Below are 461,373 nucleotides of genomic sequence, written 5' to 3' on the forward strand. Positions count from 1 at the left end.
GCAATTCACGGCAGGTCTCATCGGTTCGGGGGCCAAAAGTGTAGGCCAGAACACCGCCCGTTTTGGTATTGTAAGCGTACCAGAGCCAGTGCTGTAGTGCCTTACTGCCAACGAAGCTCCATTGCTCATCAAGTTCACAGATAAGGGCGACGTCGGCGTGAGCAACGGGAGAAGACGTTATCCTGCGGGGCGAGAGCTTTTTAAAGCCCGGATGACCGTATTGATGCCGATTTTCAACGTTCTGGCGGTATCGCGAACACCGGCACCGTTGAAGGCCATATCAACGATCTGCTCTTTGACTCCCGGCTTTCGCGCTTCATAGCGGTAGGTAAGCTGGAATACACGGCGACAGCACTGACACCGGAAGCGTTCGCGCTTAGTTGGACTAAGGCCATGTCGATAAACTTTATCTGAATGGCAGCGAGGGCAATGAACAAAAACAGTAACCACGTGGAAACCTCAAATAGCGGCAGAATATCACAAAAGCCAACTATTTTAAGGCATTACCGCAACACGAAAAAATTGGGCATTTATATAAATATTTTTGTGTTGCGGAACAAGAAAGCGAGAGGTTTATCACATTGCTGGGGAGGGGAGGACCGTATTCCTGCGACTTATCGTGGCGTCATCCTTTCCCCAGCATCCGCAGACGCTGAGGAGGATACACAACATGGCGTGGTTACAGTGCCTCGAGCGCCAGTAATTCTTCAATGGTTTGGCGACGACGAATCAAGCGTGCTTCACCGTTTTCGAACAGCACTTCCGGCAGAAGTGGGCGGCTGTTGTAGTTGGAGGACATGGAGGCGCCGTAAGCCCCGGTGTCGTGGAACACCAGATAATCGCCAACCTGTACCGCGGGTAACGCCACTGTTTCCACGCCACCGCCAGCCTGTTGCGTAAACACATCACCGGATTCACACAATGGCCCTGCGACTACGGTATCGCGCAACGGAGCGCCAGCAAGAGAACGCTTATCTGCCGGCAACAACGAAATATGGTGATAGCTGCCGTACATTGCGGGGCGCATCAGATCGTTAAACCCGGCATCCACCAACACAAAGTGGCGGCTGCCCATGTTTTTGACCGCACGCACCTGCGCCACCAACACGCCAGACTCCGCCACCAGAAAACGTCCCGGTTCGATTTCCAGTGTCACCGGGTGGCCAAGGTGTGCCTCAATACGCTGACGCGCTGCGTGCCACAGGCCAAAGTAGTGCTCGGTATCGATCACCGACTCACCCACGCGATAAGGAATGGAAAGCCCGCCGCCAGCGGAAATGGCTTCAACATCCTGACCAAACTCAACCACCTGACGCACCATGGCATCACACACCTGCTCCAGATGGCCGTAGTCCACGCCGGAGCCGATATGCATATGAATGCCGACCAACTTCAGGGAGTAGCGTTGGATTTGCGCCAGCGCCAGCGGTAAATCGGCATACCAGATACCGTGTTTGCTGTTCTCACCGCCGGTGTTGGTTTTCTGGCTATGGCCGTGACCAAATCCCGGGTTGACGCGCAGCCAAACAGGGTGACCCGGCTGAGCCGCCCCCAGTTGGGCCAGCATATCCACTGAACCGGCATTAACCGGAATATTCAGTTCCACCACACGCGCCAGCGTCGGCATATCCAGCATGTCTGCGGTAAACACAATCTCGTGATCTGCCGTACCCGGCACAAACCCGGCCACCAGGGCGCGCTCAATTTCCCCCAGCGATACCGAATCCACTTTTACACCTTGTGCGCGCATCAGGCGCAGAATATGCGTGTTGGAGCAGGCTTTTTGCGCGAAGCGGATGGTGTCAAACTGACGGAGTTGTGCAATACGCGCCACGATGGTGTGCGCATCATAGGCCCACACCGGGCATCCAAAACGAGCGGGTAATTCACGCAGACTATGCGCGTTAAGCGCGTGGGTAAGGTCATTCAGATCGTGCGGCATAGGGTTTCCGTGCAACAAAAGGGGAGCAATGACCACACGGTAACGGGCTGCAACGATTTAAACAAATATCAATTTTCGCATATTCTATTCATCCATGATATGGCTTAACTAAGCCACTTCGCGCAGCGCATCAGCGGTAATATGCACCCCTACCGTGCTGCCTGCTCGGTGCAGATCGCCCGGTGCACGATTAAGTACATCGACAGCCAGCTCTACGCCGTTAACCACGATACGGTACCGCACCACGTTACCTAACAGGCTGTGGTTGAGGATCTTCCCGGCGATGCCCTGTTCAGGCGTACCCATCGTGATGGATTCAGGACGAAGTGCCACCTGACCGGTGAAGTGTTCTCCCGTCAACTGTTGCGCCTGCGCGGCACTCAGCAGGTTATAGCTGCCGATAAAGCTGGCGACAAACAGATTGGCAGGCTGGGTATACAGCGATACCGCATCGCCATCTTGTACGATTTCCCCGTTGTTCATCAGCACGATACGATCGGAGAGCGTCAATGCCTCTTCCTGATCGTGGGTAACAAAGATAGCCGTCAGGTTCAGTTCACGTTGAATGCGACGGATTTGTTCACGCAGATGGCGGCGAATACGCGCATCCAGTACGGAAAGAGGTTCATCCAGTAACAGTAAACGCGGGCGCGTGACCAACGAGCGCGCCAGCGCCACGCGCTGACACTGGCCGCCGGAAAGCTGATGTGGGTAACGGTGGGCAAATTCATTCAATTCAACCAGCGCCAGCACCTCGGCCACCCGCTGGCGAATCTCCCCTGCGCCAAGCTTCTGCATTTTTAACCCGAAAGCCACGTTCCCTTCCGCCGTCATGTTGGGAAACAACGCGTAGTTCTGGAATGATGTAGCCCCCTGTAACACCAGACAGTCGCTGTATCTCCAGATAAGAGATAGGCTTAGATATATGTCTAACAATCATGCTAATTTTGAAATGACCGGGATCCTGTTAGGGCAAGAAGTCCGTAAACGTAAAACTCCGCAAGAGAAAATCGCCATCATTCAGCAGACAATGGAGCCGGGGATGAACGTCTCCCATGTAGCCCGCCTGCATGGCATCCAGCCCAGCCTTTTGTTTAAGTGGAAGAAGCAATACCAGGAAGGAAGCCTCACCGCCGTTGCGGCCGGAGAAGAAGTGGTTCCAGCTTCGGCGCTGGCGACTGCCCTCAAGCAGGTCCGGGAGCTACAGCGCCTTCTGGGTAAGAAGACGATGGAAGTTGAGATCCTCAAAGAAGCAGTGGAGTACCGCCAGTCGCGAAAATGGATAGCGCACGCGCCCTTGTTGCCAAAGGACGGGGAATAGCTCTGGTCAGCCGCGCCATGAGCGTGTCGCGTGCGCAGCTGTCACTGCGGGTTAACCGTTCTGCCGACTGGCTGGACAGGCGCAGCAACCGGCGTAATGATGAAGCTGATGCTGAGATATTATCGGACATCCTCCGTATCATCAGCGACATGCCCAGTTACGGTTACCGCCGAGTGTGGGGTATCCTGGGTAAGCAACGTCGTGCAGAGGGACTTCCACCGGTGAACGCCAAACGGCTTTACAGGATAATGAGCGAGCATAACCTGCTGTTGTTGCATGATAAAACTGAACGTCCGAAGCGGGAGCATAAAGGCAAAATCGCGGTAGCAGAGAGCGATATGCGCTGGTGCTCAGATGGCTTCGAGTTCGGTTGTGACAACGGCGAGAAGCTGCGGGTGACGTTCGCACTGGACTGCTGCGACCGGGAGGCCATAGACTGGGCAGCGAGCACCAGGGGTTATGACAGTTCAACCCATATCGTTATACACATCTTTCTAACGCACTGTTTAATCAATGAGTTACGGGTTTATCTCAGAGTGGCATTTTGAACCTCAAAAAGCCAATGGGATGGCTTGAATGCCTTAATTCACGGGGTTCTGAGCATCCTGTTCAAAAAATGGCCAAAAGATGTGTATAACGATATGAGTTCAACCGTGCAGGATGTGATGCTGAGGTCGGTGGAAAAACGCTTCGGTAGCGCGCTGCCGGATAAACCAGTGCAATGGCTGACGGATAATGGTTCAGCGTACACAGCGCATGAAACGCGGAAGTTCGCCAGAGAACGGAATCTGGAGCCCTGCACAACAGCAGTGAGCAGTCCACAGAGTAACGGCATGGCAGAACGGTTCGTGAAGACGATGAAGGAAGATTACATCGCCTTCATGCCAAAACCCGATGTGCGAACAGCGCTGAAGAACCTTGCAGCGGCGTTCAATCATTACAATGAAAACCATCCGCACAGTGCGCTGGGATACAACTCCCCAAGAGAATATCGGCGCCAGCGGGCATCGTTAACTTAAGAGACAAAAGCTGTCCGGAGATGGTGGGTCAAGATCACGCGTAGTTCTGGAACACCATACCAATGCCGCGCTTTTGCGGAGACACTGGCACAATATCCTGCCCCTGTAACAGGATCTGTCCGCTGTCCACGGGCGTCAGGCCCGCCAGACAACGCAACAGCGTCGATTTGCCGCAGCCTTTCTGTCGCAACAGGGTAACAAACTCACCTTCAACCGCAGAGAAATCGATATTGTGAAACACCTTGGTTGGCCCGTAGTGTTTATTGAGCTGTTTTACATCGAGATAGGGCATATCAGGATTTATCCCGGTTAAGAATATTGGCCAGCCAGGTCACCAGCAGCACGACGAGGAAATAGGAGATCACCAGCGCACTGGTAAAGTGCCCGCTGTCATTACGTTTGTTGTAGAGATACACCTGCAACGTTTCAAAGCGGGTGCCTACCAGCAGGTTGGCAAACACAAACTCGCCAATCAGGAAAGAGAACGAGAGCAATACCGCGATCATCACGCCTTTACGCAAATTAGGCAGCACCACCCACAGCGCCGCCTGCAAGGTGCTGGCACCCAATAAATGCGCCGCATCGAGCAGCTCTTTGAGGTTAATCGCCTGAATGTTGTTGGAAATGGCGCGATAGATAAAAGGCAGCGCGATAGCAAAGTAGCAGCCGATCAGAATCCAGGGCGTGCCGGTAATGGCGAGCGGGCCTGAGGAATAGAGCTGCAACAATCCGACGGAAGAGACCACCGGTGGCACCGAGAACGGCAGCAAAATCAGCACGTTCATCACCCCATCCAAACGCGGAAACCGCCAGGCGATGACAAACATCGCGGGCAACACCAGCAGCAGTGAAAACAGCAGTGCGCAAAAACAGATCAGCAGCAAATGACCCAGCGCCACCAAAAACCGGCTGTCGCCCCACAGGGCAATAAACCATTTCAGCGTCACGCCGTTGGGCAGAATGGTGGCGCCCCACTCTGTCGCCAGCTCATAGCCCAAGGTGGCGAGCAGCGGCAACAGCAGAATCAGCAGCACCAGTAATACCACCGTCTGATGGTAGCGCCGTTCAAAGGATTACATGGCAGCCTCCGGTCAGGGGATTACGGCGCAGCATGGAGATAACTCCGCCGCAGCAACCACTGGTGGACAACGGTAATCAGCGCCATCAGCAGTACCAGCAGCACGGAAAGCGCGCTGCCAAGATTAGGATCCAGGGTGATATCCCCGGCAACCAGCGCGGCAATACGTATCGGGACCACGTTAAAGTTACCCGTTGTGAGCGCGTAAATGGTGGCGTAAGCCCCGAGCGCATTGGCAAGCAGGATAACAAAGGTGCCGAGCAGCGCGGGGGTCAACACCGGAATGCCGATGTGCAGCCAGAAGCGCCAGCGCGGTGCGCCCAGCAACGCCGCCTACTCTTGCCATTCCGTGCGCAGCCCGTCAAACGCGGGATAGAGCAACAATATCCCCAGAGGGATGGCTTTGTTGAATAAATCAGAACTTGTAACGACTGTGCCCCAGGTCGATTGTTACGTGATGCGAATACTGTTCGGCATTCCTAATAGCGTGATCCGGTTAAGCGCTTTGACCATCGCCATGGCTTCACCCACCTGAGCATCGTAGTCACGCAGACTTAGATGACCACCCAGAAGCGTTTTGAACCGGAACATGGCCGTTTCAGCCACTGAGCGTCGGTGATAGCCCACTTTCTTTTTCCAGGTATCGTTGCTGCCGCTCAGGCGCTGATTTGCAACAGCGTGTTTACGCTCGTGGTAGTGGTCCGGCCAATATTGCGCCCCCCTTCGCGGCGGGATAAGCGGCCTTATTTTCTTCCTCAGCAGAGCATCATGGCAGTAACCTGTATCGTAAGCGCCGTCAACCGATGCCTCTCTGATTTTCCGGTGGGTCTGGTTTATCAGTGCCGGTAGAGCCTGGGCATCAGTCGTACCACTGAGCGACAAATCCGCACAGATAATCTCATGCGTCGCACTGTCTACTGCCAGATGCAGCTTACGCCACACCCTGCGTCTGTCGGCACCATGCTGCCGGACTTTCCATTCGCCTTCGCCAAAGACCTTCAGGCCGGTTCCATCAATGACCAGATGTGAGATTTCACCACGGGTTGGCGTTTTTATGCTGATGTTCACTGTCTTTGCTCGCTTGCTGAGCAGCGAATAGTCTGGACAATGCAGCGACAATTTAATCAGTTTAAAAATCGAGTCAACAAAACCCTGTAAAGCCCTCAATGAATCTATGGTCACCCCCATTTTTGCAACACTGATCTTTGATTAATGGTGGGCTTGCTTAAATCTATCCGGCGTCTTTATGGCCAAGGATGCCCGCGCCACGATGAGTTTCGCACCTGATATTCCTAAAAAGGCCATCGGCTTCATTGAGCCATTTTCATTTTTTGGTTTTATATCAGGCCGTCAGGCCGTTCATGTCATCAATAATCAGTCTTCGCAAAACCAGATGGGTAACTTCGTTAAATTGCTGACTGTTAGACCAGCATTACTGTTCAAACACGGTATTTCGTGTCGTTATTGCCCAAGCTATTCGAGCTAATTTATTTGCTAATGCACAGCACACAACGCAAGAATGTTTCCTGCCCAACTGAGACCTTACCCAATCAACTAATCTCCCTGATTGATGGTCAATTCTTAGGATAAATACCCGCGCACATTGAACAAGCAATCGGCGAAGGTTTTTATCTCCACGCTTGCTAATACCCAGCAGAGTATTCTTCCCTCCAGTACTGTATTGGCGGGGTACAAGACCGGTGGAAGCGGCAAAATTACGACTGTTTTCATATTGCTTGCCATCGCCTAACTGTGATGACAAAACGCTGGCTGTTATCGGTCTAACACCTGGGATGGTCATTAAATGCTGGCCAGTTTCATCTAAATAGCTGTTCCTAATACCGCTACACTTTTGCCTGTCCATGTTTTCCACTGGGAAACGGGCTGACGGTTTCCATGAAGCGGCGAACCTTGTTCAGTCACTGCCACATTGAACAGCATTGATGATTGCGGGTAATGGTTTCATGCAACGCCTGCCATAACCGCTCTACATGATTTACCCATGGTGAGTACACCGGCTGATAAATAACCCTGAATTTCGGGTTTTCTTCCAGCCAGCGCTGCGTCTCCCGGCTTTTGTGAATAATGTAGTTATCAACTATCAGCGTGAGCGTTTTTGCCCGTCTGTACGTTGCTCTCAGATGCTCTAACATACTGATAAACAAACACGAACTTTTACTGTTTCCTCCAACATAGCTGACTTTTCCCGTCCCGCTGTGTAATGCACCCGCCAGATAATATTTCTCGTTCTGGCCCGGCGTCACGATGCGTTTCTGCTTCCCGCGAACCTGCCAGTCCGCGCCAATTTTGGGATTCAGATGAATATCCACTTCGTCTTCGTAAAAGACGGGATGTTCCGCGCTGCATTGTTCCAGCGCCATCGCGATGGCCTCCATTTTTTCTTCCTTATGCGGGTCGCGGATACGCAGCGTAGGAGCTGCGCGTCGCCACACCAGACCGGCAGAAGGCCGCCAACGGCGCACCGTGGAAGCATGCAACTGGCAACCGGTTATCTCATTGATTTTTATCGCTAGCAGTTCCGTGCTCCAGCGCGAACGCTGATAGCCAAAATCATGAGGGGAACGCTTTACGAGCTGGATTAACAGTGCGCAGATCTGTTCAAACGGCCAGCGACGGCCACGACCGGGCCGCAGAGATTTGAGGCCTTCAATGCCGTACAGGGTGTGTAGTGGCACACTGATACTGGCCACCTGAGCGGAGGTGATATGCTCACCTCATCAACACGACAGGTGACCTCATGGGTAAACATTTTACGGCGGAATTTAAGCTCGAAGCCGCAAAGCTGGTTGTCGACCATGGCTACACATACGTTAAGGCCGCAGAGGCGGTTAATGTCAGCCATTCTGCCATTAGTCGCTGGGTCAATAAGCTTCGCCTTGAACGACAGGGAAAAACGCCAACGGGACTTCCTCTTACCCCTGAACAGCTCGAGCTGCGTGAGATGAAGAAAAAAGTCCAATGCCTTGAAATGGAGAACGAAATCCTAAAAAAGGCTACGGCGCTCTTAATGTCGGACTCACTCAACGGTTCACGGTAGTCGACAGGCTGAGGGCGCGATACCCGGTCACGGCGTTGTGCCAAACTTTTGAGGTACATCGCAGCAGCTACAGGCACTGGCAGGCTTCCGCTAATGAACCCGACGGTGAGCGCGTGGTTAAGTGTAGCCGCGTCATGGAAGCCTGGAACGCCAGCGGCGGCTCTGCCGGCGCTCGAAGTATCGCGACCATCGTCACCGGCAGCTCCGGTGTCAAAATGGGGCGCTGGCTGGCTGGCAAGCTGATGAAGGAGCTGGGTATCGCCAGCTGCCAGCGACCGGCTCACAAATACAAACGCGGCGGCAATGAACACGTTGAAATACCGAACTATCTCAACCGCCAGTTCGCGGTTACCGCGCCGGATCAGGTCTGGTGCGGCGATGTGACCTACATCTGGACGGGCAAATGCTGGGCTTACCTTGCGGTGGTGCTAGATCTGTTCGCCCGCAAACCGGTGGGCTGGGCCATGTCGACGTCGCCGGACTCGGCGCTGACAGTTAAAGCGTTGCAGATGGCCTGGGAACTCCGGGGACAACCAACAGGAGTAATGTTCCACAGCGACCAGGGCAGCCACTATACCAGCCGTCAATACCGGCAAGCCCTGTGGCGCTGCCGGATAAAGCAGAGTATGAGTCGGCGGGGTAACTGCTGGGATAATGCGCCAATGGAGCGGTTCTTCCGCAGCCTGAAGACAGAATGGGTGCCGACAAAGGGTTACAACAGCTTCAGCGAAGCCCAGGACGCGATTATCCGCTACATCACGGGGTATTACAGCGCTATCCGGCCTCACTGGTATAACGGCGGCTTAACTCCAAACGAATCTGAGCGACTGTTCTACATACAGTCTAATGCGGTGGCCAATATTAGTTGACCACTACATACTGACCTCAAAACCCCCTCGGTCAGTAGCTCTGTTTTTTAATTCCTTTGTTTTTCCCTCTGATACACTTTGGTTTTTGTTTTCGCTCGATCTTCGTCGTTGTGCTCCGTAGCCGCTTGAAATCCGCTATGCTGAGGGAATGTTGACAAACGGGAGAGCGTTTATGATGTCAGCTCCTATTCCTGTTGGAATAAGTGCATGTTTGCTCGGTGCGCCAGTGCGGTTTGACGGGGGGCATAAGCGCTTTGATTTTGCTGTTGATCAATTAGCGCCTTATTGCCATTTTCAGCCAGTATGCCCCGAAATGGCGGTCGGATTACCTGTGCCGCGCCCCGCGCTGCTACTGGTTAACGCGGGTAAGCAAGGTATTCGGCTCTGTGCCAGCAACGGTTCTGGCATCGATGTCACCGATGAGATGCTCGCGTTTTCCGAGCAAAAAATGGCATCGTTAAGCGATCTGTGCGGCTTTATCCTATGTGCCAAATCCCCCAGTTGCCGAATGGAACGGGTAAAGGTGTATGACAGTCAGGGAAAAAATGCCCGAAAAAGTGGAGAGGGGCTGTTTGCGCAGGCGCTGAAACGGCACATGCCGTGGTTGCCGTTAGAGGAGAATGGCCGCTTGAGCGATCCTGTGCTGCGGGAAAACTTTATTGCCCGGGTCTATGCCTTGCATGAATTGCAGCAGATCTGGCAGCAGGGGCTCTCGCGTGGCGCACTGATGGCGTTCCATAGCCGCTACAAATTGTTGTTGCTGGCGCACTCGCAGCCCGAATATCGAGAGCTGGGCCCGTTTGTGGCAGGCATGGCGCAATGGCCGACGCTGGAAGCCTTTGCCACGGAATACCGGCTGCGTTTTATGCGCCTGTTATCGCACCCCGCATCGCGTCGCAACCATACCAATGTATTGATGCACGTTCAGGGGTACTTTCGTCCTCATCTTACTTCCCAACAACGTCAGGAGTTGGCTAATCTCATCGATCGCTATCGGCAAGGTGTGCAACCGCTACTGGCACCGATGACGCTGTTGCGTCATTACATGACCGAATACCCTGATGATTACCTGACGCAGCAGCGTTACTTTGACCCCTATCCCGAAGCTTTGCGTTTACGCTATGGCCACTAATATTTTCCAGCAAGGAACAGTTATGACCACGCATCTGGTCTGGTTTCGCCATGATTTACGGATTACCGATCACTCCGCGCTGCACGCGGCCTGTCAGAACGCTGATGCCAAGGTTGTTGCGCTCTATATTGCTACGCCAGGCCAGTGGCAGGCTCACGGCATGGCACCGCGACAGGCGACGTTTTTGCTACAGAATCTCCAGGCATTACAACAGTCGCTGGCCGCTAAAGGGATCCCTCTGTTTTATCAACAATGTGAAGACTTTCATCAGGCGGTTGAAACCGTCGATGCATTTTGTAAAAAGCAGCATGTTTCGCACCTGTTTTATCATTACCAGTACGAAATTAATGAACGTGAACGGGATCGCGCGCTGGAAGCCAAATTGCACGGGCAGGTGGTGTGTCAGGGGTTTGATGACAGCGTTTTGCTGGCGCCAGGCAGCCTGGTGACGGGAAAACAGGAGATGTACAAAGTCTTTACGCCGTTTCGCAAAGCGTTTATCCAGCGTTTGCTGGAGATGGAGATTACCTGCTTCCCTGCCCCGAAAAAGCGCGCCAATGTAGACGTGGGGAAATTGGATGCGTTGAGCCCCTTCGATTATCCTCAACAGGCGGTTGACGAGACGCTGTTTCCGGCGGGCGAACAGGCCGCGTTGGCACGATTACGCCAGTTTTGCCAATCCACCGTGGCGGATTATTACCAACAGCGTGATTTTCCCGCACAGCAAGGCACTAGCCAGCTTTCGCCTTATTTGGCATTGGGCGTTATCTCCCCGCGTCAGTGCCTCAATCGCCTGCGTGCAGAACATCCCAATCTGTTAGAGCAGTCTGACGGCGGGGCATTTACCTGGTTGAGCGAACTGATATGGCGTGAGTTTTATCGCCATCTGCTGGTGGCCTGGCCACGTTTGTGTAAGCATCGCCCGTTTGTGGAGTGGACGCAGCAGGTACAATGGCGACAAGACGAAAAAGCGCTGATAGCCTGGCAACAAGGTAAAACCGGTTTTCCGATTGTCGATGCCGCGATGCGCCAATTGAACGGCACCGGATGGATGCATAATCGGCTACGCATGATCTGTGCCAGTTTTCTGGTAAAAGATTTGCTTATCGACTGGCGGGCAGGGGAACGTTATTTTATTTCTCAACTGCTGGACGGTGATTTGGCCGCGAACAATGGCGGGTGGCAGTGGGCGGCCTCTACTGGCACGGACGCAGCGCCTTATTTTCGTATTTTTAACCCTACCACGCAGGGGGAGCGTTTCGATCCGCAAGGAACGTTTATCCGCCAGTGGGTGCCCGAACTGGCGGAGGTGCCAGAGCGTGATATTCACCAGCCGCATCGCTGGGCACAGCGGGAAGGACGCAGGTTGGATTATCCGACGCCGATGGTCGATCATAAGCAGGCCAGACAAATGACGTTGGAGGCTTTTGAAGCTGCGAAAGCGTTGCAGGAAAAAGGCCAGAATCAGGCATATTAAGGAGCGTTATGCGCAACAGCGAATTGGAAACAGTGATCAATCAGCAACTGAATGTGGTTGCATTTCAGGATTATGCGCCTAACGGGTTGCAGGTTGAAGGGCGTGATAACGTGCAACGGATCATCACTGGGGTAACCGCCTCGCAGGCATTGCTGGATGTGGCCGTTGCTCAACAGGCCGATGCAGTACTGGTACACCATGGCTATTTTTGGAAAAACGAGTCTCCGGTGATTTCCGGCATGAAGCGGCGCCGCTTAAAAACATTGCTGGCGAACGATATCAACCTATATGGCTATCATTTGCCTTTGGACGCACACCCCGAACTAGGTAATAACGCCTGTCTGGCGGCACTGTTAGATATCACTGTGTTGGGTGAGATTGAGCAACTGTTGCCTTATGGCGAACTGACTCAGCCGGTGAGTGGTGAGGCGTTACGTGAGCGCCTGGAGACGCGATTGGGGCGTTCCGTGCTGCATTGTGGGGATAATGCACCGTCACAGATAACACGGTTGGCCTGGTGCTCCGGTGGCGGCCAGGGCTTTATTGAGCAAGCTGCGCGCTTTGGCGTGGAGGCGTTCATCACCGGGGAAGTATCGGAACAGACGATTCATATCGCTCGCGAGATGGGGCTGCATTTCTATGCGGCAGGCCATCACGCGACAGAGCGTGGCGGTATTAAGGCGCTGGGGGAGTGGCTGGCGCAGCAGCACGGGCTTGATGTGACCTTTGTTGATATCCCCAATCCCGCCTAGTGTTAATCAACCCACTGTTTTTTTTTAAAATAATATAAAAATTTTAATGGGATAAAGTGGCATCTTTATTGCTTGTCTATTAAGAAACCTTATTGCCAGAGGGTGTCGGGCGAGGTGCGTATCAAGGCGGCATGGCATAGCAATGCCCTACCGCGATGGGGAGGAGAGCGTGCAACGAGCGCGGTGCTACTTATTGGGTGAGCGGACCGTGGTGCTGGAATTGGAGCCGCCGCTGTCACTGCAAAGCCAACAGCGTATCTGGGGGCTGGCTGAACGTCTTCAACAGCATGAAGCGGTTGAGGCGGCGATCCCTGGGATGAATAACCTGACGGTGGTGTTAATCCACCCACAGCAGGCGGCACGCGATGCTATCGAACGTTTGCAGCGTTGGTGGGAAGAGAGCGAGTCGGTAACGATCGAAGCGAGGGATATCACGATTCCGGTGGTGTATGGCGGCGACGCTGGTCCGGATTTGTTGCAGGTGGCGGAGCATTGCCAGCTTTCTCCTCGTCAGGTGGTGGAGGCGCATGCAGCAGCGCATTACGTGGTGTACTTTCTCGGTTTTCAGTCGTGATTTCCTTATCTGGCGGGGTTGCCAGAGCACCTCCATACTCCACGGCGTACAGAGCCGCGCCTGAGTGTGCCCGCTGGCAGTGTCGGTATTGGTGGTCGACAAACCGGTATTTACCCGCTGGCAACCCCCGGAGGGTGGCAGTTGATTGGCCGAACGGCAGTTGCGCTGTTCGATCCGAGAGCGAAGCCACCCACGTTGCTGCGCCCCGGTGATAATGTGCGCTTTGTGCCGCAACCGGAGGGCCTATGCTAAAGATCATTCATGCCGGGCTGCATACTTCGGTGCAGGATGCAGGGCGCCATCATCTGCGGCATCTGGGCATCAGCCAGTCTGGTGCTTTGGATATGCCAGCGCTAAGCATCGCCAATTTGTTGGTGGGTAACGCGATGTCCGAAGCCGGGCTGGAAATTACGCTTGGAAAATTCGCGGCGACGTTTACGTCATCCTGCTGGATTGCATTGACGGGCGCTGACAGTCACGCCGAGCTTGATGGAAAACCGATCTGGACCGGCTGGCGCTTTCATGTGAAAGCAGGCCAAACGCTCAGGCTGCGCATGCCGCGCCGGAGCATGCGCAGCTATTTGGCTATTTCTGGTGGTCTAGGGCTGCCAGATGTGCTCGGGTCACTCAGTACCGATTTGAAAGCCGGGTTTGGTGGTTATCTTGGTCGCCCGCTTCGGGATGGTGATACGCTTCCGCTGAAAAAGGCCGCCTACCGCAAGCCGCATAAACCTGTGGGCATCAAGCAGATTCTGTTCAGTAATCGGGTACGGGTGCTTCCCGGACCGGAATATCATGAATTCAGTGAAGAGGCGTGCGACACGTTCTGGCGAACGGGGTGGCAACTGAGTTCACAGAGTAACCGTATGGGATATCGGCTACAGGGACCTGCATTGGCACGCATAACGCCGCGAGAACTTTTTTCTCATGGTGTACTGCCGGGGGTGATTCAGGTGCCGCACAATGGTCAACCGATCTTGTTGCTGGCAGATGCGCAGACCACCGGTGGCTACCCACGTATTGCCTGTGTGATTGAAGCGGATTTATTCCATCTGGCGCAGATTCGGCTCGGTGAACCGATACATTTCATTCCCTGCACGCTGGAAGACGCCCTGCGTGCGTCAGAGGCGCAGCGGCGTTATCTGGAACAACTGGCGTGGAGGCTCAATGATTATTGATTTAAATGCCGATCTGGGTGAAGGCGGCAGCAATGATGAAGCGCTATTGCAGTTAGTCACGTCTGCCAATATCGCCTGCGGGTTTCATGCTGGAGATGCTGAAACCATGCGCCAGTCGGTGCGTTGGGGGATGCGTTATGGCGTGGCGCTGGGTGCCCACCCCAGCTTTCTGGATCGGGAAAATTTTGGCCGCAAAGCGATGTCGGTATCCGCAGACACGGTCTTCGCACAGGTGGTGTATCAACTCGGTGCGTTAAGTGCGATTGTGGCGGTTGAAGGCGGTAGGCTGACGCATGTCAAACCGCACGGAATGCTGTATAACCAGGCTGCGCGCGATCCCATGCTGGCCGATGCGATTGCGCGTGCGGTCAAATCGGTGAATCCGGCGTTGCGGTTGGTTGGGCTCGCGGGAAGTGAACTGATTCAGGCGGGGCAGCGTCTGGGATTAGCAACTCGGCAGGAGGTGTTTGCCGATCGCGGTTACCTGCCGGACGGCACGCTGGTGCCACGCGACCAACCTGCCGCATTGATCAAAAGCGATGAGTTAGCGCTGGCGCAAACGCTGGAGATGATTAAACGTCGCCGGGTGCGGGCCAGTGATGGTACCTGGGTTGATCTAGAGGCCGATACGGTTTGTCTTCATGGCGACGGCGATCATGCACTGCTGTTTGCGCGCAAGTTGCGTCAATGTTTCAATGAACACCAGATTCAGGTTAGGGCGGCGTAACACATGAGTAAATATAAAATATGAAAACCGTATTGGTGACGGCGTTCGAACCCTTTGATGGCGAAGCCATTAACCCTTCCTGGGAAGCGGTAAAGGTATTACAAGGGCGTGAGATTGCCGGTGCGCGGGTGATGACCTGCCAGTTAGCCTGTGTGTTCGACCTTGCTTTGCAGCAGCTCGATGCTGCGCTGGCAGAGTATCATCCCGACTGCACGATTGCTGTTGGTCAAGCCGGAGGTCGCGCTGAGATCACCGTTGAGCGCGTTGCCATCAATATCAACGATGCGCGTATCCCTGACAATCATGGCAAGCAACCTATTGATACTCCGGTGATCGCCGGTGGCCCAGACGCCTATTTCTCCACCTTGCCGATCAAATCGATGGTTAATGCATTACGCGAGCAGGGTATTCCTGCCTCGGTGTCCCACACCGCAGGCACCTTCGTGTGCAACCATGTGATGTACGGCTTATTGCACGCGCTGGCACTGCGTCCCGGTGCGGCCAGCGGTGGGTTTGTTCATATCCCTTATGCACCGCCGCAGGCGGCGCGCCATCCCGGGGAGCCATCAATGCCGATTGCTATGGTAACTGAGGCGTTGGTTGCCATGATTGCCGTCGCCGCGACCCAGCAGCAAGACGCGATTATTTCTGGCGGTACGACGCATTAACGTCCGGGACAAATTCCGCGACGAGAAAGGAGAAATTGATGCCTGAGGGGTCAGAGATTCGCCGTGCCGCCGACGCCTTAGCCGCGGCGGTGGTGGGGGAGTCGTTAACCAGGGTTTGGTTTGCTTTCCCTGAATTAAAACCTTATGAAACAGAGCTTACAGGGCAGACGATCGAAAAGTTGGAAACACGCGGTAAAGCGCTGCTCACCTACTTTTCTAATGGGCGGATTCTTTATACCCATAACCAGCTTTATGGCCTGTGGCGAGTCGTTGATGCGGGCGTGGTGCCCGATACCAAACGCGATTTGCGCGTTCGTCTGGAAACGCAACACCGTGCGATTCTGCTGTATAGTGCCTCGGATATTGTCATGCTCACGCCGGATGCGCTTGCCACTCACCCGTTCTTGCAACGCATTGGCCCTGATGTGCTTGATAGCTCTGTTAGCCCAGAACAGGTACGGGCCAGAGTGTTGAGTCACAGATTCTGCCGTCGCCGTTTGGGGGGCTTGTTGCTCGATCAGGCTTTTTTAGCTGGACTGGGTAACTATTTGCGCGCGGAGATTTTATGGCAAGCAGCACTGTCGCCGCAGCACACTGCGATGACGTTGGATGAGGGGCAACTGACCGCACTGAGTGACGCGTTATTATCACTGCCGCGCCTTTCCTATCACACGCGGGGAACAGTGGATGACAATCACCATCACGGCGCATTGTTCCGTTTCAACGTTTTTGACCGTGAAGGAAAACCGTGTGAGCGCTGCGGACATCCCATTGTGCGCACCATGCTCTCGTCACGCCCGTTTTTCTGGTGCCCACATTGCCAGCATTGAGACGTAAAAAAGCCGGGAAAATCCCGGCTTTCGGAGTATTTGCTTCGCTGATGACGCTTAGCGATCGTTGAGCGAAGAGGTGAAGTCTCGTTTGTCGTAGCCGGTATACAGCTGGCGCGGACGTGCAATCTTCAAGCCGTCGTCGTGCATTTCGTTCCAGTGAGCAATCCAGCCGACGGTACGTGCCATCGCGAAGATCACGGTGAACATAGAAGACGGAATGCCCATCGCTTTCAGGATGATACCGGAGTAGAAATCCACGTTGGGGTAGAGTTTCTTCTCGATAAAGTAGGGATCGTTGAGCGCAATGTGCTCAAGCTCCATGGCCACTTCCAGCAGGTCATCTTTCATGCCCAGCTCTTTAAGCACTTCATGGCAGGTTTCACGCATCACGGTGGCGCGCGGGTCATAGTTTTTATATACCCGGTGGCCGAAGCCCATCAGACGGAAAGAGTCGTTCTTGTCCTTGGCGCGTCTGATGAACTCAGGAATATGCTCAACTGAGTTGATTTCCTCCAGCATACGCAGACAGGCCTCGTTGGCACCGCCGTGCGCCGGCCCCCACAGAGACGCGATGCCCGCAGCGATACAGGCAAACGGGTTTGCGCCGGAAGAACCTGCGGTACGCACCGTCGAGGTGGACGCGTTCTGTTCATGATCGGCATGCAGGATCAGGATGCGGTCCATTGCGCGTTCCAGTACCGGATTCACCACATACTCTTCGCAGGGCGTAGCAAACATCATATGCAGGAAGTTACCGGCGTAGGACAAGTCGTTGCGCGGGTAAACGAACGGCTGACCGAGGGAGTATTTGTAACACATGGCGGCCACTGTCGGCATTTTGGACAGCAGGCGATACGCGGCGATTTCGCGGTGACGCTCAATGCTGATATCCAGTGAATCGTGGTAGAACGCCGCCAATGCACCGGTGACGCCGCACAACACCGCCATCGGGTGAGAGTCGCGACGGAAACCGTGGAACAGACGCATAATCTGTTCGTGGATAATGGTGTGACGGGTTACTGTGGTTTTGAAGGTGTCATATTGCTCGGGGGTTGGCGCTTCGCCGAACAGTAGAATGTAGCAGACTTCCAGATAAGTAGATTTCTCTGCTAATTGGTCGATAGGGAAGCCGCGATGCAGCAGCACGCCTTTATCACCGTCAATGTAGGTGATTTTGGATTCGCAAGACGCCGTGGAAGTAAATCCCGGATCGAACGTAAAAAAGCCTTTGGAACCGAGGCTACGGATATCGATTTCGTCTTGCCCAAGCGTGCCGGACAACACATCAAGCTCGATGGGCTCTTTACCATTTAGGGTAAGTGTCGCTTTTTTATCAGCCATTTACAGTCTCCTTAGCGCTTTAATTTTAAAAATTTATCACCGAAGAAATACCGTTATGCCTGTACACCGAACGGAGAAACTCGGCCAAACGCCGAAGTCTTGTTATTGGCACCTATCAGGGTACAACATCGGGCAGTGGCCGGGCTCACCACCACATCAAAGGAAAACCGTGTTCTTCTGGTTAGTAACGATTCTCTAAATTCTAGTCTACTCTAGTCATTAACGGCTTTGTTGAATAAATCAGAACTTGTGACTGTGCCCCCAGGTCGATTGTTACGTGATGCGAATACTGTTCGGCTTAATAGCGTGATCCGGTTAAGCGCTTTGACCATCGCCATGGCTTCACCCACCTGAGCATCGTAGTCACGCAGACTTAGATGACCACCCAGAAGCGTTTTGAACCGGAACATGGCCGTTTCAGCCACTGAGCGTCGGTGATAGCCCACTTTCTTTTTCCAGGTATCGTTGCTGCCGCTCAGGCGCTGATTTGCAACAGCGTGGTTACGCTCGTGGTAGTGGTCCGGCCAATATTGCGCCCCCCTTCGCGGCGGGATAAGCGGCCTTATTTTCTTCCTCAGCAGAGCATCATGGCAGTAACCTGTATCGTAAGCGCCGTCAGCCGATGCCTCTCTGATTTTCCGGTGGGTCTGGTTTATCAGTGCCGGTAGAGCCTGGGCATCAGTCGTACCACTGAGCGACAAATCCGCACAGATAATCTCATGCGTCGCACTGTCTACTGCCAGATGCAGCTTACGCCACACCCTGCGTCTGTCAGCACCATGCTGCCGGACTTTCCATTCGCCTTCGCCAAAGACCTTCAGGCCGGTTCCATCAATGACCAGATGTGAGATTTCACCACGGGTTGGCGTTTTTATGCTGATGTTCACTGTCTTTGCTCGCTTGCTGAGCAGCGAATAGTCTGGACAATGCAGCGACAATTTAATCAGTTTAAAAATCGAGTCAACAAAACCCTGTAAAGCCCTCAATGAAAGGCCAAACACGCGTTTCATCATCAGGACTGTGGTGATGGCCATATCTGAGTAGTGGAGCGGTCGTCCACGCCGTTCAGTAGTCGTTTTTTCCGTCCATGCAGCAATGGCTGATTCATCTAGCCATACGGTTAGAGAACCGCGCTGCTTGAGGGCCTTGTTATAGGAGGGCCAGTTAGTGATTTTAAAATTTTGTTTTGCCATGGAGACCTGATGTTGAAACAACTATGGTGATCTGATCCGATGATTACCCAAACTTTCTATTTATTCAACAAAGCCGTCATTAACATGACTTTCTACGTGGAATTCGACTTTCCACTGTTACACAAGTTATTTCGCTTGGGAAAGCCTATCTTGAATTCTTTAACGGGCGACTTTCATATTACAGCCCTATTTGTCATTTAATTGTTTAATATATGTCAAATGAGTTGTTTAATTTTATATAAAAGGTGAAATAAGTGATCTCACTCACTGTTTAGCTGAAATGTCACTAAACAATTTGTGGGCTAATTGTAATAAGATTGTGAAGTACTTATACTCGCGTCAGGTCTCCGGAACCCCCTGAAGTAGGAGCACCCAGCGTGAATAAGTCATGTGCCGTTTAACATGGGATGTTGACGTTAAGGCCAACGTATCACCCGGAAGCATGTGGCTGCATTCTTCGCGCTGTCTGACCTAGTTACAGGTCCGGAGGAACGAAAAATAATAAAGGTGTGTGGAAAAATACGTGAAAAAACAAAGACCTGTCAATCTGGATCTGCAAGCGATTCAGTTTCCCGTAACTGCGATAGCCTCAATTCTTCACCGTGTCTCTGGCGTCATTACCTTTGTGGCCGTCGGCATCCTGCTGTGGCTGCTCGGGCAATCTCTTGCTTCAGAAGAGGGGTTCCTGTACGCCGCGGCCATTCTGGATAGCGTGATTGTTAAATTTATTCTGTGGGGCATCCTCACCGCGCTGGCCTACCACATTGTTGGCGGATTACGCCATCTGATGATGGACTTTGGCTTTCTGGAAGAAGATCTCGTGTCGGGAAACCGTTCCGCAAGGCTCTCTTTTATCATTACTGTCGTGCTTTCACTACTGGCTGGAGTCCTCGTATGGTAAGCAATGCTTCTGCATTAGGACGTAATGGCGTTCACGATTGGCTACTCATTCGCGCTTCTGCCATTGTTATCGTGCTCTACGTGATTTATCTCGTGGGGTTTATCGCGACGGCGGGGGATATCACCTATCCCGTCTGGCGCGGTTTCTTCGCGATGCCCCTCACCAAAGTGTTCACGCTGCTGACGCTGTTCGCCATCCTGGTTCACGCTTGGATAGGGATGTGGCAAGTGCTGACTGACTACATCAAGCCGCTGGCGTTGCGTCTGATATTGCAATTCGCCATCGTGGTGGCGCTGCTGGTGTACGTTATTTATGGAACCGTTGTGGTGTGGGGGGCGTGATGAATTTACCAATTAGGCAATTTGATGCCGTTGTTATCGGCGCAGGCGGCGCAGGTATGCGCGCTGCGTTGCAAATCTCCCAAATGGGACTTTCCTGTGCGCTGCTGTCCAAGGTGTTCCCGACGCGCTCGCACACCGTGTCTGCTCAAGGCGGTATTACCGTGGCACTGGGCAATACCCATGAGGATAACTGGGAATGGCACATGTACGATACTGTAAAAGGGTCGGACTATATTGGCGATCAGGATGCCATCGAATACATGTGCAAAACCGGCCCGGAAGCCATTCTGGAATTGGAGCACATGGGGCTGCCTTTCTCTCGTCTGGATGACGGTCGCATCTATCAGCGTCCGTTCGGCGGGCAATCGAAGAATTTCGGCGGTGAGCAGGCAGCGCGTACCGCAGCGGCGGCAGACCGTACCGGACACGCCCTGTTGCATACCCTCTATCAGCAAAACCTGAAAAACCACACCACCATCTTTTCTGAATGGTATGCGCTGGATCTGGTTAAAAATCAGGATGGCGCTGTATTAGGTTGTACCGCTATCTGTATTGAGACCGGCGAAGTGGTTTATTTCAAAGCACGCGCGACGGTACTGGCTACCGGTGGTGCAGGCCGCATTTACCAATCGACTACCAATGCCCACATCAATACCGGCGACGGCGTCGGCATGGCATTACGCGCCGGTGTGCCGGTGCAGGATATGGAAATGTGGCAGTTCCACCCGACCGGGATTGCGGGCGCGGGTGTTCTGGTCACTGAAGGCTGCCGTGGCGAAGGGGGCTATCTGCTCAACAAGCACGGTGAGCGTTTTATGGAGCGCTATGCGCCTAACGCCAAAGATTTGGCCGGGCGTGATGTTGTTGCGCGTTCCATCATGATTGAAATCCGTGAAGGGCGCGGCTGCGACGGTCCGTGGGGCCCGCATGCCAAGCTGAAACTCGATCATCTGGGTAAAGAAGTGCTGGAATCTCGCCTGCCGGGCATCCTGGAACTGTCTCGCACCTTTGCGCATGTCGATCCAGTGAAAGAACCGATTCCGGTCATCCCCACCTGCCACTATATGATGGGAGGCATTCCCACCAAGGTGAGTGGCCAGGCGTTGACGGTCAATGAAAAGGGTGAAAATGTGGTGGTGCCGGGGCTGTTCGCCGTAGGTGAAATTGCCTGCGTTTCCGTGCACGGTGCTAACCGTCTGGGCGGTAACTCGCTGCTCGACTTGGTGGTGTTTGGCCGCTCTGCGGGCATGCATTTACAAGAATCATTACAAGAGCAGGGTGAACTGCGCGATGCCAGCGACAGCGATGTCGAGGCTGCACTGGAACGCCTGAATCGCTGGAACAATAACCGCACCGGAGAAGATCCGGTGGAAATCCGCAAGGCATTGCAATCCTGCATGCAGAACAACTTCTCGGTGTTCCGGGAAGGGGATGCAATGGCGAAAGGGTTGGAAGAGCTGAAGGTGATTCGCGAGCGCCTGAAAAATGCGCGCCTTGATGACACCTCTACTGAGTTCAATACCCAGCGCATTGAATGTCTCGAGTTGGATAACCTGATGGAAACTGCCTATGCCACGGCCGTCTCCGCCAATTACCGCACCGAAAGCCGCGGTGCGCATAGCCGCTTCGATTATCCGGATCGCGATGATGAAAACTGGTTGTGTCATTCGTTGTATTTGCCGCAACATGAGAGCATGACGCGCCGCGAGGTGAACATGCAGCCTAAATTACGTCCGGCGTTTCCGCCGAAAATACGTACTTATTAATGTCGCGGAGATGGCACGATGAAACTTGAATTTTCAATTTATCGCTATAACCCGGATGTCGATGACGCACCGCACATGCAGGATTACACCCTGGAGGCGGAAGAAGGGCGCGACATGATGCTGCTTGACGCGCTGATCCAACTGAAAGAGCAAGATCCTACGCTGGCGTTCCGCCGTTCTTGCCGTGAAGGGGTGTGTGGTTCTGACGGCCTTAACATGAACGGCAAAAACGGGCTGGCTTGCATCACGCCGGTTTCGGCGCTGCAACGGGCCAAAGGTAAAATTGTTATCCGTCCGCTGCCGGGATTGCCGGTAATCCGTGATTTGGTGGTGGACATGGGACAGTTCTATGCCCAATATGAGAAAATAAAGCCTTACTTGTTGAATAATGAGCAGAATCCACCGGCGCGTGAACATTTGCAGTCACCGGACCAGCGTGCCAAGCTGGATGGATTGTATGAGTGCATCATGTGCGCCTGCTGTTCCACGTCTTGTCCGTCTTTCTGGTGGAACCCGGATAAATTTGTGGGCCCGGCGGGGCTACTGGCAGCTTACCGTTTCCTGATCGACAGCCGTGATACGGAAACCAAGCCGCGCCTGGATTCGCTGGATGATGCATTCAGTGTATTCCGCTGCCACAGCATCATGAACTGCGTTAATGTCTGCCCGAAAGGCCTTAACCCAACGCGGGCGATTGGTCACATCAAATCGATGTTGTTGCAACGCAGTGCCTAAGGCGCACCGCGAAACAGCGTAAGCGCCGCCGCGCAGAGAAATTACGGCGCGGCGCAGAGGTAAAACTGCCGTATTGTGCAGTGGTAAGACGTAACATGATTATCCCCCCGGCTCGCTGCGGGGGGATGATAGGAAACCTTTAAAAACGGGCTTGTGCGCCAAACCGGTTTTTAAAGGTTCTTTAAAGGGGAAGGACACCCTGGCCCTGCGAATCTGACAGGGAATGAACCGTTTACGGTGCCTGATTTTTTTACGGCACAGGACATGTTAACCACGGCGAAAACTGAAGCTTATTAGCTTAAGGGATCACAATGCAGAACGGCGCAATGAAGGCCTGGCTGGATTCCTCCTATCTGGCGGGCGCGAACCAGTCCTACATAGAACAGCTCTATGAAGATTTTTTAACCGATCCGGATTCTATCGATCTTAGCTGGCGGTCTATCTTCCAGCAGTTGCCTACGGCGGGGGTCAAACCCGATCAACTGCATTCCAAAACGCGCGACTATTTACGTCGTCTGGCGAAAGATGCTTCGCGCTTTAGCTCCTCTGTGACCGATCCTTACATTGACGCCAAGCAGGTCAAAGTATTGCAGCTGATAAACGCGTTTCGTTTCCGTGGACATCAGCAAGCCAAGCTGGACCCGATCGATTTACGCCCGCAAGCGCCAGTTGCAGAATTGGATCTGGCTTACCATAACCTGACGGCTGATGACCTTCAGGACACCTATAACGTGGGCTCGTTCGCCATCGGCAAAGAGACCATGAAACTCGGTGAATTGTATGACGCCTTGAAGCGCACCTACTGCGGTTCTATCGGTGCCGAATACATGCATATCACCAGCACCAATGAGAAACGCTGGATTCAGCAGCGTATCGAATCCATTACCGGCCAGCCTTCTTTCAGTTTGGAAGAGAAGCGTCGTTTCCTAAAAGAGCTAACGGCGGCGGAAGGGCTGGAGCGCTATTTAGGAGCCAAATATCCGGGTGCTAAACGCTTCTCGCTGGAAGGTGGCGATGCGCTGGTGCCGATGCTCAAAGAGATGATCCGCCATGCTGGCAACAACGGCACGCGTGAAGTGGTGCTGGGCATGGCGCACCGTGGCCGCCTCAATGTTCTGGTTAACGTGTTGGGGAAAAAGCCACAGGATTTGTTCTATGAATTTGCTGGTAAGCATAAAGAGCATCTCGGCACCGGTGATGTGAAATACCATCAGGGCTTTTCGTCCGAATTTGCCACCGAAGGCGGTCTGGTGCATTTGGCGCTGGCGTTTAACCCCTCGCACCTTGAGATTGTCAGCCCGGTGGTAACCGGTTCCGTGCGTGCACGCCTCGATCGTCTCAGCAGTGAGAGCGGTCCGCGCGTGTTGCCAGTGACGATTCATGGCGATGCGGCCATCAGCGGGCAGGGCGTGGTGCAGGAACTGCTGAATATGTCCACCGTGCGTGGCTATGAAGTGGGCGGTACGTTGCGTATCGTGATCAACAACCGCATCGGTTTTACCACTTCCAACCCGCTGGATATTCGTTCCACGGAATATTGCACCGACATTGGCAAAATGGTGCAGGCGCCAATTTTCCACGTTAACGCTGACGATCCGGAAGCGGTCGCTTATGTGACGCGCCTGGCGTTGGATTTCCGCAATGAATTCAAACGCGATGTGTTTATTGATCTGATTTGTTATCGCCGCCATGGTCACAACGAAGCGGATGAGCCAAGTGCGACGCAGCCGATGATGTACCAGAAGATCAAAAAACACCCGACGCCGCGTAAGGTGTATGCCGATCGCCTGGAACTGGAAAAAAGCATCACGCTGGAGGACGCCACCGAGCAGGTTAACCTGTATCGCGACGCGCTGGATGCAGGAGAGTGCGTGGTGGAAGAGTGGCGTGAAATGGACATGCAATCCTTCACCTGGACGCCTTACCTTAACCACGAGTGGGATGAGCCTTATCCGCACAAGGTAGAGATGAAACGCCTGCAAGAATTGGCAAAACGCATCAGTGAAGTGCCGGAAGCCATTGAAATGCATCCGCGCGTCGTCAAGGTGTATGCCGATCGTGCCGAAATGGCGCTGGGTAACAAGCCCTTTGATTGGGGCGGCGCAGAAACACTGGCCTACGCCACACTGGTGGATGATGGCATTCCTATTCGTATTTCCGGTGAAGACAGTGGCCGTGGCACCTTCTTCCACCGCCATGCCGTGGTGCATAACCAAAAGAATGGCTCGAGCTACACACCACTGGAACACGTGCATAATGCGCAGGGCACCTTTAACGTGTGGGACTCGGTGTTGTCCGAAGAGGCGATTCTGGCGTTTGAATACGGCTATGCCACGGCAGAGCCGCGCACGTTGACCATTTGGGAAGCGCAGTTCGGTGATTTCGCCAACGGTGCTCAAGTGGTGATCGATCAGTTCATCAGCTCCGGTGAGCAGAAGTGGGGACGCATGTGCGGCCTGGTGATGCTGCTGCCGCATGGCTATGAAGGTCAAGGCCCTGAGCACTCCTCAGCGCGCCTCGAGCGTTATCTGCAACTGTGTGCCGAGCAAAACATGCAGGTGTGCATTCCGTCGACGCCGGCGCAGGTTTACCATATGTTGCGTCGTCAGGCGCTGCGCGGTATGCGGCGTCCGCTGGTGGTGATGTCGCCGAAATCGCTGTTGCGCCATCCGCTGGCGATCTCCTCGCTGGAAGAGTTGGCTAACGGCGCGTTCCAGCCGGCTATCGGTGAAATTGACGAACTTGATCCGCAAGGAGTGAAGCGCGTCGTGCTCTGTTCCGGCAAGGTCTACTATGATTTATTGGAACAGCGTCGTAAGAATGAACAGAACAACGTGGCGATTGTGCGCATCGAACAACTCTACCCGTTCCCGCAGCAGGCGGTGCAGGCGGCGTTAGCGCCGTTCGCACACGTGCATGATTTTGTCTGGTGTCAGGAAGAGCCGCTCAATCAGGGGGCATGGTATTGCAGCCAGCACCATTTCCGCGAAGTGATTCCCTTTGGAGCGTCTTTGCGTTACGCCGGACGCCCGGCCTCCGCCTCTCCAGCGGTCGGTTATATGTCTGTGCATCAGAAACAACAGCAAGATCTGGTTAACGACGCGCTGAACGTTGATTAAATAAAAGGATAGATAATGAGTAGCGTAGATATTCTTGTCCCTGACCTTCCCGAATCTGTAGCTGATGCTTCCGTGGCGACCTGGCACAAAAAGCCGGGTGACAGCGTCCAGCGTGATGAAGTGCTGGTCGAAATTGAAACGGATAAAGTGGTGTTGGAAGTGCCTGCACCAGAAGCGGGTGTGCTGGATGCCGTGCTGGAAAGCGAAGGCGCTACGGTTACATCGCGCCAAATTCTTGGGCGTCTGCGCCGTGGCGATAGCTCCGGCAAGGAAACCAGCGAGAAAGCGCAGAGCAAAGAGTCTACGCCTGCCCAGCGCCATACCGCAGGGTTGACCGAAGAGAACAGCGACGCGCTCAGCCCGGCGATTCGTCGCCTGATCGGTGAGCACGGTCTGGATGCGGCTGCGATTAAAGGCAGTGGTGTGGGTGGCCGTATCACGCGTGAAGATGTCGAAAAACATCTGGCAGCGCAGGCTGCCAGCGGCAGCGACAAAAAAGCAGAGAAAGCCGCAGATGCTGCACCGGCGCTGGCTCATCGCAGCGAAAAACGCGTGCCAATGACGCGGCTGCGTAAGCGGGTTGCTGAACGCATGCTCGAAGCGAAAAACAGTACCGCCATGTTGACGACCTTTAACGAAGTCAACATGAAACCGATTATGGATCTGCGTCAGCAGTACGGCGAAGCGTTTGAAAAACGCCACGGCGTGCGTCTGGGCTTTATGTCGTTCTACATCAAAGCCGTGGTGGAAGCGCTGAAACGCTATCCTGAGGTGAACGCCTCCATCGACGGCGAAGATGTGGTGTACCACAACTATTTCGATGTCAGCATCGCCGTCTCCACGCCGCGCGGTCTGGTTACGCCAGTGCTACGCTATGTTGATGCGCTGGGCATGGCTGACGTTGAGAAGAAAATCAAAGATCTCGCAGTAAAAGGGCGCGATGGCAAGCTGACGGTAGAAGAACTGACCGGCGGTAATTTTACTATTACCAACGGTGGCGTGTTCGGTTCCCTGATGTCCACCCCTATCATCAACCCGCCACAGAGTGCGATTCTGGGCATGCATGCCATTAAAGACAGACCGATGGCCGTGGATGGTCAGGTGGTGATTCTGCCGATGATGTACCTGGCGCTTTCTTACGATCACCGGTTGATCGATGGTCGTGAATCCGTGGGCTTTTTGGTCACGGTAAAAGAGATGCTGGAAGATCCAACACGCCTGCTGCTCGATGTATAGCGCGTGATGGCGTAGACCGCCGCGCCTGCCGAGCGGCGGTCATACGGTGAAGGTATTGGTTTACTTTGTGCTATGCAGCCGCCTTTGGCGGCGTTATCCAATAATATCAAGAAAGTCATGCGACTTATCTTCAAACCGAGATGGATAGAACATCATGAATTTACATGAATATCAGGCAAAACAGCTCTTTGCTCGATATGGCCTGCCGGCGCCGACCGGTTATGCCTGCACCACGCCGCGCGAAGCAGAAGAGGCCGCCTCGAAAATTGGTGCCGGTCCGTGGGTAGTGAAATGTCAGGTACATGCGGGTGGCCGCGGTAAAGCGGGCGGCGTAAAAGTGGTGAGCAGCAAAGAAGATATTCGCGCGTTTGCGGAAAATTGGCTGGGCAAACGTTTGGTGACCTACCAAACGGATGCGCAAGGCCAGCCTGTGCATCAGATTCTGGTGGAAGCCGCAACCGACATCGATCAAGAACTCTACCTCGGTGCCGTGGTCGATCGCGCTACGCGTCGTGTGGTGTTTATGGCCTCAACCGAAGGTGGGGTGGAAATTGAAAAAGTGGCGGAAGAAACGCCGGAACTGATTCATAAAGCCGCGCTCGACCCATTGACCGGCCCGCAGCCTTATCAGGGGCGTGAGTTGGCCTTTAAACTGGGGCTGAGCGGCAAGCAAGTGGCGCAGTTCACCAAGATTTTCATGGGTCTGGCGACCCTGTTCCTGGAACGCGATCTGGCACTGGTGGAGATTAACCCGTTGGTGATCACCAAGCAGGGCGATCTGGTCTGTCTGGACGGTAAACTCGGCGCTGACGGCAATGCGCTGTTCCGCCAGCCGGAGCTGCGCGAAATGCGCGATCCGAGCCAGGAAGATTCTCGCGAAGCGCATGCTGCACAGTGGGAACTGAACTATGTGGCGCTTGATGGCAACACTGGTTGCATGGTGAACGGTGCGGGTCTTGCCATGGGCACCATGGACATCGTCAAACTGCATGGCGGTGCGCCGGCCAACTTCCTGGATGTGGGCGGTGGTGCAACCAAAGAGCGTGTGACCGAAGCCTTTAAAATCATTCTCTCCGACGACAACGTGAAAGCGGTACTGGTCAATATCTTTGGCGGTATCGTGCGCTGTGATTTGATCGCTGACGGCATCATCGGTGCGGTAGCCGAAGTGGGCGTTAACGTACCTGTGGTGGTGCGCCTGGAAGGAAACAATGCGGAACTGGGTGCCAAGAAACTTGCAGACAGCGGCCTGAATATCATCGCCGCCACCAGTTTGACAGATGCAGCTCAGCAGGTTGTGAAGGCAGCGGAGGGTAAATAATGTCTATTCTGATTGATAAGCACACTAAAGTCATTTGCCAGGGATTCACCGGCAGCCAAGGCTCCTTCCACTCTGAGCAAGCACTCGCTTATGGTACCAAGCTCGTGGGCGGCGTGACGCCCGGTAAGGGCGGCACAGAACATTTGGGCTTACCGGTGTTCAATACCGTGCGCGAAGCGGTGGAATCGACCGGCGCGACGGCTTCGGTGATTTACGTCCCGGCACCGTTTTGCAAAGACTCAATTCTGGAAGCGATTGATGCGGGAATTGAACTGATCATCTGTATCACTGAAGGTATTCCGACGCTGGATATGCTGACCGTGAAGGTGAAGCTGGAACAGAGCGGCGTGCGGATGATTGGGCCTAACTGTCCGGGCGTTATCACCCCCGGTGAGTGCAAAATCGGCATTATGCCCGGCCATATTCATAAACCGGGCAAGGTGGGGATCGTTTCTCGTTCAGGAACGCTAACCTACGAAGCGGTGAAACAGACCACCGACACCGGGCTTGGTCAGTCAAGCTGTGTTGGTATCGGCGGTGACCCGATTCCGGGTTCCAACTTTATCGATATTCTGGCGTTGTTCGAACAGGATCCACAAACCGAGGCCATCGTGATGATCGGTGAAATCGGTGGCACGGCGGAAGAGGAAGCGGCAGCCTATATCAAAGCGCATGTCACCAAACCGGTGGTAGGGTACATCGCCGGTGTGACGGCACCAAAGGGCAAGCGTATGGGCCATGCAGGTGCCATCATTGCGGGTGGTAAAGGCACGGCGGATGATAAATTTGCGGAGCTGGAAGCGGCTGGTGTGAAAACGGTGCGCAGCCTGGCGGATATCGGCGATGCCGTGAAAGATGTGTTGGCGCGTTAGTGCCTTGCCATAAGCGCGTGTTGTTGCTGATGAACCAACCTTAAACAGTGACACACGCTCGCCATCGGCATTCCCGCGAAAGCGGGAATCTCGTGCTGGTAGGACGCGTTTTTTCTGGCAGAGATCCTTGGCTTTCGAGGAGGATGACGAGAGGTAAAGTGATTTGCCAGCAGCCTGGGGGCCATCTTTGGATGGCCCTTTTTTATTGCCAGTACAGTAATAAAAGATGAAAACAAAAAATAATTAAGAACCGTTATTAACTCATCGCTCAATATATTAACCGTAGCAACATTAAATTAACAATTTAAACAATGTGGTTATGATTAAATCATCTACGCTTGATAGTGCGTTAAATTAAATCTGCGCGAGCAAGTCAAAAATTGGTTTGCTAGGTAATGACTCCAATTAGTAGAATATGTGCTTTTCGATGAAGGCTCCGATGACTTTTTCGTGGATCTCGACGGAGCGCGAGAAGCAAATCGTTTTACGCGCCAGTCGTTTAATGCGGGTACGGAGCGTCAGGTTATTGCGCTCTATGCGTTGCGTGAAGATCTTGCCAGTCAGATGTTTCTGCTTCGGAACCTCTCTTGCATAGCTGCCCCAGTTGTCACTGGTAATCATGCCGATGTTGAACGGTGTCAACAGAGTCAGCAATTCACGGCAGGTCTCATCGGTTCGGGGGCCAAAAGTGTAGGCCAGAACACCGCCCGTTTTGGTATTGTAAGCGTACCAGAGCCAGTGCTGTAGCGCCTTACTGCCAACGAAGCTCCATTGCTCATCAAGTTCACAGATAAGGGCGACGTCGGCGTGAGCAACGGGAGAAGACGTTATCCTGCGGGGCGAGAGCTTTTTAAAGCCCGGATGACCGTATTGATGCCGATTTTCAACGTTCTGGCGGTATCGCGAACACCGGCACCGTTGAAGGCCATATCAACGATCTGCTCTTTGACTCCCGGCTTTCGCGCTTCATAGCGGTAGGTAAGCTGGAATACACGGCGACAGCAGTGACACCGGAAGCGTTCGCGCTTAGTTGGACTAAGACCATGTCGATAAACTTTATCTGAATGGCAGCGAGGGCAATGAACAAAAACAGTAACCACGTGGAAACCTCAAATAGCGGCAGAATATCACAAAAGCCAACTATTTGAAGGCATTACCGTTTGCTAATTGATGCTATTGTTAAGTCTATTTCTACATTTATTTAACAAGTAATCGTATGGCGAAAACCTGGTAAACCAGAAATTAACATTGGGTGTGCTATTTGCGTCAGATCAAAATCTTAAGCTGGCTATCGACATATCGTTATACACATCTTTTGGCCATTTTTTGAACAGGATGCTCAGAACCCCGTGAATTAAGGCATTCAAGCCATCCCATTGGCTTTTTGAGGTTCAAAATGCCACTCTGAGATAAACCCGTAACTCATTGATTAAAAAGTGCGTTAGAAAGATGTGTATAACGATATGGGCTATCGATGGGGAAATACGCTTAAATTGCGCCACATCAATTTTCACCAAAGGTGCGCCGAAAGGGGAAAGTTGATTTGAAACCAAAAACACAATCTGTGTCACGTAAAAACCTATTTATTTGTATTAGCTCAGACCTGATCTGACAGTTACCGGTTATTTATACAGGTGTCTGTCAGATTAAATCTGGTTCAGATTTTTTTCTGCCCAGACTCGTTTACCATCAAGTAACGTGGCCATTGGCGTACGCCCGCAGCACATTTTACCCTGATGAGTTCGCTCATTATTGTAATGCCACAACCAGTTGTCCAGATCCTTTTGTAGACTTTCTAGGTCCTCGTATAACGTCTTACGGAACGCAACCTGATAAAAATCCTGCAAAATAGTTTTATGGAAGCGCTCGCAGATACCGTTTGTCTGCGGAGACATCGCTTTCGTTTTCGTATGGTCTATATCGTTGATAGCCAAGTACAGCTGATAGTCATGTTGTTCCACTTTACCGCAGTATTCCGTCCCCCTGTCCGTCAGTATTCTTAGCATTGGCAGCCCCTGAGCTTCGTAGAACGGCAGCACGCGATCATTGAGCAGGTCGGCGGCAGAGATCGGTGCTTTACTCGTGTAAAGCTTGCAGTGCGCCACTTTCGAGTACGTATCCACGAACGTCTGCTGGTAGATACGGCCAACACCTTTCAGATTACCCACGTAGAAGGTGTCCTGCGACCCCAGATAACCCGGGTGAGCAGTCTCTATTTCACCACAGGCTTCGTCGTCGTGCGCCTTCTTCTCCAGTGCAGCGATTTGAGCATCAGTAAGTACGATGCCTTCTCTGGCAACTTTTTCCTCAAGTGCCTTCAGGCGCTTACGAAAGTTTTCCAGATCGTGTCGTTGCCAGATGGAGCGCACACCGCTGCCAGAAATGAAGACGCCTTTTTTACGCAGCTCATTACTGGTCCGGTGCTTGCCATGAGCCGGGAACTCAATGGCGTAATCAACAACCGCACGTTCAGTGGCTTCATCAGCACGGTTTTTCAGGTTGGGAACCCGGCGGTTTTGGTTAACCAGAGCGTCAATGCCGCCTTTTGCCGCCAGTTCCTGATAGCGATAAAACGTGTCGCGTGACACCCCCATGATTTTACAGGCTTTTGATACGTTACCGAGTTCTTCGGCGAGATTGAGCAGGCCGGCTTTGTGTTTGATGATGGGATTGTTAGTATGAAGCATGAGAGTTACCTCGTGTTTTGTATAAGTATTCGACACCCATATCAAAACCGGTAACTCTCAACCTTTCAAGGTCCAGTGTCAGATCAAGTCGCGACTAATACAATTTATTGTAGGGGATTGCAGGCGTAATATAGCCGCTACCCTGTTTGTGGTATTGTTTTTAGCTATTTTTAACGTGTTTTCTTTGGCGTGTTATTGGTTTAACGGTGAACTCTCGCTGTTTATAAAAGCCGGTTCTGAAGCAATTTTCTGTTGTGTTCTTTTTGGGTGTTTAGCGGCTTGTTTGCATTTACAAGGGCTTTGTTGAATAAATAGAAAGTTTGGGTAATCATCGGATCAGATCACCATAGTTGTTTCAACATCAGGTCTCCATGGCAAAACAAAATTTTAAAATCACTAACTGGCCCTCCTATAACAAGGCCCTCAAGCAGCGCGGTTCTCTAACCCACCTCGTTATACACATCTCTGTTCGTGCCTGAGCGCGCGTAGCGTTTCGGCGGCCGTCATGACTTTCTGCAAGCCTTTCCAGATAGTTTTTGCGCCTGGTTCACCGTCGCCTTTTCGAGCAAGAAAGCCTCCGAGTTGCGCAACTAAGCGCAATACTTCGTTTAGCTTAGGGCGGCCCTTGGGCATACGCTTGTTCATCAGTAGGTAAGCTCCATGAGTCTCGTCGGAATCAAAGAACAACATTGCGTCCAGCTCTGGACAGGTTCGTCCCATACGCATTAAATAGGCGATGCGCCATGCCACGATCATGAACAGCGCCAATGCCCGCTCAATGCGATCCACGGTCGATAACTGTAACGCTTCGACACAGCAGCCGTTCTTCAGCACATTGAAGAACATCTCGATTTCCCATCTAGCCCGATACCAGTCGATCAGCTCCACGATATCTTCTCGTCCTTCAGGTACGCGATTGCTCAGCAACCGCCACTCGACCGGCTTCACGCCTGCTGGCGGCTCAATTTCCTTGGCTATCACACAAGTCACTGCCAACCCGCAACGCAGCGACACTCGCTTCACGCGCAGCGCCTGTTTCACCGTACGCGCCTTCTGCCCCGCGCGAGCCGCCATAACGAATTGGATTTCTCCCACCGGCACGGTCTTTCCAACCTTCTGCCAAAGCTTCTCATTACAGTCCAGACTGCGATTATGAGTCGAGCGGATCAACCAGTCAGCCGGAGTGCCAAGGTCATCAGCGAGCTGCATCAACGCCTTGATATCCGCTTCGCGATCGGCTAAGTACACCAGACGTGTGTTTGGCAACTCCGAGGCGAGTTCAGCAACTCGCTCGTATCCCTCGAGCCAGCGCGTACTCTCCTTGAGCCCATCGCGTTTTCCGTCTGCATCCTTCGGCTCTCTTGCCCACATCCACGCATCCAGTACGCCCAACCCCACGCGATCCGGACTGACCGCGTAGGTCGGATGCAGGTACAGACCACGCCTGGCTTCGTAGTTCAAGGGACCCAAGCCTTGGATTTGCTGCCCGTTGAAGTCAAGCTCGGTAGTGTCTTGGATACACAGCACAACCTCGTGTTCTCGGATCCTTTCCTGCGTACGCTGCCAGTGAGGTTGCAGAATGTCTCGCCATTCGAATGCTTGGTTCTCCATGAAGCGGTAAGCACCCAGCGTCTCAGACCATCCGAGGCACGCATGCGGAATGCTGGCTTGCGGATTCTCAGCCAGCCGTATCAAAAGCCCTTTGGCACGCTTATTGAGCCTCGTGTCACCAAGATTTACCCCTTCCAGTTCTTGGTGTGCCCAGCCATCTGAATCCCGTATCATTTTTCAGCGCCGTAAATGGCGATAGTACACGTCGGTTTCACTTCATTTACAACCCCACCGGCTGCCTATTTCAGCCCGCTAACCCTTGGCATATAAGGCGTTGCGGACTTGTGTATAACGAGGTGTCTCTAACCGTATGGCTAAATAGCTGTTCCTAATACCGCTACACTTTTGCCTGTCCATGTTTTCCACTGGGAAACGGGCTGACGGTTTCCATGAAGCGGCGAACCTTGTTCAGTCACTGCCACATTGAACAGCATTGATGATTGCGGGTAATGGTTTCATGCAACGCCTGCCATAACCGCTCTACATGATTTACCCATGGTGAGTACACCGGCTGATAAATAACCCTGAATTTCGGGTTTTCTTCCAGCCAGCGCTGCGTCTCCCGGCTTTTGTGAATAATGTAGTTATCAACTATCAGCGTGAGCGTTTTTGCCCGTCTGTACGTTGCTCTCAGATGCTCTAACATACTGATAAAAACACGAACTTTTACTGTTTCCTCCAACATAGCTGACTTTTCCCGTCCCGCTGTGTAATGCACCCGACAGATAATATTTCTCGTTCTGGCCCGGCGTCACGATGCGTTTCTGCTTCCCGCGAACCTGCCAGTCCGCGCCAATTTTGGGATTCAGATAAATATCCACTTCGTCTTCGTAAAAGACGGGATGTTCCGCGCTGCATTGTTCCAGCACCATCGCGATGGCCTCCATTTTTTCTTCCTTATGCGGGTCGCGGATACGCAGCGTAGGAGCTGCGCGTCGCCACACCAGACCGGCAGAAGGCCGCCAACGGCGCACCGTGGAAGCATGCAACTGGCAACCGGTTATCTCATTGATTTTTATCGCTAGCAGTTCCGTGCTCCAGCGCGAACGCTGATAGCCAAAATCATGAGGGGAACGCTTTACGAGCTGGATTAACAGTGCGCAGATCTGTTCAAACGGCCAGCGACGGCCACGACCGGGCCGCAGAGATTTGAGGCCTTCAATGCCGTACAGGGTGAGCCAGTTAATCCATCTGCCGATTGACGAACGGGCGCAGCAAAGCATTCTGGCGACATCGCTCACGCGCTCGCCCCGGTGCAACATCAGGATGGCGGTCAGCCTGCGGGCATGATTCTTGTCACGCGTTTTATGGAGAGTTTTCTTCATCAGGCGTCGTTCGTTACGGGGTATCGGTGCTATGCTCGACATCGCTAAGTCCGGTTGATGATTTGGGATCTTTATCGATTGATCAGATCGCTCAACTCGGACTGAGTTCCCTTCAGGTGATCTACTATTCGGAACAGTTATTTAGATGAATCAGCCATTGCTGCATGGACGGAAAAAACGACTACTGAACGGCGTGGACGACCACTCCACTACTCAGATATGGCCATCACCACAGTCCTGATGATGAAACGCGTGTTTGGCCTAATGAGATGGTCACCCCCACCCTGTGAGCGGTACGCTGACAGGGTGTTTCTTTATGGAGAAGGCCATCATGCAAAACGTCACGCTTATTGGTATCGATCTCGGCAAACATTCTTTTCACATTCATTGTCAGGATAAATCAGGCAAGGCATTACTGCGGAAAAAGTTTACCCGCACCAAACTCATCGAGTTTCTGGCTACGTGTACACCTACTACCGTTGTAATGGAAGCCTGCGCCGGTGCCCATTTTATGGCTCGTCGGATCAGTGAGCTGGGGCATGAAGTAAAGTTGATCTCTCCGCAGTTTGTCCGCCCTTTTGTCAAGAGCAACAAGAACGATTTCGTTGATGCCGACGCAATATGCGAAGCCGGATCACGCCCTTCCATGCGGTTTGTGCAGCCAAGAACTGAGGCTCAGCAGGCTATGCGAGCCTTGCATCGCGTCAGGGAGTCGTTGGTCAGAGACAACGTTAAAACGACTAACCAAATGCATGCTTTTTTACTGGAGTTTGGTCTCAGCATGCCGAAAGGTATTGCGGTAATCAAAAGGCTTTCAGCTGTTCTGGCTGATAATGACTTGCCACCTTATCTGGCACAGTTGCTGCTTCGATTACACGATCATTACCAATATTTGGTTGGGCAGATAGCAGAGCTCGAAAGAGAACTTGGGCAGGCACTCTCTCTAGGCTGTGTCCCTTAATCCCATGAGTTATACTAACTGTTTGTTTCTAGATAATTTTGAACTACGACTCGCTACGACCTTCCCGATGAAGCATGGGCTATCATCCAGCCCTTACTCCCTGCTGAACTAGCAACACCACAGGCCGGACGCCCATGGGCTGAGCATCGCATGATTATCAATGGCATGTTCTGGGGGCTGTGCTCTGGTGCCCCATGGCGTGATTTACCTGAGCGATACGGCCCATGGAAAACCGTTTATAACCGCTTTAACCGATGGTCAAAATCGGGAGTCATTAACCTTATTTTCAATAAGTTACTTTCATCACTTGATGCCCATGGCCTCGTGGACTGGTCAGCGACTGCGCTGGATGGTAGCAATATCAGGGCGCTGAAATGTGCTGCCGGTGCTCAAAAAAACATCCCGATATCACCGGAGATAATGGGCTGGGTCGCTCTCGAGGTGGTTTTGGCACCAAAATCCATATGGCTACAGACGGAAGTGGTCTTCCGTTAAACATCGTGTTGAGCCCCGGTCAGGCTCATGAAAGTCAGTTTGCACTACGTCTTTTGGGCGGTATTGGTGTTCAACGCCAGAACGGCAGTATGAAACGCCGTGGTCATGCGGTACTCGCTGACAAGGCGTACTCCGGGCATGTATTACGTAACGAGCTGAAAAACAGAGGTATAAAAACTGTCATCCCCCGAAAATCCACTGAAAAAATGGCGGTGGATGGTCGTTCAAAGCTCGATCGTGACGCTTACCGCAATCGGAACGTTGTTGAGCGGTGCTTTGGTCGTCTGAAAGAATACCGTCGCATTGCGACACGTTACGACAAAACGGCGAGGAATTATCTGGCAATGTTGAAACTGGGCTGCATCCGCCTGTTTTACCAGAGGTTATGTAATTAAGGGACACTGCCTAGATGAAACTGGCCAGCATTTAATGACCATCCCTGGTGTTGGACCAATAACAGCCAGCGTTTTGTCATCACAGTTAGGCGATGGCAAGCAATATGAAAACAGTCGTAATTTTGCCGCTTCCACCGGTCTTGTACCCCGCCAATACAGTACTGGAGGGAAGAATACTCTGCTGGGTATTAGCAAGCGTGGAGATAAAAACCTTCGCCGATTGCTTGTTCAATGTGCGCGGGTATTTATCCTAAGAATTGACCATCAATCAGGGAGATTAGCTGATTGGGTAAGGTCTCAGTTGGGCAGGAAACATTCTTGCGTTGTGTGCTGTGCATTAGCAAATAAATTAGCTCGAATAGCTTGGGCAATAACGACACGAAATACCGTGTTTGAACAGTAATGCTGGTCTAACAGTCAGCAATTTAACGAAGTTACCCATCTGGTTTTGCGAAGACTGATTATTGATGACATGAACGGCCTGACGGCCTGATATAAAACCAAAAAATGAAAATGGCTCAATGAAGCCGATGGCCTTTTTAGGAATATCAGGTGCGAAACTCATCGTGGCGCGGGCATCCTTGGCCATAAAGACGTCGGATAGATTTAAGCAAGCCCACCATTAATCAAAGATCAGTGTTGCAAAAATGGGGGTGACCATAGATTCATTGAGGGCTTTACAGGGTTTTGTTGACTCGATTTTTAAACTGATTAAATTGTCGCTGCATTGTCCAGACTATTCGCTGCTCAGCAAGCGAGCAAAGACAGTGAACATCAGCATAAAACGCCAACCCGTGGTGAAATCTAACATCTGGTCATTGATGGAACCGGCCTGAAGGTCTTTGGCGAAGGCGAATGGAAAGTCCGGCAGCATGGTGCCGACAGACGCAGGGTGTGGCGTAAGCTGCATCTGGCAGTAGACAGTGCGACGCATGAGATTATCTGTGCGGATTTGTCGCTCAGTGGTACGACTGATGCCCAGGCTCTACCGGCACTGATAAACCAGACCCACCGAAAAATCAGAGAGGCATCGGCTGACGGCGCTTACGATACAGGTTACTGCCATGATGCTCTGCTGAGGAAGAAAATAAGGCCGCTTATCCCGCCGCGAAGGGGGGCGCAATATTGGCCGGACCACTACCACGAGCGTAACCTCGCTGTTGCAAATCAGCGCCTGAGCGGCAGCAAGGATACCTGGAAAAATAAAGTGGGCTATCACCGACGCTCAGTGGCTGAAACGGCCATGTTCCGGTTCAAAACGCTTCTGGGTGGTCATCTAAGTCTGCGTGACTACGATGCTCAGGTGGGTGAAGCCATGGCGATGGTCAAAGCGCTTAACCGGATCACGCTATTAGGAATGCCGAACAGTATTCGCATCACGTAACAATCGACCTGGGGCACAGTCGTTACAAGTTCTGATTTATTCAACAAAGCCATTTACAAGCTAAAACCTTCCTGCGAGGAGCAAGGAGTCAAGATGTTTGATATAGTCGAACTGTCACGTTTACAGTTTGCCTTAACCGCGATGTACCATTTCCTTTTCGTACCATTAACGCTGGGGATGGCGTTTTTGTTGGCGATCATGGAAACGGTCTATGTGCTGACGGGCAAACAAATCTACAAGGATATGACCAAGTTCTGGGGCAAGTTGTTTGGTATCAACTTTGCGCTGGGCGTGGCCACCGGGCTGACCATGGAGTTCCAGTTCGGTACTAACTGGTCCTATTTCTCCCACTATGTCGGGGACATTTTCGGCGCGCCGCTGGCTATCGAAGGCCTGATGGCGTTCTTCCTCGAATCAACGTTTGTTGGCTTGTTCTTCTTTGGCTGGGATCGCCTGGGCAAAGTGCAACACATGGCCGTGACCTGGTTGGTGGCGTTGGGGTCTAACTTCTCCGCGCTGTGGATTTTGGTCGCAAACGGCTGGATGCAAAACCCCATCGCTTCTGAATTCAATTTCGAAACCATGCGTATGGAAATGGTGAGCTTCTCTCAACTGGTGTTGAACCCGGTTGCGCAGGTGAAGTTCGTTCATACCGTCGCTGCTGGTTATACCACGGGTGCCATGTTCATTCTGGGCATCAGTGCTTACTATCTGCTTAAGGGGCGTGACTTGGCCTTTGCCAAACGCTCATTTGCCATTGCTGCCAGCTTCGGTACCGCAGCGGTGCTGTCAGTTATCGTACTGGGTGATGAATCCGGTTATGAAATGGGCGACGTCCAAAAAACCAAACTGGCCGCGATTGAAGCCGAGTGGGAAACCCAACCGGCACCTGCCAGCTTTACGCTGTTCGCCATTCCCAATCAGGAGAGAATGGAGAACCAGTTCGCTGTGCGCATTCCGTTTATGCTGGGGCTTATTGCCACGCGTTCGACGTACGGCGTGGTACTGGGGCTGCGTGAACTGATGGATGGTCACCAGGTACGTATTCGCAACGGCATGAAAGCGTATGAGTTGCTGGAGCAGTTGCGCGCGGGTAATACCGATCCGGCTGTGCGTGAAGCCTTTAACCAGTCCAAACAGGATCTGGGTTATGGCATGCTGCTCAAACGTTACACCGCGGACGTTGCTAATGCGACTGAAGCACAAATTCAGCAGGCAACTAAGGACTCTATTCCTCGCGTTGCGCCGCTCTACTTCTCGTTCCGCATCATGGTGGCCTGTGGCGTGCTGATGCTGCTGATTATCGGCCTGTCTTTCTGGAGCGTTATCAGAAACCATATCGGTAAAAACAAGCTGCTATTGCGCGCTGCCTTGTTCGGTATTCCGTTACCGTGGATTGCGGTTGAAGCTGGTTGGTTTGTTGCCGAGTACGGTCGCCAACCGTGGGCTATCGGTGAAGTGCTGCCCACGGCGGTAGCGAACTCTTCGCTGACGGCGGGTGACATTCTGCTATCGATGGGCTTGATCTGCGGTTTGTATAAGCTGTTCCTGGTCGCCGAAATGTATTTGATGTTCAAATTCGCGCGCCTCGGCCCAAGCAGCCTGAAAACAGGGCGTTACCACTTTGAACAGCCGTTGACGCTGGCTCAGGACGCACGGTAAACAGGAGTCCACTATGTTTGAATATGAAGTATTACGTTTTATCTGGTGGCTGTTGATTGGCGTGCTGGTGCGCGTGATGGGGCGTAATGATGTAGAACGCCGTATCATGATTAACAGTATCGCTCCACACTGGGACGGTAATCAGGTGTGGCTGATCACCGCGGGCGGGGCGCTGTTTGCTGCCTAGCCGATGGTGTATGCCGCAGCATTCTCCGGTTTCTATATCGCAATGATCCTGGTACTGGCATCGCTGTTCTTCCGTCCGATCGGTTTTGACTACCGCTCCAAACTGGAAGACGCGCGCTGGCGCAATATGTGGGACTGGGGCATCTTCATCGGTAGCTTTGCGCCGCCAGTGGTGATTGGTGTGGCGTTCGGTAACCTGTTGCAGGGCGTACCGTTCCATATCGATGCCAATGCTCGCTTGTTCTACACCGGTAACTTCTTCCAACTGCTGAACCCGTTTGGCCTGTTGGCGGGCATTGTCAGCCTGACCATGATCCTGGCGCAAGGTGCTACCTACTTGATGATGCGTACCAATGGCGATCTGTATGTGCGCTCGAAAGGTGCAGCTCAACTGTCGGCGTTGGTAATGATGGTGACCTTTGCGTTGGCCGGCTTGTGGGTAATCTACGGTATTGACGGCTATACCATCACCTCCGTGTTGGACAAGGCGGCTGAGTCTAACCCGCTGCACAAAGAAGTGGCGCATCAGGCCGGGGCCTGGTTAGCGAACTTTACCGCGCATCCGGTGCTGTGGGCTATCCCGTTGCTGGGTGTGGTGCTGCCGCTGCTGACCATCGCGATGGCGCGTGCGAACAAGGGCGGACTGGCTTTCCTGTTCAGCTCGCTGACTATCGCCTGCGTTATCCTGACCGATGGGGTTGCCATGTTCCCGTTTGTGATGCCTTCCATCACGCAACCGAACGTAAGCCTGACCATGTGGGATGCCACCTCCAGCTTGTACACGCTGAAAGTGATGACGATCGTCGCCATTATTTTTGTACCCATCGTGCTCTCTTATACGGCATGGTGTTACTACAAAATGTTCGGTCGCATTACCAAAGAGCATATTGAACAGAACACCCACTCTCTGTACTAAGTAAGGAGCTTAATGATGTGGTATTTTGCCTGGATACTCGGAACGCTTCTTGCTTGCTCGCTGGGGATTATTACCGCTCTGGCGTTAGAGCAGAGTGAAGCAACTAAAGCGAAAGCGGCAGAAGACAACGCGCAATGAGCAGTCTGGTTGATAAACTCTACCAACTGATGGACAAGGGCCCGTTGCGGGTTCTTGCCCTGCTCATGGCGTTGCTGATGGCGGGCTGTGTGATGTGGGACCCGACACGCTTTGCTGCACGTACCAGCGCGTTGGACGTGTGGCAAGGCCCGTTGCTGGTATGGGCCGTTTGTACCAGTGTGATATACGGGGTAGGGTTTCGCCAGCAACGCCTGCTGTGGCGCGTGATTTTTGCGCCTTTTCCTGCCTTTGTGATCCTGCTCGCAGGGCTTATTTACTTCTTTCGCTAGTATCTATCTTAAATCATTCGAGTTGTAGGCAGGCGGCAAGGGAGCGAATCTCAATGAACTTACTTAGGTAAGTGATTTGGGTGAGTGAGCGTAACCAACGCACCTACAGCTCGAAGTATGACGGGTATGGCCTATTCCGTTTGGTTATGGGTTGCCCGCAACCCATAATTATTTAATTTCCCTCTAAGCAACCCATTCCAAACCTCATTTATCTTGCGTATAGTAGCGGTGTTTCGTTGTATTACCGGGATGTAGAGTGAGCAATACGTTGTTTCGTTGGCCTGTACGTGTCTACTATGAAGACACAGACGCCGGTGGCGTGGTGTATCACGCCCGTTATATCGCCTTCTATGAGCGTGCGCGGACAGAAATGTTACGCCAGCACGGCTTTCATCAGTGCGCCTTGCTGGAAGAGCATGTGGCTTTCGCTGTGCGTCGTATGGCGGTCGAGTATTTTTCTCCGGCGCGTCTGGATGATTTATTGAACGTAGAGAGTGAAATCACAGTGATACGCGGTGCTTCTCTCACGTTTGCTCAGCGTATTCTCAATTCTCACGGCGATCTGTTGAGTCAGGCCGAAGTATTGATCGCTTGTATCGATCCACATCACATGAAGCCCATCGCGCTTCCTAAGTCTATTGTCGCGGAGTTTCAGCAGTGACTGACATGAATATCCTTGATTTGTTCCTGAAAGCCAGTCTTTTAGTGAAACTTATCATGCTGGTTTTGATTGGTTTTTCTATCGCCTCTTGGGCGATCATCATCCAACGCACGCGCATTTTGAACACTGCCACGCGTGAAGCTGAAGCCTTTGAAGATAAATTCTGGTCAGGCATTGAACTCTCCCGACTGTATCAGGAAAGCCAGACGCGCCGCGATTCGCTGGCAGGTTCAGAGCAGATCTTCTATTCCGGCTTCAAAGAATTTGCCCGCTTGCATCGGGCTAACAGCCATGCGCCAGAGGCGATGGTAGAGGGCGCTTCTCGTGCCATGTGCATTTCCCTTAACCGCGAACTGGAAATGCTGGAAACCCACATCCCGTTTTTGGGTACTGTTGCCTCTATCAGCCCGTATATCGGCCTGTTTGGTACGGTATGGGGGATCATGCACGCCTTTATCGCGTTGGGGGCGGTTAAGCAGGCCACGTTGCAAATGGTTGCTCCGGGTATTGCCGAAGCACTGATCGCAACCGCCATCGGTCTGTTTGCGGCGATCCCAGCGGTAATGGCCTATAACCGCCTGAATCAGCGTGTGAATAAACTGGAGCAGAACTACGACAACTTCATGGAAGAGTTCATCACTATCCTGCATCGTCAGGCCTTCACTGAAAGTAGTAAGTAATCAGGAGGCAGCATGGCTCGTTCACGTGGTCGCCGGGATCTAAAATCCGAAATTAACATCGTTCCATTACTGGACGTGCTGCTTGTGTTGTTGCTGATCTTCATGGCAACGGCCCCCATCATCACACAGAGCGTGGAAGTGGATTTGCCTGATGCAACAGATTCCAAAACCGTCTCCAGCAACGATAATCCACCGGTGATTGTCGAAGTGTCTGGCGTCGGTCAGTACAGTCTGGTTATTGAACAAAAGCGGATGGAACAACTTCCCGCTGAGCAGATTGTGGCGGAAGCCCAGGCGCGTATGGCTGAAAACCCCAAGTCGGTGTTTCTGATCGGGGGCGCGAAAGACGTGCCTTATGATGAGATCATCAAAGCGCTGAACTTGCTGCGCCTGGCTGGGGTCAAATCAGTAGGTCTGATGACTCAGCCTATATAATCAATGCGTTGCAGTCAAAGCGTGATGTTTTTTCTGGCAATCGTTTATTACGGTAACACAGTATTTGGGAACCGCTTGTGCTAAAGGCCACCGAAAAACCTGATAAGCTAAAACACGCCATTATTGTCTCGGCCGTTTTGCACATCATACTGATTGCTTTGCTGGTGTGGAGCTCATTCCACTCCTCTATGGATGCCAGTGGCGGCGGCGGTGGCGGCTCGGCAATCGATGCGGTAATGGTTGATCCCAATGCCGTCGTTGAACAGTACAACCGCCAGCAGCAGCAGCAGAGTGATGCAAAACGCGCGGAACAGTTGCGTAAAAAGCAGGCTGAGCAGCAAGCTGAAGAGTTGCAGCAAAAGCAGGCTGCTGAGCAACAGCGTTTAAAAGAGCTTGAGAAAGAACGTCTTCAAGCGCAAGAGGACGCCAAGCAGCAGGCGCAAGAACAGGCCGAGCAGCGTAAGCAGGCGGAAGCCGCTGCCGCGAAGGCGAAAGCCGAAGCTGAACAACAAGCCAAAGCAGCCGCTGACGCGAAGAAAAAAGCTGAAGAAGAAGTGAAGAAACAGGCAGCCGCTGCTGCTGCCGCGAAAAAGCAGGCTGAAGAAGAAGCAAAGGCCAAAGCGGTAGCTGATGCGAAAGCCAATGCGGATGCAGAAGCCAAGGCGAAAGCTAAAGCCGCAGCAGATGCAAAAGCCAAGGCGGCTGTGGATAAAAAAGCCGCCGCAGAAGCTGCTGCACAGTCTGATTCCGTTGACGATCTTCTCGGTGGTTTGGCGTCGTCGAAAAACGCGCCTAAATCAGGTGGCGGTGCGCCAGCCGGTGCCGGCGCGGCGAAAAAGAGCGGTGCCTCAGGCGCCGCACTGGACAGTTATGGCGGCCAGGTGCGCGCGGCGATCCAGAGTAAATTTTATGACTGGCAGCTTTATCGGGGTAAAACCTGTACATTGCGCATCAAACTGGCACCGGACGGTCTGCTCGTTTCCGTTGAAGCGGAAAGTGGAGACCCGGCACTGTGTCAGGCGGCGATTGCCGCAGCCAAGCAGGCAAGAATACCGAAGCCGCCAAGCACGGATGTGTATGAAGCTTTCAAAAACGCACCGATTGATTTCAAACCGCAATAATCGTGGCGTGCAGTACGATGCTAACGGTGCCGCATGGTACCTTTAGGACAAGGATGATAGCACCACCCACGGGTATTGTGTTTTGGTGATACCGGTTTGTTAAAATGCTGCTAATTTATCCGAGGCGATACCTCTGGATAAGGGAGATGAAATGAAGCAGGCATGTAAAGTTGCACTAGGTTTTTTAATGCTGTGGGTCACAGCGCTACACGCCGAAGTGCGTATCGAGATTACCCAAGGGGTTGACTCGGCACGTCCTATCGCCGTGGTTCCGTTCAAGTGGGCTGGCGGCGGCGCAGCGCCGGAAGATATTGGCGGTATCGTTGGTGTGGATCTGCGCAACAGCGGTAAATTCAATCCGATCGATCCCAGCCGTATGCCGCAGCAGCCGGGTTCTGCCTCGGAAGTCACGCCTGCTGCCTGGACGGCGCTGGGGATTGACTCCGTCATCGTGGGTCAGGTTCAGCCGGGTGCAGACGGTAGCTACGTGATCTCTTATCAACTGGTTGATACCTCGGGTAACCCAGGCAGCGTATTGGCGCAAAACCAGTTCAAGGTCACCAAGCAATGGCTGCGTTATGCCGCGCATACCGCCAGTGATGAAGTGTTCCAGAAGCTAACCGGTATCAAAGGTGCTTTCCGTACCCGTATCGCCTATGTGGTGCAGACCAACGGCGGTCAGTTCCCTTACGAACTGCGTGTATCTGATTATGATGGCTACAACCAGTTTGTAGTGCACCGTTCTCCAGAACCGCTGATGTCTCCGGCCTGGTCGCCGGATGGCAGCAAAGTGGCATACGTTACCTTTGAAAGCGGTCGTTCTGCGCTGGTGATTCAAACGTTGGCTAATGGTGCAATCCGTCAGGTTGCGTCCTTCCCGCGTCACAACGGTGCTCCGGCGTTTTCCCCGGATGGCAGCAAACTGGCCTTTGCACTTTCCAAAAGCGGCAGCCTGAACCTGTATGTCATGGACATCGGCTCCGGTCAGATCCGTCAAGTGACGGATGGTCGCAGCAACAATACTGAACCAACCTGGTTCCCCGATAGCCAAACTTTGGCATATACTTCGGATCAGGCTGGACGTCCGCAAGTCTACAAAATTAACGTCAATGGCGGAGCTCCGCAGCGTATCACCTGGGAAGGGGCGCAGAATCAGGACTCAGAAGTCAGTGACGATGGCAAAATGCTAGTGATGGTGAGCTCCAACGGTGGTGCCCAGCATATTGCTACACAAGATCTAGTGACGGGGGCCGTTCAAGTCATTACGGGCACCTATCTGGACGAAACGCCGAGTATCGCACCGAACGGCACGATGGTGATTTACAGCTCTAAACAAGGGCTGGGCTCTGTGCTGCAACTGGTGTCTACTGACGGACGTTTCAAAGCGCGTCTTCCGGCAACTGATGGACAGGTTAAATTCCCTGCCTGGTCGCCGTATTTATAAACATAAATAATTTTTTCAAAGGACATAAGAGATGCAATTCAATAAAGTACTGAAAGGCATGATGTTGGCTCTGCCGGTGCTGGCTATCGCCGCATGTAGTTCACACAAGAAAGACGGCAATGACCAGTCTACCGTTGGCACTGCAGGCAGCGGTTATGAAAACGGCAATATGTCTTCTTCTGAGCAGGCTCGCCTGCAAATGCAAGAACTGCAACGCAACAACATCGTATACTTCGATCTGGACAAGTACGATATCCGTTCTGACTTCGCTAAGATGCTGGACGCGCACGCTTCCTTCCTGCGCAGCAACCCGTCCTACAAAGTGACTATCGAAGGTCATGCGGATGAACGCGGTACGCCGGAATACAACATCGCCCTGGGTGAACGTCGTGCTAACGCTGTTCAGATGTACCTGCAAGGCAAAGGTGTTTCTTCCGATCAGATCTCTATCGTTTCTTACGGTAAAGAGAAACCTGCGGTTCTGGGTCATGACGAAGCTGCATGGTCCAAAAACCGTCGTGCGGTTCTGGTATACTAAGAGCATTGCATGAACAGTAACTTCAGACGTCATCTCGTGGGTCTGTCGTTATTGGTTGGCGTAGCGGTCCCTTGGGCCGCTACTGCCCAAGCGCCAATCAGTAATGTCGGCTCTGGCTCGGTGGAAGACCGTGTCACCCAAATGGAGCGTATTTCTAACGCTCATAGCCAGTTATTAACTCAACTTCAGCAGCAGCTCTCTGATACGCAGCGCGATATTGATAGTTTGCGTGGGCAGATTCAGGAAAATCAGTACCAGTTGAATCAGGTCGTTGAACGCCAGAAGCAAATCTATCAGCAAATGGATAGCATGGGCTCCTCGTCGTCAACGCCGTCGGCGTCTTCTGCGCCAGCAACGGATACGGGTGCGTCTACCTCCAGCCCCGCCAGTAATGGTGCGGGCGCGGCGGCTGCACCGGCCAGTACCGGTGATGCCAATAGCGACTACAACGCTGCGGCGGCATTGGTGCTAGAGAAAAAGCAGTACGATCAGGCTATTGCCGCTTTTCAGGCATTTGTCAAAAAATACCCTGATTCAACTTATCAGCCGAATGCCAACTATTGGCTGGGCCAGTTGAACTACAACAAAGGTAAGAAAGACGACGCCGCTTACTATTTTGCGAACGTGGTCAAAAATTACCCAAAATCCCCTAAAAGCTCCGAAGCCTTACTCAAGGTTGGGGTGATCATGCAGGAAAAGGGGCAGACGGATAAAGCGAAGGCTGTCTACCAGCAGGTCATCAAACAGTATCCCAATACCGAAAGCGCCAAGCAGGCGCAAAAACGGCTGACTGGGCTCTAACCCCTTTCCAGGCACAAAAATTGCGCGCCATGAGCGATTTTTGTGCTTTGTCGTTTGATGATTAAGCAGTTGAACCGTTTTTCAGGAAAATAGGTTGCACTGAGCTGATAAGTTAGTAATATATGCCGCCGTTGCCAAGGCAAGGTGAAAACGCCGAAGTAGCACCATGATGGGTCGTTAGCTCAGTCGGTAGAGCCGTTGACTTTTAATCAATTGGTCGCAGGTTCGAATCCTGCACGACCCACCAATTAAAACAAGGAGTTACAGTTGATGATATCTTATGTAACTTTCTTAAGTGTCATATTAGTGACATGAAACCCGAGTATGGCATCAATGTTTTTAGCGTGTATTTGCAAGTGTGCAGGGGATAAATGAGCATACCTTTTCACCATTTGTATACTTTCCCATCCCCCCATTTCTTGCAATGCTGGTAGAGGTACACCAGACTGGATTAACCAACTCGCCCAAGTATGCCTAAGATGTATTAGCTCAGACCTGATCTGACAGTTACCGGTTATTTATACAGGTGTCTGTCAGATTAAATCTGGTTCAGATTTTTTTCTGCCCAGACTCGTTTACCATCAAGTAACGTGGCCATTGGCGTACGCCCGCAGCACATTTTACCCTGATGAGTTCGCTCATTATTGTAATGCCACAACCAGTTGTCCAGATCCTTTTGTAGACTTTCTAGGTCCTCGTATAACGTCTTACGGAACGCAACCTGATAAAAATCCTGCAAAATAGTTTTATGGAAGCGCTCGCAGATACCGTTTGTCTGCGGAGACATCGCTTTCGTTTTCGTATGGTCTATATCGTTGATAGCCAAGTACAGCTGATAGTCATGTTGTTCCACTTTACCGCAGTACTCCGTCCCCCTGTCCGTCAGTATTCTTAGCATTGGCAGCCCCTGAGCTTCGTAGAACGGCAGCACGCGATCATTGAGCAGGTCGGCGGCAGAGATCGGTGCTTTACTCGTGTAAAGCTTGCAGTGCGCCACTTTCGAGTACGTATCCACGAACGTCTGCTGGTAGATACGGCCAACACCTTTCAGATTACCCACGTAGAAGGTGTCCTGCGACCCCAGATAACCCGGGTGAGCAGTCTCTATTTCACCACAGGCTTCGTCGTCGTGCGCCTTCTTCTCCAGTGCAGCGATTTGAGCATCAGTAAGTACGATGCCTTCTCTGGCAACTTTTTCTTCAAGTGCCTTCAGGCGCTTACGAAAGTTTTCCAGATCGTGTCGTTGCCAGATGGAGCGCACACCGCTGCCAGAAATGAAGACGCCTTTTTTACGCAGCTCATTACTGGTCCGGTGCTGGCCATGAGCCGGGAACTCAATGGCGTAATCAACAACCGCACGTTCAGTGGCTTCATCAGCACGGTTTTTCAGGTTGGGAACCCGGCGGTTTTGGTTAACCAGAGCGTCAATGCTGCCTTCTGCCGCCAGTTCCTGATAGCGATAAAACGTGTCGCGTGACACCCCCATGATTTTACAGGCTTTTGATACGTTACCGAGTTCTTCGGCGAGATTGAGCAGGCCGGCTTTGTGTTTGATGATGGGATTGTTAGTATGAAGCATGAGAGTTACCTCGTGTTTTGTATAAGTATTCGACACCCATATCAAAACCGGTAACTCTCAACCTTTCAAGGTCCAGTGTCAGATCAAGTCGCGACTAATACACCTAAGATCATGAAATCGAAATCCTTCGATCCCTGCTTTCATCATGGCAGACTTAAATGCTTTGTTAGCATCAGTTCTCATTGGTATCATATCAATAACGCCGTTTAATTTTCGCTCTCTGACAAAAACATACTGCCTATGTCTACCTATCTGAGCATGGATAATTTGACAAGCTGTATCATTGAGCGAAACGCCAATTGCGCGAAAATTTTTTGATCTTGACCCACCATCTCCGGACAGCTTTTGTCTCTTAAGTTAACGATGCCCGCTGGCGCCGATATTCTCTTGGGGAGTTGTATCCCAGCGCACTGTGCGGATGGTTTTCATTGTAATGATTGAACGTCGCTGCAAGGTTCTTCAGCGCTGTTCGCACATCGGGTTTTGGCATGAAGGCGATGTAATCTTCCTTCATCGTCTTCACGAACCGTTCTGCCATGCCGTTACTCTGTGGACGGCTCACTGCTGTTGTGCAGGGCTCCAGATTCAGTTCTCTGGCGAACTTCCGCGTTTCATGCGCTGTGTACGCTGAACCATTATCCGTCAGCCATTGCACTGGTTTATCCGGCAGCGCGCTACCGAAGCGTTTTTCCACCGACCTCAGCATCACATCCTGCACGGTTGAACTGTCATAACCCCTGGTGCTCGCTGCCCAGTCTATGGCCTCCCGGTCGCAGCAGTCCAGTGCGAACGTCACCCGCAGCTTCTCGCCGTTGTCACAACCGAACTCGAAGCCATCTGAGCACCAGCGCATATCGCTCTCTGCTACCGCGATTTTGCCTTTATGCTCCCGCTTCGCACGTTCAGTTTTATCATGCAACAACAGCAGGTTATGCTCGCTCATTATCCTGTAAAGCCGTTTGGCGTTCACCGGTGGAAGTCCCTCTGCACGACGTTGCTTACGCAGGATACCCCACACTCGGCGGTAACCGTAACTGGGCATGTCGCTGATGATACGGAGGATGTCCGATAATATCTCAGCATCAGCTTCGTCATTACGCCGGTTGCTGCGCCTGTCCAGCCAGTCGGCAGAACGGTTAACCCGCAGTGACAGCTGCGCACGCGACACGCTCATGGCGCGGCTGACCAGAGCTATTCCCCGTCTCCTTTGGCAACAAGGGCGCGTGCGCTATCCATTTTCGCGACTGGCGGTACTCCACTGCTTCTTTGAGGATCTCAACTTCCATCGTCTTCTTACCCAGAAGGCGCTGTAGCTCCCGGACCTGCTTGAGGGCAGTCGCCAGCGCCGAAGCTGGAACCACTTCTTCTCCGGCCGCAACGGCGGTGAGGCTTCCTTCCTGGTATTGCTTCTTCCACTTAAACAAAAGGCTGGGCTGGATGCCATGCAGGCGGGCTACATGGGAGACGTTCATCCCCGGCTCCATTGTCTGCTGAATGATGGCGATTTTCTCTTGCGGAGTTTTACGCTTACGGACTTCTTGCCCTAACAGGATCCCGGTCATTTCAAAATTAGCATGATTGTTAGACATATATCTAAGCCTATCTCTTATCTGGAGATACAGCTACTGTCTGGTGTTACAGGGGGCTACATCAGCGCGAAAATTTTTTGACTGGTCAGGGTTAATCCAAGCCACCTTACGAACCAAATCAACCTGTGACCATTCTAATTCTAGGATGTGTCCCTTAATTACCTGAGTTATAGTAACCGTATGTTTCCACAGTATATTGAACTATGGCTCGCTACGACCTTCCCGATGAAGCATGGATGATCATCCAGTCTTTACTGCCTGCTGAACCAGCAATACCACGTGCCGGACGTCCATGGGCAGAACATCGTAAAATCATCAATGGTATGTTCTGGATTCTGTGCTCAGGTGCTCCATGGCGTGATTTACCTGAGCGATATGGTCCGTGGAAAACCGTATATAACCGCTTTAATCGGTGGTCAAAATCGGGTGTGATTAACATTATTTTCAACAGGTTACTTTCTGCTCTTGATGCGCATGGTCTCGTTGACTGGTCTGCCACGGTGCTGGATGGCAGTAATATCCGGGCGCTGAAATGTGCTGCCGGTGCTCAAAAAAACATCCCGATATCGCCGGAGATAACGGTCTGGGTCGCTCTCGCGGTGGTTTTGGCACCAAAATCCATCTGGCAACAGACGGAAGTGGTCTCCCGTTAAACATCCTGCTGAGCCCCGGACAGGCTCACGAAAGCCAGTTCGCATTACGTCTTCTGGACGGTATTGGTGTTCAGCGCCAGAATGGCAGCATGAAGCGTCGTGGTTATGCGGTGCTGGCTGACAAAGCTTATTCAGGGCATGCACTACGCAACGAGCTGAAACGAAAGGGGATAAAGGCAGTCATCCCCCGAAAAACGAATGAAAAAATGGCTTCGGACGGGCGCTCACGGTTCGCCAGTGGCGCTTACCGTCATCGCAATGTAGTGGAAAGATGTTTTGGCCGATTAAAAGAATACCGCCGTATTGCCACACGTTATGACAAAACGGCGAGGAATTATCTGTCGATGGTTAAACTGGGCTGCATCCGCCTCTTTTACAAGAAGTTATGCAATTAAGGGACACAGCCTAGCAAGCGTGGAGATAAAAACCTTCGCCGATTGCTTGTTCAATGTGCGCGGGTATTTATCCTAAGAATTGACCATCAATCAGGGAGATTAGCTGATTGGGTAAGGTCTCAGTTGGGCAGGAAACATTCTTGCGTTGTGTGCTGTGCATTAGCAAATAAATTAGCTCGAATAGCTTGGGCAATAACGACACGAAATACCGTGTTTGAACAGTAATGCTGGTCTAACAGTCAGCAATTTAACGAAGTTACCCATCTGGTTTTGCGAAGACTGATTATTGATGACATGAACGGCCTGACGGCCTGATATAAAACCAAAAAATGAAAATGGCTCAATGAAGCCGATGGCCTTTTTAGGAATATCAGGTGCGAAACTCATCGTGGCGCGGGCATCCTTGGCCATAAAGACGCCGGATAGATTTAAGCAAGCCCACCATTAATCAAAGATCAGTGTTGCAAAAATGGGGGTGACCATAGATTCATTGAGGGCTTTACAGGGTTTTGTTGACTCGATTTTTAAACTGATTAAATTGTCGCTGCATTGTCCAGACTATTCGCTGCTCAGCAAGCGAGCAAAGACAGTGAACATCAGCATAAAAACGCCAACCCGTGGTGAAATCTCACATCTGGTCATTGATGGAACCGGCCTGAAGGTCTTTGGCGAAGGCGAATGGAAAGTCCGGCAGCATGGTGCCGACAGACGCAGGGTGTGGCGTAAGCTGCATCTGGCAGTAGACAGTGCGACGCATGAGATTATCTGTGCGGATTTGTCGCTCAGTGGTACGACTGATGCCCAGGCTCTACCAGCACTGATAAACCAGACCCACCGGAAAATCAGAGAGGCATCGGTTGACGGCGCTTACGATACAGGTTACTGCCATGATGCTCTGCTGAGGAAGAAAATAAGGCCGCTTATCCCGCCGCGAAGGGGGGCGCAATATTGGCCGGACCACTACCACGAGCGTAACCACGCTGTTGCAAATCAGCGCCTGAGCGGCAGCAACGATACCTGGAAAAAGAAAGTGGGCTATCACCGACGCTCAGTGGCTGAAACGGCCATGTTCCGGTTCAAAACGCTTCTGGGTGGTCATCTAAGTCTGCGTGACTACGATGCTCAGGTGGGTGAAGCCATGGCGATGGTCAAAGCGCTTAACCGGATCACGTTATTAGGAATGCCGAACAGTATTCGCATCACGTAACAATCGACCTGGGGCACAGTCGTTACAAGTTCTGATTTATTCAACAAAGCCACTTCTGTGGTAAATCAGAAGAAGCCATAATTTCACCAATAATATATGGAATTATGAAAAAATAATGTTCCACTCTAACAGAAGAACTACATTTATCAATGAAGTGATAAGAATGTAGTGGCACACTGATACTGGCCACCTGATCGGAGGTGATATGCTCACCTCATCAACACGACAGGTGACCTCATGGGTAAACATTTTACGGCGGAATTTAAGCTCGAAGCCGCAAAGCTGGTTGTCGACCACGGCTACACATACGTTAAGGCCGCAGAGGCGGTTAATGTCAGCCATTCTGCCATTAGTCGCTGGGTCAATAAGCTTCGCCTTGAACGACAGGGAAAAACGCCAACGGGACTTCCTCTTACCCCTGAACAGCTCGAGCTGCGTGAGATGAAGAAAAAAGTCTAATGCCTTGAAATGGAGAACGAAATCCTAAAAAAGGCTACGGCGCTCTTAATGTCGGACTCACTCAACGGTTCACGGTAGTCGACAGGCTGAGGGCGCGATACCCGGTCACGGCGTTGTGCCAAACTTTTGAGGTACATCGCAGCAGCTACAGGCACTGGCAGGCTTCCGCTAATGAACCCGACGGTGAGCGCGTGGTTAAGTGTAGCCGCGTCATGGAAGCCTGGAACGCCAGCGGCGGCTCTGCCGGCGCTCGAAGTATCGCGACCATCGTCACCGGCAGCTCCGGTGTCAAAATGGGGCGCTGGCTGGCTGGCAAGCTGATGAAGGAGCTGGGTATCGCCAGCTGCCAGCGACCGGCTCACAAATACAAACGCGGCGGCAATGAACACGTTGAAATACCGAACTATCTCAACCGCCAGTTCGCGGTTACCGCGCCGGATCAGGTCTGGTGCGGCGATGTGACCTACATCTGGACGGGCAAATGCTGGGCTTACCTTGCGGTGGTGCTAGATCTGTTCGCCCGCAAACCGGTGGGCTGGGCCATGTCGACGTCGCCGGACTCGGCGCTGACAGTTAAAGCGTTGCAGATGGCCTGGGAACTCCGGGGACAACCAACAGGAGTCATGTTCCACAGCGACCAGGGCAGCCACTATACCAGCCGTCAATACCGGCAAGCCCTGTGGCGCTGCCGGATAAAGCAGAGTATGAGTCGGCGGGGTAACTGCTGGGATAATGCGCCAATGGAGCGGTTCTTCCGCAGCCTGAAGACAGAATGGGTGCCGACAAAGGGTTACAACAGCTTCAGCGAAGCCCAGGACGCGATTATCCGCTACATCACGGGGTATTACAGCGCTATCCGGCCTCACTGGTATAACGGCGGCTTAACTCCAAACGAATCTGAGCGACTGTTCTACATACAGTCTAATGCGGTGGCCAATATTAGTTGACCACTACAAAGCCAATTCGCGGTGTACCTGAGATTCCGTAGTGCGTGCGCCGATGGCACCCCAGCTCATCAGATCTGCCAGATACTGCGGCGATATCATGTCCAGGAACTCACCCGCAGCAGGTAACCCGCTATCGTTGATTTCCACCAGCAGTTTACGGGCAATACGCAATCCATCGTTAATCTGGAAGCTGTTATCCATGTGCGGATCGTTAATCAGTCCTTTCCAACCCACAGTGGTACGCGGTTTCTCAAAATAGACACGCATCACGACTTCCAGCTCGTCGCTTAACTCGTTGCGCAGCGTAAGCAAACGGGCGGCGTATTCTTTTGCAGCCTTGGTATCGTGAATCGAGCACGGACCAATCACCACCAGCAAACGATCGTCAGTGCCATGCAGAATCTTGTGAATTGCCGAGCGGGTAAATGAGACCGTTTCTGCCGCACGCGCGGTAGCCGGAAATTTCTCCAGCAACGCGACAGGAGGTAACAACTCTTTGATCTCTTTAATTCTTAAGTCATCATTTTGGTAATTCATCATTCATCCATCGATTCTTGCGCAGAACATGCCACATCTTGCCAATAGGAAACGGTTGCAGGGCGATTACCCTGGCGTTTAAAAACGGAACTGTTCATATTGCAGCGCACAAATGATAAGTCAAGAGTATGGCGTATCCACAAAAACATCGCGTAATTTTACGCGATAAAATGCTGTTAGCTTAGCGCTATGGCGCGTTTTCCAACGTGCACTTTACTCTCTGCGCTGTAGGTACGATGGTGTTGTACGCTGGCCCGCTTCCTTGATCCACAACCAGGTGCCGTTGAGGGCGATACCGGTCAAGATCAGGTATTCCAACGCCATCACATAAACCCACTGGTAGGTGAAGATCACCACGCTGATAATGTTAACCACGACCCACAATATCCAGTTCTCCACATACTTACGCGTCATCAGGATCATCGCTATCATGGAAAGCACCATCATGCTGGAATCCCAGAAGGGAAACGCATCCGGCTGCAATGTCGGCATGGTCACCTGTATCCCCATGCTCTGCATCACGGTCACCGCGACGCCAGTCAGCGCGGCAAACACCGCATCAATGTAAACGGTCATCAAACCAATCACGAGTGCACCCAGCACTGACCAGGCAAGCAATCTGGGGAGTGGCAGCCAGCGTATTTTTAAGGCGATATCCTGCTGTTCCGTGCGCCGTGTCCAGGCATACCAACCATAAACATTGGCAACAAAGAAAAAGATTTGCAGTAGCAGGCTGGCATAAAGCTGAATCTGGAAAAAAATAACGGCAAATAGCGAGACGTTGATCAAACCAAACTGGTAATTGATGGTTTTTTCCAGGCTGGCAAGCCAGATACAGAGCAGGCCGCACAGCGCGCCAATGGCTTCAATCCAGGAAAGATAGTACCCTCCCGCACCGAACGGGATATGAATCAAAATGTTGCTGGTACTGAAAAAGTCCATCTTGCCACCCCACGTTTATCGTCTAAATGAGGAAATCCTGCTTCTACCCATATCGTTATACACATCTTTTGGCCATTTTTTGAACAGGATGCTCAGAACCCCGTGAATTAAGGCATTCAAGCCATCCCATTGGCTTTTTGAGGTTCAAAATGCCACTCTGAGATAAACCCGTAACTCATTGATTAAACAGTGCGTTAGAACGATGTGTATAACGATATGGCTTCTACCAGGCTCCCAAACGGGGTATATGGTAGCAGTCGGTTAGCAAGAAGGCACTTAATGTTTTACATACTAAACAAATAAGGGGTAATTCTTTTAATTACTCTCTTTTGTTTAGCACATATAAAACTAACCGAACCAGCGATGCCAATAAATCGACAGTGGGATGATAAACAGCAGTGCAGGCAAGAAATTCACCACGGCGAACATTTTTATCTGCGCGATGCGCAACCCTACCGCCATCATGATAATGCCGCCACAGGCTGCAAAATCCCCCATGGTGATGTCATTCATAAACGGCATGATCAATTGCGCGGAAAAAAATAAGAGTGCCTGAATCAGAAATTGTGGTACCGCGATTGAAATCACTGCCGCGCCGAGCGTGATGGAAAAAATCAGCGCAGTGAACACATCCAGTGCCGATTTGATAATCAGCAGTTGATAGTCCCCCGTCAGTCCTTCCGTCAGCGCGCCAACCACACCCGTGCCGCTGGCACAGAACAGCACGATTAAGGCAGTAAAATTCTGTGTATATACGTCCGTCGGCAGTTTATGCCGAGGCGGCGGCAGAAAACGGCTTAACACACGTTGGATCCAGATGCCTGCGAGTTGTATACCGTGCTCCAATCGCAACAGTTCACCCAATGTAACCCCCAACACCACCGCCAGTGCAACCGCTGGCAACTGATGCACCTTGATAACCAAGGTTATCCCCATAGCAATGGAGATCATGGCAAACGCAGGAGGGAGACCATCGCGAAGACGCTGGGGAATAAAACGACTCAGGGAAATACCCAGTATACCGCCAATAATAATGGCGGAACCGTTAATCAGAGGACCAATCATAATACTCCTTACACCCACATCTGCGTATTACTGACAACGAGACTTCAGTGGGTTTGCCCCGGTAATCACGGCGGGCAGAAAAATACAAAGAACCTACTATACTCCCACCAGACCCCGGCAGGATGCAATATCAGGTATAAGTCAGCCAGGCACGCTCAGGTGAGTCATCAGGATTGTAGCACTTACGTTTATGTAAGTACTTACTAAAAGTTATTTAAGGTCTTATAGTCATATCGTTATACACATCTTTTGGCCATTTTTTGAACAGGATGCTCAGAACCCCGTGAATTAAGGCATTCAAGCCATCCCATTGGCTTTTTGAGGTTCAAAATGCCACTCTGAGATAAACCCGTAACTCATTGATTAAACAGTGCGTTAGAAAGATGTGTATAACGATATGTCTTATAGTGAGTTCCACATCAATCACGCCATCCGGCGAAGGAGTAGGATCATGACGATTGCCGTAACGGGAGCCACCGGCCAACTAGGCCAGTTAGTTATCGCCAAACTCAAACAAAAAACCGCGGGTAGTAATATCGTCGCACTGGTGCGCAGCCCGGAAAAAGCCAAAAACCTGGGTGTCACTGCCCGAGCGGCCGATTATGCACAACCGGCCACGCTCGAAGCCGCCTTATCCGGTGTAGAAACCCTGCTGTTAATTTCTGGTAATGAAATCGGCCAACGCGCGATACAACACGCCAATGTGATCGCTGCGGCGAAAAAGAGCGGTGTAAAGCGCATTGTGTATACCAGCTTGTTGCACGCTGACACTTCACCGCTCAATCTGGCACCGGAGCACGCTGAAACAGAAAAAACCCTGAAAGCCTCTGGGATTGATTACACGATCCTGCGCAATGGCTGGTACACCGAAAACTATACTGGCTCTATCGCTCCAGCACTGGCTAACGGTGCTTTCTACGGCAGCGCCGGAGAAGGGAAAATTGCCTCTGCCGCACGTGAAGATTTTGCTGAGGCCGCCGTCGTGGTGCTCACAGAACAGGGTCACAGCGGGAAAACCTATGAATTAGTCGGCGACGAGCCTTATACACTGGCTCAACTGGCTGCTGAAGTCACGAAGCAAAGCGGTAAGCAGATTCCGTACAACGATATTCCTGAAGCTGATTACGCCGCAGCACTGAAAGGCGCGGGACTGCCGGAAGGGTTCGCCGCGGCTATCGCATCATGGGATGTGGGTGCGTCAAAAGGTGGGTTATATGAAGCGTCACATCAGCTCTCCGCGCTGATTGGCCGTCCAACCACACCGTTGTCCGTTTCAGTAGCGGCAGCATTGAAAGCACTCTGATGTTACCCGTCCTGTCTTCTTGGCAGGACTGCTTGTGTAAACGACCGGCTATTCCAACGGGTTTTCCGCTGACAGCGGTGTCTGTTCCTGCAAAATGGCCGGTAAATTGACTTCTATCCAATCAGCCAGGTCGCGTACCTTCTCCGCTGCTTCGCGCCCTAGGGGCGTCAGGGTGTACTCCACGTGAGGAGGAACGGTGTTATAAACGTGTCGATGCACCATGCCATCGGCTTCCAGCCACTGCAGCGTTTGTGACAGCATCCGCTCGCTGATGCCCTTCAATGCTGCGTCGTAATGCACTAAAGCGCTGTGTACCTGGCAGTAACACAATCATCACCAACACTCCCCAAAGCAATGGCTGATTCATCTAGCCATACGGTTAGAGAACCGCGCTGCTTGAGGGCCTTGTTATAGGAGGGCCAGTTAGTGATTTTAAAATTTTGTTTTGCCATGGAGACGGCTTTGTTGAATAATAGGGAATCGTGCTGTTTTACTATGCCCATTTTGGTAGAAAATGCTTATCACCTCAGGTATTCCGTTTTCTCATGATGCTTAACTGCATGATTTTACGTTGCTGAAAACAATCGTTTTACTGGGCTGGTAGCATAAAATCTGTTTATTCAACAAAGCCCAGGGAGACCTGATGTTGAAACAACTATGGTGATCTGATCCGATGATTACCCAAACTTTCTATTTATTCAACAAAGCCACTGCATTAGTGAGGCATGATTCAAAACAGCTAAGAATCGTTAGGTTTTCTAGAAATATCTGCGGTTTATCTGGCTGTGCCCGCGGCCTAAAAGTAATAACGTCAATTTCAACCTGGAATTTACCAGGCTGAAATTGGCTAGGCGGCACAATTTGTTTGGCTTTTCCTTGGCTCGTAGCCATTGTTCAAAATGTACGAGTGACCAGCCAATATCACTGGATTGAGAATGTCATTGGTATGGGGAAGGTTAAATAAAAAGAGGTTGAATGCAATGCATTACAACCCCTTTTACCTGTCTGATTCACCCTACTTTGGCTATTTCAGTAGAGATTAAATCACTTGGCTTTGCCTTGGTTAGCAACGGCAGCGGCTTTCGCTGCGATTTCGTCAGCGTCACCCAGATAGTAGTGTTTGATCGGCTTGAAGTTTTCATCGAACTCATACACCAACGGCACACCTGTTGGGATATTCAGTTCAAGGATTTCGTCTTCGCCCATGTTGTCCAGATATTGCACCAGCGCACGCAGGGAGTTACCGTGTGCAGCGATGATAACGCGCTCACCGCTCTTGATGCGTGGTAGGATAGTTTCGTTCCAGAACGGCACAACGCGTTCGATGGTCAGCGCCAGGCTTTCAGTCTGCGGCAGCTCATCGTCAGTCAAAGATGCGTAACGCGGATCGTGGCCGGGGAAACGCTCATCTTCACGGGTCAGCGCAGGCGGAGTGATAGCAAAACCACGACGCCATTGTTTAACCTGGTCATCACCGTATTTTTCAGCGGTTTCCGCTTTGTTTAGACCCTGTAACGCGCCGTAGTGGCGTTCGTTCAGTTTCCAGCTCTTTTCCACCGGCAGCCAAGCCTGATCCAGCTCGTCCAGGATGTTCCACAGCGTGTGAATGGCGCGTTTCAGCACAGAGGTATAAGCGAAATCGAAGGAGAAACCTTCATTTTTCAGCAATGTACCAGCGGCTTTGGCTTCTGAACGGCCCTTTTCGGACAGGTCAACATCGTACCAGCCTGTGAAGCGGTTTTCATTGTTCCACTGGCTTTCACCGTGTCTCACCAGTACCAGCTTAGTTACAGCCATAGCTAAACTCCTTCATTCCTAAGATTTCAGTGATAACTGATCTCATTATATTACTGCGCTGCAATTAACGGCAATCAATAGTCACCGATAAACCTGATTTATCTGCATTAACTTTGCTCATTATCACGTTATCGCTTGCTCGTTTCAGCTCACAGCAATAGCCTGTCGGCCCAAGATGAGTATGGGCCGACATCACTGAATTGCCACTCAGGCGCTATCGCCTCTCTTACGGTGTGTCAGCAGGTAGAACGCTGGGATCACCAGCATCGAGAGCAGGGGGGCTGTTACCATGCCGCCTACCATCGGTGCGGCAATACGTTGCATCACCTCCGCCCCGGTGCCGCCGCCCCACATGATGGGCAATAGCCCGGCCATGATGGTGGCAACCGTCATCACTTTGGGGCGCACACGTAACACGGCACCTTCATGGATTGCCTCACGCAGCAAGGGTAACGTCAGCGTCTCATCGGATTGTTGACGTTTTTCAATCGCGTGATTGAGGTATAACACCATGATAACGCCTAACTCGGCCGCCACCCCGGCAAGCGCGATAAAGCCCACCGCCGCCGCAACCGACAAGTTATAGCCCAGCAGATAAAGTAACCATACGCCACCAATCAGTGATGTAGCCCCCTGTAACACCAGACAGTAGCTGTATCTCCAGATAAGAGATAGGCTTAGATATATGTCTAACAATCATGCTAATTTTGAAATGACCGGGATCCTGTTAGGGCAAGAAGTCCGTAAGCGTAAAACTCCGCAAGAGAAAATCGCCATCATTCAGCAGACAATGGAGCCGGGGATGAACGTCTCCCATGTAGCCCGCCTGCATGGCATCCAGCCCAGCCTTTTGTTTAAGTGGAAGAAGCAATACCAGGAAGGAAGCCTCACCGCCGTTGCGGCCGGAGAAAAAGTGGTTCCAGCTTCGGCGCTGGCGACTGCCCTCAAGCAGGTCCGGGAGCTACAGCGCCTTCTGGGTAAGAAGACGATGGAAGTTGAGATCCTCAAAGAAGCAGTGGAGTACCGCCAGTCGCGAAAATGGATAGCGCACGCGCCCTTGTTGCCAAAGGACGGGGAATAGCTCTGGTCAGCCGCGCCATGAGCGTGTCGCGTGCGCAGCTGTCACTGCGGGTTAACCGTTCTGCCGACTGGCTGGACAGGCGCAGCAACCGGCGTAATGACGAAGCTGATGCTGAGATATTATCGGACATCCTCCGTATCATCAGCGACATGCCCAGTTACGGTTACCGCCGAGTGTGGGGTATCCTGGGTAAGCAACGTCGTGCAGAGGGACTTCCACCGGTGAACGCCAAACGGCTTTACAGGATAATGAGCGAGCATAACCTGCTGTTGTTGAATGATAAAACTGAACGTCCGAAGCGGGAGCATAAAGGCAAAATCGCGGTAGCAGAGAGCGATATGCGCTGGTGCTCAGATGGCTTCGAGTTCGGTTGTGACAACGGCGAGAAGCTGCGGGTGACGTTCGCACTGGACTGCTGCGACCGGGAGGTCATAGACTGGGCAGCGAGCACCAGGGGTTATGACCGTTCAACCGTGCAGGATGTGATGCTGAGGTCGGTGGAAAAACGCTTCGGTAGCGCGCTGCCGGATAAACCAGTGCAATGGCTGACGGATAATGGTTCAGCGTACACAGCGCATGAAACGCGGAAGTTCGCCAGAGAACTGAATCTGGAGCCCTGCACAACAGCAGTGAGCCGTCCACAGAGTAACGGCATGGCAGAACGGTTCGTGAAGACGATGAAGGAAGATTACATCGCCTTCATGCCAAAACCCGATGTGCGAACAGCGCTGAAGAACCTTGCAGCGGCGTTCAATCATTACAATGAAAACTGATGTAGCCCCCTGTAACACCAGACAGTAGCTGTATCTCCAGATAAGAGATAGGCTTAGATATCTGTCTAACAATCATGCTAATTTTGAAATGACCGGGATCCTGTTAGGGCAAGAAGTCCGTAAGCGTAAAACTCCGCAAGAGAAAATCGCCATCATTCAGCAGACAATGGAGCCGGGGATGAACGTCTCCCATGTAGCCCGCCTGCATGGCATCCAGCCCAGCCTTTTGTTTAAGTGGAAGAAGCAATACCATGAAGGAAGCCTCACCGCCGTTGCGGCCGGAGAAGAAGTGGTTCCAGCTTCGGCGCTGGCGACTGCCCTCAAGCCACCTCGTTATACACAAGTCCGCAACGCCTTATATGCCAAGGGTTAGCGGGCTGAAATAGGCAGCCAGTGGGGTTGTAAATGAAGTGAAACCGACGTGTACTATCGCCATTTACGGCGCTGAAAAATGACACGGGATTCAGATGGCTGGGCACACCAAGAACTGGAAGGGGTAAATCTTGGTGACACGAGGCTCAATAAGCGTGCCAAAGGGCTTTTGATACGGCTGGCTGAGAATCCGCAAGCCAGCATTCCGCATGCGTGCCTCGGATGGTCTGAGACGCTGGGTGCTTACCGCTTCATGGAGAACCAAGCATTCGAATGGCGAGACATTCTGCAACCTCACTGGCAGCGTACGCAGGAAAGGATCCGAGAACACGAGGTTGTGCTGTGTATCCAAGACACTACCGAGCTTGACTTCAACGGGCAGCAAATCCAAGGCTTGGGTCCCTTGAACTACGAAGCCAGGCGTGGTCTGTATCTGCATCCGACCTACGCGGTCAGTCCGGATCGCGTGGGGTTGGGCGTACTGGATGCGTGGATGTGGGCAAGAGAGCCGAAGGATGCAGACGGAAAACGCGATGGGATCAAGGAGAGTACGCGCTGGCTCGAGGGATACGAGCGAGTTGCTGAACTCGCCTCGGAGTTGCCAAACACACGTCTGGTGTACTTAGCCGATCGCGAAGCGGATATCAAGGCGTTGATGCAGCTCGCTGATGACCTTGGCACTCCGGCTGACTGGTTGATCCGCTCGACTCATAATCGCAGTCTGGACTGTAATGAGAAGCTTTGGCAGAAGGTTGGAAAGACCGTGCCGGTGGGAGAAATCCAATTCGTTATGGCGGCTCGCGCGGGGCAGAAGGCGCGTACGGTGAAACAGGCGCTGCGCGTGAAGCGAGTGTCGCTGCGTTGCGGGTTGGCAGTGACTTGTGTGATAGCCAAGGAAATTGAGCCGCCAGCAGGCGTGAAGCCGGTCGAGTGGCGGTTGCTGAGCAATCGCGTACCTGAAGGACGAGAAGATATCGTGGAGCTGATCGACTGGTATCGGGCTAGATGGGAAATCGAGATGTTCTTCAATGTGCTGAAGAACGGCTGCTGTGTCGAAGCGTTACAGTTATCGACCGTGGATCGCATTGAGCGGGCATTGGCGCTGTTCATGATCGTGGCATGGCGCATCGCCTATTTAATGCGTATGGGACGAACCTGTCCAGAGCTAGACGCAATGTTGTTCTTTGATTCCGACGAGACTCATGGCGCTTACCTACTGATGAACAAGCGTATGCCCAAGGGCCGCCCTAAGCTAAACGAAGTATTGCGCTTAGTTGCGCAACTCGGAGGCTTTCTTGCTCGAAAAGGCGACGGAGAACCAGGCGCAAAAACTATCTGGAAAGGCTTGCAGAAAGTCATGACGGCCGCCGAAACGCTACGCGCGCTCAGGCACGAACAGAGATGTGTATAACGAGGTGCCCTCAAGCAGGTCCGGGAGCTACAGCGCCTTCTGGGTAAGAAGACGATGGAAGTTGAGATCCTCAAAGAAGCAGTGGAGTACCGCCAGTCGCGAAAATGGATAGCGCACGCGCCCTTGTTGCCAAAGGACGGGGAATAGCTCTGGTCAGCCGCGCCATGAGCGTGTCGCGTGCGCAGCTGTCACTGCGGGTTAACCGTTCTGCCGACTGGCTGGACAGGCGCAGCAACCGGCGTAATGACGAAGCTGATGCTGAGATATTATCGGACATCCTCCGTATCATCAGCGACATGCCCAGTTACGGTTACCGCCGAGTGTGGGGTATCCTGCGTAAGCAACGTCGTGCAGAGGGACTTCCACCGGTGAACGCCAAACGGCTTTACAGGATAATGAGCGAGCATAACCTGCTGTTGTTGCATGATAAAACTGAACGTCCGAAGCGGGAGCATAAAGGCAAAATCGCGGTAGCAGAGAGCGATATGCGCTGGTGCTCAGATGGCTTCGAGTTCGGTTGTGACAACGGCGAGAAGCTGCGGGTGACGTTCGCACTGGACTGCTGCGACCGGGAGGCCATAGACTGGGCAGCGAGCACCAGGGGTTATGACAGTTCAACCGTGCAGGATGTGATGCTGAGGTCGGTGGAAAAACGCTTCGGTAGCGCGCTGCCGGATAAACCAGTGCAATGGCTGACGGATAATGGTTCAGCGTACACAGCGCATGAAACGCGGAAGTTCGCCAGAGAACTGAATCTGGAGCCCTGCACAACAGCAGTGAGCAGTCCACAGAGTAACGGCATGGCAGAACGGTTCGTGAAGACGATGAAGGAAGATTACATCGCCTTCATGCCAAAACCCGATGTGCGAACAGCGCTGAAGAACCTTGCAGCGGCGTTCAATCATTACAATGAAAACCATCCGCACAGTGCGCTGGGATACAACTCCCCAAGAGAATATCGGCGCCAGCGGGCATCGTTAACTTAAGATACAAAAGCTGTCCGGAGATGGTGGGTCAAGATCATTCCTGCTGTGCGGCTGACCACTGCGGCATCCACAACTGTGCCAGAGGGTCGTTACGTTGAACGAACTGCTGTGGCGCTTTCACATACAGTTTTTCGACCAGCCCGTTTGCTCGCGCTGACAGGGTTTCAATACCACGTTCATCCGTGGCGACAGTATCAAAGGCTGTCAGTTGCAGATCTAACGTACGCTGCGCTGCCTGCGCTGTTTTTACGCCCAGATTTTGCTGTTGGTGTGCGCTGATGGTTATGCCGCCATCATCCTGGGTTTCATCCGCGTAGCGTGGCACCAGATCCATGTCCATAAAAGGCGACTTACCCGGTTTATCAAAGCGCTGCCCTGGAGTCATCGGATCATACCAATAGATCACTTTTCTTTGTGTTTCTTGTGGCGCAGTCGTTGCTGTGCTGGCAACCGGGTTTCCGCTGTGACCGGAGGAGGCACCCAGTTGGTATCCCACGGCGAGCGCAGCAGCAACGGCAATAGCGACGACGCTTAACGTAACGATCGGTTTCATTGTTTTGTGTCCTGCGGTAGTAGCTTTGTATCCTGAGGGATCAAATAACGAATAGCGGCCCAACTGGCAGCGAGCGCTTTTTGCGCGTTGATCTGTTCAATTTCGCTGTTTAGCAGAGCACGTCTTGCATCAAGGTTTTCTGCCAGTCCGCTGCTGCCGGTGCGATATTCTGCATCCAGCAATTTGAGCCGTGAGCGTTGCAGCGGGATCACTTCATTGGCCTGACGATCGTAGATGGATTTCGCTGCCTGATACTGTGCGATAAGCGCATCCAGCGCGGCCTGATGCGCTCGGGTCAGTAGGGTCAACTGATCGTTGGCTTCATAGGTTCGGGAGAGATCGGCCGCGTAATCTTTATCCTGCCGCCGTGATTTGAACAAGGGCAGATCGACCGTTAGCATTACACCGCCCATATCCTCTAATCCATCGGCTCGCTTGCCGTAGTACACTTCCACTCCGACATCGGGGATGGCGGCAACGGCGGACTGCGCTGATTTTGCCTTGGCGGCATCCGCTTCGCGCGCGGCTTGAATGATTTCGGGGTGCTGCGTGATGGCATCAATCAAGGCACTCTGGCTGGCGGGAAGACGGGTGATGACAGGGAAATCGCCGCTGACGCGCGTAATGTCTTTCCCTGTCAATTGTTTAAGCCGAGAACGCGCCACCTCCACGTCACGTTTGGCGTTATCCAATTGATTTTTCATTTCATTGACAGTGAGTTGCAGTGCCAAAACGCTGCTCGCGCTGTTGCTGCCACTCGCGACTCCGGCTTTTTGCATGCCAAGCTGCCGTTGTGTGTCGCTCAGCAGGCGTTCAATGGCTTCCTGTGCATGTTGCCCCAGAGCCAGTTCGAACCAAGCCAGTGAAACTTTTCGTTGCAACCCGGCGCGAATCAGGTCCTGATTAGCCTCCGCTTTACGCGCTTCAGCGCGAATGGCATCTGATTTGCGTTCGCGTTTAGTGCTGCTGACATAATCCTGCATGATGCCGACACGTTGCATGGTCATGTCAGAACGGGTGAAACGATGCGCATTGGCTCCACTGACCGGAAAGTTCTCAATCCCAACTTTCAGTTTGGGATCGGGTAGCTGCATGGCGGAATCTGCCATGTTATTCAAGGCATTCACTTGGTGATGATTGGCAGAAATTTCTGCCGAATACTGTTCCGCGGCCGCCAGGGTTTGATCGAGCGTTGTTGCCTGAGCCGTAAATATCGCGCAGCCAAAAAGTCATGGCAGGGCATAACCCACCTCGTTATACACAAGTCCGCAACGCCTTATATGCCAAGGGTTAGCGGGCTGAAATAGGCAGCCGGTGGGGTTGTAAATGAAGTGAAACCGACGTGTACTATCGCCATTTACGGCGCTGAAAAATGACACGGGATTCAGATGGCTGGGCACACCAAGAACTGGAAGGGGTAAATCTTGGTGACACGAGGCTCAATAAGCGCGCCAAAGGGCTTTTGATACGGCTGGCTGAGAATCCGCAAGCCAGCATTCCGCATGCGTGCCTCGGATGGTCTGAGACGCTGGGTGCTTACCGCTTCATGGAGAACCAAGCATTCGAATGGCGAGACATTCTGCAACCTCACTGGCAGCGTACGCAGGAAAGGATCCGAGAACACGAGGTTGTGCTGTGTATCCAAGACACTACCGAGCTTGACTTCAACGGGCAGCAAATCCAAGGCTTGGGTCCCTTGAACTACGAAGCCAGGCGTGGTCTGTACCTGCATCCGACCTACGCGGTCAGTCCGGATCGCGTGGGGTTGGGCGTACTGGATGCGTGGATGTGGGCAAGAGAGCCGAAGGATGCAGACGGAAAACGCGATGGGCTCAAGGAGAGTACGCGCTGGCTCGAGGGATACGAGCGAGTTGCTGAACTCGCCTCGGAGTTGCCAAACACACGTCTGGTGTACTTAGCCGATCGCGAAGCGGATATCAAGGCGTTGATGCAGCTCGCTGATGACCTTGGCACTCAGGCTGACTGGTTGATCCGCTCGACTCATAATCGCAGTCTGGACTGTAATGAGAAGCTTTGGCAGAAGGTTGGAAAGACCGTGCCGGTGGGAGAAATCCAATTCGTTATGGCGGCTCGCGCGGGGCAGAAGGCGCGTACGGTGAAACAGGCGCTGCGCGTGAAGCGAGTGTCGCTGCGTTGCGGGTTGGCAGTGACTTGTGTGATAGCCAAGGAAATTGAGCCGCCAGCAGGCGTGAAGCCGGTCGAGTGGCGGTTGCTGAGCAATCGCGTACCTGAAGGACGAGAAGATATCGTGGAGCTGATCGACTGGTATCGGGCTAGATGGGAAATCGAGATGTTCTTCAATGTGCTGAAGAACGGCTGCTGTGTCGAAGCGTTACAGTTATCGACCGTGGATCGCATTGAGCGGGCATTGGCGCTGTTCATGATCGTGGCATGGCGCATCGCCTATTTAATGCGTATGGGACGAACCTGTCCAGAGCTGGACGCAATGTTGTTCTTTGATTCCGACGAAACTCATGGAGCTTACCTACTGATGAACAAGCGTATGCCCAAGGGCCGCCCTAAGCTAAACGAAGTATTGCGCTTAGTTGCGCAACTGGGAGGCTTTCTTGCTCGAAAAGGCGACGGTGAACCAGGCGCAAAAACTATCAGGAAAGGCTTGCAGAAAGTCATGACGGCCGCCGAAACGCTACGCGCGCTCAGGCACGAACAGATATGTGTATAACGAGGTGGGCATAACCCGCCTGCTGTAGACGAAGCGTCAACATATCGACCTCGAGTCAGTTAGCTGTATTAGTCGCGACTTGATCTGACACTGGACCTTGAAAGGTTGAGAGTTACCGGTTTTGATATGGGTGTCGAATACTTATACAAAACACGAGGTAACTCTCATGCTTCATACTAACAATCCCATCATCAAACACAAAGCCGGCCTGCTCAATCTCGCCGAAGAACTCGGTAACGTATCAAAAGCCTGTAAAATCATGGGGGTGTCACGCGACACGTTTTATCGCTATCAGGAACTGGCGGCAGAAGGCGGCATTGACGCTCTGGTTAACCAAAACCGCCGGGTTCCCAACCTGAAAAACCGTGCTGATGAAGCCACTGAACGTGCGGTTGTTGATTACGCCATTGAGTTCCCGGCTCATGGCCAGCACCGGACCAGTAATGAGCTGCGTAAAAAAGGCGTCTTCATTTCTGGCAGCGGTGTGCGCTCCATCTGGCAACGACACGATCTGGAAAACTTTCGTAAGCGCCTGAAGGCACTTGAGGAAAAAGTTGCCAGAGAAGGCATCGTACTTACTGATGCTCAAATCGCTGCACTGGAGAAGAAGGCGCACGACGACGAAGCCTGTGGTGAAATAGAGACTGCTCACCCGGGTTATCTGGGGTCGCAGGACACCTTCTACGTGGGTAATCTGAAAGGTGTTGGCCGTATCTACCAGCAGACGTTCGTGGATACGTACTCGAAAGTGGCGCACTGCAAGCTTTACACGAGTAAAGCACCGATCTCTGCCGCCGACCTGCTCAATGATCGCGTGCTGCCGTTCTACGAAGCTCAGGGGCTGCCAATGCTAAGAATACTGACGGACAGGGGGACGGAATACTGCGGTAAAGTGGAACAACATGACTATCAGCTGTACTTGGCTATCAACGATATAGACCATACGAAAACGAAAGCGATGTCTCCGCAGACAAACGGTATCTGCGAGCGCTTCCATAAAACTATTTTGCAGGATTTTTATCAGGTTGCGTTCCGTAAGACGTTATACGAGGACCTAGAAAGTCTACAAAAGGATCTGGACAACTGGTTGTGGCATTACAATAATGAGCGAACTCATCAGGGTAAAATGTGCTGCGGGCGTACGCCAATGGCCACGTTACTTGATGGTAAACGAGTCTGGGCAGAAAAAAATCTGAACCAGATTTAATCTGACAGACACCTGTATAAATAACCGGTAACTGTCAGATCAGGTCTGAGCTAATACAAGTTAGCGGATGCTGAAATCAGATCGTAGCCGGAGGCGCTTTGGATAAAGGTGAAGTTCACCGTTTGTCCGACGCTTAGCGGGCTGCCCTTGTAGGCACTGAGGCCAAAACGCATGGTCATGGCGGGCCAACTAAGTGCGGGAATCGGTTGGTGGGCGAAGGTGACGCTGGTGTCCGACCAGGCTTTTACCACTCCTGTGCCTTGATACACCGTCGCGGCGCTGGTGGGTTGAGTGCCATGGTTCATGTTGCTGTGATCCATGGACATCATGGCATTGTGATCGTGCGCGGCGACAGGTGATGTTTCGGAAAAAGCAGGGTCTGTAGTAGCAACGGAAGCAAATAGGGCAATGGCGGTCAGTAACGTACGCATAATAAATATCTCCAGAATAAAACATAACAAATGATAGAAAATCAAAGTGTTGTTTTAACCCGTCATACTTCAAATTGCAGATGCGTTGGCTACGTTCACTCACCCGAATCACTTACTGGAGTAAGCTTATCGGCATTCATTCGCTTGCCGAATTCCTGCAACTCGAATTATTTAGGGTATATCTGGATTTATTCTCTGAAACTGCTCCATAGAATTTCATTTATCGTTCACAACCCTTCAATCTCCTTCAGCTTTCTCACATAAATATCATGATTAATAAGATTTTTTAAGATTTAACCTTTCATTCTTATTTCCTTTTATTCACCTTCTTACAGTAAAATGTGTATAAACTTTCGCGTAAAACATTGAGGTGTGTAGTGGGCGGAGATCTGAACAAACTGTCTGACAAGCGGCTTAAAAATCTGATGGGGACGACTCGTGATAAGCCTGAGTTCTTTGCTGATGGAGCAGGCCTTAGCGTGAGAGTGTCACCAGTCGGCGGCATTAGCTGGACATTCACCTATCGCAACAATGGGGTACTTCAGCGCGTGACGTTGGGACGCTATCCCGATATGAGTCTGAAGAAGGCGAGGGAGAAGCGCGACGAGTGCCGGACATGGCTATCTGATGGCAAAGACCCCAAGCGCCAGCTTAAGCTCAAGAAACAGGAATCGCTAAAACCTGTAACAGTTAAGGATGCAATTGAGTATTGGGAAAAGCATTATGCTATGGGTAGAGTGAGTAGCATTGATGGCAAGATGCAACAATTAAAAAAGCATATTTATCCCTATATCGGTAACATGGCGTTATCCGACTGTGAAACTCGTTATTGGTTAGAGTGTTTTGACCGTATAAATCATATGCCTGTAACTGCCGGAGCAGTATTTCAGTTAAGCAAACAAGTGTTAAAATTTTGCCGTGTTCGTCGATATGCCATAAGTAATGCGCTAGATGACTTAACCATAGGGGATGTTGGAAAAACATCAGGAAAAAGAGACAGGGTGTTAACTGATACAGAAATCGGGCAATTATGGAAGTTCATAAACAATGATAACGACCTTCTCCCTTACTATTCTGAATGGATAAAGATATTAATTGTTTTTGGCTGTCGAAGCGGAGAGGCTAGATTATCCCGTTGGGATGAATGGGATTTAGATAACGGGTTATGGACTGTTCCTAAAGAGCATAGCAAAACTGAGACGCCTATAATTAGACCTATACCCGAAAAGATACGACCATGTATTGAGATATTGCGCGCCCATAATTTACGAACCGGGTATTTACTTGGCGAACTTAAGAAGAATTCTACAGTAGCCGAAATGGGTTCAAGAATATCCAAGAAACTTAAACATGATGAACACTGGACAGCGCACGACCTGCGCCGGACGCTGGCAACCAAACTCAATGATATGGGTGTGGCTCCGCATGTGGTAGAGCAGCTTCTAGGCCATGCTATGCCGGGAGTCATGGGTATTTATAACCGGAGTCAGTACCTGCCGGAGAAACTGGGCGCGCTAAATCGGTGGATGGACAGACTTGATGAACTGGCAGAAAAGAGTGTGCTACCGGATGGATTAATTAAACGGTAGCCAAACGTAATTTTATTTATTGAAAATATTTCCATGTCAAAAATAAATGGATGGAAATAGAGAGAAATAAATCTGAATGTCCTATTCCAGTGTGGAGAAGAATAACCGCTTCTCCGCCCTGTTTACTTTCTTATCTAACTCTGAAAACATACTTAAAAATACTGAAGCATGGAGATGATAGCGTGGCTCATAAATACGTTTACCCCACGGATGAAGAACGCCGAAAGTTGCTTAATTCCGTCAACGAACCCTACGAACGTTTTATTCGTGAAGATGAAAGGCATAAGCTTACCGCGATAGGAAAAATCAGTGCTTGGAAATGGGAACAGGAAGGACGATTTCCCAAACGTATTAAACTTGGCGCAACCTCGAATGCGTGGCGCTTGAGCGAAGTGTTGCACTGGATGCAAGATCCGCCTGTCAGGGATTTAAGCAAAAACAAGCAATCTACCGCTAATTAAAATAAGGTCTAACCATGTTAACGATAATTTCCGGTAATAACCGGAACGGGTATCCCTGCGCCTTAAATAAAGTGGGCGATATATTCCAGTGCGGCATTCCTCCGATTGAAACGGAGGGATTAGCAGACTTGGGATATGCCAGCCAGAAAGAAGCCTTCTCCTTGGCTGGCTCATTGAGCTTAATATTTAGTTTAGCCAAAGTGAGGAAGTGTAATTTTATCAAGTGGTTAAATGATGATTACGTCTTCCATTTGAGCTCGCCAAAATCGGCGAGTGCAAAATCTCGCCACCACCAGATCCCCATGCCGGAGGTCACAGTGACCTCTAGCAATACAATCAATGGCTTAGCATACACTCATATGGTGGGGGTATGTGCAGATAACCTACTGAATAACAAAGCATATTCAGGATTTGTGCAGACGACAGGCAAAGAAAAAGGGCCCCGTCAGGCCCTTCGAGTCATGCAGTTGATTACTTGTGAGGAATCGAAGGAATTATACCAAAATTCGCACTTGCAAGCTACTGGCAATCTGTCCTATAGTCGTAGCGTTGCCCCTAAATGGGCAGCCGGGTTTGACATCCTGAATACAGAAGCGGACATAAGCCGCTTCAAACAGCGGTTTTTTTGCGTCCGAAGCCTGCGTTGCGCCCCTATAATGGTGGGACGTAACGGGGGAGCCTTCGGGCTCGCTGGTTTCTTCTGTGCCGGTATGTCAACCCCGATACGTCTCGCCACCTCGTTTGACATCGAGGCGGTGAGGTTGCAAAACCTTACAGAAGAGGCCACCGCTATGGTTGCTACCACCCAAACTCGCCCCGAGTTTATTGATATCTACTGGATTATCCCCGAATACTCAACTGTGCCCTACGGCAAAGTGTCGTTTACCCGTCAAGATCGCCGCACCTTCATCGCCCTGTTCAAAGACAGCCGCCTGATATGGGCTGGTCGTCAACCTGTGCAAGGAAGGGTCAAAATCACCCCACCTTCAACCTCAACCATAACGGAAATCGTTACAGTTCAGGAGGTGGCACATGTCTAACTTCGTTGCCATCCAGAACACCGCTATGCCGGTAGTCGAGTACCAAGGTAAGCGCGTCGTCACCTTCGCCATGATTGATAAGGCTCATGGGCGCAAGAAGGGAGCCGCGAAACGGACATTCAACCGCAATAAATCCCGCTTTGTTGAGGGAAAAGACTTCTTCGAGCTCACTTGGGGTCTTAAAGACCCCGAGTCGCTGAAAGGTGTATTTCCGCCTCGCACACCGAAGGGGATCCTCATTACAGAACCCGGTTATTTATTACTGGTGAAACCTTTCGGTGATGACCTCTCTTGGGATGTACAGCGCCAGATGGTAGATGCCTACTTCCGCCGCAACACCTTAGGCGAACTCCGCCACGTAGAGATCCCCAGCCTCGAAGAGTTGCGCGAGATGCCACCGGAGAAAGCCCAGCACATCGTTGCCAAGGCCGAGAAAGAATCTTCCTTCGGTCACGGTAAGCCCGGAAGTGCTGCCATGACATTACGCCGCAAGGAATTAAAGCAGATACGTCCGGCAATCAGGACATTAATTGACCTGCATCAGATATCTATCTGTGATTTGGGCGACTTTGCCAAGGAGGTGGCACATGCGTAACGCTCCTATCCCTCTCGATACCGCCGCATACCGGGCAAGTGCGGCATGTTCACTGTATGAAGTCATTCTTGATAAGGCTAATGATGAGAAAGTATCTCCGGTTCTTATCGACTTACTCAGTATAGCTTGTGACCTCAACTGTGAAGTTAGCCGCACGTTGGCTGCTGTGATGGAGGATGCCGCATGAGCCGCTATCACGTCGAGAATACCCCGGACGGTATCAACATCTCGCAACACACCGCTGAGCGCCTGTACGAGCATGTAGACCTCATCCCCTACGCCGATGCCATGACGCGCCTTGACGCTGGTGAGTGGGATGACGACCTAGATTTTGCACTGACCATCGCCGTGAAGTGGGGAGAGTCGGGTTACGACTATACAAGTGAGGATGCGCTACTGATGTGGCGCTGGCTGATTGCCTACGCCTTCAACCGTGAGCAACGCGAAGCCAATGGCACCGTTACCGTTGAATGGCGTCCGGGCGAGTTCAAGGAATGTGCGGTTTATCAGGGCGAGTATGGCGCGATTAACCTGTATCTGGCGGCTGAGCGTTTCGCGATGGCTAACAACATCGAAGGGGCGCTGATTGAAAAATACGGCTCTGAACAGGGAATGATGAACGCCATCCGGTTCTATGCCTCCATGCGTGGTGAAAACGGTGGCCTCTCCGATATGGGGCGTGAGGTGCTATCCGAGTTGCATGATGGCTTCATTCAGCAAATCAACAAATCCGGGATGCCGGAAGCGCCAACCGCACACTGAGGGGGAAATATGGCACTGGTAACAAAAAACTTCCGCCTTAATGCGCTGGCTAACCAGTATGCGGCGGCGGTGTATGCCGCGATAAAAAAAGAGAACGGTGGCGACTGGTTTACCGTGAGCGCCGGCGGGCAGGACATCCTCGTTGACATTATCGGCGGTGTGTCCGGGGTGCGTGACCTGATAGACGCTTACGGATTGAGCGCCTTGAAACTTAATTATCACCGCTGGGAGCCTCTCGCTATTGACCTGCTTAAGCGCTGCATCAAGGGCAAGCGGCTGACCGCTTACGGGCGCGAACTCTGGGAGAGCATGAAAAAAGACATGGGCGCAAGCATCGCAGGGAGGGCGTTGGTATGACCACTTTTGTCGATGATATCCGCCTCAAGGCCAACGGGCATTGGGAAGCCATCTTGCAGCGCCTCGACATTTCCACCCATTCCAAGGAGGGCGAATGCCCTCACTGTGGTGGCAATACCCGTTATCGCTTTGACGACAAGGAAGGGAGAGGCACTTACTTTTGCTCACACTGTGGGGCGGGTACAGGGCTGGATTTAGTGATGAAGGTCAAGAAATGCACTGCACCCGAGGCTGCCACAATGGTGGCTGAGGTGATGGCAATACCACTGCCGGAGAAGAAGCCAGCCAAAGAGAAGCCTCTGCGCCCGATAGCTGAACGGGTGGCGGCTTTGATGAAAGCTACCCATATGGGCGAGTCCGTCTATCTCAACAATAAGGGGCTGCAAGGCCCCCATCCGCTACTCAAGGATGGTTCGCTGCTGCTGGTACTGCGCACGATGGCGGGTACGGTAACCGGCGCTCAGACCATACGGCCCACTGGAGAGAAACGCCTGCTCGCGGGCACAAAAAAGAAAGGGGCCTTTATTCCCGTCGGTGATATCCCCGACAACCCCGATTCCGTGGTGATTGCCGAGGGCTATGCCACTGCGTTGAGTCTCGATGTGGTGGGCGCTGAGGTCATACTGGCAGCCATTGATGCGGGGAATTTGCTATCCGTCGCTCAGGCGGTGCGAGAGCGCTTGCCCCAAACGCCGATCATTATCGCTGGAGATAACGATGTGACCCCGGAGGGTGAGAACGTGGGCAAGCTCGCCGCCGAGGAAGCCGCACGTGCCGCTTCTTGCCTGTTTGCCGTGCCGCCAACTGACCATAAGGCCGACTGGAACGATTACCGCCAGCAGAACGGCGTAGAGGCGCTACAGCGGGCTTTTGTGGCAAGTACCGTAGTTCCGGTAATCAAAATAATGAATCACGTTGAGGATAAAAAAATGAAAAATGAATATGGCAATGTGCAGACTCTCGGACAGGTACACGATAACGTTAAGGTTATTCATCCTGAACGTAAAACGAGGTTGCCAATGAGCGTAGGATCTGCCGGATTTGATACCCAGCTTGATTATGTGGTTAAGGGACTTATTCCCGCCCATTCATTATGCAGTATTTACGGGCCTAGCGGCTCTTATAAGAGCTTTCTTGCTGGTTCATGGGCCTGTCATGTCGCAACGGGTAAAGATTGGGGAGAACACCGTGTCGCGCATGGGGCTGTAATGTATGTAGTTGGTGAAGGTGGTATTGGTGTACCTCGTCGCATTAAAGCATGGGAAATCGTACATGGTCAGGAGGCTAATAATCTTTACCTCGTAAATACGCCGATATTCCCCGCCGCACCGATGGAAATCAAGGAAATGGCGATTGCAGCCAAACAGGTAGAGGCTGAAACCGGCAAACCTGTTCGCTTGATTATTCTCGACACCCTAGCACGTTGCTTTGGTGGCTCTGATGAGAACGATGCTAAAGATATGGGCGCTTTTGTTCGCGGTTGCGATGAGCTTAAAAAACAAACGGGTGCAACAATTCTGGTTATTCACCATTCCGGCAAGGATGAGTCGAAAGGTGCGCGGGGTTCAAGTGCTTTCCGCGCTGCGCTGGATGCTGAATTTAAAATCAGCCGTGAGGGGAAAGGAGACGCCTTAATCATTGACTGCACCAAGATGAAGGACGCAGAGGAGCCAGAGGCCAAGGCTTATGACCTGCGCGTAGTCGAGCTATTCACCGATAGCGACGGCGAGCTTGTGACCTCTCTAACCGTGATTGATAAGCCGCGTGAGCCGAAGGAGGAAGATCCATTATCAGGTACGGTTAGCAACAAGACAGATAACCATACGGCACTATGGCAATGCATACGCTCAAGAACGTCACTTAAAGATCCATGCACGGCAGCCTTAGTGCGCGACGACATGAAAGCAATGGGAATAGATATTAAGCATTTCCGTCGCTGGCTTACAAAACTCGAAAATGAGGGATTGGTACGTGTGGAAGGTGACGATTTACACCCTGTCATTAAAAAAGACCAGAGCTAAAAAAGTGGGTAAAAAAGTGGGTAGCTGTGGGTAGATTTAACATTTAATTAACAAATTTACCCACTTTTCTCGCCTATATGTGGAAAAAGTGGGTAATTTATAAGGTATTGATTTTAATTGTTTTTTATGGGCCAAAAAGTCAGTGGGTAAAAAAGTGGGTAATCGAAAAAGTGGGTAAAAAAGTGGGTAGTAGGTGGGTAGAGCAGCTCTATCGCTATAAGCAGTTTACAGATAAAAGGAGAGTAGAAAATGTTAATGCGTTACCCGGAACAGGCCCAATCAATGAGCCATAGAGAAAGAGAGGCTCTCAAGAGTTTTGTCCTACATTGCGAATGCAGAGGGGATATTGATAGCCTTTCCCGTACACTGGTGATGATTGCTCATTGGTTCCGGCAGGGGCATAAGATTGGATTCAATGAATATGCGTCACAATGGACAGAAGCACAAAAAAACAGGACAGATGGCAATGCTTCAACCGAGGCTATGAGGAAGCAATGGCCATTCAGCGGTAAACGTTGCATCGGGGAAGGAATGTCAGGCTATTATCCTCAAGGTATTGAGCGTGATACAAAGGATATTGAAATTGAAGTTAGACATGCGATAACTCAAATTAGGGCTAATTATTATCATGCTGGATACGATGGGTTATTGGCGCATGAATGCTGGCATGAACATGAGAACCCTTGCACACCATTCTTTATTAAGCAAGTTAGTTGCTGTATCGAATGGTTAAAAGATACGGGTTTATACCACGCCAAAGTGACGAGAATAGCCTGTAAAGAACATTCGTCGTACTGGTTTAAGCATGTAGTCGAGCAATACTATGAAGAAAAAAATGAAATATCTTGCTACATAACCAATATGGCCTTCATTGTTGCCATGATGATAGCTGGGTATGACTTCAAACCTGCCAATAAACGTAATGCTGTATTTAATATTGACTGGAAAGCCGTTTACGGTGTGGTAGATAAATCGAAAGTAAAAACTTAATGATGTTTGCACTTCAGCTAAGCCAATACGCCAGCCAAAGGAAAAGCCTCTTCTCTGGCTGGCCTACCCAGCTTACAGACGACGCCGGGATACATGATTGAGCACCTCACTAACAGGAGATACGGACAACGCTCATCAAGCGGCTACAGGCTGCTGAGGGTTTTGTTGAAGGCTGTCTTGCGATGGCTAATATCACCCTTGAAATGGATAAATCCGTACAAAAGGAAAATATTTACGAGCGCTGACGATAAAAATAATTGCCTCTAGATAAATAAATACTTTTCATATTCGTTCGTGGCCGTTTATTTTCGTTCACTTTAAAGAAGAGCATCAGTGATTATATTTATTTCTGCATTCTACAGGTGTAAAATATTTCCTGTTCAGACATAACTAAGTTCTTGCAATACTTTTTGTGGTAGCGGCGGTTATCCTTCACACAGTAACCGCTGCGCTTTTTTATGGTGTTGCAGGTTTATTCCCAAACAGACAGAGATGCCATGAAAAAATTAATTGAATTACGCCAGCAAAAAACGGCTATTGCTGAACAGATGCGAACCCTATTAACGCAATCTGAACAGGAAAAACGCAGCCTGAATGACGAAGAAGCGAAACAGTTTGATGAATTACGTTCACAGGCTGATTCCCTGAATACCGATATTGCCCGCTATGAAGCCATTGTCGAGGAAACACGCGCCAAGACTGATATCACTACCCCGGTGAGCCAGCCGCTTACCAACGCAGAATTACGCCACTACGTGATGACCGGCGATACTCGTTCATTATCAACCAGTACGCCAGCCGATGGTGGCTATACGGTTATTCCTGAACTCGACAAACAGATTATGCGCCGCCTGATGGATAACTCCGAGATGCGTCAGATTTGTACGGTCAAGCGGGTTCACAGCAACGAATATAAAAAACTCGTGTCCGTTGGAGGCGCAGCGGTAACTCACGGAGAAGAAGGTAAGAAACGTGACGAAACTGCGTCTCCGAAGCTGGAAGAGGTTAGCATCAAGCTCTTCCCAATCTATGCCTACCCCAAGACCACGCAGGAAATTCTTGATTTTAGCGATGTCGATATTCTCTCTTGGCTGACTGAGGAAATCGCCGACACCTTTACCGAGACCGAAGAAACAGATTTGGTTACGGGTGATGGCGACAAAAAAGCCAAGGGATTTCTGGCCTATACCCGTGAAGCCAAGAACGATAAAGAGCGGGCTTTCGGCAAGCTGGAAAAGCTGGTCACTGCCGGCGCTGCACCAACGGCTGACGAGTTAATCGACCTGATATTCAAGCTGAAGAAGCAATACCGCAAAAATGCCGTATGGGTAATGAATTCCAATACCGCCGCGACGCTGCAAAAGCTGAAAAACAGCAACGGCGATTACATTTGGCGCGACCGGATGCAGGCAGGCGACCCGGATATGTTGTTAGGTCATCCCGTGCATTACCTTGAGTACATGCCGGATGCGGCAGCGGGCAAGGCGGTATTGGCGGTAGGCGACTTCAAGCGCGGCTATACCATCGTTGACCACGAGACCGGCACCCGTACCCGTCCAGATGCGATCACCGAGCCGAACTTCTTCAAGCTGCATACCAGCAAGTACCTCGGCGGCGGGCTGGTTGACTCCAACGCTATCAAAGTGCTGGAAATCAAAGCGGCAGGAAGCGGCGGAACGGGTGGTTAAGGGTGACTCACTCAATGAATACCCATGATATCGAAATCCGCACAGCCACCCTTACCCGGAAAGACCAAGCGTTGACCGGGTATGCGGTGAAGTGGAATAGCTGTTCACATGTGCTGTTCGATGAATTTGTTGAACAGTTCGCCCCCTATGCCTTCCGTGACCATCTGGCGGCGGGTCAGGATGTCTTGGCGCTCTGGGAGCATGACCCCAAGAGCTTATTGGGCAGAACGGCTTCCGGCACGCTGGCATTGCATGAAGATGAAACCGGGCTGCACTTCGCCCTGAATCCCCCGGATACGCAGTTAGGCCGGGATGTGCTGACGATGGTAGAGCGTGGTGACATTACTGGGATGAGCTTTGGCTTTCGTGCGCTAAAAGACTATTGGAATATTGCCCGTAAACCCCACGTGAGAACCGTGCAACGCGCTGAGCTAAAGGAAATTACTATAACCAGCCTCCCCGCCTATCCTGAAAGCGCCGTTGAGATAGCCAGAAGGTCACTGCATCAATCAGCTAAAAATGTAGCCGATAACCGCCGCCGCTGGCTGCAATGGGTGGCGGTGTGAACATGTGGCCCTTCAAACGTAAGAGCGAAGCCCGCAGTCTGACGATAGATGAGTTTCTCTCTCTGGCCGGTGTTCCTAACTCTGCTTCCGGGGAATATGTATCGCCGACCACGGCGGAATCGCTACCCGCTGTGATGAATGCCGTGACGGTGATTAGCGAAGCCGTCGCAGCCATGCCCTGCTACCTGTACCGGGTCACGCACCATGACGGGCAGGAGGCGCGGGAATGGCTCAGTGACCACCCGGTTGATTACCTGCTGAACGAAGCCCCCAACGACTGCCAGACGGCCTACCAGTTCAAGCGGACGCTGATGCGCCACTGTCTGCTGAACGGTAACGCCTATGCCGTCATTGAGTGGGGAAAGGACGGACAGCCCAAAAGCTTACACCCTTACCCGCCGCAAGCCGTGACGGTGAACCAGATTGGCGACCATCGTTACGCCTATACCGTTACAGAGCCATATAGCGGTAAGTCGAGAACTTACTTACAACATGAAGTACTGCACCTCAGGTATGCCACTGATGACGGCTTTATGGGGCGCTCACCCATAACACAATGCAGGGAAACGCTGGGGCTTGGACTGGCCCAACAGCGCCACGGTGCCAGCATCATGAAAGATGGGATGATGGCGGCGGGGATTATCAAATCGGGTGACTGGCTCGACGGCGTTAAAGGCGTCAAGGCGCTTGAGGCGCTGGAGCGCTACAAGGGGGCGAGGAATGCGGGTAAAACGCCCATTCTCGAAGGCAACATGCAGTACGAAAAACTGGGCATGAGCAATCAGGATGCGGAATGGCTTGCCTCCCGTCGCATGACGATTGAGGACGTCGGGCGCATGTTCAATGTGAGTCCTATTTTTCTGCAAGAGTACAGCAACAGCACCTACAGCAACTTTAGCGAAGCCAGCCGTGCCTTTCTGACCATGACAATCCGCCCGTGGCTGACCAACTTTGAGCAGCAAATCAAGGCGGCGCTACTGGTGGAGTCCAGCATACCCCATGTGCGCTATCAAATTGAATTTGATTCTGCTGACCTGCTGCGCTCGAACCCGCAAGAACGATTTCAAAGTTACGAGACCGCGATTAAATCCGGGGTGATGAGTCCCAATGAAGCCCGTGAGCGTGAAGGGTTATCACCTCGTGAAGGTGGCGATGAGTTCAGTCAGGCATGGCAGCAGGAAGTGAAGGTGAAGCAGGAGACGACCCCATGAGAGCGGGCGGATTACGTCACCGGGTGACAATTCAACATTTTACCTCCTATCGGGATGCGGGCGGTCAGCCCATTAAAACGTGGCGTGATACAGCTACGGTATGGGCGCAGGTAACAGGTATTAACGGGCGTGAACGTGTAGCGGCAGGCGCGGTATCTGCCGAGGCGACAATACGTGTGTGGATGCGTCACCGCCGTGATGTATCTGCAGCGTCACGATTGCTGTGCCTAACCGGGCCGTTTGCCGGAAAAATGCTGGATATTATCGGTCCGCCGATCCCAGACGATAAAGGCACCCGTCTTGAGTTGCTGTGTAAGGGAGGCGTGAAACGTGGCTGAACTGATTACGCTGGCAGAAGTGAAACTGCACTGTCGCATTGATAAAGACGACGAAGACCCCCTGATACAAGGGTATATCGAGGCCGCGCTAGATGTCTGCCAGAAGCATATCGGCAAGCAGTTCAGCGATGGGATGAAATTTACTCCGGCGCTAAAGGTGGGATGCCTTCTACTGATAGGCTTCTGGTACGAGAACCGGGAAGCAGTGAGAGCAGGCGACAAAGCCAGCGAGTTACCGTTTACCACAAAGAGCCTATGGAATTATTACCGTGACGTAGGAATTTATTGAATGCCATACCAACCATTAAGAAGATGCACAGAGCCGGGCTGCTTTAAGCGTGTGAAGTCTGGCAAGTGTGAGCTGCATAAGCAGGCAGCCAGACGCCTACAGGATAAGCGCCGGGGAACGCATACCCAGCGTGGCTACTCCAGCCAATGGGCGAAGTACCGATTGATATATATCAAAGAGCATCCGCTTTGTGTGATGTGCGAGAGCAAAGGGATTTATACCCCCGCGAAGATAGTTGACCATATCATTCCGGTCGATGGTGGCAGTGATGTGCTGTTCTGGTGGAAAGATAACCATCAGGCGCTATGCATGAGTTGCCACTCCCGCAAGACAATGACGAAAGACCCGCAGACCAAAGCACAGCGCAAGGCGGGCATGTTCCGCGAACAGGAAGAGAAGGCCGCCCATCGTAATGACTGGATACACGAGTATAACCTTAATGGCATTAAAAATAATTAGATCAAATGCTTATAAATATAAAATAGATAGGTGGGGGGAGTTTTGAGGACAAGGCCCCTACCGTTCTGGGACCACCCGCCTCCTCAAATTTTTATGCGCGCCCATTTTTTAGAAAATAAAAATACCTTAAGAAACAAAACACTATGAAAAGATCACCTAAAGCACCTGACTACCTCGACGAGATAGCGGCAACAGAGTGGAAAGCCAAGGCCCGTTTTGTAGCTGAACGTGGCGATCTTAATCCAACCGATTGGAGTAGCCTTGAACTCTACTGCGTCAACTACTCAATCTACAGGAAAGCCGTTGCAGACCTTGCAGAGCGCGGGTTTAGCATTGCCAACAGTCAGGGCAGCGAAAGCCGGAACCCCGCATTAAGCGCCAAGGCTGAAGCAGAAAAAACCATGATAAAAATGGCCTCCCTGCTGGGCTTTGACCCCGTATCTCGTCGCCGTAATCCGGTAGAAATCGAGGAAGAAGATGACATTGAGAAATTATTGAATGCCAGAAAATGCATGGCATAAATACGCCGAGGGGGTCAGAAATGGCAATATTCCCGCTTGTAAACGCCTTAAAGAGGCTGTTGAAAGGTACTTTAAGGACCTGCGTAACCCCCTTTACGGCTTCGATACAGAGGCTGTAGGGCGCTTTATTGCGTTTTCCACCCTTTGCCCCCATGTCAAGGGGCCGCTTCGAGGCCAACCGATTCATCTTGCGCCGTGGCAGCAATTTGCCCTCGCCAATATCCTTGGCTTCAAGGATGCAGAGACAGGCAGACGTAAATACCGTAGCGCCTACATTCAAGTACCGCGCAAGAATGCTAAATCGACACTGGCAGCAATACTGGCTAACTACTTCCTCGTCATGGAGCCGGGGCAGCACGATATCTACACGGCGGCGGTGAGCCGAGACCAAGCCCGGATTGTGTTTGATGATGCTCGCCAGATGAGCCTAATTTCCCCGGCACTGAGAAAGCGGCTTACTATCCAGCAGCATAAACTGATTTACCCGAAATCAAATAGTCTGCTTAAGCCGCTGGCTGCCAAGGCCGCCACCATCGAGGGAACGAACCCAAGCCTCGCTATCGTGGATGAATACCACCTCCACCCGGATAACGCCGTTTATTCAGCCCTTGAGTTGGGCATGGGCGCACGTCCCGAGGGACTGCTGTTCGCTATCACCACTGCCGGAAGCAACGTCGTTTCCGCCTGTAAACAGCATTACGACTACTGTTGCCAGATATTGGCGGGTGAAGAAATGAATGAATCCCTGTTTGCGCTGATTTATGAACTCGACGACGAAAACGAAGTAGGCGATCCGGATCAATGGATAAAGGCCAATCCCAATCTGGGCGTGTCCGTCGATAAGGCGGCGCTGGTTGACACGATACAGAAAGCTAGAGGTATTCCCTCGCAGTGGGTGGAGATGCTGACCAAGCGTTTTAACCTCTGGTGCCAAGGGGCTACGCCGTGGATGGGTACGGGCGCATGGGAAGCCTGTAAAGCCGATCACAGCGAAGAGAGCCTTAAAGGGAGAGATTGCTATGCCGGACTGGATTTGTCCTCTACAGGCGATATAACCAGCGTGTGCTACGCCTTCCCCGGTGAAAATGAAATCTTGCTACTGACTCGCCATTACCTGCCGGAAGCGCAGCTTGAGAACGTCGCCAACAAGAACCGGGCTATCTATCGCCAGTGGGCCAAAGCGGGCTGGATACGCACCACGAAGGGGGACTGCATCGACTATGACCGCATACGCGATGACATCCTCAAGGACAGTGAACGATTTACTATCCGGCTGATTGGCTTTGACACATGGAACGCTACCCACCTGAGAACCCAGCTACAGGGCGCAGGGCTCGACGTGGAGCCATTCCCCCAAACCTATATGCGATTCAGTCCGGTGGCCAAGTCAGCAGAGGTATTCGTTAACCGCCAGATTATCCGGCACAACGGGGATCCGGTGCTGGCATGGGCGATGGGGAACGTGGTGATGGAGAGCGACGCCAACGCCAATATCAAGCCGAACAAGAAGAAATCCGCCAACAAGATAGACCCGGCGATCGCGTTCCTGATGGCATTCGGGACACTACAGGCCGAGCATGAGGAATTTGCCTACTCGTTAAGTGATGAGCAGAAGCAGCGACTTGAAGCGTTTAGTGGGGTGTGAGGGGCTTAAACTACGGGAAAATCCCGGGGTTTATACCGGTGCGACGATTATCGCATCGCTCAAAATCTGAGCTCCCCAAAATCGGGGAGTGTAAAGGTGGAGATGCTGCAAATTTGCAGGATAAGTCTGCGCACCGGGTGTGCATCGTCCAAAGGGTCACATTTCAAATGCTACCCCTGAGGCATACTCAAACTTTGTGCGTGACTTTTAGTCACTAGCTTAGAGGATAACTACAAAATTTTCGTAGTTCATAAAACAACCAACCTTCTGTAGAGCCTCCCAGAACCTACGAAATTTTTGTAGGTGTTATGCCGAGCAGGGAATGTATGTTGCCGGGATAGCCAGCCAAGAAGAAAGCTTTTTCTCTGGCTAGCATGAGGAGTTTGGGCTACGTGCTGCCGGAAAGTGGCACAGTTGCTGGGTACACATGGTACAGGCTGGTACAGATTGGCACAGCTCAAAAACGCTACCTGTACCACCGCAAAGCCTTGCCACATCTGGCTTTGGAGAAAGTGGTACAGGTGGTACAGCAAAACCCCCGAATTCGCAGGAGAACTGAAAATGGACGAAATGGACGATGTGGAGAGTCGCCTATCTGCTACCTCATTCACTTAAGGAAAAGCTTCTTCTCTGGCTGGCCTACCTGAGCTTCATTTTTTCCCCTGTTTTTATGTCGTCGCCGATGTGCCAGACATCTCCCTGTTTCGATTTTTGCCCTCTCCCAGGCTGATTTAGGCATTCAGATTCGTTCACTTTTCTGCATATTTGTTCAGGCTATTTTGGATAAAACTATGTATAACATATTTAGAATTTTTGGATTTTAAATTAAATAAATTACTATTTTTAATCTATTTTTTTATATTTATGATAACCCTCCATATTCTTTCACTTTACCCCCAATTGCGTGATAACCCGCATCTGGATATAGTTCCGCGCGTCTTTTTATTCGGGGCTAAGGCTGCACCTGGATATGTGCTGGCAAAAAATATTATCTACGCCATTAATAGCGTAGCGGAGAAGATTAATCGGGATAAGCATGTCAGAGATCGTTTGCGTATACTGTTTATTCCAGATTATCGTGTGTCGCTGGCGGAACGAATCATTCCCGCTGCCGATGTGTCGGAGCAAATCTCCACCGCCGGGAAAGAGGCTTCAGGCACCGGGAACATGAAGCTGGCATTAAACGGTGCGCTGACAGTGGGGACGCTGGACGGTGCCAATGTGGAAATGGCGCAGGAAGTAGGGGAAGAAAACCTGTTTATTTTCGGGCATACGGTGGATGAGGTTAAAAGCGTGCTGTCACAGGGTTACGATCCTGGTGTGGTGCTTAAGCAGGTGCCGCAGTTGATTCCATTGCTGGATGAACTGGGCAGCGGTGCGTTTAGCCACGGCGACAAAACGGCGTTTGCGCCGTTGCTTGAAAGCCTGCTGGATAAGGGCGACCCCTATCTGTTGTTGGCCGATTTTGCGTCCTATTGCCAGGCGCAGCAGCGTGTGGATGCGCTGTATCGTGAAACGGAGGAATGGACGCGACGGTGTGTGCTGAATACCGCGCGAATGGGTTTTTTCAGTGCCGATCGGGCGATTCATGATTATCAGACGCGCATCTGGCACGCGCGCTGTTGAGGAAAGGAAGATGTCATTCAAGGTAGATAACCCGAAGTTCGCTCCTGTCGGCGTTGCCGATACCTATACTGATGCATATGGTAAAACGCACCTTGTCGATGTTGCGGTGAAAAAACAACTGTTGGCCATGATGGCGACGAGCGGTTGCGAAAACGCACCGCTGCCTTCGGTTCGGGTTTTTCGTCAGGGCAAGGCGGCGCTAATTCCCCTTTCAGGCGACGGCGAGTTTGGTTGGACGCTGATGTATGAAAACGGGGGGCAGGTTCAGGGCAACGTCACGGGCGGCAGTGAACTGCTGCTGCCGGATGCTTTACCACTGGGGTATCACGAACTGATATTGATGCGCGGTGAACAGCGCTGGACCTGCCGCATGATTGTTGCGCCGCAGCGTGGCTATGAGCCGGAGCCCTTAACCCAAGGGAAACGCTGGTGGGGCGTTAACATGCAGCTTTATACGCTGCGCTTGCAGGATAATTGGGGGATTGGCGATTTCGGCGATCTGCGCCAACTGGTAGAGCAAGTGGCACGACGCGGCGGCGCCTTTATCGGCGTGAATCCACTGCATGAGCTTTATCCTGTCGACCCCGAGGCTGCCAGTCCTTACAGCCCCTCTTCCCGTCACTGGTTGAACATCATTTATATCAACGTCAACCGTATTGATGATTTTCAACAGAGCAAAGAGGCGCAAGCCTGGTGGCGACAGGATGACACACAGCGTCAACTAGCGGCATTGCGTGCCGGACGCTTGGTTGACTACAGCGGTGTGATGGCGCAAAAACTGGCCGCATTGCGGCTGGCATACGACTTCTTCAAGACGTGCAGCGTGCTCGATCCGCGCGTCAGCGCATTTCGTCAATTTGTGGTCAGCGGTGGACAAAGCCTGCAACGACAAGCCACCTTTGATGCGTTGCAAACCTGGCTCAAACGTCAGGGTGAGAATTATGGCGATTGGCAGCAGTGGCCAATGCGTTATCACGATGTGCATGGCGATACGGTGAAAGCGTTTTGTCAGGAAAATGAGCACGAGATTGCGTTTTACTGCTGGATGCAATGGGTAGCTAGCGAGCAACTGGCTGAGTGTTTTGCGCACAGTAAACAGCTCGGGATGCCTATTGGCCTATACCGGGACATGGCCGTGGGCGTGGCGCAGGGCGGTGCGGAAACCTGGGATGAGCGTCGGCTCTACTGCCTGGCGGCCGCCATCGGTGCGCCACCCGACCCGCTGTGGCCGCAGGGGCAAAACTGGTCGCTGCCACCGATGAACCCACTCGTGATGCAGGCGCAGGGATATCAGCCGTTTATCGATGTGCTGCGCAGCAACATGGCGCACTGTGGCGCATTGCGTATCGACCACGTGATGGGGCTGCTGCGCCTGTGGTGGATACCCAAAGCCGAGCTCGCTACGCACGGCGCCTATGTACATTATCCGCTGGATGATTTACTGGCTGTGCTGGCGCTGGAGAGCCAACGCCAGCGTTGTCTGGTCGTGGGTGAAGATCTGGGGACGGTACCGGCCGAGATTGTGGATAAACTGCTCGACAGCGGCGTTTACTCTTACAAGGTGCTGTTTTTTGAACAGGATGAGCACAATCACTTTCGGGCTCCACTCGACTATCCGCGCCAGTCGATGGCGACTATTACCACACACGATCTGCCCACGTTGCGCGGCTTTTGGCAAAACGTCGATCTGTCATTGGGCAAAGAACTGGGCCTTTATCCCGATGAACGCACGTTGCAGCAGCAGATGGAACAGCGTGACAACGCCAAGCAGGGCTTGCTGGATGCGCTGCATCAGTATCAGCTATTACCGCAGCGCGTATGGCGCAATGCGGCGTTAACCGCGATGGGTACGCAACTGAGCCGTGGTGTGCAGCGTTACCTGGCGGACAGCCGCAGTGCCTTGCTGGGGTTGCAACTCGAAGATTGGCTGGATATGGCGACACCGGTCAATATTCCCGGCACCACGCGGGAATACCCTAACTGGCGGCGCAAGCTAAGCAGAACGGTGACATCAATATTCAGCGATCGTCACCTGGAACGTTTGATTCGCGATCTCGATCTACGACGTGGTTTGGCTTTGACGCCTGAAACGGCGAGTGGAGCCAGTGAGCGTTGATGGGTTGAGGTTTACTCCCCACGGGGACGTGGGGAGTATGGCGATCAGTGGATCAATAGTATGAATGTTCGCCGCGCTGATGCTCTGTCAAATCGCGCACGCCTTTCAGCTCAGGGAATTTCTCTAGCAGCTCTTTCTCGATCCCTTCTTTCAGCGTGTAATCGACCATTGAACAGCCGTTGCAACCGCCGCCGAATTGCAGGATAGCCAAGCCATCATCGGTGATTTCCATCAGAGTTACACGACCACCGTGTCCGGCCAACTGAGGGTTGATCTGGGATTGCAACACATACTCCACGCGTTCCATCAACGGCGCATCGTCACCCACTTTGCGCATTTTTGCGTTAGGCGCTTTCAGCGTCAGTTGAGAGCCCAACTGATCGGTAACGAAGTCGATTTCAGCATCTTCCAGGTAAGGTGCACTCAGTTCATCCACGTAGGCGGAAAGTTTCTCGAACTTCAGTTCAGTGTCGGAAGCTTCCACCGCATCCGGCGGACAATAGGAAACGCCACACTCAGCGTTAGGCGTGCCCGGATTGATAACGAAGACGCGAATTTGTGTGCCTTCTTCTTGTTTTACCAGCAGTTTGACAAAGTGGTCTTGTGCAGAGTCGGTAATACGGATCATAGTGGGTTAACTCAATAGTTGACTACGCTTATCGGTCATAATACGCCCATCGTGGCGTTAACTCCAATTCATTCACGGTAAATGCCATTTATGGCAACAAAGGCGCTCACGCATCGAGCAGCGTGCGGCACAGGCACCATACCTGAATATGCGCGACACCCTGCGCCTGTAAAACGCGGCAGATCTCTGTCACCGTATTGCCGGTGGTCACCACATCATCCACCAGCGCCACCCGCAGCCCGGAGAGATCCTGGTCGCAAGCAAACGCATGACGCAGGTTGTAGCGCCGCTCAGAGGCGCATAGGTGCTGTTGCAGAGGTGTATGACGCACACGCCTGAGCGCATGTGGATGATAGCGACAGCGCAGCCAACGTGCCAAAGGCTGGGCCAGTAACTCGGTTTGATTGAAGCCGCGCCGCCAGCGCTGACGGCGGTGCAGCGGCACGGTGAGCAGTACATCGGGTTTCTCAACGCGTTCAGGATCAAGGCGATATACGTTAAGCCAGCGCAGTAACATCTGTCGCGCGAGCACCTGTCCGAGTTCGATGCGCCCGTGGAATTTGAACTGTTTCAATAGCGTGGTGAACGGTGGACGGTAATCGGAGACAAACGTCAGGCTGTGCCAGCATGGTGGGCGATACAGGCAGCGGCCGCACGGCAACGTGGCATTGCCGGAGGGTAACCCGCAGCGCGGGCAGCATACTGGCGGCGCTGGAAGATGGCGCTGACAATAGCGGCAAATACCGTGGTGGTAATGATAAAGCGGTTGTTGGCATAGCCAGCAGTTAGCGCCGATGGTTAACATAGTAGCCTCGCAACAAAATATCGAACGACTAGCAGGAAGATAATTGATGACAACGCTCTACTGGCACACCGAAGGGGAAGGGAAATGCGATCTTGTGTTGCTGCACGGATGGGGGCTGAGCGCGCAGGTATGGCAGGGTATTGCGGCGCGATTGGCTCCGCATTTTCGACTGCACTGTGTGGATCTACCCGGTTATGGCCGTAGTGTGGGATATGGAGCGTTACCGCTTGCTGACATGGCTGATATCGTGTTGGCACAGGCACCCGAGCAGGCTGTCTGGTTGGGATGGTCGCTGGGCGGACTGGTTGCCAGTCAGGCGGCACTCAGTGCGCCTGCGCGTGTCAGTGCTTTGGTCACGGTCGCTTCCTCCCCCTGTTTCAGCGCCAACGAGGAGTGGCCCGGCATTAAACCTACGGTGTTGCAGGGTTTTCAGCAGCAGCTTAGCGAAGATTTTCAGCGCACCGTGGAACGGTTCCTGGCATTGCAAACGCTGGGCACAGGCAGTGCGCGTCAGGATGCGCGCCTGCTAAAAAGTGTGGTGCTGGAGCAGCCGATGCCGAGCATTGAGGTGCTTGAAGGGGGCTTGGATATTTTGCGCCAGACCGACATGCGCGAGGCGATGGCATCGTTGACGCTGCAGATGCTGCGTATTTACGGGGCGCTGGATGGGTTGGTACCGCGTAAAGTGGCGAGCCTGCTTGATGAACGCTGGCCTGATAGTGATTCAGTGGTGATGGCGCAGGCGGCGCATGTACCGTTTATTTCCCACCCTGATGCCTTCGCCGAAACGGTTTGCGCGTTTGCTGGTGTCTAACGCCGCTCTGTTTGTAGTGGTCAACTAATATTGGCCACCGCATTAGACTGTATGTAGAACAGTCGCTCAGATTCGTTTGGAGTTAAGCCGCCGTTATACCAGTGAGGCCGGATAGCGCTGTAATACCCCGTGATGTAGCGGATAATCGCGTCCTGGGCTTCGCTGAAGCTGTTGTAACCCTTTGTCGGCACCCATTCTGTCTTCAGGCTGCGGAAGAACCGCTCCATTGGCGCATTATCCCAGCAGTTACCCCGCCGACTCATACTCTGCTTTATCCGGCAGCGCCACAGGGCTTGCCGGTATTGACGGCTGGTATAGTGGCTGCCCTGGTCGCTGTGGAACATGACTCCTGTTGGTTGTCCCCGGAGTTCCCAGGCCATCTGCAACGCTTTAACTGTCAGCGCCGAGTCCGGCGACGTCGACATGGCCCAGCCCACCGGTTTGCGGGCGAACAGATCTAGCACCACCGCAAGGTAAGCCCAGCATTTGCCCGTCCAGATGTAGGTCACATCGCCGCACCAGACCTGATCCGGCGCGGTAACCGCGAACTGGCGGTTGAGATAGTTCGGTATTTCAACGTGTTCATTGCCGCCGCGTTTGTATTTGTGAGCCGGTCGCTGGCAGCTGGCGATACCCAGCTCCTTCATCAGCTTGCCAGCCAGCCAGCGCCCCATTTTGACACCGGAGCTGCCGGTGACGATGGTCGCGATACTTCGAGCGCCGGCAGAGCCGCCGCTGGCGTTCCAGGCTTCCATGACGCGGCTACACTTAACCACGCGCTCACCGTCGGGTTCATTAGCGGAAGCCTGCCAGTGCCTGTAGCTGCTGCGATGTACCTCAAAAGTTTGGCACAACGCCGTGACCGGGTATCGCGCCCTCAGCCTGTCGACTACCGTGAACCGTTGAGTGAGTCCGACATTAAGAGCGCCGTAGCCTTTTTTAGGATTTCGTTCTCCATTTCAAGGCATTGGACTTTTTTCTTCATCTCACGCAGCTCGAGCTGTTCAGGGGTAAGAGGAAGTCCCGTTGGCGTTTTTCCCTGTCGTTCAAGGCGAAGCTTATTGACCCAGCGACTAATGGCAGAATGGCTGACATTAACCGCCTCTGCGGCCTTAACGTATGTGTAGCCGTGGTCGACAACCAGCTTTGCGGCTTCGAGCTTAAATTCCGCCGTAAAATGTTTACCCATGAGGTCACCTGTCGTGTTGATGAGGTGAGCATATCACCTCCGCTCAGGTGGCCAGTATCAGTGTGCCACTACAGATTGAGATGGCGCGCAGTGAAATTACCATTGCGCTGCTGGGTCAGAACCAGACTACCGAAGCCGAAACCAATCACGCCTCGGCCCAGGCCGGGCTCGAAGTCGCCGCCGATATCCGCGATGGCGATGCGGTGATGGTGATGAGTGCGGTGAATCAGATACTCCGCTGGCTGGTTGAGCTGAACTTTGGTGATGTGCCGGTGCCGACCTGGCGACTGTGGGAGCAGGAGACCATTGATGAGGTGCAGGCCAAACGTGACCATAGTCTGGCGCAAACCGCCGGCTTTTTCAGCGCGCAATACTATCAGCGTGAATATGGCCTGCAACCGGGTGATTTACTGATGGAAAGCCAACAGGAAACCCCTTCCCCCTCTGCTCCCTCGCTGGCCTTTGCCGAAGGCGAGACGCAGAACATGCACGATGCCCAGGCGCAGCTTGACCGGGCACTGGACAGCCTGATGAAAAACGGCACGCTGGACAACACCTTGCAACCGCTACTGGCCCCGTTATTTGACGCGGTGCAATCCGGTGTGGCTCCCCGCGAACTGATAGCGCAGCTCAGCACACTGTATCCACAGATGCAGGCGGACGCGCTCCAGGAGACCTTAGCCCATATCGTTATACACATCTTTTGGCCATTTTTTGAACAGGATGCTCAGAACCCCGTGAATTAAGGCATTCAAGCCATCCCATTGGCTTTTTGAGGTTCAAAATGCCACTCTGAGATAAACCCGTAACTCATTGATTAAACAGTGCGTTAGAAAGATGTGTATAACGATATGACCTTAGCCCGGGTGATGTTTGTTGCCAACGTCTGGGGGAGGTTACATGCCGACACTCAATGATAACGAACTGACGGCGCTGTTTAGCCTGCCGCCCAAACGGGCGATAGCCTACTTAAAAGCGAAAGGCTTTACCTTTTCCTGGGACTGGCAGGATGTCTGGCAGCAAGCCCATGCGCAGAGCGCGACGGTGGCCAAGGTGACACAACTGGATATTCTGCAGGACATTTATCAGGCGCTGGAAACCACCCTGGCGGAAGGCAAAACCGGCCAGTGGTTTGCCCGTGAATTGACCCCGGCACTGCAAGCCAAGGGATGGTGGGGGGAGCAGGATAGCACCGACCCGGTGAGCGGGGAGCCGGTCACGGTGCAATTAGGTAGCCCGCAGCGACTGGAGACCATTTATCGCACCAATCTGACTACCCTGTACAACGCTGGGCGCTGGGCTGAAATGCGGGAGAATGTTGCGGCGCGTCCCTACTGGATGTATGTGGCGATACGCGATAACCGTACCCGCAAAAGCCATCTGGCGCTGCATGGCCGGGTGTTTCCTGCCGATGACCCAGTATGGCGCGCGCTTTATCCGCCCAATGGCTGGCGCTGTCGCTGCAGCGTTATTGCCTTGTCTGCACGTGACGTTAAGGCGCGCGGGCTTACGGTGGAAACGTCCGGTGACCGTCTGCGCTGGTCGTTGCAGGTGGTCTCGCGCAAAACCGGCGAAATGCAGCCGGTCGCGCAGATTACGCTCGACCCGCATACGGTGTTTTCCCCGGATATCGGCTGGTCGTATAATCCCGGTGAAGGGTATCGACCGGACTTAACCCGCTATCAGGGGCCGTTACACGCCTTAGCCGTCAACACCCTGGGGAGACCGGAATGACTGCTACTATTCTGTCGGTTGAGATAACCGATAACGACCTGAAACAGGCACTGAAGCAACTGGAGAAAGCGGCTTACGACCTGACCCCGCTGATGCGACGCTGGTCTGAAACGCTGAAAACGGCGACCGACCTGAACTTTGAAGAACAGGGGCGGCCACGCTGGCAACCGTCGGTCGCGGCACTCGCCCGCCAGAGCATGACGCTCTCCCGGGACGGGTATTTGCGCCGCAGCGTGACGCCGGACTATGATGCGCACCAGGCACGGGTCGGCACCAATCGCGTTTATGCCCGCATTCATCAACTGGGCGGTAAGGCTGGAAGGGGTAACTCGGTGACACTCCCCCCGCGTCCGTATCTACCGGTCTCCGAAGCGGGACAGTTAGACGCTGAGGTTAAACGCCAGCTGCTCGATGAAGTGCTTGATTACCTGCAACAGGCCACCCACCGCTAAGTGCTGTCTGAGGCTCTCAGGGCTTAAATGATACAATGCGATACCTGAGAGCCTTTCCATCCTTTATAAAGCTTTATAAACCCCTTCCTGAGGCGGTTATCCCTGATAGCCGCCGTATCATTCTTCTGTCATCAAAAAATACGCAAATGAAAATCTTTAAAGCCCTTTAAAAGGGAAATCAGCCAACCCGACATAGACTGTCATCCTGATAGTCAATGGAGGTGCCATGAAACCCCTGCATATTCTCAAGCCAGGCCACTATATTACCGGAGCCGGTGACCGCGTGACATTTAGTGAAAACGACTTGCATGTCTGTGCGAATGCCTATGATCCGGCTTTGCATGAAGCGCCGATAGTGATCGGTCATCCGACGACCAATGCACCAGCTTATGGCTGGATCAAACGGCTGTCGGCGCAAGGACGTGATTTGATAGCCGAACCCCAACAACTGGAGCCGACATTTGCCGAGTCCGTGGTCAGTGGGCGTTACAAAAAACTCTCAGCCGCCTTTTATGCGCCGGATTCCCCCCATAATCCGGTGCCCGGTATTTACTATTTGCAACACGTCGGTTTCCTGGGTGCTCAGCCGCCGGCGGTCAAGGGCCTTAAGCCGGTGACCTTTAGTGAAGGCGAAGAAGGGGTCGTCGTATTGAGTGAAGACATGCAGGGCGATCACGATCCGCTGTTTGCACGTTTACGGGCGTTCCTCAGTCACTATTTGCGCACCCAGCCTGACACGCCCCTCTTAACCACCGCGACCAGCACCTTTTCTGAGCCGAGGCTCATCACGCCACCCCTGACAACGGAGAACCTTACCGTGGAAAAAAATGAAGCCGAAAACCAACGGCTGCAAGCCGAGAACGCCGCCTTAAAGCAACAGATTAGCGCCCATCAGGCCGAAAAGGCCGCGCAGGCCGCCAACGTCGCCCACGAGGTCAATGTGGCGTTTGCCGAAAGTCTGATTAATGAAGCACGCCTGGCCCCTGCCGGACAAGCGGTGATGGTGGCGTTACTGGATGCGCTGTCTGGCAAAGAGCAGGCGTTGACCTTCAGTGAGGGCAGCAAAACGCAACCACTGGTTGATGCCGTCAAGTCTCTGTTTACCAGCGCTACCCCGCTGGTTGATTTTAGTCAGCGGGCGGTGCCGGGAAGAGGCAACACGCCGCAAAACAGTCTGACCTTTAGTGAGCGGGCATCCGATCCGGATACGCTGCATCAACAGGCGATGGCGCTTAAGGCGCGTGAGTCCATCCCTTACGAAGCGGCGGTGAAGCGCTGCCTGTCAGGAGAGTCCTATGTCTGATTATTTAAAAAGCAAACGGGCCAACGACCCGGTGCTGACCCACATTGCCGCTGAATACCGCAATGCCAGCCTGATTGGGGAGAAGTTATTTCCTCTCGTCAGGGTAGAAAAGGAAGGGGTCAAAGTGCCGACCTTTGGTAAAGGACGGCTGGCGCTGTATGAAACCAAACGCGCGGTCGGGGCCAACAGCAATATTCTGTTAAGAGAGAAACAGACGTTCACCGATATCGTGCTTGATGAGCATGATTTGGCGGTGCCGGTCGATCACCGCGAACAGGCGGAATCGATGTTCAATGAAGAAATCAAGGCGATTAAACGCGCCACCGACGGTATTTTGCTGCGCCATGAGCAGTATGTGGCGGAGCTGGCGCAATCGACCTCAGTCTATGCCAGCAACGCCTTGACGGGAGAGGCCGCCTGGAACAAGAAAAATGGCGATCCGCTGAAAGATATTGAAGCCGGGATGGAAGTGGTGCGGGCCAATATTGGACTGCGACCCAACGTCATTACCATGGGGGCGAGCGTGATGGCGCTGTTGCGCTTCCATAAGGTGCTGCAAGACGCACTGGGTGGCAATGAACGCAAGCGTATCACCACGGAAATTTTAAAAGATTTATTCCAGGTGGATGAGGTGCTGATTGGCGCACCCGTTCAGCTGGCGAAAGACGGTAAAACCACCACCGACCTGTGGAAAGACAACCTGATGCTGCATGTCGTCAATGCGCCGTCAGTCGGCAGTGATAGCGCGGATGAGCATATGCCTTCCTTTGGCTATACCTTCCGCCGTCAGGGGATGCCGTTGGCCGATCGCTTTGACAGTGTTGGCGGCAAGGTGGTCAATATCCGCTACACCGATATTTACAAGGTCGCGGTGGTGGGCAGTGAGGCAGGTTTCTTGATTAGCGGCATTAAAGGAGCGTAAGCATGGTCACGCAACAGGTGGTATTAACCACGACCGTGGTGGCAGTGGAGGAGTTAACCGCCCATCGTCTGGTGGGCATCACGGCAAAACCCTTTAAGGGTACCGGGACGGAACTGGGTGTCGCCGAGGTCTCCGGTAAAAAAGGGGACAGCGTGCCGATTAATGTGCTGGGCATCATGGCGGTAGAAGCCGGTGCCGCGATTAGCGCCGGCGAGCTGCTCAAGGCCGACAGTGAAGGCCGGGTGGTATCAGAAAGCGCATTAACCGGCGGCGGGCTGCCCGCTTCAACGGTGGGGGTGGCATTGGATGCGGCCACCGCCGCAGGCGAGATTATCCGTATGGTCAGAGGTATCTGATGGCCTACTGCACCCCGGACGATATCGGGCAATTGCTCTCACACCATACGCTGGTTCAGCTGACGCAGGATTTCTCTGGCGAGGGTTTGACCGGGGGCAGGTTGCCCAATGCGATCAACGACAAGGTGCTTAACGACGCTATCCGCTATGCCGATGAGCTGATTGATGCCCATCTGCGCGGGCGTTACGTCTTGCCGCTGGAGAGCGTTCCCACGGTACTGCGCGATATGGCGGTCAATCTGGTGACGCATCGATTGTACCTGCGTCGTCCCGAAGGCCAACTGCCCGAGGCGATAAAAGAGGTGTATCGCGGCAGCCTGAAAATGCTGGAAGCCTTGCGTGACGGAAAATTGACGTTAGGTATCGCCGCCGGTGGTCAGGTGCTCCCGGAGCCGGGGGCCTTTCATGTCCGTGCCCGTGCCGCGCGCTTTAGCGGCCCGGGTGGCTTACTGGAGGATTTTGAATGACGCTCGATATCATGCGCGCCCTCCTGGTCCTGCTGACAAAACGCTTGCCGCAGCTTGTAGTGGCACACTGATACTGGCCACCTGAGCGGAGGTGATATGCTCACCTCATCAACACGACAGGTGACCTCATGGGTAAACATTTTACGGCGGAATTTAAGCTCGAAGCCGCAAAGCTGGTTGTCGACCACGGCTACACATACGTTAAGGCCGCAGAGGCGGTTAATGTCAGCCATTCTGCCATTAGTCGCTGGGTCAATAAGCTTCGCCTTGAACGACAGGGAAAAACGCCAACGGGACTTCCTCTTACCCCTGAACAGCTCGAGCTGCGTGAGATGAAGAAAAAAGTCCAATGCCTTGAAATGGAGAACGAAATCCTAAAAAAGGCTACGGCGCTCTTAATGTCGGACTCACTCAACGGTTCACGGTAGTCGACAGGCTGAGGGCGCGATACCCGGTCACGGCGTTGTGCCAAACTTTTGAGGTACATCGCAGCAGCTACAGGCACTGGCAGGCTTCCGCTAATGAACCCGACGGTGAGCGCGTGGTTAAGTGTAGTCGCGTCATGGAAGCCTGGAACGCCAGCGGCGGCTCTGCCGGCGCTCGAAGTATCGCGACCATCGTCACCGGCAGCTCCGGTGTCAAAATGGGGCGCTGGCTGGCTGGCAAGCTGATGAAGGAGCTGGGTATCGCTAGCTGCCAGCGACCGGCTCACAAATACAAACGCGGCGGCAATGAACACGTTGAAATACCGAACTATCTCAACCGCCAGTTCGCGGTTACCGCGCCGGATCAGGTCTGGTGCGGCGATGTGACCTACATCTGGACGGGCAAATGCTGGGCTTACCTTGCGGTGGTGCTAGACCTGTTCGCCCGCAAACCGGTGGGCTGGGCCATGTCGACGTCGCCGGACTCGGCGCTGACAGTTAAAGCGTTGCAGATGGCCTGGGAACTCCGGGGACAACCAACAGGAGTCATGTTCCACAGCGACCAGGGCAGCCACTATACCAGCCGTCAATACCGGCAAGCCCTGTGGCGCTGCCGGATAAAGCAGAGTATGAGTCGGCGGGGTAACTGCTGGGATAATGCGCCAATGGAGCGGTTCTTCCGCAGCCTGAAGACAGAATGGGTGCCGACAAAGGGTTACAACAGCTTCAGCGAAGCCCAGGACGCGATTATCCGCTACATCACGGGGTATTACAGCGCTATCCGGCCTCACTGGTATAACGGCGGCTTAACTCCAAACGAATCTGAGCGACTGTTCTACATACAGTCTAATGCGGTGGCCAATATTAGTTGACCACTACAGCATCAGTCGTACCACTGTGCGACAAATCCGCACAGATAATCTCATGCGTCGCACTGTCTACTGCCAGATGCAGCTTACGCCACACCCTGCGTCTGTCGGTACCATGCTGCCGGACTTTCCATTCGCCTTCGCCAAAGACCTTCAGGCCGGTTCCATCAATGACCAGATGTGAGATTTCACCACGGGTTGGCGTTTTTATGCTGATGTTCACTGTCTTTGCTCGCTTGCTGAGCAGCTAATAGTCTGGACAATGCAGCGACAATTTAATCAGTTTAAAAATCGAGTCAACAAAACCCTGTAAAGCCCTCAATGAATCTATGGTCACCCCCATTTTTGCAACACTGATCTTTGATTAATGGTGGGCTTGCTTAAATCTATCCGGCGTCTTTATGGCCAAGGATGCCCGCGCCACGATGAGTTTCGCACCTGATATTCCTAAAAAGGCCATCGGCTTCATTGAGCCATTTTCATTTTTTGGTTTTATATCAGGCCGTCAGGCCGTTCATGTCATCAATAATCAGTCTTCGCAAAACCAGATGGGTAACTTCGTTAAATTGCTGACTGTTAGACCAGCATTACTGTTCAAACACGGTATTTCGTGTCGTTATTGCCCAAGCTATTCGAGCTAATTTATTTGCTAATGCACAGCACACAACGCAAGAATGTTTCCTGCCCAACTGAGACCTTACCCAATCAGCTAATCTCCCTGATTGATGGGCTTTGTTGAATAAATCAGAACTTGTAACGACTGTGCCCCCAGGTCGATTGTTACGTGATGCGAATACTGTTCGGCATTCCTAATAGCGTGATCCGGTTAAGCGCTTTGACCATCGCCATGGCTTCACCCACCTGAGCATCGTAGTCACGCAGACTTAGATGACCACCCAGAAGCGTTTTGAACCGGAACATGGCCGTTTCAGCCACTGAGCGTCGGTGATAGCCCACTTTCTTTTTCCAGGTATCGTTGCTGCCGCTCAGGCGCTGATTTGCAACAGCGTGGTTACGCTCGTGGTAGTGGTCCGGCCAATATTGCGCCCCCCTTCGCGGCGGGATAAGCGGCCTTATTTTCTTCCTCAGCAGAGCATCATGGCAGTAACCTGTATCGTAAGCGCCGTCAGCCGATGCCTCTCTGATTTTCCGGTGGGTCTGGTTTATCAGTGCCGGTAGAGCCTGGGCATCAGTCGTACCACTGAGCGACAAATCCGCACAGATAATCTCATGCGTCGCACTGTCTACTGCCAGATGCAGCTTACGCCACACCCTGCGTCTGTCGGCACCATGCTGCCGGACTTTCCATTCGCCTTCGCCAAAGACCTTCAGGCCGGTTCCATCAATGACCAGATGTGAGATTTCACCACGGGTTGGCGTTTTTATGCTGATGTTCACTGTCTTTGCTCGCTTGCTGAGCAGCGAATAGTCTGGACAATGCAGCGACAATTTAATCAGTTTAAAAATCGAGTCAACAAAACCCTGTAAAGCCCTCAATGAAAGGCCAAACACGCGTTTCATCATCAGGACTGTGGTGATGGCCATATCTGAGTAGTGGAGCGGTCGTCCACGCCGTTCAGTAGTCGTTTTTTCCGTCCATGCAGCAATGGCTGATTCATCTAGCCATACGGTTAGAGAACCGCGCTGCTTGAGGGCCTTGTTATAGGAGGGCCAGTTAGTGATTTTAAAATTTTGTTTTGCCATGGAGACCTGATGTTGAAACAACTATGGTGATCTGATCCGATGATTACCCAAACTTTCTATTTATTCAACAAAGCCTGATTGATGGTCAATTCTTAGGATAAATACCCGCGCACATTGAACAAGCAATCGGCGAAGGTTTTTATCTCCACGCTTGCTAATACCCAGCAGAGTATTCTTCCCTCCAGTACTGTATTGGCGGGGTACAAGACCGGTGGAAGCGGCAAAATTACGACTGTTTTCATATTGCTTGCCATCGCCTAACTGTGATGACAAAACGCTGGCTGTTATCGGTCCAACACCAGGGATGGTCATTAAATGCTGTCCAGTTTCATCTAGAGAGAGTGCCTGCCCAAGTTCTTTTTCGAGCTCTGCTATCTGCCCAACCAAATATTGGTAATGATAGTGTAATCGAAGCAGCAACTGTGCCAGATAAGGTGGCAAGTCATTATCAGCCAGAACAGCTGAAAGCCTTTTGATTACCGCAATACCTTTCGGCATGCTGATACCAAACTCCAGTAAAAAAGCATGCATTTGGTTAGTCGTTTTAACGTTGTCTCTGACCAACGACTCCCTGACGCGATGCAAGGCTCGCATAGCCTGCTGAGCCTCAGTTCTTGGCTGCACAAACCGCATGGAAGGGCGTGATCCGGCTTCGCATATTGCTTCGGCATCAACGAAATCGTTCTTGTTGCTCTTGACAAAAGGGCGGACAAACTGCGGAGAGATCAACTTTACTTCATGCCCCAGCTCACTGATCCGACGAGCCATAAAATGGGACCCTGTACATAAATTTGTGTAATTGCCTGATTTTGATATGTTCAATCCAACATCAAAAACAGGTTAATTTATGGACGAAAAACAGTTGCAGGCTCTGGCTAACGAACTGGCCAAAAATCTCAAAACCCCTGGCGATCTCAGCCAATTCGATCGCCTGCTGAAGAAAATCAGCGTTGAGGCTGCTCTCAACGCCGAAATGTCCCACCATCTGGGCTACGATAAAAATCAGCCCAAACCGGGGGCCAACTCCCGCAACGGCTATTCCACAAACACCGTGACCACCGGCGATGGCCCTCTGGAACTACGTACTCCGCGCGATCGTTATGGCTCCTTCGAACCACAACAGGTGAAGAAAAACCAGACCCGGATCACCGGGATGGATAACCAAATCCTGTCCCTGTACGCCAGAGGGATAACCACCCGCGAGATAGCGTCTGCGTTCAACGAGCTGTATGACGCGGATGTCTCACCGGCGCTGGTCTCGAAGGTCACCGACGCCGTGATGGAACAGGTTACTGAATGGCAAAATCGTCCACTGGATGCAGTCTATCCCATTGTTTACCTTGATTGTATCATCCTGAAGGTCCGGCAGGACAGTCGCGTCATCAATAAATCCGTGTTCCTGGTACTGGGTATCAACATCGAGGGCCAGAAAGAACTGCTGGGTATGTGGCTGGCCGAAAACGAGGGCGCGAAGTTCTGGCTCAATGTGCTGACAGAACTAAAAAACCGCGGCCTGAACGATATCCTCATCGCCTGTGTCGACGGTCTGAAAGGCTTCCCGGACGCCATCAACGCGGTGTATCCGGAAGCCCGCATCCAGCTGTGCATCGTGCACATGGTACGCAACAGCCTGAGGTTCGTCTCTTGGAAGGACTACAAAGCCGTCACACGCGACCTGAAAGCCATCTATCAGGCCGCTACGGAAGAAGCAGGCCAGCAGGCGCTGGAAGCATTCGCCAGCGCATGGGACAGCCGCTATCCACAGATAAGCCGGAGCTGGCAGACGAACTGGAGCAATCTGGCAACGTTCTTCGCTTACCCGGCTGATATCCGCAAAGTCATCTACACAACCAACGCCATCGAGTCGCTGAACAGTGTGATCCGGCATGCGATTAAAAAACGCAAGGTGTTCCCGACTGACGACGCAGTGAAAAAGGTGGTGTGGCTGGCAATCCAGTCGGCCTAACAGAAATGGACGATGCCACTGCGGGACTGGCGTATGGCAATGAGCCGTTTTATTATCGAGTTCGGTGACCGCCTGGACGGTCACTACTGAGAAAGGCATTTACACAGAATCATGTACAGGGTCTAAAATGGGCACCGGCGCAGGCTTCCATTACAACGGTAGTAGGTGTACACGTAGCCAGAAACTCGATGAGTTTGGTGCGGGTAAACTTTTTCCGCAGTAATGCCTTGCCTGATTTGTCCTGACAATGAATGTGAAAAGAATGTTTGCCGAGATCGATACCAATAAGCGTGACGTTTTGCATGATGGCCTTCTCCATAAAGAAACACCCTGTCAGCGTACCGCTCACAGGGTGGGGGTGACCATCTCATTAGGCCAAACACGCGTTTCATCATCAGGACTGTGGTGATGGCCATATCTGAGTAGTGGAGCGGTCGTCCACGCCGTTCAGTAGTCGTTTTTTCCGTCCATGCAGCAATGGCTGATTCATCTAGCCATACGGTTAGAGAACCGCGCTGCTTGAGGGCCTTGTTATAGGAGGGCCAGTTAGTGATTTTAAAATTTTGTTTTGCCATGGAGACCTGATGTTGAAACAACTATGGTGATCTGATCCGATGATTAACCAAACTTTCTATTTATTCAACAAAGCCACCTGCGGCTTGAAGTATGACGGATATATTCCGTTAATCGGAGCATCCGATGTGGCTGAGGCAACATCGGCATTCTCAAAGGTGGCGCGGTGAGCTATGATTAGCCGCTATTTTTTGTTGTACCGTTATTTTTTCATCACTATCGAGGTGTACCATCTTTACCCGAGTCGCTAATTTCTGTCGCAAGGTACTCAGCCGCGACAATGACGTGGCCACCGCGGAGCCCGTGCGTCAGGCTATGACCGTGATTCCGCGCGACCAGCATAACCTTTCGCGCAGTGATATCAGCGAAAATGCGCTGAAGGTACTCTATCGCCTGAACAAATCGGGCTATGAAGCCTATCTGGTTGGCGGCGGCGTAAGAGATCTGCTGCTGGGGAAAAAGCCAAAAGATTTTGATATCACCACTAATGCGACGCCGGAGCAGGTGCGTAAATTATTTCGCAATTGCCGCTTGGTTGGCCGCCGTTTCCGCCTCGCTCACGTGATGTTTGGCCCTGAAGTGATCGAAGTCGCGACCTTTCGCGGCCATCACGAGCAACATCAGGAGCAGCAGCTAAAAACCACTTCACAGCAGGCACAGAGCGGCATGCTGTTACGCGATAATATTTTCGGCAGCATTGAAGAAGATGCACAACGCCGCGATTTTTCCATTAACAGCCTCTATTACAGCGTCGCCGATTTCAGCGTGCGTGATTACACCGACGGGTTCAACGATCTGCGTCAGGGCGTGATCCGGTTGATTGGCGATCCTGAAACCCGCTATCGGGAAGATCCGGTACGCATGCTGCGCGCCTTGCGCTTCGCCGCCAAACTGAACATGACCATCAGCCCGGAAACCGCCGAGCCGATTCCACGTCTGGCGACATTGCTGCACGATATCCCCGCCGCACGCCTGTTTGAGGAATCTCTGAAGCTGTTGCAAGCGGGCTACGGTTACCCGACGTACCGTTTGCTGTGCGAATACCAACTGTTTCAGCCGCTGTTCCCGCTGATCAGCCGCCACTTCACGCCTAACGGCGATAGCCATTTGGAAAAAATGGTGGCGCTGGTGTTAAAGAACACCGACCAGCGGTTGCAAAATGACATGCACGTTAATCCAGCGTTTCTGTTTGCCGCCATGCTGTGGTACCCGTTGATCGAGCATGCGCAGAAACTGGCAAGTGAATTCACCTACTTCGACTCCTTCGCCCTTGCCATGAACGACATTTTGGACGAACAGTGCCGTTCTCTTGCCATTCCCAAACGTATCACCTCGTTAGTGCGTGATATCTGGCAGTTGCAGTTGCGCCTGTCACGGCGTCAGGGTAAACGCGCCTACAAGCTGATTGAGCATCCGAAATTCCGCGCTGCCTACTATTTGTTGTGCCTGCGTGCCGAAATTGAGCGTCAGCCAGAGCTGCAACGTCTCTCTCAATGGTGGGGAGAATTCCAGGTCGCCACGCTGCCGCGCCAGCAAGCCATGCTCAGCACGCTGGATGATGGCCCTACGCCACATCGCCACTCGCGACGCCGTAAGCCGAGTGCGCCGCGCAGAGAAAGAACCTCGTGACACGCGTTTATCTGGCGCTGGGTAGCAACCTGGCGCATCCGCTACAACAGGTTAACTCCGCGCTGGCGGCGCTGGACAACGTGCCGCACACCCGCGTGCAGTGCTGCTCACCGTTTTATCGCAGCCGTCCATTGGGCCCGCAAGATCAACCCGACTATCTCAATGCGGTGGTGGCATTGGACACCATGCTCGCGCCGGAAATTCTGCTCGACCACACCCAAGCCATTGAACAGCAGCATGGCCGCGAGCGCAAAGCGCACCGCTGGGGGCCGCGCACGCTGGATCTGGATATTCTGCTGTATGGCAATGAAACCCTGCACACCGCGCGTTTAACCGTTCCTCACTACGACATGAAAAACCGGGAATTCATGCTGTATCCGCTGGCCGATATCGCCCCGGATTTGCACTTTCCTGACGGTGAAGCACTGGCATTGCGCCTGTCCGCCGTACCGCGCAATGGCATGACGCTGTGGGAGGAGCAAGGCTGATATCACCCAGGTTGCATTTCCCCCCTTCAACGGCTATGCCTTAAGGCAGGCTTCCTTTAAGATGCTCTCCTGACTTTTTCGATTCTGGGAGGCTGCCAATGAAACCGACAACCCTAACCTACCTACGCAAGTGTAAGCAGGATAAGCGTAAATTCGCGACCATTACCGCCTATGACGCCAGTTTTGCCCGCTTATTCTACGACAATGGCATTCGCGTGATGCTGGTGGGTGATTCGCTGGGCATGACGTTACAAGGCCATGATTCCACGCTGCCAGTGACCGTCAGTGACATTGCCTATCACACCCGCTGTGTACGGCGCGGTGCGCCGCTGTGCCTGCTGCTTGCTGACCTGCCGTTTATGGCTTATACCCATATCGTTATACACATCTTTTGGCCATTTTTTGAACAGGATGCTCAGAACCCCGTGAATTAAGGCATTCAAGCCATCCCATTGGCTTTTTGAGGTTCAAAATGCCACTCTGAGATAAACCCGTAACTCATTGATTAAACAGTGCGTTAGAAAGATGTGTATAACGATATGGCTTATACCACGCCAGAGCAAACGTTTACGAATGCGGCGGAAGTGATGCGCGCCGGTGCCAACATGGTTAAACTGGAAGGCGGCCAATGGCTTGCCCCCACGGTGAAGATGCTGACCGAGCGCGCGGTACCCGTGTGCGGCCATCTGGGATTGACGCCGCAATCGGTGAATATTTTCGGTGGCTACAAAGTTCAGGGACGCGATGAGGCTGCGGCGGCGCAATTACTGGATGATGCGTTAGCGTTGGAGGCTGCGGGAGCCCAACTGCTGGTGTTGGAGTGCGTGCCGGTTCCGCTGGCACAGCGTGTCACCGAGGCATTGTCGATCCCGTTTATCGGCATTGGCGCAGGTAACGTCACCGATGGCCAAATTCTGGTGATGCACGATGCGTTCGGCATCACCGGCGAGAACACACCCAAATTTGCTAAAAACTTTTTAGCACACAGCGCCGACATCCCCGCCGCCGCGCGTCTTTATGTGCAGGAAGTTGAGCAGGGACTTTACCCTGCCGAGGAACATTCGTTCCGTTAAGCTAAACCCTTTACCACAGCAAGTATTGATAAAAATGATGAGTACAAAGGAGCAAGACCGTGTTGATTCTTGAAACCCCTTTGCTATTACGCCGTGAGATTCGCCGCTGGCGTCAAGAGGGGAAACGCATTGCATTGGTGCCTACCATGGGCAATCTGCATGACGGACACATGACGCTGGTAGACGAGACGCGGGCACGCGCCGATATTGTTATCGTCTCCATTTTCGTCAACCCGATGCAGTTTGATAAACCCGACGATCTGAAACGTTATCCACGCACCTTGCAAGAGGATTGCGAAAAGTTAACCCGCCGTAACGTGGATCTGGTATTTGCACCCTCACCAGAGACAGTCTATCCGCATGGACTGGGCCAGCAAACGTTTGTCGAGGTGCCGGGGTTGTCTGCCATGCTGGAAGGCGCCAGCCGTCCGGGCCATTTTCGCGGTGTGGCAACCATTGTCAGCAAGTTGTTTAACATGGTACAACCCGATATCGCCTGCTTTGGTGAAAAGGATTACCAGCAGTTAGCGCTGATTCGCCAAATGGTGCGCGACATGGGCTACGACATTGATATCGTCGGTGTGCCGATTGTCCGTGCACCGGACGGGCTGGCACTCAGCTCGCGCAACGGTTATCTTAGCCCGGAAGAGCGCCAGTCTGCGCCCGCGCTAAAACGCATCATGGATCAGATGGTAGATAAACTCAGCAACGGCGATCGCCAGCTTGAGGAAATAGTAACCAGTGCCGCAGAAGCGTTACGCGAAGCCGGGTTCACGCCCGATGAGCTCTACATTCGCGATGCGGATACGCTGCAAGAACTGACCGTGGCCAGCACGCGCGCGGTGGTATTGATGTCAGCCTGGCTGGGTAAGGCCCGCTTGATTGATAATCAGCAGGTCGCTCTGGTCGATTGACTGGCATGACAGACATTAACCGAGGTAACCGACAGTGATACGCACCATGCTACAAGGTAAGCTGCACCGGGTAAAAGTCACCCAGGCAGATCTCCACTATGAAGGTTCTTGCGCCATCGAGGGTCTTCTCTTGTTGTGGTGGCTGAAGGCATGATAATGGTGCATTTAATCGCCAGAGGTCACCGCCATGGACGAAAAGTCTCTCTACGCTCATATTCTCAACCTGTCCGTTCCGTGGCAGGTAAGGTCCCTTTCTCTCGATGAAAATGCCGGTTCTGTTACTGTCACTGTGGGAATCGCTGAAAACACCCGGTTAGCCTGTCCGACCTGCGGTAAATCCTGTTCTGTTCACGATCACCGTCATCGTAAATGGCGGCACATCGATACCTGCCAGTTCACCACGCTGGTTGAAGCAGAGGTTCCCCGCATTATGTGTCCGGAGCATGGCTGCCAGACGTTGCCTGTTCCGTGGGCAGGGCCTGGCAGCCGGTATACGCTGCTGTTCGAATCGTTCGTGCTCTCATGGCTGAAAATCAGCACCGTTGATGCTGTCAGGAAACAACTTAAGCTCAGCTGGAATGCGGTTGACGGCATTATGATCCGGGCCGTTAAGCGAGGTCTTGCCCGGATAAAAAAGCCATTATCCTCCCGTCATATGAATGTGGATGAGGTCGCCTTTAAAAAAGGGCATCGTTACATAACGGTGATCTCCGATCGCGATGGACGGGCGCTGGCCTTAACGGATGATCGCGGCACAGAGAGTCTCGCCGGCTATCTTCGCACGCTCACTGACGGGCAGTTGCTGGCTATCAAAATGTAGTGGTCAACTAATATTGGCCACCGCATTAGACTGTATGTAGAACAGTCGCTCAGATTCGTTTGGAGTTAAGCCGCCGTTATACCAGTGAGGCCGGATAGCGCTGTAATACCCCGTGATGTAGCGGATAATCGCGTCCTGGGCTTCGCTGAAGCTGTTGTAACCCTTTGTCGGCACCCATTCTGTCTTCAGGCTGCGGAAGAACCGCTCCATTGGCGCATTATCCCAGCAGTTACCCCGCCGACTCATACTCTGCTTTATCCGGCAGCGCCACAGGGCTTGCCGGTATTGACGGCTGGTATAGTGGCTGCCCTGGTCGCTGTGGAACATGACTCCTGTTGGTTGTCCCCGGAGTTCCCAGGCCATCTGCAACGCTTTAACTGTCAGCGCCGAGTCCGGCGACGTCGACATGGCCCAGCCCACCGGTTTGCGGGCGAACAGGTCTAGCACCACCGCAAGGTAAGCCCAGCATTTGCCCGTCCAGATGTAGGTCACATCGCCGCACCAGACCTGATCCGGCGCGGTAACCGCGAACTGGCGGTTGAGATAGTTCGGTATTTCAACGTGTTCATTGCCGCCGCGTTTGTATTTGTGAGCCGGTCGCTGGCAGCTGGCGATACCCAGCTCCTTCATCAGCTTGCCAGCCAGCCAGCGCCCCATTTTGACACCGGAGCTGCCGGTGACGATGGTCGCGATACTTCGAGCGCCGGCAGAGCCGCCGCTGGCGTTCCAGGCTTCCATGACGCGGCTACACTTAACCACGCGCTCACCGTCGGGTTCATTAGCGGAAGCCTGCCAGTGCCTGTAGCTGCTGCGATGTACCTCAAAAGTTTGGCACAACGCCGTGACCGGGTATCGCGCCCTCAGCCTGTCGACTACCGTGAACCGTTGAGTGAGTCCGACATTAAGAGCGCCGTAGCCTTTTTTAGGATTTCGTTCTCCATTTCAAGGCATTGGACTTTTTTCTTCATCTCACGCAGCTCGAGCTGTTCAGGGGTAAGAGGAAGTCCCGTTGGCGTTTTTCCCTGTCGTTCAAGGCGAAGCTTATTGACCCAGCGACTAATGGCAGAATGGCTGACATTAACCGCCTCTGCGGCCTTAACGTATGTGTAGCCGTGGTCGACAACCAGCTTTGCGGCTTCGAGCTTAAATTCCGCCGTAAAATGTTTACCCATGAGGTCACCTGTCGTGTTGATGAGGTGAGCATATCACCTCCGCTCAGGTGGCCAGTATCAGTGTGCCACTACAGTTGAGAAAATCGCCTTCGACCGCTTCCATGTAGCAAAGCAACTGGGCGAAGTGGTAGATAAAATCCGCCAGAATGAACATCCGCACCTTCCTGTTGAAAGCCGGCGTCAGGCAAAGGGGACCCGCTTCCTGTGGCAGTACAGCGATAAGTGGATGACCGAATCCAGGCAGGAAAAGCTGATATGGCTGCGTGCACAGATGAAGCTGACGAGCCAGTGCTGGGCGCTGAAAGAGCTGGCAAAGGATATCTGGAACAGGCCATGGAGCGAGGAAAGACGGAATGACAGGCAGAGATGGCTGGCGCTGGCGGCCAACAGTGACGTTCCCATGATGAAAAACGCGGCGAAAACGATAGGAAAAAGGCTGTACGGGATCCTGAATGCCATGCGACACAGAGTCTCAAACGGAAATGCGGAGGCACTGAACAGCAAGATCAGGCTGCTGAGGATAAAAGCCAGGGGATACCGAAACTGGGAGCGCTTTAAGCTGGGAGTGATGTTCCACTACGGGAAGCTGGATATGGCGTTCTGAGCCTTCCCACCATGATCGGGGAAGACCCTTTCCACCATGATATCTGGTCGAATTTTCAGGCCGATCCGCAGGAAATTCGCGTGCTGTGGGAGATGAAAAAAGACCGCCTGCAATACGGTTTCAAACCCTTTATCTGGCAAGTTGGTGGCAAATTTACCTGGCCGTTGGACAAAGATAATCTGGAATACCACTACCCGCGCGGCTTTGACGACTGCTTCACCATGGAACCCGATCTGCCGTTCAAATCTTTCCTGTAATGTGCGATGTAGTGCGCGACGTGGCAAACACGTCGCGCTATGCCCGTTATACTTCCAGTCTAATTATTTAGGGCATATGATGATTGCTGCGCATTTATGATAAGTTATGATGTAAACTTTTCACGCCGACGCCATGACGCGCCGCTTCTTGTTACCGGACGACCTATGACTGAATCTCAGCGCCATCATGCCATCATTGATTTTCTGCAACGTCAGGGGCAACTCACCGTCTCCGATCTGATCGTGAATTTTGACGTTTCTCCCGCTACAGCGCGACGCGATATCAACAAACTTAATGAATTGGGTAAATTGCGTAAGGTGCGCAACGGCGCTGAGGCCGTTAACCTGCCGCGCCCGCCCTGGACGTCGCTCAATATCTATCAGGCGCAGAATCTGGATGAGAAGATGCGCATTGCGCAGGCGGCCGCCGCGCTGTGTCATCCCGGTGAAAGAGTAGTGATTAACTGCGGTTCAACGGCGTTTCTGTTGGGGCGTGAGATTGTCGGGCGTGATATTCAGGTGATTACCAACTATCTGCCATTGGCGAATTTCCTGATTGAGCAAGAGCATGAAAGTGTGGTGATTATGGGCGGACAGTACAACAAGAGCCAATCGATCACTCTGGCACCTCAGGAAGGAGATGCGAGCCTGTATGCCGGTCACTGGATGTTCACCAGCGGCAAAGGGCTGACGCCGGAAGGGCTGTACAAAACCGATATGCTGACGGCGATGGCGGAGCAAAAGATGTTGAGCTACGTTGGTAAACTGGCGGTGGTAGTGGACAGCAGCAAGGTGGGCCAACGTGCGGGCATGCTGTTCAGCCGTGCCGATCAGATTGATGTGGTGATCACTGGGAAACAGGCTGACGCCACTATCGTAGAGCAACTGCGGGCGCAGGGTGTTGAGGTGATACTCGTATAATAAGTCTTATATGTATTAGTCGCGACTTGCTCTGACACTGGACCTTGAAAGGTTGAGAGTTACCGGTTTTGATATGGGTGTCGAATCCTTATACAAAACACGAGGTAACTCTCATGCTTCATACTAACAATCCCATCATCAAACACAAAGCCGGCCTGCTCAATCTCGCCGAAGAACTCGGTAACGTATCAAAAGCCTGTAAAATCATGGGGGTGTCACGCGACACGTTTTATCGCTATCAGGAACTGGCGGCAGAAGGCGGCATTGACGCTCTGGTTAACCAAAACCGCCGGGTTCCCAACCTGAAAAACCGTGCTGATGAAGCCACTGAACGTGCGGTTGTTGATTACGCCATTGAGTTCCCGGCTCATGGCCAGCACCGGACCAGTAATGAGCTGCGTAAAAAAGGCGTCTTCATTTCTGGCAGCGGTGTGCGCTCCATCTGGCAACGACACGATCTGGAAAACTTTCGTAAGCGCCTGAAGGCACTTGAGGAAAAAGTTGCCAGAGAAGGCATTGTACTTACTGATGCTCAAATCGCTGCACTGGAGAAGAAGGCGCACGACGACGAAGCCTGTGGTGAAATAGAGACTGCTCACCCGGGTTATCTGGGGTCGCAGGACACCTTCTACGTGGGTAATCTGAAAGGTGTTGGCCGTATCTACCAGCAGACGTTCGTGGATACGTACTCGAAAGTGGCGCACTGCAAGCTTTACACGAGTAAAGCACCGATCTCTGCCGCCGACCTGCTCAATGATCGCGTGCTGCCGTTCTACGAAGCTCAGGGGCTGCCAATGCTAAGAATACTGACGGACAGGGGGACGGAGTACTGCGGTAAAGTGGAACAACATGACTATCAGCTGTACTTGGCTATCAACGATATAGACCATACGAAAACGAAAGCGATGTCTCCGCAGACAAACGGTATCTGCGAGCGCTTCCATAAAACTATTTTGCAGGATTTTTATCAGGTTGCGTTCCGTAAGACGTTATACGAGGACCTAGAAAGTCTACAAAAGGATCTGGACAACTGGTTGTGGCATTACAATAATGAGCGAACTCATCAGGGTAAAATGTGCTGCGGGCGTACGCCAATGGCCACGTTACTTGATGGTAAACGAGTCTGGGCAGAAAAAAATCTGAACCAGATTTAATCTGACAGACACCTGTATAAATAACCGGTAACTGTCAGATCAGGTCTGAGCTAATACACTTGATGCTTACCCGGTGCAGGCCTTTCCGCCTGCCGATTATATCGCCCTTGGGCATATCCACCGCCCGCAGCGCGTGGGGCACAGCGAGCACATCCGCTACAGCGGCTCCCCGATTGCCTTGAGTTTTGATGAGCTTGGTAGTGAAAAATCGGTCACGTTGATCGACTTCTCGCCTAGCGCGCCCCCAGAAATAACGCTGCTGCCCGTACCTGTGACGCAACCGATGCGCCTCATCAAAGGCAATCTGGCGGACATTGAGCAACAGTTGCACAGCTTACCCATACCAGAAGCGAGTCAGCGCATCTGGCTGGACATCGAGATCGCCACCGACACCTACCTCAGCGATATGCAGCAGCGTATCCAGCAGTTAACGCACACATTGCCTGTCGACGTGTTGTTGTTACGACGCAACCGTGAGCAGCGTTTGCAGGCGATTGCGCGCGAAAAGAAAGAAACCTTGGACGAATTATCCCCGCAGGACGTTTTCGAACGCAAACTGGCGCTGACCGACATGGCGCAGGAACAGCAAGCACGGCTGCGCCCGCTGTTCGATGAAATGGTCCGAGACGTTACCGAAGGAGCGCCGCAAGCATGAAAATCCTGAGCTTACGGTTAAAAAACCTCAACTCGCTCAAAGGCGAATGGAAGATTGATTTCACGCAGGAGCCGTTTGCCAGCAACGGGCTGTTTGCCATCACCGGCCCGACCGGCGCGGGCAAAACTACGCTGCTGGATGCCATCTGCCTTGCGCTGTATCACCAGACGCCGCGGCTGAATGCGCTCTCCGCCACGCAAAACGAACTGATGACACATAATACGGCCGACTGTCTGGCAGAAGTGGAATTTGAGGTCAAGGGCGTCGGCTATCGCGCGTTTTGGAGTCAGCGACGCGCCAAAGATGCGGCAGACGGCAACCTGCAAACCCCGAAAGCCGAACTGGCGCTGATCGAAGACGGTAAGATCCTCACGCAAAAGTTGTCCGAAAAACTGGCTCACACCATCCGTATTACCGGGCTGGATTTTGAGCGTTTTACCCGCTCAATGATGCTCTCGCAGGGGCAATTTGCCGCCTTTCTTAATGCCGCTACTAAAGATCGAGCAGAACTGCTGGAAGAGCTGACCGGAACGGTGATCTATGGCGAGATCTCCAGTCGGATCTATGAACGGCATAAGGCAGTAAAGCTGGCTTTGGACACGCTACAAGCACGCGCCTCAGCCATCGCACTGTTGGATGACAGTGAGCGGCAAAGCGTACTGGCGGCACTGACGCAGCTACAGCAGGAAGAACAACGGTTACGGGAAAAACGTAAGCAAGCACTGACACACCAGCAATGGCAGGCTCAAGAACGGCTTCTTCAGCAGGACTTACGCCAAAAGCAGCAACAGGCCGAGGCCGTCGAGCAGGTACAACGTGACGCCGAGCCCGATCGATTACGGCTGGAACGTGACGAGCCCGCAGAAAAATTGCGCCCCTTACAGCGCGAGCACGAACGTACTCAATTAGCACGGGTTGCTGCACAAACGCGTGAAAGCGAGTTAACCCAGCAGCACGCCGCCAGCCAGACGGCACATCAGCAGCAACAGCAGTTGTTGCTGCAAGCGCAACGGGCACAGCAGCAACAGAATGCCGCACGCCAGCAGGAAGAAACGCTGATCGAACAACAGGTGATACCGTTCGATCAGCAAATCGCTAGCCAAAGGGAACGCTGTGCCCAGCGCCGCCTGGCGTTGAGCCAAACACAAACGCAGCGTGATAACGAGCAGCGGCAACTGGCTGACCTGCTTCGCCAGCGCGATACCCTGCAAACCCAGCGTGAAACCCGACTCAATTATCAGCAGCAGCATCCCCATCACCGTCACTGGGGTGAACAACTTGGCGCGTGGCGCGCGGCATTCCAGGAGCAACAGCGCCTGTCAGAGGAACTGACCGCTGTGGATACGCAGCAGCAGCGCCTGAACAACGATGAAAAAGCGATGACGCGCAAGCAGGTGGGGCTAAGCGAACAGCGTAGCGCACAGCAGCAACGCTATGACAGCTTGCAGCGCCAATGCGAACAGCAGCAACAGGTGTGGCAACAGGCAGAAGCGGCGAATCCGATTGCCGGTTTGCGTGAGCGTTACGCGGCGCACCAGCGTGCACGGCAAGCACGGAGGCAGTTTGGAGAATTAACACAAGCACTCAGCAACCTACGTCAACAGCAGCAAAATAGCGCCAGCAAATGGCTCACGCTGGACCAGCGTTTTCGGGCCGACACATAGAGTAATAACGCGCAACGCGCGGACTGTCAGCGTCTGGAGCAACAACTGAACGATGTCGAGCGCTGCGTCGAGCTGGAACAGCGCATCGTCAAGCTGGAGGCTGAACGCACACAGTTACAACCGGGAGAGGCCTGTCCGCTGTGTGGCTCCACGCACCATCCGGCGATTGCGGAGTATCAAACGCTGGCACAAACCGCGTCCGAGACACAAGTGCGTATGGCACAACTGCGCACGCAATGCCAGCAGGCGCGCAGTGAATTGGCACAGTGCGAAGGTGCGCTCGCCGCATTGGCAAAACAGCGTGACGAACTTCAAGCCGAGCGGGCCGAACAGGAAAAATTATACCAAACGCGCTATACCGATTGGCAACAGGTGAGTGAGCATTTACACGCAACCTTCACGCCCGAGCAGGAACAAGAGATTTCCGAGTGGCTGACCGCCTGCGATCGCGAAGCAGATACCCTGTTTAGCCAGATAGAAGCGCAAGAAAAACGGCAACGCAGTTGGCAAGAAAGTAAGGATTCACTGACTACGGCGCAGCAGCAACGTCATGAAACAGAACAGCAGCTTGCCCTGCTGCAACAGCGTATTCAGGCACACCGGGAAGGGCTTGCCGAGGCCGCACACAAACAGCAACAGCTCACCGCAGCACTGATAACACAGCAAGAAACACTCGCCGCTGCGCTCGCGCCCTACTCGTTGGTTCCGCCTGCCCTTGCCGAACAACAGCACTGGCTGGCGGAACGTGCCGCCGAAGCGGAGCGTTGGAAAACGACCGAACAGCAGTTGCAGCAGGATGACAACACGCTGGCTTCACTGTATGCAACCGTGCAGAAGCGGGAAAAAGCATTACAGGCACTCGATGCCAGCGCCACACTACAGCAGACACAATGGAAGGACGGGGAAAAACAGCTAGCAGTCTTGCAGCAACAGCGCCACGCCCTGTTTGGCGAGCGTGACATACAGCAGGTGCGTCAGGAATGGCGGCAGCATAGCGAACAACATCAGCAGCGCGTTGATAAGTTAGCTGTCACGCTGCAAGACGCAGCGGCACAGCTTGCCCAATTAGCGGGAGAATTGGCCGGGCAACGCGCACACCGCGAACACTGTGTAGACGCGGAGCTGCAAGCCTCAGTCCAGTTTGCGACGGCCTTGGCGCACAGCCCCTTTATTGATGAAACCGCGTTCCAGCAGGCACTGTTGGATGACGACACGCGTCAGGCGCTGCGTACCAAACTAGACGCAGTACGTCAGGCCGTCACGGAAACCAAAGCACTGCTACAACAGGCCACCGTCGCGTTGAACACGCATCTGGCCCGGCGCCCGGAAACCGTGCCGGAGGACGACGCGGCCGCAACGCCTGGACAACGGCTGGAACAGCTTGATAGCGCACTGAAAACCAATCTCTATCAACAAGGTGAATGCCAGCAACGGCTGCGCAACGATGAGATGCAACGGGATAAACAGCAAGCGCTACTACAGGAGATCGAGCAACAGAGCCAACAGTATGCCGACTGGAGCTGTCTCAACGATCTTATTGGCTCGCAAAGCGGTGATAAATTCCGTAAGTTCGCTCAGGGATTAACGCTCGATCATCTGGTGTATCTGGCCAACCTCCGCCTTGCCCGCCTACACGGTCGTTATCAGCTACAGCGTAAAACCGATGATGAGCTTGGTCTGCATGTGCTCGATACCTGGCAGGCAGATGCAGTGCGCGATACCCGCACCCTGTCGGGCGGTGAGAGCTTTTTGGTCAGTCTGGCGCTAGCGTTGGCACTCTCCGATCTGGTGAGCAACAAAACCCGTATCGATTCGCTGTTCCTGGATGAAGGGTTCGGCACGTTGGATGTGGAGACGCTGGACAGCGCACTGGATGCGCTGGATAACCTCAATGCCACCGGCAAAACCATTGGTGTTATCAGCCACGTGGAGGCGATAAAAGCGCGTATCTCCACGCAAATCAAGGTCAAAAAGGTGAATGGATTGGGCGTGAGTCAGCTTGATGAGCGCTACGCTCTGTAGCGCTCTGCTTACACATGCGTAGGCGCGTTATGCTGCTGGCCACAGCCAGGCTGCACCGCGTACACCGCTGGAATCACCGTGGGTGGCCTGACGAATCGGTGTGGTGCACTCCTGACCAAAGATCCAAGGGGTAATCAGCGCGGGCAGCGTCTGATAAAAACGCGGGACATTGCTCATCCCGCCCCCCAACACCACGACGTCCGGATCCACTAAATTGATCACGTGTGCGATGGATTTGGCCAGACGTTGCTCATAGCGTTGCAGTGCTTGTTCTGCGGCGCTATCTCCCTGACGCGCCAATGAAACAATGGTTTCCCCCTTGCAGTCATGGCTCGTGACATGGTGATAGTCGGCAGCGAAACCGGTGCCGGAAATAAAGGTTTCAATGCATCCGCTTTGACCACAATAGCAAGGCACAGCCTGCGCAAACTGCCGTTCTTGCTCATTCTGCCAAGGCAATGGGTTATGCCCCCATTCGCCAGCGATGCCGTTGCGTCCGACATGAGCTCGTCCGTTGAGCGAAATGCCCGCGCCACAGCCGGTACCGATAATAATGGCAAACACTACATCAAGTCCGGCACCGGCACCGTCCACCGCTTCAGACACCGCCAGACAGTTGGCGTCATTGGCGAGGCGCACCGGACGCTGCAACAGTGCGGAGAGATCGTTATCCAACGGCTGATCGTTCAACCACACCGAATTGGCGTTTTTTACGTGGTGGGACAGCGGTGACAGGGTGCCTGGAATCCCCACGCCGACGCTCCCGGTCATGCCAGTTGCCTTTTCGGCTTCGTTAACCAGCGTAGCAATGGTGTTCAACGTTCCCTGATAGTCATCGCGGGGCGTCGGCAGACGATGGCGATACAGCGTTTCACCGCGATCCCCCAGTGCGATGACCTCCGTTTTGGTTCCACCCAAATCAATTCCAATACGCACAGCGCCTCCTCAAAAAATTCCCATAATGCATGAATAAATATCACAGTTTTCACGCACCTGGCACAAGGTAACTTTATTCCAGTGTATACGTAACCACCATTACGCGCTGCACTTGCACGCCAAATCCGCTATGATGCGTCCCTCCCCTTTTCATCCGCGTGCCGCGCACGTACCGCCAGGGATAACACCATGTTGTGGTTTAAAAATGTTATTATTTATCGCCTGAACCGCGATATCACCCTTTCTACTGATGCGTTAGAAAAACAGTTAGGTGAGTTCGCCTTTACCCCCTGCGGGAGCCAGGATCTCTCTCGCACCGGTTGGGTATCCCCGATGGGCGCACACAGCGATGCACTGACCCACAGCGTTAACGGCCAACTGCTGCTCTGCGCACGCAAAGAAGAAAAGATGTTGCCGTCTCCGGTGATCAAGCAGGCGCTCCAGGCCAAAATCGACAAACTGGAAGCCGAACAACACCGCAAACTGAAAAAAACCGAAAAAGACACCCTGAAGGATGAAGTGCTGCATACGCTGCTGTCGCGCGCCTTCAGCCGTTTCAGCCAGGTGTGGCTATGGATTGATACCGTTAATCAGTTGATTATGGTTGATGCTGCCAGCGCTAAGAAAGCCGAAGATACGCTGGCGCTGTTGCGCAAAACCTTGGGCTCACTGCCCGTGGTGCCCTTGGCGCTGGAAAACCCTATTGAACTTACCCTGACCGAATGGGTGCGCTCTGGCGATGTGCCAGCCGGTTTCACCCTGCAAGACGAAGCCGAATTGAAAGCGATTTTGGAAGACGGCGGTGTGATCCGCTGTAAGAAGCAAGATCTGGTAAGTGATGAAATCGCCGTGCATATCGAAAAAGGTAAAGTAGTAACCAAACTTGCCCTCGACTGGCAGGAGCGCATCCAACTGATACTGGCAGAAGATGGCACGCTGAAACGGCTGAAGTTCGCCGACACGCTGCGTGAGCAGAACGACGATATCGACAGGGACGATGTGGCACAACGCTTTGATGCCGATTTTATTCTGATGACCAGCGAGCTTTCCGCGCTAACGAGCAATCTGGTTGAGGCGTTGGGCGGCGCTAAACAAAACAGGGAAGAGAGTGCGTTATGCGACATGAGATTCCGGTCCACTGCTTTTCCATAGCGCTTTATGTACTGCGACCGGCGCAGGCTGGCTATCAAGTGCTGCTGCTGCGCCGCAACGGCCACACCCAGTCAGGGCAGTGGTGCCAAATAGCTGGTGGTATTGAAGCCGGTGAGAGCGCGTGGCAAACGGCGCGACGTGAAGCGAAAGAAGAGACGGGATTGCAGTTAGCCGATCTCTACTCAGCGGATCGCTGCGAGCAGTTTTACGAAGCGGATAACAATGGCCTGACGCTGGTACCGGTGTTCGTGGCTTATGTCGCTGCCGACGCTGACATTGTGCTTAACGCCGAGCACAGCGAATTCCATTGGGCTACCTTTGAGGAAGCGGCCCAGATGTTGCCCTTCCCCGGCCAGCGCGACATCCTGCATCACATTCATCGTTACTTTGCTGAACAGCAGCCACATCCCCTGTTACGGATGCCGTTAGACGCTTAGCCCTTATTCCAGTAAGCCTCTGTGGCACAGCCTGTTTGGCCACCAACTGCGGTGCAGAGTCTGTCTGCACCGCTCATTAAACCAACACCTAATGGCACACACTCAAGCCGCGTGTAGGTTTGCCTTCCCCTATAAGGCATGCTACAAATACACTAGAGTAATATTCTTTTAATTTCGAGGAATGTGGACAAATCGAATTATTTGCGGCGGGTAATACAGAATCATCATGAAGAAAATACAAAACAAAACCATCATTACTTCCATCTACATGCTATTCCTTTCAGCCATTCTTGCCAGTGAGCACCACTGGTGTAGCGAACTTTAGGTTTCTCTCTGAATTCAGCGATGGCAACGCACTCTTGCGCGTTTGTCTGCTGAGCCTCCTCTTTATCGCATCTGGGAGTCGATCTCTGCGGGATCGCTGTGCCCTGTTTTCACGGGGGACATCGCCGGGCATTACCCAGATGCTACGAGTCACCCTCTCAGGGAGAAACATAATGATTTACTGGATCTTTTTAGCCTGCGCGATTGCGGCAGAAATTATCGGCACGCTGAGTATGAAATACGCCAGCCTCAGCGGTAACCCGCTGGGACATATGGTGATGTATGGCATGATTGCACTCTCCTACCTTTTGCTATCGATCGCCATAAAGCGTGTTGCAATGGGCGTGGCTTATGCCTTGTGGGAAGGTATCGGTATTATCTTTATCACGTTGTTTAGCGTCATGCTGTTTGATGAATCCCTTTCAGTGTTAAAAGTCATCGGGCTGGCAATATTGTTGGTGGGTATCCTGCTGGTGAAATCGGGCGTACGTAAAGCCCCTGCGGCCAATACAACGCGAGGAAACCATCATGTTACCGTTTGAATGGCAGCATGCGGCGTTCCTGGGCCTGGCAATTGTGTTGGAGATTGCCGCCAACATTTTCCTTAAACTGTCGGACGGCTTTCGCAACGTGTGGCTTGGGATGTTATCACTGATAAGCGTATTGGCCGCATTTAGTGCTCTGGGGCAAGCTGTAAAGGGCATCGATCTCACCGTCGCTTACGCGCTGTGGGGAGGATTTGGTATTGCAGCTACCGTGGCAGCCGGGTGGATATTGTTCGGCCAGCGACTCAACAAAAGCGGCTGGATTGGATTGGGGCTGCTGTTACTGGGAATGGTGCTGATTAAACTAGCGTAAAAATAGAGCGTCTGACACATCGACCTCAAACAGTCATTCCCACCCACCTCCGTCATTCCCACTAAGGCCGGAATCTCTGGTCAGTAAACGCGTTTCGTCTCACAGAGATCCCCGTCTTTCGACGAGGATGACTAGGGGGTAAACTGGGCTTGGTCATCAGTCAGAGCGCCTTGCGGCGCTTTTCATGTTCTTATCTCCGGGCATTACACCTTGAAGTGCCCGACCGTGGAGTGCAGCTCTTCCGTTTGCGCCAACAGGGCTTCGGTAGCCGCTGTCGATTCCTGCACCAGCGCCGCGTTTTGCTGCACCATGGAATCCAACTGCGCCATCGCCTTGTTGATCTCCTGAATGCCACGCATCTGCTCATTCGCCGCGTGGGTAATTTCCGACATTACGGTGGTCACGGTAGAAACGCCGCCGACAATCTCCTGCATGGTATTACTGGCCTGGCGCACCTGCGTAGAGCCAGAGGTCACGCCAACCACGGTCGCTTCAATCAGGGTTTTGATCTCTTTTGCTGCCTGCGCACTGCGTTGCGCCAGCGCGCGCACTTCAGAAGCTACCACGGCAAAGCCACGCCCCTGCTCACCCGCTCTTGCCGCTTCCACCGCCGCATTCAACTCCAGGATATTGGTCTGGAAAGCAATGCCATCAATCACACCGATAATATCGCCGATCTTGCCGGACGCGGCGACGATATCTTCCATGGTCACAATCACGTCCGAGACCACTTTACCGCCAATGCTGGCATCTTCAGACAGGATGCGCGCCTGATCTTGACCCACCATCTCCGGACAGCTTTTGTATCTTAAGTTAACGATGCCCGCTGGCGCCGATATTCTCTTGGGGAGTTGTATCCCAGCGCACTGTGCGGATGGTTTTCATTGTAATGATTGAACGCCGCTGCAAGGTTCTTCAGGCTTTGTTGAATAATAGGGAATCGTGCTGTTTTACTATGCGCATTTTAGTAGAAAATGCTTATCACCTCAGGCATTCCGTTTTCTCATGATGCTTAACTGCATGATTTTACGTTGCTGGAAACAATCGTTTTACTGGGCTGGTAGCATAAAATCTGTTTATTCAACAAAGCCGGTTCTTCAGCGCTGTTCGCACATCGGGACCCTGTACATAAATTTGTGTAATTGCCTGATTTTGATATGTTCAATCCAACATCAAAAACAGGTTAATTTATGGACGAAAAACAGTTGCAGGCTCTGGCTAACGAACTGGCCAAAAATCTCAAAACCCCTGACGCTCTCAGCCAATTCGATCGCCTGCTGAAGAAAATCAGCGTTGAGGCTGCTCTCAACGCCGAAATGTCCCACCATCTGGGCTACGATAAAAATCAGCCCAAACCGGGGGCCAACTCCCGCAACGGCTATTCCACAAACACCGTGACCACCGGCGATGGCCCTCTGGCACTACGTACTCCGCGCGATCGTGATGGCTCCTTCGAATCATAACTGGTGAAGAAAAACCAGACCCGGATCACCGGGATGGATAACCAAATCCTGTCCCTGTACGCCAGAGGGATGACCACCCGCGAGATAGCGTCTGCGTTCAACGAGCTGTATGACGCGGATGTCTCACCGGCGCTGGTCTCGAAGGTCACCGACGCCGTGATGGAACAGGTTACTGAATGGCAAAATCGTCCACTGGATGCAGTCTATCCCATTGTTTACCTTGACTGTATCATCCTGAAGGTCCGGCAGGCCAGTCGCGTCATCAATAAATCCGTGTTCCTGGCACTGGGTATCAACATCGAGGGCCAGAAAGAACTGCTGGGTATGTGGCTGGCCGAAAACGAGGGCGCGAAGTTCTGGCTCAATGTGCTGACAGAACTAAAAAACCGCGGCCTGAACGATATCCTCATCGCCTGTGTCGACGGTCTGAAAGGCTTCCCGGACGCCATCAACGCGGTGTATCCGGAAGCCCGCATCCAGCTGAGCATCGTGCACATGGTACGCAACAGCCTGAGGTTCGTCTCTTGGAAGGACTACAAAGCCGTCACACGCGACCTGAAAGCCATCTATCAGGCCGCTACGGAAGAAGCAGGCCAGCAGGGGCTGGAAGCATTCGCCAGCGCATGGGACAGCCGCTATCCACAGATAAGCCGGAGCTGGCAGACGAACTGGAGCAATCTGGCAACGTTCTTCGCTTACCCGGCAGATATCCGCAAAGTCATCGACACAACCAACGCCATCGAGTCGCTGAACAGTGTGATCAGGCATGCGATTAAAAAACGCAAGGTGTTCCCGACTGACGACGCAGTGAAAAAGGTGGTGTGGCTGGCAATCCAGTCGGCCTAACAGAAATGGACGATGCCACTGCGGGACTGGCGTATGGCAATGAGCCGTTTTATTATCGAGTTCGGTGACCGCCTGGACGGTCACTACTGAGAAAGGCATTTACACAGAATCATGTACAGGGTCCTGCAAGACGCGTTTCATGAACAGCTATGCGTTTATCAGCGGGGCCTCATCCGGACCTCCGTCCGTATGGCTTATGAATATCGGGAAAGCCCAGCCTCTGTCCACTGCCAGCGTGGATGCTGTATTGCTGGGTTATACCGCAGATGAACTGGCAACGGCGTTCATGGAATCACTGACGTTTAAGTCGCATGTGCTTTTAATCATCCACCTTCCCCGTCATACCCTGGTTTACGATGCATCTGTCAGTGCAGGTGGTTCAGCCCACCTCGTTATACACCATATCGTTATACACATCTTTTGGCCATTTTTTGAACAGGATGCTCAGAACCCCGTGAATTAAGGCATTCAAGCCATCCCATTGGCTTTTTGAGGTTCAAAATGCCACTCTGAGATAAACCCGTAACTCATTGATTAAACAGTGCGTTAGAAAGATGTGTATAACGATATGCGTTATACACAAGTCCGCAACGCCTTATATGCCAAGGGTTAGCGGGCTGAAATAGGCAGCCGGTGGGGTTGTAAATGAAGTGAAACCGACGTGTACTATCGCCATTTACGGCGCTGAAAAATGACACGGGATTCAGATGGCTGGGCACACCAAGAACTGGAAGGGGTAAATCTTGGTGACACGAGGCTCAATAAGCGTGCCAAAGGGCTTTTGATACGGCTGGCTGAGAATCCGCAAGCCAGCATTCCGCATGCGTGCCTCGGATGGTCTGAGACGCTGGGTGCTTACCGCTTCATGGAGAACCAAGCATTCGAATGGCGAGACATTCTGCAACCTCACTGGCAGCGTACGCAGGAAAGGATCCGAGAACACGAGGTTGTGCTGTGTATCCAAGACACTACCGAGCTTGACTTCAACGGGCAGCAAATCCAAGGCTTGGGTCCCTTGAACTACGAAGCCAGGCGTGGTCTGTACCTGCATCCGACCTACGCGGTCAGTCCGGATCGCGTGGGGTTGGGCGTACTGGATGCGTGGATGTGGGCAAACCAGACCGGCAGAAGGCCGCCAACGGCGCACCGTGGAAGCATGCAACTGGCAACCGGTTATCTCATTGATTTTTATCGCTAGTAGTTCCGTGCTCCAGCGCGAACGCTGATAGCCAAAATCATGAGGGGAACGCTTTACGAGCTGGATTAACAGTGCGCAGATCTGTTCAAACGGCCAGCGACGGCCACGACCGGGCCGCAGAGATTTGAGGCCTTCAATGCCGTACAGGGTGAGCCAGTTAATCCATCTGCCGATTGACGAACGGGCGCAGCAAAGCATTCTGGCGACATCGCTCACGCGCTCGCCCCGGTGCAACATCAGGATGGCGGTCAGCCTGCGGGCGTGATTCTTGTCACGCGTTTTATGGAGAGTTTTCTTCATCAGGCGTCGTTCGTTACGGGGTATCGGTGCTATGCTCGACATCGCTCAGTCCGGTTGATGATTTGGGATCTTTATTGATCAGATCGCTCTACTCGGACTGAGTTCCCTTCAGGTGATCTACTATTCGGAACAGTTATTTAGATGAATCAGCCATTGCTGCATGGACGGAAAAAACGACTACTGAACGGCGTGGACGACCGCTCCACTACTCATATATGGCCATCACCACAGTCCTGATGATGAAACGCGTGTTTGGCCTTTCATTGAGGGCTTTACAGGGTTTTGTTGACTCGATTTTTAAACTGATTAAATTGTCGCTGCATTGTCCAGACTATTCGCTGCTCAGCAAGCGAGCAAAGACAGTGAACATCAGCATAAAAACGCCAACCCGTGGTGAAATCTCACATCTGGTCATTGATGGAACCGGCCTGAAGGTCTTTGGCGAAGGCGAATGGAAAGTCCGGCAGCATGGTGCCGACAGACGCAGGGTGTGGCGTAAGCTGCATCTGGCAGTAGACAGTGCGACGCATGAGATTATCTGTGCGGATTTGTCGCTCAGTGGTACGACTGATGCCCAGGCTCTACCGGCACTGATAAACCAGACCCACCGGAAAATCAGAGAGGCATCGGCTGACGGCGCTTACGATACAGGTTACTGCCATGATGCTCTGCTGAGGAAGAAAATAAGGCCGCTTATCCCGCCGCGAAGGGGGGCGCAATATTGGCCGGACCACTACCACGAGCGTAACCACGCTGTTGCAAATCAGCGCCTGAGCGGCAGCAACGATACCTGGAAAAAGAAAGTGGGCTATCACCGACGCTCAGTGGCTGAAACGGCCATGTTCCGGTTCAAAACGCTTCTGGGTGGTCATCTAAGTCTGCGTGACTACGATGCTCAGGTGGGTGAAGCCATGGCGATGGTCAAAGCGCTTAACCGGATCACGCTATTAGGAATGCCGAACAGTATTCGCATCACGTAACAATCGACCTGGGGCACAGTCGTTACAAGTTCTGATTTATTCAACAAAGCCGCGAGTGGGGTATAAATTCCTCTTTACTGACGTGGAACATGCGGGAAAGACTGTCTAGCTTCATTAACTTCACATCCATAGATGTTCAGGTGGCAACATGCCCCCGAAATAACGGCGCTATTATGCTGATAAATAAAGGTATGTCTTTCAAAAACCGGTCTATTTGAGACCGTATGGCAAACAGGCTACGGATGCGCAGTGCTGGATTGCACTGTACTTGCGGGGATGATGGGGAGTGGTTCATCGTGGTGGATACGTGCGCGTAACGAATCGTCCGGCTTTTCTTGGCCCGAGCGAGAATAGTCATAAGGCAGCAGCAAGGTATCCATAACGGCAGAAAACGGCATATCGAGGATCACCAGTGGCGTCATGGCCCAACTGGCATCTTCACTGTGCAGGGCGTCCATATTGGCACGCGTACCGGAATAGTAACCCTGATGGGGACCGGTGTGCGTCATCACGCTGGAACAACCGCCAGTAAGCGCCAGCCCGCTTCCTGCTATCAACAAAGAGAGTGCGGTACGTCTCAGTACTTTCATATCGCTGTCCATTGAGAAATGGTCGGCTTACGCCAGGCCTTGCCACGGTATAACGGGCTCTAAGTAATATGTCATGTTTTGTGCTGTGGTGGTAGTACTTCATTTTCCGATAAATTTTTCGGAAAAGGAAAAATTGCTTCGATCGCGGCCTTGAAAGTTTGAGCCCGGTCCCCATCTTTATTGTAGCCCCAGATTATGACGCTACGCCGACAGGGTAGTCGATGGGGTGTAGGGCCTGTCTATCAAAGAAGGCTCATATCAATCCTCGCTGAATGTTTAGGAGGCTGTAATGCGCAATTTCGATTTTTCTCCCCTGTATCGTTCCGCCATCGGTTTCGATCGTTTGTTTAATCTGCTGGAAGCCGGACAAAGTCAGGGTAACGGAGGGTATCCTCCCTACAATGTTGAACTGGTGGATGACAACCATTACCGCATTGCCATCGCTGTCGCGGGTTTTGCCGAGCATGAGTTGGAGATTACCGCTCATGACAATTTGCTGATTGTGAAAGGCGCACACGGCGGTGAGCCGGTAACACGTAACTATCTCTATCAGGGCATTGCCGAGCGCAATTTTGAGCGTAAGTTCCAACTGGCTGAGCACATTCAAATTACTGGTGCCAATCTGGAACATGGCTTGTTGTACATCGACCTGGCGCGCGTGGTGCCGGAAACGATGAAGCCGCGCCGTATTGATATCAAGTAAGACGACGTTAACGTTTAACACCCAGTTTTAACGCCCGCCCGCCGTTAGGGGGCGAATTCGGTGGAGCCTGCCTGCTCCTCTGAAGTCACACTATCGCTTCAAAGAAGGAGTCACATTATGCGTAACTATGATTTATCACCGCTGCTGCGTCAGTGGATCGGTTTTGACAAATTGGCCAGCTCAATGCAGGGCAGTCAGGAGGCCGTTGAGTTTCCTCCCTACAACATTGAGAAAAAAGACGATAACCACTATCGTATCACGCTGGCCCTGGCCGGGTTTCAGCAAAGCGAACTCGCGATCGAAGTGGAAGGGCCACGCCTGACGGTAAGCGGTACGCCGACGCTGCCGGAGAAGAAAGTGGAATATCTGCATCAGGGGCTGGCGTTTAAACCGTTCACCCTGAGCTTTACGCTGGCGGAGCACCTGTCTGTCTCCGAGGCGAAATTTGAACTCGGTTTGCTGCATATTGATCTGGTGCGTGAAGTACCGGCAGAACTGCAACCGCAGCGTATCGCCATTGGCGGCAACCGCCCTGAGTTGACGCACGCGCCTGAATCGGCCAGCGATGCTTAATCCGCAAAATAACGCGGTGAGTCTGTTACCCATCCCCGGTTTTGCCGGGGATTTTTATTTCCCTATCACCCATAAGGATTTGTGCTGAAAGGCACGGATTCTCGCTTCCCCTTCTGCCAGACTGCCTGTCAGTGGCGCTTTTGTCGCGTAGGTCTAGGCTGTGTCCCTTAATCCCATGAGTTATACTAACTGTTTGTTTCTACATCATTTTGAACTACGGCTCGCTACGACCTTCCCGATGAAGCATGGGCTATCATCCAGCCCTTACTCCCTGCTGAACCAGCAACACCACAGGCCGGACGCCCATGGGCTGAGCATCGCATGATTATCAATGGCATGTTCTGGGGGCTGTGCTCTGGTGCCCCATGGCGTGATTTACCTGAGCGATACGGCCCATGGAAAACCGTTTATAACCGCTTTAACCGATGGTCAAAATCGGGAGTCATTAACATTATTTTCAATAAGTTACTTTCATCACTTGATGCCCATGGCCTCGTGGACTGGTCAGCGACTGCGCTGGATGGTAGCAGTATCAGGGCGCTGAAATGTGCTGCCGGTGCTCAAAAAAACATCCCGATATCACCGGAGATAATGGGCTGGGTCGCTCTCGAGGTGGTTTTGGCACCAAAATCCATATGGCTACAGACGGAAGTGGTCTTCCGTTAAACATCGTGTTGAGCCCCGGTCAGGCTCATGAAAGTCAGTTTGCACTACGTCTTTTGGACGGTATTGGTGTTCAACGCCAGAACGGCAGTATGAAACGCCGTGGTCATGCGGTACTCGCTGACAAGGCGTACTCCGGGCATGTATTACGTAACGAGCTGAAAAACAGAGGTATAAAAACTGTCATCCCCCGAAAATCCACTGAAAAAATGGCGGTGGATGGTCGTTCAAAGCTCGATCGTAACGCCTACCGCAATCGGAACGTTGTTGGGCGGTGCTTTGGCCGTCTGAAAGAATACCGTCGCATTGCGACACGTTACGACAAAACGGAGAGGAATTATCTGGCAATGTTGAAACTGGGCTGCATCCGCCTGTTTTACCAGAGGTTATGTAATTAAGGGACACAGCCTAGACTGATTTTCAAGCGAAAGACGGCTGCACAAGGATACGGCTATGAGTGATATCGTACTGACCGTGAGTATGCTGGCGTTAGTAGCAGTATTGGGGTTGTGGATAGGCAATTGGCGTATCTACGGCGTTGGGTTGGGCATTGGCGGCGTGCTGTTCGGTGGCATTGTGGTAGGGCATTTTGCCCAATACTTCCAGTTCGCCCTCAACAACGACATGCTGCACTTCATTCAGGAGTTTGGACTGATCCTGTTTGTCTACACCATCGGTATTCAGGTGGGTCCCGGCTTCTTCTCTTCATTACGCGTTTCCGGTCTGCGGCTAAACGGCTTCGCGCTACTGACCGTGCTGTTGGGCTGTATTGTCACCATCATCATTCATAAGCTGTTTGCCGTTCCGTTACCGATTATTCTGGGGATTTTCTCCGGTGCGGTGACCAACACGCCGTCTCTGGGAGCCGGGCAGCAGATCCTGACCGATTTAGGCTCTAATCCGGCGCAGGTTACCCTGATGGGCACGGGTTATGCGATGGCCTATCCGCTAAGCATCTGTGGCATTTTGCTGGTGATGTGGCTGCTGCGCGTGGGGTTTCGCATCATGGTTGAGGCGGAAGCCAGGCAATTTGATAACAGTAACGGCCATCACCATGAGCAGCTGCAAACCATGAACATCAAGGTGAACAACCCGAACTTGCAGGGGCTGGCCATTCAGGATGTGCCGATGCTCAATAGCGATGCGATTGTCTGTTCCCGCCTGAAACGCGGCGATACGCTGATGGTGCCCGCGCCCGCTACCTTAATTCAATTGGGCGATTATCTGCATCTGGTGGGTGCCCGGCATGATTTGGATCAGGCCCGTCTGGTGATGGGCGATGAAGTCGATACGTCGCTCTCCACGCGCGGCACGGATCTGCACGTAGAACGTGTGGTCGTGACTCATGACAAGGTGCTTGGGCGAAAAATTCGTGAGTTGAATCTGAAGCAGAATTATGACGTGGTGATCTCGCGACTCAATCGTGCCGGTGTTGAATTGGTCGCCAGCAATAATGCTACCTTGCAGTTTGGCGATATTCTTAACCTGGTGGGACGCAAGGCGGCCATCGATGCGGTGGCGGATATTGTTGGCAACGCCCAGCAGAAGCTACAGCAGGTGCAAATGCTGCCGGTGTTCATCGGCATTGGTCTTCGCGTGCTGGTAGGTTCGGTGCCCCTGTTTATTCCCGGTTTTCCCGTTGCTCTGCGGCTTGGATTAGCCGGAGGGCCTTTGGTGGTGGCTCTGATCCTCGGGCGAATCGGTGGCATTGGGAAACTCTATTGGTTTATGCCGCCCAGTGCGAACCTGGCGTTGCGCGAATTGGGTATTGTGCTGTTTCTTTCCGTGGTGGGGTTAAAATCGGGCGGTGATTTTTTTGATACCTTGCTGTACGGCGAAGGCATCTGGTGGGTAGCCTACGGTGCCTGTATCACCATCATCCCACTGTTAATCGTCGGCGTGTTGGCACGAACGCTCGGGAAAATGAATTACCTGACGTTGTGTGGGATGTTAGCAGTTTCAATGACGGATCCGCCTGCGCTCGCCTTTGCCAATGGGTTGCACGCCACCAGTGGGGCCGCTGCGCTCTCGTATGCAACGGTTTATCCTCTGGCGATGTTTCTGCGCATCATGTCTCCTCAACTGCTGGCGGTATTATTTTGGAGCCTGTAAGGCTTTGTTGAATAATAGGGAATCGTGCTGTTTTACTATGCCCATTTTGGTAGAAAATGCTTATCAACTCAGGCATTCCATTTTCTCATGATGCTTAACTGCATGATTTTACGTTGCTGGAAACAATCGTTTTACTGGGCTGGTAGCATAAAATCTGTTTATTCAACAAAGCCAGCCTGTAAGTGAAAATGATGGAGGCGAGATAATAACGCGGTATTATTTACCGCGTTATTATCTTATTTCGCGCATCACTTTTCCTAATAACTTAATTTCCATTTATTACCCTTTGATTGATCACGCTTTTTTTCAGAATACATCATGCTAAATGACCAATATATTTAAACTATTAAATCGATTTAGTAGTAAAATAACGATTATTCAACTGCCGTTTACTCTATTATGTTCTACGTTAATCATACGATTTGATGGGGCTAGAAAAATACCCTGACCAATTGTTTTCTGGCCTTTTTTTCTGCTGCTGATGTATCCGCTTTACAAAATATCCTTATTACCGAATTAGAATGACAATCAAGAGAATAAGATATTGGTAATCGGGGTGATGAAGGAAGAATAACGAAACACCGCTCCTCCGCACTGCATTTGGTGGAAAAAACGAATTCCGTTTTAATCTTCTAGCGTGGTGTTTTTATGTCTGCAAACAATAGCAGGTTAGGCTGTGTCCCTTAATTACATAACCTCTGGTAAAACAGGCGGATGCAGCCCACCTCGTTATACACATCTCTGTTCGTGCCTGAGCGCGCGTAGCGTTTCGGCGGCCGTCATGACTTTCTGCAAGCCTTTCCAGATAGTTTTTGCGCCTGGTTCACCGTCGCCTTTTCGAGCAAGAAAGCCTCCGAGTTGCGCAACTAAGCGCAATACTTCGTTTAGCTTAGGGCGGCCCTTGGGCATACGCTTGTTCATCAGTAGGTAAGCTCCATGAGTCTCGTCGGAATCAAAGAACAACATTGCGTCCAGCTCTGGACAGGTTCGTCCCATACGCATTAAATAGGCGATGCGCCATGCCACGATCATGAACAGCGCCAATGCCCGCTCAATGCGATCCACGGTCGATAACTGTAACGCTTCGACACAGCAGCCGTTCTTCAGCACATTGAAGAACATCTCGATTTCCCATCTAGCCCGATACCAGTCGATCAGCTCCACGATATCTTCTCGTCCTTCAGGTACGCGATTGCTCAGCAACCGCCACTCGACCGGCTTCACGCCTGCTGGCGGCTCAATTTCCTTGGCTATCACACAAGTCACTGCCAACCCGCAACGCAGCGACACTCGCTTCACGCGCAGCGCCTGTTTCACCGTACGCGCCTTCTGCCCCGCGCGAGCCGCCATAACGAATTGGATTTCTCCCACCGGCACGGTCTTTCCAACCTTCTGCCAAAGCTTCTCATTACAGTCCAGACTGCGATTATGAGTCGAGCGGATCAACCAGTCAGCCGGAGTGCCAAGGTCATCAGCGAGCTGCATCAACGCCTTGATATCCGCTTCGCGATCGGCTAAGTACACCAGACGTGTGTTTGGCAACTCCGAGGCGAGTTCAGCAACTCGCTCGTATCCCTCGAGCCAGCGCGTACTCTCCTTGAGCCCATCGCGTTTTCCGTCTGCATCCTTCGGCTCTCTTGCCCACATCCACGCATCCAGTACGCCCAACCCCACGCGATCCGGACTGACCGCGTAGGTCGGATGCAGGTACAGACCACGCCTGGCTTCGTAGTTCAAGGGACCCAAGCCTTGGATTTGCTGCCCGTTGAAGTCAAGCTCGGTAGTGTCTTGGATACACAGCACAACCTCGTGTTCTCGGATCCTTTCCTGCGTACGCTGCCAGTGAGGTTGCAGAATGTCTCGCCATTCGAATGCTTGGTTCTCCATTAAGCGGTAAGCACCCAGCGTCTCAGACCATCCGAGGCACGCATGCGGAATGCTGGCTTGCGGATTCTCAGCCAGCCGTATCAAAAGCCCTTTGGCACGCTTATTGAGCCTCGTGTCACCAAGATTTACCCCTTCCAGTTCTTGGTGTGCCCAGCCATCTGAATCCCGTGTCATTTTTCAGCGCCGTAAATGGCGATAGTACACGTCGGTTTCACTTCATTTACAACCCCACCGGCTGCCTATTTCAGCCCGCTAACCCTTGGCATATAAGGCGTTGCGGACTTGTGTATAACGAGGTGGGTTTATGTCAGCCGTTGCGATATTAGAGAGCCTAACCTGAGTGATAATGAAAAAAGCAATCTGCTGCAAAAACGCTGGTGGAGCATCGACGAGATGCTGGCCTCTGAGGAGGCGCTTCGGCCGACCCTGTACATAAATTTGTGTAATTGCCTGATTTTGATATGTTCAATCCAACATCAAAAACAGGTTAATTTATGGACGAAAAACAGTTGCAGGCTCTGGCTAACGAACTGGCCAAAAATCTCAAAACCCCTGACGCTCTCAGCCAATTCGATCGCCTGCTGAAGAAAATCAGCGTTGAGGCTGCTCTCAACGCCGAAATGTCCCACCATCTGGGCTACGATAAAAATCAGCCCAAACCGGGGCCAACTCCCGCAACGGCTATTCCACAAACACCGTGACCACCGGCGATGGCCCTCTGGAACTACGTACTCCGCGCGATCGTGATGGCTCCTTCGAACCACAACTGGTGAAGAAAAACCAGACCCGGATCACCGGGATGGATAACCAAATCCTGTCCCTGTACGCCAGAGGGATGACCACCCGCGAGATAGCGTCTGCGTTCAACGAGCTGTATGACGCGGATGTCTCACCGGCGCTGGTCTCGAAGGTCACCGACGCCGTGATGGAACAGGTTACTGAATGGCAAAATCGTCCACTGGATGCAGTCTATCCCATTTTTTACCTTGACTGTATCATCCTGAAGGTCCGGCAGGACAGTCGCGTCATCAATAAATCCGTGTTCCTGGCACTGGGTATCAACATCGAGGGCCAGAAAGAACTGCTGGGTATGTGGCTGGCCGAAAACGAGGGCGCGAAGTTCTGGCTCAATGTGCTGACAGAACTAAAAAACCGCGGCCTGAACGATATCCTCATCGCCTGTGTCGACGGTCTGAAAGGCTTCCCGGACGCCATCAACGCGGTGTATCCGGAAGCCCGCATCCAGCAGTGCATCGTGCACATGGTACGCAACAGCCTGAGGTTCGTCTCTTGGAAGGACTACAAAGCCGTCACACGCGACCTGAAAGCCATCTATCAGGCCGCTACGGAAAAAGCAGGCCAGCAGGTGCTGGAAGCATTCGCCAGCGCATGGGACAGCCGCTATCCACAGATAAGCCGGAGCTGGCAGACGAACTGGAGCAATCTGGCAACGTTCTTCGCTTACCCGGCAGATATCCGCAAAGTCATCGACACAACCAACGCCATCGAGTCGCTGAACAGTGTGATCCGGCATGCGATTAAAAAACGTAAGGTGTTCCCGACTGACGACGCAGTGAAAAAGGTGGTGTGGCTGGCAATCCAGTCGGCCTCACAGAAATGGACGATGCCACTGCGGGACTGGCGTATGGCAATGAGCCGTTTCATTATCGAGTTCGGTGACCGCCTGGACGGTCACTACTGAGAAAGGCATTTACACAGAATCATGTACAGGGTCCAAGATAATCATTGTTACTTTCCAGCCAGGCACAATCGCTGTCAAACCACTCGGCCCACAGCGCCCAGAAGTTCCCTCTCAACTGCTTCCATCGACCTACCACGATATCGCTATTCATCACGAACCTCCCGAACAAACCGCACCGTAATCACACCAACGTTCAGCAAACATCGCAAACAGTATGCGGGGTAACGATGACAATCTTATTATGGTTCAGATTGATTTTCGTTAACACCCCGTGCGCAGACTAAAATTTCAGATAAACGGCGATTGTGAGTGCGTCTATACCCTAAATAATTCGAGTTACAGGAAAGCGGCGAGTGAAGGACAAATTTGTCTGGAACAAATTTGAACAGCGCCTGCGCTGGCCCCTATGGTGAACCTCAGGGATGAGGTTCATTCATCCCGATGAGCTTACTCAGGTAAGTGATTCGGGTGACAAATCTGCCGGAAGCAGATTTGAACGCCGCTGGCGGCGGCCTCGTAAGAGATGAGGCCCAAGGATGGGCCGAATAACAAACGCAGCCAACGCACCAGTAACTTGAAGTATGACGGGTATAGCTAAGGTCGCTTACGTCCCGCGAACAGATTGACCAGAAACAGAATGATCCCGACAATGAAGACAATTTTGGCCGCACCCGCTGCGGTCCCTGCCAGTCCACCGAATCCCAGCGCCGCTGCAATCAGCGCAATCACCAGAAAAATAATGCCCCAACGAAACATACGCTCTCCTTACCTTAATGAGGGTGAGTGGCGCTCGTCCTGAGGTTAATTACGCATACCGCTGCGTTTCCACCTGTGTTTGATTCTTACGACACCAAGTGCTAATTGGCTTGAGGATGGCGGAGGTTACCCTCCACCGAATACGTGAGCATTAAAGGGCAACAGGCCCGTTAATGGGTGACGGTCAGATCATTTTTAACACTTTTCACACCAGATACCGCCTTGGCGATACTCTCTGCACGCGCTGACTGAGCAGTGTTTTTCACGTTACCGCTCAGTTGCACCACCCCTTCCTGGGTTTCCACTTTCACGTGGCGCGACGGCACAATTTTATCAGCCAACAGTTTGGCCTTGATGCTGATGGTGATGACCGCATCATCGGTATAAGAACCCACTGACTGGGTGGCGTTATCCTTGATTTGCAGTTTATCACTCACCGACTGTACGCCTTCGGTCTTGGTCGCCACCGCGACGGCTTGTGCCGCCACCGCCTGACTAGGAACAAAACCGGTCAGGGTAACCACGCCTTTGGTGGTGGAGACAGAGATGTCCCCGCTCTCGATGGCTTTGTCATCCATCAGAGCGCTCTTCACCTTGGCGGTGATGGTGCTGTCATCCATATACCCAGAGGCTTTCTGGAGAGAACTGTCAATTTTTGCGCCCGTCGTTGTCGCCGCCTGGTGCACTTTCTGTCCCAGCGTCTCTTCTGCCAGTGCGTTCCCCGCCGTCAGCAGAGTACCCAGTACAACAGCCATCATCGTTTTTGTGTTAAGGATGTTTTTCATCGATTATTTCCTTTTGCTAGGGTCCACGCGGACATCAATCACGCTGGTGTTGGCACTCAATGCAACGCAGCAAAAAACAGGCGTTTAACGTTACCAAATATCATGTAGTCGATATAACGCACTACATGATTTATCACCAGTAATGAAACTCACTAATTGTTAACGCGATATTAACTATAGTGCATGGAACGACGATTCCTAGCGGAATAGGGAGGAAAAGTCCCTTTCCGGCGGCATTTCGGATTTGTCCGTGGGAAAAAAGGGCGAGAGGAAATTAAATAAAATCAGATTAACTAGTTGATAAATAAATACAAAAAAACCGGCGTTTAAAAAGCCGGACGCTATACCCGAATCCTTTTAAACGCCGGTTTTTTAACCGACTAAGCCGCAGTAGCCGAAAATTAGTGCTCTCGGGTTTTGAAGAAGGTGACGTCTGGGTAGCGTTCCTGCGTCAAATTCAGATTCACCATGGTCGGTGCCACATAAGCCAGGTTGTCGCCACCATCGAGCGCCAGATGCAATTCATTCTTGCGCTTGAACTCTTCAAATTTCTTCGCATCGGCACACTCAACCCAACGTGCGGTGGAGACGTTGACCGATTCATAGATGGCTTCCACGTTGTACTCTGACTTCAAGCGCGCCACCACCACGTCAAACTGCAACACCCCCACAGCCCCGACAATCAAATCGTTGTTGGCCAGTGGGCGGAACACCTGTACTGCCCCCTCTTCCGAGAGTTGCACCAACCCTTTGAGCAGTTGTTTCTGCTTTAACGGATCGCGCAGACGGATACGGCGGAACAGTTCCGGCGCAAAGTTCGGGATACCGGTGAATTTCATCTCTTCACCTTGGGTAAAGGTATCACCAATCTGGATGGTGCCGTGGTTATGCAACCCAATGATATCGCCGGGGAATGCCTCTTCCACATGAGAACGGTCACCCGCCATAAAGGTCAGCGCATCGGAAATGACCACATCCTTGCCGGTACGCACCTGACGCAGCTTCATGCTCTTTTCATACTTGCCGGACACCACGCGCATAAAGGCGACGCGGTCGCGGTGTTTCGGGTCCATGTTCGCCTGAATCTTGAACACGAAACCAGTGAATTTCTCTTCCTGCGCGGTGACGGTGCGGGTATCCGTATTGCGCGGCATCGGCGCAGGTGCCCACGCGACCAGTCCATCCAGCATATGATCGACACCGAAGTTGCCCAGCGCGGTGCCGAAGAACACCGGCGTCAACGCACCAGACAGGAAAGCCTCCAGCTCAAACTCATGAGAAGCGCCCTGCACCAGTTCCAGCTCTTCACGCAGCTGTGCGGCCAGATCTTCACCGACGGCTTTATCCAGATCCGGGTTATTCAACCCTTTGACGATACGCATTTCCTGGATCGTGTGGCCCTTACCGCTCTGATAAAGATAGGTTTCATCCTTGTACAGATGGTAAACGCCCTTGAACAGCTTGCCGCAGCCAATCGGCCAGGTGATCGGCGCACAGTCGATTTTCAGCTCACTCTCGACCTCATCCAACACCTCCATCGGATCGCGGATATCGCGGTCAAGCTTGTTCATGAACGTCAGGATTGGCGTATCACGCAGACGCGTTACTTCCATCAGCTTGCGGGTACGATCTTCGACGCCTTTTGCCGCATCGATCACCATCAGGCAGCAGTCCACTGCCGTCAACGTGCGGTAGGTATCTTCAGAGAAGTCTTCGTGCCCCGGGGTATCCAGCAGATTGACCAGCGCCTCCCGATACGGGAACTGCATCACGGAAGTGGTGATGGAGATACCACGCTGCTTTTCCATCTCCATCCAGTCTGACTTAGCGTGCTGGCTCGAACCGCGCCCCTTCACCGTTCCGGCGGTCTGAATGGCCTGTCCGAACAGCAGAACCTTCTCGGTAATGGTGGTTTTACCGGCATCGGGGTGAGAAATGATTGCAAATGTTCTTCTACGCTCTACTTCTGCGGCATAAGAGAGATTTGTCATTACGTTACCTTAAATATGTACAACCATATGTACAAAAGAAAAATTCATGCCACGGATTGTACATCTTGACACCAAACCTTCATAGCAATCATTGAGTACTGGCTAAATAAACAGTATAAATATTGCATCAAAGATGAGGAGGATCGCCATGAAAGTCGAAGTCACAATCAGCAAAGAGAAGAAGTTACCTAACGGTGCCGCTGAAGCACTGAAACAGGAATTTGGCCGCCGACTAGAAGCCAGGTTCCCCGACTGTCAGTTAACGGTACGTAGAGCGAGTAGCGATGGGTTGACGGTATTTGGTGGGGATCGGGATGAGGTGAGTGAACTGTTTCAGGAAACGTGGGAATCGGCAGACGATTTGTAGTGGTCAACTAATATTGGTCACCGCATTAGACTGTATGTAGAACAGTCGCTCAGATTCGTTTGGAGTTAAGCCGCCGTTATACCAGTGAGGCCGGATAGCGCTGTAATACCCCGTGATGTAGCGGATAATCGCGTCCTGGGCTTCGCTGAAGCTGTTGTAACCCTTTGTCGGCACCCATTCTGTCTTCAGGCTGCGGAAGAACCGCTCCATTGGCGCATTATCCCAGCAGTTACCCCGCCGACTCATACTCTGCTTTATCCGGCAGCGCCACAGGGCTTGCCGGTATTGACGGCTGGTATAGTGGCTGCCCTGGTCGCTGTGGAACATGACTCCTGTTGGTTGTCCCCGGAGTTCCCAGGCCATCTGCAACGCTTTAACTGTCAGCGCCGAGTCCGGCGACGTCGACATGGCCCAGCCCACCGGTTTGCGGGCGAACAGATCTAGCACCACCGCAAGGTAAGCCCAGCATTTGCCCGTCCAGATGTAGGTCACATCGCCGCACCAGACCTGATCCGGCGCGGTAACCGCGAACTGGCGGTTGAGATAGTTCGGTATTTCAACGTGTTCATTGCCGCCGCGTTTGTATTTGTGAGCCGGTCGCTGGCAGCTGGCGATACCCAGCTCCTTCATCAGCTTGCCAGCCAGCCAGCGCCCCATTTTGACACCGGAGCTGCCGGTGACGATGGTCGCGATACTTCGAGCGCCGGCAGAGCCGCCGCTGGCGTTCCAGGCTTCCATGACGCGGCTACACTTAACCACGCGCTCACCGTCGGGTTCATTAGCGGAAGCCTGCCAGTGCCTGTAGCTGCTGCGATGTACCTCAAAAGTTTGGCACAACGCCGTGACCGGGTATCGCGCCCTCAGCCTGTCGACTACCGTGAACCGTTGAGTGAGTCCGACATTAAGAGCGCCGTAGCCTTTTTTAGGATTTCGTTCTCCATTTCAAGGCATTGGACTTTTTTCTTCATCTCACGCAGCTCGAGCTGTTCAGGGGTAAGAGGAAGTCCCGTTGGCGTTTTTCCCTGTCGTTCAAGGCGAAGCTTATTGACCCAGCGACTAATGGCAGAATGGCTGACATTAACCGCCTCTGCGGCCTTAACGTATGTGTAGCCGTGGTCGACAACCAGCTTTGCGGCTTCGAGCTTAAATTCCGCCGTAAAATGTTTACCCATGAGGTCACCTGTCGTGTTGATGAGGTGAGCATATCACCTCCGCTCAGGTGGCCAGTATCAGTGTGCCACTACAATGAGTTTGGTGCGGGTAAACTTTTTCCGCAGTAATGCCTTGCCTGATTTATCCTGACAATGAATGTGAAAAGAATGTTTGCCGAGATCGATACCAATAAGCGTGACGTTTTGCATGATGGCCTTCTCCATAAAGAAACACCCTGTCAGCGTACCGCTCACAGGGTGGGGGGGTGACCATCTCATTAGGCCAAACACGCGTTTCATCATCAGGACTGTGGTGATGGCCATATCTGAGTAGTGGAGCGGTCGTCCACGCCGTTCAGTAGTCGTTTTTTCCGTCCATGCAGCAATGGCTGATTCATCTAGCCATACGGTTAGAGAACCGCGCTGCTTGAGGGCATTGTTATAGGAGGGCCAGTTAGTGATTTTAAAATTTTGTTTTGCCATGGAGACCTGATGTTGAAACAACTATGGTGATCTGATCCGATGATTAACCAAACTTTCTATTTATTCAACAAAGCCGTAAACAGAAGACAATTGCGGCGGAATCTAGCAGAAAGGCCAGCAATAAAAAAGGGTTGGTGCGGCTAACTGGGCGAATTCGCCTTGTGCGCTACACGCTGCGACCGATAACCCCGCGTTTCGGGTCAGTTATAGGTATAATAGACCCAAAACCCCATATCCAGACAGAGATAACCATTGTGACCGAACAACAGAACTCAAACGTGACGCATAACTACAATGTGACGCATTTTGTCACCAGCGCGCCCGATATTCGTCACCTGCCTGCCGATAGCGGTATTGAAGTGGCGTTTGCCGGACGCTCGAACGCGGGAAAATCTAGCGCGCTTAACACGCTGACCAACCAAAAAAGCCTGGCGCGCACCAGTAAAACACCGGGACGAACCCAGCTTATCAACCTGTTTGAAGTCACAGACGGCGTGCGTTTGGTTGACCTTCCCGGCTATGGCTATGCCGAAGTTCCGGAAGAGATGAAGCGGAAATGGCAGAAAGCACTGGGGGAATATCTGCAAAAACGTGCCTGTCTGCAAGGACTGGTGGTGTTGATGGATATCCGTCATCCGCTGAAAGATCTCGATCAGCAAATGATTGAATGGGCCGTGGATGTGGATCTGCCAGTGCTCATTCTGCTCACCAAATCCGATAAACTGGCTTCCGGTGCGCGCAAAGCGCAACTGAATACTGTGCGTGAAGCCGTGCTCGCGTTTGGCGGAGATATTCAGGTTGAAGCCTTCTCCTCCTTGAAAAAAGAAGGGGTGGATAAACTGCGTCAGAAACTCGATCTGTGGTTCAACACCCGTCCTTCAGTGCAAGACGACGGCGATAATTAAGATTAACTGCCGCGATCGTTAGCGATCTTGCGGCGTTTTTCTGACTCGCGCCCAATAAAAAACGCCCCAGTCACCGAAATGAACGGGGCGGCTAATATTCAGCCAAATCTGATTACGTGAAGTAAAAGGTCTGAAATATAGAACGTCTTACCTCTGTACCCTACGTCGTTAATTCTACCCTATTTTTTCGCCAGAACAAAGGTTTTTTTGTTGTTTAGTTTCATAAAAAATGGCTATGGGTCACACAAAGTCGAGCAAGTCACCCAATCCTGTAGTTTAATTACAGAAATGAATAACGTAATGCGCATTAAACGTTCAGTTGCAACATCCTGTTTTTCTGTACATTAATGCGCCTCATCCCAGTTTTTACCTTCGCCCACATCCACACGTAACGGAACGTTTAGCGACATACAACCTTCCATCAGGGTAGCGATCTTTTGTTTTGCCGCATCCAGCACCGACTCATGTACTTCAAACACCAATTCATCGTGTACCTGCATGATCATGTTCACCTGCGGCTGTTCTTGCTGTAGCCAACTATCGATCGCAATCATCGCTTTCTTGATGATATCGGCGGCAGTGCCCTGCATCGGGGCGTTAATGGCGGCACGTTCCGCCGCCTTGCGGCTCATCGCATTGCGTGAGTGGATATCCGGCAAATAGAGACGGCGCCCATCCAGCGTCTGCACGTACCCTTTCTCGGCAGCTTCCTGACGGGTTCTTTCCATGTAGTCCTGCACGCCAGGATAGCGCTCGAAATAGAGGTTCATATAGCGCTGCGACTCGGCGCGGGGGATACCCAACTGACGTGACAGACCGAAAGCACTCATGCCATAAATCAAACCAAAGTTGATGGCTTTGGCGCTGCGGCGCTGCTCTCCGGTGACGCTCTCCAGCGGCAAGCCAAAGACTTCTGCAGCGGTGGCGCGGTGAATGTCCAGCCCTTCGGCAAACGCGTTGAGCAGCCCAGCGTCATCGGAAAGGTGCGCCATAATGCGCAGCTCGATCTGAGAGTAGTCTGCCGCCACGATGCGATAGCCTTCAGGGGCAATAAACGCCTGACGAATGCGTCGTCCTTCATCGTTGCGTACCGGGATGTTTTGTAGATTGGGATCGCTGGAGGAAATACGCCCCGTCGCCGTGACCGCCTGATGGTATGACGTGTGCACCCGCTGGGTCAGCGGATTGATCATCAGCGGCAGCTTGTCGGTGTAAGTCGATTTCAGTTTCGCCAGCCCACGATATTCCAGAATGCGTTTAGGCAGCGGATAGTCATGCGCCAGCTCTTCCAACACTTCTTCATTGGTGGAAGGGGCACCTTTCGGCGTTTTCTTTAGCACCGGCAGCTTTAGCTTATCGTATAAGATCCCCTGCAACTGCTTAGTGGAGGCAAGGTTAAACGCTTCACCGGCCAGTTCATGCACTTCGGTTTCAAGCTCGGCCAGACGTGTAGTCAGTTCCTGAGAATGCTGCGCCAAAATGCCCGCATCAATAAGCACCCCCTGACGCTCAATGCGTGACAGCACCGGCACCAACGGCATATCGATATCACGGAACACCTTCACCAGTACCCCTTGCTGTTGCAGCTTTTCCCACAGGGTTTGATGCAAATGCAAAGTGACATCCGCATCTTCTGCGGCATAGGTGCTGGCCTGTTCAACAGGAATCTGATTAAAGGTAAGCTGGTTCTTGCCTTTACCCGCAATCTCTTCAAACGAAATGGTTTTATGTTGCAGATAGCGTTCGGCCAGGCTGTCCATATCATGACGGCCTGCCACGCTGTTTAACACGTAAGACTCCACCATGGTGTCATACGCAATACCACGTAGCTCAATGTCATAACGCTTCATCACGCCCTGATCGAACTTCAGGTTCTGCCCAATTTTGCGCAACGCACTGTCTTCCAGCAGGGGTTTAAGCAATTCCAGTGCACGAGTTCTGTCGATTTGCTCCGGCGCATCCAGATAATCATGCGCCAGCGGCAAATACGCCGCTTCACCCGGCGTCACCGCGAACGACATACCAATCAGATTGGCGCTCAGCGTATCCAAGCCGTCCGTTTCTGTATCAAACGCAAACTCTCCTGCCTTTTGTAGACGGGCAACCCACGACAGCAAGGTCTCTTCATCCTGAATAGTGATATAGCCTTCACGGCTCAAGGCAACGGTTGCTTCCGCTAGCGACTGTGGCTGCGCTTGTGCCGCAGGCGTTGGCTGCGGAACCGCAGATTGCCCCTTGCGACCTTGCATCCAGGTGCCGCTTTCCACATCGGCCATCCAGCGTTTGAAATCATAGCGCTTAAACAGCCCGTGCAGCGCATCCACATAGGGTTCATTCACCGTCAGCTCAGTGCAGGTCAGCTCCAATTCGACGTCAGTTTTGATGGTCGCCAGTTGATAAGAGAGGTATGCCGCTTCTTTATGCTGTTCCAGCTTTTGCGCCATGGTCTTTGCGCCGCGAAAGGACAGCGTGGCGATTTTATCCAGATTACCGTACAGGGTATCTAATCCCCCCAATCCCTGGAGTAACGCCTGAGCCGTTTTTTCACCGACGCCCGGCACACCCGGAATGTTATCCGATGCATCCCCCATCAGGGCCAGAAAATCGATAATCAGCTCCGGCGGAATACCGTATTTGTCGCAGACTTCCTGCGGCCCAAGCACCGTATTGTTCATGGTGTTGATAAGCGTGATCGTCGGTGACACCAGTTGCGCCATATCTTTATCACCGGTGCTGATCAGTACCGGCGTACCTGCACTTTCCGCCTGACGCGCCAGCGTACCGATCACGTCATCCGCTTCCACACCGCTTACAGCCAACAAAGGCAACCCCATGGCACGCACCATCGCGTGCAGCGGCTCAATCTGCGCACGCAGATCGTCTGGCATCGGTGGGCGATGCGCCTTGTAGTTTTCGAACAGTTCGTCGCGGAACGTTTTTCCTTTGGCATCAAACACCACAGCGACATGGCTGGGAGAGAACTGAAGCAACAGGCTGCGCAGCATATTCAGCACGCCATACATGGCACCTGTCGGCTCACCTGCGTTATTCGTCAAAGGAGGGAATGCGTGGTAGGCACGGTATAAATACGACGAGCCATCGACCAAAATTAACGGGTTTTGCGGAATCTGCACCATGTTCTGTCATGACCTATGTCGTCCATCATGGCACTAAGCATGCCATAGCTCACAGCAAGAGACGAACGTTAACGCACAGAAAACCGCAAATCTGCCACATGCAAAGCAAATGCCTTGTGGATAACTTTGTGCATAGAAAGAGAAAATCAGAATGATGCTGGTGTTATATCAAAAAGTGATTCACATATTATGGATTTTTTTCAGCAAGATAAAAAAAGTCCTCGGGAAATACCCGTAATACAAAAAACATTTTTTTTGTGGATAGATATTAGTTAAACGCTAATTAAACGTCACAGAGGCAAAACTGTCGTAGCGGATAAACGATATATCCAGGGTATAACTCACCTCGTTATACACAAGTCCGCAACGCCTTATATGCCAAGGGTTAGCGGGCTGAAATAGGCAGCCGGTGGGGTTGTAAATGAAGTGAAACCGACGTGTACTATCGCCATTTACGGCGCTGAAAAATGACACGGGATTCAGATGGCTGGGCACACCAAGAACTGGAAGGGGTAAATCTTGGTGACACGAGGCTCAATAAGCGTGCCAAAGGGCTTTTGATACGGCTGGCTGAGAATCCGCAAGCCAGCATTCCGCATGCGTGCCTCGGATGGTCTGAGACGCTGGGTGCTTACCGCTTAATGGAGAACCAAGCATTCGAATGGCGAGACATTCTGCAACCTCACTGGCAGCGTACGCAGGAAAGGATCCGAGAACACGAGGTTGTGCTGTGTATCCAAGACACTACCGAGCTTGACTTCAACGGGCAGCAAATCCAAGGCTTGGGTCCCTTGAACTACGAAGCCAGGCGTGGTCTGTACCTGCATCCGACCTACGCGGTCAGTCCGGATCGCGTGGGGTTGGGCGTACTGGATGCGTGGATGTGGGCAAGAGAGCCGAAGGATGCAGACGGAAAACGCGATGGGCTCAAGGAGAGTACGCGCTGGCTCGAGGGATACGAGCGAGTTGCTGAACTCGCCTCGGAGTTGCCAAACACACGTCTGGTGTACTTAGCCGATCGCGAAGCGGATATCAAGGCGTTGATGCAGCTCGCTGATGACCTTGGCACTCCGGCTGACTGGTTGATCCGCTCGACTCATAATCGCAGTCTGGACTGTAATGAGAAGCTTTGGCAGAAGGTTGGAAAGACCGTGCCGGTGGGAGAAATCCAATTCGTTATGGCGGCTCGCGCGGGGCAGAAGGCGCGTACGGTGAAACAGGCGCTGCGCGTGAAGCGAGTGTCGCTGCGTTGCGGGTTGGCAGTGACTTGTGTGATAGCCAAGGAAATTGAGCCGCCAGCAGGCGTGAAGCCGGTCGAGTGGCGGTTGCTGAGCAATCGCGTACCTGAAGGACGAGAAGATATCGTGGAGCTGATCGACTGGTATCGGGCTAGATGGGAAATCGAGATGTTCTTCAATGTGCTGAAGAACGGCTGCTGTGTCGAAGTGTAGTGGTCAACTAATATGTATTAGTCGCGACTTGATCTGACACTGGACCTTGAAAGGTTGAGAGTTACCGGTTTTGATATGGGTGTCGAATCCTTATACAAAACACGAGGTAACTCTCATGCTTCATACTAACAATCCCATCATCAAACACAAAGCCGGCCTGCTCAATCTCGCCGAAGAACTCGGTAACGTATCAAAAGCCTGTAAAATCATGGGGGTGTCACGCGACACGTTTTATCGCTATCAGGAACTGGCGGCAGAAGGCGGCATTGACGCTCTGGTTAACCAAAACCGCCGGGTTCCCAACCTGAAAAACCGTGCTGATGAAGCCACTGAACGTGCGGTTGTTGATTACGCCATTGAGTTCCCGGCTCATGGCCAGCACCGGACCAGTAATGAGCTGCGTAAAAAAGGCGTCTTCATTTCTGGCAGCGGTGTGCGCTCCATTTGGCAACGACACGATCTGGAAAACTTTCGTAAGCGCCTGAAGGCACTTGAGGAAAAAGTTGCCAGAGAAGGCATCGTACTTACTGATGCTCAAATCGCTGCACTGGAGAAGAAGGCGCACGACGACGAAGCCTGTGGTGAAATAGAGACTGCTCACCCGGGTTATCTGGGGTCGCAGGACACCTTCTACGTGGGTAATCTGAAAGGTGTTGGCCGTATCTACCAGCAGACGTTCGTGGATATGTACTCGAAAGTGGCGCACTGCAAGCTTTACACGAGTAAAGCACCGATCTCTGCCGCCGACCTGCTCAATGATCGCGTGCTGCCGTTCTACGAAGCTCAGGGGCTGCCAATGCTAAGAATACTGACGGACAGGGGGACGGAGTACTGCGGTAAAGTGGAACAACATGACTATCAGCTGTACTTGGCTATCAACGATATAGACCATACGAAAACGAAAGCGATGTCTCCGCAGACAAACGGTATCTGCGAGCGCTTCCATAAAACTATTTTGCAGGATTTTTATCAGGTTGCGTTCCGTAAGACGTTATACGAGGACCTAGAAAGTCTACAAAAGGATCTGGACAACTGGTTGTGGCATTACAATAATGAGCGAACTCATCAGGGTAAAATGTGCTGCGGGCGTACGCCAATGGCCACGTTACTTGATGGTAAACGAGTCTGGGCAGAAAAAAATCTGAACCAGATTTAATCTGACAGACACCTGTATAAATAACCGGTAACTGTCAGATCAGGTCTGAGCTAATACATCTGATTGTAGTGGTCAACTAATATTGGCCACCGCATTAGACTGTATGTAGAACAGTCGCTCAGATTCGTTTGGAGTTAAGCCGCCGTTATACCAGTGAGGCCGGATAGCGCTGTAATACCCCGTGATGTAGCGGATAATCGCGTCCTGGGCTTCGCTGAAGCTGTTGTAACCCTTTGTCGGCACCCATTCTGTCTTCAGGCTGCGGAAGAACCGCTCCATTGGCGCATTATCCCAGCAGTTACCCCGCCGACTCATACTCTGCTTTATCCGGCAGCGCCACAGGGCTTGCCGGTATTGACGGCTGGTATAGTGGCTGCCCTGGTCGCTGTGGAACATGACTCCTGTTGGTTGTCCCCGGAGTTCCCAGGCCATCTGCAACGCTTTAACTGTCAGCGCCGAGTCCGGCGACGTCGACATGGCCCAGCCCACCGGTTTGCGGGCGAACAGGTCTAGCACCACCGCAAGGTAAGCCCAGCATTTGCCCGTCCAGATGTAGGTCACATCGCCGCACCAGACCTGATCCGGCGCGGTAACCGCGAACTGGCGGTTGAGATAGTTCGGTATTTCAACGTGTTCATTGCCGCCGCGTTTGTATTTGTGAGCCGGTCGCTGGCAGCTGGCGATACCCAGCTCCTTCATCAGCTTGCCAGCCAGCCAGCGCCCCATTTTGACACCGGAGCTGCCGGTGACGATGGTCGCGATACTTCGAGCGCCGGCAGAGCCGCCGCTGGCGTTCCAGGCTTCCATGACGCGACTACACTTAACCACGCGCTCACCGTCGGGTTCATTAGCGGAAGCCTGCCAGTGCCTGTAGCTGCTGCGATGTACCTCAAAAGTTTGGCACAACGCCGTGACCGGGTATCGCGCCCTCAGCCTGTCGACTACCGTGAACCGTTGAGTGAGTCCGACATTAAGAGCGCCGTAGCCTTTTTTAGGATTTCGTTCTCCATTTCAAGGCATTGGACTTTTTTCTTCATCTCACGCAGCTCGAGCTGTTCAGGGGTAAGAGGAAGTCCCGTTGGCGTTTTTCCCTGTCGTTCAAGGCGAAGCTTATTGACCCAGCGACTAATGGCAGAATGGCTGACATTAACCGCCTCTGCGGCCTTAACGTATGTGTAGCCGTGGTCGACAACCAGCTTTGCGGCTTCGAGCTTAAATTCCGCCGTAAAATGTTTACCCATGAGGTCACCTGTCGTGTTGATGAGGTGAGCATATCACCTCCGCTCAGGTGGCCAGTATCAGTGATGTAGCCCCCTGTAACACCAGACAGTAGCTGTATCTCCAGATAAGAGATAGGCTTAGATATATGTCTAACAATCATGCTAATTTTGAAATGACCGGGATCCTGTTAGGGCAAGAAGTCCGTAAGCGTAAAACTCCGCAAGAGAAAATCGCCATCATTCAGCAGACAATGGAGCCGGGGATGAACGTCTCCCATGTAGCCCGCCTGCATGGCATCCAGCCCAGCCTTTTGTTTAAGTGGAAGAAGCAATACCAGGAAGGAAGCCTCACCGCCGTTGCGGCCGGAGAAGAAGTGGTTCCAGCTTCGGCGCTGGCGACTGCCCTCAAGCAGGTCCGGGAGCTACAGCGCCTTCTGGGTAAGAAGACGATGGAAGTTGAGATCCTCAAAGAAGCAGTGGAGTACCGCCAGTCGCGAAAATGGATAGCGCACGCGCCCTTGTTGCCAAAGGACGGGGAATAGCTCTGGTCAGCCGCGCCATGAGCGTGTCGCGTGCGCAGCTGTCACTGCGGGTTAACCGTTCTGCCGACTGGCTGGACAGGCGCAGCAACCGGCGTAATGACGAAGCTGATGCTGAGATATTATCGGACATCCTCCGTATCATCAGCGACATGCCCAGTTACGGTTACCGCCGAGTGTGGGGTATCCTGCGTAAGCAACGTCGTGCAGAGGGACTTCCACCGGTGAACGCCAAACGGCTTTACAGGATAATGAGCGAGCATAACCTGCTGTTGTTGCATGATAAAACTGAACGTCCGAAGCGGGAGCATAAAGGCAAAATCGCGGTAGCAGAGAGCGATATGCGCTGGTGCTCAGATGGCTTCGAGTTCGGTTGTGACAACGGCGAGAAGCTGCGGGTGACGTTCGCACTGGACTGCTGCGACCGGGAGGCCATAGACTGGGCAGCGAGCACCAGGGGTTATGACAGTTCAACCGTGCAGGATGTGATGCTGAGGTCGGTGGAAAAACGCTTCGGTAGCGCGCTGCCGGATAAACCAGTGCAATGGCTGACGGATAATGGTTCAGCGTACACAGCGCATGAAACGCGGAAGTTCGCCAGAGAACTGAATCTGGAGCCCTGCACAACAGCAGTGAGCAGTCCACTGTAGTGGCACACTGATACTGGCCACCTGAGCGGAGGTGATATGCTCACCTCATCAACACGACAGGTGACCTCATGGGTAAACATTTTACGGCGGAATTTAAGCTCGAAGCCGCAAAGCTGGTTGTCGACCACGGCTACACATACGTTAAGGCCGCAGAGGCGGTTAATGTCAGCCATTCTGCCATTAGTCGCTGGGTCAATAAGCTTCGCCTTGAACGACAGGGAAAAACGCCAACGGGACTTCCTCTTACCCCTGAACAGCTCGAGCTGCGTGAGATGAAGAAAAAAGTCCAATGCCTTGAAATGGAGAACGAAATCCTAAAAAAGGCTACGGCGCTCTTAATGTCGGACTCACTCAACGGTTCACGGTAGTCAACAGGCTGAGGGCGCGATACCCGGTCACGGCGTTGTGCCAAACTTTTGAGGTACATCGCAGCAGCTACAGGCACTGGCAGGCTTCCGCTAATGAACCCGACGGTGAGCGCGTGGTTAAGTGTAGCCGCGTCATGGAAGCCTGGAACGCCAGCGGCGGCTCTGCCGGCGCTCGAAGTATCGCGACCATCGTCACCGGCAGCTCCGGTGTCAAAATGGGGCGCTGGCTGGCTGGCAAGCTGATGAAGGAGCTGGGTATCGCCAGCTGCCAGCGACCGGCTCACAAATACAAACGCGGCGGCAATGAACACGTTGAAATACCGAACTATCTCAACCGCCAGTTCGCGGTTACCGCGCCGGATCAGGTCTGGTGCGGCGATGTGACCTACATCTGGACGGGCAAATGCTGGGCTTACCTTGCGGTGGTGCTAGACCTGTTCGCCCGCAAACCGGTGGGCTGGGCCATGTCGACGTCGCCGGACTCGGCGCTGACAGTTAAAGCGTTGCAGATGGCTTGGGAACTCCGGGGACAACCAACAGGAGTCATGTTCCACAGCGACCAGGGCAGCCACTATACCAGCCGTCAATACCGGCAAGCCCTGTGGCGCTGCCGGATAAAGCAGAGTATGAGTCGGCGGGGTAACTGCTGGGATAATGCGCCAATGGAGCGGTTCTTCCGCAGCCTGAAGACAGAATGGGTGCCGACAAAGGGTTACAACAGCTTCAGCGAAGCCCAGGACGCGATTATCCGCTACATCACGGGGTATTACAGCGCTATCCGGCCTCACTGGTATAACGGCGGCTTAACTCCAAACGAATCTGAGCGACTGTTCTACATACAGTCTAATGCGGTGGCCAATATTAGTTGACCACTACAATCAGATGTATTAGCTCAGACCTGATCTGACAGTTACCGGTTATTTATACAGGTGTCTGTCAGATTAAATCTGGTTCAGATTTTTTTCTGCCCAGACTCGTTTACCATCAAGTAACGTGGCCATTGGCGTACGCCCGCAGCACATTTTACCCTGATGAGTTCGCTCATTATTGTAATGCCACAACCAGTTTTCCAGATCCTTTTGTAGACTTTCTAGGTCCTCGTATAACGTCTTACGGAACGCAACCTGATAAAAATCCTGCAAAATAGTTTTATGGAAGCGCTCGCAGATACCGTTTGTCTGCGGAGACATCGCTTTCGTTTTCGTATAGTCTATATCGTTGATAGCCAAGTACAGCTGATAGTCATGTTGTTCCACTTTACCGCAGTACTCCGTCCCCCCTGTCCGTCAGTATTCTTAGCATTGGCAGCCCCTGAGCTTCGTAGAACGGCAGCACGCGATCATTGAGCAGGTCGGCGGCAGAGATCGGTGCTTTACTCGTGTAAAGCTTGCAGTGCGCCACTTTCGAGTACGTATCCACGAACGTCTGCTGGTAGATACGGCCAACACCTTTCAGATTACCCACGTAGAAGGTGTCCTGCGACCCCAGATAACCCGGGTGAGCAGTCTCTATTTCACCACAGACTTCGTCGTCGTGCGCCTTCTTCTCCAGTGCAGCGATTTGAGCATCAGTAAGTACGATGCCTTCTCTGGCAACTTTTTCCTCAAGTGCCTTCAGGCGCTTACGAAAGTTTTCCAGATCGTGTCGTTGCCAGATGGAGCGCACACCGCTGCCAGAAATGAAGACGCCTTTTTTACGCAGCTCATTACTGGTCCGGTGCTGGCCATGAGCCGGGAACTCAATGGCGTAATCAACAACCGCACGTTCAGTGGCTTCATCAGCACGGTTTTTCAGGTTGGGAACCCGGCGGTTTTGGTTAACCAGAGCGTCAATGCCGCCTTCTGCCGCCAGTTCCTGATAGCGATAAAACGTGTCGCGTGACACACCCATGATTTTACAGGCTTTTGATACGTTACCGAGTTCTTCGGCGAGATTGAGCAGGCCGGCTTTGTGTTTGATGATGGGATTGTTAGTATGAAGCATGAGAGTTACCTCGTGTTTTGTATAAGCATTCGACACCCATATCAAAACCGGTAACTCTCAACCTTTCAAGGTCCAGTGTCAGATCAAGTCGCGACTAATACATATCAGACGCAGTTATAAGACCAGTGCTATTTTTTCTCGATAAGGAATTTCACAACATCAGCATATTGCTTCACGTATGCATTCATTGAGTTGGTATCTAAACCGTCGCTTTTCACCATATATTTGCCATTAACAAACATGGCCGGCACACCGCGCAATTGCAAATCCGCAGCCGCTTTTTCTTGCTGGGCAACCAGCGACTTAACCACGAAGCTATTCAATGCAGCGTCATAATCTTCAGCTTTAACACCCGCCGCCACAAACACCTTACGAATATCATCCGTGGTTTTCAGCGTTTGACTTTTTTGCACCGCATCAAACATTAACGGGGTGACTTTATCTTCAACACCCAAAGCGATGGCAACTGCCCAGGCCTGCGTTAGTTCTTTCCCCAAAGGCCCGAGGAAATCGACGTGATAGCGCGTAATTTTGGTATCCGCTGGAAGCACCTTACTGACAGCTTCAGAAATATGGTAAACCTCAGCAAACTGATAGCAATGCGGGCAGTAGAAGGAGAAAAACTCCAGCACCTGCGGTAATTGAGGTACCGGCTTATTAACTTCAACGTACTGTTTTCCATCAGAAAAATCTGCCGCTGATGCACCGAAGGCCAACATGATGCCAAATAATGCCGCAAATACACTCTTCATATAACACATCTCTCCGTTAAACATCAGTACATGGACAATAGCTGTAAAGGAGGCTCCTGTAACAGCTTAACCTGTTCAGTAAATATTGCTGTTTGCCTGAACCAGAAATCATCATCTTTTATCCAGGGAAAGCTCGGGGGAAATGCCGGATCTTCCCAACGGCGAATAATCCACGCTAAATAATGCACCATTCGCATCGCACGAAGCGGCTCAATTAACGCCAGCTCTTTCTCCTGAAACGTCATAAACTCACTATAGGCCATATCGTTATACACATCTTTTGGCCATTTTTTGAACAGGATGCTCAGAACCCCGTGAATTAAGGCATTCAAGCCATCCCATTGGCTTTTTGAGGTTCAAAATGCCACTCTGAGATAAACCCGTAACTCATTGATTAAACAGTGCGTTAGAAAGATGTGTATAACGATATGACTATAGGCCACCTCGTTATACACATCTCTGTTCGTGCCTGAGCGCGCGTAGCGTTTCGGCGGCCGTCATGACTTTCTGCAAGCCTTTCCAGATAGTTTTTGCGCCTGGTTCACCGTCGCCTTTTCGAGCAAGAAAGCCTCCCAGTTGCGCAACTAAGCGCAATACTTCGTTTAGCTTAGGGCGGCCCTTGGGCATACGCTTGTTCATCAGTAGGTAAGCGCCATGAGTCTCGTCGGAATCAAAGAACAACATTGCGTCCAGCTCTGGACAGGTTCGTCCCATACGCATTAAATAGGCGATGCGCCATGCCACGATCATGAACAGCGCCAATGCCCGCTCAATGCGATCCACGGTCGATAACTGTAACGCTTCGACACAGCAGCCGTTCTTCAGCACATTGAAGAACATCTCGATTTCCCATCTAGCCCGATACCAGTCGATCAGCTCCACGATATCTTCTCGTCCTTCAGGTACGCGATTGCTCAGCAACCGCCACTCGACCGGCTTCACGCCTGCTGGCGGCTCAATTTCCTTGGCTATCACACAGGTCACTGCCAACCCGCAACGCAGCGACACTCGCTTCACGCGCAGCGCCTGTTTCACCGTACGCGCCTTCTGCCCCGCGCGAGCCGCCATAACGAATTGGATTTCTCCCACCGGCACGGTCTTTCCAACCTTCTGCCAAAGCTTCTCATTACAGTCCAGACTGCGATTATGAGTCGAGCGGATCAACCAGTCAGCCGGAGTGCCAAGGTCATCAGCGAGCTGCATCAACGCCTTGATATCCGCTTCGCGATCGGCTAAGTACACCAGACGTGTGTTTGGCAACTCCGAGGCGAGTTCAGCAACTCGCTCGTATCCCTCGAGCCAGCGCGTACTCTCCTTGATCCCATCGCGTTTTCCGTCTGCATCCTTCGGCTCTCTTGCCCACATCCACGCATCCAGTACGCCCAACCCCACGCGATCCGGACTGACCGCATAGGTCGGATGCAGGTACAGACCACGCCTGGCTTCGTAGTTCAAGGGACCCAAGCCTTGGATTTGCTGCCCGTTGAAGTCAAGCTCGGTAGTGTCTTGGATACACAGCACAACCTCGTGTTCTCGGATCCTTTCCTGCGTACGCTGCCAGTGAGGTTGCAGAATGTCTCGCCATTCGAATGCTTGGTTCTCCATGAAGCGGTAAGCACCCAGCGTCTCAGACCATCCGAGGCACGCATGCGGAATGCTGGCTTGCGGATTCTCAGTCAGCCGTATCAAAAGCCCTTTGGCACGCTTATTGAGCCTCGTGTCACCAAGATTTACCCCTTCCAGTTCTTGGTGTGCCCAGCCATCTGAATCCCGTGTCATTTTTCAGCGCCGTAAATGGCGATAGTACACGTCGGTTTCACTTCATTTACAACCCCACCGGCTGCCTATTTCAGCCCGCTAACCCTTGGCATATAAGGCGTTGCGGACTTGTGTATAACGAGGTGACTATAGGCTTCCAGCAGAATATCGAGCTGAATTCTCTGCTCCTGACGCTCGCCATGAAGCAACATCCACAAATCCTGCACTGCGGGTCCGTTACGGGCATCATCTAAATCGACAAATAGTGGTCCGTCGCGCCAGAGAATATTTCCAGGATGGCAATCGCCGTGCAACCGAAGAAAGGAAGCATCCAATGTCCAATAGCGTTTTACCATTTCGATAAATTGCTGGGTGGACTGCAAAAAGGAATCTCGGCACGCGGCAGGAATACGTTGTGTTTGCGTCAATAACTGATAAGTTCTGTCGAGATATTCCTCAACCCCAATGGTAGGACGAGCAAGAAAAAGCGCTTTTTGCCCCGTTTGATGCCAACGACCCAGAAAACGGCCAACGCCTTCCAATTGATCGTCATTATCCATTTCATATTGCCGCCCCCCTACGCTTGGGAAAACGGCAAAATAAAAGCCATCATAACAATGCAAGGTTTGACCATTGAGTTTAAAGGGGGCAACGACGGGCACCTCATCGTCAACCAATGCGAGGGCAAAATCGTGCTCTTCCTGAATCTGCGCCTGCGTCCACCGTTCAGGACGATAGAATTTAACGACAAAACGGTGCCGGTCTTCATCCATAAATTGATAAACCCGGTTTTCATAGCTGTTGAGCGCCGTCAAACCAGAATCAACCCGGATACCTACCGCGAAAAGCGCATCGATAATCAGCGAGGGAAACAGCGTCTGAAAATTAAACACTGAACTTTGCATAGCCGTCATCATTACTCGCAATAGAGATCAAAATAAGCCGCGGAAAAGCAGCGCCTGTTGATAAAGGCATCAGTCCTTGATAACACCCCGAGCTCGCAGCAATGCTGTTTTGAAATCTTCCTCATAATCTTTTTTCAAGCCTGGAATGACCTGCTCTTTATCCGTGTCACGCATTTTCAAATGGGTAATGCCTTCAAATAGTTGGCTTTTGTGATATTCTGCCGCTATTTGAGGTTTCCACGTGGTTACTGTTTTTGTTCATTGCCCTCGCTGCCATTCAGATAAAGTTTATCGACATGGCCTTAGTCCAACTAAGCGCGAACGCTTCCGGTGTCAGTGCTGTCGCCGTGTATTCCAGCTTACCTACCGCTATGAAGCGCGAAAGCCGGGAGTCAAAGAGCAGATCGTTGATATGGCCTTCAACGGTGCCGGTGTTCGCGATACCGCCAGAACGTTGAAAATCGGCATCAATACGGTCATCCGGGCTTTAAAAAGCTCTCGCCCCGCAGGATAACGTCTTCTCCCGTTGCTCACGCCGACGTCGCCCTTATCTGTGAACTTGATGAGCAATGGAGCTTCGTTGGCAGTCAGGCGCTACAGCACTGGTAGGCTTACAATACCAAAACGGGCGGTGTTCTGGCCTACACTTTTGGCCCCCGAACCGATGAGACCTGCCGTGAATTGCTGGCTCTGTTGACACCGTTCAACATCGGCATGATTACCAGTGACAACTGGGGCAGCTATGCAAGAGAGGTTCCGAAGCAGAAACATCTGACTGGCAAGATCTTCACGCAACGCATAGAGCGCAATAACCTGAAGCTCCGTACCCGCATTAAACGACTGGCGCGTAAAACGATTTGCTTCTCGCGCTCCGTCGAGATCCACGAAAAAGTCATCGGAGCCTTCATCGAAAAACACATGTTCTACTAATTGGAGTCATTACCTTCAAATGGTAGATCAGGATATCATCTGTCAGCTCACTTAGCTGCCCCTGGAACCCCGCCTCCTGTGCAAGTTTTTGTAAAAATTGGACCAGATTCAGGTCCGGATCTTTTTGCCAGGCAGGATACAGTAACTCAACCAACTCGTTAACGCGATGACATTTCATGATTAATTATATGAACGCATCCCGTTTGCAAGGCATCCATTATTTTGACATTGACGGGTAGGTTGCAGCTTTATATCCGGCTTTTTTGCAGCCATAAAGCTGCGAGCCCCTATGTAATCCGCTGACTCACGCCTCATTTCCTTAGCGAGCTTTAAGCTCAAAAAATCATTCAGGTTTAGCGAGTCCCGGTCTTACCTGTCTTTGTCATCACGCTGGCCACCAGAGCAACCTTTTTGCATTCACCCTTTTTAAGAGTAAATAGTTATCGGTATCAGCGATTAATAGGGCCTGATACTGACATGATTTTTATCGTACTTACGCTCATGGGCGGCTAGCGCCCACACAGTTCGCGCCAGCTTATTTGCCATCGCCACGATAGCCACACCGGTCGGACGCCGTTTTTTAAGTTCCGTTATCCATGGCCCAGGCTCTTTAGCAACTAACGAAGCGGCTCTTGCCCCATGGATAAACAGCGTTCGCAGATAGGTGTCACCACGTTTGCTTATCCCCAGCAGCCGAACTTTCCCCCCGGAACCCGTCTGCTTCGGCACCAGACCGACATAAGCAGCGAACTGTCTGCCGGATTTAAACGCTGAGGCTTCCCCCATGGTGGCAACTGCCGCTGTGGCGATTAACGGCCCCACGCCGGGAATTTCCATCAGCCGTTTACAGGTTTCGTTCTGCCGGGCCACGCTGTTAAGCTGTTTTTCAAGGCCATCTATCAGCATGTCCAGCTCATTCAGTCTGTTGTACTGGTCTTCCAGCACGGTGATGAGATACGGCGGCAGCTTCGTTTTCAGCCGCTCCAGTGCAGCCGGTAGCTCCCTGTCCATCGCTGCCCGACCTTTATGGATGGTTTCGCCAAACTCCAGTAATGTTCCGTGCAGCGCGTTAATCTGTGCAGTTCTGAACTTCACCAGTTGTCTGCGTGAACGGTGCAGAACCAGTACCGATTGCTGTTCTTCCGTTTTTACGGCTATCGCCTTGCCTGGCTGCTGTACCGCCATCCAGATAGCGCGGGCATCCATGACATCATTCTTGTTGCCCATGACGAACGCCTTGACGAACCGTCCCTGCATCAGCCGGACTTTATGCCCCAGCTTTTCCAGTTCCCGGGCCCAGTGCTGAGAGCCTCCACAGGCCTCCATGCCAATCAGGCAAGGCTCCCGGTTACTGAAGAACGTCAGAAAATCCTTGCTGCGCAGCTGCTTGTCCACCACTTCACCTGTGTGCTCATTGACGAAGTGAACCTGAATCAGATGCTTTGCGATATCAACGCCAACCGGTGTATATTTCATGCTGTGGAGTCTCCAGTCTGAGGGAGCTTTATGCATCCCGTATTGGGCACCATGATGCCGGAAATCTGCGAGGCTCCACACCTGCCGACTTCACTCTTTCAACCATCATTCTGCTCCGCGCTTAAAGAGGTGGGATGCGTTCATTACATTTCCTCTTATACTGTATACACAAGCGTGGATATCACCTTAACAGCCTTAATCACGGGTGAAAAGCGCTTGGCGTCAGGAATTATTTTGCCCAGAATAGAGCCTCTGCGGCGCGACAACGAGGGATCACATGATCACAGGCATCATTCTGGCAGGTGGCCAGGCCAGCCGAATGGGCGGGCAGGATAAGGGACTATTAACGTTGCGCGGCATACCGCTCTACCAACACGTTTTAACCCGCCTGAAACCCCAAGTGGACCGAGTCTACATCAATGCCAATCGTAACCAGGCTGTTTATCAGGAAAGTGGCTGCACCGTTTTTAGCTACTTACCGAATGGCTTTTCAGGCCCCTTGGCAGGCATCTTATCCAGCCTGAAAATCATCGAGACGGAATGGGCCGTTTTCGCGCCCTGTGATGTCCCTAATTTACCCACCGATCTGGTGGAGAGACTGTGGCACAGCAAACAGCAAGGGCATGCCGCCTACGTAAACGATGGCCAGAGAGGACCCTGTACATGGATATTCCACGCACAGCAAAAAGGACCCTGTACATGATTCTGTGTAAATGCCTTTCTCAGTAATGACCGTCAAGGCGGTCACCGAACTCGATAATAAAACGGCTCATTGCCATACGCCAGTCCCGCAGTGGCATCGTCCATTTCTGTGAGGCCGACTGGATTGCCAGCCACACCACCTTTTTCACTGCGTCGTCAGTCGGGAACACCTTGCTTTTTTTAATCGCATGCCGGATCACACTGTTCAGCGACTCGATGGCGTTGGTTGTGTCGATGACTTTGCGGATATCTGCCGGGTAAGCGAAGAACGTTGCCAGATTGCTCCAGTTCGTCTGCCAGCTCCGGCTTATCTGTGGATAGCGGCTGTCCCATGCGCTGGCGAATGCTTCCAGCGCCTGCTGGCCTGCTTCTTCCGTAGCGGCCTGATAGATGGCTTTCAGGTCGCGTGTGACGGCTTTGTAGTCCTTCCAAGAGACGAACCTCAGGCTGTTGCGTACCATGTGCACGATGCTCAGCTGGATGCGGGCTTCCGGATACACCGCGTTGATGGCGTCCGGGAAGCCTTTCAGACCGTCGACACAGGCGATGAGGATATCGTTCAGGCCGCGGTTTTTTAGTTCTGTCAGCACATTGAGCCAGAACTTCGCGCCCTCGTTTTCGGCCAGCCACATACCCAGCAGTTCTTTCTGGCCCTCGATGTTGATACCCAGTACCAGGAACACGGATTTATTGATGACGCGACTGGCCTGCCGGACCTTCAGGATGATACAGTCAAGGTAAACAATGGGATAGACTGCATCCAGTGGACGATTTTGCCATTCAGTAACCTGTTCCATCACGGCGTCGGTGACCTTCGAGACCAGCGCCGGTGAGACATCCGCGTCATACAGCTCTTTGAACGCAGACGCTATCTCGCGGGTGGTCATCCCTCTGGCGTACAGGGACAGGATTTGGTTATCCATCCCGGTGATCCGGGTCTGGTTTTTCTTCACCTGTTGTGGTTCGAAGGAGCCATCACGATCGCGCGGAGTACGTAGTGCCAGAGGGCCATCGCCGGTGGTCACGGTGTTTGTGGAATAGCCGTTGCGGGAGTTGGCCCCCGGTTTGGGCTGATTTTTATCGTAGCCCAGATGGTGGGACATTTCGGCGTTGAGAGCAGCCTCAACGCTGATTTTCTTCAGCAGGCGATCGAATTGGCTGAGATCGTCAGGGGTTTTGAGATTTTTGGCCAGTTCGTTAGCCAGAGCCTGCAACTATTTTTCGTCCATAAATTAACCTGTTTTTGATGTTGGATTGAACATATCAAAATCAGGCAATTACACAAATTTATGTACAGGGTCGCAAAAAGGGCTGTCCTTCCGGACAGCCCCTTCGCTATATTAAAAGCCTGGCAGTTCCCTACTCTCACATGGGGAAGCCCCACACTACCATCGGCGCTACGGCGTTTCACTTCTGAGTTCGGCATGGGGTCAGGTGGGACCACCGCGCTATCGCCGCCAGGCATATTCTGTTTCACATCCACCGCCTCTCAGCCATGAATGCCAATCTGTCAACAAGCTGAATTTAACGAGCACGTGATTGTTCGTATCATCCTGATACTCACCCCTTCGGGGCCAGCGCTCCGCGCTGTTCAAAATCGTTCCACACGATTTTCTCTCTCAATAAACACCAAAACATCTTCGGCGTTGTAAGGTTAAGCCTCACAGGTCATTAGTACTGGTTAGCTCAATGCATCGCTGCACTTACACACCCAACCTATCTACGTCGTCGTCTTCAACGGCCTTTCAGCGTCCTCTAGGGACAAGGGAGAACTCATCTCGGGGCAAGTTTCGTGCTTAGATGCTTTCAGCACTTATCTCTTCCGCACGTAGCTACCGGGCAATGCCATTGGCATGACAACCCGAACACCAGTGGTCCGTTCACTCCGGTCCTCTCGTACTAGGAGCAACCCCCCTCAATTCTCCAACGCCCACGGCAGATAGGGACCGAACTGTCTCACGACGTTCTAAACCCAGCTCGCGTACCACTTTAAATGGCGAACAGCCATACCCTTGGGACCTACTTCAGCCCCAGGATGTGATGAGCCGACATCGAGGTGCCAAACACCGCCGTCGATATGAACTCTTGGGCGGTATCAGCCTGTTATCCCCGGAGTACCTTTTATCCGTTGAGCGATGGCCCTTCCATTCAGAACCACCGGATCACTAAGACCTACTTTCGTACCTGCTCGAGCCGTCACTCTCGCAGTCAAGCTAGCTTATGCCTTTGCACTAACCTCCTGATGTCCGACCAGGATTAGCTAACCTTCGTGCTCCTCCGTTACTCTTTGGGAGGAGACCGCCCCAGTCAAACTACCCACCAGACACTGTCCCCAGCCCAGATTATGGGCCCAGGTTAGAACATCAAACATTAAAGGGTGGTATTTCAAGGTTGGCTCCATGCAGACTAGCGTCCACACTTCAAAGCCTCCCACCTATCCTACACATCAAGGCTCAAGGTTCAGTGTCAAGCTATAGTAAAGGTTCACGGGGTCTTTCCGTCTTGCCGCGGGTACACTGCATCTTCACAGCGAGTTCAATTTCACTGAGTCTCGGGTGGAGACAGCCTGGCCATCATTACGCCATTCGTGCAGGTCGGAACTTACCCGACAAGGAATTTCGCTACCTTAGGACCGTTATAGTTACGGCCGCCGTTTACTGGGGCTTCGAGCAAGAGCTTCTCCTTACGGATAACCCCATCAATTAACCTTCCAGCACCGGGCAGGCGTCACACCGTATACGTCCACTTTCGTGTTTGCACAGTGCTGTGTTTTTATTAAACAGTTGCAGCCAGCTGGTATCTGCGACTGCGCAAAGCTTCAGGAGCAAATCCCTACACCTCGCACAGCGTGCCTTCTCCCGAAGTTACGGCACCATTTTGCCTAGTTCCTTCACCCGAGTTCTCTCAAGCGCCTTGGTATTCTCTACCTGACCACCTGTGTCGGTTTGGGGTACGATTCAATGTTACCTGATGCTTAGAGGCTTTTCCTGGAAGCTGGGCATCTGTCACTTCAGTACCGTAGTACCTCGTCATCACGCCTCAGTGTTAACAGTGACCCGGATTTACCAAAGTCACCCACCTACACGCTTAAACCGGGACAACCGTCGCCCGGATGACATAGCCTTCTCCGTCCCCCCTTCGCAGTAACACCAAGTACAGGAATATTAACCTGTTTCCCATCGACTACGCCTTTCGGCCTCGCCTTAGGGGTCGACTCACCCTGCCCCGATTAACGTTGGACAGGAACCCTTGGTCTTCCGGCGAGCGGGCTTTTCACCCGCTTTATCGTTACTTATGTCAGCATTCGCACTTCTGATACCTCCAGCAAACCTCACAGTTCACCTTCAACGGCTTACAGAACGCTCCCCTACCCAACAACGCCTAAGCGTCGCTGCCGCAGCTTCGGTGCATGGTTTAGCCCCGTTACATCTTCCGCGCAGGCCGACTCGACCAGTGAGCTATTACGCTTTCTTTAAATGATGGCTGCTTCTAAGCCAACATCCTGGCTGTCTATGCCTTCCCACATCGTTTCCCACTTAACCATGACTTTGGGACCTTAGCTGGCGGTCTGGGTTGTTTCCCTCTTCACGACGAACGTTAGCACCCGCCGTGTGTCTCCCGTGATAACATTCTTCGGTATTCGTAGTTTGCATCGGGTTGGTAAGTCGGGATGACCCCCTAGCCGAAACAGTGCTCTACCCCCGAAGATGGATTCACGAGGCGCTACCTAAATAGCTTTCGGGGAGAACCAGCTATCTCCCGGTTTGATTGGCCTTTCACCCCCAGCCACAAGTCATCCGCTAATTTTTCAACATTAGTCGGTTCGGTCCTCCAGTTAGTGTTACCCAACCTTCAACCTGCCCATGGCTAGATCACCGGGTTTCGGGTCTATACCCTGCAACTTAACGCCCAGTTAAGACTCGGTTTCCCTGCGGCTCCCCTATGCGGTTAACCTTGCTACAGAATATAAGTCGCTGACCCATTATACAAAAGGTACGCAGTCACACCCCGAAGGATGCTCCCACTGCTTGTACGTACACGGTTTCAGGTTCTATTTCACTCCCCTCGCCGGGGTTCTTTTCGCCTTTCCCTCACGGTACTGGTTCACTATCGGTCAGTCAGGAGTATTTAGCCTTGGAGGATGGTCCCCCCATATTCAGACAGGATAACACGTGTCCCGCCCTACTCATCGAGCTCACAACCTGTGCGTCTTCGTGTACGGGACTATCACCCTTTACTGTGCGACTTTCCAGACGCTTCCACTGACACACAAGCTGATTCAGACTCTGGGCTCTTCCCCGTTCGCTCGCCGCTACTGGGGGAATCTCGGTTGATTTCTTTTCCTCGGGGTACTGAGATGTTTCAGTTCCCCCGGTTCGCCTCATGCCACTATGTATTCATGACATGATAGTGCAACGAATTGCACTGGGTTTCCCCATTCGGGTATCGTCGGTTGTAACGCTTCATATCAGCTTGCCGACGCTTTTCGCAGATTAGCACGCCCTTCATCGCCTCTGACTGCCTAGGCATCCACCGTGTACGCTTATTCACTTAACCTCACAACCCGAAAATGTCTCGGGTGTGAAAGCTTGAGAGAATCACAATATTGGTAGTGAGCCAATATTGCTCGTTTCAATTTTCAGCTTGTTCCAGATTGTTAAAGAGCAAAATACTTCGCAGCATACTGTCAAACAGTACACTCTGAAGTATTGGGTATCGAGACGATAGATGGTGGAGCTATGCGGGATCGAACCGCAGACCTCCTGCGTGCAAAGCAGGCGCTCTCCCAGCTGAGCTATAGCCCCATAGAATAGTAAACCTTTGCCAAATCGCTCTCAGGCAAGGCGCGAGTTCGCGAAGCATACATCAGTATGCGAGTGGGCGAGCAACGCAGCATTGAGAACGATTTTGGTAGGCCTGAGTGGACTTGAACCACCGACCTCACCCTTATCAGGGGTGCGCTCTAACCACCTGAGCTACAAGCCTATAAGGTCTTCTAACCGCTCGATTTCTTTCATCAGACAATCTGTGTGAACACTTCACAGAATCAGTATCATTAGGTAAGGAGGTGATCCAACCGCAGGTTCCCCTACGGTTACCTTGTTACGACTTCACCCCAGTCATGAATCACAAAGTGGTAAGCGCCCTCCCGAAGGTTAAGCTACCTACTTCTTTTGCAACCCACTCCCATGGTGTGACGGGCGGTGTGTACAAGGCCCGGGAACGTATTCACCGTAGCATTCTGATCTACGATTACTAGCGATTCCGACTTCATGGAGTCGAGTTGCAGACTCCAATCCGGACTACGACGTACTTTATGAGGTCCGCTTGCTCTCGCGAGGTCGCTTCTCTTTGTATACGCCATTGTAGCACGTGTGTAGCCCTACTCGTAAGGGCCATGATGACTTGACGTCATCCCCACCTTCCTCCAGTTTATCACTGGCAGTCTCCTTTGAGTTCCCGACCGAATCGCTGGCAACAAAGCATAAGGGTTGCGCTCGTTGCGGGACTTAACCCAACATTTCACAACACGAGCTGACGACAGCCATGCAGCACCTGTCTCAGAGTTCCCGAAGGCACTAAAGCATCTCTGCTAAATTCTCTGGATGTCAAGAGTAGGTAAGGTTCTTCGCGTTGCATCGAATTAAACCACATGCTCCACCGCTTGTGCGGGCCCCCGTCAATTCATTTGAGTTTTAACCTTGCGGCCGTACTCCCCAGGCGGTCGATTTAACGCGTTAGCTCCGGAAGCCACGCCTCAAGGGCACAACCTCCAAATCGACATCGTTTACAGCGTGGACTACCAGGGTATCTAATCCTGTTTGCTCCCCACGCTTTCGCACCTGAGCGTCAGTCTTCGTCCAGGGGGCCGCCTTCGCCACCGGTATTCCTCCAGATCTCTACGCATTTCACCGCTACACCTGGAATTCTACCCCCCTCTACGAGACTCTAGCTTGCCAGTTTTGAATGCAGTTCCCAGGTTAAGCCCGGGGATTTCACATCCAACTTAACAAACCGCCTGCGTGCGCTTTACGCCCAGTCATTCCGATTAACGCTTGCACCCTCCGTATTACCGCGGCTGCTGGCACGGAGTTAGCCGGTGCTTCTTCTGCGAGTAACGTCAATCAGCAAGGTTATTAACCTTACTGCCTTCCTCCTCGCTGAAAGTGCTTTACAACCCGAAGGCCTTCTTCACACACGCGGCATGGCTGCATCAGGCTTGCGCCCATTGTGCAATATTCCCCACTGCTGCCTCCCGTAGGAGTCTGGACCGTGTCTCAGTTCCAGTGTGGCTGGTCATCCTCTCAGACCAGCTAGGGATCGTCGCCTAGGTGAGCCGTTACCCCACCTACTAGCTAATCCCATCTGGGCACATCTGATGGCGTGAGGCCCGAAGGTCCCCCACTTTGGTCTTGCGACGTTATGCGGTATTAGCTACCGTTTCCAGTAGTTATCCCCCTCCATCAGGCAGTTTCCCAGACACTACTCACCCGTCCGCCGCTCGTCACCCGGGGAGCAAGCTCCCTTGTGCTACCGCTCGACTTGCATGTGTTAGGCCTGCCGCCAGCGTTCAATCTGAGCCATGATCAAACTCTTCAATTTAAAGTTTGATTTGCTTCTACTCGAGAAGCGATGCTCAAAGAATTATTACTGTTAGTTCGTAATGAATTAACTGTTGTTCACTCTTCAAGACTTTTATTTTTTAAGCCCTGAGGCTTTACGATAAAGTCCTGTGAGTGCCCACACAGATTGTCTGATTAATTGTTAAAGAGCGTTGCCACATCTACCGTGGCGCGGGAGGCGTATATTACGCTGCACCGCTGAAAAGTCAACGTTAATTTTTCAATTTCGCGTTTAACTTTCCGACTGTTACCGCAACCGCGTGTCGCTGTTGCCGTGTCAGTGGAGGCGCAGTATAGGGATTTCCGCGCAGCCTGCAATAGGTATTTTGAATAAAATTGACTGTTTGCTGAATTCCACAGCAAAACCCCGTTTTATACCCACTTTTGCACAATGTTATCCACAAATGAGATTCTCCCTAAAATCATATCGTTATACACATCTTTCTAACGCACTGTTTAATCAATGAGTTACGGGTTTATCTCAGAGTGGCATTTTGAACCTCAAAAAGCCAATGGGATGGCTTGAATGCCTTAATTCACGGGGTTCTGAGCATCCTGTTCAAAAAATGGCCAAAAGATGTGTATAACGATATGCCCTAAAATTAGACGAGCATCACGCAAACGTTTTCGCTACAATTCTCCCGCGCAAAATTACCGCACAAGAACAGAATAGGAATGCGGTTTTATCCAGATAAAGATAAAAACAGCAAAACTTTATTCATATACTGTTCTTTTATGCCTATCCAAAGCCAAGGGATACATCACCATGTCACAACCTCGTCCTATCCGCCGCGCTTTACTCAGCGTTTCTGACAAAGCCGGTATTGTCGAATTTGCTCAGGCGCTTTCTCAACGTGGCGTGGAGCTGCTTTCCACTGGCGGTACTGCCCGCCTGTTGGCTGATGCGGGTTTACCCGTCACTGAAGTGTCCGACTATACGGGCTTCCCAGAGATGATGGATGGTCGCGTTAAAACCCTGCACCCAAAAGTACACGGCGGGATCCTGGGTCGTCACGGCACGGATGACGCCATCATGGCAGAACATGACATCAGCCCCATTGATATGGTGGTGGTAAACCTGTATCCCTTCGCGCAAACGGTGGCCCGCCCCGATTGTTCACTGGCTGATGCCGTCGAAAATATCGATATTGGCGGCCCGACCATGGTGCGTTCCGCCGCCAAGAACCATAAAGATGTCGCTATCGTGGTAAAAAGCAGTGACTACACTGACATCATCAACGAAATGGATGCCAATGCGCGTTCCCTGACGTTGGAAACCCGCTTCAATCTGGCGATTAAAGCCTTTGAACATACCGCGGCCTACGACAGCATGATTGCCAACTACTTTGGCACGATGGTTCCTCCTTACCACGGAGAGACAGATAAGCCGGCCGGCCACTTCCCGCGCACGCTGAACCTGAACTTCATCAAGAAGCAGGACATGCGTTACGGCGAGAACAGCCATCAGCAGGCCGCCTTCTATATTGAAGAGACGCTGAAAGAGGCCTCTGTTGCGACAGCAGAACAGTTGCAGGGTAAAGCGCTGTCTTACAACAATATTGCCGACACCGATGCGGCACTGGAGTGCGTAAAAGAGTTCGCCGAACCGGCCTGCGTCATCGTAAAACACGCCAACCCCTGTGGCGTTGCTATTGGCGAGTCGATTCTGGCGGCCTACGAGCGCGCCTACAAAACCGACCCCACCTCTGTATTTGGCGGCATCATCGCATTTAACCGCGAATTGGACGAAGCCACCGCGCAAGCGATCATCAGTCGTCAGTTTGTAGAAGTGATCATCGCGCCCTCAGCCAGTGCAGCAGCCTTGAAAGTAACAGCAGCAAAACAGAACGTGCGCGTCCTCATTTGCGGCCAATGGCAGCAACGCGTTTCCGGGCTGGATTTCAAACGCGTCAACGGTGGCCTGCTGGTACAGGATCGCGATCTGGGCATCGTTGATGCGGATCAACTGCGCGTTGTCACAGAGCGTCAACCGACAGAAACCGAACTGCGCGATGCACTATTCTGCTGGAAAGTCGCGAAGTTCGTCAAATCCAATGCCATCGTCTATGCCCGTGATAATATGACTGTCGGCATCGGTGCAGGACAGATGAGCCGCGTCTATTCCGCAAAAATCGCGGGAATTAAAGCCGGTGACGAAGGATTGCAGGTTGAAGGCTCCGTAATGGCCTCTGATGCGTTCTTCCCGTTCCGTGACGGTATCGATGCCGCCGCCGCCGTTGGCATTACCTGTGTAATTCAGCCGGGGGGCTCCATTCGTGATGACGAGGTTATCACCGCCGCTAACGAACACGGCATTGCCATGATCTTCACCGACATACGCCATTTCCGCCACTAATTCAGGATATGACACAGATGAACATTTTAATCATTGGTAATGGCGGGCGCGAACACGCGCTGGCGTGGAAAGCCGCCCAGTCGCCGCTGGCAGATAATGTCTATGTCGCGCCCGGTAATGCGGGTACGGCACGCGAGTCTGCGCTGCAAAACGTGGCGATCTCCGCTACCGATATTCCGGCGCTGGTTGCTTTTGCCCAGGAAAAACAGATTGGTTTGACGATCGTTGGTCCGGAAGCACCGCTGGTGATTGGCATGGTTGATGCTTTCCGTGCTACGGGTCTGACGATTTTTGGCCCCACTCAAGCTGCTGCACAATTGGAAGGCTCCAAGGCCTTTACCAAAGACTTTCTGGCGCGCCAGCAGATCCCTACCGCGTTCTACCAGAATTTCACCGAGGTTGAGCCTGCACTGGCCTATGTGCGTAAGCACGGTGCGCCTATCGTGATCAAGGCTGACGGCCTGGCGGCAGGCAAAGGCGTTATTGTTGCCATGACGCTGGAAGAAGCAGAAAATGCGGTTCAGGATATGCTGGCAGGCAATGCGTTTGGTGATGCAGGGCACCGCATCGTCATCGAAGAGTTTCTGGAAGGGGAAGAGGCCAGCTTTATCGTCATGGTCGACGGCGATAACGTATTGCCCATGGCCACCAGCCAGGACCACAAACGTGTGGGCGACAAGGACACCGGCCCGAATACGGGCGGTATGGGCGCATACTCTCCTGCACCGGTGGTGACCGATGAGATCCACCAACGCGTGATGGATCAGGTGATTTGGCCAACAGTGCGCGGCATGAAGGCTGAGGGAAACACCTATACCGGTTTCCTGTATGCCGGGTTGATGATCGATGACGCGGGCCAGCCTAAGGTGATCGAATTTAACTGCCGCTTTGGCGATCCGGAAACGCAACCGATCATGATGCGCCTGCGCTCGGATCTGGTGGAGATGTGTCTGGCAGCCTGTGAAGGCAAGCTGGATCAGACAACGTCCGTCTGGGATGAGCGCCCGGCGCTGGGCGTGGTGATTGCGGCAGGCGGTTACCCCGGTGACTACGCTTCCGGCGATGTCATCAGCGGCTTACCACAGGAAGAAGCAGAAGACAGCAAAGTGTTTCAGGCTGGCACCGCACTGCGCGGCGATGACGTAGTCACCAGCGGTGGGCGCGTGCTGTGCGTGACCGCCTTGGGTAGCACTGTCGCACTGGCGCAGCAGAAAGCGTATGAGGTTGCTAAAGATATCCGCTGGAACGGCAGTTTCTACCGCAATGATATCGGCTACCGCGCCATTGCTCGTGAGCAAAAGCAATAATGCGGGAATGATAGGTGATATGCACCTTCGTCGTCCTCGGCGTAGGCCGGGGACCTCTGGCAGAAGAAACGCGTTTAGCCTGTGAGAGATTCCCGCCAACGCGGGAATGACGGGTAGATTTAACCCTACTCGCTGGCAAACGGCTTCCACTGGCACAAGTCTTCCTCAGCCACCAGCAGCAGTTGCGTTCCCGCAGGGGCATCCAACCACGCCACGCGCAGCGTGACATCGGGGCGATGCTGCCGCTGTTGCGCTATCCATCTCAGCGAGAGCAGATCAAAATCAGGGCTGACATTCGGCCCATCACAGGTGAGCACGCGATTGCCCTGTAGCACCCCCTGACGCAGTTTCACACTGCCAGTGCGTAACACCTCGCTGAGTTCCAGCACCCGCTTGGCATCAAACTGAAACAGCGCTATCTCATCGTCAGACACGCTTTCACGCCGATCGTCGAGTTGCCGTTGCATAAAGCTCACCGTGCCATCGTCAGCAAAACGAAGATGAAGGCTTTCAGGATGAGCACCACGATAACTGCGCTTTATTTCACGCAGATGGTCTTGAACAAACAGGTAACGCGTTTCCACCCCGTGCAGATTGGGCCACAGGTTATCATCCTGCAACGCATTGGAGAGCGTCACTAACTGCGTGCTGTGTTGTTGGCTGTCATCCTTGCGCCACACGCGCACCACCGCACGATCGCCTACATAGCCAGTGGCGAAGGTCATTGGCGGTGGTGAATGGCTGGAACAGGCGGTGATCAATCCGGCGATAGCCACCGAGCCCAACCTGCGCCACAAAAGCAAAAGGGGCGCTAACGCCCCTTTGCTTGAATCCTTCACTGGCATTCGCTTATTTAACAGCGTCTTTCAGTGCTTTGCCCGCAACAAATGCCGGGACATTCGCCGCAGCGATTTTGATTTCTTTACCCGTTTGCGGGTTGCGGCCAGTGCGCTCGTTACGATGGTTCACTTTAAACGTACCAAAACCCACTAATTGTACTGCATCGCCTGCTTTCAGAGACTCAGTTACCGAGGCCAGAGTGGCTTCTAACGCTGTTTTAGCCTGAGCCTTGGACAGGTCAGCTTTGTCTGCAATCACATCAATCAGTTGAGTCTTATTCATAAGTTATCCTTACAGTGTGTTTATCGCTTGCTTAGCATCGAGTGCGACGGATATGCTCAAAAGCACTCTCCTGCACGCACGCACCGACAGCCACTTTTTTTACGCCCCCCAAATGTAGACCAGACAGGGGGCGGATGTGAAGCCCTTCAACTTGTCATTTAGGGCCTTAAATCACGTTTTATCGCCTTATTGGCCTAAATTTATGCCAATACTGCTGCTTCCCGCAGGTCGGCGCGCAGCCCTTTAATCAATACCAAATCACGCTCTTCACATGCCGCCAGCAACCGAAAAATCTCCCACTGAATGTCCCATTCTTCTTCGATCGCGGGCAACATGTAGAGTTCTTCATCCGTCATTTCACGGCCAGCTTGTGTCATTTCCAGCATCGCTACCGTGCGAATGGAGGTTTCGCTAATGGCAATCGCATGCTCGAGCGTGGCACCACTCAGTTGCGAATGAATCAGTTCACCCAATGCAATGCATGCGTCAATGGCCGGATAGACACCGTATAAATCGTAATCATCCGCGGAGGGAATAGCGTCTTCCCATTTCTCCAACTGGCTGTCGAAATTGACCTTGGCCTCTTTCACCACCAGCACTTCCCACACCAGATCGAGGATGCGGCGATACAGTTGCGCATCACCAAACTCGGTCTGGCGGCAGAATTCATAATAGTTCGGATACATCCGCTCGCAAAGGCAAGCCATAAAAGTCACGTGCTGCCAGCTTTCCAGCTTCTCCAGCCGCAGGTTAATAGGATTACGTAACATCGTCGACGCTCATTATTTTTAATGGCAGGCAGTGTACCTGAAAATTTTGCCTTGCCCTATGCCTGAATTCTTAAACTTACCGCATCCCGCCTGCATTACTGCGGATTTTCACGCAGCCAGCGTTGAAAGGCTGGCCGTTGTGAGGCAACGGCGTCCGCCCAACGCGTGGGTTCGGGTAAACGATAGCCCTGCTGGCAGCGTTTTACCCACATCAGCGCGCTGTTCAGGCTCACCCGATGGCCGGTTGAGATAAACAGCGGATTACAGCGTGCCTTGCTACGCCACACCCAGCCAATCTGTTCGTCATGGTCCATCAGCGCGCTTTGGCTACCGGCTGCTTCAGAAAGCGGGGCACTCTGACCACACAGCCGTTTTTTAGCCACGCCAATGGTCGGGACATCCACCAATAACCCAAAATGGCTGGCAACGCCCAACCGCCTGGGATGTGAAATACCGTGACCGTCAACAAACAGCAAATCAGGCTTCTGCACCAACTGTTCCCACGCGGCCAACAGGCCAGGACACTCACGAAAAGAGAGCAATCCCGGCACATAGGGCATTACCGTCGGGATACGGGCAATCTGGTACTCAACCAGCTGAAGTGAAGGGTAGTGCAATATCGCGATCGCCGCCCGCGTCACCGTGCCCTCTTGCTCGAACCCGACATCAGCCCCGCCAATAAACCTGGGCTCGACAAAGGGCAGGCTGTCAACATGCACGATCTCCTGCGCCCGCCGTTTCTGCTCCGCTTTCAATGCTTGCGTATCCATCACCCTACTCCTTAAGGCGCGTCCAATCTTGATGATGGCGATTATTGATGGAACGGACGCGACAACCGGTGCACCGCATCCACAAAGGCACCGGCATGGTACGGTGGCACATCCTGATGAATCCCGTGTCCCAAATTGAACACGTGGCCATTCCCCTGGCCGAACGCAGTCAAAATCGTCTCAACTTCTTGCTCGATACGCGCAGGTGGCGCATAGAGCATTGACGGGTCCATATTGCCTTGCAGCGCCACCTTGTCCCCAACCCGCATCCGCGCCTCACCGATATCCGTGGTCCAATCCAGACCCAGCGCATCGCACCCTGTCGCGGCCATAGCTTCCAGCCACTGACCGCCGCCTTTGGTAAACAGCGTCACAGGTACGCGCCGCCCCTCATGCTCACGCAGCAAACCGTCCACAATTTTGTGCATGTAGTGCAGTGAAAACTCACGGTAATCGCGCCCGCTCAACGCTCCGCCCCAGGTGTCGAAAATCATCACCGATTGCGCACCGGCCTTGATCTGCGCATTCAAATACAGAATCACACTGTCAGCCAGCTTATCCAGCAGCAAGTGGAGCGTCTGTGGCTCAGCAAACAGCATTTTTTTGATAACCGTAAACGCTTTACTGCCGCCGCCTTCCACCATATAGGTTGCCAGCGTCCAGGGGCTGCCGGAAAAACCGATCAATGGCACCGCACCGGCCAGTTCGCGGCGAATGGTGCGAACCGCATCCATCACGTAGCCCAGATCCTGTTCAGGATCGGGAACTGGCAACCGCGCCACATCCGCAGCGGTTCGAACCGGATGTGTAAAGCGCGGTCCTTCCCCAGTTTCGAAATAGAGTCCCAACCCCATGGCATCCGGCACGGTAAGAATATCGGAAAACAGGATGGCGGCATCCAGCGCATAGCGCCGAAGCGGTTGTAGCGTAACTTCACAAGCCAGCTCTGGATTTTTGCACAGCGACATAAAATCACCCGCTTGTGCGCGCGTTGCTTTGTACTCTGGCAGATAGCGACCTGCCTGGCGCATCATCCATACCGGCGTAACATCAACGAGTTGGCGCAGTAACGCGCGCAGATAGCGATCATTTTTCAGGTCTGGCATGCGGTGTCCTTTTGTCATCCTGAGAGAGGGTCAAAACGCGATAACGAAACGATTGGCGCGAAGTGTAGCACGCCAACGACGTTATTCCTGCCCATCGCGACACAGTACCACAGTGTCTTCAATCAAACGTCGCGCGACCGTACCCGGCGGCGAGAGAATCGGCAGTTGATCGTAGCGGAACCAACCGGCATCTCTGAGCTCTTTGGGATCGTGGCGCAGGTCACCGTCGGCATACTCCGCCATGAATGCCATCATCAGCGAATGCGGGAACGGCCAAGGCTGTGAGCTGATGTAGCGCAGATTTTTAATACGAATATTGCTCTCATCCATCACTTCACGAGCGACGGCCTGTTCGAGCGTTTCTCCCACTTCCACGAACCCTGCCAGCACGGTATACATATTGCCGCGGTGACGCTGGTGCTGCGCCAGCAAGATCTCTTCGCCACGCCGGATCGCCACGATCACACACGGGGCAATTTGTGGGTAATACCGCTCTTTACACTGCGGACACAAGCACGCCAACTCCGTTTTGCTATGCACCATTTTCTGCCCGCAATAGCCGCAAAACTGGTGCGAACGATAAAACTCGGCCAGTTGTACACCGCGTCCTGCCAGTTGAAACAGCGCCACGTCTTCATCCAGAAGTTGGCGTACAGAATCCATCTGCGACGTTTTCTGGTGACTGACCAGCCACACGCACTCCCCGTGCAACTCCCCTATCTGGCGTCCAACAATGCCTTCCAATCCGCACTGCGCCGCCGTGCCATGCGGGAGCTTCCCTTCGGGTAGCCACACTTGACTATCATGGCTGACCACCCACCATCCATGCTCATCACCTTTTAATGTTTGTTCCATATCTTTTCTATTGCTCCACAGACACTTCACTGGCATTTTAACTGTCAGGGATATGGCAGAATTCCATCGTCACCGATTGTTCTTTCTTATCAATGCACGGAGTCAACAATGTTAAACCAATTACAAAGTCTGACTGAGTACGTTGGTGGCAATAATGCGTTAATCGACCAATGGCTACAAGCGCGCAAGCAACTTCTGATTGCCTATTACCATCTGGTCGGCATTAAGCCAAACAAAGATAAACACACCCCGCTCGATGAGCAGGCGCTGGATGATTTTTGCCACAACCTTGTGGACTATATTTCCGCCTGCCATTTCCATGTCTATGAGCGCATCTTGCAAGAGGCAGTCGCACTGAGCGATCAAAAGCTGGCACAAACGCACCGTCTGGTGCTGGCGTTACAGGCCAACACGCAATTCATTATGGAGTTCTACGACAGCAGTCTGGCGACCGCCATCGATCACAACAACTGCATTGAGTTTCAGCAGGCGCTGTCAAGCGTCGGCGAAGCCATGGCGGAACGCTTTGCTCTGGAAGATCGGCTGATTCGTCTGGTCATTGATAAAGAATAACACCATCGCTCCACCTTACATTTTGACAGTATCTCTCAGACGTCCTAAAGTGTTAGCGTTTTATTAACCTCATGGTAATGGGGTTATTGCTTGGTAAACAGCCGCTGTGCTGAATATCGGGCGTATCTTGTCGGAGTGCCTAGCGTGTTTATGTCCTACATAAGCCGCAGGCTGAGACCGTTTATTCGGGATCCGCGGAACCTGATCAGGTTAAAACCTGCGAAGGGAACAAGAGTAATCCATTCTGTTTTGTCACCGTTATCACCGCCATGTTGTTACCGGCATAGCGCGTAAAATCGGGGCCAAGGCAACCATAATTACTCCCTGCGAGCTCCAGACAAGCATTTTTCCTTAACCATAATCAGGAACATGCTATGTCTCAATCACCCGCTACAACGCAAAAAACCCCGTCTGGCCGTCGCGAAAAGCGCGAAGCCGCCGAGGCGTTTATTCATAACTTGCGCGGCACCGCCTTCCCTAACTCCACGCGTATCTATCTTACTGGATCGCGCAGTGATATCCGTGTGCCGATGCGGGAAATCGCCCTTAGCCCAACGCTGTTAGGTGGCGACAAAGACAATCCTCGCTATGAACCTAACGAAGCCGTGCCGGTGTATGACACGGCGGGACCGTATGGCGATCCCGACGCACGGCCGAACGTGCGTACCGGGTTGGTCAAACTGCGTGCCGATTGGATTGCTGAACGTAACGACACCGAGCCACTTTCTGGCGTCAGTTCCCGTTTTACCCAGCAGCGATTGGCGGATGCAGGGTTAGATCACCTGCGCTTTGAACAGTTACCGCAGCCCAAACGCGCCCAGTCAGGCAAGTGCGTCACGCAGTTGCACTATGCGCGCCAAGGGATCATCACGCCGGAAATGGAGTTTATCGCCATCCGCGAGAACATGGGACGTAAGCGCATTCGCAGCGAAGTGTTGCGCCACCAGCACCCAGGACAAAGCTTTGGCGCGATCCTGCCGGACAACATCACCCCGGAATTTGTGCGCCAGGAAGTCGCCGCAGGCCGTGCCATCATCCCGTCCAACATCAATCACCCCGAATCTGAACCGATGATTATCGGGCGCAATTTTCTGGTCAAGGTGAACGCTAACATCGGCAACTCGGCGGTCACCTCGTCTATCGAGGAAGAGGTGGAAAAACTGGTCTGGTCCACGCTGTGGGGGGCCGATACGGTGATGGATCTCTCCACCGGACGCTATATTCACGAAACCCGCGAGTGGATACTGCGCAACAGCCCGGTACCAATTGGCACCGTTCCTATTTATCAGGCGCTGGAGAAGGTCAATGGTGTGGCGAAAAACCTCACGTGGGAAATGTTCCGCGATACGCTGCTTGAGCAAGCAGAGCAAGGGGTTGATTACTTCACCATTCACGCGGGGGTGCTGCTGCGCTATGTGCCGATGACCGCACAGCGCCTGACCGGCATCGTGTCGCGCGGCGGCTCCATCATGGCGAAGTGGTGCCTGTCGCACCATCAGGAGAACTTCCTTTACGTCCACTTCCGTGAAATTTGCGAGATTTGTGCAACCTACGATGTTGCCCTGTCGCTGGGCGATGGCTTGCGTCCCGGCTCCATTCAGGATGCCAACGATCAGGCACAGTTTGCCGAGCTGCATACCTTGGGTGAGCTGACCAAAATCGCCTGGGAGTATGACGTGCAAGTCATGATTGAAGGGCCGGGGCATGTGCCGATGCAGATGATTCGCCGCAACATGACCGAAGAGTTGGAGCACTGCCACGAAGCGCCGTTTTATACATTGGGGCCGCTGACCACCGATATCGCTCCCGGCTATGACCACTTCACTTCCGGTATCGGGGCCGCGATGATTGGCTGGTTCGGTTGCGCCATGCTCTGCTATGTTACACCGAAAGAACACCTTGGGCTGCCCAACAAAGAGGATGTGAAGCAGGGGCTTATCACCTACAAGATCGCCGCACATGCAGCCGATCTGGCGAAAGGACATCCCGGTGCGCAGATCCGCGATAACGCCATGTCCAAAGCACGCTTTGAGTTTCGTTGGGAAGACCAGTTCAATCTGGCGCTCGACCCGACAACCGCACGCGCCTATCACGATGAAACCTTGCCGCAAGAATCCGGCAAAGTTGCACACTTCTGTTCCATGTGCGGCCCCAAATTCTGCTCGATGAAAATTTCGCAGGAAGTGCGTGAATACGCGGCGAAAAATCCCGCCCCTGCCGTGGAAGCGCAGCCGATAGAAGTCGGCATAGCAGAGATGTCGGCCCAGTTCCGAGCGCGCGGCAGCGAGCTCTACCACAGTGCCACGACGCTGCTGGGGGGAGGAAGCCAAATGAATCTGGCATTTCCCGCGATCGCACCCCTGCTCGGACTTTATCCGGTAGTGGACAGTGTAACCTGGATCGAGCGCCTGCTCGGTGCTGGCGTAAAAACCATCCAGTTACGCATTAAGGACAAAACCGCAGAACAAGCTGAGACCGCCATCATGCAGGCCATCGCGCTCGGGCAGGATTATCAGGCACGCTTGTTTATTAACGATTTTTGGCAACTGGCCGTCAAACATCGGGCATACGGTGTGCATCTGGGTCAGGAGGATCTGGATAGCGCCGATCTAGAGGCGATCCGCAATGCGGGGCTACGTTTGGGGATTTCAACCCACGACGACGTGGAACTGGCTCGCGCCGTAGCGCTCAAACCGTCTTATATCGCCCTCGGGCATATCTTCCCGACACAAACCAAAGAGATGCCCTCCGCTCCGCAGGGCGTGAGCGAATTGAAGCGTCACATTGACGCGCTACAAGGGCGTTTCCCTACCGTGGCCATCGGCGGCATCAGTATCGACCGCGTGCCGAGCGTGCTGGCTACCGGCGTCGGCAGTATTGCAGTGGTCAGCGCAATCACGCAGGCCGCGGACTGGCGCCAGGCCACTGCCACCCTGCTCAGTCTGATTGAAAATCAGGAGGGTCATGATGCTTAACGATCCGGCACTGAGCGATCAAGAGTTCTTACGCTACAGCCGTCAATTGCTGCTGGAAGATATCGGCCCGGAAGGACAAGAAAGGCTGAAAAAATCTCGCGTGCTGCTGGTCGGCATGGGTGGGCTAGGAGCGCCCGCCGCGCTTTATCTCGCTGCCGCAGGGGTCGGCAGCTTGACGATCGCCGATGACGACCAATTGCATATTTCCAATCTACAACGGCAAATCCTCTACCGCACGCAGGATATTTCTCGCCCCAAAGCCACGCTCGCCAAACAGCAGCTCTTGGCACTCAACCCGTTAACCGAGGTGGTAACGTTTACTGAGCGTCTGGCGGGAGAAACACTACGCAGCGCCGTTCAACAGGCCGATCTGGTGCTGGATTGCAGTGACAACATGACAACACGCCACGCGATTAACGCCGCTTGCGTTCAGCAGCAAACGCCGCTGGTCAGCGGCAGTGCGGTTGGTTTTAGCGGACAGTTGCTGGTGCTAACGCCCCCCTATCCGCACGGCTGTTACGCCTGTCTCTATCCAGAAGCGACAGAACCGCAACGCAACTGCCGCACCGCCGGGGTACTCGGCCCGGTGGTCGGGGTCATCGGCACACTTCAGGCGCTGGAAGCCATCAAGCTACTGGCGGGGTTGCCTTCCGCGCTCAGCGGCAAACTGCGCCTGTTTGATGGCAAGCAACAGAGCTGGCAAACCTTTCAGTTAAGCCGTTCGGCGCGCTGCCCGATCTGTAAGGGTATCGCGGCATGAACATAACGCTGAACGACACCGCCATGGCATGCGATGAAGGCACCACGGTGGAAACCCTACTGGCGGGGTTGGGTCGCTTACAGCCCGGTACGGCGCTGGCGATAAACCAGACCATTGTGCCGCGTGACGAATGGGCGACACGACCCGTTTGCTCAGGCGACGATATTCTTCTTTTTCAGGCTATCGCAGGGGGTTGATATGTTGCAGATTGCCGATACTCGCTTTTCTTCCCGGTTATTAACCGGAACAGGTAAATTCGCTACCGCCGAACTGATGCATGCGGCGTTGCAGGCGTCGGGCTCTCAGTTAGTCACACTGGCCATGAAACGTGTTGACCTGAAAACCGGTAATGACGCCATTTTCGCACCGCTCAAGCAGCTTGGTGTGAAACTGTTGCCCAACACTTCAGGGGCGAAAACCGCAGATGAAGCCGTGTTCGCTGCACGGCTGGCGCGCGAAGCGCTGGGCACGCACTGGCTCAAACTGGAAATTCACCCCGATGCCAAATACCTGTTGCCCGACCCGATTGAAACCCTGCGCGCCGCTGAGCGCCTGGTCAAAGAGGGTTTTGTGGTGCTGCCTTACTGCGGCGCGGACCCGGTGCTGTGCAAGCGGCTGGAAGAGGCGGGTTGCGCCGCCGTGATGCCGTTGGGTGCGCCCATCGGCTCCAATCAGGGACTGCAAACTCGCGATTTCTTACGCATCATTATTGAACAGGCTACGGTACCCGTCGTGGTTGACGCAGGTATTGGTGCACCCAGTCACGCCACCGAGGCGCTGGAGATGGGGGCCGATGCGGTGCTGGTTAACACGGCTATTGCCGTGGCGCGCGACCCGGTGCAGATGGCCCACGCCTTTCGTTTAGCAGTAGAAGCGGGCGAACGGGCACGCCAGGCCGGGTTAGGCCAACGCCAGCACGTGGCGAGCGCCACCAGCCCGCTGACCGGCTTTCTTCATCAGACAACGTCGGAGGCGCAATCATGACGCGCGCTTTTCGTACCCGCTGGGAACAGCTCGATTGGGATGCCATCACTCTCGATATCAATAGCAAAACCGCCCACGATGTGGAACGGGCTCTCACCGCAACCACGCTCTCTCGTGACGATATGATGGCACTGCTTTCCCCGGTAGCGCGGCACTATCTGGAACCGCTGGCTGCACGGGCTCAGCAGCTTACCCGGCAACGCTTCGGTAATACCGTGGGCTTTTATGTTCCGCTCTACCTGTCAAACCTGTGCGCCAATGACTGCACCTACTGTGGTTTCTCCATGAGCAACCACATCAAGCGCAAGACCTTGAACCAAGAGGAAATCCTGCGCGAGATTGCCGCCATCAAAGCGCTGGGGTTTGACAACCTGCTGCTGGTCACGGGGGAACATCAACGTAAAGTTGGCATGGATTATTTTCGCGACATGTTGCCACTGATTCGGCCACACTTCAGCGCGCTAATGATGGAAGTGCAACCGATGGCGCAAGAGGATTACGCCGAGCTGAAAGGGCTGGGGCTGGACGGCGTGATGGTCTATCAGGAAACCTACCATCCGGTGACCTATCAGCAACATCACCTGCTCGGCAACAAGCAGGATTTTCATTGGCGCCTAGACACACCGGATCGCTTGGGCAGCGCTGGGATCGATAAGATCGGACTCGGCGCGTTGATTGGCTTATCGCACAGCTGGCGCACCGATTGCTATATGGTGGCGGAACACTTGCTGTATTTGCAGCAAACCTACTGGCAGAGTCGTTACTCCATCTCGTTTCCGCGCCTGCGGCCCTGTGCGGGCGGCATCACACCCGCGTCGATCATGGGCGAAGCGCAGTTACTGCAAGTGATTTGCGCATTCCGTCTGCTGGCACCCGACGTCGAATTGTCGTTATCTACCCGAGAATCCCCCTATTTTCGTGATAACGTGGTGCCTATTGCTATCAACAGCGTTAGTGCATTTTCCAAAACGCAGCCGGGAGGCTATGCAGACAATCGTTCCGAATTGGAGCAATTTTCCCCCCATGATAATCGCCGCCCGGAAGCCGTCGCACAGGCGTTAGCACAGGCCGGCCTGCAACCGGTATGGAAAGACTGGGATGGGTATTTGGGAAGGTAGTCGCATCATCAACATAACGCTGGATAAAGGGGCGAATAATGCCACTATTCGGCGATAAAACGGCCAAACCATGCACCCTCTGTTTATCGTTCGCTACGTAAATTGATGATGTTGACGACCTCGATGTGTCGACCAAAACCGAATTGTTCCATTCGGTTTTGCCCCCGCTGCCGATACAGGGTGGCGCTGTCGCCCTGTATCGGCCCTTCTTCGACATACACCTAGTGGTCGCTCACCGTATCTTCATGCAGCAGGTGTTCTGCCTGCTCGCCAATCACGCGTAGCATCTGCTGCATCTCATCGGTTAACGGCAGACCGTAGTGCACGCGCATACAGTTGCGGTATTTGCCGGACGCAGAGAACAACGAGCCAGAGGCTATCTGAATACCGGACTGACGTAGCAAGCTATTAAGCCGCAACGTATCGAAGGTTTCAGGAAACTCAATCCACATCAGAAATCCGCCTTGCGGTCGGCTAACACAGATTCCGCAGGGGAAATAGCGCCGCACCCAGCAGGTGAACGCATCGAGATTGCTTTTATAATAGGTACGCATCCGACGCACGTGGGGCTGATAGTGGCCCTGACGAATAAACTCTGCCACGGCTAATTGGGTATGGGTAACGGCATAGCCCGTGCTGGTTGATCTTGACCCACCATCTCCGGACAGCTTTTGTATCTTAAGTTAACGATGCCCGCTGGCGCCGATATTCTCTTGGGGAGTTGTATCCCAGCGCACTGTGCGGATGGTTTTCATTGTAATGATTGAACGCCGCTGCAAGGTGTAGTGGTCAACTAATATTGGCCACCGCATTAGACTGTATGTAGAACAGTCGCTCAGATTCGTTTGGAGTTAAGCCGCCGTTATACCAGTGAGGCCGGATAGCGCTGTAATACCCCGTGATGTAGCGGATAATCGCGTCCTGGGCTTCGCTGAAGCTGTTGTAACCCTTTGTCGGCACCCATTCTGTCTTCAGGCTGCGGAAGAACCGCTCCATTGGCGCATTATCCCAGCAGTTACCCCGCCGACTCATACTCTGCTTTATCCGGCAGCGCCACAGGGCTTGCCGGTATTGACGGCTGGTATAGTGGCTGCCCTGGTCGCTGTGGAACATGACTCCTGTTGGTTGTCCCCGGAGTTCCCAGGCCATCTGCAACGCTTTAACTGTCAGCGCCGAGTCCGGCGACGTCGACATGGCCCAGCCCACCGGTTTGCGGGCGAACAGATCTAGCACCTCCGCAAGGTAAGCCCAGCATTTGCCCGTCCAGATGTAGGTCACATCGCCGCACCAGACCTGATCCGGCGCGGTAACCGCGAACTGGCGGTTGAGATAGTTCGGTATTTCAACGTGTTCATTGCCGCCGCGTTTGTATTTGTGAGCCGGTCGCTGGCAGCTGGCGATACCCAGCTCCTTCATCAGCTTGCCAGCCAGCCAGCGCCCCATTTTGACACCGGAGCTGCCGGTGACGATGGTCGCGATACTTCGAGCGCCGGCAGAGCCGCCGCTGGCGTTCCAGGCTTCCATGACGCGGCTACACTTAACCACGCGCTCACCGTCGGGTTCATTAGCGGAAGCCTGCCAGTGCCTATAGCTGCTGCGATGTACCTCAAAAGTTTGGCACAACGCCGTGACCGGGTATCGCGCCCTCAGCCTGTCGACTACCGTGAACCGTTGAGTGAGTCCGACATTAAGAGCGCCGTAGCCTTTTTTAGGATTTCGTTCTCCATTTCAAGGCATTGGACTTTTTTCTTCATCTCACGCAGCTCGAGCTGTTCAGGGGTAAGAGGAAGTCCCGTTGGCGTTTTTCCCTGTCGTTCAAGGCGAAGCTTATTGACCCAGCGACTAATGGCAGAATGGCTGACATTAACCGCCTCTGCGGCCTTAACGTATGTGTAGCCGTGGTCGACAACCAGCTTTGCGGCTTCGAGCTTAAATTCCGCCGTAAAATGTTTACCCATGAGGTCACCTGTCGTGTTGATGAGGTGAGCATATCACCTCCGCTCAGGTGGCCAGTATCAGTGTGCCACTACAATCGTGCTGGCGTAGTGAAGCTGGCCAAACGCATGGACAACGCCGGCCCGCATACCCTCGAAGCCAGCCGGATGAAGGCGTTTACCGCACTCACCACGAAAGCGCCTACGGAAAACGTGATGAAAAACGCCCAGGCGAATGCTGAAGCGCAAAATCTGCGTGATATTCCAGGTTTTTTATTGCTGGCGGGTGGCGTGCCGGTAAAAGTGGAGGATCAAACCATTGGGGCGATTGGCATTGGTGGCGCGCCCTCGGGCAGTATCGACCAACAGTGTGCGCTGGATGCGATCGAGGCGGTCAAAGCCCAACTTGGCGCAAAATAACGGAAGAGACCGTAACGTACAGCACTATCGCGTTACGGTCTTTATTCGCTCTTAATCCGTTGATTACGGCTTCATACTCATCCCGACCACAGCAGAGATCAGGCACCCTATCGCCAGATAACCCGCAACGCCGTACCAAGCACCGGAGAACCCGGTCACCAGCAACACGGCGATAAACGGCGTAAAGCCACCGCCCACCACGCTCGCGACCTGATAACCCACGCCTGCACCGCTATAGCGGTAGGCGGTACCAAACAGTTCGGTAAACATCGGCTGCTGTACGCTGACGATCATATCATGCGCGACATTCGCCAGCAGAATAGCGAACAGCAGGATCAGCACCGTGTTGTGATGCTCCAGCGCGATAAAGAACGGAACTGCACTGGCCGCACCGATCAGCGCTCCGGTAACATAGATACGACGACGGCCGAAGCTGTCAGCCAGCCAGGCGAAAGCGGGAATAGAGAAACAGCTGATTGCCCCCACCAGCAGACCGATATTCAGGAACATATAGCGCGACAAACCGAGATGTGCGGTTGAGTAGTTCAACGCAAAGGCCGTTACGATATACATCGTCAACAGTTCGCCAAGGCGCAAGGCAATGATCAGTAGAAATGCTTTTGGATGTTTGCGCAATGCTTCAAAAATAGGGAAAGAGCGCAGTTTGTTAGCGCGTTCTTGCAGCGTTTTATTGGCTTCAAACTCCTGGGATTCATCCATGCCGTTACGCACCCACCAGGCAATGGCAACCAGTATCAGGCTGAACAGGAACGGCAGCCGCCAGCCCCAGGTCACAAACTCCTCGTTGGTCGTCCAATGACTGACGACAGAAATAGACCCTGTCGCCAGCAGCAAGCCGACACCATAACCGACCTGCACGCCGCTACTGTAAAAGGCTTTCTTCTTCGGCGCGCTTTCTACCGCAAGCAACGCTGCACCGCCCCACTCGCCGCCGACAGCAAACCCTTGAATGGCGCGCAGGGTGACCAGCAACACCGGAGCCCACCAGCCGATAGACGCAAATGAAGGCAACAGGCCGATGAACGCGGTGGCGATCCCCATCATCCACACGGTGATCATCAGCATGCGTTTACGACCCAGACGATCGCCGAAGTGACCAAACACCATGCCGCCCAGCGGGCGGAACAAGAAGCCAACGCCAAAAGTCCCGAATGCCGCCAACGTGCCCATGGTCGGGCTTATCTGTGGGAAAAATTCGGTGTTAAACACCAAAGCGGCAACTATTCCGTACAGTAGAAAATCATACCAGTCGACAACGGCGCCGACAAAACTTCCCCATGCAGCACGACGAGTCCGGTTATGTGTATGGCTTTCAGGCAGGGATTGTGAGCTGTTGTGGTTTGCTGCGCTATCGCTCTGCGGCGACATTGGTGTGCTTGTGCTGTTCATGTTCGTCTCGTTATTTTAAATTTACACAACTGTACACTATTTATTACTCAAAAGAAATTCATATCATGGTTACAAAAGTATGATTAAGAAGTATGCGTGACGAAGGGGAGCAAGTCTGCTTTTTTTCTGTGTACTCGCAGGCTGAGAGATAAAAAAAACCCCGGCCAACGGACCGGGGTTTAGACGTTTAAGCGTTATCGGTAGATAGCTTATTCGTCGTCGCTGCTACCAAAGCCTGCGTTCAGCAGCTCAGCCAGGTTTGCAGAAGCTTCATCAGCACTCACCGGAGCGACTGCTGGCACTTCGCCCGCATGACGGCGACGCATGCGATCCTGGTGGTACGCATAACCGGTACCGGCTGGGATCAGACGACCCACGATGACGTTCTCTTTCAGACCGCGCAGTTCGTCGCGTTTACCCGCAACGGCCGCTTCCGTCAACACGCGCGTCGTTTCCTGGAACGATGCCGCAGAGATGAAGGATTCGGTTGCCAGAGATGCCTTGGTGATACCCAGCAGGTCACGGTGGTACGTAGCCGGGATCTTGCCATCCGCTTCCAACTGACGGTTGGCGATCTTGATGCGCGACACTTCTGCCTGCTCGCCTTCCAGGAACTCGGAGCTACCCGCGCTGGCAATGGTCCCTTTACGCAGCATCTGACGAACGATAACTTCGATGTGTTTATCGTTAATCTTAACGCCTTGCAGACGGTAAACTTCCTGCACTTCGTTGGTGATGTAACGGGTTACCGCATGCACACCACGCAAACGCAGAATATCGTGCGCCGATTCCGGACCGTCAGAAACCACATCGCCACGTTCTACGCGTTCACCTTCAAACACGTTGAGCTGACGCCATTTCGGAATCATCTCTTCGTAAGCATCGCTGCCATCCAACGGAGATATCAACAGACGACGTTTGCCTTTGGTCTCTTTACCGAAGGAAATGATACCGGTGATTTCAGCCAGGATAGCCGGTTCTTTCGGACGACGCGCTTCGAACAGGTCGGCAACGCGCGGCAGACCACCGGTGATGTCCTTGGTACCGCCGGATTCCTGCGGAATACGAGCCAGGGTGTCACCGGCACCGATCTGAGAGCCATCTTCCAACTGAACGATCGCTTTGCCCGGCAGGAAGTACTGTGCCGGCATGTCGGTGCCCGGGATCAATACATCGTTACCTTTGGCATCCACGATTTTCAGTGCCGGACGCATATCTTTACCACCACCGGTACGTTCTGCACTGTCCAGAACCACGATGGAGGACAGACCGGTCAGTTCGTCAGTCTGACGAGTAATCGTCTGACCGTCGATCATGTCGGTGAAGCGAATGCTACCGCCCACTTCGGTGATAACTGGCATGGTATGCGGATCCCATTTTGCGACGGTTTCACCGCCGGTCACTTCGTCACCGTTGCCTTTGCCCATTACCGCACCGTATGGCACTTTGTAGCTTTCTTTGGTACGACCGAATTCGTCGATCAGTTTCAGTTCGGTGTTACGCGAGGTGATAACCAGCTTGCCCGCTGCGTTCTTAACGAACTTGGCGCTGGACAGTTTCAGGCTACCTTTGTTTTTCACCTGAATGCTGGATTCAGCCGCCGCACGCGATGCCGCACCACCGATGTGGAACGTACGCATGGTCAGCTGAGTACCCGGTTCACCGATGGACTGTGCTGCGATAACCCCGATGGCCTCACCTTTGTTGATGATGTGACCACGTGCCAGGTCGCGACCGTAACACTTGGCGCACACGCCGAAGTCGGTTTCACAACTTACCACAGAGCGAACTTTAACGGCGTCGACGGAATTTTCTTCCAGCAGGTCACACCATTGTTCGTCCAGCAGCGTGTTACGCGCTACCAGAATGTCAGCGGTGCCCGGCTTCAGAACATCTTCAGCCGTTACACGACCCAGTACGCGCTCACGCAGCGGCTCTTTAACGTCGCCACCTTCGATAACCGGAGTCATCATGATGCCTTCGTGCGTGCCGCAATCGTCCTCGGTCACTACCAGATCCTGTGCCACGTCAACCAAACGACGGGTCAGGTAACCGGAGTTCGCTGTCTTCAACGCGGTATCCGCCAAACCTTTACGCGCACCGTGCGTGGAGATGAAGTACTGGAGTACGTTCAGACCTTCACGGAAGTTCGCGGTGATCGGCGTTTCGATGATGGAGCCATCCGGCTTCGCCATCAGACCACGCATACCGGCCAACTGACGAATCTGTGCCGCAGAACCACGCGCACCGGAGTCAGCCATCATAAAGATGCTGTTAAAGGAAACCTGACGCTCTTCTTCGCCATCACGGTTGATAACGGTTTCGGTCGAGAGGTTTTCCATCATCGCTTTGGCCACGCGCTCGTTAGCAGCGGCCCAAATGTCGATGACTTTGTTGTAGCGTTCGCCAGCGGTTACCAGACCAGACTGGAACTGTTCCTGGATTTCAGCAACTTCGGCTTCCGCTTCGTTGATGATTTCCACTTTCTTCGCCGGGATGACCATATCGTCGATACCAACAGAAGAACCGGAACGCGCTGCATAGGCGAAACCGGTGTACATGATCTGGTCAGCGAAGATAACGGTCGGCTTCAGTCCCAGCACGCGGTAACAGGTATTGAGCATCTTGGAGATGGCTTTTTTACCCAGCGCCTGGTTAACGATTGAGTACGGCAGACCTTTCGGCACGATCATCCACAGGATGGAACGGCCCACAGTGGTGTCGATCAGGCTGGTTTTAGCCACCCACTCACCCTGCGCATTCTTCTCATGCTCGGTGATACGCACTTTAACGCGCGCATGCAGCGAGGCCAGACCCGCACGGTAGATACGTTCTGCTTCTTTCGGACCGGTCAGCACCATGCCTTCGCCTTTGGCGTTAACACAGTCACGGGTCATGTAGTACAGACCCAATACCACGTCCTGAGACGGAACGATGATAGGTTCGCCGTTCGCCGGAGACAGAATGTTGTTGGTCGACATCATCAGCGCACGCGCTTCCAACTGGGCTTCCAGCGTCAGCGGTACGTGAACAGCCATCTGGTCACCGTCGAAGTCGGCGTTATACGCCGCACACACCAGCGGGTGCAACTGAATGGCTTTACCTTCGATCAGAACCGGTTCGAACGCCTGAATACCCAAACGGTGCAGGGTCGGCGCACGGTTCAGCAGTACCGGGTGTTCGCGGATAACTTCATCCAGGATATCCCAAACCACGGCTTCTTCACGCTCAACCATTTTCTTGGCGGCTTTGATGGTGGTAGCAAGACCACGCAGTTCCATCTTGCCGTAGATGAACGGTTTGAACAGTTCGAGTGCCATTTTCTTCGGCAGACCGCACTGGTGCAGACGCAGGTACGGACCTACGGTAATAACGGAACGACCGGAGTAGTCCACGCGCTTACCGAGCAGGTTCTGACGGAAACGACCCTGCTTACCTTTGATCATGTCGGCCAAAGATTTCAGCGGACGCTTGTTGGAGCCGGTAATCGCACGACCGCGACGACCGTTATCCAGCAGGGCATCTACCGCTTCTTGCAGCATACGTTTTTCGTTACGTACGATGATATCCGGCGCAGCCAGATCCAGCAGACGTTTCAAACGATTGTTTCGGTTGATCACGCGACGATACAGATCGTTCAGATCTGAGGTTGCGAAACGACCACCGTCCAGCGGAACCAGCGGACGCAGATCCGGCGGCAACACAGGCAGCACGGTCAGGATCATCCACTCCGGCTTGTTGCCAGACTGTACGAACGCTTCCAGCAGCTTGATGCGCTTGGTCAGCTTTTTACGCTTGGTTTCAGAGTTGGTTTCGTTCAACTCTTCGCGCAGCTGTTCGCATTCCTGTTCCAGATCAATGTTTTTCAACAGGGCTTGGATCGCTTCGGCACCCATCTTGGCGTCGAATTCGTCACCGAACTCTTCCAACGCGTCCAGATACTGCTCTTCAGTCAGGATCTGACGTTTTTCCAGGTTGGTCATGCCGCCTTCAATCACCACATAGGATTCGAAGTACAGCACGCGTTCGATATCGCGCAGCGGCATATCCAGCAGCAAGCCGATACGGGACGGCAGTGATTTCAGGAACCAGATGTGCGCAGTCGGAGACGCCAGCTCGATGTGGCCCATGCGCTCACGGCGCACTTTGGTTTGGGTCACTTCAACGCCGCATTTCTCACAGATAACGCCACGGTGTTTCAAGCGCTTGTACTTACCGCACAGGCACTCATAGTCTTTCACTGGCCCGAAGATACGGGCGCAGAACAGACCGTCACGTTCAGGTTTGAACGTACGGTAGTTAATGGTTTCCGGCTTTTTAACTTCACCGAAAGACCAGGAACGAATCATGTCTGGCGATGCCAGCGCAATTTTGATCGCATCAAACTCTTCGGTCTTGGTTTGCGCTTTCAGAAACTTTAATAAGTCTTTCACGGATTGGCTCCCGTCGGAGTTAGACCTGTTGGATGCCTGAGCCGAAGCTCAGGCACTCCTTTACACGAGCAAAGCGTACCAGCGAGCAGGATTAACCTTCTTCCAGCTCGATGTTGATACCCAGCGAGCGGATTTCTTTCAACAGTACGTTGAAGGACTCCGGCATGCCCGGTTCCATACGATGGTCACCATCCACGATGTTTTTATACATCTTGGTACGGCCGTTGACGTCATCGGATTTCACCGTCAGCATTTCCTGAAGGGTATAAGCTGCGCCATACGCTTCCAGCGCCCACACTTCCATCTCACCGAAGCGTTGACCACCGAACTGGGCTTTACCACCCAACGGCTGCTGGGTTACCAGGCTGTAAGAACCGGTAGAACGCGCGTGCATCTTGTCGTCAACCAAGTGGTTCAGTTTCAGCATGTACATGTAACCGACGGTTACTGAACGCTCAAACTGTTCACCGGTACGACCATCGAACAGCGTGATCTGACCGGAGGTCGGCAGACCACCCAGCGTCAGCAGTTCTTTGATCTCGGACTCTTTGGCACCGTCGAACACTGGCGTTGCCAGCGGCATCCCTTTCTTCAGGTTATCCGCCAGACGCAACACTTCATCATCAGTGAAGGTGTTCAGGTCGACTTTTTGACGCACGTCGTTGCCCAGATCGTAGGCTTTCTGGATGAATTCGCGCAGTTTAGCCACTTCTTCCTGACGTTTCAGCATGGCGTTGATCTTCTCGCCGATACCTTTAGCCGCCATACCCAGGTGAGTTTCCAGAATCTGACCGATGTTCATACGCGATGGAACGCCCAGCGGGTTCAATACGATATCGACCGGCGTACCGTTCTCATCGTAAGGCATGTCCTCGATCGGGTTGATCTTGGAGATAACACCCTTGTTACCGTGACGGCCTGCCATCTTGTCACCCGGTTGAATCTGACGTTTAACAGCCAGATACACCTTGACGATCTTCAGGACGCCCGGAGCCAGATCGTCGCCTTGCGTGATCTTGCGGCGCTTCGCTTCGAGTTTTTTCTCGAATTCGTGTTTCAGCTCATCGTACTGCTCGGCAAGCTGTTCCAACTGATTTTGTTTCTCTTCATCAGTCAGACCCAGTTCCAACCAACGCTCACGCGGCAGCTTGTCCAGCTTGTCTGCTTCCACGCCGCCGGAGACCAGCACAGCGTGAATACGGGCAAACAGACCGGCTTCGAGGATCTGCAATTCTTCCGTCAGGTCTTTTTTGGCCTGCTTCAGTTGCATCTCTTCGATTTCCAGCGCACGTTTGTCTTTTTCCACGCCATCGCGGGTAAAGACCTGAACGTCGATAACCGTACCGGATACGCCGTTCGGCACACGCAGGGAAGAGTCTTTAACGTCAGACGCTTTCTCACCGAAGATCGCGCGCAGCAGTTTCTCTTCCGGCGTCAGTTGAGTTTCGCCTTTCGGCGTCACTTTACCGACCAGAATGTCGCCGCCCGTTACTTCAGCACCGATATACACGATACCGGACTCATCCAGTTTGGAGAGCGCAGCTTCACCCACGTTCGGGATGTCGGCAGTGATCTCTTCTGGCCCCAGCTTGGTGTCACGAGACACACACGCCAGTTCCTGAATGTGGATAGAGGTGAAACGGTCTTCCTGCACCACACGCTCGGACACGAGGATGGAGTCTTCGAAGTTGTAGCCGTTCCAAGGCATGAACGCAACGCGCATGTTCTGACCCAGCGCCAGCTCACCCAGATCGGTAGACGGGCCGTCAGCCAGCACATCGCCACGTTCAACTGGCTCACCCAGAGACACACACGGCATCTGGTTGATACAGGTGTTCTGGTTAGAACGGGTGTATTTGGTCAGGTTGTAGATGTCGATGCCCGCTTCGTCCGGATACATCTCGTCTTCGTTAACTTTGATAACGATACGGGATGCGTCGACGTACTGTACGGTACCGCCGCGTTTGGCAACGGCAGTTACACCGGAGTCAACGGCCACAGCGCGTTCCATACCAGTACCTACCAGCGGCTTGTCAGCGCGCAGGGTCGGAACAGCCTGACGTTGCATGTTCGCACCCATCAGGGCGCGGTTGGCGTCATCGTGTTCCAGGAACGGGATCAGAGATGCACCGACGGAAACCACCTGCTGGGTGGAAACGTCCATGTAGTCAACCTGATCGCGGCTGAACAAGCTGGATTCGCCTTTGCTACGGCAGGTCACCAGATCGTCAACGAAATGCCCTTCTTCGTCGAGGTTGGTGTTCGCCTGTGCAATAACGTAGTTACCTTCTTCAATCGCGGACAGGTAATGGATTTCATCCGTTACCACACCGTCACGCACCAGACGATACGGGGTTTCAAGGAAACCGTATTCGTTGGTTTGCGCGTACACGGACAGCGAGTTGATAAGACCGATGTTCGGACCTTCCGGCGTTTCGATAGGACATACGCGACCGTAGTGGGTCGGGTGTACGTCACGCACTTCAAAGCCAGCGCGTTCACGGGTCAGGCCACCTGGGCCCAACGCGGAGATACGGCGTTTGTGCGTAATTTCGGACAGCGGGTTGTTCTGGTCCATAAACTGGGACAGCTGGCTGGAACCGAAGAACTCTTTCACCGCCGCCGAAATCGGCTTAGCGTTGATCATGTCCTGCGGCATCAGGGTATCCAGATCGCCCAGGGACAGACGCTCTTTCACCGCACGCTCTACGCGCACCAGGCCAACGCGGAATTGGTTTTCCGCCATTTCGCCCACGGAACGGATACGACGGTTGCCCAAGTGGTCGATATCATCGACTTCACCGGAACCGTTACGGATATCGATGAGCTTCTTCATCACCTGAATGATGTCGTCTTTGCTCAGGATACCGGAACCTTCGATCTCATCGCGCAGCAGGGAGCGGTTAAACTTCATGCGGCCCACAGCGGACAGATCGTAACGATCTTCAGAGAAGAACAGGTTCTCAAACAGCGTTTCTGCGGCTTCACGTGTCGGCGGCTCGCCCGGACGCATCATGCGATAGATTTCAACCAGCGAGCTCAGGCGATCGTTGGTCGGGTCTACACGCAGTGTTTCGGAGATGTACGGGCCGTGATCCAGATCGTTGGTGAAAAGGGTCTCAATGCGCTTATGGCCTGCCTGGCTCAGTTTAGCCAGCAGATCCAGCGACAGCTCCATGTTCGCCACACCGATCAGTTCGCCGGTGCCTGCGTCTACATAGTCTTTCGCCAGCACTTTCCCGGCGATGTATTCGACCGGTACTTCAATGCGCTCTACGCTGTCTTTTTCCAACTGGCGAATGTGGCGCGCAGTGATACGACGGCCTTTTTCAACGTACACTTTGCCATTGGCTTCGATGTCGAACGAGGCGGTTTCACCGCGTAGGCGCTCAGGCACCAGATCCATTTGCAGCTTGTTGCCGTTGATCTCGTAGACAATTTTGTCGAAGAACAGGTCCAGGATTTCTTCAGCCGAGAAGCCCAGCGCGCGCAAAATGATGGTCGCTGGCAGTTTACGGCGACGGTCGATACGCACAAACAGGTTATCTTTCGGATCGAACTCGAAATCCAGCCAGGAACCACGGTAAGGGATAATTCGTGCGTTATACAGCACTTTACCGGAAGAGTGGGTTTTACCCTTGTCGCTGTCAAAGAACACGCCCGGACTACGGTGCAACTGAGAAACGATAACGCGCTCAGTACCGTTGATAACAAAGGTCCCGTTTTCGGTCATGAGCGGAATTTCACCCATGTACACTTCTTGTTCTTTGATGTCTTTTACGGTGCCTTCCGGCGCTTCGCGCTCGTAGATCACCAGACGCAGCTTGACGCGCAGCGGTGCTGAGAAGGTCACCCCGCGAATCTGACACTCTTTGACGTCAAATACGGGCTCACCCAAACGGTAGCTTACGTATTGCAGCTCAGAGCTACCACTGTAGCTTGAAATTGGGAATACGGAACGGAATGCGGCTTCCAGACCGTACTGGCCTTCCGGATCTTGCTCGATGAACTTCTGAAACGAGTCAAGCTGGATAGAAAGGAGATAAGGTATGTCCAACACTTGCGGACGTTTACCAAAATCCTTACGAATGCGTTTTTTCTCGGTATAGGAGTAAACCATGGGGTTCCTCAGCTCGCTGAAAAGTAAGAACCACTTGCTCGTCCTGACAGGACGGTTCATTGCTACACGATTTTGTTGATCGAAAGGCAATCCGCCCTTCGTTAATACGTCTTTCTATCACTCTTAAATCATTTCATTGCTTTTGCACAGGCAGGGAACACAGGCTGGAAAGCAGTATATTAAGGCGTCGATAGAAAAAAATATTGGGATAATCCGTGGCCAAACGGTGCGAAACACCACAGATGCCCTACAGCGCAAAAAGGCTGGTGACCAAAAAGTCACCAGCCATCAGCCTGAAAACTCAGGCTGCAACCGGAAGGGTTGGCTTATTTAACTTCAACTTCAGCGCCAGCTTCTTCCAGAGATTTCTTCAGAGCTTCAGCGTCATCTTTGCTCACGCCTTCTTTCAGCGCAGCAGGTGCAGACTCAACTAGGTCTTTCGCTTCTTTCAGACCCAGGCCAGTTGCGCCACGAACAGCTTTGATTACGGCAACTTTGTTAGCGCCGATAGCTTTCAGGATAACGTCGAATTCAGTTTTCTCTTCAGCAGCTTCAACCGGGCCAGCAGCAACAGCTACAGCAGCGGCAGCAGAAACGCCGAATTTTTCTTCCATAGCAGAGATCAGCTCAACAACGTCCATTACGGACATAGCGGCAACTGCTTCGATAATTTGATCTTTAGTGATAGACATGACAATTGTTCCTAACAATCAGAAATAGTTTATACGTAAGCAAATGCGAAAACAGGAAAAGGGCGATTACGCCGCTTCTTTGTGATCGCGAACAGCTGCCAGAGTGCGGACCAGTTTGACTGCAGAGGCTTCTTTCATGGTCGCCATCAGGCGTGCAATTGCTTCTTCGTAAGTCGGCAGCGTTGCCAGACGGTCAATTTGAGCCGCCGGAATCAACTCACCTTCAAAGGCTGCAGCTTTAACCTCGAATTTTGCATTCGCTTTTGCGAACTCTTTGAACAGACGAGCAGCAGCGCCCGGGTGTTCCATAGAATATGCAATCAAGGTCGGACCAACAAACGTGCCTTTCAGGCATTCGAACTGAGTGCCTTCAACGACGCGACGCAGCAGGGTGTTGCGAACAACACGCATGTATACGCCAGCTTCACGACCTGCTTTACGCAGTTCAGTCATTTTATCTACGGTTACGCCACGAGAATCCGCAACAACCGCAGACAGCGCGCCTTTGGCCACTTCGCTGACTTCAGCAACAATCGCTTGTTTGTCTTGAAGATTTAATGCCATTAGCTTGTGCTCCTGGATATAGCCGGAATACATTTCCGGAACTCACTTCACCTGCAACCACATGGAAAACAGGCGTCAAAACACGGTGAGCAGAATCCAGTAAAAGAAAATTTTCTTTAGGCTCTGTCACCGTCTACGCAGGAAAATTAAGCTTCGCGTTCTTCAGGAAAACCCGAAAACGTTGAAGCACCTGCGGTCTTGGACGGAGGCCTGGATCAGGCCAGGCTCCAACCGAAAAAATCTGTTTCGTCCATTTAAGGACAATGGGCGTAATATTATACGTACATCTTTCGCCCAGGTAAAGCTATCAGTTAGCGACCGCGTTCAGGCCACTCTGATCAACGGCAACGCCAGCACCCATGGTGGTGGAGATGCTAACTTTCTTGATGTACACGCCTTTCGCTTGAGCTGGTTTGGCTTTTTTCAGCGCAATCAGCAAAGCTTCCAGGTTTTCTTTCAGTTTGTCAGCGTCGAAATCAACCTTACCGATGGTGGTGTGGATGATGCCGTTTTTGTCGTTACGGTAACTAACCTGACCGGCTTTCGCGTTTTTAACCGCTTCAGCAACGTTCGGCGTTACAGTACCAACTTTCGGGTTTGGCATCAGGCCACGTGGACCCAGAACCTGACCCAACTGGCCAACAACGCGCATTGCATCCGGAGAAGCAATAACCACGTCAAAGTTCATTTCGCCTTTCTTGATCTGGTCAGCCAGATCTTCCATACCTACCAGCTCTGCGCCAGCTGCTTTAGCAGCTTCAGCGTTTGCGCCTTGGGTAAATACGGCAACGCGAACGGAACGGCCAGTACCGTGCGGCAGTACAGTTGCGCCACGAACGTTCTGGTCAGATTTACGTGCGTCGATGCCCAGGTTTACGGCAACGTCAACGCTTTCAACAAACTTAGCAGTGGCCAGCTCTTTGAGCAGGGCTACAGCTTCGTTGATGTCATATTGTTTGGTAACATCAACTTTCTCACGGATCACGCGCATGCGCTTGGTCAGCTTAGCCATCTCTTAGTCCTCCACTACCAGGCCCATGGAACGAGCAGTACCCGCGATAGAACGCGCCATAGCGTCCACGTCGGCACCCGTCATGTCCGCCGCTTTGGTCTGGGCAATTTCCATAACCTGAGCGTGGGTCACTTTACCTACTTTGTCTTTGTTCGGCTTGCCAGAACCAGACTTGATACCAGCCGCTTTCTTCAGCAGAACTGCTGCCGGAGGCGTTTTGGTAACGAAGGTGAAGGAACGGTCGGAGTAAACGGTGATCACAACCGGAATCGGCAGACCTTTTTCCAGGCTTTCTGTTTTAGCATTGAATGCCTTACAGAATTCCATGATGTTCACACCTTGCTGACCCAGAGCAGGACCAACCGGCGGGCTCGGGTTAGCCATACCAGCTGCAACTTGCAGCTTGACGTAGGCTTGTACTTTCTTGGCCATTTAACTTTCCTCTAATGGGTAATAACGCCTTAAAAAGGCTCCCCGTGATTTTTGATTTTTTCAGATGACATAGCACCTAAAAACAAAAGGCGCGAAATAATAGATTAATTTCGCGCCAGATACAAGAATTTCTTTACGAACGACAGGCTATATCAGCCCTTTTCCACCTGGCCGAAATCCAGCTCAACAGGCGTAGCACGTCCGAAGATGGAGACCGACACTTTCAGGCGGCTTTTCTCGTAATCCACTTCTTCCACCACACCGTTGAAATCGGCAAACGGGCCGTCGTTGACGCGCACCATTTCGCCCGGTTCGAACAGCGTTTTCGGACGCGGCTTATCACCCACCTGTTGCAGGCGGTTCATGATAGCGTCAACTTCTTTGTCGCTGATTGGCGCAGGACGATCGGACGTACCGCCGATAAAGCCCATCACACGCGGAACGCTACGCACCAAGTGCCAGCTGGCGTCTTCCATTACCATCTGTACCAACACGTAGCCAGGGAAGAATTTGCGTTCGCTTTTACGACGTTGACCGCCACGAATCTCAACCACTTCCTCGGTCGGCACCATGACGTCGCCAAACAGCTCTTCCATGTTGTGCAATTTGATGTGCTCGCGCAGCGATTGTGCAACGCGGCCTTCAAAGCCGGAAAACGCCTGAACGACGTACCAACGTTTTTTTGGAGCTTCAGACATCTTAGAACCTCAGGCCTGTGATAAATGATATCAAACGGACTAGAATACCATCCAGCCCCCACAGAATCAGTGACATCACGGCAGTTACCGCGACAACGATCAACGTGGTATGCAGCGTTTCCTGGCGGGTTGGCCAAATCACTTTACGAACTTCAGTGCGCGCTTCGCGGGCAAAGGTCACCGTTGCTTTGCCTTTGGCGGTTAACAGTGCAACACCGCCTGCGGCAGCAATCAGGATAACAAAGGCCAATGCGCGAAGCGGCAGACTGTACCCGCGGTAGTAATAATTACCCACTATGGCAACAACGAGTAAAGCCGCCACAACCAGCCACTTGATCACTTCCAGGCCACGCCCACTACCCTGGGTCTCGGTATTTGCACTCATAAACCAACCTGTCACTCATGAATCAGACAAATAACTTTGCCCCGCAACGCAGGGCAAACCAAACCGACATGATGTTTCGCTCGCAGCGAAACTCGGCATCTACGCTGTAATCTACAGAGCCTATCTAACCACAGATTAGCAGGATTATACGCCACAATCCGTGATGAGATAGGTTCTACTGAGCGCAGCGTAGAAAAAGGGCATCAAATGATGCCCTTTTACTGCATGTTGAGTCAAATTTATCGGCGATTACGCCATAACTTTGGCAACAACACCTGCACCAACGGTACGGCCGCCTTCACGGATTGCGAAACGCAAACCGTCGTCCATCGCGATCGGGTGGATCAGGGTAACAACCATTTTGATGTTGTCGCCCGGCATTACCATTTCAACGCCTTCCGGCAGTTCAATGGTGCCCGTTACGTCAGTAGTACGGAAGTAGAACTGAGGACGGTAGCCTTTGAAGAACGGAGTATGACGGCCACCTTCATCTTTGCTCAGGATATACACTTCAGATTCGAACTTGGTGTGCGGCTTGATGGAGCCCGGCTTAGCCAGTACCTGACCACGTTCGATTTCTTCACGTTTGATACCACGCAGCAGAACACCAACGTTCTCACCCGCACGGCCTTCGTCCAGCAGTTTGCGGAACATTTCAACGCCAGTACAAGTCGATTTCGCAGTATCTTTGATACCAACGATTTCAACTTCTTCACCCACTTTAACGATACCGCGCTCTACACGACCGGTAACCACAGTACCACGGCCGGAGATGGAGAATACGTCTTCGATAGGCAGCAGGAACGGACGGTCAATCGCACGCTCTGGTTCTGGGATGTAGGAATCCAGATAGCCAGCCAGTTCGATGATTTTTGCTTCCCACTCAGCGTCGCCTTCCAGTGCTTTCAGCGCTGAACCACGAACGATCGGGGTATCATCACCCGGGAAGTCGTACTGAGACAGCAGCTCACGGACTTCCATTTCAACCAGTTCCAGCAGCTCTTCGTCATCAACCATGTCACATTTGTTCAGGAACACGATGATGTACGGAACGCCTACCTGACGACCCAGCAGGATGTGCTCACGAGTCTGCGGCATCGGGCCGTCAGTCGCAGCAACTACCAGGATCGCGCCGTCCATCTGGGCAGCACCGGTGATCATGTTTTTCACGTAGTCGGCGTGTCCCGGGCAGTCAACGTGTGCGTAGTGACGGGTCGGGGTGTCGTATTCAACGTGGGAGGTGTTGATGGTGATACCACGTGCTTTTTCTTCCGGCGCGTTATCGATCTGATCGAATGCGCGCGCGCTACCGCCGTAGGTTTTAGCCAGTACGGTGGTGATCGCTGCGGTCAGAGTGGTTTTACCATGGTCAACGTGGCCGATAGTACCGACGTTAACGTGCGGTTTAGTTCGTTCAAACTTTTCTTTAGACATCGACTGTCCCTCTAAGACATGGATAAATCGGTGATAGCACCACATTAACCAAGCTAACGCTTGACAAATATTTTACAGAAAGGAAATCAGGAGATGGAAAAGAAGTGGTGCTGATAGGCAGATTCGAACTGCCGACCTCACCCTTACCAAGGGTGCGCTCTACCAACTGAGCTATATCAGCACTTATTGGAGCGGGCAGTGGGAATCGAACCCACATCATCAGCTTGGAAGGCTGAGGTAATAGCCATTATACGATGCCCGCATCCTGAACTCGGCTACCTGATTTCTCTGTTGAAAGCTTCCGCCTTCGCCGACACGATGATTGCCTCGTCGCGTTGGTTAACCCATAACCTGTATGGCTTGAATTTGGTGGTGGGGGAAGGATTCGAACCTTCGAAGTCTGTGACGGCAGATTTACAGTCTGCTCCCTTTGGCCGCTCGGGAACCCCACCTAATTGTGTACTTGATGGTGCCGGCTGCCGGAATCGAACTGGCGACCTACTGATTACAAGTCAGTTGCTCTACCAACTGAGCTAAGCCGGCATCAAGTGCTGCGCATTCTAGGTAGAGCGAGCCACCTATGCAACAAAAAAATTGCTTAAAATGCGCTATCGCTTAGATTTTATCCAAATTCAAGCATGAATTCACGTATCATGCGATAAAATGCCTAAAGAACATCCAAATTCACGACCAATCCCGCACATTCTCCCCTGTCGTGCATTCTTTTTTCACAATGACGTCAGCACGATTCTGCACCAACAATGACCTTTTGCTCCAAGGTAACGCACCTTCTTCGCCATAAATATGTGTTTAACCGCGTTAACGACGTAAATCTGGCCTGGCATGTATCTTGCTATGTTTTAGTAAATAGGGTCAGAGAGGGCTTATTTCGCTGGAGGCTGCATGATGAAAATCGTTTTACTTAATGACACAACCCTTCCGGTTTACCGCACAGAGCTGGCAGACCTGTTGCTAGATGCGGTAATGCATGGCGCATCTGTTGGCTATGAGATGCCTTTGTCTCACGATACCGCAGCCAGCTATTTTCACGGATTACGCACCTCTCTGGTGGAAGGGACGCGTTTACTGTGGATTGCCCGTGATGCCCAAGGTATTATCGGAAGCGTGCAGCTTGAACTGTGCCAGAAAAGCAATGGGTTGAACCGGGCAGAGGTGCAAAAACTGCTGGCACACAGCCGCGCGCGTCGCCAGGGTATTGGCCGCAAACTACTGTCGGCGCTTGAAGCAACCTCCTTTGAGCTCAATCGTGGCCTGCTGTATCTGGATACTCAGGCGGGTTCTCCGGCAGAAGCCTTTTATCGCATGCAGGGATATCGCTATCTGGGGGAAATTCCTGATTATGCCAGTGCGCCCGACGGCAGCTATCATCCTACCGCCATCTACTACAAGCGCCTGTTTGTCGCCAATCGGATGACACCAGCCTTGGCAAGTTAATCGTTTCCTGGGTAATGCCTTCAAATAGTTGGCTTTTGTGATATTCTGCCGCTATTTGAGGTTTCCACGTGGTTACTGTTTTTGTTCATTGCCCTCGCTGCCATTCAGATAAAGTTTATCGACATGGCCTTAGTCCAACTAAGCGCGAACGCTTCCGGTGTCAGTGCTGTCGCCGTGTATTCCAGCTTACCTACCGCTATGAAGCGCGAAAGCCGGGAGTCAAAGAGCAGATCGTTGATATGGCCTTCAACGGTGCCGGTGTTCGCGATACCGCCAGAACGTTGAAAATCGGCATCAATACGGTCATCCGGGCTTTAAAAAGCTCTCGCCCCGCAGGATAACGTCTTCTCCCGTTGCTCACGCCGACGTCGCCCTTATCTGTGAACTTGATGAGCAATGGAGCTTCGTTGGCAGTCAGGCGCTACAGCACTGGTAGGCTTACAATACCAAAACGGGCGGTGTTCTGGCCTACACTTTTGGCCCCCGAACCGATGAGACCTGCCGTGAATTGCTGGCTCTGTTGACACCGTTCAACATCGGCATGATTACCAGTGACAACTGGGGCAGCTATGCAAGAGAGGTTCCGAAGCAGAAACATCTGACTGGCAAGATCTTCACGCAACGCATAGAGCGCAATAACCTGAAGCTCCGTACCCGCATTAAACGACTGGCGCGTAAAACGATTTGCTTCTCGCGCTCCGTCGAGATCCACGAAAAAGTCATCGGAGCCTTCATCGAAAAACACATGTTCTACTAATTGGAGTCATTACCGTTTCCTGACGCTATTGCGTCAGGAAATATCATATTGTTGTCTTCTTTTCTGCGTGTCCAACGTGTAACCTGCCTGACATCATATCGTTATACACATCTTTTGGCCATTTTTTGAACAGGATGCTCAGAACCCCGTGAATTAAGGCATTCAAGCCATCCCATTGGCTTTTTGAGGTTCAAAATGCCACTCTGAGATAAACCCGTAACTCATTGATTAAACAGTGCGTTAGAAAGATGTGTATAACGATATGGCCTGACATCTACTAATCGAATCACAACATTACCGTGTATGACCACCCGCGGCTTATACTTCCTGCTCATACAACACATGGGCAGTTTCGCCTCCAGGCAGGATGGTCTATAGGATAAATTGGACAGATGAGAGACAGCGAGCAACCTTTGGCAACACCCTACCTACACTTCGATCGCCATCAATGGGCTGCATTGCGCAATTCAGTGCCATTAACGCTGACAGAAGAAGAAATCATCCGGTTAAAAGGGATCAATGACGAGTTATCACTCGATGAAGTTGCCGAAATCTATCTGCCTTTATCACGTCTGCTTAATTTTTATATCGGCTCAAACCTGAGACGCCAGGCAGTATTGGAGCAATTTCTCGGCACTAACGGGCAGCGTATTCCCTATATTATTGGCATCGCAGGCAGCGTCGCGGTTGGCAAAAGTACTACCGCACGCGTATTGCAGGCGTTGCTAAGCCGATGGCCTGAGCATCGTCGAGTTGAATTGATCACCACAGATGGTTTTTTACATTCCAAACAGGTGCTTAAAGACAGGAACCTAATGCAGAAAAAAGGTTTTCCTGAATCTTACGATATTCATAGTCTGATGAAATTTGTGTCGGATATAAAATCGGGGGCTAAAAAAGTCACTGCACCAATATATTCACACCTGACTTACGATATCGTGCCAAACAGTAATAAAGTGGTGGAGCAACCGGATATTCTTATCCTTGAAGGATTAAACGTTCTGCAAAGTGGAATCGATTATCCGCACGCACAACCACGCACTTTTATTTCTGATTTTATTGATTTTTCTATATATGTTGACGCATCGGAAGAATTATTAAAATCCTGGTATATAAACCGGTTTTTGAAATTCCGCCTGGGTGCATTTTCCGATCCTAATTCTTATTTTCACGAGTATGCAAAATTAACGGAAGAGCAAGCGGTGACAATTGCGACCAAAATTTGGCGTGATATCAATGAACCTAACTTGCACCAAAATATTTTGCCTACCCGTGAGCGCGCCAGTTTGATTATGACCAAAAACGCTAATCATGCCGTTGACTATGTACGTTTGAGAAAATAGCAATATTACAAGACAGTGGGGGAATTCCCCCTACTGGCTATTTGCCACGCAGTGAGATTTCGCCACCAATGTAGGCTTTAATCTCGCCGTTCTCTTCAAGTAACAGCGCGCCCTGCTCATCAATTCCGCGTTCAATCCCATGGATCTCGCGTTCGCCCATAATCAATTTCACCGGGCGATTATAGTAATTATCGATGGCTTGCCAGCGAGGGATGAACGAACGTAGTCCGCCTTGCTCAAACACTTCCAGCGCGTTACTCAATTCAGTGATAAGCGTAGCGGCCAAAATATTACGATCGATATCGATCCCGGCTTCTTGCAGGTTGATCCATTCCTGCGTCACGCCTTGCCCCGAAGAGGCCCGCATCCGCAAGTTGATGCCAATACCGATCACTAACTGCGCCGCATCTCCCGTTTTTCCCATCAGCTCAACCAGAATCCCGGCCAGTTTGCGATCGTGCATATAGAGATCGTTGGGCCATTTGACTTTGACATCATGTGCACCGAGACGATGCAGCACTTCTGCAATCACGATACCAATAGCCAGGCTCACCCCCACCGCAGCGGCAGGCCCCTGCTCCAAGCGCCAAAACATGGAGAGGTAAAGGTTAGCGCCAAACGGTGATTGCCACTGACGCCCGCGACGACCACGACCAGCCTGCTGGTACTCTGCCACGCACGCATCACCAGAGTGCAAGCTTTCCAGCCGGTCGAGCAGATACTGGTTGGTCGAATCAATGACAGGCAGTACCGCAACGTTATTTGTTGGGAGTGCGGCACGAATAACATTCTCATCGAGCAATTGCATCGGTTCAGGCAAGCTGTACCCTTTCCCTGTAACGGGAAACACATCCAGTCCCAACTCTCTGATGGTTTGGATATGTTTGTTAATCCCTGCCCGGCTCATTCCCAACAGTTCACCGAGGTATTCACCTGAGTAAAATTCACCGTCGGAAAGGATCTTGATAAGCGTTAAAGGGACGCGGATATCTTTCATGACAGCACATCTGTCGCGCTTACTTCACCCGTTGAAGCAATAAAGCGCACTTCCGGCTCAAGCCAGAGTGCAAATGTCTCTGCGACGCTATTACGCACATAACGCGCCAGCGCAACGATATCGCCACTCGTCGCCTCATCAAGGTTGACCAGCACCAGAGCCTGCTGCTGCTGAACCACCGCACCGCCAATGCGGTGTCCTTTTAACTGGCACTGGTCGATAAGCCAGCCAGCAGCAAATTTAACCGTACCATCGGGCTGCGGATAGTGTGGTGCATTGAGATAGCGCATCAAGATAGCCTGTGCTTGCTCGGCGCTAACGACGGGATTTTTGAAAAAACTGCCCGCATTTCCCATCAGCGCCGGATCGGGTAATTTCTTACGCCGCATCGCACATACCGTAGTAAAAATAGCATCAGGCGTCGCGGTTGCAGGATCGAGCAGCGCCAAATCACCATAGCCCAACAAAGGCACCCAGGACTTAGTCAGATGCAGACCTACTGCAATAATGGCAAATCCCTGGCGGTATTCATGCTTAAAGATACTTTCACGATAGCCAAACTGGCACTGCTCAGCACTGAGGCGGGTCACCTGATTGAGGGTAAGATCCAAGACATCGACATATGCGCAAAACTGCTTAAACTCAGCGCCATAAGCGCCAATATTCTGGATGGGAGCCGAGCCGACACAGCCAGGGATCAGCGCCAGATTTTCCAGGCCCGACACGCCCTGTTGCAGTGTATACTCGACCAGATGATGCCAGTTCTCACCGGCACCCACGTGCAGATGCCATCCGCGATCATCTTCAGCAATCTCAATCCCTTTTATGCGGTTAACAATGACAGTCCCTGCAAAATCTTCCAAAAACAGGACATTGCTACCCTCCCCCACAATCAACACCGGTTTATTCTGTTCATTCGCATGACGCCAGGAAGCAACCAACGAATCCGGTGTATCGGCGCAGACGATCTCATCGGCATAAACGGGCAAAGAGAAGGTATGGTATGGCTTAAGGGATGTGACACTGCTCGTCATCAGAACGTACTCTCCAGATTGAATACGCCGTAGTTTACCCGATCCCGCACGCCAAATCTCTACGGTACGCGGGCATCTTCGCTCCCTGAGAGAGCAATGAAAGGTGAGCCATTCCTGATGATAAAAACCTGTAGTGGTCAACTAATATTGGCCACCGCATTAGACTGTATGTAGAACAGTCGCTCAGATTCGTTTGGAGTTAAGCCGCCGTTATACCAGTGAGGCCGGATAGCGCTGTAATACCCCGTGATGTAGCGGATAATCGCGTCCTGGGCTTCGCTGAAGCTGTTGTAACCCTTTGTCGGCACCCATTCTGTCTTCAGGCTGCGGAAGAACCGCTCCATTGGCGCATTATCCCAGCAGTTACCCCGCCGACTCATACTCTGCTTTATCCGGCAGCGCCACAGGGCTTGCCGGTATTGACGGCTGGTATAGTGGCTGCCCTGGTCGCTGTGGAACATGACTCCTGTTGGTTGTCCCCGGAGTTCCCAGGCCATCTGCAACGCTTTAACTGTCAGCGCCGAGTCCGGCGACGTCGACATGGCCCAGCCCACCGGTTTGCGGGCGAACAGATCTAGCACCACCGCAAGGTAAGCCCAGCATTTGCCCGTCCAGATGTAGGTCACATCGCCGCACCAGACCTGATCCGGCGCGGTAACCGCGAACTGGCGGTTGAGATAGTTCGGTATTTCAACGTGTTCATTGCCGCCGCGTTTGTATTTGTGAGCCGGTCGCTGGCAGCTGGCGATACCCAGCTCCTTCATCAGCTTGCCAGCCAGCCAGCGCCCCATTTTGACACCGGAGCTGCCGGTGACGATGGTCGCGATACTTCGAGCGCCGGCAGAGCCGCCGCTGGCGTTCCAGGCTTCCATGACGCGGCTACACTTAACCACGCGCTCACCGTCGGGTTCATTAGCGGAAGCCTGCCAGTGCCTGTAGCTGCTGCGATGTACCTCAAAAATTTGGCACAACGCCGTGACCGGGTATCGCGCCCTCAGCCTGTCGACTACCGTGAACCGTTGAGTGAGTCCGACATTAAGAGCGCCGTAGCCTTTTTTAGGATTTCGTTCTCCATTTCAAGGCATTGGACTTTTTTCTTCATCTCACGCAGCTCGAGCTGTTCAGGGGTAAGAGGAAGTCCCGTTGGCGTTTTTCCCTGTCGTTCAAGGCGAAGCTTATTGACCCAGCGACTAATGGCAGAATGGCTGACATTAACCGCCTCTGCGGCCTTAACGTATGTGTAGCCGTGGTCGACAACCAGCTTTGCGGCTTCGAGCTTAAATTCCGCCGTAAAATGTTTACCCATGAGGTCACCTGTCGTGTTGATGAGGTGAGCATATCACCTCCGCTCAGGTGGCCAGTATCAGTGTGCCACTACAACCCCATACCACCAGAGACTACGCACAGCAAAAAGGGCTGTCCTTCCGGACAGCCCCTTCGCTATATTAAAAGCCTGGCAGTTCCCTACTCTCACATGGGGAAGCCCCACACTACCATCGGCGCTACGGCGTTTCACTTCTGAGTTCGGCATGGGGTCAGGTGGGACCACCGCGCTATCGCCGCCAGGCATATTCTGTTTCACATCCACCGCCTCTCAGCCATGAATGCCAATCTGTCAACAAGCTGAATTTAACGAGCACGTGATTGTTCGTATCATCCTGATACTCACCCCTTCGGGGCCAGCGCTCCGCGCTGTTCAAAATCGTTCCACACGATTTTCTCTCTCAATAAACACCAAAACATCTTCGGCGTTGTAAGGTTAAGCCTCACAGGTCATTAGTACTGGTTAGCTCAATGCATCGCTGCACTTACACACCCAACCTATCTACGTCGTCGTCTTCAACGGCCTTTCAGCGTCCTCTAGGGACAAGGGAGAACTCATCTCGGGGCAAGTTTCGTGCTTAGATGCTTTCAGCACTTATCTCTTCCGCACGTAGCTACCGGGCAATGCCATTGGCATGACAACCCGAACACCAGTGGTCCGTTCACTCCGGTCCTCTCGTACTAGGAGCAACCCCCCTCAATTCTCCAACGCCCACGGCAGATAGGGACCGAACTGTCTCACGACGTTCTAAACCCAGCTCGCGTACCACTTTAAATGGCGAACAGCCATACCCTTGGGACCTACTTCAGCCCCAGGATGTGATGAGCCGACATCGAGGTGCCAAACACCGCCGTCGATATGAACTCTTGGGCGGTATCAGCCTGTTATCCCCGGAGTACCTTTTATCCGTTGAGCGATGGCCCTTCCATTCAGAACCACCGGATCACTAAGACCTACTTTCGTACCTGCTCGAGCCGTCACTCTCGCAGTCAAGCTAGCTTATGCCTTTGCACTAACCTCCTGATGTCCGACCAGGATTAGCTAACCTTCGTGCTCCTCCGTTACTCTTTGGGAGGAGACCGCCCCAGTCAAACTACCCACCAGACACTGTCCCCAGCCCAGATTATGGGCCCAGGTTAGAACATCAAACATTAAAGGGTGGTATTTCAAGGTTGGCTCCATGCAGACTAGCGTCCACACTTCAAAGCCTCCCACCTATCCTACACATCAAGGCTCAAGGTTCAGTGTCAAGCTATAGTAAAGGTTCACGGGGTCTTTCCGTCTTGCCGCGGGTACACTGCATCTTCACAGCGAGTTCAATTTCACTGAGTCTCGGGTGGAGACAGCCTGGCCATCATTACGCCATTCGTGCAGGTCGGAACTTACCCGACAAGGAATTTCGCTACCTTAGGACCGTTATAGTTACGGCCGCCGTTTACTGGGGCTTCGAGCAAGAGCTTCTCCTTACGGATAACCCCATCAATTAACCTTCCAGCACCGGGCAGGCGTCACACCGTATACGTCCACTTTCGTGTTTGCACAGTGCTGTGTTTTTATTAAACAGTTGCAGCCAGCTGGTATCTGCGACTGCGCAAAGCTTCAGGAGCAAATCCCTACACCTCGCACAGCGTGCCTTCTCCCGAAGTTACGGCACCATTTTGCCTAGTTCCTTCACCCGAGTTCTCTCAAGCGCCTTGGTATTCTCTACCTGACCACCTGTGTCGGTTTGGGGTACGATTCAATGTTACCTGATGCTTAGAGGCTTTTCCTGGAAGCTGGGCATCTGTCACTTCAGTACCGTAGTACCTCGTCATCACGCCTCAGTGTTAACAGTGACCCGGATTTACCAAAGTCACCCACCTACACGCTTAAACCGGGACAACCGTCGCCCGGATGACATAGCCTTCTCCGTCCCCCCTTCGCAGTAACACCAAGTACAGGAATATTAACCTGTTTCCCATCGACTACGCCTTTCGGCCTCGCCTTAGGGGTCGACTCACCCTGCCCCGATTAACGTTGGACAGGAACCCTTGGTCTTCCGGCGAGCGGGCTTTTCACCCGCTTTATCGTTACTTATGTCAGCATTCGCACTTCTGATACCTCCAGCAAACCTCACAGTTCACCTTCAACGGCTTACAGAACGCTCCCCTACCCAACAACGCCTAAGCGTCGCTGCCGCAGCTTCGGTGCATGGTTTAGCCCCGTTACATCTTCCGCGCAGGCCGACTCGACCAGTGAGCTATTACGCTTTCTTTAAATGATGGCTGCTTCTAAGCCAACATCCTGGCTGTCTATGCCTTCCCACATCGTTTCCCACTTAACCATGACTTTGGGACCTTAGCTGGCGGTCTGGGTTGTTTCCCTCTTCACGACGAACGTTAGCACCCGCCGTGTGTCTCCCGTGATAACATTCTTCGGTATTCGTAGTTTGCATCGGGTTGGTAAGTCGGGATGACCCCCTAGCCGAAACAGTGCTCTACCCCCGAAGATGGATTCACGAGGCGCTACCTAAATAGCTTTCGGGGAGAACCAGCTATCTCCCGGTTTGATTGGCCTTTCACCCCCAGCCACAAGTCATCCGCTAATTTTTCAACATTAGTCGGTTCGGTCCTCCAGTTAGTGTTACCCAACCTTCAACCTGCCCATGGCTAGATCACCGGGTTTCGGGTCTATACCCTGCAACTTAACGCCCAGTTAAGACTCGGTTTCCCTGCGGCTCCCCTATGCGGTTAACCTTGCTACAGAATATAAGTCGCTGACCCATTATACAAAAGGTACGCAGTCACACCCCGAAGGATGCTCCCACTGCTTGTACGTACACGGTTTCAGGTTCTATTTCACTCCCCTCGCCGGGGTTCTTTTCGCCTTTCCCTCACGGTACTGGTTCACTATCGGTCAGTCAGGAGTATTTAGCCTTGGAGGATGGTCCCCCCATATTCAGACAGGATAACACGTGTCCCGCCCTACTCATCGAGCTCACAACCTGTGCGTCTTCGTGTACGGGACTATCACCCTTTACTGTGCGACTTTCCAGACGCTTCCACTGACACACAAGCTGATTCAGACTCTGGGCTCTTCCCCGTTCGCTCGCCGCTACTGGGGGAATCTCGGTTGATTTCTTTTCCTCGGGGTACTGAGATGTTTCAGTTCCCCCGGTTCGCCTCATGCCACTATGTATTCATGACATGATAGTGCAACGAATTGCACTGGGTTTCCCCATTCGGGTATCGTCGGTTGTAACGCTTCATATCAGCTTGCCGACGCTTTTCGCAGATTAGCACGCCCTTCATCGCCTCTGACTGCCTAGGCATCCACCGTGTACGCTTATTCACTTAACCTCACAACCCGAAAATGTCTCGGGTGTGAAAGCTTGAGAGAATCACAATATTGGTAGTGAGCCAATATTGCTCGTTTCAATTTTCAGCTTGTTCCAGATTGTTAAAGAGCAAAATACTTCGCAGCATACTGTCAAACAGTACACTCTGAAGTATTGGGTATCGAGACGATAGATGGTGGAGCTATGCGGGATCGAACCGCAGACCTCCTGCGTGCAAAGCAGGCGCTCTCCCAGCTGAGCTATAGCCCCATAGAATAGTAAACCTTTGCCAAATCGCTCTCAGGCAAGGCGCGAGTTCGCGAAGCATACATCAGTATGCGAGTGGGCGAGCAACGCAGCATTGAGAACGATTTTGGTAGGCCTGAGTGGACTTGAACCACCGACCTCACCCTTATCAGGGGTGCGCTCTAACCACCTGAGCTACAAGCCTATAAGGTCTTCTAACCGCTCGATTTCTTTCATCAGACAATCTGTGTGAACACTTCACAGAATCAGTATCATTAGGTAAGGAGGTGATCCAACCGCAGGTTCCCCTACGGTTACCTTGTTACGACTTCACCCCAGTCATGAATCACAAAGTGGTAAGCGCCCTCCCGAAGGTTAAGCTACCTACTTCTTTTGCAACCCACTCCCATGGTGTGACGGGCGGTGTGTACAAGGCCCGGGAACGTATTCACCGTAGCATTCTGATCTACGATTACTAGCGATTCCGACTTCATGGAGTCGAGTTGCAGACTCCAATCCGGACTACGACGTACTTTATGAGGTCCGCTTGCTCTCGCGAGGTCGCTTCTCTTTGTATACGCCATTGTAGCACGTGTGTAGCCCTACTCGTAAGGGCCATGATGACTTGACGTCATCCCCACCTTCCTCCAGTTTATCACTGGCAGTCTCCTTTGAGTTCCCGACCGAATCGCTGGCAACAAAGCATAAGGGTTGCGCTCGTTGCGGGACTTAACCCAACATTTCACAACACGAGCTGACGACAGCCATGCAGCACCTGTCTCAGAGTTCCCGAAGGCACTAAAGCATCTCTGCTAAATTCTCTGGATGTCAAGAGTAGGTAAGGTTCTTCGCGTTGCATCGAATTAAACCACATGCTCCACCGCTTGTGCGGGCCCCCGTCAATTCATTTGAGTTTTAACCTTGCGGCCGTACTCCCCAGGCGGTCGATTTAACGCGTTAGCTCCGGAAGCCACGCCTCAAGGGCACAACCTCCAAATCGACATCGTTTACAGCGTGGACTACCAGGGTATCTAATCCTGTTTGCTCCCCACGCTTTCGCACCTGAGCGTCAGTCTTCGTCCAGGGGGCCGCCTTCGCCACCGGTATTCCTCCAGATCTCTACGCATTTCACCGCTACACCTGGAATTCTACCCCCCTCTACGAGACTCTAGCTTGCCAGTTTTGAATGCAGTTCCCAGGTTAAGCCCGGGGATTTCACATCCAACTTAACAAACCGCCTGCGTGCGCTTTACGCCCAGTCATTCCGATTAACGCTTGCACCCTCCGTATTACCGCGGCTGCTGGCACGGAGTTAGCCGGTGCTTCTTCTGCGAGTAACGTCAATCAGCAAGGTTATTAACCTTACTGCCTTCCTCCTCGCTGAAAGTGCTTTACAACCCGAAGGCCTTCTTCACACACGCGGCATGGCTGCATCAGGCTTGCGCCCATTGTGCAATATTCCCCACTGCTGCCTCCCGTAGGAGTCTGGACCGTGTCTCAGTTCCAGTGTGGCTGGTCATCCTCTCAGACCAGCTAGGGATCGTCGCCTAGGTGAGCCGTTACCCCACCTACTAGCTAATCCCATCTGGGCACATCTGATGGCGTGAGGCCCGAAGGTCCCCCACTTTGGTCTTGCGACGTTATGCGGTATTAGCTACCGTTTCCAGTAGTTATCCCCCTCCATCAGGCAGTTTCCCAGACACTACTCACCCGTCCGCCGCTCGTCACCCGGGGAGCAAGCTCCCTTGTGCTACCGCTCGACTTGCATGTGTTAGGCCTGCCGCCAGCGTTCAATCTGAGCCATGATCAAACTCTTCAATTTAAAGTTTGATTTGCTTCTACTCGAGAAGCGATGCTCAAAGAATTATTACTGTTAGTTCGTAATGAATTAACTGTTGTTCACTCTTCAAGACTTTTATTTTTTAAGCCCTGAGGCTTTACGATAAAGTCCTGTGAGTGCCCACACAGATTGTCTGATTAATTGTTAAAGAGCGTTGCCACATCTACCGTGGCGCGGGAGGCGTATATTACGCTGCACCGCTGAAAAGTCAACGTTAATTTTTCAATTTCGCGTTTAACTTTCCGACTGTTACCGCAACCGCGTGTCGCTGTTGCCGTGTCAGTGGAGGCGCAGTATAGACACTTCTCGCGCCCTGACAAGGGCTAATTTCAATTTTATTTCCGAGTGGGTGTTTTTTCGGCGAATCGCATAGCAAACCAGCATAGATGACGCTATTTCATCCCAATAACCCCATTTTACTGCGTCGTAAATCCCATTTACCGATGAGCCACCGACTCGCGCATCACCAACTCTGGCGTTAATACCAGTACCGTTGGCTCGGTTTCAGGATGTTCCAAACGGTATAACAACGTATCCACCGCCAGTTCCCCCAATTCATCTTTAGGTTGATGAATCGTCGTTAACGGTGGAGACATATAACGCGCCAGTTCGATATCGTCATAACCCACCACGGCCATATCCCTTGGAATAGAGAATCCTGCCTGATAGAGCGCGTGATAAACCCCAACCGCCATCGCATCGTTATTACAGAACACAGCATCCGGCCTTTGCGCCAGCGACAGCAGTTTACGCATCGCTTGGTATCCGGTTTCAAACTCGAAATCCCCTAACACCACGTAGTCATCAGGAACGGGCAAACCTGCACGCTGCATCGCCTGCCGATAGCCTAACAGTCGGTTATAGGCCGTTGTTTTATCTTGTGGGCCAGCGATACAGGCGATATTGCGGTAACCGCTATCGATCAGATGGCGGGTTGCAATATCTCCGCCAAGCAGAGAATTGTCCTTGATAACATCACTCACGCCTTCAAACGGCGACCAGTCCATCATCACCAGTGGAATTGACGGGTAACGGCTAATGGTCTCCGATGAAGGGCGGTGGTTCTCGGTACACATCAGTAACAAGCCATCAACCCGCTTTTGCATCAAGGTTTCCAGGCTACGGTCCAGGCGGTTGTGGTCGCCTTCTGTATTACACAGGATCAGGCTATACCCGCGCTCATAGCAACTGCGTTCAACGCCACGCACCACTTCAGCATAAAATGGGTTACTACTGGCCGTTAGCAACATACCGATAGTTTGCGTCTGATTGATCTTCAAACTGCGCGCCAGCGCAGACGGTGCGTAGTTGAGAGAATCAACTGCCGCCAATACCCGCTCGCGCACCGTGTCACTAACAAAGCGATTATTATTGATTACATGTGAAACGGTTGACGTCGACACGCCCGCCAGGCGAGCAACATCCTTCATTGTGGCCACATATCACCCCTGAGAGTGTAAAAATGCGTCGATCTCATTGCGCCACGGCACAGAGGACTGAGCACCAGCACGAGTTACCGCAATGGCAGCGGCAGCATGAGCAAATTTCACGGCGGTTTGCATCGGTTGATTTTCCAAAAGTGCAGTGACCAGCGCACCATTAAAGGTATCGCCCGCCGCAATCGTATCTACGGCCTGAACCTGGAAACCGCGAATACGCTGACCTTCCCCGTTTTCACTCAGCCATACGCCGCGACTACCCAATGTAATCAGCACGGTAGTAATTGCCTTTATTATTCAACAGTTGTGCAGCCTGTGCGGCATCTTGCTCGTTCTGCACGGTGACACCGGTCAGACGCTGCGCTTCCGTTTCATTCGGCGTAATAATATCCACCAGCGCCAGCAGTTCATCCGGCAAGTAACAGGCGGGAGCCGGGTTTAAAATTACACGCGTTTGGTGCTGATGCGCCAACTGAGCAGCGGCAATAACGGTCTCCAACGGGGACTCAAGCTCACCTCGTTATACACATCTCTGTTCGTGCCTGAGCGCGCGTAGCGTTTCGGCGGCCGTCATGACTTTCTGCAAGCCTTTCCTGATAGTTTTTGCGCCTGGTTCACCGTCGCCTTTTCGAGCAAGAAAGCCTCCGAGTTGCGCAACTAAGCGCAATACTTCGTTTAGCTTAGGGCGGCCCTTGGGCATACGCTTGTTCATCAGTAGGTAAGCTCCATGAGTCTCGTCGGAATCAAAGAACAACATTGCGCCCAGCTCTGGACCATATCGTTATACACATCTTTCTAACGCACTGTTTAATCAATGAGTTACGGGTTTATCTCAGAGTGGCATTTTGAACCTCAAAAAGCCAATGGGATGGCTTGAATGCCTTAATTCACGGGGTTCTGAGCATCCTGTTCAAAAAATGGCCAAAAGATGTGTATAACGATATGGCTCTGGACAGGTTCGTCCCATACGCATTAAATAGGCGATGCGCCATGCCACGATCATGAACAGCGCCAATGCCCGCTCAATGCGATCCACGGTCGATAACTGTAACGCTTCGACACAGCAGCCGTTCTTCAGCACATTGAAGAACATCTCGATTTCCCATCTAGCCCGATACCAGTCGATCAGCTCCACGATATCTTCTCGTCCTTCAGGTACGCGATTGCTCAGCAACCGCCACTCGACCGGCTTCACGCCTGCTGGCGGCTCAATTTCCTTGGCTATCACACAAGTCACTGCCAACCCGCAACGCAGCGACACTCGCTTCACGCGCAGCGCCTGTTTCACCGTACGCGCCTTCTGCCCCGCGCGAGCCGCCATAACGAATTGGATTTCTCCCACCGGCACGGTCTTTCCAACCTTCTGCCAAAGCTTCTCATTACAGTCCAGACTGCGATTATGTGTATTAGCTCAGACCTGATCTGACAGTTACCGGTTATTTATACAGGTGTCTGTCAGATTAAATCTGGTTCAGATTTTTTTCTGCCCAGACTCGTTTACCATCAAGTAACGTGGCCATTGGCGTACGCCCGCAGCACATTTTACCCTGATGAGTTCGCTCATTATTGTAATGCCACAACCAGTTGTCCAGATCCTTTTGTAGACTTTCTAGGTCCTCGTATAACGTCTTACGGAACGCAACCTGATAAAAATCCTGCAAAATAGTTTTATGGAAGCGCTCGCAGATACCGTTTGTCTGCGGAGACATCGCTTTCGTTTTCGTATGGTCTATATCGTTGATAGCCAAGTACAGCTGATAGTCATGTTGTTCCACTTTACCGCAGTACTCCGTCCCTCTGTCGGTCAGTATTCTTAGCATTGGCAGCCCCTGAGCTTCGTAGAACGGCAGCACGCGATCATTGAGCAGGTCGGCGGCAGAGATCGGTGCTTTACTCGTGTAAAGCTTGCAGTGCGCCACTTTCGAGTACGTATCCACGAACGTCTGCTGGTAGATACGGCCAACACCTTTCAGATTACCCACGTAGAAGGTGTCCTGCGACCCCAGATAACCCGGGTGAGCAGTCTCTATTTCACCACAGGCTTCGTCGTCGTGCGCCTTCTTCTCCAGTGCAGCGATTTGAGCATCAGTAAGTACGATGCCTTCTCTGGCAACTTTTTCCTCAAGTGCCTTCAGGCGCTTACGAAAGTTTTCCAGATCGTGTCGTTGCCAAATGGAGCGCACACCGCTGCCAGAAATGAAGACGCCTTTTTTACGCAGCTCATTACTGGTCCGGTGCTGGCCATGAGCCGGGAACTCAATGGCGTAATCAACAACCGCACGTTCAGTGGCTTCATCAGCACGGTTTTTCAGGTTGGGAACCCGGCGGTTTTGGTTAACCAGAGCGTCAATGCCGCCTTCTGCCGCCAGTTCCTGATAGCGATAAAACGTGTCGCGTGACACCCCCATGATTTTACAGGCTTTTGATACGTTACCGAGTTCTTCGGCGAGATTGAGCAGGCCGGCTTTGTGTTTGATGATGGGATTGTTAGTATGAAGCATGAGAGTTACCTCGTGTTTTGTATAAGGATTCGACACCCATATCAAAACCGGTAACTCTCAACCTTTCAAGGTCCAGTGTCAGATCAAGTCGCGACTAATACAGATTATGAGTCGAGCGGATCAACCAGTCAGCCGGAGTGCCAAGGTCATCAGCTAGCTGCATCAACGCCTTGATATCCGCTTCGCGATCGGCTAAGTACACCAGACGTGTGTTTGGCAACTCCGAGGCGAGTTCAGCAACTCGCTCGTATCCCTCGAGCCAGCGCGTACTCTCCTTGAGCCCATCGCGTTTTCCGTCTGCATCCTTCGGCTCTCTTGCCCACATCCACGCATCCAGTACGCCCAACCCCACGCGATCCGGACTGACCGCGTAGGTCGGATGCAGGTACAGACCACGCCTGGCTTCGTAGTTCAAGGGACTCAAGCCTTGGATTTGCTGCCCGTTGAAGTCAAGCTCGGTAGTGTCTTGGATACACAGCACAACCTCGTGTTCTCGGATCCTTTCCTGCGTACGCTGCCAGTGAGGTTGCAGAATGTCTCGCCATTCGAATGCTTGGTTCTCCATGAAGCGGTAAGCACCCAGCGTCTCAGACCATCCGAGGCACGCATGCGGAATGCTGGCTTGCGGATTCTCAGCCAGCCGTATCAAAAGCCCTTTGGCACGCTTATTGAGCCTCGTGTCACCAAGATTTACCCCTTCCAGTTCTTGGTGTGCCCAGCCATCTGAATCCCGTGTCATTTTTCAGCGCCGTAAATGGCGATAGTACACGTCGGTTTCACTTCATTTACAACCCCACCGGCTGCCTATTTCAGCCCGCTAACCCTTGGTATATAAGGCGTTGCGGACTTGTGTATAACGAGGTGACTCAAGCTGCATTAATAAAGCAGAAGCATCAATGATTTTTTGACGGTGACGCGTCAGAACATCGGGAGTGATAGCCGCATTGGCACCCGCGTTAATGCCAATCATATTCTCAGCGTCGCCATTCACAAAAATCAGCGCAACGCCCGTGGTTTCATTGGCAACGGTTTCAACAGCAGAAACGTCTATCTGATAACGAGACAACTGCTCGCGAATACGGGCACCAATATCATCCTCACCCACGCCAGCGATAAATGCGATATCGGCACCACTGCGCCCGGCAGCGACCGCCTGATTGGCACCTTTACCACCAAAAGCGACCTGATATTGCTTACCGATCACCGTTTCGCCCGGTTGAGGGAAGTGTGCCAGATTGAGGATATGGTCGGCATTAATACTGCCCAACACCACGAGTTTGCCCGTTTTCATAAAATCGCCCCAAAAGTGATTAAAAGCGCCGCCTTGTTCCGGCGGCGCTGCTTGTCGTTGTTATGCGTTATTCTTTAACAACCAGTTTTAGATCAACCGGGATAATCGCCTGTACCTTTTCACCTTTGATTACCTTGTCAGCGGTTTGCACGCCAATTTCACCTATTTTTTCAGGACGTTGTGCAACAGTGGCAGCCAGTTTCCCGCCCTCTACGGCTTTTACGCCATCCTGCGTGCCATCAAAACCGACCACAATGACGTCTGTTTTACCCGCAGTTTGCAGAGCACGCAGCGCACCCAGTGCCATTTCATCGTTTTGTGCAAACACTGCTTTTACATCAGGGTGTGCGGTGAGCAGGTTCTGCATCACGTTCAGCCCTTTAGTACGATCGAAGTCAGCGGGCTGGCTGGCCAGCATGACAAATTTGTTTTTCTCAGCGGATTTCATAAAACCGGCTCCGCGTTCACGGGCAGCAGAGGTTCCGGCGATACCTTCCAACTGAATCACCTTGGCACCTTCACCCAATTTTTTCGCGATGAAATCACCGGCGACTTTACCGCCGAAGGCGTTATCAGACGCCACGTGGCTCACAACCGTGCCGCTGCCCGCTACGCGATCCAGGGTAATCACCGGAATATTGGCTTGATTCGCCAGTTTCACCGCATTACCCACGGCATCAGAGTCTGTCGGGTTGATGAGCAGCAGTTTGGTACCGCGCACGGTCAGATCCTGAACATTGGAGAGCTCTTTTGCCGGGTTGTTTTGCGAATCCAACACCACCAGGTTGTAGCCCAATTTATCAGCTTCTTTTTGCGCGCCGTCTTTCAATGACACGAAGAACGGGTTATTCAGGGTAGAAACCACCAATGCTATCGACTCTTTCGACAGCGCATTGGCGCTAACCGTGGCACTTAATGCAACAGCAGAAACCAGCTTAGCCAGTTTTTTCATATTCATAATCCAATTCCTATGCGTGAGAATGAAGGTTATTTACTGCTTTTGTTATCTACCAAAACCGCCAGCAAAATAACGGCTGCCTTAACGATCATTTGGTAGTAAGAAGAAACACCTAACAGGTTCAGTCCATTGTTGAGGAACCCAAGAATCAGCGCGCCGATGAGCGTGCCGACAATGCGCCCTTTACCACCCGCCAAACTGGTTACGCCCAGCACCACTGCCGCAATCGCATCCAGTTCATACCCCGTGCCCGCCGTCGGTTGTGCCGATGACAAGCGCGCGATTTCGATAATCCCAGCCAATGCGGATAACAGCCCACATAAGGCGTAGACGATAATCTTGACTTTATCGACGCTGATGCCCGACAAGCGGGTCGCCGCTTCATTGCCGCCCAGCGCATAGATATAGCGTCCGAGCCGCGTGTGGTGCAGCATGTACCAGGCAGCGATAAAAACGATAACCATCAACCAGATCGGTGTAGGAATCCCCAGAGGGCGACCAATGCCAAACCAGCCGAAGGTATCCGCAACGTCAGAAAAACCGGTGTTTATTGGGCTGCCGTTGGTGTAAACCATGGTGACGCCGCGCAGCAGTAACATCATCACCAGCGTGGCGATAAACGCCTGCACCTTTCCTTTCGCCACAATCACGCCAGTGCCCGCCCCGATTGCCGCACCGAGCGCTAATGCACCAAACACCGCCAACAGCGCATTCACTTCCAGGCCAACAATCGATGCCGCCACCGCGCCGGTCAGCGCCAGCAATGATCCGACTGACAAATCGATACCCGAGGTCAGAATAACCAGTGTCATCCCTACCGCCATGATGGCGTTCACCGATGTCTGTTGCAGGATATTGAACAGGTTATTGACCGTGAAAAAGTTAGGGCTCATGGACGAGACCACTGCGATCAGGATCAGCAGGGCAATCAGCGACTTTTGCTCCAACAGCCACTCTTTACTGAACCAGCGCTTTGCCGTGATAGATTCGGAACTCATGTCTGACTTACTCCTGCTTTACGCTATATTGCTTGCCAACCGCCGCCGCCATCAGCACTTCCTGAGTGGCCTGCTCAATGGAGAATTCACCGCTCAAGCGGCCTTCATGCATCACCAAAATGCGATCACTCATACCGAGTACTTCCGGCATTTCCGATGAAACCAAAATGATGCTGAGGCCCTCTTCCTTGAACTGGTTGATTAACTGATAGATATCTTTCTTGGCTCCCACATCGACGCCGCGCGTAGGTTCATCGAGGATCAGCACTTTCGGCCGCGTCATCAGCCCGCGAGCAATCGCGACCTTCTGTTGATTTCCGCCGGACAACAGGCCAATTGGCTGTGCCATTGAGGGGGTTTTAATATTGAATAAACGGATGAAATCACTAACCGCGGTGCGTTCGTCTTCATGTTTGAGTGCACCAAAGCCACGGCTGAAGTAACGCAATGCCGTCAGCGACATGTTCTCTTTGACGGACATCCCCAACACCAGGCCATCACGTTTGCGATCTTCAGATATATAAACGATGCCGTTTGCCAGCCCATCCTGCGGACTGCGCGTCACCACCTCACGGCCATCCAGCGCCACATCACCGCGCGTACGAGGAAGTGCGCCATACAGGATCTTCATCAGTTCGGTACGCCCTGCGCCCATCAGGCCAGAAACACCGAGAATTTCCCCCTGCCGCAGCGTAAAACTGACACCGTCAACACCCGGCCCCGTCAGGTCTTTAACACTCAAGCGAATATCGCCCGGCACGGTATTCAACCGAGGGTACTGCTCTTCCAGCTTGCGCCCCACCATCATTTCAATGAGTTGCTCTTCATGCAGTTGGTTGACCGGTCGCTCACCGATAAACTGACCGTCGCGCAGCACAGTCACGTCATCGCAAATCTCGAAAATTTCTTTCAGGCGGTGGGAGATATAGACGATACCGCAACCCTGTGCGGTCAGTTCCTTAATCACAGTAAATAAGGACGCGGTTTCGGTATCCGTCAGTGCATCCGTGGGTTCATCCATGATGATCACTTTGGATTCAAAGCTCAGCACCTTGGCAATCTCGACCATTTGCTGATCACCAATGGACAACTCGCCGACCAGTCGGCGGCTGTTGTAGCGCAGATTTAGCTTTTTCAGCAGTTTATCGGCTTCGGCGTACATCTTTTGCCAATCAATGCGCCCCAAGGCTCCGGTAAACTCGCGGCCAAGGAAAATATTTTCAGCAATCGTCAGTTGGGGAATCAGGTTAAGTTCCTGGTGAATAATACCGATACCCGCATGCTGTGATGATTTTGGCCCGTTAAAGGCAACGTCCTGCCCGAGAGAGCGAACATGACCGGCATCTTTGCGGTAAATACCGGTGAGCACCTTCATCAGGGTAGATTTCCCGGCGCCGTTTTCCCCAACCAGCGCCATCACCTTGCCGGGATAGACATTCAGGGCAGCACCGGACAGCGCTTTTACACCGGGAAAAGTTTTTACTATTCCCTGCAACTGTAATAAAGGTTCCATCTCAGCCTCAGAAGGTTACGCCAGCACATAAAATAATATTGGCATAGGGCGAGTATTCACCGCTGCGAAAAACGGCCCTGCTCTGCCCGCTTTGCATCTTGAATGCCTCATGACTGACATAGTGCAACGCAATGGTATTTCCCTGGTGTTGTTCAAGCTGTTGCAAATGCTCACGAATAACTTCATGGAGCTCTGGGTTCTTCTCGATAATCTCTTGCGCAACAATCGCCGCTTCTACCTGCATCTCCTGCGTAATCACGCTCATCACCTGTATAAAAGTAGGCACATTGTGTGTTAGCGCCAGATCAGCACGGGCGGTAGTGGCAGGAATGGGTAACCCTGCATCACACACCACCACTTGGTCAGTGTGCCCAAGGCGGGCAATCACACTCGAGACTTCGGAATTGAGTAATACGCTTTTTTTTTATTATGTCACTCGTTTTGATAACGACAGCGAAACGTTTCGCTTGCAGTAAAGTTTAAGAAAAAATCCTGATAAAGCAAAAAAGAGTTTGCGGAATTGTGATCGTCATCGAAACGGTTCGCTATCAAAAAAAGAGATATAAGAAAAACATTAGGTTAGAAAATAGCCGTTGACCACCGGTGTCGGAAGATTGATAGCTATCACAAATTAAAAACAAACAATGAAACCAGATAATTCATTTATTAAAACAGCGTTTCTTTTTTCGTATAATTTACCTCACTTCCTAAAGCTCACATCACCATACTCACAATTTAAACAATAACGGCACTCTGACGCCTGCCGAAAAAACTCTGGTTTGTTCACAAGGACTCTAACGATGAAAAACATATCCCTCTCTTTGGCAGCCCTATGCTGTATGGCTGCATTCACCACTCAGGCGCACAGTACCGATCGTTTGACGATCGTAAAACAGTATGCCGATAACGTCTTGGATAAAGCGGGCGACCATTATCACGGCACGCAGCCTTCACCGTTATTGGCGAGCGGTGTCGATCCGCGCACCGGTAAACAGCTTGAGTGGATTTTCCCCGATGGGCGCACAGCGGTACTCTCCAATTTTTCCGCTCAGCAAAACTTTATGCGCGTATTGGTTGGCCTCTCTAACCTGACGGGTGATGAGCGTTATCAACAGCGCGCCAAAACCAGTGTGCGTTACTATTTTGATCGCTATCAGGATAAAAGCGGTCTGCTGATTTGGGGGGACACCGTTTTGTTGATTTGAAAACGCTACAGCCCGAAGGCCCCAGTGAAAAAGAGTTGGTTCATGAGCTGAAAAATGCCTATCCCTACTACGAATTGATGTTTGCCGTGGATAAACCGGCGACGGTTCGCTTCATTCGCGCTTTCTGGAATGCCCATGTTTATGACTGGCAAATCCTGGAAACCAGCCGCCACGGTCAGTACGGTAAGGAGATCGGTAAACTTTGGGACAACAGCTTTACCCAACAACCGCCTTTCTTCGCTACCAAAGGGCTGAGTTTTCTTAACGCCGGTAATGACCTGATCTATTCCGCATCCCTGCTCTATAAAAATAACCATGAAGCCGGCGCGCTGGTATGGGCAAAACGGCTGGCGGAGCAGTATGTGTTGCCGCGCGATAAAAAAACGGGCCTGGGCGTTTATCAGTTCACCCAGGCATTAAAACGCGCTGAAACCAGCGATGACAGCGATACCAACTCCAAATACGGTGACCGTGCTCAACGTCAGTTCGGACCAGAGTTTGGACCTGCTGCGTTGGAGGGCAACATGATGTTGAAGGGGCGCACCAGCACGCTCTATTCCGAAAATGCGCTAATGCAGCTACAACTGGCGAAAGATCTCGGTAAAGACGGCGACGATATCAAGAAATGGACGCTGGATGGCCTAAAAGCGTTTGCCAAATACGCCTATGACGAAAGTAACAATACCTTCCGTCCTATGCTGGCCAACGGTACCGATCTTTCCAACTACACGCTGCCACGCGATGGTTACTACGGTAAGAAAGGAACGGTACTGAAAGCTTACCCGGCCAGCAGTGATTTCCTGTTGTCCTACGCCCGCGCCTACACGCTCGAGAAGGATGCCGATCTGTGGAAAGTGGCACGCGGCATCGCCAAGGGGTTGGATCTGGGAGATATCGGCTCAGCACCGGGTAAAGGCGTCAGCGTCAATATCAGCACCAAGAACAGCGACCCGTATGCTATTTTTGCGCTGATCGATCTGTGGCAGGCAACGCAGGATAAAATCTACCTGACGGTAGCCGAAAAAGTGGCTGACAACATTGTCAGCAATAATCTGCACAACGACTTCTTTATGAACTCAGCAAAGTATCAATATGCGTCGATAGATAGCATCGATCCCTACGCGCTGCTGGCACTGGAAGCTACGCTGAAGAACAAACCACAGGCCGTTGCCCCGTTCCTGAACGGTTCCGGCTTTACCGAAGGGGCTTATCGTATGCCGGACGGCAGCGCCCGCGTATCCACCCGTGATGATGAGCTGTTTGCCCTGAAGGAAGGGGAAAACTTAAAACCGAACGGTAAATAATCACCAAAAATGACGCCCTCTATTTCGAGGGCGTCATACACTAAATCTCTACCTGAATCCCCAGCTCTATCAGCCGGTTTGGCGGTATCTCAAACTGATCGGCCGCGCGTAACGCATTGCGACTCAGCATCATAAACACCTTGCCGCGCACGCGCAGAAACCAGGGCCGTTTGCCCATGGTCAGCGACTCATTGGACATGAAAAACGATGTTTCCATCATTTGGCAAACTAACCCCCTCCTGCCAACAGCGGTGAAACACCTCTTCCACGTTGGGCGTTTGCCGCCAACCGTAGTTGGCTGATGTAGCCCCCTGTAACACCAGACAGTAGCTGTATCTCCAGATAAGAGATAGGCTTAGATATATGTCTAACAATCATGCTAATTTTGAAATGACCGGGATCCTGTTAGGGCAAGAAGTCCGTAAGCGTAAAACTCCGCAAGAGAAAATCGCCATCATTCAGCAGACAATGGAGCCGGGGATGAACGTCTCCCATGTAGCCCGCCTGCATGGCATCCAGCCCAGCCTTTTGTTTAAGTGGAAGAAGCAATACCAGGAAGGAAGCCTCACCGCCGTTGCGGCCGCAGAAGAAGTGGTTCCAGCTTCGGCGCTGGCGACTGCCCTCAAGCCATATCGTTATACACATCTTTCTAACGCACTGTTTAATCAATGAGTTACGGGTTTATCTCAGAGTGGCATTTTGAACCTCAAAAAGCCAATGGGATGGCTTGAATGCCTTAATTCACGGGGTTCTGAGCATCCTGTTCAAAAAATGGCCAAAAGATGTGTATAACGATATGCCCTCAAGCAGGTCCGGGAGCTACAGCGCCTTCTGGGTAAGAAGACGATGGAAGTTGAGATCCTCAAAGAAGCAGTGGAGTACGGCCAGTCGCGAAAATGGATAGCGCACGCGCCCTTGTTGCCAAAGGACGGGGAATAGCTCTGGTCAGCCGCGCCATGAGCGTGTCGCGTGCGCAGCTGTCACTGCGGGTTAACCGTTCTGCCGACTGGCTGGACAGGCGCAGCAACCGGCGTAATGACGAAGCTGATGCTGAGATATTATCGGACATCCTCCGTATCATCAGCGACATGCCCAGTTACGGTTACCGCCGAGTGTGGGGTATCCTGCGTAAGCAACGTCGTGCAGAGGGACTTCCACCGGTGAACGCCAAACGGCTTTACAGGATAATGAGCGAGCATAACCTGCTGTTGTTGCATGATAAAACTGAACGTCCGAAGCGGGAGCATAAAGGCAAAATCGCGGTAGCAGAGAGCGATATGCGCTGGTGCTCAGATGGCTTCGAGTTCGGTTGTGACAACGGCGAGAAGCTGCGGGTGACGTTCGCACTGGACTGCTGCGACCGGGAGGCCATAGACTGGGCAGCGAGCACCAGGGGTTATGACAGTTCAACCGTGCAGGATGTGATGCTGAGGTCGGTGGAAAAACGCTTCGGTAGCGCGCTGCCGGATAAACCAGTGCAATGGCTGACGGATAATGGTTCAGCGTACACAGCGCATGAAACGCGGAAGTTCGCCAGAGAACTGAATCTGGAGCCCTGCACAACAGCAGTGAGCAGTCCACAGAGTAACGGCATGGCAGAACGGTTCGTGAAGACGATGAAGGAAGATTACATCGCTTTCATGCCAAAACCCGATGTGCGAACAGCGCTGAAGAATCTTGCAGCGGCGTTCAATCATTACAATGAAAACCATCCGCACAGTGCGCTGGGATACAACTCCCCAAGAGAATATCGGCGCCAGCGGGCATCGTTAACTTAAGATACAAAAGCTGTCCGGAGATGGTGGATCAAGATCACCAACCGTAGTTGGCAATCACGCGCCAAAAGGTCAGGGAAAGCTGTTCAACCGTAACGCGCTGCACGTTATGCACATAGGGAACCGCTTCTGTGTGCATGGTCAGCAGCACCACCCTTTCGTGCAATACTTTGTTGTGTTTGAGATTATGCAGTAATGCAAACGGGATGACGTGCGTCGCGCGCGACAGATAGACCGCCGTACCCGGCACCCGTACCGGCTGGTTTTTCTCAAGTGAGGCAATCATCGCATCCAGTGAATTACCATGCTCATGCAAACGACGCAGTAAACGGAAACGCTCGCTCTTCCAGGTCGTCATAATGGTAAACATGATCAATCCCAGCGGCAACCAGCCGCCGGAAAGGATTTTAACCACGTTGGCAAGAAACAATGGGATATCAATCAACAACATCGCCACCAGCAACAGCCACACCAGATAGCGGTGCCAGTGCCAGTTTTTTACCGCCACGGTCGCGGAAAGAATGCTGGTCAGTACCATGGTTCCGGTCACCGTGATACCGTAAGCTGCCGCCAAATTGCCAGAATGCTCGAAGCTGACGATGACAATCACCACCGCCGTATACAGCAGCCAGTTTATCGCCGGAATATAAATCTGCCCGGATTCCATGTCTGACGTATGCACAATACACATTGGCGGCAAATACCCCAGACGTACCGCCTGACGCGTCAGCGAGAATACGCCGGAGATAACGGCCTGAGAAGCGATGATGGTCGCCAGCGTTGCCAGGATCAGCAGCGGAATCAACGCCCAGTCGGGAGCCAGTAAAAAGAAGGGATTTTTGATGGCTTCCGGGTTATGCAGCAGCAACACCCCCTGACCAAAATAGTTGAGCACCAACGACGGCAACACCACGGTAAACCACGCCAAGCGAATAGGGAATTTACCAAAGTGCCCCATATCCGCATACAGCGCCTCCACCCCGGTGATCGCCAGTACCACAGCACCGCCAGCGTCAAAAACCAAATCAGCATCACCGGCGCGAACAGCTTACCCACGCTGCTGGTGCCGTGTTTCTGAATGGCAAACAGCAAGGTCAGCACAATCACCGACAGCGGCACGATGTAACTGTCCAACTCGGGGGCAGCAATCTCAATCCCTTCCATTGCTGAAAGCACCGACATCGCCGGGGTGATCACCACTTCGCCATAAAAAAATCCGCCGCCAATCAGCCCTGATCACCACGATGGATGTCATGCGATCGCTGGTGTGGCGTCCGGCCAGTGACATCAGGGTCAAAATTCCCCCTTCTCCGGCGTTGTCGGCTCGCATCACATAGGAGATATACTTGAGTGACACTACCAGTACCAGCAGCCAGAAAATCAGCGAGAGAAAGCCAAATACTGAATGCTGCTCGACGCCAAACCCAAACTGTCCGGAAAGGCATTCCCTTAATGTATAAAGCGGGCTGGTGCCGATATCCCCGTACACCACGCCAATAGCTGCCAAGGTAATGGCAGGAAGCGATTGCTTATGCTCTGAGCTCATAGCGCCTATCTTCTGTTGTTTTCACTTTGCGACTTCCGCTGTTTTCACTGCGTAGAGATCAATGCGTTTTTCGTAGACTTAGCCCGAAAGCGCACAGTATGCATATATTCATGCAAAAACCCATCCCTTCACGCCGTCTCGAAACATCCAGAAATAAACTGGTTTATTGATTAACATAGCCAAAGATGGCAATAATCGACGCAGATACGATTAAAAAAAATCTGTGATCTGCCGTATATTATTGCATCATCGTTAATGACTTTATCGCTTAACACCCTGTTTTGCGTCATCAGAGTAAAAACGGATCCCTTATGCTTCAATCAGCCTCTTTGGCCGATCGTATTACACGCCTCAGCCAAGCCCTTGAACACGGCCTGTATGAACGTCAGCACGCTATTCGCCTGTGCCTGCTCGCCGCGCTCAGCGGCGAAAGCGTGTTTTTGCTGGGACCGCCTGGCATCGCCAAGAGCATGATCGCGCGTCGCCTCAAGTTCGCGTTTCGTGACGTCAGCGCTTTCGAATACCTGATGACACGCTTCTCTACCCCGGAAGAGGTGTTTGGCCCGTTGTCGATTCAGGCGCTAAAAGATGAAGGGCGTTATCAGCGTCTTACCGGCGGCTACTTGCCGGAGGCAGAAATCGTTTTTCTGGATGAAATATGGAAAGCCGGCCCGGCCATTCTCAATACCCTGCTGACAGCCATCAATGAGCGGCGCTTTCGCAACGGCAGCCATGAAGAAACTATCCCCATGCGGCTGCTGGTAACCGCTTCCAATGAACTGCCCGAATCAGACAGCAGCTTAGAAGCACTCTATGACCGCATGCTTATTCGCCTGTGGCTGGATAAAGTGCAGGAAAAACAAAACTTCCGTGCATTGTTGACGCACACCAGTAACGATCGCGACAACCCAGTGCCGCTGTCACTGAGCGTCAGCGACGAAGAGTACCAGTCATGGCAAAGCGCCATCGATCGCATCGCCTTGTCGGATGCCTGCTTTGAATTGATTTACGCACTGCGCCAACAGCTGAATACCACCGACAACGCGCCGTACGTATCCGATCGACGCTGGAAGAAAGCGCTGCGGCTGCTGCAAGCCTGCGCGTTCTTCTCTGGCCGTGAAAGCATTGTCCCGCTTGATATCATCTTGCTGAAAGATTGCCTGTGGCATGATAGGGATTCGCAAACACTGGTGGAACAGCACACCGAGCAGCTCATCACCGCGCACGCCTATCAACAACAGGCTCTGCTGTTCCGCTTGCAGCAATTAAACGTGAAACGGCAGCAATATCAGCAGCAACAGAGCGAGTTGCAGGCGATCACGGTCGAAAAACAGGGGGCATTTATCAGCCGTAAAGCCCACTACCTGCTACCGGAAGCGCTGAATAAAGAGACATTAACCGTGGTGTTGCAGCGCCCGCTGGTACTGAATAATATTGATGTGACACATATCGTGTTAGAAAAAAACGCCTTGCAGTTATGGCTGCAAAAAGGCGGAGAAGGCGAAATCAGGGGAAAACTCAACGGTATCGGGTTTACCCAGCACCTCGACATGTACGTAGATGATCACCTTCATCTTGCGGTGCGCGATATCAGCCTACAGACCACCATTCTTTCTTTACCTGAAAAACGAGACTGTACCTTACCGACAGAACTTACTGATAAATATGAGAAATTGCGTCAACAACTGCGCGAGCAGCGATGTCTGTTTCACCACCATCAGCCGTGTTTGTTCATCCCTGCCGACTGGCTGGCAAAAATAGAAGACAGCCTGCAACAGGTCGACGAACAGATACAGCTCTCGCTACAGGATTGATAGAATGTTGACGTTGGAATCGCTGGAAATGCTGTTGTACATTGACGAAAACGAGCTTTTGGACGACCTGGTTATCGCGCTGTTGGCTACGCCACAGCTTGCGGCCTTTCTTGAACAGCACCCGAGAATGAAAGCGGCTCTGCTGTACGATCTGCCTGAATGGAAAGCGTCACTCAAGCAGCGCCTGCGTGCAACCGTGGCACCTGCCGATCTGGAGCGGGAGTTTACCTGCTATCAAAATACCCAGACCATCGACAATCTGACCTTTCAGTCACGCATTCCCCGTATTGTTGATACGCTGCAAACGGTGGACTCGCCTTTTCTTTCTCAGGCTAACAAGCTGATAGCCCAGGCTGAACCGACGCTTGGGCAGCGGTTTAGCAACGCCTTCCACGCTTTGTTCTTGCAGCGCTGGAAAATGAGCCTCTCTTTGCAAACGGTCTCCTTGCACCATCAATTGATGGAGGCAGAAAAAGAGATCCTGCTTGATGAGTTACAGCAGCGGCTGACCTTGACCGGCAAACTGGAAGCCGTACTGGCGGAGAACGAGACAGCCGCCGGACGATTATGGGATCTCAGCGCGGGAAAATTGATTAAAACCGAGCTGCAAACCCTGATTAACTTCTGCGACTTTCTACAAAAGCAGCCTTCATTGCAGCGCCTGGCCGAGCTTTTAGGTCGCAGCCGGGAAACCAAATCCATTCTCTCCACCGAAGCACCGCGCGAAGCGTTTCGCGTGATGGTTCGTGAACCGGATACGGTGCCAGAGCAAGTGGATGGCATTCATCAAAGCGATGATATTCTGCGCCTTCTCCCCGCCGAATTGGCCGCAATGGGTATAAAAGAGCTGGAATACGAATTCTATCGTCGCTTGTTGGAACGGCGGTTGCTGACCTATCGGCTACAGGGGGAAAGCTGGCACGAAAAGGTAATAGAGCGTCCGGTTTCACATCAGCAAAACGAGCAGCAGCCCAGGGGCCCTTTTATTGTTTGTGTAGATACCTCAGGCTCGATGGGCGGTTTCAATGAACGCTGCGCCAAAGCCTTTTGTCTGGCACTGATGCGCGTTGCCCTTGCCGATAATCGCCGTTGCTACATTATGTTGTTTGCCACAGATATCGTGCGCTATGAGCTGACAGCCGTCACAGGTATAGAACAGGCCACGCGTTTTCTTGGTCAATCGTTTCGTGGCGGCACCGACATGGCAGCCTGTATGTCAGCGCTGCTGGACAAACTGGAAGATGATGTGTGGCATGATGCCGATGCGGTGATGATTTCTGATTTCATCGCACAGCGCTTGCCTGAAGATACCGTGCAACGCGTTCGGCAACGACAGCAACAACATCACCATCGTTTTCATGCCGTTGCGATGTCACAACATGGAAAACCTGGCATCCTGCACATTTTCGACCATATCTGGCACGTGGATACAGGGTTAAAAGGACGTTTACTGCGGCGGTTGCGCCACGCCTGAGCGTAGCGCTTCTACAGCGATTACAGCAATGCAGGCACGGCTTCTCTGACTGGCTGTGGCCACACACCGCACTGCACCTGACCAATGTGCGCCAGTTGCAGCAACAGCATCACCAGGCGGGACTGACCGATACCGCCACCAATGGTTTGCGGCATGTCACCACGCAGCAACGCCTGATGCCACTCCAGAGCCAGACGATCGACATCCCCCGTCAGTGTCAACTGACGTTGGAGCGCCTCAACATCGACACGAATCCCCATGGAAGAGAGCTCAAAGGCATCGTTTAACGCCGGGTTCCACACCAGAATATCGCCATTCAGTCCTTTCAGACCCTGTTCACCCGCTGACGACCAGTCATCATAATCCGGCGCACGCACATCGTGACGCTCACCGTGAGACAACGCTCCGCCAATGCCGATCAGGAATACGGCACCCAGTTCTTTGGCGATCGCGCGTTCGCGTCCTTTGGCATCCAGTTCAGGATAACGCTTGAGCAGCGTATCGCTGTGGACAAAATGAATGGTTTCCGACAGGAAAGGCGTCAGGCCAAACTTGCTGCTGACCTCTGCTTCGGTGCTTTTGATTGCCTGATAAATGTGGTTAACGGTGGATTTCAAATAGTCGATGGAACGCTCGCCATACCCCATTACGCGTTCCCAATCCCACTGATCGACATAAACAGAGTGGATCGGGCTCAAGCGATCTTCATCCGGGCGCAGCGCCTTCATGTGGGTGTAGATCCCTTCCCCAGAGCTAAAGTCATAGTCACCCAAGGTTTTACGCTTCCATTTCGCCAGGGAGTTGTAGTGGTCAACTAATATTGGCCACCGCATTAGACTGTATGTAGAACAGTCGCTCAGATTCGTTTGGAGTTAAGCCGCCGTTATACCAGTGAGGCCGGATAGCGCTGTAATACCCCGTGATGTAGCGGATAATCGCGTCCTGGGCTTCGCTGAAGCTGTTGTAACCCTTTGTCGGCACCCATTCTGTCTTCAGGCTGCGGAAGAACCGCTCCATTGGCGCATTATCCCAGCAGTTACCCCGCCGACTCATACTCTGCTTTATCCGGCAGCGCCACAGGGCTTGCCGGTATTGACGGCTGGTATAGTGGCTGCCCTGGTCGCTGTGGAACATGACTCCTGTTGGTTGTCCCCGGAGTTCCCAGGCCATCTGCAACGCTTTAACTGTCAGCGCCGAGTCCGGCGACGTCGACATGGCCCAGCCCACCGGTTTGCGGGCGAACAGGTCTAGCACCACCGCAAGGTAAGCCCAGCATTTGCCCGTCCAGATGTAGGTCACATCGCCGCACCAGACCTGATCCGGCGCGGTAACCGCGAACTGGCGGTTGAGATAGTTCGGTATTTCAACGTGTTCATTGCCGCCGCGTTTGTATTTGTGAGCCGGTCGCTGGCAGCTGGCGATACCCAGCTCCTTCATCAGCTTGCCAGCCAGCCAGCGCCCCATTTTGACACCGGAGCTGCCGGTGACGATGGTCGCGATACTTCGAGCGCCGGCAGAGCCGCCGCTGGCGTTCCAGGCTTCCATGACGCGGCTACACTTAACCACGCGCTCACCGTCGGGTTCATTAGCGGAAGCCTGCCAGTGCCTGTAGCTGCTGCGATGTACCTCAAAAGTTTGGCACAACGCCGTGACCGGGTATCGCGCCCTCAGCCTGTCGACTACCGTGAACCGTTGAGTGAGTCCGACATTAAGAGCGCCGTAGCCTTTTTTAGGATTTCGTTCTCCATTTCAAGGCATTGGACTTTTTTCTTCATCTCACGCAGCTCGAGCTGTTCAGGGGTAAGAGGAAGTCCCGTTGGCGTTTTTCCCTGTCGTTCAAGGCGAAGCTTATTGACCCAGCGACTAATGGCAGAATGGCTGACATTAACCGCCTCTGCGGCCTTAACGTATGTGTAGCCGTGGTCGACAACCAGCTTTGCGGCTTCGAGCTTAAATTCCGCCGTAAAATGTTTACCCATGAGGTCACCTGTCGTGTTGATGAGGTGAGCATATCACCTCCGCTCAGGTGGCCAGTATCAGTGTGCCACTACAGTTTTGATTCCTCATTTAACGCATGCTAAAAATGAGAAAGAACTAAATATAAGGAAATGTAATGAACGCATCCCACCTCTTTAAGCTTAAGCGCGGAGCAGAATGATGGTTGAAAGAGTGAAGTCGGCAGGTGTGGAGCCTCGCAGATTTCCGGCATCATGGTGCCCAATACGGGATGCATAAAGCTCCCTCAGACTGGAGACTCCACAGCATGAAATATACACCGGTTGGCGTTGATATCGCAAAGCATCTGATTCAGGTTCACTTCGTCAATGAGCACACAGGTGAAGTGGTGGACAAGCAGCTGCGCAGCAAGGATTTTCTGACGTTCTTCAGTAACCGGGAGCCTTGCCTGATTGGCATGGAGGCCTGTGGAGGCTCTCAGCACTGGGCCCGGGAACTGGAAAAGCTGGGGCATAAAGTCCGGCTGATGCAGGGACGGTTCGTCAAGGCGTTCGTCATGGGCAACAAGAATGATGTCATGGATGCCCGCGCTATCTGGATGGCGGTACAGCAGCCAGGCAAGGCGATAGCCGTAAAAACGGAAGAACAGCAATCGGTACTGGTTCTGCACCGTTCACGCAGACAACTGGTGAAGTTCAGAACTGCACAGATTAACGCGCTGCACGGAACATTACTGGAGTTTGGCGAAACCATCCATAAAGGTCGGGCAGCGATGGACAGGGAGCTACCGGCTGCACTGGAGCGGCTGAAAACGAAGCTGCCGCCGTATCTCATCACCGTGCTGGAAGACCAATACAACAGACTGAATGAGCTGGACATGCTGATAGATGGCCTTGAAAAACAGCTTAACAGCGTGGCCCGGCAGAACGAAACCTGTAAACGGCTGATGGAAATTCCCGGCGTGGGGCCGTTAATCGCCACAGCGGCAGTTGCCACCATGGGGGAAGCCTCAGCGTTTAAATCCGGCAGACAGTTCGCTGCTTATGTCGGTCTGGTGCCGAAGCAGACGGGTTCCGGGGGGAAAGTTCGGCTGCTGGGGATAAGCAAACGTGGTGACACCTATCTGCGAACGCTGTTTATCCATGGGGCAAGAGCCGCTTCGTTAGTTGCTAAAGAGCCTGGGCCATGGATAACGGAACTTAAAAAACGGCGTCCGACCGGTGTGGCTATCGTGGCGATGGCAAATAAGCTGGCGCGAACTGTGTGGGCGCTAGCCGCCCATGAGCGTAAGTACGATAAAAATCATGTCAGTATCAGGCCCTATTAATCGCTGATACCGATAACTATTTACTCTTAAAAAGGGTGAATGCAAAAAGGTTGCTCTGGTGGCCAGCGTGATGACAAAGACAGGTAAGACCGGGACTCGCTAAACCTGAATGATTTTTTGAGCTTAAAGCTCGCTAAGGAAATGAGGCGTGAATCAGCGGATTACGTAGGGGCTCGCAGCTTTATGGCTGCAAAAAAGCCGGATATAAAGCTGCAACCTACCCGTCAATGTCAAAATAATGGATGCCTTGCAAACGGGATGCGTTCATATAAAAAATTATGACTGAAATTTATCAGATCGATAATCTCGATCGCGGCATCCTAAACGCTTTAATGGAAAATGCCCGCACCCCTTATGCCGAATTGGCCAAGCAGTTTTCGGTCAGTCCCGGCACCATCCACGTTCGCGTCGAGAAAATGAAGCAGGCTGGCATTATTGTCGGCACCCGGGTTGATGTCAGCCCTAAGCAACTCGGCTATGACGTGTGCTGCTTTATCGGCATCATTTTAAAAAGCGCCAAGGATTACCCCTCAGCACTGGAGAAACTGAATAACCTGGAAGAAGTGGTAGAAGCCTACTACACCACCGGGCATTACAGCATTTTCATCAAAGTAATGTGCCGTTCCATTGACGCACTGCAACACGTACTTATCAACAAGATCCAGACCATCGATGAAATTCAGTCTACGGAAACCCTGATCTCGCTACAGAACCCGATCATGCGGACGATCACCCCGTAAACGTCAACAGGTATATCCCTATTATCCACAGGTAGATAACAGCTCGATCACAGCGTACAATATCGCATCTTTTATTCGGACGGGATCGAGCATGGCAGACATTACGCTTATCAGCGGCAGTACGTTAGGCAGTGCGGAGTATGTGGCAGAACATCTGGCTGAGTTACTGGAACAGCAAGGCTTTTCCACTAATGTTCAACATGGCCCGCAACTGGACGATCTCCCGCAGAGCGGAGTATGGCTACTGGTGAGCTCAACCCACGGTGCCGGTGAATTACCGGATAACCTGCAACTATTGTTTAAGCAGATTAGCGATCGGAAAGCGGATCTTTCGCAGGTTCGTTATGGCGCGATCGGGATCGGCAGCAAAGAGTATGACACCTTCTGCGGTGCGATCGTGACTGTGGATCGTATTCTTACGGATCGTGGCGCAAAAAGGATCGGCGAGATGTTGCAGATCGACATCACCGAGCACGATATTCCCGAGGATCCAGCAGAAATCTGGTTGGCTCCGTGGGTAGAATTACTCAATTAAGCGGTTTATTTAGCCACTTAATTGTGTATAACTTTATGTATATCCGGGTGAAAACCGGTAGTTATCCCAATAACAACCGTTGTTCGTTTTTTGTCATGTGAATAACCAACTGTTTTGATCCCAAGCTATACGGTACAGGATCACCGATCATTCACAGCAAACGATCATCAACAATTTTTTGATCTTCATCTGGAAAAAGTACTTATCCACAAGCAGTATGGATCCTAATAATAGATCCAATAAAAAGATCTCTATATAAAAAGATCTTTCTTTAACTACCGACGATCCAACGGGCTTGTCGTTTGCGTAAACTTGAGTAGAATCCCCTTCCCCAAGGCAAGCAATGATCTTAGGCACACATCGTTAACCCGACTATTCTCGTTAACACCACGCGAGGTGCAGTACCATGTTTTATCCAGATCCTTTTGACGTCATCGTGATCGGCGGTGGCAATGCGGGCACAGAAGCCGCCATGGCTGCGGCACGCATGGGGCGTCAAACCCTATTATTGACACACAATATCGATACGCTGGGACAAATGTCCTGCAATCCGGCTATTGGTGGGATCGGAAAGGGACATCTGGTTAAAGAGATCGACGCCATGGGCGGCCTGATGGCTCGCGCTGTCGATCGGGGCGGTATTCAGTTTAGAATACTAAACAACAGTAAAGGTCCTGCCGTTCGTGCTACCCGTGCACAGGCGGATCGCGTGCTTTATCGTCAGGCAGTACGCACTGCGCTGGAGAACCAGCCAAACCTGACGATCTTCCAGCAGGCGGTTGACGATCTTATTTTCGAGAACGATCGTGTAGTCGGTGCAGTCACCCAAATGGGACTGAAGTTCCGCGCCAAAACAGTGGTGCTGACCGTTGGGACATTCCTTGATGGTAAAATTCACATCGGTCTGGATAACTACAGCGGTGGACGTGCTGGCGATCCGCCCTCCATACCGCTATCGTGCAGACTGCGTGAGTTGCCGTTGCGTGTCAGTCGCCTTAAAACCGGTACGCCACCGCGTATCGATGCGCGCACCATTGATTTCAGCGTGCTGGCACCGCAGCACGGTGATAATCCAATGCCGGTATTCTCATTCCTGGGGAACGCCAGTGAGCACCCGGCGCAGATGCCGTGTTACATCACGCACACCAATGAAAAAACCCATGAGGTGATCCGCAATAACCTCGATCGCAGCCCGATGTATGCAGGTGTGATCGAGGGGATTGGCCCGCGTTATTGTCCGTCGATTGAAGACAAGGTGATGCGCTTTGCCGATCGCAATGCGCATCAGATTTTCCTTGAACCTGAAGGGCTGACCAGTAACGAGATTTACCCCAACGGCATTTCGACCAGCTTGCCCTTCGACGTACAGTGGCAAATCGTTCGTTCGATGCAAGGCATGGAAAACGCCAAGATAGTGCGCCCCGGCTATGCTATCGAATACGATTTCTTCGATCCGCGCGATCTTAAGCCTACGCTGGAAAGCAAATTTATCCACGGTTTGTTCTTTGCCGGACAGATAAACGGCACAACCGGTTACGAAGAGGCTGCTGCTCAGGGCATGCTGGCTGGCTTGAATGCCGCACGTATGGCGTTCGATCAGGACGGTTGGTTCCCACGTCGCGACCAGGCGTATCTGGGCGTGCTGGTGGACGACCTATGTACGCTCGGTACCAAAGAACCCTACCGCATGTTCACCTCGCGTGCCGAATACCGCCTGATGCTGCGCGAAGACAACGCCGATCTGCGTCTCACTGAAATTGGTCGTGAACTCGGAATGGTGGACGATTATCGCTGGGCGCGTTTCAACGAGAAGCTGGAACAGATTGAGCAGGAACGCCAGCGTCTACGTGAAATTCGTGTTCATCCCCACAGTGAACAGCGAGAGGTGGTGAACGCGTTGCTGAAAACGCCGCTGTCGCGCGAAGCGACCGGTGAGGAACTGCTGCGTCGTCCCGAGATAGATTACGCTACCCTGACCTCGTTATCGATGTTCTCGCCCGCGCTCACGGATGTTCAGGCGGCAGAGCAGGTTGAAATTCAGGTGAAGTATGAAGGGTACATTGCGCGTCAGCAGGACGAGATTGAAAAACAGCTGCGCAATGAGAGTACCGTACTGCCAGCGGATCTGGATTATGGTCAGGTGAGCGGGCTTTCCAACGAAGTGAAAGCCAAACTCAACGACCACAAACCGGGGTCCATTGGTCAGGCTTCGCGTATTTCGGGAATTACCCCAGCAGCGATCTCTATTCTTCTGGTTTGGCTGAAAAAACAAGGGCTACTGCGCCGCAGCGCCTGATAACCGATACAGATAGTGCACTACGGTGTGTCATTTTGTGGCTGTTCCTGGCAGCCACGTTTCATCAGATATGGCAGGGTAAGCGCGTGAAACACAAATTAGACGCTCTGTTGCAGCGGGCTAGCATTTTGGTCAGTGAACAACAAAAAAATTCGCTAATCCAGTATGTCGACATGCTGCACAAGTGGAACAAGGCCTATAATCTCACGTCAGTGCGCGACCCGCAGGAGATGCTGGTACGGCATATCATGGATAGCATCGTGGTTGAGCCGCATTTGCAGGGCGAGCGGTTTATCGATGTGGGTACCGGACCGGGATTGTCGGGTATTCTACTGGCTATTGTACGCCCCTTAGCGTCATTCACTCTGCTGGATAGCCTGGGAAAACGTGTGCGTTTTCTGCGTCAGGTTCAGCATGAACTCAAGCTGGATAATGTCTTTCCAGTGCAGTCTCGGGTCGAGGAATTCACTGCTGAGCCGCCTTTCGATGGCGTTATCAGCCGTGCTTTTGCCTCTTTGCTTGATATGCTGGAGTGGTGCAAACACCTACCTGCACCGGCAACCGGACGCTTTTATGCCCTGAAAGGGGTAGTGCCAGAAGAAGAATTAGCCGCATTGCCTACGTCTATAGCGGTAGAGCGTATTGTGCGTTTATCGGTACCTGAACTGGACGGTGAACGGCATTTGGTTATTCTTAAACCAAACTAATTTTGCGTTTTATCAAATAAATTATAACTAATTGTATCAGAGAGACCTTTTAAGTCTGAAGGGTATTATCTGCGGAAAAATGTACACCGATCACCATTTTTTTACAAAACCTGGCAACCTTGAACGCTATTTGTTTTTCTTCGAATAGTAACCAGAGAAATTAATTGCCGTTGTTGATTGCAGATGAAAAACCCAGATGTTAAAGACATAAAAAATAATGTTAATAATGTCAATACGCAGTGCACGGGATGTTTTCGGGGCGTTTTAAAAAGAGTCGTTATTTAACTATTTGAATTTAATTAAGATAAATAGCTATTTTTGCTAAAGACTTAAAAAAATCAGATCTGATATAAAGCCTATATGTCATTTTTATGTGATTGATATCACATATTATCGGGTTATTGAAAGGCTTACGGGCCGCGGCTGCCGCCTCGATTGTTAGTAAAAATAGGGCTTGAATAAGAGATTTAAATTATTGTTCACCTTTTCGCTACTTATCGATTGAATTCGCAGGCGTGAACCGTATAATTTGCTCGTTTTTTGCCGCTTGACTCGATGGAATAAAGGCAGTTTTATACGTCAGTCAGCCTCTGGAAAAGGAATGAAGAGCAAAACGCATGTCTGTCTCCCTTTACAGTGGAAAACCGGCCTTTTTGGGGTTGATGCTACAGGCGGCTACGTTCGTTTTGGTCAGCGCCGTTTTTTGCCTGCTGAGTGTTGAGGCGGGTGCTTCCGCTTTAGCCGGAGGACTGGCGGTATGGCTGCCGAACGTGTGCTTTGTGCTGTTCGCCTTGCGTCATCAGGCGGGTAAGCCCATAGAAGGGCGTGTTGCCTGGTCGTTTGCCATTGGCGAGGCGTTGAAAGTATTTATCACCATCGCGTTGCTGGTGGTAGCGTTGGGTCTGTTCAAGGCGGCGTTTGTTCCCCTTGGTCTGACCTACCTGGCGGTGCTGATTATGCAGATAGTGGCGCCAGCCATCGTTAACTGTAAGATTAGTTAACCGTTACCGTATTAACAACAACAGGGTAAGGAACATCATGTCTGCATCTACTCCCCAAGAGTATATCTGTCATCACCTGAAACATTTACAGGTAGGTTCGCGGTTCTGGTCGATTAACGTCGATTCGATGTTTTTCTCAATCGCACTTGGGATCCTGTTTCTGGTCATTTTCCGCAAGGTTGCAAAGAACGCGACCAGCGGCGTGCCCGGTAAACTGCAAACCTTTGTCGAGATGAGCATCGGTTTTGTTGATGGCAACGTGCGTGACATGTTCCATGGCAAAAGCAAACTTATCGCCCCTCTGGCGCTGACCATTTTCGTTTGGGTGTTCCTGATGAACGCCATGGACCTGTTGCCGATCGATCTTCTGCCCTTTATCGGCGAACATTGGATTGGGTTGCCTTACCTGCGCGTAGTACCGACGGCGGATGTCAACATCACACTGTCCATGGCGCTAGGCGTGTTTATTCTGGTGCTGTTCTACAGCATCAAAATGAAAGGCGTTGGCGGTTTTGTAAAAGAACTGACCATGCAACCTTTCAACCATCCGGTCTTTATTCCCATCAACCTGATTCTTGAAGGTGTCAGCCTGCTGTCCAAACCGGTTTCACTCGGCTTGCGACTGTTTGGCAACATGTATGCTGGTGAGTTGATCTTCATCCTGATTGCCGGTTTGCTGCCGTGGTGGTCGCAATGGTTGTTGAATGTGCCTTGGGCAATATTCCACATCCTGATCATTACGCTTCAGGCCTTTATTTTCATGGTTCTGACGGTTGTTTATCTCTCGATGGCATCTGAAGAGCATTGATTTTTCTTTCAACACAATAACGTTCTAACTGAAACAAACTGGAGACTGTCATGGAAAACCTGAGTGTGGATCTGCTGTACATGGCTGCCGCGTTGATGATGGGTCTGGCGGCGATCGGTGCTGCGATCGGTATCGGCATTCTGGGTGGTAAATTCTTGGAAGGCGCGGCTCGCCAGCCTGACCTGATTCCTCTGCTGCGTACACAGTTCTTTATCGTTATGGGTCTGGTTGACGCCATCCCTATGATTGCTGTTGGTCTGGGCCTGTATGTGATGTTTGCGGTCGACTAACCCGGTATCGCCGGTTAGGTATTTAACATCAATTATTTAACTTAAAAGAGGCATTGTGCTGTGAATATTAATGCAACAATCCTCGGCCAAGCCATTGCGTTCGTCCTGTTTGTCTGGTTTTGCATGAAGTTTGTATGGCCGCCGTTAATGGCTGCCATCGAGAAGCGTCAGAAAGAGATTGCTGACGGTTTGGCTTCTGCGAAACGTGCCAAAAAAGATTTGAACTTAGCGCAGGCCAATGCCACCGATCAGCTGAAAAAAGCCAAAGCGGAAGCTCAGGTGATCGTCGAGCAAGCCAATAAACGCCGTGCTCAGATCCTGGATGAGGCCAAAGCGGAAGCAGAAGCTGAACGTAGCAAAATCGTGGCGCAGGCGCAGGCTGAAATTGAAGCCGAACGTAAACGTGCTCGTGAAGAGCTGCGTAAACAGGTTGCCATGCTGGCGATTTCCGGTGCCGAGAAGATTATTGAACGTTCCGTGGATGAAGCTGCTAACAGCGACATCGTTGATAAACTGGTCGCTGAACTGTAAGGAGGGAGGGGCCGATGTCTGAATTTGTCACGGTAGCTCGCCCCTACGCCAAAGCAGCTTTTGACTTTGCGGTTGAATATCAGGCCGTTGAACGCTGGCAGAACATGCTGGCGTTTGCCGCTGAAGTCACACGCAATGAACAGGTTGCCGCTCTGCTGTCTGGTGCTATGGCACCGAATCTGCTGGCGAGCACCTTCATTGACGTGTGTGGCGATCAGCTGGATGAGCCCGGCCAGAACCTGATTAAGGTGATGGCGGAAAATGGCCGTTTACTGGTGCTTCCTGAAGTTCTGGAACAGTTTGCGCAACTCCGCGCCGCGCAGGAGTCGACGGTTGACGTCGAAGTCACCTCCGCGAGCGCACTGAGTGAACAGCAGCTGGACAAGATTACTTCCGCCATGGAAAAACGCCTGTCACGCAAAGTGAAGCTGAATTGCAAAATTGATAAGTCTGTTGTCGCAGGCGTGGTTATCCGCGCGGGCGATATGGTGATAGATGGCAGCATTCGCGGCCGTCTGGAACGCCTCGCAGACGTCTTGCAGTCTTAAGGGGACTGGAGCATGCAACTGAATTCCACCGAAATCAGCGAACTGATCAAGCAGCGCATTGCTCAGTTCAATGTGGTGAGCGAAGCTCACAATGAAGGTACTATTGTTTCCGTCAGTGACGGGATCATTCGCGTACACGGCCTGGCCGATGTGATGCAGGGGGAGATGATCTCCCTGCCCGGCAACCGTTACGCTATCGCCCTGAACCTGGAGCGCGACTCTGTTGGTGCGGTGGTGATGGGTCCGTACGCTGACCTCGCCGAAGGCATGAAGGTCAAGTGTACCGGCCGTATTCTGGAAGTGCCAGTTGGCCGTGGCCTGCTGGGCCGCGTGGTGAACACCCTGGGTGCACCTATCGATGGCAAAGGCCCTGTTGAGAACGACGGGTTCTCTCCGGTAGAAGCGATCGCACCGGGCGTAATCGAACGTCAATCCGTTGATCAGCCGGTACAGACGGGCTACAAGTCCGTTGACGCGATGATCCCGATTGGTCGTGGTCAGCGTGAATTGATCATCGGCGACCGTCAGACGGGTAAAACCGCACTGGCTATCGACGCCATCATCAACCAGCGCGATTCTGGCATCAAGTGCGTATACGTTGCCATCGGCCAGAAAGCTTCCACTATCTCCAACGTGGTGCGTAAACTGGAAGAGCACGGCGCATTGGCCAACACCATTGTTGTGGTCGCAACGGCGTCTGAATCTGCCGCACTGCAATATCTGGCTCCGTATGCCGGCTGTGCGATGGGTGAATACTTCCGTGACCGCGGTGAAGATGCACTGATCATTTACGATGACTTGTCCAAACAGGCCGTCGCTTATCGTCAAATTTCCCTACTGCTCCGTCGTCCGCCAGGTCGTGAAGCTTACCCAGGTGACGTTTTCTACCTCCACTCCCGTTTGCTGGAGCGCGCGGCACGCGTTAACACCGATTACGTAGAAGCGTTTACCAAAGGTGAAGTTAAAGGGAAAACCGGTTCATTGACGGCGCTGCCGATCATCGAAACTCAGGCGGGTGACGTTTCCGCGTTTGTTCCGACCAACGTAATCTCGATTACCGATGGTCAGATCTTCCTGGAATCGAACCTGTTCAACGCCGGTATCCGTCCTGCGGTTAACCCAGGGATTTCCGTATCCCGCGTGGGTGGTGCAGCGCAGACCAAGATCATGAAGAAACTGTCCGGTGGTATTCGTACCGCACTGGCGCAGTATCGTGAACTGGCAGCGTTCTCCCAGTTCGCTTCGGATCTGGATGATGCAACGCGTAAGCAGCTGAATCATGGTCAGAAAGTAACTGAACTGCTGAAACAGAAACAGTATGCACCGATGTCGGTTGCGCAGCAGTCTCTGGTGCTGTTCGCCGCTGAACGTGGCTATCTGGCTGATGTTGAACTGGCGAAAGTAGGCAGCTTCGAAGCGGCGCTGTTGGCGTATGCCGACCGCGAACACGGCGATCTTCTGCAACAAATCGACCAGACTGGTGCTTATAACGATGAGATCGAGGGTAAGTTCAAAACTGTCCTTGATACCTTCAAGGCAACCCAGTCCTGGTAACGCCCGTAGGCCTGCCTGATGGCAGGCCTTCAGGCATTGAGGAGATGCAAAGATGGCCGGCGCAAAAGAGATACGTAGTAAGATCGCAAGCGTCCAGAACACGCAGAAGATCACTAAAGCGATGGAAATGGTCGCCGCTTCCAAAATGCGTAAATCGCAGGATCGTATGGCGGCCAGCCGTCCTTATGCAGAGACCATCCGCACGGTGATTGGTCACCTGGCGTTAGGGAATCTGGAATATAAACATCCGTACCTGGAAGAGCGTGACGTTAAGCGCGTCGGGTATTTGGTGGTGTCCACGGACCGTGGCCTGTGCGGTGGCTTGAACATTAACCTGTTCAAAAAACTGCTGGCAGACATGAAAACTTGGAGCGATAAAGGCGTGCAGAGCGATCTGGCGATGATCGGTTCCAAAGGGGTTTCGTTCTTCTGTTCTGTGGGCGGTAACGTTGTTGCTCAGGTTACCGGCATGGGGGATAACCCTAGCCTGTCCGAACTGATCGGGCCGGTAAAAGTGATGCTGCAAGCCTACGACGAAGGTCGTCTGGACAAGCTGTACATTGTGAGTAACAAGTTCATCAATACCATGTCTCAGGAACCCCAAGTGGTTCAGCTTCTGCCTCTGCCGCCCGCGGACGATGGCGAACTGAAGAAGAAATCCTGGGATTACCTGTATGAACCCGATCCTAAGTCGCTGCTGGATACCCTGTTGCTCCGCTATGTGGAGTCTCAGGTTTATCAGGGCGTCGTAGAAAACCTGGCCAGTGAACAGGCCGCTCGTATGGTTGCGATGAAAGCCGCAACGGATAACGGCGGTAGCCTGATCAAAGATTTGCAGTTGGTTTACAACAAGGCTCGTCAGGCCAGCATCACGCAGGAACTCACCGAGATCGTATCGGGAGCCTCCGCGGTTTAAACCAGGTTTACGAATTACGTATTGTCGAATTACGTAGAGGATTAAAGATGGCAACTGGAAAGATCATCCAGGTAATCGGCGCCGTGGTCGACGTCGAGTTCCCGCAAGATGCCGTACCTAACGTGTACGATGCGCTTGAGGTTGAAAACGGTGCTGAAAAACTGGTGCTGGAAACGCAGCAACAGTTGGGCGGCGGCGTTGTTCGTTGTATTGCAATGGGTTCTTCTGACGGTTTGCGTCGCGGGCTGAAAGTGAACAGCCTGGGCCATCCGATCGAAGTACCGGTAGGTAAAGCCACGCTGGGCCGTATGATGAACGTACTGGGCGAACCGGTCGACATGAAAGGTGAGATCGGCGAAGAAGAGCGTTGGGCGATTCACCGTCAGGCGCCGAGCTACGAAGAGCTCTCCAACTCCCAGGAACTGCTGGAAACGGGTATCAAGGTTATCGACCTGATGTGTCCGTTCGCCAAGGGCGGTAAAGTGGGCCTGTTCGGTGGTGCTGGTGTAGGTAAAACGGTAAACATGATGGAGCTGATCCGTAACATCGCGATCGAGCACTCCGGTTACTCCGTATTTGCCGGTGTAGGGGAACGTACCCGTGAAGGTAACGACTTCTACCACGAAATGACCGACTCCAACGTTATCGACAAAGTATCATTGGTTTACGGCCAGATGAACGAGCCGCCAGGCAACCGTCTGCGCGTAGCACTGACTGGCCTGACCATGGCGGAAAAATTCCGTGATGAAGGCCGTGACGTACTGCTGTTCGTCGATAACATCTACCGTTATACCTTGGCCGGTACGGAAGTATCCGCACTGCTGGGTCGTATGCCTTCTGCGGTAGGTTATCAGCCGACGCTGGCGGAAGAGATGGGCGTGCTGCAAGAACGTATCACCTCTACCAAAACCGGTTCTATCACATCTGTACAGGCCGTATACGTCCCTGCGGATGACTTGACTGACCCGTCGCCAGCCACCACCTTCGCCCACTTGGATGCGACCGTGGTACTGAGCCGTCAAATCGCGTCTCTGGGTATCTACCCGGCCGTTGACCCGCTGGACTCTACCAGCCGTCAATTGGATCCGCTGGTGGTTGGTCAGGAACACTATGACGTAGCGCGTGGCGTGCAGTCCATTCTGCAACGCTATCAGGAACTGAAGGATATCATCGCGATCCTGGGTATGGACGAGCTGTCTGAAGAAGACAAACTGGTCGTTGCCCGTGCGCGTAAAATCCAGCGCTTCCTGTCGCAGCCGTTCTTCGTGGCAGAAGTATTTACCGGTTCTCCGGGCAAATACGTGTCACTGAAAGACACCATCCGCGGCTTTAGAGGCATCATGGACGGTGAATACGATCATCTGCCGGAGCAGGCGTTCTACATGGTTGGCTCCATTGACGAAGCAGTGGAAAAAGCCAAGAAACTGTAACGTCTGTTAGGAGGTTGATATGGCTATGACTTACCATCTGGATGTCGTTAGCGCAGAACAGGAAATGTTCTCCGGCCTGGTGCAAAAGATCCAGGTGACGGGGAGTGAGGGCGAACTGGGTATCTACCCTGGCCACGCCCCACTGCTCACTGCCATTAAACCTGGTATGGTGCGTATCGTTAAGCAACACGGTGAAGAAGAGTATATCTATCTGTCCGGCGGCGTCCTTGAGGTGCAACCGAACTCCGTGACCGTGCTGTCCGATACCGCCATCCGTGGGCAGGACCTTGATGAAGTGCGCGCGCTGGAGTCCAAGTGTAAAGCGGAAGATCACATTCGCAATTCGCATGGCGATGTGGATTTCGCACAAGCTTCCGCAGAATTGTGGAAAGCGATTGCGAAGCTGCGTGTTATTGAGCTGACTAAAAAAGCGATGTAACTTGCGCATTCAGTAAAAAAGGCCGATCGCTAGATCGGCCTTTTTTTATAGACAAAAAATGGCGGGATTATTCCCGCCGTTCAAGCTGATGACAAAGTCACTTTGCCCCACGTTACCCTCGGCTCCACTCTCGTCATTCTCGGCGAAAGCCGGGGATCTCTGTGAGAATAAACGCGTTTAGCCTGTGACAGATTGCTGCCTGCGTGGAAATGACGATGGGAGTAAGGCCGTTTGTCAGCAACCTTGGCGGCGGGATAACCCGCAGCTTATTCGGGTTTTTCAGTCAATCATTTCTTTTTGAGGAAATCACCCAGTACCAGGTTACCTTTCGCATCGCGTGCGAAGGTTTCCGGCACTTTAACGGAGACAAAGTTCTTCACGGTTATCTCTTTTCCCTGAGCGTTAACAGAGCGACCGTCTTTGATAAAGAAGTTGCTGTGTAGTGGCACACTGATACTGGCCACCTGATCGGAGGTGATATGCTCACCTCATCAACACGACAGGTGACCTCATGGGTAAACATTTTACGGCGGAATTTAAGCTCGAAGCCGCAAAGCTGGTTGTCGACCACGGCTACACATACGTTAAGGCCGCAGAGGCGGTTAATGTCAGCCATTCTGCCATTAGTCGCTGGGTCAATAAGCTTCGCCTTGAACGACAGGGAAAAACGCCAACGGGACTTCCTCTTACCCCTGAACAGCTCGAGCTGCGTGAGATGAAGAAAAAAGTCCAATGCCTTGAAATGGAGAACGAAATCCTAAAAAAGGCTACGGCGCTCTTAATGTCGGACTCACTCAACGGTTCACGGTAGTCGACAGGCTGAGGGCGCGATACCCGGTCACGGCGTTGTGCCAAACTTTTGAGGTACATCGCAGCAGCTACAGGCACTGGCAGGCTTCCGCTAATGAACCCGACGGTGAGCGCGTGGTTAAGTGTAGTCGCGTCATGGAAGCCTGGAACGCCAGCGGCGGCTCTGCCGGCGCTCGAAGTATCGCGACCATCGTCACCGGCAGCTCCGGTGTCAAAATGGGGCGCTGGCTGGCTGGCAAGCTGATGAAGGAGCTGGGTATCGCCAGCTGCCAGCGACCGGCTCACAAATACAAACGCGGCGGCAATGAACACGTTGAAATACCGAACTATCTCAACCGCCAGTTCGCGGTTACCGCGCCGGATCAGGTCTGGTGCGGCGATGTGACCTACATCTGGACGGGCAAATGCTGGGCTTACCTTGCGGTGGTGCTAGACCTGTTCGCCCGCAAACCGGTGGGCTGGGCCATGTCGACGTCGCCGGACTCGGCGCTGACAGTTAAAGCGTTGCAGATGGCCTGGGAACTCCGGGGACAACCAACAGGAGTCATGTTCCACAGCGACCAGGGCAGCCACTATACCAGCCGTCAATACCGGCAAGCCCTGTGGCGCTGCCGGATAAAGCAGAGTATGAGTCGGCGGGGTAACTGCTGGGATAATGCGCCAATGGAGCGGTTCTTCCGCAGCCTGAAGACAGAATGGGTGCCGACAAAGGGTTACAACAGCTTCAGCGAAGCCCAGGACGCGATTATCCGCTACATCACGGGGTATTACAGCGCTATCCGGCCTCACTGGTATAACGGCGGCTTAACTCCAAACGAATCTGAGCGACTGTTCTACATACAGTCTAATGCGGTGGCCAATATTAGTTGACCACTACATATCGGGCTAGATGGGAAATCGAGATGTTCTTCAATGTGCTGAAGAACGGCTGCTGTGTCGAAGCGTTACAGTTATCGACCGTGGATCGCATTGAGCGGGCATTGGCGCTGTTCATGATCGTGGCATGGCGCATCGCCTATTTAATGCGTATGGGACGAACCTGTCCAGAGCTGGACGCAATGTTGTTCTTTGATTCCGACGAGACTCATGGAGCTTACCTACTGATGAACAAGCGTATGCCCAAGGGCCGCCCTAAGCTAAACGAAGTATTGCGCTTAGTTGCGCAACTGGGAGGCTTTCTTGCTCGAAAAGGCGACGGTGAACCAGGCGCAAAAACTATCAGGAAAGGCTTGCAGAAAGTCATGACGGCCGCCGAAACGCTACGCGTGCTCAGGCACGAACAGAGATGTGTATAACGAGGTGTCCTATAACAAGGCCCTCAAGCAGCGTGGTTCTCTAACCGTATGGCTAAATAACTGTTCCGAATAGTAGATCACCTGAAGGGAACTCAGTCCGAGTAGAGCGATCTGATCAATAAAGATCCCAAATCATCAACCGGACTGAGCGATGTCGAGCATAGCACCGATACCCCGTAACGAACGACGCCTGATGAAGAAAACTCTCCATAAAACGCGTGACAAGAATCACGCCCGCAGGCTGACCGCCATCCTGATGTTGCACCGGGGCGAGCGCGTGAGCGATGTCGCCAGAATGCTTTGCTGCGCCCGTTCGTCAATCGGCAGATGGATTAACTGGCTCACCCTGTACGGCATTGAAGGCCTCAAATCTCTGCGGCCCGGTCGTGGCCGTCGCTGGCCGTTTGAACAGATCTGCGCACTGTTAATCCAGCTCGTAAAGCGTTCCCCTCATGATTTTGGCTATCAGCGTTCGCGCTGGAGCACGGAACTGCTAGCGATAAAAATCAATGAGATAACCGGTTGCCAGTTGCATGCTTCCACGGTGCGCCGTTGGCGGCCTTCTGCCGGTCTGGTGTGGCGACGCGCAGCTCCTACGCTGCGTATCCGCGACCCGCATAAGGAAGAAAAAATGGAGGCCATCGCGATGGCGCTGGAACAATGCAGCGCGGAACATCCCGTCTTTTACGAAGACGAAGTGGATATTCATCTGAATCCCAAAATTGGCGCGGACTGGCAGGTTCGCGGGAAGCAGAAACGCATCGTGACGCCGGGCCAGAACGAGAAATATTATCTGGCGGGTGCATTACACAGCGGGACGGGAAAAGTCAGCGATGTTGGAGGAAACAGTAAAAGTTCGTGTTTGTTTATCAGTATGTTAGAGCATCTGAGAGCAACGTACAGACGGGCAAAAACGCTCACGCTGATAGTTGATAACTACATTATTCACAAAAGCCGGGAGACGCAGCGCTGGCTGGAAGAAAACCCGAAATTCAGGGTTATTTATCAGCCGGTGTACTCACCATGGGTAAATCATGTAGAGCGGTTATGGCAGGCGTTGCATGAAACCATTACCCGCAATCATCAATGCTGTTCAATGTGGCAGTGACTGAACAAGGTTCGCCGCTTCATGGAAACCGTCAGCCCGTTTCCCAGTGGAAAACATGGACAGGCAAAATTGTAGCGGTATTAGGAACAGCTATTTAGATGAATCAGCCATTGCTGCATGGACGGAAAAAACGACTACTGAACGGCGTGGACGACCGCTCCACTACTCAGATATGGCCATCACCACAGTCCTGATGATGAAACGCGTGTTTGGCCTAATGAGATGGTCACCCCCACCCTGTGAGCGGTACGCTGACAGGGTGTTTCTTTATGGAGAAGGCCATCATGCAAAACGTCACGCTTATTGGTATCGATCTCGGCAAACATTCTTTTCACATTCATTGTCAGGATAAATCAGGCAAGGCATTACTGCGGAAAAAGTTTACCCGCACCAAACTCATCGAGTTTCTGGCTACGTGTACACCTACTACCGTTGTAATGGAAGCCTGCGCCGGTGCCCATTTTATGGCTCGTCGGATCAGTGAGCTGGGGCATGAAGTAAAGTTGATCTCTCCGCAGTTTGTCCGCCCTTTTGTCAAGAGCAACAAGAACGATTTCGTTGATGCCGAAGCAATATGCGAAGCCGGATCACGCCCTTCCATGCGGTTTGTGCAGCCAAGAACTGAGGCTCAGCAGGCTATGCGAGCCTTGCATCGCGTCAGGGAGTCGTTGGTCAGAGACAACGTTAAAACGACTAACCAAATGCATGCTTTTTTACTGGAGTTTGGTATCAGCATGCCGAAAGGTATTGCGGTAATCAAAAGGCTTTCAGCTGTTCTGGCTGATAATGACTTGCCACCTTATCTGGCACAGTTGCTGCTTCGATTACACGATCATTACCAATATTTGGTTGGGCAGATAGCAGAGCTCGAAAAAGAACTTGGGCAGGCACTCTCTCTAGATGAAACTGGCCAGCATTTAATGACCATCCCTGGTGTTGGACCGATAACAGCCAGCGTTTTGTCATCACAGTTAGGCGATGGCAAGCAATATGAAAACAGTCGTAATTTTGCCGCTTCCACCGGTCTTGTACCCCGCCAATACAGTACTGGAGGGAAGAATACTCTGCTGGGTATTAGCAAGCGTGGAGATAAAAACCTTCGCCGATTGCTTGTTCAATGTGCGCGGGTATTTATCCTAAGAATTGACCATCAATCAGGGAGATTAGCTGATTGGGTAAGGTCTCAGTTGGGCAGGAAACATTCTTGCGTTGTGTGCTGTGCATTAGCAAATAAATTAGCTCGAATAGCTTGGGCAATAACGACACGAAATACCGTGTTTGAACAGTAATGCTGGTCTAACAGTCAGCAATTTAACGAAGTTACCCATCTGGTTTTGCGAAGACTGATTATTGATGACATGAACGGCCTGATGGCCTGATATAAAACCAAAAAATGAAAATGGCTCAATGAAGCCGATGGCCTTTTTAGGAATATCAGGTGCGAAACTCATCGTGGCGCGGGCATCCTTGGCCATAAAGACGCCGGATAGATTTAAGCAAGCCCACCATTAATCAAAGATCAGTGTTGCAAAAATGGGGGTGACCATAGATTCATTGAGGGCTTTACAGGGTTTTGTTGACTCGATTTTTAAACTGATTAAATTGTCGCTGCATTGTCCAGACTATTCGCTGCTCAGCAAGCGAGCAAAGACAGTGAAGATCAGCATAAAAACGCCAACCCGTGGTGAAATCTCACATCTGGTCATTGATGGAACCGGCCTGAAGGTCTTTGGCGAAGGCGAATGGAAAGTCCGGCAGCATGGTGCCGACAGACGCAGGGTGTGGCGTAAGCTGCATCTGGCAGTAGACAGTGCGACGCATGAGATTATCTGTGCGGATTTGTCGCTCAGTGGTACGACTGATGCCCAGGCTCTACCAGCACTGATAAACCAGACCCACCGGAAAATCAGAGAGGCATCGGCTGACGGCGCTTACGATACAGGTTACTGCCATGATGCTCTGCTGAGGAAGAAAATAAGGCCGCTTATCCCGCCGCGAAGGGGGGCGCAATATTGGCCGGACCACTACCACGAGCGTAACCACGCTGTTGCAAATCAGCGCCTGAGCGGCAGCAACGATACCTGGAAAAAGAAAGTGGGCTATCACCGACGCTCAGTGGCTGAAACGGCCATGTTCCGGTTCAAAACGCTTCTGGGTGGTCATCTAAGTCTGCGTGACTACGATGTTCAGGTGGGTGAAGCCATGGCGATGGTCAAAGCGCTTAACCGGATCACGCTATTAGGAATGCCGAACAGTATTCGCATCACGTAACAATCGACCTGGGGCACAGTCGTTACAAGTTCTGATTTATTCAACAAAGCCTGATGTATAACGAATTGCCAGCGCCAGCGATGTTCGTGGCGTGGGCGTCAGGGTAAACAGCCAGTTTATCAGAACAATATTTCAACCCTCTTAATAAAACGATGTGATATTTTTATGACAAATCAATTTGCTAACGGATAAACCACGATGGCAATTCGCCTAACAGCCTTATCTCAGCCACGCTTGGCACAGGCGTTTGTCGACTATATGCAAACGCAGAATATTCAACTGGAGTTACGCTTCTCTGGGCAGGAAGCGGAACTCTGGCTGGACGATGAGGCGCGGTTGACTGAAGTACAACAGTCGCTTGAGGTGTTCATTCAGGATCCGATGCATCCGCGTTATCAAGCGGCCAGTTGGCAGGCGGGATCAACCTCTTCATCCCTGCGCTATGCGCGTTTCTCTTATTTGCAGACGTTACAGCAGCGCGCCGGCCCGCTAACGCTGGGTGTGATGGTTACCTGCATTGTCGTTTATCTGTGGATGACGATATTCGGTAACGATCGTGCCATGATATGGCTTTCTTACCCAGACGCAGGACAACAAGGTCAGATATGGCGCTGGTTCAGCCACGCTTTCCTGCATTTCTCCTTGCTGCATATTTTGTTTAACCTGATGTGGTGGTGGTATCTCGGCGGGCCGGTAGAGAAAATTTTGGGGACGCGCAAGCTACTGACCTTGGCGCTGCTCTCTGCGGTTGCCAGCGGCTGGATACAATCATTCTTCAGCGGCATCTATTTCGGGGGCTTGTCCGGCGTGGTGTACGCCTTGATGGGCTACGTCTGGCTATACGGTGAACGCGTGCCGTCGGGCCCGTTGTTCATGCAGCGCGGATTGATGGCCTTCGCATTGTTGTGGTTGATTGCCGGATATTTCGATATTTTAGGTCTACGCATTGCTAATGCCGCGCACGTCGTGGGTCTGGTTATTGGGTTGGTGCTGGCTTTTTGGGATACGCAGCAGAAAAAAGCATGATCGCAACCCGGTAGCATTACGGGGTGAGCGTTGCCAGCAGCACAGAGAAGTCTCAACCAGAGGGTTGAGTGGAAATCTGTTTTAGGGGAACAACGTGAGACAAACACAGCGGCACGACGCCATCATTGAACTGGTGCGTCGGCAGGGATATGTCAGTACCGAAGAGTTGGTAGAACATTTTGCGGTCAGCCCGCAAACGATTCGCCAGGATCTTAACGATCTGGCGGAGCAGAACAAGATCCATCGCCACCACGGCGGTGCGGCACTGCCTTCCAGCTCGGTGAATACGGCTTACCACGATCGCAAGATGATGTGGTCAGATGAAAAAGCACGTATTGCACGTAAAGTCGCCAGCCAAATCCCGGATGGTGCTACGCTGTTTATAGATATCGGAACAACGCCAGAAGCGGTTGCCTATGCGCTGTTGCAACATAAGGATCTGCGGGTCGTCACCAACAACCTGAATGTGGCGACGCTGTTGATGGGAAAAGAGGATTGCAGGCTGATTCTGGCAGGCGGCGAAGTGCGCACCCGAGACTGCGGCATTATGGGTGAAGCGACGCTGGATTTCATTTCTCAGTTTCGTCTGGATTTTGGCATCCTCGGCATCAGCGGCATTGACATGGATGGCTCCTTGCTGGAGTTTGACTACCATGAAGTGCGCACCAAACGGGCAATTATCGAGAATTCTCGCTGCGTTATGCTGGTCACCGACCACTCCAAATTCGGTCGCAATGCGATGGTGAATCTGGGCAACATGGACCTGATCGACTATCTTTTTACCGATCAACTACCACCACCCAGCGTAATGAAAATCATTGAACAACATAAGGTGCAGTTGGAGTTGTGCTGAGCCAGACGTGCCTTTTTCTGATTGATAACAGGGGAGAGGTACGATGGGAAAGCTGTCATTCAACCACACGCTGTTTATTGCTGCATTGCACCGCCAACGACAACACTATGGCGTGGCGGCGCTGACCTGCCTCAGCGCCCAACAGCAGTGGCATGTTGTCAGTACTGCGCTGGCGGAGCAGCTTGCCGCTCACCCGATAATCCCTCCCGATTCGCCGCCAGGCCGTCATGTTAACTACCTCTCCATGGAATTTTTACCGGGTCGCCTCACCGGCAATAACCTGATTAACCTGGGATGGCACTCTGCCGTGGCAGCGGTGCTGGCAGAGCAGGGACTTAACCTCAGCGATGTGCTGGAAGACGAGACTGACCCGGCATTGGGTAACGGAGGGTTAGGGCCATATCGTTATACACATCTTTCTAACGCACTTTTTAATCAATGAGTTACGGGTTTATCTCAGAGTGGCATTTTGAACCTCAAAAAGCCAATGGGATGGCTTGAATGCCTTAATTCACGGGGTTCTGAGCATCCTGTTCAAAAAATGGCCAAAAGATGTGTATAACGATATGGGTTAGGGCGTCTGGCCTCCTGTTTTCTGGACGCGATGGCGACGGTGGGGCAACCGGCGATGGGCTACGGGCTGGACTATCAATACGGCCTGTTCCGCCAACGTTTCGAGGCCTGCCAGCAGCATGAGTATCCTGATGACTGGCAGCGCGATGCTTACCCTTGGGGATGACCTCAGCCTGAACTGAGCGTGAAGGTCGGTTTCGGTGGCGCTATCGAACAGCGCGATGGAGAGGTTGAAAAATGGGGTAATTCCTTCAAATAGTTGGCTTTTGTGATATTCTGCCGCTATTTGAGGTTTCCACGTGGTTACTGTTTTTGTTCATTGCCCTCGCTGCCATTCAGATAAAGTTTATCGACATGGCCTTAGTCCAACTAAGCGCGAACGCTTCCGGTGTCAGTGCTGTCGCCGTGTATTCCAGCTTACCTACCGCTATGAAGCGCGAAAGCCGGGAGTCAAAGAGCAGATCGTTGATATGGCCTTCAACGGTGCCGGTGTTCGCGATACCGCCAGAACGTTGAAAATCGGCATCAATACGGTCATCCGGGCTTTAAAAAGCTCTCGCCCCGCAGGATAACGTCTTCTCCCGTTGCTCGCGCCGACGTCGCCCTTATCTGTGAACTTGATGAGCAATGGAGCTTCGTTGGCAGTCAGGCGCTACAGCACTGGCTCTGGTACGCTTACAATACCAAAACGGGCGGTGTTCTGGCCTACACTTTTGGCCCCCGAACCGATGAGACCTGCCGTGAATTGCTGGCTCTGTTGACACCGTTCAACATCGGCATGATTACCAGTGACAACTGGGGCAGCTATGCAAGAGAGGTTCCGAAGCAGAAACATCTGACTGGCAAGATCTTCACGCAACGCATAGAGCGCAATAACCTGACGCTCCGTACCCGCATTAAACGACTGGCGCGTAAAACGATTTGCTTCTCGCGCTCCGTCGAGATCCACGAAAAAGTCATCGGAGCCTTCATCGAAAAACACATGTTCTACTAATTGGAGTCATTTGTAGTGGCACACTGATACTGGCCACCTGATCGGAGGTGATATGCTCACCTCATCAACACGACAGGTGACCTCATGGGTAAACATTTTACGGCGGAATTTAAGCTCGAAGCCGCAAAGCTGGTTGTCGACCACGGCTACACATACGTTAAGGCCGCAGAGGCGGTTAATGTCAGCCATTCTGCCATTAGTCGCTGGGTCAATAAGCTTCGCCTTGAACGACAGGGAAAAACGCCAACGGGACTTCCTCTTACCCCTGAACAGCTCGAGCTGCGTGAGATGAAGAAAAAAGTCCAATGCCTTGAAATGGAGAACGAAATCCTAAAAAAGGCTACGGCGCTCTTAATGTCGGACTCACTCAACGGTTCACGGTAGTCGACAGGCTGAGGGCGCGATACCCGGTCACGGCGTTGTGCCAAACTTTTGAGGTACATCGCAGCAGCTACAGGCACTGGCAGGCTTCCGCTAATGAACCCGACGGTGAGCGCGTGGTTAAGTGTAGCCGCGTCATGGAAGCCTGGAACGCCAGCGGCGGCTCTGCCGGCGCTCGAAGTATCGCGACCATCGTCACCGGCAGCTCCGGTGTCAAAATGGGGCGCTGGCTGGCTGGCAAGCTGATGAAGGAGCTGGGTATCGCCAGCTGCCAGCGAACGGCTCACAAATACAAACGCGGCGGCAATGAACACGTTGAAATACCGAACTATCTCAACCGCCAGTTCGCGGTTACCGCGCCGGATCAGGTCTGGTGCGGCGATGTGACCTACATCTGGACGGGCAAATGCTGGGCTTACCTTGCGGTGGTGCTAGATCTGTTCGCCCGCAAACCGGTGGGCTGGGCCATGTCGACGTCGCCGGACTCGGCGCTGACAGTTAAAGCGTTGCAGATGGCCTGGGAACTCCGGGGACAACCAACAGGAGTCATGTTCCACAGCGACCAGGGCAGCCACTATACCAGCCGTCAATACCGGCAAGCCCTGTGGCGCTGCCGGATAAAGCAGAGTATGAGTCGGCGGGGTAACTGCTGGGATAATGCGCCAATGGAGCGGTTCTTCCGCAGCCTGAAGACAGAATGGGTGCCGACAAAGGGTTACAACAGCTTCAGCGAAGCCCAGGACGCGATTATCCGCTACATCACGGGGTATTACAGCGCTATCCGGCCTCACTGGTATAACGGCGGCTTAACTCCAAACGAATCTGAGCGACTGTTCTACATACAGTCTAATGCGGTGGCCAATATTAGTTGACCACTACAATTACCAAAAATGGCAACCCGCCTTTTATTTTTGCGGTGAGGCGCGCGATGTGCCGGTGCTGGGCTATCAAAATGGCGTGGTACAGGCGTTGCGGCTCTGGCACTCTACCGCAGAAACCCCTTTTGATCTCACAGCATTCAACGCCGGACGCTATATGGACGCGGAGCGCGCCGGTGTGTCAGCGGCGAGCCTGACGAAAGTGCTTTATCCGAATGACAACCATGCCGCCGGTCGGCGTCTGCGCCTGATGCAGCAATATTTTCAGTGTGCCTGCGCCGTCGCGGACATTGTGCGGAGACATCTTCAGGCTGGGCGGACGTTGTCAGCGCTGCCAGAGTGGGAGGTGATTCAACTCAATGACACGCACCCGACGCTGGCTATTTCGGAATTGTTGCGCGTGTTACTGGATGAGCATCATCTGGATTGGAACGAGGCGTGGGGTATCACCCAACGTATGTTTGCCTATACCAACCATACGTTGATGCCAGAAGCGCTTGAGCGCTGGCATGATGGCTTGTTCCATCGCCTTCTGCCCCGCCATTTTGATCTTATCAACACCATTGATACACACTTCAAAGCGCAGGTGGAACAACAGTGGGGAGCACAGGCAAAGCATATCTGGCCGCGTGTTGCCATTCGCTATCAGCATCAGGTGCGCATGGCAAACCTGTGCGTGGTGGCCTGCTTTGCCGTTAACGGGGTGGCAGCACTGCATTCGCGTCTGGTTGTGAGCGATCTTTTTCCAGAATACCACCAACTTTGGCCGCAAAAATTTCATAACGTGACGAATGGCATTACGCCACGCCGCTGGCTAAAGCAGTGTAATCCGGAGCTGTCGGCACTGCTGGATGAAACGGTTGGCACGGCCTGGGCCACGGATTTACCCGTCTTGCGTGCGCTCGAACCTTACGTGCATATTCGCATCGTGATCGATCAGTGATTCGCATGACAATCGATCACGATTTCGCATCTAAGGTCGATCACTGATTCGCGTCGTATCGATCACTCCGGGACTTAACTCTTCTAACCTCCTCTCCGTTCGCAGTTTCTACTGAAATGGAGATAACGATGGCCAGAAAGAGAAAAAGCAGGAGTCCCATGGAGACTTGTCTTCAGATCTTCAAACTCAAATTTGAGTGCAACCAGTCTAATCGCACCATCGCCGCTGCTCTTAGGGTCAGCCCTTCCACAGTTTATGAGGTGCTCTCCCGTTTTACCGCCGCATCGCTGTCGTGGCCATTGCCTGATGCGCTCTTGCCAGAAAAACTGGAAAAGATGCTGTTCCCCACCCGCAGAATGCGCACCTCGGAGCCATATCGTTATACACATCTTTCTAACGCACTGTTTAATCAATGAGTTACGGGTTTATCTCAGAGTGGCATTTTGAACCTCAAAAAGCCAATGGGATGGCTTGAATGCCTTAATTCACGGGGTTCTGAGCATCCTGTTCAAAAAATGGCCAAAAGATGTGTATAACGATATGCCTCGGAGCTTATCGCGCCAGACTGGCTGTATATCGATACCGAGCTAAGACGGCCAGGGGTTACCAGGCAGCTGTTGTGGATAGAATACAGCACCGAAACCGGAGAAATGGCGCTGGGCTACTCTCAGTTCTGCCGTTGTTATCGCCAATGGAAGAAATGCCAGAAACGCTCGATGCGCCAGACCCACCGTGCCGGTGAGAAGCTGTTCATCGACTTCTGCGGGCCCACGGTGCCGGTATCCGACCCCGATACGGGAAATGTGCGCCGGGTCGCCATCTTCGTCGCTGTCATGGGAGCGTCAAATTATACCTATGCAGAAGCCTGCCCCGGTCAGGACATGATGAGCTGGCTGAATGCTAACAGCCACTGCCTGACCTTCCTCGGCGGCGTTCCAGCCCTGCTGGTACCCGATAATCTGCGTAGCGCGGTGAGCAAAGCAGATCGCTACGAGCCGGTCATCAACGACAGCTATCAGTCTTTGGCCTCGCATTACAGCACGGTAGTGATGCCAGCCAGACCCTACAAACCGAAAGACAAGGCCAAAGTGGAAAACGGCGTCCTGCTGGTCGAAAGGTGGCTCCTGGCGCGAATACGCAATGAAACCTTCCATACGATGCATGCGCTCAACGTCAGGCTCAGTGAGCTGATGACCGAGCTGAATAACCGGCCAATGAAAGGTTATGGGGCCAGAGCCGAGCGCAGCGCTTTGCGCTGCTCGATGCGCCGTGCCTGCAGCCGTTGCCAGCCATGCCCTATGAATACACCGAATACCGTGCGGTGAAGGTCGCTCCTGACTATCACGTTGAATACGACCGCCACTGGTACTCCGTTCCCCATGAGCTGGTTGGTGAAAGGCTGTCGGTAAAAGCGGGTCAGACGTTGGTCCAGGTCTGGCATAAGGGCCGCTGCGTGGCTCAGCACCCTCGCAGCGATCGGCAGTACAGCCACAGCACGAATCCGGCACACATGCCGGTCAATCACCGCGGGCACAGCAGCTGGACACCTGAAAAGCTGCTGGATAATGCCGCGAGAACCGGCAAGGCGACCCGGCAGGTGGTGGAAGCGATGCTAAACGCGAAGAATCATCCTGAGCAGGCTTATCGGGCTGTTCTCGGCCTACTGTCGCTCCAGAAAAAATACGGTGCCGAACGGCTGGAAAAAGCCTGTGACAAGGCCTGCGGGCTGAACCATCCGGAAAGGCGTTTTATCGAGAATCTGCTGCGTCACAACAGGGAGGGCATCGGAGAAACAGTTAAAGGAAATAGAGAGTTACAGCTTCCACTGGAGCACGAGAATCTGCGTGGTCCAAAATATTACCACTGAAAAAGGGAGTCGTTATGACTGATGACCTGCTAACCAAACTTAGAACGCTGAAGCTGTCGGCAATGGCCGATGGCATGATACGCCAGCGTGAGGCACCTGGTACATACAATGAGCTGGGGTTCGCAGAACGCCTGGGGTTACTTGTCGAAGAAGAGCTACTGAATCGTGAAAACAGCCGTGTTGGGCGGTTGAGAAAGCAGGCACGGTTGCGCCACGGTGCAACCCCTGAGGGTATGTACTATCCGGTCTCCCGAGGGTTAAAGGCCGAACAGATGCGCGAGCTTCTGAACGGGCATTACATCACCCACAGCAAGAATATCCTGATAACAGGGCCAACTGGCAGCGGAAAAAGCTGGGTAGGTTGTGCCCTGGGCGAGCAGGCGTGCCGGCAAAAGAGAAGCGTTCAATACTGGCGCATGGGTCGGCTGCTGGATCAGCTTGAGCAGGGCCGACTGGACGGCAGCTGGCTTAAACAACTGAAACAGCTTCAAAAAATAGAGTTTCTTATCTTGGACGACCTTGGTCTTGAAGTTATCACAACGCGGCAATGCAATGACTTGCTGGAAATAACGGAAGAGCGATATGGGCAAACCAGCACGATCCTTATCAGCCAGTTGCCGGTGGAGCAATGGTACGGAGTGATGGAAAACCCGACGGCGGCAGATGCCTTCCTGGATCGGCTGATCCACAACTCTCACAGAGTGGAGCTTCAGGGAGAATCATTAAGGAAAAATAGCCTGGCAGTGGAAAGCGCAGAAGAAACACGCTAAAACGATAAAAAAGTTAGGTTCCCGGGTGATCGATTACGATGCGAATACGCACCATGCCACGATCATGAACAGCGCCAATGCCCGCTCAATGCGATCCACGGTCGATAACTGTAACGCTTCGACACAGCAGCCGTTCTTCAGCTGTATTAGCTCAGACCTGATCTGACAGTTACCGGTTATTTATACAGGTGTCTGTCAGATTAAATCTGGTTCAGATTTTTTTCTGCCCAGACTCGTTTACCATCAAGTAACGTGGCCATTGGCGTACGCCCGCAGCACATTTTACCCTGATGAGTTCGCTCATTATTGTAATGCCACAACCAGTTGTCCAGATCCTTTTGTAGACTTTCTAGGTCCTCGTATAACGTCTTACGGAACGCAACCTGATAAAAATCCTGCAAAATAGTTTTATGGAAGCGCTCGCAGATACCGTTTGTCTGCGGAGACATCGCTTTCGTTTTCGTATGGTCTATATCGTTGATAGCCAAGTACAGCTGATAGTCATGTTGTTCCACTTTACCGCAGTACTCCGTCCCCCTGTCCGTCAGTATTCTTAGCATTGGCAGCCCCTGAGCTTCGTAGAACGGCAGCACGCGATCATTGAGCAGGTCGGCGGCAGAGATCGGTGCTTTACTCGTGTAAAGCTTGCAGTGCGCCACTTTCGAGTACGTATCCACGAAGGCTTTGTTGAATAAATAGAAAGTTTGGTTAATCATCGGATCAGATCACCATAGTTGTTTCAACATCAGGTCTCCATGGCAAAACAAAATTTTAAAATCACTAACTGGCCCTCCTATAACAATGCCCTCAAGCAGCGCGGTTCTCTAACCGTATGGCTAGATGAATCAGCCATTGCTGCATGGACGGAAAAAACGACTACTGAACGGCGTGGACGACCGCTCCACTACTCAGATATGGCCATCACCACAGTCCTGATGATGAAACGCGTGTTTGGCCTTTCATTGAGGGCTTTACAGGGTTTTGTTGACTCGATTTTTAAACTGATTAAATTGTCGCTGCATTGTCCAGACTATTCGCTGCTCAGCAAGCGAGCAAAGACAGTGAAGATCAGCATAAAAACGCCAACCCGTGGTGAAATCTCACATCTGGTCATTGATGGAACCGGCCTGAAGGTCTTTGGCGAAGGCGAATGGAAAGTCCGGCAGCATGGTGCCGACAGACGCAGGGTGTGGCGTAAGCTGCATCTGGCAGTAGACAGTGCGACGCATGAGATTATCTGTGCGGATTTGTCGCTCAGTGGTACGACTGATGCCCAGGCTCTACCGGCACTGATAAACCAGACCCACCGGAAAATCAGAGAGGCATAGGCTGACGGCGCTTACGATACAGGTTACTGCCATGATGCTCTGCTGAGGAAGAAAATAAGGCCGCTTATCCCGCCGCGAAGGGGGGCGCAATATTGGCCGGACCACTACCACGAGCGTAACCACGCTGTTGCAAATCAGCGCCTGAGCGGCAGCAACGATACCTGGAAAAAGAAAGTGGGCTATCACCGACGCTCAGTGGCTGAAACGGCCATGTTCCGGTTCAAAACGCTTCTGGGTGGTCATCTAAGTCTGCGTGACTACGATGCTCAGGTGGGTGAAGCCATGGCGATGGTCAAAGCGCTTAACCGGATCACGCTATTAGGAATGCCGAACAGTATTCGCATCACGTAACAATCGACCTGGGGCACAGTCGTTACAAGTTCTGATTTATTCAACAAAGCCATCCACGAACGTCTGCTGGTAGATACGGCCAACACCTTTCAGATTACCCACGTAGAAGGTGTCCTGCGACCCCAGATAACCCGGGTGAGCAGTCTCTATTTCACCACAGGCTTCGTCGTCGTGCGCCTTCTTCTCCAGTGCAGCGATTTGAGCATCAGTAAGTACAATGCCTTCTCTGGCAACTTTTTCCTCAAGTGCCTTCAGGCGCTTACGAAAGTTTTCCAGATCGTGTCGTTGCCAGATGGAGCGCACACCGCTGCCAGAAATGAAGACGCCTTTTTTACGCAGCTCATTACTGGTCCGGTGCTGGCCATGAGCCGGGAACTCAATGGCGTAATCAACAACCGCACGTTCAGTGGCTTCATCAGCACGGTTTTTCAGGTTGGGAACCCGGCGGTTTTGGTTAACCAGAGCGTCAATGCCGCCTTCTGCCGCCAGTTCCTGATAGCGATAAAACGTGTCGCGTGACACCCCCATGATTTTACAGGCTTTTGATACGTTACCGAGTTCTTCGGCGAGATTGAGCAGGCCGGCTTTGTGTTTGATGATGGGATTGTTAGTATGAAGCATGAGAGTTACCTCGTGTTTTGTATAAGGATTCGACACCCATATCAAAACCGGTAACTCTCAACCTTTCAAGGTCCAGTGTCAGATCAAGTCGCGACTAATACACTTCAGCACATTGAAGAACATCTCGATTTCCCATCTAGCCCGATACCAGTCGATCAGCTCCACGATATCTTCTCGTCCTTCAGGTACGCGATTGCTCAGCAACCACCACTCGACCGGCTTCACGCCTGCTGGCGGCTCAATTTCCTTGGCTATCACACAAGTCACTGCCAACCCGCAACGCAGCGACACTCGCTTCACGCGCAGCGCCTGTTTCACCGTACGCGCCTTCTGCCCCGCGCGAGCCGCCATAACGAATTGGATTTCTCCCACCGGCACGGTCTTTCCAACCTTCTGCCAAAGCTTCTCATTACAGTCCAGACTGCGATTATGAGTTGAGCGGATCAACCAGTCAGCCGGAGTGCCAAGGTCATCAGCGAGCTGCATCAACGCCTTGATATCCGCTTCGCGATCGGCTAAGTACACCAGACGTGTGTTTGGCAACTCCGAGGCGAGTTCAGCAACTCGCTCGTATCCCTCGAGCCAGCGCGTACTCTCCTTGATCCCATCGCGTTTTCCGTCTGCATCCTTCGGCTCTCTTGCCCACATCCACGCATCCAGTACGCCCAACCCCACGCGATCCGGACTGACCGCGTAGGTCGGATGCAGGTACAGACCACGCCTGGCTTCGTAGTTCAAGGGACCCAAGCCTTGGATTTGCTGCCCGTTGAAGTCAAGCTCGGTAGTGTCTTGGATACACAGCACAACCTCGTGTTCTCGGATCCTTTCCTGCGTACGCTGCCAGTGAGGTTGCAGAATGTCTCGCCATTCGAATGCTTGGTTCTCCATGAAGCGGTAAGCACCCAGCGTCTCAGACCATCCGAGGCACGCATGCGGAATGCTGGCTTGCGGATTCTCAGCCAGCCGTATCAAAAGCCCTTTGGCACGCTTATTGAGCCTCGTGTCACCAAGATTTACCCCACCTCGTTATACACAAGTCCGCAACGCCTTATATGCCAAGGGTTAGCGGGCTGAAATAGGCAGCCAGTGGGGTTGTAAATGAAGTGAAACCGACGTGTACTATCGCCATTTACGGCGCTGAAAAATGACACGGGATTCAGATGGCTGGGCACACCAAGAACTGGAAGGGGTAAATCTTGGTGACACGAGGCTCAATAAGCGTGCCAAAGGGCTTTTGATACGGCTGGCTGAGAATCCGCAAGCCAGCATTCCGCATGCGTGCCTCGGATGGTCTGAGACGCTGGGTGCTTACCGCTTCATGGAGAACCAAGCATTCGAATGGCGAGACATTCTGCAACCTCACTGGCAGCGTACGCAGGAAAGGATCCGAGAACACGAGGTTGTGCTGTGTATCCAAGACACTACCGAGCTTGACTTCAACGGGCAGCAAATCCAAGGCTTGGGTCCCTTGAACTACGAAGCCAGGCGTGGTCTGTACCTGCATCCGACCTACGCGGTCAGTCCGGATCGCGTGGGGTTGGGCGTACTGGATGCGTGGATGTGGGCAAGAGAGCCGAAGGATGCAGACGGAAAACGCGATGGGATCAAGGAGAGTACGCGCTGGCTCGAGGGATACGAGCGAGTTGCTGAACTCGCCTCGGAGTTGCCAAACACACGTCTGGTGTACTTAGCCGATCGCGAAGCGGATATCAAGGCGTTGATGCAGCTCGCTGATGACCTTGGCACTCCGGCTGACTGGTTGATCCGCTCAACTCATAATCGCAGTCTGGACTGTAATGAGAAGCTTTGGCAGAAGGTTGGAAAGACCGTGCCGGTGGGAGAAATCCAATTCGTTATGGCGGCTCGCGCGGGGCAGAAGGCGCGTACGGTGAAACAGGCGCTGCGCGTGAAGCGAGTGTCGCTGCGTTGCGGGTTGGCAGTGACTTGTGTGATAGCCAAGGAAATTGAGCCGCCAGCAGGCGTGAAGCCGGTCGAGTGGTGGTTGCTGAGCAATCGCGTACCTGAAGGACGAGAAGATATCGTGGAGCTGATCGACTGGTATCGGGCTAGATGGGAAATCGAGATGTTCTTCAATGTGCTGAAGAACGGCTGCTGTGTCGAAGCGTTACAGTTATCGACCGTGGATCGCATTGAGCGGGCATTGGCGCTGTTCATGATCGTGGCATGGCGCATCGCCTATTTAATGCGTATGGGACGAACCTGTCCAGAGCTAGACGCAATGTTGTTCTTTGATTCCGACGAGACTCATGGCGCTTACCTACTGATGAACAAGCGTATGCCCAAGGGCCGCCCTAAGCTAAACGAAGTATTGCGCTTAGTTGCGCAACTCGGAGGCTTTCTTGCTCGAAAAGGCGACGGTGAACCAGGCGCAAAAACTATCTGGAAAGGCTTGCAGAAAGTCATGACGGCCGCCGAAACGCTACGCGCGCTCAGGCACGAACAGAGATGTGTATAACGAGGTGGATTTACCCCTTCCAGTTCTTGGTGTGCCCAGCCATCTGAATCCCGTGTCATTTTTCAGCGCCGTAAATGGCGATAGTACACGTCGGTTTCACTTCATTTACAACCCCACCGGCTGCCTATTTCAGCCCGCTAACCCTTGGCATATAAGGCGTTGCGGACTTGTGTATAACGAGGTGGATGCAGCCCAGTTTCAACATTGCCAGATAATTCCTCGCCGTTTTGTCGTAACGTGTCGCAATGCGACGGTATTCTTTCAGACGACCAAAGCACCGCTCAACAACGTTCCGATTGCGGTAAGCGTCACGATCGAGCTTTGAACGACCATCCACCGCCATTTTTTCAGTGGATTTTCGGGGGATGACAGTTTTTATACCTCTGTTTTTCAGCTCGTTACGTAATACATGCCCGGAGTACGCCTTGTCAGCGAGTACCGCATGACCACGGCGTTTCATACTGCCGTTCTGGCGTTGAACACCAATACCGTCCAAAAGACGTAGTGCAAACTGACTTTCATGAGCCTGACCGGGGCTCAACACGATGTTTAACGGAAGACCACTTCCGTCTGTAGCCATATGGATTTTGGTGCCAAAACCACCTCGAGAGCGACCCAGACCATTATCTCCGGTGATATCGGGATGTTTTTTTGAGCACCGGCAGCACATTTCAGCGCCCTGATATTGCTACCATCCAGCGCAGTCGCTGACCAGTCCACGAGGCCATGGGCATCAAGTGATGAAAGTAACTTATTGAAAATAATGTTAATGACTCCCGATTTTGACCATCGGTTAAAGCGGTTATAAACGGTTTTCCATGGGCCGTATCGCTCAGGTAAATCACGCCATGGGGCACCAGGCACAGCACCCAGAACATGCCATTGATAATCATGCGATGCTCAGCCCATGGGCGTCCGGCCTGTGGTGTTGCTGGTTCAGCAGGGAGTAAGGGCTGGATGATAGCCCATGCTTCATCGGGAAGGTCGTAGCGAGCCATAGTTCAAAATGATGTAGAAACAAACAGTTAGTATAACTCATGGGATTAAGGGACACAGCCTAGTTAAGCTCCTCATCATTATCGGTATTGCTGTCGCGTTATGGTTATTACCCGTGCCGGAGGGCGTCAAGCCTGATGCCTGGCATCTAATGGCTATCTTCATTGCCACCGTTATTGGTCTTATCCTCTCTCCGTATCCCCTCGGTGCCATGGCGATGTTCAGTTTGACGTCCGTGGCGATCCTTGGTTTGCTCTCGATTAAAGACGTATTGGCCGGGTTTAGCGACCCTACCATCTGGATGATCGCCTGTGCCTTCTTTATCTCGCGCGGCTTTATCAAAACCGGTTTTGGCCGCCGCATCGGTTTGCTGTTCATCAGCAAACTGGGTAACAGCTAGCTCGGCCTGGCTTATGGTCTGGTGTTCACTGATCTGTTGTTTGCCCCAGCGATGCCTTCCACCTCGGCGCGCTGTGGTGGGATCATCACTCCGCTGTTCCGTTCTATTGCTGAGGCCTATGATTCTACGCCGGAGAAAGGCACCCAGCGCCGTATCGGTGTGTTTCTGGTGCAATCCATTTTCCAGTGTAATGCCATTACCTCCGCCATGTTCATGACTTCCATGGCCGGTAACCCGATGGTGGCAAAACTGGCGGCGCAGCTCGGTATTCACATCAGTTGGACCGATTGGGCGTTGGCAACGCTGGTACCGGGTATCCTGTCTCTGGCACTGATCCCTTATCTCATCTATCGCTTCTATCCGACTGAATTGAAACAAACTACGGAAATGCGTGCCATTGCCGTGGAGCGTTTGCGTGAAATGGGGCGTATGACGCGCGATGAATGGGTGGTGTTAGGTGTATTCCTTGGTCTGGTTACCTTCTGGGTGTTGGGTTCCACGCTGAATATTGATGCCACCTTGACCGCGCTGGCGGGGCTTAGCGTGCTGCTGAGCCGTACGCTGAGTTGGGATGACGTGGTCGGCGAGAAAGAAGCCTGGCACACCGTGGTATGGTTCGCCGTGCTGATGACGCTGGCAGGGCAACTGAACAAGATGGGACTAATTGCCTGGTTAGGCCAACTGGCGGGCAACGCTGTCAGCGGATTCCACTGGTTGCCGATGCTTGGTATCTTGCTGCTGGTTTACTACTACAGCCACTACCTGATGGCGAGTGCGATTGCCCATATCAGCGCCATGTATGCCATCTTTGTTTCCATTGCTTTGGCGGCAGGCGCACCGCCGATGCTGACAGTGCTGGCGTTTGGTATCTTCAGTAACCTGTTCATGTCCACCACGCACTACTCAAGCGGTCCGGCACCGATCCTGTTTGGGTGTGGTTATATGCCGCTGTCAACCTGGTGGAAAATTGGCTTCTTTATCAGCCTGGTCGTGATTTCTATTTGGTTGGGTATTGGGGGCATGTGGTGGAAGGTATTGGGATGCTGGTAATTCCTATCAGACTGCGATTTTCCTTGCCCCGTAACGCGGGGCAATAACGCAGGACGATAAATACGGAAAAACAGGTTAAGATAAGGATATCCAAGGTGATTCCGGAGCAAGACATGAGCAGGACAAAAGCACCGATGAAGCTGGGAACATCCGTTTTTCTGATGGTCTCTGTCGTGTTAGGCGCAGTGTTGCTGGTGGTCTATGCTCTGCTGTTTTTCCGCATTAACCAACTCTCCGAAGACAGCCTGCGCGACAAGGCGTTTGCCATTGCGCGCACCTTTGCCGCTTCCCCGGTAGTGATTGATGAGTTGCAAGGATTGGGTAACCCCGAAGCGGTGCAGCGCGCCGCCGAGACCATCACGCAACGCAATCAACTGCTGTTTGTCACCGTGACCGATATGGACACGGTGCGACATACCCACCCGGAACGGGAGCGTATCGGTGAACATTTTGCCGGGCGCGACATTTATCCTGCGCTGTTTGGGCTGGAAAATACCTCGATTAACCGTGGTACGCTGAACCCGGCGCTACGGGTGTTTACACCGGTTTTTAATAATGATGGCAAGCAGGTCGGCGTTGTGGCGTTAGGCATTGCGCTGACCAGCGTGCAGAAAGTGATCAGTGAAAACCGCTGGATGATCCCTTGGGCGTTGCTGGCAGGGGCGTTGGTTGGCGGACTCGGCACGCTGGTGCTGGTGAAAATCCACAAGCGCATCATGCTGGGGTTTGAACCCTATGAGATTTCCAATCTGTTTGAGCAGCGCAACGCCATGCTGAAACAGATCAAGGAAGGGGTGATTGCCGTGGATGACAGCGGCCGTATTACGGTGATTAACGATGAAGCGCGCAGGCTGTTCCGACAAGGCAATATGGCGGCCAATGCGTCGGCAGAAACCATCAGCGAGCAGTGGATGGAGCACCGTCGACTCAGACAAGTGCTGGAAAGTGGTATCGCTCAGCGTGATGAAGAGATCAATATCAACGGCAATTTGCTGCTGACCAATACCGTGCCAGTGACGGTGAAAGGTAACGTGATTGGTGCTATCGCCACGTTCCGCGACAAGACTGAAATTGGCCAGTTGTTGCAGCGCTTGACGGGGATGTCCTATTACGCCGATGCGCTACGGGCACAGTCCCACGAGTTTATGAACAAGCTGCATGTGATTTTGGGCATGCTCCATTTGAAATACTACTCGCAGTTGGAAGACTATATTTTAAAAACGGCGAACAACTATCAGGCAGAAATTGGCTCGATTATTCGCAAGGTGAAATCGCCGGTGATTGCCGGGTTCTTACTGGGTAAAATCAACCGGGCGCGCGATCTTGGCATACAACTGTCGATAACCGAAGAGAGCCTGTTGCCCGAAACCGACGATATGGATGCCACCAATGAGTTGATCACCGTTTTGGGTAATCTGATTGAGAATGCCATGGATGCAATGAGTAACATGGAAAACGGAGAAATCAGCGTGAGTTTCCATCATCAGGATGGGCGCTTGCACTGCATCGTGGGCGATGATGGCCCCGGTATTACGCTGGAAAATCAGCACCGTATTTATGAACAAGGATTCTCCACCAAGGGATCCGGGCGCGGAATCGGTCTTTACCTGACCAAGCAGAGCCTGGAAAAAGTGGGCGGCAGTATCGATTTTGAGTCGGAACCTGAGGTGTATGCCCAGTTTTTCGTGAATATCCCTTATCAAGCCAAGGCTGTTTAACCATGATAAATGTACTGATTGTTGATGACGATGCCATGGTTGCAGAACTTAACCGTTCCTATCTGAGACAGGTGCCCGGTTTCAACTGTTATGCAACGGTGCCAACCTTACAGCAGGCGCGAAATTTACTGATGCAACCCGATTACGAGATCGATCTGGTGCTGCTTGATATCTATATGCAGCAGGATAACGGGTTGGATCTGCTGCCGACCATTCGTGAGTTCAGCGAACAAACGGATGTGATTATCATCTCCTCCGCCAGTGATGTGTATACCATTAAGAAAGCACTGCATTACGGCGTGGTCGATTACCTGATCAAACCGTTCCAGTTCTCTCGCTTTGAACAGGCGCTTACCGCCTATCGCGAAGAAGCGAACCTGCTGAAACATCGAGAATTTGTTGCTCAGTCGGATATTGATAGCCTGATTCGTCGCACCAGCGGCGGTGTGGCCAGTGAGCGTAAAAAACTGCCGAAAGGGCTGACCAGTCTGACGCTACGCACCGTCTGCGAATGGATTGAAGGCAACCAAGGGGCTGAGTTTTCCACGGAAATGCTGGCGAACGCGATTGGCATATCTCGCGTATCTTGCCGTAAATATCTGATATATCTGGCTGATACTAATATTCTTGCCACCAATATCCTCTACGGATCGACCGGTCGCCCTGTGTACCTTTACCGCCTGTTGCCCGAGAAACAAGACGCACTGCGCCAGTATTGCGAGTAGTATGCTGTTTCTCTCCTCGCGCTATCGTATAGACGATAGCGCGATGTTGTTACCATCATGTTCTTTCTATTTTATCCGCGCATTATCATCGGTTTGGTCTTGGTATCTCCATACAGTCCTCTCCCCTTTTTCGTATTTCAATCAAGACTCAATAAAGAAGTATTTTCTATAAATAATCACCGGTGATGCTAAGTTGATTCAGTAGTTGCTAAAGTTGATTCGTTTTTCAGAATCTGGTTTTTGCAGCGACTGTACGTTAAATATTGCGTAAGAAAATATAATAGTAGAGGAGTATGGATGCGCTCTTACCTCAAACTGTATGGCCTATTTGTCGGTTTAAATGTGACCATAATGGTAACCTACGATACGCGGTAATGCCTTCAAATAGTTGGCTTTTGTGATATTCTGCCGCTATTTGAGTTTTCCACGTGGTTACTGTTTTTGTTCATTGCCCTCGCTGCCATTCAGATAAAGTTTATCGACATGGCCTTAGTCCAACTAAGCGCGAACGCTTCCGGTGTCAGTGCTGTCGCCGTGTATCCCAGCTTACCTACCGCTATGAAGCGCGAAAGCCGGGAGTCAAAGAGCAGATCGTTGATATGGCCTTCAACGGTGCCGGTGTTCGCGATACCGCCAGAACGTTGAAAATCGGCATCAATACGGTCATCCGGGCTTTAAAAAGCTCTCGCCCCGCAGGATAACGTCTTCTCCCGTTGCTCACGCCGACGTCGCCCTTATCTGTGAACTTGATGAGCAATGGAGCTTCGTTGGCAGTAAGGCGCTACAGCACTGGCTCTGGTACGCTTACAATACCAAAACGGGCGGTGTTCTGGCCTACACTTTTGGCCCCCGAACCGATGAGACCTGCCGTGAATTGCTGGCTCTGTTGACACCGTTCAACATCGGCATGATTACCAGTGACAACTGGGGCAGCTATGCAAGAGAGGTTCCGAAGCAGAAACATCTGACTGGCAAGATCTTCACGCAACGCATAGAGCCCGTACCCGCATTAAACGACTGGCGCGTAAAACGATTTGCTTCTCGCGCTCCGTCGAGATCCACGAAAAAGTCATCGGAGCCTTCATCGAAAAACACATGTTCTACTAATTGGAGTCATTACCAATTTGTGTAATTGCCTGATTTTGATATGTTCAATCCAACATCAAAAACAGGTTAATTTATGGACGAAAAACAGTTGCAGGCTCTGGCTAACGAACTGGCCAAAAATCTCAAAACCCCTGGCGATCTCAGCCAATTCGATCGCCTGCTGAAGAAAATGAAGAAAATCAGCGTTGAGGCTGCTCTCAACGCCGAAATGTCCCACCATCTGGGCTACGATAAAAATCAGCCCAAACCGGGGGCCAACTCCCGCAACGGCTATTCCACAAACACCGTGACCACCGGCGATGGCCCTCTGGAACTACGTACTCCGCGCGATCGTGATGGCTCCTTCGAACCACAACTGGTGAAGAAAAACCAGACCCGGATCACCGGGATGGATAACCAAATCCTGTCCCTGTACGCCAGAGGGATGACCACCCGCGAGATAGCGTCTGCGTTCAAAGAGCTGTATGACGCGGATGTCTCACCGGCGCTGGTCTCGAAGGTCACCGACGCGGTGATGGAACAGATTACTGAATGGCAAAATCGTCCACTGGATGCAGTCTATCCCATTGTTTACCTTGACTGTATCATCCTGAAGGTCCGGCAGGACAGTCGCGTCATCAATAAATCCGTGTTCCTGGCACTGGGTATCAACATCGAGGGCCAGAAAGAACTGCTGGGTATGTGGCTGGCCGAAAACGAGGGCGCGAAGTTCTCGCTCAATGTGCTGACAGAACTAAAAAACCGCGGCCTGAACGATATCCTCATCGCCTGTGTCGACGGTCTGAAAGACTTCCCGGACGTCATCAACGCGGTGTATCCGGAAGCCCGCATCCAGCTGTGCATCGTGCACATGGTACGCAACAGCCTGAGGTTCGTCTCTTGGAAGGACTACAAAGCCGTCACACGCGACCTGAAAGCCATCTATCAGGCCGCTACGGAAGAAGCAGGCCAGCAGGCGCTGGAAGCATTCGCCAGCGCATGGGACAGCCGCTATCCACAGATAAGCCGGAGCTGGCAGACGAACTGGAGCAATCTGGCAACGTTCTTCGCTTACCCGGCAGATATCCGCAAAGTCATCTACACAACCAACGCCATCGAGTCGCTGAACAGTGTTATCCGGCATGCGATTAAAAAACGCAAGGTGTTCCCGACTGACGACGCAGTGAAAAAGGTGGTGTGGCTGGCAATCCAGTCGGCCTCACAGAAATGGACGATGCCACTGCGGGACTGGCGTATGGCAATGAGCCGTTTTATTATCGAGTTCGGTGACCGCCTGGACGGTCAATACTGAGAAAGGCATTTACACAGAATCATTTACAGGGTCTGCCGTGCGGGCGCAGTAATAGAAGGATTTGGTGCGGCCTTCGATCTTGAGCGAGTGCACATGCATCTGGGTTAAACGTTCCACGTGCTGAATGGCGCGCAGATCGCGTGAGTTCATGATGTAGGTGCCGTGCTCATCTTCGAACACACTCATGTATTCACCGGGACGCAGGTTCTCTTCCAGCATAAACACTTTGTCAGGCGGCTCACCAATACACAGCGTGGGTTCTACATTCTGTACCGGAATCGGGTCATGCAGGTGAACGATATTGCCGGTATCGTCTTCTTTCCCTTCCTGCACCTTGTATTCCCAACGTCAGGCGTTGGTGCAGGTGCCCTGATTGGGGTCACGCTTATTGATATAACCGGAAAGCAGGCAGCGGCCAGAGTAGGCCATACACAATGCGCCGTACACGAAAATTTCCAGCTCCATGTCCGGTACTTGTTGGCGGATCTCGGCAATTTCTTCCAGTGACAGTTCGCGAGACAGGATCACGCGGCTCAGCCCCATCTGCTGCCAGAATTTCACCGTTGCCCAGTTCACCGCATTGGCTTGCACCGAAAGATGAATTTGCATGTGTGGAAAGTTTTCTCTTACCAAAATGATCACGCCGGGATCGGACATGATCAACGCATCCGGCCCCATATCAATCACGGGTTGAAGATCGCGCAGGAAGGTTTTCAGCTTGGCATTATGCGGGGCGATGTTCACTACCACGTAGAATTTTTTCCCCAGTTCGTGGGCTTCATTGATGGCGAGCGCCAGCGTCTGGTGGTTGAATTCGTTATTACGCACCCGCAGGCTGTAACGGGGTTGACCGGCATAAATCGCATCAGGGCCATACGCGAAGGCGTAGCGCATATTTTTCAGCGTACCGGCCGGAGAAAGCAGTTCCGGTTTAAACATGGTGTCTCTCTGGTCTGATCACAAGTCAGGCTGTTCTCTGAGGGAACAGTAAAGGAGGGGGATTCTAGCGCTAATGTCGGTAAAAATCAGCTAACGACGCAGAAAAAGTGTGGCTATTGCCCACGCGCACGCTGGCGTGGGCAACGAGGATTACTTGCCGAGGCTGGTGCGGTTGTGCGCACGTTGTAAATCAACCTATGGGCCGAGTGGCACAATGCCGGTCGGATTCAGCCAACGGATACCGTAATAACCCGCTTTGATGTGGTCAATATTGACCGTCTCTTTGATGCCCGGCCATTGGTAAAGTTCGCGCAGATAGTTCGACAGATGAGGGTAATTTTCAATGCGGCGGATATTGCATTTGAATGCACCGTGATAGGCCACATCAAAACGCACCAGGGTCACAAACAGTCTCCAGTCAGCCTCGGTAATGGTATCACCAGCAATATAGCGATGGGTCGCCAGATGTGTTTCAACGCGATCCAGCGTTTCGAACAGCGTTGTCACCGCGTTTTCGTAGTGCTCTTGGGTTTTGGCAAAGCCGGTTTTGTACACGCCGTTGTTGATGTTGTGGTAAATCACTTCATTCCATTCATCGATGGTGGAGCGCAGTGCGAGGGGATAATAATCCTCATGATTACCGGTCAAGGTGTCAAACTGGCTGTTGAACAGACGAATGATATCAGCCGATTCGTTATTGACGATACGCCCTTCAATACGATCCCACAGCACCGGTACTGAAACTTTACCGGTGTAATGGGCATCACTAGCGGTATACAACTGATGCAGATAACGTACGGGAGCAACGTGTTCGCCGGCATCTTGCGGGGTGGTAAACTCCCAGCCGTTATCCGCAATCACGGGTTGCGCAATGGACAGGGAAACAATATTTTCTAGTCCCTTGAGCTTGCGGAACATCAAGGTGCGTGATGCCCACGGGCAGAGATAAGAAACAAAAAGTTGATAGCGGCCTGCTTCTGGGATCAGCGTTGTTTGGCGAAACAGCGTTTCCTGACGCTGAAAGGCCCCATTTTTGATCTCTTCTGCGGCGACATCACCATTGACCCATTGGCCATTTACTAAACCTGACATGATATAGCGTTCCCCGTCTTGACCGTTGTCGGTGAGACAAACCTAAAAAATAATCATAGTTATTGTTGTGACGTTATCCATGTTAACAGCCGGGAGAAAGCGTAACAGGGCAGATTTTTCATCAAGTCGAACAGTTTTTTTGACAAGTAGGCCTTAACGCTGATTTCCCGGTGTGCCCGTACAACCATACCAGGGGGGAGTGCTAAGCTGTTCGGCCAGAAAATCGATAAAGCGTCTTACCTTGAGCGGCAGCAGTTTACGCGTCGGGTAGACGGCGTAAATATTCAGTTCCAGCGATCTGTAATCGGGTAACACTTCGACCAGCGTGCCTGCGCGTAAATCTTCGCCCACAAGAAAATCCGGTTGTAGAATAATGCCCCGATGTGCCAGCGCGGTATAACGGCAGGTATCTCCGTTGTTAGCATGAATATGCGGTTGGGTTTTCACGGCGATAGTCTCACCGCCATCGTTGGGAGAGAAGTGCCATTCATTACCCGGTGCCCAATAGCTATAAGAGATAACGCGATGATCGCGCAGTGCCTGCGGATGTTGCGGAGTACCGTGGTGCGCCAGATAGGCCGGTGAAGCACACAGCACCATGCGTGTTTTGGCGAGCGGGCGACACACCAACATAGAGTTAGGCAATTGCGCGATGCGAATCACCACGTCGTAACCTTCTTCCACCAGATCCACCACGCGGTCGGACAGAATGATATCGAGTTTCACCTGCGGGTTCTCTTCCACAAATTTACCCCACAACGGCGCGAGGTATTTCACGCCGAAGGTTTGCGGCGCACCCACACGTAATCGCCCATGAACCTCCGCCGAGCAGGCAGTAATTTCCGACTCGGCCTCTTTTACCGATGCCAGCAACTCTTTGCAACGCAGATAGTAGTTCTGGCCCTCCTCCGTCAACGATAATCGGCGCGTTGTGCGTTGCAACAAACGCACACCGAGGTACTCCTCCAACTCGGCAACGTGACGTGACACCACCGGCTTAGATAACGCCAGCATCCATGGCACCGACAAAACTGCCTGCCTCAACGACCGCAACAAAGGTATTCATGGCCTGAAACTTGTCCATCCAGCACTCCGCATGATTGTTTCTATATTAGAGATAATTCATCTCTAATAACTATATATATCTCTGATTATAAGACTTGTAAACTGCCAAACCATGAAGCGAAACCTGTGTTTCATTCACTAACTATATACATATCAAATAATTAACCAGGAGTTCCATCATGATTATTACCGTTGTAGGTACCGGCAGTATGGGGTCCAGTTTTGTTAAGCGTTTTACGCTGGCAGTGCATCAGGTACGCGTGACTGGGCGTGACCTTAACAAAGCACAGGCATTAGCTGCGCAGTTTAAGGGCATATCGTTATACACATCTTTTGGCCATTTTTTGAACAGGATGCTCAGAACCCCGTGAATTAAGGCATTCAAGCCATCCCATTGGCTTTTTGAGGTTCAAAATGCCACTCTGAGATAAACCCGTAATTCATTGATTAAACAGTGCGTTAGAAAGATGTGTATAACGATATGGGCTTAACTCCAAACGAATCTGAGCGACTGTTCTACATACAGTCTAATGCGGTGGCCAATATTAGTTGACCACTACAGTTCTCCATGAAGCGGTAAGCACCCAGCGTCTCAGACCATCCGAGGCACGCATGCGGAATGCTGGCTTGCGGATTCTCAGCCAGCCGTATCAAAAGCCCTTTGGCACGCTTATTGAGCCTCGTGTCACCAAGATTTACCCCTTCCAGTTCTTGGTGTGCCCAGCCATCTGAATCCCGTGTCATTTTTCAGCGCCGTAAATGGCGATAGTACACGTCGGTTTCACTTCATTTACAACCCCACCGGCTGCCTATTTCAGCCCGCTAACCCTTGGCATATAAGGCGTTGCGGACTTGTGTATAACGAGGTGGTTTAAGGGTGCACAGGCAGTGCCTGCCGCAGTTGCCGCGCAAGGTGCGCAGGTGATTATGCTGGCAACCGCCTACGGTGAAGCGGTTAGCGCACTCTGTTCGCTGGGTGATATCAGCGGCAAAGTGGTGATTGATATTACCAACCCGCTGTCTGCTGATTACATGAGTCTGACACTTGGCCACAGCACGTCAGCCGCGGAAGAGATCGCCAACACCTTTCCGGCGGCACATATCGTGAAAGCGTTTAACACCACGTTTGCGCAGGTGGTAGCAGAAGGCCCGGCCTTTGCCGCAGGGCAGGTTGCACCCGTGTTCTATGCCGGGGATGACGTTGAGGCGAAAGCGGTAGTTCAGACCTTGATTGCCAGTACGGGCTTCAAACCGGTCGATGCTGGCACGCTGCGCAATGCACGTTACCTCGAACCGTTAGCCGGTTTGAATATCTATTTTGGCTACGGTGCTGGATTAGGCACCGATATCGTTCCGGCCTGGCTGAGCCGCGCATAAGCAACAGATAACTACTTTGACGAAACAGGAGAATGGTATGAAAAAAGTACTTAGCGTCGCGATCGCATCGCTGTTACTGGCAGGGGTTTGCGCACCGTCGTTTGCTCAGGATCGTCTGGCAGACATCATCAGCCCGATAGCCGATCAGATTCTGCCGAACAAAGTCAGTGCTGCCGATGCGCGTAAAGCCGGGCGCGTGGACTACGACAAGCCAACGCCCGAAAACACAATTATGCTGTTTATCGATCAGCAGGTGGATTTGATGGCCAGTACGCGTGATTTCAATCAGGCATCCGGCTATAAAGCCAACGTGGTCGCGTTGGCTGAAATGGCGAAAGCGTTAAAGATTCCGGTGTTGATCACCTCGTCCAATGCGCAATGGCAAAACGGCGACACCCTGCCGGAACTGAAAGAAATCTTTAAAGATGAACCCATTTATCGCCGCACCGGGATCATCAATGCCTATGAAGATCCTTCATTCCGTAAGGCGTTGGAAGATCTGGTGAAAAAGACTGGTCGTACGCATATCATTATTTCCGGGGTAACGCTGGGGACCTGCGTTGCCTTCCCGACGCTCGCCATGTTGAATGATGGCTATCAGGTTTATCCCGTAGTGGATGCCTCTGGTGCCTGGAGTAAATATGAAGCGGATGCCGCGATGCAACGCATGACGGCAGCTGGCGCACAGTTGGAAACGGTCTACGCGTTAGAGGCAGAACTTCAAGCCGACTGGAAGAAACCCTCCGCCGATGCCATGTTGAAACCCTTTATCGACGGGCTGCCGGAATACGGGTGGATCTTGCAGAACTACTGGAACAACGCCAACAAACACACGGAGCCGGATCCGTTTGGTGTGGTGAAGTAAGCGGTTATCAGCGGGTTCCCGTTTGTCGGGAACCTCAGTCTGATGACAAAGCCTGTTGTTAGGCGAAGTGCGGTGATGGGGTCGTAGCGGCGTAAGCCGCCGACAAATTTGCCCGGAGCAAATTTGAACAGCGCTTGCGCTGGCCCGTAGGGTGGGGCACAGGGATGTGCCACATAATGGCCCCTCGTCGTGATTCGCTGGGAAACACGAGCATATTAAAATGGGGGGAGGGAACCTCTGTGCGTTAGACCACTTCACAGGATCCGGCTTCCCAGCGGTATCCCATGCCATAAACGGTGCGGATAAACGACGTTTGTTCGTCCAGTTGCTCTGATCTTGACCCACCATCTCCGGACAGCTTTTGTATCTTAAGTTAACGATGCCCGCTGGCGCCGATATTCTCTTGGGGAGTTGTATCCCAGCGCACTGTGCGGATGGTTTTCATTGTAATGATTGAACGCCGCTGCAAGATTCTTCAGCTCTGTTCGCACATCGGGTTTTGGCATGAAGGCGATGTAATCTTCCTTCATCGTCTTCACGAACCGTTCTGCCATGCCGTTACTCTGTGGACTGCTCACTGCTGTTGTGCAGGGCTCCAGATTCAGTTCTCTGGCGAACTTCCGCGTTTCATGCGCTGTGTACGCTGAACCATTATCCGTCAGCCATTGCACTGGTTTATCCGGCAGCGCGCTACCGAAGCGTTTTTCCACCGACCTCAGCATCACATCCTGCACGGTTGAACTGTCATAACCCCTGGTGCTCGCTGCCCAGTCTATGGCCTCCCGGTCGCAGCAGTCCAGTGCGAACGTCACCCGCAGCTTCTCGCCGTTGTCACAACCGAACTCGAAGCCATCTGAGCACCAGCGCATATCGCTCTCTGCTACCGCGATTTTGCCTTTATGCTCCCGCTTCGGACGTTCAGTTTTATCATGCAACAACAGCAGGTTATGCTCGCTCATTATCCTGTAAAGCCGTTTGGCGTTCACCGGTGGAAATCCCTCTGCACGACGTTGCTTACGCAGGATACCCCACACTCGGCGGTAACCGTAACTGGGCATGTCGCTGATGATACGGAGGATGTCCGATAATATCTCAGCATCAGCTTCGTCATTACGCCGGTTGCTGCGCCTGTCCAGCCAGTCGGCAGAACGGTTAACCCGCAGTGACAGCTGCGCACGCGACACGCTCATGGCGCGGCTGACCAGAGCTATTCCCCGTCCTTTGGCAACAAGGGCGCGTGCGCTATCCATTTTCGCGACTGGCGGTACTCCACTGCTTCTTTGAGGATCTCAACTTCCATCGTCTTCTTACCCAGAAGGCGCTGTAGCTCCCGGACCTGCTTGAGGGCAGTCGCCAGCGCCGAAGCTGGAACCACTTCTTCTCCGGCCGCAACGGCGGTGAGGCTTCCTTCCTGGTATTGCTTCTTCCACTTAAACAAAAGGCTGGGCTGGATGCCATGCAGGCGGGCTACATGGGAGACGTTCATCCCCGGCTCCATTGTCTGCTGAATGATGGCGATTTTCTCTTGCGGAGTTTTACGCTTACGGACTTCTTGCCCTAACAGGATCCCGGTCATTTCAAAATTAGCATGATTGTTAGACATATATCTAAGCCTATCTCTTATCTGGAGATACAGCTACTGTCTGGTGTTACAGGGGGCTACATCAGTTCGTCCAGTTGCTCCAGCTTGCGCCGCAGATTTTTGATATGGCTGTCGATGGTGCGATCGGTCACGACGCGGTAGTCATCGTAGAGCTTATCCAGCAGCGCTTCGCGCGAAAACACCTTACCGGGCTCTGTCGAAAGGGTTTTCAGCAGGCGAAACTCTGCTGGTGTCAGATCGAGCGGTTGTCCGAGGTAGCTGGCCTGAAAACGGCTGTTATCGATCTGCAAGGCGGCTTCCAGTCCTGCTTCGGGCGGCGGTGCAGACTGCCAGCGGCAGCGGCGTAGCAGGGTTTTCACCCGTACCACCACTTCCCGTGGGCTGTAGGGTTTGCAGATGTAATCATCCGCACCAATTTCCAATCCCAGCAGCCGGTCAATCTCCTCGCTACGCGCGGTAACCATAATAATCGGCACATTGGAAAACTGGCGGATGATGCGGCACAGCGTCAGACCATCGGTGCCTGGCAGCATCAAATCCAGCAGAATCAACGACGATGAGTGCTCACGCACCCAAGGCAACACCTCATCGCCGTGGGTGATCCAATGTGTGTGGTATTCTGCGGCCTGAAGGTAGTCCACTAAAAGCTGGCCGAGCTTGGGCTCATCTTCAACAATCAGCACCTGCTCTGGCAGCGTCTCGTTCGATAAGGTTTCGGTCATCAGCGTTTCAGGACTCCGGTGGATGAAGCGGGAATTCGGCGGTCATCTGCAAACCACCGAGTAAGGAAGCGCTAGCATACAATCGTCCCCCGTGGGCCTCAACGATATTCTTGCAGATAGCCAATCCCAGCCCTGAACCGCCGCTGGCGCGATTGCGTGACCGTTCTGCGCGGTAGAAACGATCGAAAATCCGAGCCAGTTGCTCGGCGTCGACACCCGGCGCGCTGTCCTCCCATACCAGAGTGCACACACCATTTTCAGTATGGGCACGGATCTGTAACTGCCCACCGTTGTCAGTGTAGCGCAGACTGTTCTCCAGCAGGTTGTTAAACAGCTGGCTGAGCCGGTCCGGATCGCCAAAGGCGCTGGCGCGTTCTGGCAACTGCGTGATGACCTCAATGTGTTTCTTCTGAAAGCGCTCGTTGAAGGACGCTGATATGCAGCAGTTGGATTAAATCCACGGAAACGCGGCGATAAGCGAGCGCGCCGACATCGGAGAGCGACAACTGATGCAGATCATCCACCAGTTTGGTCAGCGTGGAAACTTCGTTTTGCAAAGAGAGCAGGGAGCCTGAATCCGCCTTGCGCACGCCATCCTGTATGGCTTCCAGCTCGCCGCGCAGTACCGCCAACGGCGTGCGCAGCTCATGAGAAATATCGGCCATAAAGGCGCGGCGCGACTGCTCGTTTTTTTCCAGTGCGGTGGCGAGCTGGTTAAAATCTTGCGCCAGCCGGCCCAACTCATCGCGGGTATTGACCGGCACGCGAGCAGTAAACTCCCCGGCGGCCAGACGGTGGATCCCCTGCATCAGTCGTTTTACCGGCGCCAGCAGACCGCGCGCCATCAGCCACGTCACGATGATGGCGAGCAGCGTTGACAGCCCGACAATAAACCAACTGGTGCGCTGTTGCTGTCGGTCGAAATTGATATCCGCATCGCGCGTCAGGCGTTCACTGGGGGATGCCACCACCCAACCGACCACCATGCCCTGATGGCGAATGGCTTGCCAGGTGCTTTCGGCGGCAATCGGGGCTGGTGAACCAAACAGCCGGTTACGCTGAGCATCCAGCACCCAGAGCCGGACTCGCCAGCCGCGCATGCTGTTGCCGTCATCTTCATTCTGATCCATGGTGTGCAGCAGTTTGAACACCAGGCGTTCATTGTTGCGCAGGAACGTCCAGTCGCCGTACTGCGCATATTGTTCCTGTAATGCATCACGCAACTGCTCGACGCGCTGTGCGTTGCCTTGCTTGATGTAATCAACAAAGCTGCGTTCGAAGCTCATTCTCACGCCCCAATGCATGGTGATCAACAGCAGCATGCAGGTAGCAAAAATGGCGAGAAACAGTTTAGCGGTAATGCCGAATCTCATCGTATCCTCACCTTTTTCCCTGCAGCACGTTCTGCTTGATCTGGTCCGGCGGCACGCGCAGGAACAGCAGGGCAGGCAGCGCCAATATGACGGCCATGCTCAGATAGGTATAGCGGAATACCTCAGCGGTTGCCGGGCTGGCGATGTCCAGTGTCCCTTGTTGGGCAAAAATACCAAGTAGAATGCCTGCCAGACTTACGCCGAGGCTCATGGAAAGCTGCATGGTCATCGACAGCAGGCTGTTGCCTCCGCTGGCGATGCTGTCCGGCAGATCTTTCAGCGTCAGGGTATTCATAGTTGAGAAACGCACCGAATTGGCAACGCCTACCAATATCAACATCAGCGGCAGTAACCACAGCCAGTTCAGCAGCGCGACGGTGGCAAACAGAAGGGTGCTGAGTGATAGCGCCAGGGTAGATACAATCAGGGCGGTACGGTAGCCCAAGCGGTTAACGATACTGACCACGATACCCTTGGTGCCCATGCTGCCGAGAATCATCGGTATCATTATCAACCCGGCGTGAAACGGTGAGAATCCCATGCCCAGCTGTAAAAACAGCGGTGTGGTAAAGGGCAACATGCCGCTGCCGATACGCGCCAGAAAACCGGCGCTGATCCCAATGGAAAAGGTAGGGGTATTGAACAGGCGCAGATTGAACAGGGCGTTTTCATTTTGACGCGCATGCAGCCAGTAGCTCGGCAGGGCAATAATCCCGACAGCAATCAAACCGACGATGGCAATCGGCGGCAATGCCAGGCTTTTGTGTCCATCCAAGGCTAAGGTCAATGTTGCCATGCCGATGGCGAGCCAGAGAAAACCGCTGAGATCGAAGCGCGAGGTTTCGGTGGTGTAATTCGGCATAATCAGCCAGGTGGCGACAGCACCAATAATCCCTACTGGCAGATTAATCAGGAAAATCCAGTGCCAACTGGCGTATTGCACCAGCAGCCCACCCAGCGTCGGGCCGAGCAACGGCCCGATCTGGCCGGGGATAGTGACAAAGGTCATGGCGGCCATAAACTGGTCACGCGGCACAATCTTCATTACCGTCAGACGACCGACCGGTACCATCATGGCACCGCCCACGCCCTGGATCACCCGCGAGATCAGCAGCGCATTCAAGGTTTCCGAACGCGCACACAGCAGCGATCCTAGCGTGAAAATGATGATGGCGGCAAAAAAGACCCGTTTCACCCCCAGTTTGTCCGCCAGCCAACCGCTGGCAGGCAGCATCACCGCCACGGTGAGCACATAAGCCACCACCACCGAGTGCATACGCAACGGGTTTTCATTCAGGCTAAGCGCCATCGTTGGCAGTGCGGTGTTGACAATAGTGGTATCGAGCGTTTGCATAAAAAAGCCAAACGCGACAATCCAAAGCTGCCAGCGCACGGAGGCCGGTTGGGTCGTTGACGGGGCTGACGAAAAACGCATGAAATAACAGGCCTCATGAAATCAGGGTTGTTCTTGTTCACTCGCTGCGCGTCAAGACGACGTGACGTTGGCGAGGTTGCGCCGCCGTGCCAGCCAGCCGCGCAGACGATCAAAATAGAGGTACACCACTGGTGTAGTGTAGAGCGTGAGCAGTTGGCTCATCACTAATCCTCCGGCGATGGTGATGCCGAGCGGTTGGCGCAGTTCAGCACCGTCTCCTCTGGTCAACACCAGCGGTAGCGCACCAAAAATTGCGGCCAGCGTCGTCATCAAAATGGGGCGGAAGCGCAACAAGCAGGCCTGAAAAATCGCCTCTTGTGCACTTAACTGCGCGCCGCGCTGCGCTTCCAGCGCAAAATCCACCATCATGATGGCGTTTTTCTTCACAATACCGATCAGCAGCAAGATACCGATCAGGGCTATCAGGCTAAAGGGGGCACCAAACCCTTTCAGCGCCAGCAGCGCGCCAACACCGGCAGACGGTAGCGTCGACAGGATGGTCAGCGGATGCACATAGCTTTCATACAGGATCCCCAACACGATGTAAACGGTAACAATCGCGGCAATGATCAGCAGCACCTGCGCACTTTGTGACTGTTGAAACGCCTGTGCCGTACCGGCAAATTGTCCGCGCACCGAAGAGGGCACCCCCAATGCGGTCATACTGCGTTCAATGGCTGCCGTGGCATCTGAAAGTGACACCCCTTCCGGCAAATTAAAGGAAACGGTTGACGCTTCTGACAGCCCCTGATGATTGACGGACAGCGGGGCGTTAATCGGTTGCCAGCTGGCGAACGCCGAAAGGGGAATCGGCTCTCCGGCGCTGTTGAGCACAAACACTGATCCAGCGCGCTAACATCCTGAGTATATTTGGATTCTACCTCCATCACCACTTTGTACTGATTGAGCGGTTGATAGATGGTAGATATTTGCCGCTGCCCGAACGCATTGTTTAACAAGGCATTGACGCTGGAAACGCCGATACCGAGGCGCGCAAGGGTATCCCGGTCGTAGGTCAGCGCCATTTCCGAGCCTTTATCCTGCTGATCGGAGTTAACGTCGGCCAGCTCGGGGAGTTGACTGAGCGCGAGGCGAATCTTCGACTCCCAGGCGCGCAGTTCGTTCAGATCGTCGGACAGCAAGGTAAACTGGTAGCCCGCATTGGACTCTCGTCCGCCGATACGAATATCCTGTACCGGCATCAGAAACAGGTTGGCCCCCGGCTCCTGCGCCAGCTTGCCGCGCAGGCGGGCAATCACCTGCTGAGCGCTCATCTTGCGCTCTGCCAAGGGTTTGAACGTAATAAACATCGAGCCTGCGTTGGTGCGCGAGCCGCCGGTAAAGCCCGTTACGTTATCCACCGCCGGATCGGCGCTGACGATCACCATAAAATCATGTAGCTTATTGCGCATTGCCTGAAATGAAATGCTCTGATCGGCCTGAATAAAGCCCATCACGCGGCCAGTATCCTGTTCAGTGAAGAAGGTTTTGGGAATCGAGATATAGAGCCAGACGTTAAGCCCGATGGTGCCAATCAGAATGACCAACACCCAGCGTGCGTGTTGCAACACCCAGCGTAACGAACGGCCATATTGCTGTTGCAACGCGACGAGCAGGCGACCAAAACCGCGCTTACTCGGCTGGCTGTGTTTTTCATGGCTGCGCAGCAGGCGCGCGCACATCATTGGTGTCAGGGTGACGTAAATGATCAGCGAAATGGCTATCGCGGCAGACAGCGTGACGGTGAATTCACGAAAGTAGCGCCCCGGCAATCCGCCCATCAGTAGCAGCGGCAGGAACACTGCCACGAGCGACAGACTCATCGCCAGCACGGTAAAGCCGACCTCGTGCACCCCTTTCAGGGCGGCCTGCATCGGTTTCATGCCTGCTTCAATATGGCGTGAAATGTTCTCCAGCACCACGATGGCATCGTCCACCACGAATCCGGTGGCAATCGTCAGTGCCATCAGCGAGAGGTTATTCAGGCTGAAACCGCACAGGTACATGGCCGCGAAGGTGCCAATCAATGACACGGGTACGGCAATGGCCGGGATCAGTGTGGCCCGACCGGAGCGCAGGAACAAGAACACCACCAGTATCACCAGCGCAACGGCAATCACCAGTGACTGTTCCACCTCGGCCAGTGAGGCACGAATGGTGGGCGAACGATCTTGCGCGATGTTCAGTTGAATGGCGGCGGGCAGGCTGGCACGCAGTTCCGGCAGAGCGGCGCGCACGTTGTCCACGGTGGCGATGATATTGGCATCGGGGGCGCGTTGCACCACCACCAGTACGGCAGTTTTGCCGTTTGCCATCCCGGCGTTGCGCGTGTCCTGCACGCCGTCTTTAACCTGCGCCACGTCGCTCAGTCGTACCGGCGCGCCCTTGTTATAATGAACAACGATCGGTGCATAATCCGCTGCCGTTTTCAGCGCATCGTTGGTTTGCACCTGCCAGCGCGCTTGTCCGTTATCAATATTGCCCAAGGGTTGCTTTACGTTGGCTTTGGCAATGGCCTGACGCACTGCATCCAATGCGATACCCTGATTAAACAGCGCCTGAGGGTTTAACTCCACGCGCACCGCGGGCTGCGAGGCTCCGCTGACCGTCACATCGCCCACGCCGTCCATTTGGGAGATGCGCTGCGACAGTTGATTGGTGGCGAAATCGTATAGCTGCCCCGAATTGTAGGTGTCGGAGGTCAACGTTAGCACCAGAATCGGCACGTCGGCCGGGTTGACCTTGCGATAGGTTGGTCGGCTTGACATGCCGGAGGGCAGCAGGTTCTGTGCGGCGTTGATCGCCGACTGTACGTCGCGCGCCGCGCCGTTGATATCACGCGAGAAATCGAACACCAGTATGATACGGGTTCTGCCCAGCGAACTGGTCGAGGTCATCTCGGTCACCCCGGCGATGCGCCCGAGTGAGCGCTCCAATGGCATGGCGACGGAAGTCGCCATGGTTTCCTGCGAGGCACCGGAGAGCGAGGCGGAAACCACGATCGCTGGGAAATCCACCTGCGGCAGCGGTGCAACCGGCAGCAAGCGAAAACCGAGCACGCCGCACAGCGCAATCGCCAGCGTCAGTAACGCAGTGGCGACCGGGCGGTGAATAAACAGTGCGAAAAACTTCACTGTACGTCTTCCTCTGGCTGCTCGGTGCGACGCAAACGGTGTGCCAGTCGGTCAAACAGCAGGTAAATCACCGGCGTGGTGAACAGCGTCAGAATCTGGCTCATGATCAATCCCCCCACCATGCAGATACCGAGCGGTTGGCGCAGCTCGGTACCGACTTCATTGCTGAGCATCAGCGGCACGGCGCTAAGCAGCGCCGCCAGGGTGGTCATCAGGATTGGACGAAAACGCAGCAGATACGCCTGATAAATGGCATCGTAAGGAGTCATGCCTTGCTCGCGTTCAGCAGCCAGCGCGAAATCGATCATCATGATGGCATTCTTCTTCACGATGCCGATCAGCAAAATGATACCGATGATGGCAATCACATCCAGTTCGTTGCCCACCACCATCAGAGCCAATAGTGCGCCAACGCCGGCGGTCGGCAGCGTGGAAAGAATGGTGATCGGGTGAATAAAGCTTTCGGACAGCACACCGAGCACAATGTACATCGCAACAATCGCCGCCACGATAAGCCACACGGTGCTGCTCAGCGCTGCCTGAAACGCCAGCGCGCTGCCCTGAAAGTGGGTGACGATATCAGTCGGCATCTGCAACTGCTGCTCAGCCGCCGTAATCGCTTGCACCGCTTCTCCGAGGGAATAACCGGGAGTAACGTTGAACGAAATGGTGGAGGCCGGGAACTGATCGATACGGTTCAGGGCCAACGGACCACGTCGTTCTTCCAGCGTGGCAACGGCGTTCAGCGGCACGCTGTTGCCATCACTGTTTTTGATGTTTACTTCATTCAGCGCGCCGATCCCGGTGGTGTGCGCCGTCTGCTGCGCCAGCACCACGCGATATTGATTCGACTGGGTGTAGACTGTTGAGACCAGACGCTGCCCAAAGGCGTTATACAGCGCATTGTCGATAGCGGACATGGTTAGTCCAAGGCGGCTGGCCGCATCGCGGTTGACGTTGACATAAGCCACCGCCGCATCATCCTGCCAGTCGCTGCTCACATCCTGTAGCTGCGGCAACTGTTGCAATTCGCGCATCAGCGGCGGCACCCAGTGGCTCAAATCCTCCAGCGACATCGCCTGCAATGTGAACTGGTATTGGGTGCGGCTGACCTGGGTATCGATGGTTAGATCCTGCACCGGTTGCAGATAGAGCGTGATACCGGTGAGCTGCGCCGTTTTTTCCTGCAAGCGGGTGATGATGTCTGTCAGGCGATCGCGTCGTTCACTGAGCGGCTTGAGGTTGATCTGTAAACGCGCGCTGTTCAGCGCCGCGTTGGTGCCATCCACGCCGACAAACGAAGAGACGCTCAGCACCGCCGGATCCTGCATGATCAGCGATACGGCCTGCTGCTGGTGCTGCGCCATATCGGCATAGGAGACGCTTTGCGGTGCCTGCAACGTACCCTGAATCATGCTGTTATCCTGAACCGGGAAAAAGCCCTTGGGGATCCACAGGTAGAGCAGAACGGTAAGCACCAGCGTGCCGATGGCTAAATAGCTGTTCCTAATACCGCTACACTTTTGCCTGTCCATGTTTTCCACTGGGAAACGGGCTGACGGTTTCCATGAAGCGGCGAACCTTGTTCAGTCACTGCCACATTGAACAGCATTGATGATTGCGGGTAATGGTTTCATGCAACGCCTGCCATAACCGCTCTACATGATTTACCCATGGTGAGTACACCGGCTGATAAATAACCCTGAATTTCGGGTTTTCTTCCAGCCAGCGCTGCGTCTCCCGGCTTTTGTGAATAATGTAGTTATCAACTATCAGCGTGAGCGTTTTTGCCCGTCTGTACGTTGCTCTCAGATGCTCTAACATACTGATAAACAAACACGAACTTTTACTGTTTCCTCCAACATCGCTGACTTTTCCCGTCCCGCTGTGTAATGCACCCGCCAGATAATATTTCTCGTTCTGGCCCGGCGTCACGATGCGTTTCTGCTTCCCGCGAACCTGCCAGTCCGCGCCAATTTTGGGATTCAGATGAATATCCACTTCGTCTTCGTAAAAGACGGGATGTTCCGCGCTGCATTGTTCCAGCGCCATCGCGATGGCCTCCATTTTTTCTTCCTTATGCGGGTCGCGGATACGCAGCGTAGGAGCTGCGCGTCGCCACACCAGACCGGCAGAAGGCCGCCAACGGCGCACCGTGGAAGCATGCAACTGGCAACCGGTTATCTCATTGATTTTTATCGCTAGCAGTTCCGTGCTCCAGCGCGAACGCTGATAGCCAAAATCATGAGGGGAACGCTTTACGAGCTGGATTAACAGTGCGCAGATCTGTTCAAACGGCCAGCGACGGCCACGACCGGGCCGCAGAGATTTGAGGCCTTCAATGCCGTACAGGGTGAGCCAGTTAATCCATCTGCCGATTGACGAACGGGCGCAGCAAAGCATTCTGGCGACATCGCTCACGCGCTCGCCCCGGTGCAACATCAGGATGGCGGTCAGCCTGCGGGCGTGATTCTTGTCACGCGTTTTATGGAGAGTTTTCTTCATCAGGCGTCGTTCGTTACGGGGTATCGGTGCTATGTTCGACATCGCTCAGTCCGGTTGATGATTTGGGATCTTTATCGATTGATCAGATCGCTCAACTCGGACTGAGTTCCCTTCAGGTGATCTACTATTCGGAACAGTTATTTAGGCTCAGGGTGATCCATGGGTGGTTCAACACCCGGCGTAAGCCTTTGCCATACAGCGCGACCAAGCGTGAGAAAAAGCGTTCGCTGGCGCGCGTAAAGGCATTTTGTCGATTCAGGCTCTGATGAGTGAGTAACCGGGCACACATCATCGGGGTCAGCGTCATATCGTTATACACATCTTTTGGCCATTTTTTGAACAGGATGCTCAGAACCCCGTGAATTAAGGCATTCAAGCCATCCCATTGGCTTTTTGAGGTTCAAAATGCCACTCTGAGATAAACCCGTAACTCATTGATTAAACAGTGCGTTAGAAAGATGTGTATAACGATATGGGTCAGCGTAAGCGAAACGATGCCAGAAATCAGAATAGCGACCGCCAGCGTAATGGCAAACTCGCGGAACAACCGGCCAATGATATCGCCCATAAACAGCAATGGGATCATCACTGCAATCAGTGATAACGTCAGTGAGATAATGGTGAACCCAATTTCCCCCGCGCCTTTAAGCGCCGCGTGCAGCGGTTTCTCCCCTTTTTCGATATAGCGCGAAATATTCTCGATCACCACGATGGCATCGTCCACGACAAAGCCGGTGGCAATGGTGAGCGCCATCAGCGTCAGGTTGTTGATCGAAAAGCCAAGGAAATACATAGCGGCGAAGGTGCCGACCAGAGACAGGGGCACCACGATACTTGGGATCAGCGTGGCGATGGCATTGCGCAAAAACAGGTAGATAACCATAATCACCAGCGCAATCGCCAGCATCAGTTCAAACTGCACATCTTTTACTGACGCGCGGATACTGGCGTTGCGATCGGCCAGCGTAGTGATGGTTACTGATTTTGGCAGGCTGGCGGTTAACGTTGGCAGCAGATTACGCAGGCTGTCCGTGGTGGTGATCACGTTGGCACCCGGCTGGCGCTGGATATTGATGATGATCGCCTGTTCACGGTTGGCCCAGGCACCCAGCGCTGTGTTTTCCGGGGCTTGTTCTACGGTGGCGACATCGCGCAGCCGTACCGGTGCGCCATTGCGCCAGGCAACAATCAGCTGGCGATAATCCTCTGCGGACTTCATCTGGTCGTTGGCTGACAAGGTTACCGCGCGCGTTGGGCCATCCAGACTGCCTTTGGCGGAGTTGACGTTGGCGCTGGTGATGGCGCTGCGCAGGGTTTCGCTATCCAACCCGTAAGAGGCCAGCGCGTTGGCGTTGAAATTGACCCGTACCGATGGGCGCTGTCCGCCCGCCAGCGATACACGCCCGACACCAGAGACCTGTGCCATTTTCTGCGCGATACGGGTTTCCACCATATCTTGCACTTGCGTCATCGGCATGGCGCTGGACGTCACCGCCAGCGTCATGATCGGCGGATCGGCCGGATTGACCTTGCTGTAAATCGGCGGGTAGGGCAGATCGCTGGGCAACAAATTGTTGGCGGCGTTGATGGCGGCCTGCACATCCTGCTCTGCGACATCCAACGGCAGCGTCAGTTGAAATTGCAGGGTGATCACCGATGCGCCGCCGGAGCTTTGCGTCGACATCTGTTTCAGCCCGGACATTTGCCCGAACTGACGCTCAAGGGGGGCGGTGATCGCCGACGCAATTACATCCGGGCTTGCACCGGGGTAGAGCGTCACCACCTGAATGGCCGGATAGTCCACCTCTGGCAGCGCAGAGACCGGTAATGCCCGATAGCCAATAATTCCCGCCAGCAGGATCGCCAACATCAACAGGGTGGTGGCGATAGGGCGCAGGATAAACAGACGGGATGGGCCAACGCCTGCCGGAATATCCCCTTGCATCAGGGTTTCTCCCCTCGCGTGGCGTGTTTGGATGGCGGAGTGGTGGTGTTAGCGGCTCTAATCACTTCCACCTGAGCCCCTTCGGTTAAGCGGTCGATACCGTCAGTAACCACGCGATCGCCCTCATTCAGGCCGGCCGTCACCACCATCTCCTGCCCGTATTGAATGCCGACGGTCACGCTGTGTTTACTGACCTGACTTTTCTCATTCAGCACCCAGACAAAACGTCCTTCGCTGCCCATCTGAATGGCGGACAGTGGTACCAGCAGCGCATTTTACAAGGTGGTAACTTGCATGCGCACATTGAAAAACTGGTTAGGAAACAAGGCGTCATCGCTATTTTCAAAGCGGGCTTTCAGCTTGATGGTTCCGGTGGTGGCATCAATTTGGTTATCCATGCTGAGGAGGTTGCCTTGTGACAGCTTGTGCTGGTTGGCGCGATCCCAGGCCTCAACCGGTACGGCTTGGCCCGATTTCTGTGCGCTCAGCACCGTGGCGATATCACCTTCCGGTAACGTGAAGATGACATCAATCGGATGCGTTTGTGTCAACACCACAATACCGGTGCTATCGCTGCTGGTGATGTAGTTGCCCACATCCACTTGTTTAAGCCCCACGCGGCCATTGATAGGCGAGGTAATACGGCTATAGGTGAGCTGCAATTCGGCGCTGGCGACCGAGCCTTCATCGGCCTTGACCGTGCCTTCAGCCTGATGCACCTGTGCCGCCTGCGCATCCAGTTCCTGACGAGAAATCAGGTTGGTTTTAATCAGTTGCTGGTAACGCGCCAGATCCTGACGCGCATTGGCCAGCGCGGCCTGATCTTTTGCCAGTTGCCCCTGTGCCTGTGTCAGCGCCACCTGATAGGGGCGTGGGTCGATTTCTGCGAGCAGATCGCCCGCCTTGACCTGTTGTCCTTCCTGAAAATGCAGGGCCATCAGTTCGCCGTTAACCCGGCTGCGCACCGTTACGGTATTGGCAGCGGTAATGGTGCTCAATCCCGAAAGGTAATATGGCACCGCTGCGGCGCGTGTGGTCGCTGCCTGTACGGGGGGCAGTGCACGCATGGCGGAACGCCGTCCGCCACCGCTGCCCGCATTGCGCGCGGGTGCACTGTTATTACTGGCTTCCTGACGGGCTGAAGGGGACGCTGTCGGGGCATCGGCGGGGCGCAAGTAACGCCAGATGACAACGGCGGCGATAACCGCGAACGCAAGCAACAGCAGACGAAAAAGGCGAGTGGTATTCATCATGGTTTACGAATCGAGTGGCAGCCAGTATTAACACAATGAGGCTAAATAACTGTTCCGAATAGTAGATCACCTGAAGGGAACTCAGTCCGAGTAGAGCGATCTGATCAATCGATAAAGATCCCAAATCATCAACCGGACTGAGCGATGTCGAGCATAGCACCGATACCCCGTAACGAACGACGCCTGATGAAGAAAACTCTCCATAAAACGCGTGACAAGAATCACGCCCGCAGGCTGACCGCCATCCTGATGTTGCACCGGGGCGAGCGCGTGAGCGATGTCGCCAGAATGCTTTGCTGCGCCCGTTCGTCAATCGGCAGATGGATTAACTGGCTCACCCTGTACGGCATTGAAGGCCTCAAATCTCTGCGGCCCGGTCGTGGCCGTCGCTGGCCGTTTGAACAGATCTGCGCACTGTTAATCCAGTTCGTAAAGCGTTCCCCTCATGATTTTGGCTATCAGCGTTCGCGCTGGAGCACGGAACTGCTAGCGATAAAAATCAATGAGATAACCGGTTGCCAGTTGCATGCTTCCACGGTGCGCCGTTGGCGGCCTTCTGCCGGTCTGGTGTGGCGACGCGCAGCTCCTACGCTGCGTATCCGCGACCCGCATAAGGAAGAAAAAATGGAGGCCATCGCGATGGCGCTGGAACAATGCAGCGCGGAACATCCCGTCTTTTACGAAGACGAAGTGGATATTCATCTGAATCCCAAAATTGGCGCGGACTGGCAGGTTCGCGGGAAGCAGAAACGCATCGTGACGCCGGGCCAGAACGAGAAATATTATCTGGCGGGTGCATTACACAGCGGGACGGGAAAAGTCAGCGATGTTGGAGGAAACAGTAAAAGTTCGTGTTTGTTTATCAGTATGTTAGAGCATCTGAGAGCAACGTACAGACGGGCAAAAACGCTCACGCTGATAGTTGATAACTACATTATTCACAAAAGCCGGGAGACGCAGCGCTGGCTGGAAGAAAACCCGAAATTCAGGGTTATTTATCAGCCGGTGTACTCACCATGGGTAAATCATGTAGAGCGGTTATGGCAGGCGTTGCATGAAACCATCACCCGCAATCATCAATGCTGTTCAATGTGGCAGTTACTGAACAAGGTTCGCCGCTTCATGGAAACCGTCAGCCCGTTTCCCAGTGGAAAACATGGACAGGCAAAAGTGTAGCGGTATTAGGAACAGCTATTTAGGCTGTGTCCCTTAATTACATAACCTCTGGTAAAACAGGCGGATGCAGCCCAGTTTCAACATTGCCAGATAATTCCTCGCCGTTTTGTCGTAACGTGTCGCAATGCGACGGTATTCTTTCAGACGGCCAAAGCACCGCTCAACAACGTTCCGATTGCGGTAGGCGTCACGATCGAGCTTTGAACGACCATCCACCGCCATTTTTTCAGTGGATTTTCGGGGGATGACAGTTTTTATACCTCTTTTTTTCAGCTCGTTACGTAATACATGCCCGGAGTACGCCTTGTCAGCGAGTACCGCATGACCACGGCGTTTCATACTGCCGTTCTGGCGTTGAACACCAATACCGTCCAAAAGACGTAGTGCAAACTGATTTTCATGAGCCTGACCGGGGCTCAACACGATGTTTAACGGAAGACCACTTCCGTCTGTAGCCATATGGATTTTGGTGCCAAAACCACCTCGAGAGCGACCCAGCCCATTATCTCCGGTGATATCGGGATGTTTTTTTGAGCACCGGCAGCACATTTCAGCGCCCTGATATTGCTACCATCCAGCGCAGTCGCTGACCAGTCCACGAGGCCATGGGCATCAAGTGATGAAAGTAACTTATTAAAAATAATGTTAATGACTCCCGATTTTGACCATCGGTTAAAGCGGTTATAAACGGTTTTCCATGGGCCGTATCGCTCAGGTAAATCACGCCATGGGGCACCAGAGCACAGCCCCCAGAACATGCCATTGATAATCATGCGATGCTCAGCCCATGGGCGTCCGGCCTGTGGTGTTGCTGGTTCAGCAGGGAGTAAGGGCTGGATGATAGCCCATGCTTCATCGGGAAGATCTTAGCGAGCCATAGTTCAAAATGATGTAGAAAAAAAAGTTATTATAACTCATGGAATTAAGGGTCACAGCCTAGTGCCTGTAGCAAAGAGATCTGCTCAGGGAACACCAGCGGCTGGCGCACCAGCTTATGCAGATCGAGTGGTTCATGGCGCAACTGTTGTTGCAACAGGGAGGCCACGTGCACGATGCCCACCGGTTCATCCGAGGTAGAGCTATCCATCACTACCAGTCGCGTATGCGGGCTTTTCTCCAACAGCGCTGCCAGCGCATCTTGGGGAGACTGAAGCCCAACGGCGATGATATCGTGGCGGGATGTCATGATGCTGCTCACGCTACGCTGTCCCATGCCGAGCACGCGTTCGATCATGCGCCGTTCCTGACGGTTGAACACAGCATTACCGCTTTGTGCGTTGTCGCCAATCAGGTCCGAGGTTTGGTTATTCAATTCCGCATCTTCATGCTCGCCGCGCAGGATTTTCAGGATCACATCGGCAGTACGCTGGCGCAGCGGCACATCAGAGGTGAGGAAACGGCGGCGGTTAAACTGAGCAACCTGGTTTAGCACCTCAATCAATACAGAGAAACCGATCGCTGCATAGAGGTAGCCTTTGGGAATATGGTAGCCAAAAACGTCTGCGACCAGACTAAAGCCGATCATCAGTAGAAAGCTAAGCCAAAGAATGACGATAGTCGGGTGAGCGTTTACAAACCGGGTTAACGGCTTGCTGGCGAGCAGCATTAATCCAATGGCGATGGTGACGGCAGACATCATCACCAGCAGATGATCCGTCATGCCGACAGCGGTAATCACCGAATCCAGCGAAAAAATGGCATCCAGAATTACAATCTGCGTCACAACCGCCCAAAAGCGCGCTCTTTTACGTTGGCCATGCTGCTCCTGATCTTTGCCTTCTAACCGCTCATTGAGTTCTACCGTGGCCTTGAACAGCAGAAACAGCCCGCCAATCACCATAATGATATCGCGTGCGCTAAACGGCTGTTGAAACAGGGTGAAAAGCGGGACGGTGAGGGAAACCAGCCAGGACATCGAGGCAAGCAGCACCAGACGCATCAATAGCGCGAGTGACAGACCGACGACTCGGGCACGATCTCTGAGTTTTTCCGCCAGAATGGCAATAAAGACAAGGTTATCGATACCTAATACCAGTTCCAACACCACAAGCGTTGCCAAACCGGCCCAGATAGTGGGATCAGCGATCCACTCCATATAAATTTTTTCACCTTCGTCAACCAGAACCGATACAGGGTAGCAGCGCAACCAGCATTTGTGGGGATATTGCCAGTCTGACAACATCTTCATAAAATCCTTGCAAGGATAATTACTTCATTTACAACTATTTAGCATCTTAACCTGCTGATTTAAAATCCCTAACTTTCAAAAAACGGTATCTAGCCGCGCGCAAGAGTGCTAACCTTTGTAAGGAATTATTAAATAATACCGTTTTGTTTAAAAAATACTCAAATATAAAAAGACATGTGATTTCCTAAGGTTATTGCGGTTTTGTTGCGCGGGATAGGCCTAATCTGAAAATCTTTGTAAATCCACGAACTTCCTGTACATCGTGAAATGTGCTCCATACTATAGTGGCGTGCGCGGCATTATTGGGTCCTTTTCTGAAAGTTTCGCGGTTTTTTTTTGCTTGACTAGCCCGTAAAAAACAATAAGTACCAAGGAATCATAATGTGGTCCACGGACGGTATTCCGTATTTTAACAGCACATTGGTAGCTATAAAGCCAAGGGCGGTAGCTTGTCTGATGTGAAATAACTTAACGGTTGATGATGGTGCAAAATGCAAGATATTACGGTTATCTTCATCGGTGCTTTTATTGCGCTTTTTCTGGCAAGAAAAATAGCAATAAAAGTAGGGCTCGTTGATAAACCGAACACGCGTAAGAATCACGATGGTCATATCCCGTTGGTAGGGGGAGTATCTCTCTATTCCTCGCTATGGCTTCTTTATGCTTTACATCCTTCTTCCTGGTTATCTGAATTCCCTCTCTATATGGTTTGTGCCAGTGTACTTTTCTTTGTCGGTATTCTGGACGACCAGTTTGACCTTCCTGTTCTCCCACGCATAATCTTGCAAGCCGCTGTGGCCGGTCTGATGATTTATTCCGATCTTTTTATCTCAACGGTTGGCAATATCCTGTTTGACTATGGGCTAATGCTCGGCTTGGCCGGATACCTTATTACTGTATTTGCAGTGTGGGGGGCGATCAACGCGTTTAACATGATCGATGGCATGGATGGTCTGCTTGCAACACTCTCTAGTGTGACGCTTGGAGCATTGTCTGTGATGTTCCATCTGGGCGGTCACAATGCGTTAGCATTGTGGAGCTTATACATATTGGTGGCATCTTTCCCTTATCTTGTGCTTAACCTCGGGCTCATCTGGGGGAAAAGTTTAAGGTTTTTATGGGGGATGCCGGCAGCACGCTGGTTGGGTTTACTGTTATCTGACTATTGATCTTGGCGACTCAGGGGCCGACTGCGGTTATGCGTCCTGTGACCGCACTGTGGTTTATTGCAATTCCATTGATGGACATGATAGTGATTATCATCCGCCGGGTTCGTCGAGGTGACAGTCCGTTTAAGCCAGATAATGAACACTGTCATCATATTCTGATGCGTGCAGGACTGAGTAACTTTCAAGCATTAGTGGTGATAGGATGTGTGGCGCTGGTGTTTGCGGCATTTGGAATACTTGGCGAGCATGCAGAGTTCTCAGAGTCTGTTATGCTTAACCTGTTTTTGCTAGTGTTTATTGGCTATTTCTGGTCAATTACCCGGGTATGGCGTTTGTTAGCGTGGTTGAGAAATAGCGCCGAGTCGTCATCTGGAATGCATGGTAAAGTGGGACAAACAGCTCTGAACAAGTAAATTACCCGTTTTTACAGCCGTAACTCATGGAATCAATAGCACCCGACTCCTCTATGATACGGGAAGAGAATCGGCGGCGACTTATAACTTATTAAAAGTGATGGCATAAACAGGATGATAGCTTACAAAAGAAAAGTGATACCGTTAATGGTATCTGCCGTGTTGCTGAGCGGGTGTACCATTTTTCCTGGTTCGCATTTGACGACCAGCGGCAAAGAAGTGATTAAACAGCAGGATGCAGATTTCAACATCAGTAAACTGGTCAACGTTTACCCGATGACGCCTTACCTGATTGAGAAAATGCGAGCAAAACCACTGGTAGCGCAAGCTAACTCGGCGCTGGATCGTGAATTGCAAAGCTACGAGTACCTGATCGGCGTGGGTGATGTGCTGATGGTTACCGTTTGGGATCACCCTGAACTGACTACTCCTGCGGGTACCTACCGCACTGCGGCTGATACTGGCAACTGGGTTCACTCTGATGGCACCATCTTTTACCCTTATATAGGTAAGGTGAAAGTGGCGGGGAAAACCGTCATTCAGGTGCGTGATGAAGTGATGGGGAGACTGGCGCAGTATATAGAATCGCCGCAGGTGGAAGTGAGCATTGCCGCATTCCGCTCGCAGAAAGTGTATGTGTCTGGTGAAGTGGCTGCATCAGGTCAACAGGCTGTCACTAACGTGCCGCTAACCATTCTGGATGCTATCAATAAAGCCGGTGGGCTGACGGAAAACGCAGACTGGCGTAATGTAGTACTCACCCACAACGGGCAGGAAAAACGCATTTCCCTCCAGGCGCTGATGCAAAACGGTGACCTATCTCAGAACCAACTTCTCTACCCAGGCGATATCCTTTATGTGCCGCGTAACGATGGCCTGAAGGTGTTTGTGATGGGGGAAGTGAAAAAGCAAAGCACGCTGAAAATGGATCGTAGTGGCATGACGCTCACCGAAGCGTTAGGCAATGCGGAAGGAATGGATCAGGCGATGTCTGACGCTACTGGTGTGTTTGTTATACGCCCGCTGCGCGGCACGCAAGGCCCGAAACTGGCCGATATTTATCAGCTCAACACCGCAGATGCCACTGCATTGGTGATGGGTACTGAGTTCCAGTTACAGCCTTACGATGTGGTGTACGTGACTACCGCACCGGTTGTGCGTTGGAACCGCGTTGTGTCACAACTGGTGCCGACCATTTCTGGCTTTAATGACCTGACCGAAGGCGCATTGCGTGTGCGTACCTGGCCGTAACCACCCTTTTGCACGCGAAGAATGCTATGTTTGATTCCATCTTAGTGGTATGCGTAGGTAACATTTGCCGCTCCCCTACCGGGGAGCGGTTGTTAAAGAAGCTATTGCCAAACAAAAGAATCGCTTCTGCGGGGCTGGGGGCTCTGGTTGAGCACGCCGCAGATAACACCGCCAGTGACGTGGCCAGTGCGCACGGCCTTTCTCTTAAAGGGCACTCAGCCCAGCAACTCACCAAATCTCTGTGTCGCGAGTATGACCTGATTTTGGTGATGGAAAAAGGCCACATTGATGCCGTGGGGCGCATGGCACCGGAAGTGCGTGGCAAGACCATGTTGTTTGGCCACTGGCTGAACCAGCGAGAGATTGCAGATCCTTATCGCAAAAGCCGTGAGGCTTTTGAATTTGTTTATTTGCAATTAGAGCAGTCGGCCCAAAAGTGGGCGCAGGCTTTAAATCGATAATTCTCAGAGAAACCGATGGCAGAGAAAAATTCAGTGAAAACATCTGAAATGGATCGTTCAGATGTGATTGATTTGGGGCGATTGCTTGGAACCCTGCTAGATAATCGTTGGCTAATTATTGGTGTTACGGCGCTGTTTACAATTTTCGGTGTGGCCTATGCCATGCTGGCTACGCCGATTTATAAAGCGGATGCGCTGATTCAGGTGGAGCAGAGTGGTGGCGATTCATTGCTGAAGGATTTCTCCAGCATGTTACCGGATGCAACACCGCAGTCTGCTGCGGAAGTTGAGTTAATAAAATCACGCATGGTGATGGGAAAAACGATTAGCAATCTGGCGCTGGATATTGATGTGCATCAGAAATATTTTCCTCTTATCGAGAAAGGGATTGCGCGGTTGATGGACGCAGAGGTGGGGCAAATCTTTGTCTCACGTCTTGATGTGCCACCTAGTTGGCAAGATGAACCGATGACGCTTGAAGTCATTGATAAAGAAAATTACACCCTGACAGCAGGTGACACTGTTTCTTTCTCTGGAAAAGTAGGGCAACTTGAAAGTCAAAGTGGTGTCACAATATTGGTTAGTGATATTGCTGCTGAAAGTGGTACCGCTTTTTGCCTGAAAAAGTTGAATCCTGTCACGGCATTAAAAGCTCTATTGGATAACTTCGTTGTTGCCGATAGAGGCAAAGATACTGGGGTTTTGGGATTAACCTTGGAAGGCGAAGATCCCATCTTAACCACTAAAATATTAAACAGTATTATCCAAAATTATCTGCAACAAAATGTTGAGCGTAAATCTGAAAAGGCTGGGCGCAGTCTGGAATTTTTAAAAGAACAGTTACCAAATGTACGTGGTCAACTGAATGATGCTGAAAATAAATTAAATACATTTCGCCAACTAAATAATTCTGTCGATCTTTCTTTAGAAGCAAAAGCAGTGCTGGATATGATGGTTGCTGTGGAATCTCAACTTAATGAGCTAACCTTTAAAGAAGCGGAAATATCCAAACTTTATACTCGTGAACACCCTGCTTATCGTGCGCTGATGGAGAAACGAAAAACTTTGCAGCAAGAGCGCGAAAAGATTAATAAACGAGTGAGTGCGATGCCGAAAATCCAGCAAGAAGTGTTGCGTCTTATGCGCGATATTCAAGCTGGTCAAGAAGTTTATATGAAACTGCTGAATAAACAGCAAGAGTTGAGTATTAATAAGGCCAGCACGGTTGGTAACGTGCGTATTATTGATAAAGCAGCTGTTCTGCCTAAACCGGTAAAACCGAGAAAAGCATTAATTATATTACTGGCTGTAATTTTAGGTGGAGTGATATCTGCTGCATTTGTAATTTTAAAAACCTTATTGCATAAAGGTATTGAAAGTCCTGAGCAGTTAGAAGAGTTAGGCGTCAACGTTTATGCTAGTGTGCCTCTTTCTGAATGGCAACAGAAGAAAGATAAGGCACTTCTCGGCAAAGGAAAGAAAAGCAATACACGTTCTACAGAGTTACTGGCCGTGGGGAATCCCACCGATTTAGCCATTGAAGCTATACGCAGTCTTCGTACTAGCCTACATTTTGCGATGATGGAAGCAAAAAATAATGTGCTGATGATTTCTGGTGCAAGCCCTTCAATTGGCAAAACGTTTGTCAGTGCCAACTTGGGAGCGGTGATCGCGCAGGCGGGCCAACGGGTGTTGATAGTTGATTGCGATATGCGTAAAGGTTACGCCCATGAACTGATGGGGGCTCAGAGCAATAACGGTCTTTCCGATATCCTTGCTGGACAAATTCAAGTCAAAGATGCGGTACGCAAGACTCATCTAGAAAGCATGGATTTTATCCCTCGCGGACAGGTACCGCCCAATCCTTCAGAACTTTTGATGCACAACCGTTTTGCGAGTTTTATCAAGTGGACTACTGAAAACTATGATTTGGTGTTGTTGGATACACCACCGATCTTAGCTGTGACCGATGCTGCTATTATTAGTCGCCACGCAGGTACGTCTTTACTTGTTGCTCGATTTGAAATGAATACGATAAAAGAGATAGAAGTAAGTATTCGACGCTTCGAACAAAATGGTGCTGAGATTAAAGGCATTATTCTTAATGCCATAGTTAAACGTGCTGCAAGCTATTACGGATATGGTAATTATAACTATTATACTTATGATTATAAATCCCACGAGTAGGTATCATAACGTATAAAGAATAATTAATTTCCCTGAGCATAAATAATTTATTATATGTATGCTTTCGATTTTTTAAAGTCAATAAACAATATCCCTTAATTTAAAAATATTGTTTATCTATGGGGTGGTGATGGAAGGGTATGTAATGAAATATCTATTGGTTGTTCCCACATATAACGGTGGAGCTATTTGGGGGAAATGTGCTGATAAGATAAAACAGTACTGTGATAATAATGTTTCTATTCATGTTATTGATTCAAGCAGTACTGACAATACAAGAGAAATAGCAAAGAATAATGGTTTCCACGTTACGATGATAGATTCTAAGGATTTCAATCATGGTGGAACAAGAAATATAGCTGTTGAAAATAATTATGAAAATTTTGATATCGTAATTTTCTTGACGCAAGATGCAATACCAGAGGCTAATTTTGTTGAGAGAATAATAGAAGTTTTTACAGATGATACTGTTGCCTGTGCTTACGGGCGTCAATTACCTCATCTTGATGCGAAAGCTATTGCTGAACATGCAAGATATTTCAACTATTCTCATGAGCATCATGTTTACTCTATCGCTGATGTACCTCAGGTAGGGATTAAAGCTGTATTCCTGTCTAACTCATTTTCTGCATATCGAGTGTCAGTATTCCGAGCGCTAAATTTCTTCCCAACAAATTGTATTCTCGGGGAAGATATGCACTTTGCAGCAAGAGCTGTACTCGCGGGGTATAAAATCGCCTATGTTGCTGATGCTCAAGTCAGGCATTCTCATAATTATAGCGTAATTGAGGAGTTCAAGCGTTATTTTGATATAGGTGTATTTCACGCCGATGAACCCTGGATTCGAGAAAAATTTGGAGGTGCGGGTGGTGAAGGAATTAAATATATCCGTTCTGAATTTAAATATTTATTAAAGAAATCACCAATATCTATTCCCATAGCGCTATTAAATAATTTTATGAAATTGTTCGGTTATAAGCTAGGCCAGAAATACCGGCATATTCCTAAAGTAGTAATAAAACAATTATCGATGCATAAAAGATACTGGCGTTGAATACAAGTAAATTGCTAAATACTGTGTCTTTTTAAAAGATAAAAGTATTAAACTCCTAGTTTTAGGCTGTGTCCCTTAATCCCATGAGTTATACTAACTGTTTGTTTCTACATCATTTTTAACTATAGCTCGCTACGACCTTCCCGATGAAGCATGGGTTATCATCCAGCCCTTACTCCGGGTCTTCTCTTGTTGTGGTGGCTTGTAGTGGTCAACTAATATTGGCCACCGCATTAGACTGTATGTAGAACAGTCGCTCAGATTCGTTTGGAGTTAAGCCGCCGTTATATCAGTGAGGCCGGATAGCGCTGTAATACCCCGTGATGTAGCGGATAATCGCGTCCTGGGCTTCGCTGAAGCTGTTGTAACCCTTTGTCGGCACCCATTCTGTCTTCAGGCTGCGGAAGAACCGCTCCATTGGCGCATTATCCCAGCAGTTACCCCGCCGACTCATACTCTGCTTTATCCGGCAGCGCCACAGGGCTTGCCGGTATTGACGGCTGGTATAGTGGCTGCCCTGGTCGCTGTGGAACATGACTCCTGTTGGTTGTCCCCGGAGTTCCCAGGCCATCTGCAACGCTTTAACTGTCAGCGCCGAGTCCGGCGACGTCGACATGGCCCAGCCCACCGGTTTGCGGGCGAACAGGTCTAGCACCACCGCAAGGTAAGCCCAGCATTTGCCCGTCCAGATGTAGGTCACATCGCCGCACCAGACCTGATCCGGCGCGGTAACCGCGAACTGGCGGTTGAGATAGTTCGGTATTTCAACGTGTTCATTGCCGCCGCGTTTGTATTTGTGAGCCGGTCGCTGGCAGCTGGCGATACCCAGCTCCTTCATCAGCTTGCCAGCCAGCCAGCGCCCCATTTTGACACCAGAGCTGCCGGTGACGATGGTCGCGATACTTCGAGCGCCGGCAGAGCCGCCGCTGGCGTTCCAGGCTTCCATGACGCGACTACACTTAACCACGTGCTCACCGTCGGGTTCATTAGCGGAAGCCTGCCAGTGCCTGTAGCTGCTGCGATGTACCTCAAAAGTTTGGCACAACGCCGTGACCGGGTATCGCGCCCTCAGCCTGTCGACTACCGTGAACCGTTGAGTGAGTCCGACATTAAGAGCGCCGTAGCCTTTTTTAGGATTTCGTTCTCCATTTCAAGGCATTGGACTTTTTTCTTCATCTCACGCAGCTCGAGCTGTTCAGGGGTAAGAGGAAGTCCCGTTGGCGTTTTTCCCTGTCGTTCAAGGCGAAGCTTATTGACCCAGCGACTAATGGCAGAATGGCTGACATTAACCGCCTCTGCGGCCTTAACGTATGTGTAGCCGTGGTCGACAACCAGCTTTGCGGCTTCGAGCTTAAATTCCGCCGTAAAATGTTTACCCATGAGGTCACCTGTCGTGTTGATGAGGTGAGCATATCACCTCCGATCAGGTGGCCAGTATCAGTGTGCCACTACACTCGCGCGGGGCAGAAGGCGCGTACGGTGAAACAGGCGCTGCGCGTGAAGCGAGTGTCGCTGCGTTGCGGGTTGGCAGTGACTTGTGTGATAGCCAAGGAAATTGAGCCGCCAGCAGGCGTGAAGCCGGTCGAGTAGCGGTTGCTGAGCAATCGCGTACCTGAAGGACGAGAAGATATCGTGGAGCTGATCGACTGGTATCGGGCTAGATGGGAAATCGAGATGTTCTTCAATGTGCTGAAGAACGGCTGCTGTGTCGAAGCGTTACAGTTATCGACCGTGGATCGCATTGAGCGGGCATTGGCGCTGTTCATGATCGTGGCATGGCGCATCGCCTATTTAATGCGTATGGGACGAACCTGTCCAGAGCTGGACGCAATGTTGTTCTTTGATTCCGACGAGACTCATGGAGCTTACCTACTGATGAACCATATCGTTATACACATCTTTCTAACGCACTGTTTAATCAATGAGTTACGGGTTTATCTCAGAGTGGCATTTTGAACCTCAAAAAGCCAATGGGATGGCTTGAATGCCTTAATTCACGGGGTTCTGAGCATCCTGTTCAAAAAATGGCCAAAAGATGTGTATAACGATATGGGTTAAACTGGGCTGCATCCGCCTCTTTTACAAGAAGTTATGCAATTAAGGGACACAGCCTAGTTGTACATATCTCTTAGCGTAAAGTACAGAATATGACAAAAAAAGTTATTTTTATTTCTATGCACCTCCCTTCTCAATCTGTACCGGAAGCGGGGCAAAAACTTGCATTTAATCGATTAAGATCGTTTATTAACTCTGGGAACGAAGTTCATTTAATTTCTTTTGTTAATGAAAGAGAATTAGCACATGTTAATGTCAACGATTTTAATGATTGTAAATCAGTTCATTTCGTTAATATAACAAAAATCGATAGGTTATTAAATTTTTTGAAAACACCGTGGTTACCCATTCCAATTTCTGTAAGGAATGACAAACGGATAAAGGCTTATATCAAAAATATTTTGACTGAGGATACTGATATTCACATTGAGTATGAGCAAGGTATGGCTTTGATACCTTGTGATTTTATTTCAAAATCCACTGTGGTATTCCATGATGTCATTTCTCAATCGTATTCTCGATTCGCGAATGGTAAGGGATCTGTGTTAAAACGGCTATTTTATTCATTTCAGCATCATTTGCTGCTAAAGTGGGAAAAAAAATACCTAGGGTCTATTAATAGCGCAATTGTTTTAAGTGAAAAAGATCTAAATATATTAAAGCTAATTAATAACAGTAATAAATTACGAGTGTCTGTCGATTTCCCTCAAGTGTCAGAGTGTTTCTATAATGTAAATAGAGATCGTGTTGAAAAAAACACTGTGATGTTTTGGGGGGCGATGAATCGTGAGGAAAATATTGATGCTGTTAATTGGTTTGTCGAAGAGATTTATCCACTGATTCTAGAAAAAAAACCAGATTTAAAATTTTATATTGTCGGAGCAAATCCTCCGGAGCGAATTTGCAAATTAGCGAGCGATAGCGTAATTGTCACCGGTTTTGTTGATGATCCAATTGAGTTTTTTGAGAAAATAAGTGTTGCCGTTGTTCCTCTCCGTTATGGGGCTGGCGTGAAATTAAAAGTTCTTGAAGCTCTTGCTGCTAATATACCCATTGTGACCACTTCTGTGGGTGCTGAAGGCATTAGTACTGAAAATGGGAATATGTCTGTGACTGATGATAAAGAAATTTTTTCGAATAAAGTTATTGAATTAATCAAATAAGCATTTAAACATTAAGTTTGGTTTGATACTATCTTTAGGCTTTGTTGAATAAATCAGAACTTGTAACGACTGTGCCCCAGGTCGATTGTTACGTGATGCGAATACTGTTCGGCATTCCTAATAGCGTGATCCGGTTAAGCGCTTTGACCATCGCCATGGCTTCACCCACCTGAGCATCGTAGTCACGCAGACTTAGATGACCACCCAGAAGCGTTTTGAACCGGAACATGGCCGTTTCAGCCACTGAGCGTCGGTGATAGCCCACTTTCTTTTTCCAGGTATCGTTGCTGCCGCTCAGGCGCTGATTTGCAACAGCGTGGTTACGCTCGTGGTAGTGGTCCGGCCAATATTGCGCCCCCCTTCGCGGCGGGATAAGCGGCCTTATTTTCTTCCTCAGCAGAGCATCATGGCAGTAACCTGTATCGTAAGCGCCGTCAGCCGATGCCTCTCTGATTTTCCGGTGGGTCTGGTTTATCAGTGCCGGTAGAGCCTGGGCATCAGTCGTACCACTGAGCGACAAATCCGCACAGATAATCTCATGCGTCGCACTGTCTACTGCCAGATGCAGCTTACGCCACACCCTGCGTCTGTCGGCACCATGCTGCCGGACTTTCCATTCGCCTTCGCCAAAGACCTTCAGGCCGGTTCCATCAATGACCAGATGTGAGATTTCACCACGGGTTGGCGTTTTTATGGGCTTTGTTGAATAAATAGAAAGTTTGGGTAATCATCGGATCAGATCACCATAGTTGTTTCAACATCAGGTCTCCATGGCAAAACAAAATTTTAAAATCACTAACTGGCCCTCCTATAACAAGGCCCTCAAGCAGCGCGGTTCTCTAACCGTATGGCTAGATGAATCAGCCATTGCTGCATGGACGGAAAAAACGACTACTGAACGGCGTGGACGACCGCTCCACTACTCAGATATGACCATCACCACAGTCCTGATGATGAAACGCGTGTTTGGCCTAGGCTGTGTCCCTTAATTACATAGCCTCTGGTAAAACAGGCGGATGCAGCCCAGTTTCAACATTGCCAGATAATTCCTCGCCGTTTTGTCGTAACGTGTCGCAATGCGACGGTATTCTTTCAGACGGCCAAAGCACCGCTCAACAACGTTCCGATTGCGGTAGGCGTCACGATCGAGCTTTGAACGACCATCCACCGCCATTTTTTCAGTGGATTTTCGGGGGATGACAGTTTTTATACCTCTGTTTTTCCGCTCGTTACGTAATACATGCCCGGAGTACGCCTTGTCAGCCAGCACCGCATGACCACGGCGTTTCATACTGCCGTTCTGGCGTTGAACACCAATACCGTCCAAAAGACGTAGTGCAAACTGACTTTCATGAGCCTGACCGGGGCTCAACACGATGTTTAACGGAAGACCACTTCCGTCTGTAGCCATATGGATTTTGGTGCCAAAACCACCTCGGGAGCGACCCAGCCCATTATCTCCGGTGATATCGGGATGTTTTTTTGAGCACCGGCAGCACATTTCAGCGCCCTGATATTGCTACCATCCAGCGCAGTCGCTGACCAGTCCACGAGGCCATGGGCATCAAGTGATGAAAGTAACTTATTGAAAATAATGTTAATGACTCCCGATTTTGACCATCGGTTAAAGCGGTTATAAACGGTTTTCCATGGGCCGTATCGCTCAGGTAAATCACGCCATGGGGCACCAGAGCACAGCACCCAGAACATGCCATTGATAATCATGCGATGCTCAGCCCATGGGCGTCCGGCCTGTGGTGTTGCTGGTTCAGCAGGGAGTAAGGGCTGGATGATAGCCCATGCTTCATCGGGAAGGTCGTAGCGAGCCATAGTTCAAAATGATGTAGAAACAAATAGTTAGTATAACTCATGGGATTAAGGGACACAGCCTAATGAGATGGTCACCCCCACCCTGTGAGCGGTACGCTGACAGGGTGTTTCTTTATGGAGAAGGCCATCATGCAAAACGTCACGCTTATTGGTATCGATCTCGGCAAACATTCTTTTCACATTCATTGTCAGGATAAATCAGGCAAGGCATTACTGCGGAAAAAGTTTACCCGCACCAAACTCATCGAGTTTCTGGCTACGTGTACACCTACTACCGTTGTAATGGAAGCCTGCGCCGGTGCCCATTTTATGGCTCGTCGGATCAGTGAGCTGGGGCATGAAGTAAAGTTGATCTCTCCGCAGTTTGTCCGCCCTTTTGTCAAGAGCAACAAGAACGATTTCGTTGATGCCGAAGCAATATGCGAAGCCGGATCACGCCCTTCCATGCGGTTTGTGCAGCCAAGAACTGAGGCTCAGCAAGCTATGCGAGCCTTGCATCGCGTCAGGGAGTCGTTGGTCAGAGACAACGTTAAAACGACTAACCAAATGCATGCTTTTTTACTGGAGTTTGGTATCAGCATGCCGAAAGGTATTGCGGTAATCAAAAGGCTTTCAGCTGTTCTGGCTGATAATGACTTGCCACCTTATCTGGCACAGTTGCTGCTTCGATTACACGATCATTACCAATATTTGGTTGGGCAGATAGCAGAGCTCGAAAGAGAACTTGGGCAGGCACTCTCTCTAGATGAAACTGGCCAGCATTTAATGACCATCCCTGGTGTTGGACCGATAACAGCCAGCGTTTTGTCATCACAGTTAGGCGATGGCAAGCAATATGAAAACAGTCGTAATTTTGCCGCTTCCACCGGTCTTGTACCCCGCCAATACAGTACTGGAGGGAAGAATACTCTGCTGGGTATTAGCAAGCGTGGAGATAAAAACCTTCGCCGATTGCTTGTTCAATGGGCTTTGTTGAATAATAGGGAATCGTGCTGTTTTACTATGCCCATTTTGGTAGAAAATGCTTATCACCTCAGGCATTCCGTTTTCTCATGATGCTTAACTGCATGATTTTACGTTGCTGGAAACAATCGTTTTACTGGGCTGGTAGCATAAAATCTGTTTATTCAACAAAGCCACAACTATGGTGATCTGATCCGATGATTACCCAAACTTTCTATTTATTCAACAAAGCCCTATCTTTACTAAAATCTCTGATGTATTATTTCAGCCTTAGTTTAAGGTAGCCATTCATAAAATAATCTAATCGAGCCTATGTTTTTGATGATGTTTAATTTTTTTCATACTTTCTAGGATGTCAATTATATGCATGCATCGCTGCAAATAAAAAAAATAAACATAATAAAAATTGCTCTTGCTGGGTCGGATCTGATTTTTTTTAACATATCCCTACTTCTGACTGTTTTTTGTATCGAAGCCGCAGGTTATAATATTTTTAGTTTTATTCTAAAAAATGAAATTATTTACCGCTTTATTTCACACCTGATTCTTTCATTAATCTGTGTTGGTTGGTTTTGGATCAGACTACAGCATTATTCATACCGAAAACCATTTTGGTTTGAATTGAAAGAAATATTCAGAACCTTAGCAATTTTTTCTGTGTTAGATTTGGCTTTGGTCGCTTTTTCAAAATGGGATTTCTCTCGTTATGTGTGCGTGCTGACATGGTTTTTTGCTTTCCTGATGGTTCCAATAGCGCGCTCATTAACTAAACGTATTCTAAATAAGTTTAATTTGTGGAAGAAACAAACCATTATTATTGGTAATGGGAAAAATGCTAAAGAAGCTTATGCCGCTTTACAAAGTGAGAAAATTTTAGGTTTCAACATTACTGCTTTTTATTCAACAAATCGCAATCATTCACCAATTAATAATATTCCGGTAATAACTTCTGAAAGTGAGTTGTGGGAACAATGTTGCACAGAAGAGACGCAGTTCATTGTAGCTGTTGATTCTGATGATATTGATTTAAGAGATTATTGGTTAAAGGTGTTAGCCAAGAAAAGATGTCGTTCTGTATCCGTGATTCCAACACTACGGGGTGTTCCTTTGTATGGGACTGAAATGTCTTTCATATTTAGCCATGAAGTCATGATATTACGAGTGAGTAATAATTTAGCTAAAAGAACATCACGTATAATAAAAAGAGTTTTTGATATTGCAGGGTCTTTTTTGATCATTTGCATTACTTCACCATTATTGCTTCTTTTAGCTTATTTGATATCTAAAGATGGTGGTTCGGCCATATACGGCCATGAACGTGTTGGGCGAAATTCAAAAAAATTCAAATGTCTAAAATTTCGATCTATGGTTATGAATTCAAAGGAAATATTAACCAATTTACTGGCTAATGATCCGGAAGCAAAAGCCGAGTGGGACAAAGATTTTAAATTGAAGAATGACCCCCGGATTACGAAAGTAGGTAAATTCATACGTAAAACAAGCTTGGATGAACTGCCTCAACTGTTTAATGTTTTGAAAGGGGAAATGAGCTTGGTTGGTCCTCGTCCCATTGTTGAACAAGAGTTGGATCGTTATGCTGGTGATGTGGATTATTATTTAATGGCTAAGCCAGGAATGACTGGGTTATGGCAAGTGAGTGGTAGAAACGATGTTGACTACGACACACGAGTCTACTTTGATTCATGGTATGTGAAAAATTGGTCATTATGGAACGATATCGCAATTTTATTTAAGACAATCAATGTTGTCCTGAAAAAGGATGGAGCATATTAATTCTGATGTTTGGGCCGTAACGCTTGCGCCGTGCTCGATGTTAATCTTGCAATAAACACAAATCTCTCTTAATGGTATATGGTTCATCGATTTTTTTATGACTAATAAAATTAAACTAATGCCGTCAGGTGTTAATTTTGAGTGTGACTCAGGAAAAACAATCCTAGAATCAGCAATAGCGCAGGGTATAATCCTGGAACATAGCTGCAAAAATGGTGCGTGTAACACATGTAAAGCTAATGTTTTAGATTCCAATGGTAATGTCATTTCGACTGTTTTGACTTGTCAGATGAAGCCTGATAGTGATATGACTATCGAAGCTGAATATTACCCAGAATTAGCAACTATTAAAGCTAAAACGGCTCCTTGCAAGGTTGATTCGATAACATATCCCCAAGATGATATTGCTGTTGTTTTTCTTCGTCTGCCCCCTACAGTCAATTTTACATTTTTGCCAGGCCAGTACCTTGATCTAAAGTACCAAGGAGTCACTCGAAGTTATTCTATTGCATCAACACCTAATAATAATAGAATTGAGCTGCATTTAAAGCGTGTTGAGAATGGGATTATGAGTAATAAAGTATTTGGTCATGTAGTCGCTAATCAATTAATGCAGTTAGAGGGACCAAAGGGGACTTTTTTTTACCGGAATGATAATCAAAGTGGAACCTTGATTTTTCTTGCAACAGGCACCGGATTTGCTCCGATAAAATCTATCATTGTCGATTTGCTCAGCAAAGGTATTCAGCGTGATATTTACATCTATTGGGGAAATAGGAACAGCAAGTTGTTCTATGATCCTTTAGCTGAACAATGGGAATTCCTGCATGACAATATTAAAATGCATTTAATATTGTCACGGCCGGAGGATGGTTGGGCTGGAAGGTATGGATATATTCAGGATCGTGTTGTTGACGATATCAGCGATCTGACGACCGCGAGTGTTTATGCCTGCGGAAGCCTGTCTATGATTGAGTCTGCAAAAACGTTGTTAGTTGACAAAGGGCTTCCTGCAGAAAAATTTTATTCAGATGCTTTTGTTGTGTCTGGTTGAATAATGCATTTATTAACAGAGTTATAGTGATTATTATACCCAATAATATTATTTTTAATTAAAAGAGTAGGGACTATTTAGGAGCATTTCATGAAAGCGGTAATACTTGCAGGTGGGTTAGGTACGAGGCTCAGTGAGGAAACTGTTACAAAGCCAAAACCGATGGTTGAAATTGGGGGGAAGCCCATTTTATGGCATATCATGAAAATGTACTCACATCATGGTATTAATGATTTCATCATATGCTGTGGTTATAAAGGCTATGTAATAAAAGAGTACTTTGCTAATTATTTCATGCATATGTCCGATATCACGTTTAATATGCGTGATAATGAAATGACGGTGCATCAGAAACGTGCCGAGCTTTGGACTGTAACACTTGTAGATACTGGTGAGCACTCAATGACGGGAGGACGCCTGCGTCGTGTCGCTCAGTATATCAAAGATGATGAATGCTTTTGCTTTACGTATGGTGATGGTGTTTGTGCTGTTGATATCAATGATACAATCGCTTTTCATAGACAGCATGGCAAACTCGCTACATTAACCGCAACTTTGCCTCCGGGCCGTTTTGGGGCTCTTGAGCTTGAAGCGGGACAGGTGAAAAGCTTTAAAGAGAAACCCAAAGGTGATGGTGCATTGATAAATGGTGGCTTCTTTGTCTTATCTCCCAAAGTTTTAGAACTGATTGACGGTGACAATAGTACATGGGAACAAGAGCCTCTAATGGCACTGGCCTCCAGCGGTGAATTAATGGCTTACGAGTACACTGGATTTTGGCAACCCATGGATACATTGCGAGATAAAGTTCTGCTGGATGATTTATGGAGTAAAGACAAGGCCCCTTGGAAGAAATGGAGATAAACACAGTGGTTACTCCAGACTTTTGGCAAGGTAAAAAGGTCTTTGTAACAGGGCATACCGGCTTCAAAGGCAGCTGGTTATGTTTATGGCTGCAAAGTATGGGGGCAGAGGTAAAAGGATACGCGCTGCAACCGCCGACAAATCCATCCATTTATCAATCTGCCGATGTCGCTGAAGGGATGTCTAGTGTTATCGGTGATATACGTGATTATCATAATCTGGAGAGGAGCCTCAAAGCGTTTTCCCCAGAGATTGTTTTTCATCTGGCAGCTCAACCTCTGGTGAGGCTTTCGTATGATATTCCTATAGACACTTATTCAACAAATGTCATGGGAACGGTGCACCTGTTGGAAGCCGTGCGTAAAGTCGGTGGCATCAGAGCAGTTATAAATATCACCAGCGATAAGTGCTATGAAAATAAAGAGTGGGTCTGGGGATATCGTGAAAATGAACCTATGGGGGGATATGACCCCTATAGTAATAGTAAGGGGTGCGCTGAATTAGTCGCTTCAGCATTCAGACAATCCTACTTCAACGCGGATAAATACCACGAGCATGGTTGTGCACTGGCTTCGGTCAGGGCTGGCAATGTCATCGGGGGCGGGGATTGGGCGCGTGATCGCCTGATTTCTGACATCCTTAAGGCATTTGAAGATCAACGCCCCGTATTGATACGCAACCCACATGCGATTCGACCATGGCAACACGTGCTTGAGCCTCTATCTGGCTATCTGTGTATTGCGCAGGCGCTTTATCTGAAGGGTACGGAGTATTCTGAAGGTTGGAACTTTGGGCCGCTAGATGAGGATGCACAACCGGTTCAATGGATTGTCGAGAAATTGGTTTGTGCATGGGGGGATGATGCGTCTTGGGTCTTGGATAATGGCGAACACCCTCATGAGGCACATTATTTGAAGCTGGATTGTTCCAAGGCCAAAATGCGTTTGAATTGGTCGCCATTATGGCGGCTGGATGAGACTCTCAACCGCATTGTCGAGTGGCATAAAGCGTGGTTATCTGGTACAGATATGCGGCAGATTACGTTAAATGAAATAAATGATTATATGAAAACCCAAAACGAGAAAGGTCACCATTGATGAGCACCCAAAAACTAAGAGAAGACATCGCTAACCTGGTAGAGCAGTACGCGAATCAAGCTTTTTCCCCTAAAGTGTTTCTGGCGGGCGAAAGTGCCATCCCTCCTTCAGGAAAAGTGATTGGTGCTCCTGAAATAAAAATGATGGTAGATGCATGCTTGGATGGGTGGTTGACCACGGGTCGTTTTAACCGTGAGTTTGAACGTCGTCTCGGTGAATTTATTGGTGTGAAACACGTGCTGACCACGGTATCAGGATCTGCTGCTAACTTGCTGGCCCTAGCGACGTTAACTTCCCCCAAGCTCGGTGAGCGCGCGCTGAAGCCGGGGGATGAAGTTATTACTGTTGCAGCAGGTTTTCCTACTACAGTTAATCCATCAATTCAATATGGTCTAATTCCTGTCTTTGTTGATGTTCATATTCCTACATACAACATTGATCCCGAGAAGATAGAAGCTGCGATTAGTGATAAAACCAGAGCCATCATGATTGCCCATACCTTGGGTAATGTATTCGATTTGTCTGAAGTTAAACGCATTGCTGATAAATACAATCTTTGGTTGATCGAAGACTGCTGTGATGCGCTTGGCGCAAAATACAATGGTCAGAATGTTGGTACCTTTGGTGATATCGCTACTGTTAGTTTCTACCCTGCACATCATATTACGATGGGAGAAGGTGGGGCGGTTTTTACTAACTCATCGGAATTGAAAACAATCACTGAATCTTTTCGAGACTGGGGGCGAGATTGTTACTGTGAACCTGGCTGCGATAATACTTGTGGTAATCGCTTTGATCAGAAATTGGGTTCACTGCCTTTTGGCTATGATCACAAATATACCTATTCACACGTCGGTTACAACCTTAAAATTTCAGATATGCAAGCTGCTTGTGGCTTAGCACAGATGGATCGCTTGCCTGATTTCGTGGCGAAACGTAATGCTAATTTCGAATATCTGAAAGCTAGCCTCACTTCATGTGAGGATTTTATTGAGTTGCCTGAGGCGACAACTAATTCTGAGCCTTCATGGTTTGGTTTTCCAATAACCTTGAAAGAAGAATGTGGCATAAGCCGTGTCGACCTGATCAAATTCCTGGATGATGTTAAAATTGGCACTCGTTTATTATTCGCAGGCAATTTGACACGTCAACCTTACTTTGAAGGCGTTAAGTATCGGGTTGTTGGTGAATTAACCAATACTGACCGTATTATGAACCAGACTTTCTGGATTGGTATTTACCCAGGATTGGATACGGAACAATTGGATTTTGTGATCGGAAAATTTGAAGAATTTTTTGGGTTGGATTTTTAGTAAATAAGAGAGAGTGCGATGTCTATGAGTGGTCACGTGATTGTCACTGGTGCATCTGGTTTCATTGGTAGTTATTTAGTGGATAAACTTATATCTGAGGACTACTCAGTCATCGCAATCTCTAGATCTCCGGAACAGAGAAAAAGTCAGAATAATAAGTTGCAGTGGTGTAATTGGGAGCAGGTTGAAGAATTCATAAATGCTAATAATATTAATGTTAGAGCTATTTTTCATCTTGCGACATGCTATGGGCGAAATATTTCAAATGGTTACTGTGAAATTGAAAAGGCCAATGTAAGTAACCCATTGAAATTATTATATCTTGCTGTCAAATATAAAATTAACAAATTCATATCTACAGATAGCTTTTTTGCGAAGCCTGACTTCAACTATCAATATATGAGGCCTTATATACTTACTAAATCGTCATTTAATAAATGGGGGCAACATTTATCAGATGTTCATGGCTTTTATTTCGTGAATGTGAGGCTAGAGCATGTATATGGCCCAAATGACAATCAAGATAAATTTATCCCTTATCTAATAGATAACTTAAAAAAAGGTAATAAAATTAAATGCACCAGCTGTATCCAAAGAAGAGATTTTGTTTATGTGAATGATGTTATTGATGCATACATGACTATTTTGAACTCTGTATTTCAAAATAAATACACCGAAATTCAAGTTGGAACTGGATATTCTATTCCACTGCGAGAATTTGTAACTTATTTGCTTGATGAAGTTGGGGGGGGCGCTGATTTAATTGAGTTTGATGCGTTACCGCAACGGAAAAATGAAATAATGGACTCCTATGCGAATTTAGACAATGAGTTCATGTTAAAGTGGAAGGCGAAATTTACGTACAAGGAAGGAATTAAATTTTTACTGTCATTGGATAAATGAGAAGAATAACTTAAACCATATGAAAAAGTTTTTATATAAGATTCCTAATCATTTTTATATTGCTGCATCTTCATTAGTTGCCAAATTAGTTATTGCATTAGTTCAGGTTATATCGATACACTATCTTTTGAATATATTGGGCGAAAATAAGTATGCGGCTTTTGTACTTTTGTCTGGCTTTCTTGTTTTCTTTGGTGGCGCTGATTTTGGCATAGGTAGCAGTCTTCAAAATTACATTTCAGAGCGTCGGGCGAAAAATGAAAAATACAATGATTATATCAAGGCGTCTGTAAATATAATTATTCTTGGGTTGGTGCTTTGGTGGGGGGGGCTTTCTATTTCATCAAGTTTTTTATCTGAACTTTATTTATCCTCATTCACTGAATCTGATGTGGGTGATAAAGCAGGACTTTTCTTTTCTGCCAGTATGTTGTTTTGTTCTGTGAGCTGTGGTGCTGTTGTATGCAAAGTATGGTTTGCAGAACAGATTGGCTGGAAAGCTAATATAGTTAGCGCTGTAGCCTATTTGATAGGGGTATTTGGTATTTGGTATTTTCATAAAATGGGAATAAACCCAAGTGTTAAATTATCTTTAGTTGTGATGTTCTCACCATTATCATTCATCACTTTATCTTTTTTATTTAAGAAATACTGGGGAAATATTAAATTATCAGTAGATTTAAATAAATATTTTGAACTAGTGAGAAGAGGTTTTGGATTTTTTGCTTTTAACATTCTTTCGGTTTTAGTGTTGCAAGCTGATTATATTGTTATGTCGCAGAAATTATCGCCCGCTGATATAGTAACTTACTCAGTTTTGATGAAAATTTTCACTTTGGCCTTTTTTATTTACAGTGCGCTTTTGCAAGCGTTATGGCCCGTGTGCGCGGAGATGTCTGTGTGCAAGAGATGGAATGAACTAAACAAGATAATCATTTCAAATATTCTTGGTGGTTCCTTAATAATTGTTTTTTTTACTTTCTTTATTTTTACCTTTAAAAATGAATTAATTTTTCTGGTTTCGGAAAAAATTGATACAAATATAAATTATATCGTATTTTTTTTGTTCGGTTTTTATTTTGTAATTAGGGTTTGGTGTGATACCTTTGCAGTGCTTTTACAAAGTATGAATTATTTGAAACCGCTGCTTTATTTAGTGCCTGCACAAGCGATTATTGGCATTAGCGCGCAATGGGTATTTACTGAAAAATATGGGATTATAGGCATCCTCTTAGGTCTCATACTGGCCTTTCTGTGCACTGTTGTTTGGGGTCTACCATTTTTCTACTACAAAAGAATCAAGGGTAAATAAAGTGAAAATCTCATTTTGCATTCCTACATATAATCGGTGTGAAGTTCTGGAAGAACTCATCGCAAGCATAGCTAACCAAGAGAAACATTCATTTGATGTAGAGGTATGCATTTCTGATAATGCATCAACAGATGGAACTCAAGAGTTAATAGATAAATGGGAAGAAATGTATGGTGTGACCATCATTTATAGCAGAAATGAAGCTAATATTGGCCCTGATAGGAATTATTTGGCAGCTGTTTCATTAGCGTCTGGAGATTACTGTTGGCTGCTAGGAAGTGACGATATATTATCACCCGAAGCACTTCAATGTCTGTCTGGGTTTATTTCGAGTGAGTGTGATTTATATTTATGTGATCGTAGAGAGTTTAATTATGATATGAAAATTATCAATTTTGAGCATAGACGCTGGTTAAACTCAGATAGTAATATTTATTCATTTAGTAATGATGCTGATTATATAAAATATTTTAAAAGCTGTAGGACGTTGGGTGGTGTGTTTAGCTATTTAAGTTCTTTGATTGTTAAAAGAAAGAAGTGGAATTCGATTGCTTTTTCTAATAAGTATGTAGGCTCAGCATACATGCATGTTTATGTTTTGCTATCAATAATGAAAAATGCTGATTTTTTTAAATTACAATATATCTCTCTTCCCTTAGTTTGGTGCCGAGGCGGAAATGACTCTTTCCTTGATAATGGTCTTGCGAAAAGAATAGAGATTGATTTAAAAGGATATGTTAATTTCGCCTATGATTTTTATACAAACCCAGCGATAAGATCCGAGTTTTTGAAAGTGTTATTGAGAGAACGTCCGTGGTTTTATAATTCGTTGCTCGTTGGTCATTATGGAACGGAGATTGTAAAAAAAAGTGTCGCCGAATGCTATCATAAAATGGGTAAAAATAAGATAATTACTTATCTTTTTTATCGAATAGGAACACTTGGTTTCTATGCCTACAAGATTAAATTTATCCAAAATAGAATTGCACCATTAATTAAAACTATTAGGTAGCAAACGAACACATCTATCAACGTTGTGCCGATAGATGGTTGTGTATTTAATACTATAATATTAGGTTAAAAGGAAATGACATGATTTTCCCAGTAATCATGGCCGGCGGCTCAGGTACTCGCTTGTGGCCGCTATCGCGAACTCAATATCCAAAGCAATTTCTCGAGTTATATGGTAATGAGACAATGCTTAAAACAACAGTGAAGCGATTGGAACAATTAAAAATAGAAGAGCCACTGGTTATCTGTAACCAAGAGCATCGTTTTGTTGTAGCAGAGCAACTCAGAGAGTTGGATATTAGCGGGAAAATCGTCCTGGAACCGATCGGTCGTAATACCGCGCCAGCTATCGCAGTGGCTGCAATGTTAGCAATGCGAGAAGCATCTGGAGGTGATCCGATATTACTCGTGTTAGCTGCAGACCATGTCATTCAAAATGAGTCAACGTTTACTGATGTAGTGAAACAGGCGGAGCCAATAGCGTCATTAGGAAAACTAATCACTTTTGGCGTTATTCCGACTGAGGCGCATACTGGCTATGGGTACATCCGCCGCGGCATAAGTACAGATGGAGTAGCATTTACTGTTGACGGCTTTGTAGAAAAACCTGATTTAGAGACTGCGGAAAAATATGTTTCCTCTGGTAATTACTATTGGAACAGTGGCATATTTATGTTTCAGGCCAGTACTTATCTCAAAGCGCTCGAGGAACATAGACCCGACATCTTTAAAGCTTGTGAGCTGGCCTGTGCGGGTTCTTGTGTAGATCTGGATTTTATACGTATAGATGAAGCAGCATTTATTCATTGCCCTGCTGAGTCAATAGATTATGCTGTGATGGAGAAAACCAGTGATGCCTTTGTCATCCCTCTCGATGTGGGGTGGAGTGACGTGGGCTCATGGGAGTCGCTATGGAACATGAGAGAAAAGGACAAATGTGGTAATGTTAGTATAGGTGATATTATCTCATTAAATAGCAATGATAATTATATATATTCAAACTCTGGATTAGTTGCGACAATAGGTATTGATAATGTTGTCATCGTAAATACTGATGATGCACTACTTGTTGCTGCAAAACATAGAACACAAGATGTGAAGGAAGTTGTTGACGTTCTTAAAAAGAATGGCCTCCATCATTATCGAGTTCATCCTGAGTCGTTTCGGCCATGGGGCAAGATTAGTAACATTGATTCTGGTGACAACTATCAGGTGAAGAAAATAATCGTCCATCCAGGACATGGTCTTTCCCTTCAGCGGCATACTCACCGTGCAGAACACTGGATTGTGTTATCAGGTAAAGCAAAAGTGATTATAAATGAAAAAGAGTTTTTCCTGTCTGAAAATCAGTCAACTTTTATTCCTCCTGGGTCAGTTCATACCTTAGATAATTCCGGTGTTGTTGATCTTATTATGATTGAGGTTCGCTCAGGTGATTATTTGGGTGAAGATGATATTGTTCGATTGAATGATCGGTATGGTCGAGTATAAGGAATGTTACCCATGAGCAAGCTTACATGTTTTAAGGCCTATGATATTCGAGGACAACTTGGTGAGGAGTTGAATGACGATATTGCATACCGCATTGGCCGTGCCTTTAGTGAGCATACAAGCGCTAAAACAGTCGTTGTCGGAGGAGATGTTCGCTTAACGAGTGAATCTTTAAAAGCAGCATTGTCCAATGGCCTGCGTGATGGTGGTACTGATGTTATTGATATTGGCATTGTTGGTACTGAGGAGGTCTATTTTGCAACCTTTCATCTGGGGGTAGATGGAGGGATTGAGATTACTGCCAGCCATAATCCTATCGATTATAATGGAATGAAGTTGGTTCGTGAAGAGGCTAAGCCTATTAGTGGGGGTACTGGGCTTCATGAAATTAAAAAACTTGCAGAGGGAAATGCATTTTCTTCTTCTGTAGAAAGTGTTCGCGGTACTTATACTAAAACATCTGTGCTGAATAGTTATATAAAACATTTGTTATCTTACATTGAGCCATCTAATATAAAACCATTAACAATTGTTATTAATAGTGGTAATGGTGCGGCAGGGCATGTTATCGATGCTTTGGAAGTGAAGTTTATTGAACAGAAGATCCCAGTTAAAATTATAAAAATTAATCATGAACAAGACGGGAATTTTCCAAATGGCATACCTAATCCACTTTTGCCAGAATGCAGGATAGATACTTCAACAGCGGTAGTTAAGTACAAGGCAGATTTGGGTATTGCATTTGATGGTGATTTTGACCGATGCTTTTTATTCAATCATCTTGGCGAGTTTATTGAAGGGTACTATATCGTTGGTTTATTAGCTGATGCATTCTTAAAAAAAGAGCATGGGGCGAGAATTGTTCACGATCCACGGTTGGTTTTCAACACGCAAGATATTGTGAAATCAGCCGGGGGTAAGCCTGTTACATCAAAAACTGGTCATGCATTTATTAAAGAAAGAATGCGTGCAGAAGATGCTATATACGGTGGTGAAATGAGCGCACACCATTATTTTAGGTCGTTTGCATATTGTGACTCGGGTATGATTCCATGGTTGTTAATTATTGAGTTATTGTCTGTTGAGAATAAAAACTTAAGAGACCTAGTGTATGAAAGAATGAATGCTTATCCCGCATCAGGTGAAATAAATTTAAAAATAACTGAGCTCGAAAATGCAATAGAACGTGTTAAATGTTTCTATTTATCAGAAGATTGCCGATTGAATGATATTGATGGTTTGAGTATGGAATTTGAAAGTTGGCGATTTAATCTTCGTTCTTCAAATACAGAGCCAGTTGTTCGACTAAATGTTGAGTCAAAAGCGGATCCCGACCTTATGATCCGAAAAACGCAAGAAATATTGTCTCTATTGAAGGATGAGTGATTGTCTAAATAGCTGTTCCTAATACCGCTACACTTTTGCCTGTCCATGTTTTCCACTGGGAAACGGGCTGACGGTTTCCATGAAGCGGCGAACCTTGTTCAGTCACTGCCACATTGAACAGCATTGATGATTGCGGGTAATGGTTTCATGCAACGCCTGCCATAACCGCTCTACATGATTTACCCATGGTGAGTACACCGGCTGATAAATAACTCTGAATTTCGGGTTTTCTTCCAGCCAGCGCTGCGTCTCCCGGCTTTTGTGAATAATGTAGTTATCAACTATCAGCGTGAGCGTTTTTGCCCGTCTGCACGTTGCTCTCAGATGCTCTAAAATACTGATAAAAAACACGAAATTTTACTGTTTCCTCCAACATAGCTGACTTTTCCCGTCCCGCTGTGTAATGCACCCGCCAGATAATATTTCTCGTTCTGGCCCGGCGTCACGATGCGTTTCTGCTTCCCGCGAACCTGCCAGTCCGCGCCAATTTTGGGATTCAGATGAATATCCACTTCGTCTTCGTAAAAGACGGGATGTTCCGCGCTACATTGTTCCAGCGCCATCGCGATGGCCTCCATTTTTTCTTCCTTATGCGGGTCGCGGATACGCAGCGTAGGAGCTGCGCGTCGCCACACCAGACCGGCAGAAGGCAGCCAACGGCGCACCGTGGAAGCATGCAACTGGCAACCGGTTATCTCATTGATTTTTATCGCTAGCAGTTCCGTGCTCCAGCGCGAACGCTGATAGCCAAAATCATGAGGGGAACGCTTTACGAGCTGGATTAACAGTGCGCAGATCTGTTCAAACGGCCAGCGACGGCCACGACCGGGCCGCAGAGATTTGAGGCCTTCAATGCCGTACAGGGTGAGCCAGTTAATCCATCTGCCGATTGACGAACGGGCGCAGCAAAGCATTCTGGCGACATCGCTCACGCGCTCGCCCCGGTGCAACATCAGGATGGCGGTCAGCCTGCGGACGTGATTCTTGTCACGCGTTTTATGGAGAGTTTTCTTCATCAGGCGTCGTTCGTTACGGGGTATCGGTGCTATGCTCGACATCGCTCAGTCCGGTTGATGATTTGGGATCTTTATCGATTGCTCAGATCGCTCAACTCGGACTGAGTTCCCTTCAGGTGATCTACTATTCGGAACAGTTATTTAGGCTGTGTCCCTTAATTGCATAACTTCTTGTAAAAGAGGCGGATGCAGCCCAGTTTAACCCATATCGTTATACACATCTTTTGGCCATTTTTTGAACAGGATGCTCAGAACCCCGTGAATTAAGGCATTCAAGCCATCCCATTGGCTTTTTGAGGTTCAAAATGCCACTCTGAGATAAACCCGTAACTCATTGATTAAACAGTGCGTTAGAAAGATGTGTATAACGATATGAGTTTAACCATCGAAAGATAATTCCTCGCCGTTTTGTCATAACGTGTGGCAATACGGCGGTATTCTTTTAATCGGCCAAAACATCTTTGTAGTGGCACACTGATACTGGCCACCTGAGCGGAGGTGATATGCTCACCTCATCAACACGACAGGTGACCTCATGGGTAAACATTTTACGGCGGAATTTAAGCTCGAAGCCGCAAAGCTGGTTGTCGACCACGGCTACACATACGTTAAGGCCGCAGAGGCGGTTAATGTCAGCCATTCTGCCATTAGTCGCTGGGTCAATAAGCTTCGCCTTGAACGACAGGGAAAAACGCCAACGGGACTTCCTCTTACCCCTGAACAGCTCGAGCTGTGTGAGATGAAGAAAAAAGTCCAATGCCTTGAAATGGAGAACGAAATCCTAAAAAAGGCTACGGCGCTCTTAATGTCGGACTCACTCAACGGTTCACGGTAGTCGACAGGCTGAGGGCGCGATACCCGGTCACGGCGTTGTGCCAAACTTTTGAGGTACATCGCAGCAGCTACAGGCACTGGCAGGCTTCCGCTAATGAACCCGACGGTGAGCGCGTGGTTAAGTGTAGCCGCGTCATGGAAGCCTGGAACGCCAGCGGCGGCTCTGCGGGCGCTCTAAGTATCGCGACCATCGTCACCGGCAGCTCCGGTGTCAAAATGGGGCGCTGGCTGGCTGGCTGGCAAGCTGATGAAGGAGCTGGGTATCGCCAGCTGCCAGCGACCGGCTCACAAATACAAACGCGGCGGCAATGAACACGTTGAAATACCGAACTATCTCAACCGCCAGTTCGCGGTTACCGCGCCGGATCAGGTCTGGTGCCGCGATGTGACCTACATCTGGACGGGCAAATGCTGGGCTTACCTTGCGGTGGTGCTAGATCTGTTCGCCCGCAAACCGGTGGGCTGGGCCATGTCGACGTCGCCGGACTCGGCGCTGACAGTTAAAGCGTTGCAGATGGCCTTGGAACTCCGGGGACAACCAACAGGAGTCATGTTCCACAGCGACCAGGGCAGCCACTATACCAGCCGTCAATACCGGCAAGCCCTGTGGCGCTGCCGGATAAAGCAGAGTATGAGTCGGCGGGGTAACTGCTGGGATAATGCGCCAATGGAGCGGTTCTTCCGCAGCCTGAAGACAGAATGGGTGCCGACAAAGGGTTACAACAGCTTCAGCGAAGCCCAGGACGCGATTATCCGCTACATCACGGGGTAAGCGCTATCCGGCCTCACTGGTATAACGGCGGCTTAACTCCAAACGAATCTGAGCGACTGTTCTACATACAGTCTAATGCGGTGGCCAATATTAGTTGACCACTACAGTTTTGTTGACTCGATTTTTAAACTGATTAAATTGTCGCTGCATTGTCCAGACTATTCGCTGCTCAGCAAGCGAGCAAAGACAGTGAACATCAGCATAAAAACGCCAACCCGTGGTGAAATCTCACATCTGGTCATTGATGGAACCGGCCTGAAGGTCTTTGGCGAAGGCGAATGGAAAGTCCGGCAGCATGGTGCCGACAGACGCAGGGTGTGGCGTAAGCTGCATCTGGCAGTAGACAGTGCGACGCATGAGATTATCTGTATTAGTCGCGACTTGATCTGACACTGGACCTTGAAAGGTTGAGAGTTACCGGTTTTGATATGGGTGTCGAATCCTTATACAAAACACGAGGTAACTCTCATGCTTCATACTAACAATCCCATCATCAAACACAAAGCCGGCCTGCTCAATCTCGCCGAAGAACTCGGTAACGTATCAAAAGCCTGTAAAATCATGGGTGTGTCACGCGACACGTTTTATCGCTATCAGGAACTGGCGGCAGAAGGCGGCATTGACGCTCTGGTTAACCAAAACCGCCGGGTTCCCAACCTGAAAAACCGTGCTGATGAAGCCACTGAACGTGCGGTTGTTGATTACGCCATTGAGTTCCCGGCTCATGGCCAGCACCGGACCAGTAATGAGCTGCGTAAAAAAGGCGTCTTCATTTCTGGCAGCGGTGTGCGCTCCATCTGGCAACGACACGATCTGGAAAACTTTCGTAAGCGCCTGAAGGCACTTGAGGAAAAAGTTGCCAGAGAAGGCATCGTACTTACTGATGCTCAAATCGCTGCACTGGAGAAGAAGGCGCACGACGACGAAGCCTGTGGTGAAATAGAGACTGCTCACCCGGGTTATCTGGGGTCGCAGGACACCTTCTACGTGGGTAATCTGAAAGGTGTTGGCCGTATCTACCAGCAGACGTTCGTGGATACGTACTCGAAAGTGGCGCACTGCAAGCTTTACACGAGTAAAGCACCGATCTCTGCCGCCGACCTGCTCAATGATCGCGTGCTGCCGTTCTACGAAGCTCAGGGGCTGCCAATGCTAAGAATACTGACGGACAGGGGGACGGAATACTGCGGTAAAGTGGAACAACATGACTATCAGCTGTACTTGGCTATCAACGATATAGACCATACGAAAACGAAAGCGATGTCTCCGCAGACAAACGGTATCTGCGAGCGCTTCCATAAAACTATTTTGCAGGATTTTTATCAGGTTGCGTTCCGTAAGACGTTATACGAGGACCTAGAAAGTCTACAAAAGGATCTGGACAACTGGTTGTGGCATTACAATAATGAGCGAACTCATCAGGGTAAAATGTGCTGCGGGCGTACGCCAATGGCCACGTTACTTGATGGTAAACGAGTCTGGGCAGAAAAAAATCTGAACCAGATTTAATCTGACAGACACCTGTATAAATAACCGGTAACTGTCAGATCAGGTCTGAGCTAATACAGATTATCTGTGCGGATTTGTCGCTCAGTGGTACGACTGATGCCCAGGCTCTACCGGCACTGATAAACCAGACCCACCGGAAAATCAGAGAGGCATAGGCTGACGGCGCTTACGATACAGGTTACTGCCATGATGCTCTGCTGAGGAAGAAAATAAGGCCGCTTATCCCGCCGCGAAGGGGGGCGCAATATTGGCCGGACCACTACCACGAGCGTAACCACGCTGTTGCAAATCAGCGCCTGAGCGGCAGCAAGGATACCTGGAAAAAGAAAGTGGGCTATCACCGACGCTCAGTGGCTGAAACGGCCATGTTCCGGTTCAAAACGCTTCTGGGTGGTCATCTAAGTCTGCGTGACTACGATGCTCAGGTGGGTGAAGCCATGGCGATGGTCAAAGCGCTTAACCGGATCACGCTATTAGGAATGCCGAACAGTATTCGCATCACGTAACAATCGACCTGGGGCACAGTCGTTACAAGTTCTGATTTATTCAACAAAGCCTTTTTTATATAGAACAATAATAACGGAAGGGTATTTTATTTACCTAGATGCAGATCACAAAACGAGCGCAGTAGTATTGATTATTTCAATATAAATGGAACGGAGTTTCATTAGGAAAACGGAAAAGGCAGTTTTATGACAATATGCCGCGGAGAAGGGCGTGATGAGCAGAGATGGTGTCTGCACAGATAATCAAAAACCCCGCGAACGGGGTTTTACGGTGTTGAATTACAGAATCCGACTGATCAGCCTGTCGATCCTGATACGGCGCAAGCGGCGTATCAATTTACGTACTTTCACAGGATATTGCGCGATACCTTGCAAATCGGTATAGCTCTGGAGCGGCGTGGTGTATGCGCGAATCTGCTCCAACTCTTGCAACCGCTGTTCCAGCAGCACTTTTTCAGGATCGTGGATCAGGATGGCGTTTTCCAAATCCAAACGCCACGCGCGAGGATTGAGGTTATTGCCTGTCAGTAACTGCCAGGTATCGTCGGACCACAGCCCTTTGAGGTGGAAGCTGTTATCCCCATCCTTCCACAACCGCACGGTTAACTGCTGATTGTCGATATAACGCCGCAAGCGGCTGACGAAACGGCGCAGGTTGATTTCATACAGGTAGGGCAATGCGCCGATGATCTTGAACGGCTGATCTTCGGGAATAAAAAAATCGTTAGCCGTCTTGTCGCCAATGATAATCTCCACCTGCTTGCCTTCTTTGAGCAGGCGTACCACGTTTTTGATCAGCAGTGCGGGCAGGTTGAAATAAGGAGTGCACATTACCAGCCAATGCTCGGTACAAAACATCAGGTGATGGATGGTGTTATTTAGTGGGCTTTGTTTACCCAACCCGACTAACGGCGTGACCGTCAGTTCTCCATTGACGCCCTCACTGCCGGGCGTGTTGTAAGCCAGGGTGCGCAGCGTTTGGCGGAATTGACGAATATCCGCTTTAATTTCCAGATTTTTGGGCCGCGAACGGCTGTCCAGACGTTGCACCGCCGGATCGTTTAGCAGCGTGGTGATGTAGCCTGACATGGTGTTGGCCAGTGCCGCATTATGGATAAGCTGATAGCGATCGTAGCGATACTTATCATGTTGATGTAGATAGACATCGTTCAGGCTGGCACCGCTATACAGCACGCAGTCATCAGCGATGAAGCCCTTCAGGTGCAAGACGCCGAGTGCTTCGCGTGTATTGACGGGAATACCATAAATGGGAAACTTCACGTCAGCGTGTTTTTCTGCCATGTCGCAGTACCAATCCGCATTGGTACTCGCTGATTTGTCACCAATGCGCCCGCGCTGCGCACGGTGCCAATCGACCAACACACGCACGTCGAGATCGGGGTTGCTGCGCTTGGCGTTGTAGAGCGCAGAGAGTATGCCCTGTCCGCCGTCATCCTGCTCCAGATAGAGTGCGACCAGATAGACTCGCGTCTTGGCCTGCTGGATCAGGTTAATCAGCGCGGCGCGAAACTGTTCAGGGGAGTGTAACGTCTGAATGCCGTCCGCTGCTTGAGGGATTTTGGGCAGTTGTGCAAGGAGTTGTTGGTATTTATTGCGTTTAAATGTAGACAACATCACAGTGCGTTTCTTCTCTTATTAGTCGGCGCAAGGCCGTCATTAATGATGTCAGGGGAATGCCGAATAGGGCGATGATACCACTACTTTTCGGGCGTAGTGAGTAAGTTTTACCGTTCATTACCAGATTGACCACCAAAATAAACGCTCTGTCACTCAACATCTTGTGTGTTCAACGGCAGCACCAGCGTGACAATCCCTTCGTCCAACTGCACGTCTACCGTGAAACCGAGTTTCTTCGCCAAGGCGACCATGCCCTGGTTATGCGGCATGGTAATGCCGTTCAATTGTTTTAATCCGTGGCGACGGGTGTAATCAATCAACTTGCTGAGCAGACGCTTACCAAGCCCCATCCCTTTACAGTCTGAACGCACCAGCACCGCGAATTCAGCGGCAATATTATCGGGATCGGAAATGGCGCGGGTTACGCCAATGATTTCATCACCGAACGCCGTCGGGCGCACCGCCACAAAAGCCATTTCCCGATCGTAGTCGATCTGCGTCATGTACGCCAAATCTTCATGGTTGAATTCGTTGATTTCACTGAAATAACGGTAGTAGAGAGCTTCTTTTGTAACGTTGCCGATAAAGCGTTCCAGCAGCGGTTCGTCCTCAGGCAGAATGGGGCGAAACAGGCAATACTCCTGATTATTGAGCTGCACCTGTTCTTCCAGCTCTTGGGGATAAGGGCGGATGGCTAATCGGGATTGGGGATCGCCAGAGAAAGGTGCGAGATGGAGTGTGACATCCAGCAGGGTGAATTCACTGCCTGATGCCAGCAGCGGATGAATATCGAGGCGATGCACTTCCGGGCAGTCCAGGATCAGGTTGGAAACTTGCACCAGCAGCCGGCTGAGCCCGGCGATATCCAATGGATGCAGGGCGCTGCGCCCGCGTATTTTTCCGCTTTTCAGCGCTTGCATTATCAGGTAGCGCGCCTGCGTCATATTGAGCGGCGGCAAGGCCACCGCCGCCTGCGAATCCTTGTTCCATTCCACGCTGCCATCACCCAATAAAATCAGCGGACCGAAGATCGGGTCCTGTTCTACCGCGATACGCAGTTCTTGTGCGCCAGCGCGATTTGTAGTGGTCAACTAATATTGGCCACCGCATTAGACTGTATGTAGAACAGTCGCTCAGATTCGTTTGGAGTTAAGCCGCCGTTATACCAGTGAGGCCGGATAGCGCTGTAATACCCCGTGATGTAGCGGATAATCGCGTCCTGGGCTTCGCTGAAGCTGTTGTAACCCTTTGTCGGCACCCATTCTGTCTTCAGGCTGCGGAAGAACCGCTCCATTGGCGCATTATCCCAGCAGTTACCCCGCCGACTCATACTCTGCTTTATCCGGCAGCGCCACAGGGCTTGCCGGTATTGACGGCTGGTATAGTGGCTGCCCTGGTCGCTGTGGAACATGACTCCTGTTGGTTGTCCCCGGAGTTCCCAGGCCATCTGCAACGCTTTAACTGTCAGCGCCGAGTCCGGCGACGTCGACATGGCCCAGCCCACCGGTTTGCGGGCGAACAGATCTAGCACCACCGCAAGGTAAGCCCAGCATTTGCCCGTCCAGATGTAGGTCACATCGCCGCACCAGACCTGATCCGGCGCGGTAACCGCGAACTGGCGGTTGAGATAGTTCGGTATTTCAACGTGTTCATTGCCGCCGCGTTTGTATTTGTGAGCCGTTCGCTGGCAGCTGGCGATACCCAGCTCCTTCATCAGCTTGCCAGCCAGCCAGCGCCCCATTTTGACACCGGAGCTGCCGGTGACGATGGTCGCGATACTTCGAGCGCCGGCAGAGCCGCCGCTGGCGTTCCAGGCTTCCATGACGCGGCTACACTTAACCACGCGCTCACCGTCGGGTTCATTAGCGGAAGCCTGCCAGTGCCTGTAGCTGCTGCGATGTACCTCAAAAGTTTGGCACAACGCCGTGACCGGGTATCGCGCCCTCAGCCTGTCGACTACCGTGAACCGTTGAGTGAGTCCGACATTAAGAGCGCCGTAGCCTTTTTTAGGATTTCGTTCTCCATTTCAAGGCATTGGACTTTTTTCTTCATCTCACGCAGCTCGAGCTGTTCAGGGGTAAGAGGAAGTCCCGTTGGCGTTTTTCCCTGTCGTTCAAGGCGAAGCTTATTGACCCAGCGACTAATGGCAGAATGGCTGACATTAACCGCCTCTGCGGCCTTAACGTATGTGTAGCCGTGGTCGACAACCAGCTTTGCGGCTTCGAGCTTAAATTCCGCCGTAAAATGTTTACCCATGAGGTCACCTGTCGTGTTGATGAGGTGAGCATATCACCTCCGCTCAGGTGGCCAGTATCAGTGTGCCACTACACTCAATTCCGGCTCAGCTTCGGTATTCACTTTGATAAAGCGAATGTTACCCGCGCGCTCTTGCGCCACCGCCGTAAAGATCGGGGCAAAGGCAACGCAGGGACCACACCAGGGCGCCCAAAAATCGACGACCACAGGCAAATCGTCTTGCAACAGCTTGTCGAATGTGGCACTGGTGGCATTGCTCACCTCACCGGAAAACAGCTCGCTGCCGCAGCGGCCACAGGTTGGGCTGTCGTGAAGGCGTTCTTCAGGCAAACGGTTCGTGGTGTGGCAGGATTCGCATACCGTGTTCATAGGCGACCTCAAATCATAAAACGGCTAAAATAGATGTGCTGTGGTCAACGTTGTGCCATAACCAGAGGGCAGCTTGAAAAACAACAGCATGTTGCAAAAACGTAAACGTATTATGGTGATGGCCGTCTGAAGAAACAATGTGGTTTCCTCAATGATTACAATAGACATCACCGTTGTGGTTCAGGTTTCGGTGTCATGGTTTGCCGAGGTGTCACGGAAACTCCGCTTTTATACCCGAAGTCGGTAGCGTCGCGGGTGTACATCAGGTAATCTTCGCGCCAGCGCGTTGGTGGAGAAAATAATGAGCGATTCAGCGGGTAGTAAGAGCGGAAAGGTCCGCGTAATGTACGTCCGTAATGAGGACGAAAAGAAAAATTCGCGTACCGGAGACGGCGCGCGCGATCGCCGCAATGATAACAAAAAAACCGGGCGGCGTGATAACCGAGACAAAGACGGGCGCAGCAAAGGGCCGTATGCGTCTCGTGACAACTGGGATAAAGACGGGCGCGGCAAGCCGGGTGATAATCGCGACAACCGCGATAAAGATGGGCGTACTAAACCACGCGATCCGCGTGACATGAACCCGCGCTATGTGCGTGAAAATCCGCACCGCAATAATGACAATGCTGGGCGCGATGATCGTGCAGATTACGGTCGCGGCAGTGATTCACCGTGGAAAACCGTGTCGCGCGCACCGGATGCCGTAGATACACCAGACCATGGCGGGATTGTGGGCAAGAGTCGTCTCGATCCCGAGCAGATTCGCCGTCAGCGTCAGGAAGAGACGCGGGTTTATGGTGAAAACGCCTGTCAGGCGCTGTTTACCAACCGTCCGGGCGCCATTGTGCGCGCTTGGTTCCTGCAAGAAGTGACGCCGCGTTTCCGTGAAGCGTTACGCTGGATGGCGGCGAACCGTAAAGCCTACCATGTGGTGGATGATGAAGAACTCACCAAGGCGTCTGGCACCGATCACCACGGCGGCGTGTGCTTCCTGATCAAAAAACGTCAGGGCTCTGATGTGAATGATTATTTGGAACAGGCACAGGCGAAGGAAACAGATTGTGTGCTGGCGCTGGAAGATGTGGGTAACCCGCATAATCTGGGCGGTATCTTGCGCTCCTGCGCGCACTTTGGTGTCGAAGGGTTGCTGATTCACGATCCGTCGTTGCTGGAATCTGGCGCGGCAGTGCGCACGGCAGAAGGCGGCGCAGAGCATGTGAATGCCATTCAAACCGATAGTTTCCCCTCGGCGCTGGATGCGTTCCGCGCCGCGGGTTATACCATCGCGAACACCTCCAGCCACAAAGGGCAGCCGCTGGCACAAACCGCATTGCCGAAGAAAGTTGTATTGGTGGTGGGGCATGAAGGCGATGGCCTGACTGACAGCACCTGGCAGCAGGGTGATTTGCCGCTGTCTATCGGTGGTACGGGTAAAGTGGAAAGCCTGAATATCTCCGTTGCGACGGGAATTTTGCTGTCGGAATGGTGGCGGCAGCACAGCATCACTGAATAGTGATGTCCGACTGGTGATTAAGTCACTTAACGTCTCGTCATCCTCGGCGAAAGCCGGGGATGACCCTGTACATGATTCTGTGTAAATGCCTTTCTCAGTAGTGACCGTCCAGGCGGTCACCGAACTCGATAATAAAACGGCTCATTGCCATACGCCAGTCCCGCAGTGGCATCGTCCATTTCTGTTAGGCCGACTGGATTGCCAGCCACACCACCTTTTTCACTGCGTCGTCAGTCGGGAACACCTTGCGTTTTTTAATCGCATGCCGGATCACACTGTTCAGCGACTCGATGGCGTTGGTTGTGTCGATGACTTTGCGGATATCTGCCGGGTAAGCGAAGAACGTTGCCAGATTGCTCCAGTTCGTCTGCCAGCTCCGGCTTATCTGTGGATAGCGGCTGTCCCATGCGCTGGCGAATGCTTCCAGCGCCTGCTGGCCTGCTTCTTCCGTAGCGGCCTGATAGATGGCTTTCAGGTCGCGTGTGACGGCTTTGTAGTCCTTCCAAGAGACGAACCTCAGGCTGTTGCGTACCATGTGCACGATGCACCGCTGGATGCGGGCTTCCGGATACACCGCGTTGATGGCGTCCGGGAAGCCTTTCAGACCGTCGACACAGGCGATGAGGATATCGTTCAGGCCGCGGTTTTTTAGTTCTGTCAGCACATTGAGCCAGAACTTCGCGCCCTCGTTTTCGGCCAGCCACATACCCAGCAGTTCTTTCTGGCCCTCGATGTTGATACCCAGTACCAGGAACACGGATTTATTGATGACGCGACTGTCCTGCCGGACCTTCAGGATGATACAGTCAAGGTAAACAATGGGATAGACTGCATCCAGTGGACGATTTTGCCATTCAGTAACCTGTTCCATCACGGCGTCGGTGACCTTCGAGACCAGCGCCGGTGAGACATCCGCGTCATACAGCTCTTTGAACGCAGACGCTATCTCGCGGGTGGTCATCCCTCTGGCGTACAGGGACAGGATTTGGTTATCCATCCCGGTGATCCGGGTCTGGTTTTTCTTCACCAGTAGTGGTTCGAAGGAGCCATCACGATCGCGCGGAGTACGTAGTGCCAGAGGGCCATCGCCGGTGGTCACGGTGTTTGTGGAATAGCCGTTGCGGGAGTTGGCCCCCGGTTTGGGCTGATTTTTATCGTAGCCCAGATGGTGGGACATTTCGGCGTTGAGAGCAGCCTCAACGCTGATTTTCTTCAGCAGGCGATCGAATTGGCTGAGAGCGTCAGGGGTTTTGAGATTTTTGGCCAGTTCGTTAGCCAGAGCCTGCAACTGTTTTTCGTCCATAAATTAACCTGTTTTTGATGTTGGATTGAACATATCAAAATCAGGCAATTACACAAATTTATGTACAGGGTCTGGACTTGTTACAAAACTTTAAGAACCATCACAACCCTGGCTATCCACAAGATGTGACAGACATAGCAAACGGCGTGACACCAACTTCTCTCCGGGCGGATAACATTCACCCGTCAAATACTTTGCGTCCTAATGCTCTGCATGTTGGCACCAAGGTGAACGCGGATTTTATTTCCCAGTTTATCCGAAATAAGAGATGGGTTTTGTAGCAAAAAGCCAAGGATGGCTAACTTTTCAGCGCTCGGTCATGAGGTCGAGCGCATCCTCAAGCGTAGCGTGTGGGTCGCGATGAATAACCCATGCCTCTTAACTAAACAAGAACGCCAGATGATGCTGCTGGGCGCTCTCACTCACATCAATGAAACCAATTGTAGTGGCACACTGATACTGGCCACCTGAGCGGAGGTGATATGCTCACCTCATCAACACGACAGGTGACCTCATGGGTAAACATTTTACGGCGGAATTTAAGCTCGAAGCCGCAAAGCTGGTTGTCGACCACGGCTACACATACGTTAAGGCCGCAGAAGCGGTTAATGTCAGCCATTCTGCCATTAGTCGCTGGGTCAATAAGCTTCGCCTTGAACGACAGGGAAAAACGCCAACGGGACTTCCTCTTACCCCTGAACAGCTCGAGCTGCGTGAGATGAAGAAAAAAGTCCAATGCCTTGAAATGGAGAACGAAATCCTAAAAAAGGCTACGGCGCTCTTAATGTCGGACTCACTCAACGGTTCACGGTAGTCGACAGGCTGAGGGCGCGATACCCGGTCACGGCGTTGTGCCAAACTTTTGAGGTACATCGCAGCAGCTACAGGCACTGGCAGGCTTCCGCTAATGAACCCGACGGTGAGCGCGTGGTTAAGTGTAGCCGCGTCATGGAAGCCTGGAACGCCAGCGGCGGCTCTGCCGGCGCTCGAAGTATCGCGACCATCGTCACCGGCAGCTCCGGTGTCAACATGGGGCGCTGGCTGGCTGGCAAGCTGATGAAGGAGCTGGGTATCGCCAGCTGCCAGCGACCGGCTCACAAATACAAACGCGGCGGCAATGAACACGTTGAAATACCGAACTATCTCAACCGCCAGTTCGCGGTTAACGCGCCGGATCAGGTCTGGTGCGGCGATGTGACCTACATCTGGACGGGCAAATGCTGGGCTTACCTTGCGGTGGTGCTAGATCTGTTCGCCCGCAAACCGGTGGGCTGGGCCATGTCGACGTCGCCGGACTCGGCGCTGACAGTTAAAGCGTTGCAGATGGCCTGGGAACTCCGGGGACAACCAACAGGAGTCATGTTCCACAGCGACCAGGGCAGCCACTATACCAGCCGTCAATACCGGCAAGCCCTGTGGCGCTGCCGGATAAAGCAGAGTATGAGTCGGCGGGGTAACTGCTGGGATAATGCGCCAATGGAGCGGTTCTTCCGCAGCCTGAAGACAGAATGGGTGCCGACAAAGGGTTACAACAGCTTCAGCGAAGCCCAGGACGCGATTATCCGCTACATCACGGGGTATTACAGCGCTATCCGGCCTCACTGGTATAACGGCGGCTTAACTCCAAACGAATCTGAGCGACTGTTCTACATACAGTCTAATGCGGTGGCCAATATTAGTTGACCACTACACCTGCGCAATCATTTCACCACCGCGCAGCGCCACCAGATAATCACAGTAGCGCGCCGCCATATTGATATCGTGCAGCACGGCGATCACCGTCAGCCCCTGCTCTCGGCTCATACGTTGGATCAGTGCCAGTACCTCAACCTGATGCGCAATGTCTAACGCCGATGTCGGTTCATCCAGCAGCAGACAGCGACTGTCCTGCGCCACCGTCATTGCCAGCCAGGCGAGTTGACGCTCACCGCCAGACAGGCTGTCCACCAGACGGTGAGCGAACGGCTTCAGCACCACGACGGCAATAGCGTTTTCCACTTTTTCACGATCGATGCTGCCAAAACGTCCCAGTGCGCCGTGCCACGGGTAACGCCCTAGCGCAACAAGCTCACGCACCGTCATACCTTCCGCAGCAGGGAGTTGTTGAGGCAGATAAGCAACCTGGCGGGCAAAAGATTTGCTGTCCCAACCGGACAACGGCGTGTCCTTGACCGAAATTACGCCGGTACTTGGTGTTTGATGACGCCCCAGCATCTTCAACAGCGTTGATTTACCTGAACCGTTGTGACCAATCAATCCGCATACTTTACCGATGGGAAATGTCAGAGAAAGCGAATGCAGCAGGGTGCGGCCAGGCACAGCAAAACTGACATCGTCGAGCCTAAAAGTGGTATCCGGCCCGTTATCAGCCCGCACCGATTCATGAGAAGAGGTGTCTGGATTTTGCATAACCGTCGTAACCCATTGTTGCAGTCCGCCGTTTGTCAGGTAGCAGCATTGTTCACCGAGATGCTACCGACGCAAAAGAGAACAATAATGATTATTATCAAGAGCGGGAATGATAGGCGGACGGGATCCCTCTCGCAAGCAATTTATACCCGTCATACTTCACGTTGCAGATACGTTGGCTGCGCTCACTCCCCCGAATCACTTACTTCAGTGGGCTCATGGGGATTGAGGAATCTCATCCCTGAGATTCCCCCTGTGGGCCAGCGCTTGCCGTCTTGCTGCAACTCGAATTATTTAGGGTATAGCCCCAAAAAGCACAACGCCCCGGCACAGATCGCGTCGGGGCGTTGTTCATCAGCGTAAACTGCGTGGTTACTGACCAAACATCTCTTTGATCCAGTCAGCAACACCGCTGTCGTTTTGCTGTGCGGGCGCTTGTTGCTGCTGTTGTGCGCTCTGACACAGCGCTTGCGGGTTTTCCGTCCACACCGGCAATGCCCGGCCTGCGCTGCCATTACAGATAAACTGGCCGCCGCTATCGACAGTCATAGTCGCGATGCCTTCCGGCGGTGTCAGCATCAGCGCCAGCGGCGTCTGGTTTTCCAGATAGCGGCGATACAGCGTTAACGCACCGTTGGCACCGGTCAGTTTTGCCGGACCGTTGTTATCGCGCCCTACCCAGGTGATCGCCACTTCTTTGCCATCAACACCGGCAAACCAGCTGTCGCGCAGATCGTTGGTGGTCCCGGTTTTCGCCGCCAGATGGTAATTGGGGAACTTCACCGCCAATGAGCGTGAAGTTCCGCGCTCAACCACCTGCTGCATGCCATACAACGTCAGGTACGCCGCCTGAGCCGGCACCACTCGTTCAGCCTGCGGGAAGCTTTGATACAGCACGCTACAGTCTTCCGCAATCACCGAACGCAGCGCCGACAACGGCGCGCGATTACCGCCGCTGGCGATGGTTTGATACTCCTGCGCCACTTCCATCGGTGTCAGGCTGATGGCCCCCAGCAGCATGGCAGGCACCGGTTGGATCACCTCTTTCGGGATACCCAAACGTTGCAGCGTATTGCTGATCTGCTCCAGCCCAACCGTCATCCCCAAATTGACCGTCGGCACGTTAAGCGAGTTGGCTAATGCATCCACCAACATCACGCGTCCACGGAACTGACGATCGTAGTTGTTCGGCTGCCACACCTGCCCGTTCGGCTGCTTGAGCGAGAGTGGTTCATCCGCCAACCAGGTATTGAGACGGAAGGTATCGGGGTGACTCAATGCGGTCAGGTAGGTCGGCGGTTTTGCCAGTGAACCCACAGGACGACGCGCCTGCATGGCACGGTTAAAACCGGCGTATTGGGTTTGAGCCCCGCCCACCATGGCGCGAATTTCACCACTAAAACGATCGACAACCACCATGGCAGTTTCCAGATCGCTCACGTTGCGTGCCGCACGCAGCGCAGGAATCCCCTCTTCCACCGCTTTTTCAGCCGCATCCTGCGACACCGGATCCAGCGTGGTGAAAATCTTCACGCCGGAAAGATCTTTTACCTTATCCCCCAGTCGCTGCTGCAACTCCTGACGCACCAGTTGCATAAAGGCAGGTTGCGGTGTGATCACGCCTCCTTTCGGTTGCACCCCTAACGGGCGGGCGCTCAGCATGTTGTAGAGATCTTCGTCAATAATCTGCTGGTTTTGCAGCAAACGCAGCACCAGATTACGGCGTTCTAATGTCAGTTGCGGATTACGCCACGGGTTATACAGCGAGGCGCCTTTTACCATACCGACCAACAGTGCCTGCTGATCGAGACTCAGTTCATTCACCGGACGACCGAAGTAGTAAAGGCTAGCAAGCGGGAAACCACGAATCTGATCGTTGCCGCTCTGGCCGAGATACACTTCATTCAGGTACAGCTCAAGAATAAGATCTTTGCTGTAGCGGTAATCCATGATCAACGCCATGTAGGCTTCGTTCGCTTTACGCCACAAGGAGCGTTCATTGGTGAGAAACAGGTTTTTCACCAACTGCTGCGTCAGGGTACTCCCGCCCTGCACCGCGCGGCCAGCCGTGATGTTCGCCAGAAAAGCACGGCCAATAGACAGGAAGCTGATGCCGTCATGCTGGTAAAAATGGCGGTCTTCAGTCGCGACCAGCGTATCAACCAGTAAATCCGGGAAACCGGAGCGCTGCACGAACAGCCGCTGCTCCCCGTTAGGGGATTGCATCATGGTGATCAGGCGCGGATCGAGACGAAAGAAACCAAAATTACGTTGGTTTTCCAGATTTTGGATCTGAGCCAGACGATCGTTGGTAAAGATCAGTCGGGCATTGATCTGCCCTTCCTTACCATCGGGGAAATCGAACGGGCGGCGAAGTATATCAATGGTATTACCACGCACGCTGAATTCGCCCGGCCGGGTGATACGCGATACCTGACGGTATTGCATCCCTTCCAGCAGGTTTATCATCTCTTTCTGGCTGTAGGACATGCCCGGTTCGAGGTTCACCATGCGGCCATAAACGGCCGCAGGCAGCTGCCACACTTTGCCTTCGATTCGGCTGCGAATCTGGCTGTCAAGATAGACGCCATACAGCGCAAGCACCACGGCGAGGACCAGCGACAGCTTAATGAACAACCCAAGCCAGCGTCTTTTTTTACGCGGTTTTTTGCTCATCTCGTACTCGTCGTCTTCTTCATCAATGTCATCCTGATAGACGTCATCCTCTTCTTCATAGTCATCCCTTCGACTACGACGCCGGGTCGCCTGAGCGCGCGGCGGTTTTCGTCCTGACGCTCTTCCTTTGCGTCCGATAGGTTCACGATCGTCCTGTGACATTGCGGTTACTTCTCCGTCAGGTTAATGACAATAACATCACCACTATAGACGTAGGCGCTGGCTGTCGTCGCTTACTCTGTTGTTCCGCCAGGTTTCAGAAAAGCAGAACCGTCTGAAATACGTTGCAATAACGTATCAGGGCGTCTGGTATTTCTTTGTGCGCCGCGTTGTAGTGGTCAACTAATATTGGCCACCGCATTAGACTGTATGTAGAACAGTCGCTCAGATTCGTTTGGAGTTAAGCCGCCGTTATACCAGTGAGGCCGGATAGCGCTGTAATACCCCGTGATGTAGCGGATAATCGCGTCCTGGGCTTCGCTGAAGCTGTTGTAACCCTTTGTCGGCACCCATTCTGTCTTCAGGCTGCGGAAGAACCGCTCCATTGGCGCATTATCCCAGCAGTTACCCCGCCGACTCATACTCTGCTTTATCCGGCAGCGCCACAGGGCTTGCCGGTATTGACGGCTGGTATAGTGGCTGCCCTGGTCGCTGTGGAACATGACTCCTGTTGGTTGTCCCCGGAGTTCCCAGGCCATCTGCAACGCTTTAACTGTCAGCGCCGAGTCCGGCGACGTCGACATGGCCCAGCCCACCGGTTTGCGGGCGAACAGATCTAGCACCACCGCAAGGTAAGCCCAGCATTTGCCCGTCCAGATGTAGGTCACATCGCCGCACCAGACCTGATCCGGCGCGTTAACCGCGAACTGGCGGTTGAGATAGTTCGGTATTTCAACGTGTTCATTGCCGCCGCGTTTGTATTTGTGAGCCGGTCGCTGGCAGCTGGCGATACCCAGCTCCTTCATCAGCTTGCCAGCCAGCCAGCGCCCCATGTTGACACCGGAGCTGCCGGTGACGATGGTCGCGATACTTCGAGCGCCGGCAGAGCCGCCGCTGGCGTTCCAGGCTTCCATGACGCGGCTACACTTAACCACGCGCTCACCGTCGGGTTCATTAGCGGAAGCCTGCCAGTGCCTGTAGCTGCTGCGATGTACCTCAAAAGTTTGGCACAACGCCGTGACCGGGTATCGCGCCCTCAGCCTGTCGACTACCGTGAACCGTTGAGTGAGTCCGACATTAAGAGCGCCGTAGCCTTTTTTAGGATTTCGTTCTCCATTTCAAGGCATTGGACTTTTTTCTTCATCTCACGCAGCTCGAGCTGTTCAGGGGTAAGAGGAAGTCCCGTTGGCGTTTTTCCCTGTCGTTCAAGGCGAAGCTTATTGACCCAGCGACTAATGGCAGAATGGCTGACATTAACCGCCTCTGCGGCCTTAACGTATGTGTAGCCGTGGTCGACAACCAGCTTTGCGGCTTCGAGCTTAAATTCCGCCGTAAAATGTTTACCCATGAGGTCACCTGTCGTGTTGATGAGGTGAGCATATCACCTCCGCTCAGGTGGCCAGTATCAGTGTGCCACTACACGTAGGCGCAGTATTGGCAGGATCGTCCGGCCATACGTGTTTGGGATAACGCCCTTTCATCTCTTTTTGCACCTCACGGTACGCTCCTTGCCAGAAGGCGGCCAGATCGCGCGTGATCTGCAAAGGTCGATGCGCCGGAGAGAGCAGTTCCAACACCACGGCAACGCGCCCTTCTGCCACCGTGGGGTTCTGCCTCTCACCAAACATCTCCTGCATACGCACCGCGAGCGCCGGCGGCTGATCGTGATGATAGCGCAACGGCAGATGGCTGACGCCCGGTGCGGTGTAATGGCGCGGCAGCGCGCTTTCCAGCCGCTGTCGCAGCGGCCAATCCAGTAGGCGCAGCAACGCGTCGTAAAGGTCAATCTGTCGCAGTGTACGCACATCGCGCACGCCGTGCAGCGACGGCAACAACCAAGTATCCAACTTTGCCAGCAGAGCCTCATCGTCCATGGCGGGCCAGTCGCCCTCGGCGAGCCAACGCTGCGCGCAAGCCACGCGTATCCGCAGTTGTTCCGCGTCGTTTTGCCAATTGAGCGCAGCCAGACCCTGCTCGCGCACCCAGTTGAGCAGCGCCTGATGCATCGCCTCATCAGAGGGTTTATTCAGCGGCTGGTAACGCAACGTCAGGCAGCCAATACACTCACGTCGACTGGCGCGCAGGGTACCTTTTTCTTCATCCCAGTGCACGATGTTCTGTTCTGAAACCAGGTCAGGACGCTGCGCGATAAGCGCATCAATATTAACGGGCAGCGCCAGCGTAATGCGCGCATCCCTCCCTCGGCCAACATCAGTGTCGGTGCAATCAGCCACTCCTGCGCCGCCAACGGCTCGTCCAATGGCAAGCGTGCGCCCAGCCCGCTTGCCAACTGATAACGGCCATCGGCACTGCGTCGTTGGGCAATGCGATCGGGATAGGCAAACGCCAGCAGCGCGGGCAATGCGGCAAAGTGCTGCGGTTCGCGCCAGCTCGCCGATTTTCCCGCCAGACGCGTCATCAACTGCGTGGCACGCTGCCGCCAGGAGGGCGAAGGCCGCGCAAGTAAACGCTCAATGTCCAGCGGCCCCATACGCGGCGGTTCTTCTAATAACAGCGCCGCCAACAGACAGGCGGTGGCCTGCGTTTGCGCATCCTGCTGTGCGGTGCTGTGCAACATAGCCGCCAAACGAGGCTCGATGCCCAATCGGGCGATATGGCGTCCACGGGTCGTAAGCCTCCCGGCATTATCGGTTACCTGCAATTGCGTCAGCAAACGACGTGCAGCATCAAGGGCTGGCGTCGGCGGGGCATCCAGCCAGGTGAGCGACTCAGCGGAGGTGCAGCCCCATTGCAACAGTTCAAGCCAGACGCTGCTCAAATCGCTGTTTAACATTTCCGGGCTGTTTTGTGCGGCGGCACGCTCCGCCTGATCTTTTGCGCACAGGTGCACGCACAAGCCCGCTTCCAGTCGTCCGGCGCGCCCCGCCCGTTGCGTCATCGATGCCTGACTGATGCGCTGCGTCACTAAGCGCGTCAGCCCGCTTTTCACATCAAAACGGGCAACGCGCTCCAGTCCACTATCGACCACCAGCCGAATACCTTCAATTGTCAGGCTGGTTTCTGCAATATTGGTGGACAACACCACTTTACGCCGCCCCGGCGCGGCAGGGAAAATCGCTTTCTGCTGGTCGGCCAGCGTCAATGCGCCATACAGTGGGCAGATGTCCACATCGCGGGTAAGCGTCTCTTGCAGCATGGCTTCAACCCGTTTGATCTCCGCCACACCGGGCAAAAACACCAACGCCGATCCGGGCTGTTCCGTCAGAAAACGGCGAATCTGCCGGGCAATGCCCTCTTCCAACCGTTCCTGATTGCCCAACGGCTGATAGTTGCGATCCACTGGAAAAGCCCGCCCCTGTGACACCACCGTCTCCGCCGTCGGTAATAACGCAGCCAAACGCGCGTTATCCAGCGTGGCGGACATAATGAGCAGAACCAGATCCTCGCGCAGCCCTTGCTGAACATCGAGCAGCAGCGCCAATGCCAAATCCGCCTGCAAGCTGCGCTCGTGAAATTCATCCAGAATCACCAGCGACACACCCGTCAGTTCGGCATCCCGTTGCAGCATGCGTGTCAGCACCCCTTCAGTGACGACTTCGATGCGCGTCTGGGGGCCGACGCGCGTTTCAGCGCGCATGCGGTAACCGATGGTGCCACCCGGCGTTTCACCCAGTTGTTCCGCCAGGCGCCACGCCAAGTTTTTGGCCGCTAACCGACGCGGCTCAAGTAAAATGATCCGGCCAGAGAACCCACCCATTTCCAGCAATTTTAGCGGCAGCCAGGTGGATTTTCCCGGCACGGTGGGTGCGTGCAATAAAACTTGAGGCGCGCGGCCTAACGCGTCAATGACCTCATTCAGCACGACGCTGACCGGCGGTAAACTCACAGCATTCTCCTCTACAATAGCGTCTTCCTGGCACAATGCATGTTCGCACAAAATAGGGCATTGCGCGAAAGCGGTGGTTGTCGCCTTCGAATCGGCATTGTAGCATCCTCGGTTATCCGCGTAGAGAGAGAGAGCCATATTAAGCACACGCCGCCTGTTTTTTGCCTTGTCCTTACCCGATGCACTGGCGCAAACGCTGGTTCAGTGGCGTGCCCAGCACTTTGCCCCAGAGGCGGGACGCCCGGTCGCTGCTGCCAATATGCATATGACGCTGGCCTTTTTGGGTGAAGTGAGCGAGCAAAAAGAGCGCGCCCTTCGGCTGCTGGCCGACAGAATCCGTCAGCCCGCTTTTCAGTTGCATCTTAACGACGCAGGCCAGTGGCCGCGCCCCGGCGTGGTATGGCTGGGCTGCCGTCAGGCACCGCGCGGCTTGCTGCAATTGGGCACGCTGCTGCGATCGCAAGCGGCGCGCAGCGGTTGCTACCAAAGCCCGCAACCCTTTCACCCGCATATCACACTGTTGCGCGGTGCCACGCACCCCGTGGCGCTTCCACCCGCCAATTTTGACTGGACGTTGTCGGCCGAGCGCTTTGCCCTGTATGAATCTCGCTGGGAACACGGAAAAACCCGCTATCAACAGGTCGCGGAATGGCCGTTGGCCCAACATAACGCAGGATAACCCGATGAACTTTACGCCGCCGCTCAAACCGGCACGGTTGATTAAGCGTTACAAACGCTTCCTTGCCGATGTGGTTACGCCCGAAGGAGAAACCTTTACGCTGCACTGTGCCAACACCGGTGCGATGACTGGGTGCGCCACACCGGGTGATAAAGTGTGGTACTCCACCTCAGATAACCCCAAGCGTAAATACGCGCACAGTTGGGAACTTACAGAAACCGCGCAGGGGCATTGGATTTGTGTCAATACGCTGCGCGCCAATCATCTGGTGTATGAAGCGCTGCTGGCGCAACGCATTCCTGAGTTGGCCGGCTACCGCCAAATCACCCCCGAAGTGAAATACGGTACGGAGAACAGCCGCATTGACCTGCTGTTACAGGCACCGGGGCAGATTAACTGCTATATTGAGGTGAAGTCAGTTACATTATTGCAACAAACGCCGTTGCATATGTCGCCTCACCAAGGATTTTTTCCCGATGCCGTGACGCAGCGCGGACAAAAACACCTGCGCGAATTGATGCAGGTGGCTGAAAACTGCGAACGTGCAGTGCTGTTTTTCGCGGTGCTGCACTCTGGCATCGCCGAAGTTGCGCCTGCACAGCACATCGATGCCCGTTATGCAGAATTATTTTGCGAAGCGCGGCAAAAGGGGGTTGAAATTTTTTGCTATGCCACCACATTATGCCCTGACGGTATTACGCTCACGTACCCGTTGCCGTTAACCGTAACGCGATAAAGACGGTAGGTGTCTTTACCTGTTGTTTATTATCGGATGTGACGACGAGGTTCCTGGCACCTTATCAGGCCTGTGACAGGAATTATTGCCAACCCCAGTTCCATCTGCTATTTATAGCGGCCTGTTTTTCTCCCCCCTTAGGGATCGATAGTGCGTGTCGTGTTATGTAGGAGAAGCAAGATGCAAGAAGAGCAAAACCGTAAGACATCTTCTCTGAGCATTCTCGCAATTGCCGGAGTGGAGCCGTACCAGGAAAAGCCGGGCGAAGAGTACATGAACGACGCCCAATTGGCTCATTTCAAGCGTATTCTTGAAGCATGGCGCAATCAACTCAGGGATGAAGTGGATCGCACCGTTTCCCATATGCGCGATGAAGCAGCCAACTTCCCGGATCCGGTCGATCGCGCCGCACAGGAAGAAGAGTTCAGTCTGGAACTTCGTAACCGCGATCGGGAACGCAAGTTGATCAAAAAGATTTCCAAAACACTACAGAAAATCGAAGACGAGGACTTCGGCTACTGTGATTCTTGTGGTGTTGAAATTGGTATCCGTCGCCTGGAAGCGCGTCCTACCGCCGATTTATGCATTGACTGCAAAACGCTGGCGGAAATCCGCGAGAAACAGATGGCGGGATAATCCCACAGTAGGGCGGAAAAGCTGTTCCGCTTTACGTTTTTGCCGTAGCGTCATCTCCCGGCACCGAATGCGGGAGTGACGTGCTGGCATTGTTCACCCGTATGCCTGACACCCATCGTTATACAGGCCGTTTTGCCCCATCGCCTTCCGGCGATCTTCATTTTGGTTCCCTGATCGCAGCATTAGGCAGCTATCTACAGGCACGCGCCCATCGTGGCCGCTGGCTGGTGCGCATTGAAGACATCGATCCGCCGCGCGAAGTCGCTGGCGCGGCAAGCCGCATTCTTTCACAGTTGGAACACTACGGTTTGCTGTGGGATGGCCCAGTGCTTTATCAGTCCCAACGGCATGCGCGTTATCTGGAAGTGCTGGCCACACTGAAAGCACGCCACCAGTGCTACTACTGCGATTGCACGCGCCAACGCATTCATTCACTGGGCGGGCAGTATGATAGTCATTGCCGTACGCGCCAACTGGGCCCTACTCACGCCGCCCTTCGTTTGCGCCAAGACAACCCGGAGTTGCACTTTCACGACAGGTTGCGCGGAGAGCTGTATGCCGATCCGGCGCTGGCACAGGAAGATTTTATCATTCACCGCCGCGATGGATTATTCGCCTATAATCTTGCCGTTGTGGTGGATGACCACGATCAAGGGGTAACGGAAATCGTGCGCGGCGCAGACCTGATCGCCCCTACCGTCCGGCAGATCGCGCTCTATCAACAGCTAAATAGCTGTTCCTAATACCGCTACACTTTTGCCTGTCCATGTTTTCCACTGGGAAACGGGCTGACGGTTTCCATGAAGCGGCGAACCTTGTTCAGTCACTGCCACATTGAACAGCATTGATGATTGCGGGTAATGGTTTCATGCAACGCCTGCCATAACCGCTCTACATGATTTACCCATGGTGAGTACACCGGCTGATAAATAACCCTGAATTTCGGGTTTTCTTCCAGCCAGCGCTGCGTCTCCCGGCTTTTGTGAATAATGTAGTTATCAACTATCAGCGTGAGCGTTTTTGCCCGTCTGTACGTTGCTCTCAGATGCCCTAACATACTGATAAACAAACACGAACTTTTACTGTTTCCTCCAACATCGCTGACTTTTCCCGTCCCGCTGTGTAATGCACCCGCCAGATAATATTTCTCGTTCTGGCCCGGCGTCACGATGCGTTTCTGCTTCCCGCGAACCTGCCAGTCCGCGCCAATTTTGGGATTCAGATGAATATCCACTTCGTCTTCGTAAAAGACGGGATGTTCCGCGCTGCATTGTTCCAGCGCCATCGCGATGGCCTCCATTTTTTCTTCCTTATGCGGGTCGCGGATACGCAGCGTAGGAGCTGCGCGTCGCCACACCAGACCGGCAGAAGGCAGCCAACGGCGCACCGTGGAAGCATGCAACTGGCAACCGGTTATATCATTGATTTTTATCGCTAGCAGTTCCGTGCTCCAGCGCGAACGCTGATAGCCAAAATCATGAGGGGAACGCTTTACGAGCTGGATTAACAGTGCGCAGATCTGTTCAAACGGCCAGCGACGGCCACGACCGGGCCGCAGAGATTTGAGGCCTTCAATGCCGTACAGGGTGAGCCAGTTAATCCATCTGCCGATTGACGAACGGGCGCAGCAAAGCATTCTGGCGACATCGCTCACGCGCTCGCCCCGGTGCAACATCAGGATGGCGGTCAGCCTGCGGGCGTGATTCTTGTCACGCGTTTTATGGAGAGTTTTCTTCATCAGGCGTCGTTCGTTACGGGGTATCGGTGCTATGCTCGACATCGCTCAGTCCGGTTGATGATTTGGGATCTTTATCGATTGATCAGATCGCTCAACTCGGACTGAGTTCCCTTCAGGTGATCTACTATTCGGAACAGTTATTTAGGCTATCTGGTACCGGATTACATCCATTTACCGCTGGCGCTCAACGCGCAGGGAAATAAGCTTTCCAAGCAGAACCACGCACCAGCGCTACCGGATGGCGATCCGCGTCCGGTACTGTTAAGTGCGCTGCGCTTTCTTAATCAGCCGGTGCCGGAGCATTGGCAGGACATGGCGTTGCCGCTCCTTTTACAGTGGGCCGTTAGCCGTTGGTCACTCGCGTCTATATCCTAAATAATTAGAGTTGCAGGAAGACGGCAAACGAATTACAAATCAGTCTGGAACAGATTTGAACAGCGCTCGCGCTGGCCCGCAGGGGGAATCTCAGGGATGAGATTCCTCAATCCCGATGAGCTTACTCAAGTAAATGATTCGGGTAAAAGAATGTGGCCAACGCACCTGCGGCGGCTTTGTTGAATAAATCAGAACTTGTAACGACTGTGCCCCAGATCGATTGTTACGTGATGCGAATACTGTTCGGCATTCCTAATAGCGTGATCCGGTTAAGCGCTTTGACCATCGCCATGGCTTCACCCACCTGAGCATCGTAGTCACGCAGACTTAGATGACCACCCAGAAGCGTTTTGAACCGGAATATGGCCGTTTCAGCCACTGAGCGTCGGTGATAGCCCACTTTCTTTTTCCAGGTATCGTTGCTGCCGCTCAGGCGCTGATTTGCAACAGCGTGGTTACGCTCGTGGTAGTGGTCCGGCCAATATTGGCCCCCCTTCGCGGCGGGATAAGCGGCCTTATTTTCTTCCTCAGCAGAGCATCATGGCAGTAACCTGTATCGTAAGCGCCGTCAGCCGATGCCTCTCTGATTTTCCGGTGGGTCTGGTTTATCAGTGCTGGTAGAGCCTGGGCATCATTCGTACCACTGAGCGACAAATCCGCACAGATAATCTCATGCGTCGCACTGTCTACTGCCAGATGCAGCTTACGCCACACCCTGCGTCTGTCGGCACCATGCTGCCGGACTTTCCATTCGCCTTCGCCAAAGACCTTCAGGCCGGTTCCATCAATGACCAGATGTGAGATTTCACCACGGGTTGGCGTTTTTATGCTGATGTTCACTGTCTTTGCTCGCTTGCTGAGCAGCGAATAGTCTGGACAATGCAGCGACAATTTAATCAGTTTAAAAATCGAGTCAACAAAACCCTGTAAAGCCCTCAATGAATCTATGGTCACCCCCATTTTTGCAACACTGATCTTTGATTAATGGAGGGCTTGCTTAAATCTATCCGGCGTCTTTATGGCCAAGGATGCCCGCGCCACGATGAGTTTCGCACCTGATATTCCTAAAAAGGCCATCGGCTTCATTGAGCCATTTTCATTTTTTGGTTTTATATCAGGCCGTCAGGCCGTTCATGTCATCAATAATCAGTCTTCGCAAAACCAGATGGGTAACTTCGTTAAATTGCTGACTGTTAGACCAGCATTACTGTTCAAACACGGTATTTCGTGTCGTTATTGCCCAAGCTATTCGAGCTAATTTATTTGCTAATGCACAGCACACAACGCAAGAATGTTTCCTGCCCAACTGAGACCTTACCCAATCAGCTAATCTCCCTGATTGATGGTCAATTCTTAGGATAAATACCCGCGCACATTGAACAAGCAATCGGCGAAGGTTTTTATCTCCACGCTTGCTAATACCCACCTCGTTATACACAAGTCCGCAACGCCTTATATGCCAAGGGTTAGCGGGCTGAGGCTGAAATAGGCAGCCGGTGGGGTTGTAAATGAAGTGAAACCGACGTGTACTATCGCCATTTACGGCGCTGAAAAATGACACGGGATTCAGATGGCTGGGCACACCAAGAACTGGAAGGGGTAAATCTTGGTGACACGAGGCTCAATAAGCGCGCCAAAGGGCTTTTGATACGGCTGGCTGAGAATCCGCAAGCCAGCATTCCGCATGCGTGCCTCGGATGGCCTGAGACGCTGGGTGCTTACCGCTTCATGGAGAACCAAGCATTCGAATGGCGAGACATTCTGCAACCTCACTGGCAGCGTACGCAGGAAAGGATCCGAGAACACGAGGTTGTGCTGTGTATCCAAGACACTACCGAGCTTGACTTCAACGGGCAGCAAATCCAAGGCTTGGGTCCCTTGAACTACGAAGCCAGGCGTGGTCTGTACCTGCATCCGACCTACGCGGTCAGTCCGGATCGCGTGGGGTTGGGCGTACTGGATGCGTGGATGTGGGCAAGAGAGCCGAAGGATGCAGACGGAAAACGCGATGGGCTCAAGGAGAGTACGCGCTGGCTCGAGGGATACGAGCGAGTTGCTGAACTCGCCTCGGAGTTGCCAAACACACGTCTGGTGTACTTAGCCGATCTCGAAGCGGATATCAAGGCGTTGATGCAGCTCGCTGATGACCTTGGCACTCCGGCTGACTGGTTGATCCGCTCGACTCATAATCGCAGTCTGGACTGTAATGAGAAGCTTTGGCAGAAGGTTGGAAAGACCGTGCCGGTGGGAGAAATCCAATTCGTTATGGCGGCTCGCGCGGGGCAGAAGGCGCGTACGGTGAAACAGGCGCTGCGCGTGAAGCGAGTGTCGCTGCGTTGCGGGTTGGCAGTGACTTGTGTGATAGCCAAGGAAATTGAGCCGCCAGCAGGCGTGAAGCCGGTCGAGTGGCGGTTGCTGAGCAATCGCGTACCTGAAGGACGAGAAGATATCGTGGAGCTGATCGACTGGTATCGGGCTAGATGGAAAATCGAGATGTTCTTCAATGTGCTGAAGAACGGCTGCTGTGTCGAAGCGTTACAGTTATCGACCGTGGATCGCATTGAGCGGGCATTGGCGCTGTTCATGATCGTGGCATGGCGCATCGCCTATTTAATGCGTATGGGACGAACCTGTCCAGAGCTGGACGCAATGTTGTTCTTTGATTCCGACGAGACTCATGGAGCTTACCTACTGATGAACAAGCGTATGCCCAAGGGCCGCCCTAAGCTAAACGAAGTATTGCGCTTAGTTGCGCAACTGGGAGGCTTTCTTGCTCGAAAAGGCGACGGTGAACCAGGCGCAAAAACTATCAGGAAAGGCTTGCAGAAAGTCATGACGGCCGCCGAAACGCTACGCGCGCTCAGGCACGAACAGAGATGTGTATAACGAGGTGGCTAATACCCAGCAGAGTATTCTTCCCTCCAGTACTGTATTGGCGGGGTACAAGACCGGTGGAAGCGGCAAAATTACGACTGTTTTCATATTGCTTGCCATCGCCTAACTGTGATGACAAAACGCTGGCTGTTATCGGTCCAACACCAGGGATGGTCATTAAATGCTGGCCAGTTTCATCTAGAGTGTAGTGGTCAACTAATATTGGCCACCGCATTAGACTGTATGTAGAACAGTCGCTCAGATTCGTTTGGAGTTAAGCCGCCGTTATACCAGTGAGGCCGGATAGCGCTGTAATACCCCGTGATGTAGCGGATAATCGCGTCCTGGGCTTCGCTGAAGCTGTTGTAACCCTTTGTCGGCACCCATTCTGTCTTCAGGCTGCGGAAGAACCGCTCCATTGGCGCATTATCCCAGCAGTTACCCCGCCGACTCATACTCTGCTTTATCCGGCAGCGCCACAGGGCTTGCCGGTATTGACGGCTGGTATAGTGGCTGCCCTGGTCGCTGTGGAACATGACTCCTGTTGGTTGTCCCCGGAGTTCCCAGGCCATCTGCAACGCTTTAACTGTCAGCGCCGAGTCCGGCGACGTCGACATGGCCCAGCCCACCGGTTTGCGGGCGAACAGATCTAGCACCACCGCAAGGTAAGCCCAGCATTTGCCCGTCCAGATGTAGGTCACATCGCCGCACCAGACCTGATCCGGCGCGTTAACCGCGAACTGGCGGTTGAGATAGTTCGGTATTTCAACGTGTTCATTGCCGCCGCGTTTGTATTTGTGAGCCGGTCGCTGGCAGCTGGCGATACCCAGCTCCTTCATCAGCTTGCCAGCCAGCCAGCGCCCCATGTTGACACCGGAGCTGCCGGTGACGATGGTCGCGATACTTCGAGCGCCGGCAGAGCCGCCGCTGGCGTTCCAGGCTTCCATGACGCGGCTACACTTAACCACGCGCTCACCGTCGGGTTCATTAGCGGAAGCCTGCCAGTGCCTGTAGCTGCTGCGATGTACCTCAAAAGTTTGGCACAACGCCGTGACCGGGTATCGCGCCCTCAGCCTGTCGACTACCGTGAACCGTTGAGTGAGTCCGACATTAAGAGCGCCGTAGCCTTTTTTAGGATTTCGTTCTCCATTTCAAGGCATTGGACTTTTTTCTTCATCTCACGCAGCTCGAGCTGTTCAGGGGTAAGAGGAAGTCCCGTTGGCGTTTTTCCCTGTCGTTCAAGGCGAAGCTTATTGACCCAGCGACTAATGGCAGAATGGCTGACATTAACCGCCTCTGCGGCCTTAACGTATGTGTAGCCGTGGTCGACAACCAGCTTTGCGGCTTCGAGCTTAAATTCCGCCGTAAAATGTTTACCCATGAGGTCACCTGTCGTGTTGATGAGGTGAGCATATCACCTCCGCTCAGGTGGCCAGTATCAGTGTGCCACTACAAGGGGACGCCTGATGCCATCATGACGCCGCAGGTGCTTGAAGCGGTGTACGGCATCCCGATGGGGCTCCTGCCGCACCCTGGCGGCGGTTCGCCAGTAAGCTTTGTGTGCTAAAGATGGCTTTGTTATCCCATCGTATCAATTACGATCGCCGTCGCCTGCTGACGGCGCTGTTGCTTTCCCCTCTGTGCTGTTCCGCCTGGGCAAAAATCGAGATTCCGCCAGACCTGCGGCGCATCGTGGCGCTCGAGTGGTTGCCTGCTGAACTGCTGCTGGCGCTGGGCGTTATGCCGCTGGGGGGGCTGAAATCCCGAATTACCGGCTATGGGTTGCGGAGCCACAACTGCCCGAGTCGGTGATTGATGTCGGCTTCCGTACTGAACCCAATATGGAACTGTTGGCGCAGTTGCGGCCTTCGTTGATGCTTTACTCTGCGGGCTATGGTCCGTCGGTGGAGAAAATGTTGCGCATTGCTCCGACCATGGGATTTAGCTTTAACAACGACGTCGGACGGCCGCTGACCATGGCAAAAGCGTCACTGCGCCAACTGGCGCAGCGGTTAGCCATCCCCGACGCTGCCGAACAGCATCTGGACACCTTCTCAGCCTTTATGCAGCAGGCTAGGGTACAGTTGCAGCCCTACACCCGTCGTCCACTGTTGCTGTTCTCTTTTATCGACAGCACGCACGTTTTGATTATCGCGAAGAACAGCCTGTTTCAGGAAGTGATGGATGAACTCGGCATTGAAAATGCCTGGCGTGAAGAAACCAGCTTCTGGGGCAGAGTGGTGGTGGGCGTTGAGCGCCTGGCGGACATTCAGGATGCCAACGCCATCTGTTTTGGTCACGGTGACGAGGCCATGATGGCACAGGTGGAACGCAGCCCGTTATGGCAGGCTTTGCCGTTTGTGCGCCAGCAACGCTGGCAGCGTGTACCAGCGGTGTGGCTGTATGGCAGCACGCTGTCTGCAATGCGTTTTTGTCAGGTATTGCAGGATGCTCTGGAGGCTCATCATGACGCCAACGCCTAAGCGCTCTGGCGCGGTGCTGATTGTGGTCGGCATGCTGGCGGTGCTGCTGTTGATGATGGCCATCAATCTGCGCCACGCATTGCCGGTAGCGACATGGTGGCAGGCTGTCACCAACCCCGAAACGGATGACTTGCGCCAGCTGCTGTTCCATTACAGCCTGTTACCGCGCGTGGCGCTCTCGCTGCTGGTCGGCGCGGGGCTAGGGCTGGCGGGGCTGCTGTTTCAGCAGGTGCTGCGCAATCCGCTCGCGGAACCGGCTACGCTGGGCATTGCCACCGGTGCTCAGTTCGGGGTGACGGTTGCAACCTTATGGATGCTGCCGGGCGGCGACGTCGCGCAGCAGTGGATGGCGATGGCTGGCGCGCTCGGTATCGGCGTACTGGTGTTTGGCCTCTCGTGGGGCAAGCAGATGTCGCCAATCACGTTGCTGCTTGCTGGCCTGGTGCTGAGTTTTTACTGTGCTGCCGTCAATCAATTGCTGGTGCTGTTTAACCATCAGCAGCTACAGAATCTGTTTTTGTGGAGCAGCGGCATGCTGAACCAGCAGGATTGGAGCCGCGTGGCGTTTCTATTTCCCCGATTGCTGGTGTGTTTTGCGCTGGCGTTGTTGCTGTTGCGTCCATTGACGCTGTTGGGACTGGATGATGGCGTGGCGCGTAATTTGGGATTAGGCCTGATGTTGGCGCGCTTAACCACGCTTGGTGTTGCGATTTTTCTCAGTGCACAACTGGTTAACGTGGCGGGGATTATCGGCTTTGTTGGCCTGTTTGCCCCGTTGCTGGCCTGCATGCTGGGTGCTCGTCGCTTGTGGCAACGGCTCTGGCTGGCTACATTGCTGGGGGCGTTGCTGCTGGGATTGACCGATCAAACTGTGCTGTGGCTGACCCGCGTCTGGCGTGAAGTGCCGACGGGAGCGGCGACGGCGCTGATTGGTGCCCCACTGCTGCTTCGGCTGCTGCCGCGCTTACGCACCACGCACCAGCCTGCGTTGGCGCCAGCCGGAGACATTAACGCCGTGGCCCCCCGCTGTGGACGCTGGCTGTTGGCAGGGATAATACTGTTGCTGGGCGCTTTGGCGATAGCGCTGATGCTGGGTAAAGGCGCACAAGGCTGGCAATGGAGTCGCGGTGAGGAACTGGCGCAATTGTTGCCCTGGCGTTGGCCGCGGGCGGTGGCGGCATTGACGGCGGGCATGATGTTGGCGATGGCAGGTACACTGATCCAGAAACTGACGGCCAACCCGATGGGCAGCCCGGAGGTGTTAGGTATCAGCGTGGGGGCGGCGACCGGGGTTATTCTGTTGCTGTTCCTGATGTCGGGAGACACCAGCGCATGGCAGTTGCCAGCGGGCAGCGCGGGGGCGGCGTTGACACTGTTGGTGATGATCACTATCTCCAGCCGCGGTGGGTTTTCCACGCAGCGCATGCTATTGGCGGGGATTGCTCTGAGCACGGCATTTTCCACCGTGCTTACGCTGCTGCTGGCGAGCGGCGATCCGCGCATGAGCGGTGTAATCACCTGGATTTCTGGGTCGACATACGGCGTTGAGTCTGAACAGGCAATCAACACCGCAGGAGTGGCACTGGTGCTAGCCCTTATTGTGCCAGTGTGCCAAAGTTGGCTGCGTATTTTGCCGTTGGGTAGCGTGACCGCCCAGGCGTTAGGCGTTGCTGTCACGCCAGTGCGCTTGCTGATTTTGCTGTTGGCATCGGTGTTGACCGCGATGGCAACCCTGACGGTGGGACCGCTTAGCTTTGTCGGGCTGATGGCTCCACATCTGGCGCGCATGATGGGGTTCTCCCGCGTGATCCCTCAACTTTGCTGTTCCGCACTGATTGGCGGCATATTGATGCTGTTGGCCGATTGGGCGGGCCGCATGATCCTGTTTCCTAATCAGGTGCCTGCTGGTCTGCTGGCGACCTTTATCGGCGCGCCTTACTTTATTTATCTGCTGCGTAAGCAAGCCCATTAACGACCTGTTGGCAGGGAAAACCTTGCCAACAGGTAAACCCTAATTACATATTAAATACAAATCATTATCAATATGATTCCTATTATCTAATATTATGTATGCTCAATAATTAGATTTGTGCCTCAGGGACACGACCATCGTCGGGCGTTAAACCGATTATAGCCAGGTAAAGCGCTATCGTGTCAGCATGATGCACGCTTAAGGGATCGTTATGAAAGGAAAGATGTTTGGCTGCGCGAAGCCGGTTCAGGCAATGGAATCGGTAAGCAGCTTTTCTGTTTTGGCGCTGTGTGTGGGCGCTGCACAATCTGCCTCATCATCGGGTAAAAAGAGTGGCGACACGCTGGTGGTCACCGCCACCGGGGGCGCAGCAGGGCAGGATGTGCCCGGCGACTACAGCACTAAACTGACCACGGCGGGGACGCGCCTGCTGTTAAGTCCGCGTGATATTCCGCAATCCATTACCATCGTGAATAAACAGCGCATGCAGGATCAGAACCTGCAAACGGTGGGTGACGTGTTGGATAACGTGGTGAGCATCACCGGCAACTATACTGACAGTGAGCGTACCGGCTACTATGCGCGCGGTTTCTACATCAACAATTTCGTCATTGATGATATTCCCACTTCGGTATCCGAAGCCTGGAACTTTGGTGACGCGCTGGGAGATACCGCGATCTACGAGCGCATTGAAGTGGTGCGCGGTGCCAACGGCCTGCTGACCGGTACCGGTAATCCATCTGCAACGGTGAATATGGTGCGTAAACACGCCACCAGCAAAGAAGTTACCGGCAATGTTTCCGCCCAGTTACGGTTCGTGGAATAACCAACGCTATGTGACCGATCTTTCCGCACCATTGACCGAATCCGGCAGCGTGCGTGGGCGAATTATTGCCGGCTATTAGGATCAGGATAGCTGGCTCGATCGCTACCATAAGCGCAAAAAATTTATTTCCGGCATTGTCGATGCGGATCTGGCTAATAATTCCACGCTGTCATTCGGCTACGATTATCAGGAAAGCAAAACCCCCGGTTCAACCCACCTCGTTATACACATCTCTGTTCGTGCCTGAGCGCGCGTAGCGTTTCGGCGGCCGTCATGACTTTCTGCAAGCCTTTCCAGATAGTTTTTGCGCCTGGTTCACCGTCGCCTTTTCGAGCAAGAAAGCCTCCCAGTTGCGCAACTAAGCGCAATACTTCGTTTAGCTTAGGGCGGCCCTTGGGCATACGCTTGTTCATCAGTAGGTAAGCTCCATGAGTCTCGTCGGAATCAAAGAACAACATTGCGTCCAGCTCTGGACAGGTTCGTCCCATACGCATTAAATAGGCGATGCGCCATGCCACGATCATGAACAGCGCCAATGCCCGCTCAATGCGATCCACGGTCGATAACTGTAACGCTTCGACACAGCAGCCGTTCTTCAGCACATTGAAGAACATCTCGATTTCCCATCTGCCCGATACCAGTCGATCAGCTCCACGATATCTTCTCGTCCTTCAGGTACGCGATTGCTCAGCAACCGCCACTCGACCGGCTTCACGCCTGCTGGCGGCTCAATTTCCTTGGCTATCACACAAGTCACTGCCAACCCGCAACGCAGCGACACTCGCTTCACGCGCAGCGCCTGTTTCACCGTACGCGCCTTCTGCCCCGCGCGAGCCGCCATAACGAATTGGATTTCTCCCACCGGCACGGTCTTTCCAACCTTCTGCCAAAGCTTCTCATTACAGTCCAGACTGCGATTATGAGTCGAGCGGATCAACCAGTCAGCCGGAGTGCCAAGGTCATCAGCGAGCTGCATCAACGCCTTGATATCCGCTTCGCGATCGGCTAAGTACACCAGACGTGTGTTTGGCAACTCCGAGGCGAGTTCAGCAACTCGCTCGTATCCCTCGAGCCAGCGCGTACTCTCCTTGATCCCATCGCGTTTTCCGTCTGCATCCTTCGGCTCTCTTGCCCACATCCACGCATCCAGTACGCCCAACCCCACGCGATCCGGACTGACCGCGTAGGTCGGATGCAGATACAGACCACGCCTGGCTTCGTAGTTCAAGGGACCCAAGCCTTGGATTTGCTGCCCGTTGAAGTCAAGCTCGGTAGTGTCTTGGATACACAGCACAACCTCGTGTTCTCGGATCCTTTCCTGCGTACGCTGCCAGTGAGGTTGCAGAATGTCTCGCCATTCGAATGCTTGGTTCTCCATGAAGCGGTAAGCACCCAGCGTCTCAGACCATCCGAGGCACGCATGCGGAATGCTGGCTTGCGGATTCTCAGCCAGCCGTATCAAAAGCCCTTTGGCACGCTTATTGAGCCTCGTGTCACCAAGATTTACCCCTTCCAGTTCTTGGTGTGCCCAGCCATCTGAATCCCGTGTCATTTTTCAGCGCCGTAAATGGCGATAGTACACGTCGGTTTCACTTCATTTACAACCCCACTGGCTGCCTATTTCAGCCCGCTAACCCTTGGCATATAAGGCGTTGCGGACTTGTGTATAACGAGGTGGGTTCAACCTGGGGCGGCTTACCGACCTGGTTCAGTAACGGCAACCGTACTAACTTCGATCACAGCTTCAATCCCGCCCCAAACTGGGCCTATTACAATATCGAGACCAACAAGGTCTTCGCCTAGTTCAGCCATATGTTTGATAATGGCTGGGACTGGCATATCAACACCACTCATGCGGAAACCAAGTTTGATGACAAACTGATGTACGCTTCGCCTTATGGAACGACTGATCCTGCCACATCAGGGGTCTTTCCCGATCAAACCACTGGCGTGGGCTTGGCGGGTGGCGCTGGCTGGTTTACCGGCACACGCAAACTGGACGCACTGGAAACCTACGTGCGCGGTCCGTTCGAACTGCTGGGGCGTCAGCATGAGCTGGTTACCGGGGTGGGATTCAGTCGCCAACGCAACTACTACTACGCTTCTAACGATGCAGTGACGGTTGCTTATATGGGCAATTACTACAACTGGAACGGCAGTGTGCCGGAACCGAACTGGCAGGTGCAGACCAAAAGTTCGGATGATACCGTGCATCAAAGGTCGGTCTACAGTGCGGCCCGTTTCTCGCTGGCCGATCCATTGGCGCTGGTGGCCGGTGCGCGCTATACCGAATGGAGCACGGGCGGTATGACCTCCAGCTTCAGCAAAGATAAGGTGTCGCCCTATGCCGGGTTGATTTACGACATCAACGACACCCTCTCGGCCTATGTCAGCTACACCTCCATTTTCCAGCCGCAAGATAACCGGAGTGTTAACGGCAACTACCTGGCCCCGATTGAAGGCAAAAACTATGAAACCGGTTTGAAATCCGACTGGCTTGATGGCCGTCTGACGGCATCCATGGCGTTGTTCCGCATTGAGCAGGATAATCTGGCGCAGACCGATGGCAGCAACAAGGTCAAGGGGTAGAGCGATCAGGCTTACTACGGTGCGCAAGGGGTGACCAGTAAAGGTGTCGAACTGGAACTGAACGGTGCCCTGACTGATAACTGGCAGATGACGTTCGGTGCCGCACGTTACGTTGCCAAGGACGCGGCGGATAATCGGGTGAACAGCCAGCTACCGCAAACCTCGTTGAAGTGGTTTACGCGCTACCAGTTGCCAATGTTGCCGGAACTGACGCTGGGCGGTGGGGTAAACTGGCAGAACGGCACCTTTGTGGATACCTCGGGGCCGAAGGGTGCTGAGCGAGTGCATCAGGGAAGCTACCCGTTGGTTAACCTGTTTGGCCGCTACCAGATCAACAAACAGTTGGCGGTGCAGGCCAACGTCGACAATCTGCTGGATAAGCGCTATTACAGCGCCCTCAGTGACAACTATGCCTATGGCGCGCCGCGCAGCGTGTCCATGAGTGTGAATTACAACTTCTGATGCGCAGACGCCCCGATCGCACGATCGGGGCGTTTCTTTTGGTCGCAATTACAGCTGGGCAAAACAGCGACGTGCTGCCGCGATGGTGTTCTCAATATCCTGCTGGCTGTGCGCCAGTGACATAAAGCCCGCTTCAAACGCTGACGGAGCCAGATAAACGCCTTCGGCCAGCATCAGGTGGAAGAAACGCTTAAAGCGCTCCACATCGCACTGCGTCACATCCTGATAGTACGTCACGCTCGGTGCGTCAGTGAAAAACAGACCGAACATACCGCCCACGTGATTCACCACCAGAGGAATGTGCTGCGCTTTGGCCGCCGCTTCCAACCCCTGTGCCAACTGCGTGGTCAATGCGGTGAGCGTGTCGTGCACGCCGGGTTTAGCCACTTCGCTCAGGCAGGCAAAACCCGCTGCCATGGCAATCGGGTTACCGGACAGCGTTCCCGCCTGATACACCGGGCCGGTTGGGGCCAGCGCTTGCATCACATCACGCCGTCCGCCAAAAGCACCCACGGGCATACCGCCGCCAATGATTTTCCCCAGACAAGTCAGGTCGGGCACTACGCCGTAGTGCGCTTGTGCGCCGCCCAATGCCACGCGAAAACCCGTCATCACTTCGTCAATGATCAGCAGCGCACCAAATTCATCGCACAGTGCGCGTAATCCCGGCAGAAACTCTGGCAGTGGCGGAATACAGTTCATGTTGCCTGCCACCGGCTCAACGATAATCACTGCAATGTCATCAGGGTATTGCTCGAAAGCCTGACGAACTGACTCCACATCGTTATAGGTGCAGGTCAGCGTGTGGCGGGCAAAATCGGCGGGTACGCCGGGGGAATTAGGCTGGCCCAGCGTCAATGCGCCTGATCCGGCCTTGACCAGCAGGCAGTCCGCGTGGCCGTGATAGCAGCCCTCAAACTTGATGATTTTGTCTCGGCCCGTGAAGCCGCGCGCCAGACGAATGGCGCTCATGGTAGCTTCGGTACCAGAATTTACCATGCGCACCATATCCATCGACGGCACCAGCGAGGTCACCAACCGAGCCATGTGCACTTCCATTTCAGTTGGCGCACCAAAGCTCAATCCGCGCTCTGCGGCGGCGATCACCGCCTGACGAATGGCGGGATGGTTATGCCCCAGCACCATGGGGCCCCAGGAACCGACATAATCGATATAGGCGTTACCGTCTGCATCGTAGATATGTGATCCTTCCACCCGCTCAATAAACAACGGCACGCCGCCGACGCCGTTGAACGCGCGCACCGGCGAGTTGACGCCACCGGGAATAAGCTGCTGTGCCGCAGCGTAGAGACTTTCTGATTTATTCATGGAAAGGATCCTGAAAAGAGAGCGGAGTTTTGCCTATTGTAAACAACGCTGTCGCGTTATCAAATTTGCGTCATTGATGTAAGAGGAGGAGAGAGGCGTTATGTGATGGATGGGCGTATACTGTACCGCTTAAGTATTAGCTGCTTTGGTTTATCCTGTGACGACTTCCCGAGATATTTCCCTGATTGAGGTGCGCCGTGCTGCGATTATGCAATTCCTGCGCCGTGATAAAACGCCGGTAATCATTCTGGTGCTGGCGGCCCTGGTGGGGACGTTGGTCGGTCTGGTTGGGGTGGCCTTTGAGAAAGGGGTGAGTGCGCTGCAAGCACTTCGTTTTGAAATGGTGACGCAGTGGGCGCCTGCTGAGTGGCGCTGGCCGCTGGCGTTTCTCCTCTCTGGGCTGATGGCTGCCGGGGGATATTATCTGGTGCGTTGTTTTGCGCCGGAGGCGCGGGGTGCTCGGGGATTCCGGAGATTGAAGGCGCATTGGAGGATCTTCGCCCGGTACGCTGGTGGCGCGTATTGCCAGTGAAGTTCTTCGGTGGCTTGGGAACACTTGGCGCTGGCATGGTGTTGGGCAGGGAAGGGCCAACGGTGCAACTCGGCGGCAACGTGGGCGGGATGATCGCGGATTTGTTGTCGGCCAAACGCGCAGACGTGCGTCATTCTCTGTTGGCAACCGGTGCGGCAGCCGGGTTGTCAGCGGCGTTCAACGCCCCGTTGGCCGGGATCTTGTTCATTATTGAATAGATGCGGCCGCAGTTTCGCTACAACCTGATCTCTATCAAAGCCGTGTTTATTGGCGTCATCATGTCCAGCGTGGTGTTTCGGGTGTTTAACGGTGAAGCGGCGGTTATCCACGTTGGCACACTGCCCGATGCCCCGGTCAACACACTATGGTGTTATCTGCTGTTAGGCATAGTGTTTGGTGCGGTTGGCGTGGTGTTTAACCGACTGGTATTAGGGACGCAGGCGCTGTTTTTACGTTTTCATGGGCAGAGTCTAACGCGCTTTATTCTGGTCGGGATGTTAGCCGGTGGGCTGTGTGGTGTGCTTTCGCTGGCATTCAGCGACGTTTCCGGCGGCGGTTTTGCCATCATTCCTGATGTAACGGCGGCGCACTACAGCGTGGGCATGCTGCTGCTGATATTTTTGTTGCGGGTGGTGCTGACGCTGTTGTGTTTTGGTTCTGGCGCACCCGGCGGGATCTTTGCGCCGATGCTGGCGTTGGGCACCGTGCTAGGCGGTGCTTACGGGCTGATATTGCACGGCGTATTCCCTGACTATGCATTAGGTGCTGGCACCTTTGCCACTGCAGGAATGGGCGCGTTGTTTGTGGCTTCAGTACGCGCCCCACTGACCGGAATTGTGCTGGTGCTGGAAATGACGGATAACTATCCGTTGATTTTGCCCATGATCATCACCTGCCTGGGGGCGACGTTAATGGCGCAGTTTTTAGGCGGACAACCGTTATACTCTGCCATTCTGGCTCGAACGCTGCAACGGCAAAATGCGTTAGAGCAGCGTGCGGAAAATGAACGCAAGGCCAAACCTTGAACCTTGTTTCCCGCTGTTGGATAATGAGCGTATGATTGGGATAAGGCAAACGGCGTGCGCCGCCCAATAAAAGACAAGCTGGGAATACGACAATGAGCGATGAAGTAATGGCTGTGCCGCTGCAATTCACTGATGCGGCCGCAAAAAAGGTGAAAGTCCTGATTGCTGATGAAGAGAACCCGGAGCTGAAACTTCGCGTCTACATCACCGGGGGCGGCTGTAGCGGCTTCCAATACGGTTTCACTTTCGACGATAAAATTAACGACGGTGACATGACCATTGAGAAACAGGGCGTGGCGCTGGTGGTAGACCCGATGAGTCTGCAATATCTGGTCGGTGGTTCGGTGGATTACACGGAAGGTCTGGAAGGTTCGCGTTTCGTGGTCACTAACCCGAATGCGAAAAGCACCTGCGGCTGCGGCTCTTCTTTCAGTATCTGATTATCCTACCGCTGATATCGAAAAAAAACCGCGTTTTTCAACGCGGTTTTTTGTTTTAACGGGCCAAGTAAACCAACCTGCGCCATCACCACTCAATCGTGATCAGCCGCTGTTCCTGATGGGTTACCGTGCGAGCTCCTGCGCTTAGCGATGTTTGCGTAATCTTTGGCATGAGCGCTTTTGCATTCGGGCATTCCACGCGGGCGGTGGCTGCGTTTTCCTTGACCTCACAGACAGCAACCACGTTTAGCCCTACATTGATTTGCCCGCTGGTGCTTGCCGCATAAGCCGTATTGCAGGCCTGCATCAACAGGCCCGCGTTAAGCAGACTTATTTTTATCACTTTTCTACCTGGTGTTAAAAAGAACCGTTACCGGTTCAGTGCACAAATGTGCGTTATCAAATCGTTATGTTTTGGTTTGTATACGGTTATATTTTAACCGTTGGCGGCATGATAACCTGTTTTTATCTGGATGAAAAGCGTGCGGTCATGCCTGCATGGGGCAGGCATGACGCCGTGATTTACTGGGCGGGGAGGGCGGCGAGTTGCTGACAAATGTACTGGGCTGCAAGCAGCATGCGCGGGCTGCTGCGATTAAACCAATCGTCGTCTACCGTAATAATTGGCACGGACAACTGCGGCGACCAGAAATCACGCGTGGCGGCCGCATCGGCAGCGGTGCCCGTCGTAATGATCACCTGTGGGTTGCGCCGCAATACCTGCTCACGACTTACCTGCGGCCAGGGCACTTTGCTGTCGTCGAAAACATTGACGCCGCCACACAGGGTGAGCACCTGGTTTTGCAACGACTGCTTGCCTGACGTAAACAGCGGGTGTGTACCAAATTGCAGAAATACCTGATGTTTTGACGCATGGGCGTAGCGTGCTTTCAAATCAGCCAACTGCTGGCGAAAAGTCTGCGCATTTTGTTGCGCAACCTCTGGGTGTGCGCTGTATTGCCCAAGCTGCTCCAGTATGATCGGTATTGCCTCCAGCGAGGTGGGATCCAGATACAACACCGGGATGCCAAAGGCAGAGAGTTGCTCAAGCGGTCGCTGTGGGTTCCCTTCACGCCAGGCCAGAACCAAATCCGGCTTTAAGGCCAACACCCGTTCCAGATTGATACCTTGCCAGGACGCAACCTGTTCTCTCTGTTGCGCCTCGGGTGGGTAGTTTGACCAGGCACTCACGCCAATCACCTGATCGCCCATGCCAGCGGCGAAGGCCAACTCCGTAGCGTGAGGAGCCAGACTGATAATGCGCTGGGCGACAGCATCCGCGCTGACCCGTCCGGCCATGAGCAGACACAGTATTGCCAGAAGTGTGAGCCCGCGAACGCGCATCAGGCTTTTCCGGCGAGCTCTTGCAACATGGCGCTCACCATGCGTGACGATTGCTGGGCCGCCACGGCCAGAAACTCGTCAAAACTCAGGTGCGAGGCTTTGTCAGCCACATCGGAGATGGCGCGTACTACGACGAAAGGCACACCAAACTGATGGCAAACGTGAGCGATTGCCGTGGCTTCCATTTCGACCGCGACGGCCTGTGGGAAGGTGTGACGGATGCGAGCCAGCGGTTCGGCACCGTTGATAAACGCATCACCACTGACAATCAGTCCCTGAACCGCATTCAATTGCAGAGACACAATGGCGCGCTCGGCCAACGCAATAAGGGATGTATCGGCGGGAAACGCCGCCGGGCAACCGGCCATCTGGCCCGCTTCATAACCGAAGGCGGTGACATCGGCATCGTGATAGCGCGCTTCACTGGATACCACGATATCGCCGACGTTCGGGGTCGCTGCCAGACCGCCCGCAGAACCGGTGTTGATAACGATGTCAGGGCGGGTATGTTCCAACAGCAGCGTGGTGCCCATCGCCGCGGAAACCTTACCAATGCCGGATTTTAACAGCGCCACTTCGACACCGTTCAGCCACCCGCTGTAGATTTCGCATCCGGCGCGTGCGAAGGTACTGAGGTTTTCGATGCGATCGCGCAGGATCGTCACTTCTTGTTCCATGGCCCCGATGATGCCGACTTTCATAAGATTCCCCACAAAATTTCGAATAGTATTTCGAATAGTTAGCCGTAGTCTGTGTTGTGTAGTCTATCATGGCTAACGGGGTGAAATGGAACCCAGGCGTGATTTTGGCGGCGGTAAAGGGGGAAGGGGATGTCCGATATCGATTTTTCAAAGAAATTCAGCGTTCAGCGGCCTCTGAGCAAACCGATCACAGCGGAGAGCGAATATGACATCGTCCGCCTGTTCGAAAGTGATAGGGGGCGTATCATCAACTCTGCCGCGATCCGCCGTTTACAACAGAAGACGCAGGTATTTCCGCTGGAGCGTAACGCCGCCGTGCGTTCGCGGCTGACACACTCTATGGAAGTGCAGCAGATCGGTCGCTACATCGCCAAAGATATTCTGGTGCGAATAAAAGGTGAAAACCGACTGGACGCCCTTGGACTGTCTCTGTGGCAGACGCCCTTTGAAAGCATGGTAGAAATGGCCTGCCTGATGCATGACATCGGCAACCCGCCCTTTGGCCATTTTGGTGAATCCGCTATCAATAACTGGTTTAGAAAACGGTTGGATGCCACTTATATTCAGGATGACGCATTGTCGCGTGATGATGCTTGTCAGGTTGAAGCCCTGCGGCTGAAAGGCGATGCGCATGATGTATTGCGGCGTCAGGTGCGACAGGATCTCAGCCATTTCGAAGGCAATGCACAAGCGATTCGTTTGGTGCATACGTTGCTTAAACTGAATCTCACCTACAGCCAGGTCGGCTGTATTCTCAAATATACCCGGCCAGCGTATTGGGTAGGCGAGGTGCCCGATACCTACCGCTATCTGATGAAAAAGCCGGGCTATTACCTTTCTGAACAGGATTTTGTTACCGATTTGCGTCATGAATTGTCGCTGGAAGAATACCATCGCTTTCCGCTCACCTACATCATGGAAGCCGCGGACGACATCTCTTACTGCGTCGCCGATCTGGAGGATGCGGTAGAAAAAGAGATCCTTACCACCGACCAGCTTTATCTGTACCTACGCCAAACCTGGGGCACGGTCGATCCCTCGGATCTGTTTGCCAAAACCGTAGAGCAGGCTTATGAAAGTCGAAAACGGCACCGCTGGCGCAGCACCGACGATCAATTTTTTATGCAGTTGCGTGTCAATACGGTGGCTAAGCTGGTGCCTTACGCGACGCATCGTTTTATCAAAAATTTGCCTGCGATTTACGCTGGCGCTTTTGATGAGGCGCTGCTGGAAGACAAGGGCGCACAGGCCAAACTGTTGCGGGTGTTCAAAGAGGTAGCGCGTAAGTATGTGTTTAATAACGCAGAAGTCGAAAAGCTGGAACTGCAAGGCTATCGCGTGATCGGGGGATTATTGGACATCTATCACCCGCTGCTGGAAATGTCTTATGACGCGTTCAGCCAAATGGTGAATGACGATACGCATCCGCACTATCCCATAGAAACCCGGCTCTACCACAAGCTTTCCAGCAAACATTGCCTGGCCTATCGTGAAGCCACGCTCCAACTCTCTGCACTGTCTTGTGAGGAACAGGAGATTTGGGAATACTATTATCGGGCGCGATTGATTCAAGATTATATCAGTGGAATGACAGATCTTTACGCTTACGACGAGTATCGGCGGCTGATGGCGGCGGAATAACAATTTATGTAAAGCGGCTCCATACTTGCTTACGTTTGGGCCAGCGCGCGGCGATGAACTTTGTGCTTTCTTGTTTATCTGATATAGCGCGAACGCCAATTGAGCCTGTTTACGAGCCCGCCAGCGCGACATTGAGAGGGTGTGATGGTAAACAGGTTCGGCGACGTGGGATTCACCTGTTGATACGACGAGATAAGAGATCATGAAAAGAAAATCATTGGTTCTGAGTGCATTGGCGCTGAGCCTGGCAATGAGCATGGGGCACGTCTTTGCGGCGACTGAGGCGGTAGTATCGACATCCAGCCAGATGCCAAGTCTGGCTCCGATGCTTGAGAAAGTGATGCCTTCCGTCGTCAGCATCTCCATTGAAGGGCATACCGACGTCAAGCGCAGCAATATTCTGCAGCAGATGCAGCCTTTCTTCGGTGAGAATTCGCCGTTCTGTCAGGAGGGGTCACCCTTCCAAAACTCCCCGATTTGCCAGGGGGCTGAAGACGAAGGGGAAGAGGGCGCACCCGCAAAACGTGAGAACTTCCAGGCATTAGGCTCTGGTGTGGTGATCAACGCGGAGAAAGGCTATGTGGTAACCAATAACCACGTAGTCGACAACGCGGACAAGATTCAGGTACGGCTTTACGATGGGCGTAAGTATGATGCCAAAGTGATTGGCAAAGACCCGCGTACCGACGTTGCGTTGATTCAACTGATTGATTTTAAAAATCTGACTGCCATCAAGATCGCCGATTCCGATCAGTTACGGGTGGGTGACTATACCGTGGCGATCGGCAACCCCTACGGCTTAGGGCAAACGGCGACGTCCGGTATTGTTTCGGCGTTAGGGCGCAGCGGGCTGAATATCGAGAATTATGAAAACTTTATCCAGACCGATGCCGCGATCAACCGAGGCAACTCGGGCGGGGCGCTGGTTAACCTTAATGGTGAGCTTATCGGTCTGAACACCGCGATTCTGGCACCGGATGGTGGAAACATCGGTATTGGTTTTGCTATTCCGAGCAACATGGTGAAAAACCTGACCGCGCAATTGGTTGAGTTTGGCGACGTGAAACGCGGCGAACTGGGTATTACCGGTACTGAGCTCAATTCCGATCTGGCGCAAGCTATGAAAGTGAATGCTCAGCGCGGGGCATTTGTCAGCCAGGTCAGGCCGAAATCCGCTGCTGACGAAGCCGGTATCAAAGCCGGTGACGTCATTTTGACGCTGAACGATAAACCGATCAGCAGCTTTGCAGCACTGCGCGCCCAGGTTGGTTCCTTACCCGTCGGTAGCAAGGTCAAGCTGGGGCTGCTGCGTGAAGGCAAACCGTTAACGGTAGAAGTGACCTTGCAGCAGGCAAACCAGACACAGGTCGACTCGGGTAATCTTTACACCGGCATCAGCGGCGCATCGCTCAGCAATACCGAAATCGACGGCCAGAAAGGCGTGAAAGTGGACGAGGTGAAAGCTGGATCGGCGGCCGCGAAAATCGGCTTGAAGAAGGATGACGTTATCCTCGGTGTGAACCAGCAGCCGGTGCAGAATCTGGGTGAACTGCGTAAAATTCTGGACAGCAAGCCTCCGGTGTTAGCGCTGAACGTGCTGCGTGGCAATGCTACGATTTATCTGTTGGCACAATAAACGGTAGTCATTTCAGACTGAAAGGAGCGTATCAGGTACGCTCCTTTTTTATTTTCCCCTTAGCCATCCGCCTCCTCGTTATTATTTTGTGATACTTCCCGCAATTCTAAGGAATTGGGTCAATGTTTGTGAAATCGCACAATGTCCAGCTTTCAGGGCAACGTTATGAGGTAATGACTCCAATTAGTAGAACATGTGTTTTTCGATGAAGGCTCCGATGACTTTTTCGTGGATCTCGACGGAGCGCGAGAAGCAAATCGTTTTACGCGCCAGTCGTTTAATGCGGGTACGGAGCGTCAGGTTATTGCGTTCTATGCGTTGCGTGAAGATCTTGCCAGTCAGATGTTTCTGCTTCGGAACCTCTCTTGCATAGCTGCCCCAGTTGTCACTGGTAATCATGCCGATGTTGAACGGTGTCAACAGAGCCAGCAATTCACGGCAGGTCTCATCGGTTCGGGGGCCAAAAGTGTAGGCCAGAACACCGCCCGTTTTGGTATTGTAAGCGTACCAGAGCCAGTGCTGTAGCGCCTTACTGCCAACGAAGCTCCATTGCTCATCAAGTTCACAGATAAGGGCGACGTCGGCGTGAGCAACGGGAGAAGACGTTATCCTGCGGGGCGAGAGCTTTTTAAAGCCCGGATGACCGTATTGATGCCGATTTTCAACGTTCTGGCGGTATCGCGAACACCGGCACCGTTGAAGGCCATATCAACGATCTGCTCTTTGACTCCCGGCTTTCGCGCTTCATAGCGGTAGGTAAGCTGGGATACACGGCGACAGCACTGACACCGGAAGCGTTCGCGCTTAGTTGGACTAAGGCCATGTCGATAAACTTTATCTGAATGGCAGCGAGGGCAATGAACAAAAACAGTAACCACGTGGAAAACTCAAATAGCGGCAGAATATCACAAAAGCCAACTATTTTAAGGCATTACCCGTTATGATAGTGCAATTTTCACTTTCTCTTACCAGGGGCGGGAATGGCGTCATATCACCTCAGCGCAAAGCTTGCGCAGGATATCGTTGCGCGCACAATGCAAATTATTGATAGCAATATCAACGTGATGGATGCCCGAGGGCGAATCATCGGCAGTGGCGATCGAGAACGCGTGGGCGAACTGCACGAAGGGGCGCTATTGGCTTTGTCACAGGGGCGTGTCGTCGATATCGATGATGCGGTTGCCCGTCATCTGCACGGGGTGCGGCCTGGTATCAACTTGCCGCTACGTATTGACGGTGAAATCGTCGGCGTAATCGGCCTGACCGGTAACCCCGCCCATTTGCGCCAGTTTGGTGAACTGGTGTGCATGACCGCAGAGATGATGCTGGAGCAGGCTAGGCTGTGTCCCTTAATTACATAACCTCTGGTAAAACAGGCGGATGCAGCCCAGTTTCAACATTGCCAGATAATTCCTCTCCGTTTTGTCGTAACGTGTCGCAATGCGACGGTATTCTTTCAGACGGCCAAAGCACCGCTCAACAACGTTCCGATTGCGGTAGGCGTCACGATCGAGCTTTGAACGACCATCCACCGCCATTTTTTCAGTGGATTTTCGGGGGATGACAGTTTTTATACCTCTGTTTTTCAGCTCGTTACGTAATACATGCCCGGAGTACGCCTTGTCAGCGAGTACCGCATGACCACGGCGTTTCATACTGCCGTTCTGGCGTTGAACACCAATACCTTCCAAAAGACGTAGTGCAAACTGACTTTCATGAGCCTGACCGGGGCTCAACACGATGTTTAACGGAAGACCACTTCCGTCTGTAGCCATATGGATTTTGGTGCCAAAACCACCTCGAGAGCGACCCAGACCATTATCTCCGGTGATATCGGGATGTTTTTTTGAGCACCGGCAGCACATTTCAGCGCCCTGATATTGCTACCATCCAGCGCAGTCGCTGACCAGTCCACGAGGCCATGGGCATCAAGTGATGAAAGTAACTTATTGAAAATAATGTTAATGACTCCCGATTTTGACCATCGGTTAAAGCGGTTATAAACGGTTTTCCATGGGCCGTATCGCTCAGGTAAATCACGCCATGGGGCACCAGAGCACAGCCTCCAGAACATGCCATTGATAATCATGCGATGCTCAGCCTATGGGCGTCCGGCCTGTGGTGTTGCTGGTTCAGCAGGGAGTAAGGGCTGGATGATAGCCCATGCTTCATCGGGAAGGTCGTAGCGAGCCATAGTTCAAAATGATGTAGAAACAAACAGTTAGTATAACTCATGGGATTAAGGGACACAGCCTAGGCTGCTGCACATGTTGGCGCAGGATAGCCGTCTGCGTGAAGAACTGGTGCTAAACCTGATTCGCACGGACGAACTGTCACCCGCGCTGATGGAGTGGGCACAACGTCTGGGGATCGATCTCAATACGCCGCGTGTGGTGGCCGTTGTCGAGGTGGATAGCGGCCAATTGGGCGTGGACAGTGCGATGGCAGAATTGCAGCAGTTGCAAACGCTGTTGACCACGCCTGAGCGCAACAACCTGATCGCTATTGTGTCTCTGACTGAAATGGTGGTGCTGAAACCCGCGCTGAACAGCCATGGTCGTTGGGATGCCGAAGAGCATCGACGTCGCGTAGATAACCTGTTCTCCCGCATGACCGAGAGCGGCCGCCTGCGGGTACGGATGGCGTTGGGTAACTACTTTACCGGGCCGGGCAGCATTGCGCGTTCTTATCGTACTGCGCGTACCACCATGGGCGTTGGGAAACAGCGGATGCCCAGTCAGCGTTGCTACTACTATCAGGATTTAATGCTGCCAGCGTTGCTCGATAGTCTGCGCGGTGGCTGGCAGGCCAATGAGCTGGTTCGGCCATTGGCAAAACTGAAAGCAATGGACGGCAATGGTTTGTTGCGACGTACGCTTAACGCCTGGTTTCGCAATAACGTTCAGCCGGGCGCTACGGCTAAGGCGCTGTTTATCCATCGCAATACGCTTGAATATCGCCTGAACCGTATTTCCGAACTGACCGGGCTGGATTTGGGCAACTTTGACGATCGTTTGCTACTCTATGTGGCACTGCAACTCGATGAAGAAGAATAATTTGCTCTCTGATTGATCCAAGGGGCCGATGGCCCCTTTTTGCTGTCTGCCAGCCGGTAATCTGCTTAGATTTAAAAAACTGAATAGGCTCAAAGAATATAACGCGAGAGCATAAATTATCGCGAAACAATATTTTTGCCCCCACCCCCTATCCTCTATTGTCACTCTATGTTGTGAGCCCATTGCCCGCACCACGCCAAACACACTACACAAATTACGAAAAATGTTGAGGGAGTGATAATGATGTCAATACGTCGTCTGGGAGTATCTCTTGCAGTAGCAACGGTATTATTTGCGGGCGCTGCGTCTGCGGCAACGGAATTGTTGAACGTGTCTTATGACCCAACGCGTGAGCTGTATCAGGAGTATAACGCTGCCTTCATTAAACACTGGAAAGAAACCACGGGTGAAACACTTTCCATTAAAAACTCCCACGGTGGCTCCGGCAAACAGGCGCGTTCGGTCATCGATGGTTTGCAGGCGGACGTTGTGACGCTGGCTCTGGCGGGCGATATTGATGCCCTGAATCTTAATCAGCCGCTGATCGATCCTAAGTGGCAGGCACGTCTGCCGGATAACAGTACGCCTTACACCTCTACCATTGTGTTCCTGGTGCGCAAAGGTAACCCGAAAAACATCAAGGACTGGGGCGATCTGGTGAAACCGGGCGTAGAAGTGATCACGCCTAACCCGAAAACCTCCGGCGGTGCGCGTTGGAACTTCCTGGCGGCCTGGGCTTATGCCAAGCACCTGCCGGGGGGAAGTGATGAAAGCGCACTGAAATTTGTGACTGAGCTTTATCGCCATGCGCCGGTATTAGATACCGGTGCGCGCGGCGCCACTATCAGTTTCGTACAACGCCAACTGGGCGATGTATTGCTGGCGTGGGAAAACGAAGCCTATCTGTCACTGAAAGAGCAGGGTGGCGATCAGTTGGAAATCGTCACGCCGTCGCTGTCTATTCTGGCAGAGCCGTCGGTTGCCGTTGTGGACAAAGTGGTTGAGCGCAAAGGCACACAAAAACAGGCTGAAGCCTACCTGAAATACCTTTACAGCGACGATGCGCAGCACATTATCGGTAAGAACTTCTACCGCCCGCGCAATGCCAAGATTGCTGAAGAATTCAAAGGTCAATTCGCACCGGTGAAACTGGTAACCATCGATGAAGAGTTTGGCGGCTGGACCAAAGTGCAGGACCAATACTTTAACGACGGTGGCGTTTTTGACAAGATTTTCAATTAAATCAATAAATAATTTTTAAAACGCCTACTGGTTGGCCGCTACGTTGATAGCGGCTTTGCCATGTGGATGGGCTGATTCACTGAACTATTGCATTAAGAAAGGCTTGGTATGTCACGACGCATTTCTCCCGTCATTCCTGGTTTTGGCCTTACCTTAGGGTTTAGCCTCAGCTACTTGAGTTTGATTGTGTTGATCCCGTTGGCGGGCATGTTTGTCTACGCCAGTCAGCTTACACTCACGCAATTCTGGACGTTGATCACCACTCGTCAGGTGCTGTTTTCACTGCAACTCTCTTTTGGCACGGCGCTGGCGGCGGCTTTTGTCAATGGCATTCTGGGAACCTTACTGGCCTGGGTGTTGGTGCGCTATCAGTTTCCGGGGCGCAAAGTGATCGATGCCATGATCGACATGCCTTTTGCGCTGCCCACGGCGGTGGCAGGGATTGCACTTACGGCGCTGTATGCGCCAAATGGGCTGATTGGTGGACTGTTTCCTTTCAAGATTGCTTACACCAGCCTGGGTATCACGCTGGCGTTGATCTTTGTCACCCTGCCCTTTGTGGTGAGAACGCTGCAACCGGTGCTGGCTGATATTCCTCGGGAAGTGGAAGAAGCGGCCGTCTGCCTGGGGGCAAAACCGGTTCAGGTGTTTTGGCATGTATTGCTGCCCGCTCTGCTGCCTGCCTGGTTGACGGGTTTTGCACTGGCATTTGCACGCGGAGTAGGGGAGTACGGCTCGGTGGTGTTCATTGCGGGCAATATTCCTTTTAAAACTGAAATACTGCCTCTGCTGATCGTCTCCAAGCTCGATCAGTACGACTACAAAGGTGCCACCGGTATCGGCGTATTTATGCTGTTGGTCTCTTTCATTATGTTGCTGCTGATTAACCTGTTGCTGCGTCGTATTCAGCCCAAACTGTAAGGCGGTGACAATGGAACAGATAATTGCTACCGCAGCGCGTGCTCCCAAGAGAAAAAAACGCGCAACGACTTATTACGTGCTGGTGACGTTGGCCTGGCTGGTGTTTTTTCTGGTTCTGGTATTGCCGCTATTGATGGTGCTGACGCAGGGATTGGCGAAAGGCGTGGGGGCATTTTGGCAGGCGATTTCGGAACCGGATGCGATTTCAGCGCTGAAACTGACGCTATTGGCGACGGCTATCTCTCTACCGCTTAATGTGTTGTTCGGATTGGCGACCGCCTGGAGCGTGACTAAATTTGAATTTCGCGGCAAAAGCTTGCTGTTAGCACTGATTGACTTGCCCTTCTCTGTATCGCCGGTGGTAGTGGGGTTGGTGTATGTGCTGCTGTTTGGTGCACAAAGCTATTTTTACCCTTTACTGACCGCGCACCATCTTGAAATTGTCTATGCCGTGCCGGGGATCGTTCTGGCAACCATTTTTGTCACCTTGCCCTATGTGGCGCGCGAGCTGATTCCTTTGATGGAACAGCAGGGCACCCAGGAGGAGGAGGCTGCCCGTTTGCTGGGTGCCAACGGCTGGCAGATGTTCTGGTATATCACGCTGCCCAATGTGAAATGGGCGTTGATTTACGGTGTGGTGCTCTGTACGGCGCGTGCGATGGGTGAGTTTGGTGCGGTGTCCGTGGTCTCTGGCCATATTCGTGGTTTGACCAACACCTTGCCGTTGCACATTGAGATCCTTTACAACGAATACAACATTGTAGCGGCCTTTAGCGTGGCGATTTTGCTGCTGCTGATGTCGTTAGTGGTATTGCTGCTGCGCCAATGGAGCGAAGGGCGTTTGGCAAAACAGGTTGAGAAACACCAACAGGAGCTGGCTCAAAATGAGCATTGATATTCGTAATATAAACAAACAGTTTGGCCAGTTCCGGGCCTTGAATGAAATTAATCTGGCAATCAACAGCGGCGAGCTGGTGGCTCTGCTGGGGCCATCGGGCTGTGGCAAAACGACCTTGTTGCGTATTATTGCTGGTTTGGAAAAGCCGGATAGCGGGCAGATTGTTTTTCACGGTGAAGATGTGTCGGTGCATGATGTGCGCGACCGCAATGTTGGCTTTGTGTTCCAGCACTATGCGCTGTTTCGCCATATGACCGTGTTTGACAACGTGGCGTTTGGGCTGCGTATGAAACCGCGCAGTATCCGCCCTTCCAAGCGCGATATTGAAGCGAAAGTGCACGAGTTGCTGAACATGGTGCAGTTAAACTGGCTGGCAGATCGTTATCCAGAACAGCTCTCTGGCGGACAAAGCCAGCGTATTGCGCTGGCACGCGCGCTGATTGTTGAACCGCGTATTTTGCTGCTGGATGAGCCCTTTGGTGCGCTGGATGCTAAAGTGCGTAAAGAGCTGCGCCGCTGGCTGTCACGTTTACACGAAAACATCAATCTGACATCGGTGTTTGTGACGCACGATCAGGAAGAAGCGATGGAAGTTGCCGATCGCATTGTGCTGATGAATAAGGGGGTTATTGAGCAGATCGGCTCACCTGCTGAGGTGTATAACCATCCGGCCAGCGAGTTTGTTTATCACTTCCTTGGTGACAGCAACCGCCTGAAAGTGGCGCACAGCGATAAACCGATCCTGTTCCGTCCCCATGAAGTGGCGGTTTCTGCGGAGGTGCAAGACGGATTTCAGCCGGTGGTGGTGCGGGATATCCGTCCATTGGGGGCATTGACTCGTCTGTCGTTGAAAGTCGAAGGTGAGCCCGAACTGATTGAAGCCGAGGTCGCACAAGACGACATCAACCTTAACGGCTTGAAGCGTGGTGATGTTATCCAGTTCAAACCCAAAGTGTATAACCACGATTGGGAAATCTAAACGACGGCTACGGTTTCAAAAAATACCACAAAGTTCATAAAAAACGCCCGCCATCGCGGGCATTCAGACTGATGACAAAACCATTTCATCCTCGGCGAAAGCCGGGGATCTCTGCCAGAAGGAGCGCGTTTCATCTGCAAGAGATTCCCGCCTGCGCGGGAATGACTCTTTTAGGTGGGTTTTTCATTCAAATCGTTTGACAGTAAAATTAACGGTAATCTGGGTTGGACACCACAGAGTAACGTCCACTGCCTACCAGCGTGATGATCAGGCCACCGAAGAAGTAGAGAGCTTCCACTTCCAATGCCCAGGCACCGACTTTGGTCAGAGTAAAGAAATTACCGATACCAACCATCAGAGTGGCAACCACTAATGTAAAAGCGGCAATCAGGCCGGAAATGCGGGTAAATACACCTAAAATAATCAGGATCGGCGCAACCACTTCACCAATGTACACGCCATAAGCGATAAAGCCTGGCAGGCCCGCCGCTTGCAGCATCTGCACGATCCAACCCACGCCGTGCTCTATTTTGGCTACGCCGTGAAACAGCAACAAAATACCAATGGTCAGACGCAGTAGCAGAATACCGGCATCCTAATGGTCTGCGAGGCGATTGAATGACCGATTGAGCTGAGCAATCATAATAATTAACCCTATGTATGTTCACAAAAATTGTGGGAAGGACAACAGGGCGTAGTGTCGCCATTTTAGTGACGCAGAGAAAACAAATTTATTTGACATAGCTAATCAAAAAAATTGCTGTGGTATGGGCGAATGGCTATTTGACCGCGATGTTGAAATGAATATAGCAAGGCCACTGATAGGCATAGATTAACAAAGGTCCCTTTTCGGGCAGGATGGCCGTTGGATGAAGGCCGCTGTATGGAATATGATGTGTTGTTTTATGGGTCTTCCCCGATCATGGTGGGAAGGCTCAGAACGCCATATCCAGCTTCCCGTAGGACCCTGTACATGATTCTGTGTAAATGCCTTTCTCAGTAGTGACCGTCCAGGCGGTCACCGAACTCGATAATAAAACGGCTCATTGCCATACGCCAGTCCCGCAGTGGCATCGTCCATTTCTGTTAGGCCGACTGGATTGCCAGCCACACCACCTTTTTCACTGCGTCGTCAGTCGGGAACACCTTGCGTATTTTAATCGCATGCCGGATCACACTGTTCAGCGACTCGATGGCGTTGGTTGTGTCGATGACTTTGCGGATATCTGCCGGGTAAGCGAAGAACGTTGCCAGATTGCTCCAGTTCGTCTGCCAGAGCTCCGGCTTATCTGTGGATAGCGGCTGTCCCATGCGCTGGCGAATGCTTCTAGCGCCCTGCTGGCCTGCTTCTTCCGTAGCGGCCTGATAGATGGCTTTCAGGTCGCGTGTGACGGCTTTGTAGTCCTTCCAAGAGACGAACCTCAGGCTGTTGCGTACCATGTGCACGATGCACCGCTGGATGCGGGCTTCCGGATACACCGCGTTGATGGCGTCCGGGAAGCCTTTCAGACCGTCGACACAGGCGATGAGGATATCGTTCAGGCCGCGGTTTTTTAGTTCTGTCAGCACATTGAGCCAGAACTTCGCGCCCTCGTTTTCGGCCAGCCACATACCCAGCAGTTCTTTCTGGCCCTCGATGTTGATACCCAGTACCAGGAACACGGATTTATTGATGACGCGACTGTCCTGCTGGACCTTCAGGATGATACAGTCAAGGTAAACAATGGGATAGACTGCATCCAGTGGACGATTTTGCCATTCAGTAACCTGTTCCATCACGGCGTCGGTGACCTTCGAGACCAGCGCCGGTGAGACATCCGCGTCATACAGCTCGTTGAACGCAGACGCTATCTCGCGGGTGGTCATCCCTCTGGCGTACAGGGACAGGATTTGGTTATCCATCCCGGTGATCCGGGTCTGGTTTTTCTTCACCAGTTGTGGTTCGAAGGAGCCATCACGATCGCGCGGAGTACGTAGTTCCAGAGGACCATCGCCGGTGGTCACGGTGTTTGTGGAATAGCCGTTGCGGGAGTTGGCCCGCGGTTTGGGCTGATTTTTATCGTAGCCCAGATGGTGGGACATTTCGGCGTTGAGAGCAGCCTCAACGCTGATTTTCTTCAGCAGGCGATCGAATTGGCTGAGATCGTCAGGGGTTTTGAGATTTTTGGCCAGTTCGTTAGCCAGAGCCTGCAACTGTTTTTCGTCCATAAATTAACCTGTTTTTGATGTTGGATTGAACATATCAAAATCAGGCAATTACACAAATTTATGTACAGGATCTCTCCCGGCACAAACGCCGGGAACAAACCAGAGCACAAAAAAAGGAGCTTTCGCTCCTTTTTTATTACGGCAACCGTACGTACGATTATAGGCTTTCAGTGAAAGTACGCGTAATCACGTCACGTTGCTGTTCTGGGGTCAGTGAGTTGAAACGCACTGCATAACCAGAAACACGGATGGTCAACTGCGGGTATTTTTCCGGGTGTTTTACCGCATCTTCCAGCGTTTCACGGCGCAGAACGTTCACGTTCAGGTGTTGCCCCCCTTCCACGCGCACTTCCGGTTTGATTTACAACGGAAATTCACGATATTCAAACTGCCCCAGATCGCTCACCGGAACGATTTGATCTTCGCTGTAATCCGCTTTTGCGCAAACGCAGCGTGCTTCTGATTTTTCTTCATCGAGCAGCCAGAAAGAGTTAACCAGAGCGTTATTGTTAGCTTTAGGCTGTGTCCCTTAATTACATAACATCTGGTAAAACAGGCGGATGCAGCCCAGTTTCAACATTGCCAGATAATTCCTCGCCGTTTTGTCGTAACGTGTCGCAATGCGACGGTATTCTTTCAGACGGCCAAAGCACCGCTCAACAACGTTCCGATTGCGGTAGGCGTCACGATCGAGCTTTGAACGACCATCCACCGCCATTTTTTCAGTGGATTTTCGGGGGATGACAGTTTTTATACCTCTGTTTTTCAGCTCGTTACGTAATACATGCCCGGAATACGCCTTGTCAGCCAGCACCGCATGACCACGGCGTTTCATACTGCCGTTCTGGCGTTGAACACCAATACCGTCCAAAAGACGTAGTGCAAACTGACTTTCATAAGCCTGACCGGGGCTCAACACGATGTTTAACGGAAGACCACTTCCGTCTGTAGCCATATGGATTTTGGTGCCAAAACCACCTCGAGAGCGACCCAGCCCATTATCTCCGGTGATATCGGGATGTTTTTTTGAGCACCGGCAGCACATTTCAGCGCCCTGATATTGCTACCATCCAGCGCAGTCGCTGACCAGTCCACGAGGCCATGGGCATCAAGTGATGAAAGTAACTTATTGAAAATAATGTTAATGACTCCCGATTTTGACCATCGGTTAAAGCGGTTATAAACGGTTTTCCATGGGCCGTATCGCTCAGGTAAATCACGCCATGGGGCACCAGAGCACAGCCCCCAGAACATGCCATTGATAATCATGCGATGCTCAGCCCATGGGCGTCCGGCCTGTGGTGTTGCTGGTTCAGCAGGGAGTAAGGGCTGGATGATAGCCCATGCTTCATCGGGAAGGTCGTAGCGAGCCATAGTTAAAAATGATGTAGAAACAAACAGTTAGTATAACTCATAGGATTAAGGGACACAGCCTAGTAATTTGAATGCCAGTAACCATAATTGCCTCCGTAAAACAGCAGAATCGTGTCTGAACCTGAGAAGGGTTGCAGTACTCACCAACACGAGGTTTTAACCACAAAATGAAATTCACTTACCTTGTGTAGTTATATACCAGTACCTTAGCTGTCAATCTTTGATTTAAATCAATTAATTCAGGGTGTAAAAATCAGGCACAACAGCAATTAATTGTTTTACATCAATTTTAACCAAAAGATGTGATGCAATTATTTTTGTAAATTTTCAACTTTTTTATAATTTTCACTTCATTACCATCAACTTTCCCGCCACAGTGTTTTACCTTGAGAGCAGAGATCGGTAAGCTACAGCCTCTTTCACAACACACGCATCGAGGACAGGATGACAACCGAACTAACGTGGCATGACGTTTTGGCACAGGAAAAAGAGCAGCCTTATTTTGTGCAAACGTTGACGTTTGTCGGCAATGCCCGCGCCGAAGGAAAGATAATTTATCCCCCGCAGAAAGATGTGTTTAACGCCTTTCGCTATACAGAGTTCAATCAGGTCAAGGTGGTGATACTGGGACAAGACCCCTATCACGGGCCGAATCAAGCGCACGGCCTGTCATTCTCCGTCCGCCCGGGCATTCCCGCACCGCCGTCATTAATGAACATGTACAAAGAGCTGGCGAACGATATTCCCGGTTTTACGATCCCTCAGCATGGATGCCTGCAAAGCTGGGCGGAGCAAGGTGTACTGCTGTTAAACACCGTGTTAACGGTGGAGGCAGGTCAGGCGCATTCCCACGCCAACCTCGGCTGGGAAACCTTTACCGATCGCGTGATTAGCGCATTGAATGAAAAGCGTGATGGCATCGTGTTTCTGCTGTGGGGAGCACACGCGCAGAGAAAAGGCAGCATTATCGACACGCAACGCCATCATGTGCTGAAATCCCCGCACCCGTCGCCGTTGTCTGCACACCGTGGCTTTCTGGGCTGTCGCCACTTTTCCAAGACGAATCAATTCCTGATACAGCAGGGGCAGTCGCCAATTGATTGGATGCCACGGCTACCGGGTTCAGCAGATCAGTAATACCATCGGTTCGCAAGCCGCGACACAGCAATGCAAATCGCTTGCGAACTGAGCTCTATATGAGAATTGACTACGCCATAGCGGTGGTCTTGGGGACAAAACCGGGGAAATAAAAACAAGAAGGAGTGGTGGAGCTAAGCGGGATCGAACCGCTGACCTCTTGCATGCCATGCAAGCGCTCTCCCAGCTGAGCTATAGCCCCATTACATCAGACAGTGACACTGATTGTCTGTGTGAACGGCCCGAATAATATGCAACCCGCCCAGGTGTGTCAACGGCTAAATCTCTTTCTGCCGTCAACCGCTGAAAAAGCCGCCAGCACGCCGCTTTTATCAACGCTTGTGGCGTAATACCGCGCACAAGAACAGAAAAAACGCTGGTAATGATAACGGGTTTTATTATCATCTTTTATTCGTTCATCAGAACCTTAACAGGTCGTTATGCGCTATTTGCCCGTTGTGCTTATTACTCTGATCGCCTCCAGCCTTTTACCCGCGCGGGCACAACCCCCTGTCGCTACGCTCTCTGAAAACGCAAAACGCTACTTCAGCATTGAGCAACACGATATGGAAAGCCCCCGTCAGCTTCAGTACCGTGTCTTTATCGCTACGCCGCGTGATATCGCCGCACAGGAGAAACGTCCAGTGCTCTATGTACTGGACGCCAATGCCCAGTTCCCGCTGGCGGTCAACAGTTACACCCCCGCGCAGGGACCTGCGCCTGTGATTGTCGGCATCGGCTATCGTATTGATCAAGGTTATGACATTCCTGCCCGCACCCGCGACTACACGCCTCCGGCCCCAACAATCGATCCGGATTTTGGTGTGGGCGGGGAAGCCGAGCAGTTTTATCAGTTTATCCAACACAATGTAAAACCGTGGGTAGAAACACAAGCCCCCGTTAACCCACAGCAGCAAACACTCGCCGGTCACTCCTTTGGCGGGTTATTCGTACTGTTTACCCTGTTTAATCATGGGGAATCCTTCCAGCGCTATCTGGCTGCCAGCCCGTCTATTTGGTGGGGAGACGGCGTGGTCATCCCCAAACGTTCACCGCTGCTTACGGCACACCCTACGTCAATCACGATAAGCGTAGGCGAATATGAAGAGAAGCCCCCCAAAGCCGATCCCAACCAACCTGTCGATCCGAAACGTGCCAAGCGTCAGGCGCAGCGCACCATGGTGACCAAAACGCGCGACCTGGCGGCGCAATTGCACACCGAAAACCCCGCAGCCAACTTTATCCTGTTCGAAGGTAAACACCATGGTAGCGTGATCCCCGATGCAATGGCAAAGGCGGTAGAAGTGGCCATTCAGCCACAATGAGCTCAGGATTGATTTGCGTTCATGAATAAAAAAACGCCCCGGCGGCGAACTCCCGAAAAGGAGGGCCACACGGGGCGTTAACCGATCGCTGGGTTACGCTATTATTGCTGCGCTTCACGCTCAGCGATAAAGGCCAATGCTTTATCGATGCGTGCCAATGCACGTTGCTGACCCACCGCGTGTACCGTAACATCGACGCCCGGTGATTGGCCCGCGCCAGTTACCGCCACACGCAGCGGCATACCGACTTTACCCATGCCTTGTTGCAGTTCGTCCACCGTGCCCTGAATGGCGTGATGAATGTTTTCCGCAGTCCAGTCGCTGATAGCAGCAAGCTTCTCACGCACCAGTTCCAATGGCTGGCGAGCAACCGGACGCAAGTGTTTCTTGGCAGCATCGGCATCAAACTCGGCAAAATCTTCATAGAAATAACGACAGGACGCCGCAATCTCTTTCAGTGTTTTGCAGCGCTCGCCCAACAGCGTCACCAGTTCGCACAGTTGCGGCCCGGTGCGGGTGTCGATCCCTGCCTGCTCAATGTGCCATGACAGATGCGTTGCCACATATTCAGCGGGCAGATGATTGATATAGTGATGGTTCAGCCACTGCAACTTCTCGGTATTGAAGGCGCTGGCCGATTTGCTTACAGCATCCAACGTAAACAGTTGCGTCATCTCATCAATGGAGAAAATTTCCTGATCGCCATGTGACCACCCCAAACGGATCAGGTAGTTGAGCAGCGCTTCTGGCAGATAACCATCATCGCGATACTGCATCACGCCCACGGCACCATGGCGTTTGGACAGTTTTTTGCCATCATCGCCCAGGATCATCGACACATGGGCGTATTCCGGCACCGGCGCACCCAACGCTTTCAGGATATTGATTTGGCGCGGGGTGTTGTTGATATGGTCTTCACCACGAATAACGTGCGTGATTTCCATATCCCAGTCGTCGATCACTACACAGAAGTTGTAGGTTGGTGAACCATCGGTACGGCGAATGATCAGATCGTCCAGTTCCTGATTGCTGAATTCGATCGGGCCACGAATACGGTCGTTGAAAATCACAGAACCGTCTTGCGGGTTACGAAAACGCACCACGTGAGGCTCATTATCGGCATGATGCGCATGAGAATCGCGACAGCAGCCGTCGTAGCGTGGTTTTTCACCCTTCGCCATTTGATCTTCACGCAGCGCTTCCAGACGCTCACGGCTACAATAGCATTTGTAGGCGGTGCCCTGCACCAGCATTTCATCAATCACCGCGTTGTAACGGTCAAAGCGCTTGGTCTGGTAGTACGGACCCTCATCCCAATCCAGGTTCAGCCAGTTCATGCCATCCATAATGGCATCAATGGCATCCTTCGTTGAACGCTCCAGGTCAGTGTCTTCGATACGCAAAACAAACTCACCCTGATGGTGACGGGCAAACAGCCAGGAGTAAAGCGCAGTACTAGCGCCGCCGACATGCAAATAGCCAGTGGGGCTTGGCGCGAAACGAGTTTTGATTTTCATTGGGATAATAAGCCTTGTTACTTAAGTGCGACTGGCAGACACCAGCGACGGTTCCAGCCAAAAGTTGGCGATATTCTATCACTCTGCCCTGATTCCTCAACGCTGTAACCGCATTGCGTGTTGAATAGGACTAACAATACGCCGAATTATTGACCACGAATGCCCAGAAAAACGACGTGTTGCCTAATTTTACAACGAACACGCATTTTGCATTTAAAAAGCGTTGACTCACTTTAAACTATCCCTATAATGCGACTCCACACAGCGAGGGTGATTAGCTCAGCTGGGAGAGCACCTCCCTTACAAGGAGGGGGTCGGCGGTTCGATCCCGTCATCACCCACCACTTCTGCGGGTCGTTAGCTCAGTCGGTAGAGCAGTTGACTTTTAATCAATTGGTCGCAGGTTCGAATCCTGCACGACCCACCAATTAAAATCAATAAGTTATATGTCAGTAGTCCCTTCCAGTTCTAAACAGTGGGACGGATTTGGGACATGATCTTCAAGGATAGCATCAATATGTTTCGCATGCTCAGTAAGATGGCAAGGTGCAAGGTGTGCATACCTACGTACCATTTCGATTGATTCCCAGCCTCCCATCTCCTGTAAGACGGACAAAGAGACACCAGACTGAACCAACCAACTTGCCCATGTATGACGTAGGTCATGGAATCGAAAATTTTCAATCCCCGCCCGTTTTAACGCCATTTTCCACGCAGTGTTAGAGTCAACTCTCATTTTTCGTACCGATGGTGTTATCGTCCCATCTGATCTATTACTCGCTTTAGTGTGGACAAACACCCAGCGATGATGATGACCAATCTGGTTCCTTAGCACTTTACAGGCTGTATCATTCAAGGCTACTCCGATAGCTCTACCTGATTTACTATCCTCAGGATTGATCCATGCAACACGGCGTTGCATGTCTATCTGTTGCCACTCCAGATTAATGATGTTAGAGCGTCGCAATCCTGTAGCCAAAGCGAATCGGACGGTAGATTTAAGTCACCTCGTTATACACAAGTCCGCAACGCCTTATATGCCAAGGGTTAGCGGGCTGAAATAGGCAGCCGGTGGGGTTGTAAATGAAGTGAAACCGACGTGTACTATCGCCATTTACGGCGCTGAAAAATGACACGGGATTCAGATGGCTGGGCACACCAAGAACTGGAAGGGGTAAATCTTGGTGACACGAGGCTCAATAATCGTGCCAAAGGGCTTTTGATACGGCTGGCTGAGAATCCGCAAGCCAGCATTCCGCATGCGTGCCTCGGATGGTCTGAGACGCTGGGTGCTTACCGCTTCATGGAGAACCAAGCATTCGAATGGCGAGACATTCTGCAACCTCACTGGCAGCGTACGCAGGAAAGGATCCGAGAACACGAGGTTGTGCTGTGTATCCAAGACACTACCGAGCTTGACTTCAACGGGCAGCAAATCCAAGGCTTGGGTCCTTTGAACTACGAAGCCAGGCGTGGTCTGTACCTGCATCCGACCTACGCGGTCAGTCCGGATCGCGTGGGGTTGGGCGTACTGGATGCGTGGATGTGGGCAAGAGAGCCGAAGGATGCAGACGGAAAACGCGATGGGATCAAGGAGAGTACGCGCTGGCTCGAGGGATACGAGCGAGTTGCTGAACTCGCCTCGGAGTTGCCAAACACACGTCTGGTGTACTTAGCCGATCGCGAAGCGGATATCAAGGCGTTGATGCAGCTCGCTGATGACCTTGGCACTCCGGCTGACTGGTTGATCCGCTCGACTCATAATCGCAGTCTGGACTGTAATGAGAAGCTTTGGCAGAAGGTTGGAAAGACCGTGCCGGTGGGAGAAATCCAATTCGTTATGGCGGCTCGCGCGGGGCAGAAGGCGCGTACGGTGAAACAGGCGCTGCGCGTGAAGCGAGTGTCGCTGCGTTGCGGGTTGGCAGTGACCTGTGTGATAGCCAAGGAAATTGAGCCGCCAGCAGGCGTGAAGCCGGTCGAGTGGCGGTTGCTGAGCAATCGCGTACCTGAAGGACGAGAAGATATCGTGGAGCTGATCGACTGGTATCGGGCTAGATGGGAAATCGAGATGTTCTTCAATGTGCTGAAGAACGGCTGCTGTGTCGAAGCGTTACAGTTATCGACCGTGGATCGCATTGAGCGGGCATTGGCGCTGTTCATGATCGTGGCATGGCGCATCGCCTATTTAATGCGTATGGGACGAACCTGTCCAGAGCTGGACGCAATGTTGTTCTTTGATTCCGACGAGACTCATGGCGCTTACCTACTGATGAACAAGCGTATGCCCAAGGGCCGCCCTAAGCTAAACGAAGTATTGCGCTTAGTTGCGCAACTGGGAGGCTTTCTTGCTCGAAAAGGCGACGGTGAACCAGGCGCAAAAACTATCTGGAAAGGCTTGCAGAAAGTCATGACGGCCGCCGAAACGCTACGCGCGCTCAGGCACGAACAGAGATGTGTATAACGAGGTGGGTTATAGTGGCGATACTTTGCTTTTTATCAGTCATTTATTTTTTTGCAGGTGATCATGAGCCAAAGGTAGCTGTGATTTTGCACTGGCGCAACGGGGGGATTGTAGTGGTCAACTAGGCTGTGTCCCTTAATCCCATGAGTTATACTAACTATTTGTTTCTACATCATTTTGAACTATGGCTCGCTACGACCTTCCCGATGAAGCATGGGCTATCATCCAGCCCTTACTCCCTGCTGAACCAGCAACACCACAGGCCGGACGCCCATGGGCTGAGCATCGCATGATTATCAATGGCATGTTCTGGGTGCTGTGCTCTGGTGCCCCATGGCGTGATTTACCTGAGCGATACGGCCCATGGAAAACCGTTTATAACCGCTTTAACCGATGGTCAAAATCGGGAGTCATTAACATTATTTTCAATAAGTTACTTTCATCACTTGATGCCCATGGCCTCGTGGACTGGTCAGCGACTGCGCTGGATGGTAGCAATATCAGGGCGCTGAAATGTGCTGCCGGTGCTCAAAAAAACATCCCGATATCACCGGAGATAATGGGCTGGGTCGCTCTCGAGGTGGTTTTGGCACCAAAATCCATATGGCTACAGACGGAAGTGGTCTTCCGTTAAACATCGTGTTGAGCCCCGGTCAGGCTCATGAAAGTCAGTTTGCACTACGTCTTTTGGACGGTATTGGTGTTCAACGCCAGAACGGCAGTATGAAACGCCGTGGTCATGCGGTGCTGGCTGACAAGGCGTACTCCGGGCATGTATTACGTAACGAGCTGAAAAACAGAGGTATAAAAACTGTCATCCCCCGAAAATCCACTGAAAAAATGGCGGTGGATGGTCGTTCAAAGCTCGATCGTGACGCCTACCGCAATCGGAACGTTGTTGAGCGGTGCTTTGGCCGTCTGAAAGAATACCGTCGCATTGCGACACGTTACGACAAAACGGCGAGGAATTATCTGGCAATGTTGAAACTGGGCTGCATCCGCCTGTTTTACCAGAGGCTATGTAATTAAGGGACACAGCCTAATATGTATTAGTCGCGACTTGATCTGACACTGGACCTTGAAAGGTTGAGAGTTACCGGTTTTGATATGGGTGTCGAATCCTTATACAAAACACGAGGTAACTCTCATGCTTCATACTAACAATCCCATCATCAAACACAAAGTCGGCCTGCTCAATCTCGCCGAAGAACTCGGTAACGTATCAAAAGCCTGTAAAATCATGGGGGTGTCACGCGACACGTTTTATCGCTATCAGGAACTGGCGGCAGAAGGCGGCATTGACGCTCTGGTTAACCAAAACCGCCGGGTTCCCAACCTGAAAAACCGTGCTGATGAAGCCACTGAACGTGCGGTTGTTGATTACGCCATTGAGTTCCCGGCTCATGGCCAGCACCGGACCAGTAATGAGCTGCGTAAAAAAGGCGTCTTCATTTCTGGCAGCGGTGTGCGCTCCATTTGGCAACGACACGATCTGGAAAACTTTCGTAAGCGCCTGAAGGCACTTGAGGAAAAAGTTGCCAGAGAAGGCATCGTACTTACTGATGCTCAAATCGCTGCACTGGAGAAGAAGGCGCACGACGACGAAGCCTGTGGTGAAATAGAGACTGCTCACCCGGGTTATCTGGGGTCGCAGGACACCTTCTACGTGGGTAATCTGAAAGGTGTTGGCCGTATCTACCAGCAGACGTTCGTGGATACGTACTCGAAAGTGGCGCACTGCAAGCTTTACACGAGTAAAGCACCGATCTCTGCCGCCGACCTGCTCAATGATCGCGTGCTGCCGTTCTACGAAGCTCAGGGGCTGCCAATGCTAAGAATACTGACCGACAGGGGGACGGAGTACTGCGGTAAAGTGGAACAACATGACTATCAGCTGTACTTGGCTATCAACGATATAGACCATACGAAAACGAAAGCGATGTCTCCGCAGACAAACGGTATCTGCGAGCGCTTCCATAAAACTATTTTGCAGGATTTTTATCAGGTTGCGTTCCGTAAGACGTTATACGAGGACCTAGAAAGTCTACAAAAGGATCTGGACAACTGGTTGTGGCATTACAATAATGAGCGAACTCATCAGGGTAAAATGTGCTGCGGGCGTACGCCAATGGCCACGTTACTTGATGGTAAACGAGTCTGGGCAGAAAAAATCTGAACCAGATTTAATCTGACAGACACCTGTATAAATAACCGGTAACTGTCAGATCAGGTCTGAGCTAATACAACTGTAGTGGCACACTGATACTGGCCACCTGAGCGGAGGTGATATGCTCACCTCATCAACACGACAGGTGACCTCATGGGTAAACATTTTACGGCGGAATTTAAGCTCGAAGCCGCAAAGCTGGTTGTCGACCACGGCTACACATACGTTAAGGCCGCAGAGGCGGTTAATGTCAGCCATTCTGCCATTAGTCGCTGGGTCAATAAGCTTCGCCTTGAACGACAGGGAAAAACGCCAACGGGACTTCCTCTTACCCCTGAACAGCTCGAGCTGCGTGAGATGAAGAAAAAAGTCCAATGCCTTGAAATGGAGAACGAAATCCTAAAAAAGGCTACGGCGCTCTTAATGTCGGACTCACTCAACGGTTCACGGTAGTCGACAGGCTGAGGGCGCGATACCCGGTCACGGCGTTGTGCCAAACTTTTGAGGTACATCGCAGCAGCTACAGGCACTGGCAGGCTTCCGCTAATGAACCCGACGGTGAGCGCGTGGTTAAGTGTAGCCGCGTCATGGAAGCCTGGAACGCCAGCGGCGGCTCTGCCGGCGCTCGAAGTATCGCGACCATCGTCACCGGCAGCTCCGGTGTCAACATGGGGCGCTGGCTGGCTGGCAAGCTGATGAAGGAGCTGGGTATCGCCAGCTGCCAGCGACCGGCTCACAAATACAAACGCGGCGGCAATGAACACGTTGAAATACCGAACTATCTCAACCGCCAGTTCGCGGTTACCGCGCCGGATCAGGTCTGGTGCGGCGATGTGACCTACATCTGGACGGGCAAATGCTGGGCTTACCTTGCGGTGGTGCTAGATCTGTTCGCCCGCAAACCGGTGGGCTGGGCCATGTCGACGTCGCCGGACTCGGCGCTGACAGTTAAAGCGTTGCAGATGGCCTGGGAACTCCGGGGACAACCAACAGGAGTCATGTTCCACAGCGACCAGGGCAGCCACTATACCAGCCGTCAATACCGGCAAGCCCTGTGGCGCTGCCGGATAAAGCAGAGTATGAGTCGGCGGGGTAACTGCTGGGATAATGCGCCAATGGAGCGGTTCTTCCGCAGCCTGAAGACAGAATGGGTGCCGACAAAGGGTTACAACAGCTTCAGCGAAGCCCAGGACGCGATTATCCGCTACATCACGGGGTATTACAGCGCTATCCGGCCTCACTGGTATAACGGCGGCTTAACTCCAAACGAATCTGAGCGACTGTTCTACATACAGTCTAATGCGGTGGCCAATATTAGTTGACCACTACACCACTACAGATCCAGGAGTAGAAAACTTATGCTCGTTTCTCCTAACTTATCGCGTTTTCTTCTAGCTGCGGCTCAGTCGTGGCGATTTTTGTCTGCTATTTTAGGAAGATGCCTACCATCCACACGCATAGAAAGGTCTGCGCGATGAAACTGGAATCCCTCGTGTTACACCACGGCTACACCTCAGAAGCAACCACCAAATCTGCTGCCGTGCCGATTTACCAGACAACCTCTTACACGTTTGATGATACGCAGCATGGCGCTGACCTGTTCGATCTCAAAGTGGCGGGCAATATCTACAGTCGCATCATGACATATCGTTATACACATCTTTCTAACGCACTGTTTAATCAATGAGTTACGGGTTTATCTCAGAGTGGCATTTTGAACCTCAAAAAGCCAATGGGATGGCTTGAATGCCTTAATTCACGGGGTTCTGAGCATCCTGTTCAAAAAATGGCCAAAAGATGTGTATAACGATATGGATTTAAGTGGCTCAGGACATTCATCTACAAGACGTTTTGCTTCATGTGGTTCCAGCCAACGTATCCGCTTGTTTTTAGGCTGAGGAACTTTGAGTGAAAGCGCCTTGTCAATCCATTTCCACTCTCTCTCGGCTACACGGAATAATGCTTTCATGAATGCGAGATAAACAGATTTTGTTGCGGTTGATGATGATTTTTGAGTAAGTTCAGGGCTTTGTTGAATAAATAGAAAGTTTGGGTAATCATCGGATCAGATCACCATAGTTGTTTCAACATCAGGTCTCCATGGCAAAACAAAATTTTAAAATCACTAACTGGCCCTCCTATAACAAGGCCCTCAAGCAGCGCGGTTCTCTAACCGTATGGCTAGATGAATCAGCCATTGCTGCATGGACGGAAAAAACGACTACTGAACGGCGTGGACGACCGCTCCACTACTCAGATATGGCCATCACCACAGTCCTGATGATGAAACGCGTGTTTGGCCTTTCATTGAGGGCTTTACAGGGTTTTGTTGACTCGATTTTTAAACTGATTAAATTGTCGCTGCATTGTCCAGACTATTCGCTGCTCAGCAAGCGAGCAAAGACAGTGAACATCAGCATAAAAACGCCAACCCGTGGTGAAATCTCACATCTGGTCATTGATGGAACCGGCCTGAAGGTCTTTGGCGAAGGCGAATGGAAAGTCCGGCAGCATGGTGCCGACAGACGCAGGGTGTGGCGTAAGCTGCATCTGGCAGTAGACAGTGCGACGCATGAGATTATCTGTGCGGATTTGTCGCTCAGTGGTACGACTGATGCCCAGGCTCTACCGGCACTGATAAACCAGACCCACCGGAAAATCAGAGAGGCATCGGCTGACGGCGCTTACGATACAGGTTACTGCCATGATGCTCTGCTGAGGAAGAAAATAAGGCCGCTTATCCCGCCGCGAAGGGGGGCGCAATATTGGCCGGACCACTACCACGAGCGTAACCACGCTGTTGCAAATCAGCGCCTGAGCGGCAGCAAGGATACCTGGAAAAATAAAGTGGGCTATCACCGACGCTCAGTGGCTGAAACGGCCATGTTCCGGTTCAAAACGCTTCTGGGTGGTCATCTAAGTCTGCGTGACTACGATGCTCAGGTGGGTGAAGCCATGGCGATGGTCAAAGCGCTTAACCGGATCACGCTATTAGGAATGCCGAACAGTATTCGCATCACGTAACAATCGACCTGGGGGCACAGTCGTTACAAGTTCTGATTTATTCAACAAAGCCTAAGTTCAGGTGCTATTTCTCCTTTTTTAGCTGCCGAAGCCACCCTTGCTTTCCAGTTTTCTTCATGGCGTCTATTAATCATTTGACTTACAATGGAATAAATGTTTGATTCAGTGATATCTTTTAATTTCACGCCTTCAAAATACTTTAACCAAAAACTAATTATCACTTTATCGGTATCAAGCGATTTTTTTTCGCTCTTCTCCTCAAGCCATCGTAAACAGGCTTCCTCAAATGTTACATTTGGGAAATCACCCAACTTTTCTATTCTCCATAATTCAGCTTTTCGTCGGTCGTGCAACTCCTGAGCTTGGCGCTTGTCTTCTGTGCCAAGAGATTCTTTAATACGCTTGCCGCCCGGCGTCGTGTAGTTACCGTACCAGACGTTACCTCTGCGGAATAATGACATGTTTTTTTCTCCTCATGTGCATCAACCGCGCTCACCGCGACAGTGTGCATCGGATTGTTAAGTGCCGCAAGACATGCTTGCGGAGTAATGAGATAGGGAGATTTAGATTTGGAAGGATCTTTGCGCGTGGCGACGAGCCGTCCAGAGCGAATCCAGCTATTCGCTGTTGGTCGTGAAATACCAAGAAATGTACATGCTTCGCTTAACGTAAATGGATACGCTTGCATGATGGTTACCTCTACTTAAATCAAACCGCTACGCCCTGTGTTGTGACGCGGTGCAGTCGGGGAATTGTGAATCGTAGGAATGGGCTTTGTGGTGACGGGTCATGTAATGAAGGAGAGTTAGTCTGTTGCTACCAATGTATTTAATTTAATATCCTTGCATCTCACCGTGCTAACCTTTTTTAGCGGTAGTTTCGGCTATTAAATATTCGCCGCAAGGATTTTATATAAAGTTATTATAAATCAATTAATTAAAATTTTTTCTACTTTGGGTGTGGCTATTTCCTTTTTTTATAAAGAGTTGTGCCAATCCTCTGTCACAAAATTGGCACACTTATTTTCAACTAAAATTCAATAGTCGCTCATATTTCATCTATAATTTATTTATAGCATTCATCCTTAACATTACTGAAAGGGGCTTCTTTACCTACTATCAAATAACGGGGGAAATTTTTCCTTTCCTTTTTTAGACATCAATAAATTGTTGATGTTATCAAGCTTTAATGAACTATTTTCATGAAACAAACGCATTATAAAATACGCTAAACTATCAGCATTAGAAGTAACTATTTTTGCAAACAGTGACTTATTTTGATGTAATTTTTTAAATGCTTCAGAAGTTTCATGATTTGTTTCTCCAAAGACTGATTGAACTAAATCACCTCCCCCTAAATTGAGACATTCATCATTTGTTAATATTTCTGAATTTATGAATTCACGCATGTTAATATGTTTGTAAAACTCGTCATTTGTTTCAAGGGCATAATCAACAGGTGGGTCAGGATAATAATAATTATCAACTGTTCCTAAAAAATGGCTCATTTCATGAATGATACTTTCTGTAAAACTATAGAAGCTGGAATTAAACAGAGTATCATTTATAAGTATAACTGCTGTTGCCTGTTGGTTAGCCGCAAGTGATACAGGAGGTAATTTAAACTCGTTACCTTTTCTAAATTGGTAATCGTCAGAAGAAAAGAAGAAAAAATATCTTTTGTAGTATTCTTCCTTTGAAAAAAGATTACTCAAGTTTGATAGTTCTTTTATGTTGTGTCGAAAGGTTTCAACTTGGTCAGATGAAAAATCTATGTCATCAAATGCATCACTAAGTTCTGCGTTTAATATTTCATTACTCATTTCATCTACTAACTCTCGTACTTGAGAACATATTTTTTCTGAATTTTTTAAACTTATTTTAATGATATCCAATCTGACTGGATTAATTTTCTCCATATCCGACCAGCGATAATATTCTCCAGATTCTATTACAAGCCCATCTGGAGGTATAAGATCACCAATCGGCCCTTCAATATCCACCTCAAGTGATGGTTGGAATGATTCATCATTCACATAAGGAATAGACATTCTACCTTTTGGCGAAGCCAGTAGATCCTTGGTTTCTTCTATTTCAATATTTTCAATCCTTAATTCATTATCTATAAATTTAATATTTTTCATGAGTAAATGCAGCACTAGTTGCATTAAGCTATCCGCATTCTTGCGAAGTACTTCTGCGAGTAAGCCTTTGTCTTCGAATATTTTTAAAAAAGCTTCTTCAGGCTCATGATTTAATGCTTCTTCTTCATCAAAAACTAGGGGCAATAAATCCTTTTTTGGCTTAAGGTGTCTTAAAGCGGATTCCTTATTATCTAAATCGTGAAAGAGTAGAGAATTAATATCTCTCAATTTATTAGGAGTTGTAGTTGTAAGCTTAGGGAGTGGAACTAAATCATTCATTAACTCTGCTGGCACTAATAACTCATCATTGTTTAAAGTAAAATATTCAAGACTTTTTGTCTTTTTCAAACAGCTCATTTTACTAATTAAAGCAGCTTCCATTAAACCATTTCCCAAATCAAAAAACCCATCACTTATTATTATAAAGTTATTGGAGGAGTACTCTATTTTAGGAGGCTGCTCGGTGTGAAATGCTTCTTCCATATTTTTTGATGAGGAAAAGTAAAACTTACTGTCAAAGGAAGCATTATAATTTTTAAAAATCTCGGATAGTTCTTTTGTGTTCTTTCTAAATGCATTAATTGTTTCAGGAGAAAAACTTATTTTTCCAAATGTTTTTTTAAGTTCTTCGGTTAATTCATCATCATTTAAGCTTTCAACTATGCGATTAGACTCAACACACATTTTTAGTGCATTATTAAAACACATTTTAAATATATTAAGTTTAACTGGATTACGTATTCCGAATTGTCTTGCAAAGAAACCTGATAATGATATGCCCCCCCTATTTGTGGCATTGTCTTCTATCTCCAAACTAGATTCAGAATCAGAAACACTTTGGCTAATTTTTGAACATCGTCTAGGTTCTGGATTTTCTGCGGCCATATTTCTACCAGCAACCTTGGAACCACTTCCCCCTAGCCCTTCAGTGCGAATCTTATACAAACGCTGTTTTAAAGGAATACTGACTGGCTCCAGTGTGCCATCTTCGGCAATATAATATCTTCTACCTGCAATCTCTTTTCTTATTGGAGAGTATCTTTGCCAGATATCACGACCATTGCTATCTTCGCCAACTTTTACTACCGTGATATCTTTATTCACTCCTTTCATACGGCCGGTTAAGAGCTTATTTTTCTCATCATCAATATTAAGTGAATCTCGTATAGTCGTTGCATCTGATAACTCACTGAGTTCTGATAGTTCGTTTTTCACTTCAATAAATTTAGCGAAACCGGCAAACAGTAACGTTGTCCCAATATCTATACTGGCAGCCCAAAAACCCTCTTTGCGTTCTTCTTCAGTATCACCGGTGACTGCTTGGTGAATCTCCATCCCTATCTGCGCAGCAAAAGCTCCCGTTGCTAATACTGCTCCAAAAGCCCCACCGACCAATCCAATGATAGGGCCAAACATTTGATTAGCTATCTTTGCGTAACCTAACCATTGCTCCCAAGTAATTTCGGCATTTGATTTTATCAGTATATCTGCATCACTAAAGCTTCTATCTTTTGTTTGTTCTATAACGGTCAAAAGGGCGTCATTCGCAAAGAAATAATTACCATGTTTATCAATCTCTTTTATACCCCACGACCCTGACGCTAAGTCTAGCAGACCATTATCCACCCCGGTATGAAAAGTGCCATCCTGACGATTATACAGAGAAAAATGACTTTCTAGTCTGGAACGTTTGTCTGAATTTTTACCTTGTTCTACAATCCAGTGACGCATCGCTGTATCATTCTCAAAAGCCTCAAATGGTCTTTTTTCGCCAGGAATATAGAGGATTTCATGACCATCATTTTTTACAAATCGTAAAATATCATTGGAAGAATAGCTATTGATATCGAGAGAATATATATATCCCTGCGAATAGGTTTTACTCGTCAATTGGTTGATGGTAACTGGACCTTCTAAAGGAAGATGAGGAACCACTGTTTGCATGACCAATTTATAATCATCCTCAGAAAGAACACCCTCTAACTTGGCCCGTCTTGCTTCTGAAGCAAACGTCGCTTTAGCTAAAGTGAGCATATCGGCTTCATGATTTTCCCAGAAGGTACTAAGGCTATTTTTTACCTGCGCATAAAAATCATTTTCCACTAATATTTTTCTCAGGTCAGAAGGTAAGATTCGCACTTCATTCTCAGTGCCATAATGTTTTTCTCCTGGGCCTGCTTTATAAACTCCGTATTCTGAATTCAACGTGTTTTCAACCCGCTCGCGGTCAGCTGCATTGAAGTTTTTAAATGCAAGTTCAGTTAACGTCAAAGATCTTAACGGTTCTTGATGTTCCCACCCATTATAGGTTTTATTAGAGGGAGATGCCCATTTAAAAAAATGCAAGTAAACTTTATCCGGGTCTACATCCTGCCCGGTCAATTCCTTTATGTGCTCTTGCATAAAACTTTTTGCCATCAACTTCAAGTTTGGAATGTTTTTTAAAACTTTACTTTTAAATTCATAATAATTTTTTATCTCTAACATTTCGTTTAAATGCGTATCTTTTTTATTTGAGATTTCTTGACTCATAGTTAATACCCTTATGATTTCTTGTTATTATTTTAGGATTTAAATTTCTTCGTCCTAAAACACAATTGTTAAAAACAATAAAATTTTCACTGTCAGTTTTGACTAAGATTTGTTGATACTTTTATTCTGGATTACCTCCTTAAAAACTGTTTAAATTTTGTGCAAATGGGCATTTTTGTGTATAAACCGGCGATTTGGTCGTTTTTTGACCTGAAAATAGCCGCTACTTTTCACTTTATTGCCCTGCTTAACCTTCATTTAAGCCTTGTAATCACTGATTTTGGATGAATTTTTCGCTAAAATAGGATTTATGAAAAACCTTGGTTTGTTGGAAACAGTGGATTGTGCAAAAAACGCACTGGATAAACGAACCGGCGGCACCGTCAATGGCGACATTATTTCACAGGGTGGTGTAATCTCACTGAAGGGGGATGATCGCAAGCATCTGGGTATTCATAATCAGGATGGTAGCGTTCGCATGTGGCTCTACAAAGACAAGGGCGGTGATGGTGTTCGACTGAACAACGGCAGTGACGGTGGTGGTGAGTACGTTTTCCATAAAGACGGTGGTTTTCATGCCCCTTCTTCCGTGTATGCCGGAGCCGCAAGGATAGCCGCTGACGGCAATATCTACGGCAGTCAATGGGGAAATCAGTGGCTGGACGCTTACCTGAAAAAGACCTTCCAGCCCAAAGGGGCCTACAGCAAACCCAATACGGCGAAGCGCGAGGTCAATGGATGGTGGAAATGCGGGGATACAGGGTTAATTATCGAGTGGGCGAGATACGGAAAAGACAAAGGGGCAGGGACATACGATTTCCCGCTGCCCATGAAATTTCCCAGCTCGGGATTGTTCTGTATTGGCTATGTTGGCGCTGCGCTGGGCTGGGACGCGGATGGCCAGTCCCAGTCAGCCCATCTGGTCGATAATGCGACCGTCAGGGTGACCGTGGATAACGGTCTTGAAACTGTGGTTCTGGCGATTGGTTTCTGAAGGAGGATCTGGCCAGTCGATATCCGTGGCTGCGCTGATATCGACACGGTTTAGCAGCACACGGTATTTTTTCCAGACCAGCAGTGCCGCTTTTTCGGCTTCTGAAGCCATATCAAGGTCTACCGCATCCTGCAACGGCGCTATAATTTTTGCTGTATGCCCAAGTAGATAGTCTCGTTTATGGGTCGCTTGCTCTCTGAGTTCATCTACCGTGTAGATGCGTGGAACAACCTCACCATCGATAAAACACCATTTTCGGTTAGGGGCGGCCTCCTGAGGCCATGCTAATACTTCTGCTATGCTGCATCCTTCGGGACAGAAGCCACTGATATCGTAGCCCATTGAGCGTATTACACCGTCGGTTTCATACTCAACTTTCATCGTATCGGACTGAAATAACTTTTGGCACTCATACCAGTCTTGACCATCTTCCGAGATAAGGAAAATTGCACCAACAGCGTGTTCTAGCCATTTTTTATCAATAGAATCAGGGTGATATCGTTTAAAGTTTTTAATGTTTTTCATCACATAAACCACACATTTATCCAGTTACCATTAACGTTTTTCTGTAAGATCCGGCGCTGAACATAATCCACATAGGCATCAACGTTTCCGTTATACACGCCGGTAATCACATAGGAGGGTTCATCGCGAATGCCCGGTCCTTTCCATACCTGAACCTCCTGCATATGGCCCAATCGAATATCTTTTACGAACGTGCTATTGACATAATCCCAGGTAGCGCGACCATTGACTCTGTTATCCACCCAGCCGCTGAGATGCCCACCCCAGAATGGCCCATGAATGTCGCCATTCTCTTGATAAGTGGCTGTTCTTCCGCCCCATGAAATGGTTAAATTTTGCCCTAATGTGACACCGCCGTTGACAGTTCCGCCGGTTCGTTTATCCAGTGCGTTTTTTGCACAATCCACTGTTTCCAACAAACCAAGGTTTTTCAGAAAAAGATTCTTGTCGGGGATGTCTGCGCCATTTTGATTTTTTGCTAATTTTTGATTTAATAAATTAGTCAATGTTGCCGAAAATTTTGGGTCATTGCCAAGGGCTTTAGCAAGCTTGTTTAGCGTATTCAAATCTATTGGCGAGCCATCAATCAGCGCGTTTTTTGCTTTATTCGCTTCTGCCTCAGACAATTTTTTCACCGCCTGATAAAGCTGGTCATGCTGACTTTTATCCAGTCGGATACCTGAACGCTCAACCACAGTACAAACTTCTTCCTGTAGCGCATCATAAAGATCACTATTCAATTTTGTTGACGGTGTGCCGGTAGTGGGATCGCCGTTGGTAAAACCGTTTTTCCCTTGACCGAATTTATCTTTTTGTGCGGTAGGGGTATCAATGCGATGCACCATTTTCTCCTTTTATGTAGGCAAAAAGTACTTGGGTATGTGAAGGACACTGGCGTTCAATAACACATTCCACGGCGCTATCTCCCCACGTCCTAATCGATTCATTGCAAGAACTAGTACAGTTAATCCAGCGTACATTCGCTTCAGCAGGAATATTTATCCGCCAGTAATAGCGCCACTTATCGCCCCAAGCCGGATCTGGCGTACTATCAAGATGTTGAAATTGTTCTATTGTTGCAGTCGGATAGCCCAATATTTCCAACTGCTTTTTGAAAAAAGCCGCATCAATGCCACCGACTGTATTCACCTTGGCATCAAGCACTTGCTGTCTTTCTTCTAGCGTTTGCCTTCTATCGGCAAGGCATTTATCCGGTAAGCCGCATAATTTTTCGTAGCGGTTAATTAATTCAACCGATTGGGCTGGGTTAATTTCAATCATCAGGCTATCTGCGTGTTGATGCGCCTGTGCCAGTGAAGGAGCCAGCCCTTTAATGAGCGGATCTTCTTCATCCCATGCAGGGCCAGGGGGTAATAATGTTCGCAACAATTGCGTATATTCTTCGTCTAGTTGACGCATTACGCTCATTCCTTATATTTTGGCCACGTTACCTCATATCGTTATACACATCTTTTGGCCATTTTTTGAACAGGATGCTCAGAACCCCGTGAATTAAGGCATTCAAGCCATCCCATTGGCTTTTTGAGGTTCAAAATGCCACTCTGAGATAAACCCGTAACTCATTGATTAAACAGTGCGTTAGAAAGATGTGTATAACGATATGACGTTACCTGGCCCAATACCGGCACTTCCGTATTGGCCAATTCAATATCTGCCGTTGGTGCAATCAGGCGATGAGCGACTTCACCTGCTGCAAGACTGATGGCTTCCGCGAGTCTTGAAAGAAAAAGCTTGCTGCTGGGTTCACCTTCTCGCTGCAAGAAAGCTTTGATTTCAGCAATCACTGCCGCCCGAATTTCTGGTGTATCGGTTGATAATGCTATCGAAACTGGAACAGTTTTTACCGTGACCGGAAAGACCGTTAAGCCACTACCCGCAACAGGGGCAATGGGTAATATATGCTCTTTGACTTTGGTTAATATTTCCTGTGTGGGGGCAGGATGGTCTACATCATCACTCGCCACCATGACCCCAACCGTGCCGATACCGTTCTTATGGCGATGTGTCCATGCGCGGCTGATGCCTAAAACTTCTTTCGCCCAGCGAACATAATCACTATCCGCACCGCCTTGTGGCGTATCGTACCAGCGCGCCATGATACGTTGTCGCCAACTATCCAGGTCTTCGATGTCGGTGCCTGTCCTGATGTTATCGGCATAGCCGGTAGACGACAGTCCCGTTATCGGGGTTGCCAGACGTAGTGCTATACCGTCTTCGCAATTGCCCGCCTGACCGCTGCTTTTTGCAACGACGGGTACGCGAAGTACACCATTGGCTGATGTTGTCGGGGTAGTTGTGGTGTAGATTTTTTCATCATCACGGTGTATTTCAGTGTCAGAAGTTATTGATATGCCATTTTGTACACCTTCCCAGCGAACAAAGCCGCTCGCTTTGGTCGCCCCTTTGCGCGGACAACGCTTGATGTTCCCGTGTCGGGTCAACCAGTCTTCATCGGCCAAATCCGGCAAGATATTACGCGCCAGGTAATCGATATAGCCGTACAGGGTGTGAATGGCAGCGGCTTGTACTCTCGCGTACACTTCAGCATCAAGACGGCGCAACACGCTATCTTCATTAAATCGCGTGAGCAAATCACCGCGAATAGTGTCTATCAGTTGGGGCAGTGTCGGGCGCGAAAAACCGCTAGTTTGCATGGATCACGCTCCACAAATTGTTGAGGGTCATTGTTTTTATGTGATGGTCAGGTAAGGTCAGGGTGACGGTTGCCGTTAATCTATCGATGCCTGAACGCACGACCTCAATATCAACCCGAAGCGCGATACCGTCCTCGGTCATCCACTTGAGTGCCTGAGCGATATATTCCTTCGCTTTTTGCGCCGTTTGATGGGTTAAGGTTGTGCGTTTCAGCAGATGCAATCGAGAGCCAATCCGGTCATTTTGTACCGTCGGCCAGGTATCACCCCACCACCCAAATGGTGTATCGGTATCATCATCCGGTTCAGCGCGGCGCCAGGTGAACAGCGAGATAATCACTGCACGGCTTAATCGGTCATCATATTGAATAGGGATGCCTGTCATATTATTTCATGCCTTGAGTGGGTGTGCCGGTCATGCCGCCGCTATCGCCTGAATGAGCATGGCTGTTGTACTGTTTCCTCATTGTGCTTAATGAACCGACTTTATCCTGCACCTCCGCAGCAGACGTAATCGACTTCTCCGCCTTGATTGCACCGGGTGTTTCAATTAATGCGGTATTCAGTACCACCTTGTTTTTAGCATTCAGGATGAACGTTTCTGTTGTCGCTTCGATTAACCGGCCACGTTTAAGCACGATGCTATCGCCTTCGTCGGTATAGATAGCCACTTCACCGCTTTTGAGACCCTTGAGCCGATAGCGTCGGTCTGCAACGTTAATGACAATGCCGTGTGACCGATCGCCAGCGAGAAATAGCGCTACACCTTCTGCACCGGAATGAGCCGTTGAAGTAAAGCCGTAAGGTTCGAGATATTCCACCCCGTGCTTTACCTCGCCAGCCAATAAGCCAGCATCGACGGTCTGACACGCTTTTGTACTGTCGAGTCTTTGCACCAATACCCGCGACCACAGGCGCGACAAGCCGCGCTGTAGCATGGCTAGGGCGTTTTTCATTGAAAATCCTTATGTGATGTTGAAACTATTTTTGTATATGAGACTTGTTAATGGGTTTTATTACTGCTAAATTAAGACCTGTTAATAAGTCTTTTGAGGTAAATATGACCAACATTATATTGAGCGACGTGAGCGCAAGTGTTAGTGAATTGAAGAAAAATCCCATGGCTACCGTAAATGCTGGGGCTGGTTATCCAGTTGCTATTCTTAACAGAAATCAACCGGCATTTTACTGTATTCCCGCTGAACTATATGAACGCATGCTAGAGGCACTAGATGATCAGGAACTTATAAAATTGGTAAAAGAACGAGAAAACCAAGATTTTATAGATGTCGACTTGGATAAATATCTATGAGATACAAAGTAAGATTCAAACATGATGCATTTAAAGAGTGGGAGCGACTGGATAAAATCATCCAGCAACAATTTGCTAAAAAACTAAAAAAATGTTGTGAAAATCCTCACATTCCATCGGCAAAACTTTGTGGGCTACCCGATTGTTATAAAATAAAACTCCGCGCATCTGGCTTTCGTCTTGTATATCAAGTAATAAATGACAAGCTAATTATTTCTGTTATCGCTGTTGGAAAGAGGGAACGTAACAATGTATATAAATTATCAAGTGAAAGATTGAGATGATTTATCATTGTGCAAACATTACGTTAAATAAGCGGTAAATAAAAAAATTTTCATCAATCCTCTTCTTCATTCGCCGCTTTCAATGCCTCAAGAGCTGGAATATAGGCGGCTTCTGGCCCGACTCGCAGTTCACATAACGTACCGCCTTCATCCTGGATATATACCACCTCGCTAATGACCAGTTCACGGTTGTTAAAACCCAATACAGGATCAAACACAATCACCCGCTGATTAGGCTTCCACAGGCTGCCATCACCTTGCCGCCAACCTTGCACCGTATAGGTAGTTTCCTCGGTTCTGGCTGCCCGCTGCCTGGCTTCAAATTCACTCCGTTCCCGACAACTGACTCCGGTTGCATTACCGGATTGCTGGATATGTTGAGGACGATATCGCGTTATCTGGCTATCTTTGGCCTTGGCACGAATGGCCGTTAATGTCGCTTCCCCGAAATCATCATCATCACCCGATCGTTGACCCGCAACCTGATATTCTGAAAAACGTTCACGGATACTCTGCTCGGTATCACAGGTGAGAATATTTTCTCCCCAAACTAACGCAGTGATCGCACGATCATTGCCGACCGTGCCAATCAATAGATTGCCTTCCTCATCGTCCCAGGCGAGCGCCTGTTGGCTTCCCAGCGCTTTGTTGAGTACCTCGTGTACGGTTTCCCCATAATCCGCCTGAAAAGCCTGTAGCGGCGTTTTTGGGGCTTTCTGGTTAATCACCTTAATGCCAAAGGGTTTTGCCAGTGTTGAGGCTATCTGATGCAAGGTTTTGCCCGTAAAAAGCGTGGTCTTGGCAGCACAATCGATTAAATCCGCTGTCTTGCTGCGACCACTGATACCAACATGGATACTTTTTGCGTCATAGCGTATTGGGGTCGCTTCAATCCAACCGGTTAACACTTTATTCTGACCGATCAGGACTTCGACCAACTCACCTTTTTTAATCCTGGGCTGTAGTGGTACGCTTCCTGATTCGCCTGGCCACTGGCGGGTGATTTCAACATTAAAATCGCGTGATAGCCGTTCTATCCCGGCTGAAATCTGAACCCGCGTCCACCCGCCCCATTCGCGCCCGTTGACGCGCAACATCACATGATCGCTCATCTTGCAGGAACCCTTAATGGTTGTACCGGCACAAAACCAGGATGATTAACGATATTTCGGCTGGTGATATCGGTTTCCCGTGCCGCATTGTCATACCAATTGGCCGCCAGGACCAGGGCGGGTAGCACCGTTTCGGGTGTGCGAGCAACCGTTTTTTCAACTTGTGCCAGTCGTGTTGCAATATCCCTGTTGGCATCGGTTTTCACCTGTTGCAAGGCAAGGAACAGCGCATCGTCAAGCGTTAATGCCTGTTCGTGCTCGATAGCCTGATTAAGAGTTTCTCGCACCGTGACCAACGCATCCCACGTTACCGCCGCCAGTCCTTCAAGATGGCTGCCTGCCGCATGAGAAACCGCGTGTAAGGCGGGATGGGAAATATTGACGTGTATCTGGCGTTTCTCACGTTGATTAACCGGTAACATGGCGGTACGGGGTGGGGGGAGTTGTGTTAATCGCCACGTCGCCTCATGGATGGCCGTGGTACGCAACAAAGCGGCAATACGATTACTGCGCCTACGTTCAGACTGAATACTTGGCCTGTCGCTTTTCCAGACGCCGCGTGGCGCTAAATCATGCCCCAGCGTCACACCGGATAGCGTCTTGATCTGCTGTGCCAGTGTTACGGCATTCTGAATAGTACGCCTGCCAGATCGCCACATTCGCTGTATGGCTTCCACAAACCCTTTACCCGATGAGCCAGATTTAAGCAGCACAGAAATATCACCGTGTAGTAGTCTTGATGCTGCGGTGATGCCGCTATCGATAGTGTCAAAAGCGTTGGTAACATGGTTTATCATGGATCTAGCCTGATTTAACACCCCATTTTGACTAAAATCAGACAATCCTTTTAACCCTAAATCAGCAAAAACCACCTCAATCCGATCATTGAGCGCGGAACTGGAAGAAATCAGGGTGTGACTGGTGGCGATACCCGCAGTCGGGAAAGATAATTCACCGGCTTCGACCACGCTAAAACTGACGCGGCACAGGCGGCCTTCGCGCCCGCTATGGCTCACTCTCACTTCACCATCGATACAGACCGCGATTTCACCGTAATAGGGATGCACCAACGTTCCAGGCCCCGGCGTATCAATAGCCACTATCAGCCGATCTCTGGCCTCGAAAAAATCATCACCGACCAGATAAGCGCCAATGTTAAAACGCCGTGTTGCACGCCCTAAATCTTCTGTATACGGCTTGTCACGATTGGGATATTCATGCACCTGTACGCGCCGACCAAACGTCCCCTCGTCGTCTTCTACCTGAAAGGGTACGCCGCGAAAGGATGCTGGGCGTAGGTTAGCTTTCCAACTGGTCATCAAAACTCCTGAAAAAGAAAAAACCGCCGAAGCGGTTAGGATCTGGCAAAGCGGTTATAGCCTACATTATAATCAAAATGGCTTTGTTGAATAATAGGGAATCGTGCTGTTTTACTATGCCCATTTTGGTAGAAAATGCTTATCACCTCAGGCATTCCGTTTTCTCATGATGCTTAACTGCATGATTTTACGTTGCTGGAAACAATCGTTTTACTGGGCTGGTAGCATAAAATCTGTTTATTCAACAAAGCCAATCAAAATATGAAGGTTGCCTGCCTTCTGTTTTTACCTGAACCCCTGTTGGCATATTACGAAAATCCACAGTTAGTTGCAGATTGCCTTGCTGATCTCGACGTAGGGGTGAGTCCAAGAGGCCGATACGATTTAATTCTTGAGAATGAACAGGAGGATTTTGGCCAATAGAAGGTAATACTCATATCGTTATACACATCGTTCTAACGCACTGTTTAATCAATGAGTTACGGGTTTATCTCAGAGTGGCATTTTGAACCTCAAAAAGCCAATGGGATGGCTTGAATGCCTTAATTCACGGGGTTCTGAGCATCCTGTTCAAAAAATGGCCAAAAGATGTGTATAACGATATGGGTAATACTAGGCTACCCATTTTTTCCCTAAGCGAATTAAATTCACTTTTTGCCCAATCTACGCCAGGAGCTGTCCACGATTGAATTTTATCAATACCGGTTAAGAGCATATCGTTATACACATCTTTCTAACGCACTGTTTAATCAATGAGTTACGGGTTTATCTCAGAGTGGCATTTTGAACCTCAAAAAGCCAATGGGATGGCTTGAATGCCTTAATTCACGGGGTTCTGAGCATCCTGTTCAAAAAATGGCCAAAAGATGTGTATAACGATATGGGTAATACTAGGCTACCCATTTTTTCCCTAAGCGAATTAAATTCACTTTTTGCCCAATCTACGCCAGGAGCTGTCCACGATTGAATTTTATCAATACCGGTTAAGAGCATATCGTTATACACATCTTTCTAACGCACTGTTTAATCAATGAGTTACGGGTTTATCTCAGAGTGGCATTTTGAACCTCAAAAAGCCAATGGGATGGCTTGAATGCCTTAATTCACGGGGTTCTGAGCATCCTGTTCAAAAAATGGCCAAAAGATGTGTATAACGATATGGGTAATACTAGGCTACCCATTTTTTCCCTAAGCGAATTAAATTCACTTTTTGCCCAATCTACGCCAGGAGCTGTCCACGATTGAATTTTATCAATACCGGTTAAGAGCATATCGTTATACACATCTTTCTAACGCACTGTTTAATCAATGAGTTACGGGTTTATCTCAGAGTGGCATTTTGAACCTCAAAAAGCCAATGGGATGGCTTGAATGCCTTAATTCACGGGGTTCTGAGCATCCTGTTCAAAAAATGGCCAAAAGATGTGTATAACGATATGGGTTAAGAGTGGCTCAAAATACGGTTTTATCTTTTCCCACCAAGATTGGAAATAAGTAATAAGCGGATCGCATTTTTCCTTTATCCAGTCTAGCGGATGAAAATCCGACCACAGATTTTTTATGTATTTAAACCCATTGGAGAAAGAAACTTTAATTTTTTTCCATAGCGCTACAGCACCTGTGGCTAGCGCATTCCATGGGATAATAATATAGGCGAGCTGTTCAAGCATTGCTTGCTTGATTCTTGTTGATATTGTCTTTATCAAGACAGGTATCTCTTTCCAATTCGCCACAAGAGCGCCGATAGCGATAGCAATGACGGTTAATGCCCGACCGAGCGGCGTTGCTGTAAACAGATTTGCTGCTAAAGTCAGACCCCAAACCCCTAATTTAAGGGTCACTAAAGCCGCAGTTATTGCAACAATACTACGAACAACATTTGGATGTGCTTTGACAAAAGCATTAAATTTTTCAGTGAGTGTACTTAAGTTTTTAATCGTTTCCTTGCTATCGTCTTCAAAGACGCCACCTATCGAAGCAAGTCCATTTTTTGCTGTTCCGGTCATCGCGTCCCAGAGATTGGTCAGTGTGCCTAATTGTGCTTCAACCCGCTCATTTAAGTCAGCTTGCTCTTGCATTTTGCGCACGACTTCTGCATATCCGGCTCTGCCTTTTTCTAAAAGTTTATTCACCACTGTCAAGGTTTCGTTGTCATCACCAAACAACGCTTTGATCGCTTCTCTTTGCTGAGTTTCCTCCTTCAATTTATTCAACTTATCCAATTGAGCAAAGAAATTCTCCAGACCTCCAAACGAACCTTTTTTATCTGTAAAATCAAGTTTTATTTTATGTTTCCGTAAAAGGTTTTTATTAACGCTACGAACCTTCTTGACATCAAGACCCGCTTGCAGCACCTTCCGAACGGCGTTGCCTGCTGCTTCTCCTTCCATCCCTGCATTCCCCAACAATACGCCAATTGGGGCGAGAGCTTGTGCAGCCTTTAATCCATCCTTGTTAATCATTTTGAGGACAGAACTGGATTTGACAAAAAATTGCAGCATATTGTTATCATTCATGCCAAGATAGGCCATTCGCTGCATGGTATCAAAAATCGTCAGCATATCTTTTGCTGCGGTTCCGGTTGCATCCTGCATTTTCGCTGCAAACTCAGCGGCTTCTTCTGGTGGTTTCTTCAACTGCACCGCAAGATAGGCCGATGCCTTGCCGACACCTTGCAAGATATTTTCTGCTGGGATCCCCTGTTTAACTAACACGGCCATCATTTTTTGAAAATCAGCCGTGGTTCCGGGTAACTTATTTCCCAACTGCAAAGCGAGTTCATTAATCTTTTCAAATTGAGGCGATACTTTTCCTCCCACCTTCATCATCGCCACTCTTAAATCTGTCGCCGCTTCTTCCTGCTTGGCAAAAGCAACGAGCGCCCCCGTTGCCCCTGCGGTTAAACCTGCGGCCGAGCCTAACGAACCTCTTCCTGTTATGGCGTTGTCCTTGCGAAATTTTTTGAGTTTCTTTTGCAGTTCAGTCAGTTTTGGAGAAAGGCGGTCTTTTGCCGTAATGAGCGCCTTAAGTTCAAAGCCCGCCATCTTTTTACCTCGCTTGTTCTATTCTATTGGCTTGCGCTATTAGAAAAACCAATTCACTAATCGGCTCTTCAATAAACTGAAGTGGATTAATTGTCCAGTATTTTGCACAATCATAATAAGCATTTATCAGATGTTCTTCTGTTACGTTTAGGCGAAAAAACCGATAACTAATGCCCCTGCTAAACTCATGTCGGAGGGTGACATTTCGTCTACTGAACTCATCGGAATATTAGCTAAACGACTAATATATTTAGCTGTAACCGAAGCGCTTAATTTTATCGATTCATCATTGCCGACTTGATAAGGATAACCCAATTCTCTGACATCTTTTCCGGTGGGTTCACGAAACTCAAGCACGGTTAATGTTTCGTTATGTGCCGTGATAGCTTTTGAAAGCGTTAAGGTATTATTTTTCTCACTCATTGATAAAATCCTTCATCTCCGTGAAATTCCATCTCGACAGTGCCTTCGTCAGCATTATGTGAAGATTCGCCGGATAGCCACGCGCCTGACAACACATAGACCATACCGTTAGCTAATTCAGCGGTAATGGTCATTTCATCTGCTGTAGTGAGTTTTTCTATCGGAAAACTTCGATCAACTTTAAATTCTGCCTTGAGATAAGGCGCTCGATGGGTTTCTTTGTAATGCACACTGCCATCAAGTCCGACCATGTCCTCCCTGATAACCGTATTCATCGGCACTTCCACATTGCCATTCAGTGAGAGTTGTTGACCATCTACCTTAAAATAGCAGGTGCCGCCTATTTTTCTTTTGCCTGTCATCACACCACCTCACCCTGGTTATATTGCAGCCTGAATTGATTCGCCAGCGCAAATACCCGCAGTTGGTTGATATAATCCGCCGGAAAGACCACATCAATCCGATTAGGATCATTGGCGTTGCGCTCAACGATAAGATGTTGCCGAAAAGCGTCAAAATTTTCGACAATCCCTTCATTTTCCAACTGGCGATAAACCGCACAGAGTTCGCCTTTGATTACGGCTGGCGTAGCGATCGCTTGCCCTGCGCCGAATCGGGTACCATCATCAGCCAGTTTTTGCCGCCCGTACTTGCTGGTGATCACCGACTTCAATCGCCGCAAAATATAAGCGCTGGTATAGAGTGTTTCACTGTCCAGATAGCTGTTATCGGCCACGCCGTAACTGTTTTTCTGGTAGGTCGTCACATCGCGCTGAATGCGTAATACGCCGCCTTCGACATTGGCGGTGGCGATACCGTGTGAAAGCAGGGATTGCTGCTCCGTCAAGGTGAAGCGTTTGCCCGACGGTGCGGGTAACACCCCGTTTAACTCGCCCGTGTGGGTCGGTCTGGCTGGGTCATTACGCAAAAATATCGCGCACCGTGCCAGTCGTGCCGCAACCAATTCATCAAGCGCAGTTTGGGTCGCTTTCTCATAGCCTGCAATGGTGAGATGCGGATCATTAAGCGTGTCGCCAAAAGCGACCAGTTCACCGACCGTCCCTTTTTTTGCGGTATAAACATGACCGTATAACTGCTGATAGGGACTCCAGCGCCCGTTCTTGTCGTTCATCGCCGCGCCCATCTTTTGCAAAGAGGCAGCATCAGAGAAAGGCAGCCCAATAAAATCAAATAATAAGTCACCCATTGCGCTGATAACGCTATCCATATCGGGTGAGCCAGCGCCGCCACTCATGGCAGTAATGGTAATATTGAGACCGTGAGGCGTATTCTCACCGCCTGTCGGCGAATAATAGTTCATCAACAAGGGAATATCGTTGCCGGTTAACCCTTTATGTTTTGCCGTCAAGCTGATTTTGTCAGCACCTATCGTCGCGGCGACGGGTAAGTCCTCGTTATCGTTAATGGCCTTGCCAAGCGCGGCGGCAACTGTATTCGCTGTATCCGATTTCTTGACGGCGGCTAAAATACGTTGATTGCCAATATAGAGCGTGACGACACCCGAATCGGTTGCAGTGCCACTTATCGCAATCTCACCTTTTGCTGCGGTGCCCGTCGTTTCAGGGACTGCAATCACAAACAGTTCACCGACTGCATCAATCCGGCGGTACGCTTGCACCATACGATGCAACTGACTGCCACGACCGGCTAATTGTTGCATCATTTCTGCCGAGGGCATGATCATCGGTGAGTTAAAGATCATTTCTGCATTCGGTAATGCATGACCAATCAACAGCGCAGGCCCACTGGCTTGCATCGTATTGGCAGCGCTGTTATCCATTTCGGGATAGAAGCCAGGCACACGAAGATTAGCATTCACGGTATTAAAGCTAATGGTCATTCCTGAGCCCATATCGTTATACACATCTTTCTAACGCACTGTTTAATCAATGAGTTACGGGTTTATCTCAGAGTGGCATTTTGAACCTCAAAAAGCCAATGGGATGGCTTGAATGCCTTAATTCACGGGGTTCTGAGCATCCTGTTCAAAAAATGGCCAAAAGATGTGTATAACGATATGTCCTGAGCCTCCTCTTTAGCTTTTTTTAGCTTATTTTTTGTGGTATCAGTCGCCTCTTGTTCGACAGGTGGCGTGGAATTTTCTGATTCAGTCACTTCTTCAACATCACCGTCCTGTTCTCGCCTGATCCAAAAAAGCGTTTTTTCAACACGTAATCCTTCTTCTGGCAAATATTCACCAAAATACTCGTTGGTATCCCGCATATATTGCGGAATAGGCACTTTTCGCCCGTGCTTAGGCTTAATAAAAATAATTTCTGGTCTTGTGCCTGTCATTTCAGGTTTATCTCCAAAGGCGATTGTGCGTTGCTTGACGCTGCGTTAACGTCAATCGCAACGGTCTGTAAATCAGGTAAATTATTCAGGTCAGCATAGTGGCGGGTATCTTCGGCGTTGATGTCTGTTTCGGTAGTAAATTTAAACAGGTAGTGATATTCAGCCCGGTTTGAATCCGCTTCCTCTGCACCGGCATAATTAATCGGACCACAACACGGCTCTGGCTGCCAACCGAGTAATGCCCGCCAGATTTCAGACCTAACTTCATTTAATGTGTCGACAGAGGGATAGTGTCCCTTTTGATTACGTGCATTATTTAAAATCACCACGACATAAAAACTCTCGGTTAATGATTGCCAATAATCCGTTTGTGACCGTTGTTCACCGACAACATCTTCTCCCGGAATAACGTAAGCCGCCGGTAAAGCCAGTTTGCCGCAATCGGGTAAATCCTCATATTGAGAGACACTGCCCACTCTGTTTTCAAAACGGGGGCACAAGGTTCGTAATGCCGCAATAATGGGACTAAGTTTCATGATCCTTTCCTTTTCTTCGCTCTGCCCGCAGTGATTGACGCAGTGCTCTTTTGAGGGTGTAGGACGTCCAACTTTTCAGCCGCGTTAACGTGGTGACCATATAATTTTGACGTTTTTCAATGCGCCAACCCCCGCGTTGGTGGTGACGTTTTTGGCGTTTGTGCTGTTTAGACATGCCGCGAGAAGCGCTACGTACCCCGTAATGCAGAAAAACAGGATAAAAATCGCCTTCAATCGGTTTACTGCCGACACCGCGTTTCTGATTGGGGGCGATCTTAACCATTAAACCAGGTCGCCGTGAGGAAGCGCGAGGGACGTAATAACCGATAGATCGGGCTAATCGTCCGGTTTGCCACCGTGGGGTTTCACCGGGTCGTGAACGGCCACCCCGCTTCATCAGTTGACGACGTGCTGCTTTCAGATGCATTTGACCGACTTTCACAAAAGCACGACGGATCCTTGCGCGATTAAAGACAAATTCTTTAGGTTGATGAAAATCAATATGGAGATTATCCAAAATCATTGCCTCTTTCTGGTTGACTACTCATTTCTTCACAGGAAAAAGACAGAAAACGACCCGCACTGTGGATATCAGCAACGCCCCGTATGAGGTAGACGACACCGTTAATCAGTGCTTGATCACTTGAGTAAAGCGATTGTCTGTATCTCACAATGATTTTATGCGTGATGGTTTTGTTGATTTGAAAAGAGTGGATGCGAAGTGTGTCACTCACGGGGATCAATTTTCCCCAAACCGTACACGCGCCTTGATTCGCTGCCTGTACCCCACTATCACCTATAGGTTCATCCTGTTGCGTATAAAACAAAACACGCTTATTTAACTCACCGGGATCGGGAAAACGGGAATAGGGTTTATGATATCCATATTTCATAGTCCGCTCAGCCTATAATCATCCACCAGGAACTTAAAAACAGAAAAATGAGACAACTGCTCAAGATCGGCTACTGCACCACGATGCTCATGTAAACTTGTCACTAATAGCAACATGCCTTGAATAATCGCCGCATTAATGACGAGACCGTCAGGATCGTTTTTTGGAACAGATTTTAAGTATAAATTACGGTTAAGATGTGAAATGGTTTTTTGCTCTGCTGTGGCTATATAGTTTTCAAGCAATACATCGTCACTGTTATCATCTAACTCAATCTTGCAGTGTCGCTTGACCAGTTCTTTGTTAATAAACATGTTGGTTTATTTCCAGTAAAAAAATGGCCTACATGGGTAGGCCATCGTGTTTAATGTTGATTACTAGCCACCACTACCTGATTGACCGCCTTTCCCAGCCCCCCTGCATTTGACGGAGCGGCAGGCGACACCGCTATTTTGGTTAAATCCCCTTTGATAAAGGCTTCGGGGCGGTAAACCGCGAGTGCCAAACGCTCTTCACAACGAATCGAGATCATGTTCTTCTCAAAATCATCGGTATTTTCGGTGCTAATCACCACGTTGGCTTCTTCACGGTCAAACAATTGAGCACCTAAACTAAACGAACCCACCAGGAATTTATCTTTAAACTCAGCGGCTTCTGTGACAACAACGGGTAAGCCCCACAACGTCGGTGTCGTCAGGGCTGCCGGATTGGAGAGGAGATAACGCCCCAGCGTATCCTTGATAAGTTCAATCTGTGCCCAGTTAGTAAAGTGCAACACATGGCCTGTCGCAGGGATCCGTGCCAGTTGCGCTTGTAGCATGGCAAGCCGCAGATCATCAATCGCGGTTCGATGCGCCGGTGTTAATTCTGCTTTGAATGCAGTGGCCTGAGTGAAGATCCCGTTCAAGTTTGAACCCGTACCGTCACCGAACAGGATTTGCTGCTCTTCCACGTATTTCAGGCCATAACGTAGCTCCATATCGATAAGGGAGGCCAGTTGCGAAAAATCATCTAAAATTTGCTTGGAGGCCTTAAACATATGGGCAATCGTGCGAACCGGGACTGTTGCCTCTTCAAATTCAATCGTGCTATAGGGCTTAGCGGTATTTTCCGCGACGGTCTTGGCATTATTGGTAAATCCTTTCTGCTTCACGTAATAAATCGTGTTACTTTGCGTCTTTCCACTGGCAATCAAATCACGAATAAACAACCGTTGCTTCGGCTTGGTCAAGATCATATCGTTATACACATCTTTTGGCCATTTTTTGAACAGGATGCTCAGAACCCCGTGAATTAAGGCATTCAAGCCATCCCATTGGCTTTTTGAGGTTCAAAATGCCACTCTGAGATAAACCCGTAACTCATTGATTAAACAGTGCGTTAGAAAGATGTGTATAACGATATGGGTCAAGATATCTGATTGACGGTCGGGGGCGACAATCGTTCCGGTGACATCCGATGAAATAAGTGCGGCTTTAATTGGGGCTATTACCCGTTTATTGGATTCCATGCCCGAGCCTAAAGCCTGCACGACCTCCATGCCAACCACCTGTTGACCGATAGAACTCACCACGTTCAACGCATTGGCGAGCGGCATTTGGGCAATATGTTGTTCAACTTCGCCTACTTGGGCTTTCAGGGTTTTTTCTGCTTCGCGTAAGGCGTTCAGTTCAACCGCCATTTTATCCACGGCGGCTTTAGTTTCTGCGGAAAGCTCACCCGATTTTTGTGCTTCCTTCAGGGCTTTCTCTGCCTGAGCGCTATATTTGCTGCTGGCTTCTTCAATAGAAGCGGTGACTTTCTTAAACATTTCATTAATATCAGACATATAGTCTCCCGTTTAATCAGGTATTGAGACCAGGCGACGCAAGGCGTTATCCAGTTGCGTCAAAGTCTCAGAAGAAACATCATCGGTAGCGCATGGCGTACCGTCAGCGGAGGTGATAGCGCCCGGCATATCACCCCGTAAAGCTTTAAATAATCGTCGCCGTTCAGCGCGAGGCGTATTGGTTTTTGCCAATAGTGCATCCAGTTTTCTCAGTGCGGCGGTGGGCGAGTCGTTATCCTGTTGTGTGCTATCAGCGGGCAGGAAGGCATCCGCAAACCCTTTTTCTAACGCTTCGCTGCCATTAATCCAGGTTTCGTTATCCATCATCGCGGTGATCATCTTTTCATCCATGCCGGTTTTGGCAACGTAAACATCGCGCATGGCAAAATCAAAAGGCATCATTTTTTCAGCAATCTCGGCAAAGTCATGGCGATTACCGACGGCCATACCCCAGGTGTTGTGGATCATCAGGAAAGCACTGCGCCCGATTTGTATCTCATCACCAGCCATGGAAATAATTGAAGCGGCTGAGGCCGCTAACCCCAATATTTTCACGGTCACTTTGCCAGAGTATTCACGAAGTTGATTGTAGATAGTCAGCCCTTCAAACAGATCGCCCCCTGGTGAATTGATATTGACGGTGACATCTTGACCTTCCAGTGAACGCAATATTGCGCCAATCCGTTTAGCGGTGATCCCTTCGCCTGCCCAATCCTGCCCAATCGTCTCAAATATCGATAGCGTATTATTATCCTGGCTTGATGCCCTGATGCTGCTGTTCCATTTTGCTAATGCTGACGGGGAAATTTCACTGGTCATTTTCGGACAGGGAAAAACCGCCGGTAATACCGGAAGTGCATGTTTTTTCATCGGGAAAAACTCCAGTTATGCTGTTTCTTGCTGGTTGTCTGTGGGGTTAGGAGCGGGCGATTTTTCAGGGAACAGCCAGGCATTGAGTGCTGCTCGGGCTTTTTCGCCGTCATTCTCCTGCCCCAGTTGATCAAGAGGCGTTAGGTTCAACTGAACGGTATACAGATCTCCGCCATCAATCGGTGGCATATTTTCCAGTCGCCGCACATCATTGCGACTCATCCAGCCATTTTGTAGCGCGGTAGTGTAATAGGCCGCTCTACCACTACTGTCGGTTCTGAGCAGTCCTTCAACCGAAAACTCCGCAAAATAATCGTCGTCATTATCCAGCAGGCAGCGGCTGATCTCCTGTTCAATGTTCACCAGTAAGGGCCGTAATGTATTGGTCAGGAAAATCAGGTTCATCCCTTCTACGCTGGATGCCCAGCTACTCTGCTTGGTGATATGACCGACCATAAACGGGGGAACACGATACCAGCGGCAGATTTCTTCGACGCTATGATCGCGGCTTTCTAGCATTTGTGAGGTTTGCGGATCAAGCGTAATACCATTAAATTTCATACCAGACTCTAACAGCATCACTTTCCCGGTATTTTCTGAGCCTGCAAAGGTTTCAAGATGCTTATTAAATCTTTCACACGCTGTTCTTCTGTCAAAAGCCTTTCAAACGAAATAAAACCCGATGCCGACATGCCTTTCTGGAAATACCGCGCAGCCGTTGTTTCGAGTGACATCGCCGAGCCAAATACCTCACGACCGGTTTTCAACGGCATCATCCCGCAAATGCCATCTAACCCAAAACCGCGTATATGCATCATGTCATTATCTGCAATAACGCGCGGTTTTAATGAGGTATAACCCATATCGTTATACACATCTTTTGGCCATTTTTTGAACAGGATGCTCAGAACCCCGTGAATTAAGGCATTCAAGCCATCCCATTGGCTTTTTGAGGTTCAAAATGCCACTCTGAGATAAACCCGTAACTCATTGATTAAACAGTGCGTTAGAAAGATGTGTATAACGATATGGGTATAACCCGGTTTGGTCTTCTCGGTATAATGGTATTCTAATCGCCCGTTATCCCGTCGTGTAACGGTGATGTTTTGGGGTAATAGTGGGACGAGGGAGACCAGACGTTGACCGACCTTCTTTTTTTCAACAAAGGCATTACCGCGTAAACATAAGCTGGCAACAATCATTTGGATAAAACGCGAAGGGGTCATTTCTAGATTAGGACGACGACACAGTACAGAATAAGCAGGGTGTTGCTGTGCGAGGCTGCGTGAGCCATCTGACTCGCGGTGATACAGTTTGAGCGGTAATGTAGATATTGATTCACTCAACAGACGCACACAAGCCCAGACCGCAGAAAGTTGCAGGGCTTTATCCGTTGTCACCACTTGCCCACTCTTACTTTGGCTATAGTCATGAAACGATGACAGCGTATCTGTTAAATTCTGTGGTACCCCTAGCCAGTTGAGTACCGCGCTTTTAATTTTTCCGGGAGATTGATGTTTTTTCACTACAGCCCTACCATAATCGGATTCGTTAAAAAGCTGTCAAGATCGCCGGTTTCTTCCTCAACATCCTCGGCGGCCCCGATTGCCATCGCCAGTGCTACTACACCGTCAATACGGCCGTTACTGCGGCGTTTGCTAAAAACACGATTGCCGTTTTTATCTTCTTCAATAACGGTATTTGCGGCGTTCCATCGTAGGCAGGGGTTAAAATAAATGCGTAATTCGCCACCGAGAAGACGCTGCTCAAACAATTCAATGGATCGCGGCATCCAAAGTCCGGATTGTTTCGATTTGCCGAAGCCTTGTCCGTGAGGCGTTAATACTGTATTCACCCCTTCGTTTTCCAGTTCTGGCCGTAAATAATCAATATGATACGCATCGTAGGCAATACGATTGAGGGTATAGCGTGCGGATAATTCTGCTATCCGTTGGGCAACAAAGCTCAGATTAATCGCATTCCCTGGCGGTGCGTTAAGATAACCCGCTCGCAACCAGGCATCGTAAGGCACTCTGTCGACCCTGGCACGCTCCAGTAAGGTGTCTTTCGGTGTCCAGAACTCGACATAAGCCACTTTTTCTTCCGGCCAATAAAGCGCCAGCGCCGTTAAATCCTGCTTGCCGGATAAATCCAGACCACCGTAGCAGGGTGAGTTTGCCAGCGACGCTAAATCCAGCGAGGTTTTCTCACACGCCATCCAGCTATCACTATTAATCCAGGGATTCTCGGCATCGACCCACTGACAGAAATTAAGACGGCGAACCAGGCTCTCTTTGGCTGGCATCCCTCGGGCTTGCGTGACTTGCTCTTGTAGGTAGCGTTCGCTGAACGTATGCCCTAATGAGGGATTCGCTTTTTTCCAACAACCGCTATCTTTAAAGGGGTCATCGCCTTCGTCCAGCGAACAGATGAACGCGAAAAAGCTATCATCTTCAATGCTCCCTTCTGCAACTTTACGTCCGTATTCGTGATAGTCATAGCAGACACTGGTTTTGTCATGTCCACTATTGGTGATCATGAAAATCAATGCCTGTTGGCGGCCTTTTGTGCCCGCCCGCATCATTTCCACGACCTGATTACTTTTGTGTTCGTGAATTTCGTCAATCAAGGCACAGTGAGGACGCGGCCCGGATTGCCCATCATCGGCACTGATAGGCCGGAAAAAAGCACAGGCTTGTAAAAAAGCCAGATTCCACTCCTTACCCGCCCCACCGGATTTCTGAATACGTTCGGCCAGCTTTGGCGATTGGTCTACCATCGCGACGGCGTCACGAAACAGGATCATCGCCTGGTCTTTTTTGGTGGCGGCGGCGTAGACTTCAGCTCGCGCTTCATTATCGGCAACCAGACAGTACAACCCAATACCCGCAGCGAGGGGCGATTTGCCGGATCCTTTTCCTGCTTCAACGTAGGCCATGCGAAAACGGCGTTGTCCTTCGTTGTTTCGCCAGCCAAAAAGGGAGCCAACGATAAAACACTGCCAAGGGAGTAAATTAAACGGCTTGCCTTCATAGATACCGCCGTTCAATTTCAATACGTTGGAAAAAAAACGGATGGCACGCTGTGCGGATCCGATATCCCACAACAGACCCCGCGTATTACCCGTCGATAAATCCCGCAAGTGACGTTGACAGGCATGACGAATATCAGGCCCGGCAAGCTCCTGACCTGAAATCACCGAGGTGGCATAGTCAGTAGCTAAATCAGTGAGCGAAGAATTCGTCGAGTTCGTCAGGTTCTTTTTCTTTGTCATGCGTCCTTACCTTGGTTCTTGCCGCAGGTGTTAAGCCAAATTCCACCAGATAGCTCTTAAAGCGCTTATCCGCATCAGCCAGCATCGAAACGGCGGGATTTGCCCTGATTGATACGCCGTTTTGAGAATGCACCTCAAACGTTTCACCATTGCGCTCTATCAAGGCGCGATACCGCAAGATCTCAGCGTAAATATCACACAGCCTTTCCAACGCAAAAACATCGGCGATCGTTAATACGCCCATGCTATTTAACAGCAGTGTTAGCCGCTCCCAGGTTTCTTTTGCGGTATTGGATAAGTGTGTTGGGGGAGGGGCTGAATAGGGTGGTGGGGTAGGCTCTGCGCTATTGAGTGGTCTTCTTCCTGGATTGCCGGTCACTAATTTTAAGGCGGTGGGTTTTGGGCGTCTTCCTGCCATAAATGTATCCATTTTGTTAATTTTTTATAAAAGTATTTACATTTCAATAATATGTGATGTTTTGTGAAATGAGATTTCATTTCGCGACTGTGCGTACAGAGGGGGCGTCTGGGTCAGGAAGCTTTATTTACTGGAACTTTTAACCCGCCCTCCCCATTATATTGTGGTATTCCAATGACTATTTGGATTATTCGGCATGCCGTTTTCGTCACAACCATAACCTTTATTCCCTTTCTCCATCCGTTGCTTGGTTGTGTTGTGATGTTGAGCACAGAGTGGTTGCCAGTTCTTTTCATCCCAGAAGAGTTTTTGAGCTATCTTTAGCTCTTCTGTTGTCTTGGCAAAGCGCAGACGGTGCGGGACAACATGGTCAACCACAGTTGCCGGGTTGATAAAGTTATTTGTCTGACACATGGCGCATAAGGGATTTCTGGCAAGAAAAGCCCGTCGCGCTTTATCCCAGCGTGCATTATATAGTCGCGTTTTTTTCATGATTTTAATTTGATAATATCATCTTCACTTGGGGATTCAGGTAACAGCATCCAGTGGCTAGCTGTACACGTTTTCTGAATACCTTGGCAACAATCTGCATAGTGAAACTGAGAATTACCAAGATAAAAACCCACTAGATATTCTTTTCTGTCCTTTCGATAAATAAGTACTGTTTCGTTAATCTCTGGCATACTTACACGACAATCAATCCAGTTCATTCATTCTTCGCTTCCTGTTGATGAGACAAGACGACTTGCCGCACATAATCCTGCAATCCGTTTATCTGCTCTTCCGCTATTTCGATTCGTCGTCTGAGGGTGAAATAATTTCTGCGAGCGGAGTCAGTAGGTCTGGCGCGGGTTGCATCATCCAAGCCGGAGGTGGTGGTATTGGCTGACACATTGGAACAGGTTGCTTTGACGCGCAACCGGCGACGATTAGCAGCCACATCCCACTCAAGCTGGGTAATAAGTTTCTTATCATATTCAAGCTCTTTGGTGTGTTTCCTGTCCAGCGCAGTGACGGTTTGTATCTGCCGACTTAGCTGTTCAAATGCAACCTGTTGTTTTTCCCTATCCGAGACAGCAATCTTCCGTGCTTTTTCAGCGTCGTAATACAGTGTCCGGTAATACAGGGTTGCACCTGACATTGAGGTCAGTAGCAAAGCGACAATGAGAGGAATTTTCCAGTTCATTTTTCTACACAATACGCTATACCATTAATTGATCTCAATGTTTCAAACTTTACCTCAAATATGGCTTTCGCTTTTTCGCAACGCGCTTCTGATGAAAATTCCTGACTACTCACCGAGGCAAAATCAGTTTCTGAAAAAGGAGCCGCATACATAGCAAAAATTAATATCCACATGGGGTACACCTCGTTATCTTTTGATTTGAGGCTGGTACTTTCCAGCCCAGACTTTGGCAACATGTAGGCAATCGGCAAAAATCTTACCCTTTGCGCTGGCTGCATTACGGCGATAATGTTCTAGTGCCACGTCTGCACTGATCCGTGCCACAGATTGGTCATATCCTTGCTTCATCAATTCAGTTATTACATGTTTTTCAATGAATTCTAGGTTGTTCATAATGATGGCTACTGTGCTTCCTTAAAAAGTTAACAACAATTGAGCTTCTTCAATTAAACCCTTAACCTTCTTCGTATGTGCTGCCTTAATATTTTTCCATTCACTCAATCCGGTACCGAATAAGCTAGCAATCGCCTTATCCGTTTTTAATTCAGCACATGCTGTATTAAGTTCCTGCATGATGCTGCGTTTACGAGGATTGACAACTTGCCCTTTAGTCCAGTACTCATAAAGTACGTCATCACACTCCTCTTGGTACTGAACGACTTTGTCACGGATTTCGGGCTTGACCTTGTTGGGGTTAATCGTTTGCAGCCAACCAGCAAGTTTACGCAGCGGAAGGCAAAGCATCTTTCGTGTTCTACCGTCTTCTGCAACCATTGTGATTTCCGCAATGGTTGTATTAAATCGTTGTTTTAACTTTGTAAATTGAGATGCCCAATCCATCTCCATGCCCTCAACAATAGGTTTCATCGGGGTATACGGTTCTCCGTTGTGGTTAACGATATACAGTGCGTTGCCATGAAAAGGAACAGTGATTGTGTTCATTACGTTTTCCTTAATTTGAAATGAACCTTTGCCGCACAGGAAATCAGTCCATCGAAGCTCGCCAGCACTAACCGACTTCCTCAAAGGCTCATTTCAAATGGTTCAGGTTCGATGTGATTCTTTACGCAGCGGGGCGTATAGAAAAGCCTTGAACGATAACCAAGGCTCATTGAGTTGGATTGATTAGTACATTTGGATTTAAACAAAGTTCCCGTTCTACCTCCCTGCGGTTAATTAGCCCGTTTGATACCTTTCCTTCATCGTATTTCCATCGGCGCATCTGGTCACAAGCGCCCTGAATATCTCCGACGTTCAACTTTTTGAGCAGTGTCGAATTGGCAAATGACCCACTGCCGATATTGTAAACAAATGAAGTCAAGGCGGCTTTCTGCAAATCGGTAAGCGGAACAGTGACATAACGTTCAACAGTGGAGCGTGCTAGCTGCAAATCCTGTTTCATCAACGCGTTGCATTCTTCTTCGCTATAGATTTCCCCGGGCGTAACGTCCTTGCCGGTATGACCGTGACAGACAGTAAGTACGCCGCCACCATCACGATAGGGCTTATAGCGCTTACCTTCGTGCCACTGCACCAAGACGGCAGCCAGTGCTAATGCGCCGCCTACCGTTGCCGCCGCAAGGCGTTTTTGAAGTTGGCTATTCATTAAGATTTCTCGTTCGATAACGATATTCCTTGTGTCGGTAATACCAGTTCAGCCCAACGGTCAGCACTGAACAGATAATCCCCGTCACCAGCGCCCATTCACTAAGCGATAACGCACCACACAGGAACGTCGTTGCGCTGGCACCATAGGCCGTGCCGGTTGTGTATTTTTCAATGTTATTCATACGTAGCTTTATTTATTTTTGAGTGATGGGTGTTGCGTACCAAGGAACATGTGTTATACTGTACCTTAATACGCAACAAAATAAGTTTTTTTATGATTAAAAGCTTTAAACACAAAGGATTACAACAATTTTTTGAAACAGGTTCAACTGCGTGCATCAATGCTAAACAGGCTAATAAAATACGTTTACGTTTGGCGGTTATCGATGCTGCGCATCATGTTAAAGATATAGACAGACCAGGCTACAGTCTCCACCCTCTAGCAGGTGATCGAAAAGGCCAATGGCCAATGGCCAATGGCCAATGGCCAATGGCCAATGGTCAATTGTTGTAACGGGTAACTGGCGAATTACTTTTGAGTTTATCGATGGTAATGCACACATTCTTAACTATGAGGATTACCACTAATGACTATGTTCAATCCACCGCACCCTGGGGAAATTATTGCAGAGACATTGGATAACCTAGATGTTGGTATCCGTGAATTGTCCAGAGCACTTCAGGTTGCACCTTCTACAACCCAGAGGCTAGTTAGCGGCAACGCTTCTGTATCCCCTGAAATGGCGATTAAGTTGTCTGCTGTGTTAGGCGGATCTGCTAAATTTTGGCTTAACCTACAAGATAACTATAGTCTTTGGATGGCAGAACAAAAAGTGGACACAACTCAATTGCATCGGTTAGCGATCTTAATTTGAACTTTCATTGAAAAACAACGATTTACTATGTGTAAGTAATAAGTATTTACCTTTATGGGATCTTATTAAGACAAGGGTTTTTGAAAATCATAAAATTGGTGATTACAATTATAACCACGAAAATCATGAACATATCTGTATAAAAAAATCGCGTAGCCAAAATATTTATTTTAGAAATAATTCTTAATGAATACAGGAAAAAACATGCACCTCTATTTGCTTCTTTAAGTGGTAAGGCAGCACTTCACCACTTAATTTTTAGCAAAACCAATTGGAAGCTAGAATACATACGTAATTTATCACTTGAAGATGTTCTATTTATTGTTAGTGACGAATTCGTAATCGACAAATTACCCACTGAAGCGAAAGAGTTTCTCAACACCTGTGAACTTTCAGAAAAAATGATTACTCTTGATTCATCTTTAGAAGCGGACTGGGATTCCAAGGAAATTGCAGTTTGCCTGGCGCGAATGCGTTAGCAAAATACTTTAGAGTCTCATCTATCTGCGAGAGCTGCTCAATCAATGCGGCTCTTTCCACTTTGAGTCTATTATAATGTGCTAAATACATGCGTTGCTGCCTTAACCAATCTTCAAGCTCCTCAGTACTTAAGTTCGGGTTAAAAAAATAGGGTTCTTTATTGTTCATGCTATACCTCTCATTTGGTTATTTTTAAAAATTATTGTTGTTACCTTAATGTCGTTTGATCCCCTTTTTGCTCAGAACATCGTTTTATCGCGTTAAAGCAAATATCCCGCTTTTCTGTTGAGAGTGTGGCTGTCATTGCTTTTCGCCATACGGTCACGGCTCGGCGGTATAACCCATTGCTTTCTAGCTTTGCAGCCGCTTCTGTGAGCTTCAGGTATTCTTTGGGATCGGTGTATTCGAGATATTCGTTAATGACGACAACACACTTTCCACCTTTTACGCCGCTGTTATTGTTAATCTTCTCAACAGTCATCACGCGAACCTGGCTATCATCGTGCCAAATATCCGCCCCAGTTAAAGAATCAAGTACACCTTTAGAGTAATTGTCCACATCACGCTTTATCTTGTTTGGTAGATAGAGTTGCATCAATACAGAGACCTCACCTTCAAATTTTTGACAGTCAGATTTCTGGCGCATCTCGTTGATAATTTTTGCGGTTGTTGCTTTAAATGCTTTAGCTTTATCACTTAAGTAGGGGCGTTTTGAATTATGTCGCCAATAGGTATTAACGCTGGGCGGGAATGGGAGTTCGATAATCATGTTTTTACTCTGACATTACTGGGAAATAGTTATCTAGAAATTTTTGAAGAAATGAAATTATTCTTTCGCATATGTGCTCCAACCAATGTGTATTAACACCTAAATATTGAACCACACCAAGGTAGCAAATGATTGGGAGAGCAAGAATAAGAAATAAAAACCGGATAAAAATGTTGATATATTTACTCATGCTTCACTCCCTTTTCAATAATTCTTTTCTTTCTACATGCGTCATTCTGCACACAAATCTTCTCCACGGTCGCCAGATAAATAACACGCTGCCCTTGCTGTTGCCCGCCTTTCCTTCCTTGCCTGTTTCGGCAGAGATAAATGAGAGTCGTCCCTCGGTGATGAAACGCACTTCATCAGATGTTTTTAATGCCTCATAAAACCATGCTGTAGAGGTATCAGAAGGCAGTAGCATCACAATAGTCTGATTCTGTTTTCTACACTGCTGAGCCGCTTTCTTCACCCAAGGCATAATCTTGCTATAGGGGGGATTGCAGAAAATGGCCCCGTCGCTATTCCAATCGCATCTCAGTGCGTCTTGCTGTTCAGTTAAAAATTCTTTGCATAGCGCGTTACTTTCATCGGCAGCAACATCCAGCTTAAAACCAAATTCAGCATCCAGTGTTTTAAATACTTCAATAGGAGTTTGCCATCTGTCTTTGAATGACTTTGGTGTATTACTGATTAGCATATTTAAACCCATATCGTTATACACATCTTTCTAACGCACTGTTTAATCAATGAGTTACGGGTTTATCTCAGAGTGGCATTTTGAACCTCAAAAAGCCAATGGGATGGCTTGAATGCGGCTTTGTTGAATAATAGTGAGTCATGCTGTTTTGCCAAGCCACTTTTGGTAGAAAATGCCTGTCCCCTCAGGTGTACAGTTTTCTCATGAAGCCTAACTGCATGATTTTGCGTTGCGAGGATCCGTCGTTTCACTGGGCTGCCAGCATAAAATCTATTTATTCAACAAAGCCCTTGAATGCCTTAATTCACGGGGTTCTGAGCATCCTGTTCAAAAAATGGCCAAAAGATGTGTATAACGATATGATTTAAACCACGGTAGGATTTTTATATAACGGGGAATTCCAGACTTGGTTAATCATGCAGCGTGGTGTAGGTTGGTTATTTCGGCTTTCTTCCAGTTTGACAGCCACATCCCACAGTTTTTTATCAGTATTCAATGTTTTCTCAACATGATAGCCCTTCTCGGTGTATTGCTTAACCAGCCTATTGGCTTGTCGTGTGCTAATGGCTTCATGTCGAAACCAGCTTTTTTTGAGCATATTATTTTACTACTCTTGAAAATTTAACAAATCCCACCCTTGCGCCACTGTGAGCGCTTTTATCAAGGAGGTGGTAGGTTTAGGTATTATAGAGAGTGAATACGCCTCTACGGGCGTTTTAGCGTGGTTAACATTGATTTCTGGCTGATGTTTGAGTTTATGCAGCCATGCGTGAACGGTAACTGCCCCACGTGAACGTCAAAGTGCAACCGCCACCGTCGTTCATACGGTCGATAACACGTTCCCCGATAAATCCGGCCAGCTCGTTCAATGCCAAATTACTGATGAGAATCGTAGGTTTCATGCTCTCGTAGCGCGTGTTGATAACCTCGAATAAAATCATCTTTTCCGCCTCGCTACCGAACTGAACACCTACCTCGTCGATGATGAGCAAATCAGGTTGGGTATAGCGCTTGATAACCTCTGACTCAGAGTATTCAGCACTTTTACTCCACGTTGATTTAAATTCGCGGGCAATTCGTAAAACTGTCGTGAATAGCGCTGAACTTTGATGTTCGTTGATAACGTGCTTGGCAATCGACAGTGCCAGATGATTCTTGCCTGTACCGGGCTTGCCACACATCACCAAGCCGCCACCCCGCTTAAGACGTTCAGGCCAATGTGTGGCATAGTCGTTACAAAGTTTTAAGCAACGAGCCGCATCGGTGTTCACTCGTTCGTAATTATCCAAGGTGACATTGGCAAAGCGTTCCGGCAGGTTCAGGTTATCCATGAGCATTTTAATTTTGCTGTGCTTGCGTTGTTTCTCCCGCTCTGCTTCGGCTTGCTGCAACTGAGATAATTTTTCGGTCAGGCAAGCAGGGCATTCGCTTCTTGTTTCAATCCCTTTGCCGTGAAGTGCCATCCGGCGGCAACGCTGTTTGAATAAGCCGTGCCTGTCACAGATAGCCTCCTTCTCCTCGTAAACCGTGTGCTCTAGTGGCTTGGGTGGCGCATTCAGGTCTGCCAGTTTTTGACGCACGGTTGTAATTTCTGCACTGTAGTTCATAGACCCTCCCTCGCTAGACACTCTCTTGCCCAATCAGGTAGCTGCGGTTCCCCATAGTCCTTGTCAGCAAAGCTATCTGCGACAGAGTGAGGTTTCGTCTGCTGAGTTCTTCCGGGTTGATTCGGCTCGAACAGTCCTTGCCAACCGTTAGCGATACTGGCGTTGATAATTTCTTCAGGCTGATGTCCGTTATCGCGGCACTTGCCTAGCAGCTTGATAGCCTGGATCACCGTCTGCTGGGATTTAATCGGTTTGTTGATTTCCTTGCGGTACTGCACCCAAGAATCCCTGGTTGATTTTGGTAGCCAAGTGGGAAGTTCTACCGAGCTTGGGTCAAACGATTTTGATTTTGCCAAAGAAGGGGTTTGGGGTAGTTTATGTTTTAATATATTTCTTTCCTGTATTTCCTTTCTTTGGTGTTTAGCTGACTTGGCTAAACTCGCATTAGCCGATTTAGCTAAACTCATATTAGCCGTTTCAGCTAATGTGTAGCTGTTTTGGCAACCTTTAGCCAATTTGGTAATGTTTAGCTGATTTGGCTCATTTTTATTAGCCGTTTTAGCTAATGTTTCATCATTATTAGCTATTTCAACTAAATCTTGCTGATTTGGCTTATTTTTATTAGCTGGTTCAGCTAAACCTTTATTAAAACTCCATTCATGATAATTTTGATTTATAGCCACCTCATTTCTGATTTTTAATATCATATTCATATCTTCAAGTTCTTTTCTAACCTTGCAAACATGCGTATGATGAATACCCGTCATTTTCCCTAACTGTGTATTAGTGATACGATCAGATTTTTTATTCCAGCCAAGAGTAAGTCTGTGTATCGCATCAAATATTTTGTATTGCCTCAATGTAATTGGCGCAAGTAGTAGCGCCTCCTTTAGTTCATTATTCCACTGAGTAAAACCAATATCATTTCCAGTCATGAGAAACGCCTGTTCCTCATCTTTTGATTTAAAATAGGCATAGGTAACGTTAGTCATGACAAGGCTCCTGTAAATCATTTTCTTTAATTAAATCGACTTTTGATAAACTATCTCTCAACTCCCATTCATCGATTTCCTTAAAAATGCAACTAATATCTTCTCGTAAATAATCAATAATTTCAGGAAGCCAAGGCATTGGCTCATGTTCACAGGAATGCCTGTTAATGTGCTCGTAAATATATCCCGCCACTTCCATTGCTCTAATGAGCCTAGTGTGGCTTTCATAACTAATTTCTGGTCTTATCTTTTCCTGTTGAGCACCCGAGATATCAACAATTTTCATGTTAATTTCCCTCCATGCCAGTACGTACAGGTTGACGACCAGCCCATATCAGGCGGCTGTCTTTGAACAAGCTGATGAAGGTGCGGCGATCTTGGCGAGTGAATGACACTTTGCCGTAAGGGGTCGTTGAGTATTCTGGGATAATCCAGTAGGTATCAATAAACTCGGGGCGAGTTTGGGTGGTAGCAACCATAGTGGTAGCCTCTTCTGTAAGGTTTTGCAACCTCACCGCCCCGATCTCAAACGGGGTGGCGAGACGTAATGGGGTTGAGATACTGGTACAGAAGAAACCAGCGAGCCTTTCGGCTCCCCCGCTACGTCCCACCATAACAGGGGCGTAACGCTGATTTCAGACGTAAAAAAACCGCAAATTTAAGCGGCTTAACGTCCGCTTCTGTACTCGGGATCTCAAACCCGGCACCCGTTTTACTGAGGTGCTGAGTACAATATAGCTCATTTTTGTCCTTGCCGTCAAACGAGTTCGCTTGCTATTGCTTCCTGCTCAGCAACAAGTATGTCATTGAATTTTTGAAGCGCTTTTTCGTTGTAGTGAAAGGACTCAACTTGTTTAGTGCTATAGCGTGACTTATCTAGATAGTATTTGCCGTATGTATCGTTTTTCATGTTGTTGTCATTGGCAATACGGCCAATCTTGTTAGCTGAAATATTAAACATCTTGCCGATTTCCGTGGCGGTATAGCTCTTCTCTTCAAGCACAGGCAGAGGGATAACTTCACTGCCCGCTATAGGGTTAATCAGTCCAGCAATAACGGCTTGACGGGCGGCATCAGAAAGACCTGTGGCCCACCGGAAAGTCTTTTCGGCTATCTCCATCTGGATTTGCATGGCTCGGGCCTTACGGTACTCTGGTAAGCCGCTACCTTCGTCACGATGGGCTGTTTTCATGCTGTAGCTTCCCTGCTGGCGTAATTCTGGTAACACCTCTTCGCATACCCAATCCTGAACACGTTCAGCAGAGGGTAGTTTGCTTTTCAGTATCAGGCGATAGAGATCCGATTCCGGCGCAAGGATTATTCCTTTAGGGTAAAAGCCTAAATTCAATTCCGTTGTTTCGACGGAATCAATTCTAATCAATGACTTACAGTGATTTTTTAGTGCCTGATGTGGGTCACTATATCCAAGAGCCTTTGCCAGTTCGACCGCAAAGAACACGGGCCTGCCTTGGTAAAGCGTCCCTTGTAACTCAATATCTGAATCAGCTGATTTAAAGAGCATGAGTTCTGTTTTGGTGATTTTGGTCATAATAATTTCTTCATTGTTAAGGCTTTGTTGAATAATAGGGAATCGTGCTGTTTTACTATGCCCATTTTGGTAGAAAATGCTTATCACCTCAGGCATTCCGTTTTCTCATGATGCTTAACTGCATGATTTTACGTTGCTGGAAACAATCGTTTTACTGGGCTGGTAGCATAAAATCTGTTTATTCAACAAAGCCCATTGTTAAATGAATTTGGTTGACATGCATCGATAGGTGACTTTTAAAATTTTGCTTGTTGACCCTAAAAGGGTTTAAACTAAAGAAAAAACAGGAGATTCCCTAATGGGCCAAGTTGCATTTGATACACAAGAGTTCGTCGAGACACTAGAAAACGCAGGGTTGCCGAAAGATCAGGCAAGAGCGATTTCTATCGCTGTTCGCAAGTCTCATGAAGTGGCTGATGTGGCTACAAAGGCTGATATCGTTGAAGTAAAACACGAAATTGCCGAGGTCAACCGCAACATCGCCGATGTTCGCAAAGATACAGCGGCTCAGTTCGAGAAAACCGACGCCAAAATCGACGATGTCCGCAAAGATTTATCCGCTGAGATTGCCAATGTTAGGCACGAGATTGCCAATGTTCGTAAGGATATGGAACATCGCTTTGAAAAAAACGAAGCTCATACGAGCGCACAAATTGCCTTACTGCGCAAGGACGTTGAAAGCATCTCAACTTGGTTACTTATAAAAATGGCAGGGATGATGGCTGCTATCGTCGGTATCGCTACTGCGATTATGAAATTTCTCTAAACTACCCTTCAAAAGGGGATCTCGTCGTCATAAAATTGTTCTGGCGATGTATTTCGAGGTTGACTGAGTAACGGTTGAGATTGCTTAGGCTGATTTTCTTGTCTGCTAGAAAAATCAATCTCGTTAACCAGAACAACAGCGGTTGTTTTTTCCGTTCCGTCTTTACCAGTCCAACTTTCGAGAACAAACTGTCCGATAACGGTAACTTTAGTTCCTCGTGTCAGATAAATGGGTAACTTTTCAGCTTTAGCCCCAAACATCCGACACTGCACCCAAGAGGTTTTCTCATGCTCGCCGTATCCTTGCTTGACCGGTAAAGAAAATGTGGCAATCAACTTGCCGCTTGTGGTGCTGCGTGTCGTACAGTCACCACCAAGATTACCGGAAAATATCACGGTGTTTATTGTCATTATGTTGTCTCGCTTATGATTGATTATTTCAATCAACTTTTTTCTATAACATCACAGGTAGTGGCAACCAGATTAAGAAACGCTTTTCTTCTTGCTCTAAGTTGATTAATCTCTTCTTCGTAATCTTTGCGATACAACCTATGCGAGATTAATTGCCGATGCTCAGGAAAATCCGCGCAATAGCTGACAAAATCGACCCAATCCCTTCCTGTGCAATCAAGGTGGCCTATAAGTTGCCATTTATAAGCGGGGTCAAACGTTCTACGTTTCAATGTTTCAAAATGCACAGCGGCGGTAACGGACTTAATTTCAATAACCCCATCATTTCCAACTAATCCGTCTGGACTATCGCCATAATCACCGCAATCAAAAAATCCGCCATTGGTTACATCAACAAAGTTTGTTTCTTCGTATAGCCTTCTGGCTATTGGCTCCTGTTCGTGTCCACGTAACATGTGCTCATTAGTGAAACTAAATTCTGATTTTTTCCCTGTAATAATTTCCAGGGCAATCTGTAACGCATATCGCTTGGCGGGTTCGCCGAAAGCTTTTCCCTGGTTGGCCATAAAAGTGCTAAACTGTGATGCAGTGACCTTTCCTAAACGAAGCGTATCCCACGCATCTGTATTTTGCTGCACGTCATGCCATTGCATTAGCGCACTCCTTCTTGAGGCGTTCCTGGTCTTCCTGCGACATCTCAACATGCGCTAATACTTTGTCGAGCGACTTATTACTGATGTAGCTTTGTTTGGCCTTTTCCCACATTTCAACCTGAGTGGGTGTTAATGTTTTTTTCTGGGTAATGGCAGGATAGATTCTTAATCCTTCGACATATTCACGCCCAAACTTGACATGCTCAACCCCATATCGTTATACACATCTTTCTAACGCACTGTTTAATCAATGAGTTACGGGTTTATCTCAGAGTGGCATTTTGAACCTCAAAAAGCCAATGGGATGGCTTGAATGCCTTAATTCACGGGGTTCTGAGCATCCTGTTCAAAAAATGGCCAAAAGATGTGTATAACGATATGGCTCAACCCCAATCATCACGGTTAAATTCTGCCAGTCTTCGATAAATGACGAACCTGATATTTTTTTAATGACCTTGCTATTGGTTGCATTAAGAATCATTGGCTTAAGTTTTTCGTTTGGTCTAATCTGCTTCTCTTTGAAATAAGCCGTATTGAACTTGTCTTGCGTTTTCTTGGTTTTATCTGATTCGAGCACAACATGAGAGAGGGTTAATACTATCGGCTCAACAATATCAGCGCTGCTCAAATAAGGAGAATCGAACGCCTTTCTATAGTGCGTTTTGTCTTTCATTACGCAGGTACCTCGTAGTAAGCATCACGGCATCGCATCAGATATAAAATTTGTTCAACTTTCTGGGTAACATCGTACAAGACTTCATCGAATCCGTCGGTAGTTTCCAGTGCTAGTAACCATGCGTCGTATTCATCGCCTTTATCTGCATCGGAAAGTTTTTGTGCGAGATAAGCGTTGGTTAAACTTTCGTATAAATATTCCCCGCCTGGCTGACAAAATTCCTCTTCTTCAACCGTTAATTTTTTCAGTGCGCGAAGAATTTCATTTTCAGTTTGAATGTCCATACTGTTTCCTTCTTCGGCGATAGCTGCTCTTGACCGTATAGAGGTAAGTTTTTACTAGACAGCGGTTGTTAATACTGTCTGTAGGGTATCTGTCTACTTGATTTTTAAATGACGCGAGAAGGTTTACGACATCGTGTTCTTGCGTGTGATGTTCGGCGGGTTCACGCCATATGTTATTAATGATTTCTTCGGTTGAGCGTTTTTTTAGTAAACTTAATCTTATTGTGCGTATTCGAGATTGGTCGCGATAATGCATTTGACGCCGTTCACGGCAACGTTGGCGAGCATTCATTGATAAATATCTCCTCCATAAGAAGATTTATGCTAAGCACGAAACGTACTTACTACAAATCCACCTATTGGTTATTCAGTGTTTGTGTACACCTGTATCGGCATACCCCGTTCGGAAAGTCCCTACGTAAAGTAGGCTCAACTCCGCTTCACATAAACTTCATGCTCAGCTATCAGCAAATTACAGGTGCAACTTCCCTGCCATCCGTTTTACAGATTTTTTTTGCTGATACCGTATTGTTAAAGAGCAGGTCACAGCCCTAAACGCTGGCTATTCGCTTTTGTTCAAATTTCTAGCTTTTACAATCCAAGCCATTTAAGCCAAGCATCACGTTCTTCTGCGGGACGGTTAAAGTAGGCTTCTCGGACTATGCGATTGAATTCAGCGAGGTATATCCACGTTTCACTTACCCGTGAATTAGGTTTGTTGGGGTCTTGAAAATCCACCACGGGCAATTTTTCTCGTTTAATCATCAATCTGACGGCTTCATCTGTCTTACCGATCAACTCGGCAAACTTTTCTATCGTCACTGCGTCAACGGGATATTGCCCTGTGTAGTCACTGTTAGTCATCTGTGCCTCATATCTTCCAGACCCTTCTAGACCGCTGTAGACCGTTCCTGACCTTTTAAACATCAAAAATAGAGCTTTAATCTGTTATGCTTAAACTGGGTGCATTTGCCTAATTAATGCCGCGAATGCGGTATCTATTAAGGAGTTTAGTACCATGAATGCGGTATCGTCAAGTAGTATTGGAAAAAAAATACGAGATATTAGAGAAGCCGAAGGTTTAACGAGGAAAGAATTCTTTGAATTAACAGGTATTCCAATAAAAACACAGACATATTATGAAACTAACAGGAGAGAGGGAGTTGGAAGTAATATTTTATTTAAAATTACAAAGCATCCTAGATTCAAAAAATACACCATGTGGCTAATGACAGATGAAATCGAATCATCAGCCGGACAAATAGCTCCGGCTCTCGCACACTATGGAACCGATGGAGAGGAAGCACAAAAGCAGACAAGAAAAACGGGCGAGGACTCGGATGTGAGATCATCCCACTACGACCAGAAAACTGGATGACTATACAAAATGAGTTTGATAATTGGTTGGCAAATCAGGATAGTTTTTGGGAGTTCTTGCTTAAAGCGACTTGCTACCATCAAAAGCAAAAAATACTTAAGTAATATAATAAGTTATATATAAACTAGAGGCAAGCTAGCTTCTTGCCTCATAGTTTATCTAACTCAGCCTCTGAAAGGCCGGTGGCAATCTTTATCAAAGATCGCTCTGCACCGTTGGCTAGTAACTGTTGTGCAATTTTGCGAGAAGCGGCTTTCTCACCCTGCTGTAATCCCTCGTTAACTCCATCCTGTCGGCCTAGCTGGTAGCCTTTTTGTTCGCCGTCTTGCTGGCCTAGCTGGTAGCCTCTAGCCTCGCCTCTAGCTTCACCTTTAGCTTCAAGTTGTTCTGCAATAGTCATAAAATCCTCCCGGTAAGTCGGTGCTTTTTCTGCAAGGGTACGTATGAACCCCTCGCCGTCAATCGTATTTCCTGCTTTAGCTATATAATATAATAAACTCTTGCATTGTTCTTTGGAATACTGCCATTTTTCTATTAGAGTAGCTAACTCTGCGGCAAGTTCCAACATATCTCGCGTTCTGATGTGCTTTTGTACGAGTTGCAGGAGTGCTACTCGGCGGTGCGTCAGGATCTCCTCATCCGGTATTGTGGTGATATCAACCAGCGGGAACGCTTGTTTATAGACTGATTCTGCCAGTTCAGGGTCAGCAAAGCAGTCAAACCATTGGGTAGTGTACGGATAGGGTGATGTGGTGCCGTGATAGAACAGCAGCGGGATCACTACCGGCAAGGTGTCGTTGCCTTGTTCAAGGTGCCGCTGCATGGCTGCTACACTGTACCGTAGAAGCCTGAATGCCATTAGCTTTTCTGGGCGGCTCTGGTGCTCGACAAGACAATAAACGTAACCATCGTGGCCCATCGTAGTCTTTATCGAGTAAAGCATATCTGAACACTGGGTGCGCAAGTCATCTTCGATAAAGCTACCTGATTCCATTGCAAGAGTGCTGAAATCGCAGCGCTCTCGAAGATGAGGTGGCAAATGCACTTCCAGAAAGTCCCGAGCTACAGCAATATCGCCAAGGAACTTTTTGAACAGTGAATCATGTTGGGATAGTGACGAGTTTTTCATGGGTTCAGTATATCGTGACCATCAAAATTTAACCATTGAAATAATGTATATAATCACCAAGTGAATTTGTGATAAACAATCATGATTTTATAAATTATTGCAATAGCAACTTGTATTTTTACTTATTCCTCATAGTGCCAGATTAAGTAAGGAGCATTAAAATTATGAGTATAGTGCATAAGATTTTTTCGACAAATATGCTAAACAGGGGTGGGACAGATTTGGGACACACAAAGGTTTAAATCGGTTTTCAAGCCTTTGCATGTTTTCGCATCTTGGGACGTGTGAGCGCGGTAGAATGCGGTAATTGACTGTATTAAAAGGGGGTTCTAGGAACTTTTAATCAATTGGTCGCAGGTTCGAATCCTGCACGACCCACCAATATACATTCCTGGGGCGTCTCATAGAGTCCGGGGAAGTAAGAAAACCGTATCACTATCAACAAGATACGGTTTTTTTTCCTCTGTATACTCCCTTCCGGGTACCGGGGGAGCCGGAGCAAATGTGCCTATGAATGGGCCCACGTCTTCGAAGGTGGAAATCTTGTAGGCCTATTTTGAGTTTTGGGCTGAAAGACGTTTCAGAAAACAGAATATTGCACCGCTCCATCACTGTCATTTTCCACTGATAGATTAAGGAGTGACTTTATGGCTGTGCTTACCCGTCCGTTGTCTGCCTCGGAAGTCCAGAAGGCAAAACCCGCCGTTAAAGATTACGAACTGTTCGATGGACAAGGGCTGACCCTTTTCGTCAGAACCACCGGTAAAAAAATCTGGCGCTTTCGCTACAGGCGTCCAGGTTCGACCTCCCGAACCACCATCACCCTCGGACATTACCCCGCCATGTAGCTTGCCAGCGCCCGGACGTTGCATGCAGAACATCTTCCCCTGCTGGTAAAGGGTATCGACCCGAAAAAGCAGGAGCAGGAAGATGCTGAATGGGAACGGCTGGCGGTGGACAGTCTGTTTATCAACGTGGCGACCAGGTGGTTTGCCGTTAAAAAAACACCATTTCCGCAGACTATGCCGATGATATCTGGAAGTCACTGGAGCGTGACGTGTTCCCCGCTATCGGCCAGACCCCCGTGACGGCGCTGAAAGCGCACACGCTGATTGTCGCGCTTGAGCCGGTGAGGGTACGTGGTGCACTGGAAACCCTGTACCGCCTGACGCAGCGGATTAATGAAGTGATGAAATTTGCCATTAACACCGGCCTGCTGGATGCCAACCCGGCATCAACCATTGATGAGGCATTTGTGAAGCCTAAAAAGCAGCATATGCCGACCATCCGGCCGGAACGCCTGCCGGAGCTGATGCAGCGGGTTTATGTGACTAATTTATCCCCGATGACGCGCCTGTTGTTGCTATGGCAGCTTCTGACGCTTGTACGCCCTGCTGAGGCGGCCGGAACTTTGATATGGAGAAACGGCTCTGGACGCTCCCGGCTGCGTGTATGAAGATGAAACGCGAACATCAGGTGCCACTATCGCCACAAGCGCTGGCTGTACTGGAACAGCTTAAGCCTCTGAGTGAGCATTCGGCGTTTGTTTTCCCCGGAAGGGTAAAACGCAGCCAGCCGATGCACAGTGAAACGGTCAACAAGGCGCTATGGCGAATGGGTTATGGTGGTGAGCTGGTATCACACGGATTCCGGGCGCTGGGCAAGTACCACGCTGAACGAGGCCGGATTCCCGCCGGATGTGATAGAAGCCACGTTGGCGCATATTGATGCTAACCCGACCCGTGCCGCGTATAACCGTGCAACCTACATGACACAGCGTGTTGAGCTGATGGACTGGTGGGGGCAGAAAATCAGTGATCCGTCTGTTGCGGCAACTCTCCTGACATAGGGGAAAAAAGCGTGATCGGAATCACCGAAATCAGTGATCGCAATCGGCGAAATAAGCAGCATAACCCCCGTCGCCAGGGGACGGCTAAGTGCCAAAGCGGAAGTTACTAAACTCATCTCGTGTTAATGTACAGGGGGCTGGTCACGCTTATTTAAACGAAACAGTAATTCTTCCTGAAGAGCAGAGCACGTTAAGCCACGAAAATATATGTGATGCTCGTTCAGGAAATGTACTTGTCCATTTAGTGAATTTAGAGCCCTAACCAGGATTTAATCTTATGTAACAGCCCCCGGAATCTGATTTGTTGCTGCCTTCTACTGCATTGCGGTGCGGTACTTCAGGGGCCGCGAGCTCATTTTCAGTCACCGAGAGTTCACGTCGGGCCTTGGCTCTTCTGTCCTGCAAACGACCTATTTTAATTTGCTCCTCAGTCATATCTCCGGCCCAGACAATCGCCGAACTTCTTACCCAATAGTGGGGGCGACACGGAAAGGTCCAGTTACCGATGGAGGGCTTTAGAGAAATGGTTTCACCGTCAAACATCATCTGCCAGTCGGTCGGGGAGAATGGAGTAAATACTTTTTGTCCACAGCCACACGCACAAAGATGTACGGCTGTAGAGAACTCCATCGCCAGATATAACTCCCCGGTTTTTAGGCGCTCCGGGAAAGACCCTGTACATAAATTTGTGTAATTGCCTGATTTTGATATGTTCAATCCAACATCAAAAACAGGTTAATTTATGGACGAAAAACAGTTGCAGGCTCTGGCTAACGAACTGGCCAAAAATCTCAAAACCCCTGACGATCTCAGCCAACAATTCGATCGCCTGCTGAAGAAAATCAGCGTTGAGGCTGCTCTCAACGCCGAAATGTCCCACCATCTGGGCTACGATAAAAATCAGCCCAAACCGGGGGCCAACTCCCGCAACGGCTATTCCACAAACACCGTGACCACCGGCGATGGCCCTCTGGCACTACGTACTCCGCGCGATCGTGATGGCTCCTTCGAATCATAACTGGTGAAGAAAAACCAGACCCGGATCACCGGGATGGATAACCAAATCCTGTCCCTGTACGCCAGAGGGATGACCACCCGCGAGATAGCGTCTGCGTTCAACGAGCTGTATGACGCGGATGTCTCACCGGCGCTGGTCTCGAAGGTCACCGACGCCGTGATGGAACAGGTTACTGAATGGCAAAATCGTCCACTGGATGCAGTCTATCCCATTGTTTACCTTGACTGTATCATCCTGAAGGTCCGGCAGGCCAGTCGCGTCATCAATAAATCCGTGTTCCTGGCACTGGGTATCAACATCGAGGGCCAGAAAGAACTGCTGGGTATGTGGCTGGCCGAAAACGAGGGCGCGAAGTTCTGGCTCAATGTGCTGACAGAACTAAAAAACCGCGGCCTGAACGATATCCTCATCGCCTGTGTCGACGGTCTGAAAGGCTTCCCGGACGCCATCAACGCGGTGTATCCGGAAGCCCGCATCCAGCTGTGCATCGTGCACATGGTACGCAACAGCCTGAGGTTCGTCTCTTGGAAGGACTACAAAGCCGTCACACGCGACCTGAAAGCCATCTATCAGGCCGCTACGGAAGAAGCAGGCCAGCAGGCGCTGGAAGCATTCGCCAGCGCATGGGACAGCCGCTATCCACAGATAAGCCGGAGCTGGCAGACGAACTGGAGCAATCTGGCAACGTTCTTCGCTTACCCGGCAGATATCCGCAAAGTCATCTACACAACCAACGCCATCGAGTCGCTGAACAGTGTTATCCGGCATGCGATTAAAAAACGCAAGGTGTTCCCGACTGACGACGCAGTGAAAAAGGTGGTGTGGCTGGCAATCCAGTCGGCCTCACAGAAATGGACGATGCCACTGCGGGACTGGCGTATGGCAATGAGCCGTTTTATTATCGAGTTCGGTGACCGCCTGGACGGTCACTACTGAGAAAGGCATTTACACAGAATCATGTACAGGGTCTCGGGAGACGGTATCGAAACAGAATTACTCTGTGCCTGAAGGCGTATCATCCGTTTTCTGCGAAGGCCGGCGGCTGATGTAGCCCCCTGTAACACCAGACAGTCGCTGTATCTCCAGATAAGAGATAGGCTTAGATCTATGTCTAACAATCATGCTAATTTTGAAATGACCGGGATCCTGTTAGGGCAAGAAGTCCGTAAGCGTAAAACTCCGCAAGAGAAAATCGCCATCATTCAGCAGACAATGGAGCCGGGGATGAACGTCTCCCATGTAGCCCGCCTGCATGGCATCCAGCCCAGCCTTTTGTTTAAGTGGAAGAAGCAATACCAGGAAGGAAGCCTCACCGCCGTTGCGGCCGGAGAAGAAGTGGTTCCAGCTTCGGCGCTGGCGACTGCCCTCAAGCAGGTCCGGGAGCTGCAGCGCCTTCTGGGTAAGAAGACGATGGAAGTTGAGATCCTCAAAGAAGCAGTGGAGTACGGCCAGTCGCGAAAATGGATAGCGCACGCGCCCTTGTTGCCAAAGGACGGGGAATAGCTCTGGTCAGCCGCGCCATGAGCGTGTCGCGTGCGCAGCTGTCACTGCGGGTTAACCGTTCTGCCGACTGGCTGGATAGGCGCAGCAACCGGCGTAATGACGAAGCTGATGCTGAGATATTATCGGACATCCTCTGTATCATCAGCGACATGCCCAGTTACGGTTACCGCCGAGTGTGGGGTATCCTGGGTAAGCAACGTCGTGCAGAGGGACTTCCACCGGTGAACGCCAAACGGCTTTACAGGATAATGAGCGAGCATAACCTGCTGTTGTTGCATGATAAAACTGAACGTCCGAAGCGGGAGCATAAAGGCAAAATCGCGGTAGCAGAGAGCGATATGCGCTGGTGCTCAGATGGCTTCGAGTTCGGTTGTGACAACGGCGAGAAGCTGCGGGTGACGTTCGCGCTGGACTGCTGCGACCGGGAGGCCATAGACTGGGCAGCGAGCACCAGGGGTTATGACAGTTCAACCGTGCAGGATGTGATGCTGAGGTCGGTGGAAAAACGCTTCGGTAGCGCGCTGCCGGATAAACCAGTGCAATGGCTGACGGATAATGGTTCAGCGTACACAGCGCATGAAACGCGGAAGTTCGCCAGAGAACTGAATCTGGAGCCCTGCACAACAGCGGTGAGCAGTCCACAGAGTAACGGCATGGCAGAACGGTTCGTGAAGACGATGAAGGAAGATTACATCGCCTTCATGCCAAAACCCGATGTGCGAACAGCGCTGAAGAACCTTGCAGCGGCGTTCAATCATTACAATGAAAACCATCCGCACAGTGCGCTGGGATACAACTCCCCAAGAGAATATCGGCGCCAGCGGGCATCGTTAACTTAAGAGACAAAAGCTGTCCGGAGATGGTGGGTCAAGATCAAACCTACATCGAAGGCATATCCCCCTAATAGCAAAAGGTGACGTTAAATGTTTAGTAAAGTGTCAGCAAGGTCGCTACTTTTAGCCGGACTGTTCTTTTCCGAAACGGCATTAGCCTCCCCCACACAATGCAGCGATCTGGCCTCATTGATTAACCAGCGTTTGTCTTACATGAAGGATGTTGCAGGGTATAAAGCGGAAAAACACCTTGCCATTGAAGACGTGCCTCAGGAAGTCAACGTGATGACCAACTCCGTCGCGGTGGCAGAAAAGCTCGGGTTGCTCGGCGAGTCGGTAAAGCCGTTTATCCAGGCGCAGATGGATGCCGCCAAGGCTATCCAATATCGTTACCGCGCTGACTGGTTATCTGTTGCAGAAAGTGGCTGGCGCCCCAATCCATTGCCTCAAGTAAGATCAAAAATAAGCGTATTGAACACCGACATTCTCTCTTGTATTACTGCAACCTTGACCCAAGGCGAACAATTCACCAACAAAGTCGCCTTTCTCCGTGTTCTTAACCAAGCTAACTTAAAAGACGGTGACAAAGAGCGCATATGGCACTCCTTGCAACAAATCACATTGAAGCGTCATTAACGTGAGATGTTTTATTTTTCACTGAGGCGGTGTGAAAAATACGGCGTTGGCCATTACCAGGCTTAAAGGGGAACGCACTGCTGCCGGTTCACTTTATTGGCGCATCCGTATCAGGTTTGTTAGCATAGCGCGGCTATCATGGCGAACCGAGCACTGGATATCATGGCACCAAGACGCGATTGGCTTTTACAACAGATGGGGATTACTCAGTGGACGTTACGCCGCCCCACGGTGTTGCAGGGCGAGATTGCCGTTACCCTGCCCGCACAAACGCGTCTGGTGATTGTTGCCGCTTCGCTCCCCACCGCCCATGACCCTCTGATTGGCGATGTGCTGCACAGTTTGTCACTGCGCCCCGAACAAGTGTACCCGCTCACACCGGAACAGACTGCCATGCTGCCCACTTCGACGCATTGCCATAGCTGGTGTCTGGGGGTTGATGTGCCGCCCGCCTGGACGGGGGTGCAATTGAGTAGTCCGACGCTGGACGAGCTTTACGCCAACCCCAGTGCCAAACGCGCCCTGTGGCAACAAATCAGTGAACATCTTCCCTTGCTGGCAGCCTAAGAGGCCCATTAATTCAGGTTGTTTATCATGCACGTTATTTCTCCCCTTACGTCCCACGATTTTCCTGCCGCCTTTGCCATCGAAAAGGCAAGCCACGCTTTTCCGTGGACGGAAAGCACCTTTAACAGTAATCAGGGCGAACGCTACCTGAACCTGAAATTGACACGCGACGATACGCTGGTGGCGTTTGCCATTACCCAAGTGGTACTGGATGAAGCGACGTTGTTCAATATTGCCGTTCACCCGACACACCAACGGCAAGGCCACGGTCGGCATCTCCTGGAACAACTGATTAAAACGCTGGAGGCGCGCGGCATTACCACACTGTGGCTGGAGGTTCGTGCATCCAACGCCAACGCCATCGCGCTGTATGAGCAATTGGGGTTTAACGAAGTGTCGCTGCGGCGTAACTATTACCCGGCAGCCAACGGGCGCGAAGATGCGGTGATCATGGCATTGCCGCTGTAAACCATAACGCGCCTGCGCCACCACACCATGGCAACAGGCGCGGTCAGTACTAGGCTGTGTCCCTTAATCCCATGAGTTATACTAACTGTTTGTTTCTAAATCATTTTAAACTATGGCTCGCTACGACCTTCCCGATGAAGCATGGGCTATCATCCAGCCCTTACTCCCTGCTGAACCAGCAACACCACAGGCCGGACGCCCATGGGCTGAGCATCGCATGATTATCAATGGCATGTTCTGGGTGCTGTGCTCTGGTGCCCCATGGCGTGATTTACCTGAGCGATACGGCCCATGGAAAACCGTTTATAACCGCTTTAACCGATGGTCAAAATCGGGAGTCATTAACATTATTTTCAATAAGTTACTTTCATCACTTGATGCCCATGGCCTCGTGGACTGGTCAGCGACTGCGCTGGATGGTAGCAATATCAGGGCGCTGAAATGTGCTGCCGGTGCTCAAAAAAACATCCCGATATCACCGGAGATAATGGTCTGGGTCGCTCTCGAGGTGGTTTTGGCACCAAAATCCATATGGCTACAGACGGAAGTGGTCTTCCGTTAAACATCGTGTTGAGCCCCGGTCAGGCTCATGAAAGTCAGTTTGCACTACGTCTTTTGGACGGTATTGGTGTTCAACGCCAGAACGGCAGTATGAAACGCCGTGGTCATGCGGTGCTGGCTGACAAGGCGTACTCCGGGCATGTATTACGTAACGAGCGGAAAAACAGAGGTATAAAAACTGTCATCCCCCGAAAATCCACTGAAAAAATGGCGGTGGATGGTCGTTCAAAGCTCGATCGTGACGCCTACCGCAATCGGAACGTTGTTGAGCGGTGCTTTGGCCGTCTGAAAGAATACCGTCGCATTGCGACACGTTACGACAAAACGGCGAGGAATTATCTGGCAATGTTGAAACTGGGCTGCATCCGCCTGTTTTACCAGAGGTTATGTAATTAAGGGACACAGCCTAAGGCGCGATTATAAGAGTTATCGTGATGTTCCTTTGCTTTACGCTCCGTAATGTCCAGCTTCACCCCAACATAATTCGTTGAATCTGTGACTTTATTATAGATTTTAGAAATATTGGCCTTTTCCCAGTAAAGCTGCCCGTCTTTACGACGGTTAATAAATTCACCGCTCCAGGTTTCACCACGATCGAGCGTTGACCAAAGATCTTCATACACGCTGGGGTTGGTCATTCCCGAATTCATTATATTGGTTTTTTTACCGATCACTTCATCGGGCATATAACCGGACATGGTTACAAACTGACGATTTACATAAAGAATTTCACAATTCTCATTCGCAATAATGATCGAAGCCGGGCTATATTCTGTGGCATAAAAAATCGTATCGAGGAAGTCTTGTTTTTCGCGATCCTGCTTAAACTTTTGCTTGCTTCCCCTGTTTCTGATAACAGAAACCAACAACAGTATTATAAGTATGGTTATTATTATCTCATACACAATAACACGCCCCTCAGTCCTCGGAAGAACTGGTCATACAAACCACATCACGGATAGTGAAACACACAGACAAAGCGCCGCTCTCCCATACAGATTCGGGATCGGCAGTTTTCCGGAGAGCGGGAGGGAGGGATGAAAAAACGCTCCTGTGTTCAGATGAATTCAAAAACATAGGAATGATGTAGCCCCCTGTAACACCAGACAGTAGCTGTATCTCCAGATAAGAGATAGGCTTAGATATATGTCTAACAATCATGCTAATTTTGAAATGACCGGGATCCTGTTAGGGCAAGAAGTCCGTAAGCGTAAAACTCCGCAAGAGAAAATCGCCATCATTCAGCAGACAATGGAGCCGGGGATGAACGTCTCCCATGTAGCCCGCCTGCATGGCATCCAGCCCAGCCTTTTGTTTAAGTGGAAGAAGCAATACCAGGAAGGAAGCCTCACCGCCGTTGCGGCCGGAGAAGAAGTGGTTCCAGCTTCGGCGCTGGCGACTGCCCTCAAGCAGGTCCGGGAGCTACAGCGCCTTCTGGGTAAGAAGACGATGGAAGTTGAGATCCTCAAAGAAGCAGTGGAGTACCGCCAGTCGCGAAAATGGATAGCGCACGCGCCCTTGTTGCCAAAGGACGGGGAATAGCTCTGGTCAGCCGCGCCATGAGCGTGTCGCGTGCGCAGCTGTCACTGCGGGTTAACCGTTCTGCCGACTGGCTGGACAGGCGCAGCAACCGGCGTAATGACGAAGCTGATGCTGAGATATTATCGGACATCCTCCGTATCATCAGCGACATGCCCAGTTACGGTTACCGCCGAGTGTGGGGTATCCTGCGTAAGCAACGTCGTGCAGAGGGACTTCCACCGGTGAACGCCAAACGGCTTTACAGGATAATGAGCGAGCATAACCTGCTGTTGTTGCATGATAAAACTGAACGTCAGAAGCGGGAGCATAAAGGCAAAATCGCGGTAGCAGAGAGCGATATGCGCTGGTGCTCAGATGGCTTCGAGTTCGGTTGTGACAACGGCGAGAAGCTGCGGGTGACGTTCGCACTGGACTGCTGCGACCGGGAGGCCATAGACTGGGCAGCGAGCACCAGGGGTTATGACAGTTCAACCGTGCAGGATGTGATGCTGAGGTCGGTGGAAAAACGCTTCGGTAGCGCGCTGCCGGATAAACCAGTGCAATGGCTGACGGATAATGGTTCAGCGTACACAGCGCATGAAACGCGGAAGTTCGCCAGAGAACGGAATCTGGAGCCCTGCACAACAGCAGTGAGCAGTCCACAGAGTAACGGCATGGCAGAACGGTTCGTGAAGACGATGAAGGAAGATTACATCGCCTTCATGCCAAAACCCGATGTGCGAACAGCGCTGAAGAATCTTGCAGCGGCGTTCAATCATTACAATGAAAACCATCCGCACAGTGCGCTGGGATACAACTCCCCAAGAGAATATCGGCGCCAGCGGGCATCGTTAACTTAAGATACAAAAGCTGTCCGGAGATGGTGGGTCAAGATCAGGAACATCAGCATAAAGCCCCCATCTATCACTGTGTGTAAATAAAAATAACAAGTCCAAACAGAGTATCTTTAATTAGCGTTAAGGTGATGAATAATAACTCGTGGGTAATGCCTTCAAATAGTTGGCTTTTGTGATATTCTGCCGCTATTTGAGGTTTCCACGTGGTTACTGTTTTTGTTCATTGCCCTCGCTGCCATTCAGATAAAGTTTATCGACATGGCCTTAGTCCAACTAAGCGCGAACGCTTCCGGTGTCAGTGCTGTCGCCGTGTATTCCAGCTTACCTACCACTATGAAGCGCGAAAGCCGGGAGTCAAAGAGCAGATCGTTGATATGGCCTTCAACGGTGCCGGTGTTCGCGATACCGCCAGAACGTTGAAAATCGGCATCAATACGGTCATCCGGGCTTTAAAAAGCTCTCGCCCCGCAGGATAACGTCTTCTCCCGTTGCTCACGCCGACGTCGCCCTTATCTGTGAACTTGATGAGCAATGGAGCTTCGTTGGCAGTCAGGCGCTACAGCACTGGTAGGCTTACAATACCAAAACGGGCGGTGTTCTGGCCTACACTTTTGGCCCCCGAACCGATGAGACCTGCCGTGAATTGCTGGCTCTGTTGACACCGTTCAACATCGGCATGATTACCAGTGACAACTGGGGCAGCTATGCAAGAGAGGTTCCGAAGCAGAAACATCTGACTGGCAAGATCTTCACGCAACGCATAGAGCGCAATAACCTGACGCTCCGTACCCGCATTAAACGACTGGCGCGTAAAACGATTTGCTTCTCGCGCTCCGTCGAGATCCACGAAAAAGTCATCGGAGCCTTCATCGAAAAACACATGTTCTACTAATTGGAGTCATTACCAACTCGTGTTATAAGTTTATCTAATGAAATAAAAAACTTACGAATCTCAATGTTACGTATTTTGAACATCAAAATTCTGTAAGCAAATCAATTACACCAATAGGTATCATTGTTTTAATCAATAAAATATATCACCACTCGATAATTTATCGCTCTCATTAAATAAAAAACCATTTTCTCATTATATTCATAAAGTTAACATCAATACAAAATCGTTTCACTTATCATGTGCACCTGTTGAGCCCCCATCAAGATCAGGAGCGGCAAGGTTCATTCCACTAATAATTAACAATATAAAACACCATTACTGAAAAAATTACAAGAATCAAACAATGAAAAGAGCCTGTATAACAAAATGAATCACCATTTTTAACGTTTAGACGTCAGGCAGGACAACAAACGGCGAAAAAGCAGCGCGCGAGGAAAGGGAGAAATAAAATGTAAATTATCGTGTCAAGTAACCAACGCGCTAACAGTGATACCAGTCCAACAGGTTGGACTGACTCTGCTAAGATTACAGCGTAGATTTCAACTCGCTAAAATTCTCAAAAGGCTGGGGGCGAGACAGGAAATACCCTTGCACCGCGTCAGCCCGCGTTTGCGTTACCATGCCCCACTCTTCCTGCGTTTCGACCCCTTCAACCACCACGTGATTACAAAAGCGGGACAGCAGCGCCACCAACGACGGGAACAGCTGACGGCCCTCCTCACTTTTTTGCAGCAAAATAAACAGCTCGCGCGCCACTTTGATACAGTCATATTGCGCTTGCATCAACGAAGAAAAATTGGCGACGCCCGCCCCGAAATCATCCAGCCACAGGTGGCGCATTTCAGGAAACATGGTCAAGACTTCTTGCGAGAGCGTCCCCTGATTTTCAACGATCTCAAATCGCAGCCAGGGCATGGAGGCGATCAACTGTTTCGCTTCATGGCTCTGTTGTAACGCATGCAACGTTTGCCCGTCCACATTGACTGACGCCAGAATGCCGTCCTGAATAAAGCGAGGATGCCAACGCGACAGAAGCTGCATTTGCTCAATCACTACCTGTAACCGCTCAGCCACATTGATACTGGCAAAATAGGTTTCAGGTGAAACAAAACGCTGCGGGAACGCTGGCGAAAACACAGCAGTAAGCAGCTCTATCGCTAACAGTTTGCCGCTGGTGCGGTAAATAGGCTGAAAGTTATAGCGTCTTTGACAGTGATGCCAATACTGGCGTTCAAAAGCTGCCGCATCCCCAAGTTCAGAAGGCAGTGCCTGTATAACCCCTAAATTCCCCTGCTGCCCGATACATTTTGTCATAAGACCTGATGTGATACGTTGTTAGCCTGCTTATACTCATATCGTTATACACATCTTTTGGCCATTTTTTGAACAGGATGCTCAGAACCCCGTGAATTAAGGCATTCAAGCCATCCCATTGGCTTTTTGAGGTTCAAAATGCCACTCTGAGATAAACCCGTAACTCATTGATTAAACAGTGCGTTAGAAAGATGTGTATAACGATATGGCTTATACTTAGAAAAATGGATATCGGCAAAGCCGCAGAAAACTTTATTCATTATTTGGCTTACTACGCTATTTTATGCGAGAGATATCGGGGAAAGAGAGTGCTCCGCTACGCCGTTACGAGTATAATCCGCAGCTGGTTTTGCAAGGTATAAAGATATGGCATTACTGATCACCCCTAAATGCATTAACTGCGACATGTGCGAGCCTGAATGTCCCAATCAGGCAATTTCTATGGGGCTGGATACCTATGAAATAGATCCGCTGCGTTGCACAGAATGTATGGGCCACTACGATGTGCCTACCTGCCAAAAGGTATGCCCGATTGACAATACAATCATTCGTGACCCGCAACAAGTGGAAACGCAGGAGCAATTATGGGAAAAGTTTGTTGTTATGCATCACGCCGATCGTCTGTGAGCGGGCGTTTTCGCTCCCCTTCAAGGATCACTGTGGCGCAGGCATAGTGCCGCTCATCGGCAATGGTCACGTGTATCTCTTCCACTCCTAAGTTTTCCGCCATCGATTGCGCGCGTCCCCAAAGTCGCAGGCAAGGTTTACCCAACGCATCGTTGAAGACGTCGAATTGATCGAAAGCCAGCCCTTGGCTAATGCCGGTGCCTAAGGCCTTCGCCGCCGCTTCTTTAACAGCAAAGCGCTTAGCAAGATAGCGGGCAGACTGCGGGTGCTTTTCATAGTGCACCCACTCTTGTGCGGATAATACTCTGCGCGCCAGAAGATCGCCGGATCGCGCTATAATCGCCTCGATACGGGCGATCTCCACAATGTCCGAGCCAAGTCCCAGAATAGCCATTAACGACGTGCTTCCTGCAGCAATGCCTTCATTTCCGCGACGGCCTCTGCCAAGCCACTCATGACGGCGCGACCGATAATCGCATGCCCGATATTAAGCTCATGGATTTCAGGCAGGGCCGCAATAGCTTGCACGTTGTGGTAGGTCAGGCCATGTCCGGCATTTACCTTGAGTCCTTTGCTGGCGGCATAAACCGCTGCATCGCGAATACGCGTCCACTCTTGCTGGCGCAGCGTATCGTCCTGAGCATCGGCATAAGCACCGGTATGGATTTCGATATAAGGAGCGCCAACGGCTACAGCGGCATCAATTTGCACCCGTTCGGGGTCGATAAACAGAGATACCAGAATTCCCGCCTCGTGCAAACGGGCCACGGCTGATGTCATGCGCGGCAGTTGACCCGCAACGTCCAACCCACCTTCCGTTGTCACTTCCTGGCGTTTCTCTGGCACCAGACAACAAAAGTGAGGACGAAGCTCGCAGGCAATCGCCAGCATCTCTTCCGTCACCGCCATTTCAAGGTTCATGCGCGTCTGCAACGTTTGGCGTAACAAACGCACATCGCGATCGGTGATATGACGACGATCTTCACGCAGATGAACCGTAATACCATCCGCCCCCGCTTGCTCGGCAACAAACGCAGCTTGCACCGGATCGGGGTACGCTGTGCCGCGCGCATTGCGCAGGGTCGCCACATGATCGATATTTACACCCAGCAAAAGCTCTGCCATGAAATCAGTCCTCAAAAAAATCACCGTTAGACGACCAGTGTACACTGGCCTTTCGGTTCGTTACCACTGCGGCAATCTTTAGATAGCGAGAGGTTGACAGGTTCACTGCTCAGGTCATTATTCTTTTGCAACAGGTGGCGTGTAGGGACGTAAAACGGCAGATTTTTGAAACAGCTCACGGCTCTTCAATGGCTTGCCGCCCAGATAAGGTTTGAGCGCCATACGGGTAAAGCGTTTCGCAGCCCGCAGGGTTTGCACATCAGGAAATTCCCGCGCAGCCAGCGCACGCAACTCATAGCCGGTAAAGCTACGCTGATCCACAATCATACTGGCGATAAACCCTTTTTCTTCACGGTAGCGGTAGGTCATGGTGTCTGCAACGGGCTCCCCACTGCCTGCACAGTGCAGAAAATCAACGCCGTAACCGAGATAGCCCAACAGCGCCAGCTCAAAACGACGCAGTGCCGGTTCCGGTGAGGAGCTCAACGCTGCCAGTTGCTGCAAGCAATGCAGGTAATCGAAGAAGAGTGCGGAAAAATTGGTTTCGTGCTCCAGCACGCGAGCAAGCAATTCATTGACGTAGAGGCCGCTGTACAACATGACGCCAGTGAGCGGTAGTGCCAGTGATACCGGTTCAGCATTACGCAAGGTTTTTACTTCACCGCGTCCACCCCAGCGCACCAGCAATGGCGTGAACGGTTGCAAACATCCTTTTAGCGGAGAGCGGCGCGCGCGCGCGCCTTTGGCTAACACGCGCACACGCCCTTCGTCTTCCGTGAAAAGATCCAGCAACAGGCTGGTTTCACTGTAAGGTCGCCCATGCAAGACAAACGCGCACTGCCAGCCTTCCATCGGCGTTAACCTTATAAGTCGTCGATGTAGCCCAGGCTGCGCAATGCGCGTTCGTCATCCGCCCAGCCGGATTTCACCTTCACCCACAATTCCAGGTGTACCTTGGCTTCGAACATGGCTTCCATATCCTGACGCGCTTCAATGCCGATCGTCTTGATTTTGGCGCCTTTGTTACCGATCACCATTTTCTTCTGACCATCGCGCTCAACCAGAATCAACCCATTGATGTCATAACCGCCGCGGTTGTTGGTCACGAAACGCTCGATCTCAACGGTCACCGAATAGGGCAACTCTTCACCGAGAAAGCGCATCAGCTTTTCACGGATAATCTCTGCCGCCATAAAGCGCTGCGAACGATCGGTGATGTAATCTTCCGGGAAGTGATGCTCAGCCACAGGCAGGTGTTTGCGCACAATGCTGGCAATAGTGTCAACGTTAGTGCCCTTTTCCGCAGAAAGAGGAACCACGTCGAGGAAGTTCATTTTTTCACTTAAAAACTGGATATGCGGCAGCAGTTTGGTTTTGTCCGTCACATTGTCAATCTTGTTGATTGCCAGCAATACCGGACGTTTTTGATCGCGCAACTTACCCACGACCATTTCATCGTCGTCGGTCCAGTGAGTCCCTTCAACCACAAAGATGATCAACTCGACATCGCCGATGGAGCTGCTGGCAGCACGGTTCATCAGACGGTTGATTGCCCGTTTTTCTTCAATGTGCAGCCCTGGCGTATCCACATAAATAGCCTGATAAGGACCTTCGGTATGGATACCCATAATGCGGTGACGCGTGGTTTGCGGCTTACGCGAAGTAATGGAGACTTTTTGCCCCAGCAGTTCGTTCAGCAACGTGGATTTGCCCACGTTGGGTCGCCCAACAATCGCGACGAAACCGCAGTAGGTTTGTTCTTCGCTCATTCAATCTCCAGTATTTTCAACGCTTTTTCCGCTGCCGCCTGCTCCGCCTTACGCCGGCTGGAGCCCGTACCAATAACCGGTTCGTTAAAACCGCTGATCATACAATGGATGGTGAATTCCTGATCGTGTGCCTCACCGCGCACCTGCACCACCAGATAGGTGGGCAATGGCAGATGACGTCCTTGCAGAAACTCTTGCAACAGAGTTTTAGGATCTTTCTGCTTATCCCCTGGACTGATTTCATCCAATCGAGTCTGATACCAATTCAGAATCAGTCTTTCGATATTCTGGATATCACTGTCCAGAAAAATACCGCCAATCAGCGCTTCGACCGTGTCAGCCAAAATAGACTCACGGCGGAAGCCACCGCTTTTCAATTCACCGGGACCAAGGCGCAGGCATTCACCTAATTCGAACTCACGCGCAATTTCCGCCAGCGTATTGCCGCGCACCAGCGTGGCGCGCATACGGCTCATATCCCCTTCATCGACACGAGGAAAGCGATGATAAAGTGCATTGGCAATCACAAAACTCAGGATGGAGTCACCAAGAAACTCCAGACGCTCATTGTGTTTGCTGTTGGCACTGCGGTGCGTTAACGCCTGCAATAACAGGTCGTACTGCTGGAAAGTATAGCCCAGCTTTCTTTGTAACCGATTTATTAGGATGGGGTTCATGTGTTACCAATAGATCAACAATACCTATTTACCGCAGCATACGGAACAGCGCTGTCAGGATCGCTCTTGCAGGCGATAGGGGAAAAAAGCTGTTTCGTTTGCATTGGCTCCGAACGGAGCCTGCGTTTTTCGTTTATTCTCATCACATTCCCGTTGCAAGGGCTACCTGCAACGGGAATGTGGTGCGAGATACAAAAATTCTACAACGTACCCGAAAATAATGCTGCGGGTTTATCACGGTGATTAATGAATTCGACCAATTCGGCTCAGACGCACGCCCGTTGGCCATTCACCTTCTTGTTTCTCAAAGCTCATCCAGATTGCCGTTGCGCGACCTACCAGATTCTTCTCCGGCACAAAACCCCAGAAACGGCTATCGGCGCTGTTATCACGGTTATCACCCATCATGAAATAGTGCCCGTTTGGCACTACCCAGGTGGCCAGCGGCTGGCGCGACTGCTGGTAGTACATCCCCAGTTGATCCTGGCTACCCGGCACCACCAGAATGCGGTGCGAGACATCACCCAGCGTCTCCTGACGAACGCCCATCCGCACGCCACCAGGTTTTTCCTCACCGAGTGGCAGCGCGTAGAAACCGCTGCCCGATTCCGAACCAGGACGACCGAACGTTTGCACGAAATCACTGGCTTCAAGGTTGCTGTAGGTTACCGCGACGGCGCTGTCACACGCCGAGCCTTCACATGCAGGACGCACCGTCACCTGCTTGCTGAGCGGATCGTAAGAAACTCTGTCGCCCGGCAGACCAATCACACGTTTGATATAATCCAGACGCGGATTTTCAGGATATTTGAATACCGCTACATCACCGCGTCGCGGATGCCCGGTCGGGATCAGCGTTGTCTGCGTGATGGGATCCTTAATGCCGTAGGCAAATTTCTCCACCAGAATAAAATCACCAATCAGCAACGTCGGCATCATGGAACCCGACGGTATCTGGAACGGTTCGTAGACAAAGGAGCGCACAAAAAATACCAGCGCCAATACCGGAAACACCGACGCGCAGGTTTCAATCCAACCGGGCTGTTTGATCGTCACAACGCCCGCGCCGCCATCCTGCTGCGCACTAAGCGCCGCCTCCGCTCTCGCCTTGCGTGCCGCTGCCCATTTAAAGCGTTCAAAACACCAGACGATGCCGGTGACGAGCGTCGCCAGCGCTAAAACCAAGGCAAACATATTGGCCATGCCAACTCCTTAGGGTTTATTTGCTCTCTTTGCCGACGTGCAGAATGGCCAAGAAGGCTTCTTGCGGCAATTCAACGTTGCCGACCTGTTTCATGCGCTTCTTACCGTCTTTCTGTTTCTGCAACAGCTTTTTCTTACGGCTCACGTCGCCGCCATAACATTTCGCCAATACGTTTTTACGCAGCTGTTTCACGGTCGAACGCGCGATAATGTGGTTGCCGATGGCCGCCTGAATGGCAATATCAAATTGCTGACGCGGGATCAGCTCTTTCATTTTTTCCACCAGCTCACGGCCACGATACTGTGAGTTATCGCGGTGGGTAATCAGCGCCAACGCATCAACACGTTCGGAGTTAATCATCACGTCAACCCGCACCATGTCAGATACCTGGAAACGTTTGAAACTGTAATCCAGCGATGCATAACCGCGCGAAGTCGATTTCAGTCGATCGAAGAAATCGAGCACCACTTCCGCCATGGGAATTTCATAGGTCAATGACACCTGATTACCGTGGTAAACCATGTTGGTCTGCACACCACGCTTCTCAATAGACAAGGTGATCACGTTGCCCAGGTACTCCTGCGGCAACAGCATATGGCATTCCGCGATAGGTTCACGCAGTTCTTCAATGTTGTTGAGCGGCGGCAACTTGGAAGGGCTGTCAACGTAGACAATTTCCTGACGCGTGGTCTTCACTTCATAAATTACGGTCGGTGCCGTGGTGATCAGATCCAGATCGTATTCACGCTCCAGACGTTCCTGAATGATCTCCATGTGCAGGAGGCCCAGGAAACCGCAGCGAAAACCGAAGCCCAACGCGGTTGAGGTTTCCGGTTCGTAGAACAGCGAAGCATCATTGAGGCTCAGTTTACCCAACGCGTCGCGGAAGTTCTCATAATCATCAGAACTGACCGGGAATAAGCCAGCATAAACCTGTGGTTTAACCTTTTTGAAGCCCGGGAGCGCTTTGTCAGCCGGTTGGCGAGCCAATGTAAGGGTATCCCCCACCGGAGCACCAAGAATGTCTTTGATGGCGCACACCAGCCAACCCACTTCACCGCAATTAAGCACATCACGATCGATCTGCTTCGGCGTGAAAATCCCCAGACGATCGGCGTTATACACCTGACCGGTACTGATGACCTTCACTTTGTCGCCCTTGCGCAACGAACCATTTTTAATGCGGATCAGAGAGACCACACCGAGGTAGTTGTCGAACCAGGAGTCGATGATCAACGCCTGAAGCGGCGCATTTGGATCGCCCTCTGGCGGTGGAATTTCTTTCACCAGACGTTCAAGCACATCAGGAACGCCAACGCCGGTTTTCGCCGAGCAGCGCACGGAATCGGTGGCATCGATGCCGACGATATCTTCAATCTCTTCTGCCACACGCTCGGGATCGGCGGCCGGCAGGTCAATCTTGTTAAGCACCGGGACCACTTCCAGGTCCATTTCCATCGCGGTGTAGCAGTTGGCGAGCGTTTGTGCCTCTACGCCTTGCCCTGCATCCACCACCAGCAACGCACCTTCGCACGCCGCCAGAGAACGTGAAACTTCATAGGAGAAGTCAACGTGTCCCGGTGTGTCGATAAAATTCAGTTGGTAGGTTTCGCCATCTTTGGCATGGTAATCCAGCGTTACACTTTGCGCTTTGATGGTGATGCCGCGTTCACGTTCCAGATCCATGGAGTCCAGCACCTGCGCCGCCATTTCACGGTCAGATAAACCGCCGCAAAGTTGGATAATGCGGTCAGAAAGCGTCGACTTACCATGGTCGATATGGGCAATAATGGAGAAATTTCTTATGCGATTCATTTTTATGGTTTTTTATCCAGATAAATACTTAGAGGCTCTATTTAATGGACACGTTTGTGGACACAAATTCAAGGCCACCGCATAGAATAGCGCCGCTATCTTACACTGAATACGCGTTACGCGGAAGAAACTACTTGCCTAGGTCTTTGAGCGTAGCACCTCGACAAGCGCAAAGAAATGATGCAATGGTGGGCTGATTGGATAGGTTAGCCATCCTTGGCATTCACACAGCTTAGTGGTGGGAATCTGTGAACGATTGGTTTCATTGATGGGTGAAAGCGCTCGACCTCATAGCCGAGCGGCGTGGGCTTTTCGTTTAGCCTGCAACACCGTTGCAGTAAACACTACTGTGCATCACCTTCGGGTTGGGCTCCTCACGTTCTGGCATCTGCACGCGCACCGATATGAAGGAGTCACGCGGGATATCTATCGGGTCGCCGTTCGCGTAGCCTTCAATCTCATTGCGGGCGAAAGCGGGCGCATCCGGATGTGGCCGGTGATAGGTCCGAATGACCATAGAGCCATCCGGGTTTATCTGCGAACTCCCCTCATCCACCGCCATAGTCCACCCACAGACGGGGTAGCTTGTTGCGGCACATCGGTACATCGATACCGCCCTCATAACCGCCCCAGGCGCGATCGGCGTTCAGGCCCAGACAGCCGGAAATGCGGTACACCCCTTCGCTCAGGCGCTCGGTGGTGATGCCCTCGGCTTCGCTGGTAAGTTCGCTGGTGCCGTCAGCAAACAGCTTCACAACCGGGCTTGCTGTTTTCCAGAAGCCGTTGGCGTCGGATACAGCATTCAGCCCTGCCGCCAGTAGCGGGTATGTCCATTGGTAAATACGTTTACCATCAGCCGGATTAATCGATATATCGCCGTTTTCGTTGAAATAGATTCCGTTACTTGCTTTATAGTTATGCAACGTTAGCGTATTTACGTTGTCACCACCGTAACCCAAATACCATCTTGAATTTCCATCAGCGTCACTTCCTCGGATGAACGACGACTTTCCTTGTTCAGCAGGGAAGATCATGAACGTTTCTGAATTCCTACGAAATTGCTTTAGCCCAGTTATGTTTTGCGCAGTATCAAGCGTTGCGGGGTTTGGCAGATTTGCGCTAAATAGCTGTTCCTAATACCGCTACACTTTTGCCTGTCCATGTTTTCCACTGGGAAACGGGCTGACGGTTTCCATGAAGCGGCGAACCTTGTTCAGTAACTGCCACATTGAACAGCATTGATGATTGCGGGTAATGGTTTCATGCAACGCCTGCCATAACCGCTCTACATGATTTACCCATGGTGAGTACACCGGCTGATAAATAACCCTGAATTTCGGGTTTTCTTCCAGCCAGCGCTGCGTCTCCCGGCTTTTGTGAATAATGTAGTTATCAACTATCAGCGTGAGCGTTTTTGCCCGTCTGTACGTTGCTCTCAGATGCTCTAACATACTGATAAACAAACACGAACTTTTACTGTTTCCTCCAACATAGCTGACTTTTCCCGTCCCGCTGTGTAATGCACCCGCCAGATAATATTTCTCGTTCTTGCCCGGCGTCACGATGCGTTTCTGCTTCCCGCGAACCTGCCAGTCCGCGCCAATTTTGGGATTCAGATGAATATCCACTTCGTCTTCGTAAAAGATGGGATGTTCCGCGCTGCATTGTTCCAGCGCCATCGCGATGGCCTCCATTTTTTCTTCCTTATGCGGGTCGCGGATACGCAGCGTAGGAGCTGCGCGTCGCCACACCAGACCGGCAGAAGGCCGCCAACGGCGCACCGTGGAAGCATGCAACTGGCAACCGGTTATCTCATTGATTTTTATCGCTAGCAGTTCCGTGCTCCAGCGCGAACGCTGATAGCCAAAATCATGAGGGGAACGCTTTACGAGCTGGATTAACAGTGCGCAGATCTGTTCAAACGGCCAGCGACGGCCACGACCGGGCCGCAGAGATTTGAGGCCTTCAATGCCGTACAGGGTGAGCCAGTTAATCCATCTGCCGATTGACGAACGGGCGCAGCAAAGCATTCTGGCGACATCGCTCACGCGCTCGCCCCGGTGCAACATCAGGATGGCGGTCAGCCTGCGGGCGTGATTCTTGTCACGCGTTTTATGGAGAGTTTTCTTCATCAGGCGTCGTTCGTTACGGGGTATCGGTGCTATGCTCGACATCGCTCAGTCCGGTTGATGATTTGGGATCTTTATCGATTGATCAGATCGCTCAACTCGGACTGAGTTCCCTTCAGGTGATCTACTATTCGGAACAGTTATTTAGATGAAACTGGCCAGCATTTAATGACCATCCCTGGTGTTGGACCGATAACAGCCAGCGTTTTGTCATCACAGTTAGGCGATGGCAAGCAATATGAAAACAGTCGTAATTTTGCCGCTTCCACCGGTCTTGTACCCCGCCAATACAGTACTGGAGGGAAGAATACTCTGCTGGGTATTAGCAAGCGTGGAGATAAAAACCTTCGCCGATTGCTTGTTCAATGTGCGCGGGTATTTATCCTAAGAATTGACCATCAATCAGGGAGATTAGCTGATTGGGTAAGGTCTCAGTTGGGCAGGAAACATTCTTGCGTTGTGTGCTGTGCATTAGCAAATAAATTAGCTCGAATAGCTTGGGCAGGCTTTGTTGAATAAATAGAAAGTTTGGGTAATCATCGGATCAGATCACCATAGTTGTTTCAACATCAGGTCTCCATGGCAAAACAAAATTTTAAAATCACTAACTGGCCCTCCTATAACAAGGCCCTCAAGCAGCGCGGTTCTCTAACCGTATGGCTAGATGAATCAGCCATTGCTGCATGGACGGAAAAAACGACTACTGAACGGCGTGGACGACCGCTCCACTACTCAGATATGGCCATCACCACAGTCCTGATGATGAAACGCGTGTTTGGCCTTTCATTGAGGGCTTTACAGGGTTTTGTTGACTCGATTTTTAAACTGATTAAATTGTCGCTGCATTGTCCAGACTATTCGCTGCTCAGCAAGCGAGCAAAGACAGTGAACATCAGCATAAAAACGCCAACCCGTGGTGAAATCTCACATCTGGTCATTGATGGAACCGGCCTGAAGGTCTTTGGCGAAGGCGAATGGAAAGTCCGGCAGCATGGTGCCGACAGACGCAGGGTGTGGCGTAAGCTGCATCTGGCAGTAGACAGTGCGACGCATGAGATTATCTGTGCGGATTTGTCGCTCAGTGGTACGACTGATGCCCAGGCTCTACCGGCACTGATAAACCAGACCCACCGGAAAATCAGAGAGGCATCGGCTGACGGCGCTTACGATACAGGTTACTGCCATGATGCTCTGCTGAGGAAGAAAATAAGGCCGCTTATCCCGCCGCGAAGGGGGGCGCAATATTGGCCGGACCACTACCACGAGCGTAACCACGCTGTTGCAAATCAGCGCCTGAGCGGCAGCAACGATACCTGGAAAAAGAAAGTGGGCTATCACCGACGCTCAGTGGCTGAAACGGCCATGTTCCGGTTCAAAACGCTTCTGGGTGGTCATCTAAGTCTGCGTGACTACGATGCTCAGGTGGGTGAAGCCATGGCGATGGTCAAAGCGCTTAACCGGATCACGCTATTAGGAATGCCGAACAGTATTCGCATCACGTAACAATCGACCTGGGGGCACAGTCGTTACAAGTTCTGATTTATTCAACAAAGCCGCTTGGGCAATAACGACACGAAATACCGTGTTTGAACAGTAATGCTGGTCTAACAGTCAGCAATTTAACGAAGTTACCCATCTGGTTTTGCGAAGACTGATTATTGATGACATGAACGGCCTGATGGCCTGATATAAAACCAAAAAATGAAAATGGCTCAATGAAGCCGATGGCCTTTTTAGGAATATCAGGTGCGAAACTCATCGTGGCGCGGGCATCCTTGGCCATAAAGACGCCGGATAGATTTAAGCAAGCCCACCATTAATCAAAGATCAGTGTTGCAAAAATGGGGGTGACCATAGATTCATTGAGGGCTTTACAGAGTTTTGTTGACTCGATTTTTAAACTGATTAAATTGTCGCTGCATTGTCCAGACTATTCGCTGCTCAGCAAGCGAGCAAAGACAGTGAACATCAGCATAAAAACGCCAACCCGTGGTGAAATCTCACATCTGGTCATTGATGGAACCGGCCTGAAGGTCTTTGGCGAAGGCGAATGGAAAGTCCGGCAGCATGGTGCCGACAGACGCAGGGTGTGGCGTAAGCTGCATCTGGCAGTAGACAGTGCGACGCATGAGATTATCTGTGCGGATTTGTCGCTCAGTGGTACGACTGATGCCCAGGCTCTACCGGCACTGATAAACCAGACCCACCGGAAAATCAGAGAGGCATCGGCTGACGGCGCTTACGATACAGGTTACTGCCATGATGCTCTGCTGAGGAAGAAAATTGATCTTGACCCACCATCTCCGGACAGCTTTTGTCTCTTAAGTTAACGTGTATTAGTCGCGACTTGATCTGACACTGGACCTTGAAAGGTTGAGAGTTACCGGTTTTGATATGGGTGTCGAATCCTTATACAAAACACGAGGTAACTCTCATGCTTCATACTAACAATCCCATCATCAAACACAAAGTCGGCCTGCTCAATCTCGCCGAAGAACTCGGTAACGTATCAAAAGCCTGTAAAATCATGGGGGTGTCACGCGACACGTTTTATCGCTATCAGGAACTGGCGGCAGAAGGCGGCATTGACGCTCTGGTTAACCAAAACCGCCGGGTTCCCAACCTGAAAAACCGTGCTGATGAAGCCACTGAACGTGCGGTTGTTGATTACGCCATTGAGTTCCCGGCTCATGGCCAGCACCGGACCAGTAATCAGCTGCGTAAAAAAGGCGTCTTCATTTCTGGCAGCGGTGTGCGCTCCATTTGGCAACGACACGATCTGGAAAACTTTCGTAAGCGCCTGAAGGCACTTGAGGAAAAAGTTGCCAGAGAAGGCATCGTACTTACTGATGCTCAAATCGCTGCACTGGAGAAGAAGGCGCACGACGACGAAGCCTGTGGTGAAATAGAGACTGCTCACCCGGGTTATCTGGGGTCGCAGGACACCTTCTACGTGGGTAATCTGAAAGGTGTTGGCCGTATCTACCAGCAGACGTTCGTGGATACGTACTCGAAAGTGGCGCACTGCAAGCTTTACACGAGTAAAGCACCGATCTCTGCCGCCGACCTGCTCAATGATCGCGTGCTGCCGTTCTACGAAGCTCAGGGGCTGCCAATGCTAAGAATACTGACCGACAGGGGGACGGAGTACTGCGGTAAAGTGGAACAACATGACTATCAGCTGTACTTGGCTATCAACGATATAGACCATACGAAAACGAAAGCGATGTCTCCGCAGACAAACGGTATCTGCGAGCGCTTCCATAAAACTATTTTGCAGGATTTTTATCAGGTTGCGTTCCGTAAGACGTTATACGAGGACCTAGAAAGTCTACAAAAGGATCTGGACAACTGGTTGTGGCATTACAATAATGAGCGAACTCATCAGGGTAAAATGTGCTGCGGGCGTACGCCAATGGCCACGTTACTTGATGGTAAACGAGTCTGGGCAGAAAAAAATTTGAACCAGATTTAATCTGACAGACACCTGTATAAATAACCGGTAACTGTCAGATCAGGTCTGAGCTAATACAGTTAACGATGCCCGCTGGCGCCGATATTCTCTTGGGGAGTTGTATCCCAGCGCACTGTGCGGATGGTTTTCATTGTAATGATTGAACGCCGCTGCAAGGTTCTTCAGCGCTGTTCGCACATCGGGTTTTGGCATGAAGGCGATGTAATCTTCCTTCATCGTCTTCACGAACCGTTCTGCCATGCCGTTACTCTGTGGACTGCTCACTGCTGTTGTGCAGGGCTCCAGATTCAGTTCTCTGGCGAACTTCCGCGTTTCATGCGCTGTGTACGCTGAACCATTATCCGTCAGCCATTGCACTGGTTTATCCGGCAGCGCGCTACCGAAGCGTTTTTCCACCGACCTCAGCATCACATCCTGCACGGTTGAACTGTCATAACCCCTGGTGCTCGCTGCCCAGTCTATGGCCTCCCGGTCGCAGCAGTCCAGTGCGAACGTCACCCGCAGCTTCTCGCCGTTGTCACAACCGAACTCGAAGCCATCTGAGCACCAGCGCATATCGCTCTCTGCTACCGCGATTTTGCCTTTATGCTCCCGCTTCGGACGTTCAGTTTTATCATGCAACAACAGCAGGTTATGCTCGCTCATTATCCTGTAAAGCCGTTTGGCGTTCACCGGTGGAAGTCCCTCTGCACGACGTTGCTTACCCAGGATACCCCACACTCGGCGGTAACCGTAACTGGGCATGTCGCTGATGATACGGAGGATGTCCGATAATATCTCAGCATCAGCTTCGTCATTACGCCGGTTGCTGCGCCTGTCCAGCCAGTCGGCAGAACGGTTAACCCGCAGTGACAGCTGCGCACGCGACACGCTCATGGCGCGGCTGGCCAGAGCTATTCCCCGTCCTTTGGCAACAAGGGCGCGTGCGCTATCCATTTTCGCGACTGGCCGTACTCCACTGCTTCTTTGAGGATCTCAACTTCCATCGTCTTCTTACCCAGAAGGCGCTGTAGCTCCCGGACCTGCTTGAGGGCAGTCGCCAGCGCCGAAGCTGGAACCACTTCTTCTCCGGCCGCAACGGCGGTGAGGCTTCCTTCCTGGTATTGCTTCTTCCACTTAAACAAAAGGCTGGGCTGGATGCCATGCAGGCGGGCTACATGGGAGACGTTCATCCCCGGCTCCATTGTCTGCTGAATGATGGCGATTTTCTCTTGCGGAGTTTTACGCTTACGGACTTCTTGCCCTAACAGGATCCCGGTCATTTCAAAATTAGCATGATTGTTAGACATATATCTAAGCCTATCTCTTATCTGGAGATACAGCTACTGTCTGGTGTTACAGGGGGCTACATCAGCTGAGGAAGAAAATAAGGCCGCTTATCCCGCCGCGAAGGGGGGCGCAATATTGGCCGGACCACTACCACGAGCGTAACCACGCTGTTGCAAATCAGCGCCTGAGCGGCAGCAACGATACCTGGAAAAAGAAAGTGGGCTATCACCGACGCTCAGTGGCTGAAACGGCCATGTTCCGGTTCAAAACGCTTCTGGGTGGTCATCTAAGTCTGCGTGACTACGATGCTCAGGTGGGTGAAGCCATGGCGATGGTCAAAGCGCTTAACCGGATCACGCTATTAGGAATGCCGAACAGTATTCGCATCACGTAACAATCGACCTGGGGCACAGTCGTTACAAGTTCTGATTTATTCAACAAAGCCTACCGGCATTGATATTATCTTTGATATTTTTGAATCTGAACTTAAAAAGTAACACGTTGTTATCGTTATCAATAAGTAACGCGCGTGCGGAATGACGAATATTCATACTATTCCCTTAATAGAATCCTCGTCATTTTATGTGATTGCCAGAACATTTGTCAGCACGTCAGGCTCTTTCCTGCCTGAACACTATTACTCAAGCAAAGAATCAACGATGCCACGCGCCTGAGTGAAGAGCTGCTGATAATGGCCTTTACGATCGTCAATCCCCTCTTCGACACCGATAGTGTTATAGAGAAAATCGATGTTTGCGTCCTCAACGTCCAAATACCTCATACCGCCCTTGATGTAGTCGGTCATGTTCTTTTCCCAGCCAAATTTGATAAATCCGGCTTGAGAACCGCCAACCAGCGCCAGCCAGCGGATTTTTTTGTGCTTCAGCGCACTGCCTTCTCCGTAGGCCAAACCGTAATTCCACACGCGCTCCAGATAACCTTTGAGCATGGCGGGAAAACCATACCACCACACCGGAAACACCAATACCAACGTGTCTTTATCTTCCAGTTCACCAAACAGACGATGCACTTCCGGCGAATAGGTTTTCTGCGGATTGTTCCAGTCCGGCTCATCGTCCTCCCTGAGCACCGGATCAAACCCACTGCGGTAGAGATCAAGCGTGGAAACGTTAAACCCCTGACGCACAGCTTCACCCTGAATTTCCTGTACCACCTGCGCAGTTAAAGAATCACGGCGCGGATGGGACCAGATAATATACATATTGTTTTTTTTCATACTGTAAACCCTATTTCATGAAGAAGTGGTTACTACTTTACGGAGGGAGGATAATTCTGTAAAACGTAGTATTTGATATGGGTTAATGAAGGATTTTCACTAATGCAGCGGCTTTGTTGAATAATAGGGAATCGTGCTGTTTTACTATGCCCATTTTGGTAGAAAATGCTTATCACCTCAGGCATTCCGTTTTCTCATGATGCTTAACTGCATGATTTTACGTTGCTGGAAACAATCGTTTTACTGGGCTGGTAGCATAAAATCTGTTTATTCAACAAAGCCTAATGCAGCTTAACTTTTCCGACTTCACGGCGTTCATTAGCGTCGCGCGCCAAAAAAGTTTCCGGGAAGCGGGCAACGAGTTAGGGCTTTCCCCTTCAGCCATTAGTCATGCCGTTAAGCAACTGGAGCAGCGGTTAAAAGTTAGGCTGTTTAACCGCACGACTCGCAGCGTGGCGTTAACGGAGGCAGGGGTTAATCTCTTTGAGCGTCTGCGTCCGGTATTTGACGAGTTCGATACCCTGCTCGATGAGATGAATTGTTTTCGCGACACGCCGATGGGCACGCTGAGAATCAACACCTCACGCCTGGTGCTGATCCCATTGATCGCCGGGTTTAGCCGCCAGTATCCCGATATCAAGGTGGAGATCACCACTGACGACAAACTCGTCGATATCGTTCAACAATCGTTTGATGCAGGGATTCGTCTGGATACTACCGTTGAAAAGTACATGATCACTGTCCCGATTGGCCCCAAAATCAAACGGGTTGTGGTCGCAACGCCAGACTACTTTGAGCGCCATCCTGCCCCGGCACATCCACACGCTCTGGTGAATCACCAAAGCGTTATTTTTCCTTTACAAAGCGGCCGTATCTATAACTGGGAATTTGAAGGCCCAGAGGGAAAGCTGGAGATTGCGCCTGTAGGTAGCATCATCCTGGATGATATGGACTCAACGCTCGAAGCCGTATTGTGCGGCGCTGGATTGGGTTATCTCTATTACGACCAGGTGAAAGCATATCTGGCAAACGGCACGCTGGTGCCAACGCTGGAGAAATGGTTACCCGAATTCCCTAGCTTGCAACTTTACTATCCGAATCGACAATATATGCCGAGCCCGCTACGGGCTTTTCTGGACTACGTAAAAGCGCATCGGGTTGCAGAAACGCCCTAATGGCGATGCGCCAGGCCTCTTTGCGCTGACAACCGGGAAAAGTAGCAATAATGTGTATTAGCTCAGACCTGATCTGACAGTTACCGGTTATTTATACAGGTGTCTGTCAGATTAAATCTGGTTCAGATTTTTTTCTGCCCAGACTCGTTTACCATCAAGTAACGTGGCCATTGGCGTACGCCCGCAGCACATTTTACCCTGATGAGTTCGCTCATTATTGTAATGCCACAACCAGTTGTCCAGATCCTTTTGTAGACTTTCTAGGTCCTCGTATAACGTCTTACGGAACGCAACCTGATAAAAATCCTGCAAAATAGTTTTATGGAAGCGCTCGCAGATACCGTTTGTCTGCGGAGACATCGCTTTCGTTTTCGTATGGTCTATATCGTTGATAGCCAAGTACAGCTGATAGTCATGTTGTTCCACTTTACCGCAGTACTCCGTCCCCCTGTCCGTCAGTATTCTTAGCATTGGCAGCCCCTGAGCTTCGTAGAACGGCAGCACGCGATCATTGAGCAGGTAGGCGGCAGAGATCGGTGCTTTACTCGTGTAAAGCTTGCAGTGCGCCACTTTCGAGTACGTATCCACGAACGTCTGCTGGTAGATACGGCCAACACCTTTCAGATTACCCACGTAGAAGGTGTCCTGCGACCCCAGATAACCCGGGTGAGCAGTCTCTATTTCACCACAGGCTTCGTCGTCGTGCGCCTTCTTCTCCAGTGCAGCGATTTGAGCATCAGTAAGTACGATGCCTTCTCTGGCAACTTTTTCCTCAAGTGCCTTCAGGCGCTTACGAAAGTTTTCCAGATCGTGTCGTTGCCAGATGGAGCGCACACCGCTGCCAGAAATGAAGACGCCTTTTTTACGCAGCTCATTACTGGTCCGGTGCTGGCCATGAGCCGGGAACTCAATGGCGTAATCAACAACCGCACGTTCAGTGGCTTCATCAGCACGGTTTTTCAGGTTGGGAACCCGGCGGTTTTGGTTAACCAGAGCGTCAATGCCGCCTTCTGCCGCCAGTTCCTGATAGCGATAAAACGTGTCGCGTGACACCCCCATGATTTTACAGGCTTTTGATACGTTACCGAGTTCTTCGGCGAGATTGAGCAGGCCGGCTTTGTGTTTGATGATGGGATTGTTAGTATGAAGCATGAGAGTTACCTCGTGTTTTGTATAAGGATTCGACACCCATATCAAAACCGGTAACTCTCAACCTTTCAAGGTCCAGTGTCAGATCAAGTCGCGACTAATACAAATAATGCTTTTTCAAATCACACTTTTCAGGCTTGTTTATTCCCTTACAAAGCATGCGTGCTATCCTCTAAATAACTGTTCCGAATAGTAGATCACCTGAAGGGAACTCAGTCCGAGTTGAGCGATCTGATCAATCGATAAAGATCCCAAATCATCAACCGGACTTAGCGATGTCGAGCATAGCACCGATACCCCGTAACGAACGACGCCTGATGAAGAAAACTCTCCATTGTAGTGGTCAACTAATATTGGCCACCGCATTAGACTGTATGTAGAACAGTCGCTCAGATTCGTTTGGAGTTAAGCCGCCGTTATACCAGTGAGGCCGGATAGCGCTGTAATACCCCGTGATGTAGCGGATAATCGCGTCCTGGGCTTCGCTGAAGCTGTTGTAACCCTTTGTCGGCACCCATTCTGTCTTCAGGCTGCGGAAGAACCGCTCCATTGGCGCATTATCCCAGCAGTTACCCCGCCGACTCATACTCTGCTTTATCCGGCAGCGCCACAGGGCTTGCCGGTATTGACGGCTGGTATAGTGGCTGCCCTGGTCGCTGTGGAACATGACTCCTGTTGGTTGTCCCCGGAGTTCCCAGGCCATCTGCAACGCTTTAACTGTCAGCGCCGAGTCCGGCGACGTCGACATGGCCCAGCCCACCGGTTTGCGGGCGAACAGGTCTAGCACCACCGCAAGGTAAGCCCAGCATTTGCCCGTCCAGATGTCATATCGTTATACACATCTTTCTAACGCACTGTTTAATCAATGAGTTACGGGTTTATCTCAGAGTGGCATTTTGAACCTCAAAAAGCCAATGGGATGGCTTGAATGCCTTAATTCACGGGGTTCTGAGCATCCTGTTCAAAAAATGGCCAAAAGATGTGTATAACGATATGGTCCAGATGTAGGTCACATCGCCGCACCAGACCTGATCCGGCGCGGTAACCGCGAACTGGCGGTTGAGATAGTTCGGTATTTCAACGTGTTCATTGCCGCCGCGTTTGTATTTGTGAGCCGGTCGCTGGCAGCTGGCGATACCCAGCTCCTTCATCAGCTTGCCAGCCAGCCAGCGCCCCATTTTGACACCAGAGCTGCCGGTGACGATGGTCGCGATACTTCGAGCGCCGGCAGAGCCGCCGCTGGCGTTCCAGGCTTCCATGACGCGACTACACTTAACCACGCGCTCACCGTCGGGTTCATTAGCGGAAGCCTGCCAGTGCCTGTAGCTGCTGCGATGTACCTCAAAAGTTTGGCACAACGCCGTGACCGGGTATCGCGCCCTCAGCCTGTCGACTACCGTGAACCGTTGAGTGAGTCCGACATTAAGAGCGCCGTAGCCTTTTTTAGGATTTCGTTCTCCATTTCAAGGCATTGGACTTTTTTCTTCATCTCACGCAGCTCGAGCTGTTCAGGGGTAAGAGGAAGTCCCGTTGGCGTTTTTCCCTGTCGTTCAAGGCGAAGCTTATTGACCCAGCGACTAATGGCAGAATGGCTGACATTAACCGCCTCTGCGGCCTTAACGTATGTGTAGCCGTGGTCGACAACCAGCTTTGCGGCTTCGAGCTTAAATTCCGCCGTAAAATGTTTACCCATGAGGTCACCTGTCGTGTTGATGAGGTGAGCATATCACCTCCGATCAGGTGGCCAGTATCAGTGTGCCACTACAGTTGCGGCCCAGGTTTTTATACCCACCGACTGGCACAGCAAGGTTTTCACTGTACAGGAGTAGATTTTTCACCGGCGTCCATTACTTATGCGCGCCAGCAAGCACAAGTAGGAGGGTTGAACATTGATTACCTACAGCAGGACGTGAGGGAGTATGCACCCACCGCCCGCTTCGATTTCATCATGATGACCTTTGGCGAACTGAATGTTTTCAACGCAGCCGACGCTCGCACGCTCGTTAGTCGCTGTGCACAGTGGCTGCGAGCCAGCGGGAAACTGCTTATCGAAGTGCATACCTTCGAGGAGGTAAAACGCCAGGGGCTGGCTCATATCGTTATACACATCTTTTGGCCATTTTTTGAACAGGATGCTCAGAACCCCGTGAATTAAGGCATTCAAGCCATCCCATTGGCTTTTTGAGGTTCAAAATGCCACTCTGAGATAAACCCGTAACTCATTGATTAAACAGTGCGTTAGAAAGATGTGTATAACGATATGGGGCTGGCTGCACCAACCTGGCAGCGATGCACGCAGGGGCTGTTTCTTGCTCGTCCTCATTTGTTGTTAACAGAGCACTAGTGGGATCAAGAGGCACAAACCAGCCCAACACATTTTTGGGTGATAGAAGAAAATGGCACAATAACGCGATTCGGCAGCCAGATGACAGCATGGCAAGACAAAGCGTATCGAAAATTACTGATAGAAAGTGGGTTTCACTCATCGCTACGGGTCGAACCCACCGATTGGCCAGCGAGTGACACCTTTGCAGGCAAATTATTTGTGCTGATAAATCAAATTATGTGAGCAGGACAAACACTGTACATACCGTTACACAGCAACGCTCATCATCGCCGATAAGGCTGGTATATAATGCAAAAAACGCAGGAACCGACACCCTGCAAAGATATAAAGCAACAAATTTTAAACAAATGAATATCATGTAATTATAAATTATATAATGAAAATCAAAAATACTTTCTGCCTACATATCCTGATGGCGATCCTGGCTATCCTGTTCCTCAGCGTTCCCCCGCTGGTGAGAACCGCTGATCCAGCGCTGACATTCCAACCGCTGATTAAATCAATGGAAGGAACGCCAAAGGAACGCAAGCAAAACATGGCGACTATTTCCCATGCTTTACAGGGCAATGCGATTTTCTTTATCGGTGCATCTGAAGTTTCTACTTCCGAAGATGAACATTACGCCGTTTATAATTACTTCAATAACCAGTTGCATCGTCCTTTAGTAGCTTACGGTGATAGTTACGTCGATAGCATCACGCATTTTTTACTGCTCTCGCGTTTTAAAAATGACATTAACGCCAATAGTAAAATTGTTCTGATGTTAGCACCAGATACTTTTTATTCTGAAGGCATTCCTCCGGCCATTTTTGCCAACAACTTCCCCTCATCAGTGTTTAATCCCTTGATGAAGGATATGTTGGCACGCCCTTTGCTGGTCAAATACTTACGCAATATTGATAAAGAAGATATCAGCCACTTAACCTTCAGCCAGATGGAAATCTATGGCTGGTACCCGGAAATTATCTGGCAGGAAGTGAGTTACCTCTTTGCTAATTTCTGCGAGATGGTAAAAAACGAGTGGCTGGCAATGCTGAACATTACCCCACAACCGGCAAAACCCTGGCCGGAACAACCCGTCAACCTCGTCAATCCGGATTGGGATATGGCGTTGGCCCACGCGCGCGAGCTCAACAAATCGCGCCAACAAAGCGCTGACACTATGTGGATGGATAAGTCGATTTTTGCCGACGATAACACGCCGGATGAGTGGGACAACGCGCCAGCAATCCCCTCGCAACTGGAAGCTTTGCGGGCGACGGTCAAACTGCTGAAAGCGCGCAACGCCCAGTTTGTGGTGGTGGTTGACCCGATTAACCCTTGGGCGATTAAAAACTCAGAGAAATTCCAGGTAGTCGATCAACAGATCCGAACGATGCTGGAGCAACATCGGGTTCCCTATTTTGATATGTATGCCCAGCCTTATCAGAACGGCTGGAACTGGGATCGTTTGCATCCCACTGAACTGGCTTGGGTTGCCATTGACCGCTTTATTGCTGAGAGTTTTAAACGATGAAAACAGCCATTCGCCTTTTTTTCCTTTATTTCTTTCTGGCGGTCACCATTGTCGCGTGGACCTCTGTTGATGACAGCATGGATTTGAAAGTGCATTTCGAATACCAAAAATTCTGAAGGGTAAATGATGTACAGCTCCGGAACGTTTTTTTTCCTTCTGTTTTCATCAGCTCTACTGTTTGCGCTGGTTAACCGCGTATTGCATTATCGGCTGACCTATTTGTCTGCTTTTTCTGTGCTGGCGGCATTTGGCTGGGCGTATATTTTCCAGGGGGATTATCTCATTCCCGTGGCGGTTTTTCTTGGGTTTTATCTCCTTGTCACATTAAAAGAAAAAGGCTGGTTAAAAACCTGGCAGGCCGTCAGTCTGACATTACTTCCTATGTTCCTGGTGAAATTAGATCTCAACAACCACTGGAACATGATTGGCTTGTCATTCATGACCTTCCGTGCCGTTGACGTGCTGCTTTATCGCAGCAAAAAAGATGGCCAACGTTTTCTGCATTATTTCTACTACTTGTTTATGCCGTTTATTATCCTGGCGGGCCCGATGTATCGCTGGCGCACATGGATTAATGACATTAATAAACAGGTCTTCACGCTTACCCGTGAACAGTTTTTACTGTCCATGGAACAAACTTTTACCGGTATTATCCAAAAATACCTATTAGCCACGCTCATTGATACTCTGGTCGTTCAGCCGTGGAGCCATCAGCCATTTACGTTGAGCGTTGGCGTGGTCATGTCTCTGGCTTACAGCGCCTATCTCTACTTTGACTTTGCTGGCTACAGTAATATGGCTATCGGGGCCGGACGTTTATTTGGCCTGAATATCCCGGCAAACTTCAATATGCCGTTTCTGGCAAAGAACCCACAAGATTTTTGGCGACGCTTTCACATCAGCCTGTCTGAATGGCTGAGGGATGTGGTCTTTATGCCGATTTATATGAATCTGATGAAGCTCAATTTTTTCCGTCAGAACAAAACGCTGGCGCAGAATATTGGTATTTTCTGCACCCTGTTTTGTATGGGGGCGTGGAACGGGCTGGAACGACACTATGTCATCAGCGGCGCACTGTTTGGCGCCATTTCTGTTGCTCACAATATGCTGCAATGGTCAGCGAAACGCAGCCCGGTACTGAGCAATTGGTTAGATCATCCGGTTAGTGAGTTTACGGGTCGAATTTTGACGCTAGCAAGCGCCGCGGCCTCCCTCTATATCTTTAGCGGCATGTCACCTCTATGAACCAACACAGCGAGCTTCTAGAACTGCAAGATTTTCTGCGTGCGGCATTACTCGACCCCGCGAACCCACAGCAACCGGCGATTAGCGGCAGTGATGAATCCCTGACCTGGCAACAGCTCTCTGTTGCTGTTACCGACTGGGCGAAACGCTATCACCATTGCCAGCAGTCCGCTGGCCCGCCGATAGTGATCTACGGACACCAGCAGGCAGAGTTTGCCGCCGCTATCTACAGTTGCCTGTTGCACAACATTCCGTATATTCCGGTGGACTGCATCTACCCGCAGGAACGGCTCAAAGAGATTTGCCAACTGGCAAGCGCCCCTTACTATTATGACGTGGCGACCCGACAATTTATTGCCACGGACGTGACCGAACAGGCACTCGTTGAGCAGGATCTCGCCTATATCATGTTCACCTCTGGCAGTACCGGAAAGCCCAAAGGTGTGCAAATCGGGCGTGAAAGCCTGTGGCATTTCATGAAGTGGGTGCGTCAGGATTTTGCGCTGCCGGAAGTGCCAGTGCTGATGAACCATGCGGTGTTCAGCTTCGATCTCTCTCTGATTCCACTGCTGGCAAATCTGGCAACCAGCGGGCATATCGTGCTGAATGCGAAAGAGGATATCGCCGCAGAAAACTGGCTTGACCGCCTGAAAAGCAACGGCGTTTCCGTGTGGGTCTCCACTCCCTCCTTTGCCTATCAACGGCTGCTTTCGCCGCAGTTTAGCAGTGACTATTTGCCCGATCTGAGTGTATTTGTGTTCATCGGAGAAGTGTTAAACAAAGCACTGGTAAAACAACTGCGCCGCCGCTTCCCGCACGCCAAAATCCTCAATTCTTATGGCCCAACGGAAGCCACCATCGCGACCACGGTTATCGAAATTACCGATGACATCCTGCACAGCGAGAACGATCTGCTGCCGATTGGCGTGATGATGCCGAATTCCAGAATGGAGATTACCTCTGATGGTGAGCTGATTATTTGGGGAAAAAACGTGATGCGTGGCTACCTCGGGCTGGCGAAAGAGAATGCCGAGAAATTGCTGCATCGGGAAAGCGAAATGTTCCGCGGCTACAGAACCGGTGACCTGGGCTACGAAAATGTGGATGGGCTGCTTTACTGCCAGGGCCGCAATGACAGCCAGATTAAACTCAATGGTTATCGCATTGAAATCAAAGAAATTGAAAATCGACTGCTGGCGATGTCCGATATCAGCGAAGCGGTGGTTCTGCCGCTGATGAAATCAGGCGGTGGCGTTTTGCGTATTGCCGCATTCTGCGTGACGCACTTAGCCCCGGAAGCGATTAAAACCTCGCTGTCGAAGGTGATCCCGCATTACATGGTGCCTTCTCAAATTATCATTAAAGACGCACTGCCGCTTAACCCTAACGGCAAAATTGATCGTAAGTTGCTGGACTCTCACGCCCGCACGAACTAATTACACCAGGAAAAAATGATGGAACAAGAAATTCTCGCTCTGTTTGAAAAGGTCTTATCCCGCAAAGTGAGCTTTAACGATGAGCTGATTGAGTCCGATATTCTCGACTCTATTCTGGCGGTAGACCTTGTGTTGGAAGTGCAGGACGTTTACGGCTGCATGATTCCTCCCACCGAAGTCGCTACCGTGCTGAAAACCCCGGCGGATTTAGCGCGTTACATTGAAGAGAATCGCGGCTAATTTCCTAACAGCGAAGATATTTATTGCTCACCGTTATCACCTCAGGTGGCATCACCTGAGGTGAGCGTTGAGCGAGAGAGAATCGCCTCCGCTACATTTGCAGGCGCTCAATCAATTGGCGCTGATAATCAGGCAGCTTGCGGCTGCTGGCGTTCTGAAATACAAGCGGCGTAAGATCATATCGTTATACACATCTTTTGGCCATTTTTGGAACAGGATGCTCAGAACCCCGTGAATTAAGGCATTCAAGCCATCCCATTGGCTTTTTGAGGTTCAAAATGCTACTCTGAGATAAACCCGTAACTCATTGATTAAACAGTGCGTTAGAAAGATGTGTATAACGATATGGCGTAAGATACGTCATACCCGCATGCAGGGCGCTTGCTTTCATGGGTAAAATGTAGTGGCACACTGATACTGGCCACTACAATCGCTTATTTTTCCGACTGTGGCTTCGCCTCCTCCCTGCTTGAACATGCCTCCCGGCTGACACAAGAAGAAGAAGCACTGCGCATACAACTCATGGCAGGAAATCGCCAGGCGCTCACACGACAGTGGCTGACACTAAATACCTTTGCCCAACGTATCGAAAACCTGCTCAGGGAAAATGTCACTGAAAAGATCAATGGTATTGATGCTGCATGCCGCTAAAAAGGTGGAGTGCATGGCAAGCGATAGTAGAACAAAGAAAGCAACGGCAGGAAGTGAGAGAGAACATGCCCCGCATAACGCGGGGCATTCAATCCAGAGGGGACTACAGCAGGATTCGCAGCATACGGCGCAGCGGTTCTGCCGCGCCCCACAACAGTTGATCACCCACTGTAAAGGCGGAGAGATACTGCGGCCCCATGTTCAGTTTACGCAGACGCCCCACTGGCGTGGAAAGCGTGCCGGTTACCGCAGCTGGCGTCAATTCACGCATGGAGATCTCGCGATCGTTTGGCACCACTTTCACCCAATCGTTATAGGTTGCCAGCAGTTGTTCGATTTCAGACACCGGAACATCTTTCTTCAGTTTCAGTGTGAACGCCTGGCTGTGGCAGCGCAGCGCCCCGATGCGGACGCACAAACCATCCACCGGGATTACGGACTGGGTGCCGAGAATTTTGTTGGTTTCTGCCTGACCTTTCCACTCTTCGCGGCTCTGGCCATTATCCAGCTGTTTGTCGATCCACGGGATCAAGCTGCCAGCCAACGGTACACCGAAATTGTCGGTCGGCAACGTGCCACTGCGCGTCAGCGCGGTGACTTTGCGTTCGATATCCAGAATGGCAGAGGCAGGGTCCTGCAACTCTTTCGCCACATCATTGTGCAGCAGACCCATTTGAACCAGCAATTCGCGCATATGGCGCGCACCGCCGCCAGATGCCGCCTGATAGGTCGCCACAGAGGCCCATTCCACCAGATCGTGCGCAAACAGGCCACCTAGCGACATCAGCATCAGGCTGACGGTACAGTTGCCGCCAACGAAAGTTTTAATGCCGTTGTCCAGGCCCTGTTTGATCACAGCATGGTTGACCGGATCGAGGATGATGATGGCGTCATCGCGCATACGCAGCGAGGAGGCCGCATCGATCCAATACCCCTGCCAGCCGCTTTCACGCAGCTTGGGGTAAACCTCATTGGTGTAATCACCGCCCTGGCAGGTGATGATGATATCCAGCGCGCTCAGTGCATCCCGATTGTAGGCGTCTTGCAACGTGCCCTGCTGTCCACCCAGTACCGGAGCAGCCTGAACGTGTTGTGACGTGGAAAAGAACACCGGACGAATCAGGTCAAAATCACACTCCTCCTGCATACGCTGCATCAGAACGGAACCCACCATACCGCGCCAGCCGATAAAACCAACATTTTTCATGGTAACAATCCTGCCTTGGGATGACACAAAGAATTTGGACTGCCACACAGGCAGTACTGACGGCCGACACACACTCTGTTACCCTGTTCTCGTCAGGTGAATGTCTTGCAGAACAATAGGTTTACCACACGCAAACGCGCGCAAACCGTGGCGGCAGGACTATCATGACGGCAGAGCGAGGGGTAATAAAAATCGGTTTATCACCAAACTCGGCAAATATTACATAAAGTGATGACTATCAACCTTACAAAATGTATCAGAAGTCGCAAGTGAATTTATTCGATGACACCGGCTTTTTCAGCAATGTGGCTAATGCGGTGCCATCATTAAAGGGATAACAGGAGTCCACCACCACCATGAGCGAAATGATCTCAGCAACCATTCTGTTGCTGTTAATTATGGATCCGTTGGGCAATTTGCCCATTTTTATGTCGGTACTAAAACATCTGGACCCGAAACGCCGACGGGTGGTGCTGATTCGTGAGATGGTGATCGCCCTTGGGCTGATGCTGATTTTTCTGTTTGCGGGCGAACGTATTCTGGCGTTTCTCAATCTGCGTACCGAAACCGTGTCGATTTCGGGCGGCATTGTGCTGTTTTTAATCGCTATCCGCATGATATTCCCATCGCAGGAAAGCAACAGCAGCGAGTTGCCCGCTGGGGAAGAACCCTTTCTGGTACCGATGGCAATCCCACTGGTCGCCGGACCGTCTATTCTGGCCGCGCTGATGCTGTTATCGCATCAATATCCGGATCAGTTGCCGCATTTAACGCTCGCACTCTGCATCGCCTGGGGGATTTCATTTATCATCCTGTTGATGTCCGATCTCTTTTTGCGCTTACTGGGTGAGAAAGGCGTTGCCGCGCTGGAGCGACTGATGGGGCTGATTCTGGTCATGCTTTCGACCCAGATGTTCCTCGATGGCATCCGTACTTACTTGATGAAATGAGACGGTTACTGACCGGTTTTCGCCCAGCGTGGGCATGAAAGGGATAATCACCGCTATGTTTTTGCTTACCAACGCTCGGCGCATCATCGCCGCCCTGCTGTTTTACAGCGGTACGACGATAGCCGCCTGCCAGAGTGCAGCGGTTTCGAGCCCTACGGGTTTGAGTCTGGTGCCGCTGCAACCGGGTGTGAATAATCTGGCGCTGGCACACTCGACCTCAGAGGATTTCGCGGTGCTTGCCACCTTCGAAAACAACACCTCACACCCTCACCGAGGCTTGAGCTTTTACATCAAAACCCCGGACGGTTATTCACTCGTCCCCATCCCCAACAGCGATGCGTTTATCTGGTTTGATTATCGTATTGCCGCATCGCGGCAGAAGATTTTCGATGTTCAACTGGTGCGCTATCCGCAAGGGGTGCGTTTAATCACCGCAGAGAAAGTGGGAGAGGATTTAACCGATGCGCAACCGGTTAAACTGCAACGTTACGTGTTGCAGGAAAGCCACGACGATCCCGGCGTGCCACTCTATATGTAGTGGCACACTGATACTGGCCACCTGAGCGGAGGTGATATGCTCACCTCATCAACACGACAGGTGACCTCATGGGTAAACATTTTACGGCGGAATTTAAGCTCGAAGCCGCAAAGCTGGTTGTCAACCACGGCTACACATACGTTAAGGCCGCAGAGGCGGTTAATGTCAGCCATTCTGCCATTAGTCGCTGGGTCAATAAGCTTCGCCTTGAACGACAGGGAAAAACGCCAACGGGACTTCCTCTTACCCCTGAACAGCTCGAGCTGCGTGAGATGAAGAAAAAAGTCCAATGCCTTGAAATGGAGAACGAAATCCTAAAAAAG

The 461,373-nt window shown here is 51.3% G+C and carries 340 protein-coding genes, 12 tRNA genes, 6 rRNA genes, 153 pseudogenes and 1 riboswitch (2 of these 512 running past the window's edge); of the genes and pseudogenes, 265 read left to right on the forward strand and 246 right to left on the reverse strand.

The window, feature by feature from the left end; translation table 11 throughout:
• From ACWWJF_RS07950 to ACWWJF_RS07960, 3 genes and pseudogenes are all read right to left on the reverse strand, one after another.
• A protein-coding gene (locus ACWWJF_RS07950) for an IS1 family transposase (protein WP_455869148.1) occupies positions 1-450 on the reverse strand; the annotation gives its coding sequence in 2 pieces (ribosomal slippage) (positions 1-207 and positions 207-450; 696 coding nt in all) (it extends 245 nt beyond the left edge of the window).
• A 229-nt stretch (positions 451-679) separates the two neighbouring features.
• Positions 680-1,942, reverse strand: a complete 1,263-nt coding sequence (lysA, locus tag ACWWJF_RS07955; RefSeq protein ID WP_455869149.1) for a diaminopimelate decarboxylase — start codon at positions 1,940-1,942, stop codon at positions 680-682.
• 108 nt (positions 1,943-2,050) lie between these two features.
• Positions 2,051-2,803: pseudogene (locus ACWWJF_RS07960) on the reverse strand (ABC transporter ATP-binding protein); the annotation flags it as partial.
• 91 nt (positions 2,804-2,894) lie between these two features.
• Here ACWWJF_RS07960 and ACWWJF_RS07965 point away from each other — a divergent pair.
• A pseudogene (locus ACWWJF_RS07965) lies at positions 2,895-3,727 on the forward strand (IS3 family transposase); the annotation flags it as partial.
• Between the two features lie 180 nt (positions 3,728-3,907).
• Positions 3,908-4,282 (forward strand): annotated as a pseudogene (locus tag ACWWJF_RS07970) (integrase core domain-containing protein); the annotation flags it as partial.
• 37 nt (positions 4,283-4,319) lie between these two features.
• Here ACWWJF_RS07970 and ACWWJF_RS07975 read toward each other — a convergent pair.
• The 4 genes and pseudogenes from ACWWJF_RS07975 to ACWWJF_RS07990 form a co-directional block, all read right to left on the reverse strand.
• A pseudogene (locus ACWWJF_RS07975) lies at positions 4,320-4,574 on the reverse strand (ATP-binding cassette domain-containing protein); the annotation flags it as partial.
• Position 4,575: 1 nt separating this feature from the next.
• Entirely contained in the window at positions 4,576-5,328 is a 753-nt protein-coding gene (locus ACWWJF_RS07980; RefSeq protein WP_455869150.1) for an ABC transporter permease, read from the reverse strand.
• Between the two features lie 53 nt (positions 5,329-5,381).
• A pseudogene (locus ACWWJF_RS07985) lies at positions 5,382-5,759 on the reverse strand (ABC transporter permease subunit); the annotation flags it as partial.
• A gap of 51 nt (positions 5,760-5,810) precedes the next feature.
• A pseudogene (locus ACWWJF_RS07990) lies at positions 5,811-6,527 on the reverse strand (IS5 family transposase); the annotation flags it as partial.
• 79 nt (positions 6,528-6,606) lie between these two features.
• Between ACWWJF_RS07990 and ACWWJF_RS07995 the strand changes: the two are divergent.
• Positions 6,607-6,846: a hypothetical protein gene (locus tag ACWWJF_RS07995; protein WP_455868475.1), complete on the forward strand. Its 240-nt coding sequence runs from the start codon at positions 6,607-6,609 to the stop codon at positions 6,844-6,846.
• Here the strand turns inward: ACWWJF_RS07995 and ACWWJF_RS08000 are convergent.
• Together ACWWJF_RS08000 and ACWWJF_RS08005 are read right to left on the reverse strand one after the other, a co-directional pair.
• A pseudogene (locus tag ACWWJF_RS08000) lies at positions 6,793-7,182 on the reverse strand (transposase); the annotation flags it as partial. The gene ACWWJF_RS07995 and the pseudogene ACWWJF_RS08000 sit on opposite strands and share 54 nt — an antisense overlap.
• A gap of 22 nt (positions 7,183-7,204) precedes the next feature.
• Positions 7,205-8,044: pseudogene (locus ACWWJF_RS08005) on the reverse strand (IS630 family transposase); the annotation flags it as partial.
• A gap of 74 nt (positions 8,045-8,118) precedes the next feature.
• Here ACWWJF_RS08005 and ACWWJF_RS08010 point away from each other — a divergent pair.
• The 9 genes and pseudogenes from ACWWJF_RS08010 (at position 8,119) to nei (ending at position 16,625) form a co-directional block, all read left to right on the forward strand.
• A protein-coding gene (locus ACWWJF_RS08010) for an IS3 family transposase (protein WP_455868400.1) occupies positions 8,119-9,287 on the forward strand; the annotation gives its coding sequence in 2 pieces (ribosomal slippage) (positions 8,119-8,374 and positions 8,374-9,287; 1,170 coding nt in all).
• A 175-nt stretch (positions 9,288-9,462) separates the two neighbouring features.
• Positions 9,463-10,419, forward strand: coding sequence for a YbgA family protein (locus tag ACWWJF_RS08015; protein WP_455869151.1), 957 nt, complete (start codon positions 9,463-9,465; stop codon positions 10,417-10,419).
• Positions 10,420-10,441: 22 nt separating this feature from the next.
• Entirely contained in the window at positions 10,442-11,896 is a 1,455-nt protein-coding gene (gene phrB, locus ACWWJF_RS08020; protein ID WP_455870993.1) for a deoxyribodipyrimidine photo-lyase, read from the forward strand.
• A gap of 8 nt (positions 11,897-11,904) precedes the next feature.
• Complete coding sequence (locus ACWWJF_RS08025; RefSeq protein WP_455869152.1) at positions 11,905-12,648, forward strand: type 2 GTP cyclohydrolase I; 744 nt, start codon at positions 11,905-11,907, stop codon at positions 12,646-12,648.
• Positions 12,649-12,817: 169 nt separating this feature from the next.
• Positions 12,818-13,474: pseudogene (gene pxpB / locus ACWWJF_RS08030) on the forward strand (5-oxoprolinase subunit PxpB).
• Entirely contained in the window at positions 13,468-14,400 is a 933-nt protein-coding gene (gene pxpC, locus ACWWJF_RS08035) for a 5-oxoprolinase subunit PxpC (protein ID WP_455869153.1), read from the forward strand. The pseudogene pxpB and the gene pxpC overlap by 7 nt, the downstream one beginning before the upstream one ends.
• Entirely contained in the window at positions 14,390-15,127 is a 738-nt protein-coding gene (gene pxpA, locus ACWWJF_RS08040) for a 5-oxoprolinase subunit PxpA (protein ID WP_455869154.1), read from the forward strand. Before pxpC ends, pxpA begins: the two co-directional genes overlap by 11 nt.
• Before the next feature lie 20 nt (positions 15,128-15,147).
• Entirely contained in the window at positions 15,148-15,795 is a 648-nt protein-coding gene (pcp, locus tag ACWWJF_RS08045) for a pyroglutamyl-peptidase I (RefSeq protein WP_455869155.1), read from the forward strand.
• Between the two features lie 38 nt (positions 15,796-15,833).
• Positions 15,834-16,625: an endonuclease VIII gene (gene nei, locus ACWWJF_RS08050; protein ID WP_455869156.1), complete on the forward strand. Its 792-nt coding sequence runs from the start codon at positions 15,834-15,836 to the stop codon at positions 16,623-16,625.
• A 57-nt stretch (positions 16,626-16,682) separates the two neighbouring features.
• On the opposite strand, the gene ACWWJF_RS08055 is transcribed toward nei, so the two are convergent.
• Both ACWWJF_RS08055 and ACWWJF_RS08060 read right to left on the reverse strand, forming a co-directional pair.
• Positions 16,683-17,969 (reverse strand): citrate synthase, encoded by a 1,287-nt coding sequence (locus tag ACWWJF_RS08055; protein ID WP_455869157.1) that lies wholly within the window; start codon positions 17,967-17,969, stop codon positions 16,683-16,685.
• A 212-nt stretch (positions 17,970-18,181) separates the two neighbouring features.
• On the reverse strand, positions 18,182-19,162 hold the full coding sequence (locus tag ACWWJF_RS08060) for an IS5 family transposase (RefSeq protein ID WP_455869158.1): 981 nt from the start codon (positions 19,160-19,162) through the stop codon (positions 18,182-18,184).
• A gap of 511 nt (positions 19,163-19,673) precedes the next feature.
• Here ACWWJF_RS08060 and sdhC point away from each other — a divergent pair.
• From sdhC to sucD, 8 genes are all read left to right on the forward strand, one after another.
• Positions 19,674-20,063, forward strand: a complete 390-nt coding sequence (gene sdhC, locus ACWWJF_RS08065; protein WP_455869159.1) for a succinate dehydrogenase cytochrome b556 subunit — start codon at positions 19,674-19,676, stop codon at positions 20,061-20,063.
• Positions 20,057-20,404, forward strand: a complete 348-nt coding sequence (gene sdhD / locus ACWWJF_RS08070; RefSeq protein ID WP_455869160.1) for a succinate dehydrogenase membrane anchor subunit — start codon at positions 20,057-20,059, stop codon at positions 20,402-20,404. The genes sdhC and sdhD overlap by 7 nt, the downstream gene beginning before the upstream one ends.
• Positions 20,404-22,170 carry a succinate dehydrogenase flavoprotein subunit gene (gene sdhA / locus ACWWJF_RS08075; RefSeq protein ID WP_455869161.1) on the forward strand — a complete coding sequence of 589 codons (1,767 nt, stop codon included), beginning with the start codon at positions 20,404-20,406 and terminating at the stop codon, positions 22,168-22,170. Before sdhD ends, sdhA begins: the two co-directional genes overlap by 1 nt.
• 18 nt (positions 22,171-22,188) lie before the next feature.
• The gene (locus ACWWJF_RS08080; protein WP_455869162.1) at positions 22,189-22,905 is read left to right on the forward strand and encodes a succinate dehydrogenase iron-sulfur subunit; all 717 of its coding nucleotides are present in this window, start codon (positions 22,189-22,191) and stop codon (positions 22,903-22,905) included.
• Between the two features lie 311 nt (positions 22,906-23,216).
• Positions 23,217-26,024 (forward strand): 2-oxoglutarate dehydrogenase E1 component, encoded by a 2,808-nt coding sequence (gene sucA / locus ACWWJF_RS08085; protein WP_455869163.1) that lies wholly within the window; start codon positions 23,217-23,219, stop codon positions 26,022-26,024.
• 15 nt (positions 26,025-26,039) lie between these two features.
• A complete protein-coding gene (gene odhB / locus ACWWJF_RS08090) occupies positions 26,040-27,260 on the forward strand; it encodes a 2-oxoglutarate dehydrogenase complex dihydrolipoyllysine-residue succinyltransferase (RefSeq protein ID WP_455869164.1) in 1,221 nt (406 codons plus the stop codon).
• A gap of 154 nt (positions 27,261-27,414) precedes the next feature.
• Positions 27,415-28,581, forward strand: coding sequence for an ADP-forming succinate--CoA ligase subunit beta (sucC, locus tag ACWWJF_RS08095; protein WP_455869165.1), 1,167 nt, complete (start codon positions 27,415-27,417; stop codon positions 28,579-28,581).
• Positions 28,581-29,453: a succinate--CoA ligase subunit alpha gene (sucD, locus tag ACWWJF_RS08100; RefSeq protein WP_455869166.1), complete on the forward strand. Its 873-nt coding sequence runs from the start codon at positions 28,581-28,583 to the stop codon at positions 29,451-29,453. Before sucC ends, sucD begins: the two co-directional genes overlap by 1 nt.
• A gap of 405 nt (positions 29,454-29,858) precedes the next feature.
• Here the strand turns inward: sucD and ACWWJF_RS08105 are convergent.
• The 5 genes from ACWWJF_RS08105 to ACWWJF_RS08125 form a co-directional block, all read right to left on the reverse strand.
• Positions 29,859-30,553, reverse strand: a protein-coding gene (locus ACWWJF_RS08105; RefSeq protein WP_455869167.1) for an IS1 family transposase whose coding sequence is annotated in 2 segments (ribosomal slippage) — positions 29,859-30,310 and positions 30,310-30,553 — 696 coding nt in all. Because the reading frame shifts where the segments join, the coding sequence is not laid out codon by codon here.
• 546 nt (positions 30,554-31,099) lie between these two features.
• On the reverse strand, positions 31,100-32,140 hold the full coding sequence (locus ACWWJF_RS08110) for an IS481 family transposase (RefSeq protein ID WP_455869168.1): 1,041 nt from the start codon (positions 32,138-32,140) through the stop codon (positions 31,100-31,102).
• 453 nt (positions 32,141-32,593) lie between these two features.
• Positions 32,594-33,925: an IS4 family transposase gene (locus ACWWJF_RS08115; RefSeq protein ID WP_455869169.1), complete on the reverse strand. Its 1,332-nt coding sequence runs from the start codon at positions 33,923-33,925 to the stop codon at positions 32,594-32,596.
• Positions 33,926-34,163: 238 nt separating this feature from the next.
• Entirely contained in the window at positions 34,164-34,436 is a 273-nt protein-coding gene (locus ACWWJF_RS08120) for a transposase (protein ID WP_455869170.1), read from the reverse strand.
• Positions 34,339-35,118 carry an IS630 family transposase gene (locus tag ACWWJF_RS08125; protein ID WP_455869171.1) on the reverse strand — a complete coding sequence of 260 codons (780 nt, stop codon included), beginning with the start codon at positions 35,116-35,118 and terminating at the stop codon, positions 34,339-34,341. The genes ACWWJF_RS08120 and ACWWJF_RS08125 overlap by 98 nt, the downstream gene beginning before the upstream one ends.
• Positions 35,119-35,214: 96 nt before the next feature.
• Here ACWWJF_RS08125 and ACWWJF_RS08130 point away from each other — a divergent pair.
• The 4 genes and pseudogenes from ACWWJF_RS08130 to ACWWJF_RS08145 form a co-directional block, all read left to right on the forward strand.
• Positions 35,215-35,340, forward strand: a pseudogene (locus tag ACWWJF_RS08130) (transposase); the annotation flags it as partial.
• A gap of 67 nt (positions 35,341-35,407) precedes the next feature.
• Positions 35,408-36,016 (forward strand): annotated as a pseudogene (locus ACWWJF_RS08135) (IS110 family RNA-guided transposase); the annotation flags it as partial.
• Positions 36,017-36,118: 102 nt separating this feature from the next.
• A protein-coding gene (locus ACWWJF_RS08140) for an IS5 family transposase (RefSeq protein ID WP_455870994.1) occupies positions 36,119-36,927 on the forward strand; the annotation gives its coding sequence in 2 pieces (ribosomal slippage) (positions 36,119-36,428 and positions 36,428-36,927; 810 coding nt in all).
• 13 nt (positions 36,928-36,940) lie between these two features.
• Positions 36,941-37,330 (forward strand): annotated as a pseudogene (locus ACWWJF_RS08145) (transposase); the annotation flags it as partial.
• Here ACWWJF_RS08145 and ACWWJF_RS08150 read toward each other — a convergent pair.
• Positions 37,277-37,516 (reverse strand): hypothetical protein, encoded by a 240-nt coding sequence (locus tag ACWWJF_RS08150; RefSeq protein WP_455868475.1) that lies wholly within the window; start codon positions 37,514-37,516, stop codon positions 37,277-37,279. The pseudogene ACWWJF_RS08145 and the gene ACWWJF_RS08150 overlap by 54 nt on opposite strands.
• A gap of 79 nt (positions 37,517-37,595) precedes the next feature.
• Here ACWWJF_RS08150 and ACWWJF_RS08155 point away from each other — a divergent pair.
• From ACWWJF_RS08155 to ACWWJF_RS08215, 13 genes and pseudogenes are all read left to right on the forward strand, one after another.
• Positions 37,596-38,311, forward strand: a pseudogene (locus ACWWJF_RS08155) (IS5 family transposase); the annotation flags it as partial.
• Between the two features lie 93 nt (positions 38,312-38,404).
• Positions 38,405-39,973 (forward strand): cytochrome ubiquinol oxidase subunit I, encoded by a 1,569-nt coding sequence (cydA, locus tag ACWWJF_RS08160; RefSeq protein WP_455869172.1) that lies wholly within the window; start codon positions 38,405-38,407, stop codon positions 39,971-39,973.
• 13 nt (positions 39,974-39,986) lie between these two features.
• Positions 39,987-41,075, forward strand: a pseudogene (gene cydB, locus ACWWJF_RS08165) (cytochrome d ubiquinol oxidase subunit II).
• A gap of 15 nt (positions 41,076-41,090) precedes the next feature.
• Positions 41,091-41,213, forward strand: a complete 123-nt coding sequence (gene cydX / locus ACWWJF_RS08170) for a cytochrome bd-I oxidase subunit CydX (RefSeq protein ID WP_195314819.1) — start codon at positions 41,091-41,093, stop codon at positions 41,211-41,213.
• Complete coding sequence (gene ybgE, locus ACWWJF_RS08175) at positions 41,210-41,503, forward strand: cyd operon protein YbgE (RefSeq protein WP_455869173.1); 294 nt, start codon at positions 41,210-41,212, stop codon at positions 41,501-41,503. The genes cydX and ybgE overlap by 4 nt, the downstream gene beginning before the upstream one ends.
• A gap of 256 nt (positions 41,504-41,759) precedes the next feature.
• The gene (gene ybgC / locus ACWWJF_RS08180) at positions 41,760-42,164 is read left to right on the forward strand and encodes a tol-pal system-associated acyl-CoA thioesterase (protein WP_455869174.1); all 405 of its coding nucleotides are present in this window, start codon (positions 41,760-41,762) and stop codon (positions 42,162-42,164) included.
• Positions 42,161-42,844 (forward strand): Tol-Pal system protein TolQ, encoded by a 684-nt coding sequence (tolQ, locus tag ACWWJF_RS08185; protein ID WP_455869175.1) that lies wholly within the window; start codon positions 42,161-42,163, stop codon positions 42,842-42,844. The genes ybgC and tolQ overlap by 4 nt, the downstream gene beginning before the upstream one ends.
• Positions 42,845-42,856: 12 nt before the next feature.
• Positions 42,857-43,279 carry a colicin uptake protein TolR gene (gene tolR / locus ACWWJF_RS08190; RefSeq protein WP_455869176.1) on the forward strand — a complete coding sequence of 141 codons (423 nt, stop codon included), beginning with the start codon at positions 42,857-42,859 and terminating at the stop codon, positions 43,277-43,279.
• Positions 43,280-43,356: 77 nt separating this feature from the next.
• Positions 43,357-44,400, forward strand: a complete 1,044-nt coding sequence (gene tolA, locus ACWWJF_RS08195; protein ID WP_455869177.1) for a cell envelope integrity protein TolA — start codon at positions 43,357-43,359, stop codon at positions 44,398-44,400.
• A gap of 151 nt (positions 44,401-44,551) precedes the next feature.
• A complete protein-coding gene (gene tolB / locus ACWWJF_RS08200) occupies positions 44,552-45,844 on the forward strand; it encodes a Tol-Pal system beta propeller repeat protein TolB (RefSeq protein ID WP_455869178.1) in 1,293 nt (430 codons plus the stop codon).
• Positions 45,845-45,875: 31 nt separating this feature from the next.
• On the forward strand, positions 45,876-46,382 hold the full coding sequence (gene pal / locus ACWWJF_RS08205; RefSeq protein WP_455869179.1) for a peptidoglycan-associated lipoprotein Pal: 507 nt from the start codon (positions 45,876-45,878) through the stop codon (positions 46,380-46,382).
• A 9-nt stretch (positions 46,383-46,391) separates the two neighbouring features.
• Positions 46,392-47,183 carry a cell division protein CpoB gene (gene cpoB, locus ACWWJF_RS08210; protein ID WP_455869180.1) on the forward strand — a complete coding sequence of 264 codons (792 nt, stop codon included), beginning with the start codon at positions 46,392-46,394 and terminating at the stop codon, positions 47,181-47,183.
• Between the two features lie 171 nt (positions 47,184-47,354).
• Positions 47,355-47,430, forward strand: a tRNA-Lys gene (locus ACWWJF_RS08215).
• A gap of 31 nt (positions 47,431-47,461) precedes the next feature.
• On the opposite strand, the pseudogene ACWWJF_RS08220 reads toward ACWWJF_RS08215, so the two are convergent.
• The 4 genes and pseudogenes from ACWWJF_RS08220 to ACWWJF_RS08235 all read right to left on the reverse strand — a co-directional run.
• A pseudogene (locus tag ACWWJF_RS08220) lies at positions 47,462-47,662 on the reverse strand (tyrosine-type recombinase/integrase); the annotation flags it as partial.
• Between the two features lie 59 nt (positions 47,663-47,721).
• The gene (locus ACWWJF_RS08225; protein ID WP_455869181.1) at positions 47,722-48,762 is read right to left on the reverse strand and encodes an IS481 family transposase; all 1,041 of its coding nucleotides are present in this window, start codon (positions 48,760-48,762) and stop codon (positions 47,722-47,724) included.
• 78 nt (positions 48,763-48,840) lie between these two features.
• Positions 48,841-49,104, reverse strand: a complete 264-nt coding sequence (locus tag ACWWJF_RS08230; protein WP_455870995.1) for a tyrosine-type recombinase/integrase — start codon at positions 49,102-49,104, stop codon at positions 48,841-48,843.
• A 10-nt stretch (positions 49,105-49,114) separates the two neighbouring features.
• A pseudogene (locus ACWWJF_RS08235) lies at positions 49,115-50,324 on the reverse strand (IS3 family transposase).
• 230 nt (positions 50,325-50,554) lie between these two features.
• On the opposite strand from ACWWJF_RS08235, the gene ACWWJF_RS08240 reads away from it, so the two are divergent.
• Positions 50,555-51,399 (forward strand): IS5 family transposase gene (locus ACWWJF_RS08240; protein WP_455869182.1). Its coding sequence is split into 2 segments (ribosomal slippage): positions 50,555-50,900 and positions 50,900-51,399, totalling 846 coding nucleotides; the frame shifts between segments, so codons are not numbered across the junction.
• A gap of 12 nt (positions 51,400-51,411) precedes the next feature.
• A pseudogene (locus ACWWJF_RS08245) lies at positions 51,412-51,624 on the forward strand (IS110 family transposase); the annotation flags it as partial.
• Here ACWWJF_RS08245 and ACWWJF_RS08250 read toward each other — a convergent pair.
• Positions 51,571-51,810 (reverse strand): hypothetical protein, encoded by a 240-nt coding sequence (locus tag ACWWJF_RS08250; protein ID WP_455868475.1) that lies wholly within the window; start codon positions 51,808-51,810, stop codon positions 51,571-51,573. The pseudogene ACWWJF_RS08245 and the gene ACWWJF_RS08250 overlap by 54 nt on opposite strands.
• Before the next feature lie 79 nt (positions 51,811-51,889).
• Here ACWWJF_RS08250 and ACWWJF_RS08255 point away from each other — a divergent pair.
• Positions 51,890-52,606, forward strand: a pseudogene (locus ACWWJF_RS08255) (IS5 family transposase); the annotation flags it as partial.
• 237 nt (positions 52,607-52,843) lie between these two features.
• Positions 52,844-54,012 (forward strand): annotated as a pseudogene (locus tag ACWWJF_RS08260) (IS3 family transposase).
• 9 nt (positions 54,013-54,021) lie between these two features.
• Here ACWWJF_RS08260 and aroG read toward each other — a convergent pair.
• The 3 genes and pseudogenes from aroG to ACWWJF_RS08275 form a co-directional block, all read right to left on the reverse strand.
• Positions 54,022-54,549: pseudogene (aroG, locus tag ACWWJF_RS08265) on the reverse strand (3-deoxy-7-phosphoheptulonate synthase AroG); the annotation flags it as partial.
• 213 nt (positions 54,550-54,762) lie between these two features.
• Entirely contained in the window at positions 54,763-55,491 is a 729-nt protein-coding gene (gene pnuC / locus ACWWJF_RS08270; RefSeq protein WP_455869183.1) for a nicotinamide riboside transporter PnuC, read from the reverse strand.
• 348 nt (positions 55,492-55,839) lie between these two features.
• Positions 55,840-56,556, reverse strand: coding sequence for a DUF554 domain-containing protein (locus ACWWJF_RS08275; RefSeq protein WP_455869184.1), 717 nt, complete (start codon positions 56,554-56,556; stop codon positions 55,840-55,842).
• A 451-nt stretch (positions 56,557-57,007) separates the two neighbouring features.
• On the opposite strand from ACWWJF_RS08275, the gene ACWWJF_RS08280 reads away from it, so the two are divergent.
• A complete protein-coding gene (locus tag ACWWJF_RS08280; RefSeq protein ID WP_455870996.1) occupies positions 57,008-57,859 on the forward strand; it encodes an SDR family oxidoreductase in 852 nt (283 codons plus the stop codon).
• A 48-nt stretch (positions 57,860-57,907) separates the two neighbouring features.
• Here ACWWJF_RS08280 and ACWWJF_RS08285 read toward each other — a convergent pair.
• The 4 genes and pseudogenes from ACWWJF_RS08285 to ACWWJF_RS08300 all read right to left on the reverse strand — a co-directional run.
• Positions 57,908-58,208 (reverse strand): annotated as a pseudogene (locus ACWWJF_RS08285) (winged helix-turn-helix transcriptional regulator); the annotation flags it as partial.
• 4 nt (positions 58,209-58,212) lie between these two features.
• Positions 58,213-58,311: pseudogene (locus ACWWJF_RS08290) on the reverse strand (IS5/IS1182 family transposase); the annotation flags it as partial.
• A gap of 592 nt (positions 58,312-58,903) precedes the next feature.
• Complete coding sequence (gpmA, locus tag ACWWJF_RS08295; protein ID WP_455869185.1) at positions 58,904-59,656, reverse strand: 2,3-diphosphoglycerate-dependent phosphoglycerate mutase; 753 nt, start codon at positions 59,654-59,656, stop codon at positions 58,904-58,906.
• A gap of 207 nt (positions 59,657-59,863) precedes the next feature.
• A pseudogene (locus ACWWJF_RS08300) lies at positions 59,864-60,280 on the reverse strand (efflux RND transporter permease subunit); the annotation flags it as partial.
• An 88-nt stretch (positions 60,281-60,368) separates the two neighbouring features.
• On the opposite strand from ACWWJF_RS08300, the pseudogene ACWWJF_RS08305 reads away from it, so the two are divergent.
• The 4 genes and pseudogenes from ACWWJF_RS08305 to ACWWJF_RS08320 form a co-directional block, all read left to right on the forward strand.
• A pseudogene (locus ACWWJF_RS08305) lies at positions 60,369-61,507 on the forward strand (IS3 family transposase); the annotation flags it as partial.
• Between the two features lie 91 nt (positions 61,508-61,598).
• Positions 61,599-61,835: pseudogene (locus ACWWJF_RS08310) on the forward strand (transposase); the annotation flags it as partial.
• 126 nt (positions 61,836-61,961) lie between these two features.
• The gene (locus ACWWJF_RS08315; protein WP_455868936.1) at positions 61,962-63,293 is read left to right on the forward strand and encodes an IS4 family transposase; all 1,332 of its coding nucleotides are present in this window, start codon (positions 61,962-61,964) and stop codon (positions 63,291-63,293) included.
• A 6-nt stretch (positions 63,294-63,299) separates the two neighbouring features.
• Positions 63,300-64,279, forward strand: a pseudogene (locus ACWWJF_RS08320) (IS3 family transposase); the annotation flags it as partial.
• A 37-nt stretch (positions 64,280-64,316) separates the two neighbouring features.
• Here ACWWJF_RS08320 and ACWWJF_RS08325 read toward each other — a convergent pair.
• Positions 64,317-64,832 (reverse strand): annotated as a pseudogene (locus ACWWJF_RS08325) (heavy metal-binding domain-containing protein); the annotation flags it as partial.
• Positions 64,829-66,046 (reverse strand): TolC family protein, encoded by a 1,218-nt coding sequence (locus ACWWJF_RS08330; RefSeq protein ID WP_455870997.1) that lies wholly within the window; start codon positions 66,044-66,046, stop codon positions 64,829-64,831. The pseudogene ACWWJF_RS08325 and the gene ACWWJF_RS08330, both read right to left, overlap by 4 nt.
• Positions 66,047-66,204: 158 nt before the next feature.
• Here ACWWJF_RS08330 and ACWWJF_RS08335 point away from each other — a divergent pair, with 158 nt between their 5' ends.
• Both ACWWJF_RS08335 and ACWWJF_RS08340 read left to right on the forward strand, forming a co-directional pair.
• Positions 66,205-67,536, forward strand: coding sequence for an IS4 family transposase (locus ACWWJF_RS08335; protein WP_455869186.1), 1,332 nt, complete (start codon positions 66,205-66,207; stop codon positions 67,534-67,536).
• A 166-nt stretch (positions 67,537-67,702) separates the two neighbouring features.
• Positions 67,703-68,743 carry an IS481 family transposase gene (locus tag ACWWJF_RS08340; protein ID WP_455868660.1) on the forward strand — a complete coding sequence of 347 codons (1,041 nt, stop codon included), beginning with the start codon at positions 67,703-67,705 and terminating at the stop codon, positions 68,741-68,743.
• A 50-nt stretch (positions 68,744-68,793) separates the two neighbouring features.
• Here the strand turns inward: ACWWJF_RS08340 and ACWWJF_RS08345 are convergent, their stop codons facing one another.
• A complete protein-coding gene (locus tag ACWWJF_RS08345; protein WP_455869187.1) occupies positions 68,794-69,219 on the reverse strand; it encodes a copper-binding protein in 426 nt (141 codons plus the stop codon).
• 332 nt (positions 69,220-69,551) lie between these two features.
• Between ACWWJF_RS08345 and ACWWJF_RS08350 the strand changes: the two genes are divergently transcribed.
• The 20 genes and pseudogenes from ACWWJF_RS08350 to malQ all read left to right on the forward strand — a co-directional run bounded on the left by ACWWJF_RS08350 (position 69,552) and on the right by malQ (position 87,448).
• Positions 69,552-70,763: a tyrosine-type recombinase/integrase gene (locus tag ACWWJF_RS08350; RefSeq protein ID WP_455869188.1), complete on the forward strand. Its 1,212-nt coding sequence runs from the start codon at positions 69,552-69,554 to the stop codon at positions 70,761-70,763.
• Positions 70,764-70,813: 50 nt separating this feature from the next.
• Positions 70,814-71,224: a helix-turn-helix transcriptional regulator gene (locus tag ACWWJF_RS08355; RefSeq protein ID WP_455869189.1), complete on the forward strand. Its 411-nt coding sequence runs from the start codon at positions 70,814-70,816 to the stop codon at positions 71,222-71,224.
• Between the two features lie 14 nt (positions 71,225-71,238).
• Entirely contained in the window at positions 71,239-72,264 is a 1,026-nt protein-coding gene (locus ACWWJF_RS08360; protein ID WP_455869190.1) for a hypothetical protein, read from the forward strand.
• Positions 72,257-72,859 carry an ORF6N domain-containing protein gene (locus ACWWJF_RS08365; RefSeq protein ID WP_455869191.1) on the forward strand — a complete coding sequence of 201 codons (603 nt, stop codon included), beginning with the start codon at positions 72,257-72,259 and terminating at the stop codon, positions 72,857-72,859. Before ACWWJF_RS08360 ends, ACWWJF_RS08365 begins: the two co-directional genes overlap by 8 nt.
• A 183-nt stretch (positions 72,860-73,042) precedes the next feature.
• The gene (locus ACWWJF_RS08370; RefSeq protein ID WP_455869192.1) at positions 73,043-73,621 is read left to right on the forward strand and encodes a hypothetical protein; all 579 of its coding nucleotides are present in this window, start codon (positions 73,043-73,045) and stop codon (positions 73,619-73,621) included.
• A 15-nt stretch (positions 73,622-73,636) separates the two neighbouring features.
• Positions 73,637-73,978 (forward strand): hypothetical protein, encoded by a 342-nt coding sequence (locus ACWWJF_RS08375; protein ID WP_455870998.1) that lies wholly within the window; start codon positions 73,637-73,639, stop codon positions 73,976-73,978.
• Positions 73,975-74,814 (forward strand): annotated as a pseudogene (locus ACWWJF_RS08380) (primase-helicase zinc-binding domain-containing protein); the annotation flags it as partial. The gene ACWWJF_RS08375 and the pseudogene ACWWJF_RS08380, both read left to right, overlap by 4 nt.
• A 162-nt stretch (positions 74,815-74,976) precedes the next feature.
• Positions 74,977-75,999, forward strand: a pseudogene (locus ACWWJF_RS08385) (helicase RepA family protein); the annotation flags it as partial.
• A gap of 77 nt (positions 76,000-76,076) precedes the next feature.
• Positions 76,077-76,292: a hypothetical protein gene (locus ACWWJF_RS08390; protein WP_455869193.1), complete on the forward strand. Its 216-nt coding sequence runs from the start codon at positions 76,077-76,079 to the stop codon at positions 76,290-76,292.
• Positions 76,249-76,989 (forward strand): hypothetical protein, encoded by a 741-nt coding sequence (locus tag ACWWJF_RS08395; RefSeq protein WP_455869194.1) that lies wholly within the window; start codon positions 76,249-76,251, stop codon positions 76,987-76,989. Before ACWWJF_RS08390 ends, ACWWJF_RS08395 begins: the two co-directional genes overlap by 44 nt.
• Positions 76,990-77,486: 497 nt before the next feature.
• Entirely contained in the window at positions 77,487-78,677 is a 1,191-nt protein-coding gene (locus ACWWJF_RS08400; RefSeq protein ID WP_455869195.1) for a phage major capsid protein, read from the forward strand.
• Between the two features lie 14 nt (positions 78,678-78,691).
• Entirely contained in the window at positions 78,692-79,243 is a 552-nt protein-coding gene (locus ACWWJF_RS08405) for an HK97 family phage prohead protease (RefSeq protein ID WP_455869196.1), read from the forward strand.
• Complete coding sequence (locus ACWWJF_RS08410; protein WP_455869197.1) at positions 79,228-80,454, forward strand: phage portal protein; 1,227 nt, start codon at positions 79,228-79,230, stop codon at positions 80,452-80,454. The genes ACWWJF_RS08405 and ACWWJF_RS08410 overlap by 16 nt, the downstream gene beginning before the upstream one ends.
• Positions 80,451-80,792 carry a phage head closure protein gene (locus ACWWJF_RS08415; RefSeq protein WP_455869198.1) on the forward strand — a complete coding sequence of 114 codons (342 nt, stop codon included), beginning with the start codon at positions 80,451-80,453 and terminating at the stop codon, positions 80,790-80,792. Before ACWWJF_RS08410 ends, ACWWJF_RS08415 begins: the two co-directional genes overlap by 4 nt.
• Positions 80,785-81,081 carry a head-tail connector protein gene (locus tag ACWWJF_RS08420; RefSeq protein WP_455869199.1) on the forward strand — a complete coding sequence of 99 codons (297 nt, stop codon included), beginning with the start codon at positions 80,785-80,787 and terminating at the stop codon, positions 81,079-81,081. The genes ACWWJF_RS08415 and ACWWJF_RS08420 overlap by 8 nt, the downstream gene beginning before the upstream one ends.
• Complete coding sequence (locus tag ACWWJF_RS08425) at positions 81,082-81,540, forward strand: HNH endonuclease (RefSeq protein WP_455869200.1); 459 nt, start codon at positions 81,082-81,084, stop codon at positions 81,538-81,540.
• 143 nt (positions 81,541-81,683) lie between these two features.
• Complete coding sequence (locus tag ACWWJF_RS08430) at positions 81,684-82,061, forward strand: phage terminase small subunit P27 family (RefSeq protein WP_455869201.1); 378 nt, start codon at positions 81,684-81,686, stop codon at positions 82,059-82,061.
• Positions 82,039-83,706 (forward strand): terminase large subunit, encoded by a 1,668-nt coding sequence (locus ACWWJF_RS08435; protein WP_455869202.1) that lies wholly within the window; start codon positions 82,039-82,041, stop codon positions 83,704-83,706. Before ACWWJF_RS08430 ends, ACWWJF_RS08435 begins: the two co-directional genes overlap by 23 nt.
• 873 nt (positions 83,707-84,579) lie before the next feature.
• Positions 84,580-85,332, forward strand: a pseudogene (locus ACWWJF_RS08440) (glycogen/starch/alpha-glucan phosphorylase); the annotation flags it as partial.
• Positions 85,333-85,342: 10 nt separating this feature from the next.
• Positions 85,343-87,448, forward strand: coding sequence for a 4-alpha-glucanotransferase (malQ, locus tag ACWWJF_RS08445; RefSeq protein ID WP_455869203.1), 2,106 nt, complete (start codon positions 85,343-85,345; stop codon positions 87,446-87,448).
• A gap of 52 nt (positions 87,449-87,500) precedes the next feature.
• Here the strand turns inward: malQ and nfuA are convergent, their stop codons facing one another.
• Together nfuA and gntX are read right to left on the reverse strand one after the other, a co-directional pair.
• The gene (gene nfuA / locus ACWWJF_RS08450) at positions 87,501-88,076 is read right to left on the reverse strand and encodes a Fe-S biogenesis protein NfuA (protein ID WP_252320799.1); all 576 of its coding nucleotides are present in this window, start codon (positions 88,074-88,076) and stop codon (positions 87,501-87,503) included.
• Between the two features lie 106 nt (positions 88,077-88,182).
• Positions 88,183-88,881, reverse strand: a complete 699-nt coding sequence (gntX, locus tag ACWWJF_RS08455; RefSeq protein WP_455869204.1) for a DNA utilization protein GntX — start codon at positions 88,879-88,881, stop codon at positions 88,183-88,185.
• Positions 88,882-88,927: 46 nt separating this feature from the next.
• Here gntX and bioH point away from each other — a divergent pair, with 46 nt between their 5' ends.
• On the forward strand, positions 88,928-89,695 hold the full coding sequence (gene bioH, locus ACWWJF_RS08460; RefSeq protein WP_455869205.1) for a pimeloyl-ACP methyl ester esterase BioH: 768 nt from the start codon (positions 88,928-88,930) through the stop codon (positions 89,693-89,695).
• A gap of 20 nt (positions 89,696-89,715) precedes the next feature.
• Here the strand turns inward: bioH and ACWWJF_RS08465 are convergent.
• Positions 89,716-90,884, reverse strand: a protein-coding gene (locus ACWWJF_RS08465; protein WP_455868400.1) for an IS3 family transposase whose coding sequence is annotated in 2 segments (ribosomal slippage) — positions 89,716-90,629 and positions 90,629-90,884 — 1,170 coding nt in all. Because the reading frame shifts where the segments join, the coding sequence is not laid out codon by codon here.
• Between the two features lie 47 nt (positions 90,885-90,931).
• Between ACWWJF_RS08465 and ACWWJF_RS08470 the strand changes: the two genes are divergently transcribed.
• The 8 genes from ACWWJF_RS08470 (at position 90,932) to ACWWJF_RS08505 (ending at position 97,415) form a co-directional block, all read left to right on the forward strand.
• Positions 90,932-91,630 carry a phage portal protein family protein gene (locus tag ACWWJF_RS08470; protein WP_455869206.1) on the forward strand — a complete coding sequence of 233 codons (699 nt, stop codon included), beginning with the start codon at positions 90,932-90,934 and terminating at the stop codon, positions 91,628-91,630.
• A gap of 154 nt (positions 91,631-91,784) precedes the next feature.
• The gene (locus ACWWJF_RS08475; protein WP_455869207.1) at positions 91,785-92,618 is read left to right on the forward strand and encodes a phage head morphogenesis protein; all 834 of its coding nucleotides are present in this window, start codon (positions 91,785-91,787) and stop codon (positions 92,616-92,618) included.
• Entirely contained in the window at positions 92,615-93,070 is a 456-nt protein-coding gene (locus ACWWJF_RS08480) for a phage virion morphogenesis protein (protein ID WP_455869208.1), read from the forward strand. Before ACWWJF_RS08475 ends, ACWWJF_RS08480 begins: the two co-directional genes overlap by 4 nt.
• Before the next feature lie 226 nt (positions 93,071-93,296).
• Positions 93,297-94,373 (forward strand): peptidase, encoded by a 1,077-nt coding sequence (locus ACWWJF_RS08485; protein WP_455869209.1) that lies wholly within the window; start codon positions 93,297-93,299, stop codon positions 94,371-94,373.
• The gene (locus tag ACWWJF_RS08490) at positions 94,366-95,295 is read left to right on the forward strand and encodes a hypothetical protein (protein WP_455869210.1); all 930 of its coding nucleotides are present in this window, start codon (positions 94,366-94,368) and stop codon (positions 95,293-95,295) included. The genes ACWWJF_RS08485 and ACWWJF_RS08490 overlap by 8 nt, the downstream gene beginning before the upstream one ends.
• Positions 95,296-95,339: 44 nt before the next feature.
• The gene (locus ACWWJF_RS08495) at positions 95,340-95,651 is read left to right on the forward strand and encodes a capsid cement protein (RefSeq protein ID WP_455869211.1); all 312 of its coding nucleotides are present in this window, start codon (positions 95,340-95,342) and stop codon (positions 95,649-95,651) included.
• On the forward strand, positions 95,651-96,118 hold the full coding sequence (locus tag ACWWJF_RS08500) for a gp436 family protein (RefSeq protein ID WP_455869212.1): 468 nt from the start codon (positions 95,651-95,653) through the stop codon (positions 96,116-96,118). The genes ACWWJF_RS08495 and ACWWJF_RS08500 overlap by 1 nt, the downstream gene beginning before the upstream one ends.
• A gap of 128 nt (positions 96,119-96,246) precedes the next feature.
• Positions 96,247-97,415, forward strand: a protein-coding gene (locus tag ACWWJF_RS08505; protein ID WP_455868400.1) for an IS3 family transposase whose coding sequence is annotated in 2 segments (ribosomal slippage) — positions 96,247-96,502 and positions 96,502-97,415 — 1,170 coding nt in all. Because the reading frame shifts where the segments join, the coding sequence is not laid out codon by codon here.
• Positions 97,416-97,422: 7 nt separating this feature from the next.
• Here the strand turns inward: ACWWJF_RS08505 and ACWWJF_RS08510 are convergent.
• Positions 97,423-97,734, reverse strand: a pseudogene (locus ACWWJF_RS08510) (transposase); the annotation flags it as partial.
• A 79-nt stretch (positions 97,735-97,813) separates the two neighbouring features.
• On the opposite strand from ACWWJF_RS08510, the gene ACWWJF_RS08515 reads away from it, so the two are divergent.
• Positions 97,814-98,053 carry a hypothetical protein gene (locus tag ACWWJF_RS08515; RefSeq protein WP_455868475.1) on the forward strand — a complete coding sequence of 80 codons (240 nt, stop codon included), beginning with the start codon at positions 97,814-97,816 and terminating at the stop codon, positions 98,051-98,053.
• Here ACWWJF_RS08515 and ACWWJF_RS08520 read toward each other — a convergent pair.
• The 3 genes and pseudogenes from ACWWJF_RS08520 to ACWWJF_RS08530 form a co-directional block, all read right to left on the reverse strand.
• A pseudogene (locus ACWWJF_RS08520) lies at positions 98,000-98,137 on the reverse strand (IS110 family transposase); the annotation flags it as partial. The gene ACWWJF_RS08515 and the pseudogene ACWWJF_RS08520 overlap by 54 nt on opposite strands.
• A 55-nt stretch (positions 98,138-98,192) precedes the next feature.
• On the reverse strand, positions 98,193-99,116 hold the full coding sequence (locus ACWWJF_RS08525) for an IS5 family transposase (protein ID WP_455868634.1): 924 nt from the start codon (positions 99,114-99,116) through the stop codon (positions 98,193-98,195).
• A 72-nt stretch (positions 99,117-99,188) separates the two neighbouring features.
• Positions 99,189-99,902: pseudogene (locus ACWWJF_RS08530) on the reverse strand (IS110 family RNA-guided transposase); the annotation flags it as partial.
• 61 nt (positions 99,903-99,963) lie between these two features.
• On the opposite strand from ACWWJF_RS08530, the pseudogene ACWWJF_RS08535 reads away from it, so the two are divergent.
• Positions 99,964-101,172: pseudogene (locus ACWWJF_RS08535) on the forward strand (IS256 family transposase).
• A 34-nt stretch (positions 101,173-101,206) separates the two neighbouring features.
• Here ACWWJF_RS08535 and ACWWJF_RS08540 read toward each other — a convergent pair.
• A pseudogene (locus tag ACWWJF_RS08540) lies at positions 101,207-101,386 on the reverse strand (IS110 family transposase); the annotation flags it as partial.
• Positions 101,387-101,453: 67 nt separating this feature from the next.
• Positions 101,454-101,657 (reverse strand): annotated as a pseudogene (locus ACWWJF_RS08545) (transposase); the annotation flags it as partial.
• Positions 101,658-101,886: 229 nt separating this feature from the next.
• Here ACWWJF_RS08545 and pcnB point away from each other — a divergent pair.
• The 7 genes and pseudogenes from pcnB to ACWWJF_RS08580 all read left to right on the forward strand — a co-directional run.
• Positions 101,887-103,284, forward strand: coding sequence for a polynucleotide adenylyltransferase PcnB (gene pcnB / locus ACWWJF_RS08550; RefSeq protein ID WP_455870999.1), 1,398 nt, complete (start codon positions 101,887-101,889; stop codon positions 103,282-103,284).
• Positions 103,281-103,772 carry a 2-amino-4-hydroxy-6-hydroxymethyldihydropteridine diphosphokinase gene (gene folK / locus ACWWJF_RS08555; protein WP_455869213.1) on the forward strand — a complete coding sequence of 164 codons (492 nt, stop codon included), beginning with the start codon at positions 103,281-103,283 and terminating at the stop codon, positions 103,770-103,772. Before pcnB ends, folK begins: the two co-directional genes overlap by 4 nt.
• 98 nt (positions 103,773-103,870) lie before the next feature.
• Positions 103,871-104,131: pseudogene (locus ACWWJF_RS08560) on the forward strand (3-methyl-2-oxobutanoate hydroxymethyltransferase); the annotation flags it as partial.
• A gap of 180 nt (positions 104,132-104,311) precedes the next feature.
• Positions 104,312-104,845: pseudogene (gene panB / locus ACWWJF_RS08565) on the forward strand (3-methyl-2-oxobutanoate hydroxymethyltransferase); the annotation flags it as partial.
• Positions 104,846-104,904: 59 nt separating this feature from the next.
• Positions 104,905-105,759, forward strand: a complete 855-nt coding sequence (gene panC, locus ACWWJF_RS08570) for a pantoate--beta-alanine ligase (protein WP_455869214.1) — start codon at positions 104,905-104,907, stop codon at positions 105,757-105,759.
• A 34-nt stretch (positions 105,760-105,793) separates the two neighbouring features.
• Positions 105,794-105,880 (forward strand): annotated as a pseudogene (locus ACWWJF_RS08575) (aspartate 1-decarboxylase); the annotation flags it as partial.
• Positions 105,881-105,946: 66 nt separating this feature from the next.
• Positions 105,947-106,573: pseudogene (locus tag ACWWJF_RS08580) on the forward strand (helix-turn-helix domain-containing protein); the annotation flags it as partial.
• A gap of 9 nt (positions 106,574-106,582) precedes the next feature.
• Here ACWWJF_RS08580 and ACWWJF_RS08585 read toward each other — a convergent pair.
• Positions 106,583-107,751 (reverse strand): IS3 family transposase gene (locus ACWWJF_RS08585; protein ID WP_455868400.1). Its coding sequence is split into 2 segments (ribosomal slippage): positions 106,583-107,496 and positions 107,496-107,751, totalling 1,170 coding nucleotides; the frame shifts between segments, so codons are not numbered across the junction.
• Between the two features lie 73 nt (positions 107,752-107,824).
• On the opposite strand from ACWWJF_RS08585, the pseudogene ACWWJF_RS08590 reads away from it, so the two are divergent.
• The 7 genes and pseudogenes from ACWWJF_RS08590 to ACWWJF_RS08620 all read left to right on the forward strand — a co-directional run.
• Positions 107,825-108,355, forward strand: a pseudogene (locus ACWWJF_RS08590) (transposase); the annotation flags it as partial.
• A gap of 26 nt (positions 108,356-108,381) precedes the next feature.
• Positions 108,382-108,612, forward strand: a pseudogene (locus tag ACWWJF_RS08595) (L-ascorbate 6-phosphate lactonase); the annotation flags it as partial.
• Between the two features lie 165 nt (positions 108,613-108,777).
• On the forward strand, positions 108,778-109,533 hold the full coding sequence (ulaR, locus tag ACWWJF_RS08600) for an HTH-type transcriptional regulator UlaR (protein ID WP_455869215.1): 756 nt from the start codon (positions 108,778-108,780) through the stop codon (positions 109,531-109,533).
• 113 nt (positions 109,534-109,646) lie between these two features.
• A complete protein-coding gene (locus ACWWJF_RS08605; protein WP_455868660.1) occupies positions 109,647-110,687 on the forward strand; it encodes an IS481 family transposase in 1,041 nt (346 codons plus the stop codon).
• A 55-nt stretch (positions 110,688-110,742) separates the two neighbouring features.
• Positions 110,743-111,342 (forward strand): annotated as a pseudogene (locus ACWWJF_RS08610) (exonuclease SbcCD subunit D C-terminal domain-containing protein); the annotation flags it as partial.
• Entirely contained in the window at positions 111,339-113,006 is a 1,668-nt protein-coding gene (locus tag ACWWJF_RS08615; protein WP_455869216.1) for an AAA family ATPase, read from the forward strand. The pseudogene ACWWJF_RS08610 and the gene ACWWJF_RS08615, both read left to right, overlap by 4 nt.
• 216 nt (positions 113,007-113,222) lie before the next feature.
• Positions 113,223-115,028 carry an SbcC/MukB-like Walker B domain-containing protein gene (locus ACWWJF_RS08620; RefSeq protein ID WP_455869217.1) on the forward strand — a complete coding sequence of 602 codons (1,806 nt, stop codon included), beginning with the start codon at positions 113,223-113,225 and terminating at the stop codon, positions 115,026-115,028.
• A gap of 27 nt (positions 115,029-115,055) precedes the next feature.
• On the opposite strand, the gene mak is transcribed toward ACWWJF_RS08620, so the two are convergent.
• Positions 115,056-115,964 (reverse strand): fructokinase, encoded by a 909-nt coding sequence (mak, locus tag ACWWJF_RS08625; protein ID WP_455869218.1) that lies wholly within the window; start codon positions 115,962-115,964, stop codon positions 115,056-115,058.
• Positions 115,965-116,153: 189 nt separating this feature from the next.
• Here mak and rdgC point away from each other — a divergent pair, with 189 nt between their 5' ends.
• The 4 genes from rdgC to mdtI all read left to right on the forward strand — a co-directional run bounded on the left by rdgC (position 116,154) and on the right by mdtI (position 118,735).
• Positions 116,154-117,116, forward strand: a complete 963-nt coding sequence (gene rdgC, locus ACWWJF_RS08630) for a recombination-associated protein RdgC (RefSeq protein ID WP_455869219.1) — start codon at positions 116,154-116,156, stop codon at positions 117,114-117,116.
• The gene (locus ACWWJF_RS08635; RefSeq protein ID WP_455869220.1) at positions 117,080-117,553 is read left to right on the forward strand and encodes an NUDIX hydrolase; all 474 of its coding nucleotides are present in this window, start codon (positions 117,080-117,082) and stop codon (positions 117,551-117,553) included. The genes rdgC and ACWWJF_RS08635 overlap by 37 nt, the downstream gene beginning before the upstream one ends.
• 497 nt (positions 117,554-118,050) lie before the next feature.
• A complete protein-coding gene (gene mdtJ, locus ACWWJF_RS08640; RefSeq protein WP_455869221.1) occupies positions 118,051-118,419 on the forward strand; it encodes a multidrug/spermidine efflux SMR transporter subunit MdtJ in 369 nt (122 codons plus the stop codon).
• Entirely contained in the window at positions 118,406-118,735 is a 330-nt protein-coding gene (gene mdtI, locus ACWWJF_RS08645) for a multidrug/spermidine efflux SMR transporter subunit MdtI (RefSeq protein ID WP_455869222.1), read from the forward strand. Before mdtJ ends, mdtI begins: the two co-directional genes overlap by 14 nt.
• 203 nt (positions 118,736-118,938) lie before the next feature.
• Here mdtI and ACWWJF_RS08650 read toward each other — a convergent pair.
• Both ACWWJF_RS08650 and ACWWJF_RS08655 read right to left on the reverse strand, forming a co-directional pair.
• Positions 118,939-119,508, reverse strand: a pseudogene (locus ACWWJF_RS08650) (methyl-accepting chemotaxis protein); the annotation flags it as partial.
• Between the two features lie 35 nt (positions 119,509-119,543).
• Positions 119,544-119,669, reverse strand: a complete 126-nt coding sequence (locus tag ACWWJF_RS08655; protein WP_455871000.1) for an integrase core domain-containing protein — start codon at positions 119,667-119,669, stop codon at positions 119,544-119,546.
• Positions 119,670-119,925: 256 nt separating this feature from the next.
• Here ACWWJF_RS08655 and ACWWJF_RS08660 point away from each other — a divergent pair.
• From ACWWJF_RS08660 to ACWWJF_RS08670, 3 genes and pseudogenes are all read left to right on the forward strand, one after another.
• Positions 119,926-121,134, forward strand: a pseudogene (locus tag ACWWJF_RS08660) (IS256 family transposase).
• Between the two features lie 49 nt (positions 121,135-121,183).
• The gene (locus ACWWJF_RS08665; RefSeq protein WP_455869223.1) at positions 121,184-121,507 is read left to right on the forward strand and encodes a packaged DNA stabilization protein; all 324 of its coding nucleotides are present in this window, start codon (positions 121,184-121,186) and stop codon (positions 121,505-121,507) included.
• Positions 121,508-121,735: 228 nt separating this feature from the next.
• Positions 121,736-122,218: pseudogene (locus ACWWJF_RS08670) on the forward strand (IS4/Tn5 family transposase DNA-binding protein); the annotation flags it as partial.
• Here the strand turns inward: ACWWJF_RS08670 and ACWWJF_RS08675 are convergent.
• Positions 122,123-122,584 (reverse strand): annotated as a pseudogene (locus ACWWJF_RS08675) (helix-turn-helix domain-containing protein); the annotation flags it as partial. The pseudogenes ACWWJF_RS08670 and ACWWJF_RS08675 overlap by 96 nt on opposite strands.
• Positions 122,585-122,676: 92 nt before the next feature.
• Here ACWWJF_RS08675 and ACWWJF_RS08680 point away from each other — a divergent pair.
• Positions 122,677-123,522: pseudogene (locus ACWWJF_RS08680) on the forward strand (IS5 family transposase); the annotation flags it as partial.
• Between the two features lie 236 nt (positions 123,523-123,758).
• Here ACWWJF_RS08680 and ACWWJF_RS08685 read toward each other — a convergent pair.
• The gene (locus ACWWJF_RS08685; RefSeq protein WP_455871001.1) at positions 123,759-124,112 is read right to left on the reverse strand and encodes a YceK/YidQ family lipoprotein; all 354 of its coding nucleotides are present in this window, start codon (positions 124,110-124,112) and stop codon (positions 123,759-123,761) included.
• A 289-nt stretch (positions 124,113-124,401) separates the two neighbouring features.
• Between ACWWJF_RS08685 and ibpA the strand changes: the two genes are divergently transcribed.
• The 4 genes from ibpA to ACWWJF_RS08705 all read left to right on the forward strand — a co-directional run bounded on the left by ibpA (position 124,402) and on the right by ACWWJF_RS08705 (position 128,163).
• Entirely contained in the window at positions 124,402-124,815 is a 414-nt protein-coding gene (gene ibpA, locus ACWWJF_RS08690) for a small heat shock chaperone IbpA (RefSeq protein ID WP_222159026.1), read from the forward strand.
• 117 nt (positions 124,816-124,932) lie between these two features.
• Complete coding sequence (ibpB, locus tag ACWWJF_RS08695) at positions 124,933-125,388, forward strand: small heat shock chaperone IbpB (protein WP_455869224.1); 456 nt, start codon at positions 124,933-124,935, stop codon at positions 125,386-125,388.
• Between the two features lie 252 nt (positions 125,389-125,640).
• Positions 125,641-126,449, forward strand: a protein-coding gene (locus tag ACWWJF_RS08700) for an IS5 family transposase (RefSeq protein ID WP_455871002.1) whose coding sequence is annotated in 2 segments (ribosomal slippage) — positions 125,641-125,950 and positions 125,950-126,449 — 810 coding nt in all. Because the reading frame shifts where the segments join, the coding sequence is not laid out codon by codon here.
• Between the two features lie 55 nt (positions 126,450-126,504).
• A complete protein-coding gene (locus ACWWJF_RS08705; protein ID WP_455869225.1) occupies positions 126,505-128,163 on the forward strand; it encodes a putative transporter in 1,659 nt (552 codons plus the stop codon).
• A gap of 729 nt (positions 128,164-128,892) precedes the next feature.
• Here the strand turns inward: ACWWJF_RS08705 and ACWWJF_RS08710 are convergent.
• Complete coding sequence (locus ACWWJF_RS08710; RefSeq protein ID WP_455869226.1) at positions 128,893-130,224, reverse strand: IS4 family transposase; 1,332 nt, start codon at positions 130,222-130,224, stop codon at positions 128,893-128,895.
• A 320-nt stretch (positions 130,225-130,544) separates the two neighbouring features.
• On the opposite strand from ACWWJF_RS08710, the pseudogene ACWWJF_RS08715 reads away from it, so the two are divergent.
• A pseudogene (locus ACWWJF_RS08715) lies at positions 130,545-131,752 on the forward strand (IS256 family transposase).
• A gap of 34 nt (positions 131,753-131,786) precedes the next feature.
• Here the strand turns inward: ACWWJF_RS08715 and ACWWJF_RS08720 are convergent.
• The 4 genes and pseudogenes from ACWWJF_RS08720 to prfC form a co-directional block, all read right to left on the reverse strand.
• Positions 131,787-131,903, reverse strand: a pseudogene (locus tag ACWWJF_RS08720) (CsbD family protein); the annotation flags it as partial.
• 443 nt (positions 131,904-132,346) lie between these two features.
• Complete coding sequence (locus ACWWJF_RS08725) at positions 132,347-132,508, reverse strand: DUF1328 domain-containing protein (protein ID WP_455869227.1); 162 nt, start codon at positions 132,506-132,508, stop codon at positions 132,347-132,349.
• 170 nt (positions 132,509-132,678) lie between these two features.
• A complete protein-coding gene (osmY, locus tag ACWWJF_RS08730; RefSeq protein ID WP_455869228.1) occupies positions 132,679-133,293 on the reverse strand; it encodes a molecular chaperone OsmY in 615 nt (204 codons plus the stop codon).
• Positions 133,294-133,694: 401 nt separating this feature from the next.
• On the reverse strand, positions 133,695-135,284 hold the full coding sequence (gene prfC / locus ACWWJF_RS08735) for a peptide chain release factor 3 (RefSeq protein WP_455869229.1): 1,590 nt from the start codon (positions 135,282-135,284) through the stop codon (positions 133,695-133,697).
• A 148-nt stretch (positions 135,285-135,432) separates the two neighbouring features.
• Here prfC and ACWWJF_RS08740 point away from each other — a divergent pair, with 148 nt between their 5' ends.
• Positions 135,433-135,651, forward strand: a complete 219-nt coding sequence (locus ACWWJF_RS08740; RefSeq protein ID WP_455869230.1) for a DinI-like family protein — start codon at positions 135,433-135,435, stop codon at positions 135,649-135,651.
• A gap of 3 nt (positions 135,652-135,654) precedes the next feature.
• On the opposite strand, the gene ACWWJF_RS08745 is transcribed toward ACWWJF_RS08740, so the two are convergent.
• The 3 genes and pseudogenes from ACWWJF_RS08745 to ACWWJF_RS08755 all read right to left on the reverse strand — a co-directional run.
• Positions 135,655-136,823 (reverse strand): IS3 family transposase gene (locus tag ACWWJF_RS08745; protein ID WP_455869231.1). Its coding sequence is split into 2 segments (ribosomal slippage): positions 135,655-136,568 and positions 136,568-136,823, totalling 1,170 coding nucleotides; the frame shifts between segments, so codons are not numbered across the junction.
• A 72-nt stretch (positions 136,824-136,895) separates the two neighbouring features.
• Positions 136,896-137,012: pseudogene (locus ACWWJF_RS08750) on the reverse strand (IS110 family transposase); the annotation flags it as partial.
• A gap of 69 nt (positions 137,013-137,081) precedes the next feature.
• Positions 137,082-137,285, reverse strand: a pseudogene (locus ACWWJF_RS08755) (transposase); the annotation flags it as partial.
• A gap of 254 nt (positions 137,286-137,539) precedes the next feature.
• Here ACWWJF_RS08755 and yihA point away from each other — a divergent pair.
• Positions 137,540-138,190, forward strand: a complete 651-nt coding sequence (gene yihA / locus ACWWJF_RS08760) for a ribosome biogenesis GTP-binding protein YihA/YsxC (protein WP_455869232.1) — start codon at positions 137,540-137,542, stop codon at positions 138,188-138,190.
• A gap of 98 nt (positions 138,191-138,288) precedes the next feature.
• On the opposite strand, the gene ACWWJF_RS08765 is transcribed toward yihA, so the two are convergent.
• Entirely contained in the window at positions 138,289-138,363 is a 75-nt protein-coding gene (locus tag ACWWJF_RS08765; RefSeq protein WP_455871003.1) for a hypothetical protein, read from the reverse strand.
• A gap of 171 nt (positions 138,364-138,534) precedes the next feature.
• Positions 138,535-141,327 carry a DNA polymerase I gene (gene polA, locus ACWWJF_RS08770; protein ID WP_455869233.1) on the reverse strand — a complete coding sequence of 931 codons (2,793 nt, stop codon included), beginning with the start codon at positions 141,325-141,327 and terminating at the stop codon, positions 138,535-138,537.
• Positions 141,328-141,794: 467 nt separating this feature from the next.
• Here polA and ACWWJF_RS08775 point away from each other — a divergent pair.
• Positions 141,795-142,772 (forward strand): annotated as a pseudogene (locus ACWWJF_RS08775) (IS4 family transposase); the annotation flags it as partial.
• Positions 142,773-142,893: 121 nt separating this feature from the next.
• Positions 142,894-143,934 carry an IS481 family transposase gene (locus tag ACWWJF_RS08780; protein ID WP_455869234.1) on the forward strand — a complete coding sequence of 347 codons (1,041 nt, stop codon included), beginning with the start codon at positions 142,894-142,896 and terminating at the stop codon, positions 143,932-143,934.
• A gap of 72 nt (positions 143,935-144,006) precedes the next feature.
• Here the strand turns inward: ACWWJF_RS08780 and ACWWJF_RS08785 are convergent.
• Positions 144,007-145,175, reverse strand: a protein-coding gene (locus ACWWJF_RS08785; protein WP_455868400.1) for an IS3 family transposase whose coding sequence is annotated in 2 segments (ribosomal slippage) — positions 144,007-144,920 and positions 144,920-145,175 — 1,170 coding nt in all. Because the reading frame shifts where the segments join, the coding sequence is not laid out codon by codon here.
• 152 nt (positions 145,176-145,327) lie between these two features.
• On the opposite strand from ACWWJF_RS08785, the pseudogene ACWWJF_RS08790 reads away from it, so the two are divergent.
• Together ACWWJF_RS08790 and ACWWJF_RS08795 are read left to right on the forward strand one after the other, a co-directional pair.
• A pseudogene (locus tag ACWWJF_RS08790) lies at positions 145,328-146,337 on the forward strand (IS3 family transposase); the annotation flags it as partial.
• 74 nt (positions 146,338-146,411) lie between these two features.
• Positions 146,412-147,580, forward strand: a protein-coding gene (locus tag ACWWJF_RS08795; RefSeq protein ID WP_455869235.1) for an IS3 family transposase whose coding sequence is annotated in 2 segments (ribosomal slippage) — positions 146,412-146,667 and positions 146,667-147,580 — 1,170 coding nt in all. Because the reading frame shifts where the segments join, the coding sequence is not laid out codon by codon here.
• 72 nt (positions 147,581-147,652) lie between these two features.
• Here the strand turns inward: ACWWJF_RS08795 and ACWWJF_RS08800 are convergent.
• The 6 genes and pseudogenes from ACWWJF_RS08800 to ACWWJF_RS08825 all read right to left on the reverse strand — a co-directional run.
• Positions 147,653-148,694: pseudogene (locus tag ACWWJF_RS08800) on the reverse strand (IS481 family transposase).
• A 128-nt stretch (positions 148,695-148,822) separates the two neighbouring features.
• The gene (dsbA, locus tag ACWWJF_RS08805) at positions 148,823-149,446 is read right to left on the reverse strand and encodes a thiol:disulfide interchange protein DsbA (protein ID WP_455869236.1); all 624 of its coding nucleotides are present in this window, start codon (positions 149,444-149,446) and stop codon (positions 148,823-148,825) included.
• 23 nt (positions 149,447-149,469) lie between these two features.
• Positions 149,470-149,706: pseudogene (locus ACWWJF_RS08810) on the reverse strand (stress response kinase A); the annotation flags it as partial.
• Positions 149,707-149,893: 187 nt separating this feature from the next.
• Positions 149,894-151,225, reverse strand: coding sequence for an IS4 family transposase (locus ACWWJF_RS08815; RefSeq protein ID WP_455869237.1), 1,332 nt, complete (start codon positions 151,223-151,225; stop codon positions 149,894-149,896).
• 125 nt (positions 151,226-151,350) lie between these two features.
• A pseudogene (locus ACWWJF_RS08820) lies at positions 151,351-152,109 on the reverse strand (serine/threonine protein kinase); the annotation flags it as partial.
• Positions 152,110-152,178: 69 nt separating this feature from the next.
• A pseudogene (locus ACWWJF_RS08825) lies at positions 152,179-152,298 on the reverse strand (DUF1040 family protein); the annotation flags it as partial.
• Positions 152,299-152,350: 52 nt separating this feature from the next.
• Between ACWWJF_RS08825 and ACWWJF_RS08830 the strand changes: the two are divergent.
• Positions 152,351-153,039, forward strand: a pseudogene (locus ACWWJF_RS08830) (IS1 family transposase).
• Between the two features lie 10 nt (positions 153,040-153,049).
• On the opposite strand, the pseudogene ACWWJF_RS08835 reads toward ACWWJF_RS08830, so the two are convergent.
• A pseudogene (locus tag ACWWJF_RS08835) lies at positions 153,050-153,217 on the reverse strand (DUF1040 family protein); the annotation flags it as partial.
• A 278-nt stretch (positions 153,218-153,495) separates the two neighbouring features.
• Positions 153,496-154,515, reverse strand: coding sequence for an IS110 family RNA-guided transposase (locus ACWWJF_RS08840; RefSeq protein ID WP_455869238.1), 1,020 nt, complete (start codon positions 154,513-154,515; stop codon positions 153,496-153,498).
• 277 nt (positions 154,516-154,792) lie between these two features.
• On the opposite strand from ACWWJF_RS08840, the pseudogene mobA reads away from it, so the two are divergent.
• A pseudogene (gene mobA / locus ACWWJF_RS08845) lies at positions 154,793-155,203 on the forward strand (molybdenum cofactor guanylyltransferase MobA); the annotation flags it as partial.
• 34 nt (positions 155,204-155,237) lie between these two features.
• On the opposite strand, the gene ACWWJF_RS08850 reads toward mobA, so the two are convergent.
• The 6 genes from ACWWJF_RS08850 to ACWWJF_RS08875 all read right to left on the reverse strand — a co-directional run bounded on the left by ACWWJF_RS08850 (position 155,238) and on the right by ACWWJF_RS08875 (position 161,820).
• Entirely contained in the window at positions 155,238-156,431 is a 1,194-nt protein-coding gene (locus ACWWJF_RS08850) for an IS256 family transposase (protein WP_455869239.1), read from the reverse strand.
• Positions 156,432-156,563: 132 nt separating this feature from the next.
• Positions 156,564-156,679: ribosomal RNA gene (gene rrf / locus ACWWJF_RS08855) — 5S ribosomal RNA — on the reverse strand.
• Positions 156,680-156,867: 188 nt separating this feature from the next.
• Positions 156,868-159,774, reverse strand: a 23S ribosomal RNA gene (locus tag ACWWJF_RS08860).
• 172 nt (positions 159,775-159,946) lie between these two features.
• Positions 159,947-160,022: transfer RNA gene (locus tag ACWWJF_RS08865), tRNA-Ala, on the reverse strand.
• Positions 160,023-160,126: 104 nt separating this feature from the next.
• Positions 160,127-160,203 (reverse strand) — tRNA-Ile (locus ACWWJF_RS08870).
• A 75-nt stretch (positions 160,204-160,278) separates the two neighbouring features.
• Positions 160,279-161,820 (reverse strand): 16S ribosomal RNA (locus tag ACWWJF_RS08875).
• Together the 16S, 23S and 5S rRNA genes with 2 tRNA genes alongside form the textbook arrangement of a ribosomal RNA operon.
• Positions 161,821-162,606: 786 nt before the next feature.
• Here ACWWJF_RS08875 and purH point away from each other — a divergent pair.
• Both purH and purD read left to right on the forward strand, forming a co-directional pair.
• Complete coding sequence (gene purH, locus ACWWJF_RS08880) at positions 162,607-164,196, forward strand: bifunctional phosphoribosylaminoimidazolecarboxamide formyltransferase/IMP cyclohydrolase (protein ID WP_455869240.1); 1,590 nt, start codon at positions 162,607-162,609, stop codon at positions 164,194-164,196.
• A gap of 17 nt (positions 164,197-164,213) precedes the next feature.
• Positions 164,214-165,503: a phosphoribosylamine--glycine ligase gene (gene purD / locus ACWWJF_RS08885; RefSeq protein ID WP_455869241.1), complete on the forward strand. Its 1,290-nt coding sequence runs from the start codon at positions 164,214-164,216 to the stop codon at positions 165,501-165,503.
• 125 nt (positions 165,504-165,628) lie between these two features.
• On the opposite strand, the gene ACWWJF_RS08890 is transcribed toward purD, so the two are convergent.
• The 6 genes from ACWWJF_RS08890 to nudC all read right to left on the reverse strand — a co-directional run bounded on the left by ACWWJF_RS08890 (position 165,629) and on the right by nudC (position 170,126).
• Positions 165,629-166,279 carry a DUF1481 domain-containing protein gene (locus ACWWJF_RS08890; RefSeq protein ID WP_455869242.1) on the reverse strand — a complete coding sequence of 217 codons (651 nt, stop codon included), beginning with the start codon at positions 166,277-166,279 and terminating at the stop codon, positions 165,629-165,631.
• 73 nt (positions 166,280-166,352) lie between these two features.
• Positions 166,353-166,625 (reverse strand): nucleoid-associated protein HU-alpha, encoded by a 273-nt coding sequence (hupA, locus tag ACWWJF_RS08895; protein WP_455869243.1) that lies wholly within the window; start codon positions 166,623-166,625, stop codon positions 166,353-166,355.
• 200 nt (positions 166,626-166,825) lie between these two features.
• A complete protein-coding gene (locus ACWWJF_RS08900) occupies positions 166,826-167,395 on the reverse strand; it encodes a YjaG family protein (RefSeq protein ID WP_455869244.1) in 570 nt (189 codons plus the stop codon).
• Between the two features lie 95 nt (positions 167,396-167,490).
• On the reverse strand, positions 167,491-168,168 hold the full coding sequence (gene nfi, locus ACWWJF_RS08905) for a deoxyribonuclease V (protein ID WP_455869245.1): 678 nt from the start codon (positions 168,166-168,168) through the stop codon (positions 167,491-167,493).
• 38 nt (positions 168,169-168,206) lie between these two features.
• Positions 168,207-169,271: a uroporphyrinogen decarboxylase gene (gene hemE, locus ACWWJF_RS08910; protein WP_455871004.1), complete on the reverse strand. Its 1,065-nt coding sequence runs from the start codon at positions 169,269-169,271 to the stop codon at positions 168,207-168,209.
• 81 nt (positions 169,272-169,352) lie between these two features.
• Complete coding sequence (gene nudC, locus ACWWJF_RS08915; RefSeq protein ID WP_455869246.1) at positions 169,353-170,126, reverse strand: NAD(+) diphosphatase; 774 nt, start codon at positions 170,124-170,126, stop codon at positions 169,353-169,355.
• Positions 170,127-170,234: 108 nt separating this feature from the next.
• Here nudC and rsd point away from each other — a divergent pair, with 108 nt between their 5' ends.
• The 7 genes and pseudogenes from rsd (at position 170,235) to thiH (ending at position 176,536) form a co-directional block, all read left to right on the forward strand.
• Positions 170,235-170,699, forward strand: coding sequence for a sigma D regulator (gene rsd / locus ACWWJF_RS08920; RefSeq protein WP_455869247.1), 465 nt, complete (start codon positions 170,235-170,237; stop codon positions 170,697-170,699).
• 121 nt (positions 170,700-170,820) lie between these two features.
• Positions 170,821-170,944: riboswitch (TPP riboswitch) on the forward strand.
• 129 nt (positions 170,945-171,073) lie between these two features.
• Positions 171,074-173,011: pseudogene (thiC, locus tag ACWWJF_RS08925) on the forward strand (phosphomethylpyrimidine synthase ThiC); the annotation flags it as partial.
• Between the two features lie 18 nt (positions 173,012-173,029).
• A complete protein-coding gene (thiE, locus tag ACWWJF_RS08930; protein ID WP_455871005.1) occupies positions 173,030-173,674 on the forward strand; it encodes a thiamine phosphate synthase in 645 nt (214 codons plus the stop codon).
• The gene (locus ACWWJF_RS08935; RefSeq protein WP_455871006.1) at positions 173,667-174,434 is read left to right on the forward strand and encodes a HesA/MoeB/ThiF family protein; all 768 of its coding nucleotides are present in this window, start codon (positions 173,667-173,669) and stop codon (positions 174,432-174,434) included. The genes thiE and ACWWJF_RS08935 overlap by 8 nt, the downstream gene beginning before the upstream one ends.
• Positions 174,431-174,631 carry a sulfur carrier protein ThiS gene (gene thiS, locus ACWWJF_RS08940; protein WP_455869248.1) on the forward strand — a complete coding sequence of 67 codons (201 nt, stop codon included), beginning with the start codon at positions 174,431-174,433 and terminating at the stop codon, positions 174,629-174,631. Before ACWWJF_RS08935 ends, thiS begins: the two co-directional genes overlap by 4 nt.
• Position 174,632: 1 nt before the next feature.
• Positions 174,633-175,418 carry a thiazole synthase gene (locus ACWWJF_RS08945; RefSeq protein WP_455869249.1) on the forward strand — a complete coding sequence of 262 codons (786 nt, stop codon included), beginning with the start codon at positions 174,633-174,635 and terminating at the stop codon, positions 175,416-175,418.
• Entirely contained in the window at positions 175,415-176,536 is a 1,122-nt protein-coding gene (gene thiH / locus ACWWJF_RS08950) for a 2-iminoacetate synthase ThiH (protein ID WP_455869250.1), read from the forward strand. The genes ACWWJF_RS08945 and thiH overlap by 4 nt, the downstream gene beginning before the upstream one ends.
• A gap of 221 nt (positions 176,537-176,757) precedes the next feature.
• Here the strand turns inward: thiH and ACWWJF_RS08955 are convergent.
• From ACWWJF_RS08955 to ACWWJF_RS08965, 3 genes and pseudogenes are all read right to left on the reverse strand, one after another.
• Positions 176,758-177,174: pseudogene (locus tag ACWWJF_RS08955) on the reverse strand (aminotransferase class I/II-fold pyridoxal phosphate-dependent enzyme); the annotation flags it as partial.
• 40 nt (positions 177,175-177,214) lie between these two features.
• A pseudogene (locus ACWWJF_RS08960) lies at positions 177,215-177,319 on the reverse strand (integrase core domain-containing protein); the annotation flags it as partial.
• 6 nt (positions 177,320-177,325) lie between these two features.
• A protein-coding gene (locus ACWWJF_RS08965) for an IS3 family transposase (RefSeq protein WP_455869251.1) occupies positions 177,326-178,494 on the reverse strand; the annotation gives its coding sequence in 2 pieces (ribosomal slippage) (positions 177,326-178,239 and positions 178,239-178,494; 1,170 coding nt in all).
• Between the two features lie 54 nt (positions 178,495-178,548).
• Here ACWWJF_RS08965 and ACWWJF_RS08970 point away from each other — a divergent pair.
• Positions 178,549-178,890 (forward strand): annotated as a pseudogene (locus tag ACWWJF_RS08970) (GlcG/HbpS family heme-binding protein); the annotation flags it as partial.
• 63 nt (positions 178,891-178,953) lie between these two features.
• On the opposite strand, the gene shiA reads toward ACWWJF_RS08970, so the two are convergent.
• The 14 genes from shiA to ACWWJF_RS09040 form a co-directional block, all read right to left on the reverse strand.
• Positions 178,954-180,300: a shikimate transporter gene (gene shiA, locus ACWWJF_RS08975; protein ID WP_455869252.1), complete on the reverse strand. Its 1,347-nt coding sequence runs from the start codon at positions 180,298-180,300 to the stop codon at positions 178,954-178,956.
• Between the two features lie 209 nt (positions 180,301-180,509).
• Positions 180,510-184,733, reverse strand: a complete 4,224-nt coding sequence (gene rpoC, locus ACWWJF_RS08980; RefSeq protein ID WP_455869253.1) for a DNA-directed RNA polymerase subunit beta' — start codon at positions 184,731-184,733, stop codon at positions 180,510-180,512.
• Positions 184,734-184,824: 91 nt separating this feature from the next.
• A complete protein-coding gene (rpoB, locus tag ACWWJF_RS08985; RefSeq protein WP_455871007.1) occupies positions 184,825-188,853 on the reverse strand; it encodes a DNA-directed RNA polymerase subunit beta in 4,029 nt (1,342 codons plus the stop codon).
• A gap of 326 nt (positions 188,854-189,179) precedes the next feature.
• Positions 189,180-189,545 carry a 50S ribosomal protein L7/L12 gene (gene rplL, locus ACWWJF_RS08990; RefSeq protein ID WP_264626660.1) on the reverse strand — a complete coding sequence of 122 codons (366 nt, stop codon included), beginning with the start codon at positions 189,543-189,545 and terminating at the stop codon, positions 189,180-189,182.
• A 66-nt stretch (positions 189,546-189,611) separates the two neighbouring features.
• On the reverse strand, positions 189,612-190,109 hold the full coding sequence (gene rplJ, locus ACWWJF_RS08995) for a 50S ribosomal protein L10 (protein WP_455871008.1): 498 nt from the start codon (positions 190,107-190,109) through the stop codon (positions 189,612-189,614).
• Positions 190,110-190,416: 307 nt separating this feature from the next.
• Positions 190,417-191,121: a 50S ribosomal protein L1 gene (gene rplA, locus ACWWJF_RS09000; RefSeq protein ID WP_455869254.1), complete on the reverse strand. Its 705-nt coding sequence runs from the start codon at positions 191,119-191,121 to the stop codon at positions 190,417-190,419.
• Positions 191,122-191,124: 3 nt separating this feature from the next.
• A complete protein-coding gene (gene rplK, locus ACWWJF_RS09005; RefSeq protein WP_438815174.1) occupies positions 191,125-191,553 on the reverse strand; it encodes a 50S ribosomal protein L11 in 429 nt (142 codons plus the stop codon).
• A 152-nt stretch (positions 191,554-191,705) separates the two neighbouring features.
• Positions 191,706-192,251, reverse strand: coding sequence for a transcription termination/antitermination protein NusG (nusG, locus tag ACWWJF_RS09010; protein ID WP_222158935.1), 546 nt, complete (start codon positions 192,249-192,251; stop codon positions 191,706-191,708).
• Position 192,252: 1 nt separating this feature from the next.
• The gene (gene secE / locus ACWWJF_RS09015; RefSeq protein WP_455869255.1) at positions 192,253-192,636 is read right to left on the reverse strand and encodes a preprotein translocase subunit SecE; all 384 of its coding nucleotides are present in this window, start codon (positions 192,634-192,636) and stop codon (positions 192,253-192,255) included.
• A gap of 249 nt (positions 192,637-192,885) precedes the next feature.
• The gene (gene tuf / locus ACWWJF_RS09020) at positions 192,886-194,070 is read right to left on the reverse strand and encodes an elongation factor Tu (RefSeq protein ID WP_455868687.1); all 1,185 of its coding nucleotides are present in this window, start codon (positions 194,068-194,070) and stop codon (positions 192,886-192,888) included.
• Positions 194,071-194,175: 105 nt separating this feature from the next.
• Positions 194,176-194,251 (reverse strand) — tRNA-Thr (locus tag ACWWJF_RS09025).
• A 6-nt stretch (positions 194,252-194,257) separates the two neighbouring features.
• Positions 194,258-194,332: transfer RNA gene (locus tag ACWWJF_RS09030), tRNA-Gly, on the reverse strand.
• Between the two features lie 105 nt (positions 194,333-194,437).
• A tRNA-Tyr gene (locus ACWWJF_RS09035) sits at positions 194,438-194,522 on the reverse strand.
• A gap of 15 nt (positions 194,523-194,537) precedes the next feature.
• A tRNA-Thr gene (locus tag ACWWJF_RS09040) sits at positions 194,538-194,613 on the reverse strand.
• 363 nt (positions 194,614-194,976) lie between these two features.
• On the opposite strand from ACWWJF_RS09040, the gene ACWWJF_RS09045 reads away from it, so the two are divergent.
• The 3 genes and pseudogenes from ACWWJF_RS09045 to coaA all read left to right on the forward strand — a co-directional run bounded on the left by ACWWJF_RS09045 (position 194,977) and on the right by coaA (position 197,625).
• Positions 194,977-195,525 (forward strand): GNAT family N-acetyltransferase, encoded by a 549-nt coding sequence (locus tag ACWWJF_RS09045; protein WP_455871009.1) that lies wholly within the window; start codon positions 194,977-194,979, stop codon positions 195,523-195,525.
• A 68-nt stretch (positions 195,526-195,593) separates the two neighbouring features.
• Positions 195,594-196,282: pseudogene (locus ACWWJF_RS09050) on the forward strand (IS1 family transposase).
• A gap of 392 nt (positions 196,283-196,674) precedes the next feature.
• Positions 196,675-197,625, forward strand: coding sequence for a type I pantothenate kinase (coaA, locus tag ACWWJF_RS09055; protein WP_455869256.1), 951 nt, complete (start codon positions 196,675-196,677; stop codon positions 197,623-197,625).
• Positions 197,626-197,662: 37 nt separating this feature from the next.
• Here the strand turns inward: coaA and birA are convergent, their stop codons facing one another.
• From birA to rbsD, 19 genes and pseudogenes are all read right to left on the reverse strand, one after another.
• On the reverse strand, positions 197,663-198,622 hold the full coding sequence (birA, locus tag ACWWJF_RS09060; RefSeq protein ID WP_455869257.1) for a bifunctional biotin--[acetyl-CoA-carboxylase] ligase/biotin operon repressor BirA: 960 nt from the start codon (positions 198,620-198,622) through the stop codon (positions 197,663-197,665).
• A complete protein-coding gene (gene murB / locus ACWWJF_RS09065) occupies positions 198,619-199,656 on the reverse strand; it encodes a UDP-N-acetylmuramate dehydrogenase (RefSeq protein WP_455869258.1) in 1,038 nt (345 codons plus the stop codon). The genes birA and murB overlap by 4 nt, the downstream gene beginning before the upstream one ends.
• 137 nt (positions 199,657-199,793) lie before the next feature.
• Positions 199,794-200,962, reverse strand: a protein-coding gene (locus ACWWJF_RS09070) for an IS3 family transposase (RefSeq protein WP_455869259.1) whose coding sequence is annotated in 2 segments (ribosomal slippage) — positions 199,794-200,707 and positions 200,707-200,962 — 1,170 coding nt in all. Because the reading frame shifts where the segments join, the coding sequence is not laid out codon by codon here.
• A gap of 145 nt (positions 200,963-201,107) precedes the next feature.
• A 5S ribosomal RNA gene (gene rrf, locus ACWWJF_RS09075) occupies positions 201,108-201,223 on the reverse strand.
• Between the two features lie 188 nt (positions 201,224-201,411).
• A 23S ribosomal RNA gene (locus ACWWJF_RS09080) occupies positions 201,412-204,318 on the reverse strand.
• Positions 204,319-204,490: 172 nt separating this feature from the next.
• Positions 204,491-204,566: transfer RNA gene (locus ACWWJF_RS09085), tRNA-Ala, on the reverse strand.
• 104 nt (positions 204,567-204,670) lie between these two features.
• Positions 204,671-204,747, reverse strand: a tRNA-Ile gene (locus tag ACWWJF_RS09090).
• 75 nt (positions 204,748-204,822) lie between these two features.
• Positions 204,823-206,364 (reverse strand): 16S ribosomal RNA (locus ACWWJF_RS09095).
• Between the two features lie 455 nt (positions 206,365-206,819).
• Positions 206,820-207,821, reverse strand: coding sequence for a ribose operon transcriptional repressor RbsR (gene rbsR / locus ACWWJF_RS09100; RefSeq protein ID WP_455869260.1), 1,002 nt, complete (start codon positions 207,819-207,821; stop codon positions 206,820-206,822).
• Between the two features lie 3 nt (positions 207,822-207,824).
• Positions 207,825-208,335: pseudogene (locus ACWWJF_RS09105) on the reverse strand (PfkB family carbohydrate kinase); the annotation flags it as partial.
• Between the two features lie 6 nt (positions 208,336-208,341).
• Positions 208,342-208,587 carry an IS4 family transposase gene (locus tag ACWWJF_RS09110; protein ID WP_455871010.1) on the reverse strand — a complete coding sequence of 82 codons (246 nt, stop codon included), beginning with the start codon at positions 208,585-208,587 and terminating at the stop codon, positions 208,342-208,344.
• 180 nt (positions 208,588-208,767) lie between these two features.
• Positions 208,768-209,223: pseudogene (locus ACWWJF_RS09115) on the reverse strand (transposase); the annotation flags it as partial.
• Positions 209,224-209,281: 58 nt separating this feature from the next.
• On the reverse strand, positions 209,282-210,322 hold the full coding sequence (locus tag ACWWJF_RS09120) for an IS481 family transposase (protein WP_455868660.1): 1,041 nt from the start codon (positions 210,320-210,322) through the stop codon (positions 209,282-209,284).
• 103 nt (positions 210,323-210,425) lie between these two features.
• A pseudogene (locus ACWWJF_RS09125) lies at positions 210,426-211,061 on the reverse strand (IS4/Tn5 family transposase DNA-binding protein); the annotation flags it as partial.
• 96 nt (positions 211,062-211,157) lie between these two features.
• Positions 211,158-211,613 (reverse strand): annotated as a pseudogene (locus ACWWJF_RS09130) (PfkB family carbohydrate kinase); the annotation flags it as partial.
• A gap of 67 nt (positions 211,614-211,680) precedes the next feature.
• Positions 211,681-212,571 carry a ribose ABC transporter substrate-binding protein RbsB gene (gene rbsB / locus ACWWJF_RS09135; protein WP_455869261.1) on the reverse strand — a complete coding sequence of 297 codons (891 nt, stop codon included), beginning with the start codon at positions 212,569-212,571 and terminating at the stop codon, positions 211,681-211,683.
• A 29-nt stretch (positions 212,572-212,600) separates the two neighbouring features.
• Entirely contained in the window at positions 212,601-213,569 is a 969-nt protein-coding gene (rbsC, locus tag ACWWJF_RS09140) for a ribose ABC transporter permease (protein WP_455869262.1), read from the reverse strand.
• Positions 213,570-213,576: 7 nt separating this feature from the next.
• Complete coding sequence (gene rbsA, locus ACWWJF_RS09145) at positions 213,577-215,082, reverse strand: ribose ABC transporter ATP-binding protein RbsA (RefSeq protein WP_455869263.1); 1,506 nt, start codon at positions 215,080-215,082, stop codon at positions 213,577-213,579.
• 7 nt (positions 215,083-215,089) lie between these two features.
• Positions 215,090-215,506 (reverse strand): annotated as a pseudogene (gene rbsD / locus ACWWJF_RS09150) (D-ribose pyranase); the annotation flags it as partial.
• A gap of 376 nt (positions 215,507-215,882) precedes the next feature.
• Here rbsD and ACWWJF_RS09155 point away from each other — a divergent pair.
• A pseudogene (locus tag ACWWJF_RS09155) lies at positions 215,883-217,591 on the forward strand (pectate lyase).
• Between the two features lie 40 nt (positions 217,592-217,631).
• Here ACWWJF_RS09155 and ACWWJF_RS09160 read toward each other — a convergent pair.
• A pseudogene (locus ACWWJF_RS09160) lies at positions 217,632-217,890 on the reverse strand (KUP/HAK/KT family potassium transporter); the annotation flags it as partial.
• Between the two features lie 91 nt (positions 217,891-217,981).
• Here ACWWJF_RS09160 and ACWWJF_RS09165 point away from each other — a divergent pair.
• Positions 217,982-218,209 (forward strand): annotated as a pseudogene (locus ACWWJF_RS09165) (transposase); the annotation flags it as partial.
• A 180-nt stretch (positions 218,210-218,389) separates the two neighbouring features.
• Positions 218,390-219,369 (forward strand): annotated as a pseudogene (locus ACWWJF_RS09170) (IS3 family transposase); the annotation flags it as partial.
• Between the two features lie 37 nt (positions 219,370-219,406).
• On the opposite strand, the pseudogene ACWWJF_RS09175 reads toward ACWWJF_RS09170, so the two are convergent.
• Positions 219,407-220,912 (reverse strand): annotated as a pseudogene (locus ACWWJF_RS09175) (KUP/HAK/KT family potassium transporter); the annotation flags it as partial.
• Between the two features lie 311 nt (positions 220,913-221,223).
• Between ACWWJF_RS09175 and ravA the strand changes: the two are divergent.
• Entirely contained in the window at positions 221,224-222,726 is a 1,503-nt protein-coding gene (gene ravA / locus ACWWJF_RS09180) for an ATPase RavA (RefSeq protein ID WP_455869264.1), read from the forward strand.
• 4 nt (positions 222,727-222,730) lie between these two features.
• Positions 222,731-224,200 (forward strand): ATPase RavA stimulator ViaA, encoded by a 1,470-nt coding sequence (gene viaA / locus ACWWJF_RS09185; RefSeq protein WP_455869265.1) that lies wholly within the window; start codon positions 222,731-222,733, stop codon positions 224,198-224,200.
• 20 nt (positions 224,201-224,220) lie between these two features.
• Here the strand turns inward: viaA and asnA are convergent.
• From asnA to ACWWJF_RS09200, 3 genes and pseudogenes are all read right to left on the reverse strand, one after another.
• Positions 224,221-225,069 (reverse strand): annotated as a pseudogene (asnA, locus tag ACWWJF_RS09190) (aspartate--ammonia ligase); the annotation flags it as partial.
• On the reverse strand, positions 225,011-225,745 hold the full coding sequence (locus ACWWJF_RS09195; RefSeq protein ID WP_455871273.1) for an IS3 family transposase: 735 nt from the start codon (positions 225,743-225,745) through the stop codon (positions 225,011-225,013). The gene ACWWJF_RS09195 and the pseudogene asnA, both read right to left, overlap by 59 nt.
• 134 nt (positions 225,746-225,879) lie before the next feature.
• Complete coding sequence (locus ACWWJF_RS09200; RefSeq protein WP_455869719.1) at positions 225,880-226,179, reverse strand: transposase; 300 nt, start codon at positions 226,177-226,179, stop codon at positions 225,880-225,882.
• A 284-nt stretch (positions 226,180-226,463) separates the two neighbouring features.
• Between ACWWJF_RS09200 and ACWWJF_RS09205 the strand changes: the two genes are divergently transcribed.
• The 14 genes from ACWWJF_RS09205 to ACWWJF_RS09270 all read left to right on the forward strand — a co-directional run bounded on the left by ACWWJF_RS09205 (position 226,464) and on the right by ACWWJF_RS09270 (position 239,278).
• Positions 226,464-227,483, forward strand: coding sequence for an IS110 family RNA-guided transposase (locus ACWWJF_RS09205; protein ID WP_455869238.1), 1,020 nt, complete (start codon positions 226,464-226,466; stop codon positions 227,481-227,483).
• A 278-nt stretch (positions 227,484-227,761) separates the two neighbouring features.
• The gene (gene asnC, locus ACWWJF_RS09210; RefSeq protein ID WP_195313263.1) at positions 227,762-228,223 is read left to right on the forward strand and encodes a transcriptional regulator AsnC; all 462 of its coding nucleotides are present in this window, start codon (positions 227,762-227,764) and stop codon (positions 228,221-228,223) included.
• Positions 228,224-228,314: 91 nt separating this feature from the next.
• Positions 228,315-228,758: an FMN-binding protein MioC gene (gene mioC / locus ACWWJF_RS09215; RefSeq protein ID WP_455869266.1), complete on the forward strand. Its 444-nt coding sequence runs from the start codon at positions 228,315-228,317 to the stop codon at positions 228,756-228,758.
• A 406-nt stretch (positions 228,759-229,164) separates the two neighbouring features.
• Positions 229,165-231,054, forward strand: coding sequence for a tRNA uridine-5-carboxymethylaminomethyl(34) synthesis enzyme MnmG (gene mnmG, locus ACWWJF_RS09220; protein WP_455869267.1), 1,890 nt, complete (start codon positions 229,165-229,167; stop codon positions 231,052-231,054).
• Between the two features lie 86 nt (positions 231,055-231,140).
• Positions 231,141-231,761, forward strand: a complete 621-nt coding sequence (rsmG, locus tag ACWWJF_RS09225) for a 16S rRNA (guanine(527)-N(7))-methyltransferase RsmG (protein WP_455871011.1) — start codon at positions 231,141-231,143, stop codon at positions 231,759-231,761.
• A gap of 617 nt (positions 231,762-232,378) precedes the next feature.
• Positions 232,379-232,762: a F0F1 ATP synthase subunit I gene (gene atpI / locus ACWWJF_RS09230; protein ID WP_455869268.1), complete on the forward strand. Its 384-nt coding sequence runs from the start codon at positions 232,379-232,381 to the stop codon at positions 232,760-232,762.
• Positions 232,763-232,799: 37 nt separating this feature from the next.
• Positions 232,800-233,570 (forward strand): F0F1 ATP synthase subunit A, encoded by a 771-nt coding sequence (atpB, locus tag ACWWJF_RS09235; protein ID WP_455869269.1) that lies wholly within the window; start codon positions 232,800-232,802, stop codon positions 233,568-233,570.
• Positions 233,571-233,620: 50 nt separating this feature from the next.
• On the forward strand, positions 233,621-233,860 hold the full coding sequence (gene atpE, locus ACWWJF_RS09240) for a F0F1 ATP synthase subunit C (protein ID WP_455869270.1): 240 nt from the start codon (positions 233,621-233,623) through the stop codon (positions 233,858-233,860).
• Between the two features lie 60 nt (positions 233,861-233,920).
• Positions 233,921-234,391, forward strand: coding sequence for a F0F1 ATP synthase subunit B (atpF, locus tag ACWWJF_RS09245; RefSeq protein ID WP_455869271.1), 471 nt, complete (start codon positions 233,921-233,923; stop codon positions 234,389-234,391).
• A 14-nt stretch (positions 234,392-234,405) separates the two neighbouring features.
• Complete coding sequence (atpH, locus tag ACWWJF_RS09250) at positions 234,406-234,939, forward strand: F0F1 ATP synthase subunit delta (RefSeq protein ID WP_455869272.1); 534 nt, start codon at positions 234,406-234,408, stop codon at positions 234,937-234,939.
• A 12-nt stretch (positions 234,940-234,951) separates the two neighbouring features.
• Entirely contained in the window at positions 234,952-236,493 is a 1,542-nt protein-coding gene (gene atpA, locus ACWWJF_RS09255; RefSeq protein ID WP_455869273.1) for a F0F1 ATP synthase subunit alpha, read from the forward strand.
• A gap of 52 nt (positions 236,494-236,545) precedes the next feature.
• On the forward strand, positions 236,546-237,409 hold the full coding sequence (gene atpG, locus ACWWJF_RS09260; protein WP_455869274.1) for a F0F1 ATP synthase subunit gamma: 864 nt from the start codon (positions 236,546-236,548) through the stop codon (positions 237,407-237,409).
• Positions 237,410-237,456: 47 nt separating this feature from the next.
• Complete coding sequence (gene atpD / locus ACWWJF_RS09265; RefSeq protein ID WP_455869275.1) at positions 237,457-238,839, forward strand: F0F1 ATP synthase subunit beta; 1,383 nt, start codon at positions 237,457-237,459, stop codon at positions 238,837-238,839.
• Between the two features lie 19 nt (positions 238,840-238,858).
• Positions 238,859-239,278 (forward strand): F0F1 ATP synthase subunit epsilon, encoded by a 420-nt coding sequence (locus ACWWJF_RS09270; RefSeq protein WP_455869276.1) that lies wholly within the window; start codon positions 238,859-238,861, stop codon positions 239,276-239,278.
• 287 nt (positions 239,279-239,565) lie between these two features.
• On the opposite strand, the gene ACWWJF_RS09275 is transcribed toward ACWWJF_RS09270, so the two are convergent.
• The gene (locus ACWWJF_RS09275; RefSeq protein ID WP_455869277.1) at positions 239,566-239,742 is read right to left on the reverse strand and encodes a hypothetical protein; all 177 of its coding nucleotides are present in this window, start codon (positions 239,740-239,742) and stop codon (positions 239,566-239,568) included.
• A 47-nt stretch (positions 239,743-239,789) separates the two neighbouring features.
• Here ACWWJF_RS09275 and ACWWJF_RS09280 point away from each other — a divergent pair.
• From ACWWJF_RS09280 to ACWWJF_RS09300, 5 genes and pseudogenes are all read left to right on the forward strand, one after another.
• Positions 239,790-240,958, forward strand: a protein-coding gene (locus ACWWJF_RS09280; protein ID WP_455868400.1) for an IS3 family transposase whose coding sequence is annotated in 2 segments (ribosomal slippage) — positions 239,790-240,045 and positions 240,045-240,958 — 1,170 coding nt in all. Because the reading frame shifts where the segments join, the coding sequence is not laid out codon by codon here.
• An 8-nt stretch (positions 240,959-240,966) separates the two neighbouring features.
• Positions 240,967-241,383: pseudogene (locus tag ACWWJF_RS09285) on the forward strand (IS4 family transposase); the annotation flags it as partial.
• Between the two features lie 151 nt (positions 241,384-241,534).
• Positions 241,535-242,566, forward strand: a pseudogene (locus tag ACWWJF_RS09290) (IS630 family transposase).
• 16 nt (positions 242,567-242,582) lie between these two features.
• Positions 242,583-242,708 (forward strand): annotated as a pseudogene (locus tag ACWWJF_RS09295) (transposase); the annotation flags it as partial.
• A gap of 67 nt (positions 242,709-242,775) precedes the next feature.
• Entirely contained in the window at positions 242,776-243,780 is a 1,005-nt protein-coding gene (locus ACWWJF_RS09300) for an IS110 family RNA-guided transposase (protein ID WP_455871012.1), read from the forward strand.
• Here ACWWJF_RS09300 and ACWWJF_RS09305 read toward each other — a convergent pair.
• A complete protein-coding gene (locus ACWWJF_RS09305; RefSeq protein ID WP_455869278.1) occupies positions 243,727-243,966 on the reverse strand; it encodes a hypothetical protein in 240 nt (79 codons plus the stop codon). The genes ACWWJF_RS09300 and ACWWJF_RS09305 overlap by 54 nt on opposite strands.
• A 76-nt stretch (positions 243,967-244,042) precedes the next feature.
• On the opposite strand from ACWWJF_RS09305, the pseudogene ACWWJF_RS09310 reads away from it, so the two are divergent.
• The 11 genes and pseudogenes from ACWWJF_RS09310 to istB all read left to right on the forward strand — a co-directional run.
• Positions 244,043-244,762, forward strand: a pseudogene (locus ACWWJF_RS09310) (IS5 family transposase); the annotation flags it as partial.
• 198 nt (positions 244,763-244,960) lie between these two features.
• Positions 244,961-245,788, forward strand: coding sequence for a rhomboid family intramembrane serine protease GlpG (gene glpG, locus ACWWJF_RS09315; RefSeq protein ID WP_455869279.1), 828 nt, complete (start codon positions 244,961-244,963; stop codon positions 245,786-245,788).
• Positions 245,789-245,882: 94 nt separating this feature from the next.
• Entirely contained in the window at positions 245,883-246,641 is a 759-nt protein-coding gene (locus ACWWJF_RS09320) for a DeoR/GlpR family transcriptional regulator (RefSeq protein ID WP_455869280.1), read from the forward strand.
• Between the two features lie 43 nt (positions 246,642-246,684).
• Positions 246,685-247,038: pseudogene (locus ACWWJF_RS09325) on the forward strand (maltodextrin phosphorylase); the annotation flags it as partial.
• 171 nt (positions 247,039-247,209) lie between these two features.
• Positions 247,210-247,467 (forward strand): annotated as a pseudogene (locus ACWWJF_RS09330) (glycogen/starch/alpha-glucan phosphorylase); the annotation flags it as partial.
• Positions 247,468-247,513: 46 nt separating this feature from the next.
• Positions 247,514-248,208 (forward strand): IS1 family transposase gene (locus ACWWJF_RS09335; protein WP_455869281.1). Its coding sequence is split into 2 segments (ribosomal slippage): positions 247,514-247,757 and positions 247,757-248,208, totalling 696 coding nucleotides; the frame shifts between segments, so codons are not numbered across the junction.
• 84 nt (positions 248,209-248,292) lie between these two features.
• Positions 248,293-249,461, forward strand: a protein-coding gene (locus ACWWJF_RS09340) for an IS3 family transposase (protein ID WP_455869282.1) whose coding sequence is annotated in 2 segments (ribosomal slippage) — positions 248,293-248,548 and positions 248,548-249,461 — 1,170 coding nt in all. Because the reading frame shifts where the segments join, the coding sequence is not laid out codon by codon here.
• Positions 249,462-249,477: 16 nt separating this feature from the next.
• Positions 249,478-250,380, forward strand: a pseudogene (locus tag ACWWJF_RS09345) (glycogen/starch/alpha-glucan phosphorylase); the annotation flags it as partial.
• Between the two features lie 188 nt (positions 250,381-250,568).
• Positions 250,569-250,826: a hypothetical protein gene (locus tag ACWWJF_RS09350; RefSeq protein WP_455869283.1), complete on the forward strand. Its 258-nt coding sequence runs from the start codon at positions 250,569-250,571 to the stop codon at positions 250,824-250,826.
• Between the two features lie 126 nt (positions 250,827-250,952).
• Positions 250,953-252,277 (forward strand): annotated as a pseudogene (gene istA / locus ACWWJF_RS09355) (IS21 family transposase); the annotation flags it as partial.
• Between the two features lie 14 nt (positions 252,278-252,291).
• Positions 252,292-253,047 (forward strand): IS21-like element helper ATPase IstB, encoded by a 756-nt coding sequence (gene istB, locus ACWWJF_RS09360; protein ID WP_455868472.1) that lies wholly within the window; start codon positions 252,292-252,294, stop codon positions 253,045-253,047.
• 200 nt (positions 253,048-253,247) lie between these two features.
• Here istB and ACWWJF_RS09365 read toward each other — a convergent pair.
• A pseudogene (locus ACWWJF_RS09365) lies at positions 253,248-253,730 on the reverse strand (integrase core domain-containing protein); the annotation flags it as partial.
• Between the two features lie 72 nt (positions 253,731-253,802).
• Between ACWWJF_RS09365 and ACWWJF_RS09370 the strand changes: the two are divergent.
• Positions 253,803-254,726, forward strand: a pseudogene (locus ACWWJF_RS09370) (IS5 family transposase).
• A gap of 45 nt (positions 254,727-254,771) precedes the next feature.
• Here ACWWJF_RS09370 and ACWWJF_RS09375 read toward each other — a convergent pair.
• Both ACWWJF_RS09375 and ACWWJF_RS09380 read right to left on the reverse strand, forming a co-directional pair.
• Positions 254,772-255,347, reverse strand: a pseudogene (locus tag ACWWJF_RS09375) (helix-turn-helix domain-containing protein); the annotation flags it as partial.
• Positions 255,348-255,449: 102 nt separating this feature from the next.
• A pseudogene (locus ACWWJF_RS09380) lies at positions 255,450-256,367 on the reverse strand (IS4 family transposase); the annotation flags it as partial.
• A 124-nt stretch (positions 256,368-256,491) separates the two neighbouring features.
• Here ACWWJF_RS09380 and ACWWJF_RS09385 point away from each other — a divergent pair.
• The gene (locus ACWWJF_RS09385) at positions 256,492-257,823 is read left to right on the forward strand and encodes an IS4 family transposase (protein WP_455869284.1); all 1,332 of its coding nucleotides are present in this window, start codon (positions 256,492-256,494) and stop codon (positions 257,821-257,823) included.
• Positions 257,824-257,947: 124 nt separating this feature from the next.
• On the opposite strand, the pseudogene ACWWJF_RS09390 reads toward ACWWJF_RS09385, so the two are convergent.
• Positions 257,948-258,821: pseudogene (locus tag ACWWJF_RS09390) on the reverse strand (IS5 family transposase).
• 44 nt (positions 258,822-258,865) lie between these two features.
• On the opposite strand from ACWWJF_RS09390, the pseudogene ACWWJF_RS09395 reads away from it, so the two are divergent.
• From ACWWJF_RS09395 to ACWWJF_RS09415, 5 genes and pseudogenes are all read left to right on the forward strand, one after another.
• Positions 258,866-260,269 (forward strand): annotated as a pseudogene (locus tag ACWWJF_RS09395) (anion permease).
• A gap of 113 nt (positions 260,270-260,382) precedes the next feature.
• The gene (locus tag ACWWJF_RS09400) at positions 260,383-261,987 is read left to right on the forward strand and encodes a sensor histidine kinase (protein WP_455871013.1); all 1,605 of its coding nucleotides are present in this window, start codon (positions 260,383-260,385) and stop codon (positions 261,985-261,987) included.
• Between the two features lie 2 nt (positions 261,988-261,989).
• Positions 261,990-262,712, forward strand: coding sequence for a two-component system response regulator DcuR (gene dcuR, locus ACWWJF_RS09405; protein WP_455869285.1), 723 nt, complete (start codon positions 261,990-261,992; stop codon positions 262,710-262,712).
• 428 nt (positions 262,713-263,140) lie between these two features.
• Positions 263,141-263,819, forward strand: a pseudogene (locus tag ACWWJF_RS09410) (IS1 family transposase).
• Positions 263,820-263,892: 73 nt separating this feature from the next.
• A complete protein-coding gene (locus tag ACWWJF_RS09415) occupies positions 263,893-265,110 on the forward strand; it encodes an IS256 family transposase (RefSeq protein ID WP_455869286.1) in 1,218 nt (405 codons plus the stop codon).
• A 33-nt stretch (positions 265,111-265,143) separates the two neighbouring features.
• Here ACWWJF_RS09415 and trhP read toward each other — a convergent pair.
• The 3 genes and pseudogenes from trhP to ACWWJF_RS09430 all read right to left on the reverse strand — a co-directional run.
• Positions 265,144-266,049: pseudogene (gene trhP, locus ACWWJF_RS09420) on the reverse strand (prephenate-dependent tRNA uridine(34) hydroxylase TrhP); the annotation flags it as partial.
• A 195-nt stretch (positions 266,050-266,244) separates the two neighbouring features.
• A complete protein-coding gene (locus ACWWJF_RS09425; RefSeq protein WP_455869287.1) occupies positions 266,245-267,141 on the reverse strand; it encodes a glutathione S-transferase family protein in 897 nt (298 codons plus the stop codon).
• 153 nt (positions 267,142-267,294) lie between these two features.
• Positions 267,295-268,155, reverse strand: coding sequence for a LysR family transcriptional regulator (locus ACWWJF_RS09430; protein ID WP_455869288.1), 861 nt, complete (start codon positions 268,153-268,155; stop codon positions 267,295-267,297).
• Between the two features lie 230 nt (positions 268,156-268,385).
• On the opposite strand from ACWWJF_RS09430, the gene ACWWJF_RS09435 reads away from it, so the two are divergent.
• Positions 268,386-268,577 carry an NAD(P)-binding domain-containing protein gene (locus ACWWJF_RS09435; RefSeq protein WP_455869289.1) on the forward strand — a complete coding sequence of 64 codons (192 nt, stop codon included), beginning with the start codon at positions 268,386-268,388 and terminating at the stop codon, positions 268,575-268,577.
• A 145-nt stretch (positions 268,578-268,722) separates the two neighbouring features.
• On the opposite strand, the gene ACWWJF_RS09440 is transcribed toward ACWWJF_RS09435, so the two are convergent.
• Complete coding sequence (locus ACWWJF_RS09440; protein WP_455868791.1) at positions 268,723-268,950, reverse strand: IS4/Tn5 family transposase DNA-binding protein; 228 nt, start codon at positions 268,948-268,950, stop codon at positions 268,723-268,725.
• A 144-nt stretch (positions 268,951-269,094) separates the two neighbouring features.
• Between ACWWJF_RS09440 and ACWWJF_RS09445 the strand changes: the two genes are divergently transcribed.
• Both ACWWJF_RS09445 and ACWWJF_RS09450 read left to right on the forward strand, forming a co-directional pair.
• Positions 269,095-269,583 carry an NADPH-dependent F420 reductase gene (locus tag ACWWJF_RS09445; protein ID WP_455869290.1) on the forward strand — a complete coding sequence of 163 codons (489 nt, stop codon included), beginning with the start codon at positions 269,095-269,097 and terminating at the stop codon, positions 269,581-269,583.
• A 37-nt stretch (positions 269,584-269,620) separates the two neighbouring features.
• A complete protein-coding gene (locus ACWWJF_RS09450; RefSeq protein WP_455869291.1) occupies positions 269,621-270,448 on the forward strand; it encodes an isochorismatase family protein in 828 nt (275 codons plus the stop codon).
• A gap of 368 nt (positions 270,449-270,816) precedes the next feature.
• On the opposite strand, the gene ACWWJF_RS09455 is transcribed toward ACWWJF_RS09450, so the two are convergent.
• The 10 genes and pseudogenes from ACWWJF_RS09455 to ACWWJF_RS09500 all read right to left on the reverse strand — a co-directional run bounded on the left by ACWWJF_RS09455 (position 270,817) and on the right by ACWWJF_RS09500 (position 284,415).
• A protein-coding gene (locus ACWWJF_RS09455) for an IS3 family transposase (protein WP_455871014.1) occupies positions 270,817-272,024 on the reverse strand; the annotation gives its coding sequence in 2 pieces (ribosomal slippage) (positions 270,817-271,703 and positions 271,703-272,024; 1,209 coding nt in all).
• 95 nt (positions 272,025-272,119) lie between these two features.
• Positions 272,120-272,773 (reverse strand): annotated as a pseudogene (baeR, locus tag ACWWJF_RS09460) (envelope stress response regulator BaeR); the annotation flags it as partial.
• A gap of 7 nt (positions 272,774-272,780) precedes the next feature.
• Positions 272,781-274,146: pseudogene (gene baeS / locus ACWWJF_RS09465) on the reverse strand (envelope stress sensor histidine kinase BaeS).
• Positions 274,147-274,153: 7 nt separating this feature from the next.
• A complete protein-coding gene (gene mdtD, locus ACWWJF_RS09470) occupies positions 274,154-275,581 on the reverse strand; it encodes a multidrug transporter subunit MdtD (protein WP_455869292.1) in 1,428 nt (475 codons plus the stop codon).
• A 51-nt stretch (positions 275,582-275,632) separates the two neighbouring features.
• Positions 275,633-278,715 (reverse strand): annotated as a pseudogene (gene mdtC, locus ACWWJF_RS09475) (multidrug efflux RND transporter permease subunit MdtC).
• Positions 278,712-280,211 (reverse strand): annotated as a pseudogene (locus tag ACWWJF_RS09480) (efflux RND transporter permease subunit); the annotation flags it as partial. The pseudogenes ACWWJF_RS09480 and mdtC, both read right to left, overlap by 4 nt.
• A gap of 19 nt (positions 280,212-280,230) precedes the next feature.
• Positions 280,231-281,262 (reverse strand): annotated as a pseudogene (locus tag ACWWJF_RS09485) (IS630 family transposase).
• Positions 281,263-281,362: 100 nt separating this feature from the next.
• Positions 281,363-281,524: pseudogene (locus tag ACWWJF_RS09490) on the reverse strand (efflux RND transporter permease subunit); the annotation flags it as partial.
• Positions 281,525-281,665: 141 nt separating this feature from the next.
• A pseudogene (locus tag ACWWJF_RS09495) lies at positions 281,666-283,165 on the reverse strand (efflux RND transporter permease subunit); the annotation flags it as partial.
• Positions 283,165-284,415, reverse strand: a pseudogene (locus ACWWJF_RS09500) (MdtA/MuxA family multidrug efflux RND transporter periplasmic adaptor subunit). The pseudogenes ACWWJF_RS09500 and ACWWJF_RS09495, both read right to left, overlap by 1 nt.
• A gap of 147 nt (positions 284,416-284,562) precedes the next feature.
• On the opposite strand from ACWWJF_RS09500, the gene ACWWJF_RS09505 reads away from it, so the two are divergent.
• Positions 284,563-285,594: an IS630 family transposase gene (locus ACWWJF_RS09505; protein WP_455869293.1), complete on the forward strand. Its 1,032-nt coding sequence runs from the start codon at positions 284,563-284,565 to the stop codon at positions 285,592-285,594.
• 33 nt (positions 285,595-285,627) lie between these two features.
• On the opposite strand, the gene ACWWJF_RS09510 is transcribed toward ACWWJF_RS09505, so the two are convergent.
• Positions 285,628-286,436, reverse strand: a protein-coding gene (locus tag ACWWJF_RS09510) for an IS5 family transposase (RefSeq protein WP_455871015.1) whose coding sequence is annotated in 2 segments (ribosomal slippage) — positions 285,628-286,127 and positions 286,127-286,436 — 810 coding nt in all. Because the reading frame shifts where the segments join, the coding sequence is not laid out codon by codon here.
• A 95-nt stretch (positions 286,437-286,531) separates the two neighbouring features.
• A pseudogene (locus ACWWJF_RS09515) lies at positions 286,532-287,689 on the reverse strand (TerC family protein); the annotation flags it as partial.
• Between the two features lie 584 nt (positions 287,690-288,273).
• Here ACWWJF_RS09515 and wecA point away from each other — a divergent pair.
• The 5 genes and pseudogenes from wecA (at position 288,274) to ACWWJF_RS09540 (ending at position 294,317) form a co-directional block, all read left to right on the forward strand.
• A pseudogene (gene wecA / locus ACWWJF_RS09520) lies at positions 288,274-289,364 on the forward strand (UDP-N-acetylglucosamine--undecaprenyl-phosphate N-acetylglucosaminephosphotransferase).
• Positions 289,365-289,478: 114 nt separating this feature from the next.
• A complete protein-coding gene (locus tag ACWWJF_RS09525) occupies positions 289,479-290,615 on the forward strand; it encodes a polysaccharide export protein (protein ID WP_455869294.1) in 1,137 nt (378 codons plus the stop codon).
• A gap of 26 nt (positions 290,616-290,641) precedes the next feature.
• Positions 290,642-291,076, forward strand: coding sequence for an arsenate reductase/protein-tyrosine-phosphatase family protein (locus tag ACWWJF_RS09530; protein ID WP_455869295.1), 435 nt, complete (start codon positions 290,642-290,644; stop codon positions 291,074-291,076).
• Between the two features lie 15 nt (positions 291,077-291,091).
• Entirely contained in the window at positions 291,092-293,263 is a 2,172-nt protein-coding gene (gene wzc, locus ACWWJF_RS09535) for a tyrosine-protein kinase Wzc (protein WP_455869296.1), read from the forward strand.
• 145 nt (positions 293,264-293,408) lie between these two features.
• Positions 293,409-294,317, forward strand: a complete 909-nt coding sequence (locus ACWWJF_RS09540; RefSeq protein ID WP_455871016.1) for a glycosyltransferase family 2 protein — start codon at positions 293,409-293,411, stop codon at positions 294,315-294,317.
• 211 nt (positions 294,318-294,528) lie between these two features.
• Here the strand turns inward: ACWWJF_RS09540 and ACWWJF_RS09545 are convergent.
• Positions 294,529-295,697: pseudogene (locus tag ACWWJF_RS09545) on the reverse strand (IS3 family transposase).
• A 72-nt stretch (positions 295,698-295,769) separates the two neighbouring features.
• On the opposite strand from ACWWJF_RS09545, the pseudogene ACWWJF_RS09550 reads away from it, so the two are divergent.
• A pseudogene (locus ACWWJF_RS09550) lies at positions 295,770-296,192 on the forward strand (IS4 family transposase); the annotation flags it as partial.
• Positions 296,193-296,464: 272 nt separating this feature from the next.
• Positions 296,465-297,535, forward strand: a complete 1,071-nt coding sequence (locus ACWWJF_RS09555) for a glycosyltransferase (RefSeq protein WP_455869297.1) — start codon at positions 296,465-296,467, stop codon at positions 297,533-297,535.
• 88 nt (positions 297,536-297,623) lie between these two features.
• Here the strand turns inward: ACWWJF_RS09555 and ACWWJF_RS09560 are convergent.
• Positions 297,624-298,229: pseudogene (locus ACWWJF_RS09560) on the reverse strand (IS5 family transposase); the annotation flags it as partial.
• Positions 298,230-298,305: 76 nt separating this feature from the next.
• Here ACWWJF_RS09560 and ACWWJF_RS09565 point away from each other — a divergent pair.
• Positions 298,306-298,509 (forward strand): annotated as a pseudogene (locus ACWWJF_RS09565) (transposase); the annotation flags it as partial.
• 11 nt (positions 298,510-298,520) lie between these two features.
• On the opposite strand, the gene ACWWJF_RS09570 reads toward ACWWJF_RS09565, so the two are convergent.
• Positions 298,521-299,365, reverse strand: a protein-coding gene (locus ACWWJF_RS09570) for an IS5 family transposase (protein ID WP_455869298.1) whose coding sequence is annotated in 2 segments (ribosomal slippage) — positions 298,521-299,020 and positions 299,020-299,365 — 846 coding nt in all. Because the reading frame shifts where the segments join, the coding sequence is not laid out codon by codon here.
• A gap of 129 nt (positions 299,366-299,494) precedes the next feature.
• Between ACWWJF_RS09570 and ACWWJF_RS09575 the strand changes: the two are divergent.
• The 11 genes and pseudogenes from ACWWJF_RS09575 to ACWWJF_RS09625 all read left to right on the forward strand — a co-directional run.
• Positions 299,495-300,334 (forward strand): annotated as a pseudogene (locus ACWWJF_RS09575) (IS110 family RNA-guided transposase); the annotation flags it as partial.
• A gap of 357 nt (positions 300,335-300,691) precedes the next feature.
• Entirely contained in the window at positions 300,692-302,122 is a 1,431-nt protein-coding gene (wbaP, locus tag ACWWJF_RS09580; RefSeq protein ID WP_455869299.1) for an undecaprenyl-phosphate galactose phosphotransferase WbaP, read from the forward strand.
• Between the two features lie 97 nt (positions 302,123-302,219).
• Positions 302,220-303,176, forward strand: coding sequence for an FAD-binding oxidoreductase (locus ACWWJF_RS09585; RefSeq protein WP_455869300.1), 957 nt, complete (start codon positions 302,220-302,222; stop codon positions 303,174-303,176).
• A 90-nt stretch (positions 303,177-303,266) separates the two neighbouring features.
• Positions 303,267-304,040 (forward strand): glucose-1-phosphate cytidylyltransferase, encoded by a 774-nt coding sequence (gene rfbF / locus ACWWJF_RS09590; protein WP_455869301.1) that lies wholly within the window; start codon positions 303,267-303,269, stop codon positions 304,038-304,040.
• A 5-nt stretch (positions 304,041-304,045) separates the two neighbouring features.
• Complete coding sequence (gene rfbG / locus ACWWJF_RS09595) at positions 304,046-305,137, forward strand: CDP-glucose 4,6-dehydratase (RefSeq protein WP_455871017.1); 1,092 nt, start codon at positions 304,046-304,048, stop codon at positions 305,135-305,137.
• Positions 305,137-306,450, forward strand: a complete 1,314-nt coding sequence (gene rfbH, locus ACWWJF_RS09600; protein WP_455869302.1) for a lipopolysaccharide biosynthesis protein RfbH — start codon at positions 305,137-305,139, stop codon at positions 306,448-306,450. The genes rfbG and rfbH overlap by 1 nt, the downstream gene beginning before the upstream one ends.
• A gap of 18 nt (positions 306,451-306,468) precedes the next feature.
• On the forward strand, positions 306,469-307,353 hold the full coding sequence (locus ACWWJF_RS09605) for an NAD-dependent epimerase/dehydratase family protein (protein ID WP_455869303.1): 885 nt from the start codon (positions 306,469-306,471) through the stop codon (positions 307,351-307,353).
• 19 nt (positions 307,354-307,372) lie between these two features.
• Positions 307,373-308,665 (forward strand): MATE family efflux transporter, encoded by a 1,293-nt coding sequence (locus tag ACWWJF_RS09610; protein ID WP_455869304.1) that lies wholly within the window; start codon positions 307,373-307,375, stop codon positions 308,663-308,665.
• A gap of 1 nt (position 308,666) precedes the next feature.
• Complete coding sequence (locus ACWWJF_RS09615; RefSeq protein WP_455869305.1) at positions 308,667-309,677, forward strand: glycosyltransferase family 2 protein; 1,011 nt, start codon at positions 308,667-308,669, stop codon at positions 309,675-309,677.
• Between the two features lie 80 nt (positions 309,678-309,757).
• Complete coding sequence (locus tag ACWWJF_RS09620; protein WP_455869306.1) at positions 309,758-311,167, forward strand: mannose-1-phosphate guanylyltransferase/mannose-6-phosphate isomerase; 1,410 nt, start codon at positions 309,758-309,760, stop codon at positions 311,165-311,167.
• A 12-nt stretch (positions 311,168-311,179) separates the two neighbouring features.
• Positions 311,180-312,553: a phosphomannomutase CpsG gene (locus ACWWJF_RS09625; protein WP_455869307.1), complete on the forward strand. Its 1,374-nt coding sequence runs from the start codon at positions 311,180-311,182 to the stop codon at positions 312,551-312,553.
• A 27-nt stretch (positions 312,554-312,580) separates the two neighbouring features.
• On the opposite strand, the pseudogene ACWWJF_RS09630 reads toward ACWWJF_RS09625, so the two are convergent.
• Positions 312,581-313,611: pseudogene (locus ACWWJF_RS09630) on the reverse strand (IS630 family transposase).
• A gap of 308 nt (positions 313,612-313,919) precedes the next feature.
• Positions 313,920-314,057 (reverse strand): hypothetical protein, encoded by a 138-nt coding sequence (locus ACWWJF_RS09635; RefSeq protein ID WP_455871274.1) that lies wholly within the window; start codon positions 314,055-314,057, stop codon positions 313,920-313,922.
• 47 nt (positions 314,058-314,104) lie between these two features.
• On the opposite strand from ACWWJF_RS09635, the pseudogene ACWWJF_RS09640 reads away from it, so the two are divergent.
• The 4 genes and pseudogenes from ACWWJF_RS09640 to ACWWJF_RS09655 form a co-directional block, all read left to right on the forward strand.
• Positions 314,105-315,273, forward strand: a pseudogene (locus ACWWJF_RS09640) (IS3 family transposase).
• Between the two features lie 10 nt (positions 315,274-315,283).
• Positions 315,284-315,559 (forward strand): annotated as a pseudogene (locus ACWWJF_RS09645) (transposase); the annotation flags it as partial.
• An 84-nt stretch (positions 315,560-315,643) separates the two neighbouring features.
• Positions 315,644-316,684, forward strand: a complete 1,041-nt coding sequence (locus tag ACWWJF_RS09650) for an IS481 family transposase (RefSeq protein WP_455868660.1) — start codon at positions 315,644-315,646, stop codon at positions 316,682-316,684.
• A gap of 56 nt (positions 316,685-316,740) precedes the next feature.
• Positions 316,741-317,190 (forward strand): annotated as a pseudogene (locus ACWWJF_RS09655) (IS5 family transposase); the annotation flags it as partial.
• A gap of 279 nt (positions 317,191-317,469) precedes the next feature.
• Here the strand turns inward: ACWWJF_RS09655 and pssA are convergent.
• The 4 genes and pseudogenes from pssA to trxC form a co-directional block, all read right to left on the reverse strand.
• Positions 317,470-318,825 (reverse strand): CDP-diacylglycerol--serine O-phosphatidyltransferase, encoded by a 1,356-nt coding sequence (gene pssA, locus ACWWJF_RS09660; RefSeq protein ID WP_455871018.1) that lies wholly within the window; start codon positions 318,823-318,825, stop codon positions 317,470-317,472.
• A 152-nt stretch (positions 318,826-318,977) separates the two neighbouring features.
• Positions 318,978-319,907, reverse strand: a pseudogene (locus ACWWJF_RS09665) (GNAT family N-acetyltransferase); the annotation flags it as partial.
• An 8-nt stretch (positions 319,908-319,915) separates the two neighbouring features.
• A protein-coding gene (locus ACWWJF_RS09670; protein ID WP_455869282.1) for an IS3 family transposase occupies positions 319,916-321,084 on the reverse strand; the annotation gives its coding sequence in 2 pieces (ribosomal slippage) (positions 319,916-320,829 and positions 320,829-321,084; 1,170 coding nt in all).
• 72 nt (positions 321,085-321,156) lie between these two features.
• Positions 321,157-321,453, reverse strand: a pseudogene (trxC, locus tag ACWWJF_RS09675) (thioredoxin TrxC); the annotation flags it as partial.
• Between the two features lie 301 nt (positions 321,454-321,754).
• Between trxC and ACWWJF_RS09680 the strand changes: the two are divergent.
• Entirely contained in the window at positions 321,755-322,966 is a 1,212-nt protein-coding gene (locus tag ACWWJF_RS09680) for a tRNA/rRNA methyltransferase (protein ID WP_455871019.1), read from the forward strand.
• Positions 322,967-323,060: 94 nt separating this feature from the next.
• Here ACWWJF_RS09680 and ACWWJF_RS09685 read toward each other — a convergent pair.
• Positions 323,061-324,269: pseudogene (locus tag ACWWJF_RS09685) on the reverse strand (IS256 family transposase).
• 294 nt (positions 324,270-324,563) lie between these two features.
• Between ACWWJF_RS09685 and ACWWJF_RS09690 the strand changes: the two are divergent.
• Together ACWWJF_RS09690 and ACWWJF_RS09695 are read left to right on the forward strand one after the other, a co-directional pair.
• Positions 324,564-324,740 carry a hypothetical protein gene (locus tag ACWWJF_RS09690; RefSeq protein ID WP_455869308.1) on the forward strand — a complete coding sequence of 59 codons (177 nt, stop codon included), beginning with the start codon at positions 324,564-324,566 and terminating at the stop codon, positions 324,738-324,740.
• A gap of 43 nt (positions 324,741-324,783) precedes the next feature.
• Positions 324,784-325,952 (forward strand): IS3 family transposase gene (locus ACWWJF_RS09695; RefSeq protein WP_455869309.1). Its coding sequence is split into 2 segments (ribosomal slippage): positions 324,784-325,039 and positions 325,039-325,952, totalling 1,170 coding nucleotides; the frame shifts between segments, so codons are not numbered across the junction.
• Between the two features lie 9 nt (positions 325,953-325,961).
• Here the strand turns inward: ACWWJF_RS09695 and fhuC are convergent.
• The 4 genes and pseudogenes from fhuC to hrpB all read right to left on the reverse strand — a co-directional run.
• Positions 325,962-326,678: pseudogene (fhuC, locus tag ACWWJF_RS09700) on the reverse strand (Fe3+-hydroxamate ABC transporter ATP-binding protein FhuC); the annotation flags it as partial.
• Between the two features lie 372 nt (positions 326,679-327,050).
• Positions 327,051-329,516, reverse strand: a complete 2,466-nt coding sequence (gene mrcB, locus ACWWJF_RS09705) for a bifunctional glycosyl transferase/transpeptidase (RefSeq protein WP_455869310.1) — start codon at positions 329,514-329,516, stop codon at positions 327,051-327,053.
• A 176-nt stretch (positions 329,517-329,692) separates the two neighbouring features.
• Positions 329,693-330,861, reverse strand: a protein-coding gene (locus ACWWJF_RS09710; protein ID WP_455869309.1) for an IS3 family transposase whose coding sequence is annotated in 2 segments (ribosomal slippage) — positions 329,693-330,606 and positions 330,606-330,861 — 1,170 coding nt in all. Because the reading frame shifts where the segments join, the coding sequence is not laid out codon by codon here.
• A gap of 43 nt (positions 330,862-330,904) precedes the next feature.
• Positions 330,905-333,360 (reverse strand): annotated as a pseudogene (hrpB, locus tag ACWWJF_RS09715) (ATP-dependent helicase HrpB).
• A 136-nt stretch (positions 333,361-333,496) separates the two neighbouring features.
• Between hrpB and thpR the strand changes: the two are divergent.
• From thpR to gluQRS, 4 genes and pseudogenes are all read left to right on the forward strand, one after another.
• Positions 333,497-334,039, forward strand: coding sequence for an RNA 2',3'-cyclic phosphodiesterase (gene thpR, locus ACWWJF_RS09720; protein WP_455871020.1), 543 nt, complete (start codon positions 333,497-333,499; stop codon positions 334,037-334,039).
• A gap of 4 nt (positions 334,040-334,043) precedes the next feature.
• Complete coding sequence (sfsA, locus tag ACWWJF_RS09725; protein ID WP_455869311.1) at positions 334,044-334,775, forward strand: DNA/RNA nuclease SfsA; 732 nt, start codon at positions 334,044-334,046, stop codon at positions 334,773-334,775.
• 180 nt (positions 334,776-334,955) lie between these two features.
• The gene (gene dksA / locus ACWWJF_RS09730; protein WP_196905643.1) at positions 334,956-335,411 is read left to right on the forward strand and encodes an RNA polymerase-binding protein DksA; all 456 of its coding nucleotides are present in this window, start codon (positions 334,956-334,958) and stop codon (positions 335,409-335,411) included.
• A 101-nt stretch (positions 335,412-335,512) separates the two neighbouring features.
• Positions 335,513-336,142: pseudogene (gene gluQRS, locus ACWWJF_RS09735) on the forward strand (tRNA glutamyl-Q(34) synthetase GluQRS); the annotation flags it as partial.
• Positions 336,143-336,159: 17 nt separating this feature from the next.
• Here the strand turns inward: gluQRS and ACWWJF_RS09740 are convergent.
• Positions 336,160-337,191: pseudogene (locus tag ACWWJF_RS09740) on the reverse strand (IS630 family transposase).
• Between the two features lie 99 nt (positions 337,192-337,290).
• Between ACWWJF_RS09740 and ACWWJF_RS09745 the strand changes: the two are divergent.
• Positions 337,291-337,524 (forward strand): annotated as a pseudogene (locus ACWWJF_RS09745) (tRNA glutamyl-Q(34) synthetase GluQRS); the annotation flags it as partial.
• A gap of 223 nt (positions 337,525-337,747) precedes the next feature.
• Here ACWWJF_RS09745 and ACWWJF_RS09750 read toward each other — a convergent pair.
• A pseudogene (locus tag ACWWJF_RS09750) lies at positions 337,748-338,463 on the reverse strand (IS5 family transposase); the annotation flags it as partial.
• Positions 338,464-338,542: 79 nt separating this feature from the next.
• Here ACWWJF_RS09750 and ACWWJF_RS09755 point away from each other — a divergent pair.
• Positions 338,543-338,782 (forward strand): hypothetical protein, encoded by a 240-nt coding sequence (locus tag ACWWJF_RS09755; protein ID WP_455868475.1) that lies wholly within the window; start codon positions 338,543-338,545, stop codon positions 338,780-338,782.
• On the opposite strand, the pseudogene ACWWJF_RS09760 reads toward ACWWJF_RS09755, so the two are convergent.
• A pseudogene (locus tag ACWWJF_RS09760) lies at positions 338,729-338,950 on the reverse strand (transposase); the annotation flags it as partial. The gene ACWWJF_RS09755 and the pseudogene ACWWJF_RS09760 sit on opposite strands and share 54 nt — an antisense overlap.
• Positions 338,951-339,078: 128 nt before the next feature.
• On the opposite strand from ACWWJF_RS09760, the gene ACWWJF_RS09765 reads away from it, so the two are divergent.
• Entirely contained in the window at positions 339,079-340,410 is a 1,332-nt protein-coding gene (locus tag ACWWJF_RS09765; RefSeq protein WP_455869312.1) for an IS4 family transposase, read from the forward strand.
• Positions 340,411-340,417: 7 nt separating this feature from the next.
• On the opposite strand, the pseudogene ACWWJF_RS09770 reads toward ACWWJF_RS09765, so the two are convergent.
• Positions 340,418-340,597: pseudogene (locus ACWWJF_RS09770) on the reverse strand (transposase); the annotation flags it as partial.
• A gap of 13 nt (positions 340,598-340,610) precedes the next feature.
• A protein-coding gene (locus tag ACWWJF_RS09775) for an IS3 family transposase (protein WP_455869309.1) occupies positions 340,611-341,779 on the reverse strand; the annotation gives its coding sequence in 2 pieces (ribosomal slippage) (positions 340,611-341,524 and positions 341,524-341,779; 1,170 coding nt in all).
• A 72-nt stretch (positions 341,780-341,851) separates the two neighbouring features.
• On the opposite strand from ACWWJF_RS09775, the pseudogene ACWWJF_RS09780 reads away from it, so the two are divergent.
• The 4 genes and pseudogenes from ACWWJF_RS09780 to ACWWJF_RS09795 all read left to right on the forward strand — a co-directional run.
• Positions 341,852-341,965 (forward strand): annotated as a pseudogene (locus tag ACWWJF_RS09780) (Fe3+-hydroxamate ABC transporter ATP-binding protein FhuC); the annotation flags it as partial.
• Between the two features lie 2 nt (positions 341,966-341,967).
• Positions 341,968-342,881: pseudogene (gene fhuD / locus ACWWJF_RS09785) on the forward strand (Fe(3+)-hydroxamate ABC transporter substrate-binding protein FhuD).
• On the forward strand, positions 342,865-344,853 hold the full coding sequence (gene fhuB / locus ACWWJF_RS09790) for a Fe(3+)-hydroxamate ABC transporter permease FhuB (RefSeq protein WP_455869313.1): 1,989 nt from the start codon (positions 342,865-342,867) through the stop codon (positions 344,851-344,853). Before fhuD ends, fhuB begins: the two are co-directional and overlap by 17 nt.
• A 211-nt stretch (positions 344,854-345,064) precedes the next feature.
• A complete protein-coding gene (locus ACWWJF_RS09795) occupies positions 345,065-345,679 on the forward strand; it encodes a TonB-dependent receptor plug domain-containing protein (protein WP_455869314.1) in 615 nt (204 codons plus the stop codon).
• Positions 345,680-345,900: 221 nt separating this feature from the next.
• Here ACWWJF_RS09795 and ACWWJF_RS09800 read toward each other — a convergent pair.
• Positions 345,901-347,231: pseudogene (locus tag ACWWJF_RS09800) on the reverse strand (IS4 family transposase).
• A 260-nt stretch (positions 347,232-347,491) separates the two neighbouring features.
• On the opposite strand from ACWWJF_RS09800, the pseudogene ACWWJF_RS09805 reads away from it, so the two are divergent.
• Positions 347,492-348,730, forward strand: a pseudogene (locus tag ACWWJF_RS09805) (TonB-dependent receptor domain-containing protein).
• A 48-nt stretch (positions 348,731-348,778) separates the two neighbouring features.
• On the opposite strand, the gene hemL reads toward ACWWJF_RS09805, so the two are convergent.
• A complete protein-coding gene (hemL, locus tag ACWWJF_RS09810; protein WP_455869315.1) occupies positions 348,779-350,059 on the reverse strand; it encodes a glutamate-1-semialdehyde 2,1-aminomutase in 1,281 nt (426 codons plus the stop codon).
• A gap of 208 nt (positions 350,060-350,267) precedes the next feature.
• Between hemL and clcA the strand changes: the two are divergent.
• Positions 350,268-351,616, forward strand: a pseudogene (gene clcA / locus ACWWJF_RS09815) (H(+)/Cl(-) exchange transporter ClcA).
• Positions 351,617-351,708: 92 nt separating this feature from the next.
• The gene (erpA, locus tag ACWWJF_RS09820) at positions 351,709-352,056 is read left to right on the forward strand and encodes an iron-sulfur cluster insertion protein ErpA (RefSeq protein WP_222157826.1); all 348 of its coding nucleotides are present in this window, start codon (positions 351,709-351,711) and stop codon (positions 352,054-352,056) included.
• Positions 352,057-352,141: 85 nt separating this feature from the next.
• Here the strand turns inward: erpA and ACWWJF_RS09825 are convergent, their stop codons facing one another.
• From ACWWJF_RS09825 to mtnN, 3 genes are all read right to left on the reverse strand, one after another.
• Positions 352,142-352,399, reverse strand: coding sequence for a hypothetical protein (locus ACWWJF_RS09825; protein ID WP_455869316.1), 258 nt, complete (start codon positions 352,397-352,399; stop codon positions 352,142-352,144).
• Positions 352,400-352,578: 179 nt separating this feature from the next.
• Positions 352,579-353,400 (reverse strand): vitamin B12 ABC transporter substrate-binding protein BtuF, encoded by an 822-nt coding sequence (gene btuF, locus ACWWJF_RS09830; RefSeq protein ID WP_455869317.1) that lies wholly within the window; start codon positions 353,398-353,400, stop codon positions 352,579-352,581.
• Positions 353,400-354,101 (reverse strand): 5'-methylthioadenosine/S-adenosylhomocysteine nucleosidase, encoded by a 702-nt coding sequence (gene mtnN / locus ACWWJF_RS09835; protein WP_455869318.1) that lies wholly within the window; start codon positions 354,099-354,101, stop codon positions 353,400-353,402. The genes btuF and mtnN overlap by 1 nt, the downstream gene beginning before the upstream one ends.
• 129 nt (positions 354,102-354,230) lie before the next feature.
• Here mtnN and dgt point away from each other — a divergent pair, with 129 nt between their 5' ends.
• Positions 354,231-355,742 (forward strand): dGTPase, encoded by a 1,512-nt coding sequence (gene dgt, locus ACWWJF_RS09840; protein ID WP_455869319.1) that lies wholly within the window; start codon positions 354,231-354,233, stop codon positions 355,740-355,742.
• A 202-nt stretch (positions 355,743-355,944) separates the two neighbouring features.
• Entirely contained in the window at positions 355,945-357,378 is a 1,434-nt protein-coding gene (gene degP / locus ACWWJF_RS09845; protein WP_455869320.1) for a serine endoprotease DegP, read from the forward strand.
• A gap of 183 nt (positions 357,379-357,561) precedes the next feature.
• Here degP and ACWWJF_RS09850 read toward each other — a convergent pair.
• A protein-coding gene (locus ACWWJF_RS09850; RefSeq protein WP_455869321.1) for an IS1 family transposase occupies positions 357,562-358,256 on the reverse strand; the annotation gives its coding sequence in 2 pieces (ribosomal slippage) (positions 357,562-358,013 and positions 358,013-358,256; 696 coding nt in all).
• A gap of 102 nt (positions 358,257-358,358) precedes the next feature.
• On the opposite strand from ACWWJF_RS09850, the pseudogene ACWWJF_RS09855 reads away from it, so the two are divergent.
• Positions 358,359-358,733 (forward strand): annotated as a pseudogene (locus ACWWJF_RS09855) (sugar diacid recognition domain-containing protein); the annotation flags it as partial.
• Here the strand turns inward: ACWWJF_RS09855 and ACWWJF_RS09860 are convergent.
• Positions 358,728-359,572: pseudogene (locus ACWWJF_RS09860) on the reverse strand (IS5 family transposase). The pseudogenes ACWWJF_RS09855 and ACWWJF_RS09860 overlap by 6 nt on opposite strands.
• 55 nt (positions 359,573-359,627) lie before the next feature.
• Here ACWWJF_RS09860 and ACWWJF_RS09865 point away from each other — a divergent pair.
• From ACWWJF_RS09865 to ACWWJF_RS09885, 5 genes and pseudogenes are all read left to right on the forward strand, one after another.
• A pseudogene (locus ACWWJF_RS09865) lies at positions 359,628-360,434 on the forward strand (helix-turn-helix domain-containing protein); the annotation flags it as partial.
• 243 nt (positions 360,435-360,677) lie between these two features.
• Complete coding sequence (locus tag ACWWJF_RS09870; protein ID WP_455871021.1) at positions 360,678-361,676, forward strand: sulfate ABC transporter substrate-binding protein; 999 nt, start codon at positions 360,678-360,680, stop codon at positions 361,674-361,676.
• Positions 361,677-361,784: 108 nt separating this feature from the next.
• Positions 361,785-362,597, forward strand: coding sequence for a sulfate ABC transporter permease subunit CysT (gene cysT / locus ACWWJF_RS09875; RefSeq protein ID WP_455869322.1), 813 nt, complete (start codon positions 361,785-361,787; stop codon positions 362,595-362,597).
• Positions 362,598-362,607: 10 nt separating this feature from the next.
• Positions 362,608-363,492: a sulfate ABC transporter permease subunit CysW gene (cysW, locus tag ACWWJF_RS09880; RefSeq protein WP_455869323.1), complete on the forward strand. Its 885-nt coding sequence runs from the start codon at positions 362,608-362,610 to the stop codon at positions 363,490-363,492.
• A complete protein-coding gene (locus tag ACWWJF_RS09885) occupies positions 363,482-364,474 on the forward strand; it encodes a sulfate/molybdate ABC transporter ATP-binding protein (protein WP_455869324.1) in 993 nt (330 codons plus the stop codon). The genes cysW and ACWWJF_RS09885 overlap by 11 nt, the downstream gene beginning before the upstream one ends.
• A 208-nt stretch (positions 364,475-364,682) precedes the next feature.
• On the opposite strand, the gene ACWWJF_RS09890 is transcribed toward ACWWJF_RS09885, so the two are convergent.
• The 4 genes and pseudogenes from ACWWJF_RS09890 to ACWWJF_RS09905 all read right to left on the reverse strand — a co-directional run bounded on the left by ACWWJF_RS09890 (position 364,683) and on the right by ACWWJF_RS09905 (position 368,056).
• On the reverse strand, positions 364,683-365,060 hold the full coding sequence (locus tag ACWWJF_RS09890; protein ID WP_455871022.1) for a DoxX family protein: 378 nt from the start codon (positions 365,058-365,060) through the stop codon (positions 364,683-364,685).
• A gap of 500 nt (positions 365,061-365,560) precedes the next feature.
• Positions 365,561-366,682 carry an IS256 family transposase gene (locus tag ACWWJF_RS09895; RefSeq protein WP_455869325.1) on the reverse strand — a complete coding sequence of 374 codons (1,122 nt, stop codon included), beginning with the start codon at positions 366,680-366,682 and terminating at the stop codon, positions 365,561-365,563.
• A 157-nt stretch (positions 366,683-366,839) separates the two neighbouring features.
• Positions 366,840-367,181, reverse strand: a pseudogene (gene grcA, locus ACWWJF_RS09900) (autonomous glycyl radical cofactor GrcA).
• A 30-nt stretch (positions 367,182-367,211) separates the two neighbouring features.
• A protein-coding gene (locus ACWWJF_RS09905) for an IS5 family transposase (protein WP_455869326.1) occupies positions 367,212-368,056 on the reverse strand; the annotation gives its coding sequence in 2 pieces (ribosomal slippage) (positions 367,212-367,711 and positions 367,711-368,056; 846 coding nt in all).
• 444 nt (positions 368,057-368,500) lie between these two features.
• On the opposite strand from ACWWJF_RS09905, the gene ung reads away from it, so the two are divergent.
• The gene (ung, locus tag ACWWJF_RS09910) at positions 368,501-369,193 is read left to right on the forward strand and encodes a uracil-DNA glycosylase (protein WP_455869327.1); all 693 of its coding nucleotides are present in this window, start codon (positions 368,501-368,503) and stop codon (positions 369,191-369,193) included.
• A 126-nt stretch (positions 369,194-369,319) separates the two neighbouring features.
• Here the strand turns inward: ung and ACWWJF_RS09915 are convergent.
• Positions 369,320-369,395, reverse strand: a tRNA-Ala gene (locus ACWWJF_RS09915).
• 238 nt (positions 369,396-369,633) lie between these two features.
• Here ACWWJF_RS09915 and ACWWJF_RS09920 point away from each other — a divergent pair.
• Entirely contained in the window at positions 369,634-370,518 is an 885-nt protein-coding gene (locus tag ACWWJF_RS09920; protein WP_455869328.1) for an alpha/beta hydrolase, read from the forward strand.
• A gap of 101 nt (positions 370,519-370,619) precedes the next feature.
• Here ACWWJF_RS09920 and gltX read toward each other — a convergent pair whose 3' ends face one another.
• On the reverse strand, positions 370,620-372,035 hold the full coding sequence (gltX, locus tag ACWWJF_RS09925; protein ID WP_455869329.1) for a glutamate--tRNA ligase: 1,416 nt from the start codon (positions 372,033-372,035) through the stop codon (positions 370,620-370,622).
• A 268-nt stretch (positions 372,036-372,303) separates the two neighbouring features.
• Between gltX and ACWWJF_RS09930 the strand changes: the two genes are divergently transcribed.
• Both ACWWJF_RS09930 and ACWWJF_RS09935 read left to right on the forward strand, forming a co-directional pair.
• Positions 372,304-372,379 (forward strand) — tRNA-Val (locus tag ACWWJF_RS09930).
• 7 nt (positions 372,380-372,386) lie between these two features.
• A tRNA-Lys gene (locus ACWWJF_RS09935) sits at positions 372,387-372,462 on the forward strand.
• 15 nt (positions 372,463-372,477) lie between these two features.
• Here the strand turns inward: ACWWJF_RS09935 and ACWWJF_RS09940 are convergent.
• A pseudogene (locus tag ACWWJF_RS09940) lies at positions 372,478-373,038 on the reverse strand (site-specific integrase); the annotation flags it as partial.
• Between the two features lie 126 nt (positions 373,039-373,164).
• Here ACWWJF_RS09940 and ACWWJF_RS09945 point away from each other — a divergent pair.
• From ACWWJF_RS09945 to ACWWJF_RS09965, 5 genes are all read left to right on the forward strand, one after another.
• Entirely contained in the window at positions 373,165-374,496 is a 1,332-nt protein-coding gene (locus ACWWJF_RS09945) for an IS4 family transposase (protein ID WP_455869330.1), read from the forward strand.
• A 184-nt stretch (positions 374,497-374,680) separates the two neighbouring features.
• Positions 374,681-375,525, forward strand: a protein-coding gene (locus tag ACWWJF_RS09950; RefSeq protein WP_455869069.1) for an IS5 family transposase whose coding sequence is annotated in 2 segments (ribosomal slippage) — positions 374,681-375,026 and positions 375,026-375,525 — 846 coding nt in all. Because the reading frame shifts where the segments join, the coding sequence is not laid out codon by codon here.
• Positions 375,526-375,643: 118 nt separating this feature from the next.
• The gene (locus ACWWJF_RS09955; protein WP_455869331.1) at positions 375,644-376,672 is read left to right on the forward strand and encodes an IS481 family transposase; all 1,029 of its coding nucleotides are present in this window, start codon (positions 375,644-375,646) and stop codon (positions 376,670-376,672) included.
• A 144-nt stretch (positions 376,673-376,816) separates the two neighbouring features.
• Positions 376,817-377,985, forward strand: a protein-coding gene (locus ACWWJF_RS09960) for an IS3 family transposase (protein ID WP_455869332.1) whose coding sequence is annotated in 2 segments (ribosomal slippage) — positions 376,817-377,072 and positions 377,072-377,985 — 1,170 coding nt in all. Because the reading frame shifts where the segments join, the coding sequence is not laid out codon by codon here.
• 152 nt (positions 377,986-378,137) lie between these two features.
• On the forward strand, positions 378,138-378,350 hold the full coding sequence (locus ACWWJF_RS09965) for a PLP-dependent transferase (protein WP_455869333.1): 213 nt from the start codon (positions 378,138-378,140) through the stop codon (positions 378,348-378,350).
• Positions 378,351-378,473: 123 nt separating this feature from the next.
• On the opposite strand, the pseudogene ACWWJF_RS09970 reads toward ACWWJF_RS09965, so the two are convergent.
• Positions 378,474-378,689, reverse strand: a pseudogene (locus ACWWJF_RS09970) (integrase); the annotation flags it as partial.
• A gap of 74 nt (positions 378,690-378,763) precedes the next feature.
• Between ACWWJF_RS09970 and ACWWJF_RS09975 the strand changes: the two are divergent.
• Positions 378,764-379,687 (forward strand): IS5 family transposase, encoded by a 924-nt coding sequence (locus ACWWJF_RS09975; protein WP_455868525.1) that lies wholly within the window; start codon positions 378,764-378,766, stop codon positions 379,685-379,687.
• A gap of 59 nt (positions 379,688-379,746) precedes the next feature.
• Here ACWWJF_RS09975 and ACWWJF_RS09980 read toward each other — a convergent pair.
• The 3 genes and pseudogenes from ACWWJF_RS09980 to ACWWJF_RS09990 all read right to left on the reverse strand — a co-directional run.
• Positions 379,747-380,148 (reverse strand): annotated as a pseudogene (locus ACWWJF_RS09980) (integrase); the annotation flags it as partial.
• Positions 380,149-380,282: 134 nt separating this feature from the next.
• Positions 380,283-380,375 (reverse strand): annotated as a pseudogene (locus ACWWJF_RS09985) (helix-turn-helix domain-containing protein); the annotation flags it as partial.
• A gap of 420 nt (positions 380,376-380,795) precedes the next feature.
• Entirely contained in the window at positions 380,796-384,362 is a 3,567-nt protein-coding gene (locus tag ACWWJF_RS09990) for a dermonecrotic toxin domain-containing protein (RefSeq protein WP_455869334.1), read from the reverse strand.
• Between the two features lie 280 nt (positions 384,363-384,642).
• On the opposite strand from ACWWJF_RS09990, the gene ACWWJF_RS09995 reads away from it, so the two are divergent.
• On the forward strand, positions 384,643-385,356 hold the full coding sequence (locus ACWWJF_RS09995) for a hypothetical protein (protein ID WP_455869335.1): 714 nt from the start codon (positions 384,643-384,645) through the stop codon (positions 385,354-385,356).
• Here the strand turns inward: ACWWJF_RS09995 and ACWWJF_RS10000 are convergent.
• From ACWWJF_RS10000 to ACWWJF_RS10025, 6 genes and pseudogenes are all read right to left on the reverse strand, one after another.
• Positions 385,273-385,881 (reverse strand): tail fiber assembly protein, encoded by a 609-nt coding sequence (locus ACWWJF_RS10000; protein WP_455871023.1) that lies wholly within the window; start codon positions 385,879-385,881, stop codon positions 385,273-385,275. The genes ACWWJF_RS09995 and ACWWJF_RS10000 overlap by 84 nt on opposite strands.
• Before the next feature lie 611 nt (positions 385,882-386,492).
• A pseudogene (locus tag ACWWJF_RS10005) lies at positions 386,493-386,723 on the reverse strand (hypothetical protein); the annotation flags it as partial.
• Positions 386,710-387,300, reverse strand: a complete 591-nt coding sequence (locus ACWWJF_RS10010; protein ID WP_455869336.1) for a YmfQ family protein — start codon at positions 387,298-387,300, stop codon at positions 386,710-386,712. The pseudogene ACWWJF_RS10005 and the gene ACWWJF_RS10010, both read right to left, overlap by 14 nt.
• Before the next feature lie 161 nt (positions 387,301-387,461).
• Positions 387,462-388,556: a baseplate J/gp47 family protein gene (locus ACWWJF_RS10015; RefSeq protein ID WP_455869337.1), complete on the reverse strand. Its 1,095-nt coding sequence runs from the start codon at positions 388,554-388,556 to the stop codon at positions 387,462-387,464.
• Positions 388,546-388,941: a phage GP46 family protein gene (locus tag ACWWJF_RS10020; RefSeq protein WP_455869338.1), complete on the reverse strand. Its 396-nt coding sequence runs from the start codon at positions 388,939-388,941 to the stop codon at positions 388,546-388,548. The genes ACWWJF_RS10015 and ACWWJF_RS10020 overlap by 11 nt, the downstream gene beginning before the upstream one ends.
• 1 nt (position 388,942) lies before the next feature.
• Positions 388,943-389,512, reverse strand: a complete 570-nt coding sequence (locus tag ACWWJF_RS10025; protein ID WP_455869339.1) for a phage baseplate assembly protein V — start codon at positions 389,510-389,512, stop codon at positions 388,943-388,945.
• A gap of 104 nt (positions 389,513-389,616) precedes the next feature.
• On the opposite strand from ACWWJF_RS10025, the gene ACWWJF_RS10030 reads away from it, so the two are divergent.
• Together ACWWJF_RS10030 and ACWWJF_RS10035 are read left to right on the forward strand one after the other, a co-directional pair.
• Entirely contained in the window at positions 389,617-389,868 is a 252-nt protein-coding gene (locus ACWWJF_RS10030) for a type II toxin-antitoxin system Phd/YefM family antitoxin (protein ID WP_455871024.1), read from the forward strand.
• The gene (locus ACWWJF_RS10035) at positions 389,865-390,152 is read left to right on the forward strand and encodes a type II toxin-antitoxin system RelE family toxin (RefSeq protein ID WP_455869340.1); all 288 of its coding nucleotides are present in this window, start codon (positions 389,865-389,867) and stop codon (positions 390,150-390,152) included. The genes ACWWJF_RS10030 and ACWWJF_RS10035 overlap by 4 nt, the downstream gene beginning before the upstream one ends.
• A 53-nt stretch (positions 390,153-390,205) precedes the next feature.
• Here the strand turns inward: ACWWJF_RS10035 and ACWWJF_RS10040 are convergent, their stop codons facing one another.
• From ACWWJF_RS10040 to ACWWJF_RS10165, 26 genes and pseudogenes are all read right to left on the reverse strand, one after another.
• Positions 390,206-391,264, reverse strand: a complete 1,059-nt coding sequence (locus tag ACWWJF_RS10040; RefSeq protein WP_455869341.1) for a phage baseplate assembly protein — start codon at positions 391,262-391,264, stop codon at positions 390,206-390,208.
• Positions 391,261-392,583: a DNA circularization protein gene (locus tag ACWWJF_RS10045; protein WP_455869342.1), complete on the reverse strand. Its 1,323-nt coding sequence runs from the start codon at positions 392,581-392,583 to the stop codon at positions 391,261-391,263. Before ACWWJF_RS10045 ends, ACWWJF_RS10040 begins: the two co-directional genes overlap by 4 nt.
• A gap of 1,376 nt (positions 392,584-393,959) precedes the next feature.
• Positions 393,960-395,627, reverse strand: coding sequence for a phage tail tape measure protein (locus ACWWJF_RS10050; protein ID WP_455869343.1), 1,668 nt, complete (start codon positions 395,625-395,627; stop codon positions 393,960-393,962).
• A gap of 147 nt (positions 395,628-395,774) precedes the next feature.
• Complete coding sequence (locus ACWWJF_RS10055; protein ID WP_455869344.1) at positions 395,775-396,050, reverse strand: phage tail assembly protein; 276 nt, start codon at positions 396,048-396,050, stop codon at positions 395,775-395,777.
• Complete coding sequence (locus ACWWJF_RS10060; protein WP_455871025.1) at positions 396,047-396,412, reverse strand: phage tail tube protein; 366 nt, start codon at positions 396,410-396,412, stop codon at positions 396,047-396,049. Before ACWWJF_RS10060 ends, ACWWJF_RS10055 begins: the two co-directional genes overlap by 4 nt.
• A complete protein-coding gene (locus ACWWJF_RS10065; RefSeq protein ID WP_455869345.1) occupies positions 396,412-397,911 on the reverse strand; it encodes a phage tail sheath subtilisin-like domain-containing protein in 1,500 nt (499 codons plus the stop codon). Before ACWWJF_RS10065 ends, ACWWJF_RS10060 begins: the two co-directional genes overlap by 1 nt.
• A 122-nt stretch (positions 397,912-398,033) precedes the next feature.
• On the reverse strand, positions 398,034-398,366 hold the full coding sequence (locus ACWWJF_RS10070; RefSeq protein WP_455869346.1) for a DUF2635 domain-containing protein: 333 nt from the start codon (positions 398,364-398,366) through the stop codon (positions 398,034-398,036).
• The gene (locus tag ACWWJF_RS10075; RefSeq protein ID WP_455869347.1) at positions 398,363-398,902 is read right to left on the reverse strand and encodes a phage tail terminator protein; all 540 of its coding nucleotides are present in this window, start codon (positions 398,900-398,902) and stop codon (positions 398,363-398,365) included. The genes ACWWJF_RS10070 and ACWWJF_RS10075 overlap by 4 nt, the downstream gene beginning before the upstream one ends.
• Positions 398,892-399,425 carry a hypothetical protein gene (locus ACWWJF_RS10080; protein ID WP_455869348.1) on the reverse strand — a complete coding sequence of 178 codons (534 nt, stop codon included), beginning with the start codon at positions 399,423-399,425 and terminating at the stop codon, positions 398,892-398,894. Before ACWWJF_RS10080 ends, ACWWJF_RS10075 begins: the two co-directional genes overlap by 11 nt.
• Positions 399,412-399,795: a phage head closure protein gene (locus tag ACWWJF_RS10085; protein ID WP_455869349.1), complete on the reverse strand. Its 384-nt coding sequence runs from the start codon at positions 399,793-399,795 to the stop codon at positions 399,412-399,414. Before ACWWJF_RS10085 ends, ACWWJF_RS10080 begins: the two co-directional genes overlap by 14 nt.
• A complete protein-coding gene (locus tag ACWWJF_RS10090; protein WP_455869350.1) occupies positions 399,792-400,109 on the reverse strand; it encodes a head-tail connector protein in 318 nt (105 codons plus the stop codon). The genes ACWWJF_RS10085 and ACWWJF_RS10090 overlap by 4 nt, the downstream gene beginning before the upstream one ends.
• A 50-nt stretch (positions 400,110-400,159) precedes the next feature.
• Positions 400,160-401,029: pseudogene (locus ACWWJF_RS10095) on the reverse strand (phage major capsid protein); the annotation flags it as partial.
• Between the two features lie 180 nt (positions 401,030-401,209).
• Positions 401,210-401,623: pseudogene (locus tag ACWWJF_RS10100) on the reverse strand (phage major capsid protein); the annotation flags it as partial.
• Positions 401,624-401,635: 12 nt separating this feature from the next.
• A complete protein-coding gene (locus tag ACWWJF_RS10105; protein WP_455869351.1) occupies positions 401,636-402,493 on the reverse strand; it encodes a head maturation protease, ClpP-related in 858 nt (285 codons plus the stop codon).
• A 15-nt stretch (positions 402,494-402,508) separates the two neighbouring features.
• Positions 402,509-403,338, reverse strand: a pseudogene (locus ACWWJF_RS10110) (phage portal protein); the annotation flags it as partial.
• Positions 403,339-403,479: 141 nt separating this feature from the next.
• Positions 403,480-404,019 (reverse strand): annotated as a pseudogene (locus ACWWJF_RS10115) (phage portal protein); the annotation flags it as partial.
• Entirely contained in the window at positions 404,019-405,767 is a 1,749-nt protein-coding gene (locus tag ACWWJF_RS10120; RefSeq protein WP_455869352.1) for a terminase large subunit, read from the reverse strand. The gene ACWWJF_RS10120 and the pseudogene ACWWJF_RS10115, both read right to left, overlap by 1 nt.
• A complete protein-coding gene (locus ACWWJF_RS10125) occupies positions 405,718-406,185 on the reverse strand; it encodes a phage terminase small subunit P27 family (protein ID WP_455871026.1) in 468 nt (155 codons plus the stop codon). The genes ACWWJF_RS10120 and ACWWJF_RS10125 overlap by 50 nt, the downstream gene beginning before the upstream one ends.
• A 156-nt stretch (positions 406,186-406,341) precedes the next feature.
• Positions 406,342-406,677, reverse strand: a complete 336-nt coding sequence (locus tag ACWWJF_RS10130) for an HNH endonuclease (protein ID WP_455869353.1) — start codon at positions 406,675-406,677, stop codon at positions 406,342-406,344.
• On the reverse strand, positions 406,674-406,895 hold the full coding sequence (locus tag ACWWJF_RS10135) for a DUF551 domain-containing protein (protein WP_455869354.1): 222 nt from the start codon (positions 406,893-406,895) through the stop codon (positions 406,674-406,676). The genes ACWWJF_RS10130 and ACWWJF_RS10135 overlap by 4 nt, the downstream gene beginning before the upstream one ends.
• On the reverse strand, positions 406,892-407,371 hold the full coding sequence (locus ACWWJF_RS10140) for a lysis protein (RefSeq protein ID WP_455869355.1): 480 nt from the start codon (positions 407,369-407,371) through the stop codon (positions 406,892-406,894). Before ACWWJF_RS10140 ends, ACWWJF_RS10135 begins: the two co-directional genes overlap by 4 nt.
• On the reverse strand, positions 407,368-407,544 hold the full coding sequence (locus tag ACWWJF_RS10145; protein ID WP_334473772.1) for a hypothetical protein: 177 nt from the start codon (positions 407,542-407,544) through the stop codon (positions 407,368-407,370). The genes ACWWJF_RS10140 and ACWWJF_RS10145 overlap by 4 nt, the downstream gene beginning before the upstream one ends.
• 13 nt (positions 407,545-407,557) lie before the next feature.
• Positions 407,558-407,764: a hypothetical protein gene (locus ACWWJF_RS10150; RefSeq protein ID WP_455869356.1), complete on the reverse strand. Its 207-nt coding sequence runs from the start codon at positions 407,762-407,764 to the stop codon at positions 407,558-407,560.
• Between the two features lie 21 nt (positions 407,765-407,785).
• Positions 407,786-408,313 carry a phage antirepressor N-terminal domain-containing protein gene (locus tag ACWWJF_RS10155; protein ID WP_455869357.1) on the reverse strand — a complete coding sequence of 176 codons (528 nt, stop codon included), beginning with the start codon at positions 408,311-408,313 and terminating at the stop codon, positions 407,786-407,788.
• A gap of 166 nt (positions 408,314-408,479) precedes the next feature.
• Positions 408,480-408,977, reverse strand: coding sequence for a lysozyme (locus tag ACWWJF_RS10160; RefSeq protein ID WP_455869358.1), 498 nt, complete (start codon positions 408,975-408,977; stop codon positions 408,480-408,482).
• Positions 408,970-409,161, reverse strand: a complete 192-nt coding sequence (locus ACWWJF_RS10165; protein WP_015873861.1) for a phage holin family protein — start codon at positions 409,159-409,161, stop codon at positions 408,970-408,972. The genes ACWWJF_RS10160 and ACWWJF_RS10165 overlap by 8 nt, the downstream gene beginning before the upstream one ends.
• Before the next feature lie 92 nt (positions 409,162-409,253).
• On the opposite strand from ACWWJF_RS10165, the pseudogene ACWWJF_RS10170 reads away from it, so the two are divergent.
• The 3 genes and pseudogenes from ACWWJF_RS10170 to ACWWJF_RS10180 all read left to right on the forward strand — a co-directional run bounded on the left by ACWWJF_RS10170 (position 409,254) and on the right by ACWWJF_RS10180 (position 410,333).
• A pseudogene (locus ACWWJF_RS10170) lies at positions 409,254-409,567 on the forward strand (type II toxin-antitoxin system RelE/ParE family toxin).
• Complete coding sequence (locus ACWWJF_RS10175; RefSeq protein WP_455869359.1) at positions 409,567-409,854, forward strand: HigA family addiction module antitoxin; 288 nt, start codon at positions 409,567-409,569, stop codon at positions 409,852-409,854. Before ACWWJF_RS10170 ends, ACWWJF_RS10175 begins: the two are co-directional and overlap by 1 nt.
• 179 nt (positions 409,855-410,033) lie before the next feature.
• Positions 410,034-410,333, forward strand: coding sequence for an ECs1072 family phage-associated protein (locus tag ACWWJF_RS10180; RefSeq protein WP_455871027.1), 300 nt, complete (start codon positions 410,034-410,036; stop codon positions 410,331-410,333).
• Here the strand turns inward: ACWWJF_RS10180 and ACWWJF_RS10185 are convergent.
• From ACWWJF_RS10185 to ACWWJF_RS10220, 8 genes are all read right to left on the reverse strand, one after another.
• Positions 410,260-410,502: a hypothetical protein gene (locus ACWWJF_RS10185; protein WP_455869360.1), complete on the reverse strand. Its 243-nt coding sequence runs from the start codon at positions 410,500-410,502 to the stop codon at positions 410,260-410,262. The two genes, ACWWJF_RS10180 and ACWWJF_RS10185, sit on opposite strands and share 74 nt — an antisense overlap.
• 40 nt (positions 410,503-410,542) lie before the next feature.
• Positions 410,543-411,103 carry an ANR family transcriptional regulator gene (locus tag ACWWJF_RS10190; RefSeq protein WP_455869361.1) on the reverse strand — a complete coding sequence of 187 codons (561 nt, stop codon included), beginning with the start codon at positions 411,101-411,103 and terminating at the stop codon, positions 410,543-410,545.
• 193 nt (positions 411,104-411,296) lie between these two features.
• Positions 411,297-411,815 (reverse strand): phage N-6-adenine-methyltransferase, encoded by a 519-nt coding sequence (locus tag ACWWJF_RS10195; RefSeq protein ID WP_455869362.1) that lies wholly within the window; start codon positions 411,813-411,815, stop codon positions 411,297-411,299.
• Between the two features lie 743 nt (positions 411,816-412,558).
• Positions 412,559-413,410, reverse strand: coding sequence for an ATP-binding protein (locus ACWWJF_RS10200; RefSeq protein WP_455869363.1), 852 nt, complete (start codon positions 413,408-413,410; stop codon positions 412,559-412,561).
• Positions 413,407-414,402 (reverse strand): replication protein, encoded by a 996-nt coding sequence (locus ACWWJF_RS10205; RefSeq protein ID WP_455869364.1) that lies wholly within the window; start codon positions 414,400-414,402, stop codon positions 413,407-413,409. The genes ACWWJF_RS10200 and ACWWJF_RS10205 overlap by 4 nt, the downstream gene beginning before the upstream one ends.
• The gene (locus tag ACWWJF_RS10210; protein ID WP_455869365.1) at positions 414,395-414,688 is read right to left on the reverse strand and encodes a hypothetical protein; all 294 of its coding nucleotides are present in this window, start codon (positions 414,686-414,688) and stop codon (positions 414,395-414,397) included. The genes ACWWJF_RS10205 and ACWWJF_RS10210 overlap by 8 nt, the downstream gene beginning before the upstream one ends.
• 1 nt (position 414,689) lies before the next feature.
• Positions 414,690-414,881, reverse strand: coding sequence for a hypothetical protein (locus tag ACWWJF_RS10215; RefSeq protein WP_455869366.1), 192 nt, complete (start codon positions 414,879-414,881; stop codon positions 414,690-414,692).
• Between the two features lie 278 nt (positions 414,882-415,159).
• Positions 415,160-416,047, reverse strand: a complete 888-nt coding sequence (locus ACWWJF_RS10220) for a BRO-N domain-containing protein (RefSeq protein ID WP_455869367.1) — start codon at positions 416,045-416,047, stop codon at positions 415,160-415,162.
• A 202-nt stretch (positions 416,048-416,249) separates the two neighbouring features.
• Here ACWWJF_RS10220 and ACWWJF_RS10225 point away from each other — a divergent pair, with 202 nt between their 5' ends.
• Positions 416,250-416,717: a hypothetical protein gene (locus ACWWJF_RS10225; RefSeq protein ID WP_455869368.1), complete on the forward strand. Its 468-nt coding sequence runs from the start codon at positions 416,250-416,252 to the stop codon at positions 416,715-416,717.
• 8 nt (positions 416,718-416,725) lie between these two features.
• Here the strand turns inward: ACWWJF_RS10225 and ACWWJF_RS10230 are convergent, their stop codons facing one another.
• The 6 genes from ACWWJF_RS10230 to ACWWJF_RS10255 all read right to left on the reverse strand — a co-directional run bounded on the left by ACWWJF_RS10230 (position 416,726) and on the right by ACWWJF_RS10255 (position 419,604).
• Positions 416,726-417,127: a single-stranded DNA-binding protein gene (locus ACWWJF_RS10230; RefSeq protein WP_455869369.1), complete on the reverse strand. Its 402-nt coding sequence runs from the start codon at positions 417,125-417,127 to the stop codon at positions 416,726-416,728.
• A gap of 32 nt (positions 417,128-417,159) precedes the next feature.
• Positions 417,160-417,780: a YqaJ viral recombinase family protein gene (locus ACWWJF_RS10235; RefSeq protein WP_455869370.1), complete on the reverse strand. Its 621-nt coding sequence runs from the start codon at positions 417,778-417,780 to the stop codon at positions 417,160-417,162.
• Positions 417,767-417,892: a hypothetical protein gene (locus tag ACWWJF_RS10240; RefSeq protein WP_455869371.1), complete on the reverse strand. Its 126-nt coding sequence runs from the start codon at positions 417,890-417,892 to the stop codon at positions 417,767-417,769. Before ACWWJF_RS10240 ends, ACWWJF_RS10235 begins: the two co-directional genes overlap by 14 nt.
• Before the next feature lie 234 nt (positions 417,893-418,126).
• A complete protein-coding gene (locus ACWWJF_RS10245; protein WP_455869372.1) occupies positions 418,127-418,453 on the reverse strand; it encodes a hypothetical protein in 327 nt (108 codons plus the stop codon).
• A complete protein-coding gene (locus ACWWJF_RS10250) occupies positions 418,453-418,740 on the reverse strand; it encodes a hypothetical protein (RefSeq protein ID WP_455869373.1) in 288 nt (95 codons plus the stop codon). Before ACWWJF_RS10250 ends, ACWWJF_RS10245 begins: the two co-directional genes overlap by 1 nt.
• A 591-nt stretch (positions 418,741-419,331) precedes the next feature.
• Entirely contained in the window at positions 419,332-419,604 is a 273-nt protein-coding gene (locus ACWWJF_RS10255; protein WP_455869374.1) for a Cox family DNA-binding protein, read from the reverse strand.
• A 154-nt stretch (positions 419,605-419,758) separates the two neighbouring features.
• On the opposite strand from ACWWJF_RS10255, the gene ACWWJF_RS10260 reads away from it, so the two are divergent.
• Positions 419,759-420,118 (forward strand): helix-turn-helix domain-containing protein, encoded by a 360-nt coding sequence (locus tag ACWWJF_RS10260; protein ID WP_455869375.1) that lies wholly within the window; start codon positions 419,759-419,761, stop codon positions 420,116-420,118.
• A gap of 148 nt (positions 420,119-420,266) precedes the next feature.
• Here ACWWJF_RS10260 and ACWWJF_RS10265 read toward each other — a convergent pair whose 3' ends face one another.
• Positions 420,267-421,247, reverse strand: a complete 981-nt coding sequence (locus ACWWJF_RS10265; protein WP_455869376.1) for an Rpn family recombination-promoting nuclease/putative transposase — start codon at positions 421,245-421,247, stop codon at positions 420,267-420,269.
• Positions 421,248-421,894: 647 nt separating this feature from the next.
• Here ACWWJF_RS10265 and ACWWJF_RS10270 point away from each other — a divergent pair.
• A pseudogene (locus tag ACWWJF_RS10270) lies at positions 421,895-423,096 on the forward strand (integrase domain-containing protein).
• Positions 423,097-423,354: 258 nt separating this feature from the next.
• Here ACWWJF_RS10270 and ACWWJF_RS10275 read toward each other — a convergent pair.
• Positions 423,355-423,726: a DUF6527 family protein gene (locus ACWWJF_RS10275; protein ID WP_455869377.1), complete on the reverse strand. Its 372-nt coding sequence runs from the start codon at positions 423,724-423,726 to the stop codon at positions 423,355-423,357.
• A 112-nt stretch (positions 423,727-423,838) separates the two neighbouring features.
• On the opposite strand from ACWWJF_RS10275, the pseudogene ACWWJF_RS10280 reads away from it, so the two are divergent.
• The 6 genes and pseudogenes from ACWWJF_RS10280 to ACWWJF_RS10305 all read left to right on the forward strand — a co-directional run bounded on the left by ACWWJF_RS10280 (position 423,839) and on the right by ACWWJF_RS10305 (position 429,078).
• A pseudogene (locus ACWWJF_RS10280) lies at positions 423,839-425,050 on the forward strand (IS256 family transposase).
• 198 nt (positions 425,051-425,248) lie between these two features.
• Positions 425,249-426,456 (forward strand): IS3 family transposase gene (locus ACWWJF_RS10285; protein WP_455871028.1). Its coding sequence is split into 2 segments (ribosomal slippage): positions 425,249-425,570 and positions 425,570-426,456, totalling 1,209 coding nucleotides; the frame shifts between segments, so codons are not numbered across the junction.
• 84 nt (positions 426,457-426,540) lie between these two features.
• A complete protein-coding gene (locus ACWWJF_RS10290; RefSeq protein WP_455869378.1) occupies positions 426,541-427,086 on the forward strand; it encodes a chorismate mutase in 546 nt (181 codons plus the stop codon).
• A 162-nt stretch (positions 427,087-427,248) separates the two neighbouring features.
• On the forward strand, positions 427,249-427,653 hold the full coding sequence (locus ACWWJF_RS10295; RefSeq protein WP_455871029.1) for a DNA polymerase III subunit psi: 405 nt from the start codon (positions 427,249-427,251) through the stop codon (positions 427,651-427,653).
• 27 nt (positions 427,654-427,680) lie between these two features.
• Positions 427,681-428,121 carry a ribosomal protein S18-alanine N-acetyltransferase gene (rimI, locus tag ACWWJF_RS10300; RefSeq protein WP_455869379.1) on the forward strand — a complete coding sequence of 147 codons (441 nt, stop codon included), beginning with the start codon at positions 427,681-427,683 and terminating at the stop codon, positions 428,119-428,121.
• A 112-nt stretch (positions 428,122-428,233) separates the two neighbouring features.
• Positions 428,234-429,078 (forward strand): IS5 family transposase gene (locus ACWWJF_RS10305; RefSeq protein ID WP_455869298.1). Its coding sequence is split into 2 segments (ribosomal slippage): positions 428,234-428,579 and positions 428,579-429,078, totalling 846 coding nucleotides; the frame shifts between segments, so codons are not numbered across the junction.
• 11 nt (positions 429,079-429,089) lie between these two features.
• Here the strand turns inward: ACWWJF_RS10305 and ACWWJF_RS10310 are convergent.
• Positions 429,090-429,587: pseudogene (locus tag ACWWJF_RS10310) on the reverse strand (PAS domain-containing protein); the annotation flags it as partial.
• A gap of 268 nt (positions 429,588-429,855) precedes the next feature.
• On the opposite strand from ACWWJF_RS10310, the gene ACWWJF_RS10315 reads away from it, so the two are divergent.
• Together ACWWJF_RS10315 and ACWWJF_RS10320 are read left to right on the forward strand one after the other, a co-directional pair.
• Positions 429,856-431,063 (forward strand): IS3 family transposase gene (locus tag ACWWJF_RS10315; protein ID WP_455871030.1). Its coding sequence is split into 2 segments (ribosomal slippage): positions 429,856-430,177 and positions 430,177-431,063, totalling 1,209 coding nucleotides; the frame shifts between segments, so codons are not numbered across the junction.
• Between the two features lie 200 nt (positions 431,064-431,263).
• Positions 431,264-431,952, forward strand: a pseudogene (locus tag ACWWJF_RS10320) (IS1 family transposase).
• 528 nt (positions 431,953-432,480) lie between these two features.
• On the opposite strand, the gene pdeH reads toward ACWWJF_RS10320, so the two are convergent.
• Positions 432,481-433,269 carry a cyclic-guanylate-specific phosphodiesterase gene (pdeH, locus tag ACWWJF_RS10325; protein WP_455869380.1) on the reverse strand — a complete coding sequence of 263 codons (789 nt, stop codon included), beginning with the start codon at positions 433,267-433,269 and terminating at the stop codon, positions 432,481-432,483.
• Positions 433,270-433,635: 366 nt separating this feature from the next.
• Between pdeH and ACWWJF_RS10330 the strand changes: the two genes are divergently transcribed.
• On the forward strand, positions 433,636-433,896 hold the full coding sequence (locus ACWWJF_RS10330) for a YfhL family 4Fe-4S dicluster ferredoxin (RefSeq protein WP_455869381.1): 261 nt from the start codon (positions 433,636-433,638) through the stop codon (positions 433,894-433,896).
• On the opposite strand, the gene acpS is transcribed toward ACWWJF_RS10330, so the two are convergent.
• From acpS to ACWWJF_RS10380, 10 genes are all read right to left on the reverse strand, one after another.
• Entirely contained in the window at positions 433,871-434,290 is a 420-nt protein-coding gene (gene acpS / locus ACWWJF_RS10335) for a holo-ACP synthase (RefSeq protein ID WP_455869382.1), read from the reverse strand. The genes ACWWJF_RS10330 and acpS overlap by 26 nt on opposite strands.
• Positions 434,290-435,021 carry a pyridoxine 5'-phosphate synthase gene (gene pdxJ / locus ACWWJF_RS10340; protein WP_455869383.1) on the reverse strand — a complete coding sequence of 244 codons (732 nt, stop codon included), beginning with the start codon at positions 435,019-435,021 and terminating at the stop codon, positions 434,290-434,292. The genes acpS and pdxJ overlap by 1 nt, the downstream gene beginning before the upstream one ends.
• A gap of 117 nt (positions 435,022-435,138) precedes the next feature.
• The gene (gene recO / locus ACWWJF_RS10345) at positions 435,139-435,873 is read right to left on the reverse strand and encodes a DNA repair protein RecO (protein WP_455869384.1); all 735 of its coding nucleotides are present in this window, start codon (positions 435,871-435,873) and stop codon (positions 435,139-435,141) included.
• Positions 435,874-435,884: 11 nt separating this feature from the next.
• The gene (gene era, locus ACWWJF_RS10350; RefSeq protein ID WP_455869385.1) at positions 435,885-436,790 is read right to left on the reverse strand and encodes a GTPase Era; all 906 of its coding nucleotides are present in this window, start codon (positions 436,788-436,790) and stop codon (positions 435,885-435,887) included.
• Entirely contained in the window at positions 436,787-437,467 is a 681-nt protein-coding gene (gene rnc, locus ACWWJF_RS10355; protein ID WP_455869386.1) for a ribonuclease III, read from the reverse strand. Before rnc ends, era begins: the two co-directional genes overlap by 4 nt.
• A 243-nt stretch (positions 437,468-437,710) precedes the next feature.
• The gene (lepB, locus tag ACWWJF_RS10360) at positions 437,711-438,670 is read right to left on the reverse strand and encodes a signal peptidase I (RefSeq protein ID WP_455869387.1); all 960 of its coding nucleotides are present in this window, start codon (positions 438,668-438,670) and stop codon (positions 437,711-437,713) included.
• 16 nt (positions 438,671-438,686) lie between these two features.
• Positions 438,687-440,486 (reverse strand): translation elongation factor 4, encoded by a 1,800-nt coding sequence (gene lepA, locus ACWWJF_RS10365; protein ID WP_455869388.1) that lies wholly within the window; start codon positions 440,484-440,486, stop codon positions 438,687-438,689.
• A gap of 316 nt (positions 440,487-440,802) precedes the next feature.
• Positions 440,803-441,048, reverse strand: a complete 246-nt coding sequence (locus ACWWJF_RS10370) for a phage tail fiber protein (protein WP_455869389.1) — start codon at positions 441,046-441,048, stop codon at positions 440,803-440,805.
• Positions 441,035-441,520 carry a phage tail fiber protein gene (locus ACWWJF_RS10375; protein WP_455869390.1) on the reverse strand — a complete coding sequence of 162 codons (486 nt, stop codon included), beginning with the start codon at positions 441,518-441,520 and terminating at the stop codon, positions 441,035-441,037. Before ACWWJF_RS10375 ends, ACWWJF_RS10370 begins: the two co-directional genes overlap by 14 nt.
• A 108-nt stretch (positions 441,521-441,628) precedes the next feature.
• Positions 441,629-442,660, reverse strand: coding sequence for an IS630 family transposase (locus ACWWJF_RS10380; protein WP_455869391.1), 1,032 nt, complete (start codon positions 442,658-442,660; stop codon positions 441,629-441,631).
• Positions 442,661-442,762: 102 nt separating this feature from the next.
• On the opposite strand from ACWWJF_RS10380, the pseudogene ACWWJF_RS10385 reads away from it, so the two are divergent.
• Positions 442,763-443,134, forward strand: a pseudogene (locus tag ACWWJF_RS10385) (transposase); the annotation flags it as partial.
• A 60-nt stretch (positions 443,135-443,194) separates the two neighbouring features.
• The gene (locus ACWWJF_RS10390) at positions 443,195-444,118 is read left to right on the forward strand and encodes an IS5 family transposase (RefSeq protein ID WP_455868634.1); all 924 of its coding nucleotides are present in this window, start codon (positions 443,195-443,197) and stop codon (positions 444,116-444,118) included.
• 37 nt (positions 444,119-444,155) lie between these two features.
• Here the strand turns inward: ACWWJF_RS10390 and ACWWJF_RS10395 are convergent, their stop codons facing one another.
• Positions 444,156-444,398 carry a hypothetical protein gene (locus tag ACWWJF_RS10395; RefSeq protein WP_455869392.1) on the reverse strand — a complete coding sequence of 81 codons (243 nt, stop codon included), beginning with the start codon at positions 444,396-444,398 and terminating at the stop codon, positions 444,156-444,158.
• A gap of 76 nt (positions 444,399-444,474) precedes the next feature.
• Between ACWWJF_RS10395 and ACWWJF_RS10400 the strand changes: the two are divergent.
• Positions 444,475-444,915, forward strand: a pseudogene (locus ACWWJF_RS10400) (IS5 family transposase); the annotation flags it as partial.
• A gap of 134 nt (positions 444,916-445,049) precedes the next feature.
• Positions 445,050-446,090, forward strand: a complete 1,041-nt coding sequence (locus ACWWJF_RS10405) for an IS481 family transposase (protein ID WP_455868509.1) — start codon at positions 445,050-445,052, stop codon at positions 446,088-446,090.
• A 39-nt stretch (positions 446,091-446,129) separates the two neighbouring features.
• Here the strand turns inward: ACWWJF_RS10405 and ACWWJF_RS10410 are convergent.
• A protein-coding gene (locus tag ACWWJF_RS10410; RefSeq protein WP_455871031.1) for an IS3 family transposase occupies positions 446,130-447,352 on the reverse strand; the annotation gives its coding sequence in 2 pieces (ribosomal slippage) (positions 446,130-447,031 and positions 447,031-447,352; 1,224 coding nt in all).
• A gap of 92 nt (positions 447,353-447,444) precedes the next feature.
• On the opposite strand from ACWWJF_RS10410, the pseudogene ACWWJF_RS10415 reads away from it, so the two are divergent.
• Positions 447,445-447,753: pseudogene (locus ACWWJF_RS10415) on the forward strand (transposase); the annotation flags it as partial.
• Between the two features lie 243 nt (positions 447,754-447,996).
• Here the strand turns inward: ACWWJF_RS10415 and ACWWJF_RS10420 are convergent.
• Entirely contained in the window at positions 447,997-448,596 is a 600-nt protein-coding gene (locus tag ACWWJF_RS10420) for an NAD(P)H oxidoreductase (protein WP_455869393.1), read from the reverse strand.
• A gap of 284 nt (positions 448,597-448,880) precedes the next feature.
• Between ACWWJF_RS10420 and ACWWJF_RS10425 the strand changes: the two genes are divergently transcribed.
• Complete coding sequence (locus ACWWJF_RS10425; RefSeq protein WP_455869394.1) at positions 448,881-449,771, forward strand: LysR substrate-binding domain-containing protein; 891 nt, start codon at positions 448,881-448,883, stop codon at positions 449,769-449,771.
• Between the two features lie 111 nt (positions 449,772-449,882).
• Here ACWWJF_RS10425 and ACWWJF_RS10430 read toward each other — a convergent pair whose 3' ends face one another.
• The 3 genes and pseudogenes from ACWWJF_RS10430 to ACWWJF_RS10440 all read right to left on the reverse strand — a co-directional run.
• Positions 449,883-450,923, reverse strand: coding sequence for an IS481 family transposase (locus ACWWJF_RS10430; protein WP_455868694.1), 1,041 nt, complete (start codon positions 450,921-450,923; stop codon positions 449,883-449,885).
• A 340-nt stretch (positions 450,924-451,263) separates the two neighbouring features.
• Positions 451,264-451,746 (reverse strand): annotated as a pseudogene (locus tag ACWWJF_RS10435) (IS3 family transposase); the annotation flags it as partial.
• Between the two features lie 181 nt (positions 451,747-451,927).
• Positions 451,928-452,613: pseudogene (locus tag ACWWJF_RS10440) on the reverse strand (transposase); the annotation flags it as partial.
• 75 nt (positions 452,614-452,688) lie between these two features.
• Between ACWWJF_RS10440 and ACWWJF_RS10445 the strand changes: the two are divergent.
• The 6 genes and pseudogenes from ACWWJF_RS10445 to ACWWJF_RS10470 form a co-directional block, all read left to right on the forward strand.
• A pseudogene (locus ACWWJF_RS10445) lies at positions 452,689-453,012 on the forward strand (class I SAM-dependent methyltransferase); the annotation flags it as partial.
• Between the two features lie 183 nt (positions 453,013-453,195).
• Positions 453,196-453,474 (forward strand): annotated as a pseudogene (locus tag ACWWJF_RS10450) (class I SAM-dependent methyltransferase); the annotation flags it as partial.
• 169 nt (positions 453,475-453,643) lie between these two features.
• Positions 453,644-454,783, forward strand: a complete 1,140-nt coding sequence (locus tag ACWWJF_RS10455) for a D-alanyl-lipoteichoic acid biosynthesis protein DltD (RefSeq protein WP_455869395.1) — start codon at positions 453,644-453,646, stop codon at positions 454,781-454,783.
• Between the two features lie 126 nt (positions 454,784-454,909).
• Entirely contained in the window at positions 454,910-456,028 is a 1,119-nt protein-coding gene (locus ACWWJF_RS10460; RefSeq protein ID WP_455869396.1) for a membrane-bound O-acyltransferase, read from the forward strand.
• Entirely contained in the window at positions 456,025-457,464 is a 1,440-nt protein-coding gene (locus ACWWJF_RS10465) for an AMP-binding protein (RefSeq protein WP_455869397.1), read from the forward strand. Before ACWWJF_RS10460 ends, ACWWJF_RS10465 begins: the two co-directional genes overlap by 4 nt.
• Positions 457,465-457,482: 18 nt before the next feature.
• Entirely contained in the window at positions 457,483-457,704 is a 222-nt protein-coding gene (locus tag ACWWJF_RS10470) for an acyl carrier protein (protein WP_455871032.1), read from the forward strand.
• 111 nt (positions 457,705-457,815) lie between these two features.
• Here the strand turns inward: ACWWJF_RS10470 and ACWWJF_RS10475 are convergent, their stop codons facing one another.
• Positions 457,816-457,953 (reverse strand): hypothetical protein, encoded by a 138-nt coding sequence (locus ACWWJF_RS10475; protein ID WP_455869398.1) that lies wholly within the window; start codon positions 457,951-457,953, stop codon positions 457,816-457,818.
• Between the two features lie 132 nt (positions 457,954-458,085).
• On the opposite strand from ACWWJF_RS10475, the gene ACWWJF_RS10480 reads away from it, so the two are divergent.
• Positions 458,086-458,355 (forward strand): hypothetical protein, encoded by a 270-nt coding sequence (locus ACWWJF_RS10480; RefSeq protein ID WP_455869399.1) that lies wholly within the window; start codon positions 458,086-458,088, stop codon positions 458,353-458,355.
• Positions 458,356-458,458: 103 nt separating this feature from the next.
• Here ACWWJF_RS10480 and asd read toward each other — a convergent pair whose 3' ends face one another.
• The gene (gene asd / locus ACWWJF_RS10485) at positions 458,459-459,562 is read right to left on the reverse strand and encodes an aspartate-semialdehyde dehydrogenase (RefSeq protein WP_455869400.1); all 1,104 of its coding nucleotides are present in this window, start codon (positions 459,560-459,562) and stop codon (positions 458,459-458,461) included.
• A 356-nt stretch (positions 459,563-459,918) separates the two neighbouring features.
• Between asd and ACWWJF_RS10490 the strand changes: the two genes are divergently transcribed.
• The 3 genes from ACWWJF_RS10490 to ACWWJF_RS10500 form a co-directional block, all read left to right on the forward strand.
• Complete coding sequence (locus ACWWJF_RS10490; protein ID WP_455869401.1) at positions 459,919-460,512, forward strand: YhgN family NAAT transporter; 594 nt, start codon at positions 459,919-459,921, stop codon at positions 460,510-460,512.
• A gap of 55 nt (positions 460,513-460,567) precedes the next feature.
• Positions 460,568-461,050 carry a carbapenem self-resistance protein CarG family protein gene (locus ACWWJF_RS10495; RefSeq protein WP_455869402.1) on the forward strand — a complete coding sequence of 161 codons (483 nt, stop codon included), beginning with the start codon at positions 460,568-460,570 and terminating at the stop codon, positions 461,048-461,050.
• Positions 461,051-461,118: 68 nt separating this feature from the next.
• The gene (locus ACWWJF_RS10500) for an IS3 family transposase (RefSeq protein WP_455869403.1) occupies positions 461,119-461,373 on the forward strand; it runs 914 nt beyond the window's last position. Within the gene, positions 461,119-461,373 belong to an annotated coding region that runs on past the window's edge; the region does not span the whole gene.

Source organism: Symbiopectobacterium sp. Eva_TO (genome assembly GCF_053848865.1).

Excerpts from the sequence above, each read along its gene's own strand:
- ACWWJF_RS09530 (WP_455869295.1), top strand. The coding sequence starts at position 290,642 with ATGTTTGATTCCATCTTAGTGGTATGCGTAGGTAACATTTGCCGCTCC.
- ybgE (WP_455869173.1), top strand. The coding sequence starts at position 41,210 with ATGAGCAGTCTGGTTGATAAACTCTACCAACTGATGGACAAGGGCCCG.
- ACWWJF_RS10420 (WP_455869393.1), bottom strand. The coding sequence starts at position 448,596 with ATGAAAAAAAACAATATGTATATTATCTGGTCCCATCCGCGCCGTGAT.
- rplA (WP_455869254.1), bottom strand. The coding sequence starts at position 191,121 with ATGGCTAAGCTGACCAAGCGCATGCGCGTGATCCGTGAGAAAGTTGAT.
- rbsC (WP_455869262.1), bottom strand. The coding sequence starts at position 213,569 with ATGAGTTCCGAATCTATCACGGCAAAGCGCTGGTTCAGTAAAGAGTGG.
- ACWWJF_RS08405 (WP_455869196.1), top strand. The coding sequence starts at position 78,692 with ATGAATACCCATGATATCGAAATCCGCACAGCCACCCTTACCCGGAAA.
- ACWWJF_RS08500 (WP_455869212.1), top strand. The coding sequence starts at position 95,651 with ATGGCCTACTGCACCCCGGACGATATCGGGCAATTGCTCTCACACCAT.
- ACWWJF_RS08250 (WP_455868475.1), bottom strand. The coding sequence starts at position 51,810 with ATGGCCAAGGATGCCCGCGCCACGATGAGTTTCGCACCTGATATTCCT.
- ACWWJF_RS09680 (WP_455871019.1), top strand. The coding sequence starts at position 321,755 with ATGAGCGATTCAGCGGGTAGTAAGAGCGGAAAGGTCCGCGTAATGTAC.
- ACWWJF_RS10210 (WP_455869365.1), bottom strand. The coding sequence starts at position 414,688 with ATGAAAATTGTTGATATCTCGGGTGCTCAACAGGAAAAGATAAGACCA.
- ACWWJF_RS08635 (WP_455869220.1), top strand. The coding sequence starts at position 117,080 with ATGCGACATGAGATTCCGGTCCACTGCTTTTCCATAGCGCTTTATGTA.
- cysW (WP_455869323.1), top strand. The coding sequence starts at position 362,608 with ATGGAACAGATAATTGCTACCGCAGCGCGTGCTCCCAAGAGAAAAAAA.
- ACWWJF_RS10125 (WP_455871026.1), bottom strand. The coding sequence starts at position 406,185 with ATGGCAGGAAGACGCCCAAAACCCACCGCCTTAAAATTAGTGACCGGC.
- ACWWJF_RS08280 (WP_455870996.1), top strand. The coding sequence starts at position 57,008 with ATGACGATTGCCGTAACGGGAGCCACCGGCCAACTAGGCCAGTTAGTT.
- ACWWJF_RS09885 (WP_455869324.1), top strand. The coding sequence starts at position 363,482 with ATGAGCATTGATATTCGTAATATAAACAAACAGTTTGGCCAGTTCCGG.
- ACWWJF_RS10275 (WP_455869377.1), bottom strand. The coding sequence starts at position 423,726 with ATGGAGTTCTCTACAGCCGTACATCTTTGTGCGTGTGGCTGTGGACAA.
- ACWWJF_RS09450 (WP_455869291.1), top strand. The coding sequence starts at position 269,621 with ATGAAAAAAGTACTTAGCGTCGCGATCGCATCGCTGTTACTGGCAGGG.
- sucC (WP_455869165.1), top strand. The coding sequence starts at position 27,415 with ATGAATTTACATGAATATCAGGCAAAACAGCTCTTTGCTCGATATGGC.
- gntX (WP_455869204.1), bottom strand. The coding sequence starts at position 88,881 with ATGTTAACCATCGGCGCTAACTGCTGGCTATGCCAACAACCGCTTTAT.
- rfbH (WP_455869302.1), top strand. The coding sequence starts at position 305,137 with ATGAGCACCCAAAAACTAAGAGAAGACATCGCTAACCTGGTAGAGCAG.
- ACWWJF_RS10200 (WP_455869363.1), bottom strand. The coding sequence starts at position 413,410 with ATGAACTACAGTGCAGAAATTACAACCGTGCGTCAAAAACTGGCAGAC.
- ACWWJF_RS08490 (WP_455869210.1), top strand. The coding sequence starts at position 94,366 with ATGTCTGATTATTTAAAAAGCAAACGGGCCAACGACCCGGTGCTGACC.
- mdtI (WP_455869222.1), top strand. The coding sequence starts at position 118,406 with ATGTTACCGTTTGAATGGCAGCATGCGGCGTTCCTGGGCCTGGCAATT.
- ACWWJF_RS08620 (WP_455869217.1), top strand. The coding sequence starts at position 113,223 with ATGGCACAACTGCGCACGCAATGCCAGCAGGCGCGCAGTGAATTGGCA.
- ACWWJF_RS09430 (WP_455869288.1), bottom strand. The coding sequence starts at position 268,155 with ATGCTGGCGTTATCTAAGCCGGTGGTGTCACGTCACGTTGCCGAGTTG.
- ACWWJF_RS08840 (WP_455869238.1), bottom strand. The coding sequence starts at position 154,515 with ATGAAATATACACCGGTTGGCGTTGATATCGCAAAGCATCTGATTCAG.
- ACWWJF_RS09610 (WP_455869304.1), top strand. The coding sequence starts at position 307,373 with ATGAAAAAGTTTTTATATAAGATTCCTAATCATTTTTATATTGCTGCA.
- ACWWJF_RS08945 (WP_455869249.1), top strand. The coding sequence starts at position 174,633 with ATGTTGCAGATTGCCGATACTCGCTTTTCTTCCCGGTTATTAACCGGA.
- pssA (WP_455871018.1), bottom strand. The coding sequence starts at position 318,825 with ATGTTGTCTACATTTAAACGCAATAAATACCAACAACTCCTTGCACAA.
- ACWWJF_RS09385 (WP_455869284.1), top strand. The coding sequence starts at position 256,492 with ATGACACGGGATTCAGATGGCTGGGCACACCAAGAACTGGAAGGGGTA.
- tolB (WP_455869178.1), top strand. The coding sequence starts at position 44,552 with ATGAAGCAGGCATGTAAAGTTGCACTAGGTTTTTTAATGCTGTGGGTC.
- ACWWJF_RS09765 (WP_455869312.1), top strand. The coding sequence starts at position 339,079 with ATGACACGGGATTCAGATGGCTGGGCACACCAAGAACTGGAAGGGGTA.
- pdxJ (WP_455869383.1), bottom strand. The coding sequence starts at position 435,021 with ATGGCAGAGCTTTTGCTGGGTGTAAATATCGATCATGTGGCGACCCTG.
- rbsB (WP_455869261.1), bottom strand. The coding sequence starts at position 212,571 with ATGAATATGAAAAAACTGGCTAAGCTGGTTTCTGCTGTTGCATTAAGT.
- secE (WP_455869255.1), bottom strand. The coding sequence starts at position 192,636 with ATGAGTGCAAATACCGAGACCCAGGGTAGTGGGCGTGGCCTGGAAGTG.
- ACWWJF_RS08335 (WP_455869186.1), top strand. The coding sequence starts at position 66,205 with ATGACACGGGATTCAGATGGCTGGGCACACCAAGAACTGGAAGGGGTA.
- ACWWJF_RS08780 (WP_455869234.1), top strand. The coding sequence starts at position 142,894 with ATGCTTCATACTAACAATCCCATCATCAAACACAAAGCCGGCCTGCTC.
- ACWWJF_RS08150 (WP_455868475.1), bottom strand. The coding sequence starts at position 37,516 with ATGGCCAAGGATGCCCGCGCCACGATGAGTTTCGCACCTGATATTCCT.
- ACWWJF_RS09555 (WP_455869297.1), top strand. The coding sequence starts at position 296,465 with ATGACAAAAAAAGTTATTTTTATTTCTATGCACCTCCCTTCTCAATCT.
- ACWWJF_RS08425 (WP_455869200.1), top strand. The coding sequence starts at position 81,082 with ATGCCATACCAACCATTAAGAAGATGCACAGAGCCGGGCTGCTTTAAG.
- ACWWJF_RS10155 (WP_455869357.1), bottom strand. The coding sequence starts at position 408,313 with ATGAACACAATCACTGTTCCTTTTCATGGCAACGCACTGTATATCGTT.
- ACWWJF_RS10265 (WP_455869376.1), bottom strand. The coding sequence starts at position 421,247 with ATGAAAAACTCGTCACTATCCCAACATGATTCACTGTTCAAAAAGTTC.
- ACWWJF_RS09585 (WP_455869300.1), top strand. The coding sequence starts at position 302,220 with ATGACTAATAAAATTAAACTAATGCCGTCAGGTGTTAATTTTGAGTGT.
- ACWWJF_RS08115 (WP_455869169.1), bottom strand. The coding sequence starts at position 33,925 with ATGATACGGGATTCAGATGGCTGGGCACACCAAGAACTGGAAGGGGTA.
- ACWWJF_RS08080 (WP_455869162.1), top strand. The coding sequence starts at position 22,189 with ATGAAACTTGAATTTTCAATTTATCGCTATAACCCGGATGTCGATGAC.
- ACWWJF_RS10150 (WP_455869356.1), bottom strand. The coding sequence starts at position 407,764 with ATGAACAACCTAGAATTCATTGAAAAACATGTAATAACTGAATTGATG.
- ACWWJF_RS08355 (WP_455869189.1), top strand. The coding sequence starts at position 70,814 with ATGGAAATAGAGAGAAATAAATCTGAATGTCCTATTCCAGTGTGGAGA.
- ACWWJF_RS09620 (WP_455869306.1), top strand. The coding sequence starts at position 309,758 with ATGATTTTCCCAGTAATCATGGCCGGCGGCTCAGGTACTCGCTTGTGG.
- ACWWJF_RS10295 (WP_455871029.1), top strand. The coding sequence starts at position 427,249 with ATGGCACCAAGACGCGATTGGCTTTTACAACAGATGGGGATTACTCAG.
- dsbA (WP_455869236.1), bottom strand. The coding sequence starts at position 149,446 with ATGAAGAGTGTATTTGCGGCATTATTTGGCATCATGTTGGCCTTCGGT.
- purH (WP_455869240.1), top strand. The coding sequence starts at position 162,607 with ATGTCACAACCTCGTCCTATCCGCCGCGCTTTACTCAGCGTTTCTGAC.
- ACWWJF_RS10230 (WP_455869369.1), bottom strand. The coding sequence starts at position 417,127 with ATGACAATAAACACCGTGATATTTTCCGGTAATCTTGGTGGTGACTGT.
- ACWWJF_RS08015 (WP_455869151.1), top strand. The coding sequence starts at position 9,463 with ATGTCAGCTCCTATTCCTGTTGGAATAAGTGCATGTTTGCTCGGTGCG.
- ACWWJF_RS09195 (WP_455871273.1), bottom strand. The coding sequence starts at position 225,745 with ATGGAAGCCTGGAACGCCAGCGGCGGCTCTGCCGGCGCTCGAAGTATC.
- nusG (WP_222158935.1), bottom strand. The coding sequence starts at position 192,251 with ATGTCTGAAGCTCCAAAAAAACGTTGGTACGTCGTTCAGGCGTTTTCC.
- ACWWJF_RS09505 (WP_455869293.1), top strand. The coding sequence starts at position 284,563 with ATGTCGAGCATAGCACCGATACCCCGTAACGAACGACGCCTGATGAAG.
- cpoB (WP_455869180.1), top strand. The coding sequence starts at position 46,392 with ATGAACAGTAACTTCAGACGTCATCTCGTGGGTCTGTCGTTATTGGTT.
- ACWWJF_RS08740 (WP_455869230.1), top strand. The coding sequence starts at position 135,433 with ATGAAAGTCGAAGTCACAATCAGCAAAGAGAAGAAGTTACCTAACGGT.
- ACWWJF_RS10430 (WP_455868694.1), bottom strand. The coding sequence starts at position 450,923 with ATGCTTCATACTAACAATCCCATCATCAAACACAAAGCCGGCCTGCTC.
- ACWWJF_RS10375 (WP_455869390.1), bottom strand. The coding sequence starts at position 441,520 with ATGATCTTCCCTGCTGAACAAGGAAAGTCGTCGTTCATCCGAGGAAGT.
- ACWWJF_RS09895 (WP_455869325.1), bottom strand. The coding sequence starts at position 366,682 with ATGGACGAAAAACAGTTGCAGGCTCTGGCTAACGAACTGGCCAAAAAT.
- ACWWJF_RS09965 (WP_455869333.1), top strand. The coding sequence starts at position 378,138 with ATGAAACTGGAATCCCTCGTGTTACACCACGGCTACACCTCAGAAGCA.
- rplL (WP_264626660.1), bottom strand. The coding sequence starts at position 189,545 with ATGTCTATCACTAAAGATCAAATTATCGAAGCAGTTGCCGCTATGTCC.
- ACWWJF_RS08225 (WP_455869181.1), bottom strand. The coding sequence starts at position 48,762 with ATGCTTCATACTAACAATCCCATCATCAAACACAAAGCCGGCCTGCTC.
- ACWWJF_RS10245 (WP_455869372.1), bottom strand. The coding sequence starts at position 418,453 with ATGAAAGACAAAACGCACTATAGAAAGGCGTTCGATTCTCCTTATTTG.
- hemE (WP_455871004.1), bottom strand. The coding sequence starts at position 169,271 with ATGCCAGACCTGAAAAATGATCGCTATCTGCGCGCGTTACTGCGCCAA.
- ACWWJF_RS10140 (WP_455869355.1), bottom strand. The coding sequence starts at position 407,371 with ATGAACTGGAAAATTCCTCTCATTGTCGCTTTGCTACTGACCTCAATG.
- gltX (WP_455869329.1), bottom strand. The coding sequence starts at position 372,035 with ATGAAAATCAAAACTCGTTTCGCGCCAAGCCCCACTGGCTATTTGCAT.
- ACWWJF_RS10370 (WP_455869389.1), bottom strand. The coding sequence starts at position 441,048 with ATGGCGGTGGATGAGGGGAGTTCGCAGATAAACCCGGATGGCTCTATG.
- mdtD (WP_455869292.1), bottom strand. The coding sequence starts at position 275,581 with ATGCGTTTTTCGTCAGCCCCGTCAACGACCCAACCGGCCTCCGTGCGC.
- ACWWJF_RS10085 (WP_455869349.1), bottom strand. The coding sequence starts at position 399,795 with ATGAAATATGGATATCATAAACCCTATTCCCGTTTTCCCGATCCCGGT.
- ACWWJF_RS08705 (WP_455869225.1), top strand. The coding sequence starts at position 126,505 with ATGAGTGATATCGTACTGACCGTGAGTATGCTGGCGTTAGTAGCAGTA.
- atpI (WP_455869268.1), top strand. The coding sequence starts at position 232,379 with ATGTCTGTCTCCCTTTACAGTGGAAAACCGGCCTTTTTGGGGTTGATG.
- ung (WP_455869327.1), top strand. The coding sequence starts at position 368,501 with ATGACAACCGAACTAACGTGGCATGACGTTTTGGCACAGGAAAAAGAG.
- atpD (WP_455869275.1), top strand. The coding sequence starts at position 237,457 with ATGGCAACTGGAAAGATCATCCAGGTAATCGGCGCCGTGGTCGACGTC.
- hemL (WP_455869315.1), bottom strand. The coding sequence starts at position 350,059 with ATGAATAAATCAGAAAGTCTCTACGCTGCGGCACAGCAGCTTATTCCC.
- rdgC (WP_455869219.1), top strand. The coding sequence starts at position 116,154 with ATGTTGTGGTTTAAAAATGTTATTATTTATCGCCTGAACCGCGATATC.
- pcp (WP_455869155.1), top strand. The coding sequence starts at position 15,148 with ATGAAAACCGTATTGGTGACGGCGTTCGAACCCTTTGATGGCGAAGCC.
- mdtJ (WP_455869221.1), top strand. The coding sequence starts at position 118,051 with ATGATTTACTGGATCTTTTTAGCCTGCGCGATTGCGGCAGAAATTATC.
- tuf (WP_455868687.1), bottom strand. The coding sequence starts at position 194,070 with ATGTCTAAAGAAAAGTTTGAACGAACTAAACCGCACGTTAACGTCGGT.
- ACWWJF_RS10040 (WP_455869341.1), bottom strand. The coding sequence starts at position 391,264 with ATGAGCGATCATGTGATGTTGCGCGTCAACGGGCGCGAATGGGGCGGG.
- ACWWJF_RS09440 (WP_455868791.1), bottom strand. The coding sequence starts at position 268,950 with ATGACACGGGATTCAGATGGCTGGGCACACCAAGAACTGGAAGGGGTA.
- nudC (WP_455869246.1), bottom strand. The coding sequence starts at position 170,126 with ATGGAACAAACATTAAAAGGTGATGAGCATGGATGGTGGGTGGTCAGC.
- hupA (WP_455869243.1), bottom strand. The coding sequence starts at position 166,625 with ATGAATAAGACTCAACTGATTGATGTGATTGCAGACAAAGCTGACCTG.
- thiS (WP_455869248.1), top strand. The coding sequence starts at position 174,431 with ATGAACATAACGCTGAACGACACCGCCATGGCATGCGATGAAGGCACC.
- ACWWJF_RS07995 (WP_455868475.1), top strand. The coding sequence starts at position 6,607 with ATGGCCAAGGATGCCCGCGCCACGATGAGTTTCGCACCTGATATTCCT.
- ACWWJF_RS10225 (WP_455869368.1), top strand. The coding sequence starts at position 416,250 with ATGGGCCAAGTTGCATTTGATACACAAGAGTTCGTCGAGACACTAGAA.
- ACWWJF_RS10175 (WP_455869359.1), top strand. The coding sequence starts at position 409,567 with ATGACTATGTTCAATCCACCGCACCCTGGGGAAATTATTGCAGAGACA.
- ACWWJF_RS10160 (WP_455869358.1), bottom strand. The coding sequence starts at position 408,977 with ATGAATAGCCAACTTCAAAAACGCCTTGCGGCGGCAACGGTAGGCGGC.
- ACWWJF_RS09945 (WP_455869330.1), top strand. The coding sequence starts at position 373,165 with ATGACACGGGATTCAGATGGCTGGGCACACCAAGAACTGGAAGGGGTA.
- osmY (WP_455869228.1), bottom strand. The coding sequence starts at position 133,293 with ATGAAAAACATCCTTAACACAAAAACGATGATGGCTGTTGTACTGGGT.
- polA (WP_455869233.1), bottom strand. The coding sequence starts at position 141,327 with ATGGTGCAGATTCCGCAAAACCCGTTAATTTTGGTCGATGGCTCGTCG.
- ACWWJF_RS10330 (WP_455869381.1), top strand. The coding sequence starts at position 433,636 with ATGGCATTACTGATCACCCCTAAATGCATTAACTGCGACATGTGCGAG.
- ACWWJF_RS10185 (WP_455869360.1), bottom strand. The coding sequence starts at position 410,502 with ATGAACAATAAAGAACCCTATTTTTTTAACCCGAACTTAAGTACTGAG.
- ACWWJF_RS08515 (WP_455868475.1), top strand. The coding sequence starts at position 97,814 with ATGGCCAAGGATGCCCGCGCCACGATGAGTTTCGCACCTGATATTCCT.
- ACWWJF_RS08390 (WP_455869193.1), top strand. The coding sequence starts at position 76,077 with ATGTGGAAAAAGTGGGTAATTTATAAGGTATTGATTTTAATTGTTTTT.
- pxpC (WP_455869153.1), top strand. The coding sequence starts at position 13,468 with ATGCTAAAGATCATTCATGCCGGGCTGCATACTTCGGTGCAGGATGCA.
- lepA (WP_455869388.1), bottom strand. The coding sequence starts at position 440,486 with ATGAATCGCATAAGAAATTTCTCCATTATTGCCCATATCGACCATGGT.
- ACWWJF_RS09270 (WP_455869276.1), top strand. The coding sequence starts at position 238,859 with ATGGCTATGACTTACCATCTGGATGTCGTTAGCGCAGAACAGGAAATG.
- ACWWJF_RS10060 (WP_455871025.1), bottom strand. The coding sequence starts at position 396,412 with ATGACAGGCAAAAGAAAAATAGGCGGCACCTGCTATTTTAAGGTAGAT.
- ACWWJF_RS09870 (WP_455871021.1), top strand. The coding sequence starts at position 360,678 with ATGTCAATACGTCGTCTGGGAGTATCTCTTGCAGTAGCAACGGTATTA.
- cysT (WP_455869322.1), top strand. The coding sequence starts at position 361,785 with ATGTCACGACGCATTTCTCCCGTCATTCCTGGTTTTGGCCTTACCTTA.
- ACWWJF_RS10195 (WP_455869362.1), bottom strand. The coding sequence starts at position 411,815 with ATGGGTTTAAATATGCTAATCAGTAATACACCAAAGTCATTCAAAGAC.
- ACWWJF_RS10065 (WP_455869345.1), bottom strand. The coding sequence starts at position 397,911 with ATGACCATTAGCTTTAATACCGTGAATGCTAATCTTCGTGTGCCTGGC.
- sucD (WP_455869166.1), top strand. The coding sequence starts at position 28,581 with ATGTCTATTCTGATTGATAAGCACACTAAAGTCATTTGCCAGGGATTC.
- ibpA (WP_222159026.1), top strand. The coding sequence starts at position 124,402 with ATGCGCAATTTCGATTTTTCTCCCCTGTATCGTTCCGCCATCGGTTTC.
- ACWWJF_RS10395 (WP_455869392.1), bottom strand. The coding sequence starts at position 444,398 with ATGGCCAAGGATGCCCGCGCCACGATGAGTTTCGCACCTGATATTCCT.
- ACWWJF_RS09540 (WP_455871016.1), top strand. The coding sequence starts at position 293,409 with ATGAAATATCTATTGGTTGTTCCCACATATAACGGTGGAGCTATTTGG.
- ACWWJF_RS09990 (WP_455869334.1), bottom strand. The coding sequence starts at position 384,362 with ATGAGTCAAGAAATCTCAAATAAAAAAGATACGCATTTAAACGAAATG.
- coaA (WP_455869256.1), top strand. The coding sequence starts at position 196,675 with ATGAGAGACAGCGAGCAACCTTTGGCAACACCCTACCTACACTTCGAT.
- ACWWJF_RS10490 (WP_455869401.1), top strand. The coding sequence starts at position 459,919 with ATGAGCGAAATGATCTCAGCAACCATTCTGTTGCTGTTAATTATGGAT.
- ACWWJF_RS10080 (WP_455869348.1), bottom strand. The coding sequence starts at position 399,425 with ATGATTTTGGATAATCTCCATATTGATTTTCATCAACCTAAAGAATTT.
- ACWWJF_RS10135 (WP_455869354.1), bottom strand. The coding sequence starts at position 406,895 with ATGAACTGGATTGATTGTCGTGTAAGTATGCCAGAGATTAACGAAACA.
- ACWWJF_RS10025 (WP_455869339.1), bottom strand. The coding sequence starts at position 389,512 with ATGAAAAACGCCCTAGCCATGCTACAGCGCGGCTTGTCGCGCCTGTGG.
- era (WP_455869385.1), bottom strand. The coding sequence starts at position 436,790 with ATGAGCGAAGAACAAACCTACTGCGGTTTCGTCGCGATTGTTGGGCGA.
- ACWWJF_RS09690 (WP_455869308.1), top strand. The coding sequence starts at position 324,564 with ATGGCTAACTTTTCAGCGCTCGGTCATGAGGTCGAGCGCATCCTCAAG.
- ACWWJF_RS08815 (WP_455869237.1), bottom strand. The coding sequence starts at position 151,225 with ATGACACGGGATTCAGATGGCTGGGCACACCAAGAACTGGAAGGGGTA.
- rbsA (WP_455869263.1), bottom strand. The coding sequence starts at position 215,082 with ATGGAACCTTTATTACAGTTGCAGGGAATAGTAAAAACTTTTCCCGGT.
- pnuC (WP_455869183.1), bottom strand. The coding sequence starts at position 55,491 with ATGGACTTTTTCAGTACCAGCAACATTTTGATTCATATCCCGTTCGGT.
- ACWWJF_RS10255 (WP_455869374.1), bottom strand. The coding sequence starts at position 419,604 with ATGACTAACAGTGACTACACAGGGCAATATCCCGTTGACGCAGTGACG.
- ACWWJF_RS08395 (WP_455869194.1), top strand. The coding sequence starts at position 76,249 with ATGTTAATGCGTTACCCGGAACAGGCCCAATCAATGAGCCATAGAGAA.
- atpE (WP_455869270.1), top strand. The coding sequence starts at position 233,621 with ATGGAAAACCTGAGTGTGGATCTGCTGTACATGGCTGCCGCGTTGATG.
- ACWWJF_RS10235 (WP_455869370.1), bottom strand. The coding sequence starts at position 417,780 with ATGCAATGGCATGACGTGCAGCAAAATACAGATGCGTGGGATACGCTT.
- ACWWJF_RS10260 (WP_455869375.1), top strand. The coding sequence starts at position 419,759 with ATGAATGCGGTATCGTCAAGTAGTATTGGAAAAAAAATACGAGATATT.
- sucA (WP_455869163.1), top strand. The coding sequence starts at position 23,217 with ATGCAGAACGGCGCAATGAAGGCCTGGCTGGATTCCTCCTATCTGGCG.
- ACWWJF_RS08400 (WP_455869195.1), top strand. The coding sequence starts at position 77,487 with ATGAAAAAATTAATTGAATTACGCCAGCAAAAAACGGCTATTGCTGAA.
- ACWWJF_RS09305 (WP_455869278.1), bottom strand. The coding sequence starts at position 243,966 with ATGGCCAAGGATGCCCGCGCCACGATGAGTTTCGCACCTGATATTCCT.
- ACWWJF_RS10290 (WP_455869378.1), top strand. The coding sequence starts at position 426,541 with ATGTTTAGTAAAGTGTCAGCAAGGTCGCTACTTTTAGCCGGACTGTTC.
- ACWWJF_RS09955 (WP_455869331.1), top strand. The coding sequence starts at position 375,644 with ATGCTTCATACTAACAATCCCATCATCAAACACAAAGTCGGCCTGCTC.
- ibpB (WP_455869224.1), top strand. The coding sequence starts at position 124,933 with ATGCGTAACTATGATTTATCACCGCTGCTGCGTCAGTGGATCGGTTTT.
- asd (WP_455869400.1), bottom strand. The coding sequence starts at position 459,562 with ATGAAAAATGTTGGTTTTATCGGCTGGCGCGGTATGGTGGGTTCCGTT.
- ACWWJF_RS08605 (WP_455868660.1), top strand. The coding sequence starts at position 109,647 with ATGCTTCATACTAACAATCCCATCATCAAACACAAAGCCGGCCTGCTC.
- asnC (WP_195313263.1), top strand. The coding sequence starts at position 227,762 with ATGACTGAAATTTATCAGATCGATAATCTCGATCGCGGCATCCTAAAC.
- bioH (WP_455869205.1), top strand. The coding sequence starts at position 88,928 with ATGACAACGCTCTACTGGCACACCGAAGGGGAAGGGAAATGCGATCTT.
- mtnN (WP_455869318.1), bottom strand. The coding sequence starts at position 354,101 with ATGAAAGTCGGCATCATCGGGGCCATGGAACAAGAAGTGACGATCCTG.
- ACWWJF_RS08110 (WP_455869168.1), bottom strand. The coding sequence starts at position 32,140 with ATGCTTCATACTAACAATCCCATCATCAAACACAAAGCCGGCCTGCTC.
- ACWWJF_RS10240 (WP_455869371.1), bottom strand. The coding sequence starts at position 417,892 with ATGTGGGAAAAGGCCAAACAAAGCTACATCAGTAATAAGTCGCTCGAC.
- ACWWJF_RS10120 (WP_455869352.1), bottom strand. The coding sequence starts at position 405,767 with ATGACAAAGAAAAAGAACCTGACGAACTCGACGAATTCTTCGCTCACT.
- ACWWJF_RS10030 (WP_455871024.1), top strand. The coding sequence starts at position 389,617 with ATGACCAACATTATATTGAGCGACGTGAGCGCAAGTGTTAGTGAATTG.
- dcuR (WP_455869285.1), top strand. The coding sequence starts at position 261,990 with ATGATAAATGTACTGATTGTTGATGACGATGCCATGGTTGCAGAACTT.
- ACWWJF_RS08370 (WP_455869192.1), top strand. The coding sequence starts at position 73,043 with ATGAGCCGCTATCACGTCGAGAATACCCCGGACGGTATCAACATCTCG.
- ACWWJF_RS08275 (WP_455869184.1), bottom strand. The coding sequence starts at position 56,556 with ATGATTGGTCCTCTGATTAACGGTTCCGCCATTATTATTGGCGGTATA.
- ACWWJF_RS10070 (WP_455869346.1), bottom strand. The coding sequence starts at position 398,366 with ATGACAGGCACAAGACCAGAAATTATTTTTATTAAGCCTAAGCACGGG.
- ACWWJF_RS09205 (WP_455869238.1), top strand. The coding sequence starts at position 226,464 with ATGAAATATACACCGGTTGGCGTTGATATCGCAAAGCATCTGATTCAG.
- prfC (WP_455869229.1), bottom strand. The coding sequence starts at position 135,284 with ATGACAAATCTCTCTTATGCCGCAGAAGTAGAGCGTAGAAGAACATTT.
- ACWWJF_RS09975 (WP_455868525.1), top strand. The coding sequence starts at position 378,764 with ATGGCAAAACAAAATTTTAAAATCACTAACTGGCCCTCCTATAACAAG.
- ACWWJF_RS09605 (WP_455869303.1), top strand. The coding sequence starts at position 306,469 with ATGTCTATGAGTGGTCACGTGATTGTCACTGGTGCATCTGGTTTCATT.
- ACWWJF_RS10145 (WP_334473772.1), bottom strand. The coding sequence starts at position 407,544 with ATGTGGATATTAATTTTTGCTATGTATGCGGCTCCTTTTTCAGAAACT.
- btuF (WP_455869317.1), bottom strand. The coding sequence starts at position 353,400 with ATGCGCGTTCGCGGGCTCACACTTCTGGCAATACTGTGTCTGCTCATG.
- ACWWJF_RS10425 (WP_455869394.1), top strand. The coding sequence starts at position 448,881 with ATGCAGCTTAACTTTTCCGACTTCACGGCGTTCATTAGCGTCGCGCGC.
- murB (WP_455869258.1), bottom strand. The coding sequence starts at position 199,656 with ATGACGAGCAGTGTCACATCCCTTAAGCCATACCATACCTTCTCTTTG.
- erpA (WP_222157826.1), top strand. The coding sequence starts at position 351,709 with ATGAGCGATGAAGTAATGGCTGTGCCGCTGCAATTCACTGATGCGGCC.
- wbaP (WP_455869299.1), top strand. The coding sequence starts at position 300,692 with ATGCATGCATCGCTGCAAATAAAAAAAATAAACATAATAAAAATTGCT.
- recO (WP_455869384.1), bottom strand. The coding sequence starts at position 435,873 with ATGGAAGGCTGGCAGTGCGCGTTTGTCTTGCATGGGCGACCTTACAGT.
- ACWWJF_RS09525 (WP_455869294.1), top strand. The coding sequence starts at position 289,479 with ATGATAGCTTACAAAAGAAAAGTGATACCGTTAATGGTATCTGCCGTG.
- mioC (WP_455869266.1), top strand. The coding sequence starts at position 228,315 with ATGGCAGACATTACGCTTATCAGCGGCAGTACGTTAGGCAGTGCGGAG.
- purD (WP_455869241.1), top strand. The coding sequence starts at position 164,214 with ATGAACATTTTAATCATTGGTAATGGCGGGCGCGAACACGCGCTGGCG.
- ACWWJF_RS10055 (WP_455869344.1), bottom strand. The coding sequence starts at position 396,050 with ATGAGTGAGAAAAATAATACCTTAACGCTTTCAAAAGCTATCACGGCA.
- ACWWJF_RS10020 (WP_455869338.1), bottom strand. The coding sequence starts at position 388,941 with ATGACAGGCATCCCTATTCAATATGATGACCGATTAAGCCGTGCAGTG.
- ACWWJF_RS08435 (WP_455869202.1), top strand. The coding sequence starts at position 82,039 with ATGCCAGAAAATGCATGGCATAAATACGCCGAGGGGGTCAGAAATGGC.
- ACWWJF_RS10215 (WP_455869366.1), bottom strand. The coding sequence starts at position 414,881 with ATGGTTGCTACCACCCAAACTCGCCCCGAGTTTATTGATACCTACTGG.
- rimI (WP_455869379.1), top strand. The coding sequence starts at position 427,681 with ATGCACGTTATTTCTCCCCTTACGTCCCACGATTTTCCTGCCGCCTTT.
- ACWWJF_RS08025 (WP_455869152.1), top strand. The coding sequence starts at position 11,905 with ATGCGCAACAGCGAATTGGAAACAGTGATCAATCAGCAACTGAATGTG.
- ACWWJF_RS09795 (WP_455869314.1), top strand. The coding sequence starts at position 345,065 with ATGAAAGGAAAGATGTTTGGCTGCGCGAAGCCGGTTCAGGCAATGGAA.
- ACWWJF_RS10050 (WP_455869343.1), bottom strand. The coding sequence starts at position 395,627 with ATGGCGGGCTTTGAACTTAAGGCGCTCATTACGGCAAAAGACCGCCTT.
- ACWWJF_RS09650 (WP_455868660.1), top strand. The coding sequence starts at position 315,644 with ATGCTTCATACTAACAATCCCATCATCAAACACAAAGCCGGCCTGCTC.
- gpmA (WP_455869185.1), bottom strand. The coding sequence starts at position 59,656 with ATGGCTGTAACTAAGCTGGTACTGGTGAGACACGGTGAAAGCCAGTGG.
- ACWWJF_RS10075 (WP_455869347.1), bottom strand. The coding sequence starts at position 398,902 with ATGAAACTTAGTCCCATTATTGCGGCATTACGAACCTTGTGCCCCCGT.
- lysA (WP_455869149.1), bottom strand. The coding sequence starts at position 1,942 with ATGCCGCACGATCTGAATGACCTTACCCACGCGCTTAACGCGCATAGT.
- ACWWJF_RS09045 (WP_455871009.1), top strand. The coding sequence starts at position 194,977 with ATGAAAATCGTTTTACTTAATGACACAACCCTTCCGGTTTACCGCACA.
- ACWWJF_RS08415 (WP_455869198.1), top strand. The coding sequence starts at position 80,451 with ATGAGAGCGGGCGGATTACGTCACCGGGTGACAATTCAACATTTTACC.
- nfuA (WP_252320799.1), bottom strand. The coding sequence starts at position 88,076 with ATGATCCGTATTACCGACTCTGCACAAGACCACTTTGTCAAACTGCTG.
- pal (WP_455869179.1), top strand. The coding sequence starts at position 45,876 with ATGCAATTCAATAAAGTACTGAAAGGCATGATGTTGGCTCTGCCGGTG.
- ACWWJF_RS09350 (WP_455869283.1), top strand. The coding sequence starts at position 250,569 with ATGGAGACTTGTCTTCAGATCTTCAAACTCAAATTTGAGTGCAACCAG.
- ACWWJF_RS08340 (WP_455868660.1), top strand. The coding sequence starts at position 67,703 with ATGCTTCATACTAACAATCCCATCATCAAACACAAAGCCGGCCTGCTC.
- sdhD (WP_455869160.1), top strand. The coding sequence starts at position 20,057 with ATGGTAAGCAATGCTTCTGCATTAGGACGTAATGGCGTTCACGATTGG.
- atpB (WP_455869269.1), top strand. The coding sequence starts at position 232,800 with ATGTCTGCATCTACTCCCCAAGAGTATATCTGTCATCACCTGAAACAT.
- ACWWJF_RS09200 (WP_455869719.1), bottom strand. The coding sequence starts at position 226,179 with ATGGGTAAACATTTTACGGCGGAATTTAAGCTCGAAGCCGCAAAGCTG.
- cydA (WP_455869172.1), top strand. The coding sequence starts at position 38,405 with ATGTTTGATATAGTCGAACTGTCACGTTTACAGTTTGCCTTAACCGCG.
- odhB (WP_455869164.1), top strand. The coding sequence starts at position 26,040 with ATGAGTAGCGTAGATATTCTTGTCCCTGACCTTCCCGAATCTGTAGCT.
- ACWWJF_RS10010 (WP_455869336.1), bottom strand. The coding sequence starts at position 387,300 with ATGCGTCAACTAGACGAAGAATATACGCAATTGTTGCGAACATTATTA.
- ACWWJF_RS10165 (WP_015873861.1), bottom strand. The coding sequence starts at position 409,161 with ATGAATAACATTGAAAAATACACAACCGGCACGGCCTATGGTGCCAGC.
- ACWWJF_RS10460 (WP_455869396.1), top strand. The coding sequence starts at position 454,910 with ATGTACAGCTCCGGAACGTTTTTTTTCCTTCTGTTTTCATCAGCTCTA.
- cydX (WP_195314819.1), top strand. The coding sequence starts at position 41,091 with ATGTGGTATTTTGCCTGGATACTCGGAACGCTTCTTGCTTGCTCGCTG.
- ACWWJF_RS10000 (WP_455871023.1), bottom strand. The coding sequence starts at position 385,881 with ATGAAAAACATTAAAAACTTTAAACGATATCACCCTGATTCTATTGAT.
- ACWWJF_RS08665 (WP_455869223.1), top strand. The coding sequence starts at position 121,184 with ATGAACAGCTATGCGTTTATCAGCGGGGCCTCATCCGGACCTCCGTCC.
- ACWWJF_RS08615 (WP_455869216.1), top strand. The coding sequence starts at position 111,339 with ATGAAAATCCTGAGCTTACGGTTAAAAAACCTCAACTCGCTCAAAGGC.
- atpH (WP_455869272.1), top strand. The coding sequence starts at position 234,406 with ATGTCTGAATTTGTCACGGTAGCTCGCCCCTACGCCAAAGCAGCTTTT.
- sdhA (WP_455869161.1), top strand. The coding sequence starts at position 20,404 with ATGAATTTACCAATTAGGCAATTTGATGCCGTTGTTATCGGCGCAGGC.
- ACWWJF_RS09425 (WP_455869287.1), bottom strand. The coding sequence starts at position 267,141 with ATGTCAGGTTTAGTAAATGGCCAATGGGTCAATGGTGATGTCGCCGCA.
- wzc (WP_455869296.1), top strand. The coding sequence starts at position 291,092 with ATGGCAGAGAAAAATTCAGTGAAAACATCTGAAATGGATCGTTCAGAT.
- rsd (WP_455869247.1), top strand. The coding sequence starts at position 170,235 with ATGTTAAACCAATTACAAAGTCTGACTGAGTACGTTGGTGGCAATAAT.
- rplJ (WP_455871008.1), bottom strand. The coding sequence starts at position 190,109 with ATGGCATTAAATCTTCAAGACAAACAAGCGATTGTTGCTGAAGTCAGC.
- ACWWJF_RS08120 (WP_455869170.1), bottom strand. The coding sequence starts at position 34,436 with ATGTTGGAGGAAACAGTAAAAGTTCGTGTTTTTATCAGTATGTTAGAG.
- rfbF (WP_455869301.1), top strand. The coding sequence starts at position 303,267 with ATGAAAGCGGTAATACTTGCAGGTGGGTTAGGTACGAGGCTCAGTGAG.
- ACWWJF_RS09625 (WP_455869307.1), top strand. The coding sequence starts at position 311,180 with ATGAGCAAGCTTACATGTTTTAAGGCCTATGATATTCGAGGACAACTT.
- ACWWJF_RS10405 (WP_455868509.1), top strand. The coding sequence starts at position 445,050 with ATGCTTCATACTAACAATCCCATCATCAAACACAAAGTCGGCCTGCTC.
- degP (WP_455869320.1), top strand. The coding sequence starts at position 355,945 with ATGAAAAGAAAATCATTGGTTCTGAGTGCATTGGCGCTGAGCCTGGCA.
- ACWWJF_RS10190 (WP_455869361.1), bottom strand. The coding sequence starts at position 411,103 with ATGATTATCGAACTCCCATTCCCGCCCAGCGTTAATACCTATTGGCGA.
- rplK (WP_438815174.1), bottom strand. The coding sequence starts at position 191,553 with ATGGCCAAGAAAGTACAAGCCTACGTCAAGCTGCAAGTTGCAGCTGGT.
- ACWWJF_RS08315 (WP_455868936.1), top strand. The coding sequence starts at position 61,962 with ATGACACGGGATTCAGATGGCTGGGCACACCAAGAACTGGAAGGGGTA.
- ACWWJF_RS10105 (WP_455869351.1), bottom strand. The coding sequence starts at position 402,493 with ATGAAAAAACATGCACTTCCGGTATTACCGGCGGTTTTTCCCTGTCCG.
- ACWWJF_RS08935 (WP_455871006.1), top strand. The coding sequence starts at position 173,667 with ATGCTTAACGATCCGGCACTGAGCGATCAAGAGTTCTTACGCTACAGC.
- acpS (WP_455869382.1), bottom strand. The coding sequence starts at position 434,290 with ATGGCTATTCTGGGACTTGGCTCGGACATTGTGGAGATCGCCCGTATC.
- ACWWJF_RS10495 (WP_455869402.1), top strand. The coding sequence starts at position 460,568 with ATGTTTTTGCTTACCAACGCTCGGCGCATCATCGCCGCCCTGCTGTTT.
- ACWWJF_RS10455 (WP_455869395.1), top strand. The coding sequence starts at position 453,644 with ATGAAAATCAAAAATACTTTCTGCCTACATATCCTGATGGCGATCCTG.
- fhuB (WP_455869313.1), top strand. The coding sequence starts at position 342,865 with ATGACGCCAACGCCTAAGCGCTCTGGCGCGGTGCTGATTGTGGTCGGC.
- ACWWJF_RS08060 (WP_455869158.1), bottom strand. The coding sequence starts at position 19,162 with ATGGCAAAACAAAATTTTAAAATCACTAACTGGCCCTCCTATAACAAG.
- ACWWJF_RS08725 (WP_455869227.1), bottom strand. The coding sequence starts at position 132,508 with ATGTTTCGTTGGGGCATTATTTTTCTGGTGATTGCGCTGATTGCAGCG.
- ravA (WP_455869264.1), top strand. The coding sequence starts at position 221,224 with ATGCTTCAATCAGCCTCTTTGGCCGATCGTATTACACGCCTCAGCCAA.
- tolR (WP_455869176.1), top strand. The coding sequence starts at position 42,857 with ATGGCTCGTTCACGTGGTCGCCGGGATCTAAAATCCGAAATTAACATC.
- glpG (WP_455869279.1), top strand. The coding sequence starts at position 244,961 with ATGGCAATTCGCCTAACAGCCTTATCTCAGCCACGCTTGGCACAGGCG.
- ACWWJF_RS08055 (WP_455869157.1), bottom strand. The coding sequence starts at position 17,969 with ATGGCTGATAAAAAAGCGACACTTACCCTAAATGGTAAAGAGCCCATC.
- ACWWJF_RS09920 (WP_455869328.1), top strand. The coding sequence starts at position 369,634 with ATGCGCTATTTGCCCGTTGTGCTTATTACTCTGATCGCCTCCAGCCTT.
- rpoB (WP_455871007.1), bottom strand. The coding sequence starts at position 188,853 with ATGGTTTACTCCTATACCGAGAAAAAACGCATTCGTAAGGATTTTGGT.
- mnmG (WP_455869267.1), top strand. The coding sequence starts at position 229,165 with ATGTTTTATCCAGATCCTTTTGACGTCATCGTGATCGGCGGTGGCAAT.
- istB (WP_455868472.1), top strand. The coding sequence starts at position 252,292 with ATGACTGATGACCTGCTAACCAAACTTAGAACGCTGAAGCTGTCGGCA.
- ACWWJF_RS08900 (WP_455869244.1), bottom strand. The coding sequence starts at position 167,395 with ATGTTACGTAATCCTATTAACCTGCGGCTGGAGAAGCTGGAAAGCTGG.
- ACWWJF_RS09400 (WP_455871013.1), top strand. The coding sequence starts at position 260,383 with ATGAGCAGGACAAAAGCACCGATGAAGCTGGGAACATCCGTTTTTCTG.
- atpA (WP_455869273.1), top strand. The coding sequence starts at position 234,952 with ATGCAACTGAATTCCACCGAAATCAGCGAACTGATCAAGCAGCGCATT.
- dgt (WP_455869319.1), top strand. The coding sequence starts at position 354,231 with ATGTCCGATATCGATTTTTCAAAGAAATTCAGCGTTCAGCGGCCTCTG.
- ACWWJF_RS08485 (WP_455869209.1), top strand. The coding sequence starts at position 93,297 with ATGAAACCCCTGCATATTCTCAAGCCAGGCCACTATATTACCGGAGCC.
- thiH (WP_455869250.1), top strand. The coding sequence starts at position 175,415 with ATGACGCGCGCTTTTCGTACCCGCTGGGAACAGCTCGATTGGGATGCC.
- ACWWJF_RS08685 (WP_455871001.1), bottom strand. The coding sequence starts at position 124,112 with ATGAAAGTACTGAGACGTACCGCACTCTCTTTGTTGATAGCAGGAAGC.
- ACWWJF_RS08430 (WP_455869201.1), top strand. The coding sequence starts at position 81,684 with ATGAAAAGATCACCTAAAGCACCTGACTACCTCGACGAGATAGCGGCA.
- ACWWJF_RS10130 (WP_455869353.1), bottom strand. The coding sequence starts at position 406,677 with ATGAAAAAAACGCGACTATATAATGCACGCTGGGATAAAGCGCGACGG.
- ACWWJF_RS08125 (WP_455869171.1), bottom strand. The coding sequence starts at position 35,118 with ATGTCGAGCATAGCACCGATACCCCGTAACGAACGACGCCTGATGAAG.
- nei (WP_455869156.1), top strand. The coding sequence starts at position 15,834 with ATGCCTGAGGGGTCAGAGATTCGCCGTGCCGCCGACGCCTTAGCCGCG.
- viaA (WP_455869265.1), top strand. The coding sequence starts at position 222,731 with ATGTTGACGTTGGAATCGCTGGAAATGCTGTTGTACATTGACGAAAAC.
- ACWWJF_RS09435 (WP_455869289.1), top strand. The coding sequence starts at position 268,386 with ATGATTATTACCGTTGTAGGTACCGGCAGTATGGGGTCCAGTTTTGTT.
- ACWWJF_RS08360 (WP_455869190.1), top strand. The coding sequence starts at position 71,239 with ATGTTAACGATAATTTCCGGTAATAACCGGAACGGGTATCCCTGCGCC.
- ACWWJF_RS08710 (WP_455869226.1), bottom strand. The coding sequence starts at position 130,224 with ATGACACGGGATTCAGATGGCTGGGCACACCAAGAACTGGAAGGGGTA.
- pxpA (WP_455869154.1), top strand. The coding sequence starts at position 14,390 with ATGATTATTGATTTAAATGCCGATCTGGGTGAAGGCGGCAGCAATGAT.
- ACWWJF_RS08480 (WP_455869208.1), top strand. The coding sequence starts at position 92,615 with ATGACTGCTACTATTCTGTCGGTTGAGATAACCGATAACGACCTGAAA.
- dksA (WP_196905643.1), top strand. The coding sequence starts at position 334,956 with ATGCAAGAAGAGCAAAACCGTAAGACATCTTCTCTGAGCATTCTCGCA.
- malQ (WP_455869203.1), top strand. The coding sequence starts at position 85,343 with ATGTCATTCAAGGTAGATAACCCGAAGTTCGCTCCTGTCGGCGTTGCC.
- thiE (WP_455871005.1), top strand. The coding sequence starts at position 173,030 with ATGAATCTGGCATTTCCCGCGATCGCACCCCTGCTCGGACTTTATCCG.
- ACWWJF_RS09300 (WP_455871012.1), top strand. The coding sequence starts at position 242,776 with ATGCAAAACGTCACGCTTATTGGTATCGATCTCGGCAAACATTCTTTT.
- phrB (WP_455870993.1), top strand. The coding sequence starts at position 10,442 with ATGACCACGCATCTGGTCTGGTTTCGCCATGATTTACGGATTACCGAT.
- ACWWJF_RS10035 (WP_455869340.1), top strand. The coding sequence starts at position 389,865 with ATGAGATACAAAGTAAGATTCAAACATGATGCATTTAAAGAGTGGGAG.
- ACWWJF_RS10250 (WP_455869373.1), bottom strand. The coding sequence starts at position 418,740 with ATGGACATTCAAACTGAAAATGAAATTCTTCGCGCACTGAAAAAATTA.
- ACWWJF_RS08525 (WP_455868634.1), bottom strand. The coding sequence starts at position 99,116 with ATGGCAAAACAAAATTTTAAAATCACTAACTGGCCCTCCTATAACAAG.
- ACWWJF_RS10045 (WP_455869342.1), bottom strand. The coding sequence starts at position 392,583 with ATGACCAGTTGGAAAGCTAACCTACGCCCAGCATCCTTTCGCGGCGTA.
- atpG (WP_455869274.1), top strand. The coding sequence starts at position 236,546 with ATGGCCGGCGCAAAAGAGATACGTAGTAAGATCGCAAGCGTCCAGAAC.
- ACWWJF_RS08365 (WP_455869191.1), top strand. The coding sequence starts at position 72,257 with ATGTCTAACTTCGTTGCCATCCAGAACACCGCTATGCCGGTAGTCGAG.
- ACWWJF_RS10205 (WP_455869364.1), bottom strand. The coding sequence starts at position 414,402 with ATGACTAACGTTACCTATGCCTATTTTAAATCAAAAGATGAGGAACAG.
- mrcB (WP_455869310.1), bottom strand. The coding sequence starts at position 329,516 with ATGTCACAGGACGATCGTGAACCTATCGGACGCAAAGGAAGAGCGTCA.
- ACWWJF_RS10015 (WP_455869337.1), bottom strand. The coding sequence starts at position 388,556 with ATGCAAACTAGCGGTTTTTCGCGCCCGACACTGCCCCAACTGATAGAC.
- ACWWJF_RS10380 (WP_455869391.1), bottom strand. The coding sequence starts at position 442,660 with ATGTCGAGCATAGCACCGATACCCCGTAACGAACGACGCCTGATGAAG.
- pdeH (WP_455869380.1), bottom strand. The coding sequence starts at position 433,269 with ATGACAAAATGTATCGGGCAGCAGGGGAATTTAGGGGTTATACAGGCA.
- ACWWJF_RS10470 (WP_455871032.1), top strand. The coding sequence starts at position 457,483 with ATGGAACAAGAAATTCTCGCTCTGTTTGAAAAGGTCTTATCCCGCAAA.
- ACWWJF_RS08410 (WP_455869197.1), top strand. The coding sequence starts at position 79,228 with ATGGGTGGCGGTGTGAACATGTGGCCCTTCAAACGTAAGAGCGAAGCC.
- shiA (WP_455869252.1), bottom strand. The coding sequence starts at position 180,300 with ATGAACAGCACAAGCACACCAATGTCGCCGCAGAGCGATAGCGCAGCA.
- birA (WP_455869257.1), bottom strand. The coding sequence starts at position 198,622 with ATGAAAGATATCCGCGTCCCTTTAACGCTTATCAAGATCCTTTCCGAC.
- ACWWJF_RS09120 (WP_455868660.1), bottom strand. The coding sequence starts at position 210,322 with ATGCTTCATACTAACAATCCCATCATCAAACACAAAGCCGGCCTGCTC.
- ulaR (WP_455869215.1), top strand. The coding sequence starts at position 108,778 with ATGACTGAATCTCAGCGCCATCATGCCATCATTGATTTTCTGCAACGT.
- ACWWJF_RS10220 (WP_455869367.1), bottom strand. The coding sequence starts at position 416,047 with ATGCCTGAGGTGATAAGCATTTTCTACCAAAATGGGCATAGTAAAACA.
- ACWWJF_RS10465 (WP_455869397.1), top strand. The coding sequence starts at position 456,025 with ATGAACCAACACAGCGAGCTTCTAGAACTGCAAGATTTTCTGCGTGCG.
- ACWWJF_RS10390 (WP_455868634.1), top strand. The coding sequence starts at position 443,195 with ATGGCAAAACAAAATTTTAAAATCACTAACTGGCCCTCCTATAACAAG.
- ACWWJF_RS10090 (WP_455869350.1), bottom strand. The coding sequence starts at position 400,109 with ATGTTTATTAACAAAGAACTGGTCAAGCGACACTGCAAGATTGAGTTA.
- ACWWJF_RS09755 (WP_455868475.1), top strand. The coding sequence starts at position 338,543 with ATGGCCAAGGATGCCCGCGCCACGATGAGTTTCGCACCTGATATTCCT.
- rnc (WP_455869386.1), bottom strand. The coding sequence starts at position 437,467 with ATGAACCCCATCCTAATAAATCGGTTACAAAGAAAGCTGGGCTATACT.
- sfsA (WP_455869311.1), top strand. The coding sequence starts at position 334,044 with ATGAACTTTACGCCGCCGCTCAAACCGGCACGGTTGATTAAGCGTTAC.
- ACWWJF_RS08475 (WP_455869207.1), top strand. The coding sequence starts at position 91,785 with ATGCCGACACTCAATGATAACGAACTGACGGCGCTGTTTAGCCTGCCG.
- ACWWJF_RS09415 (WP_455869286.1), top strand. The coding sequence starts at position 263,893 with ATGGACGAAAAACAGTTGCAGGCTCTGGCTAACGAACTGGCCAAAAAT.
- lepB (WP_455869387.1), bottom strand. The coding sequence starts at position 438,670 with ATGGCCAATATGTTTGCCTTGGTTTTAGCGCTGGCGACGCTCGTCACC.